This is a genomic window from Martinezella sp. CNPSo 3795, from assembly GCF_057784475.1.
Genome location: NZ_JBXSOQ010000002.1, coordinates 173,015 through 630,446 on the forward strand (window position 1 = coordinate 173,015; position 457,432 = coordinate 630,446).

Genomic DNA, 457,432 nt, shown 5'->3' on the forward strand with positions numbered 1-457,432 from the left:
GCTCCGGTGGATCCCAGCTATCTCGAGCGCTATGCACGCGCGCTCGATGACTACGGCTTCAACTATACGCTGATCCCCTACTCGTCCTCCTCCTTCGACCCATTCACCATTGGCGCCACCGTCCTTGCGCATACGAAGAACATCAAGATCATCGTCGCGCTCAGGCCCAATACCGTCTATCCGACGGTCGCGGCCAAATCGCTTGCCACACTTGACCAGTTGAGCGGCGGGCGCGTGGTTGTCCACTTCATAGCCGGCGGCAGCGATGACGAGCAGGCGCGCGAGGGCGACTTCCTCGACAAGGAGCAGCGCTACGAGCGGCAGGAGGAATATATCCGTATCCTGCGGCTTGCATGGAGCTCAACGGAGCCCTTTGATTTCGACGGCAAATACTACCGGTTCAAGCAATTCCGCAGTGCCGTTCGCCCGACGCACGGACTGATCCCGATCTCGCTCGGCGGATCATCGGACGCCGCCTACCGCATTGGCGGCTCTCTCTGCGACATCTTCGGACTGTGGGGCGAGCCTCTGGCGGAAACCAAGCAGCAGATCGAGCGGATCTATGCCGAGGCGGCAAAGGCCGGTAGGACCGACCGGCCTCGAATCTGGGTGACCTTCCGTCCGATCGTCGCGGAGACCGACGAACTGGCTTGGGAAAAAGCCCACCGGGTCCTCGATCGCCTTAAGGAAAACCGGGAAAAGGGCCTTCATCGCGCGCCGCCCACCGCCCCTCGCCCCGCCAATGTCGGATCGCAGCGGCTTCTCGACATTGCCGCACGCGGCGACGTCCATGATCGCGCCCTATGGTATCCGACGGTTACTGCGACCAATGCCTCCGGGGCAACCACCGCGCTTGTCGGATCGCCGCGCACGATCGCCGATTCGATCCTCGACTATATCGATCTCGGCGCCGACCTGATCTCTATCCGCGGCTACGACAACTTCAACGACGCCGTCGACTACGGCCGCTACATCCTGCCGCTGGTGCGTGAGGGCATACGCGAACGGGAAGAGGCAAAGAAGAAGGCCGCGGCTTGATGATCGCCCATGACACGCCTTTCGATCCAGGCCTGCTGAAGGCGACGACGCGTGCTCTTGCGGACGCTGCCCCGGAGGCGGACCGGACCGGGGACTTCCCATGGGTCGGTATCCGCGCGGTTCATCAAAGCGGCCTGCTCGAAAGCACCGTCGCGGCGAGATATGGTGGCGCCGGCGCAACCCTATACGAGGTCGCGACGATCCTTGCGGCGCTCGGCCGGGGTGATCCGTCGGTCGCGCTCATCAGCGCGATGACGATCTTCAGCCACCTCGGCCAGGCAACAAAAAGCCATTGGCCGGAGGATCTCTATACGAGCCTGCTCGCACAGGCCAAGCAGCATCCGCTGCTTCTTAACGCCGCGCGTGTCGAGCCCGAGCTCGGCTCACCCGCCCGTGGCGGCCTGCCGGCGACGGTCGCTCGCCGTACCGCCTCCGGCTGGTCTATCACCGGCCGCAAGCGCTTCGTCACCGGCGCGCACGGACTGACCCATTTCCTGGTCTGGGCACACACCGATGAAACACCCGCCCAGGTGGGAACATTCGTCGTTCCGAACAAGCTTCCGGGCATCCGCGTCATCGAGAACTGGAACAGCCTTGGCATGCGTGCCTCCGGCTCTCACGATGTCGAATATACCGATGTGGAAATCCCGCTGGAGAACGTCATCGATCTGGTCGATCCATCTGTCGCGCAGCAGGACAACCGTGCCCACGCAGCGATTACGCTGGCGCTGACCGCGCTCTATCTCGGGGTGGCCGAGGCGGCACAGGAGGCGTTCATCCGCTTTGCCCACGAGCGTGTTCCGACCAATCTTGGCCACGCGATTGCACGCACTGAACGCTTCGTGACGCTTTCCGGTGAAATCGACCTTCTCGTCTCCGGCGCCCGGCAGATCATTTTCGATGCCCTGAAGGACAAGCAAGCCGAGGCCGAAAAGCACATACGGGCCCGACTGCTCGCCGGCCGGCAGCTGCGCGACGCGGTCCAGATTGCCGTGCGCGGCATTGGTAATCCCGGCCTCGGCAACGAACTGGGACTGGAACGCCATTTCCGGGACATTCAGTCGGTGCTTGTCCATGCGCCGCAGGAAGATACATCCATTTCCATTCTCGGGCGCGCCGCCTTCGAACGTTGGAAGAGCGAAAGGGACGCGCCATTGGCGCCTCCGGTCAGTCTCACCGTATTGAAGACGGCCTGATCATGACACGCTACATCATCATCGGTGCCGGCGCGGTCGGCGCGAGCCTTGCTGCCGAGTTCGAAACGCATGGCATTCCCTATGTACTCGTTGGACGCGGCGCCCAGATTGCCCATATCGCCGCTCACGGTCTCTCGTATCGACGGCCGGGCGCACACCGTGTGCTCCGGCTCAACACCGCCGACACAGCTTCGCCACCAACGCTTCGCCCGGGTGATATTCTGGTCCTTGCGGTCAAGGCACAGGATGTAGAGTCGGCCACGAAATTCTGGGCCTGGCGGCAGGTCGAGAATACAGGCTTTGCATCGGAACTACCTCTCGTAACGTTGCAAAACGGGCTCGCCGCGGAAGATATCGCGCTGCGGCGCTTCGATCGTGTCTATGCGGCCAGTATCCGTATTCCGGCGTGCTACACCATCACTGGCGAGGTGGTTGTCGGAGGCGAGCCAAATGTCGGCATCGTCGCCCTCGGCCGCTACCCCGAAGGGCTCGACGACACGACAGTGTCAATCGTCGCCGATCTTGCAAAGGCGGGCTATCTCGCCGAAGCGCGCCCCGACATCCCGCGATGGAAGGCAGCTAAGCTCGAACACAACGTCACCAATGCGGTCGAACTGTTCGCAGGCTCTCCCGAGCTCCGCTCAAGAGCCGCAGCCGGCCTGGCACAAGAGGCACGCGCCGTTCTCATTGCTGCCGGTTACGATCCGGCAGCCCCCTCGGAGTGGACGATCGACATCTCGTCCTGGCGCGTCGCGCCAGAGAGCGGCATCAAGCCCGGCCAGCAATCGACCTGGCAAAGCTTCACCCGCGGCACCTCAAGCGAGGTCGATTATCTGAACGGCGAAATCGTCCGGCTAGGAAGAATTCACGGCGTCGCAGCACCTATCAACGCAGCCTTCCAGCGGGCAGCAGCGAGGCTTGCGATCGATGGCCATTCCCCAGGCACGCGAGATATTGGCGAATTCTATCCCGTCATTACCGAAAGGGCAGCACTGAGCGGGCCTGCGGCCCCGCAAACCGACAGAAAGGAAAGATATGGGAACCCCTAGGATCGCCGCGATATCTGGAAGCTTTAGTCGGCCTTCCAAAACCACAGCGCTCGTGCAGCATGTCGCCGGACGCGCAAGCGATCGCTACGGCTTTGATAGGGTGACTTACGACATGATTGATGTCGGGCCATCGCTCGGTACTTCTCTTCTGGCGCAAAGAACTCGATGACAAGGCGCAGCATGTCATCAAGGAGATTGTCGACGCCGATATTTTGATCGTCGGTGCTCTAACCTATAAGGGTACATATCCTGGCCTCTTTAAGCATCTAATCGACCTCATCGCCCCCCATGAGCTGAAGTCGAAACCGATCCTCATCACAGCAACAGGCGGCGGCGATCGTCACGTGCTCATGGTGGAGCACCAGCTTCGCCCATTGTTTGGGTTCTTCATGGCTCACACGCCGCCAACCGCGATCTATGCCTCGGAGCGGGATTTCATCGATTACACGATCTCGTCAGAACAACTCACCAAACGCATCGATGAAGCGGTAGGCGAAGTGGGCGCATTCTTCCCCCCGTCAAAAGCCAATCGTGCTGTGGCCGAGTGAAGCTTTCCCACAAACTAGCATCGCCGTGTTGCCTTCACGTCTGAGGAGCCGCAAAAGGTCGCCGCGCGTCGGACATGCTCGGCACGAGCAACCGCCCGCGTGCCCAGCTTTTGCTCTTGATGGGGAGCCGAACCTACCAGCTCGTCATCCTGGGTCCGGGCAGCTGAAGGGAATCGAACCGCTGTTTTCGTGTCGCATCCGGCGGAGTGCCGTAACTGTCCCAGATTGCCAGGTAATGCGTGATAAGGATATCATCATGCTCTGGCGTCGCCTTTAGGTATTCCATTGTTCGGCCTTTCTGTTGTGCCCCAACGTCAGCTTTCGACCGGCGCACGTCTGGCGGTCGGCGCCTCGACCATGGCGAGATAGGCGCCGGTCAGCATGACGATGATGCCAATGACGTCGGAAACGGTAACCTGTTCAGAAAAGAACAGCGCGCCGAGCACAACGGCAATCACGGGAGATACGAAGGCATAGCTGCCCGCACGGGAGGCGCCGATATCCCGCAACAGCCGCATGTACGTCGTATACCCGACCAGCGAACCAAAGATCACAAGGAAGAACCAAGCCGTCCAGGCGCTCGTGCCCCAGTTTCCTGAAACAGCGGCCACAGCACCCGGCTCGAATATCAGTGCAGCGACCATCAGCGCGATGCCACCGACCAGCGTCGTGATACCGGCAACGAAAACCGCTGGATAGGATCGCAGCAACGGTCGCGCCAGCACCGAGCCGTAGCCATAGGTAAACGCCGCCGACGAGACCGCCAGCCCGCCCCATAGGCTCGCACCATCGAATGCTTCCGATTTCGATCCGCTTCCGCCTGCCGCCGACGGCCAGAACAGAACCACCAAACCTGATACCCCGAGCGTGATTGCCAGGATCCGCCTGACGTCGAGCCTTTCCTCCCGTAACAACAAGGCGAAACACAAAAGAGCGATGGGTGTCAGCGACATCTCCAGAACCGCGGCCGTGCCGGTGTCGATATACTGCATGCCCCAGAACAGCGGCCCGTAGCACAGAGTGATCATCAATATGCTGATAGCGATGAAGCGGATGCCATCTTCGATCTTCAAGCCCGCAGCCTCGCCCTTAATCAAGCCATAAACAAGCAGCAACAGCCCCGCCGCGGCGAAGCGCGTTGCCGCAAAAAGCAACGGTGGAACGGCTTCGATGCCGGCCTTGCTCGCGATCCACGTGCTGCCCCAGATGATGCACAGCATCAGAAAGCGGAGCTGATTCCTGTTCAAACGATAGGCCATGGGGTTTCCAATTCATGTAACGGATAAATATGCTATAGACCGTTACAACTAGCTCTTGCCCAAATCGTTCCGCGATCCGATATTCCCTATGATGACAAGACAGAAAAACATTGGCGAGATCAGCCTGCTCGGCGGCCACCCCGCACTCGACTTCGTCAACACGGTCGATAGTCGTGGCGAGCGATGGGGTCCGGAGTTCTTGAACAGCTACAGCGACCTGGTTTCCTGGGCTGGGCGCCTCGAGGTCATTGATGACGAAGAGCAACGCACCCTGCTTTCGCTGGCGACAAAGTCGCCTTCTGAAGCGGATAGGGAGTTATTCCGTGCCAGGGAGCTGCGAGAGACCCTCCATCGAATTTTTTTGACCGAAGCTGGCGACGAGCCGGTTCGCATGAAAGACCTTGAGCTGCTCGACCAGGTCGCAAGGCGCGCGCAGGCGCAGCGCAGATTGGTCGACGTCGGTGAGGCGATCGAATGGCGGCAATCGCCCGCAGACCATCTGGACGCAATTTCAACTCGCGTCGGCTGGCTGGCCGCGGATTTGCTGACATCGCGACGGAATCGCCGCCCGATCCGGGCATGCGAAGGTCCGAACTGCGGTTGGCTTTTCCTCGACCACTCACGTAATGGTTATCGGCGCTGGTGCTCTGACAGGACGTGTGGATCACATGCCAGGGTGCGGAAGTTCCGGGCCGTGCGAGCCGAGTAAATGACGCGGCCACGCACAGCAAGGTTCACGCGCAAAAGGAGATAGAGCCATGTCGGTAGCTGCAACCACCTTTTCAAATCGTTTTTTCACGGTACCCGCGCCGATCTGCGGCCCAGGGGCATGATCGCCGTCGGCTACCCGTCCAATTTCGCCGCCGACACGCAGTTATCATGGGTATACTTCACAGGCACGATGGATGCGGCGATTTGGGGTGCTGAATTGGCCGCGGGTGAAAAACCCGGACGCATCTATGTCGTCGAGCCAACCGGTGCCTGGTTCGATGATCCGAACGTGACCGACAAGAAATTTCCGGGAAACCCAACCCTCTCCTATCGATCGAGGGACCCGTTGCGGGTGATCGGAGAGGTCGTGAACTGGCGGGGTCATACGGCGGAACAGATCCGTCAGATGAAAGACGGGTTGGCGCGCTTAACGGCCGAAGGTGCTAACGTCATTATCGATTGACCGCCGTCGGATCGAGGTATTTCAGCGGCCCGTCGATCTCGTCCATTTCCCATATTTGGAGATCAGGCCTCGATATGATCGCCAGCGCCGCAAACAGGGCAGGCCTCAGGACATCCAAAAGAAGAGCCATGGAAATATCCGCCCTCGATCATCTCGTCATCAACGTCGCCGAAGTTGAAACCTCCGACGTACTGCATGTGGAAGGTTCTGGGGATGAAAAGGCTGGAGCACGGAACTGACCGAGATCGTCCTCGAACAGCTCTCTTGTTCGGCTCTCAATGGATCAACCTTCGGCCAGTTCGGATCACGAAGCAGGAATGGTTTACGGCAGATCACGAGACTGTTGGCAGCGATGATCTATGCTTCCTGACAACCACTTCTCCGGAGGAGGTGATCGCTCATCTGAGACAACGCGGGTTGATATCGTGTCAGGTCCAGACGATAGAGAGGGAGCGCGCGGGAAACTGCGATCAGTGTACTGCCGGGATCCGGAACAACCAACGCGGCCATGTAACAAGCAGGCCAGGGCGCTATGCCATCGCAAAAGATGAAACTATTGAAAAAACGAAACCAATGATTGCGTAAGCCAGCAAGAGAATCGTTTGACATCCGATTTGTGCTAGGCCGGTGGTTTCGATATCATCCGCTGTCGGTCTATCGAGTAGTCCGATCAGGTTAATCAACGTCGTCTTGCCAGACCCCGAGGAGCCGATCAGCGCGCGGAATTCACCAGCCGCGACACGCAGACTGACGTCTTGCAGCACAGTCAATCTCGATTCGCCTCCATAAGCTCTGCTCGGGCTCTTGAGTTCAATCAACAAAATCTCCGTGTCAGGTTTGTTGTTTTCAATCTTTCGTAGAAAGGATCACACAAGCTCCACTCTCTACGTGAATATTTGACGCTAATTGTTGGCGTATTGTCAGCTTTCGATAGATTGAATGGAGGTCCATCGTGCAAGTCGCCTCAAGAAGTGTTATCCAGTCAATTCTTTTAATCGCTCGGCGGTACGCCCTAGACAAGAGCTCAAAAGATAAGAATGGCAGCGAAACCGAGGGTAATTTCCAGGCCTCATCGTCTCTAGGTGGCGTGAGCTACAGCCAGGGCTATTCGTCTTTTCAAAGCAGCCTCGCAAAGGCGAGTGTCGATGGCACATCGACTGCGTCAGGCGCTGATACACTGGTCGCAAATGGCGGCGGCCTCATGTCGGACGCAATGACCCAATCAGATTGGGACCTCATCAAAAAGACGACGGGCCTGACGCCGGCAAATGACAAAAGAGGTGGCTGGTACGATGCCGAAGGTAATGAAGTCTATTCAGGCTCGGCTGTCGATCAGGCGGGCGCAATGGTCTTCGCGATGTCCGACATGAGGATATCCTCAGCGCAATTCGGCTCGGGTGGCGATATGTTTTCGGGGGCGAGCGAGATTACCACAGAACAGCTTCAGCAATATCTTGAGAAATATCAGAGCGCTGCCGAAAATGGCGCCGGGCCGTTCAGCTCAACGGTTCTTCAGGACCTTGAAAAGGCGCTTCGCAGCTAGAGCCATAGCAAGATCCGGACGAAATCAGCATTTGACTATAGAGCGCGATATGGACCGAGCGCATAGTTGTAAAAATAGACAAAATCAATCTTAAGCTGATTTTATTTCATCGAAGTATAATTATAGCTATTTAAGCGCCTTCCTCCGCAAGCTAGCATTACCTGTGCAATTCCCATCGATTTGCAAACGCCATGAATTTGATCATAAAGGTAGGTATTCGCGTCCCGGTAAGATGATCGTGCGCCAATCAGCATGAATCTCTTCGGCAGACAACAATTGTGCTCTTGATGGGATACGAACACGCGACCCTTCCAACCCAGATCACCAGCCACTGAAATCCACAAGGTTATCTTGCGCGATTACGATTGCCTGCGGCTAAACGAAACTCCAATTGAGAACGCATCGCCGCTGGTTTATTGCGGCCGCGACACGACGGCAAAGAGACCTAACCCGTCAGCCCCGTCAGCCTATTCGTGGGGCGACGACTGGAGACCCGCCAGCGCCTGATCGACCGCCGCCATCACATCTGCCGGCAGCGGTCCCTTGGCCAGGGCTCCGGCGTTTTCCTCGACTTGAGCAACCGTGCGGAAGCCGGGAATTGGCAGCGTGCGCGGCGAACGCGCCCATAACCAGGCAAGCGCACCCTGTGTGAGCGTGCGGCCGCCCTCAGTCAGCAGATTGCGGACCGCTTCCAGGCGCGCGGCGAATTCGGGAGCAATCCTGCCGTCCTTGAAGTAGACCATCCAGTCGAGGCTCGCACCACGCACATCCTTTTCGCCGACTGCCTTGTCAGGCGTGAACTTGCCGCTGAGCAGCCCCATGGCGAGCGGACCGCGATTGATGGAAATCAGACCATTACGCTCGATGACATCGATCATCGCCGGGACAGGCTCGAAGACGTTCATCGTATGCTGAACCGAAACGAACCCTGAGCGATGCACGTGACGTGCGGCGCGGTCCGGATGATCCGTACTCCAGCCGAAAGCATCGATCTTGCCTTCGGCTTTGAGCGCTTCGAGTGTCTCAAATACCTCGTCAGAAGCTTCGAGCGGAAAATCGTTAAGATGGAACTGCAGCAGATCCAGACGATCGCGGCGCAAGCGGCGCAATGACGTCTCAGCGGACCGCCGGATAAAGGCGGGATCGGAAAAGGCGCCCGTGGCTTGCTTGGTCCTCTCGTCCGTCGCGAAGCCGAATTTGGTGGCGATGGTGATATTGTCCCGATTGCCGATCGCCCTGCCGACCACCTCTTCGGAATGACCAGCCCCGTAATTCGAGGCGGTGTCGAAGAAGCGAATGCCGAGATCCACCGCCCGGTCGATGGCACGGACCGATTCATCATCATCGACGTCACCCCAGCCGAGCGGCACATCGCCAGCATAAAACGGTCCGCCGATCGCCCAACATCCCATGCCCAGGCGTGGAATTTCCCGGCCATTCCAGAGCGTCATTGTGGTCGTGCTATCCGGTTTAGTCAGCATGTCGTCCTCCACGATCATCTATCGTTGCAGGCAGACATAGGGAGAGATGCCAGGGCGATAAACAACCAAATCTGCAGGGTATTTTTCATCGATGAAAAACGGCTGGCGGCTGCGCAATACAAATCCGGGAAGCTCTACATGGTATAGAACGCACTCTGGCGTAAATAGCGCTGCCGTCCTCGCTGCCATTGTCTTCATCGCGCTTCAACAACGCCAGCCTCCGGTCAGCGCTAACAGAAGACATGCGCGGCGTCGGGATCGAACTCCAGATGCACGTTATCGCCGCGGCTAAGACCCGAGATGGCTTCGTGGCCGAAGGGCAGGCGCACGGACAAGGTTTCGCCGGCGGCGATCCGTGTCGTCACATGCACGTTGTTGCCGAGGAAAGTGATATCGTTGACGGTCGCGCTGAGGCCCTTGCTCACACCCGCCTCGCGCCCGAGCCGGATGCGTTCCGGCCGCAACATCAACGCCGCTTTGCTCCCCGACGCCGGCCGGCCGTGAACCGGGATGCTGTCGAAGATGATCTTGTCGCCGAGTGAGATCGTCGCCTGGCCATTGTCCGATGAAAGCAGATGACAGGAAATGAAGTCGCTGTCGCCGATGAACTCGGCGACAAAACGAGTGCGTGGATTGGCGTAGAGTTCCGGGCCGGTTCCTATCTGATCGATGATGCCTTTGGAGAAGACGGCGATGCGATCGGACAACCGCAGGGCCTCTTCTTGGTCGTGGGTCACATAGAGGATCGTTACCTCGGTTTGCTCGTGGATCCTTTTGATCTCGTGCTGGATTTCTTCGCGCAATTTCTTGTCGAGAGCCGACAACGGCTCGTCCATCAAAAGCACTGGCGGGTCATAAGCGAGTGCCCTCGCAAGAGCGACGCGCTGCTGCTGGCCGCCGGACATTTGCGCGGGCTTGCGATCCTCGAAGCCTTCCAGCCGGACAAGGCGGAGCATTTCCCTGACACGACTGTCGACCTCTGCCTTGGGCTTGCGGCGCACCTTCAACGGAAAGGCGATATTCTCTCCGACGGACAAATGCGGAAATAGCGTATAGCGTTGGAACACCATGCCGATATTGCGCTTGTGCGATGGCGTCGACAGCAGCGTCTCGCCGTTCAGCAGGATATCGCCCTTGGTGGGGTTCTCGAAACCGGCGAGGATATAAAGCGTCGTGCTCTTGCCCGAGCCGGAGGGGCCGAGAAAGGTCAGGAACTCGCCGCGCTTGACCTCGAGATTGACGTCGTGGACCGCGACGACGGGACCATATTCCTTGCGGATGCCTTTGATCTTCAGGAAGGATTCGCTCATTTTCTTAGAACCTTGCGCACGATCGCGGCCAGCGTCATCAACATGACCGTCAAAAGGATGAGAAGTGTGGAGGCAGCAGCGACGACCGGCGTCAGGTCCTGCCGGAGCGTCGCCCAGACTTTGACGGGCAGCGTCTGCAACGTCGGGCTCGCCATGAAGATCGCAACGACCACCTCATCCCAGGACGTCAAGAACGAGAAGACGGCAGCCGAGAACAATCCGTGGCTGATGGCGGGCAGCGTGACCCTGATCTTCGCCTCGAGCGGAGATGCGCCGCAAAGCACGGCGGCATCCTCGATCGACTTGTCAAAGCCTTCGAGCGCGCCGGCGATCGACAGGATGGAAAAGGGTAGCGCCAGAACCAGATGGGACAACACGAAGCCGACTAAGGTGCCGCCCAGCCCAATTCGCAGGAAGAAGGCGTAGAGAGCGACGGCGAACACGACGACGGGGAGGATCATCGGCGTCAGGAACAGTGCCTTCAGCGCATCACGAAACATGAACTTCCCGCGCACCAGGCCGAAGGAGGTCACAAGACCGAGCAGCACCGAAAGCACGGTGACGATCGAAGCGATCTTGAAGCTCGTCCAGGCGGAAGCCAGCCATTGCGGATCGGAAAGCAGTTCCGCGTACCAGCGCCAGGTCCAGCCCGGCGGCGGAAAGATCAACCATTGCGATGAGCCGAACGACAAGGCGGCGATGAACAGGATCGGCAGAAGAAGAAAGGCCGCAGTCAGGACGGTGATGGCAAGCAGCACATATTTCCACCAGCCGAGACGATCGAAATTCAGCAACATCTCAGCGTCCCCCCGTGCTTTGAACGCCGAAGAGCCGCAGCTGGACGGCATAGAGCGTCAGGGTGACGACCAGCAGGACGAAGGCGGCCGCGCCGCCCATGCCCCAATTGACGAGCGATTGCACGAACTGGGCGATGAGTTCGGCGAGCATCATGTTCGCGGTGCCGCCAAGCAGCGACGGCGTGACGTAGTAGCCGAGCGACATGACGAACACCATCAGGGCTCCTGCCATCATGCCGGGAGCGGCAAGCGGTATTAGAATGCGAGTGAGGCACTGCAGACGGCTGGCACCGCACAGCGCCGCCGCCTGCAGCACGGCCGGATCGATCTTCTTGATGACGCCGTAGAGCGGCAAGATGATGAAGGGCAGCATGATATAAGTCATGCCGATCGTCACACCGGTCAGGTTATTGACGAGGGCAAGCGGCTTGTCGATCAGGCCCATGCCGATCAGCATCTTGTTGATCAATCCCGTACGCTGCAAAAGCACCATCCAGGCATAGGTGCGCGCGAGCAGGTTCGTCCACATCGACAGCAGCAGGATCGCAAAGACGACCGAGGACCAGCGCGACGGCATGATCGCCAGCGTCCATGCCACGGGAAAGCCGATCAACAGCGATAGGACGGTGACGACGCCCGACACGATGAACGTGTTGGCGAAGATCTTCAGATAGGTTTCTGAGCCCAGCAATTCGGCGTAATTGCCGAAGCCGAAAGCCGGCTCCATCACGCTGCGCAGAAGCAACGCGATGACCGGAAAGATGAAAAAGATCGCGACGAAGGCGAGGGCCGGCGCGACCTGCGCGAATCCGGTCGACCCTGCCGTCTTGCGCGCCGGTGCGGCCGCGTCCGCGACGTCTACGTATGTCGACATGGCAATCCTTTCCCACCATGGGCGCTGTTGAGCAGCGATCGCTACGCACAGGCCTGGACCTCGCATGCCCCACCGCGGAGATTTGTCCGCGGTGGTCTGGTCATCTCCGCCGCTTACTGCGCCTGCCAGGCGTACCACTTCTTGCCGATCGCATCCCTGTTCGCGGCCCAGTAATTCATGTCGGCATTGACCTGACTGGCGGTCTGCTGGTCCGGCAAGGTCTTGGCTATTTCAGGGTCCATCAGTCTCGCCGAGCCGAGGTTGGTCGGCGCATATCCGGTGGCCCTCGCCAGATCGGCCTGCGACTGTGCCGAGGTCGCGAGCGCGATGAATTTCATCGCCGTTTCGAGGTTCGGCGCACCCTTGGGGATGACAAGGGCATCCGCTGCCGTGATGTTCTGGCTCCAGGAGGTCTCCGTCTTGACGCCGCTGTTGGCAAGTGCGGTCATGCGGCCATTCCAGAGACTACCGAAAGGCGCTTCGGCCGAGGCCAGCAGCTGCTGCGATTGCGCGCCGCTCGACCACCAGACAATATCGGATTTGATCGTATCGAGCTTCTTGAAGGCGCGATCGAGATCGAGCGGATAGAGCTTGTCGGCGGGAACGCCATCGGCCAAGAGCGCCGCTTCGATGACGCCGGGCGCGGACCATTTGTAGAAGGTGCGCTTGCCGGGGAATTTCTTCGTGTCGAAGAGATCAGCCCAGGTCTTCGGGCAGGCGCTGACCGCATCGGCGTTGCAGCCGATAACAAAGGAATAATAGAAGCTACCGACGGAATAGTCGCTGACGAAGCGCGGATCGAGCTTGGACTTGTCGATGACGGAAAAGTCGAGCTTTTCGAGCAGACCCGCCTTGCCGGCCTGCGCGGCATAATCACCCTCGACGTCGACGACGTCCCAGCTCACCTGGCCGGCTTCGACCATTGCTTTCAACTTGCCGTAATCCGTTGGGCCGTCCTGCATGACGCCGATACCGGTCTTTGCCGTGAACTGGTTGGCCCAGGCGACCTTCTGCGCGTCCTGCGTCGTTCCTCCCCAGCTCGTGAAGACCATGGTGTCGGCCTTGGCGGGCATGGATGCGGCCATCATGGCGGCAAAGGCCGCGAGTGCAATTCCTGCTTTCATGTTCCCTTGTCCTTGTTTTCGGTTTTTAGAGGCATGCCTTACGCACCCGCCGTTCATCTCAATGGGGAGAAACCGGCGGGCTTCATGATCTTGTTTTCCGCTTGTTCGATCAGGTCGCGGATCTTCGGCAGGAAGGCCTGCCATTTGGGGTCGGCGGCCAGCCGCCCGCGCCGCGCCTCGCGATCGTCGAGGCTTGCATAGGCCCAGATGTGCACGATCTCGTTGATGACACCGATTTCCGAGTAGAAGTAGCCGACGAGATCGCCGAGATGGGCCTTTTGGATGGCAATCCCTTCCTCTTCCACCACCTTCAGATATTGCGGGGTCGTGCCGTTCTTCAGCCGGTAGGTGCGGATCTCGTAAAACATCGGTCTCACCTCATGACGAAGGGATCGGGAATCGGATCGTCCGATGTGCGCAGCCAGATCGTCTTGGTGCGCGTATAATCGAGCGCCGCGGCAAGACCGCCTTCCCTGCCATGGCCGGAAAGGCCAAAGCCGCCGAAGGGCGCGATAGGCGATACCGCGCGATAGGTGTTGACCCAGACGACGCCGGCGCGGATGCCCTTCATCAGGCGATGGGCTCGCGTGAGGTTCTGGGTGAACACGCCGGATGCCAGGCCATAGCGGGTATCGTTTGCAAGCCTCAAGGCTTCTGCCTCGCTCTCGAACGAGACAACCGACAGAACCGGCCCGAAGAATTCCTCGGCCAATGACGGCGAGTTGACGCCATCGCAATCGAGGATCGTCGGCGGGAAGTAATAACCCACGCCGTCTGGCTTCTGGCCACCGGTGATCAGCCGAGCGCCGCTCGCAATGGATTTCTCGAGGAGAGCGGCCACATGATCCTGCTGGCGCTTCGTTGCTAGCGGGCCGACCTCCGTCGCCATGTCGAGCGGTGAACCGATGCGGATCGCCTCGGCCTTGCGCTTGAGGATCGACAGAAAGGCGTCCTTGACGCTGGCCTCGACGATAAGCCGCGAGCCGGCAACGCAGCTTTGACCAGTCGCCGCGAAAATGCCGGCGACTTGCGCATTCGCGGCGCTCTCGAGATCGGCATCGGCAAAGACGATGAAGGGTGATTTGCCGCCCAGTTCCAAGGAGGTCGAAGCAAGGTTCTCGGCCGAATTGCGGATGACATGGCGTGCCGTCTCCGGTCCGCCGGTAAAGGCGATATGCGCGACCTTGGGGTGCCGCCCGAGTACCGCGCCGCAAGAAGGGCCGAAACCGGTGATGATGTTGACGACGCCGGCCGGAAAGCCGGCTTCATGAACCAGGCGCGCGAATTCCAGTAACGGCGCCGGACCATCTTCGGACGCCTTGACGACCATGGTGCAGCCCGCAGCGAGCGCCGGTCCAATCTTCACCGCCGAGAGAAAAAGCTGACTATTCCACGGCACGACCATGGCTACGACGCCGACTGGCTCGCGGCGCAGCCAGACATCCATGTCCGGTTTGTCGATCGGCAGGTAGGAGCCCTCGATCTTGTCGGCGATGCCGGCATAGTAGCGATAATAGTCGGCGACATAGGCGATCTGCGCCGAAGTCTCGCGGATGATCTTGCCGGTGTCGAGCGTCTCCAGTTCGGCAAGTTTCCGTGCATTGGCCGCGATGAGATCCGCGAGCCTGTAGAGAAGCTTGCCACGCTGCGTCGCCGTCATCTTTGCCCAGGGGCCCTCGTAAAGCGCCTTTTCGGCGGCATCGACGGCGCGGTCGACATCAGCCTCCCGCGCTTCCGGCATTTCTGCCCAGACGTCGCCAGTCGCGGGATCGATGCTCTGGAAGCGGGCTTCCCCATCCACAAATTCGCCGTCGATGTAATACTGGAAGCGCTGCATGGCGTTCACTCCTGAAATGCCGGCATGACCTCGGCGATGAAGCGTTCGAGCGATGCCTTCTTGCGCTCAAACGACATGCCGGTGTCGATCCAGAAGGAATATTCGTCGTAGCCCATCGCCTGATAGGCCTTCAGTCGGGCAATCACGGTTTGGGCATCGCCGACGACATTGTTGCTGCGCATGACCGCATCCGACAGCATGGGATTAGCGCGAATGTCCTCTTCCGGGATGCGCTCGATCAGGCCCTGATGGATCGGCTTCTCGTTCTTGAACCAGGCGAAGAAGTAGTTGTAATAGACGCTGAGCTCATGGGCGGCCTGCGCGATGTCATCCTCGGACGAGCCGACATAGGTATGACGCAGGAGCATGATCTTCGGCCGCTCGATGTCAGGGTTCTTGGCGCAGGCATCATTGAACCGCCCCATCAGCGCCTCGACTTCATCGTCACCCTGCCAGAGCGGCGTCACCTGGACATTACAGCCATTGGCGACGGCGAATTCATGCGAATTCGGGTCGCGCGCGGCAACCCAGATCGGCGGATTGGGCTGCTGCAGCGGCTTTGGCGCCGAGGTGGTCGACGGGAATTTGAAGAACTCGCCCTCATGGGCGTAATCCCCCTGCCAGATGCCTTTGACGGCCGGGATCAGCTCGCGCATGCGCTGACCAGCGCCCCAGGCGTCGAGACCCGGCAACAATCGCTCATATTCAAAGGAATAGGCGCCGCGGGCAATGCCGATATCGAGCCTGCCGTCGCAGATGATGTCGGCCATGGCGGCCTCGCCGGCAAGCTTGATCGGATGCCAGAAGGGCGCGATTACCGTTCCGGTGCCAAGCCTTACCCGCGATGTCCGCCGCGCCAGATCGGCGATGGTCACGAAGGGATTGGGCGCGATGGTGAAATCCATCCCATGATGCTCGCCCGTCCAGATCGCGTGCATGCCGCCCCTGTCGGCGATCTCGCACAGCGCGACGAACTCCTCATAGAGGCTTTTATGCGTCTGGTTCGCGTCGAGGCGCTCCATGTGAACGAAGAGAGAGAATTTCATGCCCGCACCGCCTTTCCGGAAACCGGTCGCACCATGCCGGAGGTCTCGTCGCCAAAATAGACCCCGAAATTGCCGATCTGGCTTTCCAGCGCGAAGCGGGAGACGATATCGGCCGTGGAGCTGGTCTTGAAATGCGCGGTCTTGAGCGCATCCGGCTTGAGGAACCGGCCCTCGCGCGGCTCACCTTGTGAAGCAAAGGCCCGATAGACGATGTGATGCTTGCCATCGCTCCTGCCTTCATAGACGGAATAGAGAAAGCCGACGGTCACGGTAAGGCCGGTCAGCGTCTGTAAATACTGACCGAGAATATCGGCGGGGCTGCCCTCCCTGCCCTCGCAATTGGGAAGAGCCAGAACATCGTCCCCGAGCAGCAGGATCTCGCCGTCGCGCTCGAGAACGGCACCCAGCTCGATATTGCCCTCCGCCGCAGCGGAGACCGCCTTGCTCGCCAGGATCGGGGTGAAATAGCCGCCACGGGCATAGCCCAGCCCATTGCGGCCGCTATTGTCGAACGAGACGATACGTCCCATCAGGACAACGTGATCGCCTGCTTCGATCACTTCGCTCATGGCACATTCGAACCAGGCGGCGACATCGGCGAGGATCGGACACCCATCCGCCCCGGAAGTCCACTCGACGGCGGCGAACCGGTCTTCAACGGGTCGGGCAAAGGTGTTGGAGACCGCCTTCTGCGTCTCAGAGAGCACATTGATGGCAAAGTGCTTCGCGCTCGTCATGGCCGCGAAATTACGCGAGGTCTTGGCGAGGCAAACAAGAAGAAGCGGCGGCTCAAGCGATACCGACGTGAAGGAATTCGCCGTAAAGCCGATCGGCAGACCAGCCTGATCGCGCGCGGTGACGACCGTCACGCCCGTCGGAAACGCGCCGAAGGCGTCGCGCAGCGCCCTTGGATCGAAATCTTGTGCCGTCATCTTGCGTCCTCCCCGCATGAAAGCCACTCGGCAAGCAGCTCATTGACGATATCTGGCGCGGTCAGGTTCACCATATGGCGGTGCCCTTCGACGATCCGTGCCCAGCCTTTGGGCGCCGCCGCCGCCATCTCCTCCGCCATCCGTGGCGTCGAGTTCGGATCGTCGGATCCCGTCAGGAACAAGGCCGGTGCCCCGACATCGGGCCAGCGATCGGCGTAGGTCTCATCGCCACCGGCGAAAGCCGCATAGGCCGTGGCATAGGCTTTCGGATCGACAAGGCTCAACCAGTTCCGCGTGAGTTCCCGCCCGACTTCACTTTGCGCATCATCGCCGAACCAACGCAGCAGCGGGCCTTCCTTGTCGACACCTGAAATCGGTATCGCGGCTGCGCGTGCCAGCACGGCCGCCTTGGCCTCGGGATCGCGCCGATAGACGCCATTGAGATAGGCGACCCTCTTGATCCGCTCACCGAAGGTGGCGGCGGCCCCTCCGGCAACGAGCGCACCCATCGAATGGCCGGCGACATTGACCTCACTGAACGCCATCTCATCGAGAAAGCCGCCGAACCAGGCGACAAAGACTTCCAGCTTGCTGCCCGGAGGCAAACCAACGCTTTCCCCATGACCCGGCATATCGACGGCGATGACGCGATGGCTTCTGGAAAAAGCCTCGATCTGTGGCATCCAGGCTTCAAGCCGCATGCCTACACCATGGATCAGCACCAGCGGCTCACCTTTGCCGACTTCATGATAGGCTGTGCCGCGCGCCGTGTGCTTGCGAGGCAAGCCTCCCACATTCAGAAGATCGGCCTTGTTCTGATCCATCGTTTCCATCGCCGGCATCCAGACGCCAATCTCTTAAACGCCGGCCGGATTGGAGACGTCCTGTCCCAGATCCTTAAGATCCTGATAGCGATCGCCGATGCGATGATGCGGCCGACCACCGATCGAGGCACCAAGCGCAATGACGATTTCGTCGGCGGCCGGTGCATCCGGTATCGACGTCTGGATTGTCAGATAATGCGAGCGGCGACCTTCATCATTCTTGTCCATGAGCGGGATCATGATCGGCGCATTGGCCGGTCCGCGCGTGTTGCAGAAGGCGAGATAGGATTTGGCACCGACGGCATGGCGATAATGATTGCCGAAGCGAAGAGTGTGGATCAGCGCGGATGCATGCTCGATCTCGCCATCGAGACCGACGACGGCGGATTTGCCGTAAGCCTCGACGGCCTCGCCCGATCCCACCGCATCGATGATCATCTTGGTGAGCAGTTCGCCGAGAACGGGTGCTGCGGCATGAATCTCAGGTTTCAGGTCCGCGACGAAGCCACGACCAGCCCAAGGGTTTTTGACGATCGCGCATGCCGAGAAGAGCTTCAACGGCGTGGCCGCCGCCCTGCCCCCTTCAACAAGCGTCGTTTCGATCTGCAGGACGGTTTTTCGGATCTGAAGGCTCATGGCTCGCTCTCATCTAGGATTACATATGATGGTATGCCATAATACGCCGCTGTCAAGCAGCTTTGAACGACCGGACTAAAAAACCTGTCGCGGTCAGAAATAATCAGCTATATCAGTAGCTTATGAAGGGGTAGAGGCAAATGCCCGCGAAAGCGATGCTTGTCGTCGCGGATCTTAAGCCGCCGATGTTCCGCTTCCGTATTCGTTATTATGGTATACCGTCACACCGAAGGGATAGCAGTGTCAACCCGCTCCGCCAGGCAAACGACAATTTGATGAGGCGTGACGGCTTCCTACATCATCCGCCTTGGCACAAGCCGGCTCGTCACATGGCGAGATTTTCGCGGGCGTTAGCCCTGGCGGATGATGGCACCGATCACATTGACGACAATGCGCGCGGCGGTCAGGGCCGAAAGGCCGTCGATATCGGCGGGAGGATAGAGCTCCACCAGATTAAAACCCGCGATGTCAGCCCGCCGGTCGAGGCCGGCGATCAGGTCGATGATCTGCGTATAGGTGAGGCCGCCGGGCGTGCGAGCCGCCACGCCCGGCATGATGCCGGGATCGATGCTGTCGCAATCCAGGGTGACAACGACCCGAGCGCCCTCCGGAATGTGCCGAAGAGCAGCCTCGACCCCTTGGGCATGGATCTCGCGGGCCGTGACAAAGCGGCTGCCATAACGTTGCGCTGTCTCGATATCTGAAGGACGAGCGCTGCCGACGCCACGCAGGCCGACCTGCACCATTCCGGCGACATGCGACATCTCGCTTGCCCGCCGCATCGGGCTTGAATAGCCGTAGCGCTCGCCATGCAGCGTGTCGCGCCAGTCGATATGGGCATCGATCTGCAAGATCCAGACCGGCCCCTCATCCGCAAAGCCGGCGATGAAGGGGATCGTGACGGAACAATCGCCGCCAAGCAGGATCGGAATGGCCGGCGATGCAAGCACGCCGCGCGTCCTCGCCTCGATCCGATCGCGGTTGCCGGCATTGTCGTGCATGACAGTCTCGACGTTTCCGACGTCGACGCAGCAAGCGGGCTTACCAGCGAACAACGGGCCGCCGAGATCGAAATCCCAGTGATCGACCAAGCCGGCGTCATCCTGGCTGGCGTCCCGGATGGCTTCCGCCGACAAGGCATGACCGCTGCTGTCCCTGCCGGGATAGGTACTGCCGTGACCCGCCCCGAAGATCACCACACGCGGCGTACGACCGTCATCGAGACGGTCCGGGAAGCCAAGAAAGGAAGAGGAAGCCGTCATCTTCATGGCCTTCTTGGGAAATCAATCGATCGGCTGCCGTCCGGAAAGCACGGCCTGGGCGATGGCGCTTGCGCTGGCAACATGATCCATCGCGGCTTGATAGGCGCCGTCGCCGTCACCGCGCCTGATAGCATCGACGATACGCGCCATCTGCGCAGGCCCTTGAACATCGCGATCTTGCGTCTTGATCGTCATGGAGCGCAGGTGATTGATGCGCACGGTCAGAAGGTTGACGACGCCCCAGGCCACATGGCGGTCGACCATGCTGAACAGCGTCTGATAGAAGGACGATGTGTGGGCGAGCACGCCGGCCATGTCCTTCTCGCGGTAGCTATGCCTTATGTCCTCGAGCGACTTGTCCAGGGCATCCGCGATCGCGGGGTTGTTCTGCTCGGCGCAAAGCCGTGCCGCCATCCCTTCGAGCGCGGCGCGGATCTCGTAGATCTGCTTGGCTTCGTCATGGTTGAGCTGCGCGACGATCGGCCCCTTGTTCGGAAGGTTGGCGACGAGGCCTTCGGATTCGAGATGGCGCAGCACCTCTCGCACGATCGTGCGGCTGACGCCCAGCTGAGCGCAAAGATCGCGTTCGACCAGGCGGTCGCCCGGGCGGAAATAGCCGTTGATGATCGCCTCTCGCACCTTGTCGAGGGCGAGCTCCCGCAACGTCTTCGTCGGACGCTCCACGCGAATCGCGGCGCCATGCGCATCGTCATTCATTTCCACACCCTCGATCTTCGGATACCATAATATGGCGTACCAAAATCATCCATTGTCGAAATGAAGTCAATGCGGGAGAGTGCCCGTCAGAGCAAGGCTTGCTCGTGAATGCCGAAATGCTCCTTCAACACCTTCCAACCTTTCGGCGTGACGTCAACGGCCCGGGACGAAGGCACCCGCCGTATGCAACCCTTCGCGAAGAGGAGGTTGGTCAAATGAACGCCAAGCGGTCCAGCAAGATGATGTTCTCTCTCCGTCCAATCGAGGCATTGCCGGGCAAGCCCATGGTGCTGGCCGTGTTCATGCCCATGCGGTCGAACCACTTCGCACCATCAGGCGTGAGTTCGAACCGCTTCTTTTCGGCCGCGACAAGGAACCCCTGCTCCACCAATCCATGGGTTAGGGCGATCCCCACGCGGCCGGCCAGATGATCATAGCAGCAACGCGCGAACCGAAGCTTCCGCACATCCCGGGTCAACGGCTTTCTTCGCACGGATTGCGCCGGACCGATGGAGGCGAGGGTCTCGAGCGCCAGCGCGACATGGGAACCGGCGAGACGGTAATATCGATGCCGCCCCTCGGCTTCCACGGCCAGCAGCTCGCCGGCCAATAATTTGCCGAGATGCGAACTGGTCGTCTGTGCCGTCACGCCGGCCGCATGGGCGAGCTCGCCGGCTGGCCGCGCCCGACCATCGAGGAGCGCCGACAATATGGCCGCCCGCGCGGGATCGGCAATCAGAAAGGCAACGGCTGCTATGTTCGGCTGGGTCGTCATGTCTAGGCCTCTCCACATTAGGCTGCATCATAACATCGAAATAGTTCGCATGCTTCGACACATGTCGAAACATTGGGGCAGATTGCCGTCCTAGACTGACCGCTCAAGCAATTGCCGCGGAACCAACCCATGACAAAGACCATCCTCGCCTTTTTCACCGACACCCATCTCGGCCATAAGCTGATCACCAAGGCCGAAATTGCCGGCGACAAAATGGGCTATGAGAATACGCCGCGACAGCACGAACAGCATCTGCGCCTGGTCCTCGGCGATATCGCCCGCCGGGGCATTTCCAAGATCGTCTTCGGCGGCGATATCGGCACCGCGTGCTCGGTCGGCGGCTTTTTCGAGCATCTGCGCGCCCATGCCTTCGATGTGTCGCTCATTCTCGGCAATCACGATACCTACGGCGATGTCGCGCCGTACCACGACATGAGCGGCGCTACCATGGCTGGGAAACTTTGCTACTCGCAGCAAGATCCGCATCTGAAACGGATTTTCCTCGATACGTCCGACAACGTCGTCGGCGACGGCCAGCGCCGGTGGCTCGCCCGCGAACTCGAAGGTGTGAGGCAGGCTGCGATCTTCCTGCATCATCCGATCCTGCCGCTCGACACGCCGATAGATCGAACCGGGGCAGCCCTGCGCGATCGGGACGAGGTCAGATCGCTTCTGATCGGCGTGAATTGCCGGATATCCCTGTTCTGCGGTCACTACCACATGATCGACGAAGCCCGGGAGGCAAACATCACGCAATATGTCTCGCCAGCGGTCTCTTATCAGATCGTCAAGCAATCCGAACGTCTCACGGCCGATACGGGGACATTCGGCTATCGTATCCTGGAGATGGACGAAGAAGGGATCAAAACGCGGGTCGTCTTGTTTTCAAGGACCTAGCCTGCGCGGACGGCTTGCCGCGCCATTTCGCGGCAACAGGGGGGAAAAGCATTTTCACTTCAGAGCGATGGCGCTATATCGTATCGAAGCGCCGCGGAATCGCCAGCCGGTTTGAAGGATATCACAATGAGCGTGCTTTTCTCTCCAGAACTCACGGTTTGTGGCATTGAGGAGTTGCCCGATCAATGCGCGCGAAACGTCACCCATGTGCTTTCCCTCCTCGATCCGGAATATCCCGAGCTCGATGTCTTCCACTCCTATGCCGAGCATCATCGCACGACGCTTCGTTTTCACGATATCATCGCGACGGCTCCGGGGCGGGTCATGCCCCGGCCGGAGCATGTCGAAGCCATCCTGAAATTCGGCTCCGAGTTTCAGGCGCGACAATATCCCGGGGCTTCGAGTCATCTGCTGGTGCATTGCCACATGGGCGTATCGCGCTCGACCGCCGCCATGCTGTCCTTGATGGCGCAAGCAAACCCTGATGAGCCCGGTGAGAGCCTGTTTGCTCGTCTGGTCGCCATCCGTCCGCAGGCCTGGCCGAATTCCCAGATGATCGGATTTGCCGACGAACAGCTCGGCCGAAAGGGCGATCTGACGGCCGCGCTTGCCCGCCATTACGGTCGCCAGATCAAGAGCCGGCCCGATTTCGTCGACTGGATGACGCATCTCGGACGTCAGGCAGAACTCAATATGGCGATCCCCGCGTAAGGATCGCCTCCCTCGCCTGAAGACCGACAGCCGGCACGATAGCCTCGTTACCCATCTTGACTAGCCCCCACTCAATGCGCGGGAGCCGGTTCTGCTTCTGTTTCCGGTGCATCCTTCTTGTGATGATCGGCGGCGAGCAGCATATAGACCGCCGGCACGACGAAGAGCGTGAACAGCGTTCCGATGGCGAGACCGGCGGCGATCACCAGGCCCATGTTGAAGCGCGCGACAGCTCCTGCTCCGGTCGCCAGGATCAGCGGCACGACGCCGAGAACCATGGCGCCCGTCGTCATCAGGATCGGCCGCAAGCGGATGGCGCAAGCGCCTTCGATCGCCTCGCGCTTGGTCTTTCCTTCGGCCTGCAGCGTGTTTGCCACCTCGACGATCAGAATGCCGTGCTTGCTGATCAACCCCATCAATGTCACCAACCCGACCTGCGTATAGATATTCATCGACGCGCCGCCGACGCCGAGGCTGATGAAGGCGAGCGCGCCTGCGATCGACATCGGCACGGACACGAGGATGATGAACGGGTCTCGGAAGCTGTTGAACTGCGCCGAAAGCGCCAAGAATACAATGATCAGGGCGAGCGCGAAAGTCGTCGCCATGCCGCTCGATTCCTGCACATATTGACGCGACTGTCCGCCATAGTCGACCGAGTAGCCCTGCGGCAATGTCCGCGCCGCAATCGACTTCAGCGTGTTGAGCGCATCGCCGACGGCAACACCGGGCGCCGGCACGCCGGAGATCGTGGCCGAGTTCAATTGCTGGAAGTGCGCAACCGAGCGCGGCGTGGCCTGAAGTTTCGCCGTCGCGATCGCCGAAAGCGGGATCTTGTTGCCGTTCACGTTTGCGATCGGATAGTCCATGATCTGATCGATGGTCTGGCGCGACCGCTGCTCGACCTGCGGGATGACCTGATACGAGCGGTTGTCGATACTGAAGTAGTTGACATAGCCGCCGCCGAGCATGGAGGCCAACGCCGAGCCGACATTGTTCATGGACAGGCCGAGCGCCGAGGCCTTGCTGCGGTCGATCTGGATCGAATATTGCGGGTTATCGACGTAGAGATCCTTCGTCAGGAAGATGAACTCGCCGGATTTCTGCGCTTCCTGCAGGAAGGCGGTGGAGACCTCGTTGAGCTGTTCGAATCCGCTGGTGCTGCCGATCGCGAATTGCACGGGCAGGCCGCTGGCGCCCGGCAGCGGCGGTATCTGGAAGACCACGGACTGTCCGCCGGCAATCTTTGCCAGATCCGCCTGTACCAGCGGCTGCAGCTGGTCCGCCGTTCTCGCCCGCTGGTCCCAGGGCTTCAGCACCATGCCCTGGAAGGACGTGCCCGGCACCTCGACCTGCAGCGTCTTGTCGGTTTCGGGGAAACTGCGGAAGATCTTGGTGACCTGGTCGGAATTGAGCAGTTTTTGCTGAAGCGTTGCATTGGGAGGGTTCGTCACCTGCGCGGCCAGGAAGCCCTGGTCTTCGTTGGGCGCCAGCTCGGTCTTGGCGCTGGTATAAAGAAAATAGATGCTGCCAAGCACGATGACGGCAAAGACCAGCGCCACAGGCACAGTGTTCAGGCTGCCGTGCAGCATGCGCACATAGGGCCGATGAATTTCCGAAAAGCGGCGATCGATGAAGTCGGAAATACGCTCTTCCCAGCCGCTGCGATCGGTCAGATGCGGCTTCAGGATGCGCGAGCACATCATCGGCGTCAGCGTCAGCGCAATGATCATGGATACGGTAACGGCGCCGACCAGCGTGAAGGCGAATTCCGTAAACAATGCGCCCGTGAGGCCGCCCTGGAAACCGATCGGCACGTAGACGGCGATCAGCACCACCGTCATGGCGAGGATCGGCCCGACGAGTTCATGCGCCGCGTCCAGCGCCGCCCTCATCGGCGTCGATCCCTCTTCGATGTGGCGGTTGACGTTCTCGACCACAATGATGGCGTCATCGACGACGAGGCCGATCGCCAGAACCAGGGCGAGCAACGTCAAAAGATTGATCGAGAAGCCAAAGATCAGCATCATCGCGAACGTGCCAATCAGCGACAGAGGGATGGCGACGACGGGAATGGCGACGGATCGCGGCGAACCGAGAAAGGCGAAGACCACGAAAATGACGATCACGAGAGCTTCGACCAGGCTCTTCACGACCTCATCGATGGAGGTGGTAACGAAAGTGCTGGAATCATAGACGATGTAGCCTTCGAGCCCCTGCGGCAATTGCTGCTGGATGCTTGGAAAGACTGCGCGCACACCCGCGATCACGTCGAGCAGGTTGGCGGTCGGGGCGATCTGGATGCCCATGAACACACCGTCCTGCCCATCGAAACCGATCTGGACGTCGGGGTTCTGGGATCCGAGCGCAACGGTCGCGACATCCTTCAGCCGCACGATCGTGCTGCCGATCTGCTTGACCACCATTTCCTTGAATTCATCCGTCGAATGCAGGTCGGTCTTCGCCGTCAGCACCGTCTGTGTCATCTGGCCGCGCGTGGTACCGATGCCGGAGATATAGTTGTTGGTGCTGAGCGCGGTCCAGACATCGCCGGCCGACAGGCCATAGGCGGCAAGCTTGTCCGGCTGCAGCCAGGCTCTCAAAGCGAACGTTCGCGCGCCGAGGATTTCGGCCGTCTGAACGCCGTTGACCGCCTGCAATTTGGGCTGGACGACGCGCGTCAGATAATCGGTGATCTGGTTACTGGCGAGAACGTCGCTGCGGAAGCCGATATACATGGCGTCGATCGACTGGCCGATGGAAACCGTCATGATCGGCTGCTGCGTTCCCGTGGGCAGTTGATTGAGAACGGAGGACACCTTGGCGTTGATTTCGGTCATCGCCGCATCGGCGCTGTAGTTGAGCCGCAGGTTGACGGTGATCGTCGACGTGCCGCTGGTGCTCGTCGAGGTCATGTAATCGATGCCGTTGGCCTGCGCGATGGCGTTTTCAAGCGGCGTCGTGATAAAGCCGGCAATGACGTCGGGCGCCGCGCCGGGATAGGTGGTCGTCACCGTGACGACAGCGTTCTGGGTCTGCGGATACTGACGCACGGTGAGCGAGCGGAACGACTGGTAGCCGATCACGATAATCAACGCGCTGACCACGAGAGCAAGAACGGGGCGCTTGATGAAGATATCGGTGATATTCATCGCCACACCTCAGTTGGGGTTCGCCGGGTTCGCATTGGGATCGTTCGACGGCTGCACTTCGTTGTTGATGATGACAGGCGAGCCGTTGTTAAGTTTCAGTTGGCCTGACGTGACCACCACTTCGCCGGCATTCAAGCCCTTGGTCACGGAGATCTGATCACCCCGTGCCTGCCCGGTGCTGACGAACTTCTGATTGGCGACGAGCTGCGGCTTGCCATCCGCCCCGTTGCCCTTGTCGGTCACCACGTAGACGACATTGCCGTAAGGATTGATGGTGACGGCTGTCTGCGGCAGGGAGATGTATTCCTTCGGCTCTCCGACCACCACCGTTATGTTGCCGAACATGCCCGGCAGCAGCTTGCGATCGGCATTGGGGAAAGTTGCCCGGATAGTAATGTTGCGGCTCTGCGTATCGACGAGCGGGCTGATCGCCGTGATCTTGCCGTCGAAAGTCTGGTTCCCATAGGCATCGACCGTCGCCGTTACAGCTTGGCCGACCTTCAGCTGTGACAGAGCCTGCTGCGGCATGGAAAAATCGAACTGGATCGGATCGAGCGACTGCAAGGTGACGACTGCGGTTCCAGCGGACAGATACTGGCCGAGGCTGACCAGCCTGATGCCGAGATGGCCGTCGAAGGGCGCGCGGATCGAATATTGATCGATCAATGCCTGCTGCGACGCGACCTGCGCCTGCGCCGCCTTCCATGTCGCCAGATCGCTGTCGACCTGGCTTTGCGCGATGGTGTTCGCCTTGATCAGCCTGGAATCGCGATCATAGGCGATCTGCGCATTGGCCATCGTCGCCTTGTATTGTTCGAGTGTCGCGATCTGCTGATCGGCAAGAAGCTGCACGATGAGATCGCCCTTCTTGACGTCCTGGCCGTCTTCGAAGCCGATCTTCTGGACGATGCCCTGGACCTGCGCCGAAAGATTGGCGCCTTCGACGGCATTGAAGCTGCCGATCGATTGCAGCGTCGTCTGCCATGGGCTCGCTGCCGCGGTGATTGTCGAGACGGTCTGCGGTGGCGACTTGAGATTAGCCAGGTAGGCCGCAATCATGCGGTTCTTGAATGCCTGGAAGCCGAAGATCCCGCCAAGGATCAGGCCTATGACGATCAGCATGATGATCATGCGTTTTATCATGAGTGTCAGCTCTACTCTTCGGAAACAGGTCGGGAAAAATTCTATTGGTGTCGGCGCAACGGGATTTCGCGGCAACTCTATCCGAAACCCGCCGGCGCCGAGGCAGTCGCAAGCATATGGTAGCCTGCGGCCAATCTCTGTATGGAAAGTAGCCTTTATCAAGGCTGACAGGTTCGATCAGCCAAATTCCTTGGCTGCTGCGCCTGTCACGCAGCAATGGATTTCGCCCGCTGAAGACGACACCGACCTTGCAATGATTCCAGCTGGCGGCGTTTCGTGCGGCCATCCTCTGCAAACCTCACCAGTCAAACGCCAACGGCCGCCGCTACACTTGATCAAGGATAAGTTGCTGATATCCGATCCACAACAGCCGGCTGCATATTCCTGAAGCCATATTTAAAGGAGTCTGGAATAAAAGCAATCATGGCGTCGACGCTGCCGACTTCCCAAATTGCCGCGGCATCGACGTCCTAGATAAAAGATGCATTGGAGAAGGGCCTCGCGCGTCAGCCTCGGCGTGCCGCTTCGATCGCGGCCACATCGATCTTCCTCATGGTCATCATCGCGTCGAAAGCTCGCTTTGCCGGATCGCCGCCCTCGCGCAGCGCTTCCATCAGAACACGCGGCGTGATCTGCCAGGAGACACCCCATCTGTCCTTGCACCAGCCGCATTCGCTTTCCTGGCCGCCATTGCCGACAATGGCGTTCCAATAGCGATCCGTCTCTTCCTGGTCCTCGGTGTAGATCTGAAATGAAAAGGCTTCGTTGTGCTTGAACACCGGCCCTCCATTCAAGCCGACGCAGGAAACACCCGCGACCGTGAACTCGACGACCAGCACATCGCCCTGCTTGCCCTCCGGATAGTTTCCCGGCGCGCGAATGACGGCACCCATGGCGCTATCTGGAAAAGTCTCGACATAAAAATTGGCGGCGGCCTCTGCGTCCTTGTCGTACCACAGACAAATCGTGTTCTTTGCCATTGTTCTCATCCTCCTGCTCTCCATTTCCCGACTGTTGAAATAGGCGCGAGATCGGATTTCGCCACCCTCATCGATGCCATTTCGGCTGGGCAATGACCGTTTTCCTGTCGTCACCTCGGCACCTTCTCAGATTGAAATAATTTGCGGACGGCGCGGTTGTATCGTCGCCATATTGGCAGATGTCGCAACCTTGAGTAAATGATGCAGAACGGGGCCGTCGCCGTTCATCAATTCGCGATCGGTCGCCGGGTCGGAAACGCGCAGGAAATCGAAAAACGGTTGCGCCGGCATTCTGGCCGCGGCCGCTTTTTGGATATTTCCGCTTGCGCCAATCTGGTTGAAGAATGGGAACAATAAAAAATGGACAGCTTGCAGAAGAGCCTGCTTTTTCTCCTCTGCCTTTTGGTTTGTATGGAGACTGCTCGCGCTGCCGATAGCGTGACGATTCCAGGATACGCCCCCAAAACGGGCGTCGAATACGTCTATCGCTCTCGCAAGACCACCTCCACCGACATGTCGTTATGGTTCGATAAGCCGGCCGCGATCATACGTGGCGATTTCCGTCAGCGTATGACGGTCGTCTCGCGCAATACGAATAGCATGCAGGTTCGCTGGTCGCTCAGCGCGGATCTGCCGCAAGGTGCCGAAGGCGCCGTCGATTCCTACGCAATGAACGCCCTCTACGGAAACTCATTGTCAGCCTATGGTATCCGGCAACTGGAATATGAGGCGGGGTCGAACGGCTTCCCGAGTAAACTCGTCGGATTCGACGCGATCCTCCGCAACATACAGAATGCGGCCGCAGTTGGACCAGACGGCCTTGCTGTCGCACCGCAAAGCAGCCTTACAAATATTATTGACAGTATAAAAAGCAATCCGCTGCTGGTTATTCATAACCTCGCACCGGAAGCGGAGCTGCTCGCCACCCTACAGGAGAAAGACGCCGCGACATACGATGTTGGCCAAACGGGAACGGCGTCGACGGTGGAATATTCACGTGGGATGCCTGTTCCCATCAACATCGAATGGAAGCTCGAAGCCGCGGATTTGGCCAATCAAACAGCCACTTTTAGCCTCAAAAAAACTTATGACAATGCGGCGTTTCAACAATCGCAGGCATCAGCCGTCGAGGGAGTGATCGCAAGCTTTGGTGAAAAGGCCAAGCAGCTTAGTGGCGAGCAATTGGCTGCCGCCAGAATTGCCAGCAAAAACGTGACGATGGCATTCATCGTGTCCCTGCGCGACGGCTCGACGCTTGAAGTGACAGAAACAGTTGCTGCGGAAAGTGGCGGTATAAAGATTACTGCAATGAGCCATGTGTGGCGCGAGGACCTGCCGGCGAATCTGCCCGAGCTGCCGAACTGGAACAGCCAAGCCATGTCTGCATCCGCTGTTGCTCCGCCAGGACCCGGTACCAATTCCGCGACAGCCAAATCGCAGCTTTCCGACAGATCTGCGATCGAGGAAGGACAGGCCGCCTATGATAGCGGCAACTACGCCGCCGCGCTGCGCTACTGGAAACCGCTTGCCGACCAAGGAGCAGCGGCCGCGCAATATAAGCTCGCTGGGCTTTATCTGTCCGGTTTAGGTGTCGATCGCGATTCCGCCCTCGCTGCCACCTATATCCGCAAGGCAGCGGATCAAGGTTGGGCGGAAGCGCAAAGCAGCCTTAGCGATCTCTATGCCGTCGGCCAAGGTGTTCCGCAAGACTATGCGCAAGCTGTGATTTGGGGCCGTAAAGCAGCCGAGCAAGGGCTCGCCGTTGCCCAGTACAATCTGGGATACAGCTACGAAAGCGGCCAAGGCGTTCCCCAGGACTATGCGCAAGCGTTGATTTGGTATCGCCGCGCCGCCGATCAGGATTTTGCCACGGCCCAGTACGCTCTCGGTCTCTTATACGATCAAGGTCTGGGCGTTCCGCAGGATTACGGTCAAGCGATCGCCTGGTATAAAAAAGCCGCCGACAAGGGCCTGGATGTGGCCCAAGGCAATCTCGGCAACATGTATGCAATGGGCCATGGAGTTGCGCGGGATCGGGCCGAGGCAATCAAATGGTTCCGTAAGGCGTCCGACCAGGGACTAGCGACTGCGCAAGAATCCCTGAAAAGGCTAGAGAAGCAGGAATAGTCGCGTCTTTCCTTTTTCCAGAGCCCGGCGTGAAACTAACATAGTAGATCGAGACCGATGAGAAGTATGTCTTCTCCCGAGAATGCATGGCGGGCAAAGTTTACAAACGCGCGTCGCATAAAATAATATGACTTTTTTGCTCTTGTTTTGACCCGATGACGCGGCTATATCGCGCCCGCGCCTTCGTTCGATCTCGTCGACAACAGTCATCAGGATATTTTCGTGACCATATTGAAATCAGTTTTGGCCGTTTCAGCTCTTTGTGCGACCCTCGGCTTTGCCGCAGCAACAGCTTCTGCCGCTTCGACCAGCTATCCGCTGACCATCGATAATTGCGGCGTCAAGGTCACGTTTCAGAAGGCTCCGGAACGCGCGATTGGGCTCGGCCAGAATAGCGCCGAAATTCTTCTCCTGCTCGGCCTCGAAAACAAAATGGTCGGCACCGCTTTCTGGCCCAACAAGGTTCTGCCGCAGCTTGCGGAAGCCAATTCCAATGTCAAGCTGCTGACGGTCGAGTTCCCGACCTTTGAATCGATCCTCTCGGAAAATCCTGACTTCGTCACCGCCGCCCTGCCGACCCTGATGGGACCGAGCAGCAAGGTGGCAAAGCGCGACGACTTCGAAAAGCTCAATATTCCCACCTATATTTCCCCCAGTATCTGCCCGGCTCAGGGCGCCTCGCAGGACAAATACGGCAATGCCGCCCGTAGCCAGATCTGGAATATGAGCTCGCTCTACCAGGAAATCGACGAACTCTCGCAGATTTTCGATGTCAGCGACAAGGGCCAGGCACTGATCGCGGATTTCAAAAAGCGGGAAGAGGCACTGCGCGCAAATACGCTGAAGGATGGCAAAAAGCTCTCCTATGTCTTCTGGTTCTCCAGCCCGTCGCCATCCGCAGATGCCTATGTCGGCGGCAAAAACAGCCCCTCGGGTTATATCGCCGACCTGCTTGGCGGTCGCAATGCCATTACCACCGAAGCGGAGTGGCCGACGCTTGGCTGGGAAAGCATCATAGCCGCCAATCCGGACGTCATCGTCGTCGCCAGCCTTGACCGCAATCGCTGGGAGCTCGACAAGCCGGAAGCCAAGATCAAGTTTCTGACCACCGATCCTGCCGTCAGCCAGCTAGCCGCGGTCAAGAACAAGGCGATCGTCGTCATGGACGGCCAGGCCATGAACCCGACCATCCGGACGATCTATGGCGCCGAGCAGGTCGCCCAGCAACTGAAGGCGCTTGGTCTTCTGAAGTGACCGACACCTATCGAATCCTGAGGCAGCTCGCCGTCATCGGCCTGCTGCTTTTTGCCTCTCTCGCGGCGATCAGCCTGACGATCGGTGTCAGCGTCGGCATCGGCGACCTGCCGATCCCGCTTTCGACGACCTTCTACGCCATCACCAACAGGCTGGGATGGACGGGGATCGAACTTAACCGCATCCACGAAACGGTGATCTGGGACTATCGACTCAGCCGGGCGCTGGTGGCCGCTTTCTGCGGAGCGGGCCTGGCGCTCTCGGGCGCGATCATGCAGTCGCTCCTTCGCAACCCGCTTGCCGAACCCTATGTGCTCGGCATCTCGGCGGGTGCTTCCACCGGCGCAGTCGCGATCGTCATACTCAATATCGGCGCGGGCGCGATTTCCCTTTCGGCGGGTGCCTTTGCCGGCGCGTTCGCGGCCTTCTTCTTCGTCGCTCTGCTTTCGAACGGCACGCGAGGCGGCGCCGACCGTACGATCCTTGCCGGTGTCGCCGCCTCCCAGCTGTTCAATGCTGCGACATCCTATATCGTGACGACATCGGGAAACGCGCAGCAGGCGCGCGATGTGATGTTCTGGCTGCTCGGCAGTTTCGGTGGCGTCCGCTGGCCGGAATTCATGCTGGTCGCGACCATTGTCGGTTTCGGGCTCGCGGCTTGCCTGCTCTATGCGCGCGTGCTGGATGCGTTCGCCTTTGGCGACGAGGCCGCATCGTCCCTCGGCGTCAATGTCGGGCGGGCGCGGATCGGGCTCTTCGCGCTGACCGCGATGATGACGGCAACGATCGTCAGCATGGTCGGATCGATCGGTTTTGTCGGTCTCGTCGTACCGCACGCGGCCCGTTTTTTCGTCGGCCCACTCCACATCCGGCTGCTGCCGGCCTGCGCCATCATCGGAGCGATGTTCATGGTGCTGGCAGACATCGCCTCGCGCGCCCTCATCCCTCAGCAGGTTCTGCCGATCGGAGTCGTCACGGCGCTGGTGGGCGTTCCCTTCTTCTCCATCATTCTCTACCGGTTCCAGCGCGCATCATGAGCATCAAGGCCGACAACATCATCTGGAAAATCGGCACAAAGACCGTACTCGACGGGGTCTCGTTCGAGGCGCCCGCGGGCAAGATGCTCGGCCTGCTTGGACCGAACGGCTCCGGCAAGACCTCGCTCCTCCGTCTGCTTGCCGGCTTGAAACGGCCGAATTCCGGTCGCATCATCCTCGAACAGAAGGATCTGCAGCGGATGTCCCGCCGTTCGATCGCAAGGCGCGTCGCCTTCGTCGAGCAGCATAGCACCACCAACGCCAATCTTAGGGTTATCGATGTCGTAAAGCTCGGCCGGTTTCCACATCGCTCGATGTTCTCAGGCTGGACGTCGGCAGATGACGAGGCGGTCGAAGATGCTCTCGCACGCGCCGGCATGAGAGAGAAACGCAACGACCGATGGCAGAGCCTGTCGGGTGGCGAAAAGCAGCGCACCCATATCGCACGAGCTTTGGCACAGTCGCCGAAGGAACTGATCCTCGACGAGCCGACCAACCATCTCGATATCCAGCATCAGATCAGCCTGATGCGCCTGGTTGCCGGCCTGCCTGTCACCAGCATCATCGCCCTTCACGATCTCAATCATGCCGCCATGTTCTGCGATCAGTTGATCATCATGCAGCAAGGCAGGATCGTCGCTTCCGGCACCCCAGAAGCCGTGCTGACAGAAGACTTGCTAAGAACTGTCTTTGCCGTTGAGGCAAGGGTCGAAGCCTCTCCTCACCACTCCCGGCCGCATATTCACTATCTGCGATGAGGTAATCCGGAACCGCCCCCTGATTGCCCTTGCCTCACCATGGAACCGAGCGCATCTTTCGCGATAAGCTCGGCGGGCTCGAGCGTTTCGAAGGGCATCGCAAGCAAGGCGCCGGTCCTGGACATGCGGCGGATGGGGGAAGACATGACAGACAGGCTCAAGGGCAAGATCGCCATCGTTTCGGGGGGCGCCACCGGCATGGGCGGCGCGGCCTCCCGCCTTTTCGCGGCCGAAGGCGCGCAGGTCGCGATCATCGACAGAAATGGCGATGCGGCGGCACAGACCGCGCGCGAAATCCGCGATGCCGGCGGCATCGCCGATCATTGGGTTGCCGATGTCTCGGATGAAGCGGCCGTCAATGTCGCAGTCAAGGACATCGAGGGCCGCTTTGGCGCCGTGACCGTGCTCTTCAACCATGCCGGCACCATCGTCATCAAGCCATTCCTCGAAACGACGCTCGAGGAATGGGAGTGGCTGCACGGCGTCAACGTCCGTTCGATGTTCCTGATGACCAAGGCGGTGCTGCCGGGCATGATCGCCGCCGGCGGCGGCTCCATCGTCTGCACCTCGTCGATCTCCGCCGTCGCCGCGACCCCGATGGAGGTTCTCTATGACACGACGAAGGGAGCGGTGCATATGTTCGCCCGCGCCATCGCCGTCGAATTCCGCGATCGCAATATTCGCTGCAACGCCGTCTGTCCCGGTTTCATCCGCACGCCGCACGGACTGCGTGAGGTCGCCGAGTTGCGGGCTCTCGGCGTCGATGTCTCGGATGCGGCGATCGCGGCCCAGCAAGGGCGCATCGGCGAGCCCGAGGATGTAGCACGCGCCGCTCTCTATCTGGCCTCCGACGAGTCCAACTTCGTCAACGGCATCCACCTCTTCGTCGACAACGGCTTTACCGCCATCTGATGGAAGGGCATCCGCATGCGACCGTTCAAGCAAATCGATATTTTTCAATAGGATATGACTGTCAATTTCATGACACCGATGGTAAGGGAGCTTTACGAATGACTTCACTGCCCCGGGTGTCCTGGTCACTTATGGCTCACTTCATACACGGGCGTGATTGGGTATGGGGTCAGATGGCGAGTGCGTATGACGCCTGCTCGGCCTGAAGATATGCGAGCATGCGTGCGATCCCCTCCTCCAGACCGACCGAGGGAGTCAGTCCGTAGGAGCGTTGCAGGGCCGTGTCGCCGCAACGGTAAAAGACACCCTCCGGATGATTCGATCGCCCGCTGACAGCCGGCTGCCAGCCGATCCGCCGACTGATCGTCTCGGCGAGTTCGATGAAGGAAGTCGCGGTGCCGGTCGATAGATTGAGGCTTGCCCCATCTGGAAGCAGCTCCCTCGTCCGCCAGATGAAGTCGATGCAGTCCGAGATGTGGATAAAATCCCGGCACTGACGGCCCGAGCCCCAGACGAAGACCTCGGGCGCCCCCTTTTCCGCAAGCAAGCGGCGGCAGATCGCCGGGAAAGGATAGGCAAGATCCTGATCCTCGCCATAGCCGCTGAACGGCCTGTAGGCGATGGCCCGCCGGCCGTAGCGTTCGACATAGAGTTTCATCAGATATTCGCCGGTCAATTTTGCCCAGCCATAGCTGAGATCGGGGACACCGACGGAGGCGTCGAAATTGATCATCTCCTCCGACAACAGCCGATGATTGGCGACGGTCTGTAGCGACACCGGATAGGCCGCGCTGGAGCTGAAGAATATGACCGAACCGGGTTTGGCGCGCGATGCCCATTGCCACAGTTCCGCATCGACCGCCAGATCCTCGGCGACGTCGAGCGCGCGCGTCTCGAGCGTCAAGCGACCGCCGACGAGCGCGGCCAGATGGAAGACATAGTCGAAATGCTCTGGAGGCCGTGCGAAGAACGTCCGGCAATCCTCTTCGCAAAAGGTGAAGCGGGAACGCCGAAGCCGCTGCCACAGTTCCGGATGCAGCGCGCCCGTTCCCGCGACCAGGGAATCGACGCAGACGACATCCAAGCCCTCGGCAAGAAGCCGCCGGACAAGATGCCGGCCCACGAAACCGCAACCACCAGTCACCAATGCGCGCACCATCGTCTCCCCCCAACCACTATGCGGAAAAATCGCCCCGTCCCAGATAGATATCCACCATGCGGCGCCCCCATTCCGCCCTGCTCGGCGCGATGCGGCGGCCAAGGGCCAATGCCCCTTCGCTCAGCCGCCGCATCAATCGGTCGTCATCCGTCGCCATCAATTTCTCGGCCAGCGAATCCGCATCGCCGCTATCGAAAACCAGGCCGGCGCCATTCTCCTCGACCTCCGCCGCGATCAACGCATTGCTGCTGACGATGACCGGGATGCCGGACATCAATGCTTCGGCGGCGACCAGGCCGTAAGGCTCCGGCATGCGCGACGGCATGACGAAAACGCGCGCTGTGCCAGCGATCTCGCTCACCTCTTCGTCGCTTAGCCAGCCAGGCACATGGCAATGCGGCAACAGCCGCCGCATCTCGGCTAGCAATGGCCCACGCCCGATCAGCGTTGCCGTCCTACCCGTCTTGTTGAGCGCATCCGCCAGTGTCTGAACCCCTTTTTCCCAGCACATGCGACCGAGGAAAACAGTGCGGCGGTTGCGCCACGCCTCGACGGGCGCCGGCGTCAATGGCTGCGTCGGCGTGCGCAGCGTCGTGAAATGCCGGAAGGGGCCAGTGCGCAGAAACGCCTCCATGCTCTCATGCGCCAGGACGATGTCCACCTGGCTCCAGAACCTCTCGCCGACCCCCTGCTGTGTCAGGGTGCGGCGGAAGCGCCAAAGCTTATGGAGATAACTGCGCTTGTCGCAATTGGTCGTCAGGCAGGCGAGAGATAGCGGCTTGATGTCGCAAACCTCGCCGCTGCGGAAATTGATAAGGCCGCCATTCGGGCAGGTCAGGAAGAAATCATGCGCCGTGACGATGACTTTGACCCGATGCCTGGCAAGGGCATAGAAAATCGAGGGCGAGAGGATCTGCGACCAGCCATGTACATGGACAACGGTTTCCTCATCCGATTCCCGAAGCAGGCCCTCCATCGCCTCATAGGCCCGCCGATTGTAGTTCTTCGCGAGGATATCGACGGTCGCCGGGCCCTCTCGAAGGGCGCGCTCGCCCAGCGCAACCGTGCGGATATCGGCAAAGCGCGGCTTGAGGCCCTCACCATCATCACCGACCAGCATGGCGCATGTCAGCCCAGCATCCCTGCTTGCCTCAAGACATTGCAGCGCCACCTTGGTCGCGCCACCGCGAACGATCGAAACATCATTGACAAGTATGAGACGCATGAGACCAGCAACTCGCCTGTGGCATTAACCCGACGCGGCGAAAGAAACCGTCCTCTTACGTTTCGCGCCCGATACATAAAGCGCCCTAACGCAGCAAATTTTCAATTCATCCATTCGCACGAGAGCATCCCGCTTTCAGGTTGAATCCACAGGATCTCTTTCGATGCATGAGAAGGAAATGCCGGTAGCGCATGCTTACCAAGCCATGTGCTCCAGCTTGCTGTTCGTGCAATTGCCAGGACGCTCTATTCAAACCGGAGCATTAGCGCGCGATTTGGTCTGGCGACTGGACGGGGATTTCAAACGGTAGGAAGTGTTTGAGATTGGCTGTGATCACGACGAGCTTATGAACACTTGCCGTTCCTGCAATGACTGCATCCGCCGCGCCTGGATCATGCCCGGCAATGACCGCCTTCGCCTCGAGCCTTCCGGATTCAAGCGCGACATCCTTGTCGACGGGCAGGATGTGATCACCATACCCGGCAATTAGCCCTTGTAGCCAGGTGTGAATCCCTGCTGCCTTTGCCTTCGCACCTTTTGCTTCCAATAACCGAACGCCCTTTTCGATCTCGTGGATAGTCAACGCGGAAAGATAGATTGCGTCCCGCCGATCCTGTTCATCCACCCATTCGGCAAACGTGTTCGATGCACTTGCCTTGGAGGGGGCGAACATGGAGATCGCGTTGGTGTCGAGAAGAAAGCTCACAAATCGACCTCACGAGAGGGAGCGGGATTTCTTGAGAAAACATCATCGCTAGGATCGAAATCACCCGGAAAGGTCTTCAGATATTGCACCAGGCTCGGCCGGCCGCTCCGGATCGCCTTTCTTGCCGCCTCGGCCACCCCCACGCTAACGACGACGGCTGCAGCGCGCCCGTGGCGCGTAATCGTCACGAACTCACCGGCGGCAGCCTGATCGACGACATGGGAAAATGACGCCTTGGCATCCTTTAAGCTGATCGTTGTCATGGCGAATCCCTAAAAGGTCACATATGACCTCTTTTAGGGATGCATTTGTGCGAAATCAAGGCATGGAATAGCGATTGTAGTGAAGTTCAGGCTGCCGCTCTCAGCCCCTCGCCTTCTTCACGGCGATCTCCATTTCCTTGAATGGCCGGCGGAAGGTCGGCACGCGCTCCGCGACCTCGGGGAATGCGCCGAACGGCCTGTGCGGCTCGGCCTGATACCAGAAGGCGACCGAGGAAATATCGTCGGAGCGGCGGTTGGCATGGCCGTGCTCGATCGTCACGCGGATGTTCTTTTGAAAGATCGCCGGATCTTCAATATGCCAACGGTAGAGCGTCACCGGCTCGGTCCAGTTTGGACCGCCGGCGGCGATGATGCCATGATAAGGCGCGCTGTATTCCTGGGTCGGGCACCATGCCGTATTGAAATAGTCCTCGGTGCCGGTGCCGTGCAGGGTCGGCGGCCAGGCGTCGTTGGCACCGGATGCGGATTCATCTCGCGGTTCGATCAGCCCTGCCTTCGGCCCGATGCGCGGATCGGGCTTGCGCACCGTGTCCGGCACCGAGAGCCCCTGTTCGCCATCGATGAAGATCATGTCATCGCCTTCGCCGTACCAATCCCACACCTCGGAGCGGCGGCGCGAATAAACGCTATAGAGAACGCCGACATAGTGACCCCGGCCTTCGGCCTCGAGGATCGTGTAGTTTTCCTTGCCGTCGACGTTCTCGCCGCCGAAGAGATATTCCTCATTGGTGAGGCCGGCGTCGCTCATGCCTTGAGGCTGCGATTGGCGATATTGTGCGTGGAAGCGTCCCATGTCCTCCTCGAGCATCTGATGAAGCTCGAGATCGACATAATAGTAGAATAGCAGGTCGTGTTCGGCCTCGTTCGTCACCGTGAGCTTCATGTGCGAGCCGAAGGGCATGGGGAAGTAGCAGTTGAACGCCTTGCCGTCTTCGGGACTCGCCTGCATCGGCAGGCTGGCGTAATTCGCCGTGCGGCCATGGCCCATGCCGAAGAAATCGCCGATCGGTGCCTCGATGCTCGGCGCCGTCTCGCCATCCCAGTAGGCGCGAAGCACGATCTTGCGCAGGAAATTCTCGCTCTCGCAGGCAAGCGTCGCCCAGATATGGGTGATGATGCCGGCGCCCGAGTGCTCGGCGATCACCTCCGTCTTTCCCGGCTCGATATGGAAGCGGTCGTCGTTGCCGCCGGTGCGGTCGTAGCTCGAAAAGCGGCGCGTCCTTGCTTCGCGCAGTTTAGCCAGCCCACGCAAGGGTGAAAGGCCGAGATTGCTCATAGATGTCTCCTGTCTTGAGGAAAACGGCTATTTCAGGCCGCTGGTCTTCAGCGAGTCCATGACCTGCCGCTGGAAAATCACGAAAAGGACGAGAGTGGGGATGGCGACGATGGTGGAGGCCGCCATCATGTAGTTCCAGGAAGCCGAATACTGGCTCTTGAAGTTGGCGATGCCGACCTGCACCATCCAGAGGTTCGGATTGGAGGTGATCGTCAACGGCCAGAGGAAGGAATTCCAGTTGGCGAGGAAGAACAGGATAGCGAGCGCCGACATGATCGGCCGGCTCAATGGCAGGATGACGCTCCAATAGATCCGCCAGTAACCCGCGCCGTCGATCACCGCCGCCTCCTCGATCTCGCGCGGCAATGAAAGATAGTACTGCCGCAGCAGGAAGATGCCGAAGGCGTTGAAGATCGCGGGAATGATGAGCCCCGCATAGGAATTGATCATGCCCATCGCCTTGACGATGATGAAGAGCGGCACGATCACCACCGGCAGCGAGACGAGAAAGGTCGAGAAGATCGCCAGGAATATGATCTCACGGCCTGGAAAGCGCAGGCGCGCGAGCGCATACCCCGCCATGGTGTGGAAGAACAGCGCGACGATCGTCACCGTCGCCGACACAAGGAAGCTGTTGAGCATGTAGCGAATGAAGGGCACGCCCGTCAGCACATAGATGAAATTGTCGAGCGTCGGCGCTTCCGGTATCAGCGATGAGGAGAAGGATTCGGCTGCCGGCTTGAAGGCGATCGAGACCATCCAGAGCAGCGGAAACAGCGTCATCAGCGCCAGGATGGCAGCGATCAACATCCACAGGCAGCGCACCAGCGTTACCTGCGATCGCGCGAGATAGGCGTTGGAGGCATCATTCGGCATGATCGAAACGTCCTCCACGCGTGACGGCGAAGAAAATGGCTGTCACGGCCATGAGCGCGATGACCAAGATCGAGGACATCGCGGCCGCATAGCCGAAGGCGCCGAAGGAAAAGGCTTGCTGATAGATGTAGACGATCAGCACCGCCGTCGAATTGGCCGGGCCGCCCTTGGTCATGACGTAGATGATGTCGAAGGCCTGGGCACCGGCAACGGCGGCAACCATCGACACCATGAGAACGAAGAAACTCGTCGGCTTCAAGAGCGGCAGCGTGATGTATTGGAAACGCTTGACCGGGCCGGCGCCATCGATCATCGCCGCCTCGTAATACTCCTTCGGTATGTCCTGCAGGCCACCTAGGAAGATCAGCATATAGAAGCCCATCAGGAACCAGACGCTGACAAGCACGACGGTGATCAATGCGAAATTCGGATCGCCGAGAAATGAAATAGCGGGAAGACCGAGGTTCGCCATGGTCTGACCAACGACGCCGATCTTGTCGATCACCATGAATTGCCAGACAAGGGCGACGACCACGAGGCTCACCATGTTTGGCGCGAAGAACATCGACCGCATGACGGCATTGAAACGGTTGGTCCGCTGCACGAGAAGCGCCAGCCCCAGACCGGTCACGTACAGCGAGGGCACGAGCATGACGGCATAGAGCGCCGTCACCCTCGCTCCCTTCCAAAACAGGGGGTCATGCCACATGCGGATATAGTTCTTGGCGCCGACGAAATTGTAGCCGCCGAAGCCGTTGACTTCATAGACGCTCAGGGCGAGCGACAGAAGCATCGGCACGCCGAGAAACAGAAAGAGGCCAAGCGCGTCGGGCAATATGAAGAGGTAGCCCGCGATCCACTCGCGATGCCGGGCGGAAAGGCCTTTGCGCCTGCCATTCGCATGGCTTGTCGTCGCATCTGCAATTGTCGTCATGATCTCGTCCCGGAAGGAGAGACGGCCGCTTGAGCTGATTGCCGCGGCGACCGACGTTTCTTTTTAAAGGATCGGCGCGCCGCTATAGGAACCAAGGAACGCGTCGAGCTGCTGCGAGGCCGAAGTTGCCGTCGCTTGAGGATCGGCGCCGCCGAGCTGCGTCTGCTGGATCGCATCGGAAATGATCTTGTAGACTTCTGGTGGCACGCGCGGTTCGGCACGCGCTCCCGGATAGACATCGGAGGCGAATTTGCCGATCATGCCGGTCTTGAAGGCATCGCCGCCGGCGGCAAGAGCGCTTTCGCGCGGTGGCATGTCCGACTTGCCCTTCGTGCACCAATCGGCGACGCGCTGAACGGAGCCTTTATCCTTGGAGGCCAGCGCCCAGGCACAGAACCGCGCCGCCGCATCCGGATTCTTGCTCTTGGCGTTGGCGACGAAGGCCCAGCCGCCGCCGACGGTCACATATTTGCCGTTTGGCGGTGTCGGCAGGCGGAAGACGCCATATTTGAAATCCTTGGCATTGCTCTGCAATTGCGAGATGCCCCAGATGCCGACATTCTGGATGGCGCAATAGCCCGAGGCTAGGTTGGCGACCGTGTCATTGGCGCCGCTGCCCATCACCTGGCGCGGAGCCGCCCCCGAGTTGACGGCATCCTGCCAGAACTTCAGAGCCTGCACGGTTGCGGGAGAATCGAAGGCGCTCTTGCCGTCCTTGCCCTGGAATTCGCCGCCTCCCTGCCAGAGGAAAGGATACCAGGTGAAGTTCTGATAGTAGCCCGGCTGGGTCTCGAAGAGCACGCCGAAACGCTTCGGCGTCGTCAGCTTCTTGGCAAGCTCAAGCAGGTCGTCCCAGGTCTTCGGAACGTCATTCTCGTTGAGCTTCGCCTCTTCGAAAGCCTTGACCGAATAGTACATCGCCATCGGCTCGACTTCCATCGGAATACCGTAGATCTTGCCATCGACCATGCGGTTGGCGATCACGCTTTCGGGAAAATCCTCCTTGGCATCGATATGGGGCGTCAGGTCCTGCAGGACGCCACCATTGTAATAACGCAGGAAATCGCCCGGCGAGATCAGGAAGATGTCCGGCCCCTCGCCAGAGGCGAATGCGGTCGCGAGCTTCGGTCCATTGATGTATTCCGCGTTCGGCACATATTCGAGTTCAACCTTTTGCGGATGGCTGTCGTTCCAGGCCCCGACCGCTTTCTCGAACCAGTCGATCTGGCTCTGGACCGGGCCGCCGGGCGCGTAGAACTGCCAGAACTTCAACGGCGCGCTTTGCGCACGGACGGCCATGCGCGATATGTAGGGAAAACCGCTCAACCCGGCAGCCGCGCCGGCGGCGAGGATCGCGCCGCTCTTGAGCACGCCGCGACGGGTCACGGGGGCGATGAACTTATCCTTACCAGTCATGACTTCCTCCCATTTTGTGTTACCGTCACCACTCTCCTCCCGGGTGACGGAGCCTCAATTCATGCGGTATCGTAGGCGTGTAGATTGCAGGGGATCACGTCCGAACGCGCAGGTCCGGCATAAGCTCCCGAAAGCCGCTCCAGCAGCATCTCGGTCGCGCGGTGGGCAAGCAGCGACGGCGTGTTGCCGACCCTTGTAATCCTCGGCCTGACATATTCGAGCTGCGGCTGGTCGCCGAAGACGGCGACGCCGATATCCTTCGGCACGCTGATGCCGCGATCGAAGAAGGCGGCGAGCGCTCCCGCCGCCATCAGGTAGTTTCCGAAGAAGATCACCGAGGGCAGGTTGTCGCCATGGCTTGCCAGAAGCCAATCGACCGCCTCTTGCCCTGACGGACCAAGATAACTTCCCTCCCGCCGCAATTCGGCAATCGGCTCGACGCCGTTGTCACGCAGGCCCTGCTCAAATCCGGCGGCACGCGCCATGGCCTCGGCGAAGAAGGACGGGCCGGTCAGATGCGCGATCCGGCGATGGCCCTTCTTCGCCAGATAGGTTCCCATCTGATGGCCGCCGCCGAAATCGTCGATCTTGACGCTGTCGACCGCCTTGTTTGGCAGGTCGCCGATGAACACGGTGGGAAGATCGATTTCGAGCAGCGCGTCATGCATGCCATGGAGCGCGAAATCGCCGACGATGAGACCGTCAATGCGCCGGCTGCGGATCTGGCGGAGATAGTGCTCGCCGTGCTCCTGCGAATGGCCGCCGGGAACATCGGTATTGAAGATCAGGAGATCGACCCCGATCGCCTCGAGATCGGACTGCGCCGCCTGCACCATCTCCGGATAGAAGGGGTTGCGGATATCCGGGATCAGCATGGCAACGAGATTGGTACGGCCGGTCCTGAGGCTTTGGGCGAGCGGGTTCGGGACATAACCAAGCTCCGCGATTGCCTCTTGAACGCGCTTGCGCAAATCCGCCGAGACACGGTCGGCATGATTGAGCACATGCGACACAGTGGTCGGCGACACTCCGGCACGCTTGGCAACTTTGGCGATTGTGGTCATTCGCGCAGGCTACGGCATTGTAAATCGATTTGCAAATGCTTTTGCAAATCGATTTACCAAGTGTCTATCCGGTAATATCAGCACATATTCCCGCGCTCCGGCACTACCCACCCTTGCCGTATCGACCGGCTGAACCAAATAAAGATTGCCGCCCGCTCTTCGGATGCAGGCCGCGAAAGTCACCACCCGATCGCATCAGGCAATGAATCAGTCCGCCATCAGCAAAGCCAACAAGGCGCTCCATACACGGATCATCGCCGGCATCGGCGGCCTTTTGGCGGGCGCACTGTCGCTTGGGTATTCGATCTACCAAACCCGCGAAGAAGCGGAAGTGGCACAGGTGGCGCCTGGCAAACCCGTCGATGCCGGCCAATGGATAGTGACGCTTCATTCCGGCGGCGTCGCTGCCGAAACGCCGGATGGCCGACACCTTCCCGATGGCAAGAAAGCGCTGACGCTCGATCTGACCCTTGAGAACATGACGGCGGAAAGCTCGAATTCGTATCGGGATACGCTGAAGCTCGAAAATCTCGAAAATCCGCCGGTCCCACAATTCTATCTCGTCCGGGACAATGATTTGCTTTGGGATCTTCAGCCGATGATGCCGGAAAAGGTCAAGGTCGTCTGGCAATTGCCCGTGACGCAGGCGCTTCCCAAAGTGCTGAATGTCGCGATCGTGGGAACCACTTACAAGCCGAAGGACAATCTCTATGCCGCACCGGGCTGGTTCAATCCGAACGACGTGGCGCGCGTCGGCTTGCCGCTTTCGGCGGGGCAAGGAGCAAATCCTTGACACGTCTCTTTCTTTCCGTGTTGCTCGTCGGCGTGGCCGCCCTGCTCCTGGCTTTCCTGCAATCGACGACACCGAGCTACGCCGTCCTAACCGGCCCCATCGAAACGTCGGGACCGCAGAAGGACACCGTGTCGAGCAAGACGTTCAGCGTCAAGGTCGCCAAGCTCCTGCGCGCGAGGACGATCGCGTTTACCTCTTACGGCAAGCCGGTCGAGCGACAGACCGAAGGCGTCTGGCTCATCGTCAGTGTCGAACTACAATCGAAATATGACACAATGACCATCCAGGCTGCGGCGATTGAAGGAGCTTCCGGCCGCTCCTACCGGCAGACTCATCGTGCCGATGGTGCCCCCCGCCTTCTGCCATCCAAGGATTTACAGCCGGGCCTGCCGACTTCAGGCATCTTCATCTTCGAACTGCCGGAAGACGAAACGAGCAATATGACACTGGTGCTTTCCAGGCAGCCATCACCTCAGCTGGATTCGGAAATTCGCGTCAAGCTCGACGGTGGAAGCGTCGAGACGCGCGATCGCGCGGAGATCGGTAATAATGGCGTCTAGACGGGAACGACGGCTTTGGTTGGCATCCCTGCTTAGCCTGCCCTTCTTGTTCGCCGGCTATCATGCCATCAACGCATGGCGCAACGCCGAGGATTACATCAAGCGAAGCGAGCTGCGCGTAAGCGGCAATATCGGCGGGCAGACCTATGCCAAGGCCTCCTGGACACTCGACCAGGCAAGGGTGATCGGTGATGGGCGTGACGGGAAAATGACCTTCCCCGGCCAGATGCGCCTGGTGATCGTAAGGCTGACCGCGAGAGCCGAAGACGATATTGGACAGTCCTGGGCTCAATGCAGCCTGACCCTGACGGACCCGAAGGGGCGCCGCTGGCAGCCCCTCAATTTCATTCTCTCCAAGGATCTCAGCCGCGACCTCGATCCACAGGCCACTCCCATCGATGGCTGCGATACCGTATCGCGCCAGCCGCCCGCCAAAAGCGCGAATACGCTCATGGAGGAAAAATTCGTCGTGCCGGCCGACGCAATCCCCTCCTTGTCGGCACAGCTGAGCTTCGCTTCGACGAGACCGGACGCCATATCCTTTCCGCTGCGGCTGAATTAAAGCAGAGCCACGAGACGCTGAACCGCTCCGTGCTTCAGCTTCCGCCGCGGCGCCATTGCCGCCCCTGAGCGAAACCGATTTCCAGAGCCGCGGCAAGCAGGCAAATCTTGATCGGCATGATGAGGACGCCGTCACCCGGCGCGCTTGGACTGCCGAAGACGAGCGAAATGGCCTGCGCGATCATCTGCCACAAAGGCAGATCGTGCGGACCGATCAGCCTGGAGATGCCGTACCAGGCCCAGGCCGAGCTCCAATCCAGCAGCCGGTAAAGCAGAATGACTGATAGCATCAGCCCGAGACCGGAGCCGAGGGTCAGCCCGACACCCTCGGCCAAGGCACGATAGCGTTTTGCCGTGCCCGCGATGAAATGCGAAATGAAATCACGGATCGCCTTTGGCAGCGACCGCCAGCGCGAAACCGCGCGCGCCAACCGGCCCTCCGTCAGCGGGCGCTCGCCATTGATGTCGTAGCCATAGACCACGGCGGCGAGCGTCAGCCAGACGACGGGATAAAGAGCATAAAGGAATAGGCCGCGCATTTGCCTGGAAAAGGAAAACGACGCGTCCTCCGCCGTCGGCGGAAAGATGGTGGCCGCCGCGGCATCGCCGACCGGATTGAGAAAGCCGAAAAAATGCCCGATCGTTTCGGGAAGCTTGGCGACCCAGGAACGGATGTCGCCTTCCCAGGTCGAAATGACAAAGAGACCGATGAAGGCCCAGTTCGCCTCACAAACAACGATGATGACAGCCCAGACAGGCGCTTTCGAACGCGAATGCATGAATTTGGCGAAGCGCCTGACCGCCCAGGCAATGGCAACCGATACGAGGAGCCAGGCACTGCCGTCGAATTTCAGAGGATTATAATCCTCCCCGAACGGCATCAGGTCGAGCGATAGCCTGGAATATTCCCTCACCGTGTCGCCGAGAAATCCCCAGGCGGCATAGTAGGCGAAGAATGGCACGAGGGTCAGCGCGAGTATCGAGGTAAAGCTGGGCGTCGCGGCGCCGTCGCCGGTATCGGTTTCCGACCGGGCAGCCGCGGCACGCGAGGCGGCGTCAAGCGAGGCCAACCCGGGTCGCACGGTCTCGAACAGCGCGACGATAATGACAAGCTTCAGGAGAACGACAAGGGCCAGGGTAGACAGCCCGGCCAGCGCATTCAGCTGGCCGATCATGACCGCCAGTTCGTTGAGAAGCGAATTTCCGATTAGGCCGAGCAGCCACAGCGCCATCAGCTGCGGCCAGAAGCGCCACAGCAGTCGCAGGGTGAGCGACGGCAGCCGGAACGAAAGCCGGAGCGGCGGGCGGGTATCCGGAGAGAGAACCGTCATGACGCGCATGGTAGCAATCGAACCGTCAGTCGCCAAGACGCCTCTACAGGTTGCCAGGCGAACGGATGGCCCCGCGCCTCCGGCGAACCCGATCAAACCTTTCGCACCCTGCGCCCGGTTCTGATGCCAGCCGGTGCGGCAACCGACGCACGTTTGACAAGCGAGCATTCGAGCTTGGTGATCTGGTAGCGGCGCTCTCGCGGCAAGACGGCCGTTTCCAGATGCTCGATCGCCCATTGGCCCATTGCCATGTGAGGAAGGACGGAGGTCGTCAAGGGCGGCACGAGATGACGGCAGATGTCCTCGTCGTCATAACCCATGACCGACATGTCCTCCGGAATATGGAGGCCAGCCTCCTTCAGCGCTTCGTAGCAGCCAATGGCGGTGCGGTCGTTCTGGCAGAAAATCGCCGTCGGGCGCTCGCGGAGCGAAAGTAGTTTCATGGTGCCGGCATAGCCGGCGCTCGCCGACCAGTCACCCTCTATGACAAGCTCCGGATCGAATGGAATGTCGGCCGTCGCCAGGGCGCGACGATAACCGGTCAATCGATCCTGGGCGGCCTGCATCCACGGTTCGCCCGTGATCGTCGCGATGCGATGATGCCCATGCGAGATCAGATGCCGGGTCGCGGTCTGCCCGCCGGCGATTTCGCTCGGAACGACGGACGGAAAGGCATAGTCGGACGTATAGCAATTCAGAAGAATGATCGGGATATTGAGATCATAAAGATAATCCGGCACCTCCACCTCGCGGGTGAAGATCGTCATGTAGATGAGCGCCGAGATGCCGCTGTTGGTGAGCGCCTTGATCGCTCTCGGCTCCATGACGGGATCACTCATGGTCTGTGCGACGAGCAGAACGTTTCCGGCATTCCAGCAGGCCTGGCGCGCTCCTTCGATCGCGACAACCGCCTCCGGACTGGTTGCAAGCTGGTCGACGGCAAAGCCGATGACGCCATCGAGCCTCGACGGAGACAGCAGCGCCGGCGGCGCGGCAAGCACCGGCGCGACATAGCCAAGCTGGCGGGCTGCCTCGATGACCCTCTCACGGGTCTGCTGCGATAGCCGCATGCCCGGCGTATTGTTGAGGACGAAGGATACCGCGCTTTGCGAACATCCAGCCGCTTTGGCGATATCGGTCATCGTGACCCTCGTGCCGGAACGACGGCCGCTTCGCTTCGTTGCCCTGTTGTCGGTGGCCGTGCGATCGCCGTTCGCGGCCGATATCTTCTTCACTGCGTCTCATCTCCCCTGAAGCGAAAACGGCCTACGATCCCCACGGCCGCCTTCATGCGCTAATTTTTATTATCATCAATTGCACGATCTCGGCAACCGGTGCGGATAGGCATACAATCGCCACCCACATCTTCAAGCGCGAGATCGCTGGCAATTGAACCAAATAGCTAGATTTTCGAGAGTCCGCCGCTTCGCGCACAGGCAACTGTATTACTAATACTATTTACTAATTGAAATTAGTCGTATACCGTCGGTGTCGTGGTGGGACGTGCCTTATCTCGCTCGGCGAGAAAACCCTAGGAGGGGGTTCAGGACCGGCCTGCCGCGAGTTGCAACCAGATCCCGCAGGCGGATCTATGGGAGGACGATCATGAAATACGTAACACGGGGCGCTGCCGCCTTCGCGGCAGGGTTGCTGCTGAGTTATGCGACGGCGACCTATGCCGCCGACAAGCCGACTCTCGCATTTGTGGTCAACGGCGCGTCCGACTTCTGGAAGGCGGCCGAAGCCGGCGTCAAGAAGGCTCAGGCCGAATTGCCGGACTTCAACATGGAATTGAAATATCCTGAACAATCGTCGGTCGCGATCCAGCAGCGATTGATGGAAGACCTCGTGGCGGCCGGCGTCAAGGGCATCATGGTTTCGGCCGTCGATCCCAAGACATCAACGGAGGGGCTGAACAAGATCGGCTCGGAAACGGCGCTGTTCACCACCGATAGCGACGCACCGGATACGAACCGCGTCGCCTATATCGGCTCATCGAACGTCGATGCCGGCAAGCAGGCCGCCGAGATCGCCAAGAAAGCCATGCCAAACGGGGGCAAATGCATCGGCTTCGTGGGGCTTCTCGGCGCCGACAATGCCAAGGAGCGCATCCAGGGCATGAAGGATGGCCTGGCGGGCACGAAGATCGAATTGACCGACGTGCGCGGCGACGACATCGACCAGACGAGAGCAAAAAAGAATGTCGAAGACGCGCTCGTCGCGAGCCCTGACGTCACCTGCATGGTCGGCTTCTACTCCTACAACACGCCGCGCATCTATGAAGCACTGCGCGAAGCCGGCAAGCTCGGCCAGATCACCGTCGTCGGCTTCGATGATGATCCGATCACGCTCGGCGGCGTCAAGGAAGGAACGATCGCCGCGACGGTGGTGCAGCAGCCCTATCTCTGGGCCTATCAGGGCATGAAGCTGATGGCCGCCTACCTGAAGGGCGACAAATCGGGCATTCCCGCCAACAAGCTGATCATCATCCCGACGAAAATCATCGGCAAGGACGACGTCGATGCCTATGCGGCCAATCTGAAGGCCATGGCTGGCAATTAAGGCCTACCAGCAGCGCCGGTTGCGAGGACCGGCGCTGCTCGAATGCAGTTGCTCACCTCGTCGCGGCTCTCGAAGCCACATCGCACAGGCGTGATATTCGTTATGAACCAGCGTTCGGATAACTTGGCACCGGCTGAAACCACGATGCCCTTTCTCAGCCTTTCGGGAATCGGCAAGACCTATCCGGGCGTGGTCGCGCTCGATAATTTCTCTATGGATGTCAGCGCCGGCGAGGTGATCGGTCTTGTCGGCGAGAACGGCGCCGGCAAATCGACGCTCATGAAGATCCTTGGCGGCGTCGTCAGGCCGGATCATGGCAGTATTCGGCTCGATGGAGCCGAGCACGGGGCCTTCACGGTCGAAAGCAGCATCGCCTCCGGGATTGCCTTCGTCCATCAAGAGCTAAACCTTTTTGAAAATCTCGATGTCGCGGCCAATATTTTCCTTGGCCGCGAACCATTGCACGGCGGCGCCCTGAAACTGGTCGACCGCGCCCGCCTGCGCGAGATGGTCGCCCCTCTTCTGAAGCGCGTCGGCGCCAATTTCTCGCCGGATACGCCGGTGGCGTCACTATCGCTTGCCCAGCAGCAGATGGTCGAGATCGCCAAGGCGTTATCCATCAATGCCCGTCTCGTCATTCTCGACGAGCCGACCTCGAGCCTGCCGCTTGCCGAGACGGAAAAGCTGCTGGCCGTCATATCCTCGCTGAAAGCCGAAGGCATCAGCGTCATCTTCATTTCGCATCGCCTGCATGAGGTCGAACGTGTCGCCGATCGCGTCATCGTTCTGCGCGACGGGACGCTTGTCGGCACATTGGCGAAAGACGCCATCGACCACGATCGCATGGTGAAGCTGATGATCGGGCGGGCATTGGCCGCGCGCTCCGTGGACGCGGCTCGTCCGCCGGGCGATATCGCCCTGAAGATCACGGCGGTCCGCACAGCCGCCTATCCGGCGCAGCCCGTCAACCTGGATATCCGTTACGGTGAAATCCTGGGCCTTGCCGGTCTCGTCGGCTCAGGCCGGACGGAACTTGCCCGCGTCCTGTTCGGGGTCGACCATAGCTATGGCGGCACCATCGCCCTCGGCGGACGCGATCTCAAACTGCGATCCGCCAGGGACGCTGTCGCCAATGGCATTTTCCTGGTGCCCGAAGATCGCAAGCTGAATGGCATCCTGCTCGATATGCCAATCTCGCAGAACATATCGTTGCCCAACCTTCCGGCCTTTGCGCGCCGCTCCATGGTTTCACCGGAGCGAGAAAATACCATGGCCGAAACACAGCGCAGGCAGCTCGCCATCAAGACGCCATCGGTCGCGACCCGCACGGGCACGCTTTCGGGCGGCAACCAGCAGAAGGTCGTGCTCGCCAAATGGCTGGCGATGCACCCGAAGGTGCTGATCTTCGACGAGCCCACCCGCGGCATCGATATTGGCGCGAAGAGCGAAATCTACAGCCTGATGCGCAAGCTTGCCGATGCCGGTGTGGCGATCCTGATGATCTCGAGCGACATGGAAGAGGTGATCGGCGTCTCCGACCGCATCGCCGTCATGCATGAGGGTCGGATCTCCGGCATCCTCGAAAAGGATCAGTTCAGTCAGGAAAACGTGCTTTTGCTGGCCGTCGGCAAAACGCTACACTAGAGTGGTTCAGCTATCCAAGGAAACCTGAACCTCTCTATCTCATTGTTTTTGCGCAATTTCCCGCGAAAGATGCTTCGCACTTCGCTTGGAATTGCTCTAACGGCCGCGGCCAATGGGAATTGATATCGATGAGTAAGAAAGATCTAGGCCTGCTTTTGTTGATCATCGTTGTCGGCATTGTCGTGACGATCATCAATCCGCGCTTCCTGTTGCCGATCAACCTCGCCAATACGTCGAACCTCATCGGCTTGTTTGGAATCCTGTCGATCGGCCAGGCTTTCGTCATCATCACCGGCGGCATCGAATTGTCCGTCGGCTCGCTGGTTGCCTTGCTCGGCGTCCTGTTCATCGATTTCATCGCCGTCCAGAACATGCCCTGGGCGATCGCCCTGCCGCTGATCCTGATCCTTGGCGGCCTCCTGGGAGCGATCCATGGCTGGCTGATTACCCGGCTCAACCTCCAGCCTTTCGTCGTCACCCTTTGCGGCCTCCTGATCTATCGTGGCGCGGCGCGCTTCTACACAGCGGACGGCACGGCCGGCTTCGCCTTCGGCCAGAACTTTCCGACCCTCGAATTCCTGACCGCCGGCCGCTTCTATGGCGTGCCGAACACCTTCATCGCGCTCGTGATCATCGCCGCCGTCATGTGGATCGTTCTGCATCGCTCCGTGTACGGCCGCTATCTCTACGCCATCGGCAAGAATGAGGAGGCGGCGAAATATTCCGGCATCCGCACCAGGAAGATGGTAACGGTCGCCTACATCATATGCGGCGTGCTGACGGCGCTTTCAGCGATCTATTTCGCCATGTACACCCGCTCCATTTCGCCGGCGAGCCATGGGCAATTCTATGAGCTCTACGCGATCGCCGCGGCGGTGCTTGGCGGCTTTTCGCTGCGTGGCGGTGAAGGATCGCTGATCGGCGTGGTGCTGGGCACGATCCTGCTGCAGGAATTGCAGAACCTCGTCAACCTTTTGGGTATCCCCTCCTCGCTCAACTTCGCCGTCATGGGCGGCGTCATCCTGATCGGCGTCTTGATCGACCAGCAATGGAGCGCCATCCGGGCGCAACGGCGCCTCGCCTCCGCCGCACGCCAAGCTGAAACGCGCCAGCCCGCCGAACAACCGCAGTCATGATGCCGCCACCGGCCGGATGGACCCGAGGACGTCCTGTACGATCGGTAAGGCCATGCCACATGCCCGTGATTTCAGGAAGGCCCCGACCTGTTGCAGACGAGGCATCCGTAAGCATGCATGATGATCCCATGCGTTTCGCAGCGGCGGAGGTCGCTTTCGGAAAAGGTCGAATGGATCGCCGCGCCGCTTGCCCTGATATCGTGTGGTCCGAATGCCGACACCAGCATTCGCAAACGCATCAGGCGCGGCATCAGCCAGTCTTCCTTCGGCTCGTAGCCCAGCTTTTCCCAACCGACTTTCGATTCCGCGGCGGTAATCGCCCGAATTAGAAAATTCCGATCCGCGGCAAATGTCGCGACGTCCCAGGGCATTTCGGCGATGTCGAATCCCACCGCCCCAAGTCCCAAGACCGCCTGATCTCGCGAAGCGATCCAGGATGCAAACGCTTGCTCCGACCTCGTTCGCGCCAACACCGAAGCAGCGATGGCGAGAACTTCCATGAAGACGTCGGTCAATCCGTTCCCCATCTGAATCGCGGGTAGCTCCGGACGAGCCTCGCATGTTATTCGGTTCGCCATGGCTTTGAGATGGCTCCATTCGCTGCTGCGTCACCGACGGAAAGAACTCGGCCTTGTTGTGCTCAGGTCATCCACTTGCGGTGTTCGACGAAACGCTCCGCCAAAAGGTCGATGAACAATCGCACTTTCGTCGGCAGATGGCTACGGTTCGGATAGATCGCGCTGATCGTGAATTCCACGGCGCGATAGTCGGGCATGACACGCACGAGACGGCCGGCGGCGACCTCTTCGAAGACGATGAAACTCGGAGCGAGAAAGATGCCCTGCCCGCTCGCCAGGAGAAAGCGCAGCGTCTCCGCGCTGTTGGAGACGACATTGCCAGAAATCTTGACGCCCACCTGCTTGCCATCGGCATCCTCGAAACGCCATTCGTCGCCATAGGGGTAGTAGGTATATTGCAGGCAATTATGCTCCGCGAGGTCGGCCGGAACCTTCGGCATCGGATGTGTGTCACGATATTCGGGCGAGCAGACGAGCATGTGCCGCCAGGGCGTGAGCTTGCGCGCGACGAGTGTCGAGTCGGATGCGGGGAGGGTTCGGATCATCAGGTCGTAACCCTCCTCGACCATGTCGATCGACCGTTCGCCGACGTTGAAATCGAGCGAGATCGCGGGATATTGCGTCATGAATTCGTTGACGACGGGAAGCAGGAAGCGGACTATCGCGCCGCTGGTATAGAGCTTCAGCGTGCCTCGCGGCATGGTACTAAGCGCGCCGGCGGCCCGATCGGCCTCCTCGAGATCGGCCAGGATCTGTGAGGAACGCTCATAATAATATTTGCCGGTTTCCGTCAAACTGATTCGGCGCGTCGTCCGGTTCAGGAGCCGCGCGCCCAAGCGGTCTTCCAACGATTGCACGTGATTGCCCACCATGGTGACGGACATGTTGAGCCGGCGAGCGGCGGCGGAAAAGCCGCCGCATTCCACCACCCGGCCAAAGACTGTGAGGCTGGTCAACCGATCCATATTGTCCTCGGATTATCCACTGTGACTTGATGATCCTTCCCGATTTGAGGAGATTATCAGAAGGACGGTTCGGATGCATCTTCATCGCATCAAAATGACCCCGGGCAAAGGGGTGGCGCATTGAAGGAAACGGACGATGGTGGAACTCCCCCGCAACGAAGCGTTCAAGAACGCGAGCCAAGCCGACGCTGCTCCGGCCAACGAGGTCGCAAGGTCTCCCACGAACGAAGCCCCGCGCGGCGTGGCCGTCGAAGCGCCTGTCGCTTCGGCCACGCCCAAGACAGGCGGAAAGCTCATCAAGCGCGGCGTGCTGATCGCCGCGCTGCTGGCTGGCGTCGCGATCGCGGCGGATTTCGGCTATCGCTACTGGACGGTCGGGCGCTTCATCGAATCCACGGACGACGCCTATGTGAAGGCCGATTACACCACGATCGCGCCGAAGGTCGCCGGCTATATCAAGGATGTGCTTGTCAACGACAATGACAAGGTCAAGGCCGGCCAGGTGCTCGCCCGCATAGACGACCGCGATTTCCAGGCCGCACTTTCCCAGGCGAAGGCGGATCTCAAGGCCGCGGATGCGGCGATTTCCAACATCGATGCGCAGATCCAGCTGCAGCAATCGCTGATCGGGCAGGCCAAGGCGACGGTCGACGCGTCGCAAGCCTCCCTGGATTATGCGATATCGGATGCCGCGCGTTCGGCTCGGCTGATCACCAACGGCGTCGGCACACAGTCGCGCGCCGAAGAGACGGCATCGGCCAGAAAGCAGGCCGCCGCCGCCGTCGAGCGCGATCAGGCCGCGCTCGTCGCCGCTCAGAACAAGGTGCCGGTGCTTCAGACCCAGCGAGACCAGGCAGCCGCCCAGCGCGATCGGGCCGCTGCGGCCGTTCAGCAGGCCGAGCTCAATCTTTCCTATACCAACATCGTCGCCGCCGTCGACGGCACGGTCGGCGCCCGCTCGATTCGCGTCGGGCAGTATGTGACATCGGGAACGCAGCTGATGGCGGTGGTGCCGCTGCACTCGGTCTATGTCGTCGCGAACTTCAAGGAGACACAGCTTACCTATGTACGTCCCGGACAGTCGGTCGAAATCAAGGTCGACAGCTTCCCGAACGTCACCATCAAGGGCCATGTCGACAGCCTCTCGCCGGCAAGCGGGCTCGAATTCTCGCTGCTGCCACCGGACAATGCGACAGGCAATTTCACCAAGATCGTCCAGCGCATACCGGTGAAGATCGTCATCGATGACGATAACCTCGTCGGTTTGCTGCGCTCAGGCATGTCGGTGGAGCCGGAAATCGACACCAAGGCCATCCAGACATCGACAACGGACGCACAAGGATTATCCAGCCACGCTGGATGATCCTTCCCGATCTTCATCGATTATCACCTCCGTATCGTCATGAGATTATTCCGGCATGAGCCGGAAGGAGACGCGCCGTGGCTACCCTTCAGATCGCCGCAAACAACAATTCAGCCGCATCCGAGAGCGGTGCATCCGCTCCGGTTGCCCGGCCCGCCATGAGCCCGCTGCGCATGTGGACCGCCGTCGTTGGTTCGACACTTGGCGCCTTCATGGCCGTTCTCAACATCCAGATCGTCAATGCCTCGCTTGCCGACATCCAGGGCGCGATCGGCGCCGGAACGGACGATGGCGGCTGGATCTCGACCTCCTATCTGATCGCCGAAATCGTGGTCATTCCCCTTAGCGCCTGGCTCGCCCGCGTCTTTTCCGTGCGCATCTATCTGCTGACCAACGCGATCCTTTTTCTCCTTTTCTCGGTCGGCTGCGCCTTTGCCGCCAATCTGCAGCAGATGATCGTGCTGCGCGCCATACAGGGCTTCTCGGGCGGAGTGCTGATCCCGATGGCCTTCACGATCATCATCACCTTGCTCCCCAAGCCCAAGCAGCCGATCGGCCTCGCGCTCTTCGCCCTTTCGGCGACCTTCGCGCCGGCGATCGGGCCGACCATCGGCGGCTACCTCACGGAAAACTGGGGCTGGGAATATATCTTCTACGTCAACCTCGTGCCCGGCATTCTCATGGTCGGCATGCTCTGGGCCTCGCTCGATCGCGCGCCGATGAACCTTTCGCTGCTCGCCAAGGGCGACTGGCCCGGCATCATCACCATGGCGGTTGGCCTTGCGGCACTACAGACCGTGCTTGAGGAAGGCAACAAGGACGACTGGTTCGGTTCGCCCTTTATCGTCCGCCTCTCTGTCATCGCCACGGTCTCCTTGACGCTCTTTCTCATCATCGAACTTCGCGCCGCCCATCCGCTCCTCAACCTGCGCCTGCTGGCGCGCCGCAATTTCGGCTTCGGCATCGTCGCCAATTTCCTGATGGGTGTCGCCCTCTATGGCTCGGTCTTCATCCTGCCGATCTACCTGACGCGTATTCAGGGATACAATTCCGAGCAGATCGGCATGGTGCTTGCCTGGACCGGCATTCCGCAGCTCATCCTGATCCCGCTGGTGCCGCGGCTGATGAAACGTGTCGATGCCCGGCTGCTGATCATCGTCGGCTTCGCGCTTTTTGCCGCTTCGAATTTCATGAATGTTCACATGACCGGCAACTATGCCAGCGATCAGCTCTTCTGGCCGAATATCGTGCGCGCCGTCGGCCAGGCACTCGCCTTCACGCCGCTGACGGCGATCGCCACCGCCGGCATCGAGCAGGAAAATGCCGGCTCCGCGTCGGCACTCTTCAACATGATGCGCAATCTCGGTGGCGCGGTCGGCATCGCCGCGCTGCAGACCTTTCTCACCAAGCGCGAGCAGTTTCATTCCAACATCCTCACGAATTCGGTCTCGGCATTCGAAGAGGCGACCCGTGCCCGCGTTGCCAATCTGACAAATTACTTCATGGACCATGGTGTCAGCGACCAGGCGCTTGCCACGCACAAGGCGATCGTCGCCATCGCCGCCAGCCTTCGCAAGCAGGCCAACATCATGGCTTTCAGCGACACGTTCTTCCTGCTCGGCGTCGCGCTGGTCATCGCCCTCGTCGCGAGCCTGCTTCTGAAGAAACCCAGCCACCTTTCCGGCGGTGCGGCACACTGAGCGCCGCATCTCAAAGAGGAGGAGATAGCCATGACCCTGCTGCACGACATGCCCAAAACCTCGATCATCAATTCCAGGACGGGCCATATTGGCGTCAATACCGCGGCTACCCTCAGCCTGATCGAATGGCTGACGGGCGATGAATGCCACGCCCTCGACGAGGCCGGCCTCGTCGCCGGGCTCGGCCGCCGCCTGCGGACCCTTGGCCTTCCCATCGATCGGTTGACGCTGCACCTGACGACGCTGCATCCCGAATTCATCGGCCGCACCTTCGCCTGGGCGCCCGGCGAGCCGGTCGAGATCCATGATCGCGAACATGGCTCGCGTCTCGCGCTTGCCAATACGCCGCTCATGAAGGCACAGGAGATGCGCGAACCGCTCGTCGTCGGTCCGGGTGAGAGTCCGCACGGGCGCTGGCAACATATCGACATATTTTCCGGCCGGGGGCTCGTGCAATTGATCGTGGCGCCGCTTTGCAACGCCGACGGACCGATCAGCTGCGCCGTCTTCGCCACGCGGCGGCCAGGCGGCTTCACATCCGGCGAGCATGACCTGATCGAACGCATCCTGCCGGCCTTGCGCAACACTTGCGAGCTCCGCGTCCTCAGACAATGCGAACTCAGCCTTCTCGACACTTATATCGGCCCAATGACGGCGAGCCGCATCCTCGCAGGACACATCCGTCGCGGAGAAATCGAATCCATGGAGGCCGCACTTCTGCTGTGCGACCTACGCGGCTTCACCGAGCTTTCCAATCGGCTGCCAGGCGGCACCGTGCTCGGGCTCTTGAACGCCTATTTCGACAAGGTGATACCGGCGATCACCCACGAAGGTGGAGAGGTGCTGAAATTCATGGGCGATGCGGTTCTGGCATTCTTTCCAGGCGCCGATGCGACCGGAGCCTGCGATGCCGCGCTGACCGCGGCGAAGACAATTCTCGATGAAATAAGCGGCTTCGAATATGAAGGCATCAGTGTCAAGGTCGGTATCGCGCTGCACTATGGCGAGGTGAGCTACGGCAATGTCGGCTCCGGCAACCGCCTGGACTTCACCTTGATCGGCCCTGACGTCAATATCGTCAGCCGTATCCAGAACGTCTGCAGCGAGAGCGGCCAAGCGCTCCTGATATCAGGCCCATTCCAGCAAAAGGCTGATATCACCGATGCGATCTCGATGGGGCGGCAGCCGCTGAAGGGCTTCGCCAATGCGATGGAGCTGTTTGCGATCGCGTGCTGACGCCACCGATGAGAGGAGAGAGGTTGGGCCATCCATGCATTCGATCGATCCCTCGATTGCTCGGATGGGGTTTCCTATCCGAATTTCCCGCCAAGCATGTGTTGCATTAAATCAACAACCAGTTTTTCCGTTTCCGAATGGCTCCGGCTCGGATTTACAAACAACCTGAATGTATATAGCTCTGTCATCAGAACCTAATTAGCTTGCGATCTGGTGGGGTTGTTGTTTCAGCCGCCAGCTACGAGGTTCCATCGGGGTGGGGATAGTACCGGCGGTCTATTGCAGATGCAGTGCCTGGTTTGGCTTCCTGTTTGCGGGGAGCACTTCCATGGTAGCCTATTATGCTCGCTCCTTGGATTACGTAGAAATAATTACGACAAGGAGTTTACAATGAACATCAAGAGCCTTCTTCTCGGCTCCGCTGCCGCTCTGGCGGCGGTATCCGGTGCTCATGCTGCCGACGCGATCGTCGCCGCCGAGCCGGAACCGCTGGAATACGTTCGCATCTGCGACGCATATGGCGCTGGCTACTTCTTCATTCCCGGTACCGAAACCTGCCTCAAGGTCGGCGGCATGGTCCGTACCGAAGGCAAGTGGTACGATGCCTACAATGCCAACAGCCACAACGGCACTCTCTGGCATACCCGCGCTCAGCTGAGCCTCGACACCGCGACCGACACCGAATACGGCCCGCTGAAGACCAACACGGTCATCCGTTGGGATTGGCAGGAAGGCAACTCGACCTCCAGCAAGCTGCTGTTCGCCAACATCAGCCTCGGTGGTTTCCTGGTCGGTAAGGCCGACTCGCAGTTCAACTATTACATCGGCTATGCCGGCGACGTCATCAACGACGACGTGATCTATGACGGCCCGTACGAACTCAACCAGTTGACCTACACCTACGATGCCGGCAACGGCTTCACGGCTGTCGTCTCGGTTGAAGACTCGAACTCCAGCGGCTCGGGCGCTGGTTATGGCGCGAGCTGGGCAAGCGACGACAAGGCCAATCACTACGCTCCCGACGTCGTTGCCGGTGCTGGCTTCAAGTCTGGCGCATGGGGCTTCAAGGTCGTCGGCGGTTACGACTCCATTAAGTCGGAAGGCGCCATCAAGGCTCGCGTCGATGCTGACTTCGGCGTCTTCTCGGCCTTCTTGATGGGCGGCTGGAACACGGACGGCGACAAGCTGAACAAGTACGCTGGCACCAACCTGGCTCGCTCTTCTTGCCCGGCTAACGATGCATCGAAGTGCGGCTGGGGTGACTGGGCTGTCTGGGGCGGCGTTGGCGTTCCGATCAACGAAAAGCTGAAGTGGAACCTGCAGCTCGCCTACACCGACTCCAAGATCTTTGCCGCTACCACGAACGTGAAGTGGAACCCGGTCAAGAACCTGCTCATCGAGCCGGAAGTCTCCTACACCAACTTCGATTCCGTGAACCAGGATCAGTGGGCTGGTATCCTGCGCTTCCAGCGTAGCTTCTAATAGCGAATTACCTGGTCTACCTAGGACCAGGTACGGGAAGCCTGATGTACCGATCCATCAGGCTTCTCAAGGCGATCGGTTGACCTCCGATCGATCAAAGCCGGAAGGATCCGATTTCCCCCGGCTCTTTCTTATCCCCATGCAAGATCAACGCTGATGACGTCAATCCGGCGCGTAGAACCCCGCTTGGTGGGCAGCCCGATCCAGCTCCTCCCGGAAATCGGGATGGGCAAGCGCGATCATCGCCCTTGCCCGCTCCGCCACCGATTTTCCCTTGAGGTTCACCCAGCCATATTCCGTGACAACGATATGGATATCGTTGCGCGATGTCGTTACTGGACCTGTCAGCGTCGGAACGATACGCGAAAGCGTTCCCTTGGCCGCCGTCGCATGACAGGCGATGATCGAGCGGCCACCACGTGAGCCATAGGCGCCTCGGACGAAATCCACCTGCCCGCCCGAGCCACTGAACTGCCTGCCATTGACGAATTCGGAATTGCACGCGCCATTGAGATCGATCTGCAGCGTCGCATTGACCGACACCATGCGATCGTTCTGGGCGATGACGAAGGGATTGTTCACGTAATCCACGGGATGTGCTTCGACATCGGGATTATCGTTCAGGAAGTCGTAAAGCGGCTTGTCTCCCAGCGCGAAGGTGAAGATGGTTCGCCCGAGATGTATCTGCTTGCGGCTATTATCGACCACGCCGGCCCTGACCAGGGCGGCAAGTCCCGATGTCATCATTTCGGTATGGATACCGAGATGGCGATGCCGCGATAGACCGGCGCAAACCGCGTCCGGCAACGCGCCGATGCCCATCTGCAGGCAATCGCCGTCGTCCACAAGCCCCGCGACGATGGCGCCGATCGCATCATCGACTTCCGAGCGAGGCGCGGCAGCGAGCGCCGGCAGGCTTGCGTCGTTCTCGACAAGCGCGGTGACGCTCGAGACCGGGATCATGCAATTGCCCCGCACATAGGGCATGCTGGGATTGACCTCGAGGATCAGCCGGGCACCGGGCTTGCGGGCGACCGCCAGGGCATAATCCGTGCTGGCGCCGAGACTGAAATTTCCGTCCGCATCCATGGGCGAGACGGTGGCGATCAATGTATCGACGCCGACATGCTCCACCAGGGAACGCGGCACCTGGCTGAAATGGCACGGCACGATTTCGGCGGCGGGCAGCATCTCGGCCATTCGCCGCTTATCCAGGGCGCGATCCACCGCTCCATGAAAATAACTCATTGGAATGATGCGGTCACGCAGGTCGAAGTCGAGCACGCTCGAGCCGGCAACGCCTGTACAAAGCAGGTAGTAGAGCCGGACATTGTCCACCGCGCCGGCCCGCGCGCGTTCGGCCAATGCCGCTAGAATGGCGGGCGGCTGGCCGGCAGCGATCGGCATGGCGATCTTCGCGCCCGATGGTATCAAGGCAACGGCCTCATGGGCAGAGCGCACGCGTTCGCGGTATTGCGTCTGATGATTAGCGGCCATCGAGTCCTCCCCCTGAATGCCACCGTCAGCACAATTTGGCATCCACCGCGGGATCGCGATCGACCCTCCTCCAAGGTCGCCGCGAACACTTCACTGCAGTAGGACGCGCTTACATAAAAGCGCCGAACCCGCTGTTCGCGCAAGACCCGAACAGCACATGCACACCGACAAAAGCGAACTCGGCCTCAACCTGATCAAGGTCCGAGGCCAAGGATGAGGGGAACGACAATTTTCCCTCTTCGCTTCGATCGATGACCGAGCTTGTCAGGCCTTAACGTCGACCGTGCCCATCATGCCGAGATCCTCATGTTCGAGGATGTGACAATGATACATGCGCCGCCCCGGCAAATCCTGCCGCAGCAGGATGCGTACCGTCTCGCCGGCGGCAACGTTCACAGTGTCTTTCCAGGCGCGGTAGGACGGCTTAGTGACCTCGCCATCCCTTTCGCGTTCGACAAGCTGGAACTGCGCCCCATGCACATGAAACGGATGGTCCATGTCCGCCTGATTGACGATCTCCCATAATTCGACCTGTCCAACCTTCGAGACTTCGTCAATGCGGTTCATATCGAAGCTGGCGCCGTTGATAAGGAACTTCATCTCCATGCCTTCCATGGATTCCGTCAATACAAAGCGACGCGTGACTGCCGGCTCTGCGAGGCGGTCAATGGTGCGCAGCTTCGCGGGAAGCGGCGGCGCGACAGGCGCAGCTTCCTCCGAGACATTTGCCGTCAGCAAGGTCATGCCGGCCTCTTCGGGCTTGCCCGGCCCCATCCACCCACGCTCGTAGTCGAGCGTGACAAGCTTCGCCGCTCCAGGTCTGTCGAAGGAGATGATGAGCTCGACGCGCTCGGCGGGAGCGAGCAACAGATCGTCTATGCCGACGGGAGCTTCGATAAGGCCGCCATCCGTTCCAACGAGCACCATGGCGGCATTCTCGAATGTCAGCCGCAGGAACCGCGCATTTGTCACGTTGAAGAGGCGCAGGCGACGCTTTTCCCCTTTCGCGACGGCCAGGACCGGATTCCTCTGGCCATTGACTAGGATATGATCGCCCACCCGCCCATTCATCAGATCGATCATGTTGCTCGCCGGCATGCTTCCATCTTCGCCGATCCGGAGATCGGTGAACATCAGGATCGTATCGCCATATTCGGCGGGGATCGGGTCATCCTTGGGTTTGACCAGGAAGACGCCCGCGAGTCCGCGATAGACCTGCGTGGCGGTAAGGCCATGCGGATGGGGATGGAACCAATAGGATGCGGCGCTGCCTAGCGGCAGATCGAAAGCATAGAGGCGCTCGCTGCCCGAGGCGACGGGCTCCATAGGACTCCCATCCTGATCAGCCGGCACCGGCATCCCATGCCAATGAACCGTCGTCGGCTCATCGGGAATGCCGTTCCTGAAACTGATCTCGACCCTGTCGCCCTCATGCGCCTCGATCACCGGATTTCCGCCGTTATAGAGGAGCGCGGACGTGTCGAGCCCCTCGGCGAAACGAACCGACCCCGGTTCGGCGACAAGCCTTGCCTTGAACAGACCCGCTTCGCCAGCCTCGTTCATCAAGCGCGGCAACTCACGCAAGGGCTGCCCTTCCGGCAAGACAGGTTTGCCGCCGGTCATCGGCATGTCATGAGCGCCGTTTGCCCCCATATGTCCCATGCCGTGCATCATCTGGGCCGCGGCCGGCCCGGAAATCGCCAGGCCCGCCAGCCCTGTTAGAAAACGACGTCGGTGCATCGATTGCTTCCTCTTACTCACGGCAATGTCCCCATTAGGCCGCTCACCGCAGCCTCGCGCTCCTTGGTCCCTGAACCGAAGGCACCTTCAACCGGCTCTGCGTCGATGGTGATCGTGGAGAGCTTTTCATGACCTGGTTGCCCAGTTCGCGACCGCCTGCCAGCCCGCTTGTTCGACCGCCTGCTCGGGTATCGGTTGAAAGGCGGTCGTCTCGACCTTGACCGTGGGCCCATCGAGAATTCTCATGGGTTTTGATCTCATGGTGCTCAAGGTGGAGGTTCCAACCGTGGTAAGGTCAAGTGCCCCCTAGCGAAAAATATGCTATTGACCTTCCCATGGTTGGAAGGCCTACCTGCCATCGGCGACATCAGGCGGTGCCTGTCATTGGAGAAGCTTCATGAATATCGGACAAGCGGCAAAGGCATCCGGCGTTTCGGCCAAGATGATCCGCTATTACGAGGAGACCGGCCTCATTCCGGCCGCCGGCAGGACGGCATCGGGCTATCGCGACTATTCGGATAACGACGTGCACATGCTGCGCTTCATCCGCCGGGCACGCGATCTCGGCTTCGCCGTCACTGAAATCAGCGAGCTTTTGGAACTCTGGCGCGACGAAACCCGGCAGAGCGCCGAGGTCAAGCGCCTGGCTCAGGGCCATATCGAAGCGCTGAAAAAAAAGATCGCCGACCTGCAGGACATGGAGCACACACTCACCATGCTCGTTAATTCCTGCCAGGGCGACCATCGTCCGCATTGCCCGATCCTGCAGCGGCTCGAGACCGATCAGGAGGACGAAAATCCGTCGATCCAGCCTCGAACCGGCGCGATACCCCGGCCCTTGCAGTGATCCCTGCCCGCCGACGTCCCGGTGGCGGGCTGCCGGCACAGGACATGGCCGGGATTAAATCCCCACCAAGGCCGCTCAAGCCTCCCCATCGAGGAATTGCCGGAGGCGCGGCACGACGAAATCGAGGAAGACGCGCACGCGCTGCGGCATGCGCGCGCCGCCGAGAAAGACCGCATGGATCTGCTCCTCATCCGGCTCGACGACATCGGCGAGCACCTCGATGAGACGGCCTGCCGCGATGTCGGCGCGGACGTGATAGTCCCCCATACGGGCAAGCCCCACACCCGCCAGCGCCATGCGCCGGACGGTTTCGCCATTGTTGGCGAGCAGCGAACTCGTCATGGCGCGATCGACGATGCGGCCGCTTTCCCTTACCGGCCAGACGGGCGCGAGACGGCGGAAATTGAACCCCAGGCAATTGTGCCGCGACAGATCATCGACGGTCAGCGGTATTCCATGGCGATCGAGATAGCTGGGCGCGGCGACGATCTTGCGGCGCGCAATGCCGATGCGGCGCGCGATCATGCCTGAAGCCGGCAAGGCCCCGACCCGAAAAGCGACGTCGGTACGGTCGAGATAAAGATCGACGATTTCATCCGACAGCGAGAGATCGACGACGACATTGGGATAACTCTGCCAGAATTCCGGCAAGAGCGGTTCAAGTCCGAGCACGCCCAAGGCAACGGAAATGTTGACCCGTACAGTGCCGCCCGTCGACGTCGCGCCCTGCGCCAGTTCCTGCTCGACCTCGTCGAGATCATGCAGCAGGGCTTGGCTGCGCTCATAGTAGATCCGCCCCTCCAGGGTCAGCGATAGCCGTCGCGTCGAGCGTTCGACAAGCCGAACGCCGAGCCGGGATTCGATGCGTGAGATCAGTTTGCTGACGGTGGACGGCGTCATGCGCAATAGGCGCGCCGCTTCGGAAAAGCTGCCTGCTTCCACCACCCGAAGAAATACCTGCATCTCCCCGACGCGATTGTCCATGGAGCACCTATTTTTGATTTGGTTTCACAAATAATGTGAAAACCTGCCCAATTATCAAGTGCGGATGCTCTCTCTATTTCATAGGCCGAAGAAATCGCGCCTTCAAATCCGGCGCGGCATCCATTCAAGGCGGCCAAGGCCGTCGAGATTTTCAAAAAGGAGTTTTCGATGCTCACCGTTACCGCCCACGGCGCTACAATTCCCGCGCTCGGCTTCGGCGTCTTCCGCATGTCGGATGCGGAAGTGGAACGCGTCATACCCGCCGCGCTCGAAGCCGGCTTCCGTCATTTCGATACGGCGCAGATCTATCAGAACGAGGCAGCGCTCGGCAGGGCCTTGCAAACGGCTGGCGCAAGACGGGACGACCTCTTCCTGACCACCAAGGTCTGGGTCGACAATTACAGCACGGAGAAGTTCGCCGCTTCGGTTGACGAGAGCCTCGACAAGCTGAAGACCGACCGTGTCGATCTCCTGCTGCTGCACTGGCCGGGCGACAAGGTGCCGGTCGCCGACCAGATCGAAATGCTGAACGCTGTCAAGGCCGCCGGCAAGACCCGCTTCGTCGGCGTCAGCAACCAGAATATCGCGCAGATGCGGGAATCGGCCAGACTATCCAGCACGCCGATCGTGACCAATCAGGTCGAGATCCATCCCTATCTGCCTCAACAGGCCCTTATCGCGGCGGCGAAAGCGAACGATGTCGCGATCACCGCCTATTACGGCATGGCCGACGGTGCCGTGCCGAAAGAGCCAGTATTGCAGCGGGTCGGCGCCAGATACGGCAAGAGCGCCGCGCAGGTCGGGCTGCGCTGGCTGATCCAGCAGGGCCACATCGCGCTGTCCAAGACCGCCAATCCCGAGCGCGTCAAGGAGAACATCGCGATCTTCGACTTCAATCTCGACGAGGCGGATATGATCGCCATCGCCGCTCTCGCCCGCCCGGATGGCCGTATTGTCAGCCCACCCGGCCTCGCGCCCCAATGGGACGCCTAAGGAGTTTCAACATGGACGCCAAGATTTCGACGGCCCAAAAGGCCCAAACATCCTCTCACGCCCGATGGGCGCTTCTCGCGCTTGCGATCGGCGCCTTCGGCATCGGCACGACCGAGTTTTCGCCGATGGGACTTCTCCCGGTCATCGCCAAGGGGGTCGACGTCTCGATCCCGACCGCCGGCCTCCTCATCAGTGCCTATGCGATCGGCGTCATGGTCGGCGCCCCCTTCATGACGCTCGCTTTCAGCCGCTTCGGCAAGCGCACGGCGCTGATGCTGCTAATGAGCATCTTCACGATCGGCAATCTCATGTCGGCGATGGCGCCGGGCTACTTCACCCTGCTGCTTGCCCGGCTCGTCACCAGCCTCAACCACGGCGCCTTCTTTGGCCTGGGTGCCGTCGTGGCGGCAAGCGTAGTGCCGAAGGAAAAACAGGCGAGCGCGGTCGCCGCCATGTTCATGGGGTTGACGATCGCCAATATCGGCGGCGTGCCGGCCGCCACCTGGGTCGGTCAGGCGATCGGCTGGCGCATGGCCTTCGCTGGAACCGCCTTGATCGGTGTCGCCGCCATCGCCGCGCTTTGGATCGCTCTTCCGAAAGGCGAGCGCGGTGCCATGCCTGATATCAGGCGGGAACTGGCCGTGCTCACCCATCCTACGGTTCTCATCGCCATGGCGACCACCGTCATGGGCGCGGGCGCGATGTTCTCGCTATACACCTACGTCGCTCCCACGCTTACCGAACTCACCGGCGCTTCCAATAGCTTCGTGACCCTCGGACTGGTGCTGATCGGCATCGGCTTCACAATCGGCAACTGGCTTGGCGGACGACTGGCCGACTGGTCGCTCGACGGCGCGACCAAGATCTTCCTGGCCTTGCTCGCCGCCATCATGTTCGCGCTGCCATTGGCGATGATCACCCACGCGGGAGCCGCCATCGGCCTGCTTCTTTGGGGTGGCGCGGCGTTTGCAATCGTTCCGCCCGTGCAGATGCGCGTCATGGAAGCGGCGGCGGAAGCGCCAGGCCTTGCCTCCTCCATCAATGTCGGAGCCTTCAATCTTGGTAACGCCCTTGGAGCCGCAACGGGTGCCGCCGTCATCAGCCTTGGTTTCGGCTATGCGGCGGTCTCGATCGCCGGAGGCCTGCTGGCCGCCGCCGGCCTGATGCTGGTGTTGATCGGCACACGCAAGCCGTCGTCGCTGCCGGCAAATTGTGGCGCGTGAACAATCCACTGGCCACGGTATCAAGCATCAAAATTTCTCGATGCCCTGCCCGCTAAAATCAAGCCGTCCACGGTCTTCGCCGCGGACGGCCTAACTCAATTGAAACAGCCTTGCTCAGGGCAGTTTGATTTCGAGCGTGATCATATAGTTGCTATAGTTGGGAGGGGTCGGCGGCGGATTGGGGTTGGTGGCCGAGAAGATCGAATAGTCGGTTATGCGCGGAGGCGTGGATGGCGGCTTCACGTCCGGCCTCCAGGAGGCCATGATCGTTATCTTATCCGTGGCGCGATAAGAAAGATTGAGCTCGCGGTTCCTGCTTGTGCCATCCCGGGAATGCTTGCCCTCCAAGGACCATTTGTCCCATGATGCTTTCAGGCTCTCCGCTGTCTGGATGCCTCTACGTTCATAACTGCCACTCAGGGACGAATTGTTACCCTTGGTCGACAGCTCGTAGAGTTGATCCTGAACCTTGCCATTGAAATCGGTCGTGATCGTGGCGCTGCCTTCGGTCTTACCATCCGACGACCGTGCCTTGACGTCGAAGATGATCGTCTTGTTGCCGACATAGACGCCAACGTTCGGATTGAGCCCATTCGTCTTGAAGCCGATGTCGCTCTTCGCCTTTGAATCGAGAACGATGGGACGCCCGGGCGACTGGAAATATTTTCCAAGCAAATCCTGCTGGGGTCTGGTCGGCGCGACTGGCTTGCCAATGGGGTCGAAGGCACCCATGACCGTGCAGCGCTGCCCGCTCACCCAGCTGTTGACGGCAAAGATCAGATGTCCGTCATCGCCAATCGCCGCTACGCCCTGATGCAGGCTGTTCCTCAGGTTATAGCGACCGCAGCAGGATAGGGGGTTGTCGCTTGCCGCTTCGAAGGACCGGCCGGAAAAAACGACGCCGGACGGCAGTCCCGATGCCGCACTGCTGCCGAGAATCGGGCAACTGGAGAGCGGTATCAGTCTGTAGCTGTTCAAATCCGTTTGCGGCGTCTGGCCCGCCGGGCTCGTGAGCGGTGCTAATCCCATATCTGATCTGCCGTTTCCTGATCCGTTGACGAAGGATGAAAAATGAGAGCGATGCGATTTATGCGTGTCCCGCCGGCTGAGTTAGGTCGGCGAATTTTTTTGTCCAGTCGCGGGTTTTGTTTCTGATCGGTCGCGCGCACTTACCGAATTTGGTCGGCACGTCCAATTTGTTCGATGAATTAAGGGGCGCCGTATTGCCAGTGCAGGTTGCTTTCGGATAGACCCTTTCCATCCCACGTGTTCAAATTTCCTGGAGCGCCGAAATGCGTCTTGAACCGCAGCAGCGAATTTATGTCTGCTTCTTCCTCTTCGCGGTCTCGATGGGCGCGATGCTTTCGCGCCTTCCCGATCTGCAGGATGCCTTGCGGATCGACAAATCCGAGCTCGGCCTGACACTGATCGGTGCGGCGATCGGCGCGCTCATATCACTCACCTTCGCCTCCCCGATCGTCGCACGCCTCGGCGCGCGCAAGACGGCATTCATCACCGTACTCGGAACCTCCGCTTCCCTCGCGCTCGTGCCGTGGATGGGCTGGGCTCCGCTAGTCTTCGCTGTCCTCTTCTGCGAGGGATTGCTGGCAGGCGCGCTCGAGATCAATCTCAACGTCGAGATCGATCGCATCGAGGCCCAGCTCGGCCGCGGCGTCATGAGTCGGGCGCACGGGTTCTGGAGCCTCGGTTTCTTTGTGACGGCACTCGTGTCGTCGGTGATCCGGCAGGAGGGCGTGCCGATGCACATCCATCTCGGCCTGACATTTATCTTCGTCCTCATCGTCGGCTCGATTACCATTGCCGGCATGCGCAACGCGCCGGCCCGTCCGACCGAGGATCATGTCGAGACCCATCACATCGCGTTGCCGACGCTCGGCCTTTTGCCACTTTGCATCATCGGCATCGGGGCATTCCTGGTCGAGGGTGCTGGCATCGACTGGTCGGCGATCTACATGCGCGACGTCTTTCACGTCGAGCCCTTCGTCGGCGGCCTCGGCCTGACGCTGTTCACCTTCTTCATGGCACTGACGCGATTGTTTGCCGACGGGTTCGTCGATCGCTACGGCTCCCGCTCCGTCGCGCTTTCCCTGATGCTCCTGGCGATAACCGGGCTTTGCGCCGTCTGGCTCGCACCTCACCCCAACGTCGCGCTGCTGGGCTTTGCCTTCATGGGCGCCGGCTGCAGCGCGGTCTATCCGCTTGTGGTCTCGGCCGCCGCCCAGCGCACTGACCGCCCGGCCCATGTCAACGTCGCGGCCCTCGGGCAGATGTCCTTTGTCGTCTTCTTCCTGGCGCCGCCCTTGCTTGGATTCATTGCCGAACACGCCGGCATTCGCACCGCCTATCTGGTGTGCATCCCGGTTATACTGGCCGGCCTGATGGGTGTGGGTTCGCTTTCCGGACGCCGAAGCGCCTTTGCGTAAGGACTCAGCGATCCAGCGAAAATCGGCTGGATCAAATCAGCCAGCATCCGTTATCGGCTGGCGAGGGGGAAGGCTATGCGCTTCCCCCTCTTCCGCGGCCAAGCGTGGGGCATCGCTTGCCCGCGGGTGCCTTCACCACGTCAGACGCCTTGTCCGCTTAACGGAGTGAGCGGAATGCCGCCCTGACTTCGTTGGTGAAAATCGCCGGCTGCTCCCAGGCCGCGAAATGCCCGCCATTGTCAGCTTCGTTGAAGTAGATCAAGTTGCCATAGCAGCGCTCGGTCCAGGTCTTTGGTGCCTGGTAGATTTCGCCCGGGAAGACACTGACCGCGACCGGCAGGGTCGGAATCTGGATGGCGTTGAAGTTGTTGGAATGGTCTTCCCAATAGATCTGGGCCGCGGAAGTTCCGGTTTCCGTGAACCAGTAAAGGGAGATGTCATCCAGCATCTCGTCGCGGGTCAGGACCTTTTCCGGCTGCTTGTTGCTATAAGTCCAGGTGGCGAACTTGTCGTAGATCCAGGCCGCCAGGCCCACCGGCGAGTCGACGAGCGAATAACCGATGGTCTGCGGACGGGTGACCATCATGTTGGCATAGCCCGAGCTATCGCGGTAGAACTCCGCCAACTTGTCGAAGCAGGCACGCTCCTTATCCGTCAGATCGGCCGGAGCGGGATCGCCAGCAGCCAGAATATGGGCAATCTCCTTGGGGACGATCCCAGGCATATTGAGATGGATACCGAGCAATCCCGGTACGTTCTGGAGCGCCATGCGCTGGGAGATGACGGAGCCGCAATCGCCGCCCTGCGAGACGAAGCGCTCGTAGCCAAGACGATGCATCAGCGTGCCCCAAGCGCGGCCGATATGGTCCGAGCCCCACCCCCTCGCCGTCGGCTTACCGGAGAAGCCGAAACCGGGGATCGATGGCACAACGAGATGAAAGGCGTCTTCGGCGCTGCCACCATGCGCTGTCGGATTCGTCAAGGGATCGATCACCTTGAGCATTTCCAGGATCGAGCCAGGCCAGCCATGGGTCATGATCAGCGGCATTGCGTTTTCGTGCCGGGAGCGCACGTGAATGAAGTGGATATCCAGCCCGTCGATTTCGGTCACGAACATCGGCAGGGAATTGAGCTTCTGTTCCACCTTTCGCCAATCATAACCGTCGGCCCAATATCCGACGAGATCGCGCAGACGCTCGAGCTGCACGCCCTGAGAATCGTCAGCGACATTTTCCTTGAGCGGCCAGCGTGCCGTCGCAAGCCTTTGCTTCAACTCGGCGATCGCGCTGTCGGGAACATGGACCTTGAACGGCTTCACACCATCAGGCAAGACGTCCGATGCGGCAAAGGACATGGCAGGCTTCAGGAGCGACGCTGCTCCAGCGACGGCAGCCGCAGTCACAAAGGCACGTCTATTCATTGAGAAGGATAAAGGCGACATCAGGATCTCCAAAAAGTTTGGGAGGTTTGTTGAATGCCCCGAAGTTTTGCTTTCGGCGTGTATCCCGGTTGTGTCCTCAACCTAGCCAAATTGTATCCTTCCGTGTTCGGATCGACCGAGGCTACAATGGAATACAGAACTACGCGCTTTGACTTTGCCATCGACAAAATGCACGCCGGAATTCCGGAACCTGCCCAGTTAGCCGGCGAAGAAGAATTTTGGAGACCTCTCCCGAGGCGGCACCATGGAGATTGCGCGGGTTTGTGAAAGTTGTCTTCCGTGAAGATGGAAGCGGTTCGATGGCTGCTTGCTCGGAGCAACGCTCGCCCATCGGCCAAATAGAGGCGGCTATCCCGGCGGGAGGAGAACCATGGATAGCCGGCCGGTCGCCTATGATGAGATCAGGCCGGCAAATTCCACTTAATCGCGTTAGCGCACCTTACGGCGCATAGCGCGTGAAGACGTAATCGTGATCCCTGACGTTACCGACATGACAGCTCAGACAGGTTTCATGTTGGGCGATATCGACCGGCTTGCCATCGACGAACCGCCCGAAACCCCAACCGTGGCTGTCGGGATATTTCTTGGAATCCTTCACCATGACCTGAACCGTCGTCGGCGCTCCCGGCACCGTTGCCGGCGCGAACTCCGTCGATTGCTTGCGCTTGTAGGCCAGCTTGACGAGGATCGAGCCGTCCGGGAAAGGCAGCGTGCCCTTCTTGTAGGCCTCAATGGCGATATCATTGCCGAGCACGGCGCGAAGTTCATCGAGCGGCGGAGCTTCCTGCGCGGGCGCGATGAATTTCCAGTCCCGATAGCCTTCCGGTATGGTCACACCATAGATCGGCGAGGCATTTTCCGGCAGCGTTGCTGAACCTGCCGATTGCGAAGCGGCGATGCCGACGGCAAGGCTTGAGACGGCAAATGCACCGAGGAACGCAAATTTCATTTTGGCCTCCTGCCTGATGGATGATCTCGCGGGAAGATCGCCTGGAATTGTATCCGCGAGATTTCAGGAAACGGCGCGATTGTATCGCAATGTAGCCGGCGAGGCCCATTCGTGTGAGCCGCTCATCGGAAATCGGGTGGCGGCAGCTCCGGTTCGGGCGCTAGGCTCCAGGTTATCGCGGCATTCGCAGGCCTCGAACGCCCTCGAAAGCCCGCCCAGACCGAGGATATGAACATGAACGTATCGATCTCTACTTTATCTCCGGGTTCCTTGGAAAGCCCCATCGTGGCCCGGGTCGACGCCTATGATTGGCCGTCGCTGGCGGGAGAACTTGACGGCTTCGGCTGCGCCGTCCTTCCGAAGCTTCTCGCACCCGATGAATGCGACGCAATCTCCGGCCTTTATCCCGAGGAGCGTCATTTCCGCAGCCACGTCATCATGGCGCGCCACGGTTTCGGAAGAGGCGAATACCGCTATTTCAACTATCCGCTGCCAGGGCTTCTCGGTGGATTGCGCACCGCGCTCTATCCTCATCTCGCCGATATCGCAAACCGATGGAATGAACGCATCGGGGTTGAGGAACACTATCCCGATGAGCATGCCGCCTTCCTGGGGCAATGCCATGAGGCCGGTCAGCGGCGTCCGACGCCGCTGCTGCTGCAATACGTGCCGGGAGACTTCAACTGCCTGCATCAGGACCTCTACGGCGAACTCGCTTTCCCAATCCAGGTGGCCATTCTGCTGTCCGAACCGGGGCGGGATTTCACCGGTGGTGAGTTTGTCCTGACCGAACAGCGGCCGCGCATGCAAAGCCGCGTGGAAGTCGTGCCGCTTCGTCAGGGCGATGCCGTCGCCTTTGCGGTCCATAATCGGCCCGTGCGGGGAACCAAGGGGAACTACCGTGTCAATCTCAGGCACGGGGTAAGCCGGGTCCGCTCAGGCATGCGCCACACTGTCGGCATCATCTTTCACGACGCCCGCTAAGGGCGTCGCTACCCGACGAAAGCGGCGTAATTTTCTCCGGTAATTCTGTGCATGATGGCCGAGTATGCCTCGTGATTCTGATCGCCCACCAGGACGCGGCCCAGCGACGGCCGCGCGAATGCCGACATCGGCAGGAGGGCGAGCGGCGTCGAGACGGGTGTGAGATGCGAGCCCTGCCCGGCGCGCAATGTCGTCAGCAAGCCGAACATCTGGCCGGTGATACTGGGTCTCGACAATATCGCCATGCGATACTGCCCCGACGAATTCGTCACCAAATAAATATGCCCCGACAGGTGCGGCACCGACACCGAGCCCTGCTGTGAAAACGAGGCGTCGCTGCGCTCGCGTTCGCGAAAGCTCAGGCAGGTCCGGTCTTCATCCCAGGCAATCTCGGTGCAATAGGCAAAAATCGCCTTCGCGTCGCCGAAGGACGGACGAAGCGTCAGGTAGGTACCTTCCAGCCAGGAAACCGAGGCGCGGGAATAGGCACCAAGTTCCTCAGGGGCATGGCCGGGCCTGTCCTTGACGACAGGGGCTTGTGTTCCCGCCGGTTCCCGCAGCACGACGCCCATCGCCTGCTCCAGCCGAATGAGGGTCGCCAGCGTGAAGGGCCGGTGGCCCGAAAGAGCCTTCTCCAAGGTCGAAAGGCTAATGCGCGCGTCATTGGCGAGACGCTGCCTGGAAATGCGCCGTCGGGCGATCTCCTCGCGAACCAGCGCCGCCACGGCGCTGTTCTGGCTGTCGGACAAATAGGGGTCGCCCTGGACCATTCACTCATTTCCTGATTGCGTAATTTTCTTCACAATTCCACACATGGCCGTAACCGGCAAGACCGTTTGCGGCAAGATGCGGACGAAAGAGGGCAAAGCTTACGCTGGCGAGAAAATAGCCTTTGTTCACAATGGCTTCAGTCATTCCACCAGCGATTAAGGAGCCTGTCATGTCAGCCTCGCCACACGTCTCGCGCTACCAGAAGCGGCAAAATATCCTCATCAGATTCGGCCTGCTGCTCTGGTTCAGCAATGCCATCCTGCTGCCGGTGCTCGCCGTCGTTTTCGCGCTGCTGCATCCCCTGGAATCGCACGCGCAACCCGCAGCCTTCGTCACGCCGGACGAAATGGGCGCGGGCAGCCTTCTTCTTCAGACCAAGGAAGAGGGAAAATATATCGAGGCACCCCGGCTCGCGACCGATGTCGATCTCGACGTCAGCGGACCGACGGCACGCGCGGTACTCACGCAAGCCTTCGAGAACACGACCGACAAATGGGTCGAAGCCCTCTACGTATTTCCACTTCCGGAAGACAGCGCCGTCTATTCCCTGAAGATGATCGTCGGCAACCGGGTCGTTGTTGCCGATATCAAGGAGAAGCAGGCCGCGCGTGCCATATACGAGAAAGCGCGCAAGGAAGGAAAGAAGGCGTCCCTGGTCGAACAGCAGCGCCCGAATGTCTTCACCAATGCGGTCGCGAATATTGGCCCGCATGAAAAGATCGTCGTGCAGATCGAATATCAGCAGTCGGTCCGCCTGGCGGACGGTCGCTTCTCCCTAAGGGTGCCGCTGGTCGTCGCACCGCGCTACAGCCCGCAAGACGCATCGCCCATCACGCAGCAGGCAGATCTGAAGGCCGGCTGGGGTCAGTCCAAACAGCGCCCATCGCGTGTGGTCAGCGACAAATCCATCTCGGCACCCCTGATGGCTCCTGGCGGCGATCGCACCAACCCTGTCACCCTCAAGGTCAATCTCAACGCCGGTTTCCCGCTCGATGACGTCAAAAGCCTCTATCACGCGGTCAAGATCGACAAAGTCACCGACGCCGAGCGCCGGATCGTCCTTGATGGCGATGCGACCGCCGATCGCGACTTCGTGCTCGAATGGAGCGCGGTCGCGAGCAATATGCCAAGCGTCGGCCTCTTCCGCGAACATGTCGGCCAGGATGATTATGTGCTTGCCTATGTAATGCCGCCGGCGGTGGCGACGCCGCGAAAGGCCGGCCGCGAAGTGGTCTTCGTCATCGACAATTCCGGTTCGATGGGCGGCACCTCGATCGAACAGGCAAGGGCGAGCCTCGATTATGCCCTGTCCCGGCTCGAGCCGAACGATCGCTTCAACGTCATTCGCTTCGACAACACGATGACCAAATTCTTCTCCGATTCGGTGATGGCAACGGCCGAGAATATCGCCTCGGCCCGCCGCTTCGTCACCAGCCTGGAAGCTGCTGGCGGAACGGAAATGCTGCCGCCGCTTCAAGCAGCGCTCGACGACAGCCACCAGGCCAGCGGATTGCGCCAGGTCGTGTTCCTGACGGACGGCGAGGTCAGCAACGAGCAGCAGCTTCTCGATGCGATCGCGAAATCGCGTGGACGCTCTCGTATCTTCATGGTCGGCATCGGCTCGGCGCCGAACACGTACCTGATGAACCGCGCCGCCGAACTAGGCCAGGGCAGCTTCACCCACATCGGTTCGGTCGCCGAGGTGAACGAGCGCATGCGCGCCCTCTTCGACAAGCTGGAGAACCCGGCCGTCACCGATGTCGCGGCCGCCTTTTCGCAAAAGAATGTCAACCTGTCGCCCAATCTCCTGCCCGACATCTACCATGGCGAACCGCTGGTTCTGGCGGCCCGGATGGGAAAGGCAGCCGGAACCCTGACCGTCAGCGGCGAGATCGGCGACCGCGCGTGGACGATCTCCCTGCCGCTCGATCAGGCAAGCAATGCCAAGGGCATCTCGAAGATCTGGGCACGACGCCAGATCGATGATGCCGAGGTCAATCTCACGCTCGGCAAGATCACGCAGGCCGATGCCGACAAGCGCATCCTGCGATTGGCGCTCGACCATCATCTGGTCACGCGCCTCACAAGTCTCGTCGCTGTCGATAGCAAGCGTCCGCGGCCGACAAACGCCCCACTGACGCAGGCCGACATTCCATTGCAGCTTCCCGCGGGCTGGGATTACGACAAGCTCCTCGGCATCGGTGCAACGCGGGATGCGAAAGCCGACATCGGACATCGGCAGACAGCCGACAAGTCGCGGGGTGCCGATGCGGAGCTTGAACCCATCGCCGCGCCGGCTCCGGCCAGCGTTCCGCTGCCGCAGACCGCGACGCCGGGAATGCTTCTCATTCTCCAGGGGTTGCTTGCCCTTCTGTGTGGAGCTTCGCTGCTGGTCCTCGCATCGCGAAGGAGCCGGGCATGATCGCCGCCACTCGCCTCCAGACCATCGGGAGCGCGCCAGCGCGCTCCCTCCTGACTTTCGCGGCCGGCATTCTCATCGCCGCCGGTCTCTTCCTCGCCGCACAGGGAGGATGGATCTACGCCAAGGCGGCCTTGGCGCAGCTTCTCCTGGAGCGCGCATTCGCCGAGAGCGTGATATCAGGCGCAGCGGTCAAGCCCTGGAGTTGGGCCGACACCTGGCCGGTCGCGCGTATTGAAGTTCCACGCCTTGGCGTTTTAGCCATCGCGCTCAAGGGTGCGAGCGGACAGGCGCTTGCCTTCGGCCCCGGTCATCTCGACAATACCCCGCAAGCCGGCCAAGAGGGTACGGCCGTCTATGCGGCGCACCGCGATACCCATTTCACTTTCCTGAAAGATATCGGTGTGAACGACCGTATCCGCATCACACGCAGCGATGGTCGGACCTTCACTTTCCGCGTGACCCGCATGGCCGTTGCCCGCTGGGATGAAGCAGAGATCGACCCCAACGCGCGCGGCGTCCATCTCGTGCTGGCGACCTGCTTTCCCTTCGACGCCGTGACCTCGGGACCGCTGCGCTATCTGGTCTATGCCGATCTCGAAGGAACGACGGGTAAATAAACGACGGCCAGGATATGGAAATCAGCCCTACCCGCTGGTGCGGGTAGACGCTTCCGAGTAACGCGCGTCCATTGGGGCGAGACCGTTGGCATTGGGTTGCGTCAGGATACCATAGAGCTCCGGACGGCGGCCTCTTATCCAGCGCTGGCCCGTGCACTTGTCGAGCAAGGCCAGATCGATTTCAGCGCTCACCCTCGCATCGGCGGCCGCCCAGGTTTCGGCCAGGATCCGACCATAGGGATCGAGGATCATGGCGTTGCCGGTGCGCACTTCGTCTTCATCCTGTCCGACGCCATTGCTGAAGACGAGGAACATTCCATTGTCGTGGGCGCGCGACGGCAGCCAGCGCATGAACCATTCCCGACCGTTTGGTCCTCGAAATTCGGCCTCGATCGCCTCCGGATCTTCGTGGCGATTGATCCATTTTTCGACCGGTATCCGCTTCAGCCCGTGCGGACTAACCGAATGCCCGCCGCCAGCCTGATGCGGCGCGATCAAGAGTTCGGCGCCAAGCAGCGCGGTCGCCCGCGCGTTCTCGATCAGATTATTGTCCCAGCAGATCAGGATGCCGGCCCGAATTCCCCAAGGTGTATCGAAGACCGTGAAGGCATCGCCGCTGGAAATGAGGCGATGCTCCCAGGCATGCAGCTTGCGATGGCAATGGATGGGGCCATCCGGCATGCAGACCACGTAGCTGTTATAGAGCTTTCCGTCTTCTCCCAACTCCAGGAAGCCCGCGCCGATCGCGATGCCCTTCTTACGCGCGAGCGCGGCTACCCGGCTGATGGAAGGACCGGAGAGCGGCTCCGCCAGCGCATGCAGCGCTGGACCGTCGAGCTTGGGAACATGCCAATATCCGCAGATGCACATCTCGGGAAAGACGACGAGCTGATTGCCGGCCTGCACGGCTTCTTCCGTGAAATGCTCCACGCGAGAGAGATTAAAGGCCTTGTCATTGGCCCGATGCTGAAACTGCACGGATGAAATCTTGAGCGCCATGTCGATTGCTCCTTTCGCCATGAAGCAATTTGACCATGCGGCTTCTCTTTCGTAAAATGACTTTATCGATTGAAATTATTCCTGGACAGAATGGAAATAAAGCTCCTCCGATCCTTCGTTCAATTGATCGACACCGGCCACTACGGCAAGGCTTCGGCGAAACTGTTCGTCACCCAATCGACCTTGACCAAGCAGATTCAAGCCTTGGAAGCCGCGATCGGCGGAGCATTGTTCGAGCGTGGCCGCCATGGCGCCAAACTGACGCCTCTCGGAGAACTTCTGCGGCGCGAAGCACGCCCGCTTCTTCAATTGAACGACGATGTCGACCGGAAGATGCATCGCGCCATGGCCGGCCTTACCGGATACCTCGACATCGGATTTGGAATATCGACCCTTGTCGTGGCGCCGCGGCTGATCGCCGGCTTTCGTGCGACGACGCCCGATTGCAGCATCACGCTCAACGATCTGCCATCGCGGGAACAGCATCAGCGCCTGCTCGACGGCAGGCTTGATATCGGCTTCTGCCGGGCGCCGGAGGAGGATAGCGGCCTGGCCTTCATGCCCATTATCGAAGAGCACTTGGCCCTGGTGCTTCCAAGCGGGGTGACAATACCGGCCCAGGATCGGCTGGCGGAGTTGAACGAGCTTGGCTTCGTGGCGCTTTCGCCATCGCGCGGACCGGGACTGGATGATCAGATCAGGCGCTGGTGTTCGCTTGCCGGTTTCGAGCCTCGCATCGCCCAATATGCCGACGACTTACTAACCGTGCACGCCATCGTTTCCGCCGGCCTGGGCGCGGCATTCCTGCCCTGGCGTGGCGTGCAGGCATTGGCGGGGTCCAGCCACAAACAGTCTCTCTCCGGACCGGAATCAAGATGGCCGGTTGGAATCTGCTGGCATCGCGAACATGCGAGCCCGCTGTTGGCCCGTTTCATCGATCATGTATCGAAGAATCTGGAATTCCACGGCTCGCAGGCCGACTGGTAATCGAGTTAAAGGCCTAACGCATGGGCATTGCGCGATGAAAGCGACCGCTCTCATCGCCAAGAATGCGATTATGCATTCCAACCCCATTGTCCGAAAGGCGCTAGACATGAACCTGCTCGGCGTCGTCCGCGGACGGTTCAAGCGCCTTGGTGGTCAAAACGAACCATGCAGCCAAAGCATCGTCGGAGTGCCGAGAATCGCCAAGGCGATCCCCACGGAAACCGCCATCTTGATCGCCTTGATGCGCCGGGTCCTGACGCCGCTCCAATCATAACTCAAAATCACTAACCCCCACAAATCATTGATGATTCGCAAAGTAGAGCCGACTCGGCCTTCGACAAGGGATGGTGATGATTCGTCCACAACGGATATTCGCGCGATGTTTCTACGGAGGCGGTGTCGAAAGGTGGCGCCGTCTTAACCGTGCTTGAGACGCGATAGTAGTTCGCCCTGAATTTCACGCCTTGATCGGCGAAGCGATTACCGCCAGGTATTGATGGCCTTGGAGCGAAACTGGCGATGATCCGCGGATCACATGTGCTTTTGTGAAGAACGCGTCACGGCCAAGCGGGCCTCGATCCAGAGGCGTTCTCGGCACACGGCCCGCGCTATCTGACCGAGACCGTGGAACGAGGCATACCCCGACGGGAGGCGATGCAGCGTTCCCTGCATAAGTCAGTCAGTCGCGCAGGCCGCCAGCTATTACAACAATGCCGTGCGGAAGAACGGCCCGGCGGCTCGATTGATCGTCTAGGTCACGGTATCCGGCTTCGCTTGTAGCTCGACACGACGCTATCGGCGCCGCGCCGCCTTGCGAACCAAGCTGGAATATGCGGTTCTACGACCGCTTATTCGGGAGCACGGGGAGGATGGTTGCGATGAAGACAGGGATCGACGCGGTTATCGAAAAGGCGATCACGTCCGGCAAGATCGTCGGCACTGTCGTGATCGTCGTCAAAAACGGAGAAACCGTCTATAGCCGCGCTGCTGGTCATGCCGATCGAGAAACCCAAAAAGCCACGGATACGCGGACGATATTCCGTCTCGCTTCCGTGACCAAGCCGCTCGTGGCGGCGACGGCCCTGGCTCTTGTCGACAAGGGCAGGCTGGCGCTTAGCGACCTCGCCCGAGATTATCTCCCCTATTTCCGACCCCGGCAGCCAGATGGAGAGATCGCCGATATAACCATCCAGCACCTGCTTACTCACACGGCGGGTCTCGGTTATGGAGCGGATCCCAAGACAACACCGCCCGAACGGATGTTCAACGCTGGCCTCGCCGACACGGATCTCGACTTCGAGGAGAACTTCAGTCGACTGTCGACCTTTCCGCTGCTGGGCGCACCGGGCAAACTTTGGTCTTACTCGATCGCCATTGACGTTCTTGGAGCGGTCATAGCACGGATCGAGGCTTGCAGCCTGGAAGAGGCGGTGCGTCGTCATGTAACGGGACCGCTGGGCATGAGCGACACCGGTTTTTCGGTGAGCGATCCGGAGCGACTTGCCACGCCCTACGCCGATGCCACTCCGACGGCCGTCAGAATGAGCGATCGCCATTTGGTTCCGGATGATAGCGGCAACCTGCTTACCTTTGCGCCGACGAGGCTATTCAATCCGAAGGCTTTCCAATCCGGCGGAGCGGGCATGGTGGGCACGGCGCCGGATCTAATCACCTTCCTCGAAGCCATTCGCGGCGGCGGCGCGCCCATCTTGAAGGCGGAGACCGCAAGGGCGGCGCTTCTCAACCAGATTGGCGACATCCCGCGCCCGGGCAAACCAGGAGAAGGATTCTCGTTTTTGGGTGCGGTGATCCGGGATCCCGTCTTGGCGGAGGTTCCAATGGCGAAGGGATCGGTAAGCTGGGGCGGCGTTTATGGACACAGTTGGTTCATCGATCCCTTGGAAGGCATTTCGGCGGCGATCATGTCCAACACGGCGGTTGAAGGCTGCATGGGAGCCTTTCCACGAGATATCGTTCGGGCGATTTATGGCGTTTAATGCTTCCGGCGCGAAAGCATCTATCGGTTCCAAGAGCTAGCGGCTCGACGGAAGCTTGACCGTTACGGTCTTGCCCTGGCAGCTGCTGAACGAATTCTAGACCGAGCTTCGCCGCCATTCTGTGACGGTCTGGAACGAAACGTCGATACCGCGCTCGGCTGGCAGGTCTTCAACATCGCGAAAAACTAAACAGAAAACGGTGACAAAGCCACCCCGCATGGGCGATGATCTCGGCGGGAAAAGGGTGGCGTTCGAAGTGAGCAGGCTGGGCTTCGGTCATGGGCAGCAAATACCGGCTCCTTCAAGACAAAGTCGTTAAGCCGGCGCCAACGAGGGCGACTCACCCACGCCGGTAGAGTGATTCTCGTCGCTAATCTTAGCCGGATATGCGTCGAACGATCGACGGTAGCCGCGCCTTGCCATCAAAAGGTGTGAGTCATCGCCGCGATCGTCTTCGGCGACTTACCGCGGAAAATTGAAGAAAAGCAGTGCATTAAATAGCAAAGGCCAAGGTCTTGGCTGTCACACGTTAACCGGTCATTAACCGTTAATCTCTGGACGGCCTGACAGAATCGTGTTCTACCTTCTGGCGGGCAAAGGTCGGCAAACCGGCGACAGGCCGCCAAGAGGGACAAATGGCGATAGCGAACCGCACGGAGACTATAGCTCCTTCAAAGGAAAACGCAGGCAGCAAGATCGCGCGCCATGCGACTGTGCTGTCTGGTCAGCTCCAGCAGCTCAGAACGCGGATGTATCCGCCGAAATCCGAGAAGATGCTGCGCCAGTTCCTGACCAATGAAGTATCCAAGCTGACCTCGATCCCGGATTCGACCCTGAAGCTGATGTCGAGCGAGGGCCGAGGCCCCACCCCGAGCAGGTTGGAGAACAATCACCGCGTCTACACGCTTGCCCAGATCAACGAATTGCGGGAGCTGTTCGCCAAGCAGAAGCCGGCGGAAGCCCTTCGCTTCCTGCCTCGGCGCCGGCCAGGCGAACATCTGCAGGTGATGGCGATCGCCAACTTCAAGGGTGGCAGCGCCAAGACGACCACTTGCGTTCACCTCGCGCATTATCTCGCGCTGCATGGCTATCGCGTGCTGGCGCTCGACCTCGATCCGCAGGCGTCGCTTTCGGCCATGTTCGGCGCCCAGCCGGAAATCGATGTCGGCGCCAACGAAACCATCTATGCGGCGCTCAGATACGAGGCGACCGAGAGGCGCTCGATCCGCGAAATCATCCGCAAAACCTATTTTGACGGCATCGATCTCATTCCGGGCAACCTGGAAGTCATGGAGTACGAGCACGAGACGCCGCGGGTTCTCGCCCAAAGGTCCGGCTCCGGCGCCATCTTCTTCGAGCGCCTGAAGCTCGCGCTTGCCGAGGTCGAGGAGGATTACGACATCGTCATCCTCGACACGCCGCCGTCGCTCGGATTTCTGACCCTTAGCGCCATCTACGCCGCCACGAGCATGATCATCACGGTGCATCCGGCCATGCTGGACGTGGCATCGATGAGCCAGTTCCTGCTCATGATGGGCGATCTGATCAGCGTGCTCGACGAAAGCGGCGCGCAGCTCGACCAGGATTTCATCCGTTATCTGATCACGCGCCACGACCCGAATGATGCGCCGCAATCGCAAGTCGTGGCGATGCTGCGTCATCTCTTCGGTACCGATGTTCTCTTGCCGACGGCGATCGAGAGCACCGCCGTCGAGGCCGCGGGGCTCGCCAAGCGTTCCCTCTACGAACTCGAGATGGGGCAGATCGGCCGAGACACGCACAAGCGCGCCCGCGAGGCCGTGGACGCCGTCAACGAAGCCATCGTTCATCTCATCAATGCAAGTTGGGGGCGTGAATGAGCAAGAGCCCGAGACGATCCATCGTCGCCAGTTTCGGCCTGCTTTCGGCCGAATTGGAAAGCGGCGAGAGCACGCCAGAACCGTCGCCTTCGAGCCCCGCCCCCGCGCAGCCTGGACGCGTCGGTGCCGGAGTGATCGGTGCCGCGCATCGCGCGATCGGCGATATCCGCGCGGAGCGCGATCGACTGCGCGCCATTGTCGAATCCGGCGAGGGTTGGATTCAGGACCTCGATCCACATGCGATCGATGCCTCGCCCTATCCGGATCGCCTGCCCGACGACGATCCGGGTGATTTCGAAAGATTCAAGCGCTCCATCGAGGAGGAAGGCCAGAAAGTTCCGATCCAGGTTCGGCGGCACCCCACCTCGAGCGATCGGTATCAAGTCGTCTATGGCCATCGCAGATGGCGGGCCGCCCTCGAACTAGGCCGCGTCGTCCGTGCCATAGAGGTCGAGATATCCGATCTCGACCTGGTGCTGGCCCAGGGTATTGAAAACGCGAGCCGTCAAGATCTAACATGGATTGAACGCGCCTTGTTCGCCTCGCGCATGGACGATGCGGGCATCAAGGCACGCCACATCTACGCGGCTCTTTCCATCGAGGACGCGGAGCTCGCGCGAATGCGCAGCGTCTATCGCACGATCCCGGCGGATATCATCGAAGCGATTGGCAGGGCTCCGAAGATTGGTCGACCGCGTTGGCTGGAGTTGGCCAAGACAATATCCGCGGCCCCCAATGCCCTTGAAGTGGTGCGCGCCGCTCTCTCCGGCGTCAATGACGCCGATGAAACCTCGGACCAGCGATTTCAGGTGGCATTGAAGGCGATCAAGCCTTCGCCCGAGGCGCGCAATACCCAGATCGCGATTTCCGATGGATCGGGAGCGAGGCTTGGTGTGTTCATGACCTCGCCCCGGGAGGTTCGAATCTCCGCCGAGGGCAAATTGGGTACGGAATTCGTGAGATTTGTCGAGGAGGAGTTGCCCGACCTTGTCGAGCGTTTCACTCGCTCGAGAGACAAACGCAAACCCTGACAGCTGTCAGGGTTTTCTGATTGGAAAGGAAACCTAGCAAAAGAAAAAAGGCCCCCAAACGTTGCCGTCGTGGAAGCCTTCTCTTCAATGTAGCAACTGAAGAATCGCATTTCCTCGAATCCCAGTCAAGAGTCTTTGGCACCGTTTTTGGTGATCGTATTTCTTTTGCCTCTTGAAGGTGAGGAAAATGCAGAATGGAAGTGTAACGACGCCTTTTGGGCGGCGGCCGATGACGCTTGCCCTGCTTCGGCGACAGATCGCCGTGAACAGGATCGAACCCGGCAAGTCGGTCGATAAATGGAAAGTCTTTCGAGACGTATCCGAAGCGCGACAAAAACTCGGATTGCAGGATCGCAGCCTTGCCGTGCTTGACGCCCTGTTGAGCTTCCATCCGGAAAACGAGCTCCGCCAGGACGCTCAGCTTGTTGTCTTTCCATCCAACGCGCAGCTGACCTTGCGCGCTCACGGCATCGCGGGCGCCACGCTTCGCCGGCACCTCGCGCTTCTCGTCGAGGCTGGCCTGATCGTTAGAAAGGATAGCGCCAATGGCAAGCGCTATGCGAGAAAAGGCCGGACAGGCCAGATCGAAAACGCATTCGGCTTCGATATCTCACCGCTGCTGCTGCGCGCCGAGGAGCTTGCGATCACGGCCCAGCAGGTCGTGGCGGAACGGATGGCGCTGCGCCGAGCCAAGGAAAGCCTGACGATCTGCCGGCGCGACGTCCGCAAATTGATCACGGCGGCCCGCGCGGAAGGCATGGGGGGCGACTGGGCGCTGATCGAGGACAGCTACAACGCCATCGTCGCCCGCATTCCTCGTTCACCAGCGATCCGTGAGATCATCTCCCTTCTCGAGGACATGGAGCTTCTTCGCGGCGAGATCATCAACCTTTTGCAAACACAGCAAGAAATTGAAAATTATAGCACCAATGATGCCCAGGGTGAGCAGCACATACAGAGTTCGAATCCCGAATCCCTTAATGAACTTGAACCAAGTCTTCGAACAAAGCTGGAAACGAGGTCCATAGAAAGAGGCGGTTCCCGGAAGGAACCGATGCGAATATTCCCCTTAGCCCTCGTCCTGAAGGCGTGCCCGGAAATAGGCTCTTATGGACCGACGGGCGGTATCAACAGCTGGCGGGACCTGATGTCGGCGGCCGTTGTCGTGCGATCGATGCTGGGCGTCGGTGCTTCGGCTTATCAGCACGCTTGCGAGATAATGGGGCCGGAAAACGCCGCCGCGACGATAGCTTGTATTCTCGAGCGATCAGGGCATATCAATTCGGCCGGCGCTTATCTGCGGGATCTCACATCAAAGGCAAAACGCGGTGAATTTTCACTCGGTCCCGCGCTCATGGCATTGCTTCGAGCAAATATCGGCGATGGCGATATTATATCGAGGGTTTCATGATGGGTTGCCTCAGTTTCCAGGGTGTCGACGATCTGAAATACCCCCTTGGAATGAGCCTCGGACGTTACCGAGCGAGCGGGCGGCATGACAGTCCTTTCCATCAATTGAAACGGCCAAAGCCAATCTTTCAGCCATGGCCGTCCATTGACCGCCGGAACTCGGCGGCGGCCTAGACCGGTGCCTTGGATTAACGGCAGACGCGTTCCTTGCGGACGACCCAGTGGCCATGAACCTTATGCTTCACCGTCTTCACGAAGCAATCGTGGTGATGACGATGGAACGGAGCTGCCTGAGAGGGAACGCTGACGGCGACAACGGATGCCAGGGCGATCACGGAAGAGAGAAGAAGGCTTTTCATGTTAAACCTCGTAAGCATTGGGGGTTGATGCTGCGTGTTCACGCATGAACTTGATGACTGATCGAGACTTAACCGAAAATGAATAGCACCCTTACAATTTTGTAATGCGATCTGGAGATCGGCGCCAATCGAGGAGCCGTCCGCGGTGAACGCGAAAGGAGCTTGGTTTAAGGTACATTGGCCAAACTCGGTCCCGGCCGATCGCATTCATCGCCCGATCTCTCGCCGCTGGCCTACCACTCGCCGGCCGCAACTGGAGCCTTGGTAGCGAGCGAGCACGAACTCCCAGGAGTTTTATCCGTCCGAGCTATCTGGTGATTGGCGAATCTGGGCGGAATTTATCCAAAAGCTAACAAAAAAATGCCCGTCCGCAGGCTGTTTTACCCCATCCCGGGAGAGAAATCGCCGCTCGCGGAAGAGCGCGTTTCCATGCCTCGGAAGCTTCAGTCGATAGTGTATGGCTCATGGAAGCTAATACCGCGATAGTTTCTTGATGGAAAAATTCTCTTTGAGAATCAGATATTTAGGCGGCGCCAAATTTGGGCAGGAGAAGCGAAGCATTTCGTCCGTCTCGTGCGATATAGCACGCTAACGAGGCCGATTAGTCAAGGAAATTGTCGGTTAGCGAGATCGCTCGATGGCTCGCAGGCGATACCCCATCGTCTCGCGCAGGAGAGCGATGGTCTTAGAAACGCTCGGTCCCTCGATCGGAGGCGCCCGCCGGCGTTCGCAGAACTCCCGCCAGACGAATAGGGTCAGTTCCGCCCCATCCGTCTCGGTCTCACCCTCCCTCTCGGCGAATTGTTCGAGGATCCGATATCGGCCATCTTGCCAGAACAGTTTCTCCACCCAATCGTAGATGGGGATGACATGGAAATGAAAGGCAAGTCCGGAGATATGGCCATATCTGCCGATATAGACGCGTGAAGCGCCTAGCTCTCGTTTGAGGGTCGCTTGAGACAGCGCCAGCAGCGGGCCGATCTCGCGCAGCGCGCTATCGGGTAAATCGAAGAGGTCATTGGCCAATCCCTTGGACGCGACGATGAGATAGCCGGGGAGCGCCGAATTCGCGCGGTGGCTCACAAGCCATCCGTCGCTCTCGCCGATCAGAAATCGTGAAGCAGTCGTCATGTCTTCTCCTTGGTGTCAGCTATTATTCGTCGGCTATTTGTGCTTCTGGCCGGGGGTGCATAACATTGGCCCGAACCGGCAAGCTCGCTTTTCGATGGCCGAAGCTGAGTGGCGAATCTATGGGTGCCGCATCGATCGCGAAGCTTGTGTAGCTGCTGCCGGGCTGGCGGTCGAGGTGAAAGAGACCGCTCCAGCAAGACGATCGCTCCCGTGGGTCTTCCATGGATGTCGATCCCTGTCTGCGAGCGGCATCCAGCGGCGGCCGAGCACGGCGGCGAGGGCCGAAGGTCGTTGAAAGCACCACGGGTCGCGGAATGATACCGCTTTCCGCCGTAAACGAGCTGCCGGAGGAGGGCTCCATGGAACAGCAAGGTCCTGGGATTGGGGGCGCGAATGAAGAAGCCGCGCGGGAAGGCGGATCGCGCCGACGCAGTCCGGCTTTTATTTTCATCGGATCGCGACCCGATGAAAGCCGCGTATGCTCGACGAATGTGTCGGAACTTCGCTGAGCGCGGTAGCGGTAATGGCGGTATGCGCGACGAACGATCCCGGCCGGTTGGCGGGCCGACCTTCAACACCCAATCTGGGAGGTTCTTTTTCTCGCTGGAGCGAGTCTGGTTTGGCTTTGGTGGTCGCGCGAAAACCCTGACAGCTGTCAGGGTTTTTCAAACGGCGGCTATTAGAAGGGCGGTCTTGGTAGGTGCGCGTCGCCCGGCGACCAACACGGAGGCGATATGCGCCGCGTAGCTTGGCGACCGACCATAACGATCGTGGGTCGCAAAGCGACGACATCACAAGGCGTTTCGGCGTTGTCAAGAACCGCGCCCCGAACGCGCAACGCGAGCCTACGACGGCGGAGGCGGGAGCGAGCGCGCTCCTTCCGGGTGCGGTGCCAGCGCGGGATCACCGTGCTTCTGTTTCATCGGGCCATAGTGCCATAGTGCTTGCAGCCGTTCGAGAAGATCGGCGCACGCCACCAGTTCCCATCACCACCATCGAGACTTATTTGACGACGCATCGCGCCCGAGAACGTAACCAATCGCGAAGGCGAGGGCGCCAATCGTGAGGACAATTCCGGTTGCTGTGTGCGGATGCTCAGAAGCGCCCGAGACCACTGCCGTGCTCTCACGGACAACAGCGTCCTTGGCACCCTTTGCGACCTTCCGGACACCGGTCGTTGGCTCTGTGGGTTTTCCTGTGAAGCCAGCACTGAGTTCGTCGGTCATGATGTTCCTACTCCTTGTTCCGTGGGAAGGAGAACCCGCGCAGGCCAAGGAAGTTCCGGAGAATTGGCTGGCTGGAACAGGTGGTTTAGCGGCATCTGCAAAAATTCACTCGAAGCGAACGACGCCCTAGTGGCATCGCTCGCTTTTCGTCGGCGGCCTGGATTCTGTACGACGACGACAAGATCCTGCCATTGGCTGATAATCTTGCGGCGATACCGCTATCCTGTCTCTGGGGCGATTAAGACAAGCGGCAGGAGTTAAAGTTCGATTCCCGTCAAGAGTATCGCCTGGGCCGCCGGCGACGGTCGGCGGCTTCGTCTTCGGAGCGCCACAAGTGCGCTACTTGGATTGCCGCCTCGGCGCCTGCGGATGGCCGAGGCTCATGGCATCCTCGGTTCGATCGCGGTTGCTTCTCAATCCAGAAGCAAGGATTAGCCGCGAGGTTGCGTCAGCGCCAAGGCGAGTGTCGATACGGCTAGGATGGCGGTAAGCGTCAGAGGGCCGACAGCGCCATAGCGATCGACGATATAGCCGCCGAAAACCGCGCCGATGCTGATGGCGACCTGAAAAGAGACGACCATCAGGCTGCCGGCCGCCTCCAAAGCGTCGGCTGCCCCGCGGGAAAGATTGGTCGGCAGTACCACCGGTGCCATGCCGAAGGCGAAGCCCCAAAGCGCGACGAGGCAGAAGGCAATACCGGTTTGAGCGCCCCAAAGCACCAAAGCAAGTGTGGCAAACGCCATCAGCACCGCCGTGAGAGCGAGGGCCAGGCGGATGCTGGCGTCGGCCATTCGGCCACCGGCGACATTGCCGATCACGGAAGCGATGCCAAACCCAAGCAGAGCCAGGGCGATCGATCTGGTTTCAAGGAGCGTCACTTGTTCGAGGAAGGGACGCACATAGACCGAGCCGGCAAAATGGCCCGTCATCAGCAAAAGAATGGCAAGCATCCCGAGCTGAATGCTACGCCGCCGTGTCAGCCGGAAAACGTCGGCGAGGCTGTTGCTTGTGCTCGCGGGCAGTGTTGGTAGGCTCAGTAGCTGCAGCAGCATGGCGAGCGCGGCAAGTCCGGCGGTCATCGCCATTGCCACGCGCCATCCCAGCCAGTCGCTGATCAAAGCTCCAACCGAGGGCGCGGCTATGGTGGCGAGCGAGACGCCGAGGGTGACGATAGCCATGCCCCGACCTGTCGAATTGGCGCCGACCAGTCTCGCCACGACGGCAACTGAAAGCGCCCAGAAACCGCTCAGCGCGATGCCCAGCCCAGCCCGGCCCAACAACAATAGCCAAAAATCCGTCGCCAATGACGCAAGGACATTGGAACCGATCGCCAAGGCGCTGAGGCCGACCAACACCGTCTTGCGATTCAGCCTGCCGATCAGAACATTGCTCAATAGGGCGGTGACAGCGCCGACGGAAGCTGTGGCGGTGACGACCTGTCCGGCTGTTCCCTCGGTAATCGCAAGATCGCGCGCCAGCGGGGTTAACAGACCCGCTGGCAGGAATTCAGCCGATACCAGCGCGAAGCTGGTGGCCGCCATTGAAAGGACGGCGAACCAGGTCGCCGCGCTCCATGTGGATGGTTCCGGGGTATCCGGGTCAATGGCTACCCCATCAAGTTGCGATGTCGTGTCCGTCATAAGTGTCTCCTTGAGTTAGGAGAGGTCATAGACGAACTATTCGGGACGGTATGTGTCTTAAAATCCGAAATCCATGTCCATTCGTCCGGAATTTGTGCGTCGCACAACGCCCGGTGAGACGCTGGTGATGCGTTTGAAGGCGCGAGCGAAGGATGCCTCGGATTCATAGCCCAACCGAGAAGCAACTTCGGCGACTGACATGCCGCTTTGCCCCAACAGGTCGCGGGCAAGCTGCATCCGCAAACGGGCGAGATAATGGGCCGCGCCTTCTCCTAACATGGCGTTGAAGCGCTCGGCGAAGATCGAACGCGATTGACCCGCCAAGCCCGCGAGACTTTTGAGGGTCCAGTTACGGCCGGGGTCTCGGTGCATGGCCGCCAGCACACGACCGACATGGGGATCGCGGATGGCGGCGAGCCAGCCGGTGGTCGAGCCCCCGCTGCAATTGACCCAGCAGCGGATGAGCCGTGCCGCGAGCAAGTCGGCCATGCGCGACAAGACGGTCGCGCTTCCCATCTGTGGCTGTGTCGCCTCCGCCGACATGGCCGCCAGCAGGGGGCCAACGATCGGGTCATTGCCGGCCACATCGCAGCCCTTGATGATTGGCGGCATCAAGGCGACCAAGGGATTAAGTGCATGCGCCCCCAAGACCATGGAGCCGCAGAAGAGGGTGCTCGTCGCACCCGTTCCATCCCGCACCACGTCGCATACGTTGCTTCCCAATCTTGTTATCTGGCAGCTCTTGCGCGAGTCACCCTCGACATCTGGCGCGCTGGCCAACCGGTGTGCGACGCCTTGCGGCAGCAGAACCAGATCGCCATCGTTCAATTCCTGCCATCCTTGCGCTTCGGTATGGATCCAGCACGGACCCTGGCTGACAAAGTGAAAACGAAGCAGCTGTTGTTGCGGAAAGGCGATGCTCCATGGATGTCTGAGTTCGCAGCGTCCATAATTGACGCCACTCAAACGAAAGTCTTGCAGGACTTCGCTTAGGGCGTCCATTGGGACATTTGACGGCGACAATGGTTGAGACGAATGATCAAGCATCGAGCCAATTTAGGTCTCAAGCGTCCAGCATTCAAGCGCGTCAGCGATGCAAATGTGGTCGCTCCAGTAAGGAACGCTGTCTCAATCATACGGATGCCGTCAAACGCGGGCCCCAATATCCGGCCCGCCGCCGATGGTTCAGCCAAGATCGATTTTCATGGCGAAATCCCAGGTGCCGGCGCCGTTCCTGGCCAGGCTGATCATCATCAAGCCGAGCGCTTCCAGCGTCTGGGCCATGTGCAAGCCACCAATGTCAAACGGACGGAGCCCCAGACTTTCGAGGAAGGTCGAGACGCGTGCCTTCGCCTTCGTGTCGTCGGCTGCGATGAACGCGTCGAGGCGTCCACCCTTGGCCAGCACGTGACCGAAGATGGTGTTAAACGCCTTCACGACAGGCGCTCCGGCAGGGAGGCGCTTGGCGATCTCCTGCGCGCCAGAACCGCCATGCGGAGTGACGAGACCCGAAAGGTCGGTGGCAACGGGGTTGGTGATGTCGATAATCACCCTGCCGTCAAGCGAGTTCCCGTAATCGGCGATCACAGCCGCGGCGCTGGTGTAAGGCACTGCCAGGACGACGATATCCCCGGTCGGAGCGGCGCCATAAGTCGCCGTCGTCGCTCCGGCTCCGATCTGCTCGGCGAGCGCCCGCGCCTTGGCGGGATTGCGGCTGGCCACCTCGACGGTATGCGCGGCCTTGGCGGCAAGGCCGCCGATTGCCGCGGCCATGCCGCCGGATCCACTGATGCTGATAGTGCTCATGCATGATTCCTCAATCGAACTTGACCAGATCCTTAAAGATCAGATGACCCCAGTCGTTGCCGTGCGCCTGAACGAGCAGTCCACCTTCCGAAAGGCCGCCAAGGTTGATCGGCGCGAAACTGAGTTGTTCGGCAAGCGCGGCAATCTCCGCTGTCGCGCCGCCGTCGTCGCTCGCCAGGAACACGACTCTCCTGCCACCATGCACGGCCGGATCTTGGTCGAGCACGGCGGCAGCCAGATGATTGAAGCCCTTGACCAGTCTTCCACCGGAGAAGGCCTGCGCAACGAATTTGGACGACGGCTGCCCTCCCAGTTTCTCGGGAGGCACGCCGTAGGCATTGGTCACATCGACGATCGTCTTCCCCTGCCATGTGGACAGCACCTTGGCGACCTCCGGGTGCTGTTCGAAGCGGACAGCTAGAAAGATAACATCCGCCTTTATAGCTTCCGTCAGGGTCTTGGGAATAATCTCGGGCCCGATCGCGGCTGCATCGGATGCGACGCTTGCAGGGTCGCGCGTGGTTGCAACGGATACCTCGATGCCGTTGCGGGAAAACGCTTTGGCCAGAGCTCGGCCGATATTGCCGAAGCCGATAATCGCGTAGCTCATCATATTCTCCTTCGATTGTTCGGCGCGGTCAGAGCTTGTAGCCGCCGCTTGCTTCAATCGTCTGGCCCGTCACCCAATGGCCGTCATCGGAGGCCAGGAACGCCACGACGGCGGCGATTTCCGAAGGTTCGCCAAAGCGTCCCATCGCGATTTCGGCCTCGATCGCCTTGACGAGTTCGGGGTTTTCTCGAATGGCGGCGTTCACATCCGTTCGCGTGTAGCCGGGCGCGACAGCGTTAACGGTAATTCCGCGCGGTCCCAGTTCCGCCGCCAGCGCATGGGTCAGGTTGTTGATGGCCGCCTTGGCCATCGAGTAGACAGGCGCGGCCGTCACGGGCTTCGTGGCGGCGGCGGAAGAGATGTTGATGATGCATCCGCCGTCGGCGAGACGCTTCAGGGCCGCCTGAATGATGAAGAAGGGCGCGCGGGCATAGACCGCGATCAGGGTGTCCCAACTGTCCGGCGTCGCGTCCTTGAAGCCAACCCAGCCGGAGTTGCCGGCGTTGTTGACCAGAATGTCGAGGGCTTTGCTTCCGTTTCGCTTGGTGAACTCGTCGTCGAGTCTCTCGAATAAGATCGGGACGGTCGCCGGGTCAACGAGGTCCGCGTGGATCGCGAACGCGGTGCCTCCAGCATTCTCGATGGCCGCCACCACCTCGTCGGCGCCAGATTTGGAGGTGTTGTAGGTTAGCCCGACCGTCGCGCCATCCTTTGCGAGACGCTCGGCGATGGCACGACCAATGCCGCGCGACGCCCCGGTTACGAGAGCGGTTTTTCCTTTGAGAGGATGTGCCATTTCATTTCCTTCCGTGGATGTATGCATAATTGGATGACTGACCCGGCCGTGCGTGGCACGTCAGAGTTGAGCCAGGCCGCCGTCGACGGCGACTTCGCTGGCGGTCATGAAGCTGCTGTCGTCGGACGCGAGGAAGGCGGCCACTGCTCCAATCTCCGCCGGATCGGCCATGCGCTGGAGCGGTGTCATCGCGGCGAAGGCCTTCTGGCCCTCCTCGCCGAGCGCTTCCTTCGCGAGTTCGGTCGCCGTCGCCCCGGGCGACAGCACGTTCACCCGGATGCCCGTGCCCTTCAGGTCCTCGGCCCAGGTCCGCGCGAGATTGCGCACCGCCGCCTTGCTCGCGCTGTAGGCGCTGAACGCCGGGGCGCCCGTGGTGCCGGCGCTCGATCCGGTCAGGATGATCGAACCGCCCCGGCCCATCAGCGGCAGCGCCTTCTGGACCGTGAAGATCGTGCCTTTCACATTGGTGTCGAAAGTCTCGTCAATATGCTCGGCGGTGATCTTGCCGAGCGGAAGCGGGCTGCCCGCCCCGGCATTGGCGAAGACGATGTCGAGGCTTCCGCGCTCCGCCTTTACCGCCGCATAGAGCCGATCCAGATCGGCTTCATCGGAAACCGAGCCCTTCACCGCGCGGGCATTCGGCCCGAGATCGGCCACGGCCGCATCGAGCGCTTCCTGCCGGCGGCCGAAAATGAACACGAAGGCGCCTTCCTCGATGAACCGCTTCGCCGCGGCGCGGCCAATGCCGGTAGCGCCACCCGTAATGACCGCAATCTTACCCTCAAGCTTTCCCATGACTTCTCCTTCCGTCCTGTCGACAGCGCCTGTTGTCATTTGCGTCGACGAACGCTATCTAATGGATCACTGATCCGCTTCATAACCGGATCGCCGATCCACATATATGGATCACTGATCCATTTAGCAAGGTAGTCCATGCGAGCCGACGCGGAAAAAAATCGCAGCCAAATTCTCACCGTCGCGCGTGACGTTGTCGCCGAGCATGGTGTGGACGCGTCGATGCGTGACATTGCCCGCCGGGCCGGCGTCGGCTTGGCCACGCTGCTCCGTCATTTCCCGACGCGGGAGGCGTTGTTCGAAGCGCTGCTGTGTACCCATCTGGACGCACTCACCCGGAGGGCAGCCGAACTCGAACTGACGACTTCGGCCGACGAAGCACTTCTCTCCTGGTTTCGAGAATTGGTGCAATTCACCCAAAGCTCTAGGGGCGTTGTCGCCATGATGGCGGCCGCTCATACGAACCCCGACTCCGCCCTTTATGCCTCGTGCGCGGCCGTGCACGCGGCGGGCGCGCGACTACTGCTGCGCGCCCAGGCCGAGGGAACGGCGCGCCCCGATATGAATGGGGACGACCTGTTTGCCCTGATAACGGCTCTCGGCTGGGCGGTCGATCAACCCTCATTCGCGCCACGGGCGGATCATCTCGTTCACCTCGTGGCGAGCGCCATCCTGACACATTGGCCTCGCGACGATGTGAAGAAGGCAGCGGGTTGAATAAGATCCGGGCACTTTTCCTCAAATTGCCCCACGCAACGAAGCGGACTGGATCGCCGCCTGGCACAAAGCCACGCCTTTGAGTAGCGGAAACCTGACGCGGCCGCGCGAACGCCATGAAATGCGGCCGCCAACCCACATGATTTCTAGTGATCGGAAGGGGAGTGGACGTCTGCACCGCTCCATGCGGCGAACGCCAGATAATGCTGGCGGGAAGGATTGCTTTCGCCTCACGCTAGAAAAACTGCCTTTGGATCTTCGGGTTTCGACACGATCATTTCCGCGACGGGGCTGGTGCCCGGTAACGCCAATTTTCGGAGCGAGCAAATGTCGATCAATCGCCGTCACTTCAACCAATTGCTGCTCCTTGGCGGCGTGGGTCTTGCCTGGGGAGGCTCTCCGTCATGGGCAAGCGCCGCAGAGACGCCGGTGAGCGGCGGAACCCTGAACTGGGCCTACTATCCCGATCCGACGGCGCTGATCGCGATCAACACGTCCTCCGGTACGGGCCAGGCGATCGGACCGAAAATCAACGAGGGACTGCTCGATTTCGATTACGATCTCAACCCGAAGCCGCTTCTGGCGACGTCATGGTCGGCAAGCGACGATGGTCTGCGCTACACCTTCGCGCTTCGCAAGGGCGTCAAATGGCACGATGGCAAGGACTTCACCTCCGAGGATGTCAAGTTCACCATCTTTCGCCTGAAGGAAGCACATCCGCGCGGGCGCATCACCTTTCTGAACGTGATGTCGGTCGAAACGCCCGATCCGCTGACGGCCGTCATCGTTCTGTCCAAGCCGGCCCCTTACCTGATTTCGGCGCTCGGCAGTTCGGAATCACCGATCGTGCCGAAGCATGTCTACGAGACCTTCAAGCCGACCGAGCAGCCGACCCTCGCACAGACGATCGGCACAGGTCCCTTCATCCTCAAGGAATGGGTGCCTGGCAGCCATCTGATCTTCGACCGTAACCCGAATTATTGGGACGCGCCGAAACCCTATCTCGATCGCGTCGTCCTGCGCGTCATCCTCGACCCGGCGGCAAGGGCCGCGGCTTTGGAGACGGGAGAGATCGATATTGGCGCGAATCCCGTGCCGCTATCCGACATCGAGCGGCTGAAGGCCAATACCAACCTCGTTGTCGACACCACGACCTACGCCTATTCCGGACCACAGCAGCAGCTGTTCTTCAATTATGAGAACGAGATTCTCAAGAAGAAGGATGTGCGATTGGCGATCGCGCATGCCATCGATCTGCAGAAGCTCGTGGACATCGCCCTCTTCGGTTATGCGCAGGTTTCTCCAAGCCCGATCAGCACGGCATTGCCGAAATGGTATGATCCGAGCATCAAGGCGCGTGTGCCCGATCTCAAGCTTGCCAATAAGTTGCTCGACGATGCCGGCTTTCCGCGCGGCGCCAATGGCACGCGCTTCAAACTGCGGCTTGCCTATAATTCATTCCTGCAGCCCTCCTATGCCGACTTCATCAAGCAGTCGCTTGCCGCGGTCGGCATCGATGCCGAGATACTCAAGCTCGATCTCGCCACCTTCCTGAAGACGGTCTATACGGATCGTGCATGGGATCTGGTGATCGAATCCTTGTCCAACACCTTCGATCCGACCCTTGGCGTACAGCGCGCCTACTGGTCGAAGAATTTCAAGATCGGCCTGGTCTTCTCCAATGCCAGTCACTATTCAAACCCGGAGGTTGACGCGGTTCTTGAAGCGGCCGCCATCGAGCCGGACGAGACCAAGCGCCGGCAGCTCTGGTACAAGTTCCAGCATATCATCCACGACGACGTGGTTTCCGTCGATCTGGTGGCGGCAGGCGCGCAGATCGTTGCCAACAAGCGCGTGAAGAATTTCGCGCCCGGGGCGCAAGGCATCAACAACAGTTTCGGCCAGATATGGCTGAGCCCAAGCGCCTGAACAGGGGAGGCAGGGCCGATTGTGAACGGGAGCCGGCTTATCCAAGCCGGTTCAATGCGTTCCTGGCCGCGATCGCGCGGATCATATGGCTTTGCGGCGCGTGCGCCCGGGCGGTGATCGCATCGCGATGATGGCGTTCAAGCTGGAAGTCGCGATTGAGGCCGGGATTGCCGGCGAGCTCCAGCGCAAGACTGGTGACCGCGACGGCGTTGTCGATGACGACATGGCGAACATGCATGCCGTCCATTCCCACCGGCCGGCATCGACATCTTCCCCAAACGAGCGCAGCAGCCGGGCGTTCGTCGCAAGCCGCACCTCGATTTCACCGAGGCCGTCCAGGACGCGCGGCACCGTCGCGATTGGTGCGCCAAGGCTGGCAGGACTATGCGTGCTCGCGAAGCCAAGAACGCGGTCCCGCGCTGCTCTGGCAACGCCATGATAAACCGCACCGAGCAAGCCGAAGAAGAAGGCGGCGGCATGCTCGTCGCGGCGGATCGGTTCGCTGGCCGGTTGCGCCTCGATGAGATCATCGAGCGGTACCGATACGTCTTCGAGAATGATGTCATCGCTTGCCGTCGCGTGCATGCCGGCCGCATTCCAGCTCTTCTCGATCCGAAAGCCGGCGGCATCGGTCGGCACCAGGAATGAGGCAAGGCGCGGTTCCTCCTCGTCGGTAACGGCCAGAAGCGACACCCATTTCAGCACGGGGATGCCGGTCACATAGCTCTTATGGCCGGAAATGCGCCATCGATCGCCATCACGGCGCGCGATCGTCTCGGGCAGGGCACCATGGGCGGGCGAACCGATGCGCGGCTCGGCTTGCGCATTGTTGATCAGCGCCACGCCCTGCCTGTTTGCCGACAGGACGCGCTCCGCGAGATGGCGGGGCCATTTGCCAAGGCGGCGGATAGTAAAATGCGAGGTGTAGTGCATGGCGAGCACCAGCGCGGTCGAGGGTTCACCACGGGCGATCTCGCTGATGATGGCCTGCGCCGATGTCAGGCCCTCGCCGTGGCCACCATGATCCCGGTCGCTGACGAGGCCGAGCAGGCCGGCATCGAAAAGCCGGTCGAAATTCTCGAAAGGGAAGGCGCCCGTTGCATCGTGATGCGCGGCCCTGCTGGAAAAGTCCTCGGCAAGGTTTTTCGCCTTGCCGATCAGATCATCAATGGTCTCTGTCATTTCGTTACAACGTGGTTCAGGCGACGGCGCGTGTGGCGAAACCCTCGAGGTGACGGCGGTCCACCCATTCGCCAATATCGAAATCGCCGGCCAGGAAGCCGAAGTCGCGCAGGAAATTCTTGTAGTGTTCGACTGCGCCGACGAGTTCCGGTTCCAATCCCAGGCCGAGATGGCGATGGATTTCCGGTCCATTGGCGGCAAGAACCTGCTCCTCCGTCGCTCCGGACTCACGCGCCACGAAGCGGCGGGTTTCTTCCGGATGGGCTTCCGCCCAGGCGCCTGCCTTGAAAATCGCCTCGATCAATTTGCGCACGAGATCGGGGCGCTCGTCGGCCAATCGATCATCGACGGTCAGCACGCGCGGCGAGCCGGAATTGATGCGGATTTTCGGATCGGGATGAAAACCGAACTCGGCAACCTGCACCGCGCCGATGAGATTGGCGACATTGATACCGGCGGTTCCCTTGACGTAGATCGCGTCCACCTCGCCGCGCAGGAGAGCGGCAATCTCCTCGCCATAGGCCTGTCGGCGCTTAAGACCGAAGAGGGAGGGGCCTTCTTGGCTGGCGAGCACGGAATCGGTTAGCGCGATCTCGACGATCTCAACATCGTTGATGGATAAGCCTTCGAGCGACAGGGCCGAGATCAATCCCTTGAGCGCCGTGGCACGCATGAAATCGACGATCCCTTCGGGGCGGCGGGCGATGCCGAAGCGTCGGCCCCTGAGATCCGTGGTCGTCTTGATGCCGGTTCCCGGCAGCGTGATGATCGCCTGAAACTCATCCGTCCAGGTAATGCCGACAAGGCGCGTGCGACGGCCTTCGGAGCGCGCACGAATGGGCGGCACGTTGCCGCCATGGCGGAAGGACCAATCGAGCGTATGGTTGAAATGGCTCTGCCGGATGTTGCGATCCGGAGAGTCGATAATGGATTTCAGCGTGACGCCTTCGCCGCGAAAGCCGTCTTCGAGATAGCCGAGCTGCGCTGCAAGCCCCACAGGGGTCGGAACGGGGCAGCGCGTGTACCAGATTTCGGAAATGGCATTGCTGGTCATGATCGTTCCTTTCAGTGGCGCAGGCCGGCTTGTTTCATCAGCGGCAGAACATCGCTGCCGAAGAATTCGAGATCGTCGCGGAAATCGAAGAAGCTAAGCTGCAGGCCGTCGATACCGGCCGCCCTCAGCTTGACGAACTGGTCGACCACCTGCTCCGGCGAGCCGATGACACGGATGTTGCCGCCGATGAAGCGATAGGGATCCTGTGCGTCGCGGCCCTTCCAGGCATGGGCGTCGGAATCCAGCGACTGGAAGCCCTTACGGGAACGCTGGTCGGCATGGGCGACGATCCGGTCGGCGAGTTCCCATGCCTCCTTCTCGGTCGGACGGCAAATGACCATCGGATTGAGCAGGGTGCGCACGCTTCGTCCGACATCGGCGGCGGCATCCTTCACCTTCTTGCTATGAGCCGGAAGGGAGGCGAGGGCGCTGTCGATGTCAGCACCGGTCGGGCTGGTGATGAAGACGATATCCGAGTAGCGGCCGGCAAAGGCGATGCCTGCATCGGATCCGGTGGCGTTGACGAGGATCGGTCGGCCGAAATTCGGTTTCGGTGTCACGTAGCCGCCACCGAGCTTCCAGCTGCTTTCGCCTTCGAAGGAGTAATTCTCGTCGTCGCTCCAAAGCCGCTGCACGACCTCGAGAAATTCCGCCGCGAGCTCATAGCGCCTGTCATGCTCGATGCGCTGCCAGCCGAACATTTCGTGCTCGACGGCCCTGTGCCCGGTGACGACGTTGATGCCCCAGCGGCCGCCGGTGATGTGGTCGAGCGTGGCGCCGAACTTGGCAAGGTGCAGCGGATGCCATGGACCATAGAGAACATGCATTGTCGAGATGAGCATGATCTTCTTGGTGAGGCCTGCGAGCGCTGCGGTCGAAACGAAGCTGTCGAGTGCGTGACCGTCGAAGACACCGCCATAGCCACCCTTGGGAAGCCATTGCGACAGGGCGAATACCAGATCGAAACCCAGTTCCTCCGCGCGCAGCGTCAGCGCCTTGTTGTAGTCGAAGCGCCAGTCGGTCGAGCGTTCGAGGGTCGACTGCGTCCAGCCGCCGGCCTGGATCGGCAGGAAGAGGCCGAGCAGAACGGGTTGTTTCAGTGCCTGTGACAGCGGGCTATCTGGAAAATCGGTAGGTGCTGCGAATTTCGGCAGGCCCACGATGGAACCAGGACGGTGCTGGATGGACATGGCGTTTCCTTGCTTTCGGTGCTTCAGGCGGTTGCGATGTAGGCATGGGCAAGGCTGCCGGCGATGCCTTCGCCGCCGAGCGTGTGGTCGGCGATACGCTTGTTGTAGATGGTCAGTTCCGGCTGGCTGACGATGTCGAGAGCAGGCAGATCCTCGACGAGGATCTTCTGGATCTCGCGCCATTGCTCGACCCGCTTCTGGGGATCGACCTCGATGGCGGCGGCCTCGAGAAGGGCGTCCACCTTGGGGTTGCTGTAAGCCGAGCCATTGGAGAAGGGCACGCCCGGCTTGAAGTTCTTGCTCCAGTAAAGCCGCTGCACGCCGACCGTCGGGTCGAAGAGATTGCTCATTCCCTCATAGGCAAAATCGAAATCGCGATCGGTGTAGATGCGCTTGGTGTAGGTCGCGAAATCCTGGCTGCGCACCGTCACCTCGACGCCGACCTTGGCGAGTGCCTGGCGGATATATTCCGAGCCACGGCTGTAGGGTTCGCCGCTCGGCACATAGTCAAGATTGAGGCGCAGGCGCACACCGTCCGAACCGCGCGGATGGCCGGCCTCGTCGAGCAGCTTCTCCGCCGCGGCAAGGTCGATCGGATAGGTCTTGAGATCGGCGACAAACCATTTCGCCAGATTGGGATTGATCGGGCCGGGGATCGGTTCGCCATAGCCGTAGTTGATGGTGTTGCGGATCACCTTTCGGTCGATGACATGCGCGAAGGCCTGCCGGACGCGGACATCCTTGAAAACCGGCCTTTCCAGATTGAATTCGATACGACTGACGCCGTTGGAATATTGATAACCCCTTGTTTCGAAGGCGAGGCTCGCCACGTCCTTGAGGCGATCGAGATCGCTCAAGGGGACGGGCGTCGATGGCGCCAGATCGATCTCGCCTGTTTCGATCGCGATCGAGCGCGCGGCGGCGTCGGGAATGAAGCGGACGATCAGTTGGTCGAGATAGGGACGAGGCTGGTCCCAGTAGTCGGGATTGCGCTCGTAGACGATATGACTGCCGCGCACCCACTCCTTGAACTTGAAGGGGCCAGTGCCGACTGGCGCCAGATTGACGGGATTTTCGGCGACCTTCGTGCCTTCATAGAGATGGCGGGGAACGATTGGCGATTCCGAGGCGGCGAGCGCGGTAATCAGATAGGGAGCCGGTTTGGACAGGACCAGGATCGCCGTCAAGGGATCGGGTGTTTCGATCTCGACGAGGTTCAGAAAGGTATTGCGTCCGCGCGGGTGGATATCCTTGAGCGTCTTGATCGAGAAGACGACGTCATCGGCGGTGAAGGGCTTGCCGTCGTGCCATTTGACTCCATCGCGCAGCTTGAAGGTGTAGCGTAGCCCATCATCGCTGATGGACCATTGCTTGGCCAGCAGCGGCTGCGGATTAAGATCGAAATCATAAGTCAGCAGCCCCTCTGTTACCTTCGGGGAGACATAAACAGAGTTGAAGGCCGTATGGGCAATCGTCGTCAGGACCGGCGGCTCGGCCGAAAGCAGAAGCGTCGCGGTGCCGCCACGTGACGGAGCCGCATGGACGGCTGTTCCCGTTACGGCGATCGCACCGAGCGCTGCCGACGAGAGCAGGAAACTCCGGCGTGTAATCGTGGAAAGTCTGGTCATCTGAAGTTGCCTCACCCGTCTAAACTCGTGTTGCCGTGTCTGAACTGCCGTTGGTTTTATGTTCTCGAAGGGAGCCGTTCTCGTAGGTTGCTTTATTGCCTCGTGCTCACTTCTTGGGAAAAATGATGCGCAAATTTTGTTTTATTGAAAACATATTCTAATTTACCTCATTATTCTGAGAAATTTCGGAAATATCTACCAATAACGATTTGACAAAACCTACAGATTTAGTCAACTACTATTGCGATGCAGCGCTCGGAATTTCGGTGGCGCTGCCGAGGAGTTTCGATGTCGGCTTACATGCGGATAGGAAGAACGCTACGTCGGACGGCCACGCAGGCGGTGCCGACGATGCTTGGCATCGTCATCCTGAATTTCTTCCTGCTCAAGCTGGCGCCCGGCGATGCGGCCGATGTCATGGCGGCCGAAGCCGGATCGGCAACAGTCGAGACGATGGCGGCGCTGCGCGAGCGCTTCGGCCTGGACAATCCGATCCTCGTGCAGCTCGCGAACTATTTGAACAATCTCGCGCATTTCAGTCTCGGCTTCTCGCCGCGCTACGGCATGCCTGTCGCCGATCTGATCGGCCAGCGATTGCCTGGCACCCTGACGCTGATGGTGGCCGCGCTCGCCGCCGCGCTCGCGCTCGGTCTGATCCTCGGATCGCTGATGGCAACATTTGCCGGGCGGCTGCCGGATCGGTTGATCTCGATCATCTCCCTCCTCTTCTATTCGATTCCGGGTTTCTGGATCGGGCTGATGTTGATCCTGCTGTTTTCCGTCAAGCTCGGATGGCTGCCGAGCGGCGGCGACAGCACCATCGGTTCACGGCTCACCGGCTTGCCGGCGCTGCTTGATCGCGCGCGTTACATGGTGCTGCCGGCCATATCACTCGCCCTCTTCTACCTGGCGATCTATGCACGGTTGACACGCGCCGCCATGCTGGAGGTCAAGTCACAGGATTTCGTGCGCACGGCGCGGGCGAAGGGCGTCTCGCCCTTCATGTTGACAACCCGACACGTGCTGCGCAACGCGCTGATCCCGATCACGACCATGGCCGGGATGCATTTCGGCGGCATGCTCGGCGGCGCCGTCGTGGTCGAGACGGTCTACAGCTGGCCCGGCCTTGGACGGTTGGCTTTCGAGGCCGTCATGGCTCGCGACTTCAGCGTTCTGCTTGGCATCCTTTTGCTCTCGTCATTTCTCGTCATCATCGCCAACGCTGCCGTGGATCTTCTGCAAGCCTGGCTCGACCCGCGGATCGGAGCAAGCCGATGAAAGCGCAGGAACTCAAGATCTATGCGGACACGGCGCGCGATTTCAGTGCCGAGGAGGCCGAAACGGCGGCAAAGGCCGCGCCCGTTCCCGAACGCCGTTGGACCCACATCCATGCGCCCGATGCCCGCACGACGGCTGTTTCGGCCCCGCGCTGGCAAGGGCGTCGGCGTGAGCTCAGGATCTTTCTTTCCAACCCCAACGCGCTCTTCGGCATCGCTGTCCTAGCGGCAATCGTGTTCGCGGCCCTGCTTGCGCCGATCCTCTATCCTGGTGATCCCCTTGAGATGGTGGCGCGACCCTTCCTTTGGCCGGGCCAAAATCCGGTCTATCCGTTGGGAACGGATTCCATGGGGCGTGACGTGCTGGCGGGCATTCTTCATGGTGCCCAGATTTCGCTGACCGTGGGCATCGCCGCGACCCTGCTCGGCCTGGGCGCCGGCGTGACGATCGGCGCGCTTGCCGGCTACTTCGGTGGCGTCGTCGATGATCTCCTCGTCAAGCTCATCGAGATTTTCCAGACCATGCCGAGTTTCGTCCTGCTTGTCGTGTTGGTTGCTATCGCACAGCCGACCACGACGACGGTGACGATCGCGATCGCGCTCGTCAGCTGGCCGACGGTCGCGCGCCTGACACGCGCCGAGTTTCGCGGCATAAAGGAGAAAGACTATGTTCTCGCCGCCCGCAGCCTCGGCTTCGGTCATGCCCGCATCATTTTTCGAGAAATCCTTCCGAATGCCTTGCCGCCGCTGATCGTGACATCCTCCGTGATGGTGGCGAGCGCGATCCTGATGGAATCGGCGCTTTCCTTCATGGGGCTTGGCGATCCCAATCGTGTCTCCTGGGGCTCGATGATCGGCGCGGGGCGCGATGTCATCCGCACGGCCTGGTATCTCACCGCCTTGCCGGGCCTTGCCATTGTCTTCACGGTTCTATCGCTCAATCTCATTGGCGATGGCCTGAACGATGCCCTTAATCCGCGTTTTTCGGAGGAGCGTCGATGACGGGACTTCTCGACGTTCGCGATTTCTCGGTGGGTTTCGGTAGCGCTCAGCCCGTCAAGGGCGTTAGTTTCACCGTGGCGGCCGGCGAGATGCTGGCTGTTGTCGGCGAGTCGGGCTCGGGCAAGTCGCTGACCGCGCTCGGCCTCATGGGTCTCCTGCCCCGGCACGCCAAGACGGCGGGCGAAATCCTGTTCGACGGCCGCGATCTCCTGAAATTGCGGGAACGGGAGATGCGGAGCATTCGCGGGCACGACATCGCCATGATCTTCCAGGAGCCGATGACGTCGCTCAATCCCGTACTGACGATCGGCGCCCAGATCGTCGAAGTCCTGCGCATTCATGAAAAACTGAGTGGCAGGCAGGCGCGCCAGCGGGCGATCGACCTGCTGGATCTCGTGAGCATTCCAGAGGCGGCAAAACGTATCGACGACTATCCGCACCAGCTTTCGGGCGGCATGCGTCAACGCGTCATGATCGCCATCGCGGTCGCCTGCGGTCCCCGGCTCCTGATCGCCGACGAGGCGACGACGGCACTCGACGTCACGATCCAGGCACAGGTGCTGCAATTGCTCGATCGCCTGCGCGGTCAGCTCAACATGGCGGTCATCCTCATCACGCACGACCTCGGCATCGTCGCGCAATGGGCCGACCGCGTCGTCGTGATGTATGCGGGGCGAAAGATCGAGCAGGGCCTGCCCGATGCCTTGTTCGAGACGCCGTATCATCCCTATACGCAGGGGCTGCTCGCGGCCTCGCCGCGATTGAAGGCCGACTATCATTATCGCGATGGGCCATTGACGGAAATTCGCGGCTCGATCGTTTCGGCGACCGGCGAACAGGGCTGTTCCTTCCGACCGCGCTGTCCGGTGGCGCGAGCGGCCTGCGGGCAGTCCGTGCCGGCGCTCGTCGAGGTGTCGGCCAGCCGCGAGGTGGCCTGCCCCCATGTTCCAGTCCATACGGAGAAAGCCCATGTCGCTTCTGTCGGTCGATAGGCTTTCCACGCACTATCCGGCCACGGCCGGAACCGTGCGGGCCGTGGATGACGTATCGCTTGAGATCCTTGCGGGCGAGACCGTGGCGCTGGTCGGCGAATCCGGCTGCGGCAAGTCGACGCTCGGCAAATCCCTGATGCGCCTCGTCGATCCGACATCCGGGCGTGTCGCCTTCAAGGGGCGCGATGTCGCCGCGATGTCGGGCAAGGAGTTGCGGTCGGTCCGCCGGCATATCCAGATGATCTTTCAGGACCCGTTCGCCTCGCTTAATCCGCGCCAGACGATCCGCTCGATCCTGACGGCGCCGCTCGCCGTCCATGGCATCGGTGACCGCAGGAGCCGTGACGCCATCGCCGCCGCGATGGTCGCCCATGTCGGCCTGCCGGCGGATTCGCTCGACCGCTATCCGCATGAGTTCTCCGGCGGCCAACGCCAGCGCATCGGTATTGCCCGCGCGCTGATCCTGCAGCCGGAGCTCGTCATCTGCGATGAGCCCGTTTCCGCGCTCGATCTGTCGATCCAGGCGCAGATCCTCAATCTTCTCGTCGAGATGAAGACGGAGCTTTCGCTTTCCTACCTCTTCATCTCCCATGACCTGTCGGTCGTGCGCTATTTCGCCGATCGCGTGCTGGTCATGTATCTCGGCCGCATCGTCGAAAGCGCACCGACGGCAAGGCTTTGGAGCGATGCCAGGCATCCCTACACGCGCGCGCTGCTTACCGCCGTGCCTGATCCGTCGCGGCGCAAGCAGGCCGCCCCGATCACAGGCGATCTGCCGAGCCCGCACAACCCGCCATCCGGCTGTCGCTTTCATACGCGCTGCCCGCTCGCAACAGACATCTGCCGGAGCGACCATCCGGTCTATCGGCAAATGGGCAGTGGCCACATGGTCGCCTGCCATCACGCACAATGAAATGGAGAAATGACATGGTCGACTATCGCTATCTCGGGCGTAGCGCGCTGAAGGTATCGCCTCTCACCCTTGGGACGATGATGTTCGGAGGGCCGACGCCTGACGACGTCGCCTTCCGCATTATCGACAAGGCCCGTGACCAGGGCATCAATTTCATCGACACCGCCGATGTCTACCATGACGGCAAGTCGGAAGAGGTGGTCGGTCGCGGCATCAAGGCAAATCGCGATCATTGGGTGCTTGCGACGAAGTTCGTCAACTCGCACAAGAAGGGCCCCAATCTCGGCGGTCATTCGCGCAAATGGGTGATCGAGACGGTCGAAAATTCGCTGCGCCGTCTCAACACCGACTATATCGACATCCTTTATTTCCATCGCGCTGTCTTCGACGCGCCGTTGGAGGAGCCGGTGCGCGCGATCGCCGATCTCATCCGCGCGGGCAAACTGCGCTACTTCGGCGTCTCGAATTTCCGCGGCTGGCGCATCGCCGAGATATCGCATCTGGCCGATCAGCTCGGCATCGATCGCCCCGTCGCAAGCCAGCCGCTCTACAATATCGTCAACCGCACCGCCGAAGCCGAGCAGCTTCCGGCCGCTCATCATTACGGTCTAGGCGTCGTTTCCTACTCGCCGCTGGCGCGTGGCGTGCTGACGGGCAAGTATGAGCCGGGCAAGGAGCCCGCTGCTGATACCCGCGCCGGCCGCGGCGACAAGCGCATTCTTGAGACCGAATGGCGTCCGGAATCGATCGCCATTGCCAAGGAAATCGCCGCTCACGCCGCCGCCAAGAAGGTCACGCCGACTGAATTCGCTATCGCCTGGGTACTGAACAACAAGTTGATCACCTCGGCGATCACCGGTCCACGCACGGAAGAGCATTGGGATAACTACATCCGTGCTCTCGACGTCAAGCTGACCGCCGAGGACGAAGCTCTGGTCGACCGGCTGGTCACGACGGGCCATCCATCGACCCCGGGGTTCAACGATCCGAGCCACCCGGTCGAGGGTCGCGTTCCCGTCAGCGCCGCCCGCGACAATGAAAACGTCGTGCCGCTTGCTCGCGCCGTCGCCTGAGTGCCAAGCCCAAGGCCCCGCTTGAGCGGGGCCGTTCCCTTCCGGCGCAAAGAGCCTCTTCATGCCCATGACAGTTTCATCAGCCGTGCCCTCCGTACCCGTTGAGACCAATCGGACGACGTTGCTTGCAAGAATACCCGATCTTGCCGCGGAGATCGCAAAAGGCGCTGCGCGTCGAGACCTCGAACGCGAGCTGCCCCATGAGGCTTTCAAGCTGTTCAAGGAGGCCGGCCTTGGCGCGTTGCGCATACCGACGGCGCTCGGCGGGCCGGGCGGATCGGTGCTCGATTATATCGAGATGGTGATGACGCTCGCCGCGGCCGATTCCAATGTTGCCCACTCGCTCCGCAGCCATTTCAACTTCACGGAAGCGCTGCTGCTCAATCCGCACAGTTCGGTCGATCGCACGCAGCTTGCCCGCGTCCTTAGCGGTAAGCTCTTCGGCGGCGCTCATACAGAGCAGGGGACGAAGCGTCCTGGTGATGTCACAACGCGGCTGACGAAATCCGGCGAGAGCTACAGGCTCAACGGGCGCAAATGGTATGCGACCGGCACGGCATTCGCCGATTTCGCCTCCTTCAGCGCCAAGGATGATGACGACCAGCTCGTCAGCGTGCTTTTACCCGTCGACCGTAAGGGGATCAGCATCCTCGACGATTGGGACGGCATGGGTCAGCGTCTGACGGCAAGCGGTGGCGTCCTGCTCGATGACGTGGAAGTGCTGCCGCACGAGATTTCGAGGCGCGGGCTGAGCACGCTGATCGGCAGGCATACCTCGACGCTACGTCAGCTGCATCTTGCCGCCTCGATGGCGGGCGCGGTCCGCGGCGCGCTGACAGAAGGCACGGATTACGTGCGCAGGCAGGCGCGTTCGGCAGCCCACAGCGCCGCCGAGACGGCCAATGCCGATCCTTTCGTCCAGAAGATATTAGGCGAGATCGCGGCAAACTCCTTTGCCGTCGACACGCTGATCCGCGAGAGTGCTCGCGCGCTCGATCGGACGGCCGCGACCTTCGCAGGGGATGATCCGCGGGCCTTGGAGACGGCATTGGTCGAAAGCGCGCTGACGACGGCGCGCACCCAGATCGTCGCATCGCAGCTCGCGCTTACCGCCGCGACCAACGTCTTCGAGCTCGGCGGCGGGTCGGCGACGTCGCGCCATCTCAATCTCGATCGCCATTGGCGCAACATTCGCACGGTGCTGAACCATAACCCTTTGCTGCACAAGGCGCGGGTGGTGGGCGATTACTACATCAACGGCACCACGACGCATCTGGAAGAAGGCAAGGTCTTCTGAGCCATGTACATCGACCCGCATTCCCACCAATCCGTCGTCATTATCGGTGGCGGCTTTGCCGGCGCGTTAACGGCGATCAAGCTGCTCGACAAGACGGAGGTGCCGCTTTCGATCACGATATTGGAGCCCCGCGAGGAGCTTGGGCGTGGGGTCGCCTATAGCACGACCGAGGGCGTGCATCTCGTCAATGGCCCCGCCGGTACCTTTTCCCTTCATCCGGAAGAGCCCGACCATCTTACTCATTGGCTGGCGGAGAACGCGTTGCGTTATGGCTGGACACCGCCCGCCGATATCGCAGGTAGTTTTCCGCCGCGCCACCTTTATGGAACCTATGTCCGCGATGAGCTGCGCCGGGCGATATCGACAGCACGCTCCGGATCGACATTCCGGCATGTCAGGGCCATGGCGAGGCGTCTCGTTTCCGCTCCACACAGGGTGGAGATCACCACAAGTGACGGCGAGACTATCGAAGCGGACGAGGTGGTTCTGGCCCTCGGCGTCTTCCAGCCCGATCTTGTACGACAGGAAGCATCCGTCGCCAGTCATCCGGGTTTTGCCGCATCTCCGTGGGATGTTGCGGCCCTCGATCGCCTGCTGGAGACAGATGAGATCTTGCTCATCGGTTCGAGCCTGTCCATGGTCGATGCGGTCGCGAGCATGGAGGCGCGAGGCTTCCAGGGCCGCTATCAGGTCATATCCAGGCGTGGTCAATTCATAGAGGATCGGCGCAATGCCGCGCTGGAGCGTGATTTCCTCGCAGAGAGACCTCTACCGACCACCGCGCGGTCCTTGCTCTCGATCGTCAAGGCCGAACGTCGCGCACTGGCGGCCGAGGCCAAGGATTGGCAGGCGCTGCCGCTCGCCATCCGGCCCTACATTTTGCCTTTGTGGCAAAAGGCTGACGATGTCGAGAGATCGCGGTTCGCACGTCATCTGCGGGCATTCTGGGATGTGACGGCGCATCGCGCCGCGCCTGACAGCTATCGCGCCGTCTCTAAGGCGGTTGCCGAAGGCAGGCTCCGGCACGGGCCTGCGCGATTGCTTTCCATGAAGTCCGCTGGCCGCTTGATTACGGCGACGTTGAAGACGCGTTCGGGCACCGAGTCCCATTCGTTCGGCGGCGTCATCGATTGCCGTGGCCATCAGTTACACGACTGGCGACGCATTTCCGATCCCTTCGTCAGGAGCCTCATCGAAAGCGGAGAGGTTCGCCCGCACAGCACCGGTTTCGGCATCGATGCCACGGAACAAGGGGATGTCATTTCGGAAGAGGGGCGTGTTCACCGCAACATCAGCGCCATCGGCCATCCGCTGCGCGGCGTTGCCTGGGAGTCTAGCTCGATCTCGGAGCAACGAGCGCAGGCGGTCGCGCTTGCCGATCGTATTCTCGCCAAACTGACGCCGCTCGCCCGAGCCGCCTCGTAATCCGACATAAAGGAAGGGGGCGCCGCATCGCCCCCTCAAGCAGAACGGGCTGCTTTTAGTGTCAGCCTTCGCCCTCCTTGATATAGACATCGGCGAAATTCGATTGCACGCCTTCGGCGCCGATCGTGTGGTTTTTGACGCGCTTATTGAAGACCGTGACGTTTTCGAGCGAGATCAGATTGATGACGGGCAGCTCATCGGCGATGATCTTCTGGAAGTCGTTGAATTCCTGCTTGCGCTTTGCCTCGTCGACTTCGATCGAAGCTGTCTCGAGCAACCTATCGACCTCCGGATTTTGATAGTGGCTGGCGTTGGAGAAAGGCAATCCGAGCTTGAAGTTCTTCGACCAGTAGATGCGCTGCACGCCGAGCGTCGGATCGAACTGGTTGCCGAGATATTCCGCCGTGAGGTCGAAGGCGCGCTCGGTATAGACCTTCTGGATATAGGTCGAGAAGTCGTAGGAATCGATCCTCGCGTCGATACCTATGCGAGCGAGGTTCTGCTTCAGATATTCGGCGACGCGTTTGAAGCCTTCATTGTAGGAATTGTGCGTCAGGCGAAGCGCAAACCGAGTGCCGCCGCCGTTTCGCTTATAGCCGGCCTCGTCCAGCAATTGCTCCGCCGCCTTGAGATCGAAGGCATGGGGCTTGATCGCGGCATTGAGATATTGCGGCAGGAAGGTGCTGATAGGCGTTGGCGAGACGTGGCCATAGCCATACCAGACCGTATTGAGGATGACGTTGAGGTCGATGGCATGCGCGATCGCGCGACGCACGCGGACATCCTTCAGGTATTCATTATCGAGGTTGAGGATGAGCTGCGTCTGGTCGCCCTTCGTCTCGTAGCCGCGGGAATCGATGCCGATATTCGGCAGCGCCTTGATGCGCTCGAGATCGGCGAGCGGGATGGGATTGTCGCCACCGAGATCGAACTCTCCGGTCTCGAAGCCCGCCGCGCGGGCAGCGCCATCGGGCACGAAACGCACAACGATCTGATCGAGGTAGGGTTTGCCGGCATCCCAATAATCGGGATTGCGCTCAAGGATGATATGGGAGCCGCGCACCCACTCCCGGAAAACAAAGGGACCGGTGCCGATAGGGGCGCTACCGTTCGGATTGGTCGGAACATCGGCGATCTTGACGCCTTCGTAGATGTGTTTCGGCACGATCGGAGATTCGGCCGCGTAGAGCGCTTTCAAAAGGTAAGGCGCTGGCTTGGAGAGACGGAATATCGCCGTCAGGGGGTCTGGCGTGTCGACCGCGATGACATTGGCGAACGTGCCTCGTCCACGCGGATGAACCTGTTTCAGGAGCTCGATCGAATAGGCGACATCGGCCGAGGTGAATGGCTTGCCGTCGTGCCATTTGACGTTGGGTCTAAGCTTGAACGTATAGGTGAGGCCATCTGAGGCCACCGACCATTCGGTCGCGAGCTGCGGCTTCGCCACGAGACCGAAATCGTAGGTGAGCAGGCCCTCGGTGATCTTCGGGCTGATCTTCTGCGTGCCGCCGGCGGTATGGGCGAGTGCCAGGATGGTTGGCGGCTCGGGCTCGACGATGAAATTAAGCGTGCCGCCGCGCGGCGGTGTTTCGGCCGCGCGCATCGCGGCGGTTGGCAGAAGGGTTGCTGCGGTCGAGAGCAGAAGCAGTTGGTTGAAACGGCGGCGGTTGATGGTCATTCGCTTTCCTTGCCGGTTGAACGGATCGGTCCTTCGGTGAACCGCTGGCGGAGATGTCCGCGATCGGCGCATCTTCGGGCGCCGGGCGGGTAAAACGGAAGAATGTTTTTCTGATCGCCCGAGAAAGAAAAGCTTCGCCGGATCGCCTGAAGCGGGCCGGTCAAATCTTTTGTCTATTAAAAATATAGACTATTTCGCATTTTTAGTTTTTGCTTCCCCCGCGCCGTCTGGGCATGGAAGAAAATATCCATCCGCTCACCGGTAAACGCAAAGCGCGTTCTCGTCTTGAGATGGCCGATTGTGCTGCAATCGGCTAATGAACACGATTGCCGACACTCGGAGAAAACCCATCCAGCCGACCTTGGCGCGGTTGCCGCCATTGACTTCGTTGCGCGCCTTCGTGGCGACAGCGCGGCACCTGAGTTTCCTTGGCGCCGCCGAGGAATTGCACGTCACCTCGGCGGCCGTCGGCCAACAGATCCGGCTTCTGGAGGACTATCTGGGGCAGTCGCTGTTTCACAGGGTCCGCGGTCAACTCCAGTTGACGGCTGCCGGCATGGCACTTGTACCGGGACTGACAAATGCGTTCGACGTGGTTCTGGCGACGATGACGCAATTCATCGCCAACGATCACGATCTTCCGATCCGCGTATCGGTCGCGCCGTCCTTTGCCAGCAAATGGCTGATCCCGAGACTGGATGGTCTGAGGCAAGCAGCCCCTGGCCTGGAGATTCTGGTCGATGCCTCGACGCATTTGATCGATTTGAATAAAGGCGACACGGATTGCGCCATCCGTTATGGCAGCGGCGTTTATCCCGGCCTTGTCGTCGATCACCTTTTCTCCGAGGCCGTCGTGCCGATCTGCAGCCCTGAATTCGCCGAGCGGCATTGGCTGTGGAACGGCCCGCGGGCGATCGAAGGGGTGCCTCTCTTGCACGAGGATGGCGCGGAGCATGATCATTCCTGCCCGGATTGGAATGGCTGGCTGCGTGCAGAAGGACTATCCCTGCGTTTGCCACAGGGCGGCTTCCGCCTCAGTCAATCATCTCTCGTCATAGATGCCGCGTTGGCGGGGCAAGGACTTGGTCTTGGGAAAATCCGCCTGGCGGAGGCCGAGCTGAAGGCGGGACGTCTGGTGACGCCCTTCGGCGGTTCGCAAGCCGTGAGCTTTTCCTATTTCTTCGTCACGACGCCGGCCAAGGAGCGCCTGATGCGCGTCGAACTGTTCCGCAACTGGCTGCGGGCGGAGGCCAAGGTCGTGCGGACGATCGGCGACATCCTGTCGCGCAATATATTGCGCAGGCTTGACATTGCCGCCGCCGAATAGCCGGCCGATTATTTCAGTCTGAAGCCGAGGCGGCGAGCCGCCACGCCGAGAAGGTGTCGTCCCTTCAGGGCTTCGACGGATCCGATCCTGTTTTTCACTTGCACCGTCCAGTCAATGCGCGGCATGCGCTGTTCGGTCTGAAAGTCCTGCAGGACCGTGTTGTAATGTCGTAGGTCCTCCGACCGCCGGCGGTGATCGTAGCGTTCGTCATGGAGCACGCTCGTTTGCGGTAGCCGCGGTTTGACGGCGGCCCGTATGGCCGGATCGGGATAGCCGACCGTCAGGCCGAAAACTGGAAAGACACCCTCCGGCAATTCCAGCTCGCGCGCCACGGTCTCCGGGTCGTTGCGGATGGCGCCGATATAGCAAGTGCCGAGGCCCTGCGATTCCAGGGAGACAACGGCATTTTGCGCCGCGAGCGCGGCGTCGATGACACCGAGCAGGAAGCTTTCGACATAGTCGAGGCCATCGGCGGCTGAACCCTGATCCGCCGCGATGCGGCGTGGCCTCGAAAGATCCGCGAGCCAGATCAGCAAGAGCGGCGCCTGCGTGATCTGCCTCTGTGTTCCGGCAACGGCGTTCAGCTTTTCCTTGCGCGTATCGTCCCTGACGGCAATGACGCTCCAGGCCTGCAGGTTGGACGAGCTCGGCGCCGATTGGGCCGCGGCGACCGCGAGGTGGAGAATGTCATCCGGAACCGGCTTTGGCAGATAGTCGCGCACGCTACGATGGGACAGCAACGTTTCGATCGTCTCATTCCAGTCGGCGCCGATATGATGGCTGTTGCGATAGCGCTCGCCGACGAGAGAGGCGAGCCGATCATCGTCGGGAAGTTTCGCCGTCGTTGCTGATGTCATGCTGTTTCTCCTTTATTCGGCGGCAACGGCATAGGGGTTGGCCGGCCGGGAAAGGCCGAGATGGTCCCGTAGGGTATGCCCCGTATATACTTTCCTGAACAGGCCGCGGCGGCGCAGGATGGGCACCACCTCGTCCACGAAGACCTCCAGGCCATGCGGCAGCACATCGGGCATCAGGTTGAAGCCATCGGCCGCGCCCGCCTCGAACCATTTTTCGATATCATCGGCAATCGCGTCGGGCGTGCCGACAATGGTGCGGTGTCCGGTCCCGCCATTCAAGGCGCGGATGAGGCCGCGTACGGTCAATTTCTCGCGCTGGGCAAGAGCAAGCGTTGCCCGGAAAAAGGTATGCCCGCCGTCAGCCGGCAAGGGAATATCGTCGGGCAGGGGCTCATCGAGTTTCAGCTTGCCTGGATCGACCTGCAGGACGCCGGACAGGCGCGCAAGGCTGTATTCCAGCGGAATGAGGTCCCGCAGCTCCTCTTGCCGTCGCCTGGCCTCCGCCTCCGTGCTGCCGATGATGGTGGCGAGGCCGGCGAGCACCAGCAGGCTGTCGGGCGCGCGGCCATGGCGGGCGGCCCTTGTTCGGAGGTCGCGCGCGTAATCGAGCGACTCCTCCAGGGATTGCGAGGCTGAGAACACCGCTTCAGCGTGCCTCGCTGCCAACCCCCGCCCATCATCCGAGCCGCCGGCCTGCACGATGACGGGATGTCCTTGCGGCGGGCGTGGGACGTTGTGCGGGCCATGAACGGAAAAATGCTTGCCGCGATGTGCGATCGCATGGACCTTGTTGGTATCGACGAACCGGCCACTTTCGACATCGCCGATGAAGGCATCTTCCTCCCAGCTGTCCCATAGGGCCTTGACGACCGATGCAAATTCCTCGGCGCGCTCATAGCGGCCGTGATGCGCGACCGGCTTTTCCAGGCCGAAATTCCGGCTTTGCGAGAGATCGGCGCTGGTGACGATGTTCCAGCCGACGCGGCCGCCGCTGGCGTGATCGAGGGTCGCGAAGCGGCGAGCGATATTGTAGGGCTCGTTATAGGTGGTCGATGCGGTGGCGATCAGGCCGATATGCTCGGTATGGGCCGCCACCGAGGCCAGCACGATGGTCGGCTCGAGAGACGTCAGCGGGCGGAAATCGACGCGATCGGAAATGGCTGCCTGATCGGCAAGGAAGATCGCGTCGAAGGTACCGCGTTCGGCGATTCGAGCGACATTGATATAGTGATTGATATCGAAGGACGCGCGCGGGTCACTTCCCTGCATACGCCACGCCGCCGGCGAAAATCCTGAGTGCAATATGTTGATGTTGAGATGAAGTTCGCGTTTTCTGCTCACTGGAATATCCCCGGTTCGGGAAACTCGCCGTCGAGGAACCAGGTCCCGACATTGCGGGTCTTGTATTCGGCGGGGTTGTGAAGCGTGTGGATGCGCACGTTGCGCCAGAAGCGATCAAAACCGAGTGGCCTGACGGCGGATCGTGCGCCCATGACCTCGAAGATCTCGCTCGTCACCTCCAGCGCGACGCGTCCGGCAAGCACATTGGCGGAGGCGACCGCGATCGCCGCTTCACCGCGCTCCTTCGCCGTCAAATCGTGCCCCTTCGCATAAACGGCATCAACCGCCGCCAAAGCCCGGTCGGCAAGCGCCGTTGCCGCCTGTACCTTGATCCAAAGCTCGCCATATTGCCTCTTGATCCATGGGTCGTCGGAATGACGCTCGACACCGGAATAGATCCACGGCCGCGATTTCGTGACGGTATAGTCGCGCGCCGCTGCCAATCCCCCCTGCGCGGAGCCGACGAAGACGTTGAGAAGTACGCTCTGCTGCTGCAACGGTGCCAATAGGGTCATCGGATCCTTCGGGCGCTCCGGCAGGATCTCTTCGTCGCTGATCTCGACATCCTTGTAGAGGACACGGCCGCTCCCGGTCTGCCGCTGGCCGATCCCGTCCCAATCGTCCGTGATGGTGATGCCGTAGCGGTCGGCCGGTATATAGGCAAAGCTCCGCTTGTTGGTGTCCTCGTCTTCCCAGGCGACCATCAGATAGTCGGCGACATGCGAACCCGAGGCGAACGGCCTGAAGCCGTTGAGGATGACCTTTTCCCCTTTCCTTCGACCGAACAGACTTTTCGAGAAACTGTTCGTCGTGTTGCCCCAGAACCAGCGACCGGTCGCGGAGCGGCGCAGGATGTCTTGGGATCGCTCGTCGTGGAGCATGGTAACGGCGTTTTGCAGCGGGCTGAAATGATAGCCATAGAGATGACCGAGCGAGCCGTCCACCTTGGCGAATTCACGCACGATGCGCATGGCGGTGGAGTAGCGTTCGCCGGTACCGCCGAATTCCTTCGGGATGACCAGATTGACGAGGCCGCTCTCCTTCAGGAGCCTGATCTGCCCGGCGGGCCTGCCGCCAGATTGATCTCTCTCGATGGCATCGAGGGCAAATATATCTCGAAGCTCCACGGCTTTGGCGAGATGGGGATTCGATTGATCCGCCTCGAAAAGGGAGGGTGGAGGATAGGGTGGCTCGAAGCCATCTGGTTTCATGGTCATGACGGCCTCGTTCTAATGTAGGCGCGGAAAGCCGTGCCGTTCGGCAAGCAGCTCGAGGATGCGATCGGTCGAATTGATGAAGCGCGTTCCTTTCCAGTCGCTGGCGTCATCAGGCGGGTTCTCCGCGAGAATGAGGAGCGGCAGCGACTGGTTTTCCTCGCCGGCAACCTCGATCACCTTTTGTCGCGGCCGCGGGAACGCAACCCTTTCGACATCGATCGCAGAGGCAAGATCCGGGAATGAGGCGAGCAGTCCCTCGATCGCATTGCAATAGGGGCAGACGAAGCTGACGCCTGGATGTTTCGGATCGGCAAAACCGGGTGAAATGAGGAACAATTTGTCACGAGCCACTTGATCTTCTCCTATTCCGCCGCGACCGCATTGCCTGCGGAAAAACGATTGGCCGGACGCCTCAGTCCGAGATTTTCGCGCAGCGTCGCGCCTTCATATTCGCTGCGGAACAGGCCGCGGCGGCGCAGTTCCGGCACGACAAGCGTGATGAAATCGGCAAGGCCTCCGGGCATGATGGGCGCCATGATGTTGAAGCCGTCGGCGCCGTAGTTTTCGAAGCGTTCTTCCATGACATCGGCGATCTGTGTGGGCGTCCCAACAACCTGCCAATGGCCGCGTGCACCGGCGATGCGCAGATAGAGCTGGCGGATGGTCAGGTTTTCGCGGCGCGCGAGATCGAGCACCAGTTCCTGGCGGCTCTTGCCGGCATTGGTGACAGGCGGCTCGGGGGGCACGGGACCGTCAAGCGGATAGGAACTCAAGTCGACGCCAGTCAATTGCGAGAGGAGATTAAGACCGACTTCCGGTTGGATGAGGTTCTGCAGGGCCTGGAATTTGTCTTCGGCTTCCGCTTCGCTTCGCCCGACGACAGGAAAGATTCCCGGCAGGATCTTCAAGTCGTCGGGCGAACGGCCATATTTGCCGAGCCGGCTCTTGACGTCGGCATAGAAGGCTTTTGCCTCGCCAAGCGTGATCTGCGCGGCGAAGATCGCCTCGGCGGTGCGCGCGGCCAGTTCCTTGCCGGGCTCGGAGGCTCCGGCCTGCACGACAACCGGGCGCCCCTGCGGCGAGCGTGGAATGTTCAGCGGCCCGCGCACCTTGAAGTGGCGCCCCTTATGGTCGAGCCTATGCAGTTTTTCGGGATCGAAATACCGGCCGCTCTCACGATCGCGGATGAAGGCATCGTCCTCGAAGCTGTCCCAGAGGCCGAGCACGACATCGGCGAATTCCTCGGCTCGGTCGTAGCGGTCGGCATGCAGGACCTGCGCGTCATGGCCGAAGTTGAAGGCGGCGTCCGGATCGGAGGAGGTCACGAGGTTCCAGCCGGCGCGGCCGCCGCTTAGGCGGTCGAGTGAACCGAACTGGCGCGCGAGGTTGAAGGGATCGGAAAAACTTGTTGAGGCGGTGGCGATCAGGCCGATATTGCGGGTGACGCTGGCAAGCGCCGAGAGCAGCGTGATCGGTTCGAACGGATAGATGCCGCTATGCGCCTTCCGGCTTGCCGCATCCAGGTCCTTCAGACGAGCGGCAACACCGTCGGCAAAGAAGATGGTATCGAACTTGGCGGCTTCGGCGAGCTTGGCGAGCTCGAGATAGTTCTCGAATTCGGTACCCACCGATGCTTCCGGATGCCGCCAGGCGGCGACATGGTGGCCGGTGAAGAGCAGGAAGGCGCCGAGCTTGATCTGATCCTTGCGTCTAGCCATGGAATATCCTTTCAGCGATACATCGCCGGAACGGGGAATTCACCCGTCAGCAGCCATGTGCCGAGCGTGCGCTTCTTGTACTCGGCGGGATTGTGCAGCGTATGGGTCCGCACGTTGCGCCAGAAGCGGTCGAAACCGTTTGCCGTCGTTGCCGATCGCGCGCCCATGACCTCGAAGATCTCGCTGGAGACGGCAAGCCCGACTTCGCCGGCATAGACATTGGCCGTGGCTATATCGATGGCGGCGGCGCCACGATCTTCATGCGTCAGGCCCGGTCCCTGGTTAAAGGCCTTATCGAGGCTCAGCGCCGCCTTGTCGGCGAGCTCGATGGCAGCGAGCGTGCGGATGTAGAGATCGCCATATTGCCGCTTGATCCAGGGGTCGTCGGTGTGTTTGTCGACGCCGGAATAGATCCATGGCCGAGACGATGTCGTCGTGTAAGCCCGGCCTTCTTCCAGCGCGCCCTGGGCGCTGCCGACGAAGACGTTGAGCAGCACGCTTTGCTGCAGCAGGGAGGTCAGCGACGTATAGGGTGTCAGCGGGACCGCCGGGGAACTGATGAGTTCGTCATCCCCAATCTCGAGGTCGTGAAAGCTGACCGTGCCGCTGCCGGTCTGGCGCTGGCCGATGCCATCCCAATCGTCCTCGATGACAATGCCGTTTCGATTGGCGGGAACGACCGCGGTCAGGCGCTCGCCGTCGGCATTCTCGAAGGAGATTTGAATATAGTCTGATATGTGCGAGCCGGAGGAAAACGGGCGCTTGCCGTTGACCAGCCAGCCGCGGTCGATCCGCCTTCCGGACGAGGTTTTCGACATGGCGTTGCCGGAATTGCCCCAGACGAAATTGCCGGCGGCGGATGCCCTGAGCAGGCGCTCCCGCTGCACGTCCGATCCCCGAAAGAGCACGAGGTTCAAGGGGAGGTGGTGGTAGCCGAAGAGATGCGCGAGCGAGCCGTCGGTACGCGCGAATTCGCGCACGATCCGCAAGATGGAGAACCAGGAAGCGCCGCGACCGCCATATCGGGTCGGAATCTGCGCCGAAGGCAATCCGCTCTCCTTCAGCAGGCGGATCTGTTCGGTCGGCCTGCCACCCAATTTGTCGCGCTCGACCGCGTCCCGGTCGAATGCCCGCCGGAGCTCGACGGCTTTTGCGACAAGGGGATCGGATGTGTGTGATGGGAAAGACATGTCTGCTTCACGCCCGTGGATTTGAACGGCGCATCGCCGCTTTGAAGCCTGAAGGGTTCGGTGATTGCAGGCCCAAGTCCAGCAATATCTATTTGATCCGTCGGGAAGAAATTCTTCTCCCGCTTATCGAAAAACTTAGGCGACCGCAGTTTCCAGCCGTTACGTGTCGCCGCGAAATGATCTCCGTCGGTTCGACATGTCGCGTGACGAAGGAATCCGAACTGGTGGCGGTAAATAGAATATAATTTCTATAGATTATAATCTTTAACGTTTAGCCTTCTTCCGCAGCCATGATGGAGAAGACGATGACGGACAGACAAAGGCAACTGAAGCTCGGGGCTTTTCTTTATCCGACCGGGCACCACATTGCCGCCTGGCGGCATCCGCTGACGCAGGCCGACGCCGGTTCGAATTTCGCCCACTATGTCGAGCTGGCGCAAGTCGCCGAAGCTGCGAAGTTCGATCTGATCTTCATGGCTGACGGTGTGGGAACGCGCGGATCCGATACGGAGGCGCTCCATCGCACGGCCCAGCGTTATGTCGCGCAGTTCGAGCCGATCACCCTGCTTTCCGCTCTCGCGGCGGTGACGAAGAATATCGGCTTCGTGGCGACCGCCTCGACCTCCTTCAACGAGCCCTATCACATCGCCCGCAAATTCGCTTCTCTCGATCATATCAGCGGCGGCCGCGCCGGCTGGAACCTCGTGACATCGTCCAGCGATCACGAAGCGCATAATTTCGGCAGGGACGAGCATTATGCCCATGCGGAGCGTTACGAACGCGCCGAGGAGTTTGCCGACGTCGTGCTTGGGCTCTGGGACACCTGGGAGGAAGACGCATTCCCCCGCGATCAACGGAGCGGCGTCTTTTATGAGCCTGAGAAGCAGCACATCCTCAATCACAAGGGTAAGCACTTCAAGGTGCGCGGGCCGCTGAACGTGTCGCGCACGCCGCAGGGCCACCCAGTGCTCGTGCAGGCAGGCTCGTCCGAGCCGGGAAGGGAGCTCGCCGCCCGCACCGCGGAAGTCGTCTTTACCGCCCATCAGACCATCGAGGATGCGAGAGCCTTCTACGCGGATATCAAGGGTCGCCTCGCGAAATATGGTCGGGACCGAGATGACCTCAAGATCATGCCGGGCATCTTCCCGGTCGTCGGCAGAACGCGCGAGGAAGCGCAGCAAAAATTCGCCGAACTTCAGGATCTCGTCCATCCGGTGGTCGGCCTCTCAATGCTGAATGGCATGGCAAGCGGTGTCGATCTCTCCCAATATCCGCTCGACGGCCCCGTTCCGGATCTGCCTGAGACCAATGGCAGCAAGAGCCGCCAGAAATTGTTGCTCGATCTTGCCAGGCGCGAAAATCTGACGATCCGGGAACTTTATCTCCGTATCGCCGGCGCGCGTGGTCATTGGCAGATCGTGGGAACGCCGATCGAGATCGCCGATCAGATGGAAGAATGGTTTAGGACGGGTGCTGCCGATGGCTTCAACGTCATGCCGCCGCAACTGCCGACCGGTCTCTATGATTTCGTCGAACATGTGTTGCCGGAGCTGCGCCGCCGCGGCCTCTTCCGCGGCGATTACGAAGGTTCGACACTACGCGAAAACCTCGGATTGAGAGTACCTTTGCATCCGGCGCGGCATGCCGTCGCCGCGGAGTAGTCGGCCATGGGCAACTCCCTGCATCTCCAGATCAACCATGTCACCCGCCAGTTCAAGGTCAACAGTGAGATTTTGACCGCGCTCGACGATGTCAGCCTCGATATCGCCGAGGGTGAATTCGTGACGATCGTCGGAGCGAGCGGCTGCGGAAAGTCGACGCTGTTGCGCCTTGGTGCCGGCCTTGATCTTCCGACATCGGGATTCGTTGGTCACGCAGGCCGGCCCGTCAAGGAGCCGAGCCTTGAGCGCGGCATCGTCTTTCAGGAGCCACGGCTTTTCCCCTGGTTGACCGTCGCCCGCAATATCGCGCTCGGGCTCGAGAATTCCGGGCTGTCCAAGGCAGAGAAGAACAGGCTCGTCGAATCCCACCTCGAACTTGTCGGGCTTTCCGGCTTCGCAAAGGCCTATCCGCACCAGCTTTCGGGTGGGATGGCGCAGCGCGCCGGCATCGCGCGGGGATTGGTCAATCGCCCGAATGTCCTATTTCTCGATGAACCCTTTGGCGCGCTCGACGCCATCACCAAGGCAAGGCTGCAGGATGAGTTGCAGACGATCTGGGCGAAGGAACGCATCACCATGGTGCTGGTGACGCATGACGTCGAGGAAGCCGTCTATCTCGGCGATCGCGTCGTCGTCATGTCATCCCGGCCGGGTCGCATCCGTGACATCGTTCCGGTGGACTTGGCGCGCCCACGCGATCGCACCTCCCCGATGCTGGTCGAAATCCGCAATCGGGTGCTTGAGAGCCTCAACGCCACGACGTCAACGCCTCGCCCGCCAGCGAGCATCACAAGTCCGGCGGTTGAAATCCGGCCTGCGGTCGTCGCAGCAGAATAATCACGGAGCAACAGATGAAACTGTCCATTATTTCCCGCTTGGTCGCCGGCGCGACGGTCGCCCTTGGCCTGTTATCCGCCCCGGCCTGGGCGCAGGATCCCCTCGTCATTCACGTTGGCTACGCCGCGATCGGCGTCGACAACAAACCCTATGCCGAGGGAACGTCGGCTGCGACGGCTCGCGCCGGCGAATTTCTGGAAAAGGAATTCGCCAACGATCCGAACGTCAAGATCGAATGGACTTTCTTCAAGGGTGCCGGGCCGGCGGTCAACGAGGGCTTCGCCAACGACCAGCTCGACTTCGCCTATCAGGGCGATCTTCCGGCGCTGATTGGGCGGGCAACCGGCCTGAAGACGAAGTTTCTGCTGGCGAGCGGCGCGCGCAAGCCGCTTTATCTCGCTGTCGCCAAGGGATCCGGCATCAAGACGATCGAGGATCTGAAGGGCCGCAAGGTCGCGCTGCAGCGCGGTACCAACGGCCACCTCTCCGCAATCAAGATCTTGCAGGCACACGGATTGACCGAGCGTGACATCCAGGTCGTCAATCTGGATACCGCCGGCACGGTCGCGGCCCTGACCAGCAGGGACATAGATGCGGCTTTTGGCGACACGCAGCTCATCAATCTCGCGGCGAAGGACAGCGCCGATGTCATCTACACGACGAAGGGTGACGATCCGCGTTTCGGGCGCAATGCCGGCATCATCGGCCGCGAGGCCTTCATCGACGCCCATCCGCAGATCACGCAGCGTGTCGTCGACGCGTTCGTCAAGGCGGCGCAGTGGTCGTCGGAAGAGCAGAACCGTGCGGCCCTCTTCGAACTCTGGCACAAGTCCGGCACGCCCGTTCCGATCCTGGAGGAATATTTCCGCAACGATACGCTCACCTATCGCAACTCGCCGCTGATCGACGATCTCCTGGTCTCGCAGTACAAGGAGCAGGCGATCAAGAGCAAGGAATACGGCCTGATCCGGCGCGATGTCGACCTTAACGGCTGGTTCGAACCGAAATATCTCAACAATGCGCTGGAAAAGCTCGGGCTGACGAAATTCTGGCAGCCCTATGGCGCCGACGGAAAGCCGGTCGCCTCCTGATCGGAGACGCGATCAAGACTAGGAGATTGGCGTGAGCGCTGTTGTCGAGACTACCGGGCGGGCCGGCTTGCCGCTATCGCCAGCAAGGCTCCAGCGCCTTGTCCTTTTCGTGACGGGCCTGATCTTTCCGCTTGGCCTGTTTGGCCTCTGGTGGGTTGCCTCCGCCAGGGGCTGGCTGCCGGAGCAGATCCTGCCGCCGCCAGCCTATGTCTACCAGACCGGCCGCGACATGATCCTGAGCGGCGAGCTTCTCTATCACACCGGGGTCAGTCTCTGCCGTGTCGTCGTTGGCTTTACCATCGGCGCCGGGCTCGGCCTGTTGCTCGGCATTGCCATGGGGCTTTCCGAAAGCGTCGAGGACTATGTGAAGCCGCTCTTCCTCGCCTTCGCGCAGATCCCGACGCTCGGATGGATCCCGCTTTTGATGCTGCTTGTCGGCATCGAGGAGAGCTTGAAGATCATCATCATCGCCAAGGGCGCCATCGTGCCGATGACGATGAACACGCTCGCCGGGGTCCGCGGCGTCCCGCCGAAATATCTCGAGGTCGGCAGAGCGCTTCGCTTCAGCCGCTGGCAAACCCTGCGCTTGATCGTGCTGCCGGCTGCCGTTCCCTCGATATTCACCGGTATCCGTTATGGCCTTACCCATTCCTGGACATCGCTTGTCGGTGTCGAGTTGCTCGCCTCGTCCGAAGGGCTCGGCTACCTGTTGGTCTGGGGGCGGCAGATGTTCTGGCTCGATACCGTCATCGTCGCGATGATTGCCATCGGACTTGTCGGCTTCGTCATGGACAAGGGGCTGGATCGCACCGAACTACTGATCCAGCGGTGGAAGCGGCGGGAGCTTTGACAATGGCAAGAGCAAGCGGTTTCGTACGTTTCCGGCGCGGCATGACGTTGCCGATCCTCCTCCTCGTGGGCTGGGAGGTTTCAAGCCGGACGGGTCTCGTGGACGCGCGCTTTCTGCCCTCGCTGGAGGATGTCGTCGGCACGGCCAAGCGTGAGCTGATCGACAATGATCTTATCGGCGAACTGGGTTTCAGCCTGATGCGCAATATTGCCGGCTTCCTGATTGGATGCGTGCTCGGCGTCGCTTTCGCGAGCCTGCTGGCGCTCTCCCGGATTGCCGACCGCCTGATCATGCCGACCTTCAATGGACTGAAGCAGATCTCCCTTCTGGCATGGATACCGCTGATCTCGGTCTGGTTCGGCTTTGGCGAACAGGCGAAGATCGTCTTCGTCGCGCTCGCCGCCTTCATTCCTATCGTTCTCAATACCTATGATGGCATGCGTGAGGCGCCGGCTGAGCTGCTTGAGGTCGCAAGGGCGCTAAGGTTCAATGCGCGGCAGAAGGCATTGCGGATCTATATTCCGGCGGCGATGCCGTCGATCGCCACCGGCGTGCATCTCGGCTTGATCTATGCCTGGCTGGCAACGGTCGGCGCGGAATATTTCCTGGCCGTCGGTCCGGGCATCGGCGGCCTGGTCATCGCCGGTCGGGAGCGGTTCGACATGGCGCTCGTCATGGTCGGCGTCCTGGTGCTCGGCTTCGTCGGCTTTACACTAAATCGCCTTGCCTCCGCGCTTGAAGCTTATTTGTTGCGCTGGCGGCCTAAGCAGACCGTATAGGCTGCGAACATCATGCGCTTCAATGTATCAAGCAGCTAAACCCGGTTCCTCGGCTGCTGTTCTCGAGACCGTTCTCGATCTTGGCCCCGCGGACACGTTCAATCGCCCACTGTTGATGCAATGAGCGGCCGGATCGAAATTCCTGCAACTTCTGCCTTGCCTGCCTGACGGCATCGGGCAAGACATATGTTTGCGGACGCCATGAAAACTCTGGCGCCCGCAAACATCCAGAACTAGGCATCGATGATATAGACGATCGTGAATGTCGAGGGATCGACGATGACGATCCGTCCGTCCGCTAGGACGAAGAATCGATACGCCTTATATTGCGGAACGATCTGGACGATGCGCGGCGGCAGCGGCTCCAGCTCGATCTTCCGGGGAATGGTCGCGCCTACCGATACCGAGAAATCCGTCTCGCGAACGGGGGTGACATGGACCTCTTTAACCACCTGCCGGATCTGTGTTTGTTGCTCAACGGAGACCTGGACTTGCGAGCCGCCCTGCGTGTTTGTTTTTGTCGTGGTTTTGCTTCCCGTCTCACCTCCGGTCGTGTCCGTCTGTTGATCCTGCTTGGTGCTGCTAGGCGCTTTCATATTGCTGCCGGAGCTTCCCGCGGAACCCGCTTTGTTGGTGTCTGTACCACCTTGACCAGTCCCTTGCTCATCGTTCGAGCTGTTGGTGCCTCGGGACTGGGGAGATGCTGATTTGTTGTTGGTTCCTGCCTTGGTACCATTGCCTTGTTGAGTTTGGTCTCCGGATTGGCTTCCCGTCTGGCCTGTTGCTCCGGTGTTTGTCGAGCTGTTGTTCTGACTGCCATTCGACTTCGAATCCTGATTGCCTTGAGTGGATTGGGCCGGTGCCTGGCCGGGGGAATTATCTGAATTTCCCTTCAAGTCCTTGGTGGATGTTCCGGACTGTGGCTGTTGCTCGCTGGTCGATGGCTTGCTGTCGCGCGTCGTGCCGCTTTTGGGGATGACCTGGGTATCCTGCGCGCTTGCGGGTGTGATGGCTGCGAAGGAAACACCGATTGAAAGCGCCGTCATCAGAACGGCAAGTCTGTTCGTCGTCTTCATGATTTTCTCTTTTCTCGCTGTTGAGTACATAACGGCGTTTATCCGCCGCTATAGGACGAACAAGGTGACGGGCCTCCATGTTCCGGCATTGGACTTCAGTCGCACGGGCATCCGACTGAAGGCTCGGCCGTGAGCTTCCAACATGCCGCAGCTATTTTTTGCGGTGGGTAAGCCTTGTCGGACTGTGTCGGCATGGCGCAACTTTGATCACTCCGAGCGGGCTCTTTAAAGGAACTTTGCAACGCGATCGGCATTCCCTTCTTTGTTATTTGCGTTCTGAAACAGCGGAAACCTCGCTGAAGGAGCTTACCGTGATCAAACCTTTGATTCTATTTGGCCTCGCGCTGATGCCGGCAGCGGCTTTCGCGCAGTCGGCCGATCTTGAGGCAACCTGCAAGATCGTAGCCAAGAACTTCTTCCTGTCGGATAGCCTCGCGATCGGCGCTATCCAATCCTTTCCGGAACTGAAGCCGCCTGGTGTGCGCATGGCCTACTCCACCCGTCAGGGAACATCTCCCGCGGAAATGACGGACACCTTCGAATGTGAATTCGACAAGCCCGACAAACCCCATAATCTCGCTAAGTTCTGCGTATCAACCACTTGCTATACCGCGAATGAGAGCGATGCGGACCGCAAGCGACGCTTCGAGGAAATGCGCGTTCTCTTGCAACGAGCGGAAAAATAGCCGCTGTGAGTGGTGAAGGAATGTTAGATTTGGTGCCTGCCTTTAAAGCCAAGGATTTGCCTGTCGGTCAGAGCGACCGCTCGGTCGGAATGATCAAGGTCCATGTGGCGGGGAAAGGCTCCGCCGAGTTCGCTCAGGTGAAAGCTCGAGCTTGGATGGCTTTCGCTTGCGGCTTTGGTGACAACCTCGGCGGAACATTCGGATCGCGGTGCCGTTTCGCCGCAAGAGGACAATCATGACACAACAATTGTGGAACAAGCCAATCACCGTCGAGACGCGCAAACGCGGTCAGCGCCTGACGATCGCCAACACGGAGACCGCCACCTATTACCTGCTGCGGAACTGGCCCGCAAAGTCGCACGGGATCGCCTTCAAGAATGCGAAGCGAACGTTGATCAGTGCTCACCAAGGCCACGTGGAGGCGCTGGTAGCAAGAGCCGCGTTCCTCGCCGCGCTTGAAGAAAGCGGTATCCAAATATTTGAAGCGTGATGGGCGAGCGCGACGCGCTCGATCCGACTTTGTAATGACGGCCATATTCCTAGCGGCCATGCGCTCTATCAGACTACACGAAAGAGCATGTGTTGCCCACGGTGCCACCGGACTGACGATCAGGCAAATGTCAGTCAATCCTAACGGCGCTGTTTTCCGTGAGCCAAGTTGCCTCTTGCTGCGGGCATTTGGTCATCCAAGAGGCGCAAAAGCAGGTTCCGTCTTTTCCCGCGCTGGGCGAGATCAATGTCGCTGACAAGCATCGCGCCACCCTCACGTCGCTCAAGGGTGATCTTGCGGCTATGGAAGGCCTCCAGCTCGGCTCTGTGCCCGACGCTGATAATGGTGACCTTCGGCAGTTCGCGGATCACCATCTCCATCATCTTGTCCTGGCTTTTTTCATCGAGCGCTGATGTAGCCTCATCCAGGACGATGATATCGGGATCGTGTAGCAGAAGACGCGCGAATGCGAGCCTCTGTTTCTCGCCGCCCGAGAGCGTCTGGTCCCAAGGCGCATCTTCCTCAATTCTGTCGTTGAGATAGTCAAGCCCGACCTTCTCAAGGGCCGCTTTGATCTCATCCAGCGTCCAGTCCTCGGCCGCTCGCGGATAGGCCACGGACCGGCGAAGTGTGCCCGATGGGATATAGGGTCGCTGGGGCAGCATGAACAATCGGCTACCGGGATGAAAATTGACGCTGCCATGACCCCAAGGCCAAAGACCGGAAATGGCCCGTACGAGCGTGCTTTTTCCCGTGCCGGATTCTCCGGCGACCAACACGCGTTCGCCCGGCTCGATCTCGACCTCTGTTTCCTTGACCACGGAGGTGCCGTCGTCGAGCGTCACGGAAAGATTATTTAGGCACAACATCGCCTTGCCTTCGGTTTCACCGTGCTTGATGCGTCCGAGGGAATCGCTCTTTTCGGCACGCTCCAAGCCGTCGAGTGACGTCATGAGCGAGGCCACGCGATGTGCGGAGGCATTCCAGTCGGCAAGCCGCGGATAGTTGTCCACCAGCCATCCGAACGCACTCTGGACGATGGCGAAGGCAGAGGCAGACTGCATCACTTGACCGAGCGTCATGCTGCCTTCGAGGAATTTCGGTGCGCAAAGCAGGACCGGCACGACGGGCGCGATCAGCATCGACCCCTGCGAGATAAGTGTCGTGCGCATGTATTGATGCGCCAACCGCGCCCATTGCCTCAGCACATTGCCAAAAGTTCGTTCGAGGTCATTACGCTCCTCCTCTTCGCCGCCGAGCAATGCGATGCTCTCGCCGTTTTCGCGCACATGTGTCAGCGTATAGCGAAATTCCGCTTCCACCTGGTTCTTGACCTCGGAAATCTCGACGAAGTGCCGGCCGATGACTGCCATCGAGGTGGACGTGACCACGGCATAGAGAACCGCGGTGACGACAAGAAAGCCGGGAATTGTGATGACTGAACCAGCGATCTGGAACGTCAGGGCTCCGCCGATCGTCCACAGGACGACGATGAAGGTCGATGCCGACAAGAACGCGGAAATGACGCCGGCTAGGAAATCGACCGGGGACTCCGTGGCGATGCGCAAATCCTCGGAGAGACGCGCCTCGGGGTTCTTGTGGCCTTCGCCGCCGATCAGGTTCAGCTGATAATAACGGCCGTTCGCCAGCCAGCGAGCGATGAGCCCGGTCGTCAGCCAGGAGCGCCATCGTCTCTGGATCATCATGCGAATGTAGACTTGTACCGTGACAAGGGCGACACTTCCGAGCACCAGCGGCAGAAACACCGCGCTCAGGACATAAACGGTGTGGGCGTTGCGTTGCTCAATGGCGTCAAAAATCGCGCGGTTCCAGATGTTGATGCCATACTGGAAGCAGACGTTCAGGCCGATCAGCGCAAGTAGTCCGATCGTGCACGGCCACGCGAAGCCATCTCCGCGGCGACTCCAGTAGCCACGCGCGCTGATCCAGAAACGTGCAAGCAAGTACCCTTTGCGTGCCCGTTCGGCCTCCTCGGGCGTCATGTCCGGATCGGATTCAATGTTAGTTGCTGGTGGCTCGACATCAACAGTCGGAGCTTTCTCCCGGCGCGACCTCTCACGCGCAGGCGACTTGGCGCCGTCGACCGATTTCGGATTGGATTTAGCGTCGGTCATAAGCACGACAACGGACTAAAATTCAAAAAGTTTCACAATAGGAATGTCGTTGGTGGTGACGGCCATGTGTCGGGACAATAAGGCAGTCGTCGCGCGAACCCTCGGCATGTAACGGAAGGTTCATGTAAAAGCGTAAGTGGGTTGATTACTGCATCTTATCCCTAGGAACGAAGGTGCACCTCGGTGCGGGAAGAATGCACCCCATGGGCGGACCACGCGCCCTTGCCTTGTATTGGCCGGCGCTATCGCGCGGATGGCAGCGCGCCAATGATGAGACGGTTTCAGGGAACTCGTCCATCGCAAATGGCGTTTCAATGTCAGGAGGAATTCATCATGTGCCCGCAAAAGCCAATCATAGCTTCGCTTTTCGCACCCGCGCTTGGGCTGCCGAATCCGATACAATACTACCCCGAGCAATCGCCTCGTCTTCCCGCTTCAGAAAGTGAAAAGGAAGCGTATGAAGAGGGAGTTAAGGCGGGAAAATGTGAAGCCGAGAATAGAAAGAACCCTTATCCTGACAATAGCGAACTGGCCAAAGCCTACGAGCACGGTTACCTCGATGGTCAAAAGATCCGGTCGTAGCCACACAATGGCGAGCGATGATCTCGCACGTGTTCATTGTGCAGTGTGACGCCTTCCATGGATTGGCAGAGAGCCGTGTCGAACGATGATCGATGCGTCCGATGGGCGGCGACGAAAGCTTCGCATGCCCGGCTTTTCCAATGACTGCCTCTTCCGATAGGGGGAACATAAAGGGCCTCTGCTTGTTGGACCCCACGCGCTTTGATGGCGCGCGACAAGTGGAGATGGATTATGGCAAAGACGGTTGGCGACTTTATCGTGCAGCGCCTCTACGATTGGGGCGTGCGACGCATCTTCGGCTATCCCGGAGATGGCATCAACGGTCTCTTCGGGGCCTTGAACCGGGCCGATGGAAAAATTGAATTCATTCAGGCTCGTCACGAGGAGATGGCCGCGTTCATGGCATCGGCCTATGCCAAATTCTCGGGCGAGCTTGGCGTTTGCGTCGCCACCTCTGGACCGGGTGCCACGCATTTGGTGACCGGGCTCTATGATGCGCGGTTGGATCATCAACCTGTCTTGGCCCTTGTCGGCCAGCAGGCCCGTCGGGCGCTGGGCGGTCACTATCAACAGGAAGTCGATCTCGCATCGCTCTTCAAGGATGTTGCCGGCAACTTCGTCCATCAGGCCTCAGCTCCCGCGCAAGTACGCCATCTGGTCGATCGGGCCGCGCGCATCGCGCTGGCGAACAAGACGGTCACTGCCGTCATCCTGCCGAACGACCTGCAGGAGATGCCCTATGAGACGCCGCCACGCAAGCATGGCTCGGTCATGTCGGGCGTCGGCTATGTGGCACCGAGAACGGTGCCGCACGAGATCGATCTGAAGCGCGCCGCGTCCGTCCTGAATGCCGGAAAGAGGGTCGCGATGCTCGTCGGTGCCGGCGCGTTGGGCGCGAGCGACGAGCTGATCGCGGTCGCGGACCGGCTGGGAGCAGGAGCGGCGAAAGCCTTGCTCGGCAAGGCCGCCCTACCGGATGATCTGGCGTGGGTCACCGGCTCCATCGGCCTTCTGGGTACCGAACCATCCTGGGACCTGATGCGAGACTGCGATACCCTGCTGGTCGTCGGATCCGGTTTTCCTTATTCGGAGTTCCTGCCCGAAGAAGGTGATGCAAAAGGGGTTCAGATCGATATCCGGCCTGACATGCTCTCCTTGCGTTATCCCATGGAGGTCAATCTTGTCGGCGACGCCCGGGAGACCTTGCAGGCATTGCTGCCGCTTCTCAAGCAGAAGCAGGATCTTTCCTGGCGCAAGGAGATCGAGACGAGTGTCGGAAAGTGGTGGCGAACGCTGGAGGCGAGGGCGCACGTGGAGGCCAATCCGGTCAACCCGCAGCGTGTCGTCTGGGAGCTTTCGCCACGCCTGCCTGACGGTGTCATCGTCACGAGTGATTCCGGTTCATGCGCCAATTGGTACGCGCGCGATTTGCGCATGCGCCGCGGCATGATGGCCTCCTTGTCCGGCGGTCTCGCGTCCATGGGGGCGGCGGTGCCCTATGCGATCGCCGCGAAGGTCGCGCATCCGGATCGGCCAATCGTCGCCCTGGTCGGTGATGGCGCCATGCAGATGAACAACATGGCGGAGTTGATCACCGTGACGAAATACTGGCGCGAATGGTCCGATCCGCGCATGGTCGTCTGCGTCTTCAACAACGAGGATCTCAACCAGGTGACTTGGGAGCAACGCGTCATGGAAGGTGATCCAAAATTTAATGCCTCGCAGCGGATCCCCGATGTCCCCTATCATCGCTTCGCCGACATGATTGGCCTTCAGGGAATTTTCGTTGATCGACCCGAGGCGCTTGGCGCCGTCTGGGATGAAGCGCTCGCCGCCGATCGTCCCGTTGTTCTCGAGGTCAAGACAGATCCCGAAGTGCCGCCGATACCGCCGCACCTGACTTTCGAGCAGATGCGCAACCTGACCGCCGTCCTGCTGAAAGGGGATCCGGAAGAAAGCGGTGTGATCAAGGGAACGCTAAGACAGGCGCTGAGTGCCATCCTTCCTAGTCGCGCCAACAGGTGACGACGGGCAAATGTCGGCTGCGCTGCGGGAACCAATGCTGGGAAGGGTGGTTTGGACCGATGTCAATCGACTAAGCCTTGGCTGAATGAAAGAGCATAGCGCGAGACGGCGAAGTGCTCTGGACGCGGCAACAGGCTATAACGTCAGGAGGTGTAAGATGGAAACCTATCATAGGTATCGTAAGAACAATGTGCCGCCAGGCTCCATCGTCATCAAGTTCTACCATTCCGGCGATCAGATTCGAGGATTCCTGCGCAAGGTCATGTCGCCAGGAGAGGATGACACGGTTTTTCCTGGTGAGGAAATGGAGCCAGATGACGCCTTTCGGGCCGCTCGCAACAAGATGTCGAATGAGGTTATGCGGCCCATCTATGTCGAACTGTCGGAAGGCGTGAACTGGAATCCGGCCTGGGGGCGGCTTGAATAAGCATGATGCCGCCGCACGCTCCTCCTTACGGACCTTTTTGCCAGACCAGCCCAAGATATTGGCTGAGCCGCCGCGCGTCGGCCGGCGCCCGCACCTTCACGTCATTATCGAAATAGACATAGACATCGCGACCCCGTCGTGACCGCTTCAATGGCTTCAGGACACGGTTGGCATTATCCGGCTCGCGCCCATGCGCCCAATCGGCGATGCGCTCCGCCCATATGCTCAACGCTTCATCATCGTAGCCGCTGACATAGAGTTCTTCCGAGCCATGCAGGCGGCAATAGATAAAGTCCGCGGTGACATCCATCAGCAACGGCCACTCGACGGTATCGGCGCAAACGAGCCCGATCCGATGCTTCCGCAAGAGTTCAATGAAATCGGCGTCCACGAAGCTCTCGTTGCGGATTTCGAATGCATGCCGGATCGGTCTCCTTTTGTCCGCCATCAACCAATCTCGGCCGTTCAAGCGCTCGTCATGCCGCTTGGCCAAGGAAAGTGCCTCATCCGTGTCCTTTGGCAGCAGGTGGATGAAATTGGAGAACAGTTCTCGATCGAACCGCAGCCGGGGAGGAAACTGCCAAAGTATGGGTCCCAGCTTTGCTCCCAGCCGCAAGAGGCCGGAGGCCATGAAATTGGCAAGCGGCACCTCGATATCGCGAAGCCTTCGTAGATGGGTTATATAGCGTGATCCCTTGACCGCGAAAACGAAGTCGTCTGGAGTGGCCTCCCGCCATCTTGCGAAGGTGTCGGGTGTCTGCAGGCTGTAGAATGTGCCGTTGATTTCAATGGATGGAAATTGCGAGGAGGCGTAGGACAATTCGTGTTTCTGGGTCACGCCCTTCGGATAGAAAACGCCGCGCCAGGGTGCGTACGTCCACCCGGAAATTCCGATGCGGATCGTTCCAGCCTTTACCATGGTTCATACCGCGTCCGGATCACCTTGCCTGTGCAAGAGACGATGTCGTAATTCAATGCCCGTCGATCCCGTCAGGTAACGTTGATGGACGGCAGGAACGACATGACCTCGTTGCGTTGTCTTGGTGCCAAACTCTCGATTTCCCTTTTCCAAAAGGCTTCAGCTTCGAGCGGATCAGCCTCCCAGCTGTTGGTCGACAGGATGTTGTCATCCATTACCAGAAGTCTTTTTCCACCGAGCCTTAGATATTCCTCGGCAAGTTCCTGAGCGCCATTCATCATGATTTGTCTCCTTGATTGGCCCTCCCGCTGCCGGTGATCCACGTCACGGACACCGACAGCCAAGAGGTGTGCGAAATGCGGGAGGCATTTCGGATTTCTACCATTATTATTGCGGGCAGTTCTGGCTGGACGTGCTGTCGCTCGACTGGCTATTGTTTTGCGTATCCGTACCTTGCGTCGTGTTCTTGCCGGTTTTCATGGCATTGCAGTCCTGGGACTGACCGTTGGAATTCGGAGTCCCGTTGGTTCCGGTGGTATTGCTATTGGCGCCTCCATTTCCGTTGGAGGTGCCATTGCTCTGCGAACCGGTGCCGGCGCCGTTACCACTTCCGGAATTGCCTGTTCCGCCGGAACCTGATTGCTGAGCCATGGCTGCCGTGGCCATGCCGATCGAAAGAGCACAGACTGCGATTATTCTCGTCAACATTGGTATTTCCTTTCCTTGGATTTGCCACCTTCCAACTCCAATGGCGGGCAGTTGTTTCCAGATTTTCCGATATTTCCTCGCTGGTAATCAGATCAGGGAATGGCGCGATAATCGGTGGACACCGCTGATCGCCAACGGAGGCAGGCAGCGACGTGAAGGGAGCTTGCCCCTCAGGCGAGCATGCGGACACGGGGCTCGCGGTCCCAATAGCGCTTGGGCGCGGCACTCAGGAAGGAGGCGAGATCCACGACACCGGCGTCGGGTTGAATGCCCGCCTTGTCGAGAAGCGCCTTGGCGGCGGCGTCATGACCGATCGCCTTTAGGTGTCCGAAAGCATCCATCACCCATTGCACGGCTGCCCCTTCGTTGAGGAGCACAGCGGCGCCTTCCTTCGCGAGGATGACGGCAACGGCATCGAAAAGCTGCGAAGGCGAACCAAGGAGCTGCCCATCGGCACGGATCGTATTTCCGTCGGAAAGCTTCGTCTCCCCCACCTTGGGAGCCACGATGAAAGGCCTCGCCTTGGCGTCGTTGAGGGCTCCGACGAGATCGGAGATCGCCTTGGCGTCGCTTCCGTCGGCGATCAATATGCCGATCTGCCGCCCTTCGAGCGTCTCCTTCATGTTCTTATGGATGGAAAGAGCGGGGGAGGGGGCGAGATCGATCGGTTCACGCGCCGGCAAATTCCTGGTCGGGTTGACGAGCCCGAGGCCCGCGGCGACCCTGTTGGCAAGCCCCGCATCGACATTCATGAGGTTGCCGACCATGCGGGGCGGCACGTGCTGAAGCTGAACCTTCGACAATTCGAAGACGAAGGCCGATGCGATGTGAGCCTGTTCCGACGGTGTCTGGGATTTCCAGAAAAGACGAGCCTGACTGTAATGGTCGGCAAAGAGCTCACCGCGCACGCGCAGCTTGTCGCCCTGCTCTTCCTTCCCGGCTTGATGCTCATAGGTGCGGAAGCCCGTCACCGGACATTCGCGCGGACCGCCGATTTCGCCGTTGTCGCCAAGGCTATTCGGTTCGTAGTTCGCGCGGCCCTTCGGCACTTGCATCTGCATCTGCCCGTCGCGCTGGAAGTTCATGACGGGGCATTTGGGCGCATTGATCGGCAGTTGATGGAAGTTCGCGGTTCCAAGGCGGGACTTCTGCGTGTCGAGATAGCTGAAGAGCCGGCCCTGCAGCAGGGGATCGTTGGTGAAATCGACGCCTGGGACGATGTTTGCCGGGCAGAACGCCACTTGCTCGGTTTCCGCGAAGAAATTGTCCGGATTGCGATCGAGAATCAGCCGTCCGACGATCTTTACCGGCAGTACCTCTTCCGGGATAATCTTCGTGGCATCGAGGACGTCGTATGGAAGGTTTTCGGCAAAGGCGTCGTCGAAGAGCTGCAGGCCCAGTTCCCATTCCGGAAAATGCCCGGCCGCGATCGCCTCGAAGAGGTCGCGGCGATGGTAGTCATTGTCAGCCGCCTGCAGCTTCAATGCCTCGTCCCAGACAAGCGATTGAATGCCGAGCTTCGGTTTCCAGTGGAATTTCACGAATGTGGATTTACCGGCATCGTTGACGAAGCGAAACGTGTGGACGCCGAAGCCTTGCATCATGCGCGGCGAGCGCGGAATAGCTCGATCGGACATCGCCCACATCAGCATATGCGTGGATTCCGGCATCAGCGACGCCCAGTCCCAGAACGTATCATGGGCGGTAGCCGCCTGCGGATACGCGCGGTCGGCCTCCATCTTCACGGCATGCACAAGATCGGGGAATTTCATCGCATCCTGAATGAAGAAGACGGGGATGTTGTTGCCGACAAGGTCCCAATTACCCTGCTTGGTATAGAATTTCACGGCGAAGCCGCGCACGTCACGCGGCGTATCCACCGAGCCGGCACCGCCGGCAACGGTCGAAAAGCGGACGAAGACCGGCGTCTTTTCACCCTTGCGCTGAAACAGATCGGCGCTGGTCACATCGGACAGCGATTCATAGAGCTCGAAGAAGCCGTGTGCGGCCGAACCTCGTGCATGCACGATCCGTTCAGGGATGCGCTCATGGTCGAAATGGAAGATCTTTTCACGCAGGACGAAATCTTCAAGCAGCGTCGGGCCACGGACCCCGGACTTCAGGCTGTTCTGATTGTCCGACACCCGGATACCCTGATTGGTGGTCAGATACTCCGCGTCGCCATGGGGGCCGCTTTCGGGAATATGCTGGTGCGTCTCCCCGCCTTCGCCGCGCGATGTTTCGAAGCTCGTGTCCTTCGCCATGATATCCTCTTTTTTGCCGTTGGAACCGCTGACCGAACCTTGTTCGACGGGCAATGTTCCGATTGGCCGGAGATGGCGGCTGGTGACCTCAAAGTTCGATCAGCGCGATGCCGAGATCCTCTTGATGCCGACGCTGCAATTCCGCCGGTGTTTCCACGATGGTCGCTTCCAAGGTCGGATGCACGATACCGTCGAGAAAGTGGCCGCCGCGCGTGGAGCCATCCTTCAGACCGAGGACGGCATGAAGATGGAGGCTCGCCTTGCCATCGTCGCCTGTCGCGATATCGCCGATCAGGCTCAGCACCTCGCATTGCTCGGTAATCGGGATCTTGCGGTAGCTTCGCTCGCTAAAATCGAACCAGCCGACAGTCGCGCGTTCAAACGCGCCTATCGCGGTGATCGAAGCCGCCTTCAGGTCCTGATCCGTGGCGAAGCGGGCGAGCGTGGAGAATGCTTCCTCATTCGCATCGAGCACGACGACGTAGGTCTTGAGGCCGTTCTGCAGGTCAACTTTCTTGAAATTCATCGCGCTCGTCTCCCTTTCAATCCTGTGCCGGCTGGCCGTTGGAAGCCGACACGCCACCATCGACAGCGATGTTGGCGCCGGTCACGAAACTTGCATCGTCGCTTGCCAGAAAGGCGATGACGGCCGCGACCTCGTCCGGCTCGCAGACACGACCAAGTGGAATGCGTTCCTTGAACTTGGCAACGAGGGCTTCATCCTTGAGCATGTCCTCCGTCATGCCAGTGCGCGTGAGGCTCGGGCATACGGAATTGACGCGAACTCCCTTTCGGCCGAGATCGAGCGCCAGCGCGCGGGTCAGATTGACGATGGCGCCCTTGGCGGCGTTGTAGGGGCTCATACCCCAATCGCCGCCGGTGCCGGAGACGGAGGCAGTGTTGATGATCGACCCCTTGGTCTTTTCAAGATGCGGTATGGCCGCACGACAACCGAAAAACACGCCGTCCAGATCGGTCGCCATGACATCACGCCATTGCTCGTTGGAAATGTCGGCGGGCTCGCCACCCTCGTGAATGCCAGCATTGTTGACGATGACGTCAAGGCGACCGAACCGTTCCACCACCGCCGCTACCATCGCGGCGACCGCCGACGATGCCGATACATCCACCAACTGCTTAAGGCTGCGTTCGGCTGGCAAATCCGCGACGACTTTTTCCAGCGCATCCTCGCGGCGGTCGACGAGAGCGACATTGGCGCCTTCCTTGGAAAAGCGCCGTGCCGTCGCCTCTCCAATTCCCGATGCAGCACCTGTTACGATGACGACCTTTTCTTCGAAGCGATGCATCGGGCTGACCTTTCAAAATCGGCGAAACGGGATCTATCGAAACGTAGCTTTCGATAGGAACCAGGACCGGACTTGAATGTTCCCCGATGCACCCGGCGGATAGTGTGCCATGGATGGAACCGAAAGCGAGGTGAATGGTTTGGAATGACAACGCAATCATCACCGGAAGCAAAGTCATGACACATCCACGACCACCATTTCCGCCGCAGCAACAGCCCATGCCCGGCTATACCGCCGACATGCATCCGGCACCCGATCATGGAGAGGTGACCTATCACGGATCAGGAAAGCTTGCCGGCAAAAGGGCTGTCATCACCGGCGGGGACAGCGGCATTGGCCGCGCCGTCGCGATCGCCTTTGCCCGCGAGGGCGCGGATGTTTTGATCGCCTATCTGAGCGAAGACGACGATGCTCACGAAACCAAGAAATGGGTCGAGGAGGCCGGCCGCAAGGCGGTGTTGATGGCCGGCGATATTCAGGATCCTAGACATTGTCGAGATATCATCGACAAGGCCGTCGCCGAACTGGGAGGGATCGATATTCTTGTCAACAATGCCGCGCATCAGGCGAGCTTTCAAGATATCGGCGATATCAGTGACGAGGAATGGGAATTGACCTTCAAGGTCAATATCCATGCCATGTTCTATCTGACCAAGGCGGCCGTACCACACATGAAGCCGGGCAGCGCCATCATCAATACGGCGTCCATCAACTCGGACACTCCAAACCCCACATTGCTTGCCTATGCCACCACCAAAGGGGCCATCCAGAATTTTACCGCGGGGCTGGCGCAATTGCTCGCGGAAAAAGGCATTCGCGCCAATGCCGTGGCGCCAGGACCTATTTGGACGCCATTGATCCCTTCGACGATGACGTCGGAAGCAGTCGAGAGTTTCGGAAAGCAAGTGCCGATGAAGCGACCGGGTCAGCCGGCTGAACTGGCAACGGCCTATGTCATGCTTGCCGATCCACTCTCCAGCTATGTTTCCGGCACGACCGTCGCGGTTACTGGGGGCAAGCCTCTCCTTTGAGTTCGGTGCATCTGCGCGACACGGAGCTGTGCCGCGCTCCTCAGATCGAAATCATGTGCTTATGTCCGCGAACGGCGCTCATTCTCGGAACATTCCGGGCTGGAGTTGGTTTGGCCATGACAACGAATGCAGCAAAGACGGCCAAGATAAATCGTCCAAAGCTTCTGGCAAGGCAATGACAGGAGGAGATGATGAACAGCAGACCACCACCGGTTCCCGAGGAAAATCGAAGCGATAAAGGTGTGGGTGACCACGCCAAGCCATCGATATCCGACCCCCATAAGCCTGACATGACGGTCGATCCCGACAAGAAGGGTCAGCAGGGAAACAGCCGGATCAATACCAGTCACCAGGGGCATCAACAGGATCGATAGAGAGGTGTCAATGTCCACGTCGACGAAAACACCGGCCAGTATTCGCCAAGGCGGCCCGGGAGCATCCCATGAAAATGCCAAGGCGCCCTTGAACATTCCAAAGCCGCCGGCCGAGCCCGATAAGCGGGACCGCAGCAAGGTTTCCGGCGGCGGCGGCGAACGAGATCGCCATCATGGCCACGATCCCAGCCGGAAAGGTGGCCACTCCGCAAGCTGAGGCCGAATTCCGCTCGTGTCGAGAAGCCGAGCGGAAGGCCCGATGCAGTCCATAAGACCCCAATTGTTCGCCTGGAACAAAGCAAGTCGATAAATGTTTGGGTGCTCTCAGGAATATTGGAGACACCGATATGGTCGCACAGGACCTTCGCGCTGCACACCCTCTTCCGCCCCGCCCCCTTCACTCGCTCCTCATTCCGATCCCGATGGTTTGCTTCCTTGGCACATTGGCAACGGACCTGGCCTATTGGGGAACCGCCGAAATGATGTGGGCGGATGCTTCCGCGTGGCTGCTCGCGGTTGGCTTGCTGTTCGGCTTGCTTGCTATAATTGCCATGATAATTGATGCACTCGGCAGGCGCCTTTCCTTGATGCGCGGACCAGTCTGGCTTTATTCGATCTGCGGCGTTCTTATCCTCGTCTTGTCCTTCTTTAACGCGCTCGTGCATAGCCGGGATGCATGGACTTCCGTCGTTCCGACCGGGCTTATTCTTTCATCCGTGGTGGTCGTTCTCGTCCTTTTGAGCGGCTGGATAAGGCGGGTATTGATTTTCCGCAGAGATCCGGGAGCCGAGAGATGAAGATCGGTGTAGGTAAATTGACCGCGCCATCCCCCTTTGCCGCGCTTATCTGCGGCACGATCCTTATCCTGTCTGGCTGCGGTCAGAACGAAGAGGATCCGAAGGATCAGGTCGGACCAAATCCGACATTGCCGGCCCAGACACAATATCTCATCCCACCAATGCATGTCGCGAAGGTGATCGGCTGGCAAAACGGTGACAAGCCGAAGGTTGCGGAAGGGTTGCAGATAAAGGCGTTCGCGACAGGACTGAAGCACCCGCGTTCGGTTTACGTGCTGCCGAATGGCGATGTTCTTGCCGTGGAATCCGTCGCGCCGCCCGCGGCATCGATCAAGCGTCCCAAGGACTTGATCATGGGCTGGATCGAGTCGATGGCGACATCCGCCGGCAGCAATGAAGGAAGCAACCGTATAACCTTGCTGCGTGACGCCGATGGGGATGGGGTTGCGGAAACGAAGAGCGTTTTTCTCGATCATCTCGCCTCCCCTTTCGGTGTCGCTCTTGTCGGTAGCGACCTGTATGTCGCGGAGACGGACAAGATCATGCGTTATCCATACAAGACGGGAGAGACGAGCATCCCCGATCCGGGAACGAAACTTACCGATTTGCCCGGCGGACCCATCGATCACCATTGGACCAAGAGCCTTGTGGCGAGCCCCGATGGGACGCTGCTTTATGTCGGTGTCGGCTCGAACAGCAATATCACGGAAAACGGCATACAGGCTGAAATGGACCGCGCCTCCATCTGGGAGGTCGACAGGGGAACGGGGCGCCATCGCATCTTCGCGGATGGGTTGAGAAATCCGAATGGTCTTTCCTGGGAACCGCAAACGCACGCCCTCTGGGCAGTCGTCAACGAGCGCGACGAACTGGGACCCAATCTCGTGCCGGACTACATGACTTCGGTGAAGGAGGGCGGCTTCTATGGTTGGCCGTACAGCTATTTTGGCAAGAACATCGATCCCAGGGTCATGCCGCAAAGACCAGACCTTGTGGCGAAGGCAATCGTTCCGGATTACGCGCTGAGTTCGCACGTGGCGCCCCTTGGGATGGTCTTCTATACCGGTACCAGTTTGCCGGAAGCGTATCGCGGCGGTGCCTTCGTCGGCGAGCACGGGAGTTGGAATCGACACCAATTCAACGGCTACAAGGTGGTCTTCGTCCCATTCGCGGACGGTCGGCCAAAAGGCCTTCCGCAAGACGTCGTGACCGGCTTCTTGAATGGCGACAACGAGGCGAGGGGCCGGCCGGTAGGGTTGGCGGTCGACAAGCCTGGCGCCTTGCTAATCGCCGATGACGTCGGCAATACGGTTTGGCGCGTTAGCTCGGCAGCGCCGTAACCTTTACCGATGCTGTCGAAAAAGCGGTGCTTGGCCCGCGTTTCGTGGCATGCCGGCGGATCGAAAGGCGCCTTGAAGCGCCAGCATAGTCGCGGTCATCATGGCAAAGCCGCCCTGAACGAAATCAACTTGCATGCATTATGATGTGTTCATCCGATTTCATGTCGGATCTGGCTGACCTAATCAGCCGCCATCGCGCTTCATTCTTTTGCGCATGGCTTTGCGATGTCTGCTGATGGCCTGCGCTTTTTCCCGAATACGCCGTTGGGATGGTTTTTCGTAGGCTCGTCGCTCCTTCATTTCCCGGAATAAGCCTTCGCGCTGCATCTTTCGTTTCAGAACTCGGATTGCTTGTTCGATATTGTTGTCTCTTACCAGGACCTGCATTTTGTTCTCCTCACTATTGGTGATGAATGGCGGCCGTCAGCCGAGTTGCTCGGCTATCAGCTTCTGAAGCTCCTCGCGGGTGAGCAAACAGGGATAGGGTTTCCAGTTTTTGTCGGGGAGCTGGTTGATGGGTTGATCGCATCCGCGCGGCTTCACCGCCGCGAGCGCGTCGATTGCGTTTGATTTTTTCAATAAAATCTCCTGCGCCGGCCACTAAGCCAGCGCTCATGTCAATGGATGATGGAAGCGCCCGTCACGTCATCGGACGGAGGGCAAGGAACGGACCGCATGATGGGTCGGGCGATTAAGGCCTGGACCAGCCATTGCAATGCAACGGGCGAGCGGAACCGCATATCTCAAGCCAATAAATGGGTATCGAATTCCGATGTTGCAAGGGGGCAACATCTTCCCAACGTCTAGGGCATGTGGAGCCCGCGTATCACACATCGGGGGGAATATGGGAATCGACACCGATCGTTTTCAGATTGTTGCGAACCTTGATGACACCGGGCGTAGACAGCCCAAGCGCTTCCGCCTGTTCGGCAGCCGCCTGCGTTTCGACACTGCCTTCCAATGTTACGATACCGTCATCGGCATGAACCTCGATGCTGTCCGCATCGATTTCCTTGCTTTCGATGAACCGTTCGGTAATCGCCGCTTCCAGTTCATCGTTATCGATACGGCTGGATGGCAATGGCCCAATCGTGTGGGTCGTGTCTTCCTCAAGCCCGTTCGTGTCCGCGTTATCTCCAATCAGGCCAGAGGGGGTATCTTCGTCAAAGTTCGCTGGAGTGGTGCCATATTCTCGATTTTCCGGTTCGGTCGAACCTAACGCGCTTTCGTCGGAATATGGCCAGCCTTCGCGGGCATCGCGATCTTGATAGTCGCGATAATCTTCTTCTCGCGACAGCGATTTCTTCTTTCGAAACTGTGTCATAGCCAATCTCCTTCCCTTCAGCTCAAGAAACACGCTAAGCTCCGATTTGCTTCTCGGACGCCCATCCGGCTCCGCCGATCTGTTAGTGGTGCTTGAAATATTGCACCTCGCGCTCGTGCTTTTCGGCCGCCTCGCGGGTCTTGAACGTCCCGAGATTCTTGCGCTTGTGTGTCTTCGGATCGAGCTTGCGTGAGTAGAGACGATATTCACCGGATTTCAGTTTGCGGATCATGACGGTTTCTCCTTTGCTATGGATATAACCCCCGTCGGCAGCCCTGGTTCCGATCGTACCAAACCGCGATAAAGCCCAGCCGAAGGGAAAGAACGGTTTTTCCTTCGTCTGTATCAAGGAAGAAATCATTCCGCGCGCCGTTCGCCGGCGCTTTCTCTCTCCGCCAAAATAAGCGAAGATCTTTTGCCCGGCATCGCCTCCGGGACTGCCGTGAACTGTCTACCAGCCGTAGCTGAAGGTAGCGCCACTGCCATTATCCCCATCCTGCACCACATCGGTTTCAGTATTTCGTCCGTACTGGAAAATGCCATAGGCATTGTTGTTGCCGTTCTGCCGCAAGGTTGCGGAATGACCATTGCCCTGCTGCTGGATGAAGCCGAGATTGCCTCGGCCGGCCTGGGCAATGCCAGCCGCGTTACCCCGGCCCAGCTGCCGGATGTCGGCGTCTTTCAGGCCGCGGTACAGCGAATAGACGCGCAGTCCGGTCGAGAAAAGGTCCGCATCCTCGGCATTATCAGGCACAAGGTTGAACGAGATCCGGCCGCCGGCATAGGCTGGCGCGGACAAGGCGACCTGTCCCAGGCTCCCGGCAAGAAGAGTGATGGTAAGGATTTTAAACACGCTGCGGGTCATCCTGATCTCCATTGGCCGGCTGCCTTAGCCGATGATCAACTTTCGCACCTTTAAGCTGAACCCAGTCGGAACTGCCCGTTCAGTTGCGGTTCAGTCGTCTGGAATTGCGTGAAACCAAAGAGACAGAGCGGTTCAGAGGCTCATGAAAAACTGAACCGCGCTAAACCTGATCGAAAGCAAAAGGGCGCCAGGAGCCGGCGCCCTTTTAAAGGGATTTGCAGAGTTTGGAGGCCGATTAGTTGTCGCCGACCTGCTTCGTGCAGCTGAAACTCTTATCTCCGATCACAATATCCAGCGTTGCCTTGTACGCGGTTCCTTTGGAGCCGAGCGAGACGGAGCTGAGGATTGCCGCATGCCCCGCCGTGGCATCAAAATCGCCACTCTGGTTGATGGTGGAACTTCCACCGTCTCCCGATTTTTCGACGCGAAACGTGTAAGTCCCGCCGACATGCGTGTCGGCGTGGACGAGCGCATCCAGTCTCACCATACCTGCTCCAGGCGTTGCTTTGATTTCGCAAAGCCCCGCATCGTCAGATTGGTTGGCAGTCGTCATGGCCGCAACGGCACCGACGGGAAGCAGGACCAGCGCGAGGATCGTCATCAGACGGCGTGGATGCTTGATGCTATTTGGCATGGGTCATCTCCCCAAATGGTCTGCTGTCGCGTTTGTGACTTCTTTCACGTCATCGCGCGGTCGCTTAAGGGCAGGCCTGGACGAAGGCCGCGACATTGCCGTTGCCGCCCTGGCTGACATTGGCGCTGCAGCCATGGCCGACCTGGACGCCAGCCGCGATGTTGCCATTGCCGTCCTGGGTAAGGATGGTCGTGTGGTTGGAGCCAAATTGGCCGATGCCGGCTATGTTGCGGTCACCGTTCTGATAGGTGGCGCCGTAATTGTCATTGCCTTCCTGACCGACAGCCGAAAGGTTGTGGCGACCATATTGATGGCCGATGATCCGGTTGTAGCCGCCGTTCTGGTAGGTTCTGATGCGGTTTGCATACCCTTCCTGAGCGCCGCCGGCGGAGTTCGACCAGCCATATTGTTCGATACGCACATCGTTGGCCATGGCGGGGGCCGCGGCGGTGATGCCGACGAGAGCGACGAGTGCGGTTGCAATGAAAGACGTGCGGATCATGACTGTGTCTCCTCAGGCGGATAAGACCGCGGTTGAACGTCTTTCTTTTAGACGCCGCCTTCGGAACAGAAGCTGAAAGCACCATTCAGCCCGGGTTCATTCGCGGAGATCGGTGCCAGCCCCTCGCAATTAGCGTTCCGAGGAAATGTCATGGTGGCTCATTGGTTTGTAGCGAGCTGGCAGCTACCCGCACGATGAAAATGGATATAGGCCGGCGATTGTCTGCTCTGAAGGTCGGAAACATCGCAGGTAAAGAGCTTCTGCTCGTCGCCTTAAAAAAACAATGCAACGGCTTGGTGCATGCGAAGCCCTGCGGCCCGCCTCCCTTGGATCAAGATCAATGTGGCCCGCTGCTATGAAAATCTGTGTTCCTTCCCGGTCAAGGGCGTGGCGAACAAAGCCTCGCCGATCTGGATCGGTCGATCGCCGTCGGTGCGTGCGACAAGTGATATCAGTTCGGGAACATCAAGATGAACGACCGTGTCGGCGCCGAGCCGCTCGATATGGCGCCCTATCTCGATGCCGTCCCCTTGATCAATGCAGCGCGGACAAGCGCTATTCGGGTTCCTGAAGATCTTGCGATCATCGGCTACGACAACTCTCCGATGGCCGCCATGCCGCTCGTCGGCCTGACGAGCGTCGATCAAAACCAGATGCAGCTCGGGCGGACGGCTGTGGAGGTGCTGCTCGGGAGGATCGATGGCCGGCACGAGGCCAGACATCTGCTGATCGAACCCCGCGTGGAATTGCGCGGCAGCACTTGACGCGCGATCCGGACGAAAAGGTAGTAAGACGCACCCGGCCGTGTCCGCCGCCCCTGCTCGGCATGGGGACAGCCGGATAGCTAACCGCTATTTGCAAAGGCAGACGGGAAACATGCCGGTGCCGGCAATTGGGCCGAGGATTTTTTCCTCCGCCCGATTGCCGGTTTGTCTGCTGGCTTTGGCCAGCGCGGCTTGCTGTTCGTTCTTTCAGAACTTATAGCTCGCGCCAACAAGCACCTTGTTCTGAGTGGCGCCGAACTCCCCGATCGCCGACCCGAAATCCTTGTTTCCAAAATCGGAATAGCGGTATTCGCCGCGAATGATGACATTATCCGTGAAGGCGTGCTCGATGCCGCCGCCTGCCGTCCAGCCGATCAGGATATCGTCTTTTTTCCCAACGCCGGGGACATCAACCTTGCCGCCAGCGGCAGCGAGACCGGCTGTCGCGAAGAGCAGCGTCCGGTCCAGGGCGTAACCGACGCGAGCGCGGCCCGACGCATCCCATTCGAGATCCGCTTCCTTCTTGTCCTTGAAATTGTAGTTGAAGTCGTTTTCGATACCGTAGACGATATTGCCGGATTGGAAATTATATCCGGCATGAACGCCAGCCGTGCCGCCGTCGAGATTGCGGTCGGTGCCCAGAACGGTCCCTTTGTTCCAGACATAGCCGCCCTGTCCGCCGAGATAGAAGCCGGACCAGTCATAGGCCGAATAAGCCTGTTCGGCGGCTGGCGCGGAACGCTCATAGGTGAGGTCGGCGGCGAGGGCCGGAACGGCTAGGAACGACGCCAGGGCGCCGACGACGAAAAGCTTGATATGCATAATGGCAGTGCCTCATGTTTTGCACCAGCGGAAAGGCGTTCGCGTGTCGCATCGGCCCGGCTCATAGGGTGACTATGTCGTCCCGCAAGATTGCTGTGTGTGCTTTCATGTTCGGTTTTGTTGCGACGGTGAAAAAGCACTGGGGAGTATCAAAAGGTGCAAAATCGGCGGCTTGTCGGATTTGAAAACGGGGCCATCCCGCCGCGTCCCATGCCGCAAGATTTCGCAGGAAAACATCCAGGCCCATGCGGTCAGCGCTCTTCGGCCGCCCCCGAAACACGTTTGGCGGCGGTTCTAACCTTCATGCGTTCGGCGGCGGGCTTGATAATTCTTGAGCCTCCGGCGGAAACCTTGATTGCGAAGGCGCCGGGCATGTACATGTGATGGGAACCGCATTGCTATTCCAGAAGCGGATAAGGTTGGAGAGCCGCATGAACCTCTTCCTCAAAAGCCTTGCAGACGCGCGACGCGCGGGCAAGCCGGTCGGAATTACATCGGTGTGCTCGGCGCACCCGCTCGTGCTTGAAGCGACGATGTCGCTGGCTCGGCGGGAGGGTGGTCCCGTCCTGATAGAGGCTACCTGTAACCAGGTTAATCAGTTTGGCGGCTACACCGGAAAAACGCCGGCGGATTTTGCCGGAGATGTTCTCGCGCTCGCCGAGGCCAACGGGGTAACGATTTCCGACATCATCCTCGGTGGCGACCATCTCGGACCCAATCCTTGGCGGCGGGAGACCTCCTCCGCGGCAATGGCCAAGGCCGAGGTCATGGTTGCTGAGTATGTGAGAGCGGGCTTCACGAAAATCCACCTCGATGCATCCATGGCATGCGCCGATGACCCATCCGCCCTCGACGATGGCATCGTGGCTCAAAGGGCGGCGAGACTGGCAAAAGTTGCCGAACAGGTTGCGAGGGAAGTGGGCGCCAAGCCGCTCTACGTGCTGGGGACGGAAGTCCCGGTGCCGGGAGGCGCGGACCACGCGCTCGACGTCGTCGAACCGACCGGCGCCGAAGCCGCCACCGCCACCATCGAGATCCATCGCGAGATTTTCGCGAGGGAAGGGTTGTCGGAGGCGTTCGACAGATGCATTGCCTTCGTCGTCCAGCCGGGCGTGGAGTTCGGCAATGAGAACGTCGTTGGCTACAGACCTGAGCTCGCTAGGAAACTAACCAGCGTGCTGGATCATGAAGTGGGTCTGGTTTTCGAAGCGCATTCGACAGACTACCAGTCGGAAAGCGCGCTGACCGCACTGGTACGCGATGGATTTCCAATTCTGAAGGTTGGGCCTGGATTGACGTTCGCGCTGCGAGAAGGCCTCTTCGCGCTCGACTTGATCGCAACGGAACTTGACCCGGACTATGACCGCGACCTTGCCGTCACCATGGAGCGCCTCATGCTGAAACATACGGACGACTGGGCGGGACATTATCATGGCAACGAAGAGGCTATCCGGCTTCAACTTCGCTACAGTTACAGTGACCGCATCCGTTACTACTGGGGTTATCCGGAAGCTGTTGGCGCCGTTCAAAAGCTGACCGATACACTTCATGGCCGCGAAATCCCGCCGACGCTCGCAAGCCAGTTCCTCGGGCGGATGGCAGACAGGATCGGCGCAAAGGACAGCGTGGACATTATCGTCAAGACATTTGTCGGTGGGGTCCTCGAAACATACGCCCGTGCGTGCCGACAAGCCGGCTGACCGATCCGAAAACGGCTCTCCTGCCGCATATTCCGTTCATCATTGCCACCTAAGGCTCGAAAGGCGTCGTAATCGAGGCTCTTGCCATTCCCGCTTATAGGATCGCCTCCGTCCAGCCTTGTGTCTTCAGGTCGCTCGGGAATGTATGTCTGCCTTGTGACCTGCCTTCCTGAAGAGGTTGCCCATAGGTCACCATCGTCCATTCGATCGAGGGGCAATCACATGAGGGCATGCGCCGAATCTACGATCGTCCGGCAAGCAAACAACGGCTGGAGGCACGTGGCGGCTGCCCTTGGTCTCGTCAGATGATGGGAGGCCTTGCCGGCAACCTCCGCGGCCGTATCGGCAGACGGTGATGACAAGCGGATCACCAGAGCCGCGGATGCGGTCCTGGGTCTCATAGTCCATATTTCGGTCTATCCGACCTAATCAGTCACCGGCTCGCCGAGCGTATGCATCAGGCGGTTCGCCCAGCCGAAAATTGCCGACGAGAAGACGAGATCGATGGATTCCAATTCAGACAAGCCCACATCGGCCAATGCCTGCGCATCGGCTTTCGTGGCTTCGGGCGGCGTTGGCGAGAGGCGTGCGGAAAAATCAAAGATCGCCTGCAGGTGCTCGTCGAGTTCCGCATCCAGGCCGTCCGTGAAGATTGCTTCGATCACGTCGGTTCTTTTGGTCTGGCTGATGAAGCGGGAGGCGTGAACCGCGGCGCAGTAGACGCAGTGGTTGACGATGGACGCGGCCGTCGCGCCCAGTTCGCGCTCGCTCGAAGCAAGCCCGTCCTTTCCGTACATGATCAGATTGAACAGGGGAGAGCGGACGGTCAGCGATTCCGGATCGTGCGCGAGCGTCAGGACATAGGGCGAAATCCCCTTGTTGGACGGCGTCACCTGCATGGCAGCGCGCTGTTCCTCGGTCGCGGTCTCGATGTCGACCGGAACGACATAGGGCTGCCAGCGCGGAATTTTGGTGGTGAAGGCATGGACGACTTCGCTCATTGTCTTGCTCCGATCAATGCCAATCCCGCGATGACGCGCACCTGGTAGTTCACGAAGGCTGCCAGTTCGGAGAGGCGGACGATGTCGGCATCGGCCACGCCGCTGGCGCGCAATGCCTCTATGTCCGCCCGGCTCGCCTCCCTCGGTGCGACGGTCAGCCGGTCGGCGTGACGAACGATCTCGGCGATGCGCGGGTCCTCCGCGGTCGTGCCAGGTGAGGAGAGCGGGGCAATCGCGGTTTCGCCCGCCCGCTCCACGAGAGCATCATAGTGGCGCGCCAGCGCCTCGTTGTGATTTTGCCGGGCCATGCGGGCGGCAAGCGCCGCCCGAAGTCCATGGGACAGACCGCCGGGATCGCGTGGCAGCAGCACCGCGTCATGGGCTGCCTCGCTCAGGCGCAGGATCTCAGCGCGCTTTTCCATGGCTTCGGCGAGCGCGGAGCCAGGCTTCACGGAGACTAGGGTTTCGATGAGTGTCAAAACAGGCTCCTCGGGTGCGTCTTTGGGGGCAGCATCTAGGTAGGCGTGACACATCATTATGTCAAACGATAATGATTAAGCGACTTTCATGCGAAATAATTATCTAATTCCGATCGTCAAGTGAGAATTCTTATGCTTTACTCGCATTAAGAGGGGTGTTTCATGTCAATTATGCATTCTAACTCTTTCGATATTCGTCAACTTGAAGCCTTCGCGGCGGTGATTTCCGCGGGTAGCGTGACCGGGGCGGCGCGCTTGCTGGGCCGATCGCAACCGGCGGTCACCAGGCTCATCCAGGATCTGGAAGCCGATATCGGCTATGCGCTCCTGCATCGAAGCGGTCCACGGATCACGCCGACCTCGCGAGGCGTGCTGTTTCATTCCGAGGTCGAGCGCCATCTTGCCAGTCTCACACATATCCGTGAGCGCGCGGAGGCGATCGGTCGTGATGAACCACTCACGCTGACGATCGCGGCCACGCCGTCGCTTGCGGCGGGCGTTCTGCCGCGGACACTCGCGGCCGTTGCCCCGGATCTGATCCCGCGTCATCTGCATGTGCAGGCGCTTGCGGCCGAAAACGTCGTCCAGGCAGTGCTCGCCCGCTCGGCGGATTTGGGGATCGCAAGCCTGCCGCTCGAACATCCGGGCCTCGAAATACACTGGATCGCGGAGGCGCCATGTGTCGTCGCCATCGCCGCGAACGATCCGCTCGCCGACCGTGACGTGGTGCGTCTTGCCGATCTCGCCGATCGCCGCATCATCACCCTGGCAAATCCATATCGCTTGCGGCATCGAGTCGATGAGGCACTGGAACGGGCGGGGGTCTCGCCGGACCGGATTATCGACGTCAATGCTTCACTGACGGCGCTGTCGTTGGTTCGGGCAGGACTAGGGATTGGCATCGTCGAGCCGGCGACCGTCGTCGGCGTGCCGCTTGACGGTGTCGTGATGCGCGTGCTCGATCACACCATCCCCTTTCTCTTCGGTGCGATATCGCCCGCCGCGCTGCCGCTCACATCGACGATCACGGCAGTGATCGAGGCGGCGCGCGCGGTGGCTTTAACGATGCCAGGCTGCCGCCTATTCGACTCGAGCGGCGCGGAAGCGCTGGCCGATACCATTTACGGGCAAACCGCGAGACCTGAGGGAGCGTCGATATGAGCGACCTTTCCATCTTGCCGGACGGTCTCGATGCTCTTGAGGCGCGGCTGCGGCAGGATCTCGCCTGGCTGGAACTGCCGGCCAAATCCTGGGTGCCGCCGCGCATGATCGACGGTCAGCCTGTCGTCGATGTCGTCATCATTGGCGCGGGCATGGCCGGGCTCGTCGCCTCCGCGATGCTGAAGAGGCTGGGCGTCGCCAACCATGTCGTGCTCGACAAGGCACCCGCGGGTCGCGAGGGGCCCTGGGTCACCTTCGCCCGAATGCGAACGCTACGCTCTCCCAAGCAGCTCACCGGTCCGGCGATGGGGCTGCCCGCCCTGACGTTTCGCGCCTACTACGAAGCGCGCTTCGGCCGGGAGGCGTGGGTCGTGCTCGACCGCGCGCCGCGTGAGACGTGGATGGAATATCTGATCTGGTACCGCAAGGTGCTCGAGCTTCCCGTCCGCAACGGCGTGACAGTCGATGCGATCCTCCCACGCGAGGACGGAATGCTTGATCTTGTCTGCATCGAGGAAGGCCTCAAGGAGACGATCATTGCGCGTCATGCGGTGTTGGCGACCGGCCGCGATGGTCTGGGCGGCCCGTTCGTGCCAGATATCGCGAAAAGCATCGGTGGCAAGTTCTGGGCGCATACCGCTGACGACATCGATTTCGCGATGCTGCGCGGCAAGCGGATAGGCGTGATCGGTGCCGGCGCCTCGGCGATGGACAATGCCGCGACCGCTCTCGAAGCCGGTGCGGCGCGCCTCGACATGTTCGTGCGCCGCAGGGAGCTGCCGCGGATCAACAAGTTCACGGGCATCGGCAGCCAGGGCGTGGTGCACGGATTCGCCGGCCTTCCCGATGAGTGGAAGTGGCGCTTCCTCAATTATGCCATGGCCCAGCAGACGCCGCCGCCGCGGCCGAGCGTCTTGCGCGTCAGTTCCTTCCCGCAAGCCCATCTCCATCTTGAGAGCCCGATCAGCAGGCTGGAGCAAGAAGGCGACCACGTCATCGTGACGACGCCGAGGGCCAGCTATCCCGTCGACTTTCTGATCTTTGGAACGGGCTTCAAGATCGACCTGAGCAATCGACCGGAGCTTGCCGCCTTCGGCCCACATATACGCTTGTGGCGCGATCGCTTCCCGGTGCCGACGGAGATGCCCAACGCCGAACTCGAGGAATCCCCCGATCTCGGAGAGGCGTTCGAATTCCTCGAAAGGGAGCCGGGCTCGTGCCCGACGCTGGCAAGGATTCACTGCTTCAATTTTCCGGCGACACTCAGTCACGGCAAGCTCACCGGCGACATCCCCGCGATCAGCGAAGGTGCCGATCGCCTGGCGCGCGGCATTGTCCGCGCCCTCTTTGTCGCCGACCGCGAGAAACACTTTGAAAACCTCCAGGCTTTCGACACGCCGGAACTCCTCGGTGACGAGTGGGCGGATGACGATACCAAGGAGCCTTCCGAACTTTCTTCCGAAAGGACCTGAAACCCGCAATGCTTGAGATCAAGAACCTAAAGCTGTCTTACGGAAGCACGCAAATTCTAAATGGTGTGGACCTGTCGGTGAAGCGGGGCGACGTGGTGTCGATCATCGGCCCGAGCGGCACCGGCAAGACGACGCTTCTCAAGTGCATCAACCATCTGACCAAGCCGTCCTCCGGCTCGATCGCGTTGGATGGCATCCGCATGGATTACGCTCGCCCCGACAAGGCCGCGGTGCAGGCGATCCGTCTTCGCACGGCGATGGTTTTCCAGCAGTTCAACGTCTTCAAGAACATGACCGTCATCCAGAACGTCATGGACCCGCTGGTGGTCGTTCAGCGCAAGCCGAAGGAAGAGGCCCGCGCGATTGCCCTGCGGGAACTCGAGCGCGTCGGACTTGCCGACAAGCTCGACAACTATCCCTCCCAGCTCTCCGGTGGTCAGCTCCAGCGGACCGGCATCGCCCGCGCCTTGGCGGTCAAGCCGGACGTGATGCTGTTCGACGAGCCGACATCATCGCTTGACCCCGAACTGGTGAACGAGGTCCTGAAGGTGATCAAGGATGTGACGTCCTCGGGCATCACATCGCTCCTCGTTACCCATGAGATGCAGTTCGCCAAGAACATCTCGAACCGCATCGTCTTCATGGACCGGGGCGTCGTCGCCGCGGACGGCACTCCGGCCGAAATCTTCGATACACCCTCCAACCCGCGCCTCGCTCAGTTTCTCAATTCCGAACGCGCGATCCAGTAGAAAGGATGCCTGAAATGACTTCCATGAGTTCAATCTCGCGCCGTGGCCTCGGTCTCGCCGTAGCAGGCGTCGCGATCGCCTTCGCAACCGCCTCGTTCGCCGAGGACGTCCGCACGATCAAGATCGCCACCGCGGCCGAATCGAAGCCGCTCTCCTGGGGCGCGATCGGCGTCGAGCCGCAGGGTTACGAACCCGACGTGCTGAGGGCGATCAACGCGAAGCTGCCCCAGTACAAGTTCGTCATGGAAGGTGCGGCCGATATCGCCCAGGAAACCGGCCTTGCCACCGGCAAGTACGACATCGCGACGGGCGGCTATTACCGCGCGCCCGCCCGTGAAAAGCAGTTCCTCATTCCTGAGGCCCCGATCGGTGCGAGCTTGATCAAGATCTATAGCCGCAAGGATAGCGGCATCAACGAGATGAAGGATCTGGTCGGCAAGAAGATCGTGCCCGTCACCGCAGGCGGCGGCATCTACAAGTTCGCCACGGCATGGCAGGAGCAAAACCCGGCTTACAAGATCGAGATCACCGCCTCGAGCGCCGGCGTTCCCTATCCGGACCGGCTGAAGGAAGTGCAGAACGGCAAATACGATGCGCTCGTGCTGCCATCCAACCTTGGCGAGCAGACCGTGATCGACCAGCAGAAGCTCGACATCAAGACGAGCGAGCCGGTCGCCATCAATCAGACCTTCGTGCTGATCCATCGCTCCGAGGAGAACAAGGCCCTCTCCGATGGCATCGACAAGGCTCTGAAGGAGCTCAAGGCCGACGGCACGCTTGCCAAGCTCTCGCAGAAGTGGTTCGGCGAAGACATCACCACGTATATGAAGTAATGCCGCCCTCCGACCCCGGTGGTCAGGCCCAAAGACTGAGAGAAGGAGTGTTCCGAAGTGGACCTTTCCGTCATGATCCCAGAGCTGCTCTCGGCCTTGCCGCTGACGCTTGCGATCACGTTCACGGCCATGATCGCCGGCTTCGTGCTGGCGTTGATCGCGACGACGTTCCGGGTTCGCAGGATCCCGGTGATCAGCCATTTGGCGGATCTCTACGTATCTTATGCCCGGAGCGTGCCCGTCGTCCTGCAATTGTTCGTCGCCTTCTACGGGCTTCCCGTGCTTGTGGGTGTGTTCGGCGTCGCGGACTTCGTGTCTCCGACCATCGCGGCGATGCTGGGCTTGAGCCTCTATCACGGCGGCTATCTGTCCGAAGTCATGCGGCCGGCCTATCTCGCCGTCGAACGCGGCCAGCATGACGCGGCGGACAGTCTTGGCTATACGTTCCGCCAGAAGCTCACGCGCGTTCTCGGGCCACAGGCGGTTCACATCGCGCTTCCCGGCTACGGCAATTCGATCATTTATCTGATCCATAACGTTGCGCTCGTCATGTATATCGGCGCGGCCGATGTCATGGCGACCGCTCATCTTGTGATGGAGCGCGACTATAACCAGTACCAGTTCGAAACATACCTCGTGCTGGCGGTGCTCTATTCGCTGCTTTGCCTGGTCGCCTGGTCTGTCGTCCGCTTTTTCGAGCTTCGTTCCGCGAGATTTTCTCCAGGCGCGAAGCGCGGCAGAACCACGCTGATGGCAAGCGTCTGATCGAAGGAGTTACTACATGTTCGATATCGACGTTCTTCTCCCCGATCTTTGGGATATCCTGGGTGCGGTACCCCTCACGCTCGCGATGGCGCTTGCGATCTTCGTCTTCTCGACGATCATAGGCAGCCTGTTCGCCATGGTGGAATATCGGCGCATCCCTGTCCTGCGACAGCTTGTCGTCGCCTACAAGGTCGCGTTCAAGGGCGTGCCGATGGTCGTGGTGATCTTCCTCGCCTACTATGGCCTTCCCTCGACCCTGCAATTCCTGACATCGCTGATTGGCGTGGACTATAACGGCCATTCGACGCCAAACTGGGTCACGCTCATCGTCGCCCTGACGGCCTGCGTCGCCGCTTTCCAGGCGGAAGTCGTCAAGGGCGCGCTGAATTCTTTCGACACCGGCCAGGCGGATGCAGCCTATTCGCTCGGCTACAAGAAGAGCCAGCTCTTCCGCCGGGTCATGCTTCCGCAGGTCATCGTCGCGGCGATACCGGATCTTGCTAATTCCTTCATGGTCATCATGAAGGCGCTTTCCCTGGGGTTCGCCATCGAGGTGGTCGACATCTTCGCGCAGTCGCAACTGACCGCAGCGCTGAACTTCTACTATCTCGAGGCGTTCCTGGTCGCGGTCGTGATCTACATGGTGATAGCCTATGCAGTAACCCAGATCGCGGACAGGACGGAGCGAGCGCTCAGGGTGCGGACTTGATCTCGACCCAACGCTTCCGACGCGGCAAGACAAGACGGTCTCCATCGACTGATCGCCCTTGAAAACCGCGGCCGGGGACGAGCACCCGCGCCGTCCACTCTTTCCTCTCCAGACCGCCTTTTTGGAAATTCATTTCTCCCCATTCTCGTTAGTCCACTTAATTTATAGACTAAAGTCAAATTGGAGAGAGTGGCAATGAGCATCGAAAAGTCCGACAGCGGTCTGGGAAGACGGGAGCTGCTGAAATTATCCGCGGCGGCTGGAGTTGCCGTTGCCGGCGCTTCGCTGATCGGGCGAAAGCCCGCCTTCGCGGCCGAGGAAGAGCCGTCCCTGAAGGGTAAGCGCATCGCCATCAGCGCGACCGGAACCGACCATTTCTTCGACCTGCAGGCCTATAATGCCCAGATCGAAGAGGTCAAGCGCCTCGGGGGCGAGCCGATCGCCGTGGACGCGGGGCGCAACGACGCCAAACTGGTCTCGCAATTGCAGACGCTGATCGCCCAGAAGCCGGATGCCATCGTTCAGATCCTCGGCACTCTGAGCGTCATCGACCCCTGGCTGAAGAAGGCGCGCGACGCCGGCATTCCGGTTCTGACGGTCGACGTCGGCTCGACCAATTCGATCAACAACACCACCTCCGACAACTGGGGCATCGGCAAGGACCTGGCGCTGCAGCTCGTCTCCGATATCGGCGGCGAAGGCAATATCGTCGTCTTCAACGGCTTTTACGGCGTGACGCCTTGCGCGATCCGCTATGACCAGCTGGTCAATGTCGTCAAATATTTCCCGAAGGTGAAGATCCTCCAGCCGGAATTGCGCGACGTCATCCCGAATACCGTGCAGGACGCTTTCACCCAGATCACCGCGATTTTGAACAAATATCCGGAAAAAGGATCGATCAAGGCGATCTGGTCGGCATGGGACATCCCGCAGCTCGGCGCGACCCAGGCGCTTGCCGCCGCTGGCCGCACCGAAATCCGCACCTACGGCGTCGATGGCAGTCCGGAAGTGCTGCAGCTCATCGCCGATCCGAAATCGCCCGCTGGCGCCGACGTCGCTCAACAGCCCGCGGAAATCGGCCGCACCGCCATCCGCAATGTCGCGAAGCTTCTTGCCGGTCAGACGGTGCCGCGCGAGACCTACGTTCCAGCGCTTCTGGCCAACAAGGCCAATGTCGGCGAGGTCACCAAGAAGCTCGGCATTGGCTGATAGTCCGCTCCGGGCGATGCCGCCATGGCTGGATCGCCCGGAACATGTCCGCTGGAGACCGAGATGAGCGCCATTTCTTTCAAGCAGCCGGTGACGGCAAAAGACGACATCATCCGCTTTGAAGGCATCGTCAAGCGCTTCGGCGGAGCGCAGGCGCTGGCGGGTGCGTCGCTTGGCGTCAGACGTGGGACCATCCATGGTCTCGTCGGCCAGAACGGCGCGGGCAAGTCGACATTGATCAAGCTGCTTGCCGGTCTTCATCAGCCGGATGACGGGAGGATCGAGATCGAAGGGCAAGCTTTCGATAGGCTGACCCCGCATCTCGCGGAAGAGCTCGGCATTCACTTCATTCATCAGGATCGGCTTCTCGTGCCGACTTTTACGGTCGGCGAAGCCCTGTTTCTCGGCCGGGAGCCGCGCATACCAGGCACGCCATTTCTCGATCGCCGGCTGATGCAGCGCCGTGCATCCGATATCCTCAAGGATTATTTCGATGTGCGGTTGCCGAACAGCGCGCTGATCGGTGAATTGTCGACGGCCGAAAAGCAGATCGTCCAGATCACCCGCGCGCTTCTGAACCAGCCTAAGGTGCTTGTCTTCGACGAACCGACGGCGGCATTGGTGCGTCGCGAGGCCGATATCCTCTTCCGCCTGATCCGTCGCCTGCGCGATGAAGGCGTGACCGTCATTTACATCTCGCATTACCTGAACGAAATCGAGGAACTCTGCGACCATGTCACCGTGCTGCGCAACGGGCTGGACGTCGCTTCGGTGCCGATCCTGGAAACATCGGCCGCGGCGATCGCGCGGCTGATGGTCGAGCGCGACATCAAGGACATGTTTCCGAAGCTGGTTGTTGCGCCCGGCGATGAAATCCTCAAGGTCGAACGGCTTTCTGCGCCCGGAAAATACGAGGATGTCAGCTTCACCCTTCGTCGCGGCGAGGTGCTGGGCCTCACTGGTTTGCTCGGTTCCGGGGCAAAGGAGCTGGTCCGCTCTCTCTTCGGTCTGGATAAGCCGGCCTTCGGCCGTATCGAAATCGGCGGCAAGGCTGTCCGTTTCGCCAATCCCAGTCACGCGACGGATAACAGGATCGCCCTGGTGCCCGAGGATAGGCGCCGCCATGGCATCGCGCTCGACCTCAGCGTCGCGGAAAATATCAGTCTTTCCAGCCTCGATCGCTTCACGCGCCTCGGCTTTCTCGACCGCGAGGGCGAAAGGCGGGAAATCGATTCCCTGATTGAACGCCTGCAGGTAAAGACCAACGGGCGTAACGCCTTGCTGCGCACGCTTTCGGGCGGCAATCAGCAGAAGGTGGCGATAGCCAAATGGCTCAGTCGCCAGTCCGAGGTCTACCTCCTCGACGAGCCGACGGTCGGCGTCGACATCGGCTCCAAGGTCGAGATCTATACGCTGATCGGCGAACTCGCGGCGCGCGGCGCCGGTGTCATAGTCCTGTCTTCCGACCTGCCGGAACTCCTTGGCATCACGGATCGCATCCTTGTGCTCTTCCGTGGCCGGGTGGTGCGGGAATTCATATCGTCGGAGACGACGGCGGATGCCGTGCTCGCCGAAGCCACCGGATCGTCGGAAAGACAGCGCCATGTCGGCTGAGGTAGAATTCGCGCCTTCCGGATTTTCGACCTTAGAAGAACCTGCCCGGCCGGCCGGCAATATAGCGGCCACGGCATTACGCTTTGGGTCGCTGATCGCCTTTGGGGTCATCCTGATCGTCTTTTCGCTGACCGCGCCTTATTTCCTCAGCATCGGCAATATCGGCAATGTGCTCGGCCAATCAGCCATCTCCGGCGTGCTCGCGATCGGACTGACGATCGTCCTCATCGCCGGCGGCTCCAATGTCGTCACCGGCGGCATCGACCTGTCGCTTGCCGCCAATATGGGCCTCAGCGCCGCCGTCTATGCCAGCCTCACGCAACTCGGCTTTGGTGATGTCACGGCGATCCTGGCATCGATCCTGACTGGTACACTGATCGGCGCGGTTAATGCCATCGCCGTCGTCTATGCCGGTATCGTGCCGCTACTCGCCACGCTTGCCGTCATGAACGTCGTTGCCGGCCTGGAACTGGTGCTGACGGGAAATACCGTCCTTCCGGCTTCCACGCCATTCCTCTCGGCGCTTTCTGCTTCGGACTCCCTCGGCATGCCGATCCTCGCCTATGTGCTCATCGGCTTCACGGCGATTGCGACGGCGATCGTGCAACATACGCCGCTTGGTCTGCGCCTTTACGCTGTCGGCGAGTTTCCGGATGCCGCGCGCGCCGCCGGCCTTCCGCTTCGTCGCCTGCTTGCCGGCGCATTCGTCGCCAGCGGCCTATCTGGCGGCATCGCCGGCGTCCTCTCGGTTTCCTACCTGAGCGGCAGCACGACGGGTTCCGGCGAGATGCTGTTGCCCGTCGTTGTCACCGCTTTGCTCGGTTCGGTCTTTTCACGCAGGCTGGTTCCAACAGTGACTGGAACGTTGCTTTCAGCTCTGCTGGTCGGCTTCCTCACCAACGGTTTCCAGCTGCTCAATATTTCGAGCACGCTGGTCAGCGGCGTGCAGGGCTTGCTCATTCTCATCGTGGTCTCCGCGACCACCCTGTTGCGTCGGCAGGAGACCTGAACATGTCGCTCCATGTTTCCGCACACGCCACGGTTGGCTTGACGCGGCTGATCGCCGCCAACCTAGTGCGCTATGGGCTGATACTTGCCCTGGTTGCGGTCTTCGCCGTCTTTTCCCTGATCACACCGACATTCCTGACCCTTGCCAACCTGCAGAGCATCCTGGTTAACAATTTCACGTTGCTTGCCATCGTTTCCATCGCCATGACCTTCGCGGTCGCCTCTGGCGGCATCGATCTTTCGGTGGGAACGGCGATGGATTTCGCAAGCTTTGCCTTCGTCTCGCTTGTCCTTGCCGGACAGCCGGTGGCATTTGCTGCGCTTACCGGATTGGGGGCCGGGGCGCTTGTCGGTGCTTTCAATGCGCTGCTGATCTCAGGGATTGGCGTCTCGCCGTTCCTTGCGACGCTCGGCACGCTGTTCATCGGCCGCAGCATCCAGCAGCTGCTGACCAATGGCGGCAATCCCGTCTATCTGCCGCCGAACGGCGTGCCAGAGGCTTTCCGTTTCCTTGGCCACGGCACGATCGGGGGGGGCCCTGTGCCGCTCGTTGCCGCCATACTCATCATCGCGGTCGCCGCGGTCATTCTTGCCCGCACGCGCTTCGGCCGCGTCGTGCTGTCGATCGGTATCCAGCCGGGTGTCGTGCGCTATTCCGGTATTGCGGCTCCCGCCTATATAGCGGCCACCTTCGTATTGGTCGGATTGATCGCAGCCGTCGCTGGCCTGATTCTGACCGCGACCGTCACCGTCTATATCCCGTCTTCCGGTAATGCATTTCTGCTGAATGCCATCGGCGCAACCTTCATCGGCACGACGCTCAGTCCGCTCGGGCGGCCGAACGTCGCTGGTACCGTGCTGGGTGTGCTGCTGCTCAGTATCGTGGCCAATGGACTTTTATTGACCGATCTGAATTTCTACTGGCAGCAGGTCGGTACGGGAACACTGATCTTCACCGTGCTCGCCCTGAGCTTCATGAACCGGAAAGCGGCTGGCCGCCCGTGAGGCAAGCCGCTTTCCGACTGCTCTATCTGCCACATTTTTCTCGCCCTGTCCGATTCCGAAATCTACGCGCCGAGCCGAGCGTCGGCTACGCTCGCAGATCTACACGCCTAGGTCGGGGCAGTGTTTAGCAACAGGCTTCGCTCGCCGAATTTTACGAAAAAGGGTCCCGGAGGACCCTTTTGATTACGCAGGCGGAAAATCAGCGCTGGAGGTTGACCAGCACGTCCAGCAGGTCGGAGCCCGTCTGGAACACCTTGGAGTTGGCCGTATAGCTCTTTTGTGCCTGGATCATGTCGGTGAGCTGGCCCGCCAGATCGACGTTGGAAGCTTCCAGCGAGTTCGACTGGATGTAGCCGAGACCGTTGCTGTTGGCGAAGCTGGTGACGGTCACGCCGGAGTCGGCGTTGGCCTGATAGACGTTGCCGCTCAAGAGCGTCAGCTTGTCCGGGCTTGCAACGGTTGCGAGCGGGATCTGGTAGATCGCCTTCGGATCCCCTTTCGCGTAGTTCGCGTAGACGACGCCGTTCTTGTCGATGGTAACGCCGGTGACTGCGGCTGCCGCCTGCCCGTTGGTCGAGCCGGTGGAAGCGAAATCGGATGCCTTTTGGGTCATCTTGGTCAGATCCATCGAGATCGTTCCGCCCGTCTTCGGATCAACGATATTAAACACACCCTTATTATCGATCGACTGATTTCCATTCGCATCGAATGTCAGCTGAGTGGTCCCGACGGGCGCCGATGAGTAAGGGAATGAGCTGCTGCCCGATGTATTTGCATCGTCGTGGCGATAAACCGTTACTTCCCATTGGCCCGATGTTGGTGGGGTTGCGGTGGAATCCGCATCCGCTATTTTGGTGTAATAAACGTCATACATGACGCTGTTACCGAGCTTGTCATAGGCAACAACCGAGCTCTTCTGGGTGTCGGTCGTAACTGTTGCGGTATTCGAGCTACCGGTGTAACCGGTGCTCGGCAGCGCCACGGTCGAGCTGGCTGTGACGGTGGTTGCATTCGAATTGAGGTTGCCTGTGAAGCTGCCGGATGTCGAAGCTTCGTTGGCAAGACCGCTCTGATTGACGTTGATCGGCACCAGGCCGTCGAAGCCGTTGACGACGACAGCCGGCGCTCCAGAAGCATAGGAGTAGCCCATCAGCGTATAGCCAGCGGAGTTCACGAGGTTGCCGTTTGCGTCCGGCGTAAAGTCGCCCGCGCGGGTCAGGACGGTCTTGCCGTCGGCGCCCTGCACGACGAAGAAGCCGGCGCCCTGGATCGACAAGTCGCTGCTCGACGAGGTGGAGACCGTGTCGCCCTGCTGCGAGACCGAATAGCTGACGTTGGTTTCGACGCTGCCGGAGTTATAGTTGCCGCCGCCCGAAGGGAGAATCAACGACGAAAAGCTGGTGCTCGCCGACTTGTAGCCCGTTGTATTGACGTTCGCGATGTTGTCCGACACGGTGCTAAGCTTATTTGCCTGCGCGTTCATGCCGGAAACTGCCGTTTTCATGCTACCAAAGATGCTCATTGGTTCCTCGCACGTTGCTGATGCGGGAATGGTAGCGATAATGACTTGTGTGAAGCTGGCTTTTTGGCGTGCGCCGCCAGTTTGAATCAGTTCAAAACATCGACGATGCTTGAGCCGAGCCATAGGCAGGCGTGCGGTTCAAGCCCTCTTGAGACGCTCTCTGAAAGCAACCAGGATCAGCCCGGCCATGGACGCAAAAGCCGCGCCGGCGACAAAGGTGCTGTCAGGTCCGATCCATTCCCAGAGTCCACCGGCGAGGATGCTGGCGCATAGCAGGGCAATTCCGGAAACGAGATTGAAGACTCCGAAAGCCGTTCCTCGCAGATTGCTTGGAGAGGCGTCCGCAACCAGCGTTGCAAAGATGCCTTGGGTGAAGCCCATATGCAAACCCCAGAGCAACACGCCAAGAGCCAGCCCGGCTAGCCCAGGAACGAAAGCCAGCGTCAGATCAGCTGCGACCAGGAGCCCGACGCCGATCAAAAGCAAAGTGACGCGGTCGACCCGGTCGGCAAGAACTCCGACCGGGTATGCGGATATCGAGTAGATGAAATTCATGCCGATCAGCACAAGCGGAATTAGCATGACTGGCATGTCGAGGCTTTGGGCATCGAGCAACAGAAAGGCTTCGCTGAAGCGCGCAAGCGTAAAAATCGCCGCAACCCCCGTCACAAGCCAGTATGTGCTTGGAAGACGCAGGAGATCGGATTTTCGTAACGGAAATCTCGCGCTTTTGTTGCTGAGCGCCTTTGAAGGCTCCTTGACGAAGAAAAGAATGAGGCCGACCGCAAGGAAGGCAGGGATGACGGCGATCCAGAAAACCGTGCCGAACTGATCCGAAGTCCACCACATGAGCAACAACGCGAGCGCTGGGCCGAGGAAGGCGCCGACCGTATCCAAAGATTGCCGCAGTCCGAAGCTTGCGCCGCGCACTTCGGGAGGCGAAATATCTGCAATCAGGGCATCTCGCGGCGCACCGCGAATGCCCTTGCCGATACGGTCGATGAAACGTGCTGCTACAAGCCAGCCGATCGACGGCGCAATCGGAAAAATCGGTTTGGTCAGTGCGGCCATCCCATATCCCAGCAGGACCAGGAGTTTTCGCTTGCCAAGCCAATCGCTTATGGCCCCGGAGAATACTTTCGTGATCGCAGCGGTGGCTTCCGCGATGCCCTCGATGACGCCGACGGAAAGCGTCGAGGCCCCAAGAACGGTCACCATGTAGATAGGAAGCAGAGCGTGGATCATCTCGGAGGAGATGTCCATAAAAAGCGAGACGAAGCCTAGCGCCCAGACGCCACCGGGTATGGCTGCTGCCGGTCGCCGGCCTTTTGCGTTGACATCGACCACTGGCGGATCCTTTCGGCGCATCTTGTTCAGCCGTTTTTGTTCTCTTCGTTGGCTTCGAAAACCTGGCGCGCATAATCGTCGAGCAGGGCCTCGCAGGCTTTCAGCTTTTCGGCAGCAAACGTTGCTAATTGCGCGCCGTAGAAATCGAGCTTCTTGATCCGCTCGAACCATTCCTGAAGCTTCCTAAGATCCGTGTCTTCTTCTTCGAGTTCGGCATAGGTGAACTTCTGCTTCGATATCTCCTTCGCGATTTCCTTCTCGAAATCGTTGCAGCGTCCGATGAATTCTTGGTAGAGTTCATCACGATCTGCATTGAAGCGTTCGATCACTTTGTTGAGTTGAGCGTCATCGAGAGGTGTTGACTCTAGCAGCACGGATTCGCCACCCATCTCGGAGATATCCAATTCCGACATCTTCAGCCGTCGCAGGTTTTCGTCGCTGCGGGGGAGGAGGCAAACCCCGTTCTGAAGATAGATAGCTCCCAAGCCCTTAAGGCGCCGCCACAATGCGACCCTTCGAGCTGCAGGCTCCGAAGGCACCTTGTAGGTGAGCAGAATCCATTGACCCAAGACGTTTCTCTTTGATGTTACGGCCGTTACATTTCACACATACCATATCGGCTATGAAATGGAACCTTCAATCGAACTTTCAGGAGCACTGTTCCGTAGAAGATTGACGCCGCCCGCCCTGCATATGACTGCAGCCAAATGGTCGGCGGGCGGGGCAGGCGATGCATATCCAGAGGTTCATGGTCCGGACGCGTCATGATTATCGAGTTTAGATGGTATGGATGGCGCCATCCTAGCGGTTCCACAACCCGACGCCATGGGCAGGCATTTGAAGCCACGGGTTTTCAGCTCTACGTCAGTCAATGAGGCTATTTCCCAAAAACGACACGTTGCAGCTATATGCGAGCGTTGGCATTTGGAGAGTTGAATTTGAATCTTGTTCTCAGGCGCTCGTTGTCCGTGGCGCCCGTTCCCGGATACGAGCCTGGCGGCTTCACCTATCGCCGCGATATCGACGGCCTGCGCGCCCTGGCGATCCTTCCGGTCGTTCTCTATCATACCAGCATCCCGGGGTTTGGCGGCGGCTTCGTCGGCGTTGACATATTCTTCGTCATTTCCGGCTTCCTGATGGCATCACTGATCTCCAAGGAAATCGCGACGGGCGAATTCAGTCTCGTCCGATTCTATGAGCGCCGTATCCGGCGGATTTTTCCGGCATTGTTCGCTGTCCTGGCCACGTCTTTGGTCGCGGCATGGTTCCTGCTGATGCCAGCCGAATTTGCCTATTTCGCGCGTAGCTTGAAGGCGGCTGCCCTGTTCACATCGAATATCCAATTCGACAAGGAGAGCGGATACTTCGATATCGGCGCGCAAATGAAGCCGCTGCTGCACACCTGGTCCCTGGCGGTCGAGGAGCAGTTCTACATTCTGTTTCCCTTGCTGCTATTGGTCCTAAACCGATTTGCGCGACGGTATATCGCATCGATCCTGGCTGGATTGCTGACCGTGTCTTTCGCAGCGGGCACATGGACGTTGTTCCGGTCGCAGCCCGACGCATTTTATCTGCTGCAATTTCGCGCCTGGGAGCTGCTCCTTGGAGCGATGCTGGCCCTCGGTGTCCTACCGATGCCAAGGCGACCCCAGGTGCGAGCCGGATTGGCCTCCGCCGGCGTGCTTTTGATCGCGATCGCCGTCTTCGGCTTTAGCGAGCGGACACTCTTCCCCGGCCCGGCAGCTCTGCTACCCTGCCTTGGCGCGGCGCTGGTGATCCATGCGCGAGACGAGCTCGGGCCAGCGAGCAGAGTTCTGCGATCGCGGCCGATGGTTTTCGTTGGGTTGATCTCCTACTCGCTTTATCTCTGGCATTGGCCGCTCATCGTCTTCAGCCGGGAGGTGACGGGACGGGAGCTTTCGCCGCTGCAGGGCGGCCTGATCGTGCTGGCGTCGCTCGCCATGTCCATCATCTCATGGCGCTTCATCGAGCGGCCGTTCCGTGGACGCGGCAGCCTGGTAAAGCGCTCGCCGTTATTTGCTGGGGCACTGACCGTCGTGATCGCCGCTGCCGGATTGGGAGACTATGTCGCCCATCACGGCGGTGTACCCGGTCGACTGCCGGCGGATGTGCAGCGGGTTTATGCTTCCACTTACGATCAGAGCCGCTTCAGCCTACCGCCGTGCTTTGCTGAATCCGACACGGCAGGGCGTCCTGCTGCGGATATTCGTGCGGGCAAGCTTTGTCCGCTTGGGCCGGAGGAGGCGGCGAAACCCACTTTTCTCGTTTGGGGCGATTCCCATTCCGGCGCCATGGCGCCCGCCATCGATGCGGCGGCGAGGCAGGTTGGGATCAGCGGTCTCTTCGCAGGCCATTCGTCGTGCCCACCTTTGCCAGATGTTCAGCTCACACCGCGCGGTGATACCGAGCTTTGCGGCGATTTCAACGGCGCGGTGCGCGATCTGATTAAGGCCCAGCATATTCCACTGGTTTTCCTGGTGGCCTATTGGCCCAAATATGTCCACGATGCCGAAATGCCCAATGAGGGACCGTATTTCGATGCTTCCGTGCAGCCTCCAGTGGAGGATCGGTCGGCGTCGGTCGTCCAATCGATGGACCGCCTGATTGCCGATCTGACTAGTCAGGGCATCAAGGTCGTGCTGGTCTCGGATGTTCCCGAAATGGGGCGCTATATGCCGGAGGCCGTCGCCAAGGCGATGATGCAAGGCACGTCAACGGAGGTTGCTCCCCCCTTGGAGTATATCGAGAAGAGGCAGGCCCTCTCGCATGTGATCCTGAGCCGTGTGGCTGCGAAATATGGTGCAACGATCATCGATCCGCTTCCAGCCATCTGCGGCGGCGATCGTTGCGATGCCGTGCGAAACGGTCTGCCGCTTTATAAGGATGCCGATCATCTCACAGCGACGTTCGCAGCGACCTTGAGCTCGCTCTACGTTCCCGTGCTGTCGGAAGCTCGTCAATCGCTGCGGGCGACCTTGGATTCCTCCGGAAAGTGAGTGGGACGAGAATGTATTTCGTTTCCACGGCTGACTCATGCTGCTGGCGTACGGGGGCAGGGTGGACCGATTGGTCGATCCGTATCGGCAACCTCTCACGAAAAAGGATTGGCTGCCGTAGTTGGCGATACAGCGAAACCGATTATATGGCGTTCCTCTAACTGTCCGATCCTGCAGCGCGCGATGCGAATGCTCATACAGCCGAGAAGATGGCCATAAGTGCCACATGGATGGCAGTCGAGGCGGTTCGAATGTCGGGTTTGGCGCCACGCCAGCGAAATCAGAGACTTGTCGCCAGTGCCTCCATCCAGATCGCGACGGCTGCTGCGCCACCATCTTGGGTGCCGAGAGCTCTTTCGCCGAGATAGCTCGCGCGGCCGAGCTTCGGTACCATATCCGCCGTGCGGCGTGCGCCTTCGGCCGCGGCGGAGGCTGCCTGCCTCCAGGCCTCGGCGGCGGGCACCTTGACGCCGGTTGCCTCGAGCGCTCGCAAGGCCGGATCAAGCGCATCGAGCATGGTGCGGTCACCCGGCTTTGCTCCTCCGATCTCGCTGATGGCAGCGATACCGATCGCGAGGGCGGCGCGAAAATCTTCAGGCGAGAAGCGATTGTGCTCGCCGAGATGGCGCCCAGCCCGCGTCAACGCGATCGCATAGAAAGGCCCGGAGCTTCCGGCGATCGCCCGCCGTAGCGCATTGCCGATTGCGACCAGCGCGTTGGCGGGGTTGATCCAGGCGCTTTCGGGCAGGGCGCGAATGGCTTCGGCGCCACGAAGCATGCTCGCGCCGAGATCGCCGTCGCCTGCCTTGCTGTCGAGCTCGGTCAGATGGGCTTCGGCCGCCTCCAGCGCATCACAGACGGCGAGACCGATGCGGCGCAAATCGTGAGGGTCGAACCTGCCCGTATCGCCGAGCGGAGCTTCGCTCTCCGGCATGTTCGGCACCCGCACGATATGAGGTGCCTCCGAGATCGCGCCGCCCCGCGGCCACGCGGTCGCGGACGTATCGGCATCCAGCAGTTCGATATCGCCCTCGTCCAGGTTCAGGAGTGAAATCGAGCAACCCGGCATTTCGAGCGCCGTGAGGAAATTGCCGCTCCAGGCCCGTTCGATCCTGAGACCACGAGAACGCAGCGATGCGATCGCGCAACGGGCGACGACCGCCAGCTCCATGGGCGGCGTTGCTCCGAGCCCATTGATGAGCAATGCGACCCTGGAACCTAACGCAAGCTGCATGTCCGTGACGATCTGCCCGATGATCCTGTCGGTGATGGCGTCCGCAGGCAGATGTTTCGTGCGCTCGACGCCCTTTTCGCCATGGATGCCGAGGCCAAGTTCGATTTCGTCATCAGCGAGCGTGAAACCGGCCTTGCCGGCGGCCGGCACGATGCAGGCACCGAGCGCTACGCCCATTGTGCCGAGGCGCGACGCGGCCGACCGAGCGATGGCGGCAACCTCCTTCAGGCTCTTGCCGCTCGCCGCGGCTGCGCCCGCGATCTTATGGACAAGTACCGTTCCGGCGATGCCGCGGCGGCGCTCACGCGGCACGAGACCGGAAAGCGCCACATCGTCCGCCACGACGACGAGTTCGGTCGGGATTCCCTCGATAGCGGCGAGTTCTCCGGCAAGACCGAAATTCAAGCGGTCGCCGGTATAATTCTTCACGATCAGAAGTGCGCCCGCGGGGCCGGCGCTGGCGCGAATGGCGGCAAGCACGGCATCGACACTCGGCGAGGTGAAGACCTCGCCGGTAACAGCCGCGGTCAACATGCCAGGCCCGACATACCCGGCATGGGCCGGTTCATGGCCGGCGCCGCCGCCCGAGATCAGGGCGACCGCCCGGTCCGCGATCGCGGGTAGGTCGGCGCGCAGGACGACATTCTCCGTGTCGAGCAGCGCAAGGCCGGGCGCGAGGGCGACAATGCCTTCCAGCATTTCCCGCACCACGTCAGCGGGTCGATTGATAAGTTTCTTCATTATCCTTCATCCTATTGCTGCCTGCACGGAAGCGCTTTCAGTCGCTTCGCATCTTCCTCGATGAGCGCCAGGATCAACGGCAAAACACATATGTCGCAATTCTTCCCCCCAGGCCCGAAAACCGAGCCCGATGCGACCCTCACGCCTGCCTTCTCCAGGATCCTGTGCGCCATATCATAGCTGCAAGACGCGCACGTTCGCCAGCTATCGAGTGTCGATCCGATGATTTCGCGTCCACGCGTCGATGGAGTGATGTACACGGCTTTGTCGACTGCTATGGCGCCAGCATATCGGCGAGCGCATGCCGCATGGATTCGCTCGAAATGCCGAAGAGACCGCCATAGGGAAGGTCGAGATCCAAGATGACAAACATGACGCTCGCCACCGAGACGATGGCGACGGTGACAATGGAGCCGGTGAGCGGGTTTCTGGGGGCCTGAAGACCAAAGCTTAGGAATACCAGCATAAGCCAGAAGATCAGGACACCAAGAAACGGTGCCGAAAGCGAGCCGTGCGCGTCCTCGATCACGGTCCATCGCGCCGCCAGGAGATCACTGAAGAGCTGATTGCAACGGGTCACGAGCAACTGATGCAAGGGATCGGTGGGCCGCTCGCGGGCAATGCCGAGACCCATATCATTGAGAATTGCTCCAAGAACGGGCGCTTCGCCAGTCAAAGGCAATTTTGATATGTCGGGATATGTCACCCCCGCTGGAATTGGCTCACCTGGCCATGTGCTGGCAATGACGGCGGTTGTGTAGCCGCGCAGAAGTTGTCGCTCATGATCCAATGCAGGGCCGTAATTCCTCAGACAGCGGTCCATCTCTGCCAGGCTAGCGGCGTAGCGGTTGCGATCGTGAGACGCCGTTGTGAATGCGTTCAGCTCCGATGCCAAGAGCAAGCTCATGACGAGTGCGGCAAAAGTGACAAGAAGGGCTGTAACGACCCGGAGGAAGTCCATCGTCTCGTTGCCGCGATGTGGGGCGGGTAATCTTGCGCGCAATATCGAACCGACCGCGGCGCTAAACACGAGGAGAATAAACAAAGCCAGCGTCCACACCGCTTCGCGCTGCATCGAAAAATGCTCCAACTGCACATGGCCGTCGAGTATGTCATGTATATCGAGGAAGCGGGAGGATAAAAGCTCCATCCTTTCACGGGTGTTCGCGTAGCCCAGCAGGCCGGTATCCTTTGCTGCCGGGGGAGTTTTGAAATCAGCTATGCGACAAGTTGGCAGAATGGATCAGGTGCATACCGCGATGCACACGGACAGCCAGATCAAGGCGACTCCAAGTGCCAACGCGCGCCTGGCACCAATAACTTTCTCCGCCTCTTCTTCCGCTACCGGCGTCGTTACGATCCAGGGCACGGAGCCGAGAGCCGCGAATCCGATAATGGCTAAGGCCACGACGAAATAATCGGATATACGCCAGGGCCCCTGATCATACACTCCCCAATAGCCCAGAAAGGCCATTCCCACTGCAAACATCGTCGCGGACGCTGAGCAAAGCCCCGTGACGGAGCCCGCGGGTGCCCGCAACTTGCTTTTCTCCGGTGTTGACCCGTTCATGACGCCATATCCACGACGGCAAGTCGCCTCTCCGCATATATGTCAGGAATTGCGCGCGACGTGAAGCGATTGAAATCGCCAAAGGCCGGATCGCAAGAATGACGATCATCATGTTCGATCTCCAACCTACAATCCGTCTCTCGCGGCCTCGATTCTCTAACGCAGGATCAGTGGGCCGGCATCCAGCGCTCCAGCCCGGCTTCTAACAGACCTGATTGGTCATGAACGGAGAGGCCTCGAACATTTCAGGCCGCTTCCACTCTTATCCCCTTCACACCTTATCCGGAACCGGAGTGAGCAGTGGGTGCGGGCGGGACGTCGGCGCCCGCACCCTTCTCTTCGGCCGGTCTTTTGGTCCGGAGGAGGGACAGCACAAAGACGAAGAAGACCGGGACGAAGAAGACGGCGAGGATTGTCGCGGAGATCATGCCGCCGAGGACGCCGGTGCCGATCGCGTTCTGGCTGGCGGCACTGGGACCCGTGGCGATGGCGAGCGGTACGACGCCGAGGGTGAAGGCAAGTGACGTCATCACGATCGGGCGGAAGCGGACACGGGCCGCCTCGATCGCCGAGTCGAGCAGGGACTTGCCTTGAGCATAGTAATCCCTTGCGAACTCGACGATCAGGATGGCGTTCTTCGCCGACAGGCCGATGATCGCGATGAGCCCAACCTTGAAATAAAGGTCGTTCGGCATTTCGCGCAGGATCGCCGCCAGCACGCAGCCGATAATGCCGAGTGGGACGACAAGCATGACCGATAGCGGGATCGACCAGCTCTCATAAAGGCCCGCAAGCAGCAGGAAGACGAAGAGGATACTGAAGGCGAAGAGGATCGGCGCCTGGCTGCCGGAGGCGATTTCCTCGCGCGACTGGCCGGACCACTCGTAGCCGAAGCCGTCGGGAAGTTCGGATGCGAGGCGTTCCATCTCGGCAATCGCAGCACCCGAAGACTTGCCTACCGCTGCCTCGCCGGTGATGCGGATCGTCGGATAACCATTGTAGCCGACGATCTGCGGATCGCCCTTGCGCCAGTCGGCGGTCGCGAACGACGAGAGCGGCACCATCCCGCCGCTTGCGTTGCGAACGTTCAGCTTCATCATGTCTTCCACCTGCATGCGGCTGCGGCCGTCCGCCTGCACGATGACCTGCTGCATGCGGCCGGCATTCGGATAGTCGTTGATATAGGAAGAGCCGAGGCTTGTGGTGATCGCATCGTTGATGTCGGAGAAGCCGACGCCGAAAGTGTTTGCCTTTTCGCGGTCGATCGCCAGCATGATCTGCGCAGCCTCCTGCATCCCCTCGATGCGGACATTCGTCACCACGCTGCTCTTGGCCGCCTTTGCCATCAACTCGTCTCCGGCCTGCTTCAGCGCCTTTTGCCCGCGCCCGGAGCGATCCTGGAGCCTGAAGGAGAAACCGCTTGTCGTGCCGAAGCCGTCGATCGGCGGCGGCGACAGCGCATAGGAGGTGGCATCCTTCAATCCGGCGAGCTGTGCGTTGACGCGCTCGGCGATTTCAGGCACCGAACTGCCTGCCGGCCGCACGGCCCAGTCCTTGAGCGTCACGAAGGCGATGGCCGAGTTCGGGCCGTTTCCGGAGAAGCTGAAGCCCTGGACGGCGAAGACGTTCTCGACAGCCGGTTCTGCCCTGAAAATCGCTTCGATCTGCTTTAATGACGCGATCGTGCGGTTGGCGCTCGCTTCCGGCGGTCCCTGGATGTCGACGATGAGGATGCCCTGATCTTCCTCCGGCACGAAGGAACCAGGCAGGTTGACGAAAAGATAGCCGAGGCCGACGACGAGCGTGAGATAGACGCCCATCACGCGTCCCGGCCGCCGCGCCAGTCCAGCCGCGATCTCGGTGTAGCTCGCCGTCATTCCATCGAACTTGCGATTGAACCAGCCGCCGAGACCCTTCTTCTCATGGTGATTTCCGTTGATCGGCTTCAGGAAGGTGGCGCAGAGCGCTGGCGTCAGCGACAGCGCCAGAAAGGCCGAGAACATGATCGAGACGACCATGGTCAGCGAGAACTGGCGGTAGATGATGCCCGAGGCTCCTGGGAAGAATGCCATTGGAATGAAGACACAGGACAGCACCAATGTAATGCCGAGGATGGCGCCGGTGATCTGCTTCATCGCCTTCTGCGTCGCGGCTTTCGGGGGCAAACCTTCTTCGGCCATGATGCGCTCGACATTCTCGACCACGACGATCGCGTCGTCGACAAGGATGCCGATCGCCAAAACCATGGCAAACATGGTCAGCACGTTGATGGAGAAGCCTGTCGCATACATGATGGCGCAGGTGCCCAGCAGCGCGACCGGTACGACGAGTGTCGGGATGACCGTGTAGCGGAAGTTCTGCAAGAAGACGAACATCACAATGAAGACGAGCACGATCGCCTCGATGAGCGTGTGCACGACCTTCTCGATCGAGGCATTGACGAAGGGGCTGGTGTCGTAGGGTATCGAGTACTCGACGCCCTTCGGGAAGAATTTCGATAGTTCGTCCATTTTCGCCTTGACGGCGCCCGACACGGCGACGGCATTGCCGGTCGAGGAAAGTTGGATGGCAAGGCCAGCGCTCGGATTGCCGTTGAGCCGACTTGCGGTCGAATAGGTTTCCGCGCCGTCCTCGACGCGCGCGACGTCGCGCAGGCGCACGGTCGAGCCATCGGGATTGGCGCGGAGGATGACGTCGCCGAATTGCTTCGCACTGTCGAGCTGGCCTTCGACGATCACGGTCGCGGTCAAATCCTGGCCGATCGGATTGGGCGTGGCGCCGATCTGGCCGGCCGCGACCTGCGCATTCTGGGCTGCGATTGCCGCACCGATGTCTGCCGCCGTCAAGTGAAGACCCACCATCTTATCCGGGTCGATCCAGACGCGTAGCGCCCGCTGTGAGGCGAAGACCTGAGCCCGGCCTACGCCCGGCAAACGGCGCAGCTCTCCAAGGATATTGCGGTTGATGTAATCGCCAAGCGCGATCTCGTCCATCTTCCCGTCGGTCGAGGTCAGGGCGGCGATCAACAGGAAGCCGGCGCTCGCTTCCTCAACCTGAATGCCCTGCGTGCGGACCGCCTGCGGCAGCCGCGCCTCGACGCGTCGAACGGCGTTTTGGACGTCGACGGTCGCCTTGCCGATATCGGTTCCGGAGACGAAGGTCGCATTGATGCTCACCGAGCCGGAATTGTCGGAGGTCGATTCGAAATAGGCGATGCCATGGACGCCGTTCAGCTCCTCCTCGATCAGGCGGGTAACCCCCTGATAGATTTCCTGCGGGGAAGCGCCGGGGTAGGAGGCGGAAATGGAGAGCTGCGGCGGAGCGACGGCGGGATATTGCGCCACCGGTAATACAGGAATCGTAATGATCCCCGCGATCATGATGAAGAAAGCAAAGACCCATGCGAGGACGGGTCGCCTGATAAAGAACTGTGCCATGATTTAATTACTTTGCGGCCTGGTCTGCGGTGTTCGGCTCCGCGTTTTGTGGCGTCCATGGTTCGGCGGCGACCTTGCCGCCGGGCGTGACCTTCTGGACCCCTTCGGCGATGATGGTTTCGCCGTCCTTCAGGCCCGAAAGGACGATCCATTCGGCGCCGAGGGATGCACCGAGGGCGATATTGCGTACCTGCGCCGTCTGATCGGCGGAGAGCACGAAAACCTGGGGATTGCCTTCGGAGTCCCGCGTCACCGCCCTTTGAGGAATGGTGATGCCGCTCTTCTGGACGGCCTGTTCTATGCGCACGCGCACATACATGCCCGGCAGAAGATCGCCATCGGGATTGGGAAATTCCGCACGCAATGTGACCTGCCCCGTGTTGGGGTCCACATTCGCGTTCGAAAACAGCAGTTTGCCTGGCTTGGAATAGCTCTTTCCACCGTCGAACATGAGCTCGACGGATGCCTGTCCGTGCGCCGGGCTCTGCAGCTTGCCTTCGCTGACGGCGCGCTTCAGGGCCAGGAGGTCCTGCGCGGATTGCGTGAAATCGGCATAGACCGGATCGATCTGCTGGATAAGCGCGAGATTGGAGGCGCCTTCGGCAGTCACGAGTGTACCCTCGGTCACGAGGGCGCCACCGATGATGCCGGTGATGGGTGCTCGCACCTCAGTATAGTCGAGATTGAGCTCAGCCTCGTCGAGTACCGCTTCCTGGGCTGCGACATCGGCGTCGGCCTGTGCAAGATTGACGGCGGCGGTATCGTAGTCGACGGCCGTCGAGACATTGCGCTCACGGAGCGAGCGTTGGCGTTCCAGTTGCTGCTTGGCATTGGCCTGCACGGCCTTTGCCTTCTGCAAGGCCGCCTTGGCGCTCGCCACCCGCACCTGAAACAGTTTCGGGTCGATCCGGTAAAGGACGTCGCCCTGATGGACGAGGCTGCCTTGTTGAAAGACGCGCTCCTGGAGGATGCCCGAGACCCGAGCACGCACTTCGGAGATCCTGGTCGCGGCTATGCGTCCGGGAAGCTCGCTCATGACAGGGACCGGATGCGCCTTGATTTCCAGGACACCGACGGCGGGCGGGGGCGTTTCGCCGCTCCCCTGTGCGTACGCGTGGCCGGAAACCAGCGCGAGCATCGCCGCCGCCGCCAATATTGCCTTCCAGCAAGGCAGTTCGAATGCAGATCGCATGAATGTATTCCCAATTGGCCGTGACGCGCCGAGATCGTCGCTCCGCGTCTTGCCGGCATGAACTATCCGAAAGGAGCCGCTTCAACGCCGGGCGCGAGTGGCACTTTCGTCCGAGCCTAAGCAAACATCGGGATTGTTGTTCTTTGGTCGACGTTTTGTGGAGGTTTCATGGAGGAGGGCGGAGGAATATTGACGTGCAGGCCCGTCTGACGTTTCTTCCCGGCAAAGGAGCCCTGGATGGAAAACGCGCTGATATTGATCGTGGAAGATGAGCCGGAGATTTCCGATATCCTTGAACGCTATTTCGAGCGCGAGGGATTTCGGGTGCTGACGGCCTCGGATGGCGAGATCGGGCTTTCCCATCACCAGCGGCTGAGGCCGGATCTCGTGGTGCTCGATATCAAGCTGCCCAAACTCGATGGTCACACCGTGCTTGCCACCATTCGCCAAAGAAGCGATACGCCCGTCATCATGGTCACCGCGCTCGCCGACGACCTCGACAAGCTGCATGGGCTGCGCTCGGGCGCCGACGACTATGTGGTCAAGCCGTTCAACCCTGTCGAGGTGGTCGCCCGGGCGCGGGCGGTTCTAAGGAGGGCGACGGGAAGCGCTGCGAATAAGGTGCTGCGGGTCGGCAGGCTCGCCATAGATCCGGTAGCCCATATGGCGGTGGTGGAGGACGGCGAAAGCCGCATCCCGTTGAACCTGACGCGCACCGAATTCCGCATCCTCGAATACATGGCCGGCTTCCCGAACAGGGCCTTCGAACGCGGCGAAATCGTCGATGCCTGCCTTCCCGAGGGAGATGCGCTCGACCGCACCGTGGACAGCCACATGAGCAAACTTCGCCGCAAGCTGGATGCCGCAGGTGTCGGCGATCTTCTCAATGGCGTCAGGGGAGTGGGTTACCGCCTTGGCGACTTCGGTTAGCAACAGCCTTAACAGGCAAATCATCTGGTCGACGACGATCGTGGCTTTCGTCGCCCTGTCGGTGATGTTTTTCGGATTCCTGATCTACGGCTATGCCTACGAATGGCTATTCAAGGACTCCGCTCCGCCGGATGATTGGGCAGTCAGCGATTTCGCCGTGCTCGGCATCAACGTGGCGATCGGCCAGGCCGTCGGCGCCTATGTTGGATGGCGGCTCGCCAGGCGCCTTGTGAAGCCCCTGACGGCCGTGACGGAGGCTGCGCGTCTCATCGCGGAGGGAGACTTTGCCGGCCGGGCGACCGGCGAAGGCAGTTTTGGCGAAGCCGACCGTCTGATCAACGACTTCAACCGCATGGCGGAGGAGCTGCAAAGAGCGGAAAAGGAACTCCAATATTCAAATTCGGCGATCGCGCACGAACTGCGCACGCCTCTGACGATCCTGCGCGGCCGCATGCAGGGGCTGGCGGATGGGGTGTTCGAACCGAGCCAGGAGGTGTTTCGCGGTTTGATAGGGCATATAGATGCCCTGACGCGCATCGTCGACGACCTAAGGACGCTTTCGCTGATGAATGCCGGGCGCATGGAGCTGCAGCAATCGCGCTTCGACCTCGGAGAGGAAATCGGCGACATCCTCGAATCCGTAATGCCGACGCTTTCCAACCTCAACATCAGGATCGAATCCGACTTGCAGGAGATGCCTGTCATTGCCGACCGGGCGCGTATCCGGCAGGCCGTGCTTGCCCTCATCGACAATGTCGCGCGCTACGCTCCAGGCTCGATGCTACAGGTGACGTCGCAGGCAGTCGACAATCTGTGCGTCATCATGATCTCGGATGACGGTCCGGGCATGACGGCTGCGGAAAGCGAACGGGCCTTCGAACGGTTCTGGAGAGCTGACGATGCCAGAACACGAAGAGGCGGTGGGTCAGGCCTCGGCCTTGCCGTTGTCAAGGCCATAGCCGAGGCACATGGCGGCCACGCGACGATCGACAGCCGCAAGGGTGGCGGCACGACCGTCGTGCTGATGATCCCGCGCAGCTGAAACCATGTGAAGGCAGCAAACGCGTGTTGCAGGCGCGCGGCAATTCTCATGCGCTGAGAATCCGCCGCAACGCCTCCACCAATTCGGTTGTGCCTCGACGGATCTCGCCGACACCCTTCTCTGCGTCTATACGGCCCGCATTATGGGCGGTATAAAGTTCAACCAGCAGGCGTGCATAATCTTCGGAAAGGCCTGCCCGCATGAGGGCGGCCTGCCATTCGGTCTCGGGAAGCGATTGGGCAACGACATTGCGACCGGTCAGTGAGCCGATGGCCGCCGCAACGTCGTTCGGCGTATAGCGCCGAGGCCCTTCGGCATGAACAATCCTTAGCGCTGTGTTCTGCTTCTCCAGAAGCAGTTCGGCCGCGATCGAACCCACGTCATAAGCGGAAATGGTCGGAAGAAGCTTGGTCAGCGGATGATAGAAGCTCGGCAATCGGCCGCTCTCTGCCGCTACCTTTGCCAGGCGCGCCCAATTCTCCATGTGCTCGGCCGATCGCAGCAGGATAAGTCTTTCGGTCTTCAGCCGACGTAGCCGCGCTTCAAGCGCGTGGAAGATCAAGGTGACGCCCGTGCCGGAACTATGCTGCGCGCCATAGTCGGAAATCGCGAGAATGGTTTGTGGCTTGGCGGCTGACAGTGCCTCGCCAATGCGGTCCACCAATCGTCTCATGTCGGAATAGGCCTCGGCGGCCCGAACATCGACCGGACAGATGATCTGGACGGTGCTCGCCCCTTCGAATGCGGCCGTCAGCGCCCGATCATCATCCACATCGGCAATGGCGATCTCGCAGCCGAGATCCGAAAAAGGCTGTGCTTTCGAGCCGTCGCGCAGAATCGCGCGAACCGGAACACCTGCCTTGCGAAGGGCGGCGATGGTCGTGCGGCCAACCTTGCCGGTAGCGCCCAGAATTGCGTGCATTGCATCTTCTCCTGTCGATTGTGCCGCAGCCTAACCATGTGGGCGCATCGGATCGTGCAGGTTCGGACGGTCGATTGCAGGTTTGGACAACAATCGAAATCACGAATGCATTCGGCTCAGCATGCCGGGAGTAAGTCCGAGGATGCGCCGCATCCAATGCGTCATGTGGCTCTGATGGGCAAACCCCGTCGCCAAAGCGATTTCTGCGAGCGACATGTCGGTAGACAGGATGAGCAGTTTGGCGCGCTCGATCCGGCGCGTCAGTATATAGTGATGAGCCGGCATGCCGAAAGTGGCGCGAAAGAGTGGCTTCAAATGCGATACGCTGAGACCGACCGTCGCGGCGAGATCGCCAAGGGACAGCGACTGATCTATATGGGCTTCGATGAAATCCCTCAGGTGTCTTTGATGACGGATTGTCAAAGTTGCGCCTGTCGCGACTGTACTGACCGAAGACTGTTCGCCGCCTTCCATCAGGCGGATCGCCAGCGCCAATCCCAGCGCTTCCGCGTATGTCCTGTCCGACGGAACCGGCGCCTCGATTTCAGCCTTGATCGCCCAGGCGATCGATTCGATCCGAGAATCCCGAAGCTGGAATTTTGGCGACAGGGAGATGGTATCCGGATTTCCGCCGAGTGCTTCCGCAGCCGATTGAAGGAGTTCCTGCTGGATATTCAGGCGCAGAATGGTGCAGTCCCCGTCGTCCTCCCACCAGCCATCCAGCCCGGCAGGGACGATATCGATATCTCCGTGCGATTGACGACGGTGGTATTGGCGGCCGTCGCATTCGCAAAAAGCATTCACGGCCCGTCCGAAATGAATGCCGAGCCGATGCGTCTGCGACCCCGGCACATGGGTACGGCCGGCCTTGATATGAAGGAAATTCGCCTCCAAGCCCTTCCAGCCGCGATCCTTGCTGGAGAGGAGGGTCGCGGCGGTGCTGCTGAACTGGTCCATGATTGTGTGCTTCCGCCAAATCCCACGTCCGGAATGGAGGACGATCCCGGGAATATAGTTAGGCCGATGCTTTCGGTCGAGCCATCTTCGGATCACGCCTACGCCAATGATCCAATATTCGGCTCAGGAAGAGCCGATGTCGATGTTCGAGCCTGTCACCGATCTTGCCTCGTGTGCCACAGTCGCGGAATGTAGATCGTCGATTGCTGAATTTCGTAGCGCGTTTCAAAATGGCCTACGAGTAGCGGTCTGACTTCGCGTGGCCCGAACTCGAAGAGCCGCTCGCCGATTCTCGGGTTCTCGTTGAAGTCGCCGGCAAAGCGCGCCTAACGATAAAACTCCGACGGCGGCTTGCCGAAGTGCCGGCGGAACATGGCGGTAAAAGCGCTCTGGCTGGCGTAGCCGCAATCGAAGGCGACGTCGATGATGCGTTCGCCATTCGCCAGTTTGCTCAACGCGGACAGGAGGCGTGCCTGTTCGCGCCATCGCGCGAAGCTCATGCCCGTTTCCCTGGCGAAGAGGCGGTGCACCGTCTTGGCCGTTACATTCAAACGTTCGGCCCATTGCCCCACGGTCGACGTGTCGGCAGGATACGCGGTCATCGCCTCGCATATCCGTTTGATACGTTCATCCTCCGGCATGGGAAGATGAAGGGGCAAGACATCGGAGACACGCACTTCATCTAGGAGCAATTGCATGAGACGGTCGTCTCGACTGCCTTCCCCATAGTCGAGCGGAACTTGGACGGCGGCAACGATCAGCTCGCGCAACAGCGGCGAAACCTCGATGACACAGCTTTCCGCCGGCATATGGCGGATTGCCGTCGCATCGATGAAAACGGTTCGGATCTTGACCTCGCCGGACATCTTCACGTCATGCTCCAGCCCGGCGGCGAGCCACAGCGCCCGGTTCGGCGGCACCACCCATGATCCTTCCGCCGACCGCACGATCATCACCCCCTCGATCGCATGGAGCAACTGGCCGCGCGGATGCGAATGCCAGCCGGTGGAGGCGCCGTCAGGATAGTTGACGTCCATGGCCGCCATGGCGCGATGGGTATTATGAAACTCAAGATGTTTGCGCGTCGGATCGCTTTGCATGTCCCAATTTCTACAATCATGGTCCTCATAGAGCGATACGGACCGGCTTCAAGACGATAAGCCATGGCCTTCGAATTGGTCCATGGTTATCGCACATGAAAAACAACCTCGCATTCCTCTATCCCCTCGTCGCCATCGTCCTCTGGTCCGGAAACGTCATTGTCTCCCGGCTGTCAGCGCACACGATCGGACCGGAGGCAATCACCTTTTATCGGCTGCTTCTCGCCGTCTGCTTGATGAGCACCTTCGTCGCCATCCCCGCCTGGCGAAACCGCTTCGTCATCTGGCCGCATCTCGGGCAATTCGCCATTCTCGGCTTCCTTGCCATGTGCTTCTTCCAGAGCCTGTCCTATCTGGCGGCGGAAACGACCACGGCGACAAACATGGCGGTGTTCACGGCCTTGACGCCACTGCTTACGGTGGCCTTGAGCGCCTTTGTGCTGAAGGATACGCCGACCGTCGGCATGGTCGGCGGCGGCGTTCTGTCGCTTGCCGGGCTTGTCTATCTGGTGAGTGCCGGCGATCCGACGGCGCTTGCTCGCGATGGCGTGCATCTCGGTGATCCGCTGATGTTCATAGCGGCGCTGAGCTATGCCGTGTATGGGGTTCTGCTCAAGCGCTGGAGCCTCCCAGTCGCTGGCTGGCAATCGACCTATATGCAGGCGATCTGCGCTCTGGTCATCATGTTTCCGGCGTTCCTGGCAACGCCTGCGCCCTTGCGTTCGCTGAATGCCGAGACCTTGCCGCTGATTGCCTATGCCGGGGGCCTTGCCTCCGTCGTTCTTCCGTTCCTGTGGGTGCGCGGCGTCCACATTCTCGGACCCAATCGTTGCGCGGCTTTCATGAACCTCTTGCCGGTCTTCACCGCGCTCGGCGCCATCGTGATGCTCGGCGAGCCGGTGCACGCCTACCACGTCATCGGCGGCGGCGCCGCTCTGGTGGGTGTCGCCTGCGTCGGGCTTTTCCGCCGGCCGTTGCGCGGCCCATCGCCAATTGTCGCCGAGATCGTCGAGTAACGGTCTAACGCATGGCAAGTGGACGCGGACTCGTTGGAGGCCGCGTCCATCTCTGTCGGTCGAACGTCACTTCCAGCTCGTATAGTCCGAGGCGGTACAGCCAAAGGGCGCGCGTTGATCACCGAAGCGCTTCTTTAGCTGATCGCAGCCCCAGCGGTTGAGGGGCGTCGGCATCATATTGTTGAGATCCATGGCGGGCGAGGTGAATTGCGAACTGGCACTGGTCACATACCAGACCCAGTAGCCGAAAATGCCGGCGATGAAGAGAAGTACGACCAGGAAAACCCTGGCAAGCCGCGCCATGACGGACGGCCTTTTCTTCCCTTGTGCCACGAGCTGCGGCGGATGACCGCCAAGTTCCGCTGTCAGGGGCGCGAGAATACCGGCACGTTCCTCCGCCGGCATGTCGATCCGCTCCAGTCGGCTGTCCAAAAGTACTGGGAGAGCCGTATTTCCATGCCAGACGGCGAGCGCCACGGCCTTGCCGTCCTTTGCACCGACGACCAGGGGTTCCTGTCCTGGCTCGAGGTTCGTATGGGCCACGCGCCCGGTTTTTCTGCCGGCGATCTTGTCGGTATAGGTCACCGTCAGCCGCTTGCCTCGCCGCTGGAAGGCTGTGATTTCCACCGGGACCGGCTCGAGCTGAGCAGCCCGGCGCAATTGCCCACGAACACGCCAGACACGCAGGATCTGGAAGATCATGGCGATGCAGGCGCCCTCAAGAAGGGCGACGAACACGGCAAGCGTTATGATCCGGTTCCACAGCATATCCAGCCCGAGGCTGAGGGTCGCCAGGTCCGGATGGTCGCCGGAGATGACCAGGTCCGTGTCATAGTCACCGACATGGATATCGACGAACATGATCTCCACATCCTTGTCATAGGCCTGGCCATCGTAGACGTAGTTGAGATGCGCCTCGCAGGTTGTGAAGAAGCCCTTCCGGGTCGAGCATTTCCCATCGCGGATATCGCCGTTGGCCAGCTTGACGGGATTTTGGCTGATCGTCCAATCCCTCAATATGCCCGGCACTTCGGAAACAGCCATGAAAACCGTCAGGCCGATCAGGATCGGCAGGGAGAAATAGACGGCTTTCGGCATTGAAATAAGGTTCTGGCCAAGCCTCAGGGCTCTCTCTGGAAGTTTGATTGTCGGGAATGTCATTGTCTGCCTGAAACTCCGAGTGATTGTGTGGGCATCCGCAAAGCAGGAAGCGAAGCAGAGGCCTCGCAAAATTTCGGGAGTCCCACTTTGCGCCCACAGCTGCGGCGCGAAGAAATAGACACTCTACCCAATGACTCAATACCCGGTTGTAGGCCATTCGACGAATTCATGGTGATGCTAGAGTAAACCCGTCTGGGTGTGACCTTTTTGTACCGCAACCTTGACCGGTACGGACGAGTCCGTCGGGAGCGCATCGCGATCTCTCAGATTCGTTTCTCGCCCTTAAGACTTCTGATCTCGCGCATGTCGGTGTCACAAAAACGCTGCGCATTTTTGCGCGTCATGCTTTAGCTTCCGCATCCATATGGATTTTCCAGACCGAAGAAGGATATCAATATGACCAATGCCGCCTGGCATGCAGAGCCGCTAAGTTGGGGTCACGGACCTCGTATATTCGAGGTTTTCCTGGAACCGACCTGCCCATTCTCGGTCCGGGCCTTCAACAAGCTCGATGCCTTGCTGGCGCTGGCGGGCGAGGACAGGATCACCATCAGGATCCGCCTGCAATCGCAGCCCTGGCATATGTATTCGGGTGTTCTGGTGCGCTGCATCCTTGCCGCGTCGACGCTTGCCGGCGGCAGGGAAACCGCAAGGAAGGTGATGGCCGCGATCGGGGCGCACCGCGAGGAGTTTGAATTCGCCCATCACGCGGGCGGGCCGAATATGGATGTGACGCCGAATGAACTGATCGAGCGGCTGGAGCGCTACAGCGGTATCAAGTTGAAGGAGGCTTTTGCCATCCCGGATCTTGATCGGGAGATCAAGTGGCACTGCAAATATGCCCGGCAGAACGGCATTCACGTTTCCCCGACCTTCATGATCGACGGACTGGTGCAGACCGACATGAGCAGCGGCGATGACGTCGAAGCCTGGGTGAAGAGAATCTCCGCCTCGTGAAAGCCAGAGGGCAAGGCGCCGATGTTTCCTCCATGGGCCCTCGCTCCAGAGGGCCCTTAGTCTTCGACGTTCGGCAGCAGGATCGTCAAAAGTCCGATCAGCGGCAGGAAGGCGCAAAGCTCGAATACGAACTCGATGCTGGTGTGGTCGGCAAGCACGCCAAGCGCGGCAGCGCCGATGCCGCCCATGCCGAAGGCGAAGCCGAAGAACAGGCCGGACACCATGCCGACACGACCCGGTAGCAATTCCTGCGCGTAGACGACGATCGCGGAAAAGGCCGACGCAATGACGGTGCCGATGATCGCGCTGAGAATGATCGTCGTTTCGAGATTGGCATGGGGCAGAACGACGGTGAAGGGCAGGATGCCGAGGATCGAACCCCATATGACCTTCTTGCGGCCGATGCGGTCGCCCACGGGGCCGCCGACCATCGTGCCGACGGCGACCGCGGCGAAGAACACGAACTGGCAGAGCTGAGCCGTCCGTTCCGTCACGCCGAACCGTGCCATGAGATAGAAATTGTAGTAGCTGGTGAAACTCGCCAGATAGAAATACTTCGAGAAGATCAGCGCGATCAGGACGGCAATGGCAAGACCGACGCGGGTGCGCGACAGGCTCAGCGCCTTATGGGGCTTGCCAGATTTCGCCGGCGCGCGCAGATGGCTGCCATTCAGCTGATACCAGCGGCCGAGGCCAGCAAGAATAAGAATGCCGGCAAAAGCCAGGCTCGCAAGCGCCGCCATTCCATGCTGGCCATGCGGAAGGATGAAGAAGGCTGCGAGCAGCGGGCCGAGTGAGGTGCCGAAATTACCGCCGACCTGGAACAGGGACTGGGCGAAGCCATGCTTTCCCCCTGATGCCAGGCGGGCGATGCGGGAGGCTTCCGGATGGAAGATCGAGGAGCCGAAGCCGAGCAGTATCGCACCCATGAGTAGCGCTGGGTAATTGGGCGCCATGCCGAGCGTGATCATGCCGGCGCAGCTGCAGATCATGCCGAATGGCAATGAATAGGGCTGGGGCCGTCCATCCGTGTACCAGCCGACGAAGGGTTGCAGGATCGAGGCCGTGATCTGGTAGACGAATGTCAGCACGCCGAGCTGGGCGAAGCTCAGGTCAAAGCCAGTCTTGAGCACCGGATAGCTTGCCGGCAGCAATGCCTGGGTGACGTCGTTGATGAAGTGGCCAAGGCTCGCCACCATAATGACCGGATATATCGTCGTAGCCGCGCGGGGCGGATTCATCACCTGGCTCATGATCGTCACTTTTCAATGTTTCGTCGCGCTGATATTAGAAAACAAAATTGCCCGCTACCGCGACAGGGCGTAATTCTTACGAGACTGGGCCAGAATGGTCAGGAACAGCCGCATAGATCCATTCATCGATGTCGACCGGCCACTCATCGCCCTCGGCAACGAGTATGGCGACGGCCACCGCGTCGAACCGCACCAGCATCGCCGTGCCCAACTGCTCTACGGGTTTTCCGGCGTCGTGGTCGTGACCACGCCTGACGGCACGCTCGTCATGCCGCCGGAGCGTGGGATGTGGATCCCTCCGGGCGTGATCCACAGCGTTCGCATGCTCGGAAAGGTCAGCATGCGCAGTCTCTACATTGAGTCGGAAGCGATCAAGACGATGCCGGATCACTGTCAGGTGGTCGAAATCTCGCCCCTGCTGCGCACGCTCATCGCCGAAGCCGTCGATATTCCGGTCGATTACGACGTCAATGATCGGGCCGGCGCCCTGATGGCATTGCTTCTGCACGAACTGGCAAGGTTGAGGCCGTTGCCCTTATCCCTGCCGATCCCGCGCAACGGGACGCTGGCTGAGAAATGCCAGGATTTCCTCAGGCGGCCGGCAACGCATGATACGATCGATCTATGGGCCAGCCACATGCGCATGAGCCGCCGCGCGTTTACCCGCATGTTTCGCCTGGAGACGGGGCTGAGCTTCGTCAAATGGCGCGAGCAGGCCTGTCTGCATGCCGCGCTTCCGCGGCTTGTCGCCGGCGTGCCGGTGACGACGATCGCGATTGACCTTGGCTATAAGAACCCGGCCGCCTTCACGACCATGTTCAAGCGCGCCTTCGGTTGTTCGCCACGCGAAATGGCGCGCCAGCACGCTGGAAGCGGCTCCGCCGTTGCGAGTCCCCAGCCATGACCATCATGTCGCGTCGAGATAGGGCTTCAATGGCATGTCGTCGTGCCTGGGCACCGTCTGCCGTTCAATCATGTGGTGGATGACGGGCGGGCGGTTGCCGCGATGCAATCTGTCCAGGCGTTCGGCGACCTCGACATCGGCATGCGTCTGGCGCTGGCTGTGGCGAACATAATCGATCCAGGTCGGCAGATGGTAGCTTTCCGTCCAGGTGTTCGGCTTTTCCAGATCGCGCAACAGCGACCATTGCTTTACCCCGTCGCGGATTCTCATCCGGCGACGCTGGGCCATGACGGCTAGAAATTCCGCCACATCCTCCTGATCGATGTCGTAGTCCACCATGACCAGGATGGGGCCGCTTCTGGAACGCAGGTCGAGCTGCAATTGTGGTTCGCTGAAGGTGTTCGTCGGATCGAGATTAAGCGATTCGAAATCCGGCTGGCGCAGCAGCAGGCCAAGCAGCCCGCCTATTGCCAGGCCGACGCTTGCGATGAAAAGCGCGCCCGTGACGCCGTGGGCGTCGGCCAGTGCACCCCACAGCCAGCTTCCGACCGCCATACCGCCAAAGGTCGCGGTCTGATAGAGCGACAGAGCGCGGCCGACCACCCAGCGTGGCGTGGAAAGCTGGACCGTGACATTGAAGAGCGAGAAGGCCTGCACCCAGGCGACGCCGGCCGGCATGAGAATAAGGCAGCTCAGCCATACCTGATTGCTTAGCGCAAGCAGGAAACAGCTCACCGCCAATGTGAAGAAGGCACCGCGGATCACCCATTCATTGCTCAGGATATCGCGGATGCGGCCGATCAGCATCGCGCCGCAGATGGCGCCAAAGCCGAAGAAGCCGAGCATGATGCCGTAGGTGATCGCCGTGCCGTGGACATGGTCGCGTGCCACGAGAGGCAGGAGCGCCAGGATGACGATCGCGGTCAAGCCGAAGACGAAACTGCGGCACATGACCTTGAGAAGGTTCGGCGACATCAGCACATAGCGAAAGCCTGCCGACATCGCGCTGCCGAACGGCTCGCGCGGCAGCGTGTTGCGGGCGGGCGCGGTCTTCCAGCGCCATAGGGTGATGATGAGCGCGAAGTAACAGAAGACATTGAAGAGGAACGCGAAGGCCGCACCGGCTGCCGCGACGATGACGCCGCCGATCGCCGGCCCGATACTGCGCATGAGGTTGTAGCTCATGCTGTTCAGCGCGACCGCACCCGGCAGGTGCTCGCGTGGCACGACATCGCCCATCGACGCCTGCCATGATGGATTGTGAAGCGCGCCGCCGCAGCCAATCAGGAAGGTGAAGCAGAGCAAAAGCCAAGGGGTTAACGCATTGCTGTAGGACAGGATCGCCAGCGTCGCCGAGACCGAGAGCATCAGCGTCTGTGCAATCAGCATGATCCGCCTGCGGTCGTAATTGTCAGCCAGCGCTCCGGCAGCAAGCGAGAAGATCATGACGGGCAGGGTGGTGGAGGACTGAACGAGCGCCACCATGCCATGTGATGTCGCAAGGCTGGTCATCAGCCACGCGGCACCGACGCCTTCGACCAATCCGCCGAGATTGGAGATGAGCGTTGCCGACCAGAGAGAGCGGAAAGTCTTCGATTGGAACGCGACGAGCGGAGAGGGTCTATTGGGCATGTGGGCTTTTCTTCGCAGGATTATCTTGCTCGGCGGCGCAGCGGGCTTGCTCAAAGCGCAAGCGCAGCCGAGTCGAAATCGAGCCTATAGTGATTTGCTAATTTCCGAAACGATTTTGGAATAATATTCTCGCCAATAGAGGCGGAATTCAGCAATCGCATGAATGAAGTCTCGGACGGCAAAGCTGCGAAGAACGGTTTTCACTCGAGCAACGTGCCAATTCGATCGGGGTCATCCTATCCGCCTTCCAATCCAATTGGGTAGCTCACCTAAATCTACGGTAGATGCTAATATTCTAATTGCCGGCCTGAATGCCACCCTCGGGCCGGACAGTGCAGCGTCCGACGACTGCCCCCATCCTTTGTCGTCGGACGCACCCCTCAATATTGGCGTCAGCTTTGAACGGCAGGTCGCTTTCCCCGAGAACTTGTCATCCACTCATTAGGTCAGTGCCGTGCAGTCGGGGATGGGCTAATACTGCCCGTCCGCGGAATCAGCGTCTGCGGTCTTCTCAGGACTTTTGTCTCTGCCAGGTTTGGGGCTTCGACCATTTGAGGTTCCGCCGGTATCGCTGTTCTTCCGGTCGACCATGGCGCGGAATTCGGCTTCCGGGACAGGCGGGCTGAAGTAATAACCCTGACTCTCCGAGCAACCGGCCTTGATGACCATGTCGAGTTGGGTTTGCGTCTCGACGCCCTCCGCCGTGGTCAGCATCTTGAGATTGCGACCGAGCGTAGCGATGGACTGGACGATGGCAAAGCTGTCGGGCCGGTTTTCTAGATCGCGCACGAAACTGCGATCGATTTTCAATTTATCGAAGGGGAAGCGCTGCAGATAGTTCAGCGAAGAATAGCCGGTGCCGAAATCGTCAAGCGCGATGGTCAAGCCGAGCGAACGCAGCCGGTTCAGTACCTCGATGTTCGCCGCATTGTCCCGCAAGAGCACCGACTCGGTGATTTCCAGCTCCAGCCGCCGTGCATCGAATTCCGTGAACTCCAGCACACTCTTGACCATATCGACCAGATCCGTCTGACGGAACTGAACCGGAGAGAGGTTGACCGAAACGCGCACGTCCTCGGGCCAGTTCAGGGCATCCTCGCATGCCCGTTGCAGCACCCATTTGCCGAGCGTATCGATGAAGCCGGTTTCCTCCGCCAGCGGGATGAATTCGGCCGGCGGGATCAGCCCGCGCTCGGGATGGCGCCAGCGCACCAGTGCTTCGCTGGCGACGATCTTGCGGGTCTTGTGCGAAATCTGCGGCTGATAGTGAATCTCGAATTGCCCAAGCTTGATGCCATGACGCATATCCGCCTCCAGATTGCGCCGGTTCTGGAGATCCTCCTCCATCTGCGGGGAGAAGATGCGGTAGACTCCCTTACCATCGGCCTTGGCCTGGTATAGCGCCAGGTCGGCGTTCTTCATCAGTTGGCCGGTATCACCGCCAGCGCGCGGTGCTACCGCGATGCCGATGCAGGTGCTGACAACGATCTCGTTGCCATCGACACGATAAGGCCGGCTGATGCTGGCAATGAGGCGCTCCGACAAATCGCGGGCGCTGTCGAGGGTGGAGTCCAGGCACCGATGCAGCACGGCGAATTCGTCACCGCCCAATCGTGCCACGATGTCATGTTGTGACGCGGTGTTGCGCAGCCGCCTAGCGACCTTGCGCAGCAACACGTCGCCGACGGGGTGGCCCAGCGTGTCGTTGACTTCCTTGAAGCGGTCGAGATCGAGATAGAGTATGGTGAATAACTGGCCGCCGGCCGCCAATCCGCGCAGTGCGTGACTGACGCTTTCCCAGAACAGCAGCCGATTGGGCATATCAGTGAGTGCGTCGTGATGGGCCATGTGCACCACACGATCCTGCGCGCGGTGACGCTCGCTGACATCCTCGAAAGTGCAGACCCAACCGCCCTCAGCCGTCGGCTCGTGCGATACGGCCAGCACCATGCCGTTCGCGAGATGATGGATATGGTCGCTGAGCACGGCGATGTCGTTCCGGACACGCGCCTTATCGCCAGCAACGCTAGGCGGCCCGCTGGTTGATAATCCAGGAGGCAGCAATTCGGGCGCGATGAGATCAGCCAAGGGTGTGCCCAGCTTCGCCCGGACTTCGTCCAGACCGAACAGGGCCAGGAAACGGGGATTGTGAACGACGACGCGATATTGGTCGTCGAGCAGGCAGAGGCCCAGCGACATGGCCTCCATTGCCGCATCGAACCGGGCATTCTGGATCGCCAGGGTCTGCTCCTTGGCCTGCAGGATCTTCTGCGCCCGGCCCAGAAGGCCATTGTGGATGAGCAGCAGCAGAATCAGCAGGCAACCGCCTATGAGCATGCCGACGGTGACCCATGTCAGGGCCAGTTGCAGCGCGAGGAGGCCGCGCCGGTCTTCGGCAATGCGCGCCGAATACCACATGTTGCTGTCGCTGGAGAGCCGCGCCAGCTTCGGATAGATCGGCTCCAGGATCGCAAGGATCCGCGCCGGTGTGCCAGGCACAGAAAGCTGGCTAAGCAGTGGGCGGGTCTGGTTGAGCGCCTCTTCGAGGTCGTCGAGGGTCTCGCCGATATGAGGGTTGGATTGTACGAACTTCTCGACCCCGTTGGATCGCAGGGTCTTGAGGCGATTGACGACGATATCGAAGCGCAGCCTGACTTCGTGTGCATCGACCTGGCCATCGTTCATGCCCATGGCACTGACGCGCTGTTCGAGCCTGGTGAACTCACTCGGAGCTTGGGCTATCGTCCAGGTGATGTTGCCCAGGCCGACATCTTGCAGGGCGGTCTGGCGCTGGAAAACCAAGGCGGAAATATAGATCGCCGAGGTGATGAAACCCAGGATCACAATGATCAGCGCTGTGCGGAGATAGCGCATGCGGCCCCGGGGCTATTTCACGGAGATTGCCTTGACCTGCCAGACGGCACGACCGTGATAGGGCTGTCCCTGCAGGATGGGGTTGCTGTCGAATGGATACATAACAAAGAACGGGCCCTGATCGTCGATAGGCATATATGCGCCATTGCGCTTGACGGCAAGGATCGTGCCGAACTTGGTGAAATCGCTGGTCGGGATATCGACGCTATAATCATTGAGGGCGATGACGGTGGCCGTCGAACCTTGGGCCTTGGCCTTTTCAAGCAACAGCGCCATTGGCACGCCTTCGAAGTTGACGACACCTTCGTTCCAAGGCGTCGAAGTCTTGATCGACACGAGGCCCATCGCCTCAAGCTGATTGCGATCGAAGGTCACCGAGCCCGAGGAACCGGTAATCGTCACCGACGGCACGTCCTGCGCCAGGGCGGGCGCGACGAACAAAGCAAGGACTGCAAAAATAACTGAGGCGAGAAGACGCATTGAGGGTCCGATGCTTTCGGGGTATGGGCCTTGCCCGTTCTATCTCCAGCCTGCACAACTGGCTGTTAAAGATCGGTTAAGTTCCACAGGGCGATGGAAACAAACTTAACAGCTCAAGATTTAGCGTAGCATTTGTCGGAATTCGCTGATCTATTTTCAGCTCGGTAAGATCCCGGTTACGTGCCACTGATCTGCACTTTTGCTATGAAGTCGACGGATGCCGATATGGATTTTCTCGGCAGCTTCGGCGGCTTTAAGGACGTTGCGATTTCATCTCCCCATCAATCATCCCGAAGACGTGCAGTGACCAAACCAAAAAGTGACTGGCGCGACAGCACTTCTCCTTGCTACTCCTCGATAGTGAGCAAGTGCAACAAATTCATGATAGATACGGTCCCCCGGCTTGCCCGCAACGGTTGGCGTTGCCAGCAAGAAAAATAGTTCAGCTTTTTGTTGAACTCATACGCTTTCCAACTGCGCCGCTCAATACAGAATGCGTCACGCCACCGGCTGCATAACTCCGAGTCGCTCGATTGGCGGGCGGCGATGATCTATTGCAGCAGGATCGCGCGGAAGTCGTTGACGTTCGTGCCGGTCGGGCCGCTCACAAAGAGGTCGTCGATAGCGGCGAAGGCCGACCAGCTGTCGTTGCGCTGAAGGAAGTCGGCCGCATCCCTCTTTCGATCGGCAAGCCGGGCAACGGTGGTGCCATCGGCGAAGGCGCCGGCATTGTCCTCCGAGCCGTCGATGCCGTCCGTGTCGGCGGCGAGCGCTGAGATGCCCTTCTGGCCGGAAATGGCGCAGGCGAAGGACAGGAGGAACTCGCTGTTGCGGCCACCTTTGCCCTGGCCCTTGATCGTTACCGTGGTTTCCCCGCCAGACAGAAGAAGCATGGGGTCTTGCGACGCCAGACCTCGCTGCAGGATCTTGGCGACGATCGCCGCATGTTGGCGACCGACCTCCGATGCCTCGCCCTCGATGGCATCGGACAACACGATGGTCTCGACGCCGGCCTTGCGGGCGACATCGGCGGCGGCATCCAGCGCGATGGCCGCCGAAGCAACGAGCTTCACCTCGTTGCGAGCGAAACGAGGGTCCGAGGGCAGGGGCGGCTCATCCCTGCCCTCTTCGAGATGACGCATCACCGCGTCGGGCAAGTCGAGACCGTAATGTTCTATGATCGCAAGTGCATCTACACGGGTCGTCTCGTCGGCGATGGTCGGGCCGGAGGCGACCAAGGCTGGGTTGTCGCCGGGGATATCGGAAACGACGAGGGAGACGACCCTTGCCGGATGGGCAAAGGCCGCCAGCCTCCCTCCCTTGATGCGCGAGACCTGCTTGCGAACGGCATTCATGGCGCCGATCGGCGCTCCGGAGGCAAGCAGGGCCCGATTGACGGCGATCTCGTCGGCAAGCGTGAGATCGCCGGCCGGCGCAGGCAACAGTGCCGAGCCGCCGCCGCAGATCAGGGCGACGACCAGATCGTCTTCCGTAAGACCATTTACCGCTGCCATCAATCGATCTGATGCATGCAGACCGCTTTCGTCCGGCACGGGATGCGCGGCCTCGAGAACCTCGATGCGCTCACACGGCACGGCATAGCCATAACGCGTGACGACGACACCGGAGAGCGGTGCGTCCCAAAGACGCTCGAAGGCACGCGCCATCTGCGCCGCCCCCTTGCCGGCACCGACCACCACTGTCCGACCTTTCGGCTTTTCAGGCAGATGGGGAACCAGTGCCTTATCCGGATCGGCGGCTGCGACCGCCGCATAGAACAGCTTTTCCAGAAAGGCGCGGGGATCGGCGATATCAGGCATCGGATTTCTCACATGTTACGCGACGGGATGGTTCGCCATGCGCTCCAGCGCCTTGACGAGACCGGAATGGTCGAGTCCGCTATCGCCATTGGCGGCGCATTGGTTGAAAAGCTCCTGCGTCGCCGCGGTGTTCGGCAGCGAGACGCCGAGCGCCTTGGCACCCTGCAGGGCGAGGTTCAAATCCTTCTGATGCAGCGAGATGCGGAATCCGGGTTCGAAAGTGCGCTTGATCATGCGTTCGCCATGTACTTCGAGGATGCGCGAGGAGGCAAAACCGCCCATCAAGGCCGAGCGCACGCGAGCCGGATCGGCGCCGGCCTTGGAGGCGAAGACAAGCGCCTCGGACACGGCCTCGATCGTCAATGCGACGATGATCTGGTTGGCGACCTTGGTAACCTGGCCATCGCCGCAATCGCCAACGAGGGTGATGTTCTTGCCCATCAGTTGGAAGAGCGGCAGCGCCCGCTCGAAACTGGCTTCGGAACCGCCGGCCATGATGGAAAGCGAGGCGTTCTTGGCGCCGACTTCGCCGCCGGAGACGGGCGCGTCGATATATTCGGCGCCGGTCTCGCGAATCTTTCTGGCGAATTCCTTGGTCTCGATCGGCGAGATCGAGCTCATGTCGATGACGAGTTTGCCCTTGGACAGGCCGTAGGCGACGCCGTTCTCGCCGAAGAGCACGTCCTTCACTTCAGGTGTATCCGGCAGCATCAGGATGATGGTGTCGACGGTTTCTGCGAGCGCCTTCGGCGTTTCGACGAATTGCAGGCCGTTGTCGAGCAGCTCCTGGCGCGGCGGAATGGAAAACTTTGATGTGACGACGATGTGGCCGGCATTTTGCAGATGACGCGCCATGGGAGTGCCCATGATGCCGAGGCCGATAAATCCGATATGTGCCATGCTGTTTAGCTCCTGATATTGAGAATGGCTGCGCTTTCGGCGTGGCGGCCTGCTGCGGCAAACCAGCCGAGCCCCGCCGCGGTCGTGGTGCGGGGCTTGTATTCGCAGCCGATCCAGCCGTCATAGCCGAGTGCATCAAGCGCTTCGAAAACAAAGGGGTAGGCGATCTCGCCGGTGCCCGGTTCGTTGCGACCCGGATTGTCGGCGAGCTGCACATGGGCAATCCGTGTCTGATGCTTCCTAAAGGTGCCGATCAATTCGCCCTCGGTGCGCTGCTGATGATAGAGGTCGTACTGAATGAACAGGTTGTCGCTGCCGACCTCGCCGATGATCGAGGCTGCCTGATCCGGCGTGTTGAGATAGAAGCCGGGAATGTCGAACCGGTTGATCGGCTCGATCAGTAGCCGGATCCCGTGCTTGCCGAGCTCTTCCGCCGCATATTTGAGGTTGACGATGAAGGTAGTCCGCAGCACCTCATCGGGCACGCCGGCCGGCGCAATGCCTGAGAGGCAATTGATCTGGCTGCAGCCGAGGGTCGTCGCATAGTCGATCGCGGAAGCAACGCCGCGGCGGAATTCGTCGATACGATCGGGCAGGATCGCAATCCCGCGTTCGCCGCCGGCCCAATTACCAGCTGGCAGATTGTGCAGCACCTGCGTCAGGCCATGGCGATCGAGTTCGGCGCGCAGCGTTTCCTTCGTAAAATCGTACGGAAACAGATATTCGACGCCCTCGAAGCCCGCCCTGGCGGCCAGCGCGAAGCGATCCAGAAACGGCGCCTCGGTGAAGAGCATGGTGAGATTGGCCGCAAATTTCGGCATTGTGTTCCTCCTTCAGTCTAGCAATGCGAGGATTGCGGTCGGTGCATCCTCGCCGCGTTCGGCAAGCTCCTCGAACTCGACGACCGCATTGATGTCGGCGCCCATGGCGATGTTGGTGACGCGCTCCAGAATGAATTCGATGACGACGGGAACCCGATGCTCCGCCATAAGTTGCTTTGCTGTCGTGAACGCTTCCTGGAACTCGTTCGGGCTGCGCACGCGGATCGCCTTGCAGCCGAGGCCTTCGGCAACGGCGACATGGTCGACGCCATAGCCCGGTTCCGCATTATCAGTGGCATTGATGTTCTCGAAGGCGAGGCTGACCTCGAAATCCATGTTGAAGCCGCGCTGGGCCTGGCGGATGAGGCCAAGATAAGAATTGTTCACGACCACATGCAGGTAAGGGAGCTTGTGCTGCGCGCCGACGGCCAGCTCCTCGATGAGGAATTGGAAGTCGTAGTCGCCCGACAGCGCGACGATCGGGCGATCCGGATCGGCGGCGCGCACGCCAAGTGCTGCCGGCAGCGTCCAGCCGAGCGGGCCGGCCTGGCCGCAATTGATCCAGTTACGCGGCTTGTAGACGTGCAGGAACTGCGCGCCGGCGATCTGGCTAAGCCCGATGGTCGAGACATAGCAGGTATCGCGATCGAAAGCCTTGTTCATCTCCTCGTAGACACGCTGTGGCTTCAGCGGCGTCTGGTCGAAATGCGTCTTGCGCAGCATGGTCCGCTTGCGCTCGCGGCACTCCTCGGCCCAGGCCGACCAGTCGCGCAGCTTGCCTCCGGTCTTCCATTCGGTCGCGACGTCGAGGAGGAGCTTCAGGGCGGCACCCGCGTCCGAGACGATGCCGAAATCAGGAGCAAAGACACGGCCGATCTGAGTCGGCTCGATATCGACATGAACGAAGGTTCGCCCTTCCGTATAGGTCGAAACATTTCCTGTATGGCGGTTCGCCCAGCGATTGCCGATGCCGAAGACGAAATCGGAGGCAAGCAGCGTCGCATTGCCGTAGCGATGCGAGGTCTGCAGCCCGCACATGCCGGCCATCAGGGGATGATCGTCCGGGATCGTCCCCCAGCCCATCAGCGTCGGGATGACCGGGACGCCTGTGATTTCGGCGAATTCGACGAGCAGGTCGGAAGCATCGGCATTGATGATGCCGCCGCCCGCGACGATCAGCGGCCGCTCGGCCGCGTTCAGCATGGCAAGCGCCTTTTCCGCCTGTGCCCGCGTCGCCGAGGGCTTGTAGGGGGCAAGCGGCGCATAGGTGTCGATATCGAACTCGATCTCGGCGAGCTGGACGTCAACGGGCAGATCGATGAGCACAGGGCCAGGGCGACCCGAGCGCATCGTATGGAATGCCTTCTGGAAGGCGTAAGGAACCAGCGCCGGTTCCATGACGGTCACGGCCCACTTGGTGACGGGGGCTGCGATCTTGGCGATATCGACGGCCTGGAAATCCTCCTTGTCCAGACGGGCGCGCGGCGCCTGGCCGGTAATGCAGAGGATCGGGATGGAATCGGCGGAAGCCGAATAAAGGCCGGTGATCATGTCGGTGCCGGCAGGTCCGGACGTTCCGATGCAGACACCGATATTGCCGGCGCGAGCGCGGGTGTAGCCCTCGGCCATATGGCTTGCACCCTCGACATGGCGGGCAAGTACATGGCGGATCGAACCACGTGCCTTCATTGCGGAATAGAAGGGGTTGATCGCAGCGCCGGGAACGCCGAAGGCGCAATTGACGCCTTCCTTTTCCAGAACCAGCACCGCGGCATCGACTGCGCGCATCTTCGCCATGAGATTTCCTCCGTTTCTGGATCGAAGGTACCGCATGGGTGAACAAGCGCAATCTAAAAATGGAAATTAATCCCATCATATGGAAATAAACATTTTCAACGAATCTGGAACAATCGCGGCGAAGCGGATATGTCATGAAGCCCAAGCGGGTCGCGCCAAATTGTGCGGCATGCGTTTGGTCTAGAGTGAGCGTCATGGCGGAAAATCGGGAAAAGACGAGGGGCAGACCGGGCCGGAAACCGGCAGGGAACGCGGCGGCTTCATCCGTCCAAGTGCTCGATCGCAGTCTGAAACTCTTGGAGTTGGTGGCGCAAGCCGACGGCGCGGTTTTGACCGATCTCGCTGACCGGTCGGCCATGGCGCCTTCCACCGTCCACCGGCTACTGACGTCTCTTGCTCAGCACGGCATGGTGGCGCATGACGATGAGACCGGCGCATGGACGATCGGGGTGAAAGCCTTCGAAATCGGAACCGCCTACTTGCGCTTCCGCAAGCTTGGCACGATCAGCCGACCTTTCCTCAAGCAGTTGATGGAGGCATCCGGTGAGACCGCCAATATCGCCATCGAGGAGGACGGTGACGTCGTCTTCATCTCGCAAGCGGAAAGCCACGCGCCGATGCGCGCCTTCTTCCGCCCTGGCCGCCGCGGGCCGATCCATGCATCGGGCATAGGCAAGGCAATCCTCTCCACCTGGGCGGACAGCGAGATAAAGACTTTGCTCCAGGAGCGTCCGTTGCAGCATTTCACCGACAAAACCCGCGACACTCTGCCTATGCTGCTCGCGGATATGGACGAGATCCGCTCGCGCGGCTGGTCGATCGACGATGAGGAACATACGCTCGGCATGCGATGCGTGGCGGCGCCAATCTTCGATGAATATGGCGAGGCTATTGCCGGAATTTCGATTTCAGGCCCGGCTGTGCGGTTGCCGGATGAAAGGGTTGCTGCGCTCGGCCCTGTCGTGCGGGCCGCAGCGGAAGAATTGACGAAGGCAATGGGTGGACGCTCGAAGCGGACCTGAACGTCTTCGCCGCCGTCTCTCCCGAGACGACGGCGTTGCCGGTCCGCCACATTTACTTGGTCAGGCGAGCTGCAGTTGTTCGCGTAGCGTCGTATCTGTCTTCTTACCCTTGGTCTTCATCGCCTTGCCGGCGACATAGACTTCGGCAACGCAACGGTCATCACCCATGGTCTGAAGGATAAAGAGCTCCTCCGCCAATGAGGTTGTCGTGCGCATGCGGAATTCCATGGCCGACTTGGCGCTGGAATCCAGCACGACGATATCGGCGTCCGCGCCCGCCTGCAGCGAGCCGATCTGCTTTTCGAGACCGAGCGCCAGGGCGTTGCCGCGCGTCATGCGATAGAAGGAGTTGAACGGCGTCAGCCGCTGCCCCTGCAGATGCAACACCTTGTAGGCTTCATCCATTGTTTCCAGCATGGAGAAGCTGGTCCCGGCGCCGACATCGGTTGCGACCGACCAGCGCGCGCCAAGCCTGTCGAACTGTGCGGCGTTGAAAAGTCCCGAGCCGAGAAAGAGGTTCGAGGTCGGGCAGAAGACACCCACCGCGCCGGTCTCCGCAAGCACCGCGACTTCCCGTTCGCTCATATGGATACAATGGCCGAGCAGCATGCGGTCGTTGAGCAGACCGTAGCGAGCATAGATATCCGTATAATCCTTGGCCTCGGGGTAGAGAGAGGTGGCAAAGGCAATCTCATCCCGATTTTCCGAGAGATGCGTCTGGACATAGCAGTCCGGATGCTCGGCGACGAGCGCCTTGCTCATTTCCATCTGCTCGGGCGTCGAGGTAATCGCAAAGCGAGGGCTGATGGCATAATGCGCGCGGCCGCGGCCGTGCCACTTCGCAATCAGCCGCTTTGTTTCGTCATAGCCGCGCTGCGGCGTATCGCGCAGCGCCTCCGGCGCGTTGCGGTCCATCATCACCTTACCGCCGATCATACACATGCCGCGCGCTTCCGCCGCCGCGAAATAGGCGTCGACGCTTTCCGGATGCACCGAACAATAGGCAACCGCCGTCGTCGTGCCGTTCGACAGGAGTTCGTTCATGAAGCGGTCGGCCACTTCGGCCGCATGGGCGGCGCGGGCGAACTTCTGTTCCTCGACGAAAATATAGGTGTTCAGCCATTCGAGCAGCTGCGCGCCATAGGAGGCGATCGCCTGCGTTTGCGGAAAATGAAGATGCGTGTCGATAAAGCCCGGCAGGATGAGGTTCGGGCGGTGATCCGCGATCCTGATGCCGGCATCCGCCAGCTTTCTCACGTCGCCATAGATGCCGATTTCCACGATCTTGCCGTCGTGGACGAAGACGGCGCCGTCCTCGATATAGCGATAGGAGGCGGTATCATCGATGCCTTGTGGCTCGGCAAGGAAGGTCAGCACGCGGCCACGGATCAGGACTTCGTTCATTGGGTCTTCTCCCCATTGACGGCACTTTCATACCAGGAGACGAGCAGGCGGCGCTCCTCGTCGGTTATGTGAGAGGCGTTGGCGGGCGGCATGGCGTGGCTGCGGCCGGCCTGCAGGTAGATCTCGCGCGCATGGGCGGCGATATCGCGATCGGTCTCGAACATCACGCCCTTCGGCGGAGCGACGATGCCCTCCCAGCTCGGCTCCTTCGCATGGCACATGGAGCAGCGTCCCATCACGGTATCGCGGACCTTTGGAAAGTCCTGCGCCGTTATGAAGGGCTGCTGGATGGCAGAGACCTTCGTTGCGGGTTCGCCGGTCAGGATCTTCGGTACCGTGGAGAGCCACATGATAATGATGAAGAGCACGACGGTGATCAGCCAGGTCCAGGTCGGGTTGCCGGCATTGGCGTGGCGGGTGTTGAACCAGTGGCGGATGGTGACGCCCATCAGGAAGACGAGCGAGGCGATGATCCAGTTGAATTGTGTGCCGAAAGCCAGCGGATAGTGGTTCGACAGCATCAGGAACAGCACCGGCAGCGTCAGGTAGTTATTGTGGGTTGACCGCTGCTTGGCGATCCTGCCGTATTTCGCATCTGGCGTACGCCCGGCAAGAAGGTCGGCGACGACGATCTTCTGGTTCGGAATGATGATGAAGAAGACGTTCGCCGACATGATCGTCGCGGTGAAGGCGCCGAGATGCAGGAAGGCGGCGCGGCCGGTAAAGAGATGGGTATAGCCCCAGGCCACCGCCACCAGGATGAAATAGAGCGCCACCATCAGCCGCGTATTGTCGTTGCCGAAGGGCGACTTGCAGATCAGGTCGTATAGGAGCCAGCCGCCGGCGATCGAGCAGAGCGAAATGGCGATCGCCACCGGCTTGGAGACGTCAAGCACGGCCGGGTCGATCATGTAGAGATCGGCGCCGGCGTAATAGACGAGACAGAGCATGCCGAAGCCCGATAGCCAGGTGACGTAGCTTTCCCATTTGAACCAGACGAGGTGGTCCGGCATGTTGGCCGGCGCCACCAGATACTTCTGGATATGGTAAAAGCCGCCGCCATGCACCTGCCACTCCTCGCCATAGGCGCCAGGCGGCAGGGCCGGATGTTTCTTGAGGCCGAGGTCGAGTGCCACGAAATAGAATGACGAGCCAATCCAGGCGATGGCGGTGATGACGTGCAGCCAGCGGACGGCGAATGTCAGCCAGTCCCAGGCGATGGCATATTCATACATGGGAACTCCTCCCGGCCTTCATGGGCCTGATCTTCACGGGACTGTTTGCCATCGGGCGATTTTCTCGAAAATCCCGGTGAATCCGCCAACACTTTCAAAAAAATCTATAAGATGAACCCTGGTTTGTTCCGCGCGCCAATGTGGTAGAAAGAGCCATGTCCTATCTTGATAATGTGCGTGTCTTCGTTCGCGTGGTCGAACTCGGTACCCTTTCGGCGGCAGGCCGCGACCAGCGCGTCACGCCTGCGGTGGCGAGCAACCGCATCAAGGAACTCGAGCGTCACCTTGGCGTGCGCCTCTTCAACCGCACCACGCGTAAGCTCTCGCCGACCGAGCATGGCCGCGTTTTCTACGAAAAAGCGGTGAAGATCATCGAGGCTGTCAATGAGGCGGAAGCGGCGATCGCCGATCTTTCGCGAAACCCGAAGGGATCGCTGAGGATCACCGCGCCGCTCGGCATCGGCCGAAGGCTGATCGCCTCGGGCATTCCGGAATTTCATGACAAATATCCGGATATCGAAGTACGCTTGCGCCTGTCGGACCACAATGTCGACATCCTCGCCGAAGGCGTCGACGTCGCCTTCAAGCTTGGCGTGCTGGAGGATTCGAACCTGCGCATGCGCGGTATCCTCAATTGCGAGCGGGTGCTTTGCGCATCACCTGCCTACCTTGCAAGTCGTGGCGTGCCGGCGAGCGCGGATGCGTTGATCGCCGACAAGCATGACTGTCTCTTGCTGCGCTATCCGGGATCGAAGGAATATTACTGGACGCTGATGACGGCGGAAGGTACCCGCAAGTTCGAGGTCGCGGGCCCTTATGACAGCGACGATGGCGATGTGCTGACACAATGGGCGCTGGAAGACCGCGGCATCATCAACAAGCCGCTATTTGAAGTGAAGACCTATCTCAGGGAAGGGCGATTGGTGGAGATCCTGAAGGAAAGTCCGCCAGCTCCGGTTCAGCTCGCCGCCATCTATCCGCACAAGCGTTTCCAGGATCCGAAGGTCCGCCTGATGATCGATTTCATGGCGGAGCGCTGTCAGCGGCTCATCGGCAAGCTGCTCGAGGACGAGCCAGTGGCCGCAGCCTCGTGAATCGAACGCGACAGATTGATCTCCACTTGGCTCAATTCAGTGAAATCACATATGACTATCGGTGGTCATATGGAGAGGCGGCATGAAGGAAATCCAGCTCAAGGATGCGAAGGCGAGGCTTTCGGCCGTGGTCGATCAAGCGGTGGCCGGTGAGCCGACCGTTATTACCCGCCATGGCCGGAAGGAAGCGGTGCTGGTTTCCTTCGAGGAATGGCAAAGGGTCTCCAAAGTACCTGATTTCCCCGATCTGCTTCTCGCCTTTCCCGGCGAGCCCGCCGATATTCCAGAGCGATCGCGAAAGCCCGCGCGCTCATTGCGTGGAAACGGCTTCTGATCTTGTATCTTCTGGATACCAATATCGTATCAGCCGATGCACCAACCAAACGCCAAGTCGGCGTTGATGCATTCGCGGCCTGGCTGCGTGCCAATAGTGACCGGCTTTATCTTTCGGCCATCACCATCGCCGAGATCGAGGCAGGCATCGCCCGCATCGTTAGGATTGGGGCGACGACGAAAGCGAAGCACCTGCGCCGCTGGCTCGCCGCGGTGGAACATTTCTATGCCGGCCGTATCCTGCCCTTCGGAGTTGAGGAGGCGCAGCATGCTGGCCTGATGCTTGACCGGGCGCGTGCTCACGCCCCCGGCTTCGAGGACATTGCCATCGCCGCCATCGCCGCTGCATGCGGCCTCACGGTTTTGACGGCCAATGAGCGGCATTTCGCGCCGCTCGGCGTGCCGTTCGCCAATCCCTTCAAGCAGTTGCCCGTTATCCGATAACAGGTTTTGCCGCGGCTAGCTGTGCCGCGGCCGTCCAAGTCAGCGCCGCTGTCATGATCTCGGCGGCGGCAAGTGTGGCGATGACCGTGGGACGCTTGTCTTTCACCGCCGTTCCGCCGATTGGGCAGACGAGGCGATCGAAAAGCTCCGCATGCCCGCTTTCACGCGACAGCCAGTTGCGGAAGGTGGCGCGCTTCGTCTTGGAGCCGATCATGCCGACATAGGCTGCATCGTTACGTTTGAGCGCCTCGGCGGCAATCAGGAAATCGAGCGCGTGATCATGGGTGAGAATGACGAAGCTGCTGCCGGCCGGCGCATCGCGCACGACAGCCTCAGGCATGGCCGTGAGACAGGTTTCAATGCCTGGCACGGAGCTGGCGACAAGCTCTTCCTCTCGCGTATCGACAAGTACCACGCGTAATGGCGCGAGCGAAAGCGCCATGGCAAGCGCATCGCCGACATGACCGGCGCCGAAAACATAGACATGTGGGCGTGTGGCCATCTCGCGGTCGCTCCGAGCTATGAGATCATTCGCAAGCGCTGGACTGAGGGCGGTGAAGGCGAGGCCCACCCGACCGCCGCAGCATTGGCCGATCTCCGGGCCGAGCGGTACGTTCATCGGCTCCGCCGCAAGGCCGGAGCGCAATGCCCGTCGTGCCTGGTCGATCGCCATATATTCCAGTGTTCCGCCGCCGATTGTCGCAAAGATTGCCCGCTCCGAAACCAGCATCCAGGCATCCGCGTCGCGCGGCGCGGAACCTGCGACCCCCGTCACCTCAACGAGAATCGATGCCGGTTCGCGGCGTAGGAAATCCCGGATATCTTCACGGGCGGCAGGCATGATCTTACTCCTTCTTCGCCGCCTTGAGACGCTCGATCGCCATCAGCACCCGTTCGGGTGTCGCCGGCGCGTCGAGACGCGGGCAGATCTTGTGGTCGGCGACGCTCGCCACGGCATCCGAAAGGGCATGCAAGACGGAGAGGCCGAGCGGCAGCGGCGGCTCGCCGACCGCCTTGGACCGATGGATCGTCGGCTCATGGGCCTCCGACCAATCGGTTAGGGCCACATTGAAAATCTTTGGCCGGTCGGATGCAAGCGGGATCTTGTAAGTCGAGGGCGCGTGCGTTCGAAGCCGCCCCTTGCCGTCCCACCAGAGCTCTTCCGTCGTCAGCCAGCCCATGCCCTGGATGAAGCCGCCTTCGACCTGGCCGATATCGATGGCTTTATTCAGTGAACGGCCGGTATCGTGCAGGATATCGGCGCGTTCGACGACATATTCGCCGGTCAGCGTGTCGATCGACACCTCCGAGCACGCCGCGCCATAGGCATAGTAGTAGAAGGCATGACCGCGGCCCGTCTTGCGGTCCCAATGGATCTTCGGCGTCTTGTAGAAGCCGGCCGCCGAAAGCTGGACGCGGGCCATATAGGCCTTCTTGACGAGATCGTCGAACGGCATCTCGATGTCGCCGATGCGCACCCGGTTGGGCAGGAAGAGAACCTTGTCGCGCGGCACCTGGTGGCTTTCCGCGGCAAAGGCGATCAGTCGCTCCTTGATCTGGCGCGCGGCATTCTGGGCCGCCATGCCGTTGAGATCGGCACCCGAGGAGGCCGCGGTCGGTGAGGTGTTCGGCACCTTGGCCGTGGTCGTCGCGGTGATCTTCACCCGGTCGAGATCGATCTGGAATTCTTCCGCCACGACCTGCGCCACCTTCAGGTGCAAGCCTTGTCCCATCTCGGTGCCGCCATGGTTCATGTGCACGGAGCCATCGCTATAGACATGCACCAGCGCGCCGGCCTGGTTCGACTCCGTCTTGGTGAAGGAGATGCCGAATTTCACTGGAGTCAGCGCGATGCCGCGCTTGACGATGCGGCTCTTGGCATTGAACTCGGCGATCGCCTTGCGGCGTCCGGCATAGTCAGCGCTTTCCTCCAGTTCGGCGACGATGCGCTGAATGATGCAGTCCTCGACCTTCTGGTGGTAGGGGGTAAGGTTGCGCTCACCATCGACGCCCATCGCGTCATAGAAATTCAGTTTGCGAATTTCGAGCGGGTCCTTGCCGACGGCGAAGGCCACCTCGTCGATGACCCGTTCGGCGCCGACCATTCCCTGCGGACCGCCGAAGCCGCGAAAGGCCGTGTTGGAGACGGTATTGGTATAGAGCGGCGCCGATTTCGCATGAACATGCGGAAAGAAATAGGCATTGTCGCAGTGAAACAGCGCACGGTCGCCGACCGGACCGGACAGATCGGCTGAGAAGCCGGCGCGAAGCGCGAAGGTATAGTCGACGGCAAGGATGCGGCCTTCGTCGTCAAAGCCCACATCGTAGTCGATGGCGAAATCATGCCGCTTGCCGGTCGCGATCATGTCTTCGTCGCGGTCGAGCCGGATCTTGACGGCGCGCTTCAGCTTCTTGGCGGCGATGGCAGCGATCGCGGCGCATTGGTTCGCCTGGGTTTCCTTGCCGCCGAAGCCGCCACCCATGCGCCGAACCTCGATCGTAACAGCATTGCTCGGCACGCCAAGCGCATGAGCGACCATGTGCTGCGTCTCGCTCGGGCCTTGGGTAGAGCAATAGACAACCACCTCGTCGTCCTCACCGGGAACAGCGAGCGAGACTTGGCCTTCGAGATAGAAATGATCCTGGCCGCCGAGCCGCATGCGGCCCGTCACGCGCCGCGGAGCATTCGCAAGGGCGGCCGATGCATCGCCACGCTTCAGCGTTAGCGGCGTGACGACCTGCTTATGAGTGGAAACATCCAGATCCCAGATGTCAATATCAGCAGGCAATTCCTCGTACTCGATCTTTGCCAGCCTTGCGGCGCGGCGCGCCTGCTCGCGCGTTTCGGCGATCACGCAAAAGATCGGCTGGCCGTGAAACTCGACCTTGCCGGCGGCAAGCACGGGGTCATCGTTCATGTAAGAGGGCGAGATATCGTTGACGCCGGGCACATCCTCATGGGTGAGGACGGCAACGACGCCGGGGGCGGCCCGCACGGCTGAGAGATCGACGGATTTCAGGATGCCGTGCGCCACGGTGGACAGGCCGAGGCCGGCGTGAAGGGTGCCCGTGGGTTCGGTGATGTCGTCGATATAGACGGCGGCACCGGAGACATGCTTGTGGGCGGAATCATGGCGCGGGCTGGAATGGACGCCGCCAATGATGGCTTCGGGTTTGAGATCGGGAGTGTGCTTGTTCATGTCTTACGCGGCCTCGTATCTCGATACCTGCGCCGGCGCCGCGATGGACGTCGTTTCCAGGTAGAAGCGCAGCAGCAGGTTTCTGGCAGCCAGCGCGCGATATTCCGCCGTGGCGCGCATGTCGGTCAGTGGCGCGTAATCCTCGGCATATTTCTCCATTGCCGTCTCCACGGTCTTCTCGCTCCAGGGCTGGCCGAGCAGCGCCCTTTCGACGGCGAAGGCCCGTTTCGGTGTCGCGGCCATGCCGCCATAGGCGATCCGGATTTCGGCAACGGTGCCATCTTCGCCAAGTACCAGCCGGAAGGCGCCGAGCGTGGCGGTAATGTCCTCGTCCCGGCGCTTCGTCACCTTGTAGATGGCGAATTTCGCCGCGGCTGCAGGAACCGGAATATGGATGGCTTCGACGAATTCGCCAGGCTGGCGGTCCTGCTTGCCATAGGCAATGAAGAAGTCTTCGAGTGCTATGATGCGTCGGGTTTTGCCCTTGCGCAAGGTCAGGGATGCCCCAAGTGCGATCAGCGCCGGCGGCGTATCGCCGATCGGCGAGCCGTTGGCGATGTTGCCGCCGATCGTGCCCATGTTGCGCACCTGCTGGCCGCCGATGCGGGTAATCAACGGCCCAAGCGCCGGGACATGCTGCGACAGCGTCGCGATCGCCTCCGAATAGGTGACGCCGGCGCCGATGGTGACGAGCCCGTCTTTCACCACGATCGATTTCAACTCCTGCAGCCCGGCAATGAAGATGACCGGCGTGATGTCGCGCATCTGCTTGGTGACCCAGAGGCCGACATCGGTCGAACCAGCCACCACGGTCGCCGTCGGCGACGCCTCCAGAACCGAGGCGAAATCATCAAGGTTCGCCGGCACGATCAGCTGATTTCGACCCTCGCCGATTTCGACGCGGGCGCCATCGCGAAGGGCCTGCAGGCGCGCGATCATGGTTTCGCGTTCGATCAGCAGCGGGTCGTCTTGCGTACCGCCATAGTGGGAGATGGAGCGGGCGGCGCGCAAGATCGGTTCATAGCCGGTGCAGCGACAGAGATTGCCCTGGAGCGCTGTTTCGATCTGTTGATCCGTGGGATTCGGCGTCTGCATCCAAAGTCCGTAGAGCGACATGACGAAACCAGGCGTGCAGAAGCCGCATTGCGATCCGTGAAAGTCGACCATCGCTTGCTGCACCGGATGCAGGTGTTCGTCGTTGGGGGCGAGATGCTCGACGGTGACCACATGACAGCCATCCAGCGAACCGAGGAAGCGGATGCAGGCGTTGACGCCCTCATAGACGAGGCCACCCGCGGGCGTCAGCCGACCCACAAGAACCGTGCAGGCGCCGCAGTCGCCTTCGGCGCAGCCTTCCTTGGTGCCCTTCAGCGAACGGGAAAGGCGCAGCCAGTCGAGCAGCGTCTGGTCCGGTGCCACGTCGGTAAGAATGATGTCCCGGCCGTTGAGAAGGAAACGAAGTTCGGAGCGGATTGTCGTCGATGTCATTTTCAGCTCCCGCGGTAGGTGGAGTAGCTGTAAGGCGAGAGGAGCAGCGGCACATGGTAGTGCGCTTGTTCATCAGCGAGACCGAAGCGGATCGGAATGATGTCTAGAAACATCGGGCTCGCCGATGTGCGGCCAAGATAGTCACCGGCATGGAAGCGCAGTTCGTAGGTGCCGGCCTGCATGGTTTCGCCTGATAGCAGCGGCGCATCGCAGCGACCGTCGTCGTTGGTTTCGGCGGACGTCAGGAGGTGCAGTACATCGCCCTCGATCCGGTAGAGTTCGATGCGCAAGCCTTCAGCAGGTTTGCCGAGCGCCGTATCCAGGACGTGGGTCGTGAGCCGTCCGGCTCCTGGCGAATGAGACTGCATATTCTTCTCCCGAACGTAGCGCTCCTTTCTCTACTATCCGCTAGGCTCATTCCCATGAAAAGCAGCTGTAACGTTCGAGACTTTCAAAATTTCCAAGGGGAATGGCACGCGTGATTTGCGGTTAGACATTGGATATCGAAACGTTTGGAGGAGCGTTTCATACGATGTCGCGGCGGGATGGATGAATCGGCTTGCGCGCTTTGTATGCGCTGAGGCCGCGAAATACGTGCCGGTATCGCGATATGCATTTCATGAAAATGCAGGTTTCCGCGTTGCATGGCGGACGTGATGAGCACGCCGATGTTCGGCCGAGCCTGATGGGTATCGGGTAGAGGCGCTTGCGGCAGGAGAATCCGATGCCGCGGTCTTCGTGATCAGCGTCGGTAGTGATTGACCATGGAAATGGCCGCGGCATGGCGGCCGCCGGGTTGCCAGCCGCGCTCCGGTCGATTTCCGCTGTCCGCACAGCGGGTCAGGTATCAAACCCAAGCGAACATATCGTCGATCGAGGAAGAGATGATTTCGGAGAATGGAAACGGGAGACCCATGAATGAAAGTGATCGAAATTCAGCCGCTGACGAGAGCCGCATTCGCGCCCTTTGGCGATGTCATCGAAATGGAGGGGACTCAAAGTTTCCCCATCAACGCCGGGAAATGCGTTCGTTATCATGATCTCGCAAAGGTCGAAGCGATTGGTGAGGAGGCACGCACGATGATCAGTTGGCTGCGCGGCGAACCCTATGCGCTGCCGCTGGAACTGAAGATGGTCGAGCGGCACCCTCTCGGCAGCCAGGCCTTCGTGCCGCTGACCGGCAATCCGTTCCTCGTCGTTGCGGCGCCGGAGACGGACAATGGTCCGGGCGAGCCCATGGCTTTCCGAACCAGGCCCGGACAAGGCGTCAATATCTGGCGCAACGTCTGGCACGGCATCCTGACGCCCCTCGACGGCATCTCGGATTTCATCGTTGTGGATCGCGGCGGCAAAGGCGTCAATCTCGAGGAGCATTTCTATGACGAGGTGTTCCTGATCCGCTGATCGGATCTCGATCGGTGCAGACAAATAAGGGGCGCTGCGGTTGCAGCGCCCCTTATTTGTCAAAGTGGTTCCCGTTCCTCGCGATCTGCGGAATGCCAAAAGGCCGGGTCATTCCAGCGAACGACCCGGCCTTGAAATCATTCCGCCGTCAATCCGCGAAGAAGGCGAAGCGTACGACGAACAGGGCCGCGACGATCTGTGTTGCCGGATGCAGCATCGACCAGCGGCCGGTGAAGACTTTCACGGCCACATAGGTGATGAAGCCAAAAGCAAGACCGTTGGCGATCGAGTAGGTGAAGGGCATCGCAAGCGCGGTGATTGCAGCGGGTGCCGCTTCGGTCAGGTCGTCCCATTCTATCTCGGTCAGCTCGCGCATCATCAGGCCCGCGACATAGAGCAGCGCCGGAGCCGTCGCATAGGCTGGCACGGAGGCCGCGAGCGGCGAGAAGAAGAGGGCGGCGATGAAGAGGGCGGCGATGGTGATCGCGGTCAGACCCGTGCGACCACCGGCCTGGACGCCCGACGCGCTTTCGACGAAGGCCGTCGTGCTGCTCGTGCCCATCAGCGAGCCGGCGACGATGGCCGCGCTATCGGCAAGCAGAGCCCGGCTCAGCCTGTTCGGCTTTCCTTCCTGGATCAGGTTCGCCCGCTTGGCGATGCCGATCAGCGTCCCGGTGGCGTCGAAAACCTCGACAAGCACGAAGACGAGGATGATATGGACCAGGCCGCCATGGAGAGCGCCGACGATGTCGAGCTGCAAAAAGGTCGGCATGATCGACGGCGGCGCCGAAACAATGCCGTGAAACTCGCTGACGCCGAAGATCCAGGAGAGAATGGTGACGGCGAGAATACCGATGAGGATCGAACCTCTTATTTTCAGCGCATCGAGAACGGCGATGACGAAGAAGCCGAAGATCGCGAGAAGGGGGCCGGTCTGTTTGAGGTCGCCGAGGCCAATGAGGGTCGCCTTGTTGGCGACGACGATGCCGGCGCTCTTGAGCGCGATGATCGCCAGGAAGAGACCGATACCCGCGGCAATCGCGCTTCTGAGCGAATGCGGGATGCCGGCAATCAGCCAGCTGCGCACGCCGGTTACCGTCAACAGGACGAAAATACAGCCCGAAATGAAGACCGCGCCGAGCGCCTGCTGCCAGGTAAAGCCGAGAGCCGAAACCACGGTGAAGGCGAAGAAGGCATTGAGCCCCATGCCCGGTGCCATGCCGATCGGCCAATTGGCGACGAGGCCCATGACGATCGAACCCAGCGCGGCTGCGAGACAGGTGGCGACAAAGACCGCGTTGCGGTCCATGCCGGTTGTCGACAGAATGTCGGGATTGACGAAGATGATATAGGACATCGTCAGGAACGTCGTCACGCCGGCGATGAGTTCGGTGCGCGCGGACGTGCCGTGCTCACTCAATTTGAAAAGTCGTTCAAGCATTGTTCCTCCCTAAGCGTTCCCGACGCTCGTCAAATCATGGGGCTTGTCCCGCATCTCCTCCAGATGCTGGCGCGAGAAGCGGCTTTCGACGCTTCGTGGCGAGGGGGGATTGTGCGCTTTTAATGGCGCTGCGCGCTAGAGCCGGATTTCCCCGCAATTGGCGAAAGACATTCTAATTTTTCAAGCTATTTCGGCGCGAATTTCTTCTGAGTTGGGCGCCGTTAGGGGGTGATCGAACCCATCCCTTCATCCTGCACAATCGCTCAATGCAGATCAGCAAAAAGATATGCTCGTTATTTACAGCGGCAAGGTGACAAAGCCAAATTATTTCCATCAGATCGCGAAACCGCGAAGGTTACACGGACGGCGGCCATGGAGGAGTGCGGCGAGCCTCCATATCTAAAATGGAGGTCGACCGAAGGTGTGAATTCCAATCGGAACGAAGCGCCCGATCATAATTGTCCGCCGCGATATCGATCGGCGATGTTCCTGCAGGCGCGGATGGTCAGCGCCATCACGGTCAGCGTGGTGCCGGCAATGCCGCTGCCCGGAAAGGCGGAAGCATCCGTCACGAGCAGGTTGGGGATATCCCAGCTTTGGTTATGGGCATTGAGGACGGAGTCGTTGTTCGATGCCCCCATGCGCGCGCCGCCGGTTTCATGGATTGCGGCGCCCATGCACATGGTCTTGCGGAACCATCTGCGGAACATGAAGCGGCTGAACGGATCGGCATCGGGGAAGGCGCCACGGCCCATTTCCCTAAGACCGGTGGGCGAGCCGATGAATTCCAGCTCGCCGCCGACGCCGCGCACCATGTCGATCAATACCTCTTCCTGACGGCGCAGCAGGGCATGTTCCTCCTCGCCCATGACGCATCGAATATGGGGCACCGGAATTCCCCAGGCATCCCTGCGCCCTGCATCGAGCGTGATGCGATTGTCGGCATAGGGCAGCATGCGGCCGAAGCCGAAGAAGGCCAGCCGCGAAGGCTCGTCATCCGGTGTCGGCGCCCGACCGATGCTTCCCTGATAGTCGAAATCACCGCGGCCTGTGTCGCCCTCTCCAAAGCGCGGCACGAAAATGCCGCCGGATGGATTGTAGAAGGGATCGACAGGCGCGGAATCATCGGTCGCCCATCCTTTCGCCTTGGAGAAGGAGCCGAAGGCAAGGCATGGAAGCTGATCCATGAAATAGCGCCCGAGCGCACCCGAGCTGTTGGCGAGCCCATGAGGGTGGCGAGCCGTGGCCGAATTGAGAAGCAGCCGCACGCTTTCAATCGGCGATGCGGAGAGCACGACGAGGGCAGCGCGCGCGGCTTCGACATTGCCGGTCGCGCGGTCGATGAACTCGGCACCCGTCGCCCGGCCGCCGGCATCGTCGGTGGTGATACGCCGCACGATCGCGTCATGGCGGATGGTCAGCCGTCCTGTCGCCAACGCCTCGCGCAGCGGCTTCGGCGTCCGCTCCGCGTCGGGCGCGATATAGCGCCAGGAAACGACATGCCGCTTCGGCCAGCGTCCTTCGACTTCCGTCTTGAAGATTTCTTCGGCCGGCGTCAGCTTCGCCGGATGGGCGTAGACGCCGTCGGGCAATGTCTCCACGCCATCCTCATTGCCATACAAACCGAGGCTTGCTTCGACCTCGGCATAATAGGGCGCGAGCTCGTCGTAGGAAACCGGCCAGTCGACGCCCTTGCCTGTCTTCGAGCGGATCTTGAAATCATCGTCCGTCCAGCGCAGCAGCACCCGGCCGAAGCTGTGCAGGCGGCCACCGCCCTGACGGCCGCGTATCCACAGGAACGGTGCGTCCTTGGGGGTCGTATAAGGGTTCCTGCGATCGTTGACGAAGAAATGGCTGAAGCGCTCGGTAAAGAAGGCGGCGCGCGCCTGGATCGGCTGACCCTTCAGTGTGGCGCGGGCGCGCTCCCAGATATTGATGCTGCTGGCCGGCGCCTTCTTGCGGTTCGGATCGAAATCCTTCTGGGTCACCGCCGGCCCGGCCTCGAGCAGCAGCACCGATAGCCCTTGGGCAGTCAATTCCTTGGCGGCGAAGGAGCCGGCGGCGCCGGAGCCGATCACCAGCGCGTCATAGACAGTCTGAGACATGGATAATTTCCGTATGCTGTGGAAGTGGTCTTAGAGGCGGGCACCGTCAGCGCCGAAGATGGAGACCTTGGCGATGTCGAGGCCGGGCGTGATCGCCGTACCCGGCTGAAGGGCGGCATCTCCCATGATACGGTAGGAGAGGCTTTGGCCTGCCCAGTCGAACCACAGCACGGTATCGGCGCCCATCGGCTCGACGACCGAGACAGTGCCCGGAAGGGTAGGCCAACCCACGTCCGCGCCATTCGGCGCGATATGCTCCGGCCGGATGCCAAGCGTGGCGGGACCTGCGTTGACGGCGCTGAGGAAAGGGTAGCCGGCGAGGGGGATCGCAAGTCCGTTGCTTTCGAAGACCGGCGCGTCCGCCTTCGAAATGATCTCGCCCTCGATGAAGTTCATCGCCGGCGCCCCTATGAAGCCGGCGACGAAGAGATTGGCCGGGCGATGGTAGATCTCGGAAGGGCTGGCGAGCTGCTGGATCACGCCGTCCTTCATGATGGCGATGCGATCGGCAAGCGTCAGCGCCTCGACCTGATCATGCGTGACATAGATCATCGTGTTGCCGAGGCTCTGATGCAGCTTCTTGATCTCGACGCGCAGCTCGTTGCGCAGCTTGGCGTCGAGATTGGATAGCGGTTCGTCGAACAGGAAAACATTGACCTCACGCACAAGGGCGCGGCCGATCGCGACGCGCTGGCGCTGGCCGCCCGATAATTCCGAGGGTCGGCGGTCGAGCAGTTTGTCGAGGTGGAGAAGCGACGTCGTGCGGGCGATGCGCGCCTCGATCTCGGCCTTGGGAAGACCCGCCACGCGCAGGCCGAAGGAGAGATTCTTGCGCACCGACATGCGGGGATAGAGCGCATAGGATTGGAAGACCATGCCGATGCCGCGATCCTTCGGCTCGGCCCAGGTGACATTCTTGTCCGAGATCCAGATCTCGCCGTCGCGGATGTCTTGCAGGCCGGCGATCGAGTTGAGCAGGGTCGACTTTCCGCAGCCGGAAGGGCCGAGCAGCACGAGAAATTCGCGCGGAGCGATGTCGATCGACAGGTTGTCGATGACGGTGTGATCACCATAGGCGATCTTGAGATCCTTGACCGAGACGGCAGGCTGCATGGCATTACCCCTTGACGGCGCCGGCGGCGACACCACGCAGGAACCAGCGGCCGGAGAAGAAATAGATGGCGAGCGGGACGACGGCGGTCAGAATGGTGGCAGCCATGTTCACATTGTAGGCGCGCTCGCCCATGGTGGTGTTGACGATGTTGTTGAGCTGCACCGTCATCGGCAGGTTGTCGCGTCCGGCGAAGACCAGGCCGATCAGGAAGTCGTTCCAGATTCCGGTGAACTGGAAGATCGAGGCGACGACGATCATCGGCACCGACATGGGCAGCATGATCTCGATGAAGATCCGCCAGAAGCCGGCGCCGTCGACGCGAGCCGCTTTGCAGAGCTCCTCGGGAATGGCGACGAAATAGTTGCGAAACAGCAGCGTCACCAGCGGCAGGCCGAAGATCACGTGGACGAGGACCACGCCTGCCACTGAGTTATAAAGGCTGAGGTTGGCGAGCAGCCGCACCAGCGGATAGAGGAAGATCTGGTAGGGGATGAGGCCGCCGGCCATCAGAAGGCCGAATAGCAGGTTCGAGCCCCTCGGCCGCCAGAAGGACAGGGCATAACCGTTGATCGCGCCAATGAAGACGGAAATCGCGACTGCCGGCACCGTGATCCTGACCGAATTCCAGAAGCCGATGCGCACACCCAGACATTGGGTGCCCATGCAGGCTCCCGACCACGCTGTCTTCCAGGCGGTGAAATCGATGGTATCGGGGAAGGCGAAGATGCGGCCCTGGCGGATCTCTTCCATCGTCTTTAGCGAGGTGACGAGCATCGTATAGAGTGGCAGCAGGAAGAAGAGCGCGGACAGGATGAGGAAGGCATAGAGCCCGATCTGACCTGCCGTGAGCCGTGATGGCTTGGGACCACGGGGATGAAGAGCCGCCATCAATGTGCTCCCCTTCTTCTGGCGCGCATGTGGAGAGCGTAGCGAAACGGCGCGACGGCCATGACGACCGAGAGCACGAGCACGGTGGCGCCGGCGCTCGCAAGGCCGAGGTTCTGGCGCTCGAACAGATTGTCCATGATGAATTTTGCCGGCACCTCGGTCGAATAGCCGGGGCCGCCGCCGGTCTGCGCGACGATGAGGTCATAGGTTTTGATCACGCCCATGGAGAGCAGCATGCCCGATGCGGCAAGCGCCGGCCCAAGCTGCGGCAGGATGATCGAGGTATAGATGCGCCAGACCGGAATGCCATCGATCTGGGCGGCTTTCCATTGCTCCTCGCCAATCCCGCGCATGCCTGACAGTGCGATGACCATAACGAGACCTGCTCCCTGCCAGACACCGGCGAAGACCACCGTATAGATCGCCATGTCGCGGTTGACGATCCAGTCGAAGACGAAGCTCTGCCAGCCGAGCGCCCTGACGGTCGCCTGAATGCCGAAGGTCGGGTTCAGCATCCACTGCCAGATGAGGCCGGTAACCACGAAGGACATCGCATAGGGATAGAGGAAGATGGTGCGAAATAGGCTTTCGAAGCGAACCTTGCGATCGAGCGCTGCGGCGAGCACGAAGCCGAGAGCGAGGCAGCCGGCGACGTAGAGAACGCCGAAGATCAGCACATTTTCCAGGGACGCGAGCCACCGTGATGTCCGGAATAGCTTGGCATATTGGGCAAAGCCGACATAGTTGGACGAGGGGAAAATGGTCGAATCCGTAAAGGACAGGCGCACCGACCAGACCATGGTGCCGATATAGACGACGATCGCGGCAATCCATGTCGGCAGCAGGGCAAAGGTCGCAGCAAGGGGACGTCTGCGCTTGGTTTGCATAGGCAAACTTTCTCGAAAGGATGGGCGGAGCCGATCGACCGGGAAACCCGACGATTGGCTCGCTGGAAGGCTATTCGAAGATCGCGAAGAACTTCTCCGCACCCGAGGCGCTGTCCTCGGACGGATTGCTCCAGAATTCGTCGACGAAGTCGTTGAGTGCGCCGGCCTGCTGCGGCGAAAGGATCAGCGCCTGATCCGGCACGATCTTGCCGGCGCTCATCAGCTCAAGGCCTTTTTGCGCGCAGACGTCGAGCTTGGATTTGTCGACGTCGGTGCGCATCGGCACCGAGCCCTTCTTCAACGAGAATTCGACCTGCACGGCCGGATCCATGGCGACCTCTGCAAGCAGGGTCTGGCCCTTTTGCGCGGCCGCATCGGCGATCTTCGGGAAGGAAAAGGAATCGGCGACATAGACCATGCCCGGCGATTGCGGCACGAGCATGCAGCCATAATCCTTGCCCAATTTCTTGCCGGCGGCAACGAATTCGCCCTTGGCCCAATCGCCCATGAATTGCACGCCGGCCTTGCCGGTAATGACCATGGCGGTCGCGTCGTTCCAGTTGCGGCCCGCGGCACCCTCGTCGACATAGGCGCGAAGCTTGCCGAGAATATCGAGCGTCTTCTTCACGGCCGCTAGCGAAGCGTCGCCCTTGTCCTTGTCGACATAGATCTTGAGGAAGCCGTCGATGCCGACCTGCGTTAGCAGGATCATGTTGAAGACCTTGGCCTCCTGCCAGGATTGGCCGCCCCAGGCGACGGGCTCAATGCCGGCGGCCTTGAGCTTATCGAGTGCCGAGAAGAATTCGTCCCAGCTCTTCGGCTCGCCGGTGAGGCCGGCCTTGGCGAAGGCATCCTTGGAATAGAACACCCAGCTCTCACCATGGGCGCCGGTCGGGGAGAGGTAGACCTTGCCGTTATAGGTGATGAGATCATAGATCGATTTCGGCAGGACGTCGGCCCATTTGCCGGCTTTCGCCACATCGTCGATCGGGTTCATAAGCCCCTGATTGACGAAATCGGCATTGGCAAGGCCGAGCACGGCCTGTTTTGCGGTCGGCGGATCGCCGGCGACCAGACGGTTCTGGAAAGCGGCATCGGCCGCGCCGAAACCGGCGATGGAAGAGTCTTTCCAGGTGCCGCCGCGCTTTTCGAACTCCTGCTTGACGACGTTGAGGGCGGCGGCTTCGCTGCCTGATGTCCAGGAGGTCATCACCTCGGCCTGCGGCTTGTCTTCCGCATGGGCAGGAATGGAAGCCGTAACGAGCGCGGCTCCCATCAGTAGCATTTTCACTATGTCTTTCATCGTTCCACCTCTTCAGGAAAGCCCTCTTGGCGGGGCTATTCGTTTTCGGATCGTTGGTATCAGCGATAAATCGGCAAGAGCGCCTGTCTGACCAGCGTCAGGCCGTTGGCGATATCGCCGACCGGATCGGGCGCGGCATCCAGCTCGAGTATCGCCCAGCCTTCATAGCTGCGGTCGCGCAGCAGCCTGGCCCAGCCCGGCCAGTCGACCCGGCCGAGACCGAAGCCGCAGAAATAGGGACGATGGCGATCATGGATATGCTCGTCGATGACCGTATCGGCCGGCATCGGGCCAAGCGCATCCTTCCAATGGGCGATGATGACGCGCTCATGGTGACGATCGACAAGCTGCAGCGGATCGGAGCCGGCAACGATGATATGCGCCGTATCCGGGCACATATGCACGTAGGCGGGATCGGTCAGCAGCATCAGCAGATCGACATCGCGCGCTGCCGCGAAAATCGAATGCGCCTCGGTGTGGAGCGCGAGCCGCACACCCTTGGCGTAGAGAGCGGCGCCGAGGCGATTGAGGAAATCGGCAATCTTGCGCGCCTGCTCGAAATCGAAGAACCGCACCGGATGAGCGCCGAGTGTCTGGCGAAGCGGCGCACCGATGACCATGATATCGCTGCCGCACGCCTTGAGGAATTCGGCATATCTTTCTGCCTTGTCGATGATGGCGGCCTGGGCGGATGCGTCGGTGAAATCGCCGGCGGCTTCGAGTTCCGCGAAGAAGCCGCTCGCAAGCGTCAGGCCACGCCTGGAAAGCTCTGCGGCGAAGTTCTCGACCGAACCATAGGTCTTCGTCGCATCCTGCCAGTTGAAGGGCGAGAAGGTCAGTTCCACGCCGGTGACGCCGGAGGCTTGCACGGCATCCAGTATCTTGTCCCAGAAGGCACGTGGCTCATTGCGCGATAGCGCGATGATGCCGTCATAATCCCCTACGCCCCAAAATCCGGGGTGGAAAAAGGTGACGAGATCGACACCAAAACGCAGCCGTTCCTCAGAGGTCATGAGATTATCCGTTCTTAAGACATGGAAGATCGCTCGCGGAACCACGATCCACGGCAAATAATCCATAATGATTTCAATGCACTGCAAGTGGCAAACGTTTGCCGTGCCTAGATAGTAGACAAGTCGTTTTTATATGCAAGCGATTTTTGGCAAACGTTTGCTAAACGGTTGGGATTGCCGTAGCATCCCGCGCTACAGGCATTGGGAAGGACGCCAAAAAGTGAAGAATAACAAGGATCTGCCGGCAGAAGAGCATTCCGGCCCTTTGATGGCCGACGTCGCTCGGCTGGCAGGCGTCGCGATCTCGACGGTGAGCCGGGCGCTTGCCAATCCCGGCCGCGTGAACGAAAAGACGCGTGCCAAAATCGATGCCGCTGCCAAGCAGCTCGGCTACACGCCCAATGCTATGGCGAGGGGGCTTCGTGTCGGCAAGTCCAATGTGGTCATGATTATTCTGCCGGGCTCGCTTTATTACGGTGTCTCGCAGGTCATTCCCCTCGTCCTGCAGGGGATAAATCGATCGTTGAGCCAGAACGGCTATCACCTGATGATTGCCAACCTTGATCGCGACGAGGCTTCCGAGCGCCATATCCTCGATCTGGCTTTCGGCGGCACGGTGCGTGGCGCCATCATCCTCTCCTCGGATCTGCCGGTGCACGGTGGTCGGTCACTGAAGGATTCGGCCCTGCCGATCGTCTCGCTTTTGTTCGATATGAGCCCCGCGGCCCTGCCGAGCGTCGTGACCAATGATCGGCAGGCCGTTCGCGAGACCACGGCCGAATTGATCGCTCTCGGCCACCGGCGTTTCCTTTATCTTGCCGGCCCGGAGGGCAATTATCACGATAGAGAACGCTATCAGGGCGCCGTTGAAGCGCTTGCCGCCGCGGGGCTGCCGGAGACCGCGATCGTCAGGTCCGGCGGCAGCCTCGACTATCAGCATGGTTTCCAGATCGGCGTCGCCGCGGCGGCGGAATTTGCCGATCTCATCTTGAAGCCGACGGCCGTCATCGCCACCAGCGACGACATGGCGATTTCCTTCATGAGTTGCGTTCAACGCATGGGCTGGAAAATTCCGACAGATCTTTCCATCGTATCCTTCGACGGCGCTCCGGTCTGCGAATATTCGATGCCGCCATTATCGACCATCGAACAGCCGGTGGAGGAAATGGGCCAGATGGCCGTGAGCTTGCTGATGGAGCGGATCGATGCGCCGGATAAGGCAACGGCCCTGCGTCATGTCATCGAAAGCAAGCTCATTCGGCGCGAGAGCTTTGGTCCGGCGCCGTCAGATGGTTAGGAACGGCATTGCATCGCTATCATCGGTGCCTCCATCCCGTCCGAGCGACGAACGGAACAGTCTCGGCGTCGTTCCTGTCCGCCGTTTGAAGATGTCGTAGAACCGGCTGCTGGACCCGAAGCCGCAGTCATAGGCGACCTGAAGGATCGGGCTGTTGGTTTCTGCGAGCTGCTGCATCGCCCGGGCCAGGCGATAACGCGTCAGATATTCGTTGACCGAGATGCCCAATACGCTGCGGAATAGCTTGTTGGCCGTACTGGGATGGATGCCGGCGAGCCCCGCCAGCATCGGCAGGCTTACCGGTTCGCAATAACGGGTATGAATAAGGTCGGTCAATATTTCGGTGCGCTGCACGGCGATGCTGACGGCCGGCACCGAGCGCCGTCGGGCGTAGTCATGGTTGTCGTTGGGAGCATCGAGAACGAAACGCCGTATTCTGAGCTTGACCTCGTCGAGGATCAGCCGACGCCGAGCCATGTCGCCATGCTCCCAATCGGCCACCCATTGCGGCAGGAGCATCGCGTCGGCGGGGTAGGGGCGGCTGTCGGCCGAAAACCGTCCCTGCATGATCGACTGCCGCACGCTACGCTCGATCGGCAAACTCAGGAAATCGACGAGCGGAAGATAGATGCAGATGAGTGGCGCACCAGGGGTGACCGCAATCGTCCTGTGCGGAATGGCGGCCCAGAAAAGCACCAGTCGCCCCGCTTCGACCTGCTCCTGCCTCCCATTGAAGATATAGGTCATCTGCCCTTCCATGAGGAAGTTCAGCTCGACATGGTCGTGCCAATGCGCAGCGCTCATGGCATCGGCGATGTGCCGCTCGATCACAAAGCCGCCGGCGGATGTGATGAGAGCTTCGCGCTCGACGGAATGGCTGGGTTTCGGCATGGGACCTATCTGGTGGCGCGAATCCGGGAATAATTTCATTGATAGCAGGAGGAAATTCCGAATTGAACGAGGCATTGAGGCTCAAAGTTATTCCATGCGGAGATCCCTTCATGCCAAAGATCTGCCTGATCGGTGCCGGCAGCACCGTCTTTGCCCAGAATATTCTGGGCGACGTCCTTTCCAGTCAGAGGGGTGACGATTACGTCATCAGCCTCTTCGACATCGATCCGGAGCGCCTGAAAACGTCCGAAATCGTTGCCCGCCGGCTCTGCGAGGCGCTTCATCTCGACAAGGTACGCGTCGAGGCGTCGCTTGATCGCCGACAAGCGCTGAAAGGTTCGGATTTCGTCATCCTGATGATGCAGGTCGGCGGCTATGAGCCGGCCACGGTGACTGACTTCGAGATCCCGAAACGGCATGGTCTCCGGCAGACCATAGCCGATACGCTCGGGATCGGTGGTATTTTCCGCGGGCTTCGCACCATTCCTGTTCTCGAAGAAATCTGCCGTGACATGGAAGACATGTGCCCCAACGCCCTGCTGATGCAATACGTCAACCCGATGGCGATCAATTGCTGGGCGATCAAGGAGATCGCGCCCTACATCCGCACCGTCGGGCTTTGCCACAGCGTGCAGCACACGGCCGCCCATCTTGCCGATTGCCTCGGCGAGAATGTCGCCAATATCAACTATCTCTCGGCCGGCATCAACCATGTCGCCTTCTTTCTCAAATATGAAAAGCTGCACGCCGACGGCAGCCGCGAGGACCTCTATCCGCGTCTGCGCGCTCTGGCCGAAGAAGGACGCATTCCCGCTGACGATCGGGTGCGTTTCGACGTTCTAAAAAGACTTGGCCACTTCGTCACGGAATCGAGCGAGCATTTCTCGGAATATACATCCTGGTACATCAAGGAGGGCCGTAGCGATCTGATAGAGCGGCTCAATATTCCCCTGGATGAATATATCCGCCGTTGCGAGGTCCAGATCGCCGAGTGGCACGAGTTGCGTCGCGACCTTGAAGGCGGCAAGCCGATCGATGTCTGCCGGAGCAACGAATACGCGGCCGGCATCATGCACGCGGCAGTCACCGGGCAGCCCGCGCTGATCTACGGAAATGTCCCGAACAATGGACTGATCCAAAATCTGCCTGACGAGTGTATCGTCGAAGTTCCATGCCATGTCGATCACAACGGCATTCAGCCGATGCGCATCGGGCGGATACCTTCGCAGCTCGCAGCCGTCATGCGCTTAAGCGTTTCCGTGCAGGAGCTGACGGTCGAGGCGGCACTGACGAAGAAGCGAGATCGCATCTATCAGGCGGCCCTACTTGATCCGCACACCTCGGCGGAACTGTCACCCGATCAAATATGGACGCTTGTCGACGATATGATCGAGCAGCACGGCAGTCTTTTGCCCGCCTATCACTAGCCCACCACGTCTTCAGCGACGGTAATTCCCAAGCGCGGCCTCCTCAACAGACGAGGCCGCGCGTTTGCATTTTTTGGTTTGAGGTGATCGCAAGATTAAATCAAAAAAGATCAAAATCCTGATTGACATTGATCTTATTGGGTGAAAGTTTGAGCGAAATAGAAGCAATTGCGAAAGAGGAACCTTCGTTGAGCCAGGCCGGTGGGGTGAAAGTCGATCGTCTCGATGCTATTCGCAGTCATCTCTATGCGAACGGATTTTCGACCATCCAGGCGCTCGCGGACGCCATCGGCGCGTCCCTGGCAACGGTGCGCAGGGACCTGCAGGTCCTCGAACGGGAAGGCGCCATCGACCGGGTGCATGGCGGCGCTCGCATCGCCGAGGGCTCCTCGGTGGAGCTTGCCTTTCAGGAGCGAGCCAAGCGGCATTTGTCGGCCAAACGTGCAATTGCAACAGCTGCCTACAATTTGCTGAGCCCGCGCACGGCGATCTTTCTCGACGCCGGAACCACCGTCTTGCAGCTCGCGCGTCTTATCCGCCTCAACCCGATCCCACTTCGCATCTTCACCAATGGCCTGACGGTGGCGCAGGAATTCCTTAATATTCCCAATCTGGACGTCGTCTTGCTCGGTGGCCAGCTTCGCAGCGAAAATGCTTCGCTCGTCGGGCCGCAGGCCGAAGCGATGCTCGAGAGCATATGGTTCGATCAGCTCTTCCTCGGCGCGAGCGCCATCAGCCCGGATGGCGCGATCTATAGTGTCGACAGCGCCGAAGCGAGCCTCAATAAATGCATGCTCAGCCGCTCGGCGCACCGTTTCGTGCTCGCCGATTCCTCCAAATTCGGCACGATGGCGACCTATAAGGTCGCTCCCCTGAGTGCCGCCAAGGTGATAACCGATGCGGGTCTTTCCGCTCATTGGCGCGGCGAACTCGTCAATCTCGGCGTCGAGATGACAATCGCGGATCTCGGAGCGCCGGAATGAGCGACGAGCTGATCCTCGGCATCGATGGCGGCGGCAGCAAGGTGCTGGTCGCGCTCGCTGATAGAGCCGGCAACGTACTCCAGATGACGCGGAGCGGCGGCGTCAATCCGATGGACAATCCGAACTGGCGGCGCGAACTGGATCTTGCCCTGCGCCCCTTCCTGGGGCGGGAGCAGCCGGCCGCCGTCGCCGCCGCGCTGCCGGCCTATGGTGAGGTCGCCCACCTGTCGGAACGGCAGCGCGAGGCGATTGAGACCAGCTTCCCCAAGGCCAAGCGGCATATTCTCAACGATGTCGACGCGGCTCATATCGGCGCCTTCGCCGGAAAGCCTGGTATTCTGATCCTGTCCGGAACGGGTTCCATGGCCTGGGCACGTAACAGTGCTGGCGCATCTGCGCGCGTCGGCGGATGGGGCGATGTCATCGGCGACGAGGGCAGCAGCTATTGGATCGGGCGGGCAGCTCTCAGCCTCGTCAGCCAGAGTCTCGACGGGCGGGCAGGTCCGACCGCGCTGGCGAAGGCCATGTTCGAATTCCTGAGCCTCGACAGCATCGACCCGGTCAATGCGCTGGGAGGATGGGTGAGCGAACTCGAAAACCCTCGCGCCGAGATCGCTGCCCTCTCAGTTCTCGTCGATCGCGTTGCGCGCGCTGGTGACGCAGCAGCCAAACGACTGATCGATCAGGCCGCATCCGAACTGGCAAAGCATATCGACGCCATAGCGCCGCATTGCGATCCGTCGGCAGACTGGACCCATGCCGGCGGAACATTTGCAAGCCGCGCCCTGCTAGCCGCGCTCGAGCGGCGCATCGGTCGCCCGGCCGTGAGCCCGAAGCTTCCTCCCATCGGCGGCGCTCTCCTGGCGGCCGCCCGACTCCTCGACTGGCCGGTGGATGACGGCTGGATCACGCAAATCGCCGCAACGGTAAAGACCGCGCCGGTGCATTCAGGTGAAGCAGACCTCAATAACAAGGAAAGAAGGGAACATGCGTAAATTTACTTTGCCATTCGTCGCTCTGGCGGCGCTCGTTGCCGCCGTTCCGGCTCTCGCTCAGGATGCGAAACCGCTTGCCGGTCAATCGATCACAGTGCTGATGCCTTCGCCGCAGGCGCCGAACATTCCCGGCGACTTCGAAGCCGAGACCGGCATTCACGTCAATATGCAGACACTCTCGTGGGACGATATCCGTCCCAAGCTCGTCACCTCGCTGATCGCGGGAACAGCGCCGGCCGATGTCACGGAATTCGATTGGTCATGGACCGGCCAGTTCAGCGCCGCGGACTGGTATCTGCCGCTCAACGACGTGATCGACGCCGATACGGTCAAGGATATCGGTGTCTCCAAGATCTTCACGGTCAACGGCAATCTGCTCGGCGTGCCCTATACCAACGACTTCCGCGTCATGCTGATCAACAAGAAGCATTTCGCCGACGCGGGCATCACGACAATGCCGAGGACACTCGACGAACTTGTCGCCGCCGCCAAGCAGATCAAGGAAAAGAAGATCGCGACCTATCCGATCGGCCTGCCGCTTTCAGCGACCGAAGGCGCGTCTACAAGCTGGTACCTGCTAACCAAGGCCTTCGGCGGCGAACTGTTCGACAAGGATTTCAAGCCGCTTTTCGTCTCGAAGGATTCGGCCGGCTACAAGGCACTCGCTTTCGAGCTGTTGCTGCTGAAGGAGGGGCTCGTCGATCCGGCGTCTACCGGCCTCAAGGACAGCCAGATCAATGAGAGCATGTTTGCCCAGGGCGTCACGAGCATCATGATCTCGGGCGAGCCGGGCAGGATCGGTCAGATGAACGATCCCAAGCAGTCGAAAGTGGCCGGTCAGATCGACGCGATCCTGGTGCCAACCGCAAGCGGCGAGACCCGCAGCTTCGGCCTTCCCGAAGCACTCGCGATTCCCCGCGTTTCACAAAATAGGGACGCCGCCATCGCCTTCGTCAAATGGTTCACCAGCAAGGACTTCCAGAAGAAGAACGCGGCCAACGGCGCATTGCCGACCCGCACCTCGGCATTGTCCGAGCTCAACGCCGCCGGCCAGCTGCTGAGTGGCGATACGCTGGTCGCGCAATCGAAGACCGTCGAGCCGCTGTTCCCGCAGGGTACGCCTCCTTGGTATCCGGAATTCTCCAGCGCGGTAAATACGGCCATCAATAGCGCGGCGAAGGGCCAGGTCACCGTCGATCAGGCCATGCAGAACATCGCCGAAGCGGCAAAGCAGGCATCGGCGCAATGACAATCGCAGTCTCCGCCGATGGCGGGAGCAGGCGTGGTGCCGGCGTCAAGGCCGACACCATGCTGGGTATCCTGCTTGTCTCGCCGATCCTGATCACGATGGCGGCCCTTGTTTTCTACCCGATCGGAAGAACGGTGTGGGACAGCCTGCACAGGGTCAATCCGATGCAGGCGGGAACACCTTTCGTCGGGCTGGAGAACTACACCCGCATGTTCTCCGACGCGGCGCTTGGTACGACATGGATCAACACATTTCTCTATGTCGTGCTTGCGGTCATCGCTGAAACGGTGTTCGGCGTGCTGGCCGCCGCTCTCATCAATCAGGTCAAGGTTGGCCGGCAATGGCTGCTCGCGGCTGTCGTCCTGCCCTGGGCGTTGCCCGGTGTCGTCAACGCGGTGATCTGGCTCTGGATCTATCAGCCCGGCGCGGGATTGCTGAACGGCATTCTATCGGCCGTGGGGTTGCCATTTGAAAACCACGTCTGGTTCAACGATCGCACCAGCGCCATCATCGCCGTCACGGTGGTTCATGTCTGGCGCATGATGCCATTGACCGTCGTCATCGTACTGGCTGCCATGCAGAGCATACCCGCTCATCTCTATGAGGCCGCGCGCATCGATGGTGCCACGCGCACGCAGATGTTCGCCTTGGTCACGCTTCCGCTGGTGCGCAGCGCCATTGCCGTTGCCATGACCAACGCGACCGTCAATGCATTCAACCTCTTCGATGAGGCCTGGGTCTTGGCGGGTTCTAGCCTCGAGACGCGACCGGTTCTTGTCCAGATCTATCTCGAGACCTTCCAGAACCTGCGTTTCTCTTACGGCATGGCCTTGTCTCTCGTGATCACGTTGGTCTCGCTGCTGGTTTCGCTCGTCTATGTCCTGCGGGTCTATCGCAACATCAGGTTTGATTGATGAAACAGAGCCTTTCCCATCGTTTGCTGATCTGGGCCGGTGTCGCGGTTCTCCTGATCTGGTCGCTCGGTCCGATCTACTGGACGCTCGCAAGCTCCATCACGCCGACCGAGGACTTCTCGGCAAGACCGATCCATTTCTTTCCGCAGCATTTCACGCTGGATCATTTCTCGCGCTTGTTCGGTATCGATATCGCGCGAATTGGCGGCGTTCAGGTCTGGTCGCAGTTTCGTGCGGCGCTGATCAACAGCATCGTGACTTCGGTTGCGGCCACTTTACTTTGTGTGGCGATATCCGCGCTCGGCGCCTATGCCTTCACGCGGATCCAGTTTCCCGGCCGGGGCTTTCTGTTTGCCGCCGTCGTCGCGACGCTCGCAATTCCTGGCTATGCGGTGCTCATTCCGCTTTATCGGATCATGATCGGCCTACATCTGGTCGATACCTATGTGGGCGTGGCGCTGATCTATGTCTCGGCTTACCTGCCCCTGTCGCTCTGGCTCTTGCGCAGCGTCTTCGAGGCATTGCCGATCGCGCTTGAGGAGGCGGCACAGCTCGATGGCGCCGGCAGGCTCTACATCTTCTTCAACATCGTCCTGCCGCTTGCCGGTCCCGGCCTGACGGCGGCGGCAATTCTAACCTTTCTTGGCGCATGGGGGCAGTATCTCGTCCCCCTCATCTTCTCGCCGCAGGCGACGAAGCCCCTGACGGTGCTGATCCCGGAATTCGTCACCAAGAACTTCATCGACTATGGGCTGATCACGGCAAGCGGATCGATCGCCATCATCATTCCCGCCATGGTCGTCATCTTTCTCAATCGATACCTCGTCAGCGGTCTGCTGGCCGGATCGGTCAAGTAAATCGGAGCTGATATGAATACGACGGAAAAGGTGATCTTCGAACAATTCCCTTATTGGGAAAAGGCGATCGGACCGGTCTCCGCCCCGCATGATGCCGAACTGACGGTTTTTCTGGGCTGCGGCACATCCTACAATCTTGCCTTGTCGCTTGCGGCTCACGCCAATCTTGCCGGCCATCCGGCGATTGCCGTACCGGGTGCGGAATGGCTGAACCGGCCAGCCGCCTTCTGGCCGCGCTGGCAGAAGGCCCATCTGGTGGCCCTTTCGCGCAGCGGCGAAACGACGGAAACCGTTGCCGCCGCCAAGGCAAGCCGCAAGGCCGGCGTTTTCGTCACTGCCATAACGGTCGAGCCCGAAAGCTCGCTTGCCAAGAACTGCGACCGGCTGATCGAAGCGGCGACCCACGGCGATGAGGGCATCGTCATGACGGTTTCTGCGAGCCTGATGCTGCTTCTGGGCATGCAGATGGTCGGCATGGAGATCCCGCCATCGATCGCCCAATCGGCACGCCGTCTGGCTGATCAGCTGGACGCGGCTCTTCCGAAGATCATCAAAGGTCGCTCGCATTTCGTCTTCCTCGGCAGCGGATCGCTCTATGGCATTGCCTTGGAGGGTGCGCTGAAGCTGATGGAAATGAGCCAGATCGTCACCCAAGGCTTCCATCCGCTCGAATACCGCCATGGACCGATCAGCCTCGTCGATGAAAATACCGCTGTTGTCATGCTCTACAGCGCCGATCAGAAGGCGGCGGAAGCGCTGCTGATCGAGGAGTTGCGGCAAAAGGGAGCGGCCGTCATCGGCTTTGGCGGTCCAGGCGATCTAGAACTGGCTGTCGATTGCGATCCGGCGCTCGCTGGCCTCTGCGTGCTGCCGGCTCTGCAGATTCTCGGCGAACGGGCAGCACAGTCGAAGGGCGTCGATACGGTATCGCCCCGTCATCTGACCAAGGTCGTGATGCTCGGATGAACGCCTCCGTCGAACATAATCGCCGTGCGGCGCTGAAAAAGCTTCTCGGCGATCGAGTCAAGACACTGCCGCACGGTATCACCTCCGTTTGCTCCGCGCATCCGCTCGTTATCGAGGCGGCGCTCAAGCGTGCGGCTTCGGAAGGGGCGGTCGCGCTGATCGAAGCGACCTGCAATCAGGTCAATCAGGACGGCGGCTATACCGGGATGACGCCCCGCGATTTCCGCCGTTTCGTCGAGGAGATCGCCGTCGCGGTCGGCCTTCCCATCGATCGCCTCATCCTGGGCGGCGACCATCTCGGGCCGAACCCGTGGAGGAAGCTTCCCGCGGAGGAAGCAATGGCCAAGGCCGAAGCGATGATTGCCACCTATATCGAGGCGGGCTTCGAAAAGATCCATCTCGATACCTCGATGGGCTGCGCGGGCGAGCCCGTCGCCTTGGCCGACGAACTGACGGCGGAGCGTGCTGCGCGGCTCGCCCGCGTGGCGGAAGAGGCCGCTCGTCGCTCCGGCCTCCGACCACCGGTCTATATTATCGGAACCGAGGTCCCGCCGCCGGGCGGCGCCACCCACGCCCTCGACGAGCTTGAGGTGACGCGAGCAGAGGCGGCGATAAACACGCTGGCGGTGCATCGTGCCGCCTTCGCCAAGGCCGGTGTCGAAAGCGCCCTGGAGCGGGTGATCGCCATCGTCGTCCAGCCCGGCGTCGAGTTCGGCAATGCCAATGTCGTCCTTTACAGACCCGATCGCGCGGATGGCTTGATTGGCGCTCTCGACCAAATGCCCGGCTTGCTCTTTGAGGCGCATTCCACGGACTATCAGCCCCGGGACGCGCTCGCCGCCCTCGTGCAGGGCGGTTTTGCGATCCTCAAGGTCGGCCCGGGCCTGACCTTTGCGTTGCGGGAGGCGCTCTATGGCCTCGATGCCATCGCATCGGTTCTCGCCGGAAGGGCTCCGCCTGATGCGATCTATCCGACAATGGAGGCCCTCATGCTCGAAAATCCAGGTCATTGGAATTCCCATTATGGCGGCTCGACCGAGGAACAGCGCCTGCAGCGCCATTTCAGCTATAGCGATCGCATCCGCTACTATTGGCCGAACGAGAAGGCGGCCGCGGCAGTCGAGACCCTGTTCGCGCGCTTCGAAGGCGATATTCCGGAAACGCTCATCAGCCAGTATCTCGGCCGGGTCGATCCGGCAGTGGTCGCAAGGAGGGTTCCGCCTCGGGCGCGCGATCTCTGCATCGCCGCTATCGATGCGGCCCTGGAACCCTATTCCGCGGCCACGCTCGCATAGTCGCCCTAGCGCGCTTTCCGGCCATGGCGGTCGGCAAGGGCGTTGGCGATCAGACACACGCTTTTCTAACTGGAGATCATAATGGCATCGGTCAGCGTGACGAGTGTCCGCAAGAGCTACGGTCACTTCGAAGTTCTGCATGGAGTGGATATCGATATCGAGGATGGCGAATTCGTCATTCTTGTCGGCCCTTCGGGCTGCGGAAAATCGACGCTTCTTCGCATGATCGCCGGACTGGAGGAGATCAGTGGCGGTGAGGTCGCGATCGGCGGTCGGGTGGTCAACGATGTCGAAGCCAAGAGCCGCGACATCGCCATGGTGTTCCAATCCTACGCGCTTTATCCGCATATGACCGTCGAGGCGAATATGGGCTTTTCGCTTCGGCTGGCCAAGGCACCGAAGGAAGAGATCCGGCAGCGCGTGCGCGATGCGGCGCAGATCCTCGGCTTGGAAAACCTGCTCGAGCGCTATCCGCGCAATCTGTCCGGCGGTCAGCGCCAACGCGTTGCCATGGGCCGCGCGATCGTGCGTCAGCCACAGGTATTTCTCTTCGACGAACCGCTGTCCAATCTGGACGCCAAGCTGCGCGTGCAGATGCGCTCGGAAATCAAGCAACTGCACCAACGTTTACGCACGACCACGATCTACGTTACCCATGACCAGATCGAAGCCATGACGATGGCGGACCGGATCGTCGTCATGCGCGACGGCTATGTCGAGCAGATCGGCTCGCCTCTGGAACTGTACGACCGACCCGCCAACCTGTTCGTTGCTGGCTTCATCGGTTCCCCGGGGATGAATCTCATCCGCGGCACGATCAGCAGCGCTGGCCCGCTGGAATTCCTCGCCGATGGCGGAGCGCGCCTTCCATTGCCTGCAGGGCTCGACGTCACGCGTGGCGCGGAGGTTGTCTACGGCATGCGGCCCGAAAACATTGCCATGGGCGAGGGCGGCATCGATGCCGAAGTCGTGGTGGTGGAGCCGACCGGAGCGGAGACCCTGATTGTTTGTCGTATCGGGTCCGACGATCTCGTCATAGCGCTGCGCGAGCGGGTGGCAACGCAGGCTGGCGGCCGTCTTTCGTTGATACCTGATCTTGGAAGGCTGCATCTTTTCGACGCGGGGAGCGGCCGGCGGTTGGAGTAAGCTCATTCGCCATTGCTCGCCGCCACCGGCCTCAAGATCGGTTGCATCGCGGCATCCGAGGACAGGTAATACAAATCGGCAGCGAGAAGACCTTGGTTTCAGTCGGCAGCTAGCCAGGCTTTGATCCCTGTGAGGCTATGAAACTCGTCGACCGCACGCACTCTTCTTCCGGGTAGCGCAAGAGCTGCCATCTCCGCCAGGGCTCGACCCGGCCCCAGTTCGAGGATCGTCGTCACGCCACGTTCGGCCATGGCTTCGATCACGCCTGCCCAATCGATCCTTTCGGCCAATTGCCGCGCGAGCCCTCCGCGGGCGCGTTCCGGATCGACGACAATCGTGGCAGTGGTGGCGGTCATGAGGCGCAGCGCTGGGCGGTTGACAGCTGCCGAGGCAAGGGCTTTATCAAACGGTGCCACCGCACCGGCGAGCCGCGGTGTATGGGAGGCGACATGCACTGGCATCGGCGCCGCGCGTGCCGCGCCTTCTTCAAGCGCGGCGGTGCATAGCGCATTGATCGATTGTCTGGCGCCGCCGAGGATGAACAGGAGATCGGGGTTCACGATGGCGATTGCGCAGCCGAAACGATCGGCAAGCTCCCGCACCGCCGCCATTGGCAAACCACGCACATAGCCAAGTCCGTCATCTGGGCCGCCGGCGGCGTCCATTTCCCGCGCCCGCTGATCGACCAGCCTCAAAGTGTCCATGGGTGACCAGATCCCAGCCACCCCCCACGCCGCCATTTCACCGACGCTGTAGCCAGCCACCATCGTTTCGCTTGGCGCTCCGGCCGGAAAAAGGACGCGAGCAATCGCAAGCGCACGTATCACGCACAGGATCTGACCTTCGCGGTTCGCATGCAACGCGGCTTCGGGTGCGGTCCGGCAGAAGTCCGTTGGATGCGCCCCAAGCACCGCGGCCGCGCCCTCGAAGATGAGCTGCGCGTCGGGTTCCGCTGCCAGCAGCCGGAACATTTCCCGGCTCTGGTGGCCTTGGCCCGAACAAAGCAGCGCGAGGGTCACGATTCCAACACCTCGGTAAACAGCGCCATGGCAAGGAGATCGGCGCACCCGCCCGGGCTGAGGTTGCGCGCCACGAACGCCTCGTGAATGGCCTTGGCATCCCATCGCCAACTCGCGCGTCCGATCCCGCCATCCGCCAGGAAGGCGCGGGCCTTCTCACGCGCGAAATTCAACCCTTCGGGGCCGGCGCGATAAAGCAGATTGCTGTCGTCCACCACAGCGATCAGGGCCATGCAGGCATGGACCCTCGCGGCTTCCTCGTCACCCATGGCCAGGCGCCGTCCTTCGGCAAGCGCTGGGCGGGCGACATCGTAGACGGATGGCATGCCGGTGGCAGCCTCGGCCCGCGCGCCGCCGACCTGGTAGCGTCGCGCCACCACGCTGCCGTGAGTGTCGTGCTCCGGCGCATGGTTAAGGATGTCACGTCCCCAACGCTGTGCGACAAGGGTGCCGAGCGGCGCCTGCCAGGCGCGGGTCGCCGCCAGGCCGGCCGCCGCCGCCAGAAGGCCAAGGCCGAAGATGGCGCCGCGATGGGTGTTTACTCCGCCGGTCGCATCCCGCATTGCCTTTTCCGCCTCAATGCCGATTTGCCGCAGGCGATCCATGCCGGCGTTCATCGCGCCCGCCTCCGCAAGCGCGACGAAGAACGGCTCCAGCGTCCGAGCGCTCAGGCGCAGAAGATCCGCGTCCATGTCGGCGTGAGCGCCGTTGTCGATGTGGCTGACCAATCCGGGTTTGGGCCAGGTTTCCACCTCCAGGACGAGCGCTTGGGCGGCATGCCGTCCAATCAGCTCGGGATCGCGATGCTTGACGGCGACGGGACATGGTTCGGCCAGCAATGGAAACGTCATGCGAAGAGCGCCTCCCGAGCAATAAGGGCCGATCCGGTATGGGATTTGATTAAGATCTCCGGATTTCCCGACAGCCATTCCCGCCACTGAACGGCCGTGCCGTAGGGCGTGATCAATTCCGCGTCGATCCGCATGGGCGCGTGTTCGGCAACATCGGTCAGTAAAGCCGTCACTCGCCTTGCATCTGCGTCCGAGCGACACTCGACCAGAAGATCGAGATCGGAAGTATCGGTCAGATAGGAAAGGCCGGTCAGGTATTGCCAAGCCAGACTTCCGAAACAGCGACAAGAGGGGGCTGACTCCAGAAGCGCGCCAATGGCCTGACACCATCGCGCCGGCGCCGCGGGCAGCGCGTCCCTCAATAGAGGAGGATATGCCGTCCGCATGACGGCAGCTGGCGGGCATGCGAGAGCGAGCCGTTTGCGCCCCATGCGTGAAGGAAGGGGCAGCCCCAAGGGTACGATATCCGCCGCGTCGCCGCAGGTCCGACGACGGAAGATTGCTGGTCGTCCCAATTCCGCCCATGCCAGCAGATCGGGCTCCATTTCGTCCTGGACTTGTCCCTGCAGCAAGCTCGGCCATGCTTCGGAGCGCACATAGGCGAGATCGTGACGGCGGAGGGCGGCGACATCAACCATGGAGCAAAGCCAGCCGTTCTACTTCGGCCGCGATCATGGCGGCCTTCGGCCGACCGCCGCGCTCCGCGCCCCATTGCGCGCGCGGATCGCGCGAAATGGGCTTGGCGAGAAGCGCGGCGAGCTGGGCGTTCAAGGAGGACGCCGGATCCCACACTTCCGCTATGGCGCCGGTTGCGAGAAGATTATCGAGACCGGGCGCGAAAACAGGCGTTGTCGCGGCCTTTTCTTTCAGCGTAGCGAGCGGCAGCTTGGTTACCCGGGCCATGGATGGCAGATCCATGACTTCGGGCCAGGCGGTGGGCAGGGCTGCCAGCGATCCGCAGGCCAGCGCGGTGGCAATGAAGGCGCCGGCAGCACTTCCGCCATAGAGAAGGCCGACCGTGCGGTGTCCCGCATGCTCAGCCTGCCACAGCGCCTTTGCCAAATGCGCCAGCGCCTCGCTGAGACCCAGCAGTTCGTCACGCCGGCTCATGCGTTGGCTGCCGGAGTCGACCAGGAATAAAAGGGGTGAACTGTCCGGCCGCCGGGCGACCGACAGGATATGCCCGGCTAGCTCTATCGCCTCGTCGACGCCGGGATAGGTCTTGTCGGCAATGCCGATCAGGTCGATCCGGTTTTGTCGGTCCAACCGGCCCCAGCCGGTAACAAGCCCATCCACCAGCGTTATCTCATGGCCGGCGGGAAAGAGTGAGGACAGGATGTCAGCGAGCTGCATCGGCGCTCTCCCGATGGATATTGGCCGTGGTGAGGAAAGCCCCGATGTCCCGCTCCGGTATTTGCCCGGAGCCCTCGATCTGCAGCCGCGCCCATATCTCGGTGGCATCATGGGCATCGCCAAAATGGCGCAATCGATGTTCGAGCCGCGTCTGTTCCGCTTGCAGTACCGTCGGGTCTAAAGTGGCCGGCCGTTGCAGCGCGGCAATCGCGCCGGCGCGGAAGGCGGCGATATCGTCCTCGACGAAGACATCGGCCCCGCCGATCAGGTAGCGATGCTTGCCGCCCATGGTTCGCCAAACGAGCGCCCGATCGCGCGAGTCGAATTCTTCCACGCCCTTGTTCGTCTCGATGACCTCCGGCCCGGACACGGATAGACGACCCTGCTCGGAGATGACGAGTGCCGAGCAGCAGCCGGCAATCAGGCTGCCGCCGCCATAGCAGCCCGCCCGGCCGCCAAGAAGACCGATGACGCGCGCGCCCTCGGACCGTGCCTCCAGCACGGCGCGCATGATCTCGGAGATCGCCAATTCACCGGCGTTGGCTTCTTGGAGGCGCACGCCGCCCGTGTCGAAGAGAATGACGATATCCCGCCGCATCTTAGCCGAGGCATGCAGCAGGCCTGTCAGCTTGGCGCCGTGCACCTCGCCAATAGCACCGCCCATGAAGCGCCCCTCCTGGGCGGCCACCAGCACGGGGCGGCCGTCGATGCGGCCGGCTCCGACGATGATGCCATCGTCGAACTGCCGGGGCAAATCGAAGAGCGAGAGGTGAGGGCTCGTCTCCCGCCGTTCCGGGCCTAGGAATTCGGTGAAGCTGTCGGCATCGAGCAGATGCAGCAGCCGGCCACGGGCGGATTCTTCATACCAGCTTCGGCGCGGCGTGCGAGGATCGGTCATTCTGGCTTCTCCATCAGCCGCACACCCTGGGCCAGGCGCAGCGCCACCATATCCGGCCGGGCGCCGCCGTCATTGATCGTGATGCGCAGGCCGCCGGCGGCGGAGCGTGCCGCGAAATCCTCGGTAACCGCTGCCCACAGCTCGGCGAAACCATGCGCCGGCGTCGCGATCTCGATGACGCAACGGTCCGGCGCCTCCCGTCGTTCAAGCAATACTTCGAGGTTGCCCGACGCGACGACACCCACCAGAGCGAGGGCGCGGGTCCCGCCGGTCCGTGCGGATTTCAATTCGTAAAGCAGATTTTCCATAGGGGTGGCCTACCAATTGCGGAACCGGGAAGGCGGCCTGTAGAGGCCGCCAGAGGCGAGCATCAGATCCTTGATGGAATGCGCGGCCAGCAGACTGCGATCGGCATCCAGGGGATCAATTCCAAGGTCTTCGGGACGCTGGATGACTTTGCGCTGACGTAAGTGCTCCACCATCTTGCGGTCTCGGGCGCGACCGACCTCGGTGTAACCGGCCACGCCACGGATCGCCTGTTCCCGCTCGTCTCTGTCGCGACACAACAGCAGATTGGCGATCCCCTCTTCCGTCACGATATGGGTCACGTCATCACCGTAAACCATCACGGGAGCCAGATCGAGCTGTAGCTTGTCGGCCAGATCCAGGGCGGCCAGGCGCTCGACGAACATCGGCACCATGCCATCGCCGAAGGTTTCGCCGATCTGGACGACCAGCTTGCGGCCTCGGCGCAGGGCAGGGGTGGCGGCGGAGGGATCGGCTTCCCGACCGGCACGCAGCCAGGCTTCGCTCGGATGGCGCCGACCTCGTGCGTCCGATCCCATATTGGGGGCGCCGCCGAAACCGGCGACCCTGCTGCCGGTCACGGTCGAACTGTTGCCCGCAAGGTCGATCTGCAAGGTCGAGCCGATGAACATGTCGCAGGCATAGAGTCCGGCGGTCTGGCAGAAGGCGCGGTTGGAACGCAGCGAGCCGTCAGGCCCGGTGAAAAAAATGTCGGGGCGAGCACGCATATAGTCTTCCATACCCACTTCGGAGCCGAAGGAATGGATCTGCTCCACCCATCCGGCTTCGATGGCGGGGATCAAGGTGGGATGAGGGTTCAGTGCCCAATGCGTGCAGACCTTGCCCTTCAATCCCAGCCGCTCACCGTAAGTCGGCAGCAGCAGCTCGATGGCCGCCGTATTAAAGCCGATGCCATGGTTCAGGCGGCGCACGCCATAGGGCATATAGAGCCCCTTGATCGCCAGCATTGCGGTCAGGATTTGCGTTTCGGTAATCGCCGCCGGATCGCGGGTGAACAGTGGCTCCACATAGAAGGGTCGCTTGGCATCCACGACGAAATGAACCTGGTCGGCGGGAATGTCGACGCGCGGCACGCGGTCGACGATCTCGCCCACCTGCGCGACGACCAGCCCCTTGCCGAAGCTCGTCGCCTCCACGACCGTTGGCGTATCTTCCGTATTCGGCCCGGTATAGAGATTTCCCTCTCTGTCCGCGCTGACGGCGGCGATGAGCGCCACCTTTGGCGTCAGATCAATAAAATAGCGGGCGAAGAGTTCCAGATAGGTATGGACCGCACCCAGTTCGATCTGGCCGCCGAACATCATGCGCGCGATGCGAGCCGACTGCGGGCCGGAATAGGAAAAATCGAGCCTTCGGGCGATGCCGCTTTCGAAAATGTCGAGATGCTCCGGCAGGACCACGCCCGACTGTACCATATGCAGGTCGTGTATCTTGGCGACATCGACCTTGGACAGCGCCTTGGCCAAAAGGTCCGCCTGCTTCTGGTTGTCGCCCTCGAGGCAGACGCGATCTCCAGGCTTCAGGATCGCTTCCAGGAAAGCGACGAGCTGCTGCGGGTCGACGAGCTTGCCGGCAGAGAAACGCTGGCCGGCCTCGATACGCGCCAGCCTGTCGCGACCTTTCGTATTCCAATCAAGCATTTGATAGCCCTATGTATGCGCAAGAGCGTGTTTCTGGAAATATAATGTACACACAATTGCGAAAACTGCAACAAAGTGTATTTTAAAATCGTCGTGCGGTCTATCCGTATGCATTGGAGGAGGAAAAATGGTGAACTCGTATTTCTATCGAAGCGCATGCGGGGAGGATCGCTCATGATGATCTCTGGTGTCGCGATGCTTGCCCTTTGCACCCTCTTGGGAAGCATCCTCGGTGATCTCCTGGGGGTAGCGCTTGGCGTGAAGGCGAATGTCGGCGGTGTCGGCATTGCCATGATCCTGCTTATCGCCACGCGGCTTTGGCTGAGTAGGCGGGGCTTGTTGACGCTGCCACTCAAACTCGGTGTCGAGTTCTGGGGTGCTCTCTACATCCCGATCGTCGTCGCCATGGCGGCGCAGCAAAACGTGTTGGTGGCCGCGCGCAGCGGTCCGCTGGTGCTGATCGCCGGTATCGTGACGGTTTTCGTTTGTTTCGCGACCGTCGCCCTAATGAGTCGCATCGGCGAGAGAGGCGAAACGATGGACGAAATCGAAGCGAGGGCCAGGGGTGAGCTTGCCACCTCCGGCAATCCGGTCTGAGGGAGGCCGCCATGGAGATCCTGAAACATGACTTGACCGCCAACAGCCTGCTTACCGCATTCGCCATCGTCGGATTGGTCATGTGGCTGTCGAACGCCATTTCGAAACATGTCCTGTTCGGCCGCGTCCACGGCTCGGCCATCGCGATCGTTCTGGGGCTCGCCGCCGCCTTCGCGGCTGGTCTGTGGACCGGAGGCGAGAAAGGGGTGGTGGATATTCCAATCCTTAGTGGCATCGGCCTCATGGGCGGAGCCATGCTGCGCGATTTCGCCATCGTCGCCACGGCCTTCGAGGTCGATGTCGGCCAAGCACGCAAGGCTGGCGCTGTCGGTGCGCTTGCCCTTGGCCTCGGCACGGTTCTTCCGTTCATTGTCGGCTCGTTGCTCGCCGTCGCTTTCGGCTATACGGATGCGGTATCCATAACGACGATCGGCGCCGGTGCCGTTACCTACATCGTGGGACCTGTGACGGGTGCCGCTCTGGGCGCAAGCTCGGCCGTGATCGCGCTGTCGATTGCGACCGGTGTTTTCAAGGCGGTCCTTGTCATGGTCGGAACCCCGATCGTGGCCAAGGCGATCGGTCTCGACAATCCCCGCAGCGCCATGGTGTTCGGTGGGCTGATGGGAACCGTCAGCGGCGTGTCCGGCGGCCTGGCGGCGACCGATCGCCGTCTCGTCCCCTATGGCGCACTGACGGCGACGTTTCACACGGGGCTGGGCTGCCTTGTAGCGCCTTCGATCCTTTATCTCGCCGTCAGGGCGATTGCAGGGGGCTGAAAAAAATGGGGAAAGCCGGTCGAACCGGTGCAGGAAAAGGCTTTTAGACGCCGCATCCTGCACGGGATCGCCGGTACGGTTTCGGCGCCCGGCTATACCTCGACGCTTGCCGATCCAGCCGTCGTCGATGGCCTCCGCGCCAACAGGCAAAACGGGCCGGGTGCGGCACCATGCTTCATATCGATTGCTATCTGTCGAATTGGATGGTGTAAAACTGAATGGTTGCCCGCCAAATCGGAAACAAGGTTTGACATGACGGAATTTGACGAAGCTGGATCGATCGGTCAGCGCATTAAACTGGTGCTGATGGATGAGATTTCCTCCGGCGCCATAAGGCCCGGCACAAGCCTGGACGAGGCTACGCTTAGCAGCCGCTTCGGCGCTTCCCGCACGCCGGTAAGGGATGCGTTACGTCAGTTGGAGGCGATCGGACTCGTCGAGATTCGTCCGCGGCGCGGCGCAACCGTCCTGCCGCTGACCTTGCCGCGGCTGATGGAGATGTTCGAAGTGACCGCCGAGATGGAATGCATGTGCGTCCGTCTGGCGACCCATCGGATAACGGGCGTGGAGCGCGCGGTTATGACCGAAATTCATGAGCGTTCCGAACTCGCGGCGAAGGCAGACGACTTTGAACAGTATGACAAGCTCAATTTGTCCTTCCACGAAACGCTATATCGCGGTGCGCATAACGAGTTTCTGTTTGATGAATTGATGAGGCTAAGGGCAAGACTGCTGCCATTCCGCAGGACTCAGCTGCGGCAACCGAGGCGATTGACGGCTTCATTCCTTGAGCACGAGGCGATCCTGCGCGCCATGATCCGGGGCGATGCGACGGAAGCGGCCCTAGTCATGCGCGAACATATGCTGAATGCGGCCTTGGCATTGGCGCGCTACATGGAAATCGACGAGGCAGCGGAATGAACAGCCGAACGATTCCACCGTCGCGCAACCTGTCCGGATCTCAGGATGCATCCGGCAGGCTGCTCAACCTATCCCAATCTGATCCCGCCCTAAAGCTCGGGTCAATCACAGGAGTTGCTACCGCTGCGGCTGATTGATTTTAGCGGGCTGAGCAGCATCCGAGCCGCCTCCCAAGTCCGCTGCGGCTTCTCGATTGGCCTGACCGTCCCCCGGCACCGATAACAGCGCCTTGGTCGGATCGTTGGTGTCTGACTTCAGCCTCTTTCGCGAAGGGCATCGATGATGACGGAGAATGCGCGAAGATTCTGTCGGCGGCTGGGATAATAGAGGTAGTAGCCCGCGAATTTCGGACACCAGTCGTCGAGGACAAGTTGAAGTCGCCCCGCCTCCAGATGGTGCTCGACATAGCTTTCCGGAACGTAGGCAATTCCGTGTCCGTCGAGAGCGGCCGATATCATCTCGCGGTCGGTATTAAACGTGAGCTGGCCCTCGACCCTGACCCGGATCTCCTCTCCGTCCTTCTCGAACTCCCAGGCATAGAGACCGCCGATGCGGCCGAGGCGTCGACGAATGCAGTTGTGACGCATCAGCTCCTGTGGGGTCAGCGGTGCTGATCGGGTTCTAAAATACTCTGGCGAGCCGACCGCCACCAGCCTCCAGTCGGGGCCGATGCGTACCGCGATCATGTCCTTCTCAAGGCTTTCGCCAAGCCTGACGCCGGCATCGAACCCGTCCTCGACGATGTTGCGGAAGCTGCCATCGACGCTGAGTTCAAGCTTGATATCAGGGTAATCGGCAAGGATGGACGACAATTTCGGCCACACGACACTTTCCATGGCGTGGTTGGAAAGCGTGATCCTGACGGTTCCTGCCGGGCGTTCCCGGTAGACGGTCAAGGCTTCGATGTCCGCTTCGATCTCGGCGATGCGAGGCGACAGAGACTGTTGCAGCCGTTCGCCCGCCTCGGTCAGTCCGACGCTTCTCGTCGTGCGCGCCAGCAGGCGCATGCCCAGACGTTCTTCAAGTTTCTTCACCGCATGACTGAGCGTCGATTGGGATGTGCCCAGCTTCGCGGCCGCTTTCGTGAAGCTCCGTTCCTCGGCGACGGCCAGGAACACCAGCAGTTCGTTGAAATTTTCCCGTGGCATAAGCTTGTCCTATCCCATATTCGCGGGCCGAATTAATATCAATTTTCGATAGGTTCATGCAAATTACCCCATCTAATCCGATTTATCGAGCGATGGTATGTGTTCTCCCGAATGCGAAACGGACAGGTGCAACGCGCCCCGACGGGAGGCCAGGCCATGCTCGCGACAATCCTTCATCAATCCCGGAAAGTCTTCGATCTGGCGGTTCCGCTTGCCGATGTCGCGCATGGTTACAAGGCCATGGATGAGCGCCGGGCCATCAAGGCACTGCTCGGGATGTGAGGAGCAGGCCATGAAGAAAAGGCAATTCATCGCCGCGACGAGCACCCCCGCCACCATCAAGACTTTCCGCTGAACAGCGCGTTCAGGCAACTTTGGACAATTGTTATGGAAACCACCTATGACCGCGCCGTCGAGCGTACGGCCAGCCCATGGGCCGCGATCACCTGCATGACGCTGATGACCTTTACCCTCGTCGCTTCCGAGTTTCTTCCCGTCAGTCTGCTAACCCCGATCGCAGAGGAGCTTGGCATTACCGCGGGGCAGGCGGGGCAGGCGATTTCCGTTTCCGGATTTTTCGCGGTCGTCACCAGCCTGTTCAGCAACATGGTGCTGTGGCGGCTGGATCGGCGAACGGTGGTCCTGTCCTATACGATCGTGATGGTGCTGTCGGGTCTGGCGATCACATTCGCGCCCAACTATCTCGTCTTCATGCTCGGCCGCGCGCTGATCGGCATCGCGATCGGCGGTTTCTGGTCGCTGTCCACCTCTATCGTCGCGCGCATCGCTGCCGAACAGGACATTCCAAAGGCCCTCGCCATGCTGCAGGGTGGTACTGCTTTGGCCACGGTCATCGCTCAGCCGTTGGGAAGCTTCCTCGGCGGATTGATAGGCTGGCGCGGTGCCTTCTTCATCGTCGTTCCGGTCGGCATCATCGCCTTCGTCTGGCAAATCTTCGCCTTGCCGCGAATACCCGGCGGTTCGAAGAATGACGGGGGCGGTCCGCTCGGGTTGCTGCGAAACCGCGTCTTGGCAACCAGCATGGCCGCCATGTCCTTCTTCTTCATGGGCCAATTCGCGCTATCGACCTATCTTCGACCGCTCCTTGGAGATGTGACGCGGCTTGATGTGAACGAGCTGTCGGTCGTGCTCCTCGGCATCGGCCTGTTCGGCCTGCTAGGCACGTCCTTGATCGGCTTCCTGCTGCGAGCGCATCTGGATGCCGTCCTCGCCGGATTCCCCGCGGCGCTCGCCGCGATCGCTCTGCTGCTGATCCCGCTCGCACCTTCGGGTATTGCGGTCGCCGCGCTCCTCTGCCTGTTCGGGTTCTTCGCCACGCCCATTCCTGTTGCCTGGAACACATGGATGACCCGCGTCATCCCAGACAAACTCGAGGCCGGCGGCGGGCTGCTGGTGGCGCTGATCCAGGCGGCAATCACCGCCGGTGCCTTCACAGGCGGGCTGCTGTTCGACGGCGTCGGGTGGTGGAGCCCATTCGCCTATAGCGGTGTTCTGTTTCTGGCGGCCGCCATCATTGCGTTCACCGCAAGACGGACCGAATGATCTGGGACAGATCCAGGCGCGGATCGGCTCGCGATGTGAAATGGGATCGCGGCCCCGGCCGATAGCCTCGCCGGGCATGCCCCAGGGCTGTGGTCGATATCAATCATGTCTGCAAAATATGCCTGCGGGTCAGTGCCTTGAGCATATCGACGTCGCGCTTCTCTATTGCGTCGATCATCTGCTGGTGCTCGCGGCCGGACTGCTCGATGCGGGCTCGGGTTCGCCATTGCGAGACCGGCGCCGATGAGGTGCGTTGCCGGATTTCGGTGATGAGTTCGACAAGCTCCTGATTTCCTGCAAGTACCAGCAGGTACCGGTGAAAAGCGAGATTGGCTTCGTAAAGCTCGAGCATGGTGCCATTGAGCACCAGATCATCGAAGCGCGAAGCCAGCGCGCGCAAATTGGCAATATCCGCATCGCCGGCATTGGCGACGATGCGATCGCTGATCGCCACTTCGAGGATCACGCGGATATCGCTTACTTCCTGGGCGCGGCGCCCGTCCTGCTCGTGCACGTGATAGCCGCGATTGGGAATGTGCTCGACAAGCCGCTTCTGCACGAGGCGGTCGAGCGCCCGCCGCACCTGCGGCCTCGTACAGCTGTACCGACGCTCCAGATCGATCTGCTTCAGCCATGTTCCCGGTGGGAGCCTGCCCGCGAGGATGTCCTGGAGAATGAGCTCGGTCACGTCGGGCGCCTCTCCTCCGTGCGACGGCGCCGCCGCTTCAGCTTCCAGCGAGTTCATGCAGCTCTCCCAGACCTTCCCAAGTTGGCGATGACTATCATAGGTCCACATTTTTCAACACGGCGCGCGCTATGGCTGCCGAAAAAATATTCATGCTCATCTCTTGCGCATCCGCTCTTATTGGCACATAAATTGGTACCAATTTAGTATCCATTATATGAGGCGGATGGCAAGTCCATGCAAAATTCGGATGCGGTCTGGGACATTGTCGAGAGGAAAAGCGCGGAATTCTTCGCGCTCAGCGATCGGATCTGGGACATTCCTGAAACGAACTACCTGGAATACAGATCCGCCGAAGAACATGCCGCGATGCTTGGGCGTCAGGGGTTTCGTGTCGAGCGCGGCATCGCCGGCCTGCCGACGGCTGTCATGGGCGAAGCGGGCGAGGATGGTCCGGTCATCGCGATCCTCGGCGAGTTCGATGCGCTGCCCGGATTGAGCCAGGAAGCCGGTGTCGCGGAAGAGCGGCCGCTGGTCGATGGCGGCAATGGCCATGGCTGCGGCCATAACATGCTGGGCGCCGGCTCGATGCTCGCGGCGGCCGCGGTCAAGGATTTCCTCGCGGAAAACGGCCTGAAGGGCAGGGTGCGCTATTACGGTTGCCCGGCCGAGGAGGGTGGATCCTCCAAGGGCTTCATGGTTCGTGCTGGCGTTTTCGATGATGTCGATATCGCGATCTCCTGGCATCCGGCGGCCTTCGCCGGCGTCAACAATCCCATTTCGCTCGCCTGCAACGAGATCAATTTCCATTTTTCCGGCCGTGCCTCGCACGCTTCGGCCACGCCTCATCTTGGCCGCAGCGCGCTGGATGCGGTCGAGCTGATGAATGTCGGTGTCAACTACATGCGCGAACACATGCCGTCGACGGCGCGCATCCACTATGCCGTCACCGATACTGGCGGCGCGGCCCCCAATGTCGTGCAGGCGCGCGCCACCGTGCGTTATCTCGTGCGGGCGCGGACCCTGCCGGAACTCCTTTCGCTGGTCGCCCGGGTCAAGAAGGTGGCCGAGGGTGCCGCCTTAATGACAGAGACGACGGTTCGCAGCGAGATCATCAGCGGCGACGCCAATCTCGTTGGCAATACACCGCTCGAGGAATGCATGTTCGCGCAGCTGAATCGGCTCGGGCCGCCCGTGTTTGACGACGCGGATCGCGAGACCGCGCTGAAGTTTCAGCAGACCTTCAGCGCGGAGGATATTGCCGCTTCCTACGGCCGATTTGCATTGAAGCCGAAGAAGGGCCAGGCGCTCTGTGAGGAAATCTTTCCGTTGAACGCTGGCGATGGCACCCTGGTCGGCTCGACCGATGTCGGAACGGTCAGCTGGGTCGTCCCGACCGTGCAGATGCGCGGCGCCACCTATGCGATCGGCACGCCCGGCCACTCCTGGCAGCTCGTCGCGCAGGGCAAGCTGCCTGTCGCTCACAAGGGCACCGAACATGCCGCCAAGGTGATGGCGAGCACGGCCGTCGAACTCATCCGCAATCCCGCGCTCATCGCGGCCGCCAAGGAAGATCACAAGGCACGCCTCGAAGGTACGCCCTTCGTCAACCCGATCCCGGACGATGTCGAGCCGCCGCTGCCGGAGAAGGCCAATGGCTGAGGCCGGTCTGAAGCCCGATCGCGCGCGCTTGATGGCGCATATCGGCGAATTCGCGCGCCGGGTAAAGCTTTCGGGCACGGCCGAAGAGCTGGAAAGCTTCCGCTATCTCCAGGCTGAGATGGACGGCTTTGGCTATCGCACGCGGCTTCTGTCGCACGATGCCTTCATCAGCTTGCCACGTGCCGCCACGGTTGAGATCGATGGCGAGAACCTTCGTTGCATCACGCATTCCATGTCGATCTCGACACCAGCCGCGGGAGTAACCGGCAATCTCATCCATGTCGGCGAGGGAACCGAAGCCGATTTCGCCGGCAAGGATATCGCCGGCAAGATCGTCCTGGTCGATGGTATCGCGACCGAAGAAGTGGCCGCGCTTGCGAGTGCTTTCGGCGCGCTCGGCGAACTTCACATCAGTCCGAACGAGCATCTCTATGAGATGTGCGTCTCCCCGGTCTGGGGCAGCCCGTCGCAACACACGCGCGACAGGCTGCCGACGACCGTCATCTGCTCGATCGCTAAGGACGATGGCGGCCGCCTGCGTGAAAGGCTTGCGCGCGGAGAGGCGGTGACTGCAACGTTTTGCGCGGAGGTCGACACGGGTTGGCGCAAGACGCCGTTGCTTGTTGCCGAGCTTCAACCGAAAGGCGACGATGGACCTTTCGTCCTGTTTTCCGGCCATCATGATACCTGGCATTTCGGGGTCATGGACAATGGCGGCGCCAATGCGACGATGCTCGAGGCGGCGCGCCTGCTCGCGCTTCGTGCCTCGGAATGGCGCCGGGGCTTGCGCATATGCTTCTGGTCAGGTCATTCCCATGGCCGCTACTCCGGCTCAGCTTGGTACGCCGACGAGTATTTCGACGAACTCGATCGCCGCTGCGCCGTCCATGTCAATGTCGATTCCACCGGCGGCGAGGGTGCTACCGTCCTCACCAATTCCGGTGTGATCGACGAACTCAGGCCCTTGGCTGCGGATGTGATCGAGCGTGTGACCGGGCAGAAACACGCCGGCAGGCGTCATGGCCGCGCCGCGGATCAGTCCTTCTGGGGCATCGGTATTCCCTCGATGTTCGGCAGCCTCAGCCATCAGCCGCCGGGGCCTGTCAAGATGCTGACGGCGCTTGGATGGTGGTGGCATACGCCGCACGACACCGCCGAACACATCGATCCGGACAATCTTTGCCGGGACACGGCGATTGTTCTCGAGGCTCTCTGGCGGCTGCTGACTTTGCCCGTCCTGCCGCTGGATTACACTCAATATGCCGCCTCCCTCGACGAGCAGATTGGGCAATTGCAGGCAGCGCTTGCCGGCCGTCTCGATATCTCCGGCTTGTTCCGGGCCATCGATGACTTGCGCGTCAACGCCAATTCGCTTTTGCAGGTGAGGGATCCCACGCCGGAACGAGCGGCGCGGATCGATGCCTCGCTGATGCATGCCGGGCGGCATCTGGTGCCGCTGAACTATACGAGCGGCGAACGCTTCCATCCCGACTCCGCGCTCCCGCACGTCGCCTGGCCCTCTCTGGAAGGGCTGCGCGCGCTGGCGAGACTGGATGAGGGCTCGCCGGATACCGCCTTTTACGTCGTTCACGCGCGTCAGACGAGAAATCGCATCGCTCACGCGCTGCGGGAGGCCAATGCCGCCCTGCGAGCGGCTCTGGAGAACTGACGCCGAGAATACCGGATCTGACAAAAGGCCGCTTAAGCGGCCGAAAAGGGGAACGAACATGAAAAACAGAAAAATGCTTGCCGCCGTATTCGGCATGATTGCCTCCCTTGCTCCGCTGACCGCCGGCGCCAAAGACTGGACGCAGGTCAAGGTCGGCATCGAAGGCGCATTCCCGCCGTGGAACCTGATGGATTCAAGCGGCAAGCTTGCCGGCTTCGACGTCGATCTCATCAACGATCTCTGCAAGCGCGCCAAGGTCGATTGCGAGTTGATCGCCGGCGAATGGAACGCGATGATCCCAAGCCTGAACGCCGGCAAATTCGATCTGGTGATGACGCTCGGCATCAACGATAAGCGCAAACAGGTGGTCGATTTCACCGTACCCTATGCGAGCGGTGTCGCAAGCTTCCTGCTCGTGAAGGATGGATCGGTTTCACCTCTCCCGATGACGGGTGAGCGGCTCAATCTCAACGACAAGGCGAAAGCGGATCCGGTGATGGCGGAGATCGGCAAGGCCTTGAAGGGCAAGACGGTCGGTGTCGTCCAGTCGACCAGCCAGGAGCAGCTGATCAATTCCTATTTCGGATCCGATGTGACGGTGCGTGCCTATAAGAGCTCCGGAGAGCGCGATCTTGATCTCAAGGCAGGCCGCATCGATGCCGGCTTCGACAGCGGCGTCTATGAAACCTCCGTACTCGCCAAACCCGGCAACGACGATCTGATGATGTCCGGCCCCCTGGTGAAGGGTGCGATGTTGGCAACGGAGGTCGCTCTCGGCATGCGCAAGGGCGAGACCGATCTGAAGGCGAAATTCGACGATGCCATCAAGCAGGCGGCCAAGGATGGCACGATCAAGCAGCTCTCGGAAAAATGGAGCAAGATCGACCTGACGCCGACCTTCGAGGCCAATTGAGCGCGTCCCGCATCCATCGTTCCCGGCCGAGGATAAGACCATGACTTCCCCTGCCCGCATCCATTCTTTCAGGTCAAGCGGATGAACCAGCCAACCCTATTCGAGCTTGCTGGCTTCGGTCCGGATGGCTGGGGTCATGCTCTCCTGGCCGGCGCCTGGATGACCATTCTTGTCGCGATTTCCGGCTATGCAGTCGGCGCCTGCATCGGAACGCTCGGCGCGTGGGGCAAGATCGCCGGCAACCGGATTGCACGCGCCACGGCGGATGCCTATACGACGGTTCTTCGCGGCATCCCCGATCTGTTGGTCATCTATCTTTTTTACTTCGGCGGCAGCGCGGTCGTCACGGCCATCGGCAAGATGTTCGGAGCGGAGGGCTTCCTCGGTTTTCCGGGTTTCCTCGCTGGTTCCCTGGCCGTCGGTGTCACGTCCGGCGCGCAGTTCACGGAGGTGCTGCGCGGCGGGTTCAAGGCCGTGCATCCCGGTGAGATCGAGGCCGCCATCGCCTGCGGAATGCCGCGCTGGCTGCGCCTGCGCCGGATTATCGCGCCGCTGACCTTGCGTCATGCGCTGCCGGGGCTCGGTAACGTCTGGCAGGTTGTTCTCAAGGAGTCGGCGCTGGTCTCGATCACCGGCGTCGCCGAATTGCTGCGTCAGGCGCAGGTCGGCGCGGGCTCCACGGGACTGCCGTTCGATTTCTACCTGATCGCAGGGGTGATCTATCTGATGATCTCGACCCTATCCAGCCTGATCATCCAGCAAGCAGAGCGCCATCTGTCGCGCGGTGTGAGGAAACGCTGATGGATTGGCAATTCCTTGAAGAGACTTTCGTGAGCCTTGTCGCGGCGATCCCGTTGACGATCGAACTCGCGGTGACGTCGATCTGCCTCGGCGCCATCCTCGCATTGCTTCTGGCGCTCGCTCGCCTGTCGGGCGTCACCGTCCTCGACTGGTTTGCCCGGCTCTACGTTTTCGTCTTTCGCGGCACGCCGTTGCTCGTCCAGATCTTCCTGATCTACTACGGTCTCGGCCAGTTCCCCGTCATCCGTCACAGCATTTTCTGGCCATTTCTGCGCGATCCCTATTGGTGCGCCGTCCTGGCGCTGACACTGAATACCGCGGCCTATGCCAGCGAAATCATCCGCGGCGGTCTGCTCTCGGTGCCGCATGGGCAGGTGGAGGCCGCGCGCGCCTGCGGCATGCATCGTCTCATGATGTTCCGGCGCATCATCCTGCCGCTTGCCATCCGTCAGGCGCTGCCGGGCTACGGCAACGAAATGATCTCGATAGTGAAGGCGACATCGCTTGCCTCGATCATCACGCTGATGGAAGTCACGGGCGTCGCGGCGAAGATCATTTCGGAGACCTACCGCGCTATCGAGGTCTTCGTCGTTTCAGGTGCCATCTACCTGGCGATCAACTTCGTGCTGACACGCCTCATCCAGTTTGCCGAGTATCGGCTGAGCCCGCATCTGCGCCCGCCCGTGCCGGTGACGCACGATACCGCCGCCGGGGCGGCCCCCGTAGGAGATCCGCGATGACTGCCACGCCAATCGCACTCAGCGTGCGCGACATGCATAAGAGCTTTGGACAGGTCGAGGTGCTCAAGGGTATCTCGCTCGATGCGCTGGAAGGCGACGTCGTCTCGATTCTCGGCTCGTCAGGTTCCGGAAAATCGACATTCCTGCGATGCATCAATTTGCTGGAGACGCCCGATTCCGGTGAGGTGACCGTGGCGGGCGAAACGATCCGCATGCAGCGCACAGCCCGCGGCGCCCATCGCCCAGCCGATGGAAGGCAGGTCGATCGCATCCGTTCCCAACTCGGCATGGTGTTCCAGAGCTTCAATCTCTGGTCCCACAAGACGGTGCTCGAGAACGTGATCGAGGCGCCCGTCCACGTCCAGGGCCGTTCGCGCGCCGAATGCATCGAGGAAGCGGAAGCGCTGCTCGCCAAGGTCGGCATCGCCGACAAGCGCAATTTCTACCCGGCTCATCTTTCGGGGGGCCAGCAACAGCGCGCGGCCATCGCGCGCGCCCTCGCCATGCATCCGAAGGTCATGCTGTTCGACGAACCGACATCGGCGCTCGACCCCGAGCTCGTGGGCGAGGTCCTGAGGGTCATGCGCGCGCTCGCCGAGGAGGGACGTACCATGCTCGTCGTTACGCATGAGATGGGCTTTGCGCGCGATGTCTCGAGCCGCCTCATCTTCCTGCACAAGGGCGTCGTCGAGGAAGACGGCAAGCCGCAGGATGTCTTTGCCGGTTCACGTTCCGAGCGCTTCCGCCAGTTCATCAGCCAATAATTTCAAGTTCAATCACAATGGGGAACTCGATCATGAAATACCTGACCGGACTTCTAACCGCGCTCATGATGGTCGCCACGTTCGCTACGGCGAGCGTCGTGCGCGCCGAGGACAAAAAGTGGACGCATGTCACCATCGCGACCGAAGGCGCTTTTCGTCCATGGAATTTCACCAAGGCGGACGGCAGCCTGGACGGATATGAGATCGAACTGATCAAATATCTCTGCGATCACATGAAAGTCGAATGCACGACCGTCATCCAGCCCTTCGACGGCATGATCCCGGCACTCAATGCGGGTAAATTCGACGCGATCATTTCCGGCATGTCGGCAACCGCAAAGCGGGAGGAGGTCATTGCCTTTAGCGATTCCTACGGCACCACCGGCCAGACTTTCGCAACCCTGAAGGATTCCACGCTTGCCGATCTCCCCATGAAGGGCCAGGTGTTTTCCCTCGCGACGGATGAAGCCGGCGCGGCCAAGGCGCTGAAGGAACTCGAACCGATGCTCAAGGGCAAGACGATCGGCGTGCAGACGGCATCGATCGCGGCAACCTTCCTCGACAAATATCTGAAGGGCGTCGCCGATATTCGCGAATACAAGACGACCGAGCAGCATGACCTCGACCTGAAGGCCGGCCGCGTCGATCTCATCATGGCGTCGATGGCCTATCTGTCGACGGCGGCGGCAAAACCCGGCAATGAAGATATGATCGTGACCGGACCGCGTTTCCAAGGCGGCCTCCTTGGCCGTGGCAGTTCCGTCGGTCTGCGCAAGGACGACACCCAGCTGAAGGCGATGTTCAACGATGCGATCGCGGCGGCAAAAGCCGACGGCACGATCGCGAAGCTGTCTCAGAAATGGTTCGGCTTCGACGTGACCCCGAAGTAAATCCAGAACGAAGCTAAACGGTCGCCACCGTTGCATGGCCTTTGATCGCGCCGGGCAACGGCAGCGAAATGCTCTTTCAAACCTGTCATCCCGATGACGCGCCGGTCATCGGGATGACCTGGATGGCCGGCTCAGGCGCGTCGGCGAGATTTGCCCGAATGCCAAGGCGATTATTTGGCCGTCAGGCGGCGTTGTTGCAGTCGTATCGAGCTAGGCGTTCTCGATCGTCCTCGCATTGACGGAATGGAATTCCAGAATTGCACGACTGCTGTGCAACCACACCGGACAGCTTGGTCTACCATCACTCTTCCGATCGGTTGAAATAAGTCCGGTGTCGGCAATCCATCTATCTTCGCCGATCAGTCCACGCTCAGAACGATTTTTCCTTGGACGTGCTCGTTTTCCAGGGTTCGTTGAGCGTCTGCGGCCATATCAAGCGGAAAAACCTTGTGAAGCAGGACTTTGACCTGCCCTTGTTCTATCAGATCGACGATTTCATGAAGCTGGCCCGCATTCGGCGTGGCCATATAGCCGGCAACCCGAATATTACCGGATACGGTGTCCGGTCGTTCCGGCTCGCCTAGGGTCGACACCAGAACGCCTCCGTTCTTGATAACTTCGAACGAGCGCTTTTGTGTTTCACCGCCGACAAGGTCGAAGACCATATCGACGGGATCGAGCATATCCTCGAAACGTTCGGACTTGTAGTCGATGACCTGATCCGCTCCAAGGCGCCGGGCAAGATCGATGTCCAGCCCCGAAACAGTCGTTGCGACCCACGCCCCCTTGGCCTTCGCGAACTGGATCGCGAAATGGCCCACGCCTCCACCCCCTCCATGGATCAGAACCCGCTGATCGCTTCGAAGGCGGCCATGATCAAACAATCCCTGCCATGCGGTCATGGCGGCGAGCGGAATGGCCGCGGCTTCCTCGAAACTGATCGAGGATGGCATTTTCGTGAGTAACGCGGCCGGAACGGCGACATATTCCTCGTAGCCGCCCCGCTTCATGTCGAGGAACGCGATCACGCGATCGCCGCTGGCAAAGCCGGTTGCTTTGTGACCAAGAGCCTCGACAGTGCCCGCGAGATCGCGTCCGGGAACGATCGGCAGGTCATCTTGCTTGACCGCGGGATAGCCACCCTTGCGGATCTTCCAATCGACGGGATTGACACTTGCCGCCGCGACCCTGACCAAAATCTCGTTTTCACTGGGGGAGGGACGTTCGATCTGGTCAAGCCGCAAGACATCTGCATCGCCGAACTCATGCATTCTAATGGCCATCATCTTGGGCATTTTAAACCGCCTTTCCAGGATTATGGCTGTCGCCGGCGTAAGACCGCCGCCGACATCACGACCGATTGACGAATTTATTGAAGCGACTTTCGCGACCGTCCTCCGTCTCTTCCTGATGGAGGAACGCCAACTTGTTATCGTCGAAGATCCGGAAGAATTCGTCCCAGCCGATTTCTTCGAAGTTTTGCTCGGGCTCACCAAAATCGATCCGCAAAAGGCCGCCATTTCCGCCGGCGCTTTTCACACGTGATGGACGGCCGTCTCTTGCTTCCACCCATTTACGGATTGTTTCATGGTCCATGGTTGTTTTCGATGCGGACATGGCGTCGTTCCTTCGATAATTGCTGGTTCAGGTCTGCGAATGCGCTCCACCGGGTCTGGAGATTTCGGCGAGCGCGGGACCGGCGGACCCATCAGCCATGGAAACGGCGAGATCTCCGAGCGAGAGTATGCCGACCAGCCGCTTGTCTCGGTTGAGCACCGGCAGCCGCCGCACCTGGATGTTCCCCAGGTTTGTCATCACGTCGCCGACATCATCGTCTTCGAAGCAGTATTTAACTTCTGCCGACATCACGTCACCGATCCTGGTGTCGGGTCCCTTGCCGCGTGCGACCGCGCGGACTGTAATGTCGCGATCCGTGATCATGCCCACGAGCTTGTCGTTCTCGCCGACAGGAAGAACGCCGGCATCAAGATCGGCCATCATGACCGCGGCGTCGCGAATGGAATGATTAGGATTTGCGACGCGCACGTCGCGCGTCATTGCTGCGTTCACTTGCATGTCTCTGCCCTCCTTGAAAGAAAGACCCAAACTCACGTAGGCGTCCAGAGTTCCTTCATCGGAGCAAAAGCAGCTGAAAAATGCATCGCCGACTGCCAAAGCGGAACTTTCAGCCATGCCTCCTGAGCTTGCGCCATATGCGCCATCTTCGGCGAGGCACCACCGCGCGCTCAACCTGCACGCGCTCCTCCGCAATAAATTATCCAGAGGGAACTTTCGATTTCCTGGTCGATTAGATCGCCGACGCCGTCCAAGCTTTAGAAATCCGCATTCAACATCAAGGAGCAAGTCAATGGATGATGATGAAGCCAAGCGCCGCGAGCGAGCTTATAGGATCTGGGAGGAAGAAGGGCGGCCCGACGGACGCGATCTCGATCATTGGCAACGGGCCGAAGAGCAGCACCAAGAGACGGAACGCGAAGCTGAGACATCTCCGGTCTCTAAAGGCAAAGCGAAAAAAGTAGCCTACGGGCGTCCTATTCGTGAATAACGCTCCGTAAGTCCGCCGGCGTCTGTGTGAGAATTGTCGAGGAATTCGGTTGACCAGACGTCCGGAACAGGCCCGCAACGCCTGATCGACTTGCCGCCCACGACAACGTCAAGGAGACAGCCATCATGAGCTGGACTGGAATTTGGCGCAATCAATATGGCTCGACGGTCAAGATCACCGACGAGCAGGATGGTTTAATCAGAGGGACATTCAAGACCGCGCTGCAAGACAGTGTCTTTTTTGGCTCCGAGTTGCCGGTGGCTGGCGTTTGGTTCGACGATTGCATAAATTTCGCTTTTGGAATGGCGGGCGAAGATTCGACCTCCATCTGCTCATTCACCGGAATGTTGCGCGAGAAAAAGCTCCAGACGATCTGGCATGTTGTGACTAGCAAGAAGCCCGAGCAATCCGGTAGGGTACGAAAGCTCGGCTGGGCTCATTCCGTGCAAACCAACGCCGATACGTTCGAGCAGATATCCTAGCGTGCGCCGTGGAGTGCTGGTTCCAGCGGACGTTGCGTATCAGCATCCCAAGAGCGAAGGGAGTTGAAGCGCTGCCCTCCCTCCAGTCCGACCCGCCCGCGGCTTAGAGCCTGAGCTTAATTCAGCCGCAGCAAGAGGTCGTTGTATTTCGATTTTCTTCTATGAGCCATCGATTGCGCGGCTTATAGCTCGCTGGCCGGGCCGCCAGCTCGATCATGTATCCAATCGGCCTTTGCAGCCTGTGGCATCGGGCTCCGGCCCACATTTGCGGTCTTTTACAAGTAAGGACCCTTTTCCCACGCCTGCAATATAATCCTCGCGGTTGGTTCTCCGTATCAGCGCTTGCCCTAAACGACGGGCTGGCGATAGAAGCTCACCGACGCGCTTTAAAGGCGGGATGAACTCGGAGCCATACGCCATCTCAGTGGCTCGCGAACCCTACCAGAAACTGCTCGGACCGTTGTCCCGTAATGGGCGCCCACGAGCTTCATCATTTTGCCGCTCATGAATGGAGTCCGACGAAAACAAAGCCGTTCCGCGAATGCGCAATCAGCCTTAAGTTGGAGAGAGCGAGCAATAGAGTCCGATGTTCGCCACGCCCCGGTCTCGTCCGACGTTGACAATCGTCTCAGAGACCCTCTTGCCGATTTCCGTATCCGGCTTCGTTGCGGCGAACCGCGAACATGTGCGGATACATGCTCGCCGGTTTCCTTCTCTCTCCGACCGTGGCGCAATTAGGTGGTCCGTTCCGCCGCGCGCGGACGCCACTTGATCAGGCGAGCTTCGACGAAATCCAGGACGAGATCGATCAATAGGACGAACACCGCCAGGATGAAGATGCCCGCGAAGACGCCGACGGCATCGAAGTTACCTTCCGCCTGCGCGATGAGGTATCCCAGGCCAGCCGACGCACCCAGATATTCACCGATGATGGCGCCGACGACCGCGAACCCCACGGATGTTCGAAGCGAAGATAGAATCCAGGTCGCCGCGGCCGGGAAATAGACGTGACGCAGCAGCTCGGACTTCTTCGCGCCGAGGATGCGGGCATTCGACAGCACGACGGGGTTGACTTCACGCACGCCCTGCATCGCGTTGAAAAAGGTTACGAAGAATACGAGCGTGACGGCGAGCGCCACCTTGGACCAGAGCCCCAGACCGAGCCAAAGGACAAAGATCGGAGCAAGGACCACGCGCGGAATGGCGTTCAGGCCTTTGATGAATGGGTCGAGGATCCGGGCAGCCGAGCGCGACAGGCCGAGCCATACGCCTGCGGCCACGCCGAGAGCCGTGCCGATAACGTAGCCGAGCACTGTTTCGGTCAAGGTAATGGTCACATGCTTGAAGAAGCTGGGATCGGCAACCCATGCGAACACCTGCTTTATGATATCGACGGGCGAGGGAAAGAAGAAGACATCGACCACGCCGAGGTTCACGCCGATCTCCCAACCGCCGACGATCACCAGCAGCAATGCCAGTTGGGTAAGTCTCTCAGTCATGGCGTTCATAGCTTTTCTCCACTTCACCGCGCAGGGAAGCCCAAATATTACGATAGAGGTCAGTAAAGCGGGGATCGAGCTTGATCTCCGCGACATCGCGAGGACGCTCCAGATCGACAGGGAAACTGTCGATGACGTGCGACCGGGGACCTGATGCCAGAACCACGACACGATCCCCCAGGGCAATCGCTTCCTCGAGATCATGCGTAATCAGAACCACAGCCCGCCGCTCTTCCTGCCACAGGCGAAGCAGTTCATTTTGCATGAGATGCCGGGTATGAATGTCCAAGGCGGAGAATGGCTCGTCCATGAGGATGACTTTCGGCCCCGTTATCAGCGCCTGCGCCATTTGCACACGCTTACGCTGGCCGCCGGAAAGCTGATGCGGATAGCGGTCCTCGAAGCCTTTAAGACCGACCTTGGCCAGCCATTTGAGGGCCCGCTCCCGGCGCTCGCCAGCGCCGACACCTTGGAACAAGGGCCCCAATTCCACGTTCTCGATCGCGGTTTTCCAAGGGAACAGCGCGTCCTGCTGAAATAGATAGCCGATGTTATTCTGGACGCCCGAGACCACGCCGCCATCAATCGATACCGAGCCCTTTGCCGGCTTCAGAAGTCCGGCGATCGCATTCAGGATCGTGCTTTTGCCACAGCCTGTCGGCCCCACGATGGCGACGAATTCACCATCGGCCACCGTCAGATTTACATCCTGGACCGCGACGAAGGAGCCAAAGGACATGGTGACATTTTCGATTGCCACCATCGCCTTGGACGCCGCCGCAGCATGAGGTGTCTGTGTTGCCGGCTTTAAGGCTGTCACGGACATCTTAACCTCCCTTAGTTCGATGCCGTCGCCGGCACCTTAGCTACAAATTCGTTGGTATAGGTCTTGGAAAGGTCGATCTTGGCAGCCTTGACCTTGTCGTTGAACGATGTCAGGACATCGAGAGGCGTCTTGATATCCTTTTCGTCGAGCAGCCCGTCCGTGGAAAAGATCTGCCGCGCGTTTTCAACCGCCTTGATATAGGTCTCCTTGTCGCCCGAAATGAATTCCGGCGGAAGCTTTTCGACGATTTCCGCGGCACTGTGCGTCTTCATCCATTGAAGCGCCTTTACCGTTGCATTGGTGACCTTCTGAATGGTCTCCGGATTTTTCGAGATGTAGTCCTGCGTGGCGTAAAGGACCGATGTCGGATAGATGCCGCCATAGATTTCCTTGGCGCCATCGTCATTGCGGGCATCGATCAGGATCTTTCCGACGCCTTTCTCGACAACGAACGTCGCCGCGGGATCATAATTGACGAGCAGATCGATCTTGCCCTGCTGAAGAGCCGCCACTGCCGCGGCGCCCGATCCGACGCCGATGATCGAAACGTCGTTGGCCGAGAGCTTATGCCGCTGAAGATAGTAGCGAATGAAGAAATCCGAGGATGAGCCCGGAGCGGTGATTCCGATCTTGGCGCCCTTGATCGTTTCCGGATTTTTCGGATCGAATTTCGCGTCCTTGCCGCCGGCCAGAACGAGCCCGGAATTGCGCCCAAGCTCCACGAAGGCGACAACGTGCTTGTTCTGCGACTGCATCTGAATCGTATGGTCGTAAAAGCCGACAGCAACGTCCGTCGAGCCGGCAACCAGCGCCTGCAAGGTCTTCGAACCACCCGACGCGAAGTTTTCGACGGTGACCTCCAGCCCCTCTTTCTCATAAAGACCCAAGCCCTGCGCGACCGGGAAAGGCAGGTTGTTGAGGTTGTAGGAACCGACGCTTATGCGAACAGGTTCCGCCAAAGCCGTTCCGGACAGCGCTACCGCTGCCGCGAGTGCGAGAATAAGCTTTTTCATTTGATCTCCTCCATTTTGGCACCCTCCCGGCACCATAGGTTGATTGATTATGCTGCACAAACCAGCGTTTTGGCAGGCTTTGCAAAGACATGGCCCTCGAACAGCCTCCGCGCCGTGCGAAGAATCCCGGCGACGAGCTTCCCATCCCGCAACTGCAACTTCACGTCCAGATGGCCGCTGGGATGTTCGATGGAAAGCACGATAGGCGGTGTTTGAACGCCGATAAGGCGGGATGCCACGGTGTTTTCGCTTACACAGGCCGTTGCGATCCCGACAGCGCCTGTCGTCGCCAGTGACGGATGGCATTCATTCGGCATGAAGTAGCGAACGTTCAATGCACCACCTTGTCGGGCGGGAGAGATGAGGACCGGTTTCGGAGTGACCTGACCGCGAACGTCACCCATTCCCATTTTTTCGCCGGCGAGGATGCGAAGGTCTTCCAGCCGTTCGATCAACGAATGATTGCTGTTCAGTTCGGCAGCGCTCTCGTATCCGGTCACGCCAAGCGAGGCTGCCTCGATCAGGAGCATCGGCATCGCGCAATCGATACAGGTCACATCGATGCCGGCGATCATCTCTATTGATTTGCCGCTTGGAAAAAGCTCACCCGTTCGCGCACCCGCCGCATCCTTGAACGTGAGCGCGATCGGAGCGGCCTGGCCGGGTACGCCATCAATTCTTGCGTCGCCGAGATAGGCGACCGCACCATTCGGCGTCGGCACCTCGGCTTCGATCATTTTGCCGGTGTTGACGTTGAAGATCTTGACGAGGGTGGTGTCTCCCGCGACCGGCACAAGCCCCGCTTCTATCGCGAAAGGCCCAACAGCCGCCAGCATGTTCCCGCAATTGGGTGAGGTATCGACGATCTGCCTGTCGACGCGAACCTGTGCGAACAGATAGTCCACATCCGCGCCGGGCACCGTTCCCGGTCCGCAGATGGCAACTTTGCTGGTGACCGGATTTCCCCCTCCGATACCATCGATCTGAAGCGGATGGCCTGAGCCCATCACGGACAAAAGCACTTGATCCCGCTCGGCCGGGTCCTGTGGCAGGTCCGACGCCAGAAAGAACGGGCCTTTCGAGGTGCCACCCCGCATCAGGACACACGGTATGGAGAGTAAATCATTCATGCATTTTTCTCGCCAGATGATGTGATTATCGTATTAATCCGCCTTGTTATTGCTATTATGGAATTAATGATTGATATGTGAAATGCTAAAATCGAGGACATTGATACGAAATGAACATCAATTGTGAGATCCTTGACCTTAGAGCCTTCCTCGCCGTGGTCGAGCTGCAGGGCTTTCATCGCGCGGCCGATCAGCTAAACATGTCGCAACCGGCGCTCAGTCGCCGCATTCAAAAGCTGGAGCAGGCGATCGGCGCGCCGCTGCTGGAAAGGACGACGCGCCATGTCGCGGCCACGGCTCTTGGAACCGAACTCGTGCCCCTGGTGCAGCGTATGCTCGAAGAATTCGACGGTTCGCTGTTTTCGATGCGGGAACTGGGAGCCAAGCGCGGAGGCCTGGTAACGATCGCATGCCTGCCGACGGCAGCCTTTTATTTCCTGCCTTCCGTCATCCGCCAGTTCAACCATGAATATCCAAATATTCGGCTTCGGATCCTCGATCTGACTGCGACCGACGCACTTCAGGCTGTGGCGCGCGGCGAAGTCGAATTCGGAATCAATATCATGGGAAGCTCGGACAGCGATCTGGTCTTCGAGAGGCTGGCGGAAGATCCGTTTGTCCTGGCGGCCAAGCGGGACCATCCGCTAGCGGAAAAGAAAGAGGTCCGATGGCAGGATCTCGAGCCTTACCCCCTCATTACGGTTCATCGCTCGAGCGCGAACAGGACATTGCTCGATGCCGCTCTTGCCAGATCGAACATCAAGCTCAACTGGTTTTACGAAGTGACCCATCTTTCCACATCGCTCGGCCTAGTGGAGGCGGGGCTCGGGATTTCCGTGCTGCCGAAAATGGCGACGCCGCAGGGGGAGCATCCCTTCCTGATCACGCGTCCGATCAGAAACCCCGAGATCTCGCGCACCATCGGAATTGTGCGCCGTCGCGGGGGCACCTTGTCCCCCGCCGCAGAGCATTTCATGCGCATGCTGATCGGGGCGTGGCGACAGATTTAGGGCACTTCTCTATTCCGCGTGTTAAGGTCAAGCGCTGGTAGCGGCTCGGTGCAGTTCGAACGTATCCGGGTCGAGGCACACAAAACTCTTGCAACTTATTTCCGTACGCCTTGACGCCAAAACAAAGTTACTTAATCTAAATCCGGGCTATGCGATCCGCTGGGAGGGAGAGGGGCGCGGGGCCGGCGATCAACTCGCGCTGATTTATTTTCCCCCCGTCGTCAGTTGCCGATTTCCCGATAGGACCCGCCAATGTCTCTCACTATTGCCCAACGCCTTGATCGCCTGAAAGTCCGCACTACGGAGCTTGCGCATTGGCGTGACAGGAAAAGTCTCGCGATCGACGGCTGGACCTTCGATGGGGAGCCGATTGCGCATCATCAGGACTGGCCGCATCGTGAAGGGACGGTTCGCTTTGCCGCCAAGGCAACGGGGCCGCGGGACTGGCCGCTTGAACAAACCCGCCTGCAGCTCGATCTTGGCGGCGAGAGCCTGCTGACACTGCGTTACCCCGATGGCGAAGTGGAGACCTTCGGTCTGGACCCGTATCACCAGGAGTTTCCGATCAAGGGTCGCGACTTCCAGATCACAACCGAGAGCGTCGCGCGTTTTCCCTTCGGCGAGCCGAACAGGGCGCCGAAGCTGAACAAGGCGCGATTGATCTGGCTGGATGAGGCCGTCCACCGGTTGCATCTTCTGCTGCAGCAGATCGGCGAAGCTGCCGATATTCTCGATGGCCATGAAGCCGTGCCGCATCTGATCGATGCCGCCGAACGGGCGCTGCGAAGCCTCGACTGGCCATCGGACACATCAGCCTATATCTCGCGCACCGCGGGGGCGGCAATGCAGCAGAAGATCTGGGAGCTGCCGGAACTTCAGGGCGATCCGGCCGGTCTCAGCGACGCGCAGAGCGCTTCCGCCGCCGCTGCTTATGATCGCCTGCTGGCTCAGCTGAAAGAGCTTCAGACGCGTTTCCCGCAAAATGGCGAGCTGCTGCTGACCGGCCATGCCCATATCGATCTGGCCTGGCTTTGGCCCTATGACGAAACACGCCGCAAGATGCGCCGCACCTTCAACACAGCGCTTTCACTGATGGAACGCTCCGACGACTTCCGCTTCAATCAATCGACCGCCCAATATTATGCGCAAATCGAGGAAGATGATCCGGAACTGCTCGAGCGCATCAAGAAGAAAGTTGCCGAGGGAAAATGGGAAACCGTCGGCGGCATGTGGGTCGAGCCGGATACCAACATGCCGACAGGCGAGAGCCTCGTGCGCCAGGTTCTCTATGGCCAGCGCTATTTCGAAAAGCATTTCGGCCTGCGTCATAGCGTCTGCTGGCTGCCGGATTGTTTCGGCTTTTCAGGTGCCTTGCCGCAAATCCTGCGGCTTGGGGGCATCGACAGCTTCTTCACGATTAAGGTGAACTGGAGCGAAACCAATCACATTCCGTCCGATCTCTTCTGGTGGAAGGGGCTCGATGGCAGCAAGGTGTTAACCCATACATTCGACAATCCCATGCAAGGCTACAACGGCTTCGTGCAGCCGGATTGCTTCGTGCCGACCTGGAAGAATTTCCGCGGCAAGACGCAGCACGATACCTCGTTGCTGGCCGTCGGCTATGGCGATGGCGGTGGAGGCGTCACGCCGGAGATGGTTGAGCGCGAGGTACAGCTGCGCGACTTCCCGGCGATCCCGAAGGCGCGCTGGGGGACGGTAAAGAGTTTTTACGAAAAGGCGCACCTCACCGCTAAGGACAAGGAACTTCCGGTCTGGGATGGCGAAATCTACCTCGAACTCCATCGCGCAACGCTGACGACGCAAAGCGGCGTCAAGCGCAAGCATCGCCAGGCCGAACGCGCCCTGATCACGGCGGAGACGCTTGCCTCGTTCGCCCATATGCTGGGCGCTGCCAAACCTCAAAGTCTTGAGGCCGATTGGCGCGTCGTTCTGAAAAACGAGTTTCACGATATCCTTCCCGGATCGAGTATTCGCGAGGTCTACGTGGATGCCGAGCGGGAACTTGACGACGTAATCGGCAAGGCCAAGTCGGAGCAGGCAAGTGCCCTGAAGACGCTATCGGCCCATCTTCCTCTTGGCGGAGTCGCCGATGCGCTTGTCGTCGTTAACCCGTCTTTGTCGGCGCGCCCGCTCACCGCAGTGCTGTCTGATGGAACGGTTCTGGCCTCCGCCGATCCCATCGCGCCTCTTTCCGTCGCAGTCTTCGATCGCAAGGCGATCAAGCCGGCCGGGCCGCTGAAAGCCGATAGCAATCACATCGAAAACGAGCATTTGTCTATCGTCATCGGTCAGGACGGAGCCGTCTCGAGTCTTGTTCACAAGGCAACGGGGCGGGAGGCGATCGAAGGGGCAGCCAACCAGCTCTGGGTCTATCCCGCCGACAAGCCACGCAACTGGGATGCGTGGGACGTGGATGCCGATTATGCCGAGAAAGGCATCCGGCTCGAACAGCCGGAGAGCATTACCTTGGTCGAGGAGGGGCCGCATCGCGCAGCGATCCAAGTTGTCTATCGACATCGCAACTCGACCGTGACCCAATTGTATGTTCTGACGGCCAATGCCCGTAGGCTGGATATCGAGACGGCCATCGATTGGCATGATCGGCGAACGCTGCTCAGAACCCTGAATCCGGTCGCCGTGCGGTCACGCACCGCGACTTTCGAATGCGCCTTTGGCGTCGTCGAGCGGCAGACGCATACCAACACCTCGTGGGAGCAGGCAATGTTCGAGGCGGCGGCACACCGCTTCGTCGATCTGAGCGAGCCCGGTTTCGGCGTTGCCTTGCTCAATAATGCCAAATACGGTCATAGCGCCCGCGGCAATGTCATCGGCATGAGCCTCGTGCGCTCGCCGATCTATCCCGACCCACTCGCCGACGAAGGCGAGCAGCGCTTCACCTATGCGCTGATGCCGCATGAGGGCGCCTGGTATGAAGGCGGAGTTCTATCGGAGGCGATCGATCTCAACCAGCCGTTGGTCAGCATGGAGGCAAGCGGTCTTGCGGCAGGCACTCTGTCGCCAATTGACATCGAAGGCACGCCGGTTGCCTTCTCAGGCCTGAAGCCGGCCGAGGAAGGCGAGGGCCTTATCCTGCGGCTTTACGAACCGGCCGGTCGGCGCGGCCGTCTCTCTCTGACGCTGCCGTCGGGATGGCAGGCTTCGGGGTCGCTGAACATTTTGGAGGAGCCGATCGAACGCACCGGTCCAGCCGATATCATGCCGTTCGAAATCCGGACATGGAAGTTGCAGCGGACCTGACGACAGATTAATTCGGCGCCTACCTGCTCCAAAGAGCCGCCCTGTCAGCGGCTCTCCAGTATCCGCATGAGCCGGCCGCGATAGCTGTCGAGAATGACCGCGAGCACGATGACGGCGCCGATGACGATCGGCTTGATGTTGTCGTCGGCGCCCAAGAGCTGCAACCCCGTCGACAGCACCTGCAGAATACAGGCGCCAACCAGTGTCCCGATGATCGAGCCCTTGCCGCCGGAAAGGCTGGTGCCGCCAATGATGACGGCCGCGATCGCGTTCAATTCGTAGCCGATCCCGGCGACCGGGCTGCCGACATTGAGGCGTAGCAGATATACCATGGCGGCAATGCCGGCGGTCAGTCCGGAGATGGTGAAGACCGCTATCTTGTATTTTTTCGGTTCATGGCCCGAGAGGCGGACCGCCTCCTCATTGGTGCCGATCGCGAAGACGAAACGTCCGAATACGGTGTAGCGCAGCACGAACCAGCCGATGAGGACGACGACGATCGCGATCAGGAAGATCGACGGAAGGACACCCCAGAAAATCAGATTGCCGAAATCGACGAAGGGCTGCGGCAGGCCGGTGATGGTGGAGTTGTCGCTGACGACACGGGCAAGGCCGCTCGCGACGTTGAGCATGCCGAGCGTGACGATGAAGGATGGAAGTTTCCATTTCTCGCAGATCCATCCGTTGATGGCGCCCAGGATCGCGCCGGCCCCCATCGAGGCGAGCGATGCGAGAGCGATCGCCTGCCAGGGAGAGAACCGCGGGTCGATCATGATCGTCGCGCCGATGACCGTGCAAAGCGCCAGCAGCGATCCGACGGAAAGATCGATGCCGCCCGTGAGGATGACGAAGGTCATGCCGGCGGCGAGCACCGTGTTGATGGCGATCTGCACGAAGATCTTCAGGAAGTTCTCCGGCGTTGCGAAATAAGGCGCCGTCAGCGAGAAGAAGATCAAGATCAGGACCAGGGCGATAGCGACGCCGGCCTCTTTCATCGAGATCCGGATGAGCTTGTCCCAGACGCTGGCCTCTTTCGCCTCGGTCGTCTTTTCAATGTTGCCGGACACGACTGTACTCCTTATAAGCGAGCGAGAGGATCCTGCTCTCGTCAAATTGCTCTCGGGGTATTTCCCCGGCTATCTTGCCGTCCGAGAAGACGATGATGCGATGGCAAATGCTCATCAGTTCCGGCAGGTCCGAAGATACGACGAGCACGCCTTTCCCCTCGGCGGCAAATTTCCACAGGAGCTCGTAGATCTCCGCCTTGGCGCCGACATCGATGCCTCGGGTCGGCTCGTCGAAGATCAGCACCTTGGGGCCGCGAAACAGCCATTTGGCGATGACGACTTTCTGCTGGTTGCCACCCGAAAATGTCCTGACGGCCTGATGGATGGATGGTGTCTTTATCCGCAATTCACGCACGAGGCGCTGGGCGGAATCATCCTCCGCCTTGCGCAAAATCAATCCGTTGCGGGAGATCTTACCGAGATTGGTGATGGTGCTGTTTTGCGCGCAGCTCATGTCGAGCATGAGACCTTGAATCTTGCGGTCTTCGGTCGCGAGACATAGTCCAGCGGTTACGGCGTCCCTGGGCGAGGCAATCTCGACCGGCTCGCCGTCTATGCGGATTTCGCCCGCCACCTTGATATCGGCGCCGAATATGGCCCGGACCGCCTCGGTGCGGCCGCTGCCGACAAGCCCGGCAATGCCGACGATCTCTCCCTTGGCGACGGAAAATGACAGCTCCGGGCTATGGTTCGTCACTTTGAGGCCGGAGACGCCGAGCGCCTCGCCGGAGATGGCGCTGTCGCCGCGAAAGGCGTCATGCTGCGCGAGTTCGCGCCCGACCATGAGTTCGACGATTTTCGGAATTCCAAGCCCTTCGAGCGGCCGCGTCATCACATGCTGCCCATCGCGCAGGATGGTCACGTCATCGCCCACCTCGAAGATCTCTTCGAGCCTGTGCGATATGTAAAGCGTGGTGACACCGCGCGCCTTCAGCCGCTTCAGAATTTCAAAGAGCCGGTCGACTTCCTTCGAGGTTAGGGTTGCCGTCGGCTCATCGAGGACGAGAAGCTTGCTTTCGTTGGAGAGCGCCTTGGCGATTTCGAGAAGCTGAAGCTGAGCGACGCTCAAGCTGCCAGCAAGCGTCGTCGGCGCCACGTTGAGGCCGACTTCCGCCAGCAGTTCCGTCGCCCTGGCATTCATCTGCTTATAATTTACCAGGCCGTATCGGCGCGGCAGATGCTCAAAGAGCAGGTTTTCGGCGACGGTAAGATTGGAAAGCGGGTGCAGCTCCTGGTGAATGACCCGGATGCCCGCCTGGAACGCTTCCAGCGGAGAGGACGGATGATAGGCTTTGCCGTCAAACAGGATGCGGCCATCATCCGGCTTGAAGACGCCGCCAAGCAGATTGATCAGGGTCGATTTGCCGGCGCCGTTTTCACCAAGAAGAATGTGACCCTTGCCACGACGGATCTCTATCGAGACATCCTTCAGGGCGACGACGCCCGGGAAGCGCTTGCCTATTCCTTCCAACTTAAGGATGGCGTCATCTACAGTCTCTGGCACGTCCACCTCATCAGCGTTTCCGTTTTTGAATCGGAGATGGCGATCTTCCTCGCGCCGCCTTCCGCTGGGCCTAACGCCTCGCGCTCAAAGGCCGACCAGAAGATCGATCGGAAAGTGGATGTGCCGGCAAATACCAGCACATCCTTACCCGCAAGGCTGGTTTATCGACTATTTGAGATCCTTGGCGGTGACGAGTGTCACATCCGTCTTGACCCAGCCGGTGAATTTTTCGCCGGCATATTCGCGAAGGCCATACTTGATGCCCATGGCCGCCATTTCCGCGCCGTACTGCTCGACGGTGGCCAGCATCTTGCCATCCTTGAGCAACGGCTTGACGGACGGAATATTGTCGAAGCCGACGACCTTGATCTTGCCTGCCTGGCCCGACGCGTCGAGAGCCTTGACCACGCCAAGCGCCATGGAGTCGTTGGCGGCCATGACGCCCTGAATATCCTTGTACTTGGTGAGGAAATTCGTCATCACGGTGTTGGCTTCTTCCGTCTCCCAATGCGCGGTCTTGCTGTCGAGAAGCTCGAGCTTGCCGTTCTTGATGGAGTCCATGAAGCCTGCCTTGCGCTCCTTGGCATTGTCGGCCTCGGGATTGCCTTCGAGGATCACCACCTTCGCGCCGGGACCAAGATCCTTGGCGAGCGCATCGCCTGCAAGCTTGGCGCCGGCCGTGTTATCCGGCCCGAAGAAGGCGAGATCGATACCGGCCGCCTTCTTGGCATCGGCATCGAGCGGCACGTCGATGTTGATGACTTTCACGCCAGCTTTCACCGCCTTTGCGAGCGGCGTGGCCATGGCCTTGGAATCGGCCGGCGCGACGACGATGATGTCGTATTTCTGCGTCACGAAGTTCTCGACGGCATCGACCTGGGCCGCGAAGTCCCGTTCGTCCTTCATGCCGACGGCCTTGAAGTCGAACTTATCCTTGTTTTCGGCCGCATATTTGTCGGCGCCGGCCTTCATCTGTTTGAAGAACTCATTGGATAGAGACTTCATGATCAGCCCGACTTTCGGCTTGCTGGCGGCAAAGGCGGGCGACACGCCGCAGGACAGCGCAAGCGCCAGAGTGCCGGCAAGCCCCAATTTCAGCGCCGTACGCCGCTTCGTGTTGATCAAGACGGATTCGCGTTTTGTAGAATTGGTCATTTCTTTCCTCCCGAACGGTCCTGGGCTCAGCTCCACCTGAGTTGTCTGCGACAATGAACCGTTTCCACGTATATTGGGTATCATGCCGCCAGGAATTGTCAAGGCACCGATTTTGCGGTGAAAAACAGGTGAAATTGGAGCTTTACCTGTCTCGGAAGATAGGTATGATGAACCGTTTCCATCGGGCTGGCGTTGCTTTCGCGGTGGAGGATCGGCTTGACATGAAGCCCTTTGACTAAGGCGGCAGAGACCATCAGCTGAGAGGCTGCTCAGGCGCCTCCATGGTCCGGAAGGTGAAATGAAGGGATATTGGTTCCGTTATGCCGAAGGTTGGAATTCGAGACGTTGCCAAGCTGGCGGGGGTCTCCACCGGGACGGTCTCAAGGGTTTTGAATGACCACCCTTCCGTGACGGATGAATTGAGAACACGGGTCAGAAGCATCATCGAAGAGCTCGGTTATACGCCCGATCCTTCTGCCAGAAGCATGCGCGGCAAGGTCAGCCGTCTCATCGGCATCATCATTCCCGATCTCACCAATCCCTTCTTCTCGGAACTCGTCCAGTCCGCGGAGCAAGCGGCGGCGAAGCATGGCTATAACATCATCGTCATGACCTCTTTCGATCACGCGGCCAAGGAAGCGGATCGCATCGGCCAGCTGACAAGTCGGAAGGTGGACGGCATTATCCTTGTTCCGAGCAATGATTTCCATGCGCTCAAGCCGCCGAAGGGCCTGCCAATCGTCATCGTCGACCGCCTCCTGCCGGGATATTCCGGCATTGCCGCCGATCATCGCAGCGGCGTGCGCCTCGGCGTCGAGCATCTTGTGAAGCTTGGCCATCGCCGCATTGGCTTCATTTCGGGTCCCAAAGATTCCGTCCCAGCCAATGATCGCCTCCGGGGCTATCTCGATGCGATGAAGTTGGCCGGCGATGGCGAGCAGAACGCGGCGCCGCTGATCGCGGAAGCGGCTTTCGATTATGAAAGCGGGCGGTCTGCCGGAAACTATCTTCTCGCGCGCGCCCGCCACGAGCGCCCAACCGCCATCTTCGCAAGTTCCGACCAACAGGCGATCGGTTGCATGCGTGCAGCCCATGATTTGGGGATCCCAATCCCGGCTGCCCTTTCCATCGTCGGCTTTGATGGTATTCCGCTCGCGAGCATGACAATACCACGCCTGACCACAGTGAAGCAGCCGATTCAGGAAATAGCGGCAGCGGCGGTCGCCGTTTTGTTGGGCAAGCAGGATGCCCCGGCGCTCGGCAAACCACTCCTGCTGGCTTGTGAGATTACTCAGGGGGAAACAACGTCCTCACCACAACCGGATTAAAAGATGATGCCGTGGTTGTGGATGACACTACACCTAAATATTGATGAACTACATGCATGTCTTTATCCGCTATTGTCAGTGAGACATGTGTTCAACAGCGTCCGAACTGCGTCGGAATTGTCTTACCACTGCATTGTTTGTACCCGTCAAATACCCAGTGTATTAAGCCAGTCGCTGAAGCTGGATGTCTTCGTCATGTGTGGTAGGTGCTCTACCTTGCATTCCCCGCTATGTCTGCGGACTTCGCTTGGGCTGTAGCCGAATTCATGTGTGAAGGCCCTGCTGAAGTTGGCTGCCGATTCGAAGCCAAGATTACTTGCGATATCTGCAATTTTCTGACCATTGTTCAGGTCGGCTAGTGCTGCGCGTGCGGCCAGAAGGCGCCTTCTGCGCACGTAGTTCAGGACGCCACCCGATGCCTGGAACAATTCGTACAGTCTGGTTCGGGAGATTGCCAATTCACGGCTCAACGCTTCCGGCGTGAGCTCCGCTGATCCGAGATTGCTCTGAATAAAGCGACGCGCTTTCGTCATCAGTCCGATCTCGGAGCTGCGATCGCCGATCGCATGGCCATCCACCAGCGGCGTGACGCTATGAAATATCATCTCTTGCAGCTGGTTGCGTACACTGTGCAGATCATCCCTCGTCAAACGGTTGAGGTTCGCTTCGAGAAAAGCGATGTAGTCGGCCAGCAGCTTGACGCGCGCGCCCCCCAGGACGATGTTGTTGCTTGCTCCAGGCAGTCCGCCATGATCGGCGAACAAATCGCAAGGTAGAATGAGGGTAACGGATTGCGCGCTTATGGTGCGGCCATAAAACGGGCAGCCAAGTGCCCGGATTTCCATCATCCCGGGCTCGTTTTCGACCACATGCCCATTGACGCTGGTCCATGTCTTGCCCGTGCGCAGGAATGTGATTTGCCAATGATCTATGGCGCTGAAGCGTAGTTTCTCCGGAGAGCGTTCATAGCTGAAGGCTGGCGTTTGCTGCTGGATGAGAAGCGCCCCTTCAAGATTCCAGACGGTTTGAGATGCCGCGAAACCTTCTCCGGCTTGGCCGCTTTCGGGAAGATACGCGTCTATCAACGGCGCCATATGCTTCTGCCAAGCCGGGAATTGCTGACTGGGAGCCTCATGGGATGTGGAGAATGGCAGTGACACGAGCTCTGGCACATCCGTGGTCTTGCCGCAAATTGGAGCTTCGGAAATGCGGGGCCACCGGCGCCTTTCGACAAAAGCTGGTTGTCCGGCTGTAGTCTCGGTCTTGTTCCACATCATCGTGGCGGCCTTTCGACAAAACGTGCCAAATCGGCTGGCAGTCGCCGCGGTATCCTTACCGCGGGCGGATGGAGGGGATGGGCACCTATAGGTGATGGACGCCCAAAATGGGTCGCGCGCGGAAAGTACAGGCCTTGTCCGGTTACGATCTTTCCCAATTGTCGCAAAACAGCCTGAATTTCAGTCCATCCGGGCGCCCGCCGATTGGCGGACGGACATAAGGAAAGTGATCGCTTCATCTCTTGAGCAAAGAATTCCGCCTTGCGGTGCGCCTTGGCCGGCAAACCAAAGAAGTCTGTGGATGTCTGAGCCGAGGCTCTGTGCATCCGCCGAATGTCGCGCCAAGTTATTATCATCGCAGGCAGCATTGTCGCAGGTCCCCGCCCGAAGGCTGTAAGGGGAAATTAAGCAGATTTCATTAATATTTTCAAGATATTTATAGAAGTTGCTTAAATATTTTCCGCTGAAATACACGAAGGAAACTTGTCAAGGAGAGTAAACTTATGAGTTTTTGGAAGAACTCTTGCAATCTATCCGCAGGTAATCGAAAGGTCGGCGTCTCTTTATCGATAATACTTGCGATTGCATCTTCGGTGGTCATGCATGAAACTGCAAATGCTGCCGAGAATGTGCACGTGAAGAATAAGACTGTGCAGTTGTACATGAAGAAGTATCAAAAGGACAATGTCGTCTTCTATAGCGGAAGTTCACTTACCAGGACGACTTCGGTTTCCGCCGAGAATTACTTCAAAGGTTCTCCTTATATCTGCACACCAAGTGGATTTGGAAGAACGTCGCATTGCTACAATCGCAGCGCATTTTGAGTTGAGCCAGCTGATGCCACGCACTGCGCGCGGCAAAGAATAGGGGCATTTCCCGGATGGCGGTTCGACGGAACAGGTGAGACGCATGCCGCCCGCTATCCAAAAGAAAGCCCCTATGTGAGTATTCGACTTCAACCGGGCAGATGTCTGCGAACATAGTCGCCCGGCCGCAGTTTCAGAACTTCGTCATCATGTTTGATCGGATTATGACGGAACACATACCATTTTCCGCCTGATGCTCGTTTCTGATAGATGATCCCGGCCTTCTTGCGATGCAGGAAGCAGGACACGTTGGGTGCGGCACTTTTCTTGCTGTACCAGACAGCGCTCATGCAGAGCCTACCGCGATCGGTCGCATACCAGATGCCCCTTGCGTAGGATTTTTGAGCGCCCGTATGCGACCAAGCTGTAAATCGACGATGATGACGCGAGAAGAAGCCGGCCCCGTCCTTCCATATCCAGGAACGTCCCGAGTAGAGCTTTTTCAGTTCCTTGGCGCTCATTGGCATGGCTTGATGTGCCGCACGCGCCGTCATTCGATCGATTTGATGCTGTGTCGCAGCGTTCGCGGTGCCGGCCAGCAGCATCGCGAACATGGCGTTCAGGATGATGAAACGGAACCAAGACATGGGTTTCTCCTCAATCTTTCATCATCGCGGTCAATTCAAGAGGGGCGGCGTGGCGACGCGCCAATCCGGCCTGCCCAGACCATCCGGCCAGGGATAGACTTCACGGTCGTTGAAGTAGACCACCGCTTTCAGGTCAGGGAATTCGGAATGCGGCTTGTTGGCTTCCTCGGCCCACGCGTGAACGTAGGCCTCGTTGCCCTGGTAGCCCAGTTCCGCGATCACGATCGGCTTCTTGAAGCGTTTCACACGGTCGTAGCCGGGTTTGGTCGCTTCCACGAAGGTCGAATCTCGCCCGAGCTTGCGCTGATCGAACGGCTGGTAACCGAAGACCGACAGCCCGACGACGTCGACGAATGAATCGCCGGGATAATAGGCTTCAAGCCCATCCTTGCCCATCGGCGACCACATATACTTCGCCGAGGGAAGGCTCTTGCGGCAGACGGTGACGGCGTGCCTGTAGGCCTTCACATACTCCTCCGCATTCCAGTAGGCCCAGGTGAACTGCCCGTTCTTCTCATCCATTTCCTGCGCCCAGCGAATGGTGACGGGTGCATTGAGCTTCGCGGCCGCCGAGCAGATCGCCGTCATGTTGGAATCGTAGTGGCCCGCCAGAATTCCATTGAGTAGATCGGTAGGCGTGACGCGCCAGTCGCGGGCCCATGACCAGGGCTCGATGGTGATCAGCAGCGAACGCCCACGCTTGCGGGCATAATCGTCTGCCGTGCTCAGCGTCGACAGATCGACGTCTTCCCAAGGCAGGAAAAGATGCTCGATCTTCGGATTGGGGTCACTGGAAAAGTCCCCGTTGGGATCATAGGCACCCCCTGGCAGCGATTGGGGTGTGATGATCGGCCTCTTGTCGTTGAAGAGAGGCCGGGTCTCGGCCTTTGCGTCCAGGCCGTTGCTGGCAGCGTATACGCCCCCACACAGGGCGCCAGCCGCAAGCAAGGCTGTCGTTAGTTTTGATAGAGTTTTCATAGCATTGCCTCCTTCCTCTATTCGGTCTTGTGGACGGTCAAAGAGGTCTTCAAGGCCTCCAGTCGTTGTGAGACCAGATCATCGGCGATCAAGTTTGTCGCCTCGTCGGTTTTCTTGGTGACGGGATGGCGAAACACGAACCATGCTCCGCCAGTCTCGCGTTTCTGATAGATCGTTCCATCGAGAATGCGATGGATGAAGCAGGTCTTGGCGGGAAACTGGCCGTTCGTGGCGTGCCAGGTTGCCTCGAGACACAGACGGCCGGTGTCCGTCACAGCCCAGCGGCCTTCAGCCCAGGATTGTCCGTTGGTCCCGTCGACCCAGGCCGAAAACCGACGATCGGTATCCTGCAATCGGCCAGCACCATCGGGCCAGCGCCAGCTCTTGTCGTGATAGAGCATGTAAAGTTCAACCGCCGTCATGGGTCTTGCTCCATCCGGCACCTTGGTGGTCGTTGCGGCTAAGGCCGTATTGCTTCCCGCTGCAAGTCCAAGCACGATCGCACATGCCAGCGATGCGGCGGGGACCAGGGAGGTCTGTGTCCTTGATGGCTTCATATTGCTTCTCCCGTATCGTGGATTGGAACGAGCCTTGGGGTTGCCGCCTTTACGGCTCGCTGCCGGTTTCGTCGTTTGGCGATATCGCGCAAGCTGCTATGTGTGCTTGCCGACTTACCTATGGAGCAGACGTGAAAGCCAATCCGGCGGGCGGCTTCCGCATCCAGCGCATTTCGCAGATCTATGAGAACAGGCTGGCGCAGTTTCTTCTTGAGCTGGGCCAGGTCGATCTTTCGGATGGCGTCCCATTCCGTCATGACCACGACGGCATCCGCGTTTCTCGCGCATTCATAAAGATCCTCGTGGAAATCGACGCTGCTGAGGACTTTTGCTGCATTCTCGATGCCGACGGGGTCATATGCCCGGATGCGGGCACCCAGGCGCTGCAGGGTTTCGATGAGCGGCACGGAGGGCGCGTCGCGCATGTCGTCGGTATCGGGTCTGAAGGTCAGGCCGAGAATGGCGATGGTCAGACCGTCAATATCGCCGCCAAGTGCCTTGCTGACCTTCCGTGCCATGCGCCGTTTGCGCATCTCGTTGACGGCAAGGGTTTCCTCGACGATGCGCAGCGCCACGCCATGGTCCTGCGCCGTCTGCAACAGCGCCAGCGCGCTTTTGGGGAAGCATGAGCCGCCATAGCCGGGGCCGGCGGCAAGGAGGCTTGCCCCGATGCGCTTGTCGAGCCCCATGCCGAGCGCCAGCTCTGCGACATCGCTGCCCATCTCCTCGCAAAGATCGGCAAGTTCGTTGATGAAGGTGATCTTCGTGGCGAGAAAGGCATTGGCGGCATGCTTGATCAGCTCAGCCGTCCGACGCATCGTGATGATGACAGGCGTATTCTGGCGCTCGATCGGGACATCATAGAGCTCGACAAGCCGTTTGCAGGCCCATTCCTCCTCCACGCCCAGGACGATACGGTCCGGAGCGAGAAAATCCTGCACCGCAACGCCTTCGCGCAGAAATTCCGGATTGGAGGCGACGGCGAAGGTGCCAGGCGTCCGGACCGAGCTGATGATCCTGTGTACGGCGTCGCCGGTTCCGACCGGCACCGTCGATCTTATCACCACGATACTATCAGCCGAGATAAGCGCCGCGAGCTCGCGCGCTGCCTGGTAAATGAAGGAAAGGTCGACATCCGCTTGTCCTGGATGCGGAGGCGCGGCGATCGCTATGAAGACGATGGCTGCTCCTTCGACCGCCTTTGCGATGTCGCAGGTGAAGTCCAGCCGTCCCGCGGCATAGTTTCGTTCCACCAGCTCGTCGAGATCCGGTTCGTAGATCGGCATCCTGCCGTGACGAAGGGCGGCGATCTTATCGGCATTCTTGTCCACACAGACGACACGATTGCCCCATTCGGCGAAGCATGTGCCGCTGACCAAGCCCACATATCCGGTTCCAATAACAGCTATCTTCATGTGCGTTCCCGCCAATAGCGTCCTTCCCGTCATGAACCTCAATTGTCCGTGTCACTCACGTGCCAGTGCGGATTGAGCACCATTCTATGCAGTCCACGCCCGCCAATTCCGGCGCCCGCCACCGAAAAGCGATTGTCGAACAGCACGTAGCCGTCGGTGTCCCAAATCAGTGATTGTACTCCGGCGCGGCCGTGCTCCATGATGCCGACAAATGGCAGCGCCGTCAGAGCAAGCAGAGCGCTGGCGAGCGCTGGCCGATAAAAGCGTTTGTTCGCGCCGAGCGTGTTTTCACGCGCATGCTGGACGATGATGACCAGCAGCAGCAAGGTGTAGATGGCGGCATTCATCGTTGCGAAGATATAAAAGCCGCTGCTCTCCTCCGCGCTGACGGACAGCACCGGCAAGATGGATGCGAGAGAGAGAAGGGCATAGGGTGCAAGGACCCGGAACGGCAGCGGATCGACCTCCGATGTGCCTTTCGGCGTGACGCGGAAATCCACGAACGATCCGGTCGCCCGATCGTGAATGGCAGCCAGAGCGCCAACGAGTGCCCACGGCCAGCGGGCAAACAGGAACAATGTCATCTCCCAGCTCAGGATCTTGGCATTGACCGGCCTGAACGTATGCGTACTGCGCCAGCGATAAGCGAACAGGATCAGCAGAACGGATTGCGGCACGAAGTGCAGCAGAAAGTCGGGATAGGAGACATCGACGAAGGTCCTGCCTCTAACAAGCGCGATGACGGGCATGACGAACATCAGCGCCATGAAGAGCGAGAAAAGAGAATACCAGAGCTGCGAAAACAGGAACTGGATCTTGAGACGCAGCGGCAGCCGTTTGATCAAGCTTGGTGAATATTGCAACAGGATCATCATCAGGCTGCGCGACCACTGAAACTCCTGGGTGATGAGATCGGCAAAGGTGCGCGGGCCATCGCCATGCGCAATGGCATCGAGCGCATGAATGCCACGCCAGCCGTGCGCATTCATCATCAGCGTGGTGGAGTGGTCTTCCGCCAGCTCTGGGCCTAGACCGCCAATGCTCTTCAGGGCCTTGGCGCGAACGGCGTAGTGCGAGCCGATGCAAAGCGGCGACAGCCCGTGATTGAACCCCACCTGAAGCGATCCGTGCATGCTGGCTTCCGCATAGAGACGGCCGCGTGCCGACCAGCTTTCACCGGCATTCTGATCGCAAATGCTCGGCGCGGATACATAGCCGACCGCCGGATCGGCGAAGGGGCGAAGCATCTGAAAAAGATAGCCTTGCTCGGGCACATGATCGGCATCGAGCTGCACGACGAAATCATAGCCTTCATAGCCGTAGTGATCGTAGAAGAAGGCGAGATTGCCTTCCTTGCAGCGGGTGCGCCGCGGCCAGGTCTGACGGTGATAATCTTCGCGGCCCCTGCGGGTGGATACCTGGACGCCATGTTTGCAGCACCAATCCAGCGTCGAGGGTGACGGATCTTCATCCGCGAGCCAGGTGTCGTGCGGCACATTCTGCATCAGCATGGCAGCCAATGTCCGAGCCACCACCGCGAAGGGCTCCGATGGTGCCTTGGTGACGACCATGGCGATGCGGCTGCCGGCGGGAAGCCGCAATTGCCCCGTCGGCTTTTCGGCGCGAAAGAAGACGATGATGAAATAGGCTGGAATGATCGTCACCCAGGCAAGCACCAGGGTCAGCAAGACCGATCCCATCGGGTCGACATGGTGTGCGGGTGTAAGCCACCAGCTCCAGAAATAGACAAGCGCCGCAAGCCATAGCGTGGCGCAAACGACGTATTCCGCGCGCTGGCGATCCTGCAGGACCGGCGTCATCAACGCCCTTTCCTTCATTGCTTCAGCTCGTGTCCGGATCGATGTCATCCTCGCATCTCCAATCCGAAGAAGGGAGCCGCGGTCCGGATGATTGTTTCGATATTCGAATGCAGAGCGTGGAAGCCGAGTTTCTCGGCGGCGAGTTCGGAAGCGGCATAAAGGACGGGCGGATCGCCCGGTCGCTGCCTGTGCATGGCGACGGGAACCTTGCGTCCGCAAACGCGTTCGATCTCCCCGACGATCTCCTTGATCGACGTGCCGTGCCCTGTTCCCAGATTGACGGCAAGATTGTCACCACCAGCCAATAGATACTCGACTGCCAGGACATGCGCCCTGGCGAGATCCAGCACGTGGATATAGTCGCGCACACAGGTACCATCCGGCGTGTCGTAATCGTCTCCATAGACCTCCAAGGTTTCGATCGCGCCGGCCGCCGCCAGCAACGCGCGTGGAATGAGATGCGTTTCGGGATCATGCCATTCGCCCAGTTCCCGTTCCGGATCGGCGCCCGAGGCGTTAAAGTAGCGTAGTGCCACATAGGAAAGTCCGTATGCGGCTGAATAGTCGGCGAGCATGTGTTCGGCAATCAGCTTCGTTCTGCCATAGGGATTGATGGGTCGAGGCGTCTCGCATTCGCGGATCGGCAGATGGGCGGGAATTCCGTATATCGCGCAGCTCGATGAAAAGATCAGCCTATTGGCTTGCGCGCGGCGGCACGCCTCTAGAACCGACAGCGTGCCGGTGACATTGTTGGCGTAGTATTTCGCAGGATTTTCAACGGACTCGCCGACATAGGCCGAGGCGGCGAAATGTATGACTGCCGCAGGCCTGTGGCAATCGATCGCCTCGGCAAGGCGGGGCGTATCGAGAATATCGCCTTGGACGAAGGGCCCCCAGCGCACGGAGGTCAGGTGGCCCGTCGAGAGATTGTCATAGACGACGGGCTCGAAGCCCTGGCGATGGAGGAGTTTCGCGGTGTGGCTGCCGATGAAGCCGGCGCCACCCACGACGAGTATTTTTTGCCTGGCCATCACGCAACCTCGAAAAGCTCGCTGCTTGGACGAACCAGCTGCCGTTCGAAGTAGGCGATGGTGGACTTCAGCCCATCCGCTAGCGCGACCGACGGTTCCCATCCCAGTTCGCGTTTCGCGACGCTGATGTCGGGTCGGCGCTGACGCGGATCGTCGACCGGCAAGGGCTTATGGACGATCTTTGAGCTGGAGCCGGTGATCGCGATCACCTGTTCGGCAAGATCACGCACGGTAAATTCCGCCGGATTACCGAGATTGACAGGCGTATGGATGACCGTTTGGTCGGCCATAAGGCGGACGAAACCATCGATCAGGTCGGCGACATAGCAGAACGAGCGCGTCTGGGAGCCATCGCCATAGACCGTGATGTCCTGACCCCTGAGTGCCTGGACGATGAAATTGGAAACGACGCGGCCGTCGTCGGGGCGCATACGCGGCCCATAGGTGTTGAAGATGCGGGCAATTCTGATGTCGACGCCGTGCTTAGCGTGAAAGTCACGGAAAAGCGTTTCGGCGGAACGCTTGCCTTCGTCGTAGCACGAGCGGGGGCCGAAGGAATTGACGTTGCCCCAATAGTTCTCAGGCTGCGGATGTACCTGGGGATCTCCATAGATCTCTGAGGTGGAGGCCTGGAAGATGCGCGCCTGGTGATGCGCGGCTAGCTCCAGCAGGTTGAGCGAGCCGAAAACGCATGTTTTCATGGTGTGGATCGGATCGGCCTGATAATGCGGCGGAGATGCCGGGCAGGCCAGATTGTAGATCTCGCTGACAGGCAGATCGAGTGGCGCTATAACGTCATGGCGGATAAAGCTGAACGTGTCGTAGCGAAGCAGATGCCATAAATTGTCCATCCGCCCGGTTGAAAAATCATCCACGCAGATAACTTCATGACCATCCTGTAGAAGCCGGTCGCAAAGGTGCGAGCCGAGGAACCCCGCGCCTCCCGCAACAAGAATCGTACGTCTCTTGGTATTTTTTGGAGCTATGCCTGCAGATTTGAACGCTATGCCCATCAAACCCTCCCGGTAATTTAGACACGCAGCCGAGTATTCAGGGCGAAGTAATACTTCCGCCCCAGTGCAAGGCTTTTACAACTGGGAATTATTGCTGCAATTTACAGTTATAGTTTACTAATGTTTAACTATGCTGTCGTTATCAGGGAATGCAGAAGTTTTACATTCTGTCCATTTTTGTATCTATCAGCACGGATGTATTCATTCGCAATAATTTACATTGAACGTGCGATTTAAACTGAAGTTTTTACTATATAATTCAGATATACATTAGTATCATAAGATATTTCAAGATATCAGTGAGTATTGTTATTTATCTCCGCCCCAGATGGCGAAGCCGATAGGCGTAAGGGCGAGTGGACCGAAATTCGGCTTCAAATAAATTCGCGCAATATGTTGTGCCACGATGCGCCTCTTCTCCAGCAAGTTTTCGTGTCCGCGCCCTGCGCGACAGCAACACCGTGGCTCATCTGAGATCTTGTAAGCGGATAATTCCATAAGGCCGAATGCCCGAACCATGAGCGTTCTGACACCCCGAGGGAGCGGCAAGGATAGGGGCGCGGGCGCTTGATGGCTAGGTTAGGCGCAGATCCAGGCGCGGATGCAGCTTTTTCAGGTTTGGCAATGATTTCATCTGCCAGGGAATTTGCGACGAGCCACAGACGGTAAGATGAACGTCCGGATGCTTGCGCGCTTCTATCGTCAGTTTTGCTAGCAGGTTGATGCCCGAGGAATTCAAGAATTGCAGACCGGTGAGATCGAAAGTCGCCTTGCCTCCACCCCCATGAAGGATCGTCCTGGCCAGATCATAGACCGGTGCATAGGCGTCGGGACCCGCCAGACGCATGGTTCCGTCAAAATACAGAGTGCTGCCTTCGGACCAGACGCGGAATGCTTCTTCTTTGATTTCCATAAAAGGCCTCTCGCTGGTTCACGCCGATGAAATCGCCATTGCGGCATAGGTTTGCAGCTTGATCCGCTTGTGCGGACCATCCTCGTCGAAATGCCAGGCCAGCTGAACCTGGTAGTCGCTCATCAATGTCAACAGTCCTAACCCGGATGCATCGTCGCCGGCAAGAACGCTTGCCTCGATCTGTTCTATCAGGAGATCGCCGGGATCGCCGGCCGTAACCCTCAGCAATAATTCCTGGAAGCGTTCAGTCGTGTCACGGTCGATAAAGTTTCCGATCCGCATCCTGAAATGATGGTCATCCCTCAGGGCCTCGATCAGGATCTCGCCCGTGGCGCGGAACTTGATGGAGTTTTCGATGAGCTCGTTGGTCAAATAACCGATATCGTGCCGTACCGTCTTGTATTGGCGCTCGGAAGCACGGAAATCGAGCGCCATCGTTTCCGCGATAAAGTCGGATGTCATGGCCGAATGGCGCCACGCCAGGTGAAGAGGTCCGTCGAACAGGCGAATGCGAAGGGCATTGGTGCCGTCGAACGAAACCAGATGTTCCTTGCCGAAAATTGCTGTTGTCATCTCCTCACCTGTGCCGCATCACCACAAGGGTAATATCGTCATGGATCTTGTGGGTCCCGATGTAAGCCATCAAATCGTCGAGTATGCCCTCGACGACTTCTTCCGCAGTCCCGCCATGTAGCCGGCGGGCATCCTCCAAAAGCCTGTCGAAGCCGAACAGTTCGCCCTTCGAATTCTCCGCTTCGGTGACACCGTCTGTATGCAGGACTACCATGTCGCCCTTCTCGAAGGATACTTGCCGCGTATCGATAAAGGGAGCTATGTCGGGCTCGAGGCCAACAGGAAGACCGAGATCGCCTGTATCTATCCGCTCCACCTTGCCGTCCTGGCGAATGATGATCATGTCCTCGTGCTGGCCGGATATGGTCAATCTCTCGCCGTCATAGTCGAGGAACGACAAGGTGAGATGCTTGTCCGTCCGTGTCCGTTCGATGTTCTTGAAGATCGCGCGGTTGAGATCGGTCAGGAATTTTGCCGGGTCCATCTCGCCTGCTTCCTGCAGGGCGCGGGCGATCGATTGCACCATCAGCATCAGCACGCCGCTCTCCAGCCCGTGGCCGGTTACGTCGCCGATGCCGATCTTGAGGTTGTTCCCATTCTGCAGAACATCATAGTAATCGCCGCCGACTTCGTCGGCCGGGCGCATGTAGGCGGCGATCTCCAGATGCTTGATCGCGGTCAGCTCCTTGGCCCGCGGCAGGACCATGAGCTGGATCTGCCGGGCGACATTGAGCTCGGCACCCAGCCGCAGATTTTCGTTCTTCAATTGGCTGTTGAGGGTCGAAATCTCTTCCTTGGCCGCCTCGATCTCCTTGGTCCGGTCCGAGACGAGCTTTTCGAGGTTTTCGGTGTGGAAGCTGATATCCTCCGCCATCCGGTTGAATGCGATGCCGGCCTCAGCCACCTCGTCCCTGGTCGAGATATCGACCCGGACCGAATAATCCTTCGCCTGTATGCGTTTGGCGGCGCTCGCCAGCGCGCTGATGCCGCTGGTGACGCGTTTCGAAGCAGCGAAGACCGCCGCTGTGACGATCATCAGCGACACAAGGACCGCCATGATCTGATAAAGCAGGATGCGGTTGGTCGCCCGCGATATCTCATCCTTGGCGGCAATGAGCGAGGCGTAGATCTCGCGCTCGGGCACGACTATCCCGAGCGACATGACCTCGCGTTGCACCGGTCCATCCACCCAAAGATTGGTCGGGTGCAATTGCTTGACGACCACGAGGTAGGGAACATCCTCTCCCTGCTGGCTAAGCGTAATATGCTGGATCACGCCGTCGGCCTCGAGTGGCAGCGTGGTGATTGCCGTTTGCGTGCTGTTGCGCAAGGATCGATCGACGCCGGTGACGCCCTTGGCGGCGGCATCATTGGCGGCACGCAAGCCGATGACCTTCTCGCCCACGGGATTGATCGCGACGACATTTCCATTCGACATGGCAAGGAAGCCGAAGCCGGTCTGGGCGACTTTCACATGTTCAACGATTTCGGCAAGTTGCGTGAGCGTGATATCAGCGCCAGCGGCACCGGCCACCTGATGCCGATCCGGCGTCCAGAGCGGATGAAAAAAGCTGACGATCAGCTTGCCGGTGATGGCGTCGGTATAGGGAGCGGTCTGGGTGATGTAATCGGCAACCGGCCGTGATGACGGGTTGGAAGCCCATTGCTGCCAGGATTCGTAGAGGCCTGGAAAGAAGAATGTCCAAAAATCGGCGCTGTTATGGCCGGGATAGAGCCGGTCGAAGGTCTGTGCCTGCGTCGTATAGGGAGCGGTCCGGAAAATCGGACGCTCCCTGGGGCCGATATAATACATCTGCAGCTTCGACGCGCCGTTATGCAGCAATGAAGGGGCGACCAAATCGAGCACCGCGCTCCACTCTATGTCTGCCTGTACCTGGGGCAGGGGATGGTGATCCTTATCGAGCAGGTACCCCCAGACACTGATGACGGAGGGCGTGCCGGGCAAGTTCTGTGACCACTGGCCAACCGGGTCGTAGGACACCGTTACGGCACCCGGGGACGCCCTGCTCATGGCGGCCCCCACATCCACGCTTCGCGCGGGGTTGTCGATCTGTCCCTGCAGCACGCCCGCCAGCGCCTTCACGTCGGAATGGACTTGGTCGATCAGCAGGCCGACCTCCGCGGCGGTCGAATCCGCATAGGAGCGAATGTAATCCTGGCTCGCCTTCTCCAGGCCTTGTCCCACTTCCGTCGTGGCGTTGCGCGAAAGACGCTGGACGTTCCATAGCGCAAGGCCGCCGCTGACGAGCAGGTCGAAAAGAACGGCTCCGCCGACCACGAGTAGAAATTTGGCGCGAAAGGACCGCAGTCCGAGCCGTTGCTTGGCGGTTGACGCGTCTGTCATAGCGGTTTCTGTCCCGAGGAAGCCCAGATCGGCCAGCCGGCATAGCCTCTTGGGTGGAGCGCGGCAAAAATATGATCGGCGAAACCTTGTTTGAATCGCTCGATGAATGCGGCCGAATCCCCTCTTCGGACCGCCATCTCATCTGCGTAGACATTCCGCCACGCCGTGATGATGTCGGCGAAATCCTGGGGATCGCCGTCGAGATTGGTGACCATGAAGCTTTCCATCCGCACATCCTTGAAGCCGGCATCCAGCAGCATGCGGCGGCCCTTGGGACCCATTTCGACATCCATGTCGAAGTGGGCAAACAGCTTCGCGACCTCGTTATAGGTCCATTGGATGCTGTCGGCTCTGGGCTCGCCAAGACAATGGGAGTTCTTCTCGTTGGTGATGTAGACCCTGCCGCCTGGCTTGCATATGCGATAGAGTTCGCGCAACAGAATATCCGGACGGTCGAAGATCTGCAGCGAATGCCTGCAGGTCACGAAATCGAACTGGTCGCTCTCGAACAGCATCTGGGATGCATCGCCATAGGTATATTCGATGTCCTGGACGTCGAAATCGTCCGCGACCCTGCGGGCATATTCCAGGCTCGGTACCGAGTGATCGAGGGCAACGATCCGCGCCGGCTTGAAATCCTTTCGCAGCAGCATGGCGAAATCGCCGATGCCGCAGCAGATGTCGGCAACATGCAAACCCTCACGAAGGCCGTGTCGCGGCAATATCTCGCGTTCGTGCCGCCAGGTCATTTTCGTCTGGGTTCGGAGGATCGGGATGAAGCTCTGGTTCTCCACGAATGTCTGCCCGGGATAGAAGGCTGAATCGTAGATCTCGACGACGATGTTGGGCGACAGATCGCTCAAATGGCGAAACAGCCGCGATGCCCATGCAACGACGCTCGAAGCGACGACCGTCAGTTTGAGATCCGGCCTCGATCGGGTGGCATCGAGGAGTGCATGTGTCAGGGCGCGGAACGCCGTATTGTTCATATGGATGACGCGCTTCAGATTGATGTAGCAGACACCGTTCACCGTCTCGATACCGTTTCGCAGCAGGGCGAGATCATCGGCGAGCTCGGCAACCGAATGCGGTCTGAGGACTCCTGACAGGGAGAATTCCTGATTGTTGGCATCGAATTGCGCTGTGAAACGGCTTGAGGAGGGGTTGTTCAATTGAGTAGCCTTTCGAGTGCGAGATCCACCACGAAAGTCATCACGCCTGTATCCTGATCGGACAGCTCGATATCGGCATCGTAATTGACGGCAAGGCCAAGAAGGATCGCATGCTCGGCAGGCGCGGCGTCATCGGTGATGACATCGAGATAGTTTGCAAGCGCCTGGCCGTTTCCGATGCGCTCGAGGATTGCCTGATATGAATCGCGTTGTTCGGCCGAGCAGGGAAAGGTCAGTTCGATTCGCTCGATCAAGCCGTTTCGGTAGAAGCGGCAGGTAAGGGTACCGCCGCTTTCCCTGGTATGGAACGACATCTCGAAGAGTTCATTCAGGGCTGACGAAAGCAGGTTGGCATGGCGGATGGGATCGTGGCGATCGTGGCTGACCATGCGTGCCACATAAGCGGCGCATTGGTCGCAATGCGACCAGTCCGCCACCAGGGTCGCCATCTCCATCTCCAGCTCAAGCAATGGCTCGAAAGCCGCGTCCACTTGCACCTCCTCCATGGTACCCCCTCGAGAAATTCCCGAATGAAATGCGAAATTCACGGGCTGGCGTGATATTCGTCGAATGTGGTGGCCGGTTGAGTGCGCGCACCCCGCCTTATGAAATCATCGAGCTTATCGGCGCTGAGCGGAGGGCTGATGCTATAGCCTTGCAGGCGGTCGCAGCCTTCTTCCCGGAGCCAGGCGGCCTGTTGCTGCGTTTCGACGCCTTCCGCGGTCACCCGCATGTCCAGACCGTGGGCGAGCCCGATCACGGAGCGCACAATGGCTTGGCTTTTGCCGTCCTGCAAAATATCCCTGATGAAGTAGCGATCGATCTTGATCGTATCGAAGGGAAAATTCTTGAGATAGCTGAGCGAGGAATATTCCGTGCCGAAGTCATCGAGGGAAATCTGGATGCCGAGCACGTTCAGCGTGTTCAGCGTATCCAGATTGTTGGTCGTGCGTTCCAGAAGCACGCCTTCGGTGATTTCCAGCTCCAGGCGCTCGGCTGGAAATCCGACGATATCGAGCGTTTGGGAGATGCGATCGGTCAGGCCCGGCGTCAGGAATTCCGCCGGAGAAAGGTTGACTGCGAGCGTATAGTGCGCCGGCCATGCCAAGGCCTCGCGGCAGGCTTCTTCCAGCATCCACTGACCGATTTCGCGCATCAGGCCGTCGGCTTCGGCCATGGGAATGAAAGCGGCCGGCGGAATGATCCCGAGGGTCGGATGCCGCCAGCGCAGCAGCGCCTCGAAGCCGACTATATGGGACGAAGACTCCACCAGCGGCTGATATTCGATGAAGAACTCGTCACGTTGCAGTGCCACGCGCAGGCTTCGTCGCAGCAGCTCCCTTTGTTCGACCACGATCAGCATGGCCGGATCGAAAGTCCGCGCCCGCCTTCGTCCCTCTTTCTTGGCGGCATAAAGGGCGACATCGGCAGCCTTCATCAGCTGTTCGCCCTCGTTGCCGTCGCGCGGCGCAATTGCAATGCCGACGCTCACGCCGACGAACAGAGAGATGCCGTTGACCGTGAACGGCTTCTTGAATTCGCTCACCAGCGCGTCTGCCAATCGTTCCGCCTCGAAGGCACGCTGCGGTCCGACCTGGATGATGGCGAATTCGTCGCCGGCGAGACGGTAGACCGTTCCGCCCTCGCCGAGCGCTTCCTTGATTCGTTCGGCGGCGAGTTTCAGCACGATGTCGCCGGCACCGTGGCCGAGCGTGTCGTTGACGGGCTTGAAGTCATCGAGATCGAGCTGCATCAGCGCCGGCCCGATCTTGCCGCTCGCCGGAAGGAGCTGCGCGAGCGCGGCACTGAATTGGCGGCGATTGGGCAATCCGGTCAACGCGTCGTGTGTTGCCTGATGGATCAGCCGCGCTTTTTCACCATCGTCGGATGGCAGGTTTCCATTCGAAATTGCCTCATTGGTTTCGATGATCAGGAGGCCCACTCGAATGTAGGAGACGACAACGTTGCGTTTTCCTCGCCTCGGATCGTCGAGCGCGATCGTGCGAGCTTCACCTGTATCGATTACCTGACGAATGAGCTCGGCAAGCGCCGGTTTTGCAAGTGCCGGATAGGCCTCCCACAATGTCACCTTGTTCCGGGTGGGAAGGCCGATATGCTCTTTGAATCCCTTAGAGGAGTCGAGCAGTTTGAGATCGAGGTTCCAAAGCGAAATAACCGCCTCTAAACCGTTGTCGGATTCGGACTCATATGGAATTTGCTGCGACCGATCCACTCGGTTCTCAGGCATATGGCCTCGTCCTCCCCAAGCCGGTCAAACAAAATCCGGCCATTGTTCAGTTTCAACTGGTCCGTTCGCATCGGAGCGTGCGCATCAACAATCGCAGTCTCATCGATCATGCGGGCGCAAGTCGTAACTTACCAGAACGTGACAGCCGCTTTAAGCGAATATATTACGAGGTCTTCATATTTAGCAATGACTGCTAAAACAGGTGCAGATTAAATCGACCGCGGCGATATTATCTGTTTCATTTTGACTGCTAGAAGATTGTACTCCCAGATCGCACGATGCGTTTAGATTGCAGTGCTTCCATCGGGTGATTTCGATGGCTCCATGGTTGATTCATGGAGCGTCCTCTTTTCCGATCGACGCCAGTGGTCGCAGTCCCGCCGCCTTCTACTGAAGTGTCCTGCTTTGCGGCTCCATCGCAAGGACCGGCAATTGCGCTTCGCGGCCCCCTTGAACGGCAGGGTGGCTGCGAAGCCTTGCGGCCTTGCGAATAAGCAACTCCTCATTGATGATCGCTTGCATGCTCGCGGTGAATTTGCGGGGACTGAACTGTTCCGCATGCGCTTGCAGTGTTTCCGGGTGAAAGCGGTGCTGCATGGCCTCGAAATCGATCACGGCCTTGATCAGCGCATCGACGGACTGCTGGTCGAAGAGAATGCCAGTCACTCCCGGCGCGACCGTTTCCAGCGCTCCGCCACTTCCGTAAGCGATAACGGGTCGCCCGCTGGCCATCGCTTCCACCGGAACCATGCCAAAGTCCTCCTCGCCGGGAAAGACCAGCGCACGGCAGCGCGCGAGCTTTTCTCTCAATATTGGAAATGGGGTCCGGCCGAGAAAAGTGATCGAGGGACCGGCGATACGTCTGAGCCCCTCCGCTTCGCTGCCTTCGCCGATGACGACCAATTGGCGATTCATCCGGGTAAAAGCCTTCACCGCCAGATCAATCCGCTTGTAGGGAACCAACTGGCCGGCGCAGAGATAAAAATCCTCGGTCGATGGCGCCGGCGTGAAGTCATCGACATTGACGGGTGGATAGACCACGGTCGCGGGCCGCCGATAATACTTGCCGATGCGGTCGCAGACATGATGCGAGTTGGCGACGAAGCGGTCGACGCGCATGCTCGTATTGACGTCCCAGGAGCGCAGCATCGGCGCCAGCATCGGCAACATGAGCCGGGATGCGAGGCCCGCATGGGATCGATAGAAGTGATAGTGATCCCAAAGATAACGCATGGGGGAATGGCAATAGCAGATATGCGTTGCCCGCGGCGACGGGATGATACCCTTGGCCGGGCCGGATTCGCTGGAAATGATCAGATCATAGCCCGTGAGGTCGAAGCTCTCCAACGCGAAGGGCATCAGCGGCAAGAGCGATTGGTAGGTCTTGGCGGCACCCGGAATCCGCTGAAGGAAGGAGGTGAAAATCTTGTGCCTGCGAATCTTCTCGGAGACACGGCTTTCATCATAGACGAGAGTGAAGATATCGGCGTCCGGATACATGTCGCAGAGCGCCTCGACCACTTTTTCTCCGCCGCGCATCGATACCAGCCAATAATGCACGATCGCTACCCGCATTGCTCTTCCCTCCATGGGTCGAAACAACATTGGGCAGCCGGCAACTTTTGCGACAGGGCCTACATCGGTTCAGCGCGGCATACAAATGGCCGAAGCGAGTGACCAAAAGATTTAGCTGCCGGTATGTGCCTGCACACAAGGATATGCCCATCCGACCAAGAGACGGCTGCGTCGCCTACCTCCCTGCCAGAAATGATAAGCCCTGTTGCTTCGGTAGGGGATTTACACGTTATGCGTTCAGCTGCTGATCTCGCTCCATGGCGCCTTTTCCGTGTGATGGCGCAAGCGATCAAGAAAGCGAGATTTCGACTCATGTCCAGAGTGTGCGCTTCGGCTTACTATTCCATCTCCAGGCCATCTCGATTGATGGCGCCCTGGTTGATGGCGTTGCTTCTTTCCGGCGTGGCGATGCATGGCATGGCGAGTGCTGCGGCCGCCGACGCCTATCGTGTTGGACCTCAGGCGCGGATCAAGGTCGCCATCGTCGAATGGATCGCCGCAACCGGCGAATACAAGGAATGGACGGCGCTGAACGGCGAATATGTCGTGTCGCAATCGGGTTCGATCTCAATTCCGATGATCGGAGAAATGCGGGTCGGCGACAAGACCGTCGAGGACATCAGCGCCGAAATCGGCGACAAGCTGAAGCAGATCACCGGTCTGGCGCTTGCACCGACCGCTTCGGTCGAGGTGGTCAAATATCCGATGATCTACGTGTCCGGCGCTGTCGAAAAGCCGAGCGAGCTGGAGTTCAGGCCCGGCCTGACGGTGAAGCAGGCGGTTGCCATGGCGGGTGGGCGTGAGCGTCGGTCCAGCCAGACCGGTGACTACTCGGAGGCGCAGCAGGTCAGCTATGCCGGCGAGATCAGCCGGATGGAGCTGCAGCTGAAGCAGCTCGGCGCCCGGCGGGCCCGCCTGATGGCCGAACTCAACGATCAGCCGGCGATCACATTCCCGCCGGAGATCAAGGCCGCTCCCGAGGGATCGGCCATCTGGCAGATCATGACGAGCGAAGTAGACCTGTTCAATGCCAGGGCGGATGCTCTGCGTCAGCAACTCGCCGCCGCCGCCGATCTGGAAGTGCTGCTGCGCAACGAAATCAACATCCTTGATGAGAAAATGTCGTCGCAGGACGAGCAGGTGAAGATCGCGCAGGACGAGTTGAGCGACATTTCCAAGCTGGTCGACACGAAGATTTTGACCACCTCGCGGAAAACCTCGCTGGAGCGGATCGTCGCCGAGATGCAGGCAGGCAAGCTGGATCTTGTCGTTGCTTCGATGCAGGCAAAGCAGAAGCTGAGCGAGACCGAACGTGACGCGCTCAATCTCAAGGGTCAGCGCAAGACCGATGCCGGCCAACTGCTGCAGACTACCGAGACCGAAATCGAGGATACCAAACTAAAGCGAAACACGACGCTGCAACTTCTGCAGCTTTCGGGCGCTTCGCTTTCGAGGAGTCAGAGCATGAAGGCGCTCGATCTCCAGCCGATGGAATACTGGATCACCCGCAACGGCGACGAGGCCAATGCGATCAAGGCATCGGAAGCGACCGTGCTGCAGCCGGGGGACGTTCTGGATGTGCGCTACAATATTTCCGGAAGCCTGGACGGCACGGCGCTTTCGTCTGCCGATACCGGCCAATCTCAATAGTGATAAGCGAGCAATGTGGGGCGACAATCATGGCAATTCACGAGATCGGTAAGGGCTTGCGCAGCATTCCTTCGAGCGCCAAGGGGACAGGGGGCAGCGAATATATCTCCTTTCGTGACGTCTGGCGTTTCCTGCAGCGCCACTGGATGATCTTCGCACTGTTTACGGGGGCGGGTCTCGGCATCGGCGGCTTCTACATGGCGACCACCCAGCCGGTCTATTTGGCGACCACGCGGCTCGTCATGGATCCAGACCAGGGACGCATCGTCTCGCAGGACGCCTTCACCGGAACGGTCATCATCGAGGCGGCGGAAATCGCGAGCCAGGTCGAGATCGTCAAATCCGAGGCGATCGCGCGCGCGGTCGTGCAGAAACTCAATCTCACGGAAGATCCGGAAATAGTCGGCGGCATGTCCTGGCAGGCGACGCTGCATGACAAGCTGCGCGCACTCTTCAGCTACTTCAAGCACGGCGATGATGGCAGCGCGAAAGTAGAAACCACGGAGGATGATCTCATGCGCCGCACCATGGCCTCCTTCCTCTCCAGGGTCGAGGTTACCCGCGTTGGCCAGTCCTACATTCTTGAGATCGGATATAGTTCGGTCGATCCGCAAAAGGCGGCTCTGGCGGCGAACGCGATTGCAGAGGCCTATATCAGCACCGGCCTGTCGGAACGGGCATCGGCAGCGCAAAGTGGGGCCAAATGGCTGGAGACACGTTTGATCGAAGTCGGACGACAGGCTCGCGAGGCGGCGATGAATGTCGAGGAGTTTCGCGCTAAAAACGGCATCATGGAGATCAGCACGTCGTCCTCCCTCGATCAGCAGCAATTATCGGAGATCAGTAGTCAGGCAGTCGCGGCCAAGGCACAGACGGCGGCCGAATCAGCCAAGCTCGCGACACTCAACCAGCTGATGTCGGGTGGTAAAGTCGAAGGCGATGTCGATGAGACGATGAACAATCCGCGCATACAGAAGCTGCAGGAGGATCTCGGAGCTGCGACAATCAAATTGAACAACCTTACCGGCAGATATGATGCCGATAATCCCGCCATCATTGCCGCGCAGCAGGAAATCGATCGAATAAAGGGAGATATGCGCAAGGAGTTCGAGCGTATCCAGGCAGTCTACAAGGTAAATCTGGAAGTCGCCCAAACCCGCGAGAAGCTGCTCAGCGATGAATTGGCGTCGCTTAAGGACGCCGGAACGGACAAGAATCTGGCAAGGGTGGAGCTGTCGGAGATGGAAAGCCGCGCCACCACCTACCGACGGATGTATGAAAGCATCCTGCAGCAGCTGATTGGCGCGCTGCAAAAGGAATCGTTTCCACTTGGCAATGTTCGTGTCGTGACCGCGGCCGCCGTGCCGCTAGCAAAGAGCTGGCCGAAGTCCTCCTTCGTCCTGCCCTTCACGGCCATGCTCGGCCTTGCGGCCGGTGTCATGGCGGCGCTCTTGCGGGACGGCCTGGATCGCCGCGTCAGCTCCAGTGAAAAGCTGCGGCGGGAATTGGGGATCAGCTCTCTTGGCCACGTGCCCGTCTACATGAGCCCGTCCTTCCTGCCGGGAAGAATGGCGGCCGCCAACGCCGGCTGGCGACGAACGATGCTGCCGTTGAGATCCGTGCTCGATACGCCCTATTCACAATTTTCGGAAGCCTTGCGTGGCGTCAAGCACTCGATCGATTCCGCATTTCCGCCGAACGCACCCATGGTGATCGGCATCACCTCGGTCGGCACCGGCGAAGGCAAGACCACGATCGCGACCAATCTCGCGCAGCTCTATCAGCATGAAGGTGCATCCGTTGTGCTCGTCGACGCCGACTTTCTCAATGCGAGACTGAGCTGCGTGGTCACCGAAGCCGGCACGGATTTCGGCATGGAGGCCTTGAGCATCAACGATGCGCCGCGCCGATATGCCGTCGCCCATGAAGGCGGCCTGCTTGTCGCGAAGGCCGAGCATGAGCCCGAGGCGGAAGTCATGCAGGCCCATGGTGGCGTCCCGGTCGTCACCGTCGACGAGACCGAAAAATCCGTGACCGCTTTTCAGCGCTATGGGCATCTGCCCGCGCTAAAGGCTGAGATCGACTTGTTGCGCCGGCGATACAAGGTCGTCATCGTCGATATGTCTGCCTTCGAGGATTCTGCCGATACCCGCGTCATCTGCACCTATCTCGAGGGCATTGTCGTCGTCGTCGGGCAGACGAACAAGATGACGGTGGAGAGGTTATCGGACGCGCTGGCAAGCTTTGGCACGACAACGATCAATATTCTCGGCATCATCGCCAACCGCAGCCATGAGAGGCGCCACCGTCAGGACAAGCGTCTTTGGCGCCGCCGTCAGGATCGTCGCCAGGTGCGCGCGTCGGCGCGACGACTTAGGGGCAGCGTAACGGGCCGGCCCTTGAAGATCACGCTCGGTGTCGCAAGCTCCGGCCGCCGCGATATCCTGTCGTCCATCCTCCCCCATGTTGGCAGCCAAACCCGGAAGCCGGACGAGATCGTCGTCTGCCTTTCCTCGCCGGAAGACATCGATCCGAGCTGCCTCAGAAATCTCGACATTCCCGTGCGGGTGCTTATCAGCGAGCGCGGGCTCTGCCGTCAACGCAATCGCATTCTCGACAGCGTTCAGGACGCGGATATCGTCCTTTTCCTCGATGACGATTTTCTGATGACGCCTGCCTATATCGAGGAAACGGAACGACTGTTTCAGCTGCAGCCGGATGTCGCCATGTGCACCGGCACGGTCCTGGCCGACGGCATTACCGGACCGGGCATTTCCGTTCGTGACGGCTTACGATTGGTGGGCACGGAGCGCCGCCGCCGCTCCGAGCCCTCGATGCAAATCCGATCTGTTTACAATGCCTATGGCTGCAACATGGCGATCCGCATGGCCATCGTCAAAGCCGCGGCCCTGCGTTTCGACGAGAACCTGCCCTTCTATGGCTGGCTCGAGGATGTCGATTTCAGCAGACTCGTGGCCCATTACGGCCAGGTCGTGAGCGTCAAGCAACTCGAAGGCGTTCATCTCGGCACGAAAGGTGGCCGACCGGGTGGTGTTCGTCTCGGCTATTCGCAAATAGCCAACCCGCTCTATCTCATGCGCAAGCGCACGATGAGCGTGCCGCAGGCAACAATGCAGATCGGCCGCAATCTCGCGGCTAACCTCGTCAAGGTCTGGCGACCGGAGCCGTGGGTCGACCGTAAGGGCCGCCTTAAGGGCAATGTCATCGCGCTTCGCGATCTCCTCAAGGGCAGGTTGGCGCCCCAAAACATCGAAGCGCTGGAATAATCCGGTGGCACGCTCATCCGACCTCGATCGTGTCGTCATCATCAACGACCGCTCCGCCAAGATAGGCGGAGCATCGAATCTGGCGATGCTCTCGGCCACTTTGCTGCAGGAAGCCGGGGTGGCCGTGACCTACTTCGCCGGCGATGGCGCCGGCTCCGAACAGCCAGCGGCCGACACCATCAATCTGGCCGCACAGCCGCTAACGCAGCAGCCGCGTCTCAGCGCACTTGCCAGCGGTCTTTATAGCCATCGGGCCTATGAAGGCTTGAGCGCTCTCATGTCGCGCGTCGATACCAAGGGCACTATTTATCATGTCCACGGCTGGTCGAAGATCCTATCGCCGTCGATTTTCCGCGCCCTATGGCCGGTTCGGGACCGAGTCGTCCTGCACGCTCATGACTATTTCCTCTCGTGCCCGAACGGAGGATTTGCCAATTACCGGAGAAGCCAGGTCTGCCCTCTGACGCCGATGTCGCTCGGCTGTCTGGCGACAAACTGCGACAAGCGCGGCTATCACGAGAAGATCTGGAGATCGGCCCGCCAGATGGTGAGGGAGCATTATTACCCCATCCAGCAATTTGCCGCCAATATCATCGTCGTACATCAACGTATGCGCGAATACTTCGCCCGCGGCCGGATCAACATGGGCAATATCGAGACAATCCGCAATCCGGTCGAACCCTTCCTCGATCATCCTACGAAGCCATGGAAGAAGCGCGATTTCTTCTTTGTTGGTCGGCTGGAGCCGGAAAAGGGATTTGAAGATGCCGCGATCGCGGCGCGGCTTGCCGGTGGAAAGCTGCAGATCATAGGCGATGGCGCCGGCCGCGGTCGGCTGGAGCGGGACTTTCCCGAAGTCGTCATTCACGGCTGGAAATCCAAGAGTGAGATGCGGAACATCCTTTGCGACGCGCGCGCCCTCGTCATTTCCTCCCGGGTGCCGGAACCTTTCGGATTGGCGGCGCTCGAGGCCGTGACGAGCGGCATACCGGTGATCTTGCCGGATACCGCGCTTCTCGGCGACGAACTTGCGATGCTCGGATGCGGACTGACCTTTCAGGGCGGCAAGGTGGAAACGCTGGCAAGCGGAATGCGCCGGCTTGCCATCGATGACATACTTCTTCGACGGATGAGCGTGAATTGCCTCCGCCGATCAGGCGAGCTGGCGCACACACCTGTCTCATGGCGCGACGCATTGCTTACCCTGTACGATCGTGTTCTCGACCGCGCAAACGCTGCCAGAACGAACTTGCGGTCGACCTTGAACGACGACTTTTCAGCCGCTCATCGACTGATCGACGAAGCGGGCTGAGGCTTGTGGGTAGCTCTGTGTCCGGCGTCCTACGCCAATGGGACTAACCCAATGTCCGCAGGGTCAATTGTCAAGGATTGGGGCAGCTGGCAGCCTTTGAAGGAAGCATGATGGTGGTGAGGGGTCCGGAAGATGTTATCGACTTTTGACAGCATTGCCCATCGCGAGCGATCTCGCCGCGAGGCGAAGCGGGCGGAACGAAGGGGACGCGCCAAGCGTATTGTCGACCTTGTTCTTTCTGGGCTCGGGCTGTTGTTTCTGGCGCCGGCGCTGCTTGTCATCGCGATTGCATTGCTTCTGGTCGACGGCCGCCCCGTCATCTATCGCCATACGCGCGTCGGCCGCGATGGACGCCCGTTCGACTGCCTGAAATTCCGCACGATGCGCAAGGATGCCGATCGGCAGCTGGCGGAGCTGCTGGCACGTGACGAAACGCGAAAGCAGGAGTGGCTATCGACACAGAAGCTGACGAACGACCCTCGCGTGCACTGGCTCGGGAAATACCTGCGCATGAGCAGCGCCGACGAGCTACCACAACTGGTGAACGTTCAGCGCGGTGAGATGAGCCTGGTCGGACCTCGACCTGTCGTTGCCGCGGAGCTCGATCGCTATGGAGCCAATCTCTATTGTTATCTGGGGCTGCGGCCGGGGATCACGGGCCTCTGGCAGGTCAACCGCCATGCCGATACGACTTACGAGGAGCGTATCCAGTTCGATCTGGATTACTTCCATAGCCGTTCCTTGCGCACCGATTTTGCAATTCTCGTAAAAACGGTTGGCGTCGTGCTGCTCGCACGCAACGAAAAAGAACGTCTCACCAAATGAAAAAAGCGGCTACGGCAATCCAGACGACAAGGCAGAAAATCACCAGAATCCAACGAAGTAAAAGTTTCTGGCGCAATCCACCCGGCCGTTCCGGGGCGATGCGATCATGGTTTTCGTCTTTCATAAGCGGCTCTGCGTGGTGTTTCATGACGATTGCCGGCAAGCCCCTCTTCTATTGCCGAGAACTTTCATCGGGCCCTGACGTTCAGGGTAATAATTTCTCTGATGCAAAATCGAATAATTCCGGCGCACCCCGCTTGCAGGCAGCGCTTCATTGCACGGAATCATGTCCTGAATGGGAACACTATAGACTTTATCTGGTGCAAGGCTGGAAACAACTGTGGATTATCATGTTACACTTCAATGGGATTTCTCAACCGGGCGATGCGAAGGCCGCCTATGCTCGTATTTACTTGCCGCGACGGTGCGCTGATGGATAACTTTCCGCTTCGCCCCAAGCGTGCCGTCTGGACGAGCATACGTTACTGGCTACGCGCCCGCATGCCCGCGATCGTCGGCGATGGAGCCTCGACGCTCGTTTCGAAAGTCGTATCTCAGGTCGTCCAGCTTCTCATATTCCTCGTCGCCGCCCGTGTGCTGGAATCGGCCGAATTCGGTCTCTACGCGTTCAGTTCCGCTATTGTCGTCATGCTCGTCGTGATCTCAGAAGGCGGATGGGGCGAGTTCGTCATGAAGGCCGAGTGTACGGAGCGCGAGCTCGACCAGATCGGCACGCTTTCGATCGTCGCCGGGGTGCTCGTGACGATCGTCGGGCTGCTTGCCTCCGCCATTGCCTGGCTCCTTTTCGGCAGGCCGCATGAAGCGCTTCTCCTCGTTCTCTTCAGCTGCTGGTTTTTGCCATCGTCGCTTTACGCGGTTTATGATGGGTTGTTGGTCGCACGTGGCCTGCTGCGCAAGCAGGCCACCATCCGGATAGCAAGCGAAATTGCCGGGCTTGGCGCTACGATGCTTGGGCTGTGGCTCGGCTGGAACGTGTTTTCGCTCGCGGCCGGCCGGCTCGTTTCGCAGCTCGTTTGTCTTGCCGGCTCGGTGGCCGTGCTTGGCTGGCGTCCCAAGCTGCATCTCACCTGGCCTTTCGCGCGCGAGATTCTCGAATTTTCCAGCCATATCCTGTCGAACCGGCTGATCCTCTTTCTGCGATCCTATTCCGGGACGCTAGCGATCGGCAGCTTTCTGGGCCTCGCGGAGGCAGGTTATTATCGTGTCGCGGAACGTATCGTCGCGGCATTTTCCGAACTCATCGGCGAACCAGCGCGAATGCTGGCCTGGACCTTGTTTCGCCGCGCCGCGATCGTGATCGGAGCGGACGGAAGGCAGATTCGCGACGCCGGTCCTTCCGCAACGATCTTCATGACGGTTCTCATGGCAATTTCGACGCCGATCTATCTCGGCCTTTCGCTCATATCGTCCGATTTGATCGACATCGTCCTCGGCGAAAAATGGGCGCCAGCGGCGATTGTGGTCGCGATCCTGTCGATAAAACAGATCCTGTTGATGCCGGGCTACGTCACGGAAGCCCTGCTATCACTGTCGGGCAATATCAGGCGCATGCCTCCCACCCTGCTGTTGAATGCGGTGGTCTCCGTCTCCCTGATCCTGCTTCTGGCGCCTTTCGGCGTGGCCGCTGCCGCCTGGGGACAGTGTCTGGCGTCGTTGATCTCCTTTTTAACATCGATGCACCTGCAAAAGAACTATGGCGGCCTTCGGTGGGGGCGTGTGCTGCGCAAGAGCGGTTATCTTGCCATTGCCGTCGTGTTGATGGCGTCAGCGGTTTACGGGCTCGGCTATTTCGCCGGATCGCTCAGCATGCAGCGCGTGCTGACCGTACTGCTGCAGGTGGTCTCGGGCGGAGCAATCTATATCTGCACGTTACTTGCTCTGGAGAAGATGAGCGGAGGTGCGGTTTCGATTCTCTCGGGCAGGCGGTGACCGGCAACGACAGGATGGATTGAGATAGGGGGATGCAGGATGACGGCTTCGTTGCAATCCAATGTGTCATGGTCGGCACATGCGCGCTCGGCCTTGAAGAGCGCCGCACAGGCGGCCGCTCAAGGGCTTTCGCCACTGCGCCTTGCCAGAGGACGGCTGAATTATCTCTTGCCCTTTCCACGGCGGTTTACCGGCGCCTATGACACCTATGACGCCGCCATGGCCGCCGCCCGCAGGCAGACCATGGCCGGCTACGATCACGATGAGATCGCGACCGTCGCCTTCGCCAAAATGTGTGAGGTAGCCCCCTGGGATTATCCGGTGCTGTTCTGGGTCCGCAATTTGCTGCACGAGATCGATGGCCTCGTCGACGCCGGTGGGCATATGGGCACGAAATATCGCGCCTTCCGTCCCCTGCTGCCGCTCGACGGCGCCTTTCGCTGGGTCGTCTACGATCTGCCGGCCATCGTCCGCGCCGGGCAGAGCCTTGCCGAAAAGGAAGGCCTGAAGAGCCTGTCCTTTGTCGATCGGATCGCAGACGCCGGCGAGATGCCGTTGTTGCTTGGATCGGGGTTGATGCAGTATCTCGATATGCCGCTATCCGGACTGCTATCGCAAATGCGTTCGCGGCCGCGGCACCTGATCCTCAACAAGGTTGCGCTCCGCAAGGGCGGCACGGTCGTCACGCTGGAACGCATCGGCAGGTCCTATGTCCCCTATCACATGCGCAACGAGGCGGACTTCATCGACGATATCGCAAAGCTCGGCTACAAGCAGGTCGACCGCTGGTCCATTCCCTCCCTGTCCCACTCCATAGACACGCACCCGGAACTCGGCCGTAGCGAGAGCGCCGGTTTCTATTTTCGGCTGGGCTAGGATAATTCCGGGAAAAGTGCATAGCGGTTTTCCGTCGGGAATCGCGCAAAAAGGCCGGAGCATTTTCGCGATTCGAGCGGAAGGTTTTAGCCGCGATGGAGCGATAGGTCCGCTTCGTTCCGATGATCCGGTCTGTGCGATTGCTTGGACGCGTGCCGTTGCTTGAGGTGATCGGCAAGGCGGATAGCCAAGGCGAGTAGCATCAGCGTCGGATTGGCGTGGCCCGGCGTCGGGAAGACCGAGCTGCCGGCAACAAACAAGCCATCGATGCCGTGAATCATGGCATTGGTATCGACGACGCTCGTTCGCGGATCGGTTCCCATGCGGGTGGTGCAGGAAGGGTGAGCCATATCCATGAAGACGGGCTGGGTGTTCTCCCTCGCCGCGATCCAATCCGGCAGCATTGGTTTCGGTAATCCAACGCGAACGAATTCTTTCGAGATCAATCCTGCAAGCCGTTTGACACTGGCTATTTCGCGTTGGCCGATTTTCCAGTTGACCCGCGGCAATGGCTGGTCGAAGCGATCGCGCCGTTGGGCGAGCATGATACGACTTTCGGGATCGAGCTGTTGCTCGACCATGACGTCGAAGCGCAATTCCGTCGAGCGATGCGGCAGGCCGCGCTTGCGCACGAGGCGTTCGTAGAGCCCCGAGCTGATCATATCAGCCGATCTCGCGACTGTCGCAAGATCTCCCATGACGGTCTTGCCCGCCCCCTTCGTCAAGCGCTTCAGCGCCGCCCAGGGATCATCCCGAGCATGGAGCTGCACCGGATAGGCGGCGCAGTTGGTAAGGCCTTCATATGCCTGAATTTCCGGACTTAAGGACAGGCCCCTGAGATAGAAATGCGTGCGCCCCTCGTGGCTGAGGCCATAGAAATTGAAATGACGTGCGATCGCATCGATGTCGCGTCCCGTGAAGCGGCAGAGCGATGTTCGGGGGTGGTCGCAGAGATAGCGGCCGACAACATCATGCTCATTGCCTATGCCCGCCGGCAGAAGGGAATTGGATGCGAGGAGCAGGCGTGCATTCTCGACGCCCCCACCGCAAAGAACGATCGTGTTTGCACGGACAGTCGCGCTGCGGCCGATGGCGCTCCGGAGATTGAGCGAGGTCGCCCGACGGCCCTGGCTGTCGACATTGATCTCGGTCACCGTGGCATGCGTCAGGAAGCTTATGTTCGCGGCAGTGATATCGCCAGCAAGTCGGGCAAAGCGCGTCGGCTCGGCACGCGGATGGCGCATGTGGCTGAATTGCCAGAAGAAAGGTTTCAGAAGCCGCTTGTCCAGGCCAAGATCGTTCGGGCGTGAATGAAGCAGCGCAAAAAGGCGTTCATCGTAGAGGTTCGGCCCGAGGTTGAGCAATTCGCCGGCACGATCGAGAGCAGGCAGCAGCTGCCCGCGATCGATAGGCCAGCCGGAGAGCGGCAGCCACGGTCGGTTCAGGAAATCGATGTCATCGAAGGCGGCGCATTTGCCGATCCAGGTATGGCTGCTGCCGCCAAGCATGCGATTTCGCAACTCGAATGCGGGAACATCGTTCAGCCATGCCAATCCGCCGGTATAGCCCCGTCCTTCAGGCACGGCATTCGCCGACACGAATGGCTCGCCAATGTTCTCGACGGAATTCAGCGCCTGTATTTCCGCCTCGTAATCCTGGCCGCCGCTCTCGATGACAATGACGCGAATGCGGGTATCGACCAACTCGCGGGCGATCGCAATTCCGGCCGGTCCGCCACCGACGATCGCAATATCGGCATGTATTTCAATCCCTTCCGGCATAGATCTCAAGTCACTGGTTATCATGATCGTTTTCCCGCTCGTTTTCCCAGTTTTTACCAGCATCGCGAGCATGCGGATAACTGTTCGATTGGCATAGGCGGGCGCGATATCTACCGATTTCGGATAGGTGATCTGATCGGTTCCGGCGCTTCTTTCAGTCGGAAGTCCATGCTGAAAATGCATCAATCACAGGCTAGGCTCTCCAGCAAATGCCGAGTTTCCTGGGAGCGAAGATCATGGCCAAGGTGGGGTTACGGGAGTGGTTGGCGCTCGCGCCGGTATTTGCCTCGGGCAAATTGGCACGCTACAGCGACGAGACCGGCGGCCCGCTCGGGCGCTTCGAAGCCGATTTTTCCACCAAGTTCGGTGTGCGCCATACCTTGGCCACCAGCAGCGGAACCGGCGCATTGATCTCGGCGCTGGTTGCCGCCGGCGTCGGTCCCGGGGATGAAGTGCTCGTGCCCGCTTATACCTGGATCGCGACCGCTGCCGCCCCACTGGCCGCCGGCGCGGTGCCGGTCCTGGTCGATATCGACCACACGCTCACGATGGATCCGCGGGACATACTGCGTAAGATCACGCCACAGACGAGGGCAATCATTCCGGTCCACATGTCGAACATGGTGTGCGACATGGACAGCATCATGCGCATTGCCCGGGAGAATAACCTCGTCGTCATCGAGGATGCATGCCAGGCTGTCGGATTGCATTACAAGACCAAGCGGGTTGGGACGATCGGTGATTTCGGAGCCTTCAGCTTCAATCAATTCAAGAACATCAACTGCGGGGAGGGCGGGGCCGTTGTCACGAACGACGCGCGGCTGTTTGCGCGCGCCCGGATGTATCACGACATCGGCTCCATGTTTCGCGGCCATCTCGACAATGCCAACGAACCGCCCATGCTGGGGGTGAATTTCAAGGCCAGCCAGATTCAAGGCGCCATGCTGAACGTGCAGTTGAAAAAGCTTGATCCGATGATTGCCCGCTTGCGTGAGCGCTACGATGTGATGAGCGAAATCTTCGCCAAGAGCGGACAGATCATGGTGGGGCCTCACAACGATATCGGCAATGCGGCGGGCCTCCACGTCATCTTCGAGACGTCGGACGAGGCCAAACGATTTGCCGAGGAAAACAAGCGTGGTGTCTATCGGCTGTTCGATTCCAGCCGCCATGTCTATACCAACTGGCAACCTGTCCTGCAGCAACGCACAGGCCATCCGGCGATGAACCCCTTCCACTGGACCGATCGCAAGATCGAATACACACCGGAACTTTGCGCGCAGACACTCGACATCCTGAAGCGCAGCTGCCGCATCAGCCTTGGAGAAAACTATCCCGTCGCGTTGGTCGCCTATATGGCGAGGCGGATGTCACGGCAGGCAAAATCGAAGAACGCCAATCTCTTCTACGCAACGATCTGACATGGAGAACATCGGGCCTGACATAATCGATGTCTGGCACTGGAAGCTGGACATGCCGTTGCCTGATCTCGGCATGTATATCACATTGCTGTCGCTCGACGAATGCGTTCGGACCATTCGCTTCGTCCACGATCGCGACAGGCATCGTTTCGTCGCCGCCAGGACCGGAATGCGGGTTATCCTCGGGCGCTATCTCGGCATTCCGCCGCGGTCGATAGGCTTCGACTACGGCGACAACGGCAAGCCTTACGTCGCGATCGGCGGCGCTTGTCCCATCCATTTCAATCTCAGCCACAGCGCCGACCGGGCTGTCCTTGCTGTTTCCGATCGTTATGAACTCGGCATCGATATCGAGGAAATTCGATTCCTGAAGGAAGATATTGCGAAATGGTTCTTCTCTCGCAAGGAGTATCAGACGCTTCGATCTCTGCCGGCTGACAGCTACCTGGATGGTTTCTATCGCTGCTGGACGCGCAAGGAAGCGTTCATCAAAGCCAATGGCGCCGGCTTGTCGCTGCCACTCGACAGTTTCGATGTCACGTTCGACAGATCGAAGCAATCGCGATTGGAACGGCTTGAGGGGGACGAGGATGCACCGCAAAACTGGGCCATTCTGGAGCTTGCGACACCGGCCAACTTCGCTGGCGCCGTTGTTGCCTCGACCGGCGGGCACCAGGTAGGCCTGCGCTATCGCAATGGAAATATCAGTCAGATGGTCAGCCGCGCATCGAGAATGTAGCGACCGTCGACGGCATCGAAATGATGGCAACCATGAAGTCCGGCCTTGAAAGCCGGGGTAATGGTGCGAATGCGGCGTTCACGATAGTCGTCGAGCGTGAGTCTCTCGATCTCCATGATGTTGAGAGCATAGCCATAAATGCCGTATGCATTGTGCTGCGAGGGCCGCAACAGCCTGCCGCCACGTTCGAAGATGCGCCCTGCGCCTCGAGCCTCGGTACTCCCGATGACGACCGGATTTCGTTTGTGGGGTCTTATGCCTGTGAGCGCCGGGCCGTCGACTTCGAACAGATAGAGCTCGCTGCAATGGTCTTCATAGGCATGGAAATCCGACAGGTTGGTGAATAGCCACCATTTGCCGCCATGGCGGATCAAGACGCTATCGGCCGGCGATTGCCCCTCGAAGGCAGTGGCGTGCAGCTCCCATTTCACCGGAAACTCACGGCAGCGCCAGACCTCGAGCCGCCGTGCCTGATGCGTTTCCGGTATCATGAAGATCTGGTCGCCATCGCGAAATATGAATGGATAGGAGAGATGGTAGGGGCGCTCCAGCGCCACCCCGACCTGCGTGAGCGCATCGCCGTCGAAACGACCGACCGCGATATGCGCCTTGCGGTCGCCGTGGGAATAGGCCTCATAGAACAGGTAGCATTTGCCATCCTCCTGAAACAGGAACGGATCGGCCTTGATGCTGTTATCGAGAGGTGGAATTTCCACCGCCTTGCTCGGATCGAAATCATCGATGTGACCGTGTCCCGTATAAAGTGTCCATATGGCCGACTCGGCGCGGAGCCTCGCCCTGATCGATTTGAATGCCTTGACCGAGATCGATCCCGCAACGATGCAGCCGTAGCGAAAGAGATCGCCGGGCGATGGCGCCTGCTCGATGATCGAGCCAGCAAAAGCGGATGGGTTGAACCGCCTGGTGTCGGCGAGCCGCGTCAGCTCCCGCAGCAGAAGGGTAACGCTTCGCTCCCTTACAAAGGCACTCAATCGCGCTGCACTGGGCTTGATGTTGAATGACGCCCGCGCAATCTCGAACCTGCCTGCCTTGCCACCGCGCTTGGCATAAAGGACCAGATCGGCAGTCGACGCGCGAGCAAGGACCTCGGCATAGCCGTACCAATCCACATCCGCCGATCGCTGGTCGGAGAGATTGAAGGCCCATTCCCCGAATGGGAGAGCCGCGATCGCATCGTCGGCCATGCTCATTGGAACCATGCGGATGACGAGGTCGAGCCTCAGACGGCGCAGCGACGCCGCCGTGATGTTGTCGACAGTGCCCGTCTGGTCGCCATCGGATTCGTAGCAGTCGACAAAACGACGGCGGCTATTGAAATGCTTTGGCGAATAGGCGGGTTGACGCGCTAGAGCCTGAGCCTCCAGTCGCGCGCTCCAGGACAACAGCTTCGATGCCTTGCCGACGCCGAACGGATGAGGATGGGTCAGCACGGCTGCAAGCTCCAGGCCCGGGGCGGCCAGAATTCGATCCAGGATCATCAGCTCCCAATTTTCGAGCGCATGTCCGCGCGCGACGAGAATGCCGACCCTCAATGGCTTGGTCTCGTTCATGACTGTTTCCTCTATGGCTCGACCATTTGCCGGATATGGTCCGAGGCATTGGCGGCTACCTGAAGCCTTTCCGTTTTTCTCGAGTCGCGAAAGCGCTCTATCCTTTTGTTTTCACGTAATTCCGGACGGAAAGCCGCTATGCGCTTTTCCTGGAATTGCTCTAGCCATCGGTGAGTTTTCCCGAGAGCGTCGACGCCAGGTCGCGGATGCCGTTGCTGGTCAGCGAATCCTCATGCCAGCCGTCGATATCGACCACCATGCAGTCCTCTCCGACCGCCTCACCCCATCCAAACCGCATTTTGCGCGCCCGAGGATGGGTCGCACTGCTTCGAAGCAGGACGACGCTTTCGTCCCTTGTCCGCGGCGGCTTATAGCGGCGAGCCGCCGTCACCAGCAATTTGGTAACAGCCTCGTTCGCCTCTTCTTCCGGAGAGTATTGACCGGCCTTGACGCCGAGGATCCTCAGTAGCGCCAGTGAGACTTCGAACTCCTTGAGATAGTCGATCAGCCGGATACGGCGGGACAGCAGTTTCCGGGTGAAATAGGCAAGACGTTTGCGCCGCCGCTCCCGATGCCATCGCGCTTGCTCCCGCTTCGGCAGGGAGGCAAAATAGCCGGGAGCCCAGGCATCGATAATGGCCGTGACGCCGACATCCATGCCTCTCTCGCGCAATTGCCGGCTGATTTCCATCGCGAGGACGCCATTGACGCAGAGCCCAACGATGGCAATGCGGTCCGCGGCCTTGTCGATCCGCATGGCATCGATCGCATGACTGGCGATATCCTCGATGCTGAGACCGTCCAGGCCGCCCATCAGATCCGCGTGGAACATGTTGACGTTGTATACCGAAATCTCGTCCGGCAATTCATTGGCAAGACGGTAGTACAGGAATGGATGGTTGAGGGTATAGACCGCCCCGGTCCCCACCCCATGTTTGCAGGTAATCAACTCCCACGGGTTTACTGCTTTTTCCCGCGGTTTCTCGATCTCCTCGCTGTTGAAGACTGCAGCTGCAAAGCCCGCAAACGTCGGCTGTTTGAATAGAAGCTGCAATGTCGGGCTTGCATCGAATCTTGCGCGTGTTTCCGATAGTAGCCGGAGCGCGAGAAGCGAGTGGCCACCGAGCGCGAAAAAATCATCATCCGGGCGTATTTGCGGAACCTGTAGGACTTCCTTCCAGATTTCAGCAAGCGCTTCCATTCGCGTATTCGGTGTCGATTTGCCTGTGACGGCGCCATCCATCGGCGCAGTCTCGGCGGCAGCTGCCACGTGCCGGTCCGGCGCAATGAGCGAAGAAAGCGGCGCCTCAGGGCGATCGAGAGCAATTTCATAAGCGTTCCTCCATAGTTGCAGGAGGCTTTCGATGGTGCTGGCTTCGAAAAGGTCGGCATTGTATTCGATCGACATGCGCCAGCCTGTCGGCCGTCCGATCATGATGAAGCTGAGGTCGTAGATGACGCCGGGGGATTGCGAGGGCGAGCTGATCAGCTCGAAGCCGCCGTAGCGACGATCCTCGAGAAAGGCTTTCTGCAGATTGAAGTTGACCGAGATCAGCGGGTTGCGCGCCGGATCGCGCACCGGATTGACCAGTTCCACGAGCTTGTTGAACGGCATGCGCTGATGGTTCAGCGCCCCTTCGATCGTCGCGCTGACGGAACGAATATGTTCGGCAAAGCTGACATCGGAGCCGAAATCGAAACGCAGTACCAGATTGTTGATGAAGACGCCGATCATATCCTCCAGATCGCTATGTTCACGGCCGGCGATCTGCGAGCCGAAGAGCACGGTCGGAGCCTCGGTCAACCGATGAAGGGCCGCACTGAGGACGGCAGCGCCGAAACTATATTGCGAGACGCAATGAGCGCGCGCGGCCGCGTCCATGCGATCGGTGAAGGCGGGTGGCTGGACAATGGAGAGAATATCACCTCGATTGGTTTTAACCTGACTGCGAGGCCGGTCGGAAATGACTTCGAAATAAGGGGCGCCGAGCAGAGTTTCGCGCCAGAAGGTTTTTTCCGTCTCGAAGCCGTAGCTCTGCAGATATTCCTGCTGCCAGAGGGCATAGTCGCCATATTGCAAGGGCAGCTCGGGCAGGACCGGTGCACGCCCCGCATCGATTGCGGCGGCTATTTCGCCGACCTCTCGCCCGAGGACACGGATCGACCAGCCGTCGAAGCAGCTCTGATGGGCCGTGATCAGCAGGAAGCCGCGCTCGTTTTCTGCCATCAGCAGTGTGACGCGGAACAGGCCCGGCGCGCTGAGATCGAATGGCGCCTGCGCCGTCTCCTCGCCGATCGACAGGATCCGCGCCTGGCGCTGCTCGGGCGGCATGCCGCGCAGATCGATCACCGACATCTTGAAGTTGACGTCGCTGACGGCCTGCTGGAAGGGCCTGCCATTCCTCTCGATGAAGCGCGTTCGAAGGATCTCGTGACGCTGAATGATCTTTCGAAAGGCTGCTTCAAGGGTCGAGACCCTGAATACCCCCCGGATCTCCCATCGAACCGCGACATTGAGGGCCGGGTTGCCGGGATTGAGCTGATCGAGAATCCAGCAGCGCAGCTGTGTCTGCGTACAAGGAAATTCACCGATGATCTGCGGTTCGGCAAGCGAACCGCTTGGGCTGCTATCGACTGTACTCATAGAGATGCCCCCAGGCCGCGGCGCGCGCCGTTACGAAAATCTCGCAGTGATGGAATATGGAGATGCACGGCATCGGATGGATCGCCTCCCTGGGCGTCGGCAAAGGCTGCCAGCGCGGCGATCGTCGGATGACGCAATAGATGTTTTGCCTCGAGCGACAGCCCGTTGTCGCGCATGCGGGCGGCGATACGGAATATGGCAAGTGAATCGGCACCCAGCGCGTAGAGATTGTCATCGATGCCGATGTCGCCGAGGTTGAGCACATCCTGCCAGATCGCCAGCAGCCGTTGTTCCATCTCGGTTTTCGGCTGGACCTTGGTTGGCGCGACAACACGCTGCGGCACGCCGCGCTGCTGCAAGGTCTTGCGGTCGAGCTTCCCGTTGCCGGTCTGCGGCAGCTCGGTCTCCATCACCCAGAAGCTCGGCACCATATGCGCCGGCAGATTGGCTTTGGCATGCGCCGCGATATCGGCCGCAAGTGCTTCGCCGCCCTCCGCGGTCGGCACGATGTAGCAGACCAAGGAACGATCGCCCCTGGCGTTTTCGGCGACGACGGTCGCACATTGGCGCACGCCTTCTACCTTGGAGATGACGGCCTCGATGTCGCCCAGCTCGATGCGGAAGCCGCGCAGCTTGATCTGCTGGTCACGCCGCCCGAGTAGCTGCAGCGACCCATCGGCAAGCCGCCGTCCGACATCACCGGTCTTATAAAGCCGCATCGGCCTGCCGATGGCAAAGCAATGCGGAACGAAAGCCTTCTCGGTCAGATCCAGACGATCGAAGTAGCCTTCGGCAAGCCCGTCGCCTCCGATGTGTAGCTCGCCAATGACACCGACCGGCGCGATATTCTCGCTCTGGTCGAGGATGAAGAGCTGGGTATTGGCGATCGGATGACCGATCGTGATCGGCTGATCCGCATCCGTGATGCGCTGCAGCGACGACCAGATTGTCGTTTCAGTCGGGCCGTACATGTTCCAGAGCTCGCCACCGATTTGAAGCAGGGAGCGCGCCAGTTCCTTGGGCAGGGGTTCGCCGCCGCAGAGCATTTTCAGCGCCGGCCGATCCTTCAGGCCCGCCTCCACCAGCATCTGCCAAAGCGTAGGCGTTGCCTGCAGCACCGTGGCATCGTGTTCGTCGATGAACTTGACCAGTTCGAAGCCGTCCTGGACCTGGCTGCGGCTGGCGATGACGACCTTTCCGCCCGATATCAGCGGCAGGTAAAGTTCCAGACCGGCTATGTCGAACGAGATGGTCGTGACCGCGACAAGCGTGTCATCCGCACCAAAGCCCGGTTCCTTCGCCATGGAGAGCAGGAAGTTCGTCAGGGACCGATGCGAGACCTCCACGCCCTTCGGCGTGCCGGTGGAACCGGATGTGAAGATGATGTAGGCCGATGCTGTGGTATCGACGGGCAGGGTCTTCAGGGGGAGGCCCGTCATCGAGTTGATCGCCTTGGCATCCTGATCGAGCCGGATAACAGGGATATCCGTCGACGCCAGCCGAGCCATGTCGTCGCTGTCGCAGATCAGGCCGCGGATGCGGGCGATTTCCAGCGTCTGCCGCAAGCGTGGTTCCGGATGCGCCGGATCCATCGGCACGTAGGTATGCCCCGCTTTCATGACGGCGAGGAGGGCGACGATCATGTTCAGCGAACGCTCGACCAATATAGCAATCCGCTGGCCAGGGTCAGGAAGCGCCATCTGGAGGTAGAGAGCCAGCTGGTTCGATCGGGTTTCCAGCTCACCGTAAGTGATCGACTGGCCGTCATGTTGAGCCGCAACGGCATCCGGATGTTCGGCCGCACGCGTGGAGAAGAGCGAGAAGACGAACTGATCGTGATCGTAAGGCATTGCCGTCCGGTTGAGATCGTCGATCAGCCAGGACTTCTCGGCCGCGGAAAGGAGAGGCAGCTCGCCGATCTTGTGATCCATGTCCTTGGCCAAGGCTGCCGCCAGCGTCGAGAAATGGCCGATCCATCGTTCCACGGTCGCGCGGTCGAAGACATCGGCGTTGTAGTCGACATCGATGCGGATGTGGTCGCTCGCCTCGATCATGTTGAAGAACAGGTCGAAGTTGGAGAAGGCCTTTGCATTCGGCTCGATGGTCGGCGTTAGATCGCCAAAGGACGATCCGCCGGCCATGCGCTCGAGGTTGAACTGGATCTCGGTGAGCGGCAGGCGGCGTGGATCACGCTTGGTATCCAGTTTGCGCACCAGCGTGCCGTAGGTGTAATCCTGATGTTCAAAGGCCTGGAAGACGAGCTGCTGCGTTGCCTTCAGATGCGCCGCAAACGGTTCCGTCAGCGATACGGCCTGACGCAACGGCAGCAGATTGACGCAATGGCCGACGAGGATCTGGCCGTCAAGCAGGCTTTGACCGGCCGAGGGGATGGCGATGACGATGTCATCCTGGCCCGATAGCCGTGATACCATCACCTGGAGGGTCGCCAGCAGCGTCGAAAATAGCGTGGCGCCCGACTTCGCCCCCTTCTTCTTCAGCGCCTTGTAGACGTCGGCATCGATATAGCCGGTGCAGCTGCCGCCGGCAAAGCTGCGATATTCCGGCCGCGGGCGATCCAGCGGCAGATCGGGAAGATCGGGAACCGTCTTGAACTGATCGAGCCAGAATTGCTCGGTCGCCTGCGATTTCTCCGGCCTGGGCGAAAGGTCGATCGAATAGGTGGCGAAGGAAAGTGCCGGTTGGAATTCCGGAACATTTCCGGCGCTATAGGCCTTATAGGCCGTCGCCAGCTCTTCGATGAAAGTGTTTATAGACCAGCCGTCGCAGATGATGTGATGAGCCGTGAAGACCAGCACATGCTTTTCGGGGGCCAACCTGATGATGCTGGCGCGGACAAGAGGGCCGTTGATCAGGTCAAAGGGCGTACGGGCATCATCGTCGATGAGAATGGCAAGGCCTTGGTCATCGATGTCTTCAAGGAGCGGCAGGTCGAGCTTGAAATCCGGAATGAAGCGGAAATACTCGCCGCCGCGATCGAAGCGAATATGGAAGGCGTCGTGACGCGCAATGACCGTATCGAACGCCCGCCGGAAGGCTGTCTCGTCCAGGGTCCCCTCCAACGTCAGCGAGAAGGACTCGTTGAACGAGCAGGAGGCTTCGTCGCCCGCCTGGGCCGCAAGCCATATTTCCGTCTGCGCTTCCGTCAGCGGCGCGGATTGCGGCCTTGCGTCGGATGCCTGCACCGGCATTGGCGATAGGGTTGGCTCCCTGATCGCGGTGAAAATACCAACCGCCTGCATGGCGTCGAGGCTGTCGCGGAAGGCTTTCGCGATGGAGCGGAAGTCGTCCTCGCTGTGGGCTGTCGTCAGGAAGCAGGGATAACCGTCCTGTATATGGACGCCATTCAATCGCATCTGTGCATAAAACAGCGCGCCGAGCGGATCCTGACTGGAGAAGTCGGTGGCAAACCAGCTTTTGTAGCCATGAACGACATCCGCGATGCCGCGCCTGGCGAGATCGGCCTTGATCTCGGCAACCAGCGCCTCCGTTCGCTCTGCGACACGGTCGTAGAGGGCGGAGCCTTCTCCCTTGATATGATGCAACACGGCCTCGGCGGCGGCAAGCACCAGCGGATGACGGACGAAGGTCCCGGCAAAGAATGTCGGTGCCGTCATGGGAACGGAATTATCACCGTAGGTCCAATGGCCGCCGTCGAGGGCGTCCATGAAACGCGGGCTGCCGACCAGCACGCCGATCGGCATGCCGCCGCCCACGACCTTGCCATAGGTCGCCATGTCGCCCTTGATGCCCCAGATCGCCTGCATCCCGCCGGGATCGACGCGGAAGCCGGTGACGACCTCGTCGAAGACGAGGGCGAATTCGAATTGAGTGGCGATATCCCGCAATTCCCGGACGAATTCGCGCGGCTGCAGTTCCGGATGGCGGCTCTGAATTGGTTCGATGATGACAGCTGCTATATCGGTTGCATTGGCGCGGATGAAATCGAGACTCTCCGGCGCGCCATAACGCAGGACAGTCATGTTCGACACGGAGGCCAACGGAATGCCGGAGGCGACCGGCAGGGCAATCGGCTTGTCGGCGCGATTGCGGCCCTTGACCAGAACCTCGTCGAACTGGCCGTGATAATCGTTGGCAAAGACCACGACCCGATCGCGGCCGGTGACGGCGCGCGCAATCCGCATCGCGGCCATGACCGCTTCCGAGCCGGTATTGCAGAAGGTTACCCGCTCGTGGCCGGTTACATCGGCGATCATCTTGGCCACATCACCGGCGAGCGGCGTCTGCGGACCGATGGCAAACCCGCGGTCGGCTTGAGCCTTGACGGCGTCGATTACGAAATCCGGTGCGTGGCCGAAGGCCGTCTGTCCGAAGCCATTGACCAGGTCGACATACTGGTTGCCGTCGATATCCCAGATATAGGCTCCCTTGGAGTGGTCGCAGACGATTGGGAACACCATCTCCTTCCAATCGGCGCGGAAGCCCGATGCGGATCTGGGGTCGGCCAGGTATCCGCGATGCTCCTGCGTGAAGGCCTTGGACTTGGCATTCTTGGTTTCATAGGCCCTGGTGAGATCAGTGATGAAACCCTGCTTGGCGGCGGAAATCTCCGATGTCACGCTTTTGGCGTTCGGACGATAAAGCTTGATGCGCTCGGTGCCGAAATCGCTTTCGGCAGGTGCTGCGGGAGCCACCAGAGCCGACGGGGAGGAGGGCTGGCTCGCTGCAGCTTGCGGCGCCGGCACGATGGGTGCTGCGGGCAGCACACTTGGTACTGCGGCAGCCGGAGCTCCGCCCTGCATGGCCTGCAGCATCAGCAATTGCTGGGAAAACAGGCTTTGCGCCATCTGGATCTGCGATTGCAGCACCGTGGCGAGATCCGATGCTCCAGCCGGGATCGATGCGACCTGTGGAGCAGGCGCAATGATCGGCATCGGCGTCGAAACCGGCATGGGAGGCGCCGCCGCAGCAGCGATGGGGGCCGCGGCCAATGGTTCAGCCGTCTTCACTGCATCCGGTGGCATTTGACGATCGAGATAAACAGCCAGATCGGCAACCGAGGGAATATCGCTCAGCAGCTCCCGGAAGGAGATCTTGACCTTGAAGTCTTTCTCGATGCGCTGCGCGAACTGGCCGACGAAGAGGGAATCGAAGCCGAGCTCCAGGAAGGTTGCTGCTCGCTCGTCCGGCCCGAGCGTTTCGCCCGACATGTCGCTGAGCAAGGTCAGAAGAGCCGCTTCCAATTGCGGCAGACGGTTGGAGGTGGGAATGGGTGCTGCAACATTCATTGCTCGATTCTCCCCGGTAAGGTTGACGTCAGAGACAAAGGGTTCGGCGGCTGGCCGACTGTGTGTTTCGGCATTCGGGCGCTGGGTCGATGCGCGACGGGCGGATGACGGAGCATCGATCCAGTGGCGCTGCCGCTGGAAGGGATAGGTTGGCAGGGACAGCCGCTGCCGTGACACCGATGGAAGAGCCGGCCAGTTGAGGCGGCAGCCGGCCATCCACAGTTTTCCATGAGCCTCTGCAAGCGTTGCCGCGGCGGCCGAGGCCCGGTCATGTTCGGGCAGGCTTTGTACGACTGCGGCAAGACTGTCGCGTGCGATCGTCTGGGCGGCAAAGACCGACAGTGTGCGTCCTGGCCCCACTTCGAGAAGAACCGGCTTGCGGTCGCGGCAGAGCGTGGCAAGCCCATCGGCGAAGCGAACGGCGTCGCGGCAATGCATGGCCCAGTAATCCGGCGAGGTCGCCAATTCGGCCGTCTGCCAATCGCCCGTCACACCGGAGATGAAGGGTATGGTGGCCGTACCGTAGGTGACCTTCTCGGTCTCCTGGCGTAGCGCCAGAGCCGCATCGTTCATCATGGCGGAATGGAAGGCGTGCGATGTGTGCAGCCGGCTGAAGGCGATCTCAGCCTCCGAAAGTGCCGCACAAACCGTTTCGATATCGGCAAACGGACCGGAGATGACGCAAAGTTTCGGGGCGTTGATCGCGGCGATCTCCACCGCGCCGCGCAGGTAGGAGGCCGTCGTTGCGGCATCGGCACGAACGGATACCATCGCGCCTTGCGGCTGATGCTGCATCAACCGGCCGCGATTGGCCACAAGACGGAGGCCATCCTCGAACGAAATGACGTTGGCGAGCGTAGCGGCAACAAACTCGCCAACGCTGTGACCGATCATGGCATACGGCTTGACGCCGCGGCTGAGCCACAATCGGGCAAGCGCATATTCGACGAGATAGAGGCAGGGCTGCGCGATGCGGGTTTCGCGCTGCTCATCGGTGATGGCCTGCGTCGCCGGGCCGGTGTGGCAGATGTAGTCGCGCAGATCGAGCCCGAGCGTCATCTTCAAAAGCTCGGAACCGCGGTCGATCCAGCGCGCAAACTCCGGCTCCGAGCGGTAAAGCCCGGCACCCATGCCGACATATTGCGCGCCCTGGCCTGGGAACATGAAGGCGACGGACGGCTGATCGGCGGCGGTGAGCGGCTGATAGCTCTCCGTCGTCAGCTTGAGGATCGCTTCCTCGATATTTTCGGCGGCAACGGCCAGCCGGTGGCCGAACTCGCGTCGTCCGGTTTGAAGCGTGTGGGCCAGTTGCGCCATTGAAAGCTTCGGGTTTTCGGCGAGATGGTCGCTCAGATTGGTGCGCATCTCCGCAAGCGCCTGCTTGCTGCGAGCCGAAAGGGGGAGAATGTAGTGGCCCTCTACCTCTTTCGAGTGAGCCGGCGGGTAGGGGGGCTCCTCCAAAACGACGTGAACGTTTGTTCCGCCTACGCCGAAAGCGCTGACCCCCGCCCTTCGTGGTGCCTGTCCCCGGGGCCACTCCGTTGCCGTCGCCGGAATGTAGAAGGGACTTTTCTCAAGATCGATGCGGGGATTGGGCCGCTGATAATTGGGCATCGGCGGGATTTTCCCGCTGCGTAGGGCCAGGGCCGTCTTGATGAGGCCTGTCACGCCGGCCGCCGCGTCGGTATGACCGATGGTGCCCTTGACCGATCCGAGCGCGCAGCGGGCTGGCTCCGACGCATCCTGCGCGAAGGCGCGCGTCAATCCGTTGAATTCGATGGGGTCGCCGAGCGGCGTCGCCGTGCCATGGCATTCGATATAGCCGATGGTCGAGGGATCGACGGCCGCATTTGCCAGAGCCGTCGCAATCGCTTCGGCCTGGCCTTCCACACTCGGTGCCGTGAAGCCGACCTTGTCGCTGCCGTCATTGTTGATGCCATAGCCGCGAATGACCGCATAGATGTGATCGCCGTCCTTGAGCGCGTCCTCATACCGCTTCAGGAGGACGACGCCCGCCCCGCTGGCAAAAACCGTTCCGGCGGCGTTGGCATCGAACGGCCGGCAGGTTCCGTCGGGTGAGGCCATGCCGCCTTCCTGGTAGATGTAGCCTCGCTTTTGCGGAATGGTAACGGAGATGCCGCCGGCCAGAGCCATGTCGCAGCTATAGGTCAGCAGGTTCTGGCATGCCTGGGAAACCGCGAGGAGCGAGGTTGAGCAGGCGGATTGCACGGTGAAAGCCGGACCGCGCAGGTTGAATTTATAGGAGATACGGGTGGCCAGCGTGTCATTGAGCGCGCCAACAAGCTCATGGAAGCAGCCGATCTGGTAGTTCGACGTGAATTCTTCCGCCTTGGCGCGATCGCGCAGAACATTGTTGATCAGGTAGGTCGGCATCGAAGAGCCGGCGAAAACCCCGATCAGGCCGTCATAGCGCTGCGGATCGTAGCCGCCGTCCTCGAGGGCTTCCCAGCATATTTCGAGGAAGATCCGGTGCTGCGGATCTGTAACGGCGGCTTCGCGCGGAAACATGCCGAAGAACTCGGCGTCGAACATATCGGCGCCGTCGAGATGGGGCCTTGCGGCGACATAATTCGGCTGTGCCCGTTCTTCATCGGTAAAAGCGTCTTCAATCTCATCCGGCGAAAAAAGCGAAAAGGCGTTCTTTCCTTCGAGTACAAGCTGCCAGAGCGCCTGCACCGAGGGGGCTCCGGGAAAGCGGCCGGACATGCCGATAATGGCGATATGCCCGGAAATTTGCTCGCTCAGATCCTCATTGTCTTCGAAATCACGCTGATTGCCATTGTCCTGGTGATTCCCTTTCATAAGGAGCTCCTGCGGATATGAGAGATCGCCTTTTTCTGCAGCGCGGCACGCTGCGCCGCGGCGGCAAGACGGGTTGGGCCGGATGCGCGGCCATCCAGGTGAAGTGCGAGTTCGCGAATGGTCGGATGACGCAGCAACGCAACGACATCGATCGCGTGACCGAGCGTCTCTTCGAGACCAGCATGAATTTCCATCAGCTGAAGGGACGTGCCACCGAGATCGAAGAAGTTCCGATCGAGATCGACGCTTTCGAGCGCCAATGCGTCTTGCCATAGCGTCGTCAGCAGTTCCTCCGTCCGGCTCCTGACATCCGCGGGCTTTGTCTGGGTTTCGACCGGAGGCGGCAGCAATTTCGAACGATCGACTTTACCGGCCGGCGTCAGCGGCAAGGCGTCAACGATGACCGTGGCATTCGGGATCATATAGGCGGGAAGAGCCGCGCGCAGTGTCGCCATGACGCCCTGCGCCAGATCGGCGCCCACGCCCACATGGCTTTCCTTCGGGCACAGATAGGCAACGATGCGCTTGAGGTTCTCGCCCTGCATGTGGCAAAGCACGATCCCGTCGGCAAGGCGCGGATCACGGCGAAGTGCTGCCTCGATCTCATCGAGTTCAATGCGTTTGCCGTTGATCTTGATCTGCCGATCGCGGCGTCCCTTGAAGGTGACGGTGCCGTCCGGCTTCAGGCAGGCCACGTCGCCCGTCAGATAGAAGCGCGTCGCGCCATCCTTGGTTTCGATGGTGACGAATTTCTGCTCCGTCAGCTCCGGTCGCTTGAAATAGCCGATGGCGAGGCCGTCCCCCGATATCGCCAATTGGCCTTCAATGCCTGGAGGAACGACATGCAATTCCTCGTCTAATATCGCGATTCCGGTATGAGCGATTGCCTTACCGATCGGCAGCTCAGTGCCCGAAAAGCTCGGCAAAACCTGAAAAGCGGTGGCAAAGACGGTCGTTTCGGTCGGCCCATAGGCATTGGTGAGCCTGCAGCCGGGAAAGTGCTCCAGGAAGCGGCGAGCGTGGACGGCCGAACCGACATCGCCTCCAAAGAGGATATGACGAAGTTTCGGCAGGGTCGCGCGGGCGTGATCGGCAAAGAGATTGAACAGCCCCGTCGTCAGGAAGGCGATAGTGACACCCGTCTCCCGCATGAAATCGGACAGCCGTGAAATCGAGAAATCGGTATCGGGCATGACCGCCAAGGTGCTGCCGTTGAGGAGCGCACCCCAGATTTCGAATGTCGATGCGTCGAAGGAGATGGTGGCCGTGTGCAGGACGACGTCATCGCGGTGGAATTCGATATAGTTCTGATCGAGAACGACGCGCGAAATACTGCGATGGCTGATCATCGTTCCCTTGGGCCGACCGGTTGAGCCGGATGTGTACATGATATAGGCGAGATCGCCGCCCGTTATCTCGATGGACGGCATGGTCGCGCCGGGCCGATGTGCCATTTCCGCGATCATGGCATCCGCTTCGATGACCTTGCCGTTCATGCTCGGCACGCCGGCCAGCTTCTCGCCATGGGCGGAGTCGACGAAAATGACCTTGGGAGCGCATTCCGCGATGACGAAGTCGAGATGCTCCACCGGAAAGGCTGGGTCGAGCGGGAGATAGGCGCCGCCGGCTTTCAGTATCGCCAGGGTACAAATGATCGCATTGATGCTGCGCGGCAGGAAAAGGCCGACGATGTCGGCCTCGTGGACACCTACCTTTATCAAATGCAACGCCAGCGCATCGGATATGCGATCAAGGTCACGATAGGTGATACGGATATCGCCGGAAACAAGAGCTGTTGCCTCCGGTGCGGCCCTGGCCTGTTCGCGCAGCATGTGATGAAGGCAAAGATTGCGATCGTAATGCATGCTTGCTGCGCCAATTGCGTCTGCCTGCGCCTCGCGGTCAATCATTATCGCTCTCCGGGTTGTCCTGCGATGGATGACGGCATGTTGCGAAATGCTTCGTCGTCGATCGCAGAATTTCACGCTGGAGCAAAAGCACCAGCTGGTCATTGGGATGATTGTCCGCACCACCGAAAGTCGTAAGTCCTAAGGGCGCGTAGCCATTTTGTCGGAGAGGTCCGCCATGGCAGCCGCAACCCGGCCGAAAGCATTATGCGTGGCATCAATCCTGCCAATCGGAAGGTCACGTGGTCGCCCTGGTTCAGGAAGAATTGCCGGAGAGGGGGACGATGCAGAGGCTATTTGAACTGATAGGCTCTGACGTAATCGACAAACATAAAGGATGGGTCGGCCGCAGCCATTTTGGATATGCCTTCGACGATACCGAGGTCGATGAGCATATACAGCGGCTGGCGATGTTCTGGCGGAATTTTGGTTTTCCAGACGAGATTACCGTCGAAATACATGCGTATGAAATCGGAATCGATCTTCACGCCATAGGTGTGCAAATCAGCGGGATTTGCGGTGGCGAACACCTTGATGCGGGAAAAGGCCGAATCGTGCCGCCCATCCCGATGCCAAACATGTACCGTCGAAGAGTAGGCGCCGGGCTTATCGCCGTAATATTCGATGACATCTATCTCGGCGGTAGCCTTTGACCGATCCTTGCCGATAAGCCAGAAGGCCGGCCAGACACCGGGGCCATCCGGCAATCGCGCCCGCATCTCGAAGTAGCCATATTGCTGAGAAAAACCGTTTCCATGCTCATCGACCGAGGCAATCAAGCCGGAGCGCCATAGACCTTTGCTGTCGCGTGCAGCAGTAATGCGCAACATCCCGTCCTGTATTGCGAAGGGGAAGTCGCCACTCGGATCCGAGAAGCGAGCGCCGCCAAAGTCGCCATTCCATGGTGTATGGGAAATCCAGCGGGTACCAGGCCCCCAGGCGGAGATGCTGAGATCGTTGAAGGCATCCTCGAAGGTGAGTGTCATGCTTCTGACATCAAGCGTATCGCCGGTATCACCCGCGTGAACAATTCCTACATCCATGATCGAAACTAATGCAGCCGCAATTGACGCGCGAAGAAATACGCGGCGGTTGCTCCTGCATCGAACATTAGATATCGGCGCGAACTGATCCATGCATGTAAGCATGAACGGTACAATTTCTGCGGTATAGAACGTATTTCGGCCATAACGTCCACCAAAAGGCTTAGGCGCGGCGGAAATACAGCTGCATGACACCGTGGTAGTTTGCGGCGACATTGAGGCAGAACAACCGGATTGCCAGACATGAATGCCATGGGGCTCGTAACACTGATTGTGGGAGTTGTTGCGCTGACCGCGCCTGTGCGATGGTCATTCATCATCATGGTTTTGTCGACGGTATTCGGTGCGGCGGCGGCCTTCAGCATACCCGGTCTTGGCGGTGCATCGGTACTCGTTCCGAGCCTGTTTCTGATATTCTTCGCCGCACGGTTGTTTGCGGCCTACGGGGAGGGACCGTTCCTCGGCGCCCTGGCTCCCTGGCGTCCAGGTTTCTTTCTGCTGCTTCTGACGGCCTTCGGAATCTTCTCTGCGATTTTCTTCCCGCGCATGTTCCAAGGCATGACGCAGACGATGACGGTCGAACGATCGATTGGGGCACGTAACCTGATTGCATTGGTGCCGCTGCGTTTCTCTTCGAACAATATCACTCAATCGGTCTACGCGGTGGGTGGCCTCATCTGCTTCATAACGACCTTTGCCTTCTTTCGTCGCCAGGGCACCCCTTCGGCCTTTATCAACGGCGTGCTGGTCGTTATCGGTGTCAATCTCGGCTTCGCGCTTGCTGATATAGTGACCCATTTCACCCATACAGACTTTCTGCTGAGTTTCGTGCGGACAGCCAATTACGCGCTCCTGACCAATGCCGAAAAGGGCGGCCTGAAGCGCATTTCAGGCACTTTTCCCGAAGCCTCGGCCTTCGCCGATTTCACGCTCGTGCTCTTTGCCATCGTCACCAGCCTCTGGCTTGGGGGCATCCGCTCGAAGGTCACCGGCACTTTTTCGGGTCTGCTGCTGGTCGCGCTGATCCTGTCGACGTCGGCGACCGCACTTGTCGGGCTCGCCGCCATCCTGCCGATCCTCAGCCTGCAGTCATTTCTGGCCTCCCGTCGCGAGCCTGGCGCCGGCCGGCCCGTTCTGATCGTGTCCATTCTGGCGAGCATGCCGCTCGTCATCTTCTTCGTTCTCATCGTCATGCCGGATCTCGCGCATAATCTGCAAGATTTTCTGGACGAGATGCTGTTTTCGAAGGCCGATAGCCAGTCGGGACGGGAGCGCTTCATGTGGAACGCCATGGCTTACCGGGCCTTTCTGGACACGAGCGGTTTTGGCGCCGGCCTTGGGAGTGCCCGGGCATCGAGCTTCGGTCTGGTGCTGCTGTCCAATATCGGCGTCTTCGGCACGCTACTCTTTGCGATGTTCGTCGCTCGGCTGCTCTTGGCCGACATGCGCGGATCGCATTCATCATCGCGGGAAACCACCGCGGTTCTGCGCGCTGCTAAGGCCGGGATCATCACGGTTCTCATTTCAGCAGCCACGTCCGGTACTGTGTATGACCTCGGACTGATGTTCTATATCCTCGCTGGCAGCATTTCCGCGCTGAGTGCCGAAGCACGGCAGATCCGGGGCGAATACACCCCGCGGCTGCGCACCGTCGGGGAGATGCAATGAAGGTTGTCGTCTTCAACGTCAAATACAGCGAAAATCTCGGCGACGGGCTGCTTGCGGAATGTGTCGAATCCGCCTTGGCGAGCGGCAGGGATGAGATCGAAGTGGAGACGATCGACCTTGCCGGGCGACAGGCCTTTGCGACAGGCCATGGCGGCCGCAGACGGTTTGCGCTGGGATTACTCCATCGACTGCCCGCGGGCGCCCGTCGGCGGCTCGTTCGCGTCGCACTGGAGCGCAGGCTGCGCGCGCTTCGCGGACAATGGGAAGAGAAGGTTGCGGTTGCCGATGCCGTCGTGATCGGCGGCGGGAACCTGTTTCAGGACGATGATCTCAATTTCCCGCTGAAGATCGGTGCTGTGCTCGATTGTGTCGTACGGCACGATCGACCGCTGGCGATCTATGCGGTTGGGGTTGGCGGCCATTGGTCGGAGCCAGCATATCATCTCTTCGCGCGATTGAAGCAGGCGCGCCTTGTTCATCTTTCGGTACGCGACGGCTTCGCGCAGGATAATTGGCGCGAGCATTTTCCCGATGGACCCGGTGCGAAGATCGTGCGTGATCCCGGACTGCTGATCCAGGCCTCGCCGGGGCATGAAGGCGTGCGCGCTCCGTCCAAAGGCCCTTTGACCATGGGTCTGTGTGTGACGGATCCCATCGTCCTGCATCGGCATGGTGCCGTTCAGGCCGATGGTATCCCCTTCGCCGATGTTGAAGCCTACCGCGATCTGATCGAGCTTCTCCTGGATGACGGCCAGCAGGTGGTCTTGTTCTGCAATGGAGCCAAAGAGGATCAAGCTTTTGCGGAGCGCATCGGCGCTTCGGTCGCCAGGCAGCGTATTGCCACGTCCGGCACTCTGGAGGTTTGCAGACGCCCGCGGCTTCCGATCGATCTCATCCAGATCATCCAGTCGCTGGATGTGGTTCTGGCTCACAGATTGCACGCATGCATTGCCGCCTATGCGCTCGGAATTCCGCATGTCGGCTTGGCTTGGGACAAGAAGGTTGAAGGCTTCTTCAACTCGGTCGGGCGCGAAACCTACTTCATAAAGGGAGTATCGCCGCCGCCGAAGCACGTCGCCCTGCTCCTGAAGGCGGCGCAGCAGGAAGGCATAGAGGCGCGCCGCCATCGCGACACGATTTCGGAAGCCCGCGCCGGAATCTCCAACATGCGGCGACATCTGGTCGAGCGCGACCAATGCGCTATGTCGCGGATATAGGTGCACGCAAAACGATACAAGAGGCCGTTAGTATAGAATTTGTGACGCGGACGGAAATACTAAAAAGTATACATAAAAACGTCGAATTTTGTCCCGCTATGGCGGTAAAAATTCGAGGAACAACGGATATCGATTTGCAATAAAGACATCGTGGATTTTCTATGGTATTAAATACTTGGAACTCACGAAAAATATATTTTCGAAAGGCCCATGGAGCGTTCGAAATATGCTTTTCGTCCGAGGGGATGACGGCATGGCAGCGCAGCTTTCAATTGAGCATATTCGCAGCCTCGGTGGTGTAGCGCGGACCTTTGTTGCAGGTAGTGTGATCTGCGACTACGACCACGATACGCCACGCCTTCTCTTTGTGCTCGATGGGTGGGCCTCGCGCAGCAAGATGCTTCCGAACGGCACGCGCTTCATGACGGAATTCGTGTTGCGCGGCGATATGATTTCGACATCCCTGACGGCGCTTTCGCGCGAGACCGTGCGGGCGATCACCAATGTCACGGTGATGGTCTTCCCTGACTTCACCTCTCTGCCGAAGATCGAAGCGCCAACGTTTTTCTATCGTATCGTCATTGCTGAACTGGTGCGACATCAGGCGCGCATGTCTGAGAGGCTCGCCAATATAGGACGCCGCGACGCTCTGGAGAAAACCGGCTACCTGCTGCTCGAGCTCGGGGCGCGCATCGGCACTTCGCGGGACTATGCAAACGCAGAATACTTCGATTGTCCTTTGACCCAGGCGGATATTGGCGACGCGGTTGGCTTGTCGACGGTGCACATCAACCGCGTCCTCAGGGACATGCGTGAAGCCGGCCTGCTGTCCTTCCGCAACGGCATTGTCGCCTTTCTCGATCGGCCGCGTCTAGCCGATCTCGTCGACTTCGACGAGTCCTGTTTCGACACAACTATGGTTTGAGCAATACTTTGTCTCCATTACTAATGGAGCAAGAAAGAATTATTTTATGCAATATTTAAATTCATTATTAACATATGTTAATGCGCGGAAAAACAAAATAAGCAATTACTACGGTAACATAAACCTAAAAAGAGGGGAGAAATATGGGAACTCAAGAAGATCCTCGGCTTAAACGGATGTTATTCTCTTTAAATCGAGTAAATACTCTAAAGGTTGCAAGAAATACAAAGGCCATTTTAAAAGTTGGGGGTAACGGCCATGATTGGACAATCGCTCACAAGTGAAAAATTCACGTCAGACACGGGCGCACGCATCATTTCAGTTCGGACATCCGACACGTTGAGGCCATTCATCGCATCCGGCACGCCCGGGATCGATGAATGGGAAGACTATATTCTTCTCATAGATTCTCGCGCTCTCGATCGCGAGTGCCTGTCGAAAAGTCTGACCGAATGCGATAGCGCCATGCATATCGTTACCGTGGGTTCGCTCGACGAATGGCAGATGCGCAATATGCAAGTGTTACCGTCCGCGGTTCTCTTCATGATCGGCGGCCGTAAGGTTTCCGACGCGGATGTCAGTGCCAAGATCTGCGCTCTGGTGGAAAGATTCCAGACGAGCCCGGTGATCGTCGGCGCTGATGGCGATGAGCTTGCACAGTTGCTGCATGCGCTGGAGTGCGGCGCCCGCGGCTACATCCCGACAAGCGTCGGAATCAAGGTCGCCGCCGAAGCGGTGGCTCTCGCGCGGGCAGGTGGTGTCTTCGTGCCGGCAAGCAGCCTGCTGGCTGCCAAGGAGGCGATCGCACCCGTGGCCAGCCGCAACTGCTGCCTCGACAGCTTGTTTACGCCACGCGAAGTCGTCGTCGCGGAGGCTTTGAGACGAGGCAAGGCAAACAAGATCATCGCCTACGAGATGGATCTTTGCGAGAGCACGGTCAAAGTGCACATTCGCAATATCATGAAGAAACTGAACGCGACGAACCGAACGGAAGTTGCCTACAAGATTCGGGAACTCGTTCGGTGATAAGTCGGCCGCGATCACCTATCATGTAAAATAATGCCGGGAAGCGCCGTGTCGCTCCAGCTAGAAGCCATCGGCCCCCGGCGCCGGCGCAACAAGTGACCTGCAGGGCAGGTTCGCAAAGCCTCGGCTCTTGAAGCTGCCGTCGGCCGATGGAAAAGCGCCTGCCGCTTATTGCCGCCAAAAGTTGATATAGCAAGTTCGGGATTCCCGCGTATTTGAGCTGCCGGGCCTGTTCTAAGGGGCCGACCAACAGGCATTTCCGCCAAAGTTTGAGCTTGCTGCTTTTGTACGATGAGTGGAGCTTCCACACGCATCGACGACGGCATCTCAAAAAGCCAATCCGACAAATGTCGATGCTGTTTGGTGGCCGAAGCTCGCGCGGGTCAGCTCAGTGTTGCACCACACGCAGGGACGCGATTTCCGCGGGCTTGTCGTCGATGATCGCACTGACGGTCAGAAGGCCCGGCTGACGCAATCTCAGCGGTGAAAAGACAAGGCTGGCGCCCACGACGACATTGATCGGGATATCACTCGCCTCCGCGTTCTCCACGACATCCTTCTGCTCGCTCAGCTGGGCGGCGTCCAATCGCTCTTCGAGAAGCGGCTGACGGTCGCCGGGCGCGGTGCAGCGCAAAACGATCGATCGGTAGGGTTCCGTCGCCAAGGTGATCAGATTCACATGCACGCAGAACTTCGGCAGTGAAAAAGGAAATTCCGGCAGCATCAGGACGCCGCTATAGACGCCGATGAAGCTGAGCTTTTCGCCGATTTCCGTGCGAACGTCGTCGCAAAATATGCAATATCCATAGCGCATGTGTTTCAATCGTCCCGATCGTTGTTGCTGCGAGCAATTATCGTGCGGATGGCCCTTGATGAGCTCCAGGAAACGGCCCCGCCGGACCGAACCGGATAGATAGCTGCCCGGGTCTCCGGTTCGGAGAGGCCACTAACGTCTGCCGTAGACCCCTTGGGATCGCACAGCTCAATGTGGATCTCTTTGTCGAGCGCCCAGGCGAGATCCGCGATCGAACGAAGCGGAAGCTCTGTTTGCCCGCAGAGATAACGGTTCAGATCCCTTCGGCTGACGCCGACCAACTCCGCAAGTCGCTGCTGAGTAAACCCTTTCTGCGATCGCCTTTCGAGGACGGCGGCGGCCAGGTCGCTGCGAACATCTGCGATGAAACGGCTGGCCGCCCGCGCCCGCGCCCCTATCTCAAACCGAAATGACATCTTCCGGATTTACTCCCTCTACGCACAACGCATCACCCACACCAAGCGTGCGGCGCAATCGGCGCACCTCCAGCCGATAGCCGCGGTAAAGATCGTGATCCTTCACATGATCGGCCCAGTCTCCAAAGACAGCGACAAAACAGTCTCGCATGGCGAACCAGCCGAATATGCGGAAATCGACAGTCTTCAATTCCCAAACCGCATTTCGTTCGACCCGGATTGCCCGGAATTGTCGGCAATGAATGAGCGGTTTCCCTGAAACGAATGTATAGAAAAGAAAATCCAGCTGCTCGACAGGCCTGAGGACCGCACCGAGCGACGATGGTTCGTCCTTGCTTACGCGCTCGCTCAACCAGTTCACGAAGCTTGGTGTCGCGAAAAGCAGTCGCTTGGGTGACTGCTTTCGACCAAGCTGGATCTCAACTTTAACGATTGCTTCGGATGCCACGAGACTGTCAAACGTAGCCATAGCTGTCAACTAATCCATTATCATGTGGCAAGCCTTTCATCGAAGCTATCTAAGGGTAGCATGAATTGCTGCACACCTGGATTGTATTTATCTAGCTTTCATATGGGTTAGAATGCCTAATCAAAGAAGAGTATAGCTCATACGTCATAGCGATACACATCTAATCCGTTACTCATTTCGAAGTAGGCGCTTTCTATTTCACATAGATCTGCGTTGCTGTCTTAGTCCGAACGGTTCTCTTGTTCGGCTCTCCTTCCGCGGCCTATTAAAAAGCTCGAGGGCGGCGAATGGTCGCTTGCCCCGTCATGGAGAACAGGGAGGATCACATGAGGACGATTGGAGCTCTCGCCATCTTGCTGGCAAGCACGTCTTTGACATTTGCCGGGCCCCCGTCGCCGCCAGCCGAAAACGAATCGTTTATCGGCCAGGTGGGTGCATTCAACGGTGCTTTCGTCAGTCAGAACACTGGCAATAATGATGCTCTGACATTCCAGAATGGCGTCGGCAACTTCGCCGTCACCAATCAGGACAAGGCCAAATCCAATACATCAGCCATCCTGCAATTCGGTGACGGCAACGTCGCCTTCGCCGACCAGAAAGGCAAGACGAACGATCAAAGCACGTTCCAGGCCGGCGTCATGAACTTCGCCTCGACCCTGCAGCGGGACGGCGCGGATAACAGCTCGACGATCGCCCAGTTCGGCTTCGGCAACTCCGCCTTCGCGGACCAGTCCAAGGGAGATAACTCCCAAGACACGCTGCAGGTCGGTGGCCTGAACTTCGCCTCGACAACCCAGACCGACGGCAAGCATGGCGGAAACGACTCCAGTACCATGCAGTTCGGCTGGGGTAATGGCGCCATCGTCGGCCAGGACGGCGGCGGCAACGACCAGACAACGCTGCAGGTCGGCGCCGGCAACTTTGCCGTCACCTCTCAGTTCGGTGTCATCGGCTTCAACGGCAATTCGTCGTCGACGACCCAGTTCGGTTGGGGCAATATATCCTTCGCCGATCAGGCGGGCGGCAACAACTCGCAAGACACGTTGCAGGCGGGCGCGCATAATTTCGCCATGACCGGCCAGTCGTCGTTCTTCGGCACGAACAAGGCGACCACGGCGCAGTTCGGTGTGGGCAACACCGCTCTGACATCCCAGATCGCCAATCCGCTCGGCTCCAACAATTCGATGATCGTGCAGGCCGGCTATCGCAATACCGCGATCGCTTCGCAATCGGGGCTGCAGACAGTGTTCCCCGTCAGCGGTTCGAACCTTCAGGGAACCATCCAGATCGGTTCGGGAAACTATGCCGTTACCTCTCAGACCAGCTCGAGCGGCCTGACGAACACGTCGGTTACGGCGCAGTTCGGCTATCGCAACACGGCCGTTACGGTCCAGCACTAAGTTTGCCGATGGAGGAGGCGAAAGCAAATGTCCGCCTCCTCCTTTAATGCGGCTGAACCAGCCATGTATGCCGGAAACAATGTCGGGCGATCAACATCCATCTTGCTTCTGAAATCCTTCTTGTCCGCGGCCTTGTTGTTCGCGTACGCCGCTCCTGCCTCGTCTCAGGCTGAGTTTGAGTGCCTGATCAAGGCAGACAGGAAGGATGAGTTTCTTATGGTGCGGGCGATTGCAAAGTCTGTAGTAACAGTATCCGGAACATACAGGCTGGTTCTTTTCAAACATAGCGCAGCAGGTTCAAGCCAGAGCATTCAGCAAGGTAGCTTCGCATTAAAGCCAGGAGCAGAGAACCTTCTTGCCACGACAATGGTCGATGCAGGAAACGGGGTAGAACTGAGTGCAAGGCTATTGATCGAAACCGATCGAGGTATATCACAATGCAGATTGCCAGAATGAAACGCCTGAACGATACGAAATCCGTGCTCGGCGCCGCTCTCGTCTTGGCTGCCTCGTTCTGCCAGATTGCAACGGAATGTCGAGCCGAGACGGCCTATGTCGCCCAGATCCCGGTAAATGTCACGACGACGGTGCAACTCGGAAATCTGCCGCCTCAACAGCAGCAGCAATATCATTCTTCGTCATCCCACCTTGCCGCAGGTATGGCCGCTACGCCGGAAGCGATCCTAGTGCCGCGAGGCAATAACTTGGCAAGGACGCTGGAAATAGGAACGCGCAACAGCGTGTATCACCTTCAGTCAGGAGCGGGTAACAGCTCGACTGCCGGTATCATAGGGAACTACGGCAATATCAACGTCCTGCAGGGCGGCAATAATCTGAAGTCGAATGTCGTATTGCTGAATGGCGCAGGCCTGAACGTAAGTGTTCTTCAACCTGCGGGTTCGGCACCTGTCAATGTGCTGATCGCACGTTTACCGGGTGGTGGCTTGCTCATCAAACGTTGAGTGGACGCAGCAGCCTTTGAAAATAGGGAAGGGGAATAGCAATGAGAATAGATGCGGCAATGATTACAGTTGGTCTGGTAGCCTTGATGGCGGCGCCGGCCATGGCGGGGCAATTGGTCTATCAGCCAACCAATCCGACATTTGGGGGAAATCCGTTGAATGGTTCATTCCTTCTTTCGACGGCGCAGACGCAGGGCGCCGGCGTCAAGTCGGGGCAGCAACAGACGCCGGATCTATCCGGTCTCGACAAGGCCTTGAGTAATCTTGGGAACGTTAATCAAGGTACGGGTTCAACCGGAACATCTCCGGTCATCGTGATCCAGAGCGGCCAGGTGCCGGCCAATCCTTGAACCAAATTGATTGTGTCCTCGTTCGGTGTTGTTGGGAGCGATTTATTCGAGCGTCCATGTCACATGTTGGTTTTCCTGTCGCAGCCATTCTATGCGGATTGGGTCTTGGTGGCTGCGCCGCCGCGGGCAGCAGCCTCGACCCGATGAGCACTCCAGCGACGCTTATGCCCGCCACGAAGTCAGGTGTGGCATTGGAGAGTCTGCCGCCACCCATACAAAAGCTCGATGTGGCGGTCTATTCCTTTCCCGATCTGACGGGACAGAACAAACCCAATGAAAACTTTGCCGAATATTCCCGCGCTCTGACGCAGGGCGGCGCGCAGCTGTTGACTGACGTGCTGACGAAGGCTGGTAACGGTAACTGGTTCAATGTCGTCGAGCGCACGGATCTGCAATCGCTGCTGCAGGAGCGCCAGATCATCCAGAACACGAGATCGGCGGTTTACGGCGCGAAGGCTGGCGGCATCCCGCCGCTTCGGTTTGCCGGAGTGCTGCTGGATGGCGGTATCATAGGTTATGATTCCAATGAAACGACGGGCGGTATCGGTGCCAATTATCTCGGGATCGGCGGAAATACACAGTACCGAAAGGACATCGTGACCGTATCCTTGCGGGCCGTCAGCGTTAGCACGGGACGAGTGCTAGCCTCTGTCAGCACGACCAAGACGATCTATTCCGTGCAGTTGCAGGGATCGGCGTTCCGTTTCGTCGGCGTCGACCAGCTGCTCCAGATCGAGGGCGGCATTACACGAAATGCGCCCACGACCTTGGGCGTCCAGGAAGGCATTCAGCTCGCAGTCTATTCGTTGATTTTCGAGGGCGTAAGGAACGGGCTGTGGCAATTCAGGGATGCCGCCGCCGGCGCGGCGTTCATGCGATATCTGGACGAGCATCAAAGAGCCATGACGTACAAGCTCGATGCCAACGGCCGACCGATCGGCCCGGCGGTCGCCGTTCCCGCCGCCAGCGCGACGCAACCGGCCGTGGAGGCCGCTTCCCAGCCCATCCTGGTCAAGGACAGGCCGAAGAGCTTATGATCGTTGCCGGCGCCAAATCATTTTTTCCGGCAGATTTCGGATTGTGCGTTGTCAGGTCCGCAGGTCGCAGCTCCGTTCTGGGTGCTGGCATTCGGATTTGGTTTGACCGGAGCCTTGCCGGCAGGTCCTTTCTCCAGGTTGCCGTTCTTCCTCGGCGGAATACGTCCTTTCACCTGGGGAATTTGGGTCTCTGAAAATCCGGAACGCCGGATGATGGGTTGACTGCTTGCTAGGACATCGGCTGAGCCGAGCGTGCCGGCAAGAAGCAAGATAGCCGTAACAGCAATGATTTTACTGGGATGCATCATGTCGATATTGCTCCTGAATCGCAATCTTGAGCCGATATCGAATTATCGGCTCCGAACATGCCGCTCTCGAAGTTTCAGCTGGCCGAAGGCCTCTCAGTTTCATGTTTGCTGCCGCTCCCATTGGGGCCTTGTTCTCGCCGCGCGCCTCGGGCGGTCGCCTGGTGCTTTGATCATTGCCTGCCGCCAAGATACAGTCAGCGTGATACCGCGCCTGACCCAACCGTTGGCAAATGGCCATCGGTCGGTGCGGGTGCAGCTCGCTCGGTCACTCCATTGCCCACATTCGGAAAAATGCTGCCTGCCAATCGGACGTTCGCCTGCGTTCGTGATGCCTGCCTCGGCTTGTGCGGCATCACCCGGCGTTTAATCGGAGATCGAGGCACGGGCATGACGGATGTCTCCGGCAGCTGTTCGACGAAGGCAGGGTTAGCTTCCGCGGAGGGAGCCTGTTGCAGATAGCTTTCGTCGCATACGGCGCCATCGGTCAGCGCGAGCATGACGATCAGGGAGTAACCGACAACGAGTCTTGATGTCATCTGAATCGTTCCCTGCGTTTTATTAGGATATTAAACGCCTATATTCCTGCATTGAATAAATGAATTGAAATTCGTCGAATTTTTATCTTATTTAACGCAATTTGAAATTGATCAATATTCGACATTATTGCAATTTTACTATAAAATTGCAAACAAAATCGGGAGGATGGGCATGAATTTATATTTGAAGACATTCCTGTGTTGTGTGATTTTCTCGCTTTGCGGAGCGGGCGTTTCCTCCACGCTCTGGGCCGATGATAGCTCAGCGGCGCCGCAATCGGGGTCTCAAAATGTGACGCCGGATGCCGGCAAGAGCGATCCATCCAGCGCCGCGGCTCCGGCTACACCAGCGCCAGCCGGTCCGCAGATTAGCGAACAGAAGTTCGATGCGTGGATATTGCAATGTTCGGCCGACAAAACGATGAAACCGCGCTGCCAGATCGTCTACCGGTTGACATCACCGGATCAAAGGCAGGTGTTCATGGTCATCAGCATGGCGCGTTCCGCGGACAAGAAGATTGGCATGCAGATGGCTCTTCCGCTTGGTTTTGCTATTCAGGGCGGTGTGAAGATCGGCTTCGGCAGCAAATATTCGACGATGGCGAAGGTATCGCGCTGCACCACGCAAGGATGCCTGGTGGAGGGATTGTGCCCACCCTCGATGCTTGCTGCCTTGATGAAGGAAAAGTCGGGAAAAGTCTCGATCCGCATGATGCAGGGAAACATGGCGGAGCTTCCGATCTCTCTGACCGGTTTCGGTGCCGCCTTCCAGGCTATGCAGGCAGATAGCGGATCATGATCGAGACGCTTCCGTCCGCTCGCAGGTCACCTTTTTATGGCTACAAATAGAAAGCTTTCGATATGGCTGCCAGCGGCCGCTTGGTGATCTCCGAAAATTCAGGATCTTGCCGACTTGTCATGAATTGGCCGGCTCCACGTCCTCACGTGTTTCCGGAAGGGCGGCGAAGGCGGCCGCTCGCACGATCTCCTTCGCCGCTTCATCATCAGTCGACGCTACGTTCCATTCATCGCCTGCAGGTCGGCGACATCGATGCCGTGCGTGTCGAACCACCATTCCGGTGGCATGTCGGGATATTTTTCGCGAAGGCGCAAATATTTGGAGCGCAATCGTTCCTGACGCACGACTTCCTGTTCGAAATAGGGATGGTCCAGTGCTCCGCCCATCACATGGATGCGGCGAAGGAGCTTTCGCAAGACATATCCCTGCTCCTTGTTTCCCGGCTTGTAGCCGCTCTCCACGATCGTCGTGACCGTATCGCGCAACATGCCGAGTGCATCAGCCGGTGGCGTGCCGTTCACGATCATGTCGAGACGTTCGGCGCCGAAACCCACGTCGATACAGGTTCCGAGTGGATTGACGATATTCCCGATCTCGATGCCGTCCTTATAGAACTCGGTGCAATATCCGCTGATGCTGCCGTCGCTCCAGGTGCATTCGTCATCCGGAATGACGGGAATGCGACCGCGATAGAACGGTGTCCATTCTTCGAGGCGATCCGGATGGATCGTGACATGATCGGGCACCAGATCAAGGGTTCCGAGAAACTCGAGCCAGAAATCAATGGCGTCGCCGACAGTCATTTCCCTGAACGAGAAAAGCCCCAGCATCGTGAAGTGAAGAAAATGCGTTCCGTCCCCGATCTCATCGAGATCGCCCATTCTCAGGCAGGCCTGAGTATTGGCGACGGTACCAATATGGGAAGGGTCGGAGAAGAGGGGCTTGTACTGCTGCATCCCAGCGCTGCAGAAGAGCGTGGTATTATCGTGCGGCCGTACGGAGTCTATGCGGGTGAATTTGATGCCTTTGGAAAGGCAGAAGTCTCGGTATTGCTGGATCAGGCGTCCCGCGATGACATAGGCAACCTCCTTTGCTGTTCATGTGCCTTCTTAGAACATAGCGACGCGATGTGGGATCTGCAATGCGCAGATGCGAGTTTCAGCTTGCCAGGCGGAAAGGGCATGCCGCTTCAAGTGGTGGATATTCTTCACCTTTGCTACATGCCTGTCTTGTTTTTGCTGTAGATCAGGTCCGAAGCGCTGATGTTTATTTTTGACGAAAGCGACGAGATTGCTTCGTCGATCGGTTTGGTGTACGGCCTTGGCCCATAATGATCGCAAGCGATCGCCGCGCGACGGTCGTTGCTCTCAGAAAATGCCAGCCTCTCATCAATGCTGATTGTCCATCAACTGCGCTCCGTCTTCGAGCACACACTAAAATATCATGGTTAAACAGACAAAGCCCTTCGTTATCGAAATCAAATCCTCCCGCCGAACAAAAGCAAAGACAGTCGAATCGGCCCGATCGATCTGGGGAGAGCTTGCAGCCGATCTCAAGCAGACCCTGGCGATGGAGCAGGAAACGCGGCCAAGCGCGTCTCAGCCCGCGGACTGCGCGGCGCTTCCGACACCGGATTGCGAGACGGTTATCGATCATGATGAAGCAACGGCTCCGCGGCCCGGGTTTCAGTTTCTTGAAAAATGGATTGCAAGGAAGGCTGAGAAGCCGAAGGCCGGGTCGCAGGGCGTGGTTGAGGCGTTCCTCGCGCGGCTTGACCAGCAAAAGATCCTGCTTGCGGAGTTTCAGTCGGATCCCGACGGTTTCAAGCGTTGGCGCTCGGCGTGGTTTCGCAAGGTCACCGGTGGTTTCGGCGTGAGCGTCAGCCATGACCTGATCGATGCTGGTGGCGGTCTGCGATATGTCGTCGTCGATACGCTTGATGGCGTCTCTCAGTTTCTTGATGATCTCCGTCATCACGCGCAAACCGATCTGGATTTTCAGCGAGCTTTGGAGGTGAACCGCATGCAGCGCGCGGCCCGGCTGACTGGCGGCAAAGCAATCTGATGGCTTTTCGGGACAACGGTATGTCCCAGCTCAAAGACCCGGACTGTGGCGCGATCCGGCGGAGCGGCTTCAGCCACTTAACGTCCTGATCTTCGGTATCCTCGTCGTAAAGCCGCCACCCGCTTTCGCGCATCTGGCTCGCGGTTTCGAGTGCAGGTGTGCCATCTATCGGTAGCGTCTCAGTATTTCACGTTCTTCCGGTGGGCGTGCCATGCGGCGCTCCCACAGGATAAGCAGGGAGCTTGAGGCGATGATGAGGAGGGCGCCGGCAAAGACGTTCGTCGGCGGAATCTCGGCCCAGATCACATAGCCGTACACGAAAGCCCAAACGAGGCCGCTATATTCGATGGGCGCCAGCGTCGAAGCGGGTGCGTATCGAAAGCCTTCGTAGAGCAGAAACTGCCCAATCGTCGAGATAATGCCGAGGGTCAGCATCAGTGCCCAGCCGCTCGCGTCAGGGGTCTTCCATGTCCATGGAAATGACAGGGCACAGGCAATGCCGAATATCAGGCTCGTGGCATACATCTGGGTAAGCGTGGTCTCGCTTCGGCTGACGAGTCGGATCAGGATCGTGCTCCAAGCCCAGCAGAAACCCGCGACGATGCACATGGCGGCGGGCAGGAGGTTGGGCGAATGGCTTGGATTTGCGGCGATCGCCACCCCGATGAAGCCTCCTATGCAGGCGATCCAGCGGCCCGCATGGACTTTCTCCTTGAGAACGAAGATCGATAGAGCCACGACGATCATCGGCGCCGAAAAGTACAGTGTCGTCAGTTCTGCCAGACCCAGATAGCGGGCCGCATTGTAGAAGAGCAGCCAGGCAAGCAGCATCAGCCCGGCGCGCAGGACGACCGTGCCGCGATAGGGGCTTTTGAAAATTGAGGGATGGCGCCGATAACGGACGAGCACGCCTGCGACCAGCACGATGACCAGACTGCGCATGAAGAGGATCTCCGGTACTTCGTAGCTGGCGACCAGCCACTTCACCATCGCGTCCTGAAGGGAAAAGCAGGCATATCCCGCGCAGGCGAGCGCGATCCCTGCAATGGGTCCCTTCTCACGGTTTCCGGAAATCATATGGCCTCGCAGGGTATGTCGGATCGATACGGTCGCTTCCCATTGCAGGAAGCGGTTCGCGGTATAGTGGCGCGAGCGATCCTCTGGCTAAGCGCTTTCCCTCGAACTGACAAGTGAGCTCGAAATATCATGCTGCTTTTATTGCGCTTTTCGTAAGCGTTTCCGTCGGGGATGGAACGAAACGCCGTCTGCGATGTTCCCCAACTGGAAAATCCCGGTGGTGACATTTTCTGGGAGGACATCGTGCCTGACCTTAGCGATATCATGCGGGTGGAGGTGGACTGGCTGGACATTGTTGTCCGTCTGGTGTTGGTTGTCATTGCCGGAGGATTGATCGGCATCAATCGAGAGATGGGCGGGCATGCGGCTGGGTTTCGGACGACGATCCTGGTCGGGCTTGCTGCGTGCTTGTCGATGATCCAGGCCAATCTCCTGCTGTCCGCATTGGGCAAGACGTCACAATCGTTTGCCTCGATGGATGTGCTGCGCTTTCCACTCGGCGTCCTGACCGGCGTCGGCTTTATCGGCGGCGGTGCCATCCTTAAGCGCGGAGATCTCGTTACCGGCGTAACGACGGCTGCGACCCTGTGGATCATGACTGCCGTTGGCCTATGCATCGGCGGCGGTCAACTTATTGTCGGTTCGGCCGGCGCCCTCATTGCCTTTGTGGTGCTATCGCCGCTTAAGCAGTTCGACAGACTGATTCCTCGCAGGCAGAAGGCGCGTATCGTGATAGAGCTGCCTTACCATGCCGGCGTTGGGATCACCGACATGCAGGCAGCGCTTGAACCGCTCGGATATGTCTTCTCTTTTGTCGGCAAGGCGGCGGGCTCGACCGAGGCAGTTGCGCATATTTCCTACGAGGTGCGATGGCGGCAGGCAGGACTGGATGGCGGTGGCGCGCAGTTGCTGACATCTCTTCAAGAGCATTACAAGGTCGTATCTTTGGAAATGCTGACGACTGGAACTTGATACAAGTCCCAGATCGGAACATTCCGGAGCGGTGAAAGTTTGTCCCTAATCAAAGAGGGAGAAAACCATGACCGAAACCAAGCAACAGACAATGGCAAAGGATTCTCCGGATCGCGGCGATATACGCACCCTTCAGGCGCTTGATCAGGCAGCTGGTGGCTCGGGGGATTTCGCAGCCGAGGAGACGAGGCGACATTCGTCAGACGAAATTCGGCCCGAACATGGTACGGATGACGCACGCTGCGAGGATTCAGCCGAATCCGACCGGCAGCGCAAGCAAACGGCCGATGAAATTTCCGTCAGGATTTCCAATGTCAGGATGACCTCCGGATCAGGGGAGGCAGGGGAGGGTAAACTCTCCGAAGACCCGCCAGCCAGAACCTCTACGTCGACGCAGGAAAGGACCGATGAGCAAATTCGTACCGAAATCGAAGGCAGGCTGAAGGCCGACCGATTGCTAAACGAGGCGAGCATCTTCGTCACTGTCAGTCGCGGACGCGTCATTGTTGATGGGTCTGTCGAAAATCACGAGGCCAAGCAGCGCGCCGAGGCGATCTCCCGGCAAGCCAGCGGCATAACCGGGCATGACAGCAATCTTACCGTGCGCAAATCCTCATAGGATCAGGACTTCGACATGCGAATGCTGCTGCTCCTCATTTTCGGCTTGATGATCGCGTCCATTCTGGGGATTCTCGTCATTAAGCCGTTCACGTCGGGCGATAATCGAGACTCTGGCGCCGTTACGCACGGTCCTATAGAGCAACCGGAACCAAAGCCGTAAGAAAGATCGGCTTTATTTGTCTGGCTGTTGGCCGTTTTGCTGTTCTTTCGGCTGGTCGCCAGGCTTGATGACAGGCATGTCGCCGACCTGCGGCGCAGGCTTTTCCATTTTGCTGTCGCCAACGGACGGTGGTTTCAGCACGCCGCCGCAGTCGGATAGCTTCTGGCTGGGATTGCCGTCCGGCGTGGACGTCTGCCCGCTTTCCGCATGCCTGTTGTCAGTCTGCCGGTTGGTATCCTCTGCCTTGCATCGATCGTCGTTCGATTGTTGTGCGAACACGAAATTCGATGACATGACGGCCGCTACCACCGTTATCAGCAGGAATCGCGCGGATTTGGCCACCGCACTCCGGGTGTTCGAAAGGCGCGACCATTCAGACTTGGGTGGAGATGATGGTATCGGCGCCGATGGTGCCTTCGACGACACCGCGCTGACGATATTCCTTGCCATTGTTCACCTCGATGACGGTATAGAGTTTTTCGTTGCGAAAGACGCTTGCCATCCTGGTCGTTTTGTCCTCCGCGGGGGCGGCATCGATATCCATGAAATCCACTTCCCTTTCGGCTGCCACAATTCGGGCATCGCCCGCGGTGCGGGCGGCAACCAGAACCGCACCGTGCGATTTCGCGTCCAGCCAGTTGGGGTCGTCGTCGGCCGCGACCGGGACCAAACGATAAAGCTTCAAAGGCTCATCCATCTTCTATCTCCTCGAATGTTGGAAAGGTTGCAGATCGGATGGGTAGGAAGCTCGGCCGCCATTTCGTTGGCTATGGAGAGAAAGCGGAAAAATCTCCATATTCTTCAGCACCATCGAGTCCGCTTGGCACGATCTGCAATCTCATGAGGCTAACGCCGGGCTTTGCCCATTGTTCCGGTTTATGCTGGTCGGATGCGGTGGTCCTCGATGGAACCATCTTTGGAGGTTCCGGTTAGGCCCATAGGAATTTGCAAAGATGGAGGCTTGCCATGGCATTCGAGGAACCGAAAAAGCCGCAGCACCAGAAGAAGCCGTTATCCGCGACCGAGGCTCGTCAGGGCGTGCGCGGCACGCATTTGTCTACCATCTTGATTACGGCGTTGGTTCTGGCGGCAATCGTATGGGCCGGTGTTGAAGTTTGGGGCCGTTACATCGAGCCACGCAAACCGCAGATCCCGGCGCCGACGATAAGTTCCTCCAATGGGCAGCCGCAGGCGGGCACGATAGACAATACGCCGCCGGTGGGGCAATCCACACAGCCCGCTCCAACCGATCGCACGGAGAACAATCAGCAGGGCACGAAGAGCACGCCGGCTCAACCAAATCGCGACGGAACGCAGAATTAGCAGGCTTTCGAAATTTGTGGGGATCGATGTGCATTGCGGGTATCCGATCCTCTTTCAGGGAGCGGACATGGGAGCGGCTTTCTCGCGGGAACTGCCAGGCAAATTATCCGATGCGGCGATCGTCCGAGTGGGTGTCTTCTTCGGTTTCTCGAGTATCATCCTCGGACGGGTATGTTGCAGCCGTCCGCCGAAACCTTGCGAGCACTTCTTCGCCGTCCGTGGAGGCTCGCGTTCTCTCCATGATCTCGCGTTCCTTGGCTGCCTGCTCCCAGTGATGCTGGCTGCAGCCCCAGGGCCGACCGGCTGCTTCCCAAATGGCGTAGGCCCTCTTGCTGATCCACTCGAACCGTTCGTCCGTCATTTTTTCCTCCTTAATGGACGCTCCCACAACTGCGGGTGAATGCGAATGTTCCCTATGGGGAACAATAATGATTCTGATGTGTTCCACCCTAGGTTCGGAACTTCACAGGCTCATGAATCCATGACAGCAAGAGGAGGATCGAATGGCTTTGACGTTGATCAGCAAGGCCTTTGCTGAGAATGCGCCGATACCGAGCAAATACGCGCTGGATGGAGAAAATATATTCCCGCCGCTTGCCTGGGGCGGCGCTCCCAAAGGGACCCAAAGCTTCGCGTTGATCATCGAGGACCCGGATGCGCCGGCGGGAACATTCCGCCATTGCGGCATCGCCAATATCCCGGCGGAGTGGAGCGGCTTGGTTGAAAACGTGGATGCTATGCAGGAGCAGGCGCTGCGTTTCTATAAGAATGATTTCGGCAATGCCCGTTACGACGGTCCGCGTCCTCCGGCAGGCGATCCGCCCCATCGGTACGTTTTCCGGCTTGCCGCGCTCGATGTACCGCGGATGACGCTTCCCGAAGCCGCTGGCGCGGAAGCCATGTGGCAGAAAGTGAAGAAACACATGCTTGCAGAGGCAAGCCTTACTGGCAGCTACCAGTCGTAAGCCACGCTTTGCAGGCAGACATGATCGGCGGTTCCTGCCGCCGAGGGATGGTTGCAATGAGCAGAAGAGACCCAGACGGTGCGCACAAACAGGAACCGCGCACGTTTTCCGCGGAAGATGCACGCCAAGGCGAGATCATCCTGAAGCGACGGTGGCAGCGTCTGGTGTTCATCGGCGGACTTGCCGCCGTAGTCCTCGTTATCCTGCTGGTGCGCTTTGCCGGATAGGCCAGTAAATTTCAACCTCATCCAAAGGAGATGTCATCATGCCAGCAAAGTCGAAATCACAGCAAATGGCCGCCGGTGCGGCGCTTGCCGCCAAACGTGGCGAACGAAAGAAGAGCGAACTGAAGGGTGCGTCGAAAAGCATGGTCGACTCCATGAGCGAGAAGGAGCTTCACGACATGGCCTCGACCAAGCAAAAGGGAAAGCCGCAGCACGCATCCAAGTCCTGAGGTCCAGGAACGCTGCACCGCGGTATTTCCCGCTGCTCTATCGCCTCCACCGCCAATTTGAGACTTCCGGCATATCCTCGCCGTGCCGGCGGACGTAATCGTGATGCTTGGTGAGTTTTGCCTTCAGGCCATCCACGACCTCCGGCACCTTCTCCGATAGGCCGGGGATACGATTGATCGCCTCCAAGGCGAGATGGTAGCGATCGAGTTCATTCAACACGGTCATGTCGAATGGCGTGGTCGTTGTACCCTCTTCGATGAAGCCGCGAACATGGATGTTGTCATGGTTGGTCCGCCGATAGGTCAGGCGGTGGATCAGGTAGGGATAGCCGTGATAGGCGAAGATTACTGGCTTGTCCGTGGTAAAGATCTGATCGAATGCCTGATGATCGAGACCATGCGGATGCTGTTGTGGGTCCTGCAGAGCCAGGAGATCGATCACGTTGACCGTGCGGATCTTGAGATCGGGGATCGCCTCGTGCAGCAGCATGACGGCAGCAAGCGTCTCCATGGTCGGGACATCCCCTGCGCAGGCCATCACGACGTCAGGGGCGATGGTGTTGTCTTCGTAGCTCGCCCAATCCCAGATGCCGACGCCGGTCTTACAATGGGCGGCCGCTTCGTCGATGCTGAGCCATTGCGATTCCGGCTGCTTGCCGGCGACGATGACGTTGATCCGGTCATAGGTCCTGAGGCAATGATCACCGACCCATAGCAGCGTATTGGCGTCCGGCGGCAGATAGATGCGCACGATGTCGGCCTTCTTGTTGGCGACCAGATCGACGAAGCCCGGATCCTGGTGGGAAAAGCCATTGTGATCCTGTCGCCAGACATGCGACGTCAACAGATAGTTCAGCGACGAGATCGGTTTGCGCCAGGGCAGTTCGCGCGAAACCTTCAGCCATTTGGCATGCTGGTTGAACATGGAATCGACGATATGGATGAAGGCTTCATAGCACGAAAAAAGCCCATGCCGACCCGTGAGCAGGTAGCCCTCCAACCAGCCCTGACATAGATGCTCGCTGAGCACCTCCATCACCCGCCCGTCGCGGGACAGATGGACGTCGTAATCCTCGATCTCCTCCATCCAGACCCGATTCGTGGCTTCGAAGACGCTGCCGAGCCGGTTCGATTCCGTCTCGTCGGGACCGAAGATGCGAAAATTCCGCTTGGCATCATTGAGCTTCAGCGTGTCGCGCAAGTAGTGCGCCAGGATTTCGGTGGATTGTACCTGCTTGCTGCCGCGCTCGCCGATCTCCACGGCGTAGTCTTCGATGGAGGGAACCAGAAGCTCCTGGCGCAACAGGCCGCCATTGGCGTGGGGATTGGCGCCCATGCGCCTTTCGCCCCGCGGCGCCAGCGCTTGCAGCTCCTCCTTCAGCCGCCCGCTGTGATCGAAAAGATCGTCCGGATCGTAGCTGCGCATCCAGTCTTCCAGGATCTTGCGATGCGCCTCGTCGCCGCGGCAATTGGCGACCGGCACCTGATGCGCGCGCCAGAAACCTTCGACCTTTTTGCCATCGACCTGCTTAGGGCCGGTCCAGCCTTTCGGACTCCGCAGCACGATCATGGGCCAGCGCGGCATGCTTTCGGACGACGTTTGTTCACGTGCGTTTCTTTGTATGTCGCGGATGCGGTCGAACACCTGGTCAAACGTGCCGGCCATCGCCTGATGCATGGCGGGTGGTTCATGTCCCTCGACGAAGAAGGGTTCGTAGCCATAGCCTGAGAGTAGCTTGCGCAGATCGTCGTCATCTGCGCGGCCGAGGATCGTCGGGTTGGCGATCTTGTAGCCGTTGAGGTGGAGGATGGGCAGTACCGCACCATCGCGCGCCGGATTGAGGAACTTGTTGGAATGCCAGCTCGCAGCCAGAGGTCCGGTTTCCGCCTCGCCATCGCCGACGACGCAGGCAACAATCAGATCGGGATTGTCGAAAGCGGCGCCGTAGGCATGTACCAGCGCATAACCCAGTTCGCCGCCCTCGTGGATGGAGCCGGGCGTTTCCGGTGCGGCGTGGCTCGGAATGCCGCCTGGGAAGGAAAACTGCTTGAACAGCCGTTGTATGCCTTCCGTCGTCTCGGAAATATCCGGATAGATCTCACTATAGGTACCCTCGAGATAGGTGTTGGCGACCATGCCGGGACCGCCATGGCCGGGGCCGCATATATAGATGACGTCGAGATCACGCATCTTGATGATGCGGTTGAGGTGGGCATAGATGAAATTCAAGCCGGGCGTCGTGCCCCAGTGGCCGAGCAGTCTCGGCTTGATATGCTCAGGCTTCAGCGGTTCGCGCAGCAGCGGATTGTCCATCAGATAGATCTGGCCGACCGACAGATAGTTTGCCGCTTTCCAGTAACGGTCGATCAGGGAGAGTTCCTCGGGCGAAAGCGGTGTGGTCACGGCATTCATCTGCGTCTCCTCGTTTTTGTCAGGCGATGAGGGCATGCGCCTCCTCGGCGATCACACGTTCCTCGTCGGTCGGGATCACGAATAGCTTCACGCGGCTGGATGCCGCGTTGATCGAGGTCAAATTGCTGTCGTTTGCATCTTCATCGATCTCAATACCCAGCCACTGCAACCTTCGTGCGACACGCGTCCTGATCTGCGGCTGGTTTTCACCGATGCCGGCGGTGAAGACGATGGCGTCGAGACCGCCCGTCGTTGCGCATAGCCGCCCGATCTCGCCTGAGATGCGCAAGCAGAACAAATCTATGGCCTCGGCCGCTTCCGGGCTCTTGTCATCGAGGAGAACCCGTGTGTCGCCGCTGATACCGGAGACGCCGAGCAAGCCGCATTGATGGTAGAGAAAATCCTCGATCCGTTCGGGCTGCGGCATTCCCGTCCTCATGAGGTAGAGCAGGGCGCCTGGATCCAGCCAGCCGGGACGCGTTGCCATGGGGATGCCGTCGAGCGCCGAAAAACCCATACTCGTGTCGCGGCTAATGCCGTTTTCCATCGCGCACAAGCTGGCGCCGCTGCCGAGATGACAGGTGACAACCTTGCCCTTCGCTACCTCCGGATCGATCTCGCGAAGCTTCGCGGCGATGTATTTGTAGGAGAGCCCGTGAAAGCCGTAGCGGCGCACGCCGTCGTCATGCATGGCGCGGGGTATCGCCAGCCGCCGCACGACGTCGGCTTGCGACGAATGAAAGGCCGTGTCGAAGGAGGCGGTCTGCTGGACGTCCGGCCGCAGCGTTTGCATCGACCGAATGGCACGCAGAGCCTGCGGCTGGTGCAGAGGCGCAAGAGGAACAAGCTTCTCGATCCGCTCGATTGCAGCCTCATCCAAGAGGGCAGCCTCCTGAAACGCCATGCCGCCGTGAACGACGCGATGGGCGACCGCCCGGAGCTTGCCGGGAAGATGGGCAAGCAAATGATCCAGCGTGTCGGAGATCACGGAGACGAACTGCGTGCCATTATCGCCCCTGATCGTCTTCTCGTATCTATCCGTGCCGATGGAATAGCGGAGCATCAGCGGGCTCTGATCGAAATCGATCTTGCCGCGGCCGACATTCCTTGCCCCTTCGGTCGCCAGCCCGAAGACCCCGATTTTCAAGGTCGAGGAGCCGGCATTGAATGTCAGCAAGACATCGTCAGACATATCAGCCTCGAATGAAGGGTGTCGACTACCGGAAGCTAGCGCACTCCAGCCCGGAGGCAACCGGGCATAGGGCCGCAGCTCCTCTTATCGATATCGGTCTGTCGCATAGCGCTTCCGTTGACCGCCTGTTCAAGAGAGCTGCGCATTCCGCGTGTCGTCAGATTTCCATCACATCTTCGAATGCTTCGGGGAAGCTTTCGCGCGCCACTTTCTCGTTGATGACGAGCATGGCCTCATAGGAGAGCGGATCGAAATCCTTGTCGGCGGGCAGTACCTCCCGTCCGAACAGGAGGTTCAGCCGAGCGGCATCGAGATTGCCTCGTTCGAAAGGTTCCGCTCCGAAATAATGCCAAAGCGCGTGCAGGAATGCGGCGTCGATCAGATGTTCCTGCGATCCCGGCCGCGCACGCCGCGGCAGTTTCTTGATCGGCGTCACGCCCTTGGGATTTGCGCGGCGAATGGTGAATTGCACCCCCGTACCCGGCATGCCGGAAGGAAAGCCGCGGTGTTTCGTCATATCGGGAAGCTTGCCCATGGCTGCTGCTCCTCTCTTGTTAAGCGATCGGATAGTGCCTTTTCCGATGTCAGGCAAGCCGATGCGATGGAGAAGGCCGTGTAGCATCTACTCTGTCGTGATTTCCCCGCGCCAGTCAATTGCGGGACGAGGCTTCGTTGTGGAAGCGGCGCCGTCCTGGCTCGGCAACGGGGCAAGTTCTCCGTTCCGAAGTTAAGGATTAGCGCTCGCCAGGAAGCGGAGGCACTTGTCGAGGAGAGCCCTGCACCGAAAAATACAGTTCCACATCAAGCAAATGATACATGAGCGCGGCGAGGGCGACAAAAAGAACAGTGCCTAGAATGAACCGAAGAAATGTCGGCCACAAGTAAACCATGATGATCGGCGTCAGACGTGCCAACATCGAAAGCCAATCGATAAGCGTGGGCGTCTTCCGTTTGTACATGATGTTTCCCTTGAGGGGTTGCCGATATCGTTCGTCGCATCACTGTTCCCACGGAAGGCCGCATTCCTATCGAGGGTCCTTCGTGTCAACAGCGGCTGCCGCATCAACAAAATGGCGATTGGTCGCCGCCAGCGTCGGAAGACAACATGAACATCGTGCAGGTTTCATGGAGACAACATGCAGGCTTGGTGGATCGATTCCCAATGCCCTTCAACTCCGGTATCCATTTTACTTTTACGTAAGGTTCACTAAGCTCTCCCATTAACATGCAATTCGCGGAGGGGGAACGAATGAGCAGTCGTGCAGATGTGGTGATCGTCGGAGCCGGCCTCTCGGGCCTTGTTGCCGCTTGCGAGCTGATGGAGCGCCGAAAGCGGGTGATCCTTGTCGATCAGGAGCCGCGTGCAAGCCTCGGAGGGCAAGCCTTCTGGTCGCTCGGCGGGCTGTTCATGATCGATACGCCGGAACAGAGGCGATTGCGTATTCGCGACAGTCTCGATCTCGCCCGTCAGGATTGGCTGGGGGCGGCGGGTTTCGACCGGCCCGAGGATTTCTGGCCGCGTGCCTGGGCGGATGCTTATCTCAATTTTGCCGCCGGCGAAATGCGCAGCTGGCTGCATGGGCTCGGCATGCGCTGGTTTCCCGTCGTCGGCTGGGCGGAACGTGGCGGAGGCCTTGCCGACGGACATGGCAATTCCGTGCCGCGCTTCCATCTCACCTGGGGCACGGGTCCCGGCGTTCTCGATCCATTCCTAAAGCGGGTTTTGGCGGCGGAGAGGGAAGGCAAAATCGAGCTGTTGTTCCGCCAGCGGGTGACGCGGCTGATCGGCGATCGCGGTGGTATAACCGGCGTGGAAGGCGAGCTTCTGGCGGAGGATGGTACCCCCCGTGGTCGGCAATCGAACCGTGACGTCGTGGGGGATTTCCGCATCGAGGGGGCCGTGATCGTGGCAAGCGGCGGCATCGGCGGCAATCCGGAACTGGTTCGCCGCGCCTGGCCCGTCGAACGTCTTGGCGCACCCCCGGAGCGGATGCTGAGCGGCGTGCCTCATCACGTGGATGGCTTGATGATCGGTCATGCCGAGGCGGCCGGCGCGCGGCCGATCAATGGCGATCGGATGTGGCACTATACCGAAGGCATTGCCAACTGGGATCCGATCTGGCCGAACCACGGTATCCGTATCCTGCCTGGCCCGTCCTCCCTCTGGTTCGACGCCAATGGCAATCGCATGCCGGCGCCTTGCCTGCCGGGCTTCGACAGTCTTGCGACGCTGCGGCACATCTGCAAGCTCGGTCACGGTTACAGCTGGTTCGTCACCACGCAGAAGATCGTCAAGAAGGAGTTTGCCCTTTCGGGCTCCGAACAGAATCCGGATCTTACGGGACGCGACATCGGGCTCCTTCTGCGCAGCCGCTTAGGGTGGTCGGCTCCGCCGCCGGTGGAAGCCTTCAAGGCGAAGGGTCGGGATTTCATCGTTGCTGAAACGCTGGAAGAACTGGTTGCCGGCATGAACCGTATCGGCGACCACCCGCTCGACCTTGCGCATCTGCGTTCCCAGATAGAAGCTCGTGATCGCGAGTTGGACAATCCTTTTGCCAAGGATGCCCAGATCGTCGCTTTGAGACAGGCACGCGGCTATCTCGGCGATCGATTCATGCGCACGGCCCCACCTCATCGCATATTGGATGCGAAGGCCGGCCCACTGATTGCAGTGCGCCTTAACATTCTCACGCGAAAATCCCTGGGCGGACTGGAGACCGATCTGAATAGCCAGGCGCTCGGACAGAGCGGCGCGCCCATACCGGGATTGTATGCTTGCGGTGAAGCGGCGGGCTTTGGCGGCGGTGGATATCACGGCTACAATGCGCTGGAAGGCACTTTCCTGGGAGGATGCATTTTCTCTGGCCGCAAGGCGGGGCAGGCAGCGTGAGCCGGTCGAATTAACCGCTCCTTCACGGGAGGGTGTCCGACGACACTGCGAGGGCATGCAGTCTCGTCGGACGCTGCAATGCCCGGCTCGGGGGTGGCGTCCAAGCCGGTAGAGTAAGTTATAGCATCTACCAGAGGTTTATTTAACCTACCCGAATGGACGGCTGAGAGCCCGGCGACTTGGGAGGGCAAACGGGGGATCATTCATGTTCGCCGGTCGGCTTGCGAAGGTTCGTTAGGCTTTTCGCCAATGGCGCGAACGCAGAATGTATAGAAGGATCCTCGCTCTTTCGAAATAGCCACGCGTTGCGGGCGAGCTGCCATCGCCATGTAGCGAGGAAGCCTGGCGGAACTTGCGACCGAAGTGGAGCGGCACGGCGTTGCCGGCAATCTCATATCCTGCAATGAACTGTCGTTCGGGTATGGGACGATGCACGCCAGCGAGTGGCCAGTGATATTGACCAACCATCTCGCTCGATCCGTCCCTATGGGTTTTGACGACGATAAAAGGCCACGCCGTAAGCGCCAAAGCGCCGATAAGGAGAAGCATGGGAGGAGAGCAGCGAAGCAACATTCGGAAATCCAGATTGTTGCCAAGCCACTAGAAGCCGAAGATTGCGTCGGCATTACACATGCTCGAAAAAGTTGAGTCACGCCCGCAAGCAGGATCGCGGCAGGTTTGCTGCGATCCAGGGTTGATGCGCGTCAGATCTCAGTTGTTGTCATTTTTGCCGAACCAGAAGTCGAGCTCGCGTATGCGACGCTTGTCATAGGGTTGATCCGGCGATTTGATCTGCCAGCTGTCATCATCAGCCAGGCCGGTCCACTTCGGCGTGCCGCCCTGCTTCTGCACGGATTGCCGCCAGCGATACTGGGCATAGATTTCCATGATCTTGCCGGCATATTGGCTGGCAAGATCGCCGTTGCCGGTGATGATCACCAGGTTCTCGTCGTTCACGCCGCTCGCCTTAGGGCCCATATTGTGGGAGCCGGTCATGACGACGGGATTGGGACCATATGGATCGACGATGACGACCTTGCTATGGACCATGGCGTGAGCCGTCGGCAGCTTCAGAACTTCCTTCTGCCAATAGGCGAAACGGCCGGGGATCGCGGCGGGCAGGACGACGTCGGCATTGGCGTCGATCCTCTCGCCTCTGTTGAACAGCACGACAGGGTTCTTTGCCGTACCCGGATTCTGGTTGACCACGCCCTGGATGTAGAGATCGGGTTTGAACGAAGGGCTCGAGGGAGAGGCAAGCTCGATGATGTCGTTGAGAAGCGTACCGCGAGGTCCGGGATTGAACATTGCGAACAGGATGCCCTGCTGGGCGCCACGGATCAGCTCGCCTGCCTGTTCAAGGTCGAGCCCTTCGCGCATTGGCGTGAACCAGACCGTGGTATTTTTCGCTTTCGGCGTTGTTCTGGGCTCGGCATTGCTTTGATAGAGGGCGGGCGGGGAATCGTTGCCGTCGGCGGCCAGCGTCTTCCACTGATCGAGATAGAATTGCGCCACGGCCGGGTTGTCGATCAGGAGCGCATTATTGGCCTGGGTGCAAAGGCCGGTCATTGTCCAGTTCGTGCTGCCGGTCCATACGGCCTGGGGCGATTTGTCGGCGCCGCAGATGACCAGGAATTTGTTGTGCGCCAACGCCCGCGGCGCGCTCATGCGATCCCTGACATCGTAGGAAGATAGTTCGGATCGGGCATCCTCATTTTCGTCCTCTCCCTTTTTCTTGACGCTGCCATTGCCCAGCACGATATGGGCGCGTTTCTTGAAGCCCTGCAGCAGCGGAATGAGTTCAGGATCGTCCAGCTCGAACAGGGCGGCATAGATATGGCCGCCATTCGACCTGACATCATTGAGGAGCGATACCAGCTTGTCGCGGATCGGCCCTGCGAGGAACTGGCGGATTGGGTCCTCCGGGTTGGCGATCGCCTTCTTGAGCTTGGTGGTGGCAGCCTCTTCCGGCAATAGGCGGGCAAGCCATTGGCTGGCGACGATGCCCCGGTTGAAATAGCAGCTGACATGGCCGCTGGTTTCCGCTCCGATCTGCACGGCATCGCTCCAGTCCGATACATGGTCAGGCGATTCCCGCAATGCCGTCTCGGGGCCGATCATGGCGGAGACCTTGTAGGCGACGACATCGCCGGGATTGACGGCGAAATCGGACCAGAGATATTTCTGGATCGGCCACTCCGTGGTCGGCTTGCGCGTGCCTTCCTCGACCGCCGGTCCGTCGGCGAAGCCGACCCAGCTCGCGACGATCTCCTCGTGAAAGCCGTCGGGGTCGACATCCGAGATCGTATTCGGGCTTTGCGGGCTTCCCGCTGCCCGCTTGATCTTTCGTCGCAAGGCAAAGCCACGGCACTGGTCGATGAAGTCGCTGCGCCAGGCAATAAGAGCGCTATCCACACCGGGATGCACGATGAGACTGATGTTCATTGGACCTCTCCCTCGATGATTGCTTCAGTTGCTACGATTGCTGCCAGGCATGAAATCAGTGCTGACGCTCCTCGCCGCGAGACCTTGGATAGCAAGGTGCGTCAGCTAAGCGGCGCCCCCGTCTGGTCGTCCGTCTTGAGCGCCTGAACGCTAAAGCGCACGAACAGGGCGATGGTCTCGCCGCCCGTAAAACGTATGAATAGCCCGCCATCGCCGTGGACACGATTGTCGTCGGCGAAACTGCCGGAGTTGCCTTGCATGAAGTGGATATCGTGGACGCCGCGTTCCGGGCTGAAATGAAAGGTTTCGTCGCTGCCATGGTCCTGAAAATACTCACCGAAGGCAACGATGACGGCGCCCGTGTCGGCCTTGGCGCGTTCGATCTGTGCATCGAGCATGTTGGAGAGCGACAGCTGCGCGCCATCGGCCGGAATGGCTGTCATGTCGTCGATCGGGAAGAGCGTATCTCGGATATAGTCGAGACCTTCTCCATCGGGTCCGGTCTGCAAGGGCTTGAAACCCGCGGGCCCTTCGGCGATGCCGGCAATGTCGTGGCCACTATTGTCCTTGAAGTCCGGGTCGTAGTGAACCAACACTTCGCTGCCATCAACGGACTGGACATTGACGGCAATGCGGAAATCCTCGTCATTCGCTTTGACCCAGATCTCGTAATGCGGCGAGGAGCCTGACGGCTTCATCGTGCCATCGGCGACCTTGCCGACCAGCACCCCGTAGGTGCGCTGGGCATTCCTGGGTTTTCGACGTTGACGTGTCATGAGAAAGGACCTTCATTACGGGCTGGATAATGCTTGCTGATCGCCTGCCAACAGCTTTTGCGGCATTTGGGATTAGACTCCAGGCAGGAATTTGCGCTGAAACTGAAAACCGTGTCTAACCGACTGCCGGGCCAGTTAGGTGGCTTTATCCCACTTTGCGTCACGGTCGTGACGATCTCATGAATTGCTCTGTGGGCCCTAAAGATGGGCGCAATGCCATTTTGATTTAGCAGTCTTTAGAGCAGCAGTGGATTGGTGATTCCATAGTCGCCTATGAAAATTTCCCTCCAAGTCGAAATGTGATCTTGCGTATCGAGGCAAGTGGGGCAAGAGTTCCCGAACCCCCTGGCGCCGGTGCGGCACGGCGCGAAAAATTTCGGCAGACTGTATGAAAGCACCCAAAAGAATCGGCATTCTGGACGTCGCCCGGCTGGCTGGCGTATCCGCGACGACGGTATCCCGCGTCCTGAACGGCCAGGCTGACAGCCGCATCAGCCTGGAGACGCAGGAGCGGGTCAAGGCAACGGCAAGCAGCGTCGGCTATGTCGTCAACCGTCTGGCAACATCGCTTCGGACGCACAAGACCGGTGTCTTCGGTGCGATCGTCAACAGCCTCTCCGGCCATTATCAGCCGCATCTGACAAGTCGCCTCCAAATCGTGGCGCAGCGCCGTGGCGTGGAACTGCTGGTCGCGCAGGCCAAGGCGGACGCCGGCGAGATCGCCGGCCAGCTGCGCCTGTTTCAGCAGGATTTCTTCGATGGTGTCATCATGGTCAGCGATCTTCCGGGCCAACAAGCGCTCTGCGATCACCTTGATCTCATGGGCAAGGCACATGTGACGCTTGGCGCGGGACTGACGGGGCCGCTTCCCGCGGTTCTCACCGACGACCGGCAGGGCATAAGATTGCTGTTCGATCATCTGGTGGAGCTCGGACACCGCCGCATCTCCTTCGTCTACCGCGTCAGTCGCAGCGCGCTTCGCGATCGGATGTCGATTTTTCAGGACGCGGTTGCCAGCAGCGCGGGCTTGGTTGTCGGCGACGTCATTTCCTTTGAGAAGGGCGAGCGCGACCGCAAGCTCCTTGCGGATATCTTGGCATCGCCGCAATGCCCGACGGCGCTGATCTGTGGTAGCGACGGGCTTGCGATCGAAGTCGTCGCTTTCCTGCGCGATCTCGGCCTTCGGATCCCCACCGATATTTCCGTGGTCGGCTATGACAACGTGCCCGATACCGCCTATTGGGCCCCGCCTCTGACGACGGTCGCACAGCCGACGGATGCACTGTGCGAAGCATCGCTTGATCTTCTGATTGAGCTTTCAAATCTTCCGTCGGATCTGCGCGTTGAAAAGCGTCCGATCCGGTTCGTTACTCCCGAACTTGTCATACGTGCGTCATCGAGCTCGCCTAGCTTGCGGCCATTCTCCCTTGCGTAGAAGAAACGATGGTTCTGAACGCAAGTGGCCGTATTTTATTTGCGCAAACGTTTGTGCAAAGATTTGATAGGAGAGTGTGCCGATGTCCGAATTTCTGCTCACCGGCCTCAACAGCCCGGTCACCCGTCGTACGACCCTTCTTATGGGAGCCGGCGCCGGCCTCTCCGCCTTCATCCCGGCGCTGTCCGCTTCCGCTGATGAAAACGCCGATAAAAGGCCGGAACTTCGTATCGCCGTTCAGATGAATCCGGTCTCGCAGGAGCCCGTCGACGCCGCCAGCAACGTCGCCTTCCGCAACAACTATTCCATCCACGAGACTGTGCTCGCGCTCGACATGCGCGGCGATTTTTCGGTCAAGCCCAATCTCGCGACGTCCTGGACCTGGATCTCCTCGACCGTGCTCGAAATGAAGCTGCGCCCTGGTGTGATCTTCCATGATGGCCGGGAGATGACCGCCGAAGACGTTGCCTTCTCCTTCGGCCCTGAGCGGCTCCTGAACAAGGACGCGCCGGGCCATCCGACCTATCGCACTAATTTCACCAGCCTCGACCATGTCGAGGTGGTCGATCCGCTGACGGTCCGCTTCGTCACCAAGTTCCAGGACCCGATCTTCCTGCAGCGCCTTGCATCCTATGCGGCCGTTGTCATCAGCAAGGATGCCTGGCAGAAAAACGGCGGCAACTGGACGACCTGGCGGCAGAAGCCGGTCGGCGCCGGCCCCTATAAGGTCGAAAGCTATACGGCCAATGAGAGCGTGGTTCTCGCCGCTCACGATCCGGCCTATCGTGGCAAACCGGCCGCCAAGCGCGTGACCTTGCGCATCGTGCCGGAGGTTTCCTCGCGCATTGCCGGCCTGCTGGCCGGCGACTACGACATTGCGACGGACTTGCCGCCGGACCAGCTCTCGGTTGTTACCGCGAGTACCGATCACGAGATCGTCGGCGGTCCGGTTCCGAACAATCGCATTCTGTTCTTCGACAAGAACAATCCCGCGCTGAAGGACCCGCGCGTTCGCCAGGCACTCATCCTCGCCATCGATCGCCAGGCGATCGTCGACACGATCTGGAACGGCCGCACGAAAGTACCGAACGGGCTGCAGTTCGAGCTCTATGGCCCCGTCTATCTCAAGGATTATCCGGCCTATCAGTACGATCCCGATCGCGCGATGCAGCTCCTGAAGGATGCCGGCTATAATGGCGAGGAGATCGAGATCCGCTCGCAGAACAATTACTACACGGCGGAAAACCCGGTGACGCAGGCCGTTGTCGCCATGTGGCAGGCTGTCGGCGTCAATGCCAAGATGAAGTTCGTGGAGTCGGGCAAGCTGTTTGAGAACTCGCCAACCCGCGCGACCGGCAACTGGTCGAGCACAGGCCAGGTCCCCGACCCCTATATCTCCTTCTTCACGCAGTTCAGCTCGGCCGGCAATCTGAGCTCGTTCAAGATCTGGCAGAATCCCGATTTCGATGCGCTCGGCGCCAAGATGGAGCAGGCCGTCGATCCGGCCGACCGCGCCAAGATCTTCCGCGACATGCTGCATCTGATCGAATGGGAGGATCCGGGCGAGACCGTCCTGCATCAGAATGCCGTCTTCTTCGGCATCCGCAAGGGCATCAAGTGGCAGCCTCTGCCGGCCTTCCAGATGGATCTTGGCGCGGGCAGCCTTTCCTTCGAAGAGCAGAAGAGCTGAGCTTCCTCGCGATGGGCGTTCCAGTTCTTTCGGTCGACAATCTGAGCATCTCGTTCGGAACGGGCGCGGGGCGGTTTCATCCGGTCAACAACGTGTCTTTCGACCTTGCCGAGGGTGAGATCCTCGGCATCGTCGGAGAGAGCGGATCGGGAAAGAGTCTCACCTGCCTCGCGCTTGCTGGTCTTCTTGGGCCGAGCGCCAGTGCCACGGGCTATATTTCCTTCCAGGATGCCATGTACGACGCGGCCGAGCTCGGTCCGCGGTCAAGAGTGAAGCTGCCGCCGATCGGGCTGATCTTTCAGGAGCCTGTTTCCTGCCTCGATCCGGTCCGCACGATCGGCTCCCAGATCGCCGAGGCGGCTTTCAGCGCCGGTATGTCGACAAGGGAAGCCAGGGACGAGGCGCTCCGGCTTCTGGCGGAAGTCGCCATTCCACAGCCAGAGACGCGTTACAACGCCTATCCGGCGCAATTTTCCGGCGGCATGTGCCAGCGCGTGATGATCGCCACGGCGCTCGCCATGCAGCCGCGATTGATTATCGCCGACGAACCCACGACGGCGCTTGATGTGACGGTGCAGGCGCAGGTCGTCGCTCTCCTCGTCAAGGCGGTGCGCGAGCGCGGCATCCCCATGATCTTCATCAGCCACGATCTCGATCTCGTCTCGGAGGTCTGCGACCGTATCGCGGTCATGTATGCGGGCTCCCTGGTCGAGATCAATCGCACGGACGATCTCTACGACAATCCGCGCCATCCCTATACGCGCCTGTTGCTGGAGGCCATGCCCGGACGGGGCAGGCCGCTTGAGAAGCTCGCGGATATCCCCGGCGAGCTGAAGCTGCATGACGACCTGCCGCAGGCCTGCGCCTTTGCGCCCCGTTGTCCACGCGCGGAGCCGAATTGCGCGACGATGGTTCCGCCGTTGATTGCCGGTGCGGCGGCGCTTGCCTGCTTCAATCCATGGAGTGCCCATAATGCCTGAGAAGCAAGTCGCCGCCAATTCAGAGACGAGAATTGCACTTGCCGCCCGCGATCTGCAATTTTCCTATGCTCCGGGTTTTTCCCTTTGGCCGGGGCGCGCCAAGGGATTTCACGCGATCAAGGATGTGAGCCTGGAATTGAGACCCGGCGAAACATTGGGTCTTGTCGGCGAGTCCGGTTGCGGCAAGTCCACGCTTGCCTCCTTGCTCTGCGGCGACCGCGAGCCGACATCAGGCGAAATCACGCTGTTCGGTCAGTCCTTCAAAAGCCTGATGAAGCCGAACCGGCGCGGTCTGGCAAAACATCTGCAGGTTATTTCGCAGGATACGATGGGTGCGCTCGATCCGCGCCGGAGCGTCGGCCGTCAGATGGTGGAGACGCTCACCATCCACGGCATAGGCTATCCGGCAAGCCGGCTCGATCGCGCGGCGGAGGCGTTTAAAGCTGTCAGCCTGCCGGTCTCCGCCTTGCAGAAATTTCCGCATCAGCTCTCCGGCGGCCAGCGTCAGCGCGTCGCCATCGCCCGTGCTCTCGTGGTCGAACCGCAAATTCTGCTCTGCGACGAGCCGGTTTCGGCGCTCGACGTTTCCGTGCAGGCCCAGGTGCTCAACCTCCTGCTCGAACTGCAGCGGGCACGCGGCCTGTCGCTACTTTTCATCAGCCACGACGTGCGCGTGGTCCGTCATGTCTCGCATCGGGTCGCGATCATGGAGGCGGGACAGATCGTGGAAACCGGCCCGACCGAGGAAGTCTTCGCAAACCCGGTCCACCCCTATACCGCCAAGCTCCTGTCCGCTGTTCCTCGCGGGCGGCGCGGCAGGGCACGGCAGGCAGCGGCCATGCTTGAAACGCTCTGAGGGAACGGCAATGCTTCAATCCATCTTGCGGGCGTTTCTGCGAGCATTCGTGACCCTGTTCCTGGCGATGACCTTCACCTTCGTCATCCTGCGCGTCAGCGGTGACCCCTTGCATTCCCTTTTGCCGATCGAGACACCGCCGGAAGTCGTGGCGCTGATGCGGCAGCAATGGGGTCTCGATCAGCCGCTCTACATTCAATACTTCGCCTATCTCGGCCATCTCCTGCGCGGCGATTTCGGCACGTCGCTATTGAACGGGCAGGATGCCCTGACGCTGGTTCTGTCGAAAGTCCCGGCGACGCTGGAATTGATGGGCGCTGCCCTCATATTGGCGTTTGGCGCCGGCGTACCCTTCGGCATTCTGGCCGCGCGCAACCGCGGCGGACTTATCGACCGCCTTGTCATGGCGCTTGCGGTACTGATGCATTCGCTTCCGAATTTCCTGATCGCCATCCTGCTCATCCAGCTTTTCGCCGTCTCCCTGCGGATCTTGCCGAGCGGCGGGGGATCGACGATGGCGCATCTCGTCATGCCCGTTCTGGTCATTGGCCTTTACAATGCCGGCATCATCGCCCGCTTCGTCCGCTCGAGTGTGCTGGAGGTGCTGGGCCAGCGATTCATATTGGCGGCGCGCGCCAAACGCATCGGCGAAAGCGCCCTTTTGTGGCGGCATATCATGCCGAATGCGGCCTTGCCGCTTCTGACCATGCTCGGCTTCCTTGTTGGTGGCATGATCGGCGGGGCGGCCGTGGTCGAGAGTGTTTACGCCTGGCCGGGTGTCGGCCGCTTTCTCGTCTCCTCCGTCGCGCAGCGCGATCTGAACATCGTGCAGACCATCGTGCTGCTCATCACGGCGACGATGGTGACGGCCAATCTCATGATCGATTGTCTCTACATTCTCGCTGATCCGCGTCTGCGGCATCGCGCATCGGCCTGATCGGCCGCCTCGAAAGGTAAAACCATGGCGAATGCAGCGACCGGCGCCGATGTTCCTCGCAAAACCAGATCGGAGCGATCTTTTCAACCCAGGCTTCGGTTCGATTTGATGACGGCCATTTGCGCCATTGTTCTCGTAACCTTCATCACGGTTGCGATCTTCGCCAATGTCCTTGCGCCCCATGGTTTTGCACAGATCGATCTTCATGCCCGCAAGGCGCCGCCGATCCTGTTCGGCGGCTCATTCAAGCATATTCTCGGCACGGACGAGCTTGGCCGCGATATTCTAAGCCGCATTTTCTATGGATTGCGCACCAGCCTGTTGATCGCGCTCGGCGCGTCGGCGATCAGCCTGGCGCTGGGCACGGTGCTTGGGCTGCTTGCCGCTTTCGGTCGCGGATTTGCCGATATGCTGATCCGCGTCGCCGTCGATTTTCAGGCCTCGATGCCGTTCCTCATCATTGCCCTCGCCGTTCTCGCCTTCTTCGGCGACAATCTCTGGCTTTTCATGGCGTTGCTTGGCCTCTACGGCTGGGAGCGTTACGCGCGGTTGGTGCGCACCATGGCAGGGCTGGAGCTGGAGCGAGGCTATGTCGCGGCGCTGAGACGAAATGGTGCGGGAACGGGGCGCATCGCCTTCCTGCATGTTTTGCCCAACACGCTCTCTGTCGTCCTCGTCAACCTCACGATCGTCCTGCCGGAAATCCTGCTGCAGGAATCGGCGTTGAGCTTTTTGGGCCTTGGCATCCAGCCGCCGCTTGTCAGCCTCGGCAGCATGGTCGGCGCTGGCCGCGACTATGTAATGACCGAGTGGTGGATCGCCATCCTGCCGGGCATCGTGATCTTCATCCTGTCGCTGTCGATCAGCCTGATTGGCGACTATCTGCGCGATGTTCTCGATCCGACACTTCACTAGCTTGCCCCCTAAAGAACTGACTCCAAGGAGACTTGCATTGCCTTTGCCCCTTCACGCCGCTCGTCGTGGTTCGCTCCGCATCGCCGCTCATCGCGGCTTCAGCCGGCGCTTCCCGGAAAACACTATTCTCGCCTTCCAGGCGGGTGTGAACGCAGGCGCCAACGAGTGCGAAATCGACCTTATGCTGACGCGCGACGACCAGATCGTCGTGATTCACGACAGAACGCTTGATCGCACGACCAATGGCTCCGGCTTCGTTGCCGATCACGATCTCCAGCACATTCTTTCGCTTGATGCCGGCGCGAAATTCGACGCGCGCTTCGCCGGAACCCGCGTGCCGACGCTTGCCGATACGCTGCTGTGGGCAAAGCAAACGGATACCCGCCTAGCGATCGAAATGAAGGAGCCGGAGCGTGCCGATCGTCTCATCGATATCATGATCGCGACACTGCGAGAGCTCGACGCGTTTGACCATGTTGCCATATCCTCCTTTGATCATATCGATCTACGGCGGGTGAAAGAGCTCGAACCGCGCCTTCAGACGGAAGCGATCCTCCACCATCGTCCGGTAGACATCGTCGCCTCGATGCGCGCCGGCGGCATTGATGGCGTCTCGTTGGAATTGAACCGCTTTCACCGCACTGACGCAGAGGCGCTGCAGCAGGCCGGCATTGCAGTGCGTCTGAGCCTGCCGCTGCCGGAAAAGCTTGCCATGTTCTGGCAGGGTGGCCGCGACCTTCTTCCCATGATCCGCGGCTGCGTCAGGGACCGGCTGGTCGATGCCCTTATCGGCGACGATGTGGATTTCCTCCGCATGCTGAGCACGAGCGCCTGAGAATAGCGCCGTCGATCGCCGCTTGACTTATTCATAGCTTGTCAGCTATTGATCTAATCAATAGCCAAAGAGTTATGAATCGGTATGGCAAACGCCCATGATCCCATTTTCCGAGCGCTCGCCGATCCGACGCGGCGGGCGATATTCGAGCGATTGTGCCGTGACGGCGATCAGACCGTCGTCGCACTTACGGCTTATGCCGGCGTCTCCCAGCCGGGCGTTTCAAAGCATCTCGCCGTTCTGAAACAGGCGGGGCTGGTATGCGACCGGCATGAAGGACGCCAGACGCATTATAGCGCACAACGAAACGCTCTTGCGTCGTTGCGTGACTGGACGAGCGAAATGGCCGGTTTCTGGGAAGACAAGTTCGATGATCTCGAAGACTTGCTCGATCGGATGGATCAATGAAAGCGGCATTGGGCGAGGTGCGCGCTGTCGTGGTTGAGCGCGAAATTGCGCATCCGCCGGCAAAGGTCTGGCGCGCACTCACACAGCCGCATCTGATCGCAGAGTGGTTGATGAAGAACGACTTCGTTCCCGTCCTCGGACATCGGTTTAGCTTTCGTGGCGATTGGGGTGGCGTCCTGGATTGCGAAGTGCTCGTCGTCGAGCCGAACGCCAGGCTGTCCTATCGATGGAATTTCGCACATGATGACCCGGCTTTCGATCTGAAGAGCGTTGTGACCTTCACGCTCACGCAGACGGACAAGGGAACGCATCTGCGCATGGAGCAGGTCGGCTTCCGACCGGACCAGAAGCAGGCCTATAGCGGTGCCAAGGCGGGATGGCGGCAGTTCCTCGAAAGACTTGAACAGGTGCTGGCAGAAGTGAAGTGAGACCCATTGCTCGCAAGCCCGGAATACAATCATGCGAGCATGGTCCGGCCGCTTGCTTTCACCACGCCGTGCGCGAGCTGACGGTGTGGATGATTCAGAAGGCCGGAATATGAAGTGGATGAGGACATGATTACCGATATCGAGGACTTCTTTACCAAGGGATGTGGGCGCTGCGAACGCTTTGTGACGCCGGACTGCTCGACGAGGCTGTGGATTGACGGTCTGAACGAACTGCGTCGAATCTGCCTGGAGGCGGGGCTCGTCGAGACGGTGAAGTGGGCTCATCCGTGCTACATGCATGAGGGACGCAACATCGTGATCATCGGTGCCTTTCGTGGCGATTTTCGCCTCACTTTCTTCAACGCGGCACTGATGAAGGACCCTGAGGGCGTGCTCGAAAAGCAAGGTCAGAATACCCGGCATCCCGATATGATCCGCTTTGTGAGCAATGACGCCGTGGCGAAAATGGAGCCCGTCATCCGATCTTATCTGAAGGAGGCAATGGGTTATGCCGAGGCCGGCATCAAGCCGCCGAAAGAACAAAGCGATATCGAATTGCCTGACGAGCTGATCGAGGCGCTGGATTCCGATCCCGAATTGGCGGAGGCTTTCCATGATCTGACGCCGGGGCGAAAGAAAAGCTATGTGATCAACCTCGGCTCCGTGAAGAAGTCCGAAACCCGGACCGCGCGAATTGCGAAGTTTCGCAATCATATTCTCGCCGGAAAGGGCGCGCTGGAGCGGTAGCCGACAGTTAATCCCTCCTGCTTCTCGATTGCCTCATCCACCGATGAGATCGAATGGCCGCGCAATCCCAAGTCAGTTCGGTTTGGGATAATACCACGCATAACCAAAATGATAGCGATCCGGCTCCTTTCCGTAGTAATACGGAAGGGCAATGTCCTGTTGTGGTGGCAACTGTGTCGCCGCTCCGAATTTCGATGTGAGCCATTGCTGCAGTGCATTCGGCATGGTTGATTGATGTCCGTCCCGCTCGTTCCAAACCAGCAGGACCGGTCCATTTCCTATGGCCTGCGGGCTTAAATCCGACGCAGGATATTCCGTCGATATGATCGATGTGCGCGGCATGTTCACACGCAGATTGCCGGCCTTGAGCCAGGTTGTCGTCACGACTGCCGAGGGTTGTTTTCCTTCTACGGTAACGACTTTATCCACGAAGGTGGCGTATGGCGCGTTCAAATGCTCATAAGAATGGAAAAACCGCGCGAAAAGGACACCTCCGGCTATGATCAGAGGCAGCGAAATCATCATGACGATGGGCAGGTAAAGGAATTTCTTTATATCGGCCTGGCTTTGCAGTCCCGCTGCGTCGAGCTTCAGACAGAAATAGGCCGGTAGTAGAAACAGGAAGGGGAGCAGCCAGCGGTCACGAAACTCCGTAAGCGTGATCACCAGTATCAAGATCAGCAGGATCGCGAAGGTGCTTGAAAGTATCCTTCCGACAAAATCACTCCATTCGCTTCTGGCACGCAGCGAACGCAGGAATGATTGACGGAAGAACAGCAGAAAGATCACGCACGTAGGGGCAACGATTGCGACACTGGTTTTGACAAGTTCTAGAAGTCCGAAACCGATATCGGAAAGCTTTCCGCCGGCGCCTTGTTCCGACATTGTGTGGACCGTCGTTGCCAGCACCCGGTCCATATTGGAGACCATCCATATCGCGTGCGGCAGGAACACGAGAACGGCGATCGCCAGCGTTAGCAGAAGGCGCCAGTCGATCAGCCTTTTTCGCCCGACCGGATGCAAGAAGGTCGCGACGAGGACGCTGATGATCACCAGAGCGAAATTGTATTTCGTCAGCATGCCAAGTCCGGCCCAAAGGCCGATCAGCGTATAGGAGATGAGCGTCGGGCGACGAATGGTCGCAACGACGAAGTAGATGATCATGAGCACCGCAAGCAGGGTGCCGACGGTATGCGTCAGGTCTCTCTGCGCCTGCCAGAACATCTGCGGCATCGTCAGGAGCGATAGCGTCCCGACCGCCGCCAGGCTTTTGTCGGTCACAAGTAATCGCAAAAGCTTGTAATAGGCGAGATAGACGAGGAAAAGTAGGAGATTCTTCACGATGACGAGCGATGCGACGCTCGTGCCGAAGATTTCGAAGATGCCGTACTGAATCCAGTTGTAGAGCGGTGGCTGGGCGTCATAACCCCAGGCGAGCCATTGGCCGACGAGAAACTGCTGTGCTTCGTCGATCCGCAGCGAGCTGGAGATGGCGATGCGGATGGCTGCCTGGACGATGAAATATATGGCCAGGCTTCCCGGTACCCACCAATATTCGGAGGGTGAGCTGCTGTCGATGGACGCAGCCTGCTGATGCGCACCCGCAAACCTGTCTTTTCCCAGAAAGTTCATCCGGTTCTCCCAGCGATTGCCACTATCGTCGCAGGCGCCATGTCATAGATGTCGCGGCGACACAATCGTTTTCAGTAAGATTTCAGGGGGCGGCATCTCGAGGGCAGATCTGATTTGCCAGATATTATTCCTTCGGTAGCCAGGTCGTCAAAGTATCCTCGTCGTTCTTCGCGTTCAGCGCTCCCGTATGACGCTGGGCGAATCCGCCTGGTCAGATAACCGCCTGTGGCTGCGGGAATATGAATGCCGCGGCACGTGCGAACAAGAATTTTTTCCAGTTGCTGCCTTAATTCGCATCGAACTTGTTGTCAAACATACCGAATGTATGTATATAGGAACCAAGCTTGGGCGAGGGGGCGTTTTCAAACTCCGAGTCCGCCACAATCCGACACACTGTGTCGGTAGCAGCAGCCCATCGTTCCAATCCGATGTGGCTGCCCACCCCGATCGGTTGACCTCCGATCAAGACGAGAAGGATTCGGCTTTCCCTCCGAATCCTTCTCTTTTTTGCCGACGAGACCGGCGAGACTCTCTTCGAACAGCAACGTGCTATCGAAATCGCGACGGCTCGGCTGCTTCAACGTTGGATAAACACCGGAGGATCGATTTCGTCGGAGCAGCTAGACAGGGAGTCCTGGGGCCTTATTCATCTAAAAGGGAACCTTTTGCCATCAAACGCTTTTCATTTGACGATTTTAGAAGCCATGTGGTTGTCATTTGTCGCGTTCATCCCCCAACGACCAGCAGCAGGCCCGAGCTCTCGTCCCACTTGGATTTCTGAATTTCTTCATGGCCGATGTTCAGGCGGGCATCGGACCCTTCCTTGGGGTTTTCCTCGTCGCCCATGGCTGGCAAAGCGGGTCGATCGGTTCCGTCATGACGATTGGCGGGATTGCGGGGATGGTGATGATGGCGCCTGCCGGAGCCTTCATCGATGAGACGACGCATAAGCGCACATGCGTGATCGTGCTCGGCATCTGCACCGTGCTCGCCTCCATGATCATATTGGTCTCGCAGCTCTTCTGGGTCGTGGCCCTGTCGCAGGTTGCGACCGCTATTGCCGGTGCCGCGATCGGGCCTGCCCTCAATGGCATCACGCTCGGCATTGTCCGGCAGGCGGGCTTCAATCGGCAGAATGGTTACAATCAGGCATTCAATCATGCCGGCAACCTCGTCGGCGCCGGGCTGTCGGGATGGCTCGGCTGGATGTTCGGGCTGACTGCCGTGTTCTGGTTGTCGGCCATCTTCGGCGTGCTGACCATCATTTCCGTGCTGATGATCCCGGCCGATGCGATCGACGATGACGAAGCGCGTGGCGCGATCCTTGCCGCCGTTGGTCCGATGGGGGAGATGGAGCCTTCCAGACACCGAAAACCGAGCGGTTTTAAAGTACTCGCCGAGTCGAAGCCGCTGCTGATCCTGGCGGGTGCGCTTGCGCTGTTCCATCTCGGCAACGGCGCGATGTTGCCGCTGTTCGGGCTGGCTGTTGTCTCTGCCGGTCACGCCGATCCCGCTGGCTTTGTTGCCCTGACCGTGGTGGTGGCGCAGGGCACGATGATCATCACCTCCTTGATCGCGATGCATATGGCGGAAAGGAGAGGGCAATGGCTCGTGCTGCTGATTTCGTTTGTCTCCTTGCCGATCCGCGGCTTCGCGGCGGCGCATCTGATTATATCCTGGGGTGTCTATCCCGTTCAGGTTCTCGATGGCATCGGCGCCGGCCTGCAAAGCGTTGCCGTGCCGACGCTCGTCGCCCGCATCCTGAACGGAACCGGCCGCATCAATGTCGGTCAGGGCGTCGTCATGACGATGCAAGGGGTCGGCGCATCCCTGAGCCCGGCGATCGGCGGCTGGCTGGCGCAGGAGATCGGCTATGGCACGATGTTCATGATCCTCGGCAGCTTTGCACTCGGGTCGATTGCGCTTTGGGTCGGGTTTCATGGCGTGCTGCGCGTAGCCGCTTCCGTACCGGGGCAGTCTCAGGGCGTGGTGTTCTCCGGCGATTGATTTGCTTATCGCCGCTCCGTCACAAGGCTTCGAGAGCGCGATCCTCCGGCGTATCCCGATCAATCCAACTTTATGGTTGCCCGGCCGCTTGTCAGATCCTGAATATTGTCAACGACCCGTTCGACCATCGAGGCGGCTATGGTCACACCAAGCACGGCTCCGGATTCGGTGAAGCGTTCCTCCACAAGCCGCACGCCTGCCTCTGCCAAAAGTTTCGCTTTCACCAGAGCGAGATGTGAAAACTGCACATCGATCGTTGCCGTAACGGTTGGGAGTATTTCTCTCTTCTCCGCGCCTTGCAGACATAGCGCGGCGGTGCCGCCATAAGCGCGGATCAGCCCGCCAGCACCCAAAAGAGTGCCGCCGAACCAGCGTGTCACGACGGCGACCACCATATCCAATTCGAAGCCGTCGATGGCCTGGAGGATCGGCTTGCCGGCGGTTCCGCCCGGTTCGCCATCATCGCTGAAGCGATAGGTTTGTCCGATACGCCAGGCCCAGCAATTGTGATTGGCATCCGTGACCGAGTGCTGTGCGACAAACGCCTTTGCTGCCTCGCTATCGGCAATCGGACCGGCCGTCGCAACGAACCGGCTTCGCTTGATTTCCTGATTGGCGGTGGCGATCGAAACAAGCTCAAACATACGGCCTCTTAGCCAATTTCGTGCACTCTGCGAAGAGGCAGCTGCCGCTGTTCCGAGAGACATGAGGTGGCGTGGGACAAAATGAATTGGATGAGGATCGCCGCGAGAGTTTCCCAGGCCTTCAATGGCGTAGCCGAAACTCGTTGAGCGTGGTCAAGGCGGGAAAGCTCTGCCTCATGGGCATGAGGCAGAGCAGAGAGCCTTATCGGCGCCTCGTGCGAAACTTTGTTGGGGGCGCAAGTATCGCACGCACATAGCTTACAACGGGTAGCTGAAACGTAGCTGAGGTCCCAGAGGCAGATGAATTCAGGTCTGTCCAACCCTAAATAAGAATTCACTTTAAAATCAAATAGATAGAGAGGATGTGCCCAAAAGTCATCCACACTTTTTGGCATTTTGCTTTAGCTGTTAGTCTTATGCACCCACAGCCGCGAGGTGGTGGTCGACGTCACAGCGGCGACGTCGATTCCTCGGCCGTGAGCAACACGATGTAGTTTCGCGACTATTTTGCCGCGGCCCTCGACGTGCCGGCCTGCAGGTCCGCCTCGTCGGCAACGATGGAGGCAGCCTCGTTCTGCAGTATATCCTTTGCGTTCTTGCGGGCCTTTTCGATGGCAATATCGGCGCTCAAGCTGCGCTCGTTGGCCTGCAGGCCATCATCCTCGCCGGTATCGATGCCGTCATTGGACTGTCCGCGCGCCTTGATGCGGTTTGCCTGGGCGGTCAACTCGTTGCGGCGTTCGGCTTCGTTGAGAGAGATGACCTTCTTGTCGCGCTGCTCCTTCAGCGTGGTGACGTCTTCCACGAAGCGCTGGTATTCCGGATCATCCTTCACGCGCGCGTCATGGCGACCTTGCAGCTGCGGTAGCAGCGCCTGGATGTCACCCCAGGGCTTGTAATTCGCCGGCTTTACCTGTGTCCAAGGCAGCGCGTTGTCGTAGCTGGATTCGCCGAAGGTCTTGAGGTCGGCAAGTCCCGGCAGGCTGATATCCGGCGTCACGCCGCGCAACTGCGTCGTACCGCCGTTGACGCGGAAGAATTGAGCGACCGTCAGTTTCAGCTCGCCGAATTTCGGTTTCTGATTGTGGGCCACCTGATCGAGATTGACCACGGTCTGCACCGTGCCCTTGCCGAAGCTCGGTTCACCGATGATCACGCCGCGACCGTAATCCTGGATCGCCGCCGCGAAAATCTCGGAGGCCGATGCCGAGCCGCGATTGATCAGCACGCCGACCGGGCCGGTCCAGGCCGGAGCGGCAAGATCATCGCTCTCGACCTCCACCTCGCCGCCTGCATCGCGCTGCTGGACGACCGGACCCTTGCCGACGAACAGGCCTGTCAGGTCGATCGCTTCGGCCAGCGAGCCGCCGCCATTGTTGCGCAGGTCGATCAGGACGCCGTCGACCTTTTCCTGCTTCAACTCGCCGAGAAGCTGGGCGACGTCGCGGCTGGCGCTGCGGTAGTCCTTGTCGCCCTTGCGCCGGGCTTCGAAATCCTCATAGAAAGCCGGTAGAGTGATCACGCCGATCCTGCGCGTCGTATTACCATCCTTTACCGACAGGATCGTCTGCTTGGCAGCCTGCTTGTCGAGGCTGATCTTGTCACGGACGAGACTGATGACGTGATGCTTGCCATCCGGCCCGGCATCGGCGGGCAAAATATCAAGGCGTACGACTGACCCCTTGGCGCCGCGTATCATCTGCACGATTTCATCGAGTCGCGTGCCGACGACTTCCTTGATCGGACCGTTTTCGCCTTGACCGACGCCGATGATGCGATCGCCGACCGCGAGCTTGCCGGAGAGTTGCGCCGGGCCGCCTGCGACCAGTTCGCGGATCGTGGTGTAATCATCCCTTTCCTGCAGCACCGCGCCGATACCGACCAGAGAGAGCTTCATGGAAATATCGAATTCGGCCGAGGCGGTCGCGCCGAAATAGTCGGTATGCGGGTCGACCGACGTCGTATAGGCGTCCATGAATGTCTGAAAGACATCGTCGCTCTTGTATTTATAGGCGCGCTCGAGGGAGTTTTCGTAGCGCTTGTCGAGCGTATCGCGAATGGCGGCATCATCCTTGCCGGCTAGCTTGAGGCGCAGCCAGTCGTTCTTGACCCGTTTGCGCCAGAGATCGTTGCTTTCCGCCTCGGTTTGTGGCCAAGGCTCCTTGTCGCGCAGGAGCGCGTAGTCTTCCTTGGTGGTAAAGTCCAGCTTCTGGTTGAGCAGGCTGCGCGCATAGGTCATGCGGTCGACGACGCGCTGCTCGTACACATTGAAAATGGAAAACGGGATATTCAAGTCTTCCTGATTGATGGCGTCATCGATCTTGGTGCTGCCCACCATGAACTTGTCGATATCGCTCTGCAGGAAGATGACACGGTCCGGATCAAGGGACTTGATGAAGCGATTCATGATCCTGGCGGAGAGGACGTCGTCCAGTGGGACCGGCTTATAGTGGAAGCGCTGCAGAAATTGCGCCGTCAAATGCGCGGCCTGCGCCTGCTGCGGCAGCGGTGTCAAAACTGGCGGTGAACCGGCTTCCAGAGCATATGCCGATGACGCAAATGCCAGGAACAGGCAGAGGAAACCATATTTCGTACGCATCAAGTCTTGGCCCGATTCTCAACGTTAAATGTTCAATCTATAATCTAGGTGGAACAATTATGGTTTTTTGGCAACCAGACAGATGCTTTCCTTCGGGAAAGATTCTCGAAACATTTGCGTGAAGCGAGTGTGACTGTCGTCGGCAGATCGACAAAAGCGAAGCCAGGGGCGCCGAAGCCAACCTTCAAATGTCAGAGGCGCCACGCGAGCCGTTCGGTGGCGTCGGCGCGGTAGGCCCGGCGGATTCATCGTCGGATCAGCCCATTGATGACCGACGCCCCATCCGATCGCGCGATTGGGGCTTGCCGGCCATGCGGCCTGGAATGACCGCCCAAATACAGCTGCAATAAAATAGAAGAAGACCTGGAGGGAAACCAGGTCTTCTTCCGTCTCTGATCGGAGGTCTAGTTCAGATCAGATTAGAAGCTACGCTCGAAGCGGAGAACGCCAGCCCACTGGTCTTCGTTGATCGAATCCCAGTTGGTGTAGGTGACTTCCGGCTCGATGAGCAGGTTCTTGACCGGCTTCCACTTGACGTTCGTGGTCGCCGAGAAGGTCTTGTTGTCGGTATAGGCCAGCTGGAGGTTCCACTTCAGCTTTTCGTTGACCGGAACGCCGACGCCGCCCCAGACAGCCCAATCGCCCCAGCTCTGGCCGATCGAATCGCCATTGGCGTACTTGTTGAGCTTGTCGCCATCGGTGTTCCAGCCACCCATCAAGAAGGCGTCGAATACGCCGAAGTCAGCGTCAACACGAGCCTTGATGGCGCCTTCTTCGACGATCGAGTCGTAACCGCCGACGACCTTAAAGCCCCATGCGCCAGCCTTGTAGCCAACACCGGCGACGACGTCCGGGGCGTAGTGGTTGTGGCTGTCTTCGCCGTTTGCACCCGTGGCGCCCGAACCGGAGTTGCTGTCTTCAACCGAGATCACAGCCGTGAAGCCGTTGCCGGCGTCGTAGTTGTAGGTGATCTGGTTCAGTTCGTACGGGCCATCGCCGATCACGTCGTCGTTGATGACGTCGCCGGCGTAGCCGGTGAAGACGTTGAACTGAGAATCTTCCTTACCGATGGTGAAACCGCCGAGGCTGATGCTGGCGTGCAGCAGGTTGGTAGCCGTAGCGCCGCCGTCATTCCAGTCCCAACGCAGTTCAGTGTTGGTCTTCAGCGGGCCGTATTCGGTGTCGGTTGCCGTCTGCAGCTGCAGTTCAGCGCGGGTGTGCCAGAGAGTGCCATAGTGAGTGTCTGGGCTGTAGGCGTCGTACCACTTTCCTTCGGTACGAACCTTACCGCCGATCTTGAGGCAGGTTTCGGTGCCCGGGATGAAGAAGTAGCCAGCGCCGTATGCGTCGCAGATGCGGACATATTCCAGCGGCTCCGGCTCGGCTGCGACAATTGCGTCAGCCGCGTGAGCGCCGGATACTGCTGCCAAAGCAGCAGCGGAGCCGAGAAGAAGGCTCTTGATATTCATTTTTTCTCCAATCGATTTGCCGGATCGGAACGCAGCCGGAGGTTTTCCGCCGCGTTCATCAATTCGGTGTTCCCTCTTACCGAAAGCCCGAAAGACTTTCGTGCTGGCACGCTAGCGGGGCTTTTGATGCATCGGAATAGAATAATTCGAAGTTATAAAGTAATTACCGTCATAAATTCGTCAAAGATGCAAAAATACACCATAAAATCACGCGACCTTAGTATGTATATGAAGTATATTAGAAATCTATACTTAATAAACGTACGAAATGTATGTTATTAGTCGAAAATTTTTCAAAAATAATAAGTAAAGAATACAAACTATACAATAATTACTGAGGAGTTCATATAGCGCGAATCCTGACTCAATCTTACTCAAGTCAGTTAGATGAATTGCGGAGGGATCGGAGGTCGTGGTTTACGACCTGCCAATCTACGGGTGGAGAGGGGAAGTGCTGCTCGGCAGCGCGCCTTGAGCCGAACTTAGCGCAGGCCACTCGCGGACTCGGGCAATGCTTCAATAGCAGATGTCCCCCGGCCAAATGGCTGGATTAGGAGACCGGCGCAATTGTGGGACCGCCGGTCCACGGGGTTTGGCAGGCGGATTCAGCCGTGCGGAATGATTCGCAGCCGCCGAAGCAGGTCCCTCTGTGTTTTAATGGGCTTCCGCGGGAACCAATGGAACTTCCGCGCCATTGGCGTCGTAAAGCTTGCCGTTCAGGAAATAATCGCCGTCATGCAGGCCGGCAATGTCCTGATAGCGGATCAGGCGCTCCGTTCCCGCGACGAAAACCGATTGCTGATCCGAGTTTCCGGTCGTCAGGTGATTGAACAGGAGGTTCAGCGCGATCGCCATCAATGCCGCCGAGCTGATGCCGGAGTGGAAGATGGTGATGACCCATGCGGGAAAGTGTTCGTAGAAGCCCGGCGAGGCAATCGGGATCATGCCGAAGCCGATCGAGGTCGCCACGATGATGAGGTTCATGTTGTTCTCATAGTCGACCTTGGCGAGTGTCCGGATACCGCTTGCCGCGACCGTCCCGAACAGGACCAGGCCTGCTCCTCCGAGGACGGAACTCGGAACGGCGGCGACGATGCGGCCGACGATCGGCAGCAAACCGAGAGCGACGAGAAAGAGGCCGCCGGTCGCCACGACAAATCGGCTCTTGATGCCGGTCACGGCCACGAGGCCGACATTCTGAGCAAAGGCGCTCTGCGTGAAGGAGCCGACGACCGGGGCGAGGATGCTGGAAAGCATGTCGGCACGTAGGCCGTTGCCGAGCCGGCGCGCATCGACCTTGGTGCCGACGATCTCGCCGACGGCGAGGATATCCGCCGAGGTTTCGACCAGCGTCACCATGATGACGATGCACATCGAGATGATCGCCGCGGTATCGAACACGGGATAGCCGAAATGGAAGATCTGCGGCAGCGCGACGAAGGGACCGCTCGTCACCCGCGAGAAGTCCGCTATGCCGGCCGCATAGGCGATCCCCGTCCCGATCATGATGGCGAGCAGGATCGATAGTCTTGATATGGCGGCACTACCCAACTTGCTGAGCAGCAGCACGATCACGAGCGTTACCGCCGCAAGGAGAATATTGGCCTGGCTGCCGAAATCCGGCGCGCTCCGGTTGCCGCCCATCGCCCAGCCCGCCGCGACCGGCATCAGCGTCAACCCGATGGTCGTAATCACGATGCCGGTGACGATCGGCGGAAAGAAGCGGGTGATGCGTGAAAAGACGGGCGTGATGAGGAGCCCGATGAACGATGCCGCAATGACTGCGCCGAGAACGGCCTGGATGCCCCCATGTCCGGTAATGGCAATCATCGTCGCGACGCCAGAAAAGGATACGCCCTGCACAAGAGGGAGACGGCTGCCGAAGAACGGTATTCCGATCGTCTGCAGGATGGTCGCGAGACCGCCGGCAAACAGCGATGCGGTCACGAGCAGACCCACGTCGAGAGGTGTCAGGCCCGATGCCTGGCCGATGATCAGCGGAACGGCAACGATGCCGCCATACATGGTCAGAACATGTTGAAGGCCATAGGCCAGATTGGCGCCAAGGCTGAGTTTTTCATCTTCGGGGGCCAGACGTGCGGTATTTTCCTCTGCTGCTATTGCCAAGGTAATCTCCTCCATACCTTTGCGTTCCTCGTTTCCTCCAAACGAGCGTTGCACGTTACGGTGTGCGCCGTCCGATGACTTTATAGAAAAATGCGAAACACCTTACCAGAAGGCCATGCCCGCGCTGGTCTGGTTGGCGGACCGCGATCTTTCGCTGGTGGAATTGGGAGGGGGGAACGCTCCATGCAGCCGACACGGAGCAGCGACTTTATATCCCCTCGCGTCGACACAAGTGACGATGCGGCCATTGAGGCCGGTTCAGTCTCGCGAAAGAATACATGGGCAGAAACATATAGTCCATTTTCGGGCTCGAGTATCATTCAGAAGATTTGGGTGGGGTATAATGAGCGAGTATCAAAACAAGGCGGTCAGGTTGTTGGCTTCGAGCGTCGGCCACGAGTCCCTGCTGGATTTGAACGATCGCCGGGATGCGTTTTTATATCGAGCTCTGGAGCTCTATTTCGCTGCCGGCGGCGCCTTGGATGCAATCCAGCCGATTATCGAGAAAGTCTATTCGCAGAACAAGCCACGCGTGGATATAGCTGTTGGCGATGTGCTTTATAAATTGGCCGGCGTCGGTCATGCAGCCGATATCGATATCATACAGGCAGGTTATAATAAGCTTGATGACACCAAGCAGAAACTTGCGGGCGAGAACCTCCATCTTTCCCGATAGGAGAGTTGGCCTGCCTCGTCAGCGGCCGCAGAATTGGGACAAAATCATTTGGTCCCCTTAATACCTCGCGTCCTGGAACCGCCTCCATCTTCCGGGGGATAGCGGATTTTGATGGCACGATGAACCCTGGATGAGTTCGTGCACGTATCGTGCATTCTTTTTCGATTTGTGAAACTACCTTGCGCAGCGATAGGGTTTCTATCTGGAACTTGCGCGCCTTTTGCACGCTCTTGCTGATATTCTGAGCATCAGTGATTTGAGGCGCTGCGGGAGGGAAAATACTCAAGATGGCCGAGAATGCGATCTATGTGTACCAGTCGATTGCACGTGCGGTTTGCGATCACGATGCCGGCACGATGTTCGGCCTCATGGGGGATGCCAACCTCTTCATGATCGACCACTATGTACGCGGATGCGGCGGCCGCTTCGTGCCGGCGGCCCATGAGGGAAGCTCGGTCCTTATGGCGCTCGCCTATGCCCATGTCTCCGGAAAGGTCGGTGTGGCCAGCGTGACTCACGGTCCGGCTTTGACCAATTGCGTCACCGCTCTCACCGAAGGTGCCCGCGGTTCCATCCCCATGGTGCTCCTGGCGGGCGACACGCCGGTCGTCAACCCGCACCATCTGCAGAGCATCGATCAGCGCGAGGTGGTCAAGGCCACCGGCGCCGGCTTCGAGCAAATGCGCTCGCCAGAAACGGCAACGTGGGACGTTGCCCGCGCTTTCTATCGTGCGAGAGTCGAGCGGCGCCCGATCGTCTTGAACATGCCGGCCGATTTCATGTGGTGCGAGCAGGCCCACATGCGGGCCGTGTTCGAAGTCTTCGATGCCCCCGGATATGTGCCTGAAGGAGATGGGTTGGACAGGGCCATTGGCATAATTGCCTCTGCAAAGCGTCCGCTCATCCTCGCGGGCGGCGGGGCTTGCGCTGCGCGCGATCAGCTTATCCGCCTGGCGGACCGGCTGGAGGCTCCGCTTGCGACGACCTTGAAAGCAAAGGGGCTCTTCGGTGGCCATCCCTATAATATGGACATTTTCGGCACGCTCAGCACCCCTGCCGCCTATGACCTGATCGCCAGGACGGATTGCCTGATCTGCTTCGGAGCGGGATTGCATGATTTCACCACTGACAGGGGCAAGCTCCTGAAGGGTAAGCGCGTCGTCCAGATTGACATGGATGCGCGCGCGATCGGCAAGAACATTCATCCGGATGCGGCCTTGGTGGCCGATTCAGGCCTGACGGCAGACAATTTCGTCCATTGGCTGGATGCGGCTGAAATTCCGCCGAGCGGCTTCACGCAAGAACTGGATGTTCCATCGCTGACCACCCATCCACGCGATCAGCGCGGCAAGACGAGCGCGGGATATGTGAACTACATCTGGGCGCTCGAAGAGCTGGAAAAGGCCCTGCCGAAGAACCGAGTGCTTGTGACCGACGGCGGGCGTTTCATGACCGAGGTCTGGTGCCGGATTTCCGTCAGCGACCCGCGGAGTTTTGTCGTGACCGCAAATTTCGGCTCGATCGGCCTGGGATTGCAGGAAGCGATTGGCGCAAGCGTCGCCGCGCCGGATCGCCCGGTGGTGCTTTTCACTGGCGATGGCGGTTTCATGATGAGCGGCGTCAACGAGTTCAATACCGCCGTGCGCCTCGGGCAGGACCTGATCGTCATCGTCTGCAATGATTCCGCCTATGGGGCCGAACATATCCAGTTTCGTGATCGCAGCATGGATCCGGGGCTAACCCAGTTCAACTGGCCTTCCTTTGCCGAGGTCGCGACTGCGCTCGGCGGACACGGGGTTGCGGTCAGCTCGGCTCATGAGCTTGAAGGGGCTCTGGACGCCATCAGGAATCGTAGCCGCCCGGTGCTGATCGAGCTGCGCCTCGATCCCAACGACGTGCCGCGAATGCGCATCTGACGATCTTTTCCGTAGTCGCGAGAGGTAAATCGCCTTCAAGGGGCAAGGTGAGGATCAGCCGGTGATCCCGTGGTGGGCTGCCGTCTGTGCGCTGATGCGCTTACCGAGGCGTCTCCGCCGGATCGTTGCGATGCGGTGTCGATGACTGTAAAGCAGAAGAGGTTGCGCTGGGGCTTGGCGTGGAATATCGCCGCAGAAACACGATAATTGCGATGCGCCGATGTATTTGGGTTCTGATCCATGAATGAAAAGAAAGATATTGCCGGGCTCTGCAAGGAGAAGGGGCTGCGCTTGACGGCTCCGAGGCAGGCAATAGCCAAGGTTCTGTCCGAGGCGTCGGATCATCCGGATGCGCTGGAAATTCATCGCCGCGTCACGGCGATCGATCCCGGCATCGCGATCGCCACCGTTTACCGGACGCTGAGCATCCTTGAGGAAAACGGCATTCTCGAGCGTCATTCCTTCGGAAACGGTCCGGCGCGTTTCGAAAGTGCAGATCAGGAGCATCACGACCATCTGATCAATATGGAGACCGGCACGATCACCGAATTCCGGTCCGATGAAATCGAGCGCCTTCAGGAAGAGATTGCGCGCAAGCATGGTTTCGAGATCGTCGGGCACAAGCTCGAGATCTATGTCAGACCCTTGAAAAGAGCGCGCGGCCGCAAAAACATCGGATAATCCGGCGGCCACAGGTCGTTCGAGAAAATGAGCTTTGCCCCTGGTGCCCGCTGAATATCTCCCGGCGTCGGCTTGTATTCGTGATCTGCGCGCCCGATTTGGCGATGGATTCAACGGTCGCGTCATCACTTGCAACGTTCCTTGCCATGTCGGCGATGATCCTGAAGGCCGTAACCGCTTTGAATTTTCTTCAGCAGTGCTTGGGACCGCCGCCAGGGCGGCGGCAAATGCGCCCGCCATTTCCGCCAGGACAGACTATTCCACGCTGTCGAGCATACTACCTCCAGATTGATATTGAGACCTAATTACATCTAGCAGGTGGTCCCGTTCTTTTTGCAATTGATACTGATTTGCATAAATGGTTGACGCTCGCTCGATTTCCCATATCTTGCAATTAAGAATGAGTTGCAATTAAGAAATCTATGCCGACTCCCCAAGGCTGGAGAAATGCGATGACTGAAATAGTGAGGCAACCGACATTGTCGGAACGGACGGATGAGCAGATCCGAGAGGTGCTGGCTGGACGGCGGCGAGGCGTCCGCGCGATGCTGCTCTTTGCCGGCCCCGCCATGATCGCCTCCATCGCCTACATGGATCCCGGCAACTTCGCGACGAATATCCAGGCAGGCTCCAGCTATGGTTATTCGCTGCTATGGGTGGTGCTGATGGCGAATCTGATCGCCATGCTGTTCCAGGCGCTGTCGGCCAAGCTCGGCATCGTCACCGGCCGCAATCTCGCCGAGATATGCCACGATCGGTTTTCGACGCCGGTTCGCATCGCGATGTGGATTGTCAGCGAGGTTGCCGCCATGGCGACCGATCTTGCCGAGTTCCTCGGGGGCGCCATCGGGCTGTCGCTGCTCTTCCAGATGCCGCTTTTGGCCGGGATGGCGGTGACCGCCATCGTCACCTACGGCGTCCTGTTGTTCGAGGGCCGCGGCTTCCGGCCGATGGAACTCATCATCGGCGCGTTGGTGGCCGTCATCGGCCTTTGCTACGTCATCGAAATGTTCATCGCGCCGGTGGCCTGGGGGCAGGTCGGCTTGGGGCTCGTGACGCCATCCATGCCTGACATGACTGCGTTGACCATCTCTGTCGGCATTATCGGCGCAACGGTCATGCCGCATGCCGTCTATCTGCATTCCGGCCTCACACAGCATCGTGCGCCGGCCCGCAATGATTTCGAGCGGCGCAAGCTGGTTCGTTTTTCGAATTGGGAGTGCATCATCGCACTGGCGGTGGCCGGTGCCGTCAATATCGCCATGGTGGTCATGGCGTCGGCCGCCTTCCATGCCGGCCATCCCGAGGTCGCCGAGATCGAGACAGCCTATCACATGCTGACGCCGCTTCTGGGTGGCGCGGCGGCCGCCGTCTTCCTTGTGTCCCTGATGGCCTCGGGCATTTCGTCGTCGGCTGTCGGCACCATGGCTGGTCAGATGATCATGCAGGGCTTCGTCGGCTTCCATATTCCGATCTGGGTGAGGCGTCTGGTGACGATGCTGCCGGCCTTCGCGGTCGTTCTCTTCGGCGTCAATACGACCGATGCCTTGCTCTATAGCCAGGTCGTCTTGTCCTTCGCGCTGCCAGTTCCGATGATCGCGCTTGTCATGTTCACGCGTAATCGCGCCATCATGGGGGATTTCGCAAACGGCCGGATGACCGATATCGCCGCGATCGTCGGAACGATCGTGATCCTGTGCCTGAACGTGATCCTGCTTCTGCAGACTTTCGGCATTCCGATCCCTGGGCTCGCCTGAGACCGCCGCGCCTGATCCCCAGAGAAAGCCGGCCCGAAAAATATCGCGCGTTCGGAGGGAAGGGCGGCAGGCCGATGGTTGGCCGTTCGACGCCTGCTTTTGATTTGCCGCAATCGCGTATTCTTCTGCGAGGCGGTAGATGTCTTCAATACAGTCGATCTTGCCGCAGAATTCGATGGAGTTGCTGGGGATTTCGAGGCTGGTCTGTCATCAATGAGATATAGGGTTTCGATGAAGTCGAACGATGCGATGCTGCATTCTTCCTGACCCCACTCCGGCGTCAATTCAGCGGGGAGGACTTCATGGCGGGCTTGATCCGCGTCTATCGTTATCTGCTTGCCCTGCTCGCTTTATCGGGTATCGCGGTCTCATATATCGCCATCACACCGGGCGTGCATGTTTCACGGCTGACGATGACGGTGAATTTCTTCAGCTATTTCACCATGCAATCCAATCTTCTGCTCGCTGTGACACTGCTTTGCGCGCAAATTGCGCCGCTCTCATCGATCGGCAAATGGGCGAACAAGCCGTCAGTACGAAGCGCCCTTCTTCTTTACGTGGGGATCGCCGGCATCGTTTACGCTTTGATGCTAAGGGACGTTTGGCACCCTCGCGGGTGGCAATTGCTCGGAGACCAGATACTCCATTATTGCGTTCCGCTGCTGTACGCCGCGGATTGGATTTTTCTGAGTGAGCGCGGCAGGCTTTCCTGGCGCGATGTGCTCTGGTGGTTGGCTTTTCCCGCGGCATACTCCGCTTATACGCTTGCGCATGGATATGTCTCTCACTTCTACCCATACCCGTTCCTGGATGTCCGCGATATCGGCCTTGAAGCGGTCCTTCTGAACATGGGGTCCCTGGCATCGGCCCTGCTGGCTTTGGGAGGAGTGCTGACTTTTCTCGACTGGGTCGGTGCCAGGCAACGGACCTTTCGGCGCGCATAGGCAATATTGTTGCGAAGGCGAATTCGTCACTGACCAATTCGCCGCCGCGCGGCTCTTGTTTGAGCTTAGTGGTCCGCCCATTCCGGCAGTTGCGTAACGGCCGCCGGGCTGGAAGCACGCGTGCCGGAAAGGCTTGCTTGGCCGAGCGCCACGACCGCGACGGTTGCGATGCTCGCGGCGACCGAAACCCAGAAGCCGTTTGCAGGCCCGAAGCTGTCCACCACCCAGCCGGAGACGAAGGCACCGAGTGCCATGCCGATACCGATGCCGGTCATCACCCAGGTCACGCCTTCGGTCAGCATGGCTTCGGGCACGCGGCGTTCGATCAATCCGAAGGCGGTGATGAAGGTGGGGGAAATGGCAATGCCGCTAAGGAAGACGGCAAAGGCAAGCAGAGCGACCGAGGTGCTGGCAGCCAGAAGCGGCAGGGAGGTAAGGGCGAGAACGCTGACGGCCACCAGCAACTGGCGCTGCAATGGCATCTTGAGGTTCAGCGCTCCGATGATGAGACCGACGATGAAGGAGCCGAGCGCATAGACGCCGATGACGATGCTGGCGGCACCCGGCTCTCCGAGTTGCTTGGTGATGGCAACGGCACTCACTTCCGCCGTGGCGAAGGTGGCGCCGACAAAGATCAGGGCGAGCGTGATGATCTGGACCGGCCGCAGCCGGATCGCCGAACGTTGCGAGCCTGCCGAGCCAGCCGCGCGCACCTTCGGCTCCGTCGATCGCTGCGCCAGGAAGGCTGCCGATCCAAGCGCGAGGAAGATGGTGCTGACGACCATGCCGGCTTCCGGGAACAGCGAGACCGCTAGTCCGACGGAAAGAGATGCACCCATGATGTAGACGAGTTCGTCGGCGGCGGATTCGAAGGCGAAGGCTGTATTCAATTCGGGCCGGTCCCGGAAGATCTCCGTCCAGCGGGCGCGTACCATTGCCGGTATGCTCGGCATGATTGCCGCGAAGAAGGCCGAGGTAAACAGTGTCCAGGCCGGCCAGACTTGGTTTGCGGCGATAATGAGAATGATGAAGGCGATGACCGAGAGTATGGTGGCGGGCGTAACGACCGCACGCTGACCGAGCCGGTCGACGAGGCGCGATATCTGCGGCGAGACAAACGCATTGGTCAGGGCGAAGGTCGCCGAAACGGCGCCGGCCAGCCAATATTCACCGCGCGTCTGAGACAGCATGGCGACGATGCCGATGGGAGCCATGGCAAGCGGAAGACGGGCAAAGAAGGCCGCGGCCGAAAAGCTCCTGGCGCCCGGTGCGCGGAAAATCGCTCTGTACGGATTGGACATCGGAACATTCCCTGTATTGAACGAAATGGCCGCAAACATACGCGGCGTATGTGAGTGAAGTAATTGCATACGCGGCGTATGTCAACTAATATACGCGGCGTATGCAAATTAATGCTGGTGACCGACGGAGACGCAATGCGCAAACCTCGCAGTGAAATGATCGCGGAGACGCGAGCCAAGCTGTTGGCTGCCGGCCGTAAGGCATTCGGTAGCGTCGGCTATGCCGATGCATCGATGGACGACTTTACAGCGGACGCCGGACTGACGCGGGGCGCACTTTATCATCATTTCGGCGACAAGAAGGGGCTGCTGCAGGCCGTCGTCAGCGAGATCGATGCGGAAATGACCACAAGGCTCTGTCAGATCGCGTCGAAAGCGCCGTCGCGCTGGCAGGCATTCGTCGACGAGAATGTCGGTTATGTCGAGATGGCGCTGGAGCCGGAAATCCAGCGCATCATGTTTCGTGACGGGCCTGCCGTGCTCGGCGAGCCCTCCGGATGGCCGAGCGCCAACGGTTGTATCGCCACGATCAGGGAAAGCCTTCGTTGCCTTCGCGAGGAGGGCATCATCGTTGATATCGACGTGGAAGCCGGTGCTCGCCTCATCAATGCTGCAAGCAGCTGTGCCGCGCAGTGGATCGCCAATTCGGACGATCCCGAGACGACCTCGAAACGGGCGGTGGGCGCATTCCGGACTTTCCTTGAGGGCTTGCGGGTCGACAACGGTTGATCGGTCTTAGTTCGCTTAGTCGGCCGATGCGGCGGTGAAGACTGCCAGTTGAGCCTCGAAGGCCCGCTTGTATGCCGGCCGGGCCTCGCCGCGGGCGACATAGGCGGAGAGGTTCGGATATTCCTGCAACAGCCCCGAGTCCTTCAGCCTGAGCAGGACCGATATCATCAAAAGATCGCCGGCACTGAATGCATCCTCGAGCCAGTCGGCGCTGCCGAGGCGATCGGAAAGTTCGTTCAGCCGCTGGTGGATGCGCTCATCGATCATGGACAGGCGCTGCTGGTACCAAATCTGATCGCGCTCCTGGATTCTTGCGATTGCGCGATCGATGATCGGCGGCTCCACCGTGGAGAGCGCAGCAAACATCCATGTGATCGCCCGTGCCCGCGCCTTGGCGTCGTCCGGCAGCAGCCCGGCATGACGCTCCGCGATATGGAACACGATCGACCCCGATTCGAACAAGGCAAGGTCGTCCTCTTCATAGGTCGGGATCTGCCCGAAGGGATGAAGGGCGAGATGTGCAGGCTCCTTCATCGCCTTGAAGGAGAGGAGGCGCACCTCATAAGGCTGTCCGACTTCTTCGAGCGCCCAGCGAACGCGCATGTCGCGCGCCAGGCCTCTGCCGCGATCCGGCGATTTTTCAAAGGCCGTGATTGTTATCGTCATTGCTGCTCTCCGTGGCTTTGTCTGCCTTAAAGACGATCGGCTGAGCGAGAATCCGACACTCCATTCTCGAGATGGTTTTCAGAGCCGGGAACGATGCGTGCCAGTGCATCTCATTTCGCAGTTCGACTGCCTGCTGATCAGTTCATGGGTAAGCCGCGCGGCAGACGCGCGTGATGAGATTGCGCAGCCATTTATGAGCGGGGTCGGCGTCGACGCGCGGATGCCATATCGCGGCTACGAGTATTTCCGGCGTTTCGAACGGCAATTCAAAGCTTCGAATACCAAACTCGCCCACCGGCTCGTTCAGCTTGCTCTTGCCGAGGCAGGAGAGGGGGACAGCCGCGATGAAATCCGTCGAAGCTGCAATTCTCATCGCATCCGGAAAACCAGGCACCACGACGCGGATTTCCCGTTTCAGACCTTTCCTTTCCAAGGCCTCATCGACCGTTTCGGCAAATTCTCCCTTTCTGGACGCGGCGAGGTGACGGCAGGCCGCATAGCGCTTTGCCGTTACCGGCCCGCCCGTCAGCAGAGGATGACCTTCCCGCGCCACTCCAACCAGCCGATCGCGAAGCAGAAGCCGCGTGCGCAGCTCGGGCGCAGGCACGCCTAAGACGCCGATTTCCAGATCGATCAATCCTTCCCGCAACATGTGCGGCTCCTTGTCGCGCTTGAGCACGAAGCGGATGCGAACGCGGGGCGCGGCCTCAGTGATGGCCGCGACAAGGGGCGCAGACAAAAGCTCAAGAAAGGCTTCGCTCACGCGGATCGAAAATGTGGTCTCCAATGTGGTAACGTCGAGTTCGCCGGCCGCAGGCCGAAGAATGGCGCGCGCATCCAGTGTGACGGCATGAACGCGATCCCGAAGGGTCTCGGCAAAACGTGTTGGCACGAGGGATCTGCCTGCCCTGACAAGCAACGGATCCCCCGTCACGGCGCGCAGCCGCGACAGCGTACGGCTCATGGCGGAAGGGCTCAAGCCAAGACGCTTTGCCGCTTCCGTCACACTCCCCTCGGCAAGCAGGACGTCAAGGGCGATGAGAAGATTGAGATCTATGTCTTCCATGGCATTTGGGTAGACCAGATCGATCGCCATGCCTAGCGTCCGACGCAACTATTCTTTGCATCCTGTGCGTCTGGAGAAATCCGGATCGGGCTTTCATATTGGGCTCGCAGCAAACAAAGGAGGCGTGCCCATGCCGTCATCATCATCGTCCGCCGGCAGCATCCTGATCATCGGTGCATCACGCGGTCTCGGCCATGCCATGGCCGAAGAATTCTTCAAGAAGGGCTGGTCCGTCGTCGGCACGGTGCGGGCATCGACGGCGAGGACGAAACTGCACGATCTGGCGGACCGTTCCGATGGCCGCGTCACCATCGAAACGCTCGACATCAACGAGCCGGAACAGCTCGCCTCGCTGCGCGCGCGCCTCGACGGCCGCGTCTTCGACATGCTGTTCGTCAATGCTGGAACGACGAATGTCCCGACCGAGACGATCGCGGAGGTGACGACGGAGGAGTTCGTGCGCGTCATGGTGACGAATGCGCTAAGCCCGATGCGGACCGTGGAAGGATTGCAGGACCTCGTTTCGCCGACGGGGCTGATCGGCGTCATGTCCTCGGGCCAGGGGAGCGTCAGCAACAATACCACGGGCATGCGGGAGGTCTATCGCGGCAGCAAGGCGGCCTTGAACACGTTGATGCGCAGCTATGCCGCCCGGCACGCGGATGATGCGCGTGCATTGGTGCTCATGGCTCCCGGGTGGGTCAAGACCGATCTGGGCGGTCCCGACGGGCGGCTGACGATCGAGGAAAGCATTCCGAACCTGGTGAATGTACTTCTCGGCCAGCAAGGGAAGCGAGGCCTTGAATATCTGGATTATCTCGGCCGAACGGTTCCCTGGTGATCCGTCGTCAACGTAGCACATCAGCCTTGAGGTACCGCTGGATTGGAGCCGGCGCCTGGGATTGGGCTGACGATTGTTCGGCGGATCGCCGAATACATCACGGAAATGAATCGAAGCTGGCCGACCGATTCAAAACACTCGTTGGACCGCAGCCGCGTGATCGACGATTCTTCCGGCATGCTTACTCAGCCCTATCATCTCTATATCGAGCGCACCAACGCCACGAAGAACATGGCACGCTATTATGCACTGGAGATATCGACGACCCTGTTCGGCGACACGTGTCTTACGCGACGATGGGGCCGCATAGGCTTCAGCGGACAGACGATGGCGCATCATTTCGAGGATGAAAGGGATGCCGTCAGACTGTTCCTCGCACTGACGCGGCAGAAGCGGGCAAAGGGCTATCGCCCGTGTCCCCTGCGAGGCAGGGCGCTCACATGATTTCCATGGCGCCCGAGTGCACTACCCGAGATCTCGGGTAGTGACGTGTCCATAATGATTAGAGCGGTCTGACGTTTTCCGCCTTCGACTTGCCCGTCTTCCGGTCCTGACCCAGATCGTAAGAGACGGATTGCCCCTCCCTGAGCACATTGCCGTATTGCAGGGCGGAGACGTGAACGAAAACGTCAGGTCCTCCGCTTTCCGGCGTAATGAAGCCAAAGCCCTTGTCGGTGTTGAAAAACTTAACCGTGCCAGTTGGCATGAAATCCCCATGTCTTTGCAGTTGATCGCGGCGGCAACCTAGCGGGCAACTGCTGTCAGATCAAGCACATCTGCTAATGGCGCCCGTCAGGTCCTGTGATCAAACGTGTTTTTTCGCACCAGATCGTCTTTGAAGTCTTGTATCAGCGATAGCCATTCCTTCCGTGACTCGGCTTTGCCTGCTTTCGTCGAGCATTCGCGCGCAGCTCCGGTCAGCCGCGGTAACTGGAATCTGATAGAACTCTGATGGACTAGCCTGCAAAAGGATCTATTCTTGCGGTCCATCTTCCAGTCTTGGAAGCATCAATCAATCGATCTGCCAACAAGCACGAGCTCCATCCATGACCAAAGGCTCCGATCTCCTGGTGGCCGCACTCGAAAACGAGGGTGTCGACCGTATCTTCGGTATTCCAGGCGAAGAAAATCTCGATGTTGTCGAGTCGATCCGCAAATCGTCCATTCAGCTGGTGCTGACCCGGCATGAGCAGGCCGCCGCGTTCATGGCCGCGACCTATGGTCGCCTGACCGGCAAGCCGGGTGTCTGCCTGACGACGCTGGGGCCAGGCGCCTTGAACCTTTCGACGGGCGCGGCATACGCGTTGCTCGGCGCCATGCCAATGGTGATGATCACCGGCCAGAAAGGGATACTTTCGTCCCGGCAGGCCCGGTTCCAGGTGGTAGACGTGGTGGCGTCGATGAAGCCGCTCACCAAGCTTGCCCGGCAGATCGTTTCGCCGCAGATGATCCCGACGATGGTCAGGGAGGCATTCCGGATCGCACAGGAGGAGCGGCCGGGACCGGTCCATCTCGAGCTTCCGGAGGACATCGCCGCCGAGGAATGCGCGCCGGTCGCTCTCGTCGCTCCGCATCAACTGGAGCTGCCGATCGCAAGTGACGCGGCCCTCGATCGCGCGGCCACCCTCATCACCGCGGCAAAACGCCCGCTGCTCATGCTCGGGGCGGCCGCTTCGCGTCCCCGGTCGACCTCTGATATCGCGCAGTTCGTCATCCGCACCGGCATCCCGTTCTTCACGACCCAGATGGGTAAGGGAACGGTCCCGGGCGGAACCGAGCTCTACATGGGCACGGCCGCACTGTCGGAGCGGGACTATGTTCACGAGGCGATCGAGCAGGCCGATCTCATTATCACCATCGGCCATGACACGATCGAGAAGCCGCCCTTCATCATGGGCAAGGGTGGTCCGAATGTCGTCCATGTCGGATATCAGCCAGCGACCGTCGAGCAGGTCTACTTTCCTCAGTCGGAGGTCATCGGCGACATTGGCCCATCGTTGAAGGCGCTGGCGGATCGCCTTGAGGGTAAACTGCCGAACGCACAGGCCCTTCTTCATCTTAGGGAACGGATCCTCGAGCGTATCGCGGATCGGGCGACGGAAGATCGGTTCACGCCGCAGCGGCTGGTCCATGACATCCGGGAAGTCATGCCGCATGACGGCATCCTCGCGCTCGACAACGGCATGTACAAGATCTGGTTCGCCCGGAACTACCGGACGCGCATGGCGAACACGCTGCTGCTCGACAACGCCCTCGCAACAATGGGTGCCGGGCTCCCTTCGGCCATGGTCGCCTCGATGCTCTATCCCGAGCGGCGTGTCATGGCAGTCTGCGGGGATGGCGGCTTCATGATGAACTCGCAGGAGATTGAGACGGCCGTCCGGCTGAAACTGAACCTTGTCATCCTCGTCATCGAGGATGACGCCTATGGCATGATCCGCTGGAAGCAGGCGGTGGACGAATTTCCGGACTTCGGAATGACGTTCGGCAACCCAGATTTCGTTAGATATGCGCAATCTTATGGCGCCAAGGGAACGAGGGTCGACGACATCAGCCAGTTCAAGCATGCGCTCGAAGATGCTTTTTCCGGCGGTGGTGTTCATCTCGTCAACGTCCCGGTCGATTATTCGGAAAACGAACGTGTGCTGGTGAAGGAATTGCGCGAACGGCTTCCCGCCATTCTGGAGGATCAAGATGACGCCTAAGCTGAAGGTCTATCAGGCATTCGATCGCGCGCTCATTGCCGAAATACCGGCCGATGATGCCGCTGTTCTCGAGCATAAGCTCGATGTCGCCGCGAAAGCCTATGCCGATCGTAGCGCCTGGTTGCCCACGCATCGCAGGATGGCTATCCTCAAAAGGGTGTCCGAGCTTCTCTCGGAGAACCGTGAACGCTTTGCCATCATGATCGCCCGCGAAGGTGGCAAGCCGCTGACGGATGCGATCGTCGAGGTCACGCGCGGGATCGATGGTCTCCTCAACGCGGCGGACGAGCTGCGCAATTTTGGCGGCAAGGAAATCCCGATGGGCCTGACTGCTGCCAGCACCAACCGATGGGCTTTCACCACCAAGGAGCCGATCGGCGTCGTGGCGGCGATATCGGCGTTCAACCACCCCCTCAATCTCATCATCCACCAGATTGCGCCGGCTGTGGCCGTTGGCTGCCCCGTCATCGTCAAGCCGGCGGCAACCACACCGATTTCCTGCACCGAGATCGTCAAGCTGTTCTGGGAGGCGGGACTGGACGAGCGCTGGTGCCAGACCTTCATCACCGAGGACAATGCGCTTGCCGAGAGCCTTGCTGTGGATCAGCGCGTCGCCTTCCTGAGCTTCATCGGTTCGGCGAAGGTCGGCTGGTATTTGAAAAGCAAGCTGCCGCCAGGCACGAGATGTGCGCTGGAACATGGTGGAGCAGCCCCCGTCATCGTCGATCGCAGCGCCAGCATCGACGCGATCGTCGGGACGATCGTCAAAGGCGGATACTATCACGCGGGGCAGGTCTGCGTGTCGGTGCAGCGCCTCTTCGTGCACGATGATATCCTAGCCAACTTCACCGACGCCCTTGCCGCCAAGGTCGCAAGCCTGCGTGTCGGCGATCCTACGTTGAAGGAGACGGAGGTCGGGCCGCTGATCCTGCCGCGCGAGACGGAACGTGTCGCAAGTTGGATCAAGGAAGCGACCGATGCGGGAGCAAGGCAATTCGGGGGAGGGCGGCTGTCCGAGACGACGCTTCTGCCCTCCGTCCTGCTCGATCCGCCGGCGGACACCAAGGTGTCGCGGCTCGAGGTGTTCGGACCGCTGACCTGTGTCTATGGCTATAGCGACATCGACGAGGCGATCCGTACAGCCAACTCGCTGCCCTACGCATTCCAGGCGAGCGTCTTTTCCACCGATATAGCCGTCGCGCTCAAGGCGGCAAGGCATCTCGACGCATCCGCGGTGCTCGTCAACGACCACACGGCGTTTCGAACCGACTGGATGCCTTTTGCCGGGCGCAGGCAGTCGGGATATGGTGTCGGGGGTATTCCCTGGACGATGGAGGAGATGGCCGACGACAAGATGGTGGTGTTCAACGGCGTCAGCTAGGCGAGCCTCGGCAAGCCTGATCCTCGGACTTCCCCCGCGCGATCTTTGCGGCCGGGCAATTATTTCAGTCGGAAACGGAATTCGCCTGCCTTCAGCGCTGTCATTGAAGCCCTGCGACAATCCTAAAGGCAGAATCTCTTAGATCCGACCCGATATCATCTGCGTGATGAGGGTGATACGGTGAGACCGAAAAGCGGGTCTTATTCTGCCGTGGCGCTCGAGTTCCGCCAATCCGTGGAGCGCCGCCCAGAAAGTCTCGGTAGCGGTATCCCCATCCTTGAAGAATGGCGTGATCACGGTCGCCATGGCACCAAAACCTTCACGGAGCTGTGCTGGCGTGTCGGATTTGGCGAAGCGGAGACCGGTCGGAAGGATAAACATCGCCTCATACATTGCAGGCCGGGCGAAGGCGAAATCGAGATAGGCGGTCGCGACACTTTCCACCAATTCTCCGGGCGTGGACGATGGCCGGATCGCGGCACGCAGTATTGCCGCCAACTCACTAAAGCCCTCAAGCGCGACCGCGCCGACGATTTCGTCGCGATTTTGGAAATGCGAATAGAGAACGGGCTGGCTGTATTCTATCTCGTCGGCAAGACGCCGGATCGTGACCGAAGCCCAGCCGTCGCGTTCCGCGATCGTCCTTGCGGCAGCAACGATCCTGCGGCGTCGTTCGTCCTTTTCCCGGATCTTGCGTTCGCTGATGCCCACGTTGGCTCCCGTCTTCATTCGCGATTTCTCTGCCGGCGAAGCTATCAAAAAGAATGTCGATTGACAAACTAGCGTCGCTAGAATATGTGATGGCGCTATAAAAGTTTTCGCCGGTACGGATCGGCAGAGAAGAGAATATCGATGAATCTTCCAGTTCAAATTTTCACGGGCGCGACCGTGCTCGATACCGTTCTGGTCTGGCTCTCCGCAGGGGCGTTTCTCACTGGCGCCATCGTCAACATGAGTGGCCACCAAAAAATCCGCGCGGGCTTTGTACAGCTCGGATTTCCATCCTGGTGGTGCTGGGTTACGGCCGCGCTTGAGCTCTTGACGGCGGTGTTGTTGGTAACAGCCGGTATCCGATACATCGGAGTGGCATTGGGCGCCTGCATCATGCTCGCTGCAATTGCGGCCATTGTCCGCATCCGGAACTATAGAGAACTCCCACCGCCTGTGGTGTTCCTGTTGTTGCTGGTACTGGCCGGCGTCAGCGGTCATGTTTGAGCATCTCACAGCAGATGAGTTCATCATCCCGAGAACCTCCGCGTAGCTGGCTGGATAAAACCATCCGTCGCCAGACACTGGACGTCACCCGAACTCCCGCCATCAACTCTTCCGAAGGAAAGCGCCGTACGGAGCGAAATCGCCTTCGGACTGCGTAAAGCAACGGCCCCAAGGAGGCCAGACCATCATGTCACATCGCAAAGCCAATACAGTCGTCGTCTATCACTCCGGTTACGGTCACACCCAACGGATGGCTCAGGCCGTCGCGGAAGGGGCAGGAGGCGTGCTTTACGCCATTGACGCTGATGGCAATCTTTCAGATGAGGGATGGGCCGCGTTGGATGCCGCGGACGCCATCATTTTCGGGTCGCCAACCTACATGGGCGGCCCGAGCTGGCAGTTTAAGAAGTTTGCCGATACGTCCTCGAAGGCCTGGTTTGCCAACAAATGGCGGGACAAGGTATTCGGAGGTTTCACCAACAGCGCCAGTTTGAACGGCGACAAGCTCAATACCCTCGAATACTTCGTGCTTCTGGCGGGACAGCACGGCGGTCTTTGGGTCAGCCTGGGAATGAAACCGGCAAATGTGAAGGCGTCGAAACGAGACGATGCGAACAGGATGGGATCATATATCGCGCCCATGTCGCAGTCCGATGCCGACGCAGCCCCAAGTGAAATGTCGAGCGGCGATCTCGAAACCGCCCGCATCTACGGAGAGCGGGTGGCACGAGTTGCGCAGCGGTTAACAGCGGCAGCCTGATATCGGCGCCAACTCTCGAGATTTGAACAGCTCTGGAGCGGATACTCTGATGGGCGCCAGGCCCAGGAAGAGAAGGGAATTGCACTGAGAAGCCCGCGATTTGCTGCGCGACGTCGAGGAGCAGATCGCGGCCGCAATCGGTTTACTGGATCGCACTCTCGCTCATGCGCCGACGGACGGAGGGCATCGTGGTTACTTCGCCGTCGGCAAGGTCATCGCTCCAGACGAATTGCTTGTGGAATGATCGCATTCCATTCACGCAAGTCGAGCATCTGCCGCGCATTCCCGATTGTTCATATACTCCTTGAGGCCAGTTGTCCGGCAGCCTGCTATCTTTAAACTCTGCCTGTTGAATTTGTCTCCAAGCAATTCGCTTGCGCGATACGATGCCCATCTCATGAATCTTGTAAATCAACACCGAACAGCTCCTGGTGCATGTGCTCGACTGCGATGCCGATGCCGCCGACCAGAGCCGCCCGATTGCCAAGCTGACTAATCTCGATGCGAGGTGGGTAAGGCGTACAACGTGGCAGATACCTGCGAATGGCTTCAACAAGTTCGGGGCGCGCGCCGATACTGCCGCCCATGATCACCAGTTCCGGATCGAGGGTCACACCGATCGCGGCAATGGCAAGCGCAATCGATCGCGAAGTTTCCTCAATGACCGCAACAGCGGCCGGCTCGCCAGCCACCAGAGCCGAAAAAAGATCCGCTACGGTTGCGTCGCTCTGCCCACCATATCCGCAATAGCGCCGCACCATCGCCGCACTGCCCACGGCGCTTTCAAGAGTCCCTAGAGTAAAGCCGCCCGGATCAAACGGCTCTCCGCCGAGAGGCAGATAGGCGATCTCCCCGGCGGCACCGCGTGCGCCACGCATGAGGCTACCATTTGCAATAATGCCCATGCCGATACCAGTGCCTACGGCCACGAAGGCAAAATTATCCGATGTGGAGCCGTGCCCTCGCCATCGCTCTCCTTGTGCAGCAAGGTTGACGTCGTTTTCAATGACGACGGGGATTGCCATCCGGTCGCTCAGGAGCCGGCGCAAGTCAATCGTTTCGACTCCCGGGATGTTCGGGGCGACATTGATATGTCCCGTGGCCGGATCAAGCACGCCTGGTGTCGCCAGCACTATGACGCGCAATTTCGAGAGAGCGATGTCGGCGCCCCCGGCGAGGTCCTGTATAATGGCGTGGAATTGATCAACGAGATGAACCCCGCCGCGCGAGCTTGTCGGCACCTTGGTTTCAGCGACGATATTTCCAACCAGATCGCAGATGACGGCCGCGATTTTGGTTCCGCCTAGATCGATCGATGCAGCGAAACCGGCACTTGCATCGAGCTCGTAGGTTATTGCGGTTCGCCCCAGGCGCCCATCGGTGTATCCAGTCGGCTTCAACCAACCATTATTTTCGAGATTGCGAACGACGTCGGAAATCGTTTGCTTGGACAAGCCCGTTTGCTTGGCGATATCCGCGCGGGAAATAGGGCCTTTGGCAAGTATGGTCCGAATGACGGAATTTGTTGAAATTTTTCGCGCTATCGGTGTCTGGGTCGCATTTGGCATCAGTGCTGGCTCGCGTTCTGCCTCTAATTAGTTCGGGACCTTTTCCTAATTCATCCAACCTCGCGCTGTGGCTGCGCTAGCTTCGGCTGGAATATCGCAAAATTCAAGTGAATCTCCGTGAGTTGGCTAAGCAAAACCATTTAATTTGTCCATGTCATTGACAAATTAAGCGCCCAATTTGTAGACTTGCCCAATGGCTGAGCAAGTTGCGGAGGGGTAATGAAAGCGAGGTCAAAGGATGTGTAATCCCGCATTCGTCGAGGACTTCGTGGCGCTCCATTCCGGCGAGTGTACTGGATATTGCAACCTGGATCTCACGCTTGATCCCATCTCCGACACCGCGCGTTGAAAGGTGCTGGATTTGCCATGATGACCCCCACATCCCAAGGCGAAATCACAACCAAGCACCCGGTCATTCTGCCGATCATGGCGCCTCGACTGCAGGCGGACGCGCATCCCGACGGGTATCTTGATCTCGCCCTTTGGGGAAGTGGCCGTCTTGGGCGAATACGTTTTTCCAGACTTGCCGGACCTTACGTTTACGGTCCAAACAGGGTCACCGCCGAAGCAGGTGGCATCTTCGTCGCCCAGTCAAAGCCCATCCTTGTGATCCGCAATGCCCGCCTGGAAGGAATCCATTCGGCTCGTCGGGGTGCCTGGTGGCATGAGATCGACGAGGACAGTCAGCGAACCAAGATCATCAAACGCGATAATCGCCGTATCGTCGTGAGTGGCTGGGGTGTGATGATCGTCGAGGTTGACGACGGAGATATCCGCGTCGCGGCCGGGGCCTCGGAAGAGGAGGCTGAAGCCGCATTGAGCCTTGCCAGCGACGCTATCTTGGCAGAAGCGGCGAATTATGTCGCCCGGTGCGACGTCGCGCCCGATGCCGATCCCGTGATGCGCAGCATGGTGGTTCAAGGCACGCATGCCGCGCTTTCCAGCATTCGACTGGACGAGAACGGTGTGTTCGCCGGCTTAGCCGCGGGTCAGGCCTATAGCGCGCCCGCGCGCACCTATTATCGCGATGGCTACTGGACGATGCAAATGCTGCTGAAGCTTGCGCCGGATGCAGTACGCGATGAAATTCGACTTTTGGCCAAGGGAATTCAGCCTGATGGAGAGGCGCCAAGCGGCGTGATATTGACCGGACCGGCGCAATCGCGCGCCTGGCAGAACTTCGTTCTTGATGCCAAACAAAATCCCGAAAAATATCGTGGCAAGGCTGCTCCGGAGCATCACAATCGTCCAGGTGATTGGTGGAGCGATCATTTTGACAGCCCGCTTTTCTTCATCCTCTTTCTCGTCGATTATGTGGACGCGACCGGGGATACGGCGGAAGCATTGCGGCACTGGCCGCTTGTCACCGCCATCGTTGAACGATACCTGGCCCTCGCAGGCCCTGGCAGCGTATTGCCGCTGAAGCCGCGAAACGACAGGGACTGGGCGGACAATGTCTATCGGGAAGGTCTCGTATCCTACAATCTCGGCCTTTTCGTCGGTGCACTGGATGCGGTAGCTAAACTGGGAGCCGGGCATGATCCCGCATTGGCGCGGAAGGCAAGCGAAATAGCGCTGTCCGCTCGCGCCGAAATCGAGGACAAGCTTTTTGTCCCGAGCAGGAACGGTTACGCCGATTTCGTCACTCCTGATGGATTTGTCGAGGATCATCTCGTGCTCGACAGTCTGACACTCTCCCGTTATGGGGCGATTTCGCGAACGCGCGCCATTGGTCTCCTGAAGGCGATGGAAGGGGCTCTTGAGGCTCGAAACAATACGAAACAGCCCTATGGGGATTGGGGCGTCCTTTGCGCGTTTCCACCATTTAAGCGGGCAAGTGACGTAAGATCGAAGACCGCGTTCCCCTTTCGCTATCACAATGGATCGGATTGGCCCTATTGGGACGGCGTCTATGCGGAAGAAAGAATACGCCACGGTCTCGGTGGAGCGCGTTATGCGCTTATACGCTGGTGGGAAACCTGCCTCGCAAATGGATGGGCCGGTGCGGTCGAATATTTCTCGCCGCCATACGGACGCGGTTCCCTTCTGCAGGGATGGAGTGCGATGCCGGCGGCTGTTGTTCTTAAATATGGCCTAGAGGCTGCGAACGCGGAGAATAGGTAATGAGCGGATGGGCCGGATTTTCCTTAGACTACCGGCTTGTCCAATCTCATGACGAAGGCGAGGTGACCGTTTTGGCTGAGTTCTTCGAAACCGAGATGCCGGTAAAATCCCTTGGCGTGCTCGTTCGCGGGGCTGACACCAAGATGGACGCCAGGTGCGCCATACGCCGTGAGGGCTTCGAGCATGGTCTTGATCATCAGCCGTCCCCATCCGCCCGATTGGGCTTCAGGCAGAATATTGATGTGAAGATGCGCGGGGTAGGTCTCTTCAAGGCCCGGCGTGCCGCTGTGAGGACTGGCTATTCGCTCCAGAACATCGGCGTCTTTTTCCGTCTTGGGTATCAGACCGGCGATCTCGCGGCGAACAACCGGCCACCAATCTCTGCGGAGCACTGTGTCAAAGCCGGCGGTATCCGGCGTACCGACAACATAGCCGACTACCCGATCCTGCCTGGCAAGAACGAACGCAAAATTCGGAGCGAATTTGAGATAAGGCACGGCCCATACGTAGCCGGGAAGGCGCGGATTGCTGTAAAGCGCACTCGCGTCGGCCCCGGCGTCAGCCGTGACCAGGCAAATGTGAAAGAGGGCGTCAACGTCGTCCTCAGTGGCCGGGCGGATGAAATAATCATCGATCTTGGGAGGCATGGCATCATCGATCTGCTGGCCGCTGCTCGGTGAGAACTGACGTCAGGCGGCGGTAAAACTGGGAAGTTTGAGGGACTGCATCTGAGGGCCACACCCGCAGATTTTGGAAAAGAATAAGGAAATTCGTCGGTCCAGTAAAGGCCCGACAATGCAAGACATTCGGCGCGTCTTAGCAAGATCAGCCGGTTGGAATCGATAGAAACTGCCAAAACGCAGCTAGAGGGAACCAATCAATGTTTAGCGATTTCATCTCCACCAATGCAGCATCCATTCTGAAGAAGACAGGAATTTTGGCGGCATCCGCCTTCATTGGCATCGGCATGTCGACAACTGTCTTTGCCGAGACGCTCACGGTTTGGGACGACCACGATTCTGAGTCGAGAGCCGCCGTGATGACCGAACTCAACGCCAATTTCCAGAAGGCGCATCCCGACGTTAAGCTTGATCACACCGTACGCGATTTCCAGGACCTCAATCTCACGCTTAAGCTCGCCGTTTCGTCTGGCGATGGTCCGGTGGTGACTAAGGTCAACCAGGGAGCCGGCGCGATGGGCGCGATGGTGAAGGAAAACCTTCTCGTTCCTGTCGATAACTACCTCAAGAAATATGGATGGGATAAAAACCAGTCCGATAGTCTCCTGGCGCGTGACCGCTGGTCGAGCAAGGGCGAGTTCGGTGTCGGTGAGACCTATGGCATCTCGTCGCTCGCCGAAATCGTCGGCCTCTATTACAATGAAAAGGTTCTGAAAGCCGCTGGCGTCGAACTTCCGATCAAGAACTTCGACGATTTCCTTGCCGCTCTCGATAAGGTCAAGGCGGCAGGCAGCGCGCCGCTGACAATAGGTACAGCCAAGGGCCATCTGGCGCTCCATATGTTGGCCGGGATCAGCCAGGCGCATATCGATGCTTCGGATCGAAAGGCGCTCGATGACCTGATCTATGGCCGCGGCGGTACATGGAATACGCCCGGCAATCTGGAATCGGTGAAACTTGTACAGAAATGGGCAACAAACGGCTATTTCTCCGATGGTTACCAGGGCATCTCGGGCGATGATGCCGTTCAGCTTTTTGTCGCCGGCCAAGGGGCCTTCCTGATTTCGGGCACCTGGTACTTCGGCGATATGCAGAACAATCCCGATATCCATTTCATGCCCATCCCGGCGCCCGCCGGCATCAAGCATCCGCTTTCAGTTGGCGGCGTCGACCTTGCCTGGGCGATCACCAGCCTGGCCAAGAGCGACAAAATGAAGGACCTCGCCGGCGAGTACATCAACTACATGGTCTCCAAGGACGCATCTGTTACCTGGGCCCGCGCCGGCTATCTGCCCGCCACCCCTGTTCCGGCAGACGCCGCGGTTAACGCGTCCCCGCTCCTGAAGGAGGGCATCGCGATCTGGAAATCATTGAACGATGACAATGCACTCGGGCATTATCCCGATTGGGCGAGCCCAACCATGCTCAAGACGTTTGATGAAAACACGCCCCTATTGCTTGCGAACAAGGAAACGCCTGAAGAGCTGATCGCCAAGCTCGACGCGGACTACGCCGCCTACATGAAGAGCAAGTGATTGCCGGCGAACAAGCAAATCCCGCCGCGCTACTCGATCGAAGAAAGGCAGCGGCGGGAAACTTCGGTACGTCTATCCTGATCACGGCCAGAGCGGCGCCATTCGACCTCTGGCATATCCACGAGATGGTGCATGAAACGCTCACCACTTGACGCGAAGGCCAGCAGAAATCTCGTCTACGTTCTGCCTGGCTTGCTGCTCTATTTTGCTCTCATTCTCGGTCCTATTGTCGCGGCAATCGGTATCAGTTTCACTGAATGGAATGGGATCAGCCCGCCCAATTGGATCGGCCTTGGCAATTATGTAAAATTGTTTTCAGATGAAACTTTCTATGTTGCATTGAAAAACAATGCTCTCTTCATGGTGTTTTACTGCGTCATCCCGATTGTCATTGGCCTGTCACTTGCCGCGATGGTCTGGACGTTTAGGCAGCGGGAGCAGTTCGCGCTGCGGACATTGCTATTCCTGCCCTATATCATGCCCACCGCCGTGCTTGGCATCATTTGGCACTGGCTTTACAATCCTGCTTTTGGTCCGATAAACCAGGCGTTAAAGCTGGCTGGCCTGGGTTCCATCGCCCTACCCTGGCTTGGCGATTTCACGTTTGTCCTACCAGCGGTCGGCATTGTTGCGAGTTGGTATTTCTTCGGTTTCTGCATGGTGTTGTTTCTCTCCGGCATCCAGCGGATCGATCCTGCACTGTTTGAAGCGGCGAGGGTCGATGGTGCCAGCGGAAGTAGGATTTTCTTCTTCATCACACTGCCGCTCCTGCTGCCGGAAATACGCATCGCGCTCCTTCTCACGATCATTTCCTCGATCAAGAGTTTTGATCTAATCTTTACGATGACTCGGGGCGGACCGGCCAACGCCACACTTGTTCCCAACATCTATATGTATGAGCTTGGCTTTCAACTGAATCGTTATGGATATGCTTCGGCCGTTGCCATCATCGGTGCGATTCTCGTCTTTACTATCAACTATGCCGTTCACCGGCTGGTGCGCCCTGTGAATGAGGGGAGTGCAACGTGAGCAGAGATTTTCATACGATAGGCGCGGTGCTACCCTCACGTATCATTCTTTGGCTGTTCGCGGTCTTGGCGATTGTTCCCTTTGCCCTTCTGATACTTACGTCTCTGAAGAGCCGCGCCGATCTGATACAAGGCGCATTCGTATTGCCGGCATACCCGCATTTTGAGAACTATGCAAATGCTTGGATCGATGGCCGGTTTAATGTCTATTTCCTGAATTCCGTCATGATTGTTTTCCCCGTTGTCGTGGTTAGCATCATACTTGGCACGTTGACGGGATTCGGATTCGCGTTCCTGACCTTTCCGTTCAGGCGCGCCATTTTCGTCCTTTTAACTGTTGGAATGATGGTGCCGACCGAAGCCTTCATTATTCCACTCTACTATGAAATGCGCTATGTCGGCCTCATAAACACCTATGCTGCGCTGATCCTTCCCCAAATCGCCATGTCTCTGCCTTTCGCCACCATGTTCATGGCTAGCGCGATGCAACAACTGCCATCGGAAATCATAGAAGCAGCAGTTCTCGATGGAGCATCCAGAAGATATATTCTTTCAAAAGTTATCGTACCTTTGATGCTGCCGTCGATGTCCACGCTGGCATTGTTCCTGTTCATTTGGACATGGAACGAGTTTCTTATTCCGCTTGTTCTCGTCAATGACGATAACTATCGCACTCTGCCAATTGGTATGTTATTTTTCCAGGGACGTTATACGGTCAATACGCCTGTGTTGACGGCGGGCGCTGTCATCGTTATCGGACCGCTCATTCTTGCCTATATGTTCTTCCAACGGAAACTCATCACAGGCCTGACGGCTGGAGCGACGAAGTAAAATCACCTTGCTCTCGATTGAAAAAATCGGTCGCGCGCTCGGGCGCCATGAAGCAATGGGAATCTTCTTTCGCCGATCATCGCGCCATCCCCGCGCCGAATGCGGCTATGCAATTATTGGATCCCCCAATCGCTTTGCCCGTTGAGATGACGCGCAAATCCGGTTATCTGCCTGTCCGTCCAATTCGCGAATAGTAAGGTCCCGGCCGTATGGCTCCCAATTTCCTCGTCACCCATTCCGGCGGCTTCCATGCCGACGAAGTGTTGTCCAGCGTCATTCTCACGCGGCTTTTCCCTGATGCGCGACTGGTTCGCAGCAGGGCGCCAGAATGGATCACGCCCGGTGTCGATCGCATCGTCTACGATGTCGGCGGCGCTTATGATGCAACTGCCGCGATTTTCGATCATCACCAGCGCGGCGCACCGCGACGCGACGATGATCAGCCCTTCAGTTCGTTCGGGTTGATCTGGAAACATTTCGGTCGCGATTACCTGACAGCCCTCTTGGTCCCAAGCGGCTTTGTCGAAACCGTGCATGCGGCTTTCGATGCCGGCTTCGTCCTGCCGATCGACTTGGTCGACAATGGTGCGCTCAGCCCGGATAGCGCCGGCCTGCTGGCTGGGTTGACCCTGCCGTCGTTGCTCGAAACATTGAAGCCCGTCTTCGACGACGCGGACCCGGAGGCGACCGATCGGGCATTCCACGCTGCCGTTGCGATCGCCAGCAATTTCGTCGAAGCGAAGATTGCCGGACTCCATGCGAAACTGCGTGCCGAAACTCTGGTGCTGCAGGCGATTGCGTCCGCCGGCGAGAGCCGTGTTCTCGAACTGCCGATGGGCATGCCGTTTCGTTCGGCGATCGTGAAGGCGGGTGCCGATCATCTCCTGTTCGTGGTCCATCCGCGCGAGGCCGACTGGTGCCTGACGGGAATTCGCCGCGCGGAGGAAGGATTCGAACTGCGAGCCGATCTTCCGGTGGGCTGGGCTGGATTGAGCGGCCGCGACCTGGAAATGGCGACCGGTATTGAGGGCGCAAGTTTCTGCCACAACGGCCGATTTATCGCCGCCGCCAAAACGCGAGAGGCGGCGCTCGCTCTCGCCAGGTTGGCGGTGAATGACGCGGAGCAAGGAGCCGGTTGACCATCGGCTTGAGGCCGAGCGCAATCGCCGTTTCACGGGGCGACTCCGGCCTGAGCATCGAGCGGATCGGCATACGGAAGCCACTCATTTTGCAACCAGAACCGGGTTGCTCCTGAATTCGCGCGCTGTTCAGATCGACTGAAAATACTTACAGCTGAAATTATTTGGGGATGATCCCGCGTCACCGTTGCTCCCATGAGCATGCATTGGCACGATCACGACACCAAAAAGGAGGCTTGTCATGCGCTTATCCGCCCCGCCGATGTCGAAAGAACGACTTGCGCAGTTGCTCGCTGGTTTTTTGCCGGATACCAAGCAGCAAGTGGGCCAAACCGGTATGCGGAGCCAGGACGGTGGAAAAGTGATATGTGAGGAAGCCTCGCCCGGCGGAACTAATTCGCAGTAGCTTGAGATCGCGCTCGAAGCGTTGGTAGGGAAACGTGCGGACGCGGTAGAAAGGGCGCATTGAGGTGATAGTCAACAGTTTGGCCCATCCGGCAGGCCGTAAACCGCGGCGGGCTGGCTCACACCCTTCAGCGTGAAAATCCCGAGCCGTTCAAATCCGTCTTGGACCTGCGAAGCGAATAGTTCGGAGGCCAACACGCTGCGTTGGACCGTATCGCACAACTTTTCCATCCGGGCCGCCTCGTTGACAGCTCTGCCGATTGCCGTGAAATCAAGTCTGCGGGCAGCTCCGACGTTTCCGTAGAATACGTCTCCGATATGCAGAACGATATCGACGAGGAGCTGTGGTTCCTTGGAAACCATGCGTGCCCGGTTGACCGCCGCATTCGCCTCGATTGCCATCTTCGCCGCGGACAGGGCTCTTTCACACGCGTTGGCCGGATCTTCGATATCGGTCGGGAAGATTGCAAGCAGGCTATCGCCCATGAATTTGAGGATCTCGCCGCCGAATTGCTCGACTGGCCCGCCGATCGCGTCGAAATGCTCGTTCAGCCAACCGACGATACGCTCGGGCGGAAAACCTTCGTTTAGCGCCGTGAAATTCTTCAGGTCCGCAAGCAGGATGGCGGCATGGATGGCATCACCATTGCCACGCCGTGTCTGGCCGCTGAGAATGCGGCCGCTCGTGCGGGCTCCGGTATAAACGGCGAGCATGTCGGTCGCCACACGCATCGCCGCGATGCGGCAGCAGGCGAGGGCGAGAGCCGGTAGAAATTCATCCAGGGCGGCAATCTGGCCGTCGGAAAACCCCTCCGGGTTATCGACAGCCAAGGAGAAGCCGATGCCGCCCAGCGCGGTTCCCCCGGGAAACCGGGCAAGTTTTACCAGGTAATCGGTTGCCCCAAGATCGGAGAGTTCATTTAGCAGCGGGAACCCGGCTGCGTCACCGCCGGGCGGCAGTCTCCAGCGCCCAACATCGAGTTCTCGTGAAAGAAGATATGAAATAGGCGAGCGGCGAAACATCGCGTCACCCGCTTCGCCGTGCTCTTGTATTTCGAGAGAGATGCTCGACGACCGCGACCAGGAAATCGAAGAGCCTCTTTGAAGCGGGTCGATGGATGGCATGGCTATGGACGCCCTAACGAGTGGATAGCCGAGCCTGGTCAGCCGTTCTGAAACTCCGGTCAGGATCTCTTCGATGCTGTCGCTGGTCAGGCCCATGGCTATGATCCAGTCGACCAACTCCCGCGTCTGCGTCACTTCGTAAGCTCCTCCGAACGGCAAAGTTTGAGAATATCGTCGACCGAGTTTGGTGCTCGGCCCAAATCAATGGGCAGCCTAGCATGGAAACTGGCGAAAGTACCTTGCGCGCGCGAGCGGGGTGGGGGCCATGAACAAGATCCGCCAATAGGTGCGCGGGTGCAGGTAGTCGTCGACGTGTGGGATGCTGCCGAAGAGCTGCAGGGGGTAGGTGCCAACCGTCGGCATATCATTGAAATGCCAGCTGGCAGAAACAAGTGTGGCAAAGTGGCGACACGTATCGATCACTAAGCAAAAAGCCGTAATTTCCTAAGAATAGTCCATAGTTTTCTAAAATACCGCCGCCTCGAATGCAGCCATCCTCGCCATGGTAACCATTCGGTGCGCTATGGACATTCAATTCTCAGGTTTTGAAATTTTTGCTCCGAAAATAGAGATGGCCTGGACTGTCCTGCAACGGCCAGATGCCCGCCGCGCCCGTGCGGGGACGAAGCTCCCTTCCGACCACACGCATGCTGGACTGCATCCCGCTCCGACGCCGCCCGGGGGACACGGATATCACTGCAGATCGAAAGCCAGGCATCTGGATGGGACGCGTATACCAAGAATTGCGAAATTTCGCCGACGGCGCAGGCGTGGATACCGGCCCAACCATGAAGCGCTTTGCCCGGTTTTCAGCATGCCGGCAACGCCAGGGGCGATCAGGATCAGATCCGACGAGACTTGCATCCGATGATGGATTTTCGCCGCAGGCATGAAACGCGCCTGAGGCATCGGTCATCCATGACTTGTGTGTAGTGCCATACAGCCAGCCTTAGGAATTCGGCAAAGCCGATGCTTCAATTGATCGGGAGAGTCGCATGAACACTGAAAAGATCATAATCTTTGACACCACTTTGCGTGATGGCGAGCAAAGCCCCGGCATCAACCTCGACGCCGGGGAGAAGGTCGAGATCGCGCTTATGCTCGAAGGGCTGAAAGTCGACGTGATCGAGGCCGGCTTTGCCGTCTCCAGTCCAGGCGAGTTCGACGCGATCAAGGCCGTGGCGAGTGTCGTGAAGGACAGCACGATTTGCAGCCTGAGCCGCGCGGTCGAGCGCGATATCGATCTGACGGCGGAGGCTGTTTCCGGTGCGGCATCGTCCCGTATCCATATCGTGCTGGCGACCTCACCCATTCACATGAAATACAAGTTGCAAATGACACCGGAAAACGTGCTCGAACATGCCGTTCGCGCGGTGGCCCACGCGCGACGTTATTCCGAGGATATCGAGTTTTCCTGCGAGGACGCGAGCCGATCGGAGCCCGAATTTCTTGCCCGTTTCGTGGAACAGGTGATCAAAGCCGGCGCAACCACGGTCAGCCTGCCTGATACGGTCGGCTACGCCACGCCTTACGAATACGGCAAGCTATTCACCTATCTGCGCGATGTCGTGCCCAACGCTGACAAGGCCGTATTCTCCGCGCATTGTCACAATGATCTGGGCATGGCTGTTTCCAACTCGCTCGAAGCGACTCGGCAGGGCGCGCGCCAGATCGAATGCACGATCAACGGTATCGGTGAGCGAGCGGGCAATGCGTCGCTTGAGGAGATCGTCATGGCGCTGCATACACGCGAGGATTTTTTCCGATGCCAAACCTCCGTTGAAACCCGGCGTTTGACGGCCGCATCCAGGCTCGTCTCGGAGATCACGGGTTTCGTTGTGCAGCCTAACAAAGCGATCGTCGGCAGGAATGCCTTCTCGCATCAGTCCGGCATTCACCAGGATGGCATGTTGAAGAACCCGTTGACCTATCAGATCATGACGGCGGCGGAGGTCGGTGCCGACGAGTATCGGCTGGTGCTCGGTAAGAATTCGGGCCGCAACGGTTTTCGCATGTGCATGCGCTCGCTGGGGGTCGAATTCGGTTCCGACGCCGATCTCGATCGCGCTTTCTCCCGTTTCAAGGATATCGCCGATCAAAAGGCATCGCTTTGCGATGAGGACCTTCTGGCGACGGTTGTCGGTATGGAAGCCCTCTCCCGGGAAAGCCACATCGCCTAGTTCTGCTTCCAGAACGTCTAAACGGGATCGGACATGTGCCGGCACCGCGCTTGCCGCGGACCTCGGCCGGCCCGGGGGAACCGCGCGTCAATAGTTTGCAGCATTCGGGAACGATGGTCACAGCGGAGAAGCGAAAAAATGACGATGGATCTTGCAGTCGAAACGGCGGGCGACATTCGGATAGCCAAGCCGAGAGCAGTGCCAAAAACAGGATATGAATTCCTGATCGATACGCTTGCGACCTGGAATGTGCGTCACTATGCCGGGGTCACGGGAGGAGGGGTCATCCATTTGCTCAAACACATCGAGCCGATGGTCTCTGCCGACGACGGTGCCGAGTTCCCGGTCTTCTTCAATATCGGAGAGTATGTCGCCGGCTTTATTCCGTTGGGATACTATCTGGCGAGCGGGAAAATCGGTGCGGCTATTGCGACAACGGGAGCCGCAACACGGCTGCTGACCTGCGGCCTGAGTGATGCGAAATTGCACAATATTCCGGCAATCTATCTCATTCCTCTCAGCCCTGCGGATACGCGATACCGAGCGCCGCTGCAAGATACGAGTCCGGAAGGCGCGGACGTCGTGGCTCAGATGATGGCCGAGCTGCCATCAGGCACATTCGTCCTGAATGATCCGGAACGTATCGGAGAGCAACTCGAGCAGGCCCGCAAACATCTCGATCAGGGCTCGCCTATCGCACTTCTGATGCCGCCGGAGGCGCTCGGAAAGATGGTGCCTGAGCCGGTCCATACGCCTCGGCGTGGTGACTACCCCCATAAACCAAACAGGATCGACCATGGGGCGCTCGCCCATTTTCTGGCCGAATTCCCGCGGCAATCGGCTGGGCGCCGGGTGATCGTGCTCGCTGGAGAAGAGGCGGCCATGTATCCGTATATGCCTGTTCTCACCACACGTTTGTGCAAGGCATTACAGGCACCGATCGTCTGGAGCATAAACGGGGCGAATGCGGTGGCGCGCAACAATGTCTTCGGTTTCGGCTATCTGGGATTTGGCGGTAATGATCGCGCAATGCAGCTCTGGAGAAGCCTTGGCCCTGACGATATTGTCATCACTCTCGGATTTTGCCCTGACGAATATACGCTTAATTTTTCGGACATACCTGCCCATACGACATGGAATTTCACCAATCTGGCCGCCCCTTATGGCAGCGTTGGAGGCGAATTTCGGCATCGCGTACGAGGCGAATATTTCGATGTTCGAGGACCGATCGATCAGGTTCTGAGCGAAGCGATCGGTCGGCTCGAGGACCTTCAGCTGCCGCGCCCTCCGGCACCGGCTTTCGTGGCCGATCTTAATGATCGCGAGATCATGCCGCCACGTCCCGGCACAATCGATATCGCCCGATTTTATCAGGAGCTCGATCGTCATTGGCGGCCGGGAAGCGTCGCATTCGATGATGTGTGCCTTGCCTACAAGGATCGTCAGTATGTCACGCAGCGCCCGCATCCGGACGTCCGCTTCCATTCGCTCTATCGCGGTTCGGCAATGGGCGGAGCATTCGGCGTGGCAATCGGCGCTAAGCTCGCGAAACCGGACGCGACGGTCTTCGCTTTTACGGGTGATGGCTGCTTCCGGCTGATTGCCGGTTGCCTGGCCGAAGCCCGATCATTGGGGCTCGTCCTGTTCGTGCTGGACAACGGCGCGCTTGGCATCATGGTGCAGGGCCCGCCCGTGGTCATTCCCGACTATTCGTCCGATCGCTACCACAGCGATCTGCACCGCATCGACTTTGGATCGATGGCGCGCGCATGCGGTTGGGAAAGCCGCAAGCTGGCGCCGGATCTTAGCAACCTGGCCGAGATCATGCGCGAGAGCTACGGCCCTGGTCGCTCATCCATCCTGGTCGAGGTGCCCGTCGACGCAGAGCAGGTGGTGGGACAAAACCCGCGGGCCAACAACCTGTAGCCCCCAAGCGGTCGATGCCAGATCAATGCAATGGTGTCGAAGGCGTCATCTCCATGTCACCGATGACCGTATCGAAATAGTTGTCGGCGATTTCGAGCAGAGCTTCCGCTATGCACTGAGGTTCCGATCCATCTTGCAGGAGATCCTGCACGGCCGCATCGATTGTCCGCTGGAGTTGCTCGTGGCATTGCTGCTTCGATTGATCCGCAAAACCGATCAGCCATTGCTTAGCTGGCATGACGATGCTCTCCTCCATGACGACAGACGTCCATATTTATCGACAAGGTATAGCGCGGGTGAGCGCAGGCAACCGCTGCAAAGCTATTTTTCAAGCGAAGTACCATCATTTGCTCGCCGTTACGAATGAGCAATTCTCCTATTCTAGGAATGGTTGTAGCGCTTGGGAGCGGCCGCCGTGCATTTCAATAAGCCTCGCGGCAGTGGTCACGTACCCACATATGTGCTAATGTGGGCCTTGAGGAGCACGCTAGATGAGCCGTTTAACGATCGACATGACAGACCAGCAACATCAAAGCCTAAAGGCGATGGCCGCTTTGCAGGGTAAGACAATCAAACAGTATGCACTTGAGCGTCTCTTTCCCGGGGATATAGATGGAGATCGAGCCTGGGAGGAGTTAAAGATGTTGATGAATACGCGCATCAATGATGGGCTCGCCGGAAAACTGTCGACTAAAACCGTAGGTGACATCCTCGATGAGGAAATTGCCGAGGATCGTGCTTGACGGCTTACATTCTTACCGCGGATGCAGAATCGGATCTGCGATCTGTAATCCGCTACACGCATGCCCAATGGGGTGCCGCTCAGGTGCGCTGGTACATCGCGGCTTTGGAGCGAGGTTTTGCGAATCTTGTCGAGGGTAAGGGTCCTTTTAAGGATATGAGTGCGCTTTATCCGGCATTGTGAATGGCGCGATGTGAACACTACTATGTCTTTTGTCTGCTTCGCGAAGATGCGCCTGCACTGATCGCGGCGATTTTTCATGAACGAATGGATTTGATGAAGCGATTGGCTAGCCGTCTGAACGAATGATCTTTAGGCGAAGGCGAGATGTCTTGCAGATGGTGGAGGTGGTGGTCGGATAGGATCACGCATCAAGCCCAGTCGTTGTCCGATCGATCTACGCGCCGTCGTCGCGACCCCGTTACATATGCAAGCCTCGTGCGCGCCGATGTGTTGAAATTGCTGGCGCCTCCGGTTGGCGTCCGCGGGCGTGTCGCATTGAATGGATCAGCGCCGAATCGAAATATGGTAGGCGGCGGCGATGTATATACCCGCAAAGTCACCGCCCCCGCGGTGAGTTCACCTGGAAGTGCCCGTAAAAAATCCCGCTGAAACCATCGCAGCCGGCAATCCTCCCGCTGATTTTGGCAACAAAGCCATCTACATCAGACTAAAGTCTGGTTTGTGATTGGACCTAGGACCAAGGACGCAATCTTTGGTCCTAATGCCATGGATTGCCCCGACCTTTACGCCAGTTGTTTCCCGCGAGGGAAGCGGCGGGATATTCGGCCGCTGTCGTAGTGCATGCGGAGAGATCGATGAATATGAACGGCGCGCGTGAAAGCGGCATCCCAGCCCCGGCATTCGCCAATGCTTCCGTCGGTAGCTGTATCATCGGCTTCGTCGCCAAGGGTGGCAATGGCTGTGGAAGCTAAGCGAAGGACCACCGTTGCGGTCGTCGTACCGATGTTCAATGTCGAACGAACGATCGGTGCGACCCTGGCCAGCATCTGTCGCCAGACGCATCAGGAGCTCGATATCATCATTGTCGATGATGGTTCTTCGGATCGATCATTATCGATCGTGGCTGAATACGCGAGGCAGGATCCGCGAATCCGGATCCTTCGGCAGGCCAATAGTGGTGTCGCCGTCGCGCGTAACAACGGTGCGGCCGCGACCGACGCTGAATTTCTCGCATTTATCGATGCCGACGATTTATGGGCTCCGTCAAAGATCGCCCTTCAGTGGCAAGCGCTTGACGTGGGCGGGCCGTCGGTGGGATTGGCCTATTGCTGGTATGCGCTCATCGACGAACATAGCCGCGTGTTTTCGCTGCATAACCGGCCAAGCCATGAAGGACACGTGCTTCAGCGCATGTGCAGAAACAATTTCGTCGGCAACGGCAGTTCGATGCTCATGCGTCGTTCCGCCTTCGAAGACGCTGGGCAGTTCGACCCATCCTTAAGGGCACGCAACGCGCAGGGTTGCGAGGATCTTCTGATCTGCCTCAGAATTGCGGAGAATTACGAATTCCGCGTCATACAGCAGCACTTGATCGGCTACCGCATGACGAACACGAACATGTCGAGCGACGTCAGGCGGATGCTCTCTTCATGCGAAATCGTCCTCGCCGAGTATCGTGAAAAATATCCTCAGTATGGCAGCGATCTCGATGCCCATCTGGTCGATATGATCCATTGGCTGGTCGTCAGAGCTTTTGTCAGCGGGCGCTTTTTCGATGGTTGTGATCTGTTTCGGCGATTTCTGACATTGGAGCCACGTCAGGCGATTTCGAGCCTGCCAAACATATTGGACGTATATTGCCGTGCCAGGCTGGTTCCCGATTGGCTCAAGGCTCGGCTGAGGGGATTGCAAAGAAACGCGGAGTTGCGGCCGCTCTATATGGAGACGATCCCGTGAGGCCGGGCGGTTCGTTTCTCACGCGCCTGCAACGGCTCTTCCGCCTGGCGGAGGCGCCTGCCTGGGCAGGACCGACCATCATCGGGCTCGGCCTGGCCGCCGCGGTTCTCGAGGGGGCAGGCCTCTTTCTCTTCATTCCCCTCATTCAGAGTCTCGGTGCCGTAGCGGCGCAGCAGGGAGAATGGCAGCGAATTTTCGACCGGCTGCTCGCGCCCGTTCCACAGAGCCATTTGACGGCATTCCTGGTGGGCGTGTTGTGCGTCAGTATCCTTCTGAAGAACGCCGTCCATCTCGTCAATATCTGGGTGACCCGGTATATCGACGGTCTCGTTGCGCATCGGCTAAGAGCAAGGGTCTTCGATCAGACGATAAGCTCGTGCATCGACTACCGGGTGGAAAACAAACGCTCCGATATCATCACGACGATCGCCAACAACACCTGGAAAGTCAGTCAGGCCCTAAGCCTCGCCTACCGTTTGATGATCTGCTTCTGCACCTTCGCCGTCTTCATGCTGCTGATGCTGCTGATTTCCGTCCGGCTGACCTTTTTCTCGATGATGTTCCTGCTCATGGGCGCCATGGCCATTCGCCTGGCCACGCGGCGTGCGGACGAGACCGGCAAGGCCGTTGTCGAGGAAAACAAGCAGTTCGGCCTGAGGATGTGGGAGAGCATCAACGCGCTGCAATTGATCCGCGCTTTCGCCCAGGAAGACTATGAACGCAATCGTTTCCGAAAGACTTCCGACAATGTGCGGCGACGCCTTTTGAAGCTCGATATGCTGTGGGCGACACCGGGACCCGTCTCGGAAATCTCGATTACGATCCTGATCGGTGCGCTCGTTCTTGTCGCTCAATCGGTAGGATTGGGCATTGCGGCACTGGCCGCGTTTCTCTCGCTGCTATATCGTCTGCAAGGCCCAACGCGCGAGTTGCTGCAATCAAAGATCGCGCTCGACGGCCTCGCCGGCAGCATCGACGATGTCGACGACTTCCTCCGCACGACGGAGAAGCCTTTTCTCTCGCAGGGGCACGTGCAGGCGCCCGGCTTCAAGAAAGCCGTCGAATTCCGCAATGTCTCCTTCCGCTATGCGCTTGGTCAGCCGCTTGCGCTGGAGGATGTCTCCTTCAGCATTCCCGCTGGCAAAACCACGGCGATCGTCGGTGAATCGGGGGCTGGTAAGTCCACGGTCATGGCGCTGCTCTTTCGCTTCATGGATCCGACATCCGGTGCGATCGTGGCAGACGGCATGCCTCTTTCCGAATTCGATCTCCGCAGCTGGCGCAAGCGCCTGTCGCTGATGTCGCAGGAGGTCCATCTCTTCAACGACACGATTGCAGCCAACATCGCCTATGGCGATCTGGAGGCCGGGCCGGCCGAGATCCGCAAGGCTGCCGAAATCGCCAAGGCGGACGATTTCATCCGCCTGCTTCCGGATGGCTACGGCACACGGATCGGCGATCAGGGAATGCGCCTGTCGGGCGGGCAAAGGCAGCGCGTGGCCCTTGCGCGAACGATCCTTCGAAATCCCGATATTCTGCTCCTGGACGAGGCGACGAACGCGCTCGACGCCGAAACCGAACAGGCGTTTCAGCTGGCGCTCGACGAGTACTCACACAACCGCACCGTTGTCGTGATCGCTCACCGGCTCTCGACCGTTCTGGCCGCCGATCAGATCATTGTCATGACGAAGGGCCGTGTGGTCGAGGCTGGTTCGCCGGATGAGCTTTTTAAACGGCAGGGACATTTTTCCAGGCTCCACGAATTTCAGCACGGTCGCCGCGGCGGGCGGGAGTTGGGTGATGAGTTACAAGCTTATTGATATCGAGTTGTCGAAGCCCCTGGCGCCGATCGAACTCTCGGCTGAGCAGACCGGTGTCGGCTTGATCGCGCGATGGCAGGGCCGGCTGATCGCATTTGAAATGATCGAGCGATCCGCCGGATCCATGCTGCCGGCCGAGAGCCTGAAATCCCTTGCCGATGAGCGATTTGCGGAACGCATCCTCGTCGCGAAGTTGGAGGAGGAGCTGAGGGCGCGCTTGCCGGCGAGCGAGACCACGCTGCCCAGTCTCAGCATCGCGATCTGCACCAAGGATCGTGCGCAGCGCCTCTCCCGATTGCTGCGGTCGCTCGATCAGGTTCGGGATGAATCTCCTTTCCAGTTCGTCGAAATCATCGTGGTCGACAATGCCTCGGTGGATGCGGCCACGCGCGAAGCCGCCGAGAGTTTCCGCGATATCCGCTACGTTTTCGAACCGAAGGCTGGGTTGGATTTCGCCCGAAACGCCGCCCTTCATGCGGCTTGGGGCGACATTATCGCCTATCTGGACGATGATGTCGTGGTGGACCGCAATTGGCTTGCAGGCCTTGCCAAGGCGTGCCGCGACAACCCTGGCGTCGGCGGTTTCACCGGCCTCGTGCTGCCGTTTCGTCTCGACACCGAGGCGCAGGTCTTTTTCGAGCGGCGCGGAGGGTTCGGCCGCGGCTTTGCGCGGCGGGAGTTTCACAAGGCGCGCTTTGACAATCCGCTCCATCCCGTTGGCGCCGGCATTCTCGGCGCCGGCTGCAACATGGCCTTTGACCGCGCGTTGCTGATCGAGCTCGGCGGTTTCGACGAGGCGCTCGATACGGGCGCGCCGCTGCCCGGAGGCGGGGATCTCGATATCTTTTACCGCGTCCTGCGCTCCGGACGCTCGATGATCTATGAGCCGGAATATGCGGTTTATCACGAGCATCGCGAAACCATTCCGCAGCTCAGGCGGCAATACTGGACCTGGGGTCTTGGCATGATGGCCTTTCTCGTCAAGAGCTATCGCACCGATCGCGTGATGCGAGCGCGCCATCGCGCCATGGTCCGCTGGTGGTTCTTCGACCAGTTGAAGGCGCTTGCCCGCGCTGCGCGGCGGCTGCGTGGGCATGAGCTGCGTTTCGGTATCGCGGAGCTGTGGGGCGGAATCTACGGCCTTGCCGGTGAATACGATCGCTCGCGCGCCCGTATCAGGTCGATCCGGGAGCGCAATTCATGACGACGGAGCGTTTTGAGGTGAGGCATGTCGATCTTGCTGCTGCGGATATCGGCGGCGCTCGCGCGCCCGCATTGTCGATCTTCTGGTGGAAGGACTTGCCGCTCGGGGCACGGGCGTCCCTGGAGGACGAGCTACCTCACGGTGCCTCTCAATTGCGCCAGCTTGCTGCCGAACATGCGGCCGCACAACTCCAAGCGCGCAGCGTCGGGCTGGGCGCGCCGTTGCGTGCCACCTATGAAGGACAGCCCGAGCCCGCGCTCTCGCTGGAGACCGCGCTTGAATCGGAAAATCTGGTAGAGACGCTCGATGCGATCGCAATTCCATCCTCGGCTTCGGCGCGGGATGTCTCCGTGATCGTCTGCACCCGTGATCGTGGTCCGGCCCTGAGCAAATGTCTGGCCAGCCTCGCAGCGCAACGCAGCGCTCCGGGCGAGGTCGTCATCGTCGACAATTCCGAAGACGGGAACGCCAGGCACATCTGCAGGCAATTCCCCGATTTTCGCTATGTCCACGAGCCCCATGCCGGTCTAAGTCGAGCCCGGAACACTGGGATTCAAGCGAGCCAGTTTGATATCGTCGCTTTCACCGACGACGACGTCGAAGCCCATCCGGGCTGGACCGCGGAGATCGCGCGTGCCTTTGCGGAACGGAATGTCGTCGACGCGTTCACCGGTCTTGTGCTGCCGGCGCGTCTCGATACGGCGGCGCAATGCTCCTTTCAGTTCACCATGGGCGGCTTTGGCTCCACCTTTGTGCCGCTCACCTTCGACAGGCGTTTCTTTGAGGAGACGCGGCCGAGCGGAGCCCATGTCTGGAAGATCGGCGCCGGTGCCAACATGGCCTTTCGACGCTGCGTATTCGAGCGGGTTGGCCTCTTTGACGAACGCCTCGGCGCGGGGGCGGCGGGATGCTCCGAGGATTCGGAGCTTTGGTACCGACTGTTGGCGGCCGGCGGCGTATGCCTCTACGAACCCCGGGCCGTTGTCTTCCACCACCATCGCAGCGATTGGCCCGGCCTCAAGCGGCAGATTAAAGCCTATATGAAGGGCCATGTCGCAGCCCTCGTGACGCAATACGACAATTTCGGCGATCGCGGAAACATCGTGCGCATCGGCAAGCAGCTGCCGGTCTATTTTGCCAAGACCTTCGTCAAGGCGCTTTTCGAAGGGCCTCCGGGCAGGCTCGGAATTTTGGCGGCCGAAGTAGAGGGCTGGCTCGCCGGCCTGCAGTTTCTCCTGCGCTTCGGCTGGAGAATGCGGCGAACCCCGATGGGGACCGCTGCTAAGGCTGAAAAGGGAATATCGCGATGATCAAGAAAGCAGCGCTTGGCCAGTTTCTGTCCGGAAACCCTTATCCGAACGGCTTGACGGATGGTCTGTTTTATCGCGAAAAGATGCGCGCCATCCATCGGGTGGCGCCGGCGGAAACCGGAGGCACCGGACGGGTGCTGGAAATCGGCGGCGGTCGCAGCGGTCTTGCCAGCATCCTTTATCCGCAAGCCGAAATCGTCACGCTCGATATCGACCCCGAACTGGCCGACCATCAGCCGTCCTGGGCGAAATCGACCTTCATTTGCGGCGACGCCTGCTCGCTGCCAATGGATGACGACAGTTTCGATATCGTCACCATGTTCGACGTGCTGGAGCACATCGAGGACGACCGCCGCGCAGCGCAGGAGGCGCTGCGGGTGGTACGGCCGGGCGGATATGTCCTGATCTCCACCCCCGAGATCAATTGGCATTATCCCTATTTCAGCGTCATGAAACGCCATTGTCCGCATGAAAGCGAACTGATGCGCGAATGGGGCCATGTCAGGCGGGGATATCGGGACCCGGAACTCGCGGCCCTTTTCGACAGACGCCCGGAACGGCGCGCCACCTTCATCAACGCCGCCACCGCGTTTTTCCACGACGTTTCGTTTTCCCGCATCGGACGCCGTCGTCGCAAGGTCCTCTATGCGCTGGCCGCGCCCGTGACCTTTCTCGGTTACTTGATGCACCGGCCATCCACGCGTGGCACCGAGACGGCCTTTGCCTGGCGCAAATGAGAGGTGACCAGACGTCAAAGGTGATCGCGCTTTTCCCATGGGGAGACGTGATCGAAGAATTTCTCGATCCGATCGGGCTTGAACTTCAGGATTTCGTCGAGCGGATGACGGGAGGCTGGCTGTTCGGCTATGCGGCGGCACTGGGTTTGGCCGGCCACAAACCGATCATCGTCTGTGCATCGGAGCGAGTGAACAGGATTGAGTGCTATGAACATCCCGGCACGGGCACGCCGATCTGGGTCGCACCGGCAAAGCGGCCACGCCAGGGCCATTCTCCTGCCGCCTATAGCCTGCGACGCTGGTCTGCAACACCGCTTTCAGCCTTCCGCGAGATTCTTTGCCGCTCCAAATGCGATCTACTGCTTGCCCAAGAGTATGAATATACGCGCTTCGATGCGCTGGCATGGCTGGCACGAGGCTTGGACCTCCCACTCTATGCCACCTTTCAGGGAGGGGATCGCACGCTGTCCTGGGTCGAGGCCGCTGCAAGACGGCTTTCGCTGCGCGCGTGCCGCGGCCTGATCGTTGCGTCTTCAGCGGAGCGTGAGCGTCTTGCCAGGGCCTATCCACGCATTGCTCCCAATATAGCGAATATCCCCAATCCGCTGGCTACCCAGGAATGGTACGCGATGGATCGCGGCGAGGCGCGAGCAAATCTTGGCCTGCCGCGGGATTGCTTCATCGTCGTCAATCACGGGCGCATCGATATCCGCCGCAAGGGGCTCGATGTGCTTCTCAAGGCCTGGGAACGCTTCGCCGGTGTTTCTGCGTGCCGATTGGTGATCATTGGCTCGGGTCAGGACAATGACGCTTTCGCCAAACTCGTTCGCGCAAGCGAACTGGCGAACGTGCAATGGTTGTCCGGCTACATGACGGACCGAACCTTGATCCGCTGCTGGCTATCGGCCGCGGACGTCTATGTAACGGCTTCCCGTATCGAGGGCATGCCGGTCGCGCCATTGGAAGCCATGGCCTGCGGCCTTCCCGTCATCGCTTCGGATGCACAAGGCCTGCCGGACATTCTCGTCGACGGCGAGGCCTCGGGCGGCCTGATGGTCGCGCAGGAACAGCCCGACGAAATCGCGTCGGCCTTGGCGAGATTGAAAGATGATGAAGCTCTTCGCGCTCGATTGGGTGCCGCCGCCCGACGGCGGGTGATGGAAAAATTTTCGATCGAAGCGGTTGGCGCCGCTCTCGATGAGTTTCTGACAACGGCACGCAGGTAAGGATCACGTCCGGTCGCGATACCAGGCGAGCGCCGTCTCGATAATCCTTTCGATGCTGGAATGCCTGGGCACCCATCCAAGCTCTCGCTCGGCTTTATCGGCCGCAGCCACAAGAGCCGGTGGATCGCCAGCCCTGCGCGGACCATAGGCAACCGGAAGGCTGCGTCCACAAATGCGGCTGACGGCATCGACCAATTCCCTAACGGTCGTTCCGTTGCCGGTGCCGAGGTTGTAGATGTGTACACCCTCATCCCGCAACAGCTTCTCTCCACCAAGGACATGAGCCTGCGCGAGATCGCTGACGTGGATGTAGTCGCGGATGGCCGTTCCGTCGCGCGTGTCGAAATCGGTGCCGTTGATGGTGAAGGTTCGGCCCGGTCTGATCGCCGCTTCTATGGCGAGCGGCACGACATGCGTCTCGGGCTCGTGCCGTTCACCGATCTCGCTATCGGGATCGCAGCCGGCTGCATTGAAGTATCGCAGCATTACCGCGTTGAGGCCGTGGGCGCGCGAGAAATCCTCCACCATCCGCTCGATCATGAACTTCGACCATCCATAGGGATTGATCGGCCACTGCGGATGGGTCTCGTCAATCGGGGTGCGGCTCGGAATGCCATAGGATGCGCAGGTGCTTGAAAAGATCAGCCGGTTGACGCCCGCTTTGAGCATTTCCTCGATGAGAACCAACGTCCCGAATGTGTTGTTCCGATAGTAGAGTTCAGGAAACTCGACGGATTCGCCGACATAGGCATAGGCCGCGAAATGGGCGACCACATCCGGACGGTATTGGCGCAATGTCGCCGCGACCGTCTCGCGGTTGGCAATGTCGCCCTCGACCAGCGGCCCCCATTTCACGGCGTCACGCCAGCCGCGGGAGAGATTGTCGTAGGTGACAACCGACCATCCAGCCTTTGCGAAGGCCTTGCAGCAATGCGATCCGATATAGCCGGCTCCGCCGGTGACAAGGACCGTCTTCATTCGGCGGCGATCGCGTGCGAACGGCCAGACGAAAGCAGTTCCTCGAAATAGGCGATCGTTTTGCCAAGCCCGGCTTTCAACTGAACCTTCGGTTTCCAACCGAGTTCGCGCGACGCGACCCCGATATCCGGCTGCCGTTGCCTGGGATCATCGGCCGGCAGTGGCAGGTATTTTATCGCCGAGCGGCTGCCGGTCAGTTCTATCGCGAGATTGGCAAGTTCCAGCATCGTAAACTCCGCCGGGTTGCCGAGATTGATCGGGCCTGTGATCTCGTCCTTTGTTCCCATCAGGCGAACCAGGCCATCGATAAGATCGTCGACATAGCAGAACGAGCGCGTCTGCTGGCCGCTGCCATAGACCGTTATCGGCTTGTTCTGCAGCGCCTGCACAATGAAGTTGGAGACGACGCGGCCGTCGTCGGGACGCATCCTTGGGCCATAGGTGTTGAAGATGCGCGCCACCTTGATCCGTAGCCGGTGTTGACGCCAGTAATCGAAGAACAGGGTCTCCGCGCAGCGCTTGCCCTCGTCGTAGCAGGAGCGCGGGCCTATCGGGTTCACCCGGCCCCAATACTCCTCCCGTTGGGGATGGATCTCGGGATCGCCATAGACTTCGGATGTCGAGGCCTGGAGGATCTTGGCGCCGACCCGCTTGGCGAGGCCAAGCATGTTGATCGCGCCGTGGACGCTGGTCTTGGTGGTCTGCACCGGATCGAACTGATAGTGAACCGGGCTCGCCGGACAGGCGAGGTTGTAGATCTCGTCGACCTCCACATAAATGGGGAAGGTAATGTCGTGGCGTACGATTTCGAAAGATCTGCTATCGAGCAGATGCGAGACGTTGCTTTTCCGTCCTGTAAAAAAATTATCTACGCAGATAACCTCGTGTTTTTCACGCAAAAGCCGTTCGCATAGGAAGGAGCCAAGAAAACCTGCGCCGCCGGTAACTAGGATTCGCTTTGTTTGCTGCATGACGGTTATCTCGCCACTGGTGGCGTGATATCGCCGCCGTCGGAAACTATGTCGGATGCCGGGGCTCGGATGCCGCTTTCAAGGACGCCGTTGATATTCATCGACCTTCTCCGCATGCATTACGACAGCGGACGGGTATCCGACCGCTTCCATCGCCGGAAACAACTGGCGCAAAGGCCCGGGCAATCCATGGCATTAGGACCAAAGATTGCATCTTCGGGCCTAGGTCCTGTCGTGGATTGGACTTTAGTCTGATGGAAGCCGAAAGCCTTCCGGACGGCAGCATGGCGGGCATCGCGTCCTGGCTGCCAATGATCGATTGATCGGCCCTGGATTGGCTGACATAGTGCCGCCGCTATCCGACCATGCCATGCGAAGACCTATCAATGACCGAATCCGCTGCTAATTCCTTTTCGCCCGTTTCCGCTCGCCCGTTGGCGAAGATCAGCCTGAAATGGGGCATGGTCGAGGAGCCTTCGCTCTCCATCCTGGAGAAGTTCCAGCTCCTGCGGGATCTCGGCTATGACGGGGTGGAGCTCGATGCGCCCAATGATCTGCCGCTCGACGAAGTTCTGAATGCCCGCGACAAGACTGGGCTCGCTATCCCCGGCCTCGTCAATGCCGTACACTGGAAGCGTCCGCTGACGGATCCCGATCCATCGGCACGCCAGGCTTGTGTCGATTCGATGATCAAGGCTCTGCATGATGCGAAGCTCTATGGCGCGACGACGGTGCTGCTCGTTCCCGGCGTTGTCAATGCGGGCACCAGTTACAAGACCGCCTACGGGAGAGCTCGCGAGGAAATCGCCAGGATCCTGCCCGCCGCGGAAGAGAGCGGCGTATCGATCGCGCTCGAAAACGTGTGGAACGACTTTTTGCTAAGCCCCCTTGAGGCGGCGGATTTCATCGATCGCTTCCGCCATCCGAAGCTCGGCTGGTATTTCGATGTCGGCAATGTACTCCGCTACGGCCGGCCGACCCATTGGATCGAGGCGCTCGGCGAGCGCATCCTGAAAATCGACATCAAGGAATACAGCCTGGAAAAGATGAACAGCGAAGGCCCATGGAAGGGCTTCGATGTCGAACTGGGCGAGGGCGACTGCGATTGGGCCGCGGTCAACAAGGCCCTGTCTGATATTGGCTATTCCGGCTGGGCCTCCCTCGAGGTGCCGGGAGGCGACCGACAGCGCCTCGCCGATTTGAAGAAGCGCGTCGATCGGATCGCCGCGCTCTGACGGCTGGATTGCAGCGGGCGATGGTTAGCGGCCGGCGGCGGCCGCAAACATTGCCTTCGCATTCTTCAGGCCGGTTTCGCAGCCAAATTGCGTTGGCTCGTTGCCTTCATATTCCAGCGAGACGAAGCCGTCATAGCCCGAGGCGACGATGTCCTCGATGATGGACCTGACAGGCAGGTCGCCATAGCCGAAGACCGAGCCGCGGATTGCCTGGCCGCCGACCGTCCGCAGCCAGTCCGCGCCAGGCGCTGACTGGCGCACATAGAAATCCTTGAGGTGGATGAAACTTGCATGAGAGAGGCAGGCACGCGTCCCCGTGAGCGGATTCTCGTCGACGCAGAGGAAATTGCCGATATCGACCGTCAGCCTGAAGCTCGGCAGATTGACGGCATGAAGAAGCCGCTTGATCCGCTCGCTGGAATTCATGAAGAACCCGTGATCCTCGACGCTGGTGGTCACGCCATAGCGCCCGGCATGCGCGGCGAGCTCATGGGTGGCGTCGGCGATCGCCGGAAATGCCGCTTCGAACTGGCCGGGCTCCGTTGCGCGGAGCGACCAGGGCACGACATCGTGGCGCAGGAAGCGGACACCGAGCTTGTCACAAAGCTCGACATAACGCTTCAGCCGGCCAAGCTGGAATGCGCGTTCGCCGTCATCAATGAAATTGCCGGACATGCAGAGACCGGAAAGCGGGACGCCGTTTTTCTGGGACGCGCCCTTCAGCCGCCCCAGCATCTCCCCGTCATCGGCGAGTTCATATCGCAGGTCCTGCCCTTCGGGCGCCACAGAAAGCGTCGCCAGTTCGACATGATCGCCGCCATGTTTGCCGACCCAGGCAAAGACATCCTCGATCTGCATGGCGCCGCTCTGCATCAACGGACGGAAACTGTATGAACTCAGACCTACCTTCATCGTGCCTCTCCTCGAGCTTTTCGCAAAAACTTTGTTCGGCAACTTAACAATCCCGGTTGACTTCGGCTACGATACATCTTTGTTTGCAATCAAATTGATTTAAGAGTGGGGAATAGCAGGAATGTCTCGTCAGTCCGCCGACGTCGTCATCATCGGAAGTGGCCCGACTGGGTCGGCCTATGCACGGATCATCAGGAATAATTGGCCGGAAGCGCGTATCCTGATGGTGGAAGCCGGCCCGCAGATTCTGCCGCAAAAGGGCGCACATCTCGACAATATTCTCGATCTCGACGAGCGCGCGGCCTGCGAGGTGCGCGCCCAGGGCGGCGACCGCAGCCCGCGCATGCCAATCAACAAGGAAGAGTGGGAGGCCCGCCGCGCTGGCGGCTTCGATCATTCGTTGCTGCGCCGCTCGGGCCTTTTTATCGCCAATGACGCCGATGCCCAGGATGAGAACCTCTTCGCCGGCTTCTCGGCGGCCAATGTCGGCGGCATGGGCACCAAATGGTCGACCGGCACGCCGGTGCCATCAGAGATCGAACTGGTGCCCTTCATCCCCACCGATGAGATGCATGAGGCCCTGGCCGTGTCGGCGCGATTGCTGGGTACCAACAAGGACCCACGTGCGGGCGATGCCGCGGCAATCGCCATGCGCGAGCGCCTGGGCGAGGTCTTCAATCCCGGTCGCTCACCCGATCGCTTCGTCCAGCCAATGCCACTCGCGGCAACGCCGGGTCCTGATGGCCTGCGCTATCACGGCACTGACGTCGTTCTCGGCGACCTTGTCGACGAGCCCGAGGAGAGCTTTCATATTCTCTCTGAAACCGCCTGCCGCCGCGTGATCCACGAAAATGGTCATGTCACGGGGGTCGAACTTGCCTGCGCCGGCTCGGAGGAAACCTTCATTGTCAGGGCCGGCACGGTCGTCGTTGCATGCGACTCGCTGCATTCTCCTCAGCTGCTCTACGCCTCCGGCATCCGCCCTGAAGCGCTCGGCCGCTACATCAACGACCATTATATCGTCTCGCAGATCACCGAGATGCAAACCGATGTGCCCATGACCGCGATGAGCTGGATTCCGGCTACCAAGGATTTCCCCTATTCGGTCACCATCGCCCCGGCGAGCCTGCACTCGATGCCGCATGCCAGCGACATGAGCGGCCAGCCGATTGGCATGGGCGTTTTCGTGCCCTCCGATATCAGCGCCGACAACCGTGTCACCTTCGATGACGATCGCCGTGACTGGCTCGGGCTGCCGGCTATTTCCATCCATTGGCATCAGTCGGAGGGCGACAAGGCGCGCCTCGAAGAGGCCAAGGGCCATGCCCAGCGAATTTCCGCCATTATCGGTCGCCCGGCGCCCGGTTTTGCCACCTTCGTGCAGCCGGTCGGCTCGTCGCTGCATTATCAGGGCACGATCCGTATGGGCGAGCGCGACGATGGCACCAGCGTTTGCGACAGGAATTCCAAGGTCTGGGGCTTCGACAACCTCTATGTTGCCGGCAATGGGGTCATTCCCACGAAGACCGCCACAAACCCGACCCTGTTCAGCGTCGCTCTTGCCAGTATCGGCGCCACCCGGATCGCTGCCGCTCGCCGTATCGCCTGATCGAGAGACCCGCTGAATTATTGAGGAAAAACTCGAGGTCCGATCTCGGCCCGCAAGCCTTGCTGAAAGTGGTAGGTCTGCTGGACGATGTCAGGTCGCGTTCAACGCTATGGATCGATGATAGTGAAGGGGTGTGCGCCCTTATCGTCACCGAAAGGGCCACCGTCGTCAACAGCAGATCGGTCAGTAGACCAATCGCGCTCGTATCGTTCCCGGGATCTGGCGAAGCGTGTCGAGTATCTCATTCGCCGTTTGGCCAACGCCTTCGACCTCGATAACCACGTAACCCGTTTCGCCGTGTGTCTGCAGGAACTCGCCGACGATATTCAACCCGCGCGATGAAAAGATCGTATTCAGGCTGTTTAGGATCCCCGGGCGATTTTCGTGGACATGGATGAAACGCGTGCCGTTTGGACGCGGAGGCAACTGAACCTGGGGGAAGTTGACCGCGCCGAGCGTCGAGCCGACATCGGAATATTCAACAAGCTTCCTGGAAACTTCCCTGCCGATACGCTCCTGGGCTTCTTCGGTCGATCCGCCGATATGCGGAGTGAGAATCACATTGTCCAAACCTTGCAGCGGCGTTTCGAAGCGTTCCTTGTTCGATGCCGGCTCCTTGGGGAACACGTCGACGGCCGCGCCGGCGAGGTGTCCCTCTTTCAAGACCTTCGCAAGCGCATCAAGATCGACCACGGTGCCGCGGGAGTTGTTGATGAAGAAGGCACCCTTCTTCATCCTGCGCAGCTCGGCCTCAGTGATCATGTTCTGGGTCGAGCTGGTTTCGGGAACATGCATCGTCACGAAATCCGCGATTTCGAGCAACTCGCCAAGCGAAGCCATGGATTCCGAATTGCCGTGGCGAAGCTTGTCCGACGGATCGAAATAGCGAACGTTCATACCCATGCTCTCGGCAAGGACGCTTAGCTGCGAGCCGATATTGCCGTAGCCCACGATACCGAGCGTTTTCCCGCGCATCTCGCGACTGCCTTCGGCGGATTTATCCCATCCGCCTGCATGAGCCGAAGCCGAACGCGGAAAAATCCGCCTGGTCAGCATGATGATTTCACCGATGACGAGTTCGGCAACCGAGCGCGTATTCGAATAGGGAGCGTTGAACACCGGGATCCCGCGCCGACGAGCCGCATCCAGATCGACCTGATTCGTTCCCACGGAAAAACAGCCGACCGCCATGAGCTTCTTGGCGGAGCCGAAAATCTCTTCTGTCAGCTGCGTGCGCGACCGGATGCCGATGATGTGTGCTTCTGAGATGTGGCTCTTGAGATCCTTGTCATCGAGGGCCTTCGGCAAATGGGTGAGATTGACGTAACCGGATGAGGCAAAATAGTCCACCGCACTCTGGCTGATCCCTTCCAGGAGAAGGACTGAAATCCGGTCACGGGGAAGAGAAAGTTGTCCGGTCATTGAATTACCTTCGATCGTCAAATTCGATTAGGCCGACGCCACTCGCCGCCACGACCCCATGACTTAGACCATCCAAAGGACAGCGCAAGAACAAACTCGATTTGCTTGCGAGACGGGAGTCTTGCTCCAGCAAGTCACCATGGCGACGAGCCCATATTCATTCATCCCAGCGACCATTCCTAGCGCCATTCGGCCCCGATCTTTTCAACGCCGGAGTGAATTTGAACCAGGCTAAAGTAAAATCGAGCCTTGCTACCGTGCCGACATCGACCACGACTGCGCAGACCTCCGGACCGATGCCGTCGCCATGAACGACGACAATCTCTTACATATCCTTCATCGCTGCCTCTTCAGATGCACTTGCCGCCATCGACATTGAGATCGACGCCGGTAATCATGCTCGCTTCGTCCGAGCAGAGGAAAGCGGCGGCGTTGCCCATGTCCGCGGGTGTCGAAAGCCGCCCCATCGGAATGGTGGCGACGATCCGCGCCCGGCTTTCGTCGCTGTCGGAGCCGATGAAGGTCGAGAGCAATGGCGTATCGCCCGCGACGGGATTGATCGCGTTGACGCGAATCCCGAAGGGAGCAAGCTCCACGGCCATGGCTCGGGTGGCAGCGATACCCCATCCCTTCGAGGCATTGTACCAGGTGAGATTGGGGCGAGGGGAGACGCCGCCGGTCGAGGCGATGTTCAAAATGGCGCCGTGCCGCTCGGCCTTGAAATGCGGCAGCACCGCCCGCGCACCATTGTAGATCGAGCGGATGTTGACATTGAAGATGCGCTCGAACAGGCCTTCATCCATATCCTCCATCGGCATTGGAGGCTGTCCGATACCGGCATTGTTGACGAGGATGTGCAGGCCGCCGAACCGCACCAGCGCGAGATTTCGCGCGGCAGCGAGGCTGTCGAGCGTGGCGACATCGCCGGCAAGCGGTGCGACCGATCCTTCGTGCTGCGTTGCCACCCGCTCCGCTGCGGCGAGGTCGCGATCGACGAGCACCACCCGCGCGCCTTCCTCGACGAATTTTCGGACGATTCCTTCGCCGAAACCCGATCCGCCACCGGTAACGATCGCCACTTTTCCCGTAAGACGCATGTCAAGCTCCTCCATTTCCTACAGCATCGGATAACTCGAAGCGATTTCACAGTCCGATTATCTGAACGCCTTTTTAGCTTTCTTTATTTGTATTGTGGCCGTCTGATAGTGAATATCGACAACAGAATGAAGCTGGGAGGCCGCGCCATGACATTGACTTTCGACGCCAAGCAAATGGCGGCCGAGCTTTACGATGGTGGCTTCCGGCCAATGTTCATCGGCGGCCAGTGGGTTGCGGCCCAATCCGGCGAAGTCAGCGAGACCTATGATCCGGCGACCGGCGCAGTCCTTGCAACGGTTCCGTTGGCCGCTCCCGCCGATGTCGACCGCGCCGTCGCCGCGGCGCGTCAGGCTCTGGAAGGGCCGTGGTCGAAGTTCTCGCCCTATGAGCGCCAGACGCTGCTCCTGAAAATCTCTGACCTATTTGAGGAGAATTGGGAGCGCCTTTCGGTTTCCGATACACTGAACATGGGCATGCCGATCACACGCACGCTTGCCAACAAGCGTCGGGTCATCGGCATGCTGCGGTTTTACGCCGGCATGGCGACAGCCCTTCACGGTGAGGTGATCGACAATTCCATACCCGGCGAGATCGTGACTTTCACCCGCCGGGAGCCGATCGGGGTCGTCGGTGCGATCATTCCATGGAACGCGCCCACCGCAGCATCGATCTGGAAGATCGCCCCGGCGCTGGCGACGGGCTGCACGGTGGTCCTGAAACCCTCGGAGGATGCGCCGCTCACGCCGCTGCTGATCGCCAAACTCATGCAAGAGGCCGGCGTGCCGGACGGCGTGGTCAATATCGTCACCGGCAAGGGATCGGTCGCGGGCGCCCGGCTGGCCGAGCATCCCGACGTTAACAAGATCGTCTTCACCGGGTCCACCGCCACCGGACAATCGATCGCGCGCGCCGCGGTCGGCAACTTGAAACGTGTTTCGCTGGAGCTCGGCGGCAAGTCGCCGGTGATTGTCTGCCGCGATGCTGACATAGACCGGGCCGTGCCCGTCGCCGCCATGGCGGTCTTTGCGCATTCGGGGCAGATTTGCATCGCCGGTTCGCGCTTGTTCGTCGCGCGTGAGATCCACGAGGAATTCGTCGCCAAGGTCGCCGATTTTGCCCGGTCGCTTCGGATCGGCCACGGGATCGAAGCCGATACCGACATCGGGCCGTTGATTTCGGCTCGCCAGGCGCGGGTCGTCGAGAGTTTCATCGCATCTGGGCAGAGTGAAGGTGCCGCTTTGGTCGCGGGCGGCACGCGCCTTTCCGGAGCTCTCTACGACAAGGGAAACTTCATCGCGCCGACCGTATTCGGCGGCGTGAAGGACGAGATGCGGATCGCCCGCGAGGAGATCTTCGGGCCGGTCATTTCAGCCATGCCCTTCGATACGATCGAGGAAGCGGTCGAGCGCGCCAATGCATCGCCCTACGGGCTGGCGGCGGGCATCTTCACCCAAAATCTCGGACTGGCGCACAAGCTGGTGCGCCGCATCAAGGCGGGCTCGGTCTGGGTGAACATGTATCATGCGCTCGACCCGGCCGTACCATTCGGGGGCATGAAGATGTCAGGCTACGGGCGCGAGGGTGGTATCGAGCACCTTCACGAGTATCTCGAAACCAAGGCTGTTTGGATACAGACGGACTAGCGTTCAGCCTTCGCCGCGCAGATTGGTGCGGATAAGGGCGATGAGTTGCTCGGCATAGCGCTGCTGCACATAGCCACGGGTCGTGATAATGCCGACAGCCCGCCTGGCGTTGGGATTGTCGAGCGCTACGACGCGGACGCGGCTGTCGACATTCTGCCGCAACGCGATACCAGGCACGATCGAAACGCCGAGCCCCGACGCGGCGAGCGCTAGCGCGGTTTGTGCGCTCTCGACTTCGTATTGAACATCAAGCTCGACGCCTTCCTCGCGCGTCAGGCGATCGACGAGTCCGCGAACGGCGGTCTTGCGATTGAGCATGATCAGCGGGAATTGGGCGATGGTCTTTAGCCGGATCGTTTTTTCACCGCTGTATAGCTCTTCGGGAATGCAGGCGACGAGCGGATCGTCGATGATCGATTCGAAGTGGAAGTCGTTGAGGTTGGGCACCTCCGGGCCGATATAGAATTCCACCTCCTGCTGCTGCAGCATGACGAGTGCTGCCTGCGGCGGGGTTTCCTGCACCTCGACCATGCTGCGCGGATAGCGCAGCTTGAAGGTCGACAGGATGTCGCCGAGCCGGCTGGTGGCAAGCGTCGGGGCGCAGGCGATCTGGACTTTCCCTTTGCGGCGGGCGGCCAATTCCGCCAGCCTGTCGAGACTGGCCTGAACGTCGGCCATGGCACGCCCAACTTCCTCGAACAGCGCCTGGCCCTCGTTGGTGAGATTGACCCGCTGCGGCGTGCGTGTGAACAGGCTGATGCCGATCTGCTCCTCAAGATCCTTGATCTGCATGCTCACCGCCGAAGGTGACCGATTGCTTTCTTCCGCGGCCTTGCGGAAACTTCCGGATTCCGCTGCAAGAAGAAAGGTTTGCAGCAATTTAAGATTGATATTTGGCATGGCTGTTATGGTCTCACTCGCGCCGATCGATACCGATCGACCACCTCCGAGCGTGAGCATATTCATGCGATTGTTACAAGATCGACCATGGAAAAAAGCCGCCTGTGATGCACGGCGCAAGCGACCCACCGGGCAGCTTGGATCGGGAGGGATCAACGAACGCCGCAAGCATGATTTTCTCTTCGGGTGCATCCAATACTGGAGTTGCGAAGAAGACCGTCTGGAGGCAGCAGGGCGCAAGAGGTACCAGATCGCGATCGAGTACGGGCCAGAACGCGTTTGAGGTCGAGTTTTCGGGCGTCTCGTTCATGTTGGCGGCATGAACACGAACACCGAACAAAATCGCAAACTCGCTGAAACGCTCAGGTCATTGTCGCTTGAGCCTTCATTCCAAACAGTCGGGTCGCCGGTCAAGAGGAATCGGCGGTTTGTCCTCGCGAGTACCATGCTCGCGCTTGGCGTCAGCGCGATCGCGGTCGCCTTCTTCTGGCCGGATATCGCGCCTCGCCTCAAAACCTCTCTTCAGCCGCAGCCGGACATCGAGGCCCGGGGCACGGCGCAAACTGGTGACAAATCAAGCGTTCCATCCATTCAGGCGGCCTCCGGTAGCGGTTCGCCCATCCCTTCCGCCAATTCACTGAGATCGGCATCCGCGCCGGAGATAACCGGGTCCGGCTTCGTCGTCGCCCCGCGTATCGTGACGGTCTTTTCCAAATATGAGGGAGAGATCGCATCGGTTGGCGTCAGTATCGGCGATCGCGTTGAAGCCGGGCAGGTTATCGTCAGGATCGATGACGTCAGCGCCGGCTTCTCACTCGCGCAGGCCAAGGCCGACAGCGATGCCGCCAAGCTTGTCCTCGACGGAAAGATCCTGGCCCTCAAGCAGGCCGACAGCTCGCTGCAACGCAATACGGTGCTCTCTGCGAAGAGCGCTGTCTCGATCCAGACCGTCGAGGAAGCACAAACAGCCAGAGATACGGCATTGAATGCGGTCGATCAGGCACGCCAAAGCTATGCAAGAGCCCAACTCGACGTGAAGATCGCGCAGGAACATGTTGATGCGTTGACCGTCAGAGCTCCGATCTCGGGCACGGTGACACGGCTCGACGCCCATGTCGGCGGTCGGGTGCTGGCCCGAGTGGACAGTATCAAGGAAAATGAAAGCCTGCTGACGATCACCGATACCAACAGCCTGGTGATTGACGCCGATGTCGCCGAAACCAATATCGGCGAGCTTCGTCCCGGCCTTCGCGGCGAAGCCGTCCTCGACGGCTTTCCGGACAAGCCCTTCGCGACCGAGATCCTGCAGCTTTGGCCAGTCGCTTCGGCGGAAAAGGGCACGATCAGGCTGCGCCTTGCGCTCCTCGATCCACCTGACGGCATCATGCCCAACATGGCCGCCCGTATTCGTATTTCGCCCATTCCAGTACAACAGCCAGGAGACACTCCTCGATGACCGCCTCCACAAGCAACGAGCCCTATATCGTGCTCGACAATGTCAAGAAGGGATACAGAATAGGGACCGAGACCGTCCCGATCTTTTCCAATCTCGACCTGCAAATCGCCCGCGGCGAGTTCGTCGCGATCATGGGGCCTTCCGGATCCGGGAAATCGACGCTGCTCAACATGCTGTCGGGCATAGACAAGCCGGATCAGGGCCGCCTGCGCATCGGGGTCAGCAATCTTGATCAGATGGGCGAGTCGGCCCGCTCCTCCTGGCGCGCCCACAATATGGGGATCGTCTTCCAGTTCTATAATCTCCTGCCGATGCTGAACGCGGCCGAGAACATCGAACTGCCGCTTCTCTTGAAGCCGCTCTCGTCGAGGGAACGGCGGGTCCGCGTCGACAAGGTTCTGGATCTGGTCGGACTTTCGGGTCGCCAGAAGCAGTATCCGAAGCTGATGTCGGGCGGTCAGCAGCAGCGCGTCGGTATCGCGCGGGCGATCGTCGCGGACCCGGCATTGCTGCTCTGCGACGAGCCCACCGGCGACCTCGACCGCCGATCGGCGGACGAGGTGCTGGAAATGCTGCGTTTTCTGAACCGCGAGCTCGGCAAGACAATCATCATGGTGACCCACGACCCGCAAGCCGCAAGCTATGCCGGTCGAACACTTCATCTCGACAAGGGCCAGTTCGTCGAAGAGCGGAGGGCGGATGCATGACGTTCCTCGATCTTGTGCGAAAAAGCGCGTGGCGAAAGCCGCTGCGCACAATATTGCTGATGGTCAGCGTCGCCACGGCCTTTCTCATCTATGGTCTGACCACGAGCTTCATCGACGGTAGCCAGGGCTCGTCGGCGGCCAGCGAGGACATCCTCGGGGTCATGAGCGCGGCTGGCCGCGCCCAGCCGCTGCCGATGTCCTACCTGAACCGGATCGCCGCCGAACCAGGTGTGGCCGCCGTCGGCTATATGTCGCGTCTGCGCGGCTTTGCGACGGTCGAAAAGAACATCATTCCTGTGAGTGCCGCCGATCCTGCGCGGCTCTTCAGTTCGAACGGCAAGGAGCTTGGGCTGACGCCAGATCTGATGGGCGCACTCAGCAGGGACCGCAGCACCGTCCTCGTCGGCCAGGCGCTCGCCGAGGCACAAAGCTGGACAATCGGCCAGAAGATCACCGTCACCAGCTTCGATATGGCAAAACAAGATGGCAGTCGTGACTGGTCCTTTGAAATCGCCGGCATCTTCAACGGCGAGAACGCCTCCACCGACACCTATTTCGTCATCGCCCAATACGACTATGTCAATGCGCTCAGAGCCCGCAACAAGGACACGGTCGACGCCTTCATCATTAGGCCTCAGCCCGATGTTCAGACAAGGGAACTTGCCTCGAAGATAGATCAGCTGTTCGCCAATTCGGCGGCGCCGACACAGACCAGATCGGAAAAGCAGTTCCTCGAGGCTTTCCTGCGCCAATATGCAGATATCGGCCTGATCGTGAACATGGTGGTCGGCGCGGCATTCGTCACGCTGCTGATGATCGTCGGCAACACCATGGTCTTTGCCGTTCGCGAGCGCACCTTCGAGATCGGCGTTTTGAAAACCCTGGGCTTTTCCGGCTCATGGATCATGGCGCTGATCCTCGGCGAAACATTGTTCATCTTCGTGGTCGGCGGCACCATCGGCCTAATGCTTGCACTGCTTGCAACGGTCATCACGGGACCTGCGATCGGCCTCGTCTTTTCCGATGCGATTTTTGCAAGAGCTCTTGCGATGGTCACCCTGTTAGCGCTTTTGACCGGTGCGCTTCCGGCTCTGAACGCGCTTAGGATCCCGATAATCTCCGCATTCAGAACGAGGTAGATTCATGTCCTCCAATGCCAAACAAGCATTCGTCATGATCACGGCAAACCTGTTCAGCCTGCCGCGACGCATCTCCATTTCCGTCTCCATGGTTTTTTCCGTGGCGCTCGTCGTCTGCGTTCTCGCGGGCTTCCTGGCCATGGCAAGGGGTTTCGAGACGGCCCTGCAAAGTGCCGGCTCAAACTCCCTCGCCGTCGTTCTGGGTGGCGGTACGAACCAGGAGGCCGGCTCCGATGTCCCGGCCTCGGTCATTCGCACCCTGAGTGCAATGACCGAGGACATCGGTGTGGCGCGAGACGCAAGCGGCATGCCGATCTTTTCGCGCGAAATCGTTGTTGCCGTCGACGCCAAATCGAGCGGGTCGGAAGAGGGTCTGACCTTGGCTCTTCGTGGCATGGATCAGTCCGGTCCTTCCATCCGCGACCATATCGCCCTGTCGTCCGGCCGTCTGTTCACACCCGGTTCGCGCGAGATCGTCGTCGGGGATCGCCTCGCGCAACAGTTCGGAATATCGATCGGCAGCACCTTACGGCTCGGCACGGTCGACTGGACGGTGGTCGGCCTGTTCTCGGCCCGAGGCAGCGCTTTCGAGTCCGAGATCTGGGGCGACCTCGACGCGGTTCGATCCGCCTTCGACCGGCAGGGGCAGGTCCAGAGCCTGCGCTTGCGCCTGTCCGATCCCGCCTCTGTGTCCCGGCTGCAGGCCAAGCTCGACACAATAAAGACATCGCCGTTGCACGCCGTTGTTGAAGCCGACCTCTATTCGGCGCAATCAGCCCGCACGGCCAGTCTCATCCGCCTATTCGGCTGGCCGCTCGCTCTGTTGATGGCCATCGGTGCGACCGCCGGTGCGCTCAACACAATGATGAACTCAGTGTCGGACCGTACCGTCGAGATCGCAACGGTCCGGGCACTTGGCTTCAGCCGGATATCCGCGTTTCTCGGCACATGGGTGGAGGCAATCGTGCTTGCCGCCCTTGGCGTGGCGTTTGGACTTCTCGCATCCTGGCTGGCCTTCAATGGCTGGCAGGCAAGCACGGTTGGCACGAACGGAACGCGAATGGCGTTCCAGCTCTCCGTAACCGGCGATGTCATGGCGACGGCGGGTCTGCTCGGACTTGCGATCGGCATTCTGGGCGGCGCCTTGCCGGCCACCGTCGCCAGCCGACTTCCCTTGACCGCCGCCCTGCGGTCGAGCGGATGATCGCCCAAGCGTGAGGGTCGCCCCCTCGCTTCCGTTCAGGAGCATGCCATCTGCGGCACATATCGAAGATGCTTGTGGTTCAGCTGGTTGACGAGCCCGTTTGCCGTGCGGCGGCGCAGCACCATTTGGCAGCGTCTTTTTCGTTCAGCGGCCGCGAATAGAGGTAGCCTTGCACCAGCGTGCCCCCCAACCCCCGAAGAGCCACAAGTTCTTCGGGTGTCTCGACGCCTTCAACCACGCATTCCAGCTCCATGTCCCGGCTGAGATTGAGAAGTGATTTCACGATTTTATAGCTGGCGGGCCTTTTGTGCAAATCCGTGACGAAGCTGCGGTCGATCTTGATCTTGGTCAAAGGAAGGGCATGCAGCCGCGTCAAGCTGGAATAACCGGTGCCGAAGTCGTCGAGTGAAATGCCGCAACCGAGATGCCGCAGCATTTCCACTGACGATTTGATTTGCTCGAAATCGTGCGTAAAGGCCGTTTCGGTAATTTCAAGGTCGAGACGCTTCGCGTCAAAGCCGCTGCTTTCGATGATTCCGATCAACGACAGCACCCCTTCGTTGGAATTGAGGTCGTAGGCCGACAGGTTGAACGACAGGCGCAAAGGCTCTTCCCACTCGCATGCGAAGGCAAGTGCCCTTTTGAGCAGCGGCCGTGTCAGTGAACTGACGATACCGGCCCGTTCGGCGATTGGGAAGAATTGCGCGGGCGAGACATGTCCAAGAACCGGGCTGTACCAGCGGGCCAGGGCCTCGAAGCCCACCGTCTGATCATTCCCCAAGCTCACGATCGGTTGAAACATGACCGAGAGCTCATCTTCCAAATTGGCTTGCCTGAGCAGGTGCTCGATGCGCGCTTCTATATTGATCTGCTTTTCGTGCTCGGCGTCAAATAAAACCGCGCCGCCGCGACGGCTTCTCTTGGCATGGTAAAGGGCATAATCAGCCCTGTCGAAAAGCTGCTCCAGAGTAGAAGCGAGGTTCGGGAAGACCGCTATTCCCATCGACGCGGATACGTGCACCGTTCCTTCCGGCAGGTGATAAGGCGCTCCGAGCCATTCGGAAATCGCATTCGCGTTTTTCACAAGTTGAGCGTCTTCAGGCGCGACCGGGGCGACGATTGCAAATTCGTCGCCACCCAATCGAAACGCCCGGCTGGCTTTCAAGCTGGTGGTAAGGCGCCTGCTGACGTCGATCAGCAGCCTGTCCCCGACCGAGTGTCCGTAAAGGTCGTTGACCGGCTTAAAGCCATCGAGATCGATGACGCCAAGAGCCAGCCGCGTGTTTTCGGTCTTGGCCCTTTCGAACTCAGCTTCCAGATGCGTAAAGAACGCGCGACGATTGGGTAATTCCGTCAGGCTGTCGACATTGGCAAGCAAGAGGTTCTCATTGCTAAGCGCTTCCGTGCGTTGCTGCGAGATAATCATGCGCTCGAAATTGCGGTAGTTTGTCAGGAGAATCGACATCATGCCCGCGCAAACGAGTGCCACATTGATGGCTATCGCAATAAAAGTCGGTTGCCTTGAGGCCGCGAAAAATAAAACGAATGCTCCATTGACGATCACGGTAACTATGAATGCCGCCGAGCGAACATACATCAGGCAGAAAATGCAGGAAATGACTGTAATCGCCATATAGAAGGCGACATGAGACTGGGCATATGCATCGCCATAGGGCACCAGCAAAAATGACCAAACAGTGAATGCAGTAGCGATCCCGACAGCCAGGCGATTGGTGCGGACGAGCGCTGCATAAGCCACTTCGGGCTGAGGATCGACATTGCGTGTCCTCCACCAGAATGTGATCCTGAGCATGCAGCCGAGCGTGAAGAAAGCAGGGATGCCAATGGTGAGCCAAGTCGGTGCCGATTGCATATGGGTAATGGAAAGCGCCCATGTACTTGAAATCAGAATTAAATACATCATCGGCATCTGCCGTGTGAAAGCACGATACTGAGCTTTCAACAAGTCCGGATTATCGGACCGAATGGACATGAAATGCTGAAATTTCTGTTTGGCTTTTAGTATTTCCATAGCGCCGCTCATAGAGTAACGCCGCTATTCATGACATGGATGGTGTTACATTATTTGAAATGCAAACGGTTAATCAACAAACAATTGCCTCAACCTTCGGATGTAAGCTCGTTGTCCTGATCGGAAGAAGGTCTATTCTTGCAAAAGCAGATTCTTCCCCGCACCTGGGACGCCAAGTCGTTCCTGGCCTGGGTTTCGGCCTTCAATGCCCATTCCGTGCCGGTCATCGGGCCTTCCAAGGGCGGCAGGGATGTCATTCTTGCCTTCGGGGATGGGCCCATCGGATTGACCCTGGCGTCCCACACGGCCCAGATGCTCAACGCAATGCTGGCCAGCTAAAGCACGAGAGCAGATGGCTCTCCTCTCGCATCAATCCTTCGTCAGCGATCAACGACGAGATCGCTAAGCGGCTTCGAGCAGCAGGGCAGGAACATCCCGGCATCGATTTCCCGCTGACGGATACCGCCATTGTGATTCATTTCGACCGAGCCCGAGACGAGCTTGGATTTGCACGTGCCGCACATGCCATTCGAACAGGACGAAGGAAGCCTGATGCTGCCCTTCTTCGCGGCCGCAAGCACCGTTTGATCGGAGGAGACTTGCAGCATTCGCTTCTGCTTCGAAAACTCGACCCGATAGATCTTCTGGGCCGGTTGTTGCTCGACCTCCGGTCCCGGCTCGTCGATGACAGCCGCATCGAAACTCTCTTCGATGTAGTTTGACACGGGAACGCCCAATGCCGCGGTGATGGAACGCGCCGCCGCCATGAAGGGGGCCGGGCCGCAGCACATGACGACACGCTCGGCGATGTCGGGAACCGCAAGCTTGAGGTACTCGAGCGAGAGCCGCCCGGTCAATCCCGGCCAGGCCGGCTCGCCAGCCACCGTCTCCGGCAGGAATTGGAGACGCAGGCCTTTCATCCTGGTCGCGAGACCGGAAAGGTCATGGCGGAAGATGAGGTCGGAGGGCGTGCGCGCCGCGTGAAGAAAAACGATGTCCGAGGGTTCGTATCGATCCGCCAGATCGCGTGTGATCGACATGACCGGCGTGATGCCGGATCCGCCCGAGAGCAGCAGGAGTTTCGTCTTTTCGCCTTTCGGACGGATGAAGTGACCGAGCGGCCCCTGGCCCTTGACCATCATGCCGGCAGCCATGGTGTCGTGTAGCCAGTTCGAGACCTTGCCGCCGGGCACGCGCTTGACCGTGATGGTGAACGCGTTGTCGCGATGGGGCGACGACGAGATGCTGTAGCAGCGCGCTTCACTATCCGGACCCATCGGGAAATTGAACAAAAAGTACTGCCCGGCATCGAAGCTGAAGCGCTTGCCTTCCGGAGACGCGAATGTGAAGCTCTTCACGTCATGCGTCTCCTGGTGCACGTCGATGCATACAAGCGTCTCGTCGTGCTCTGGATCCCAGGCAGCAGCCTGACCGCGCTGCATCTGAGCGAATTCAATACCCATGGGCGCGCATCCGATCGATATACCAGGTCGCGAACTTGTCCAGATTGGTTTCCGAGAATCGAGAATAGGGGCCGGGCTGGTATGCAGGGTCGAGCACGCCGGCATGCGAGCGGGCGACGAGGTCCGCATCCTGGTCCGTCGTGGTGACCCAGACGTCCGTGAGCTTGTCGAGGTCGTAGTCCTTACCTTCGACGGCATCCTTGTGGACCAGCCATTTGGTTCTGACGAGCGTCTTGCCGGCGGAGAGCGGGATGACGATCGCGACGACAGCGTGATCGCCCATGAAGTGATTCCAGCTATTGTGACCCCAAAGATGCGTGTCGCCGAGATCCTTGCGGGTCATCCGACCGAGCAGCTTCGACGATGCCGCGGTCGCATCATGTGTCTGGGATTCGCCGGCTCCGGCGATGATCAGACGCTGTGTGCGGAAGTTCGTGGCGCAGTCGACGAGCTGTTCGACTGCCGCCGACGGGAAACCATCCGCCTCCCAGGCTTTTGTCCGCTCGTCGTAGAGCCGGAAGTGTTCGGCGGCCTGCTCGCGGCCGTCTGTGTTCAGCGTTTCCGGATCGAAGCCGAAGTCGAGATCGACGAAGGAGACGCAGAGCTCGGGATGATTGGCGGAACAGTGGTAGCACTCGCGATTGTTTTCCATCGTGAGCTTCCAGTTGCCGTCCTCGATGACATCGGTCTGATAAGCGACCTTGGCATTCCGGATGTCGTAGGGCGCAAGGCGCTCGATCATCACCTGCTCGAGGGTTGCGATGTCTTCCGGCGGATTGTCGGAGAGGCACACATAGATCAGGCCGCCGATCGACTTGAAGTTCACCGGCTTCAGGCTATGGCACCGCTTGTCCAGATCCTTGCCCATGTGTGGCGCATAGCTCAGCTCCCCGGTCAGTTCGTAGGTCCATGTGTGATAGGGACAGACAAGCTTCGAGACGATCGTCTTGCCGGCATCGAGCAGGCGCGACCCGCGATGGCGACAGACATTGTGAAGCACGCGAATTTCGCCGTCGTCGTCGCGAAGCAGGATCAGGCTGGTCTTGCCAATATCGACAACGGTGGCATCGCCTGGTTCCGGTACGTCGCAGTCGAGGCCGACGCAGATCCAGTGCTTGTGAAAGAAGACGTCGATATCGGCCTCGAAGACATCCTCGCGGGTATAGAGGCCGGCAGGCAGGGAACAACCATCGGCGCGTGCTTCAAGCAGGGCGGAGATGGAGGATGGAAGCCTGTTTAGCATGATAGCCTCTTATGGTTCTATGATCCGCAGTTTGCCCTTGCATCCATTATGCTTCAACGGCATTAATTTTCACGAACGCATAACATTATGTAATGCCAGGGATGCATATGAACTTTCGGCGGCGAATTCCCTCACTGACCGCGTTGATGACTCTCGAGGCCGTTCTACGGCACCGGAGCTTTACGGCGGCGGCGATCGAGCTTGGCGTCACTCAGGCAGCCGTCAGCCGCCAGATCGCGACATTGGAAGAGGAACTCGGTCTACCGATGTTCGTACGTAAGCATCGCGCCATCGAACCGACTGCTGCGTGCCTCAGCCTGGGAACAACGCTCGCGCAAAGCTTCGCCAGCATCGCGGAGGCCGTCGATGCGGTCAGATCCTCCCAGCAGAACGTCGTGACGATCGGCGCGACCGTCGCCTTCTCCTCCTTCTGGCTGCTCCCGCGGCTGGCGGAGTTTCGGCGGGAGAATGCGGGCGTGCAGATCAGGGTCATCTCGCAGGACGCAAGAATCGACCTGGACGCTGGCGGCATAGACGTAGCCATTCGATACGGCAGGCCGCCGTTTGCCGACGCCAAGATAGTCGCCGCTCAGGAGGAGGTCGTCGTTCCCGTATGCTCGCCCGACTATTATCGGCGTCGTCCGACGGCGCAGATGTCGGATGCCGATGAGTTCATAGAGACAGACGCTCACGATCGCTCATGGCTCTCCTGGACGCAATGGGTTCAGGAAACGGGCCGGGCGTTGCGAATAAAGCCGCATCTTCGCTTCAACCACTATACGGAGGCGATCGCGGCCGCGCGTGCGGGGCAGGGGATCGCGCTCGGCTGGCGTCTTCTTGTCCAGACTTTCCTGGAGGATGGCACGCTCGTCGCCTTGGAGGAGCCCGAGATCTCCACCCCCGACCGGTATCACGTTCTCCTTCCAGCGAGGCCGCGCCTTACGCTCGCCGCGGAACACGCCGCACACTGGCTTGCCAATGCGCTGACGCGGTAAGGCCAGTTTCGAAACTCAAGCTAGATAAGGCTTGTCGAGATCGCGAATACCGTCGCTGGCCATGACGAAGCACCATGGCGCAGGCCGTTGGAAGACCGGCGGCTGGCGTGGTCACCGGTTCCGCGCGGTCATTTCCTTTCGAAATGCCGCGGGGCTTCTTGCTGTCCACTTCCGGAATGCCCGATGAAAGGCGCTGGGTTCGGAAAAGCCGAGGCGTGTCGCGATCTCCCCGACGCCGAACTTGGTCGTTTGCAGCATCTCGATTGCAAGATCGCGGCGGATTTCATCCCTGATGGCGGCATAGTTCTGGCCCTCGGCATGGAGGCGATGCCGCAGGGTCGAAGGAGACATGCGCATTTGCGCGGCCAAATCGTCAAATGCCTTCCATGAGGCAGGCGATGAGTGCCGCAGCCGCTTGCGCACGCTCGCTGCAAGGCCGGCGTCATAGCGGTAACGCACGAGGATATTGGCCGGCGCATTGCGAAGAAATTGCCTCAGGGCCTGCTCGTTGCGTGTCACCGGCAGTCTGAGGAGAGCGGCATCGAAGGCGAGCCTGCTAACCGGCTGTAAGAAACGAACGGGCGCCCCGAAGAACTGTCGGTACTCGGCGCCATGATCTGGCTCTGCACAGCGAAAGTCGACCATTCTAAGCGGAATGCGGCGCCCGATGAGCCAGCATGCAATGCCGTGCAGGAGAATCCAGTAGGTCCGATAGGCAAAGGCTGAGCGTTCGCTCGCACGGTCGGTCAGCACGATATGCGCCAACCCATCCGCCACTTCGAGATGCCCTTCCGGATCCTCCAGCACGATGTTTAAGAACCTGAGAGCGCGCCGCAGCGCCTGGTCGAGGGTCCTTGCGTGCAGCACGCAATGGCAAAGCAGCGTGAAGCTGCCGCGACGCATGGGCCTGCCGCCCATGCCGAAGAATTCGTCATCCATCTCGGCCGCGATCGCCAGCCACAGCGCGCCATAGCTTTCGGCCGAAACCGGCACGTCGATCTGCGTGGATAGGCCGAGTGTCGCGAACAATCGTTCGGGGGATTTTCCCTGCCGCCGAAGGCAGTCGATCGCCTCTTTTACGAAGAAAGGTGATATCATCCGCCGCGCGGTTTCCGTCATCGTCATGACCTGTAAAATATGGTAAAACTGGCCGATGATTTGAGACGCTTTTGTCATCGAATGCAATATCGCGCGACGATAAGCTTAGGCAAGGCGCGGGGTAACCGCGCTCTTCCGGGGATGCGATACTGCGGGCGACTGCACGAAGCGTGGAGGCCCTCGGTTGAAATCGACTGCGCTGGAGGAGAGCGACCATGTTGATCCAGGGAAAGACTTTCGTCGTTACCGGTGGCGGTTCGGGACTTGGAGCGGCGGTCGCGCGCATGCTGACGGATGAGGGGGCTAATGTCGTCATAGCCGACGTCAATGCCGATGCTGGCGCCGGTATTGTCGGTGAGCTTGGTGCCCGCGCGACCTTTATCAAGACGGATGTCACGCAGGAAGAAGACGGCCAGGCCGCGATCGACATGGCGCTGGAGCGCTTTAGCCATCTGCATGGGCTCGTCAATTGCGCCGGCGTCGCGCCCGGCGAGAAGGTGATCGGCCGCAACGGTCCGCACCGGCTCGACAATTTTAGCCGCACGATCGGCATCAATCTTGTCGGCACTTTCAACATGATCCGGCTCGCGGCGGCGGCCATCGCCAAGGAGCAGCCGGATACGGACGGCGAACGCGGGGTCATCGTCAGCACGGCTTCGATTGCCGCCTTCGACGGACAGATCGGTCAGGCGGCCTATGCGGCTTCCAAGGGCGGCGTTGCCGCCATGACGCTGCCGATCGCTCGCGAATTGGCGCGCAGCGGCATTCGCGTCGTTGCCATCGCGCCAGGCATTTTCGAGACACCGATGATGGCCGGCATGCCGCAGGAGGTGCAGGATTCGCTGAGCAAGAGCGTGCCCTTTCCGCAGCGCTTCGGAAAGCCGGTGGAATTCGCCGCATTGGTACGCCACATCTGTGAGAACGTCATGCTGAATGGCGAAGTCATCCGCCTCGATGGAGCGTTGCGCATGGCGCCGCACTGAGGCAGGCTCGTAACTGGAGGTTTGATATGACGCGAGAAGATCCGATCGTCATCGTTGGCGCGGCCCGTACTCCAATGGGTAGCTTCCAGGGAGATCTTAGGGATTGCACGGCGCCGGAACTCGGTGCCGCCGCCATCCGCGCGGCCCTCGAGCGCGGCGGCGTTGGCCCGGACGCAATTGAGGAGGTGGTCTTCGGTTGCGTTCTTTCGGCCGGGCAGGGTCAGGCACCGGCAAGACAGGCCGCGATCGGCGCTGGCCTGCCGTTTGCGACGGGAGCGACAACCGTCAACAAGATGTGCGGTTCGGGAATGAAGGCCGTCATGCTGGCACACGATCTGATCGGCGCCAACAGCGCGTCGATCGCCATTGCCGGCGGCATGGAGAGCATGACAAATGCCCCCTATCTTCTCGATAGGGCACGCGGAGGCTACCGGCTCGGGCACGGCCGCGTCATCGACCATATGTTCCTCGATGGGCTCGAAGACGCCTATGACAAGGGACGCCTCATGGGCACTTTCGCCGAGGATTGCGCCGAAGCCTATCAGTTTACGCGCGCGGCGCAGGATGACTACGCCGTCACATCCCTGACCCGCGCCCGCAAGGCGATCGAGGAGGGGGCATTCTATAGTGAGATCGTGCCAGTCACCGTCAAGACAGGGCGATCCGAACTGGTTGTCGGCCGTGACGAACAGCCCGGCAAGGCGAAACCGGAAAAAATCCCGACGCTCAAGCCGGCTTTCCGTGAAAACGGCACGGTGACCGCCGCGAATGCCTCGTCCATCTCCGATGGTGCCGCCGCGCTGGTGCTGATGCGCCGCTCAACGGCCGAGCGCGAAGGTATCGTACCGCTTGCCACTATCGTCGGCCACGCCACGCATTCGCAGGCGCCCAATCTCTTCGCGACCGCGCCAATCGGCGCGCTACGCAAGCTTTCCGAACGCACCGGCTGGAGCCTTCGGGATGTCGATCTGTTCGAGATCAACGAGGCTTTTGCTGTCGTCGCCATGGCGGCTATGCGCGATCTCGACCTGCCGCACGACAAGGTCAACGTTCACGGGGGCGCCTGCGCGCTCGGCCATCCGATCGGCGCGTCCGGGGCCCGCGTGCTCGTCACGCTGCTTGCAGCGCTCAAGCGCCACGGCATGAGGCGTGGCATGGCGACGCTTTGCATCGGCGGCGGCGAAGCAACCGCCATGGCCGTCGAACTGAACTGAAGGGTTCGAGGAGGAGACCGGACCATGATCCTGAGCGAAGACCAGATCCAGATTCGCGACATGGCGCGTGATTTCGCCCGGGAGCGCCTGGCTCCGGGAGCCGCCGAGCGCGACGCGAAGAGCCTCTTTCCCCGCGAGGAATTGAAGGAGATGGGCGAACTCGGCTTCCTCGGCATGCTCGTGCCCGAGGCCTATGGCGGTTCGGAAACGGGCGTGATCGCCTATACCGTGGCACTTGAGGAAATTGCCGCCGGAGACGGGCCGTGCTCGACCATCATGAGCGTGCACAGCTCCGTCGGCTGCGTACCGATCCTGAAATACGGCACGGAGGAACAGAAGCAGCGCTTCCTGCCGAAACTGGCAAGCGGCGAATGGATCGGCGGCTTTGCCCTGACGGAGCCGCAGGCTGGCTCCGATGCTTCGAACCTGAAGACTCGTGCCCGCCGAGACGGTGATGATTATGTTATCGACGGCGCCAAGCAGTTCATTACTTCGGGTAAGAATGGCAATGTCATCATCGTCTTTGCCGTCACAGACTCCGAGGCGGGCAAGAGGGGCATTTCCGCCTTCATCGTGCCGACCGACACGCCTGGCTACGAAGTCGTGCGCGTTGAACACAAGCTCGGTCTCCACTCGTCCGACACCTGCCAGATCGCCTTTACCGGCATGCACGTCCCGGTGGAAAATCGGCTCGGCGAGGAAGGCGACGGTTACAGGATCGCCCTGTCGAATCTCGAAGGCGGGCGCATTGGCATCGCATCGCAATCCGTCGGCATGGCGCGAGCGGCTTTCGAGGCGGCGCGCGACTATGCCCGTGAACGCAAGACGTTCGGCTCGCCGATCATCGATCATCAGGCTGTCGCCTTCCGGCTTGCCGATATGGCGACGCAGATCGAGGTCGCCCGCCAGATGGTGTTGCACGCGGCACAGTTGAAGGAGGAGGGGCAGCCCTGCCTTACCGAAGCGTCGATGGCGAAGCTGTTCGCGTCGGAAATGGCCGAAAAGGTCTGCTCCGACGCGATCCAGATCCATGGCGGCTACGGATATATGGCGGACTATCCGGTCGAACGCATCTACCGGGACGTCCGCATCTGCCAGATTTACGAGGGAACGAGCGACGTTCAGCGCATCGTTATCGCGCGCAACTTATAGTATGTTTTCGTGGAATGTTTGCGGTCGCGCCCGCCGTGGGGAGCGCGGGTGGGGCGGCCGACAAGGGAGGTAACACAGCGCATGAACGAGGTTCCAAATCTGAGCCTGCACGTCCCCGAGCCGGCGGTGCGGCCAGGCGGCCAGCCGGATTTCTCCAATGTCAAGATCGCCAAGGCCGGCTCCGTGCCAAGACCGGCGGTCGACATTGCGCCCGAGGAGATCCGCGATCTCGCCTATTCCATCATCCGCGTTCTCAACCGCGACGGCGAGGCGGTCGGCCCCTGGGCCGGATTGCTCTCCGATGAGGAGTTGCTGACGGGCTTGCGCAACATGATGAAGCTCAGGGCCTTCGACGCGCGCATGCTGATGGCGCAGCGACAGGGAAAGACCTCCTTCTATATGCAGCATCTTGGCGAAGAGGCGGTGAGTTCCGCCTTCCGCAAGGCGCTGAACAAAGGGGACATGAACTTTCCGACCTACCGGCAAGCGGGCCTCTTGATCGCCGACGACTATCCGATGGTCGAGATGATGAACCAGATCTACTCGAACGAGGCCGATCCCTTGCGTGGTCGGCAACTGCCGATCATGTATTCATCGAAGGAGCATGGCTTCTTTACCATCTCCGGCAATCTTGCCACCCAATATGTGCAGGCGGTCGGCTGGGCGATGGCGTCGGCCATCAAGAACGACACCAAGATCGCCGCCGCATGGATCGGCGACGGTTCGACGGCCGAATCCGATTTCCATTCGGCGCTGGTCTTCGCCTCCACCTACAAGGCGCCGGTCATCCTCAATATCGTCAACAACCAATGGGCCATCTCCACCTTCCAGGGCATTGCCCGCGGCGGTTCCGGAACCTTCGCCGCTCGCGGCCTTGGCTTCGGCATCCCAGCGCTTCGGGTCGACGGCAATGACTATCTGGCGGTCTATGCCGTCGCCAAATGGGCGGCCGAGCGCGCAAGGCGCAACCTCGGCCCAACACTGATCGAATATGTCACCTACCGCGTCGGCGCCCATTCCACCTCCGATGACCCGAGCGCCTATCGGCCGAAAACCGAATCCGAGGCCTGGCCGCTCGGCGACCCAGTGCTGCGGCTAAAGAAGCATCTGATCGTGCGTGGTGTCTGGTCGGAAGAGCGCCATGCCCAGGCGGAGGCCGAGGTTCTCGATGAAGTTATCGAGGCACAGAAGCAGGCCGAAAGCCACGGCACGCTGCATGCGGGCGGCAAGCCATCGGTGCGCGACATCTTCGAGGGCGTCTATGCGGAAATGCCCGCCCATATCCGCCGCCAGCGGCAGAAGGCGGGGTACTGACATGGCAAGGATGACAATGATCGAGGCCGTGCGCAGCGCCATGGACGTCTCGATGGGGCGTGACGACGATGTCGTCGTCTTCGGCGAGGATGTCGGCTACTTCGGCGGGGTTTTCCGCGCTACGCAAGGACTCCAGGCCAAATACGGCAAGACCCGCTGCTTCGATGCGCCAATCAACGAATCCGGTATTCTCGGTACGGCGATCGGCATGGCGGCCTATGGCTTGAAGCCCTGCGTCGAAATCCAGTTCGCTGATTATATGTATCCGGCCTATGACCAGATCACCCAGGAAGCGGCGCGCATCCGCTACCGCTCCAATGGCGACTTTACCTGCCCGATCGTCGTGCGCATGCCGACCGGCGGCGGCATCTTCGGTGGGCAGACGCATAGCCAGAGCCCGGAAGCGCTGTTTACCCATGTCTGCGGATTGAAGGTGATCGTGCCGTCCAATCCCTACGACGCCAAGGGCCTGCTGATCGCGGCGATAGAGGATCCGGACCCGGTGATGTTCCTCGAACCGAAGCGGCTCTATAACGGCCCCTTCGATGGTCATCACGAAAGGCCGGTGACGCCCTGGTCGAAACATGATCTCGGCGAGGTTCCGGAAGGGCATTACACGATCCCGATCGGCAAGGCGGAAATCCGCCGGCCGGGGAATGCCGTCACCGTGGTCGCCTACGGTACGATGGTGCATGTGGCGCTTGCCGCGGCCGAGGAGACAGGGATCGATGCCGAGGTGATCGATCTGCGCAGCCTTCTGCCGCTCGACCTCGATACGATCGTCCAGTCGGTGAAGAAGACCGGCCGCTGCGTCGTCGTGCACGAGGCGACGCTAACCTCCGGCTTCGGCGCGGAAGTCGCATCACTGGTTCAGGAGCACTGCTTCTATAGTCTCGAGGCGCCGATCGTGCGCGTGACCGGCTGGGACACGCCGTATCCGCACGCACAGGAATGGGACTATTTCCCCGGTCCCGCCCGTGTTGGCCGGGCGTTGAAAGAAGTGATGGAGGGCTGAGGATGGGTGAATTCGTCATCAAGATGCCCGATGTGGGTGAGGGCGTGGCCGAGGCCGAGCTGGTCGAATGGCATGTCAAGCCGGGCGACCCGGTGCGTGAGGACATGGTGCTCGCGGCAGTCATGACCGACAAGGCGACGGTGGAAATCCCCTCGCCGGTCGAAGGGGTCGTGCTTTGGCTCGGCGCCGATGTCGGCGATACGGTCGCCGTCAAGGCGCCGCTCTTGCGCATCCAGGTCGCCGGCGAGGATGGGAATGCGAGCGAAGAGGTCTCCCTCGCCGCGGCTCCCCAACCTGTGAAGACCGAACCGGCCAAGGACGAGGTGACAGGGCCCAAGCCGGTCGCACCATCTCCGGCAAGACCGATGGTCGAAGCGAAGGCTATCCAGTCGACGGCGCCGGTCGAGCGCCCGGTTCCTCGCGAACCGGCGGAGCGTCCGCTTGCTTCCCCCGCCGTGCGGTTGCGTGCCCAGGAGGCTGGTGTCGATTTGCGCCAGGTGCCCGGCACTGGGCCTGCGGGACGCATTACCCATGACAATCTCGATCAGTTCATCGCGCATGGCGTGCAGCATGCAACCGCTGCTCCAACCGGCCCCGCCCGCAAGACCGATGTCGAGGAGATCAAGGTCACCGGCCTGCGCCGGCGTATCGCCGAGAAGATGCGCCTCGCCGCCTCGCGCATTCCCCACATCACCTATGTCGAAGAGGTCGATGTCACCGACCTTGAGGACTTGCGAGCGACGATGAATGCCGGCCGCAAGCCCGATCAGCCGAAGCTGACCATTCTACCCTTCCTGATGCGGGCGATGGTGAAGACGCTGGGCGAGCAGCCCGGTATCAACGCCACCTTCGACGACGATGCCGGTGTCGTCACCCGCTACGGCGCCGTCCATATCGGCATCGCCACGCAGACGCCCTCCGGCCTGACCGTACCGGTCGTCCGCCACGCCGAAGCCAGGTCGATCTGGGATTGCGCCGCCGAGCTGACACGCCTTGCCGACGCCGCCCGCAATGGCACCGCCGCACGCGAGGAGCTGTCCGGTTCCACGATCACCATCTCCTCGCTCGGCGCGCTCGGCGGCATCGTGACGACGCCGATCATCAACCATCCCGAAGTCGCGATCGTCGGCGTCAACAAGATCATGACCCAGCCCGTCTGGGACGGGACCCAGTTCATCCCGCGCAAGATCATGAACCTGTCGTCGAGCTTCGACCATCGCATCGTCGACGGCTGGGACGCGGCGGTCTTCGTCCAGCGGATCAAGGCGCTGCTCGAAACCCCCGCGCTGATCTTCATCGAAGGTTGATGACATGAAAGAAATCGTCTGCAAGCTCCTCGTCATCGGCGCCGGACCCGGCGGCTATATCTGCGCCATCCGCGCCGGTCAGCTCGGCGTCGATACGGTGATCGTCGAATCCACAAAGGCTGGCGGCACCTGCCTGAATATCGGCTGCATCCCCTCCAAGGCGCTGATCCACGCGGCCGAGGAGTTCGAAAAGGTCAGCCACATGACCACTTCCAACGCGCTCGGCATCACTGTCGAGGCGCCAAAGCTCGATCTCGCGCAGATCATACGCTGGAAAGATGGCATCGTCGGCCGGCTGAACAACGGCGTACTCGGTCTTTTGCGCAAGTCCAAGGTCAAGATCGTGCACGGCCAGGCGACGTTCCGCGACGGCAAGACCGTCGAGGTCGAGACCGAGACCGGAACTCAGGTCATCCGTGCCGAAGCGGTTGTCATCGCGACTGGCTCCGAACCGGTGGAGTTGCCGCTGCTGCCCTTTGGCGGAGCGGTCCTCTCGTCCACCGAGGCGCTGTCGTTGACGAGTGTGCCCAATACACTTGCTATCGTCGGCGGCGGCTATATTGGCCTGGAACTCGGCACTGCTTTCGCCAAGCTGGGCGCGCAGGTCACGGTGGTCGAGGCAATGCCGCGGATCCTGCCACAATATGAGGCCGAGCTCGTCAAGCCGGTTGCCAAACGCTTGGGTGAGCTCGGCGTGCGCGTTCTGACTGGAGCGAAGGCGAAAGCCTATTCGGGAGAGGCGCTGCTGATCGAGACCGCTGCCGGCGAGGAAGAGCGGATCGCCGCTGACAAGGTTCTCGTCACAGTCGGGCGCAAGCCACGCACGGAAGGTTGGGGTCTCGAGGAACTCGATCTCGATCGCGCTGGCCGTTTCATTCGCATCGATGAGCGCTGCCGCACCTCCATGCGCGGTGTCTATGCCATCGGCGATGTCACGGGCGAGCCGATGCTTGCCCATCGCGCCATGGCGCAGGGGGAGATGGTTGCGGAGATCGTCGCCGGCCGCAAGCGTGTCTGGGATAAACGTGCCATTCCCGCCGTCTGCTTCACCGATCCCGAGATCGTCACGGCGGGGCTTTCACCCGAAGAAGCGCGCGCCCAGGGCTATGAAATCCGCGTCGGTCTCTTTCCTTTCGCCGCCAACGGTCGTGCGATGACGACCCAGTCGGAAGACGGTTTTGTGCGGGCTGTAGCGCGCGCGGACACCAATCTGGTGCTTGGCCTGCAGGCGGTTGGTGCCGGCGTCTCGGAGCTGTCAAGCGCGTTCTCGCTGGCACTCGAGATGGGCGCGCGGCTGGAAGACATCGCCGGGACGATCCACGCCCACCCGACCCGCAGCGAAAGCCTGCAGGAAGCCGCGTTGAAGGCGCTTGGCCATGCCCTGCACATCTGAGCTGGTCTCAGCTGCCAATAGTCATTTTTCCGGAGATTTCGGCGACCAAAGGATGGTTTCGGCCGTCTTTTCGTAGGCCATGCCCTCCGGATAGCTGATGAGCTCCAATTGCAAGCCCCAGGGTGATTGGAAATAGAGGATGCTCTGTCCGGCATTCGGTCCCTCGCTGATGAGGAGCGGTCCGAGGCGGGTCGGGATGCCTTGTGTATCCAGGTAGGCCTTGGCCGCCTGAATGTCTTCGACATAAAGCCCGACATGGAAGGCGCCAATGTCGCTGTTCCTTTGTTCAAGGCGGCGCTGGTCCGGTGCCTCATATTCGAAGAGTTCCAGGCTGGAGCCGTAGCCGACGCGGATAAGCGCCGCGCGCCTGATGCGGGCGCGTGGATGAGTGCCCAGCGCCTGGCGCATGAAATCGCCGTCTTCGTCACCGATCGGGCCGAATGTATAGGCATGCCTGCAACCAAGGATTCGGACGAAGAATTCGAGTGCCTCGTCAAGATCAGGAACGGTAATGCCCGTATGGTCTTGACCCAGGAGGCCTGGCAATCCCAGGCTTGCGGCATTTGTCATGCAAGTCTCCCCTTCAACAGTTCCAGGACGAACCGTCGCCTGCGTGGTTCCGCGGCTCCGTCGCGCGGGCGCCGCCATTTTCTACCGAAAGCCTTGCTTCGCAAGTCATACGATCGATGCTGGTTGCGTCGAGCCTACCCTATGTCAGAATTCCGGCGAGCAGGGTTGGCTTCAAAACCTCGGGACACTCTGTCGCAGGCAGCGAAGCATTGCCGATCGCAGCAATGGCCGGCATACGATGAGAGTAGGGATGTGCTTAGGGGGGCGAAAGCGGTGGCAGTCGATTTCAATTCGGAACTTCATGCGCGGCCATCGATCTATTTTTCGGGTCCGGCGCTGGTCGAGCATATAGCTCTGTCGGGCACATCACCCTCGATCTCCGACCTCAGCCACCGTGTCGTCGTTGCCGAGGACGCAATCGAGCGCCCTCGAACACAGGTCGAGTTTCATACCGAGTTCGTGACCGTCACCCGAGTGACACCTCTTGAGGCCGATCCGTCGACCTGGCCCGCGGGTTCCCTGTCGATCGATGAGGCGGCGCGGCTCGCCGGCCTGACCGACTGCTCGTTCATTTGCCGATTGGAAATTCTCATTTGCGGATCGGCGCCCAGCGAACTTGGCCCTCTCCTTTCGGCGCTTCAATTCGGCGATACGGCAGCGTCCACGATTGGCGGCGGAGCCGCGCTCGTCTGCTCTGATTTTCGCGTCGGAGACAATGGTACCAGCCGCACGATCCTTTTCAATCATGACCTCAACGCCTATCGGCTCGGCCGCATGGTGCGCAGGGTCTATGAAATCGAGACCTACCGCGTCATGGCGCTTTTGGGCTTTCCGGAGGCGCGGCGGCTTGGCCCGGTTCTTGGCGGCTACGACCGGAAGCTTGTCGAATTGACCAATCGCCACGTATCGACCTCCGCCGAAGACCATAAGCGGCTGCTCGATGAGATTTCTCAGCTTTCCGCGGAGGTGATCTCCGCGGCGGCACAGACGCGCAATCGCTTCGGCGCAACGGCAGCCTACGCCAAGATCGTCGAGGAACGCATCGCCGAGCTGCGCGAGACCCACGTTCCAGGTTTTCAGCGTTTCGGGGTTTTCGTGGCCCGCCGCTTCAAACCGGCGGTCAGGAGCTGTGAAGCGACCGCATTGCGCCTGGAGCAATTGTCGCATGCGACCATGCATCTGATCGACCTGCTTCAGACCCGCATCCAGGTGGAGATCGAGGTCCAGAACGCCGTTCAGATCCAGGCCATGGCCGAGCGCGCCGAAACCCAGGTCAAAATTCAGCGGGCGGTCGAGGGTCTCTCGATCATCGCCATCAGCTACTACCTTTTGAGCCTTATCAAGGTCGCGATCGAGACGGCGGATCATGCCGGTCTTCATATCAATCCGATCTACATGCTGATCTCCATTCCCGTGGTGATCGGAGCGGTCGCCCTCGCGATCCTGAGGGTCAGGCATGCACTGAAATCCTGAAGTCTTTTTGAACGTAGCGTGCGGCAACCGCTGCCAGCACCAGCACGAATCCGAATTCCCACGCGCTTGGCGAGCCGCCAAGCGCGTGTCATGCCGACATGACCTCAATTGGCTGTCGGTCTTGGAAGAAGCACTTATAATTGTAATGAAACAATATACAGATTGACATGATCTATTGTCTCTTTCACGCTGATGTCATGAACATTCAGCCCGAGAAAGAGATGAAATTCGTGATGACGCCGGTTGCATCATTGGCAAGGCATCGGTGCGCGCCATGACAATGATGGTGACGCTGGAGGATATAGAAGCGGCGCGGCGGCGCATTGCCCCAAAGGTGCTGCGCACGCCGTTGCGGCTCTCGCAAGCTCTGTCTCAGCGGACGGGTATTCCAGTTCATCTCAAGCTGGAAAACCATCAGCATACGGGCAGTTTCAAACTTCGCGGCGCCACGAACGCGCTTCTATGTTTGGACGAGAAGGAACGTTCGCGCGGGCTGGTGACGGCATCGACCGGCAATCACGGCAGGGCGGTTGCCCACGCCGCCAAGGCGATGGGCGCCCGTGCGACCATCTGCCTGTCCGCGCTTGTTCCGACCAACAAGGTCGAAGCTATCCGAAATCTTGGCGCGGACATCCGTATCGTCGGACACTCGCAGGATGATGCGATGTCGGAGGTCGAGCGCCTCGTCCGTGAAGAGGGCATGTATTTCATTCCCCCGTTTGATGAAGACGATGTCATTGCAGGCCAAGGCACGCTCGGACTCGAGGTCGCCGATGACTTGCCTGAGACCGCGCTTGTCCTTGTACCAGTCTCGGGCGGAGGGCTGGCCTCGGGCGTCGCCGCCGCGATCAAGAGCCGTCTGCCGGCCGCCAAGGTGGTCGGCGTTTCGATGGAGCGCGGCGCGGCGATGGCGACAAGCCTTGCGGCCGGTCGTCCAACGGATGTGCAGGAGGTAGAGACCCTGGCGGATTCACTGGGCGGCGGCATTGGGCTCGATAACCGCCTGACCTTCCGAATGTGCCGGACGCTTCTCGATGATGTCATCCTGCTCAGCGAGGAGGAGATCGCCGCCGGCATTCGCCATGCGGCCTTGATCGAGGGATTGACGGTCGAAGGGGCGGGCGCGGTCGGGATAGCGGCCCTGCTTGCCGGCAAGATCAAATCCAATGGTCCGACGGTTGTCGTCGTTTCCGGAGGCAATATCGATCCGGCGACCCATCGGGCTATCGTGAGCGGGCTCGATGAGGGAGTGGCGCCATGACACGCGTGCTGATCCTGACGGAAACAGACCTTCGCAAGGTCGTTCAGCTTGATAGCGATGCTGTCGATTGCGTCGAGCAGGCATTCGCGGCGCTGGCGACGAAGGCCGTGGAAATGCCACCGATCATGCGGCTCGACATCCCCGCCCATCGCGGCGAGGTCGACGTGAAGACGGCCTATGTTCCCGATCTCGCCAGTTTCGCGATCAAAGTCAGCCCCGGCTTCTTCGACAATCCATCACTTGGACTGCCAAGCACCAACGGGCTGATGATGCTCCTGTCGGCACGCACCGGCCTGGTCGAGGCGCTCCTGCTCGATAATGGCTATCTGACGGATGTGCGCACGGCCGCCGCAGGGGCCGTTGCCGCGCGACACCTGTCGCGCCCAGATAGCCGGATCGCAGCGATTTTTGGCGCCGGCATGCAAGCCCGTCTGCAATTGCGCGCGCTTGCGCTCGTCCGACCAATCGAGGCTGCATGGATTTGGGCGCGCGATCTAGCAAAGGCCGACAAACTCGCGACCGACCTGACGGCCGAACTCGGCTTTCCCGTCGTGGCGGAAGCGGATGCCAAACAAGCCTGCCGTGACGCCGATATTATCGTCACCACCACGCCGTCGGATACGCCGATCCTCGATGCCACCTGGCTGCAGCCGGGCCAGCATGTCACCGCCATGGGTTCCGACGCCGAACACAAGAACGAGATCGATCCGCGCCTGATTTTGAAAGCCACGCCTTACGTCGCCGATAGCCTGAAACAGACGCGGCGCCTGGGCGAGCTTCATCATGCGATCGTAGCAGGACTTGTGAGCGAAAGCGCCGATTTCCCCGAACTCGGCGCCATTATCGCCGGCAAAGCGGCGGGCCGCCGGTCGCCCGAGGCGATCACCCTTTGCGATCTGACCGGGACCGGCGTCCAGGATACCGCCATTGCCACGCTTGCCCATCGCCGCGCCGTCTCGGCCGGCGCGGGCCAAGCGATCGAAACGACGAAAGCATCAGGAGACCAAGCGTGAGCGAACCAACCCTCAATTTCACCCGCGCCGAATATGCCGAGCGGCTCGAAAAGACGCGCCGCGCGATGGAAAAAGCCGGTGTCGATCTCGTCATAGTCACGGATCCCTCCAACATGCACTGGCTCACCGGCTATGACGGCTGGTCCTTCTACGTGCATCAATGCGTGCTGGTGCCAGGCTCCGGCGAGCCGATCTGGTATGGCCGCGGCCAGGATGCCAATGGCGCCAAGCGCACCGCCTATCTGGCCCACGACAACATCATCGGCTATCCCGATCACTACGTGCAATCCAATGAGCGCCATCCGATGGATCTGCTCTCGAAGATCATCGAGGAACGCGGCTGGGCCAACGCCTCGATCGCCGTCGAGATGGACAATTACTGGTTTACCGCCGCTGCCTATGCCTCGCTCGTCAAGCATCTGCCGAACGCCCGTTTCAAGGACGCCCAAGGGCTTGTGAACTGGCAGCGCGCCGTCAAGAGCAAGACCGAGCTCGACTATATGCGCAAGGCAGGTCGCATCGTCGAGGCTATGCACCAGCGGATCGTCGAGAAAGTCGAGCCGGGCATTCGCAAATCCGATCTCGTCGCTGAAATCTATGATGCCGGCATTCGCGGCGTTGACGGCTTCGGCGGCGATTACGCTGCCATCGTTCCCTTGCTGCCGTCGGGCGCCGATGCCTCCGCCCCGCATCTGACCTGGGACGACAAGCCGATGAAGAGCGGCGAGGGCACCTTCTTCGAGATCGCCGGCTGCTATCGCCGCTATCATTGCCCGCTGTCGCGCACCGTCTTCCTCGGCAAGCCGACGCAGGCGTTTCTCGACGCGGAGAAGGCGACGCTCGAGGGCATGGAGGCCGGCCTTGCCGCCGCCAAGCCAGGCAACGTCTGCGAGGATATCGCCAACGCCTTCTTCGCGGTCCTGAAGAAATACGGGATCGTCAAGGACAACCGCACCGGCTATCCGATCGGCCTTTCCTATCCGCCGGATTGGGGCGAGCGCACCATGAGCCTGCGCCCCGGCGATCGCACCGAGCTCAAACCAGGCATGACGTTCCATTTCATGACCGGCCTCTGGTTGGAAGACATGGGCATGGAAATCACCGAAAGCATCGTCATCACCGAGAGCGGCGTCGAGTGCCTGTCCAACGTTCCCCGACGGCTTGTCGTGAAGTGATCGCCTGAGATGAACAGCATGAGCATATCCAAACGTCCATCGCCGATCACGCCGTCAGTCGATTTCGATCGCGACGGCATCCAGCACGGGCATCTGCGCCTTCCCTGGTCGCGCGACGATTCCGCCTGGGGTTCGATCATGATCCCCATCTGCGTCATCAGGAATGGCGAAGGGCCGACGGCGCTTTTAACTGGCGCCAATCATGGCGATGAATATGAGGGGCCCGTTGCCCTGTTCGATCTCGCCCGGACTCTGAAGCCGGAGGAGGTCAGGGGAAGGATCATCATCGTTCCGGCGATGAATTACCCTGCGTTCCGGGCGGCCACCCGTACCTCGCCGATCGACAAGGGCAATCTCAATCGAAGTTTCCCTGGTCGGCCCGACGGCAGCGTGACCGAGAAGATCGCGGACTATTTTACCCGCTACCTGCTGCCGTTGGCCGATATCGTGCTCGACTTTCATTCGGGCGGCCGTACGCTTGATTTCCTGCCGTACGCCGCAGCGCATGAGTTGCCGGACAAAGGGCAGGAAAAGGCCTGCTTCGCCAGCGTTGCCGCGTTCTCCGCGCCCTATTCCATGCGCATGATCGAGATCGATGCTGTCGGCATGTACGACACAACGGCCGAGGAAATGGGCAAGGTCTTTGTGACCACGGAGCTTTCGGGCGGTGGAACCATATCGGCGCGCACGGCTTCCATTGCCAAGCGCGGCGTATTGAATGTGCTGAAGCACGCCGGAATCCTTGCAGGCGCTCCGGAGATCGAAGCGACGCAATGGCTCGATATGCCGTCGTCGGACTGCTTCATCTTTTCCGATGGCGACGGCCTATTCGAACCGCTCAAGGACCTGGGTGAGAAGGTTTCGCGAGGAGAAATCATCGCCCGTATCCATCCGATTGGACGCACCGGATCGGAGCCCTTTGACTATCGGGCCGCGCTGGACGGTGTTCTCGCCGCACGTCATTTCCCCGGCCTCATCAAGACCGGGGATTGCCTGGCCGTCGTCGCGACCTTGACGGGAGGCCCCTGAATTGCCGCGCCGCGACAGCGCGGCGCGGATCACCAACCCGCGACGGCAAAGAACCGGAAAACCGGACGGCCGATAGCGGAATCCAACCACAGAGGAGTGAACCATGAGATCGAATTTTTACCGCAGCCTCATCGCCACGGGCCTGACCCTTGGCCTCGCCGTTTCAGCCCATGCCGCCAGCCTCGAGCAGATCAAGAAGGATGGCTACATCCGCGGCGCCAGCGCCAACGAGGTTCCCTATAGCTATATGGACGAGAGCGGTGCCGCCAAGGGCATTGGTCCCGATGTTGCCGCCGCCGTGCTGAAGTCGATGGGCGTTAAGGAAGTCGACTGGACCGTGACGCCGTTCGGGTCGCTGATCCCCGGCCTGAAGGCCAAGCGCTTCGATTTTGTCGCCGCCGAGCAGAACATCCTGCCGGAGCGCTGCAAGCAGGTGCAGTTCACCACGCCGAATTCGAGCTACGGCGAGGGGTTATTGGTGCCGAAGGGCAATCCGAAGAAGCTGCATTCCTATGAGGATATCAAGAAGGATCCGTCGCTCAAGGTCGCGATCGTATCGGGTGCCGATCAGCTCGATTTCTTCCATGGTCTCGGCATTCCGGAGTCCCAGATCGTCATGATCCAGGCGAATGCGGATGCGCTATCCACGATCCAGACCGGCCGCGCCGACGCCTATGCGGCAACCGAACTGACCGTCGCCAAACTCGTTCAGGGCAGCACGAATGTCGAGCATGCCGAGCCCTTCACCGATCCGGTCATCAACGGAAAATCCGTCAGAAGCTATGGCGGCTTCGATTTCCGGCCCGAGGACAAGGAACTCTACAAGGCCTTCAATACCGCTCTCGAAGCTTTCAAGAAGACCGACGACTACAAGAAAATCCTGATGTCCTATGGTCTCAGCGCCGAAAGCGTCGAGGCCGCGCGCACGAAGAGCACCGATGACCTGTGCGCGGGCAAATGAGCCTATCGATAATCGAGAACGACCTAGCGGCCGTCTGCGGACGATCGCCAGGTTGTTCGGCCCCTCCCATTCTGGAACGGAGGTGACCCGGACATGAGCTGGACCCACTATCTGCCGGCATTGCTGAAGGGCGCGGAGGTGACGGCGCTCATCGCCGTCGCCTCGATGTTCCTGGGCGCGATCCTCGCCTTTGCGGCCGGCCTTGCGCGCTTTGCCGGAGGGCGGCTGCTCTCCGCAATCGCGATCGTCTATATCGAGATCTTTCGCGGTACGTCGCTTCTGGTGCAGCTTTTCTGGCTCTATTACGCGCTGCCGCTGATCGGGATCTCCTTCGATCCCATCACCACGGGCATCGCCGGCCTGGCGCTCAACATCGGCGCCTATGGCGCGGAGGTGGTGCGCGGCGCGTTGCAGGCGGTTCCCGACACGCAGCATGAGGCGGCGCGCGCCTTGAATTTCGGGCACGGCCAGACACTCTTCCATATCGTCCTGCCGCAGGCCGTGGTTGAAATGATGCCGTCCTTCGGTAATCTCGCCGTCCAGAATCTGAAGGACACCGCATTGGTGTCGCTGATCTCGATCAGCGATCTCACCTTCCAGGCGCAGCAATTGCGCAACATCACGCTCGACAGCGTGACGATCTACTCGCTGACGCTCATCGGATATTTCATCATGGCGCTCATTCTGGTTGCCTTCATGCGCTGGCTGGAGACGATTCTTCGTCGTGGCGTCGCCTTCCCGGGGAGGGCGCCGGCATGATGTATGGCTTCACCTGGGATACGTCGACGACGCTGTCTTTCGCATTGTCGATCCTGCCGATCCTTGGCATCGGCCTGATCGTCACGCTGGAGGCGGCGGCCGCCGGCTTTGCGATCGCGCTTGTTCTCGGCCTTGTCTTCGCCTTGCTGCGGCGCAGCCGCTTCGCGGTGATCTCCTGGCCGACGGCTTTCGTCATCGAGTTCCTGCGCGATACGCCGCTGCTCGTCCAGCTCTTCTTCCTCTATTACGTCCTGCCGATCTACGGCATCGTCCTGCCGGCCTTCCTGACCGGTGCGTTGGCGCTCGGTCTGCAGTATTCGGCCTATACGTCGGAGGTCTATCGCGGCGGCCTGGATGCCGTGTCGCTCGGACAATGGGAAGCTGCGACGGCGCTCAATCTCAGCCGCGGCCGCACCTATTGGGATATCATAATCCCACAGGCCATTCCCCGCATCATTCCGGCCATGGGCAACTATCTCGTGTCCATGTTGAAGGAGACACCGGTCCTGTCCGTCGTCACGGTGGTTGATATGCTCAACCTCGCCAATCTTATCGGGGATCGGACGTTCGAGTATCTGGTGCCGCTTTCGCTCGTCGGCCTGATCTTTCTCATCCTCACGCTCGTCTGCTCGGCGGCCATTCATTGGCTCGAAAAGGCGTTGCCGAAAAACGGAATTGCTCTCAAATGACGCAACCACTGATCCGCTTTCAAGATGTGACCAAGCGCTACGGCCACCTGACCGTTCTCGACAATTTTTGCTTCGACGTCACGCCCGGCGAGAAGGTGACGTTGATCGGTCCTTCCGGTTCTGGAAAATCGACGGTCCTGCGCATCCTAATGACGCTCGAACCTTTCCAGGAAGGCACCCTGCATCTGGCCGGTATGTCCTATCATCAGGATAACGGCCGTGGTCGTTTCCTTGCCAGCGAGGCGCATCTGCGCCAGATCCGTACCCATGTCGGCATGGTGTTCCAGAGCTTCAACCTGTTTCCGCACATGACTGTGCTGCGCAACGTCGTCGAAGCGCCGACACGCGTGCTCGGGCTTGGCCGGGCGGAGGCCGAGTGCCGCGCGGTCGAGCTTTTGCGCATGGTCGGACTTTCGGAGAAGAAGGATCATTATCCAAGTCAGCTTTCCGGCGGTCAGCAGCAGCGCGTCGCGATCGCCCGCGCGCTCGCCATGCGTCCAAGGGTGTTGTTGTTCGACGAGCCGACATCGGCGCTCGATCCGCAGCTCGTCGGCGAGGTGCTCGGCGTCATCCGCGATCTCGCCCATGAACACGATCTGACCATGCTGCTCGTTACCCATGAGATGCGCTTTGCCCGCGAAGTCTCCGATCGCGTCTGCTTTTTCGACAAGGGCCGTATCTGCGAGCAAGGCAAGCCGGAAGATATCTTCAGCGCGCCGAAGGAAGACCGCACCAAGGAGTTTCTGCGCTCCATTCTTTGATGGGATTGAGCTGCGGCGAGGCTAAACGATCGATCCCACATCGAAGACGGGCGGCAGCTGTTCGAACGTGCCGCGAACGGTTTCGAGCGCCGAGCGGAGGGCGGAATGGGAGAGGCGGCCGCCGAGACAGATGCGGATGCCGCCGACCGGCCGCTCTCCACCGGCGACGAACGGATCGGATGGCGTGACCGCCACGCCTTTGCGGGCAAGCGCCCGCACGAGGCCTTCCTCGGTCCAACGTTCCGGAACAGAAAGCCAGGCACAAAGCGACAGCGAATGGCTGCCGGCGACGAATGGCGCCAGCACATCGGAGACGATCGCCTGCCGGGCCTCCGCCTCGCTTCGCTGGACGGCAAGCAGGGCTTGCGCCGTCCCATCCAACACCCAGCGCGACGCCATTTCGGCGACGACGTTGGTGGCGCTCCATCCGGTGACGCGCAGGATCGAAGCGGCGCGGATCGAATAATGCGCCGGCACGACGAGATAGCCGATGCGCAATCCAGTCATCACGGATTTCGTGAAGCTGGTCACGAAGAAGCCGAGCTCGGGTATGAGGTCCGCCATCGAAGGGAGAGGATCGCGCAGCATCGGCTTGTAAACCTCATCCTCGATGACGAAGACACCATGCCGGCGGGCGATATCGGCGATTGCGCGCCGACGCTCGGCCCCCATGACATGGCTGGTGGGATTGCCAAGCGAGGAAACGATGACAAGCGCCGTTACGTCGCCGATGGCACAGGCCGCCTCGAAGGCCTCGGGCAGGATACCCTCGCGATCGGTCGGAAGACCACGCAGCGTAAAGCCGAGAACATTGGCAAGACCGATGATGCCGTGATCGGTCAGGCTCTCGGTCAGGACCACTTCGTCGGGACGAACGACCGAAGCGACGGCAAGGAAAAGCCCGTGCGCCGCGCCATTCGTGATCAGGATCCGGTCTGGATCGGTCTTCACCGACAAGCCGGCGAGCCAGACCTGCGCCGCGGCGCGATGGGCATCGAGGCCGGCGATCGGCCGGCAGGGCCGCATGAAGCTGCTATTGTCGCTTTCGGCAAGCGCCTGCATCAGTTCACGGGCCGATCGCTCATGCGCCTCGGTATAGACAGCTCGGATGATGGAGAGATCGGCGCTGCCGCTCGGATCGCGATCGAGCATGAAGCTGTCGGCGCGTTCGGTGACGCGGCTGCGCACGAAGGTGCCACGTCCAACCTCGCCGCGCAGGTAGCCACGGCGCTCCGCCTCCTTGTAGCTCAAACTCACGGTTTGAACGGAAATTCCCAGTGCATGGGCAAGATCGCGATGCGTCGGCATCTGCGTGTGGACGGGCAGAATACCGTCGTCGATGTCGGAGATGATCTTGTCGGTGAGCAGCTTGTGCTTGGTCACGCCCTTGCGATGCTGAAGGACGGGCTTCCAGGCGCCATTGTCCTGGCTTTTTGAATCATGACGATACATGGATTGATCCGGTACAATTACAGGAGTCCATGTACACCATTCGGCACCGGATGGCGACGACCGAATGCAATGGCGCGGCCTATTGTCAACAACAGGCCGCGCCATTGGCGTAGGATGTGCAGGGTCGCCTCGTCAGGAGCCGATCAGCGGTTCGAAAATACGCTTTCGATGGCGCCGGCCGCCGCCTTGACGACGGTATCGGCTTCCTCGCGCGTCAGGCACAGCGGCGGTGCAAAGCCGAGGATGTCTCCCTGCGGCATGGCGCGGCCGATGACACCGCGCTCGAGCAGTGCCGACGCCACCTGGGGACCGATCTTCTGCGCGGGATCGAAGAACTTGCGATCATCCTTGTCCTCGACGAATTCGATGGCCGCCATCAGCCCGTCGCCACGAACCTCGCCGACATACCTGTGGCCGCCGACGGCCTTGGCAAGTTCGGAGCGGAAATAGGCGCCGGTAGAGCCTGCATTTTCGACGATGCCGAGTTCATCGACCAGCTCGAGATTGGCGATACCAGCAGCCGCGCAGATCGGATGCGCCGAATAGGTCCAGCCATGACCGATGGCGCCGAGCTGGTCGGATCCTTGCACGAGAACCTGCCACATCTTGTCGGAGATGATGCTGCCCGAAAGCGGCGCATAGGCGGAAGTCAGGCCCTTGGCGATGGTGATCAGATCCGGCTTCATACCGTAATGATCGGAGCCGAACATCGTGCCGAGACGGCCGAAGCCGGTGACGACCTCGTCGGCGACGAGCAGCACGTCATATTTGTCGAGGACGGCCTGGATTTTCTGCCAGTAGGTCTTCGGTGGCGGAACGATGCCGCCGGTGCCGAGGATCGGCTCGCCGATAAAGGCTGCGACCGTCTCCGGACCTTCAGCGAGGATCATCTCCTCCAGTCTGTCGGCGCAATGCTGCGCGAATTGTTCCTCGTCCATCGCGCGGTCGGCGCGGCGGAAGAAATAGGGCGCCTCGGTGTGGAGGATCGGCGCACGTGGCAGGTCAAAGGCCTTGTGGAACAGTTCTAGACCGGTGAGGCTGCCGGTCATGACGCCCGAGCCATGATAGCCGCGCCAGCGCGAAATGATCTTCTTCTTTTCCGGTCGGCCGAGAATATTGTTGTAGTACCAGATGAGCTTGATGTTGGTCTCGTTGGCATCGGACCCGGAAAGCCCGAAATAGACGCGGCTCATGCCTTCCGGCGCGCGGTCGATAATCATCTTCGAAAGCGTGATGGAAGCTTCCGTGCCGTGGCCGACATAGGCGTGGTAGTAGGCAAGGTTCTTTGCCTGCTCGGCGATCGCATTTGCGATTTTCTCCCTGCCATAGCCGACATTGACGCAGTAAAGGCCGGCAAAGGCGTCGAGGCTCTTCTTGCCGGCGGTATCCGTGATGTAAACGCCTTCGGCGCCGGCGATGACGCGCGTCGGAGTTTCGCCGCGCGCATGCATTCCCATGTGGGTCGAGGGATGGAAGAAATGGTCTCTGTCCCAGGCGTTCAGTTCGTTGCGCTTGTCCAGCATATTCTCGTTCCTTCTTTTTTATTCGCGGCGTCAGGCTGTCGTGTCGACGCAGAGATATTTGAGCTCGGTGAAGGCCTCGATGCCGTGACGGGAGCCTTCTCGGCCGAGACCGGATTGCTTCCAGCCACCGAAGGGGATCGGGCCCCCCGTGATCTTCACGCGGTTGATGGCCACCATGCCGTATTCAAGCGATCGGCCGAGCCGCATCTGCCGCGCGCCGTTGGCCGTCACGACATAGGCGACGAGGCCATACTCGGTGTCGTTGGCCCGGGCCACCACCTCGTCCTCGCTGTCGAAGACGCTGACGGCTGCGACCGGTCCGAAGGTTTCCTCGTGCATGATCAACGCGTCCGGCGCGGGCTCGACGAGCAGGGTCGGCTGGAAGAAGAGGGAGCCGGCCGCATGGCGCTGCCCGCCGGTGACGAGCCTTGCGCCATGCTGCAAGGCGTCCCTGACCTGTTCCTCGACCTTTGCAACGGCACGTTCATGCATGAGCGGCCCGATGTCGGAGGTGCCATCCAATCCGTTCCCGACCTTAAGAGCTTCGATGCGCTTGGCGAACGCCGTAACGAAAGCGTCCATGATCGGGCGCTGGACGAAGATACGGTTGGTGGCGAGGCAGTCCTGACCGGAGGTCGCGAATTTGGCATTGATGGCTATATCGACGGCGCGGTCGAGATCCGCATCGTCGAAGACGATCAAGGGCGCATGGCCGCCAAGCTCCATCACAAGACGCTTCATTGTCCTGGCACACTGACCGGCGATCATCTTGCCGATGCCGGTCGAGCCGGTGAAGCTCAATGCCCTGACCCGGGGGTCGTCGCAGAAGGCGCCGACGATGGTTGCGGCATCGCCGGTCACGACATTGAACACGCCGGCCGGAAGCCCGGCACGTTCGCCGAGTTCGGCAAGGGCCAGTGCCGATAGCGGAGTTTCGGACGACGGATGAGCGACGACGGTGCAGCCGGCCGCAAGCGCTGCAGCGGCCTTGCGCGTGATCATGGCGGAAGGAAAGTTCCAGGGCGTGACGATGCCGACGACGCCAAGCGCTTCCCGGCGCACGATCATTTCGGCATTTGGCAGATGGCTGGTCACGCTCTCAGCATTGATGCGCTTTGACTCCTCGGCATACCATTCGATGAAGCCTGCGGCGTAATCGATCTCGCCGCGGGATTCGGCGAGCGGCTTGCCTTGTTCCAGCGTCATGATGAGCGCCAGATCCTCGCGTGCCTCCAGCATGAGTTCATACCACTTGCGCAGAATCGCTGATCGCTGCTGCGGCAGAAGCGAACGCCAGGCGGCAAAGGCACGCGCGGCAGTATCGATGGCGCCGATGGTCTCCTGCCTGTCGAGACTGGCAACCCAGGCAAGCGTCGCGGACGATGCAGGGTCCGTGACCTCGAAGCTTTGATTGGCTTTGCCGGCGACCCAACGACCGGCAATATAGGAAAGATCTCGCAGCAGATGGCGGTCGTTCAGCCTTGAAAGGGCTTCATGATAGGTGGCGCGAGCGTGGAGCGCGGTCATGGTCGGGTCTCTCGTTCCAGATACCCAATGCTGCCATGGAACGCCGCGAGAGATTGTCCATTGCTGGCGGTTAGAAGAGAGAAAGGACCTAAAGTGAATGGTGTCTGTAGAGAATCTCTCTATTCGTCGCCAGGCGCATCCGGGGAAAGCAGGTCGGCGACGGGAAGCACTGTTTCCTCCTTCACGGTCTTGGTCACGATGTATGTGAAATAGCGTTCGATGCCGAGGTCGCGATTAAGAAGGTCGTCGATCAGACGCTGATAGGCATCGATATCTGCCGCCATGATCTTCAGGATGTAATCGACGCCGCCGCCGACGGCCCAGCAGGCCACGATCTCCGGCGTCGCCGCGACCGTTCGTTCGAAGCGCTCGAAATCCGCCTGGCGATGATTGGCGAGCGTGACCTCGACCATGACGCTGGCGATCGGAGCAAGACGCCGCAGTGCCAGATGTGCATGGTAACCGGTGATAATTCCAGCCTTTTCCAGCTTTCGAAGGCGGAGCCAGCATGGTGTCGGCGACAATCCCACCTTATCGGCCAGCGCGAGCTTGGTGATGCGGCCATCGCGCTGAATGGCGTCCAGTATCCGCAGATCGATTGCATCAAGTTTCATGTGAAAGCTGCTTGTTGTCGTCACTTATCGTTTCCAGACCAATGGCACTCGAAACCAGAGCTGACAAGCTTGCTTCGTGGAATTGGGCTGATCGCGCGGCGTTGTCTGATCCTGAATGAGGCTCTTTATCTGCCGGATGGGCAGCGCTGATTATGTTATGCGGCTATCGGAAAACAGGTTTACGAGCGATGCTCTTCACATCCCGTCAGCGGGGTATCATGGAAAAAAATATAATAGATATTTTCTAATTTTGCGCTGCGATGCCAAATCTTCTCACGCCTATTCGATGACGTTCGGGATCGAACGTTCAATGCGAACATCCAGACGGATGACGCGCGTGCTGAGAATTTGAGATTCGCGCACGGTTTCGAAAACGGGCAGGAAAACCGGACGAATGATCGTGAACCAGGAAGCGACCTCGTCGATGCTGGCACTGACGCTTGTGGTCTTGCCGCTTTCATCCTTGCCGACGATCAAAAGATTGCCTGCCAGCGGCGAGGGGTGATCTTTCAAATCCGCTATGCTGGAAAGTCCGTCGATAAGGCCGTTATTATCGGCATAGAGAAGATGTGAGTCCGCGATGCGGACGATATCGATCCCACTGGAGCCGACCAACTTGCGGATGTGCTCGATCCGGTTGCCAGCGGGAAGCATCACCGTCCGGATCGTTCCGTCGACCGTGCTTAAAAGATATGACTTGGCTTCTGGCATGGGAATTTCTTCCGTTTGCCGTTCGACGAAGTGCGGCTCTTGCGCACGAACGAGGCGAAGCTGCGGTCGTGCTCTCCTCTGGGATTCATATGGGCTATAATCATTCGCCATTCCCTTGCCACCTCGAGAATTAGCAGCAGAAGATATTGGCCCTATAGGCGCGAGCTTGTGCAACTTTTGCAAGCATCAAAATTCGTTCGGTGTGTTGCCTTTTCTTCAACGGCGACATGTCCCCGACGCCTTTGACCCGAATATATTGAGCCACATTTGCTTTAGCGGCCCCCGAATACTTCCGCGATGCATGAATAACGTTACGCGCCAGCGCTCCGGCCTGCCGCTCACGAAAATGACATGAGCGTTGACATCTCAAGCTGGAGTAAAAAAATGCGATGCCTGCCACCTTTGATTGATAATGGGCCGACGGAGACGAGATAGCACCGTGATGGATAGCGCCGCCGAGCAAGGATCATCCTGTCTAGACAAGGGAGCGACTATTCCAATGAATGCGCGGATGCCTTTCCGGCTCGAACTGCGATCTCATCGAGATATTCCTCGAAATATCTGCGGGCAATAATGGATGTCATCGAGAGGCTGCGTCTGGGGTCAACGATCAAGGAAAGGATCATTGGCGGCAAGCCGCTGTCGGCTAAGCGAGAATAGTGCAATCCGTCCTCATGCGGGAGGGGCATGCCGGAAGCGATCGCGGTCACCCCGAAACCGCAGCCCTCACGGACCATGGATCGCATGAGCGACAAGTCGTTGGTCGTCAGGACAGGCTGAAAGCGGATGTCGATACGCGCCGCGGCAATATCAACGACATCCCGTAGATGACTGCTGGTGTCGGGAACGATCGTCGGCTTCTTGAAGAATTCGCCGATGGAGATGCTGTCTGGCTGCTCTGCGCCGGGATCTGCGGGCAGCATGGCGATGAGATGAAAATCGGCGGAGCGTGTAACAATGACCCCCGGCAGGGGCAGGGGGCTGAAGGTCAGTCCGAAATCTGCGTCCCCATCCCTGACCAGCTGTCGCACGCGATCGGAATCCTCCACTGCGATCGCATTGCGGATACGAGGATGGTCCTTGGTGAATCGCCCAATCACCGCCGGCAGGAAATCGGGCACGGTTTCTTGGGAAGCCGCGATTCTCACCTCGCCGCGGCGCAGTCCCTTCAGTTCCTCGATCTCGGATTTGATGCGGGAAAGGTCCTTATTCCATTCCCTGTAGCCATTGACGAGCAATTCGCCCGCCGATGTCAGTCGCATGCCGCGCGGCAGGCGCTCGAACAGGGCAACACCGAATTCCTCCTCGGCGCTGATGAGCTGCTTGTTGATCGCCGAAGCCGACACATTCAGCTTTTCGGCAGCTTTTCTGATCGAGCCATGGTTGGCGATCTCGTCGAGGTAATGTGCGAAGCGAGAAAACAGGAGTCTGCTCATTCGGAAGTATACCTCGTTGAAGAAAAGGAAACACACCGGACGAATTTTGTTGGTTGTAAAAATTGTGTGATCTAGTGTCTATTAAGACAATAATTTGAATGCAATCAATGTGCCAAGAAGGCCGCAGCATGTATCTGGAGACCCCGCAAACCCATCAGGTGCAGGTTGCCGGCGAGAATTTCAACTTGCCGATCGTCCAGCTGAGCGATCGTCGAGCAATCGCATTGCTGATGGTCATCGACATGGGTATCCGGTTCGGAGATCTCGTCGGCGAGGCCCTGGCCCATCATTTTGCGCCGTTGCGGCCCGACATCGTCGTCGGCAGCGCGACCTTGGGCGTCCCTGTCGCCATCGAGGTCTCGCGGCGCCTTGGCATCGATCGATATGTAATCTTGCAGAAATCACCCAAATTTCACCTTGCCGACGCCTTGGTCGAGGATGTTCGCTCCATCACGACCGCAATGCCACAGCGTCTTCTGCTGGATCGCCGTTCGATAAAGCTGCTTCAGGGCAGACGCGTTCTGGTTGTCGACGATGTCATCGCCACCGGTTCCAGCATGGCGGCGGCGATCAGGCTCGTGCGTCGTGCCGGCGCAAACATAATTGGTGCGGGCGCCATTCTGACCGAAGGTCATTCTTGGCGGACGCTACTCGGAGAGGACGCCAAGCTGGTGACCAGTCTGGGCCACATTCCGCAGTTTGATGTTATCGATGGAGTGGCGACGCCGGATGCCGCGACCGAAAAGGATGCTTGGACGGAAGATCGCACTTCGGTCAGCAAGCCTATCGCGCGGACCCGGCGGAAACGTTCCATGGCCGAGAAAGACGTCGCGCGAATATAGGCAGGGTGCCGATGATTTGCTGAGCTATCTTTGCCGCACTCGTTGGTCGCGACGCGCATGATTGGATTGGCCTGCCGATACTGCGTGTGCTAGATCAAGTTCTATATGCAATCATGGGTGGTTTTCGTGATTTGAATTTCCTATACGTGGTTTGAATGTTGGAGAGAACTTCCGTGCGCGGGCATTGCATTCCTACTGCAATTCCAATCCGCGCGTTACGCTGGCCTTTTCTCCATTGTCCCTGTGAGTTTTAAGGGGCTGAAGGTAGTCTATGGGGGATCCCGAGGGTCTGTAGGGTGTGGTGCCCCGGTCTCCGTTCGTAATTGGATGAAGTCCGGGATCGGAGTAATCGGATGCGTCAATAAGAGAACGCGAAACTGCGCCTGAATGATCGCGGAGGGCCGTCCAATGGGTTTTCCGAGAATTTCTGGAAATTACTTTTTAAAGGGACCAAGATCATGCAACCAGCGACCGTTTCACAAACCGACGGCAATACACTCTTTCCTATCGTACTCTCGATCGTGGCGGCTGCCGCGACTGGCGTGCTTTGGGCTTATGCCAATCCAATCCAGCTCGTGCCTGGCGTCATTCAATGGCGCATTTTCGCCTTTCTGCCATCAGTGATCGGCATTCTGCTCGGCTGGCGCAGCGGCTTCATTTGCGGCTATCTCGGCACCATCGTCTGGTCGCTGCTGGCCGGCACCTTCATACCTGCGCATTCGCTTCTTGTTGACGGCATCATGGTCGGTCTGACCGGCCTCGTGCCAGGGCTGCTTTTCGATCCTGCCAAGACGACCTTCGATCGCAGTGGGCTGATCAAGATTGCCGTGGTCTGCCTTATCGTCGGGCTCGTTATGGTGGCAGCGGTGTCTGCGAGCCTTGCCTATCTCGGCATTTTCCCGTTCTGGTGGGGTTTTGGCTATCTCGGCCTGTCCGACATCGTCCCGATGGTTGTCGGCACGCCACTTCTGATCATCCCGGCCATGAAAATTCTGAAGAGTGCGCATCCATCCGGTTTCAAGCGCTTCTGAACCCGATCTGGATCAACAAGTGCTCAATATCGCTAATCTGACGATCGGTTTCGGCGGCGCTGCGCCGGTGCTTGCCGAAACCAATCTCATGCTTGACGAGGGGCAGCGGCTTCTCGTCTGTGGTGAAGCGGGCAGCGGCAAGTCGACATTGCTCGGCGTTGCCGCCGGCCTCATTCCGCGCCTTATTCCAGTTGCCGAATTCTCCGGGCAGGTGGAGCTTGCTGGCCGCCCGCTGCTTTCCTTCACAAAGAAGGAACTGTTCGGCACGATTGGCTTCGTGTCGCAAAATAGCGAAGACCAGCTTTGGGATATCTGCGTCGAGGACGTCATCGCCTTTCCCCTGGAAAACAAGGGCATCGAGCGCAACGAGATTCGGGACCGGCTGACCGAACTGATGGCCGAATTCGAGCTACAGGCCCTGAGCGGCCGTCGGGTTCTCACCCTTTCCGGGGGTGAGCGGCGAATGGTCACCATCGCCGCGGCGATCGTCTCGAGCCCATCGATTCTGGTGCTGGACGAACCGACGACCGGGCTTGATCCCGCCGCGCGCGTGCGGCTGTCCAATATCCTGCTGAAAGTGCTGGACAGCACCCCGACACTGCTGATCTCGGAGCAGGACCCTTTGACACTCCGCTCCGTAATAGACAGCATTGCCCTGATGCGTCGCGGCGGCGTCTCTCCGAGCATGCCGCCGGAGACGGTGCTTAAGCACGACGCCGCCTGGATCGACGCGGGCATTTTGCCACCGATGCGCGCCCGGCCGGCGCGGCAGACCGCTGAGCCGGGTCGCCCGCTGTTGACCGTTTCGGGTCTGACGAGCCAGCTTTCCCGATCGCGCGGCAACCCGGTATTGAAGGACGTCAGTTTCGATATCCGGGCTGGGGACGTGCTGGCGCTCATCGGCCGCAATGGTGCCGGCAAGACGACGCTGTTCAAATCGATCCTCGGGCTGGTGAAAACCACCTCGGGTTCCATTCTTCTCGACGGGACAAAGGCTGACGACTGGTCCGTTGCGGCGAGGGCGCGCAAGATCGCCTACATTCCCCAGAACATGCGCCATATCCTGTTCAACATGACCGTAATCGGCGAGGTGATCTCTGCCATTACGGCGTCGAGCGCATCGTCGAGCGACCCGGCCGTCGTTGCGCGCGCCAAGGCAGCGCTGGAGCGATACGCACTCTCCGACCTGGCGGAAGCCAATCCGTTTGCTCTTTCGGCCCGCCAGCAAGCATTGCTGGGGCTTGCTTGCGCCGATGCGACCGGCGCGCTTGTTGCCATCATCGACGAGCCGCTTTTGAGCAGAGACATCAAAGGCCGGCAAATGCTGGAACGTTTCATCTCGTCGATGCAGTCTTCGGGGCGGGCGGTCATGCTGATCTCGCACGATCTGGAATTGGTCGACGATCTGGCTACCCGCCTGATGATCCTCGACAATGGCAGGATCGCGTTCATGGGGGCGCCCGAAGACGGCTGGGAAAGCGGCACCTTCGGTTCTCTCGGATGGCAAGCACCCTACGATATGACAGCGTGGAGCATGGCATGACGCGGCTTCATGAGCTCAATTTCTTCATCAAGCTGGGAATCGCCTTCATCATCATGCTGGCCGCCTGGTTTGCCCCGGGCTGGCGGTTCGGAGTACCCCTTGCGCTTATCTGCCTGGCCCTTCTATGGAGCTTGAGGGTTCCCGGGCTCCGCGGCTACCTCAAGGGCGCCGCGCTGCTGACCGGCATGGTCATGGTGAGCTGGATGATAAATCTCTGGCTGCAGGGTCTTTCGACGCCGGAAGCCTTGTCGGTCGCGGCGGCGATGGCCGCCAGGCTGGTGACCACGACTGCCGCCTTCTATTTCGTCATGGAGACAAGCTCGCCGGGCGAAATATTGGCGGCGGCAAGCGCTGCGAGGCTGCCGTCCATCGCCACGCTCGTCCTATCACTGACCTTCGGCGTCATTCCGATGCTGCGCGATGATTTCGAGCGCATTGCGGACGCCCAGCGTTCTCGCGGCATGGAGATCGACAATGTCAGCCTGCCGACAAAATTGCGTTTTGCGCTGGCACGCGGCATTCCGCTGCTCGTCCAGGCGATCCGCATGGCGCACGCCATCTCGTTTTCCCTCACCCTTTACGGGTATGATCTGAAACACAAGCGAACAACCTGGCGAGAAGTCGGCCTGATGGTCGAGCAGCGCCTCAGTATGAAGGATAAGGCCCATGACCCCTGAGACCGCGGACCCTAGAACCGGGCAGAACTGGAAGGTCGATGTTGCTGGCTATGCCGTCGAGTTGCCGATCGTGGCTATCAAACCGGATTTTGCCATTTCCCTCATGATGGTCATCGATCTCGGCGTGAAATTCGGTGAGCACGTCGGCATCAAGCTTGCCGCCAAGTTCGCGTCGCTCAAGCCCGACATCGTGGTCGGTACGGCGACACTCGGCATTCCCGTCGCCATTGAAGTGACGCAGGCGCTCGGCCTCGACAACTATGTGGTCCTGCAGAAGTCGCCGAAGATCCATTTGGCAAATGCGCTGGAACAACGCATCTCCTCGATCACTTCCAAGGGCGAGCAGCGCCTGCTGCTGGACCGCGCCGCGATTCCCCTTCTCAAGGGCAAGCGCGTGCTTGTCGTCGACGACGTGGTCGCCTCGGGGTCAAGCCTCAAGGGTTCGCTGGAATTGGTGCGCAAGGCGGGAGCCGAAGTTGTCGGCATTGGCGTTATCCTGACCGAGGCCCGAGACTGGCAGGAGACGCTGGGATCCGATTGCGACCTCATTCAGGGCCTCGCTCATATTCCTCAATTCTCCAGGACCGGCAATTCTGCCTGGGAGCCAATTCCCGGCACCTGAGGCCACGGCTGCAATAAACGTATTTCGTCGCCGCTGCTGTTTCGACACATGTTCGATGCGCTGCGTCTGGGCGTGCCATCTGAACGCCCAGACTTCGGTCATATGGTCCTCAGACGTTCCGAAGTTCCGGCAACGGCGCCTATTGCTTCCGGATCCTGCAGATGACGGTACCGTCACCCGTTCGCGCCTTCTTGTTGGGATCGATGCATGTCAAGGCATGGGGATCACAATCCTCGCGGAACTCATACACGCCATTGGGACCCATAGCTTCCAGATTTGGGGTTTGCGACGGGCAATCCACGGCCTCTGTGCCGCGTTGCTCGCATGCGGAAAGCGTGAGACCGATCAAGAGGAGAGCAAGAAACTTGTGCATCATCCGTCTTCGATTACAGGATCATATGATGAATGCAAACCTACCATCATCATGGACCATATCGAAACGAGGCGAATGGCCCTACATCAACCTGTCCTTCGGACTTCCGCATTCCGTTGTAGAAAAATCATGGCCACGAAAATCGTAATCACGATCACGATAGGAATCGGATGACGATCTGCCTTCGCGTGAAGATGGAGCGATCGGCTATCGGTCACGCCCACTTAAAGGGAACTCGCCTCGAAGAGTTCGCGCGTATAGGCGTGGTGCCGGCCTTCAAATCCGCCTTAGTCAGTTCATCGACGAAGGTCCCGTCCTTCATGATCAGCACGCGATCGCATATATGGCTCCTCCCGGGAGTGCGATGTAATACGTATGATGTTGTCTATATGTCATATTATGATTTATCGAAAATCGGCATGGCTTGCAAGGCCAGGCGGATGACCTGATGCGAATGAGCGGAGGTCAAAAGTGGCGACATGAGACCCGGGTTGCCTGAGGCTGGCGTAACGGGCAATCGATCGGTTGCCATATGGATTGGCGGTAAAAGGTACCAGATGGGGTGGCATTTGATAAGGCCGGAGATGGGGCGGCTCGATATCAGCGATTGCGCGTGTCGCCTCCTCACGGAGCGGCAATAGCTCTCGACACCTCTAAGAATTCATATTATGTCATATGATACGGATCAATCTCACGGGAGAGACGCTCGGTGTATGTAGGAACACAGGTTGAGGCGCGCGACGACGACGATTATCGCGTTTTCGCGCAATTGGGGCTGAAGCATATATGTGCGGACCCGCCGGGAAAGCCGGACAGCTGGACGCTATCCGATCTTGAGCGCCTTCGCGACAAGGTCGAGAGTTTCGGGCTGATTCTGGATATGATCCAGCTTCCCTTGCCGTCTCAACCGATCGAAAAGGCATCCTATCCTGATATTCTACTTGCCGGACCGGATCGCGATCGCCAGATCGATGCGGTCTGCAAGCTCATCGAAGATGTGGCGGCGGCCGGCATCCCCGCGGCAAAATACAATCTCAATCTCATCGGCATACCGCGCACGCCGGAAGAGCCTGGACGCGGCGGTTCGATGAATGCGAGCTTCCGCTGGGACAAGGCGGACCACCACGCCGCCCCCGGCCTTGCCGGCGTCCTGTCGGAAGACGAGAACTGGGAGCGCATCGATTATTTCCTGGAGCGGGTTGTGCCCGTGGCGGAGAGCAATCGCGTCCGCCTCGCTTGCCACCCGCATGATCCCTACACACCGCCGGGTTATCGCGGCGTCACGCGTGTGCTCGGCTCCGTGGAAGGCTTGAAGAAGTTCGTGCTGATGCGTGAAAGCCCCTATCACGGGCTGAATTTCTGCCAGGGATCGGTCGGCGAGATGCTCGACAATCCGCGCGAGGAGATCGATGACATCATCCGCTGGTTCGGCACGCGCGGCAAGCTTTTCAACGTCCATTTCCGCAACATTCGCGGTGGCAAGCTCTCCTTCATGGAGACCTTCCCGGATGAGGGCGACATGGACATGGTCCGCTCCGCGAAGGTCTACAAGGAGGTCGGCTACCAATACATGCTGATGCCCGATCATGTTCCGACCATCAGCGGCCGGGACCCGACCGGCGTCGCCTTCGCCTTCTGCTATGGCTACATCGCCGCCCTCGTTCAGTCACTCGAAGGCGCCTGAGACCCATCGCCCCTACCAATTGATAACAGGATTCCGATATGAACCCGATTGAACTGAAAAAGGCGGTTGGCAGCGGTCTGCTGTCCTTTCCCGTCACTCATTTCGACAGCGACCTCAAATTCGACGAGGCGAAGTACCGCCGCCATGTCGAGTGGCTGGCAGGCTATGATGCCGCCGCTCTTTTTGCCGCCGGCGGAACCGGCGAGTTCTTCTCCCTCAATCCCGCCGAAATCCCGCAGGTCGTTCGCGCCGCAAAGGCATCCGCGGGCAATACGCCGATCATCTCAGGGACGGGCTACGGCACGTCGCTTGCCATCGAGATCGCCAAGGCAGCCGAGAAGGCGGGGGCGGACGGTCTGCTGCTCCTGCCGCCTTATCTCATGTTCGCCGAACAGGCCGGCCTGATCGCTCATGTCAAGGCTGTATGCCAATCCGTCGGAATAGGCGTCATCGTTTACAACCGTGACAATGCGGTGCTCAGCGCCGACAGCATCGCACGGCTTACCGACGAGTGCCCCAATCTCATCGGCTACAAGGACGGGGTCGGTGAGGTCGACAAGGTGATCGAGATCACCACGACCCTCAAGGACCGTCTCGTCTATGTCGGCGGCATGCCGACCCATGAAGTCTATGCCCAGGCCTATTTCGCCGCAGGCGTCACGACCTATTCCTCCGCCGTCTTCAATTTCATTCCCGCGCTTGCCCAGCGTTTCTACAGCGCGTTGCGGGGCGGAGATCAGGCAACGGTCGATGAAATCCTCACGGGCTTCTTCTTCCCGTTCGTCGCCCTGCGCAATCGAAAGAAGGGCTATGCGGTCTCGATCATCAAGGCCGGCTTGCATGTTCTCGGCAAGGATCCAGGTCCTGTGCGCCCACCGCTGACCGATCTGACGCCGGAGGAACTGGCAGCGCTCGCAAAGATCATCGAGACGGCCAAGGCCGCGTGAGGCTCAGCCAGGCACATGCGAACGATCGTCGGCAATGCCGGCGATCCCGCTTTGCGGGGGGAAGATACTCGTGATTAGCTTGCCGTCTCGAATTTCTACCGAGATGATGGCCACCTCGGCAATGCTTGCGTCGACACATGTGTGTTCCAGACATTCATCCATGCCATGGACTAGTCAAATGGCGTGCTCATGCTAATCGACTATTATTCCGTCGACATCGCGCGAACTGGGTCGAAATCGTCACCCATCCCCGATGAGGGACAAGGATCACGGCTGCTTCGTCTCGCGGAGAGGCGTAGTGGCCGTGTAATCAGCGGTCCGCCTGTCACACCGACCGATTCTTTAGACCAATGACGTCATGGATACGCGATAGCAATCGCCATGAAGCTGCCGCGTCATGGTCAGGGGATCGCCATGCTATTGCCTCATAGAAAACGTTTGACGGCCACATTGCCGCCGGATCGTTCCTCGACCCTAACCGGCGGCTGAATCCAATATGGTATGCCAAATTTCGCTCTACGCCATCAAAGAGGTGTTCCCCCCGCACGACCAAGAGGAATTGAGATGATGATTCGTCATATCCCCGCTGTATCGTTGACCGCTGCAGCCTTGAGCTTGATGGTTCTCAGCAATCAAGCCTTCGCACAGCAAGCAACACAAGAGCAACAGCCTGCCCAAGCACAGCAGCCCGATAGCAATGCTGCCGCTCCCACGGTCAGCGATCAAAAAATAGAGGCTTTTGCGGTCGCTTATCTCCAGGTGGATAAGATCAGGCAGGAATATTCGGCCAAGATCGGCGCGACACAAGATCCGACCGCGAAACAACAGCTGCAGACCGAGGCAAGCAAGCAGATGGTACAGGCTGTTCAGACCTCTCCTGGGATGTCGGTAGACGAATACAACGCAATTCTAACGGCTGCAAAGAAGGATCCTGTACTCGTTAAGAAAGTCCAGGATAAGATTCAGAAAGCCGCACCTGCGCAACAGTAAGCGACGAAACGATCTCCACGTAACGTGATATCAGATGGATGCCGCATCTCGGCGCGGCATCGACTGCCATCTTCATCGCGATGGCGGTGAGGCGATCGGCCGGTCTATCGCACGGCTGCTTTCAGCAGGCCGTTTCGAGCGAAGGTCTCGCGCAGCCGCTCGTCGATGGCGATGTAGGAATCGAGTGTCAGCGCGAGCTTTTTTGCAATGACCGGTAAGCTTTCGGCCAGCTTTATCAGACGCTCCGGATCGGAAAACACGATCTCTGCATAGGTATTGAAGTCATTCTCCGAGGTCGTCGCGCCATAGGCGGAGAGAAAGCCGGTTTCCACCGGTGGAGCGGTCTGGCCATTGCGAGCGATCTGATCGGTCGCACTGTTCTGAAATTGCCACCCGGCTGGCTCGAGCGCGGTGAAGGACCGTTGCAGGGCATCATTGCGGAGCCAAATGAAGGAACTTGTTTCGTGGTGCACGCCAAGCTCCGCGGTCAGCTGACGCGTCTCGGCCGATACGTTGGAGGGTGCGGCGAGAAATATCCAGTCCTGCCCATAGGTGCCGCCCGCTTCGGCGCCGTCGATCAAAATCTTGCCGGCGATGAAGATCGCCTTGATGATCCGGCCGAGACATTGATCCGGATAAGCTTCGAAAGCCCTGGCAATGCCGCGCAGCGAGTCCTTCACGGCGGTATGGTCGGCAGGGCTCAACACGACGCCCTCTACCGGCGCGTCGGCGGGTAGATAGGGTGGCACGTAGAAGGTTGACGGATCGCCAAAGCCGATCGTCAGGCCCTGTTGCTGGCCAAGCTTGGCCGCATAAGCATCAGCATCGGCAATGGTATCCTCTTTCGGTGTAGATCGGCCGAGAAGGTAGGAACCGCTCCCGGCCAGAACCACCGCTGCGCCAAGTAGAAGACGCCGTGAGACAATCAATGTGCCAGTCCAACCCGGGCGCCGACATGCACGGCGGCTGGAACCGCGGCGCGTGGTAGGGCTGTGGTGGCCGCACCCCGAAGCATGGCGAGGCCGCGCGTCAGCGAGGCGCCGGCGGCCGCGAAGGAGGCCGGATCATCGGCGACGCCGACGCCGCCGGAGAAGAAATCCTCGACGAGGGTGCCGACGACAATGACGCCAGCACCGATGACCAGGCCGGTGCCGATGACGCGGCTCCAGTTTGTTCCTTCATCGGGCTCGCGGATACGCACCGCGTCACGCACGGCCTGCGGCGAAGGCGCAGACGGAGGAATCTGTGCTTTAGGCGTGATCAGAATCACAAAGGCCACGCTCATCGCGACATAGTGGAACGGGCCGATCCTGCCCTGCAGCTTGGGGAAGCGGACCTCGGCACGCAGCTTCGGGATCGGGCTGCCGGAGCTGAACTCGACGCCAACCGCGGTGGCGGCCGCGTTGGGCGTCGTGCTCTGGCTGACCAGCATCGAGCGCACTGTCACTTCCTTTTTCTTCGAATCGTAGATGAAGCGGGTGTCGCCAATGAGCTGGCCGAAAGCGACGTTGGCCTGCTGCGAAATCTGCGTTTCCAGCCGTCCGCCATTGCTCACATAGGTCGCCGGGTAGCGCTTGTCCGTCATCAGGACGACATCGCCGGTCATGCGGAACTCGATTGTCGCCGTCGGGGTCTCAATGACGGGCATTGTCAGATCATTCAAGCGGTACTTGATCGAGATCGGCGAATAGACGTGCGGCAACTCCTTCTTCAGTTCCGTAGCCGGGTTGCCGGTGCGAAGCGGCTGCGGCGAGGCTGAATGCGGCGCCGAAGTGGCGGCGGATGTCGAGGGATTATGATGCTGCGAAATATGCGGTGTATGGTTATGGCCGTTGCTGCCATGCTCGCGCTGACCTGGCAGAACGGGGATCAAAATTGTGCTGCCGGTATGGATCAAATCCGGATCGGGGATTCCATGTCCGGTGGTGCGAATGACATCGCGGCGGTTGTTATAGCGCCAGATACGCGGCCATTGCGCACCATGGCCGAGATGTTCGTGGGCGATAGACCAGAGCGTATCGCCCGCCTTGATCTGATATCGTGTGCCGATCATATTTTTCCCCCGTGTGTTGCTTTACGGAATAGGGTAGTTGGCTGGTGCGCCTGTCAACGCCGTATCAGGTTTTCGCTATCGTCATATGACAATGAGATTGCTAATCAAACCTGACGTAGAGATATTCCACCGTTAGCTGCATAAATATGATCGCGCTGCCAATGGCCGCGGCGGTAAAATCGACAGGACGCGGCGGAAAGTGCACAGGAAAAGATAAATAAGGCAATTAGGAAGGGCGCTCGAAACACTTTGGCAAATGAAGCCATACCGTTGGTACTCCATAGATTTCCGCTTGAATTTCGGCGTTTGACGACGAATGAAGCCGCCGAAAGGCACGGGCAATAAAACCTCGCTACACCTCAGCTCACACTACCACGCGTGATCTAGGCGCCTGGTTGATTTTTTCGAGAGGGATGGAAGCTTTTAGTTGCCATTATGATCGCTTGACGTGCAAAGACAGCAGCGGGCTGGATCCATAATGCGGGGGAGCCTCCGCCACCAGCATCACGCCGGCCCACCGGCGCTTGCCGATCTGATAGGGATTTTGGTTCGCTAGCCCGGGAGCCGACAGGGTATGGATGTGCCCGGTCAACCGCCGGGCAGACCCATTGCTTCGGTCAGATCTTTGCAGCCTTGGCGAAAGTCGGATCGAATGTCTTCTCGAAGGGTACGTCGGCATTGGCGAGTTCGGGATCGAGCGTCTTCAACACGCCCATCATGGACTTATAGCCTTCCGGCGTGACCATGCCGTCCGGGGAATACATTTCCTTGGAATTCTTGAATGCCTGCATGTAGAGGTCACGATTGCCGAGCAGATATTCCTCCGGAACGACGCCGGCGACATCTTCGGGGCTTGCTGTCGCGATCCATTTCAGGGCCTTCATGAAGGCATTGACCGTCTTTTGCGTGGTGATTGGGTTCTCTTTCGCAAATTCGCGCTTGATGTAGACGGTCGCGGCCGGGTTCGGACCACCGAAAAGCGCACGTGTACCGGCCTCGGTGCGCGTATCCAGAAGCACCGTGACGTCGCCATCATACTGCAACTGCGCGATGACCGGATCGAGATGGGAAAGGCCGTCGATCTGACCGCTCTTGACCGCGGCAACGGCGCCGGCCCCGCCGCCGACTCCGATCAGCGACGCATCGTCCGTCTTCAGTCCGTTCTTTAGCATGGCATATTGGAACATGAGCGCCGTCGAGGAGCCTGGCGCGGTGACGCCGATCTTGCGGCCCTTCATGTCCGCCATCGACTTGATCTCGCCGGCGAGATCCTTGCGCACGGCGATGACGATGCCGGGAAAGCGGCCGAGATTGCAGATCGCGACGATATCCTGACCCTTGTTCTGCATGCGGATCGTATGTTCATAGGCGCCGGCGACGACATCGAGGGAGCCGCCGATCAGTCCCTCCAGCGACTTCGAACCGCCGGCGAAATCGTTGATGGTGACGTTGAGACCCTCTTCCTTGAAGAAGCCCTTCCGCTCGGCGATCGTCAGGGGCAGATAATAGAGCAGCGGCTTGCCGCCGACGCCGATCAACAGGTCCGGCTTTTCCGGCTTCGCATCCTGCGCTACCGCCGGCAGAATCCCCGCAAGCGAAGCGCCGATTCCAAAGCTCGCGGTTCCGATCAGAAATGTCCTGCGTTCCATAGTTTTTCCTCCACGTCTCTTTTTCTTTGCGCTACTGGCCGCGCCAGGCAAGCAGCCGTCGTTCAACCATC

Annotated in this window: 415 protein-coding genes and 9 pseudogenes (2 of these 424 cut by a window edge); 213 read left to right on the forward strand and 211 right to left on the reverse strand. The window is 59.8% G+C overall.

The genetic code is table 11. The annotated features are described in order from the left end of the window. From AC13QY_RS05660 to msuE, 4 genes and pseudogenes are all read left to right on the forward strand, one after another. Positions 1-1,038, forward strand: partial view of an LLM class flavin-dependent oxidoreductase gene (locus AC13QY_RS05660; RefSeq protein ID WP_113390737.1) — the 3' portion only. 66 nt of this gene lie to the left of the window's left edge; only the last 1,038 of its 1,104 coding nucleotides appear in the window; its start codon lies beyond the left edge, outside the window; its stop codon occupies positions 1,036-1,038. Further along, a complete protein-coding gene (locus AC13QY_RS05665; RefSeq protein WP_488493385.1) occupies positions 1,038-2,234 on the forward strand; it encodes an acyl-CoA dehydrogenase family protein in 1,197 nt (398 codons plus the stop codon). The genes AC13QY_RS05660 and AC13QY_RS05665 overlap by 1 nt, the downstream gene beginning before the upstream one ends. A gap of 2 nt (positions 2,235-2,236) precedes the next feature. Then, complete coding sequence (locus AC13QY_RS05670; protein ID WP_488492854.1) at positions 2,237-3,283, forward strand: ketopantoate reductase family protein; 1,047 nt, start codon at positions 2,237-2,239, stop codon at positions 3,281-3,283. Continuing rightward, positions 3,270-3,831, forward strand: a pseudogene (gene msuE, locus AC13QY_RS05675) (FMN reductase). Before AC13QY_RS05670 ends, msuE begins: the two are co-directional and overlap by 14 nt. A 314-nt stretch (positions 3,832-4,145) precedes the next feature. Here msuE and AC13QY_RS05680 read toward each other — a convergent pair. Continuing rightward, positions 4,146-5,090 (reverse strand): DMT family transporter, encoded by a 945-nt coding sequence (locus tag AC13QY_RS05680; RefSeq protein ID WP_488492855.1) that lies wholly within the window; start codon positions 5,088-5,090, stop codon positions 4,146-4,148. A gap of 88 nt (positions 5,091-5,178) precedes the next feature. Between AC13QY_RS05680 and AC13QY_RS05685 the strand changes: the two genes are divergently transcribed. Further along, complete coding sequence (locus AC13QY_RS05685) at positions 5,179-5,799, forward strand: CGNR zinc finger domain-containing protein (protein WP_488492856.1); 621 nt, start codon at positions 5,179-5,181, stop codon at positions 5,797-5,799. A 49-nt stretch (positions 5,800-5,848) separates the two neighbouring features. Further along, a pseudogene (gene arr, locus AC13QY_RS05690) lies at positions 5,849-6,264 on the forward strand (NAD(+)--rifampin ADP-ribosyltransferase). On the opposite strand, the gene AC13QY_RS05695 reads toward arr, so the two are convergent. Both AC13QY_RS05695 and AC13QY_RS05700 read right to left on the reverse strand, forming a co-directional pair. Then, a complete protein-coding gene (locus tag AC13QY_RS05695; protein ID WP_488492857.1) occupies positions 6,254-6,394 on the reverse strand; it encodes a hypothetical protein in 141 nt (46 codons plus the stop codon). The pseudogene arr and the gene AC13QY_RS05695 sit on opposite strands and share 11 nt — an antisense overlap. Before the next feature lie 400 nt (positions 6,395-6,794). Next, complete coding sequence (locus AC13QY_RS05700; protein WP_488492858.1) at positions 6,795-7,082, reverse strand: ATP-binding cassette domain-containing protein; 288 nt, start codon at positions 7,080-7,082, stop codon at positions 6,795-6,797. Positions 7,083-7,216: 134 nt separating this feature from the next. Here AC13QY_RS05700 and AC13QY_RS05705 point away from each other — a divergent pair, with 134 nt between their 5' ends. After that, positions 7,217-7,807, forward strand: a complete 591-nt coding sequence (locus tag AC13QY_RS05705) for a hypothetical protein (RefSeq protein ID WP_488492859.1) — start codon at positions 7,217-7,219, stop codon at positions 7,805-7,807. Between the two features lie 467 nt (positions 7,808-8,274). Here AC13QY_RS05705 and AC13QY_RS05710 read toward each other — a convergent pair whose 3' ends face one another. From AC13QY_RS05710 to AC13QY_RS05775, 14 genes are all read right to left on the reverse strand, one after another. Continuing rightward, complete coding sequence (locus tag AC13QY_RS05710; RefSeq protein WP_488492860.1) at positions 8,275-9,288, reverse strand: aldo/keto reductase; 1,014 nt, start codon at positions 9,286-9,288, stop codon at positions 8,275-8,277. A gap of 230 nt (positions 9,289-9,518) precedes the next feature. Next, positions 9,519-10,598 (reverse strand): ABC transporter ATP-binding protein, encoded by a 1,080-nt coding sequence (locus AC13QY_RS05715; RefSeq protein ID WP_113354668.1) that lies wholly within the window; start codon positions 10,596-10,598, stop codon positions 9,519-9,521. Continuing rightward, positions 10,595-11,395, reverse strand: coding sequence for an ABC transporter permease (locus AC13QY_RS05720; RefSeq protein WP_113354667.1), 801 nt, complete (start codon positions 11,393-11,395; stop codon positions 10,595-10,597). The genes AC13QY_RS05715 and AC13QY_RS05720 overlap by 4 nt, the downstream gene beginning before the upstream one ends. A 1-nt stretch (position 11,396) precedes the next feature. After that, complete coding sequence (locus AC13QY_RS05725) at positions 11,397-12,269, reverse strand: ABC transporter permease (RefSeq protein WP_113396225.1); 873 nt, start codon at positions 12,267-12,269, stop codon at positions 11,397-11,399. A 113-nt stretch (positions 12,270-12,382) separates the two neighbouring features. Continuing rightward, positions 12,383-13,393: an ABC transporter substrate-binding protein gene (locus AC13QY_RS05730; protein ID WP_488492861.1), complete on the reverse strand. Its 1,011-nt coding sequence runs from the start codon at positions 13,391-13,393 to the stop codon at positions 12,383-12,385. Positions 13,394-13,446: 53 nt separating this feature from the next. Further along, the gene (locus AC13QY_RS05735; RefSeq protein WP_488492862.1) at positions 13,447-13,761 is read right to left on the reverse strand and encodes an NIPSNAP family protein; all 315 of its coding nucleotides are present in this window, start codon (positions 13,759-13,761) and stop codon (positions 13,447-13,449) included. 5 nt (positions 13,762-13,766) lie between these two features. Then, positions 13,767-15,230, reverse strand: a complete 1,464-nt coding sequence (locus AC13QY_RS05740; protein WP_488492863.1) for an aldehyde dehydrogenase — start codon at positions 15,228-15,230, stop codon at positions 13,767-13,769. 5 nt (positions 15,231-15,235) lie between these two features. Beyond that, positions 15,236-16,276, reverse strand: coding sequence for an LLM class flavin-dependent oxidoreductase (locus AC13QY_RS05745; protein WP_113354663.1), 1,041 nt, complete (start codon positions 16,274-16,276; stop codon positions 15,236-15,238). Beyond that, a complete protein-coding gene (locus AC13QY_RS05750) occupies positions 16,273-17,208 on the reverse strand; it encodes a flavin reductase family protein (RefSeq protein WP_488492864.1) in 936 nt (311 codons plus the stop codon). Before AC13QY_RS05750 ends, AC13QY_RS05745 begins: the two co-directional genes overlap by 4 nt. Further along, positions 17,205-18,041 (reverse strand): alpha/beta fold hydrolase, encoded by an 837-nt coding sequence (locus AC13QY_RS05755; RefSeq protein WP_488492865.1) that lies wholly within the window; start codon positions 18,039-18,041, stop codon positions 17,205-17,207. The genes AC13QY_RS05750 and AC13QY_RS05755 overlap by 4 nt, the downstream gene beginning before the upstream one ends. 24 nt (positions 18,042-18,065) lie before the next feature. Next, positions 18,066-18,668: an amino acid synthesis family protein gene (locus AC13QY_RS05760; RefSeq protein WP_112723890.1), complete on the reverse strand. Its 603-nt coding sequence runs from the start codon at positions 18,666-18,668 to the stop codon at positions 18,066-18,068. A 350-nt stretch (positions 18,669-19,018) separates the two neighbouring features. Continuing rightward, positions 19,019-19,930: an agmatinase gene (locus AC13QY_RS05765; protein ID WP_113333400.1), complete on the reverse strand. Its 912-nt coding sequence runs from the start codon at positions 19,928-19,930 to the stop codon at positions 19,019-19,021. A 21-nt stretch (positions 19,931-19,951) separates the two neighbouring features. Continuing rightward, a complete protein-coding gene (locus tag AC13QY_RS05770; RefSeq protein WP_113333378.1) occupies positions 19,952-20,647 on the reverse strand; it encodes a GntR family transcriptional regulator in 696 nt (231 codons plus the stop codon). A gap of 211 nt (positions 20,648-20,858) precedes the next feature. Beyond that, positions 20,859-21,422 carry an ArsR/SmtB family transcription factor gene (locus AC13QY_RS05775; RefSeq protein WP_488492866.1) on the reverse strand — a complete coding sequence of 188 codons (564 nt, stop codon included), beginning with the start codon at positions 21,420-21,422 and terminating at the stop codon, positions 20,859-20,861. A gap of 129 nt (positions 21,423-21,551) precedes the next feature. Between AC13QY_RS05775 and AC13QY_RS05780 the strand changes: the two genes are divergently transcribed. Together AC13QY_RS05780 and AC13QY_RS05785 are read left to right on the forward strand one after the other, a co-directional pair. Continuing rightward, entirely contained in the window at positions 21,552-22,319 is a 768-nt protein-coding gene (locus AC13QY_RS05780) for a metallophosphoesterase family protein (RefSeq protein WP_488492867.1), read from the forward strand. A 126-nt stretch (positions 22,320-22,445) separates the two neighbouring features. Then, positions 22,446-23,030, forward strand: a complete 585-nt coding sequence (locus tag AC13QY_RS05785) for a tyrosine phosphatase family protein (RefSeq protein ID WP_368518742.1) — start codon at positions 22,446-22,448, stop codon at positions 23,028-23,030. Positions 23,031-23,101: 71 nt separating this feature from the next. On the opposite strand, the gene AC13QY_RS05790 is transcribed toward AC13QY_RS05785, so the two are convergent. Together AC13QY_RS05790 and AC13QY_RS05795 are read right to left on the reverse strand one after the other, a co-directional pair. Next, a complete protein-coding gene (locus AC13QY_RS05790; protein ID WP_488492868.1) occupies positions 23,102-26,182 on the reverse strand; it encodes an efflux RND transporter permease subunit in 3,081 nt (1,026 codons plus the stop codon). A gap of 9 nt (positions 26,183-26,191) precedes the next feature. Beyond that, positions 26,192-27,313, reverse strand: coding sequence for an efflux RND transporter periplasmic adaptor subunit (locus AC13QY_RS05795; RefSeq protein ID WP_488492869.1), 1,122 nt, complete (start codon positions 27,311-27,313; stop codon positions 26,192-26,194). On the opposite strand from AC13QY_RS05795, the gene AC13QY_RS05800 reads away from it, so the two are divergent. Continuing rightward, positions 27,291-27,713: a hypothetical protein gene (locus tag AC13QY_RS05800; protein WP_488492870.1), complete on the forward strand. Its 423-nt coding sequence runs from the start codon at positions 27,291-27,293 to the stop codon at positions 27,711-27,713. The genes AC13QY_RS05795 and AC13QY_RS05800 overlap by 23 nt on opposite strands. Positions 27,714-27,831: 118 nt before the next feature. Here the strand turns inward: AC13QY_RS05800 and AC13QY_RS05805 are convergent, their stop codons facing one another. Next, the gene (locus AC13QY_RS05805) at positions 27,832-28,305 is read right to left on the reverse strand and encodes a VOC family protein (protein WP_106997186.1); all 474 of its coding nucleotides are present in this window, start codon (positions 28,303-28,305) and stop codon (positions 27,832-27,834) included. 126 nt (positions 28,306-28,431) lie between these two features. After that, positions 28,432-28,659 carry a hypothetical protein gene (locus AC13QY_RS05810; RefSeq protein ID WP_488492871.1) on the reverse strand — a complete coding sequence of 76 codons (228 nt, stop codon included), beginning with the start codon at positions 28,657-28,659 and terminating at the stop codon, positions 28,432-28,434. 6 nt (positions 28,660-28,665) lie between these two features. On the opposite strand from AC13QY_RS05810, the gene AC13QY_RS05815 reads away from it, so the two are divergent. The 5 genes from AC13QY_RS05815 to AC13QY_RS05835 all read left to right on the forward strand — a co-directional run bounded on the left by AC13QY_RS05815 (position 28,666) and on the right by AC13QY_RS05835 (position 34,393). Then, the gene (locus AC13QY_RS05815) at positions 28,666-30,432 is read left to right on the forward strand and encodes a tetratricopeptide repeat protein (protein ID WP_488492872.1); all 1,767 of its coding nucleotides are present in this window, start codon (positions 28,666-28,668) and stop codon (positions 30,430-30,432) included. 222 nt (positions 30,433-30,654) lie between these two features. Continuing rightward, complete coding sequence (locus AC13QY_RS05820) at positions 30,655-31,686, forward strand: ABC transporter substrate-binding protein (RefSeq protein WP_488492873.1); 1,032 nt, start codon at positions 30,655-30,657, stop codon at positions 31,684-31,686. Then, positions 31,683-32,723 carry a FecCD family ABC transporter permease gene (locus tag AC13QY_RS05825; protein WP_488492874.1) on the forward strand — a complete coding sequence of 347 codons (1,041 nt, stop codon included), beginning with the start codon at positions 31,683-31,685 and terminating at the stop codon, positions 32,721-32,723. Before AC13QY_RS05820 ends, AC13QY_RS05825 begins: the two co-directional genes overlap by 4 nt. Further along, the gene (locus tag AC13QY_RS05830; protein ID WP_488492875.1) at positions 32,720-33,481 is read left to right on the forward strand and encodes an ABC transporter ATP-binding protein; all 762 of its coding nucleotides are present in this window, start codon (positions 32,720-32,722) and stop codon (positions 33,479-33,481) included. The genes AC13QY_RS05825 and AC13QY_RS05830 overlap by 4 nt, the downstream gene beginning before the upstream one ends. A 144-nt stretch (positions 33,482-33,625) precedes the next feature. Further along, positions 33,626-34,393, forward strand: a complete 768-nt coding sequence (locus AC13QY_RS05835) for an SDR family oxidoreductase (protein WP_113333367.1) — start codon at positions 33,626-33,628, stop codon at positions 34,391-34,393. A gap of 169 nt (positions 34,394-34,562) precedes the next feature. Here the strand turns inward: AC13QY_RS05835 and AC13QY_RS05840 are convergent, their stop codons facing one another. The 9 genes from AC13QY_RS05840 to AC13QY_RS05880 form a co-directional block, all read right to left on the reverse strand. Beyond that, complete coding sequence (locus AC13QY_RS05840; RefSeq protein WP_488492876.1) at positions 34,563-35,552, reverse strand: NAD-dependent epimerase/dehydratase family protein; 990 nt, start codon at positions 35,550-35,552, stop codon at positions 34,563-34,565. Between the two features lie 16 nt (positions 35,553-35,568). Further along, positions 35,569-36,777 carry a glycosyltransferase family 4 protein gene (locus tag AC13QY_RS05845; protein WP_488492877.1) on the reverse strand — a complete coding sequence of 403 codons (1,209 nt, stop codon included), beginning with the start codon at positions 36,775-36,777 and terminating at the stop codon, positions 35,569-35,571. Positions 36,778-37,039: 262 nt separating this feature from the next. Continuing rightward, the gene (locus tag AC13QY_RS05850; RefSeq protein WP_488492878.1) at positions 37,040-37,483 is read right to left on the reverse strand and encodes a PIN domain-containing protein; all 444 of its coding nucleotides are present in this window, start codon (positions 37,481-37,483) and stop codon (positions 37,040-37,042) included. After that, positions 37,480-37,746, reverse strand: coding sequence for a type II toxin-antitoxin system Phd/YefM family antitoxin (locus tag AC13QY_RS05855; RefSeq protein ID WP_113333363.1), 267 nt, complete (start codon positions 37,744-37,746; stop codon positions 37,480-37,482). The genes AC13QY_RS05850 and AC13QY_RS05855 overlap by 4 nt, the downstream gene beginning before the upstream one ends. A gap of 100 nt (positions 37,747-37,846) precedes the next feature. Further along, entirely contained in the window at positions 37,847-39,043 is a 1,197-nt protein-coding gene (locus AC13QY_RS05860) for a glycoside hydrolase family 172 protein (protein WP_488492879.1), read from the reverse strand. A 27-nt stretch (positions 39,044-39,070) separates the two neighbouring features. Next, on the reverse strand, positions 39,071-39,919 hold the full coding sequence (locus AC13QY_RS05865) for a carbohydrate ABC transporter permease (RefSeq protein WP_488492880.1): 849 nt from the start codon (positions 39,917-39,919) through the stop codon (positions 39,071-39,073). Beyond that, positions 39,909-40,853, reverse strand: coding sequence for a carbohydrate ABC transporter permease (locus tag AC13QY_RS05870; protein ID WP_488492881.1), 945 nt, complete (start codon positions 40,851-40,853; stop codon positions 39,909-39,911). The genes AC13QY_RS05865 and AC13QY_RS05870 overlap by 11 nt, the downstream gene beginning before the upstream one ends. Before the next feature lie 63 nt (positions 40,854-40,916). Beyond that, the gene (locus tag AC13QY_RS05875) at positions 40,917-42,269 is read right to left on the reverse strand and encodes an ABC transporter substrate-binding protein (protein WP_488492882.1); all 1,353 of its coding nucleotides are present in this window, start codon (positions 42,267-42,269) and stop codon (positions 40,917-40,919) included. A gap of 59 nt (positions 42,270-42,328) precedes the next feature. Then, the gene (locus AC13QY_RS05880; RefSeq protein ID WP_113354638.1) at positions 42,329-43,333 is read right to left on the reverse strand and encodes a LacI family DNA-binding transcriptional regulator; all 1,005 of its coding nucleotides are present in this window, start codon (positions 43,331-43,333) and stop codon (positions 42,329-42,331) included. Positions 43,334-43,535: 202 nt separating this feature from the next. Between AC13QY_RS05880 and AC13QY_RS05885 the strand changes: the two genes are divergently transcribed. From AC13QY_RS05885 to AC13QY_RS05895, 3 genes are read left to right on the forward strand one after another with little or no spacing between them, the layout of a single operon-like run. Beyond that, positions 43,536-44,126 (forward strand): hypothetical protein, encoded by a 591-nt coding sequence (locus AC13QY_RS05885; RefSeq protein WP_488492883.1) that lies wholly within the window; start codon positions 43,536-43,538, stop codon positions 44,124-44,126. Beyond that, entirely contained in the window at positions 44,123-44,686 is a 564-nt protein-coding gene (locus AC13QY_RS05890) for a DUF4352 domain-containing protein (protein WP_488492884.1), read from the forward strand. The genes AC13QY_RS05885 and AC13QY_RS05890 overlap by 4 nt, the downstream gene beginning before the upstream one ends. Continuing rightward, a complete protein-coding gene (locus AC13QY_RS05895; protein ID WP_488492885.1) occupies positions 44,676-45,248 on the forward strand; it encodes a hypothetical protein in 573 nt (190 codons plus the stop codon). Before AC13QY_RS05890 ends, AC13QY_RS05895 begins: the two co-directional genes overlap by 11 nt. 34 nt (positions 45,249-45,282) lie before the next feature. Here AC13QY_RS05895 and AC13QY_RS05900 read toward each other — a convergent pair whose 3' ends face one another. Both AC13QY_RS05900 and AC13QY_RS05905 read right to left on the reverse strand, forming a co-directional pair. Beyond that, a complete protein-coding gene (locus AC13QY_RS05900) occupies positions 45,283-46,614 on the reverse strand; it encodes a hypothetical protein (RefSeq protein WP_488492886.1) in 1,332 nt (443 codons plus the stop codon). Positions 46,615-46,670: 56 nt separating this feature from the next. Beyond that, positions 46,671-47,813 carry a LacI family DNA-binding transcriptional regulator gene (locus tag AC13QY_RS05905; RefSeq protein WP_233788747.1) on the reverse strand — a complete coding sequence of 381 codons (1,143 nt, stop codon included), beginning with the start codon at positions 47,811-47,813 and terminating at the stop codon, positions 46,671-46,673. Between the two features lie 370 nt (positions 47,814-48,183). Here AC13QY_RS05905 and AC13QY_RS05910 point away from each other — a divergent pair, with 370 nt between their 5' ends. From AC13QY_RS05910 to AC13QY_RS05920, 3 genes are all read left to right on the forward strand, one after another. After that, positions 48,184-49,140, forward strand: a complete 957-nt coding sequence (locus AC13QY_RS05910; RefSeq protein WP_113333353.1) for a sugar-binding protein — start codon at positions 48,184-48,186, stop codon at positions 49,138-49,140. A 102-nt stretch (positions 49,141-49,242) separates the two neighbouring features. Beyond that, positions 49,243-50,784, forward strand: a complete 1,542-nt coding sequence (locus AC13QY_RS05915) for a sugar ABC transporter ATP-binding protein (RefSeq protein ID WP_488492887.1) — start codon at positions 49,243-49,245, stop codon at positions 50,782-50,784. A 128-nt stretch (positions 50,785-50,912) separates the two neighbouring features. Then, positions 50,913-51,920, forward strand: coding sequence for an ABC transporter permease (locus tag AC13QY_RS05920; protein WP_488492888.1), 1,008 nt, complete (start codon positions 50,913-50,915; stop codon positions 51,918-51,920). Positions 51,921-51,991: 71 nt separating this feature from the next. On the opposite strand, the gene AC13QY_RS05925 is transcribed toward AC13QY_RS05920, so the two are convergent. Together AC13QY_RS05925 and AC13QY_RS05930 are read right to left on the reverse strand one after the other, a co-directional pair. Next, the gene (locus tag AC13QY_RS05925) at positions 51,992-52,435 is read right to left on the reverse strand and encodes a hypothetical protein (RefSeq protein ID WP_488492889.1); all 444 of its coding nucleotides are present in this window, start codon (positions 52,433-52,435) and stop codon (positions 51,992-51,994) included. 125 nt (positions 52,436-52,560) lie between these two features. Next, entirely contained in the window at positions 52,561-53,463 is a 903-nt protein-coding gene (locus tag AC13QY_RS05930) for a LysR family transcriptional regulator (RefSeq protein WP_113333349.1), read from the reverse strand. Positions 53,464-53,599: 136 nt separating this feature from the next. Here AC13QY_RS05930 and AC13QY_RS05935 point away from each other — a divergent pair, with 136 nt between their 5' ends. The 4 genes from AC13QY_RS05935 to AC13QY_RS05950 all read left to right on the forward strand — a co-directional run bounded on the left by AC13QY_RS05935 (position 53,600) and on the right by AC13QY_RS05950 (position 59,244). Then, positions 53,600-54,826, forward strand: coding sequence for an HlyD family secretion protein (locus AC13QY_RS05935; protein WP_488492890.1), 1,227 nt, complete (start codon positions 53,600-53,602; stop codon positions 54,824-54,826). 77 nt (positions 54,827-54,903) lie between these two features. Continuing rightward, complete coding sequence (locus AC13QY_RS05940; RefSeq protein ID WP_488492891.1) at positions 54,904-56,526, forward strand: MDR family MFS transporter; 1,623 nt, start codon at positions 54,904-54,906, stop codon at positions 56,524-56,526. A 48-nt stretch (positions 56,527-56,574) separates the two neighbouring features. Then, positions 56,575-57,762, forward strand: a complete 1,188-nt coding sequence (locus tag AC13QY_RS05945; protein WP_488493386.1) for an adenylate/guanylate cyclase domain-containing protein — start codon at positions 56,575-56,577, stop codon at positions 57,760-57,762. 390 nt (positions 57,763-58,152) lie between these two features. Beyond that, positions 58,153-59,244, forward strand: coding sequence for a porin (locus AC13QY_RS05950; RefSeq protein ID WP_488492892.1), 1,092 nt, complete (start codon positions 58,153-58,155; stop codon positions 59,242-59,244). 162 nt (positions 59,245-59,406) lie between these two features. On the opposite strand, the gene AC13QY_RS05955 is transcribed toward AC13QY_RS05950, so the two are convergent. Both AC13QY_RS05955 and AC13QY_RS05960 read right to left on the reverse strand, forming a co-directional pair. Continuing rightward, entirely contained in the window at positions 59,407-60,741 is a 1,335-nt protein-coding gene (locus AC13QY_RS05955; RefSeq protein ID WP_113333344.1) for an acetyl-CoA hydrolase/transferase C-terminal domain-containing protein, read from the reverse strand. Positions 60,742-61,005: 264 nt separating this feature from the next. Next, positions 61,006-62,481, reverse strand: coding sequence for a multicopper oxidase family protein (locus AC13QY_RS05960; protein ID WP_488492893.1), 1,476 nt, complete (start codon positions 62,479-62,481; stop codon positions 61,006-61,008). 397 nt (positions 62,482-62,878) lie between these two features. Between AC13QY_RS05960 and cueR the strand changes: the two genes are divergently transcribed. After that, positions 62,879-63,328, forward strand: a complete 450-nt coding sequence (cueR, locus tag AC13QY_RS05965) for a Cu(I)-responsive transcriptional regulator (protein ID WP_488492894.1) — start codon at positions 62,879-62,881, stop codon at positions 63,326-63,328. 75 nt (positions 63,329-63,403) lie between these two features. Here the strand turns inward: cueR and AC13QY_RS05970 are convergent, their stop codons facing one another. After that, the gene (locus AC13QY_RS05970) at positions 63,404-64,312 is read right to left on the reverse strand and encodes a LysR family transcriptional regulator (RefSeq protein ID WP_488492895.1); all 909 of its coding nucleotides are present in this window, start codon (positions 64,310-64,312) and stop codon (positions 63,404-63,406) included. 168 nt (positions 64,313-64,480) lie between these two features. Between AC13QY_RS05970 and AC13QY_RS05975 the strand changes: the two genes are divergently transcribed. Further along, the gene (locus AC13QY_RS05975) at positions 64,481-65,305 is read left to right on the forward strand and encodes an aldo/keto reductase (protein WP_488492896.1); all 825 of its coding nucleotides are present in this window, start codon (positions 64,481-64,483) and stop codon (positions 65,303-65,305) included. An 11-nt stretch (positions 65,306-65,316) separates the two neighbouring features. After that, complete coding sequence (locus tag AC13QY_RS05980) at positions 65,317-66,528, forward strand: MFS transporter (protein WP_488492897.1); 1,212 nt, start codon at positions 65,317-65,319, stop codon at positions 66,526-66,528. A gap of 114 nt (positions 66,529-66,642) precedes the next feature. Here the strand turns inward: AC13QY_RS05980 and AC13QY_RS05985 are convergent, their stop codons facing one another. Beyond that, positions 66,643-67,557, reverse strand: coding sequence for a hypothetical protein (locus AC13QY_RS05985; RefSeq protein ID WP_488492898.1), 915 nt, complete (start codon positions 67,555-67,557; stop codon positions 66,643-66,645). Positions 67,558-67,820: 263 nt separating this feature from the next. On the opposite strand from AC13QY_RS05985, the gene AC13QY_RS05990 reads away from it, so the two are divergent. Continuing rightward, positions 67,821-68,972, forward strand: coding sequence for an MFS transporter (locus tag AC13QY_RS05990; protein WP_488492899.1), 1,152 nt, complete (start codon positions 67,821-67,823; stop codon positions 68,970-68,972). A gap of 157 nt (positions 68,973-69,129) precedes the next feature. On the opposite strand, the gene AC13QY_RS05995 is transcribed toward AC13QY_RS05990, so the two are convergent. Together AC13QY_RS05995 and AC13QY_RS06000 are read right to left on the reverse strand one after the other, a co-directional pair. Beyond that, the gene (locus AC13QY_RS05995; RefSeq protein WP_488492900.1) at positions 69,130-70,413 is read right to left on the reverse strand and encodes an epoxide hydrolase family protein; all 1,284 of its coding nucleotides are present in this window, start codon (positions 70,411-70,413) and stop codon (positions 69,130-69,132) included. A 439-nt stretch (positions 70,414-70,852) separates the two neighbouring features. After that, on the reverse strand, positions 70,853-71,362 hold the full coding sequence (locus tag AC13QY_RS06000) for a cytochrome P460 family protein (protein ID WP_488492901.1): 510 nt from the start codon (positions 71,360-71,362) through the stop codon (positions 70,853-70,855). Positions 71,363-71,596: 234 nt separating this feature from the next. On the opposite strand from AC13QY_RS06000, the gene AC13QY_RS06005 reads away from it, so the two are divergent. After that, positions 71,597-72,346 (forward strand): 2OG-Fe(II) oxygenase, encoded by a 750-nt coding sequence (locus AC13QY_RS06005; RefSeq protein ID WP_488492902.1) that lies wholly within the window; start codon positions 71,597-71,599, stop codon positions 72,344-72,346. A gap of 8 nt (positions 72,347-72,354) precedes the next feature. Here the strand turns inward: AC13QY_RS06005 and AC13QY_RS06010 are convergent, their stop codons facing one another. Together AC13QY_RS06010 and AC13QY_RS06015 are read right to left on the reverse strand one after the other, a co-directional pair. Further along, positions 72,355-73,116: a helix-turn-helix domain-containing protein gene (locus AC13QY_RS06010; protein WP_488492903.1), complete on the reverse strand. Its 762-nt coding sequence runs from the start codon at positions 73,114-73,116 to the stop codon at positions 72,355-72,357. A gap of 4 nt (positions 73,117-73,120) precedes the next feature. Continuing rightward, on the reverse strand, positions 73,121-73,288 hold the full coding sequence (locus tag AC13QY_RS06015; protein WP_162746410.1) for a hypothetical protein: 168 nt from the start codon (positions 73,286-73,288) through the stop codon (positions 73,121-73,123). On the opposite strand from AC13QY_RS06015, the gene AC13QY_RS06020 reads away from it, so the two are divergent. Together AC13QY_RS06020 and AC13QY_RS06025 are read left to right on the forward strand one after the other, a co-directional pair. Then, positions 73,287-75,539, forward strand: coding sequence for a marine proteobacterial sortase target protein (locus AC13QY_RS06020; protein WP_488492904.1), 2,253 nt, complete (start codon positions 73,287-73,289; stop codon positions 75,537-75,539). The genes AC13QY_RS06015 and AC13QY_RS06020 overlap by 2 nt on opposite strands. Then, positions 75,536-76,156, forward strand: a complete 621-nt coding sequence (locus AC13QY_RS06025) for a class GN sortase (protein WP_488492905.1) — start codon at positions 75,536-75,538, stop codon at positions 76,154-76,156. The genes AC13QY_RS06020 and AC13QY_RS06025 overlap by 4 nt, the downstream gene beginning before the upstream one ends. A gap of 27 nt (positions 76,157-76,183) precedes the next feature. Here the strand turns inward: AC13QY_RS06025 and AC13QY_RS06030 are convergent, their stop codons facing one another. Then, complete coding sequence (locus AC13QY_RS06030; RefSeq protein WP_488492906.1) at positions 76,184-77,155, reverse strand: nitrilase family protein; 972 nt, start codon at positions 77,153-77,155, stop codon at positions 76,184-76,186. A 90-nt stretch (positions 77,156-77,245) separates the two neighbouring features. Here AC13QY_RS06030 and AC13QY_RS06035 point away from each other — a divergent pair, with 90 nt between their 5' ends. From AC13QY_RS06035 to AC13QY_RS06050, 4 genes and pseudogenes are all read left to right on the forward strand, one after another. Continuing rightward, positions 77,246-78,142, forward strand: coding sequence for a LysR family transcriptional regulator (locus tag AC13QY_RS06035; RefSeq protein ID WP_488492907.1), 897 nt, complete (start codon positions 77,246-77,248; stop codon positions 78,140-78,142). Between the two features lie 106 nt (positions 78,143-78,248). After that, positions 78,249-78,416: a hypothetical protein gene (locus AC13QY_RS06040; RefSeq protein WP_156090777.1), complete on the forward strand. Its 168-nt coding sequence runs from the start codon at positions 78,249-78,251 to the stop codon at positions 78,414-78,416. A 275-nt stretch (positions 78,417-78,691) separates the two neighbouring features. Next, positions 78,692-78,896, forward strand: a pseudogene (locus AC13QY_RS06045) (integrase); the annotation flags it as partial. A 124-nt stretch (positions 78,897-79,020) separates the two neighbouring features. Further along, entirely contained in the window at positions 79,021-80,139 is a 1,119-nt protein-coding gene (locus AC13QY_RS06050; RefSeq protein ID WP_488492908.1) for a serine hydrolase domain-containing protein, read from the forward strand. A gap of 79 nt (positions 80,140-80,218) precedes the next feature. On the opposite strand, the pseudogene AC13QY_RS06055 reads toward AC13QY_RS06050, so the two are convergent. Continuing rightward, positions 80,219-80,419: pseudogene (locus tag AC13QY_RS06055) on the reverse strand (IS6 family transposase); the annotation flags it as partial. Between the two features lie 355 nt (positions 80,420-80,774). Between AC13QY_RS06055 and repA the strand changes: the two are divergent. The 3 genes from repA to repC all read left to right on the forward strand — a co-directional run bounded on the left by repA (position 80,775) and on the right by repC (position 84,440). Further along, positions 80,775-81,998 carry a plasmid partitioning protein RepA gene (gene repA, locus AC13QY_RS06060; protein ID WP_069614999.1) on the forward strand — a complete coding sequence of 408 codons (1,224 nt, stop codon included), beginning with the start codon at positions 80,775-80,777 and terminating at the stop codon, positions 81,996-81,998. Continuing rightward, positions 81,995-83,029: a plasmid partitioning protein RepB gene (repB, locus tag AC13QY_RS06065; protein WP_488492909.1), complete on the forward strand. Its 1,035-nt coding sequence runs from the start codon at positions 81,995-81,997 to the stop codon at positions 83,027-83,029. The genes repA and repB overlap by 4 nt, the downstream gene beginning before the upstream one ends. Before the next feature lie 187 nt (positions 83,030-83,216). Then, on the forward strand, positions 83,217-84,440 hold the full coding sequence (repC, locus tag AC13QY_RS06070; protein WP_488492910.1) for a plasmid replication protein RepC: 1,224 nt from the start codon (positions 83,217-83,219) through the stop codon (positions 84,438-84,440). A 187-nt stretch (positions 84,441-84,627) separates the two neighbouring features. Here the strand turns inward: repC and AC13QY_RS06075 are convergent, their stop codons facing one another. The 9 genes from AC13QY_RS06075 to AC13QY_RS06115 all read right to left on the reverse strand — a co-directional run bounded on the left by AC13QY_RS06075 (position 84,628) and on the right by AC13QY_RS06115 (position 92,802). Further along, on the reverse strand, positions 84,628-84,798 hold the full coding sequence (locus AC13QY_RS06075; RefSeq protein WP_488492911.1) for a hypothetical protein: 171 nt from the start codon (positions 84,796-84,798) through the stop codon (positions 84,628-84,630). Positions 84,799-85,419: 621 nt separating this feature from the next. Beyond that, the gene (locus tag AC13QY_RS06080) at positions 85,420-85,929 is read right to left on the reverse strand and encodes an HIT family protein (RefSeq protein ID WP_488492912.1); all 510 of its coding nucleotides are present in this window, start codon (positions 85,927-85,929) and stop codon (positions 85,420-85,422) included. Between the two features lie 986 nt (positions 85,930-86,915). Then, positions 86,916-87,155, reverse strand: a complete 240-nt coding sequence (locus tag AC13QY_RS06085; protein ID WP_488492913.1) for a hypothetical protein — start codon at positions 87,153-87,155, stop codon at positions 86,916-86,918. A 431-nt stretch (positions 87,156-87,586) separates the two neighbouring features. Beyond that, positions 87,587-88,795 (reverse strand): MFS transporter, encoded by a 1,209-nt coding sequence (locus tag AC13QY_RS06090; protein WP_488492914.1) that lies wholly within the window; start codon positions 88,793-88,795, stop codon positions 87,587-87,589. Positions 88,796-88,852: 57 nt separating this feature from the next. Beyond that, on the reverse strand, positions 88,853-89,842 hold the full coding sequence (locus AC13QY_RS06095) for an AraC family transcriptional regulator (protein WP_113331638.1): 990 nt from the start codon (positions 89,840-89,842) through the stop codon (positions 88,853-88,855). A 138-nt stretch (positions 89,843-89,980) separates the two neighbouring features. Next, positions 89,981-90,601 carry an NADPH-dependent F420 reductase gene (locus AC13QY_RS06100; RefSeq protein WP_488492915.1) on the reverse strand — a complete coding sequence of 207 codons (621 nt, stop codon included), beginning with the start codon at positions 90,599-90,601 and terminating at the stop codon, positions 89,981-89,983. Between the two features lie 10 nt (positions 90,602-90,611). After that, positions 90,612-91,268 carry an NADPH-dependent F420 reductase gene (locus AC13QY_RS06105; protein ID WP_488492916.1) on the reverse strand — a complete coding sequence of 219 codons (657 nt, stop codon included), beginning with the start codon at positions 91,266-91,268 and terminating at the stop codon, positions 90,612-90,614. Further along, positions 91,240-92,007: an SDR family NAD(P)-dependent oxidoreductase gene (locus AC13QY_RS06110; protein ID WP_488492917.1), complete on the reverse strand. Its 768-nt coding sequence runs from the start codon at positions 92,005-92,007 to the stop codon at positions 91,240-91,242. The genes AC13QY_RS06105 and AC13QY_RS06110 overlap by 29 nt, the downstream gene beginning before the upstream one ends. Positions 92,008-92,067: 60 nt before the next feature. Next, complete coding sequence (locus AC13QY_RS06115; RefSeq protein WP_488492918.1) at positions 92,068-92,802, reverse strand: SDR family NAD(P)-dependent oxidoreductase; 735 nt, start codon at positions 92,800-92,802, stop codon at positions 92,068-92,070. Between the two features lie 138 nt (positions 92,803-92,940). On the opposite strand from AC13QY_RS06115, the gene AC13QY_RS06120 reads away from it, so the two are divergent. Together AC13QY_RS06120 and AC13QY_RS06125 are read left to right on the forward strand one after the other, a co-directional pair. Further along, positions 92,941-93,519: a TetR/AcrR family transcriptional regulator gene (locus AC13QY_RS06120; RefSeq protein WP_488492919.1), complete on the forward strand. Its 579-nt coding sequence runs from the start codon at positions 92,941-92,943 to the stop codon at positions 93,517-93,519. Positions 93,520-93,846: 327 nt separating this feature from the next. Further along, on the forward strand, positions 93,847-95,448 hold the full coding sequence (locus AC13QY_RS06125; RefSeq protein ID WP_488492920.1) for an ABC transporter substrate-binding protein: 1,602 nt from the start codon (positions 93,847-93,849) through the stop codon (positions 95,446-95,448). A 37-nt stretch (positions 95,449-95,485) separates the two neighbouring features. Here the strand turns inward: AC13QY_RS06125 and AC13QY_RS06130 are convergent. The 4 genes and pseudogenes from AC13QY_RS06130 to AC13QY_RS06145 form a co-directional block, all read right to left on the reverse strand. Further along, positions 95,486-96,630, reverse strand: a pseudogene (locus tag AC13QY_RS06130) (acyl-CoA dehydrogenase family protein). Between the two features lie 16 nt (positions 96,631-96,646). Next, positions 96,647-97,684, reverse strand: coding sequence for an ABC transporter substrate-binding protein (locus AC13QY_RS06135; protein WP_488492921.1), 1,038 nt, complete (start codon positions 97,682-97,684; stop codon positions 96,647-96,649). An 11-nt stretch (positions 97,685-97,695) separates the two neighbouring features. Further along, the gene (locus AC13QY_RS06140; protein ID WP_113353480.1) at positions 97,696-98,874 is read right to left on the reverse strand and encodes an LLM class flavin-dependent oxidoreductase; all 1,179 of its coding nucleotides are present in this window, start codon (positions 98,872-98,874) and stop codon (positions 97,696-97,698) included. Between the two features lie 23 nt (positions 98,875-98,897). Continuing rightward, positions 98,898-100,502 (reverse strand): ABC transporter substrate-binding protein, encoded by a 1,605-nt coding sequence (locus tag AC13QY_RS06145; RefSeq protein ID WP_488492922.1) that lies wholly within the window; start codon positions 100,500-100,502, stop codon positions 98,898-98,900. A 288-nt stretch (positions 100,503-100,790) separates the two neighbouring features. Between AC13QY_RS06145 and AC13QY_RS06150 the strand changes: the two genes are divergently transcribed. The 7 genes from AC13QY_RS06150 to AC13QY_RS06180 all read left to right on the forward strand — a co-directional run bounded on the left by AC13QY_RS06150 (position 100,791) and on the right by AC13QY_RS06180 (position 108,481). Then, positions 100,791-101,780 (forward strand): ABC transporter permease, encoded by a 990-nt coding sequence (locus tag AC13QY_RS06150; RefSeq protein ID WP_488492923.1) that lies wholly within the window; start codon positions 100,791-100,793, stop codon positions 101,778-101,780. Beyond that, positions 101,777-102,781 carry an ABC transporter permease gene (locus tag AC13QY_RS06155; RefSeq protein ID WP_488492924.1) on the forward strand — a complete coding sequence of 335 codons (1,005 nt, stop codon included), beginning with the start codon at positions 101,777-101,779 and terminating at the stop codon, positions 102,779-102,781. Before AC13QY_RS06150 ends, AC13QY_RS06155 begins: the two co-directional genes overlap by 4 nt. After that, entirely contained in the window at positions 102,778-103,773 is a 996-nt protein-coding gene (locus AC13QY_RS06160) for an ABC transporter ATP-binding protein (protein ID WP_488492925.1), read from the forward strand. Before AC13QY_RS06155 ends, AC13QY_RS06160 begins: the two co-directional genes overlap by 4 nt. Then, positions 103,751-104,686, forward strand: a complete 936-nt coding sequence (locus AC13QY_RS06165; RefSeq protein WP_488492926.1) for an ABC transporter ATP-binding protein — start codon at positions 103,751-103,753, stop codon at positions 104,684-104,686. The genes AC13QY_RS06160 and AC13QY_RS06165 overlap by 23 nt, the downstream gene beginning before the upstream one ends. Positions 104,687-104,700: 14 nt before the next feature. After that, positions 104,701-105,759, forward strand: a complete 1,059-nt coding sequence (locus tag AC13QY_RS06170; RefSeq protein ID WP_488492927.1) for an aldo/keto reductase — start codon at positions 104,701-104,703, stop codon at positions 105,757-105,759. 61 nt (positions 105,760-105,820) lie between these two features. Continuing rightward, positions 105,821-107,056 carry an acyl-CoA dehydrogenase family protein gene (locus tag AC13QY_RS06175; RefSeq protein ID WP_488492928.1) on the forward strand — a complete coding sequence of 412 codons (1,236 nt, stop codon included), beginning with the start codon at positions 105,821-105,823 and terminating at the stop codon, positions 107,054-107,056. A gap of 3 nt (positions 107,057-107,059) precedes the next feature. After that, positions 107,060-108,481 carry an FAD/NAD(P)-binding protein gene (locus AC13QY_RS06180; protein ID WP_488492929.1) on the forward strand — a complete coding sequence of 474 codons (1,422 nt, stop codon included), beginning with the start codon at positions 107,060-107,062 and terminating at the stop codon, positions 108,479-108,481. A 61-nt stretch (positions 108,482-108,542) separates the two neighbouring features. On the opposite strand, the gene AC13QY_RS06185 is transcribed toward AC13QY_RS06180, so the two are convergent. Next, positions 108,543-110,159: an ABC transporter substrate-binding protein gene (locus AC13QY_RS06185; RefSeq protein ID WP_488492930.1), complete on the reverse strand. Its 1,617-nt coding sequence runs from the start codon at positions 110,157-110,159 to the stop codon at positions 108,543-108,545. 316 nt (positions 110,160-110,475) lie between these two features. Between AC13QY_RS06185 and AC13QY_RS06190 the strand changes: the two genes are divergently transcribed. Continuing rightward, the gene (locus AC13QY_RS06190) at positions 110,476-111,486 is read left to right on the forward strand and encodes a LysR substrate-binding domain-containing protein (RefSeq protein WP_488492931.1); all 1,011 of its coding nucleotides are present in this window, start codon (positions 110,476-110,478) and stop codon (positions 111,484-111,486) included. 8 nt (positions 111,487-111,494) lie between these two features. Here the strand turns inward: AC13QY_RS06190 and AC13QY_RS06195 are convergent, their stop codons facing one another. Genes AC13QY_RS06195 through AC13QY_RS06220 form a run of 6 tightly spaced genes read right to left on the reverse strand, consistent with a single transcriptional unit; the run spans position 111,495 to position 117,809 of the window. Then, complete coding sequence (locus AC13QY_RS06195; RefSeq protein WP_488492932.1) at positions 111,495-112,343, reverse strand: NADPH-dependent oxidoreductase; 849 nt, start codon at positions 112,341-112,343, stop codon at positions 111,495-111,497. A gap of 12 nt (positions 112,344-112,355) precedes the next feature. Continuing rightward, on the reverse strand, positions 112,356-113,684 hold the full coding sequence (locus AC13QY_RS06200; protein WP_183809941.1) for an LLM class flavin-dependent oxidoreductase: 1,329 nt from the start codon (positions 113,682-113,684) through the stop codon (positions 112,356-112,358). Next, positions 113,681-114,901, reverse strand: a complete 1,221-nt coding sequence (locus AC13QY_RS06205; RefSeq protein ID WP_488492933.1) for an acyl-CoA dehydrogenase family protein — start codon at positions 114,899-114,901, stop codon at positions 113,681-113,683. The genes AC13QY_RS06200 and AC13QY_RS06205 overlap by 4 nt, the downstream gene beginning before the upstream one ends. Before the next feature lie 12 nt (positions 114,902-114,913). Then, complete coding sequence (locus AC13QY_RS06210; RefSeq protein WP_488492934.1) at positions 114,914-115,252, reverse strand: DUF3088 domain-containing protein; 339 nt, start codon at positions 115,250-115,252, stop codon at positions 114,914-114,916. A gap of 11 nt (positions 115,253-115,263) precedes the next feature. After that, positions 115,264-116,619, reverse strand: a complete 1,356-nt coding sequence (locus AC13QY_RS06215; RefSeq protein ID WP_113501197.1) for an LLM class flavin-dependent oxidoreductase — start codon at positions 116,617-116,619, stop codon at positions 115,264-115,266. A gap of 11 nt (positions 116,620-116,630) precedes the next feature. Beyond that, positions 116,631-117,809 (reverse strand): acyl-CoA dehydrogenase family protein, encoded by a 1,179-nt coding sequence (locus AC13QY_RS06220; protein WP_488492935.1) that lies wholly within the window; start codon positions 117,807-117,809, stop codon positions 116,631-116,633. A gap of 305 nt (positions 117,810-118,114) precedes the next feature. Between AC13QY_RS06220 and AC13QY_RS06225 the strand changes: the two genes are divergently transcribed. The 5 genes from AC13QY_RS06225 to AC13QY_RS06245 are packed head-to-tail and all read left to right on the forward strand — an operon-like array spanning position 118,115 to position 123,027. After that, on the forward strand, positions 118,115-119,470 hold the full coding sequence (locus tag AC13QY_RS06225; RefSeq protein WP_488492936.1) for an LLM class flavin-dependent oxidoreductase: 1,356 nt from the start codon (positions 118,115-118,117) through the stop codon (positions 119,468-119,470). A 6-nt stretch (positions 119,471-119,476) separates the two neighbouring features. Then, the gene (locus AC13QY_RS06230; RefSeq protein ID WP_113420652.1) at positions 119,477-120,307 is read left to right on the forward strand and encodes an ABC transporter ATP-binding protein; all 831 of its coding nucleotides are present in this window, start codon (positions 119,477-119,479) and stop codon (positions 120,305-120,307) included. Positions 120,308-120,321: 14 nt separating this feature from the next. Further along, positions 120,322-121,398: an ABC transporter substrate-binding protein gene (locus AC13QY_RS06235; protein WP_113353461.1), complete on the forward strand. Its 1,077-nt coding sequence runs from the start codon at positions 120,322-120,324 to the stop codon at positions 121,396-121,398. Positions 121,399-121,429: 31 nt separating this feature from the next. Further along, entirely contained in the window at positions 121,430-122,248 is an 819-nt protein-coding gene (locus AC13QY_RS06240; protein ID WP_488492937.1) for an ABC transporter permease, read from the forward strand. A 2-nt stretch (positions 122,249-122,250) separates the two neighbouring features. Further along, on the forward strand, positions 122,251-123,027 hold the full coding sequence (locus AC13QY_RS06245; RefSeq protein ID WP_488492938.1) for an ABC transporter permease: 777 nt from the start codon (positions 122,251-122,253) through the stop codon (positions 123,025-123,027). Positions 123,028-123,260: 233 nt separating this feature from the next. Here AC13QY_RS06245 and AC13QY_RS06250 read toward each other — a convergent pair whose 3' ends face one another. After that, positions 123,261-124,103, reverse strand: a complete 843-nt coding sequence (locus AC13QY_RS06250; protein WP_488492939.1) for a DUF1236 domain-containing protein — start codon at positions 124,101-124,103, stop codon at positions 123,261-123,263. A gap of 311 nt (positions 124,104-124,414) precedes the next feature. Between AC13QY_RS06250 and AC13QY_RS06255 the strand changes: the two genes are divergently transcribed. Together AC13QY_RS06255 and AC13QY_RS06260 are read left to right on the forward strand one after the other, a co-directional pair. Further along, positions 124,415-124,789, forward strand: coding sequence for a hypothetical protein (locus AC13QY_RS06255; protein WP_112721678.1), 375 nt, complete (start codon positions 124,415-124,417; stop codon positions 124,787-124,789). Positions 124,790-125,024: 235 nt separating this feature from the next. After that, the gene (locus tag AC13QY_RS06260) at positions 125,025-125,279 is read left to right on the forward strand and encodes a DUF982 domain-containing protein (protein ID WP_488492940.1); all 255 of its coding nucleotides are present in this window, start codon (positions 125,025-125,027) and stop codon (positions 125,277-125,279) included. A 140-nt stretch (positions 125,280-125,419) separates the two neighbouring features. On the opposite strand, the gene AC13QY_RS06265 is transcribed toward AC13QY_RS06260, so the two are convergent. After that, positions 125,420-127,414, reverse strand: a complete 1,995-nt coding sequence (locus tag AC13QY_RS06265; RefSeq protein ID WP_488492941.1) for an ABC transporter ATP-binding protein/permease — start codon at positions 127,412-127,414, stop codon at positions 125,420-125,422. 333 nt (positions 127,415-127,747) lie between these two features. Here AC13QY_RS06265 and AC13QY_RS06270 point away from each other — a divergent pair, with 333 nt between their 5' ends. The 3 genes from AC13QY_RS06270 to AC13QY_RS06280 all read left to right on the forward strand — a co-directional run bounded on the left by AC13QY_RS06270 (position 127,748) and on the right by AC13QY_RS06280 (position 130,448). Beyond that, entirely contained in the window at positions 127,748-127,996 is a 249-nt protein-coding gene (locus AC13QY_RS06270) for a hypothetical protein (protein ID WP_113331860.1), read from the forward strand. A gap of 231 nt (positions 127,997-128,227) precedes the next feature. After that, complete coding sequence (locus AC13QY_RS06275; protein WP_488492942.1) at positions 128,228-130,021, forward strand: thiamine pyrophosphate-requiring protein; 1,794 nt, start codon at positions 128,228-128,230, stop codon at positions 130,019-130,021. Between the two features lie 157 nt (positions 130,022-130,178). Further along, the gene (locus AC13QY_RS06280; RefSeq protein WP_069614031.1) at positions 130,179-130,448 is read left to right on the forward strand and encodes a hypothetical protein; all 270 of its coding nucleotides are present in this window, start codon (positions 130,179-130,181) and stop codon (positions 130,446-130,448) included. Between the two features lie 25 nt (positions 130,449-130,473). Here the strand turns inward: AC13QY_RS06280 and AC13QY_RS06285 are convergent, their stop codons facing one another. From AC13QY_RS06285 to budC, 6 genes are all read right to left on the reverse strand, one after another. After that, positions 130,474-131,367, reverse strand: a complete 894-nt coding sequence (locus tag AC13QY_RS06285; RefSeq protein WP_488492943.1) for a DUF72 domain-containing protein — start codon at positions 131,365-131,367, stop codon at positions 130,474-130,476. 71 nt (positions 131,368-131,438) lie between these two features. Then, a complete protein-coding gene (locus AC13QY_RS06290; RefSeq protein ID WP_113331686.1) occupies positions 131,439-131,648 on the reverse strand; it encodes a hypothetical protein in 210 nt (69 codons plus the stop codon). Positions 131,649-131,754: 106 nt separating this feature from the next. Next, a complete protein-coding gene (locus tag AC13QY_RS06295; RefSeq protein WP_183809955.1) occupies positions 131,755-132,075 on the reverse strand; it encodes a hypothetical protein in 321 nt (106 codons plus the stop codon). Between the two features lie 170 nt (positions 132,076-132,245). Further along, the gene (locus tag AC13QY_RS06300; protein ID WP_488492944.1) at positions 132,246-134,339 is read right to left on the reverse strand and encodes a catalase; all 2,094 of its coding nucleotides are present in this window, start codon (positions 134,337-134,339) and stop codon (positions 132,246-132,248) included. Positions 134,340-134,427: 88 nt separating this feature from the next. Continuing rightward, positions 134,428-134,865 carry a PPC domain-containing DNA-binding protein gene (locus AC13QY_RS06305; RefSeq protein ID WP_488492945.1) on the reverse strand — a complete coding sequence of 146 codons (438 nt, stop codon included), beginning with the start codon at positions 134,863-134,865 and terminating at the stop codon, positions 134,428-134,430. 16 nt (positions 134,866-134,881) lie between these two features. Continuing rightward, positions 134,882-135,646, reverse strand: coding sequence for a meso-2,3-butanediol dehydrogenase (gene budC, locus AC13QY_RS06310; RefSeq protein ID WP_488492946.1), 765 nt, complete (start codon positions 135,644-135,646; stop codon positions 134,882-134,884). A 176-nt stretch (positions 135,647-135,822) separates the two neighbouring features. Here budC and AC13QY_RS06315 point away from each other — a divergent pair, with 176 nt between their 5' ends. The 5 genes from AC13QY_RS06315 to AC13QY_RS06335 all read left to right on the forward strand — a co-directional run bounded on the left by AC13QY_RS06315 (position 135,823) and on the right by AC13QY_RS06335 (position 139,188). Then, entirely contained in the window at positions 135,823-136,677 is an 855-nt protein-coding gene (locus AC13QY_RS06315) for an SDR family oxidoreductase (protein WP_488492947.1), read from the forward strand. Positions 136,678-136,868: 191 nt separating this feature from the next. Next, positions 136,869-137,051 (forward strand): hypothetical protein, encoded by a 183-nt coding sequence (locus AC13QY_RS06320; protein WP_083258237.1) that lies wholly within the window; start codon positions 136,869-136,871, stop codon positions 137,049-137,051. A gap of 10 nt (positions 137,052-137,061) precedes the next feature. Beyond that, positions 137,062-137,268, forward strand: a complete 207-nt coding sequence (locus AC13QY_RS06325; RefSeq protein ID WP_113353448.1) for a hypothetical protein — start codon at positions 137,062-137,064, stop codon at positions 137,266-137,268. A gap of 130 nt (positions 137,269-137,398) precedes the next feature. Further along, a complete protein-coding gene (locus AC13QY_RS06330; protein ID WP_113353447.1) occupies positions 137,399-137,848 on the forward strand; it encodes a DUF2231 domain-containing protein in 450 nt (149 codons plus the stop codon). After that, positions 137,845-139,188: a PQQ-dependent sugar dehydrogenase gene (locus tag AC13QY_RS06335; RefSeq protein ID WP_488492948.1), complete on the forward strand. Its 1,344-nt coding sequence runs from the start codon at positions 137,845-137,847 to the stop codon at positions 139,186-139,188. Before AC13QY_RS06330 ends, AC13QY_RS06335 begins: the two co-directional genes overlap by 4 nt. A 183-nt stretch (positions 139,189-139,371) precedes the next feature. Here AC13QY_RS06335 and rpsU read toward each other — a convergent pair whose 3' ends face one another. The 7 genes from rpsU to AC13QY_RS06370 form a co-directional block, all read right to left on the reverse strand. After that, positions 139,372-139,575, reverse strand: a complete 204-nt coding sequence (gene rpsU / locus AC13QY_RS06340; RefSeq protein WP_095438691.1) for a 30S ribosomal protein S21 — start codon at positions 139,573-139,575, stop codon at positions 139,372-139,374. Between the two features lie 36 nt (positions 139,576-139,611). Continuing rightward, complete coding sequence (locus AC13QY_RS06345; protein WP_176728033.1) at positions 139,612-139,767, reverse strand: hypothetical protein; 156 nt, start codon at positions 139,765-139,767, stop codon at positions 139,612-139,614. 247 nt (positions 139,768-140,014) lie between these two features. Beyond that, on the reverse strand, positions 140,015-140,512 hold the full coding sequence (locus AC13QY_RS06350; protein WP_488492949.1) for a BON domain-containing protein: 498 nt from the start codon (positions 140,510-140,512) through the stop codon (positions 140,015-140,017). Between the two features lie 82 nt (positions 140,513-140,594). Next, positions 140,595-140,744 carry a hypothetical protein gene (locus tag AC13QY_RS06355; protein ID WP_095438695.1) on the reverse strand — a complete coding sequence of 50 codons (150 nt, stop codon included), beginning with the start codon at positions 140,742-140,744 and terminating at the stop codon, positions 140,595-140,597. 219 nt (positions 140,745-140,963) lie between these two features. Beyond that, on the reverse strand, positions 140,964-141,377 hold the full coding sequence (locus AC13QY_RS06360; protein WP_162746356.1) for a curlin: 414 nt from the start codon (positions 141,375-141,377) through the stop codon (positions 140,964-140,966). Positions 141,378-141,612: 235 nt separating this feature from the next. Further along, positions 141,613-142,011 (reverse strand): curli-like amyloid fiber formation chaperone CsgH, encoded by a 399-nt coding sequence (gene csgH / locus AC13QY_RS06365; RefSeq protein WP_113331696.1) that lies wholly within the window; start codon positions 142,009-142,011, stop codon positions 141,613-141,615. Positions 142,012-142,075: 64 nt separating this feature from the next. Continuing rightward, a complete protein-coding gene (locus AC13QY_RS06370) occupies positions 142,076-142,513 on the reverse strand; it encodes a curlin (protein WP_488492950.1) in 438 nt (145 codons plus the stop codon). A gap of 470 nt (positions 142,514-142,983) precedes the next feature. Between AC13QY_RS06370 and AC13QY_RS06375 the strand changes: the two genes are divergently transcribed. Continuing rightward, positions 142,984-143,277: a substrate-binding domain-containing protein gene (locus AC13QY_RS06375; RefSeq protein WP_488492951.1), complete on the forward strand. Its 294-nt coding sequence runs from the start codon at positions 142,984-142,986 to the stop codon at positions 143,275-143,277. 207 nt (positions 143,278-143,484) lie between these two features. On the opposite strand, the gene AC13QY_RS06380 is transcribed toward AC13QY_RS06375, so the two are convergent. Further along, a complete protein-coding gene (locus tag AC13QY_RS06380) occupies positions 143,485-144,099 on the reverse strand; it encodes an outer membrane protein (protein ID WP_183809962.1) in 615 nt (204 codons plus the stop codon). Between the two features lie 431 nt (positions 144,100-144,530). On the opposite strand from AC13QY_RS06380, the gene AC13QY_RS06385 reads away from it, so the two are divergent. Continuing rightward, positions 144,531-145,799: a D-tagatose-bisphosphate aldolase, class II, non-catalytic subunit gene (locus AC13QY_RS06385; RefSeq protein WP_488492952.1), complete on the forward strand. Its 1,269-nt coding sequence runs from the start codon at positions 144,531-144,533 to the stop codon at positions 145,797-145,799. Between the two features lie 425 nt (positions 145,800-146,224). Here AC13QY_RS06385 and AC13QY_RS06390 read toward each other — a convergent pair whose 3' ends face one another. Beyond that, positions 146,225-146,800 carry a peroxidase-related enzyme gene (locus AC13QY_RS06390; RefSeq protein ID WP_113331706.1) on the reverse strand — a complete coding sequence of 192 codons (576 nt, stop codon included), beginning with the start codon at positions 146,798-146,800 and terminating at the stop codon, positions 146,225-146,227. After that, positions 146,797-147,279 (reverse strand): CMD domain-containing protein, encoded by a 483-nt coding sequence (locus AC13QY_RS06395; RefSeq protein WP_488492953.1) that lies wholly within the window; start codon positions 147,277-147,279, stop codon positions 146,797-146,799. Before AC13QY_RS06395 ends, AC13QY_RS06390 begins: the two co-directional genes overlap by 4 nt. 162 nt (positions 147,280-147,441) lie before the next feature. On the opposite strand from AC13QY_RS06395, the gene AC13QY_RS06400 reads away from it, so the two are divergent. The 10 genes from AC13QY_RS06400 (at position 147,442) to AC13QY_RS06445 (ending at position 157,804) form a co-directional block, all read left to right on the forward strand. Continuing rightward, positions 147,442-148,440, forward strand: a complete 999-nt coding sequence (locus AC13QY_RS06400; RefSeq protein WP_488492954.1) for a LysR family transcriptional regulator — start codon at positions 147,442-147,444, stop codon at positions 148,438-148,440. Next, the gene (locus AC13QY_RS06405) at positions 148,437-149,912 is read left to right on the forward strand and encodes an NAD(P)-binding domain-containing protein (protein WP_488492955.1); all 1,476 of its coding nucleotides are present in this window, start codon (positions 148,437-148,439) and stop codon (positions 149,910-149,912) included. The genes AC13QY_RS06400 and AC13QY_RS06405 overlap by 4 nt, the downstream gene beginning before the upstream one ends. An 8-nt stretch (positions 149,913-149,920) precedes the next feature. Continuing rightward, a complete protein-coding gene (locus tag AC13QY_RS06410; RefSeq protein WP_069614054.1) occupies positions 149,921-150,661 on the forward strand; it encodes an amino acid ABC transporter ATP-binding protein in 741 nt (246 codons plus the stop codon). A 14-nt stretch (positions 150,662-150,675) separates the two neighbouring features. Then, positions 150,676-151,494 (forward strand): amino acid ABC transporter substrate-binding protein, encoded by an 819-nt coding sequence (locus AC13QY_RS06415; RefSeq protein ID WP_113331711.1) that lies wholly within the window; start codon positions 150,676-150,678, stop codon positions 151,492-151,494. 57 nt (positions 151,495-151,551) lie between these two features. After that, positions 151,552-152,259 (forward strand): amino acid ABC transporter permease, encoded by a 708-nt coding sequence (locus tag AC13QY_RS06420; RefSeq protein ID WP_488492956.1) that lies wholly within the window; start codon positions 151,552-151,554, stop codon positions 152,257-152,259. Positions 152,260-152,275: 16 nt separating this feature from the next. Beyond that, a complete protein-coding gene (locus AC13QY_RS06425; protein ID WP_113331713.1) occupies positions 152,276-152,968 on the forward strand; it encodes an amino acid ABC transporter permease in 693 nt (230 codons plus the stop codon). A gap of 195 nt (positions 152,969-153,163) precedes the next feature. Next, the gene (locus AC13QY_RS06430; RefSeq protein ID WP_488492957.1) at positions 153,164-154,177 is read left to right on the forward strand and encodes a sugar ABC transporter substrate-binding protein; all 1,014 of its coding nucleotides are present in this window, start codon (positions 153,164-153,166) and stop codon (positions 154,175-154,177) included. Between the two features lie 63 nt (positions 154,178-154,240). Further along, on the forward strand, positions 154,241-155,791 hold the full coding sequence (locus tag AC13QY_RS06435) for a sugar ABC transporter ATP-binding protein (protein ID WP_488492958.1): 1,551 nt from the start codon (positions 154,241-154,243) through the stop codon (positions 155,789-155,791). Beyond that, positions 155,781-156,800, forward strand: coding sequence for an ABC transporter permease (locus AC13QY_RS06440; RefSeq protein ID WP_488492959.1), 1,020 nt, complete (start codon positions 155,781-155,783; stop codon positions 156,798-156,800). The genes AC13QY_RS06435 and AC13QY_RS06440 overlap by 11 nt, the downstream gene beginning before the upstream one ends. A gap of 2 nt (positions 156,801-156,802) precedes the next feature. Beyond that, positions 156,803-157,804, forward strand: coding sequence for an ABC transporter permease (locus AC13QY_RS06445; protein ID WP_488492960.1), 1,002 nt, complete (start codon positions 156,803-156,805; stop codon positions 157,802-157,804). 199 nt (positions 157,805-158,003) lie between these two features. On the opposite strand, the gene AC13QY_RS06450 is transcribed toward AC13QY_RS06445, so the two are convergent. The 3 genes from AC13QY_RS06450 to AC13QY_RS06460 form a co-directional block, all read right to left on the reverse strand. Next, the gene (locus AC13QY_RS06450) at positions 158,004-159,326 is read right to left on the reverse strand and encodes a flagellar hook protein FlgE (RefSeq protein ID WP_113331718.1); all 1,323 of its coding nucleotides are present in this window, start codon (positions 159,324-159,326) and stop codon (positions 158,004-158,006) included. A 138-nt stretch (positions 159,327-159,464) separates the two neighbouring features. Continuing rightward, positions 159,465-160,673, reverse strand: coding sequence for an MFS transporter (locus tag AC13QY_RS06455; RefSeq protein WP_488492961.1), 1,209 nt, complete (start codon positions 160,671-160,673; stop codon positions 159,465-159,467). A gap of 26 nt (positions 160,674-160,699) precedes the next feature. Next, positions 160,700-161,242 (reverse strand): Chromate resistance protein ChrB, encoded by a 543-nt coding sequence (locus tag AC13QY_RS06460; protein WP_488492962.1) that lies wholly within the window; start codon positions 161,240-161,242, stop codon positions 160,700-160,702. 369 nt (positions 161,243-161,611) lie between these two features. On the opposite strand from AC13QY_RS06460, the gene AC13QY_RS06465 reads away from it, so the two are divergent. Continuing rightward, entirely contained in the window at positions 161,612-163,690 is a 2,079-nt protein-coding gene (locus AC13QY_RS06465) for an acyltransferase family protein (protein WP_488492963.1), read from the forward strand. Between the two features lie 280 nt (positions 163,691-163,970). Here AC13QY_RS06465 and AC13QY_RS06470 read toward each other — a convergent pair whose 3' ends face one another. From AC13QY_RS06470 to AC13QY_RS06490, 5 genes are all read right to left on the reverse strand, one after another. Beyond that, positions 163,971-165,665 carry a dihydroxyacetone kinase family protein gene (locus AC13QY_RS06470; RefSeq protein ID WP_488492964.1) on the reverse strand — a complete coding sequence of 565 codons (1,695 nt, stop codon included), beginning with the start codon at positions 165,663-165,665 and terminating at the stop codon, positions 163,971-163,973. A 274-nt stretch (positions 165,666-165,939) separates the two neighbouring features. Next, positions 165,940-166,740 (reverse strand): bestrophin-like domain, encoded by an 801-nt coding sequence (locus AC13QY_RS06475; RefSeq protein WP_488492965.1) that lies wholly within the window; start codon positions 166,738-166,740, stop codon positions 165,940-165,942. Between the two features lie 168 nt (positions 166,741-166,908). Next, positions 166,909-167,235, reverse strand: coding sequence for a hypothetical protein (locus AC13QY_RS06480; protein WP_488492966.1), 327 nt, complete (start codon positions 167,233-167,235; stop codon positions 166,909-166,911). Between the two features lie 278 nt (positions 167,236-167,513). Next, the gene (locus tag AC13QY_RS06485) at positions 167,514-170,672 is read right to left on the reverse strand and encodes a multidrug efflux RND transporter permease subunit (protein ID WP_488492967.1); all 3,159 of its coding nucleotides are present in this window, start codon (positions 170,670-170,672) and stop codon (positions 167,514-167,516) included. 7 nt (positions 170,673-170,679) lie between these two features. Next, positions 170,680-171,864, reverse strand: coding sequence for an efflux RND transporter periplasmic adaptor subunit (locus tag AC13QY_RS06490; RefSeq protein ID WP_488492968.1), 1,185 nt, complete (start codon positions 171,862-171,864; stop codon positions 170,680-170,682). A gap of 237 nt (positions 171,865-172,101) precedes the next feature. Between AC13QY_RS06490 and AC13QY_RS06495 the strand changes: the two genes are divergently transcribed. Beyond that, positions 172,102-172,794, forward strand: coding sequence for a response regulator (locus tag AC13QY_RS06495; protein ID WP_113331726.1), 693 nt, complete (start codon positions 172,102-172,104; stop codon positions 172,792-172,794). Continuing rightward, positions 172,778-173,836 (forward strand): ATP-binding protein, encoded by a 1,059-nt coding sequence (locus AC13QY_RS06500; RefSeq protein WP_488492969.1) that lies wholly within the window; start codon positions 172,778-172,780, stop codon positions 173,834-173,836. Before AC13QY_RS06495 ends, AC13QY_RS06500 begins: the two co-directional genes overlap by 17 nt. Before the next feature lie 46 nt (positions 173,837-173,882). Here AC13QY_RS06500 and AC13QY_RS06505 read toward each other — a convergent pair whose 3' ends face one another. The 4 genes and pseudogenes from AC13QY_RS06505 to AC13QY_RS06520 all read right to left on the reverse strand — a co-directional run bounded on the left by AC13QY_RS06505 (position 173,883) and on the right by AC13QY_RS06520 (position 176,815). After that, positions 173,883-174,758: an NmrA family NAD(P)-binding protein gene (locus AC13QY_RS06505; protein ID WP_488492970.1), complete on the reverse strand. Its 876-nt coding sequence runs from the start codon at positions 174,756-174,758 to the stop codon at positions 173,883-173,885. Positions 174,759-174,857: 99 nt separating this feature from the next. After that, the gene (locus tag AC13QY_RS06510) at positions 174,858-175,715 is read right to left on the reverse strand and encodes a helix-turn-helix domain-containing protein (protein ID WP_488492971.1); all 858 of its coding nucleotides are present in this window, start codon (positions 175,713-175,715) and stop codon (positions 174,858-174,860) included. A 155-nt stretch (positions 175,716-175,870) separates the two neighbouring features. Beyond that, positions 175,871-176,123, reverse strand: a pseudogene (locus AC13QY_RS06515) (type II toxin-antitoxin system RelE/ParE family toxin). Next, complete coding sequence (locus AC13QY_RS06520) at positions 176,042-176,815, reverse strand: AraC family transcriptional regulator (RefSeq protein WP_488492972.1); 774 nt, start codon at positions 176,813-176,815, stop codon at positions 176,042-176,044. Before AC13QY_RS06520 ends, AC13QY_RS06515 begins: the two are co-directional and overlap by 82 nt. Before the next feature lie 95 nt (positions 176,816-176,910). Between AC13QY_RS06520 and AC13QY_RS06525 the strand changes: the two genes are divergently transcribed. Next, positions 176,911-177,831: a DMT family transporter gene (locus AC13QY_RS06525; RefSeq protein WP_488492973.1), complete on the forward strand. Its 921-nt coding sequence runs from the start codon at positions 176,911-176,913 to the stop codon at positions 177,829-177,831. Between the two features lie 66 nt (positions 177,832-177,897). On the opposite strand, the gene AC13QY_RS06530 is transcribed toward AC13QY_RS06525, so the two are convergent. Continuing rightward, positions 177,898-178,992, reverse strand: coding sequence for a hypothetical protein (locus AC13QY_RS06530; RefSeq protein WP_488492974.1), 1,095 nt, complete (start codon positions 178,990-178,992; stop codon positions 177,898-177,900). 396 nt (positions 178,993-179,388) lie between these two features. On the opposite strand from AC13QY_RS06530, the gene AC13QY_RS06535 reads away from it, so the two are divergent. Continuing rightward, complete coding sequence (locus tag AC13QY_RS06535; RefSeq protein WP_113331733.1) at positions 179,389-179,949, forward strand: thioredoxin; 561 nt, start codon at positions 179,389-179,391, stop codon at positions 179,947-179,949. A 56-nt stretch (positions 179,950-180,005) separates the two neighbouring features. Here the strand turns inward: AC13QY_RS06535 and AC13QY_RS06540 are convergent, their stop codons facing one another. Beyond that, entirely contained in the window at positions 180,006-181,202 is a 1,197-nt protein-coding gene (locus tag AC13QY_RS06540) for an MFS transporter (protein ID WP_113331734.1), read from the reverse strand. 94 nt (positions 181,203-181,296) lie between these two features. Here AC13QY_RS06540 and AC13QY_RS06545 point away from each other — a divergent pair, with 94 nt between their 5' ends. Continuing rightward, positions 181,297-182,106, forward strand: a complete 810-nt coding sequence (locus AC13QY_RS06545; RefSeq protein WP_488492975.1) for an AraC family transcriptional regulator — start codon at positions 181,297-181,299, stop codon at positions 182,104-182,106. A gap of 3 nt (positions 182,107-182,109) precedes the next feature. Here the strand turns inward: AC13QY_RS06545 and AC13QY_RS06550 are convergent, their stop codons facing one another. The 7 genes from AC13QY_RS06550 to gcl all read right to left on the reverse strand — a co-directional run bounded on the left by AC13QY_RS06550 (position 182,110) and on the right by gcl (position 192,430). Beyond that, complete coding sequence (locus tag AC13QY_RS06550) at positions 182,110-183,738, reverse strand: MFS transporter (protein ID WP_488492976.1); 1,629 nt, start codon at positions 183,736-183,738, stop codon at positions 182,110-182,112. 471 nt (positions 183,739-184,209) lie between these two features. Further along, entirely contained in the window at positions 184,210-186,612 is a 2,403-nt protein-coding gene (locus AC13QY_RS06555; RefSeq protein WP_488492977.1) for a putative bifunctional diguanylate cyclase/phosphodiesterase, read from the reverse strand. Between the two features lie 12 nt (positions 186,613-186,624). Further along, positions 186,625-187,092 carry a putative pterin-binding protein gene (locus AC13QY_RS06560; RefSeq protein ID WP_488492978.1) on the reverse strand — a complete coding sequence of 156 codons (468 nt, stop codon included), beginning with the start codon at positions 187,090-187,092 and terminating at the stop codon, positions 186,625-186,627. A gap of 551 nt (positions 187,093-187,643) precedes the next feature. Then, positions 187,644-188,912, reverse strand: a complete 1,269-nt coding sequence (locus tag AC13QY_RS06565; protein WP_488492979.1) for a glycerate kinase type-2 family protein — start codon at positions 188,910-188,912, stop codon at positions 187,644-187,646. 15 nt (positions 188,913-188,927) lie between these two features. Next, the gene (gene glxR, locus AC13QY_RS06570; protein ID WP_113331739.1) at positions 188,928-189,812 is read right to left on the reverse strand and encodes a 2-hydroxy-3-oxopropionate reductase; all 885 of its coding nucleotides are present in this window, start codon (positions 189,810-189,812) and stop codon (positions 188,928-188,930) included. Between the two features lie 5 nt (positions 189,813-189,817). Continuing rightward, entirely contained in the window at positions 189,818-190,633 is an 816-nt protein-coding gene (gene hyi / locus AC13QY_RS06575; RefSeq protein WP_488492980.1) for a hydroxypyruvate isomerase, read from the reverse strand. Positions 190,634-190,645: 12 nt separating this feature from the next. Continuing rightward, the gene (gene gcl, locus AC13QY_RS06580; RefSeq protein WP_488492981.1) at positions 190,646-192,430 is read right to left on the reverse strand and encodes a glyoxylate carboligase; all 1,785 of its coding nucleotides are present in this window, start codon (positions 192,428-192,430) and stop codon (positions 190,646-190,648) included. Positions 192,431-192,624: 194 nt separating this feature from the next. Here gcl and bhcR point away from each other — a divergent pair, with 194 nt between their 5' ends. Beyond that, positions 192,625-193,452, forward strand: coding sequence for an HTH-type transcriptional regulator BhcR (bhcR, locus tag AC13QY_RS06585; RefSeq protein WP_113331742.1), 828 nt, complete (start codon positions 192,625-192,627; stop codon positions 193,450-193,452). Positions 193,453-193,512: 60 nt separating this feature from the next. Here bhcR and guaD read toward each other — a convergent pair whose 3' ends face one another. Both guaD and AC13QY_RS06595 read right to left on the reverse strand, forming a co-directional pair. Then, positions 193,513-194,856 carry a guanine deaminase gene (gene guaD / locus AC13QY_RS06590; RefSeq protein WP_113331743.1) on the reverse strand — a complete coding sequence of 448 codons (1,344 nt, stop codon included), beginning with the start codon at positions 194,854-194,856 and terminating at the stop codon, positions 193,513-193,515. Continuing rightward, positions 194,853-196,091, reverse strand: a complete 1,239-nt coding sequence (locus AC13QY_RS06595; RefSeq protein ID WP_488492982.1) for a urate hydroxylase PuuD — start codon at positions 196,089-196,091, stop codon at positions 194,853-194,855. Before AC13QY_RS06595 ends, guaD begins: the two co-directional genes overlap by 4 nt. A gap of 155 nt (positions 196,092-196,246) precedes the next feature. On the opposite strand from AC13QY_RS06595, the gene AC13QY_RS06600 reads away from it, so the two are divergent. The 3 genes from AC13QY_RS06600 (at position 196,247) to AC13QY_RS06610 (ending at position 197,962) form a co-directional block, all read left to right on the forward strand. Then, positions 196,247-197,185, forward strand: coding sequence for a LysR family transcriptional regulator (locus AC13QY_RS06600; protein WP_113331745.1), 939 nt, complete (start codon positions 196,247-196,249; stop codon positions 197,183-197,185). Positions 197,186-197,267: 82 nt separating this feature from the next. Next, on the forward strand, positions 197,268-197,519 hold the full coding sequence (locus tag AC13QY_RS06605; RefSeq protein WP_488492983.1) for a type II toxin-antitoxin system Phd/YefM family antitoxin: 252 nt from the start codon (positions 197,268-197,270) through the stop codon (positions 197,517-197,519). A gap of 2 nt (positions 197,520-197,521) precedes the next feature. Continuing rightward, a complete protein-coding gene (locus AC13QY_RS06610) occupies positions 197,522-197,962 on the forward strand; it encodes a PIN domain-containing protein (RefSeq protein WP_488492984.1) in 441 nt (146 codons plus the stop codon). Here AC13QY_RS06610 and xdhC read toward each other — a convergent pair. The 4 genes from xdhC to uraH are packed head-to-tail and all read right to left on the reverse strand — an operon-like array spanning position 197,952 to position 203,018. Then, positions 197,952-198,803, reverse strand: a complete 852-nt coding sequence (xdhC, locus tag AC13QY_RS06615) for a xanthine dehydrogenase accessory protein XdhC (protein WP_488492985.1) — start codon at positions 198,801-198,803, stop codon at positions 197,952-197,954. The two genes, AC13QY_RS06610 and xdhC, sit on opposite strands and share 11 nt — an antisense overlap. Positions 198,804-198,807: 4 nt before the next feature. Then, a complete protein-coding gene (xdhB, locus tag AC13QY_RS06620; protein WP_488492986.1) occupies positions 198,808-201,162 on the reverse strand; it encodes a xanthine dehydrogenase molybdopterin binding subunit in 2,355 nt (784 codons plus the stop codon). Between the two features lie 3 nt (positions 201,163-201,165). Then, positions 201,166-202,650, reverse strand: coding sequence for a xanthine dehydrogenase small subunit (gene xdhA, locus AC13QY_RS06625; protein WP_488492987.1), 1,485 nt, complete (start codon positions 202,648-202,650; stop codon positions 201,166-201,168). A 2-nt stretch (positions 202,651-202,652) separates the two neighbouring features. Further along, complete coding sequence (gene uraH, locus AC13QY_RS06630; RefSeq protein ID WP_488492988.1) at positions 202,653-203,018, reverse strand: hydroxyisourate hydrolase; 366 nt, start codon at positions 203,016-203,018, stop codon at positions 202,653-202,655. Positions 203,019-203,568: 550 nt separating this feature from the next. Here uraH and AC13QY_RS06635 point away from each other — a divergent pair. Continuing rightward, a complete protein-coding gene (locus AC13QY_RS06635) occupies positions 203,569-204,054 on the forward strand; it encodes an ureidoglycolate lyase (protein WP_488492989.1) in 486 nt (161 codons plus the stop codon). A gap of 148 nt (positions 204,055-204,202) precedes the next feature. Here the strand turns inward: AC13QY_RS06635 and AC13QY_RS06640 are convergent, their stop codons facing one another. From AC13QY_RS06640 to AC13QY_RS06670, 7 genes are all read right to left on the reverse strand, one after another. Beyond that, positions 204,203-205,495, reverse strand: coding sequence for an NCS2 family permease (locus AC13QY_RS06640; protein ID WP_069614091.1), 1,293 nt, complete (start codon positions 205,493-205,495; stop codon positions 204,203-204,205). Between the two features lie 452 nt (positions 205,496-205,947). Next, a complete protein-coding gene (locus AC13QY_RS06645; RefSeq protein WP_488492990.1) occupies positions 205,948-207,600 on the reverse strand; it encodes a GMC oxidoreductase in 1,653 nt (550 codons plus the stop codon). A 30-nt stretch (positions 207,601-207,630) separates the two neighbouring features. Then, positions 207,631-208,713, reverse strand: a complete 1,083-nt coding sequence (locus AC13QY_RS06650; RefSeq protein ID WP_488492991.1) for an ABC transporter ATP-binding protein — start codon at positions 208,711-208,713, stop codon at positions 207,631-207,633. Between the two features lie 4 nt (positions 208,714-208,717). Next, positions 208,718-209,602, reverse strand: a complete 885-nt coding sequence (locus tag AC13QY_RS06655; RefSeq protein ID WP_113420696.1) for a carbohydrate ABC transporter permease — start codon at positions 209,600-209,602, stop codon at positions 208,718-208,720. Next, entirely contained in the window at positions 209,602-210,489 is an 888-nt protein-coding gene (locus AC13QY_RS06660) for a carbohydrate ABC transporter permease (protein ID WP_488492992.1), read from the reverse strand. Before AC13QY_RS06660 ends, AC13QY_RS06655 begins: the two co-directional genes overlap by 1 nt. 70 nt (positions 210,490-210,559) lie before the next feature. Further along, positions 210,560-211,792: an ABC transporter substrate-binding protein gene (locus AC13QY_RS06665; RefSeq protein ID WP_488492993.1), complete on the reverse strand. Its 1,233-nt coding sequence runs from the start codon at positions 211,790-211,792 to the stop codon at positions 210,560-210,562. A 59-nt stretch (positions 211,793-211,851) separates the two neighbouring features. Beyond that, a complete protein-coding gene (locus AC13QY_RS06670) occupies positions 211,852-212,805 on the reverse strand; it encodes a sugar phosphate isomerase/epimerase family protein (protein ID WP_488492994.1) in 954 nt (317 codons plus the stop codon). 220 nt (positions 212,806-213,025) lie between these two features. Here AC13QY_RS06670 and AC13QY_RS06675 point away from each other — a divergent pair, with 220 nt between their 5' ends. Then, positions 213,026-214,102, forward strand: a complete 1,077-nt coding sequence (locus AC13QY_RS06675; protein WP_488492995.1) for a LacI family DNA-binding transcriptional regulator — start codon at positions 213,026-213,028, stop codon at positions 214,100-214,102. On the opposite strand, the gene AC13QY_RS06680 is transcribed toward AC13QY_RS06675, so the two are convergent. Next, positions 214,091-214,993 (reverse strand): helix-turn-helix domain-containing protein, encoded by a 903-nt coding sequence (locus AC13QY_RS06680; RefSeq protein WP_488492996.1) that lies wholly within the window; start codon positions 214,991-214,993, stop codon positions 214,091-214,093. The two genes, AC13QY_RS06675 and AC13QY_RS06680, sit on opposite strands and share 12 nt — an antisense overlap. 110 nt (positions 214,994-215,103) lie before the next feature. On the opposite strand from AC13QY_RS06680, the gene melA reads away from it, so the two are divergent. From melA to AC13QY_RS06725, 9 genes are all read left to right on the forward strand, one after another. Next, positions 215,104-216,420: an alpha-galactosidase gene (gene melA, locus AC13QY_RS06685; RefSeq protein WP_488492997.1), complete on the forward strand. Its 1,317-nt coding sequence runs from the start codon at positions 215,104-215,106 to the stop codon at positions 216,418-216,420. A 188-nt stretch (positions 216,421-216,608) separates the two neighbouring features. After that, entirely contained in the window at positions 216,609-217,403 is a 795-nt protein-coding gene (locus tag AC13QY_RS06690; protein ID WP_488492998.1) for a DeoR/GlpR family DNA-binding transcription regulator, read from the forward strand. Next, on the forward strand, positions 217,400-218,398 hold the full coding sequence (locus AC13QY_RS06695; RefSeq protein WP_488492999.1) for an N-acetylglucosamine kinase: 999 nt from the start codon (positions 217,400-217,402) through the stop codon (positions 218,396-218,398). Before AC13QY_RS06690 ends, AC13QY_RS06695 begins: the two co-directional genes overlap by 4 nt. Further along, positions 218,391-219,647 (forward strand): ABC transporter substrate-binding protein, encoded by a 1,257-nt coding sequence (locus tag AC13QY_RS06700; RefSeq protein WP_113331765.1) that lies wholly within the window; start codon positions 218,391-218,393, stop codon positions 219,645-219,647. Before AC13QY_RS06695 ends, AC13QY_RS06700 begins: the two co-directional genes overlap by 8 nt. Continuing rightward, positions 219,644-220,561 carry a carbohydrate ABC transporter permease gene (locus AC13QY_RS06705; protein ID WP_488493000.1) on the forward strand — a complete coding sequence of 306 codons (918 nt, stop codon included), beginning with the start codon at positions 219,644-219,646 and terminating at the stop codon, positions 220,559-220,561. Before AC13QY_RS06700 ends, AC13QY_RS06705 begins: the two co-directional genes overlap by 4 nt. After that, positions 220,561-221,418, forward strand: coding sequence for a carbohydrate ABC transporter permease (locus tag AC13QY_RS06710; RefSeq protein ID WP_488493001.1), 858 nt, complete (start codon positions 220,561-220,563; stop codon positions 221,416-221,418). Before AC13QY_RS06705 ends, AC13QY_RS06710 begins: the two co-directional genes overlap by 1 nt. Positions 221,419-221,430: 12 nt before the next feature. Then, complete coding sequence (locus AC13QY_RS06715; RefSeq protein ID WP_488493002.1) at positions 221,431-222,384, forward strand: SIS domain-containing protein; 954 nt, start codon at positions 221,431-221,433, stop codon at positions 222,382-222,384. After that, a complete protein-coding gene (locus AC13QY_RS06720; protein WP_488493003.1) occupies positions 222,381-223,679 on the forward strand; it encodes a D-tagatose-bisphosphate aldolase, class II, non-catalytic subunit in 1,299 nt (432 codons plus the stop codon). Before AC13QY_RS06715 ends, AC13QY_RS06720 begins: the two co-directional genes overlap by 4 nt. A gap of 81 nt (positions 223,680-223,760) precedes the next feature. After that, positions 223,761-224,825, forward strand: coding sequence for an ABC transporter ATP-binding protein (locus AC13QY_RS06725; RefSeq protein WP_488493004.1), 1,065 nt, complete (start codon positions 223,761-223,763; stop codon positions 224,823-224,825). 98 nt (positions 224,826-224,923) lie between these two features. On the opposite strand, the gene AC13QY_RS06730 is transcribed toward AC13QY_RS06725, so the two are convergent. Genes AC13QY_RS06730 through mdcA form a run of 7 tightly spaced genes read right to left on the reverse strand, consistent with a single transcriptional unit; the run spans position 224,924 to position 230,913 of the window. Continuing rightward, positions 224,924-225,844, reverse strand: a complete 921-nt coding sequence (locus AC13QY_RS06730; protein WP_488493005.1) for an ACP S-malonyltransferase — start codon at positions 225,842-225,844, stop codon at positions 224,924-224,926. After that, positions 225,841-226,695, reverse strand: a complete 855-nt coding sequence (gene mdcB, locus AC13QY_RS06735) for a triphosphoribosyl-dephospho-CoA synthase MdcB (RefSeq protein WP_113331771.1) — start codon at positions 226,693-226,695, stop codon at positions 225,841-225,843. Before mdcB ends, AC13QY_RS06730 begins: the two co-directional genes overlap by 4 nt. Then, complete coding sequence (mdcG, locus tag AC13QY_RS06740; protein WP_488493006.1) at positions 226,692-227,333, reverse strand: malonate decarboxylase holo-[acyl-carrier-protein] synthase; 642 nt, start codon at positions 227,331-227,333, stop codon at positions 226,692-226,694. The genes mdcB and mdcG overlap by 4 nt, the downstream gene beginning before the upstream one ends. After that, positions 227,326-228,048, reverse strand: coding sequence for a biotin-independent malonate decarboxylase subunit gamma (locus tag AC13QY_RS06745; protein ID WP_488493007.1), 723 nt, complete (start codon positions 228,046-228,048; stop codon positions 227,326-227,328). Before AC13QY_RS06745 ends, mdcG begins: the two co-directional genes overlap by 8 nt. Next, positions 228,035-228,946, reverse strand: a complete 912-nt coding sequence (locus AC13QY_RS06750) for a biotin-independent malonate decarboxylase subunit beta (protein ID WP_488493008.1) — start codon at positions 228,944-228,946, stop codon at positions 228,035-228,037. The genes AC13QY_RS06745 and AC13QY_RS06750 overlap by 14 nt, the downstream gene beginning before the upstream one ends. Next, on the reverse strand, positions 228,943-229,254 hold the full coding sequence (gene mdcC / locus AC13QY_RS06755) for a malonate decarboxylase acyl carrier protein (RefSeq protein ID WP_488493009.1): 312 nt from the start codon (positions 229,252-229,254) through the stop codon (positions 228,943-228,945). Before mdcC ends, AC13QY_RS06750 begins: the two co-directional genes overlap by 4 nt. A gap of 9 nt (positions 229,255-229,263) precedes the next feature. Next, the gene (mdcA, locus tag AC13QY_RS06760) at positions 229,264-230,913 is read right to left on the reverse strand and encodes a malonate decarboxylase subunit alpha (protein ID WP_488493010.1); all 1,650 of its coding nucleotides are present in this window, start codon (positions 230,911-230,913) and stop codon (positions 229,264-229,266) included. 174 nt (positions 230,914-231,087) lie between these two features. Here mdcA and madL point away from each other — a divergent pair, with 174 nt between their 5' ends. From madL to AC13QY_RS06775, 3 genes are all read left to right on the forward strand, one after another. After that, a complete protein-coding gene (gene madL / locus AC13QY_RS06765) occupies positions 231,088-231,510 on the forward strand; it encodes a malonate transporter subunit MadL (RefSeq protein ID WP_069614414.1) in 423 nt (140 codons plus the stop codon). An 11-nt stretch (positions 231,511-231,521) separates the two neighbouring features. Beyond that, positions 231,522-232,286 carry a malonate transporter subunit MadM gene (madM, locus tag AC13QY_RS06770; RefSeq protein WP_113232473.1) on the forward strand — a complete coding sequence of 255 codons (765 nt, stop codon included), beginning with the start codon at positions 231,522-231,524 and terminating at the stop codon, positions 232,284-232,286. A gap of 252 nt (positions 232,287-232,538) precedes the next feature. Further along, positions 232,539-233,207, forward strand: coding sequence for a GntR family transcriptional regulator (locus AC13QY_RS06775; protein WP_488493011.1), 669 nt, complete (start codon positions 232,539-232,541; stop codon positions 233,205-233,207). 254 nt (positions 233,208-233,461) lie between these two features. Here the strand turns inward: AC13QY_RS06775 and AC13QY_RS06780 are convergent, their stop codons facing one another. Then, on the reverse strand, positions 233,462-234,355 hold the full coding sequence (locus AC13QY_RS06780) for a LysR family transcriptional regulator (RefSeq protein WP_488493012.1): 894 nt from the start codon (positions 234,353-234,355) through the stop codon (positions 233,462-233,464). Positions 234,356-234,511: 156 nt separating this feature from the next. Here AC13QY_RS06780 and AC13QY_RS06785 point away from each other — a divergent pair, with 156 nt between their 5' ends. Further along, positions 234,512-234,637, forward strand: coding sequence for a hypothetical protein (locus AC13QY_RS06785; RefSeq protein WP_488493401.1), 126 nt, complete (start codon positions 234,512-234,514; stop codon positions 234,635-234,637). 105 nt (positions 234,638-234,742) lie between these two features. Next, entirely contained in the window at positions 234,743-235,918 is a 1,176-nt protein-coding gene (locus AC13QY_RS06790) for an MFS transporter (protein WP_488493013.1), read from the forward strand. A gap of 103 nt (positions 235,919-236,021) precedes the next feature. Here the strand turns inward: AC13QY_RS06790 and AC13QY_RS06795 are convergent, their stop codons facing one another. Then, positions 236,022-236,663 (reverse strand): GntR family transcriptional regulator, encoded by a 642-nt coding sequence (locus AC13QY_RS06795; protein WP_488493014.1) that lies wholly within the window; start codon positions 236,661-236,663, stop codon positions 236,022-236,024. Between the two features lie 177 nt (positions 236,664-236,840). Here AC13QY_RS06795 and AC13QY_RS06800 point away from each other — a divergent pair, with 177 nt between their 5' ends. The 7 genes from AC13QY_RS06800 (at position 236,841) to AC13QY_RS06830 (ending at position 244,042) form a co-directional block, all read left to right on the forward strand. Continuing rightward, positions 236,841-238,265, forward strand: a complete 1,425-nt coding sequence (locus tag AC13QY_RS06800) for a M20 family metallopeptidase (protein WP_113331780.1) — start codon at positions 236,841-236,843, stop codon at positions 238,263-238,265. After that, positions 238,258-239,934: a M28 family peptidase gene (locus tag AC13QY_RS06805; protein ID WP_488493015.1), complete on the forward strand. Its 1,677-nt coding sequence runs from the start codon at positions 238,258-238,260 to the stop codon at positions 239,932-239,934. Before AC13QY_RS06800 ends, AC13QY_RS06805 begins: the two co-directional genes overlap by 8 nt. A gap of 58 nt (positions 239,935-239,992) precedes the next feature. Beyond that, a complete protein-coding gene (locus AC13QY_RS06810) occupies positions 239,993-240,847 on the forward strand; it encodes a transporter substrate-binding domain-containing protein (protein ID WP_113388765.1) in 855 nt (284 codons plus the stop codon). 81 nt (positions 240,848-240,928) lie between these two features. After that, entirely contained in the window at positions 240,929-241,648 is a 720-nt protein-coding gene (locus AC13QY_RS06815) for an ABC transporter permease (protein ID WP_112721666.1), read from the forward strand. Next, entirely contained in the window at positions 241,648-242,388 is a 741-nt protein-coding gene (locus tag AC13QY_RS06820) for an ABC transporter permease (protein WP_488493016.1), read from the forward strand. Before AC13QY_RS06815 ends, AC13QY_RS06820 begins: the two co-directional genes overlap by 1 nt. Then, a complete protein-coding gene (locus tag AC13QY_RS06825) occupies positions 242,385-243,152 on the forward strand; it encodes an ABC transporter ATP-binding protein (protein ID WP_488493017.1) in 768 nt (255 codons plus the stop codon). The genes AC13QY_RS06820 and AC13QY_RS06825 overlap by 4 nt, the downstream gene beginning before the upstream one ends. A 32-nt stretch (positions 243,153-243,184) precedes the next feature. Continuing rightward, positions 243,185-244,042, forward strand: coding sequence for a transporter substrate-binding domain-containing protein (locus AC13QY_RS06830; RefSeq protein WP_488493018.1), 858 nt, complete (start codon positions 243,185-243,187; stop codon positions 244,040-244,042). A gap of 359 nt (positions 244,043-244,401) precedes the next feature. Here the strand turns inward: AC13QY_RS06830 and AC13QY_RS06835 are convergent, their stop codons facing one another. The 3 genes from AC13QY_RS06835 to AC13QY_RS06845 are packed head-to-tail and all read right to left on the reverse strand — an operon-like array spanning position 244,402 to position 246,118. Continuing rightward, positions 244,402-245,337, reverse strand: a complete 936-nt coding sequence (locus tag AC13QY_RS06835; protein WP_488493019.1) for an NADP-dependent oxidoreductase — start codon at positions 245,335-245,337, stop codon at positions 244,402-244,404. A 55-nt stretch (positions 245,338-245,392) separates the two neighbouring features. Further along, entirely contained in the window at positions 245,393-245,659 is a 267-nt protein-coding gene (locus AC13QY_RS06840; protein ID WP_488493020.1) for a hypothetical protein, read from the reverse strand. 27 nt (positions 245,660-245,686) lie between these two features. Then, positions 245,687-246,118 (reverse strand): CBS domain-containing protein, encoded by a 432-nt coding sequence (locus AC13QY_RS06845; RefSeq protein ID WP_488493387.1) that lies wholly within the window; start codon positions 246,116-246,118, stop codon positions 245,687-245,689. 292 nt (positions 246,119-246,410) lie between these two features. Between AC13QY_RS06845 and AC13QY_RS06850 the strand changes: the two genes are divergently transcribed. Then, a complete protein-coding gene (locus AC13QY_RS06850; protein ID WP_488493021.1) occupies positions 246,411-246,608 on the forward strand; it encodes a DUF2934 domain-containing protein in 198 nt (65 codons plus the stop codon). A gap of 125 nt (positions 246,609-246,733) precedes the next feature. Continuing rightward, positions 246,734-247,090: an avidin/streptavidin family protein gene (locus AC13QY_RS06855; protein WP_488493022.1), complete on the forward strand. Its 357-nt coding sequence runs from the start codon at positions 246,734-246,736 to the stop codon at positions 247,088-247,090. 734 nt (positions 247,091-247,824) lie between these two features. Here AC13QY_RS06855 and AC13QY_RS06860 read toward each other — a convergent pair. The 4 genes from AC13QY_RS06860 to AC13QY_RS06875 form a co-directional block, all read right to left on the reverse strand. Further along, the gene (locus tag AC13QY_RS06860; protein ID WP_488493023.1) at positions 247,825-248,598 is read right to left on the reverse strand and encodes an ABC transporter permease; all 774 of its coding nucleotides are present in this window, start codon (positions 248,596-248,598) and stop codon (positions 247,825-247,827) included. Next, a complete protein-coding gene (locus tag AC13QY_RS06865) occupies positions 248,582-249,352 on the reverse strand; it encodes an ABC transporter ATP-binding protein (RefSeq protein ID WP_488493024.1) in 771 nt (256 codons plus the stop codon). Before AC13QY_RS06865 ends, AC13QY_RS06860 begins: the two co-directional genes overlap by 17 nt. 74 nt (positions 249,353-249,426) lie before the next feature. Then, entirely contained in the window at positions 249,427-250,428 is a 1,002-nt protein-coding gene (locus AC13QY_RS06870) for an ABC transporter substrate-binding protein (protein ID WP_488493025.1), read from the reverse strand. Positions 250,429-250,475: 47 nt separating this feature from the next. Further along, positions 250,476-251,558 (reverse strand): 4-oxalomesaconate tautomerase, encoded by a 1,083-nt coding sequence (locus AC13QY_RS06875; RefSeq protein WP_488493026.1) that lies wholly within the window; start codon positions 251,556-251,558, stop codon positions 250,476-250,478. Between the two features lie 110 nt (positions 251,559-251,668). Here AC13QY_RS06875 and AC13QY_RS06880 point away from each other — a divergent pair, with 110 nt between their 5' ends. Continuing rightward, positions 251,669-252,568 carry a LysR family transcriptional regulator gene (locus AC13QY_RS06880; RefSeq protein WP_472517826.1) on the forward strand — a complete coding sequence of 300 codons (900 nt, stop codon included), beginning with the start codon at positions 251,669-251,671 and terminating at the stop codon, positions 252,566-252,568. A gap of 252 nt (positions 252,569-252,820) precedes the next feature. Next, entirely contained in the window at positions 252,821-255,847 is a 3,027-nt protein-coding gene (locus AC13QY_RS06885; protein ID WP_488493027.1) for an alpha-mannosidase, read from the forward strand. A gap of 44 nt (positions 255,848-255,891) precedes the next feature. On the opposite strand, the gene AC13QY_RS06890 is transcribed toward AC13QY_RS06885, so the two are convergent. The 3 genes from AC13QY_RS06890 to AC13QY_RS06900 all read right to left on the reverse strand — a co-directional run bounded on the left by AC13QY_RS06890 (position 255,892) and on the right by AC13QY_RS06900 (position 259,573). Further along, on the reverse strand, positions 255,892-256,914 hold the full coding sequence (locus tag AC13QY_RS06890) for an ABC transporter permease (RefSeq protein WP_112338060.1): 1,023 nt from the start codon (positions 256,912-256,914) through the stop codon (positions 255,892-255,894). Then, positions 256,898-258,424, reverse strand: a complete 1,527-nt coding sequence (locus tag AC13QY_RS06895; protein WP_488493028.1) for a sugar ABC transporter ATP-binding protein — start codon at positions 258,422-258,424, stop codon at positions 256,898-256,900. Before AC13QY_RS06895 ends, AC13QY_RS06890 begins: the two co-directional genes overlap by 17 nt. A 162-nt stretch (positions 258,425-258,586) precedes the next feature. Further along, positions 258,587-259,573, reverse strand: coding sequence for a substrate-binding domain-containing protein (locus AC13QY_RS06900; protein WP_488493029.1), 987 nt, complete (start codon positions 259,571-259,573; stop codon positions 258,587-258,589). A gap of 320 nt (positions 259,574-259,893) precedes the next feature. Here AC13QY_RS06900 and AC13QY_RS06905 point away from each other — a divergent pair, with 320 nt between their 5' ends. Next, entirely contained in the window at positions 259,894-260,901 is a 1,008-nt protein-coding gene (locus tag AC13QY_RS06905) for a LacI family DNA-binding transcriptional regulator (RefSeq protein ID WP_488493030.1), read from the forward strand. Between the two features lie 146 nt (positions 260,902-261,047). Here AC13QY_RS06905 and AC13QY_RS06910 read toward each other — a convergent pair whose 3' ends face one another. The 15 genes from AC13QY_RS06910 to AC13QY_RS06980 all read right to left on the reverse strand — a co-directional run bounded on the left by AC13QY_RS06910 (position 261,048) and on the right by AC13QY_RS06980 (position 279,291). Then, a complete protein-coding gene (locus tag AC13QY_RS06910; protein ID WP_488493031.1) occupies positions 261,048-262,178 on the reverse strand; it encodes a helix-turn-helix domain-containing protein in 1,131 nt (376 codons plus the stop codon). A gap of 955 nt (positions 262,179-263,133) precedes the next feature. Continuing rightward, on the reverse strand, positions 263,134-263,631 hold the full coding sequence (locus AC13QY_RS06915; RefSeq protein ID WP_113353337.1) for a DUF995 domain-containing protein: 498 nt from the start codon (positions 263,629-263,631) through the stop codon (positions 263,134-263,136). A gap of 30 nt (positions 263,632-263,661) precedes the next feature. After that, entirely contained in the window at positions 263,662-264,609 is a 948-nt protein-coding gene (locus AC13QY_RS06920) for a glycoside hydrolase family 26 protein (RefSeq protein WP_113353336.1), read from the reverse strand. 17 nt (positions 264,610-264,626) lie between these two features. Continuing rightward, on the reverse strand, positions 264,627-265,166 hold the full coding sequence (locus tag AC13QY_RS06925) for a DUF995 domain-containing protein (RefSeq protein ID WP_488493032.1): 540 nt from the start codon (positions 265,164-265,166) through the stop codon (positions 264,627-264,629). Continuing rightward, positions 265,163-266,581, reverse strand: coding sequence for a UDP-glucose dehydrogenase family protein (locus AC13QY_RS06930; protein WP_488493033.1), 1,419 nt, complete (start codon positions 266,579-266,581; stop codon positions 265,163-265,165). Before AC13QY_RS06930 ends, AC13QY_RS06925 begins: the two co-directional genes overlap by 4 nt. A gap of 38 nt (positions 266,582-266,619) precedes the next feature. Beyond that, on the reverse strand, positions 266,620-268,449 hold the full coding sequence (locus tag AC13QY_RS06935; RefSeq protein ID WP_488493034.1) for a glycosyltransferase family 2 protein: 1,830 nt from the start codon (positions 268,447-268,449) through the stop codon (positions 266,620-266,622). Continuing rightward, positions 268,446-269,432, reverse strand: coding sequence for a UDP-glucose 4-epimerase GalE (gene galE, locus AC13QY_RS06940; protein ID WP_488493035.1), 987 nt, complete (start codon positions 269,430-269,432; stop codon positions 268,446-268,448). The genes AC13QY_RS06935 and galE (AC13QY_RS06940) overlap by 4 nt, the downstream gene beginning before the upstream one ends. Continuing rightward, a complete protein-coding gene (locus AC13QY_RS06945) occupies positions 269,432-270,445 on the reverse strand; it encodes a UDP-glucuronic acid decarboxylase family protein (protein ID WP_488493036.1) in 1,014 nt (337 codons plus the stop codon). The genes galE (AC13QY_RS06940) and AC13QY_RS06945 overlap by 1 nt, the downstream gene beginning before the upstream one ends. 574 nt (positions 270,446-271,019) lie before the next feature. Beyond that, entirely contained in the window at positions 271,020-271,358 is a 339-nt protein-coding gene (locus AC13QY_RS06950) for a slr1659 superfamily regulator (RefSeq protein ID WP_069615114.1), read from the reverse strand. 18 nt (positions 271,359-271,376) lie between these two features. Beyond that, complete coding sequence (locus tag AC13QY_RS06955) at positions 271,377-271,931, reverse strand: slr1658 superfamily regulator (RefSeq protein WP_145321325.1); 555 nt, start codon at positions 271,929-271,931, stop codon at positions 271,377-271,379. A 4-nt stretch (positions 271,932-271,935) separates the two neighbouring features. Further along, the gene (locus AC13QY_RS06960) at positions 271,936-274,296 is read right to left on the reverse strand and encodes a SpoIIE family protein phosphatase (protein ID WP_113331226.1); all 2,361 of its coding nucleotides are present in this window, start codon (positions 274,294-274,296) and stop codon (positions 271,936-271,938) included. After that, a complete protein-coding gene (locus AC13QY_RS06965; protein ID WP_488493037.1) occupies positions 274,293-275,468 on the reverse strand; it encodes a methyltransferase domain-containing protein in 1,176 nt (391 codons plus the stop codon). The genes AC13QY_RS06960 and AC13QY_RS06965 overlap by 4 nt, the downstream gene beginning before the upstream one ends. Further along, a complete protein-coding gene (locus AC13QY_RS06970; protein ID WP_488493038.1) occupies positions 275,465-275,974 on the reverse strand; it encodes a ubiquinone biosynthesis methyltransferase UbiE in 510 nt (169 codons plus the stop codon). The genes AC13QY_RS06965 and AC13QY_RS06970 overlap by 4 nt, the downstream gene beginning before the upstream one ends. Positions 275,975-276,012: 38 nt before the next feature. After that, complete coding sequence (locus tag AC13QY_RS06975) at positions 276,013-277,716, reverse strand: putative bifunctional diguanylate cyclase/phosphodiesterase (protein WP_488493039.1); 1,704 nt, start codon at positions 277,714-277,716, stop codon at positions 276,013-276,015. A gap of 387 nt (positions 277,717-278,103) precedes the next feature. Further along, on the reverse strand, positions 278,104-279,291 hold the full coding sequence (locus AC13QY_RS06980; RefSeq protein WP_488493040.1) for a glycosyltransferase: 1,188 nt from the start codon (positions 279,289-279,291) through the stop codon (positions 278,104-278,106). 381 nt (positions 279,292-279,672) lie between these two features. On the opposite strand from AC13QY_RS06980, the gene AC13QY_RS06985 reads away from it, so the two are divergent. From AC13QY_RS06985 to AC13QY_RS07000, 4 genes are all read left to right on the forward strand, one after another. Next, complete coding sequence (locus AC13QY_RS06985; RefSeq protein ID WP_488493041.1) at positions 279,673-280,941, forward strand: polysaccharide biosynthesis/export family protein; 1,269 nt, start codon at positions 279,673-279,675, stop codon at positions 280,939-280,941. Between the two features lie 29 nt (positions 280,942-280,970). Next, positions 280,971-284,228 (forward strand): nucleotide-binding protein, encoded by a 3,258-nt coding sequence (locus AC13QY_RS06990; protein ID WP_488493042.1) that lies wholly within the window; start codon positions 280,971-280,973, stop codon positions 284,226-284,228. A 4-nt stretch (positions 284,229-284,232) separates the two neighbouring features. Beyond that, positions 284,233-285,540 (forward strand): glycosyltransferase family 4 protein, encoded by a 1,308-nt coding sequence (locus tag AC13QY_RS06995; RefSeq protein ID WP_488493043.1) that lies wholly within the window; start codon positions 284,233-284,235, stop codon positions 285,538-285,540. 132 nt (positions 285,541-285,672) lie between these two features. Continuing rightward, entirely contained in the window at positions 285,673-286,365 is a 693-nt protein-coding gene (locus tag AC13QY_RS07000) for a sugar transferase (RefSeq protein ID WP_069615122.1), read from the forward strand. On the opposite strand, the gene AC13QY_RS07005 is transcribed toward AC13QY_RS07000, so the two are convergent. Continuing rightward, positions 286,355-286,528: a hypothetical protein gene (locus tag AC13QY_RS07005; RefSeq protein WP_162718440.1), complete on the reverse strand. Its 174-nt coding sequence runs from the start codon at positions 286,526-286,528 to the stop codon at positions 286,355-286,357. The genes AC13QY_RS07000 and AC13QY_RS07005 overlap by 11 nt on opposite strands. A gap of 236 nt (positions 286,529-286,764) precedes the next feature. Here AC13QY_RS07005 and AC13QY_RS07010 point away from each other — a divergent pair, with 236 nt between their 5' ends. Next, positions 286,765-288,315, forward strand: coding sequence for an oligosaccharide flippase family protein (locus AC13QY_RS07010; protein ID WP_488493044.1), 1,551 nt, complete (start codon positions 286,765-286,767; stop codon positions 288,313-288,315). Between the two features lie 39 nt (positions 288,316-288,354). Further along, positions 288,355-289,191: a methyltransferase, TIGR04325 family gene (locus tag AC13QY_RS07015; protein ID WP_488493045.1), complete on the forward strand. Its 837-nt coding sequence runs from the start codon at positions 288,355-288,357 to the stop codon at positions 289,189-289,191. 86 nt (positions 289,192-289,277) lie between these two features. Here AC13QY_RS07015 and AC13QY_RS07020 read toward each other — a convergent pair whose 3' ends face one another. Then, on the reverse strand, positions 289,278-290,996 hold the full coding sequence (locus tag AC13QY_RS07020; protein WP_488493046.1) for a GMC oxidoreductase: 1,719 nt from the start codon (positions 290,994-290,996) through the stop codon (positions 289,278-289,280). A 212-nt stretch (positions 290,997-291,208) separates the two neighbouring features. Between AC13QY_RS07020 and AC13QY_RS07025 the strand changes: the two genes are divergently transcribed. Both AC13QY_RS07025 and AC13QY_RS07030 read left to right on the forward strand, forming a co-directional pair. After that, positions 291,209-292,393 (forward strand): DegT/DnrJ/EryC1/StrS family aminotransferase, encoded by a 1,185-nt coding sequence (locus AC13QY_RS07025; protein ID WP_113353577.1) that lies wholly within the window; start codon positions 291,209-291,211, stop codon positions 292,391-292,393. A 1-nt stretch (position 292,394) separates the two neighbouring features. After that, positions 292,395-293,132 carry a 4'-phosphopantetheinyl transferase family protein gene (locus AC13QY_RS07030; RefSeq protein WP_488493047.1) on the forward strand — a complete coding sequence of 246 codons (738 nt, stop codon included), beginning with the start codon at positions 292,395-292,397 and terminating at the stop codon, positions 293,130-293,132. On the opposite strand, the gene AC13QY_RS07035 is transcribed toward AC13QY_RS07030, so the two are convergent. The 5 genes from AC13QY_RS07035 to AC13QY_RS07055 form a co-directional block, all read right to left on the reverse strand. Further along, a complete protein-coding gene (locus AC13QY_RS07035) occupies positions 293,102-294,703 on the reverse strand; it encodes a glucosamine inositolphosphorylceramide transferase family protein (protein ID WP_488493048.1) in 1,602 nt (533 codons plus the stop codon). The two genes, AC13QY_RS07030 and AC13QY_RS07035, sit on opposite strands and share 31 nt — an antisense overlap. 160 nt (positions 294,704-294,863) lie before the next feature. Further along, entirely contained in the window at positions 294,864-297,347 is a 2,484-nt protein-coding gene (locus tag AC13QY_RS07040) for a condensation domain-containing protein (RefSeq protein ID WP_488493049.1), read from the reverse strand. After that, positions 297,344-305,437: an amino acid adenylation domain-containing protein gene (locus tag AC13QY_RS07045; protein ID WP_488493050.1), complete on the reverse strand. Its 8,094-nt coding sequence runs from the start codon at positions 305,435-305,437 to the stop codon at positions 297,344-297,346. Before AC13QY_RS07045 ends, AC13QY_RS07040 begins: the two co-directional genes overlap by 4 nt. After that, positions 305,434-307,347 (reverse strand): non-ribosomal peptide synthetase, encoded by a 1,914-nt coding sequence (locus tag AC13QY_RS07050; RefSeq protein ID WP_488493051.1) that lies wholly within the window; start codon positions 307,345-307,347, stop codon positions 305,434-305,436. The genes AC13QY_RS07045 and AC13QY_RS07050 overlap by 4 nt, the downstream gene beginning before the upstream one ends. A 290-nt stretch (positions 307,348-307,637) precedes the next feature. Continuing rightward, positions 307,638-308,480 (reverse strand): glycoside hydrolase family 16 protein, encoded by an 843-nt coding sequence (locus tag AC13QY_RS07055; RefSeq protein WP_488493052.1) that lies wholly within the window; start codon positions 308,478-308,480, stop codon positions 307,638-307,640. A 150-nt stretch (positions 308,481-308,630) separates the two neighbouring features. Between AC13QY_RS07055 and AC13QY_RS07060 the strand changes: the two genes are divergently transcribed. The 4 genes from AC13QY_RS07060 (at position 308,631) to AC13QY_RS07075 (ending at position 313,223) form a co-directional block, all read left to right on the forward strand. Beyond that, positions 308,631-310,055: a hypothetical protein gene (locus AC13QY_RS07060; protein ID WP_488493053.1), complete on the forward strand. Its 1,425-nt coding sequence runs from the start codon at positions 308,631-308,633 to the stop codon at positions 310,053-310,055. After that, on the forward strand, positions 310,052-311,272 hold the full coding sequence (locus tag AC13QY_RS07065) for a polysaccharide pyruvyl transferase family protein (RefSeq protein ID WP_488493054.1): 1,221 nt from the start codon (positions 310,052-310,054) through the stop codon (positions 311,270-311,272). Before AC13QY_RS07060 ends, AC13QY_RS07065 begins: the two co-directional genes overlap by 4 nt. Before the next feature lie 253 nt (positions 311,273-311,525). Continuing rightward, entirely contained in the window at positions 311,526-312,197 is a 672-nt protein-coding gene (locus AC13QY_RS07070) for a Crp/Fnr family transcriptional regulator (RefSeq protein ID WP_162746339.1), read from the forward strand. A gap of 258 nt (positions 312,198-312,455) precedes the next feature. Then, positions 312,456-313,223, forward strand: a complete 768-nt coding sequence (locus AC13QY_RS07075) for a response regulator transcription factor (protein WP_069615132.1) — start codon at positions 312,456-312,458, stop codon at positions 313,221-313,223. Between the two features lie 388 nt (positions 313,224-313,611). Here AC13QY_RS07075 and AC13QY_RS07080 read toward each other — a convergent pair whose 3' ends face one another. The 3 genes from AC13QY_RS07080 to AC13QY_RS07090 are packed head-to-tail and all read right to left on the reverse strand — an operon-like array spanning position 313,612 to position 314,901. Further along, on the reverse strand, positions 313,612-314,037 hold the full coding sequence (locus AC13QY_RS07080) for a DUF6941 family protein (protein WP_113331208.1): 426 nt from the start codon (positions 314,035-314,037) through the stop codon (positions 313,612-313,614). 5 nt (positions 314,038-314,042) lie between these two features. Then, the gene (locus AC13QY_RS07085) at positions 314,043-314,453 is read right to left on the reverse strand and encodes a helix-turn-helix domain-containing protein (RefSeq protein ID WP_113331207.1); all 411 of its coding nucleotides are present in this window, start codon (positions 314,451-314,453) and stop codon (positions 314,043-314,045) included. Further along, the gene (locus AC13QY_RS07090; RefSeq protein WP_173002521.1) at positions 314,437-314,901 is read right to left on the reverse strand and encodes a hypothetical protein; all 465 of its coding nucleotides are present in this window, start codon (positions 314,899-314,901) and stop codon (positions 314,437-314,439) included. The genes AC13QY_RS07085 and AC13QY_RS07090 overlap by 17 nt, the downstream gene beginning before the upstream one ends. A gap of 347 nt (positions 314,902-315,248) precedes the next feature. Between AC13QY_RS07090 and AC13QY_RS07095 the strand changes: the two genes are divergently transcribed. From AC13QY_RS07095 to AC13QY_RS07115, 5 genes are all read left to right on the forward strand, one after another. Next, positions 315,249-316,322, forward strand: coding sequence for a hypothetical protein (locus AC13QY_RS07095; RefSeq protein ID WP_488493055.1), 1,074 nt, complete (start codon positions 315,249-315,251; stop codon positions 316,320-316,322). A gap of 27 nt (positions 316,323-316,349) precedes the next feature. Further along, positions 316,350-316,778, forward strand: a complete 429-nt coding sequence (csgH, locus tag AC13QY_RS07100) for a curli-like amyloid fiber formation chaperone CsgH (protein ID WP_113395115.1) — start codon at positions 316,350-316,352, stop codon at positions 316,776-316,778. Further along, positions 316,760-317,284, forward strand: coding sequence for a hypothetical protein (locus AC13QY_RS07105; protein WP_488493056.1), 525 nt, complete (start codon positions 316,760-316,762; stop codon positions 317,282-317,284). Before csgH (AC13QY_RS07100) ends, AC13QY_RS07105 begins: the two co-directional genes overlap by 19 nt. Positions 317,285-317,325: 41 nt before the next feature. Next, positions 317,326-317,634 carry a curli assembly protein CsgF gene (locus AC13QY_RS07110; RefSeq protein WP_113353315.1) on the forward strand — a complete coding sequence of 103 codons (309 nt, stop codon included), beginning with the start codon at positions 317,326-317,328 and terminating at the stop codon, positions 317,632-317,634. Between the two features lie 185 nt (positions 317,635-317,819). After that, a complete protein-coding gene (locus AC13QY_RS07115; RefSeq protein WP_488493057.1) occupies positions 317,820-318,671 on the forward strand; it encodes a CsgG/HfaB family protein in 852 nt (283 codons plus the stop codon). Positions 318,672-318,688: 17 nt separating this feature from the next. Here AC13QY_RS07115 and AC13QY_RS07120 read toward each other — a convergent pair whose 3' ends face one another. Both AC13QY_RS07120 and AC13QY_RS07125 read right to left on the reverse strand, forming a co-directional pair. Further along, positions 318,689-318,979, reverse strand: a complete 291-nt coding sequence (locus AC13QY_RS07120; protein WP_162746338.1) for a hypothetical protein — start codon at positions 318,977-318,979, stop codon at positions 318,689-318,691. Positions 318,980-319,173: 194 nt separating this feature from the next. Beyond that, entirely contained in the window at positions 319,174-319,515 is a 342-nt protein-coding gene (locus AC13QY_RS07125) for a hypothetical protein (protein WP_488493058.1), read from the reverse strand. A gap of 64 nt (positions 319,516-319,579) precedes the next feature. Here AC13QY_RS07125 and AC13QY_RS07130 point away from each other — a divergent pair, with 64 nt between their 5' ends. Further along, entirely contained in the window at positions 319,580-320,314 is a 735-nt protein-coding gene (locus AC13QY_RS07130; protein WP_488493059.1) for an invasion associated locus B family protein, read from the forward strand. Positions 320,315-320,529: 215 nt separating this feature from the next. Here the strand turns inward: AC13QY_RS07130 and AC13QY_RS07135 are convergent, their stop codons facing one another. Next, complete coding sequence (locus AC13QY_RS07135; RefSeq protein ID WP_488493388.1) at positions 320,530-321,375, reverse strand: alanine--tRNA ligase-related protein; 846 nt, start codon at positions 321,373-321,375, stop codon at positions 320,530-320,532. A gap of 382 nt (positions 321,376-321,757) precedes the next feature. On the opposite strand from AC13QY_RS07135, the gene AC13QY_RS07140 reads away from it, so the two are divergent. After that, positions 321,758-322,378, forward strand: coding sequence for a hypothetical protein (locus AC13QY_RS07140; protein ID WP_488493060.1), 621 nt, complete (start codon positions 321,758-321,760; stop codon positions 322,376-322,378). A 165-nt stretch (positions 322,379-322,543) separates the two neighbouring features. Here the strand turns inward: AC13QY_RS07140 and AC13QY_RS07145 are convergent, their stop codons facing one another. Continuing rightward, positions 322,544-323,455: a DMT family transporter gene (locus AC13QY_RS07145; RefSeq protein ID WP_488493061.1), complete on the reverse strand. Its 912-nt coding sequence runs from the start codon at positions 323,453-323,455 to the stop codon at positions 322,544-322,546. A gap of 243 nt (positions 323,456-323,698) precedes the next feature. On the opposite strand from AC13QY_RS07145, the gene AC13QY_RS07150 reads away from it, so the two are divergent. Further along, positions 323,699-324,427: an MgtC/SapB family protein gene (locus tag AC13QY_RS07150; RefSeq protein ID WP_488493062.1), complete on the forward strand. Its 729-nt coding sequence runs from the start codon at positions 323,699-323,701 to the stop codon at positions 324,425-324,427. Between the two features lie 67 nt (positions 324,428-324,494). Beyond that, the gene (locus AC13QY_RS07155) at positions 324,495-325,046 is read left to right on the forward strand and encodes a BON domain-containing protein (protein ID WP_488493063.1); all 552 of its coding nucleotides are present in this window, start codon (positions 324,495-324,497) and stop codon (positions 325,044-325,046) included. A 174-nt stretch (positions 325,047-325,220) separates the two neighbouring features. Here the strand turns inward: AC13QY_RS07155 and AC13QY_RS07160 are convergent, their stop codons facing one another. Beyond that, on the reverse strand, positions 325,221-325,550 hold the full coding sequence (locus AC13QY_RS07160) for a hypothetical protein (protein WP_488493064.1): 330 nt from the start codon (positions 325,548-325,550) through the stop codon (positions 325,221-325,223). A gap of 31 nt (positions 325,551-325,581) precedes the next feature. After that, positions 325,582-325,905: a hypothetical protein gene (locus AC13QY_RS07165; protein WP_488493065.1), complete on the reverse strand. Its 324-nt coding sequence runs from the start codon at positions 325,903-325,905 to the stop codon at positions 325,582-325,584. Between the two features lie 269 nt (positions 325,906-326,174). Here AC13QY_RS07165 and AC13QY_RS07170 point away from each other — a divergent pair, with 269 nt between their 5' ends. Continuing rightward, a complete protein-coding gene (locus AC13QY_RS07170) occupies positions 326,175-326,531 on the forward strand; it encodes a hypothetical protein (RefSeq protein ID WP_488493066.1) in 357 nt (118 codons plus the stop codon). 103 nt (positions 326,532-326,634) lie between these two features. Here the strand turns inward: AC13QY_RS07170 and AC13QY_RS07175 are convergent, their stop codons facing one another. Beyond that, a complete protein-coding gene (locus AC13QY_RS07175) occupies positions 326,635-326,892 on the reverse strand; it encodes a DUF2934 domain-containing protein (RefSeq protein ID WP_488493067.1) in 258 nt (85 codons plus the stop codon). Positions 326,893-327,034: 142 nt separating this feature from the next. Between AC13QY_RS07175 and AC13QY_RS07180 the strand changes: the two genes are divergently transcribed. From AC13QY_RS07180 to AC13QY_RS07190, 3 genes are read left to right on the forward strand one after another with little or no spacing between them, the layout of a single operon-like run. Beyond that, positions 327,035-327,496, forward strand: coding sequence for a YbhB/YbcL family Raf kinase inhibitor-like protein (locus tag AC13QY_RS07180; RefSeq protein ID WP_069615147.1), 462 nt, complete (start codon positions 327,035-327,037; stop codon positions 327,494-327,496). Between the two features lie 56 nt (positions 327,497-327,552). After that, positions 327,553-327,723, forward strand: a complete 171-nt coding sequence (locus tag AC13QY_RS07185; RefSeq protein WP_173004547.1) for a hypothetical protein — start codon at positions 327,553-327,555, stop codon at positions 327,721-327,723. 38 nt (positions 327,724-327,761) lie between these two features. Continuing rightward, entirely contained in the window at positions 327,762-327,950 is a 189-nt protein-coding gene (locus AC13QY_RS07190) for a DUF3008 family protein (RefSeq protein WP_095438378.1), read from the forward strand. Between the two features lie 37 nt (positions 327,951-327,987). On the opposite strand, the gene AC13QY_RS07195 is transcribed toward AC13QY_RS07190, so the two are convergent. The 4 genes from AC13QY_RS07195 to AC13QY_RS07210 all read right to left on the reverse strand — a co-directional run bounded on the left by AC13QY_RS07195 (position 327,988) and on the right by AC13QY_RS07210 (position 332,514). Beyond that, positions 327,988-330,363, reverse strand: coding sequence for a phosphoketolase family protein (locus AC13QY_RS07195; protein WP_488493068.1), 2,376 nt, complete (start codon positions 330,361-330,363; stop codon positions 327,988-327,990). A 19-nt stretch (positions 330,364-330,382) separates the two neighbouring features. Further along, positions 330,383-331,555: an acetate/propionate family kinase gene (locus AC13QY_RS07200; RefSeq protein WP_488493069.1), complete on the reverse strand. Its 1,173-nt coding sequence runs from the start codon at positions 331,553-331,555 to the stop codon at positions 330,383-330,385. 157 nt (positions 331,556-331,712) lie between these two features. Continuing rightward, complete coding sequence (locus AC13QY_RS07205; RefSeq protein ID WP_113395106.1) at positions 331,713-332,090, reverse strand: hypothetical protein; 378 nt, start codon at positions 332,088-332,090, stop codon at positions 331,713-331,715. A 199-nt stretch (positions 332,091-332,289) separates the two neighbouring features. Continuing rightward, on the reverse strand, positions 332,290-332,514 hold the full coding sequence (locus tag AC13QY_RS07210; protein WP_488493070.1) for a hypothetical protein: 225 nt from the start codon (positions 332,512-332,514) through the stop codon (positions 332,290-332,292). Between the two features lie 290 nt (positions 332,515-332,804). Between AC13QY_RS07210 and AC13QY_RS07215 the strand changes: the two genes are divergently transcribed. Continuing rightward, entirely contained in the window at positions 332,805-334,445 is a 1,641-nt protein-coding gene (locus AC13QY_RS07215) for an FAD-binding dehydrogenase (RefSeq protein ID WP_488493071.1), read from the forward strand. 711 nt (positions 334,446-335,156) lie between these two features. On the opposite strand, the gene AC13QY_RS07220 is transcribed toward AC13QY_RS07215, so the two are convergent. Further along, positions 335,157-336,890, reverse strand: coding sequence for a phospholipase D-like domain-containing protein (locus AC13QY_RS07220; protein WP_488493072.1), 1,734 nt, complete (start codon positions 336,888-336,890; stop codon positions 335,157-335,159). A gap of 101 nt (positions 336,891-336,991) precedes the next feature. Then, positions 336,992-337,666 (reverse strand): DUF2278 family protein, encoded by a 675-nt coding sequence (locus AC13QY_RS07225; RefSeq protein WP_113331184.1) that lies wholly within the window; start codon positions 337,664-337,666, stop codon positions 336,992-336,994. Positions 337,667-338,054: 388 nt separating this feature from the next. On the opposite strand from AC13QY_RS07225, the gene AC13QY_RS07230 reads away from it, so the two are divergent. The 10 genes from AC13QY_RS07230 (at position 338,055) to AC13QY_RS07275 (ending at position 346,897) form a co-directional block, all read left to right on the forward strand. Further along, positions 338,055-339,101: a LacI family DNA-binding transcriptional regulator gene (locus AC13QY_RS07230; protein WP_488493073.1), complete on the forward strand. Its 1,047-nt coding sequence runs from the start codon at positions 338,055-338,057 to the stop codon at positions 339,099-339,101. Positions 339,102-339,183: 82 nt separating this feature from the next. Continuing rightward, positions 339,184-340,791 carry an ABC transporter substrate-binding protein gene (locus AC13QY_RS07235; RefSeq protein WP_488493074.1) on the forward strand — a complete coding sequence of 536 codons (1,608 nt, stop codon included), beginning with the start codon at positions 339,184-339,186 and terminating at the stop codon, positions 340,789-340,791. A gap of 11 nt (positions 340,792-340,802) precedes the next feature. Then, complete coding sequence (locus AC13QY_RS07240) at positions 340,803-341,771, forward strand: ABC transporter ATP-binding protein (RefSeq protein WP_488493075.1); 969 nt, start codon at positions 340,803-340,805, stop codon at positions 341,769-341,771. Next, entirely contained in the window at positions 341,764-342,627 is an 864-nt protein-coding gene (locus tag AC13QY_RS07245) for an ABC transporter ATP-binding protein (RefSeq protein WP_488493076.1), read from the forward strand. Before AC13QY_RS07240 ends, AC13QY_RS07245 begins: the two co-directional genes overlap by 8 nt. 10 nt (positions 342,628-342,637) lie before the next feature. Then, the gene (locus tag AC13QY_RS07250; protein WP_113353298.1) at positions 342,638-343,564 is read left to right on the forward strand and encodes an ABC transporter permease; all 927 of its coding nucleotides are present in this window, start codon (positions 342,638-342,640) and stop codon (positions 343,562-343,564) included. Between the two features lie 24 nt (positions 343,565-343,588). Next, entirely contained in the window at positions 343,589-344,479 is an 891-nt protein-coding gene (locus AC13QY_RS07255) for an ABC transporter permease (RefSeq protein WP_113395097.1), read from the forward strand. A gap of 37 nt (positions 344,480-344,516) precedes the next feature. Continuing rightward, the gene (locus AC13QY_RS07260; protein ID WP_113331179.1) at positions 344,517-345,314 is read left to right on the forward strand and encodes a glycerophosphodiester phosphodiesterase; all 798 of its coding nucleotides are present in this window, start codon (positions 344,517-344,519) and stop codon (positions 345,312-345,314) included. 84 nt (positions 345,315-345,398) lie between these two features. Continuing rightward, positions 345,399-345,722: an ArsR/SmtB family transcription factor gene (locus tag AC13QY_RS07265; protein ID WP_488493077.1), complete on the forward strand. Its 324-nt coding sequence runs from the start codon at positions 345,399-345,401 to the stop codon at positions 345,720-345,722. Continuing rightward, entirely contained in the window at positions 345,719-346,150 is a 432-nt protein-coding gene (locus tag AC13QY_RS07270) for an SRPBCC family protein (protein ID WP_488493078.1), read from the forward strand. Before AC13QY_RS07265 ends, AC13QY_RS07270 begins: the two co-directional genes overlap by 4 nt. A gap of 126 nt (positions 346,151-346,276) precedes the next feature. Beyond that, positions 346,277-346,897 (forward strand): YdeI/OmpD-associated family protein, encoded by a 621-nt coding sequence (locus AC13QY_RS07275; RefSeq protein ID WP_488493079.1) that lies wholly within the window; start codon positions 346,277-346,279, stop codon positions 346,895-346,897. 72 nt (positions 346,898-346,969) lie between these two features. Here the strand turns inward: AC13QY_RS07275 and AC13QY_RS07280 are convergent, their stop codons facing one another. Then, positions 346,970-348,529, reverse strand: coding sequence for a glycosyltransferase family 39 protein (locus AC13QY_RS07280; protein ID WP_488493080.1), 1,560 nt, complete (start codon positions 348,527-348,529; stop codon positions 346,970-346,972). A 717-nt stretch (positions 348,530-349,246) separates the two neighbouring features. Here AC13QY_RS07280 and AC13QY_RS07285 point away from each other — a divergent pair. Further along, entirely contained in the window at positions 349,247-350,536 is a 1,290-nt protein-coding gene (locus AC13QY_RS07285) for an MFS transporter (RefSeq protein ID WP_488493081.1), read from the forward strand. A gap of 59 nt (positions 350,537-350,595) precedes the next feature. Here AC13QY_RS07285 and AC13QY_RS07290 read toward each other — a convergent pair whose 3' ends face one another. From AC13QY_RS07290 to AC13QY_RS07305, 4 genes are all read right to left on the reverse strand, one after another. Further along, positions 350,596-351,180, reverse strand: a complete 585-nt coding sequence (locus tag AC13QY_RS07290; RefSeq protein WP_488493082.1) for an IMPACT family protein — start codon at positions 351,178-351,180, stop codon at positions 350,596-350,598. 502 nt (positions 351,181-351,682) lie between these two features. Then, complete coding sequence (locus AC13QY_RS07295; protein WP_488493083.1) at positions 351,683-353,779, reverse strand: carboxy terminal-processing peptidase; 2,097 nt, start codon at positions 353,777-353,779, stop codon at positions 351,683-351,685. A gap of 419 nt (positions 353,780-354,198) precedes the next feature. Then, complete coding sequence (locus tag AC13QY_RS07300; protein WP_488493084.1) at positions 354,199-355,248, reverse strand: porin; 1,050 nt, start codon at positions 355,246-355,248, stop codon at positions 354,199-354,201. A gap of 654 nt (positions 355,249-355,902) precedes the next feature. Next, positions 355,903-357,375, reverse strand: a complete 1,473-nt coding sequence (locus tag AC13QY_RS07305) for a nucleobase:cation symporter-2 family protein (protein WP_488493085.1) — start codon at positions 357,373-357,375, stop codon at positions 355,903-355,905. Positions 357,376-357,718: 343 nt separating this feature from the next. Here AC13QY_RS07305 and AC13QY_RS07310 point away from each other — a divergent pair, with 343 nt between their 5' ends. The 3 genes from AC13QY_RS07310 to AC13QY_RS07320 all read left to right on the forward strand — a co-directional run bounded on the left by AC13QY_RS07310 (position 357,719) and on the right by AC13QY_RS07320 (position 360,648). Further along, positions 357,719-358,051 carry a hypothetical protein gene (locus tag AC13QY_RS07310; protein ID WP_229002209.1) on the forward strand — a complete coding sequence of 111 codons (333 nt, stop codon included), beginning with the start codon at positions 357,719-357,721 and terminating at the stop codon, positions 358,049-358,051. Between the two features lie 287 nt (positions 358,052-358,338). After that, positions 358,339-359,967 carry a thiamine pyrophosphate-binding protein gene (locus AC13QY_RS07315; RefSeq protein ID WP_113353288.1) on the forward strand — a complete coding sequence of 543 codons (1,629 nt, stop codon included), beginning with the start codon at positions 358,339-358,341 and terminating at the stop codon, positions 359,965-359,967. A gap of 240 nt (positions 359,968-360,207) precedes the next feature. Then, positions 360,208-360,648 carry a Fur family transcriptional regulator gene (locus AC13QY_RS07320; RefSeq protein WP_145321404.1) on the forward strand — a complete coding sequence of 147 codons (441 nt, stop codon included), beginning with the start codon at positions 360,208-360,210 and terminating at the stop codon, positions 360,646-360,648. A gap of 11 nt (positions 360,649-360,659) precedes the next feature. On the opposite strand, the pseudogene AC13QY_RS07325 reads toward AC13QY_RS07320, so the two are convergent. Next, positions 360,660-360,888: pseudogene (locus AC13QY_RS07325) on the reverse strand (metal ABC transporter solute-binding protein, Zn/Mn family); the annotation flags it as partial. 212 nt (positions 360,889-361,100) lie between these two features. Here AC13QY_RS07325 and AC13QY_RS07330 point away from each other — a divergent pair. Together AC13QY_RS07330 and AC13QY_RS07335 are read left to right on the forward strand one after the other, a co-directional pair. Continuing rightward, entirely contained in the window at positions 361,101-362,405 is a 1,305-nt protein-coding gene (locus AC13QY_RS07330) for an Nramp family divalent metal transporter (protein ID WP_113353287.1), read from the forward strand. Positions 362,406-362,707: 302 nt separating this feature from the next. Then, positions 362,708-363,349, forward strand: a complete 642-nt coding sequence (locus AC13QY_RS07335; protein ID WP_488493086.1) for a Pr6Pr family membrane protein — start codon at positions 362,708-362,710, stop codon at positions 363,347-363,349. A gap of 65 nt (positions 363,350-363,414) precedes the next feature. Here the strand turns inward: AC13QY_RS07335 and AC13QY_RS07340 are convergent, their stop codons facing one another. Then, positions 363,415-364,650 (reverse strand): MFS transporter, encoded by a 1,236-nt coding sequence (locus AC13QY_RS07340; RefSeq protein ID WP_488493087.1) that lies wholly within the window; start codon positions 364,648-364,650, stop codon positions 363,415-363,417. Between the two features lie 135 nt (positions 364,651-364,785). On the opposite strand from AC13QY_RS07340, the gene AC13QY_RS07345 reads away from it, so the two are divergent. Beyond that, on the forward strand, positions 364,786-365,379 hold the full coding sequence (locus tag AC13QY_RS07345; RefSeq protein WP_162748838.1) for a TetR/AcrR family transcriptional regulator: 594 nt from the start codon (positions 364,786-364,788) through the stop codon (positions 365,377-365,379). A gap of 15 nt (positions 365,380-365,394) precedes the next feature. On the opposite strand, the gene AC13QY_RS07350 is transcribed toward AC13QY_RS07345, so the two are convergent. Further along, on the reverse strand, positions 365,395-366,045 hold the full coding sequence (locus AC13QY_RS07350; protein WP_488493088.1) for a glutathione S-transferase family protein: 651 nt from the start codon (positions 366,043-366,045) through the stop codon (positions 365,395-365,397). A 142-nt stretch (positions 366,046-366,187) separates the two neighbouring features. Continuing rightward, positions 366,188-367,111, reverse strand: a complete 924-nt coding sequence (locus tag AC13QY_RS07355) for a LysR family transcriptional regulator (RefSeq protein WP_113395200.1) — start codon at positions 367,109-367,111, stop codon at positions 366,188-366,190. 130 nt (positions 367,112-367,241) lie between these two features. Here AC13QY_RS07355 and AC13QY_RS07360 point away from each other — a divergent pair, with 130 nt between their 5' ends. Beyond that, positions 367,242-367,952 (forward strand): SDR family NAD(P)-dependent oxidoreductase, encoded by a 711-nt coding sequence (locus tag AC13QY_RS07360; protein ID WP_488493089.1) that lies wholly within the window; start codon positions 367,242-367,244, stop codon positions 367,950-367,952. Between the two features lie 177 nt (positions 367,953-368,129). Next, a complete protein-coding gene (locus AC13QY_RS07365; protein WP_488493389.1) occupies positions 368,130-368,396 on the forward strand; it encodes a WGR domain-containing protein in 267 nt (88 codons plus the stop codon). Between the two features lie 58 nt (positions 368,397-368,454). Here AC13QY_RS07365 and AC13QY_RS07370 read toward each other — a convergent pair whose 3' ends face one another. Continuing rightward, positions 368,455-368,658 carry a cold-shock protein gene (locus AC13QY_RS07370; RefSeq protein WP_047631453.1) on the reverse strand — a complete coding sequence of 68 codons (204 nt, stop codon included), beginning with the start codon at positions 368,656-368,658 and terminating at the stop codon, positions 368,455-368,457. Between the two features lie 340 nt (positions 368,659-368,998). On the opposite strand from AC13QY_RS07370, the gene AC13QY_RS07375 reads away from it, so the two are divergent. After that, complete coding sequence (locus AC13QY_RS07375; protein WP_488493090.1) at positions 368,999-370,657, forward strand: acetolactate synthase large subunit; 1,659 nt, start codon at positions 368,999-369,001, stop codon at positions 370,655-370,657. Next, positions 370,647-372,038, forward strand: coding sequence for an aldehyde dehydrogenase family protein (locus tag AC13QY_RS07380; RefSeq protein ID WP_488493091.1), 1,392 nt, complete (start codon positions 370,647-370,649; stop codon positions 372,036-372,038). Before AC13QY_RS07375 ends, AC13QY_RS07380 begins: the two co-directional genes overlap by 11 nt. Positions 372,039-372,176: 138 nt before the next feature. Here AC13QY_RS07380 and AC13QY_RS07385 read toward each other — a convergent pair whose 3' ends face one another. Beyond that, positions 372,177-372,749: a TetR/AcrR family transcriptional regulator gene (locus AC13QY_RS07385; protein WP_113353566.1), complete on the reverse strand. Its 573-nt coding sequence runs from the start codon at positions 372,747-372,749 to the stop codon at positions 372,177-372,179. Between the two features lie 141 nt (positions 372,750-372,890). Between AC13QY_RS07385 and AC13QY_RS07390 the strand changes: the two genes are divergently transcribed. The 3 genes from AC13QY_RS07390 (at position 372,891) to AC13QY_RS07400 (ending at position 374,257) form a co-directional block, all read left to right on the forward strand. Next, the gene (locus tag AC13QY_RS07390) at positions 372,891-373,253 is read left to right on the forward strand and encodes a DoxX family protein (RefSeq protein WP_113331161.1); all 363 of its coding nucleotides are present in this window, start codon (positions 372,891-372,893) and stop codon (positions 373,251-373,253) included. Between the two features lie 187 nt (positions 373,254-373,440). After that, entirely contained in the window at positions 373,441-374,013 is a 573-nt protein-coding gene (locus tag AC13QY_RS07395; protein ID WP_488493092.1) for a flavodoxin family protein, read from the forward strand. 100 nt (positions 374,014-374,113) lie between these two features. Then, entirely contained in the window at positions 374,114-374,257 is a 144-nt protein-coding gene (locus tag AC13QY_RS07400) for a hypothetical protein (RefSeq protein ID WP_488493093.1), read from the forward strand. Positions 374,258-374,408: 151 nt separating this feature from the next. Here AC13QY_RS07400 and AC13QY_RS07405 read toward each other — a convergent pair whose 3' ends face one another. Next, complete coding sequence (locus AC13QY_RS07405; RefSeq protein WP_488493094.1) at positions 374,409-375,581, reverse strand: ROK family transcriptional regulator; 1,173 nt, start codon at positions 375,579-375,581, stop codon at positions 374,409-374,411. Between the two features lie 369 nt (positions 375,582-375,950). Between AC13QY_RS07405 and AC13QY_RS07410 the strand changes: the two genes are divergently transcribed. Beyond that, the gene (locus AC13QY_RS07410) at positions 375,951-377,705 is read left to right on the forward strand and encodes a glucosidase family protein (RefSeq protein WP_488493390.1); all 1,755 of its coding nucleotides are present in this window, start codon (positions 375,951-375,953) and stop codon (positions 377,703-377,705) included. A 23-nt stretch (positions 377,706-377,728) separates the two neighbouring features. On the opposite strand, the gene AC13QY_RS07415 is transcribed toward AC13QY_RS07410, so the two are convergent. Then, positions 377,729-378,352, reverse strand: a complete 624-nt coding sequence (locus AC13QY_RS07415) for a GNAT family N-acetyltransferase (RefSeq protein ID WP_488493095.1) — start codon at positions 378,350-378,352, stop codon at positions 377,729-377,731. Positions 378,353-378,585: 233 nt separating this feature from the next. Between AC13QY_RS07415 and AC13QY_RS07420 the strand changes: the two genes are divergently transcribed. The 4 genes from AC13QY_RS07420 (at position 378,586) to AC13QY_RS07435 (ending at position 382,918) form a co-directional block, all read left to right on the forward strand. Further along, positions 378,586-379,920, forward strand: coding sequence for an extracellular solute-binding protein (locus tag AC13QY_RS07420; RefSeq protein WP_488493096.1), 1,335 nt, complete (start codon positions 378,586-378,588; stop codon positions 379,918-379,920). A gap of 132 nt (positions 379,921-380,052) precedes the next feature. Beyond that, entirely contained in the window at positions 380,053-380,949 is an 897-nt protein-coding gene (locus tag AC13QY_RS07425) for a carbohydrate ABC transporter permease (RefSeq protein WP_488493097.1), read from the forward strand. Beyond that, the gene (locus tag AC13QY_RS07430; RefSeq protein WP_488493098.1) at positions 380,946-381,779 is read left to right on the forward strand and encodes a carbohydrate ABC transporter permease; all 834 of its coding nucleotides are present in this window, start codon (positions 380,946-380,948) and stop codon (positions 381,777-381,779) included. Before AC13QY_RS07425 ends, AC13QY_RS07430 begins: the two co-directional genes overlap by 4 nt. A gap of 209 nt (positions 381,780-381,988) precedes the next feature. Next, complete coding sequence (locus tag AC13QY_RS07435; protein ID WP_488493099.1) at positions 381,989-382,918, forward strand: MYG1 family protein; 930 nt, start codon at positions 381,989-381,991, stop codon at positions 382,916-382,918. A gap of 477 nt (positions 382,919-383,395) precedes the next feature. Here AC13QY_RS07435 and AC13QY_RS07440 read toward each other — a convergent pair whose 3' ends face one another. Further along, complete coding sequence (locus AC13QY_RS07440) at positions 383,396-384,583, reverse strand: adenylate/guanylate cyclase domain-containing protein (protein WP_488493100.1); 1,188 nt, start codon at positions 384,581-384,583, stop codon at positions 383,396-383,398. An 860-nt stretch (positions 384,584-385,443) separates the two neighbouring features. Here AC13QY_RS07440 and AC13QY_RS07445 point away from each other — a divergent pair. Continuing rightward, positions 385,444-386,628: a 2-isopropylmalate synthase gene (locus AC13QY_RS07445; RefSeq protein ID WP_145321428.1), complete on the forward strand. Its 1,185-nt coding sequence runs from the start codon at positions 385,444-385,446 to the stop codon at positions 386,626-386,628. 138 nt (positions 386,629-386,766) lie between these two features. Then, complete coding sequence (locus tag AC13QY_RS07450) at positions 386,767-388,554, forward strand: thiamine pyrophosphate-dependent enzyme (RefSeq protein ID WP_488493101.1); 1,788 nt, start codon at positions 386,767-386,769, stop codon at positions 388,552-388,554. Between the two features lie 22 nt (positions 388,555-388,576). Here the strand turns inward: AC13QY_RS07450 and AC13QY_RS07455 are convergent, their stop codons facing one another. Continuing rightward, a complete protein-coding gene (locus tag AC13QY_RS07455) occupies positions 388,577-388,792 on the reverse strand; it encodes a hypothetical protein (RefSeq protein WP_113391713.1) in 216 nt (71 codons plus the stop codon). A 253-nt stretch (positions 388,793-389,045) separates the two neighbouring features. Between AC13QY_RS07455 and AC13QY_RS07460 the strand changes: the two genes are divergently transcribed. From AC13QY_RS07460 to AC13QY_RS07495, 8 genes are all read left to right on the forward strand, one after another. Next, on the forward strand, positions 389,046-389,297 hold the full coding sequence (locus AC13QY_RS07460; protein ID WP_069615183.1) for an antitoxin: 252 nt from the start codon (positions 389,046-389,048) through the stop codon (positions 389,295-389,297). After that, positions 389,294-389,479 carry a type II toxin-antitoxin system RelE/ParE family toxin gene (locus tag AC13QY_RS07465; protein WP_488493102.1) on the forward strand — a complete coding sequence of 62 codons (186 nt, stop codon included), beginning with the start codon at positions 389,294-389,296 and terminating at the stop codon, positions 389,477-389,479. The genes AC13QY_RS07460 and AC13QY_RS07465 overlap by 4 nt, the downstream gene beginning before the upstream one ends. Positions 389,480-390,214: 735 nt before the next feature. Next, complete coding sequence (locus tag AC13QY_RS07470; RefSeq protein ID WP_488493103.1) at positions 390,215-391,216, forward strand: glycosyltransferase family 2 protein; 1,002 nt, start codon at positions 390,215-390,217, stop codon at positions 391,214-391,216. After that, a complete protein-coding gene (locus AC13QY_RS07475) occupies positions 391,213-393,036 on the forward strand; it encodes an ABC transporter ATP-binding protein (protein ID WP_488493104.1) in 1,824 nt (607 codons plus the stop codon). The genes AC13QY_RS07470 and AC13QY_RS07475 overlap by 4 nt, the downstream gene beginning before the upstream one ends. Continuing rightward, the gene (locus AC13QY_RS07480) at positions 393,017-394,240 is read left to right on the forward strand and encodes a glycosyltransferase family 2 protein (RefSeq protein WP_488493105.1); all 1,224 of its coding nucleotides are present in this window, start codon (positions 393,017-393,019) and stop codon (positions 394,238-394,240) included. Before AC13QY_RS07475 ends, AC13QY_RS07480 begins: the two co-directional genes overlap by 20 nt. Further along, complete coding sequence (locus AC13QY_RS07485) at positions 394,237-395,550, forward strand: glycosyltransferase family 2 protein (RefSeq protein WP_488493106.1); 1,314 nt, start codon at positions 394,237-394,239, stop codon at positions 395,548-395,550. The genes AC13QY_RS07480 and AC13QY_RS07485 overlap by 4 nt, the downstream gene beginning before the upstream one ends. Further along, on the forward strand, positions 395,547-396,287 hold the full coding sequence (locus AC13QY_RS07490; protein ID WP_113331142.1) for a class I SAM-dependent methyltransferase: 741 nt from the start codon (positions 395,547-395,549) through the stop codon (positions 396,285-396,287). The genes AC13QY_RS07485 and AC13QY_RS07490 overlap by 4 nt, the downstream gene beginning before the upstream one ends. Before the next feature lie 47 nt (positions 396,288-396,334). Next, on the forward strand, positions 396,335-397,513 hold the full coding sequence (locus AC13QY_RS07495) for a glycosyltransferase family 4 protein (protein WP_488493107.1): 1,179 nt from the start codon (positions 396,335-396,337) through the stop codon (positions 397,511-397,513). Between the two features lie 3 nt (positions 397,514-397,516). Here the strand turns inward: AC13QY_RS07495 and galE (AC13QY_RS07500) are convergent, their stop codons facing one another. Together galE (AC13QY_RS07500) and AC13QY_RS07505 are read right to left on the reverse strand one after the other, a co-directional pair. After that, positions 397,517-398,491 carry a UDP-glucose 4-epimerase GalE gene (gene galE, locus AC13QY_RS07500; protein WP_488493108.1) on the reverse strand — a complete coding sequence of 325 codons (975 nt, stop codon included), beginning with the start codon at positions 398,489-398,491 and terminating at the stop codon, positions 397,517-397,519. Then, positions 398,488-399,462, reverse strand: coding sequence for a UDP-glucuronic acid decarboxylase family protein (locus AC13QY_RS07505; protein WP_488493109.1), 975 nt, complete (start codon positions 399,460-399,462; stop codon positions 398,488-398,490). The genes galE (AC13QY_RS07500) and AC13QY_RS07505 overlap by 4 nt, the downstream gene beginning before the upstream one ends. Before the next feature lie 386 nt (positions 399,463-399,848). Between AC13QY_RS07505 and AC13QY_RS07510 the strand changes: the two genes are divergently transcribed. After that, complete coding sequence (locus AC13QY_RS07510; protein ID WP_488493110.1) at positions 399,849-400,697, forward strand: sugar phosphate isomerase/epimerase family protein; 849 nt, start codon at positions 399,849-399,851, stop codon at positions 400,695-400,697. Between the two features lie 24 nt (positions 400,698-400,721). On the opposite strand, the gene AC13QY_RS07515 is transcribed toward AC13QY_RS07510, so the two are convergent. Continuing rightward, positions 400,722-401,609: a sugar phosphate isomerase/epimerase family protein gene (locus AC13QY_RS07515; RefSeq protein WP_488493111.1), complete on the reverse strand. Its 888-nt coding sequence runs from the start codon at positions 401,607-401,609 to the stop codon at positions 400,722-400,724. A 121-nt stretch (positions 401,610-401,730) separates the two neighbouring features. Here AC13QY_RS07515 and AC13QY_RS07520 point away from each other — a divergent pair, with 121 nt between their 5' ends. After that, positions 401,731-403,218, forward strand: a complete 1,488-nt coding sequence (locus tag AC13QY_RS07520) for a GMC oxidoreductase (protein ID WP_488493112.1) — start codon at positions 401,731-401,733, stop codon at positions 403,216-403,218. Between the two features lie 183 nt (positions 403,219-403,401). On the opposite strand, the gene serA is transcribed toward AC13QY_RS07520, so the two are convergent. Together serA and AC13QY_RS07530 are read right to left on the reverse strand one after the other, a co-directional pair. Beyond that, positions 403,402-404,640 (reverse strand): phosphoglycerate dehydrogenase, encoded by a 1,239-nt coding sequence (gene serA, locus AC13QY_RS07525; protein WP_145634409.1) that lies wholly within the window; start codon positions 404,638-404,640, stop codon positions 403,402-403,404. Positions 404,641-404,990: 350 nt separating this feature from the next. Then, positions 404,991-405,737 (reverse strand): glucose 1-dehydrogenase, encoded by a 747-nt coding sequence (locus AC13QY_RS07530; protein ID WP_488493113.1) that lies wholly within the window; start codon positions 405,735-405,737, stop codon positions 404,991-404,993. Between the two features lie 147 nt (positions 405,738-405,884). Between AC13QY_RS07530 and AC13QY_RS07535 the strand changes: the two genes are divergently transcribed. Next, positions 405,885-407,381, forward strand: coding sequence for an aldehyde dehydrogenase family protein (locus AC13QY_RS07535; protein WP_488493114.1), 1,497 nt, complete (start codon positions 405,885-405,887; stop codon positions 407,379-407,381). Between the two features lie 3 nt (positions 407,382-407,384). On the opposite strand, the gene AC13QY_RS07540 is transcribed toward AC13QY_RS07535, so the two are convergent. Then, a complete protein-coding gene (locus AC13QY_RS07540; RefSeq protein ID WP_488493115.1) occupies positions 407,385-408,281 on the reverse strand; it encodes a LysR family transcriptional regulator in 897 nt (298 codons plus the stop codon). On the opposite strand from AC13QY_RS07540, the gene AC13QY_RS07545 reads away from it, so the two are divergent. From AC13QY_RS07545 to AC13QY_RS07565, 5 genes are all read left to right on the forward strand, one after another. Further along, positions 408,172-408,564, forward strand: a complete 393-nt coding sequence (locus tag AC13QY_RS07545; protein WP_183810312.1) for a hypothetical protein — start codon at positions 408,172-408,174, stop codon at positions 408,562-408,564. The genes AC13QY_RS07540 and AC13QY_RS07545 overlap by 110 nt on opposite strands. A gap of 162 nt (positions 408,565-408,726) precedes the next feature. Then, the gene (locus tag AC13QY_RS07550) at positions 408,727-409,737 is read left to right on the forward strand and encodes an efflux RND transporter periplasmic adaptor subunit (RefSeq protein WP_488493116.1); all 1,011 of its coding nucleotides are present in this window, start codon (positions 408,727-408,729) and stop codon (positions 409,735-409,737) included. Beyond that, positions 409,734-410,444 carry an ABC transporter ATP-binding protein gene (locus AC13QY_RS07555; protein ID WP_488493117.1) on the forward strand — a complete coding sequence of 237 codons (711 nt, stop codon included), beginning with the start codon at positions 409,734-409,736 and terminating at the stop codon, positions 410,442-410,444. Before AC13QY_RS07550 ends, AC13QY_RS07555 begins: the two co-directional genes overlap by 4 nt. Then, positions 410,441-411,583, forward strand: coding sequence for an ABC transporter permease (locus AC13QY_RS07560; protein ID WP_488493118.1), 1,143 nt, complete (start codon positions 410,441-410,443; stop codon positions 411,581-411,583). Before AC13QY_RS07555 ends, AC13QY_RS07560 begins: the two co-directional genes overlap by 4 nt. A gap of 4 nt (positions 411,584-411,587) precedes the next feature. Continuing rightward, on the forward strand, positions 411,588-412,787 hold the full coding sequence (locus tag AC13QY_RS07565; protein WP_488493119.1) for an ABC transporter permease: 1,200 nt from the start codon (positions 411,588-411,590) through the stop codon (positions 412,785-412,787). A gap of 79 nt (positions 412,788-412,866) precedes the next feature. Here AC13QY_RS07565 and AC13QY_RS07570 read toward each other — a convergent pair whose 3' ends face one another. Further along, positions 412,867-414,819 carry a putative bifunctional diguanylate cyclase/phosphodiesterase gene (locus AC13QY_RS07570; protein ID WP_488493120.1) on the reverse strand — a complete coding sequence of 651 codons (1,953 nt, stop codon included), beginning with the start codon at positions 414,817-414,819 and terminating at the stop codon, positions 412,867-412,869. Positions 414,820-414,967: 148 nt separating this feature from the next. Between AC13QY_RS07570 and AC13QY_RS07575 the strand changes: the two are divergent. Continuing rightward, a pseudogene (locus AC13QY_RS07575) lies at positions 414,968-415,158 on the forward strand (FAD-dependent oxidoreductase); the annotation flags it as partial. 41 nt (positions 415,159-415,199) lie between these two features. Here the strand turns inward: AC13QY_RS07575 and AC13QY_RS07580 are convergent. Beyond that, the gene (locus tag AC13QY_RS07580; RefSeq protein WP_488493121.1) at positions 415,200-416,282 is read right to left on the reverse strand and encodes an FAD-binding oxidoreductase; all 1,083 of its coding nucleotides are present in this window, start codon (positions 416,280-416,282) and stop codon (positions 415,200-415,202) included. Then, positions 416,272-417,525, reverse strand: a complete 1,254-nt coding sequence (locus tag AC13QY_RS07585; protein WP_488493122.1) for an aromatic ring-hydroxylating oxygenase subunit alpha — start codon at positions 417,523-417,525, stop codon at positions 416,272-416,274. The genes AC13QY_RS07580 and AC13QY_RS07585 overlap by 11 nt, the downstream gene beginning before the upstream one ends. A gap of 107 nt (positions 417,526-417,632) precedes the next feature. On the opposite strand from AC13QY_RS07585, the gene AC13QY_RS07590 reads away from it, so the two are divergent. Further along, positions 417,633-418,520, forward strand: a complete 888-nt coding sequence (locus tag AC13QY_RS07590; protein WP_488493123.1) for a LysR substrate-binding domain-containing protein — start codon at positions 417,633-417,635, stop codon at positions 418,518-418,520. Positions 418,521-418,631: 111 nt separating this feature from the next. Here the strand turns inward: AC13QY_RS07590 and AC13QY_RS07595 are convergent, their stop codons facing one another. Further along, positions 418,632-419,696 carry an AraC family transcriptional regulator gene (locus AC13QY_RS07595; protein WP_488493124.1) on the reverse strand — a complete coding sequence of 355 codons (1,065 nt, stop codon included), beginning with the start codon at positions 419,694-419,696 and terminating at the stop codon, positions 418,632-418,634. A 137-nt stretch (positions 419,697-419,833) separates the two neighbouring features. Between AC13QY_RS07595 and AC13QY_RS07600 the strand changes: the two genes are divergently transcribed. The 7 genes from AC13QY_RS07600 to lpdA all read left to right on the forward strand — a co-directional run bounded on the left by AC13QY_RS07600 (position 419,834) and on the right by lpdA (position 427,996). Beyond that, complete coding sequence (locus AC13QY_RS07600; protein ID WP_488493125.1) at positions 419,834-420,601, forward strand: 3-hydroxyacyl-CoA dehydrogenase; 768 nt, start codon at positions 419,834-419,836, stop codon at positions 420,599-420,601. A 26-nt stretch (positions 420,602-420,627) separates the two neighbouring features. After that, positions 420,628-421,815, forward strand: a complete 1,188-nt coding sequence (locus AC13QY_RS07605; protein ID WP_488493126.1) for an acetyl-CoA C-acyltransferase — start codon at positions 420,628-420,630, stop codon at positions 421,813-421,815. A 24-nt stretch (positions 421,816-421,839) separates the two neighbouring features. Further along, the gene (locus AC13QY_RS07610) at positions 421,840-422,967 is read left to right on the forward strand and encodes an acyl-CoA dehydrogenase family protein (RefSeq protein WP_488493127.1); all 1,128 of its coding nucleotides are present in this window, start codon (positions 421,840-421,842) and stop codon (positions 422,965-422,967) included. Between the two features lie 81 nt (positions 422,968-423,048). Then, positions 423,049-424,281 carry a thiamine pyrophosphate-dependent enzyme gene (locus tag AC13QY_RS07615; RefSeq protein ID WP_488493128.1) on the forward strand — a complete coding sequence of 411 codons (1,233 nt, stop codon included), beginning with the start codon at positions 423,049-423,051 and terminating at the stop codon, positions 424,279-424,281. A 1-nt stretch (position 424,282) separates the two neighbouring features. After that, complete coding sequence (locus AC13QY_RS07620; protein WP_145634433.1) at positions 424,283-425,296, forward strand: alpha-ketoacid dehydrogenase subunit beta; 1,014 nt, start codon at positions 424,283-424,285, stop codon at positions 425,294-425,296. A gap of 2 nt (positions 425,297-425,298) precedes the next feature. After that, on the forward strand, positions 425,299-426,603 hold the full coding sequence (locus tag AC13QY_RS07625; RefSeq protein ID WP_488493129.1) for a dihydrolipoamide acetyltransferase family protein: 1,305 nt from the start codon (positions 425,299-425,301) through the stop codon (positions 426,601-426,603). 4 nt (positions 426,604-426,607) lie between these two features. Next, entirely contained in the window at positions 426,608-427,996 is a 1,389-nt protein-coding gene (gene lpdA, locus AC13QY_RS07630) for a dihydrolipoyl dehydrogenase (RefSeq protein WP_488493130.1), read from the forward strand. Positions 427,997-428,017: 21 nt separating this feature from the next. Here the strand turns inward: lpdA and AC13QY_RS07635 are convergent, their stop codons facing one another. Then, entirely contained in the window at positions 428,018-428,566 is a 549-nt protein-coding gene (locus tag AC13QY_RS07635) for a VOC family protein (RefSeq protein WP_488493131.1), read from the reverse strand. Positions 428,567-428,839: 273 nt separating this feature from the next. On the opposite strand from AC13QY_RS07635, the gene AC13QY_RS07640 reads away from it, so the two are divergent. The 9 genes from AC13QY_RS07640 (at position 428,840) to ehuA (ending at position 437,687) form a co-directional block, all read left to right on the forward strand. Beyond that, positions 428,840-430,039 carry a DUF3422 domain-containing protein gene (locus AC13QY_RS07640; protein ID WP_488493132.1) on the forward strand — a complete coding sequence of 400 codons (1,200 nt, stop codon included), beginning with the start codon at positions 428,840-428,842 and terminating at the stop codon, positions 430,037-430,039. Between the two features lie 274 nt (positions 430,040-430,313). Further along, entirely contained in the window at positions 430,314-431,300 is a 987-nt protein-coding gene (eutB, locus tag AC13QY_RS07645; protein WP_488493133.1) for a hydroxyectoine utilization dehydratase EutB, read from the forward strand. Beyond that, positions 431,297-432,313: an ectoine utilization protein EutC gene (eutC, locus tag AC13QY_RS07650; RefSeq protein WP_488493134.1), complete on the forward strand. Its 1,017-nt coding sequence runs from the start codon at positions 431,297-431,299 to the stop codon at positions 432,311-432,313. Before eutB ends, eutC begins: the two co-directional genes overlap by 4 nt. Further along, entirely contained in the window at positions 432,310-433,488 is a 1,179-nt protein-coding gene (doeA, locus tag AC13QY_RS07655) for an ectoine hydrolase DoeA (RefSeq protein ID WP_113353238.1), read from the forward strand. Before eutC ends, doeA begins: the two co-directional genes overlap by 4 nt. A gap of 9 nt (positions 433,489-433,497) precedes the next feature. Continuing rightward, positions 433,498-434,517, forward strand: a complete 1,020-nt coding sequence (gene doeB, locus AC13QY_RS07660; protein ID WP_488493135.1) for a N(2)-acetyl-L-2,4-diaminobutanoate deacetylase DoeB — start codon at positions 433,498-433,500, stop codon at positions 434,515-434,517. Between the two features lie 103 nt (positions 434,518-434,620). Further along, complete coding sequence (gene ehuB / locus AC13QY_RS07665; RefSeq protein ID WP_488493136.1) at positions 434,621-435,478, forward strand: ectoine/hydroxyectoine ABC transporter substrate-binding protein EhuB; 858 nt, start codon at positions 434,621-434,623, stop codon at positions 435,476-435,478. Positions 435,479-435,571: 93 nt separating this feature from the next. Further along, positions 435,572-436,237 carry an ectoine/hydroxyectoine ABC transporter permease subunit EhuC gene (gene ehuC / locus AC13QY_RS07670; protein WP_488493137.1) on the forward strand — a complete coding sequence of 222 codons (666 nt, stop codon included), beginning with the start codon at positions 435,572-435,574 and terminating at the stop codon, positions 436,235-436,237. After that, positions 436,234-436,926, forward strand: a complete 693-nt coding sequence (gene ehuD, locus AC13QY_RS07675; protein WP_113353234.1) for an ectoine/hydroxyectoine ABC transporter permease subunit EhuD — start codon at positions 436,234-436,236, stop codon at positions 436,924-436,926. The genes ehuC and ehuD overlap by 4 nt, the downstream gene beginning before the upstream one ends. Beyond that, positions 436,923-437,687, forward strand: a complete 765-nt coding sequence (ehuA, locus tag AC13QY_RS07680) for an ectoine/hydroxyectoine ABC transporter ATP-binding protein EhuA (protein WP_113331112.1) — start codon at positions 436,923-436,925, stop codon at positions 437,685-437,687. Before ehuD ends, ehuA begins: the two co-directional genes overlap by 4 nt. A 21-nt stretch (positions 437,688-437,708) precedes the next feature. Here ehuA and ehuR read toward each other — a convergent pair whose 3' ends face one another. The 6 genes from ehuR to AC13QY_RS07710 all read right to left on the reverse strand — a co-directional run bounded on the left by ehuR (position 437,709) and on the right by AC13QY_RS07710 (position 444,950). Next, complete coding sequence (gene ehuR / locus AC13QY_RS07685; RefSeq protein ID WP_488493138.1) at positions 437,709-439,139, reverse strand: MocR-like ectoine utilization transcription factor EhuR; 1,431 nt, start codon at positions 439,137-439,139, stop codon at positions 437,709-437,711. Positions 439,140-439,282: 143 nt separating this feature from the next. Then, the gene (locus AC13QY_RS07690; protein ID WP_488493139.1) at positions 439,283-440,662 is read right to left on the reverse strand and encodes an aminotransferase; all 1,380 of its coding nucleotides are present in this window, start codon (positions 440,660-440,662) and stop codon (positions 439,283-439,285) included. 30 nt (positions 440,663-440,692) lie between these two features. Next, the gene (locus AC13QY_RS07695) at positions 440,693-442,189 is read right to left on the reverse strand and encodes an NAD-dependent succinate-semialdehyde dehydrogenase (RefSeq protein ID WP_488493140.1); all 1,497 of its coding nucleotides are present in this window, start codon (positions 442,187-442,189) and stop codon (positions 440,693-440,695) included. Positions 442,190-442,308: 119 nt separating this feature from the next. Then, the gene (locus AC13QY_RS07700) at positions 442,309-442,803 is read right to left on the reverse strand and encodes an Lrp/AsnC family transcriptional regulator (RefSeq protein ID WP_488493141.1); all 495 of its coding nucleotides are present in this window, start codon (positions 442,801-442,803) and stop codon (positions 442,309-442,311) included. A 279-nt stretch (positions 442,804-443,082) separates the two neighbouring features. Then, positions 443,083-443,697: a DUF3846 domain-containing protein gene (locus AC13QY_RS07705; RefSeq protein WP_488493142.1), complete on the reverse strand. Its 615-nt coding sequence runs from the start codon at positions 443,695-443,697 to the stop codon at positions 443,083-443,085. Between the two features lie 308 nt (positions 443,698-444,005). Continuing rightward, positions 444,006-444,950: a LysR family transcriptional regulator gene (locus tag AC13QY_RS07710; RefSeq protein ID WP_488493143.1), complete on the reverse strand. Its 945-nt coding sequence runs from the start codon at positions 444,948-444,950 to the stop codon at positions 444,006-444,008. A gap of 128 nt (positions 444,951-445,078) precedes the next feature. On the opposite strand from AC13QY_RS07710, the gene AC13QY_RS07715 reads away from it, so the two are divergent. The 5 genes from AC13QY_RS07715 to AC13QY_RS07735 all read left to right on the forward strand — a co-directional run bounded on the left by AC13QY_RS07715 (position 445,079) and on the right by AC13QY_RS07735 (position 449,665). Further along, on the forward strand, positions 445,079-445,792 hold the full coding sequence (locus AC13QY_RS07715; protein ID WP_488493144.1) for a phosphoribosyltransferase family protein: 714 nt from the start codon (positions 445,079-445,081) through the stop codon (positions 445,790-445,792). Positions 445,793-446,250: 458 nt separating this feature from the next. Further along, positions 446,251-446,823: an aminotriazole resistance protein gene (locus AC13QY_RS07720; protein ID WP_113353226.1), complete on the forward strand. Its 573-nt coding sequence runs from the start codon at positions 446,251-446,253 to the stop codon at positions 446,821-446,823. Between the two features lie 19 nt (positions 446,824-446,842). After that, a complete protein-coding gene (locus tag AC13QY_RS07725) occupies positions 446,843-448,366 on the forward strand; it encodes an ABC transporter ATP-binding protein (RefSeq protein ID WP_488493145.1) in 1,524 nt (507 codons plus the stop codon). Further along, complete coding sequence (locus tag AC13QY_RS07730; protein ID WP_113331105.1) at positions 448,363-449,043, forward strand: energy-coupling factor transporter transmembrane component T; 681 nt, start codon at positions 448,363-448,365, stop codon at positions 449,041-449,043. The genes AC13QY_RS07725 and AC13QY_RS07730 overlap by 4 nt, the downstream gene beginning before the upstream one ends. After that, positions 449,033-449,665 (forward strand): phosphoribosyltransferase family protein, encoded by a 633-nt coding sequence (locus AC13QY_RS07735; protein WP_488493146.1) that lies wholly within the window; start codon positions 449,033-449,035, stop codon positions 449,663-449,665. Before AC13QY_RS07730 ends, AC13QY_RS07735 begins: the two co-directional genes overlap by 11 nt. 597 nt (positions 449,666-450,262) lie before the next feature. On the opposite strand, the pseudogene AC13QY_RS07740 reads toward AC13QY_RS07735, so the two are convergent. After that, positions 450,263-450,387: pseudogene (locus AC13QY_RS07740) on the reverse strand (ABC transporter ATP-binding protein); the annotation flags it as partial. Positions 450,388-450,747: 360 nt separating this feature from the next. On the opposite strand from AC13QY_RS07740, the gene AC13QY_RS07745 reads away from it, so the two are divergent. The 3 genes from AC13QY_RS07745 to AC13QY_RS07755 all read left to right on the forward strand — a co-directional run bounded on the left by AC13QY_RS07745 (position 450,748) and on the right by AC13QY_RS07755 (position 453,659). Continuing rightward, positions 450,748-451,722 carry a mannonate dehydratase gene (locus tag AC13QY_RS07745; RefSeq protein ID WP_488493147.1) on the forward strand — a complete coding sequence of 325 codons (975 nt, stop codon included), beginning with the start codon at positions 450,748-450,750 and terminating at the stop codon, positions 451,720-451,722. 38 nt (positions 451,723-451,760) lie between these two features. Further along, positions 451,761-452,669 (forward strand): 5-dehydro-4-deoxyglucarate dehydratase, encoded by a 909-nt coding sequence (gene kdgD / locus AC13QY_RS07750; protein WP_488493148.1) that lies wholly within the window; start codon positions 451,761-451,763, stop codon positions 452,667-452,669. A gap of 564 nt (positions 452,670-453,233) precedes the next feature. After that, positions 453,234-453,659, forward strand: a complete 426-nt coding sequence (locus AC13QY_RS07755) for a DUF4168 domain-containing protein (RefSeq protein WP_113331100.1) — start codon at positions 453,234-453,236, stop codon at positions 453,657-453,659. A gap of 104 nt (positions 453,660-453,763) precedes the next feature. On the opposite strand, the gene AC13QY_RS07760 is transcribed toward AC13QY_RS07755, so the two are convergent. From AC13QY_RS07760 to AC13QY_RS07775, 4 genes are all read right to left on the reverse strand, one after another. Next, positions 453,764-454,588 carry a hypothetical protein gene (locus tag AC13QY_RS07760; protein WP_488493149.1) on the reverse strand — a complete coding sequence of 275 codons (825 nt, stop codon included), beginning with the start codon at positions 454,586-454,588 and terminating at the stop codon, positions 453,764-453,766. Continuing rightward, positions 454,585-455,712 (reverse strand): LysM peptidoglycan-binding domain-containing protein, encoded by a 1,128-nt coding sequence (locus AC13QY_RS07765; protein ID WP_113420777.1) that lies wholly within the window; start codon positions 455,710-455,712, stop codon positions 454,585-454,587. The genes AC13QY_RS07760 and AC13QY_RS07765 overlap by 4 nt, the downstream gene beginning before the upstream one ends. Before the next feature lie 617 nt (positions 455,713-456,329). After that, positions 456,330-457,361: an ABC transporter substrate-binding protein gene (locus tag AC13QY_RS07770; RefSeq protein WP_145634465.1), complete on the reverse strand. Its 1,032-nt coding sequence runs from the start codon at positions 457,359-457,361 to the stop codon at positions 456,330-456,332. A 31-nt stretch (positions 457,362-457,392) separates the two neighbouring features. Next, on the reverse strand, positions 457,393-457,432 hold the final stretch of the coding sequence (locus AC13QY_RS07775; protein ID WP_113408631.1) for an ABC transporter permease. Its footprint extends 731 nt past the window's final position; 40 of the gene's 771 nt are visible here — the last part of the coding sequence; its start codon lies beyond the right edge, outside the window; its stop codon occupies positions 457,393-457,395.

What these genes read in the sequence shown, in the direction of transcription:
- AC13QY_RS05665 (WP_488493385.1), top strand. Translation starts at nt 1,038, where the DNA reads ATGATCGCCCATGACACGCCTTTCGATCCAGGCCTGCTGAAGGCGACG.
- AC13QY_RS05670 (WP_488492854.1), top strand. Translation starts at nt 2,237, where the DNA reads ATGACACGCTACATCATCATCGGTGCCGGCGCGGTCGGCGCGAGCCTT.
- AC13QY_RS05680 (WP_488492855.1), bottom strand. Translation starts at nt 5,090, where the DNA reads ATGGCCTATCGTTTGAACAGGAATCAGCTCCGCTTTCTGATGCTGTGC.
- AC13QY_RS05685 (WP_488492856.1), top strand. Translation starts at nt 5,179, where the DNA reads ATGATGACAAGACAGAAAAACATTGGCGAGATCAGCCTGCTCGGCGGC.
- AC13QY_RS05695 (WP_488492857.1), bottom strand. Translation starts at nt 6,394, where the DNA reads ATGGCTCTTCTTTTGGATGTCCTGAGGCCTGCCCTGTTTGCGGCGCTG.
- AC13QY_RS05710 (WP_488492860.1), bottom strand. Translation starts at nt 9,288, where the DNA reads ATGCTGACTAAACCGGATAGCACGACCACAATGACGCTCTGGAATGGC.
- AC13QY_RS05715 (WP_113354668.1), bottom strand. Translation starts at nt 10,598, where the DNA reads ATGAGCGAATCCTTCCTGAAGATCAAAGGCATCCGCAAGGAATATGGT.
- AC13QY_RS05720 (WP_113354667.1), bottom strand. Translation starts at nt 11,395, where the DNA reads ATGTTGCTGAATTTCGATCGTCTCGGCTGGTGGAAATATGTGCTGCTT.
- AC13QY_RS05725 (WP_113396225.1), bottom strand. Translation starts at nt 12,269, where the DNA reads ATGTCGACATACGTAGACGTCGCGGACGCGGCCGCACCGGCGCGCAAG.
- AC13QY_RS05730 (WP_488492861.1), bottom strand. Translation starts at nt 13,393, where the DNA reads ATGAAAGCAGGAATTGCACTCGCGGCCTTTGCCGCCATGATGGCCGCA.
- AC13QY_RS05735 (WP_488492862.1), bottom strand. Translation starts at nt 13,761, where the DNA reads ATGTTTTACGAGATCCGCACCTACCGGCTGAAGAACGGCACGACCCCG.
- AC13QY_RS05740 (WP_488492863.1), bottom strand. Translation starts at nt 15,230, where the DNA reads ATGCAGCGCTTCCAGTATTACATCGACGGCGAATTTGTGGATGGGGAA.
- AC13QY_RS05745 (WP_113354663.1), bottom strand. Translation starts at nt 16,276, where the DNA reads ATGAAATTCTCTCTCTTCGTTCACATGGAGCGCCTCGACGCGAACCAG.
- AC13QY_RS05750 (WP_488492864.1), bottom strand. Translation starts at nt 17,208, where the DNA reads ATGACGGCACAAGATTTCGATCCAAGGGCGCTGCGCGACGCCTTCGGC.
- AC13QY_RS05755 (WP_488492865.1), bottom strand. Translation starts at nt 18,041, where the DNA reads ATGGAAACGATGGATCAGAACAAGGCCGATCTTCTGAATGTGGGAGGC.
- AC13QY_RS05760 (WP_112723890.1), bottom strand. Translation starts at nt 18,668, where the DNA reads ATGAGCCTTCAGATCCGAAAAACCGTCCTGCAGATCGAAACGACGCTT.
- AC13QY_RS05765 (WP_113333400.1), bottom strand. Translation starts at nt 19,930, where the DNA reads ATGACGGCTTCCTCTTCCTTTCTTGGCTTCCCGGACCGTCTCGATGAC.
- AC13QY_RS05770 (WP_113333378.1), bottom strand. Translation starts at nt 20,647, where the DNA reads ATGAATGACGATGCGCATGGCGCCGCGATTCGCGTGGAGCGTCCGACG.
- AC13QY_RS05775 (WP_488492866.1), bottom strand. Translation starts at nt 21,422, where the DNA reads ATGACGACCCAGCCGAACATAGCAGCCGTTGCCTTTCTGATTGCCGAT.
- AC13QY_RS05780 (WP_488492867.1), top strand. Translation starts at nt 21,552, where the DNA reads ATGACAAAGACCATCCTCGCCTTTTTCACCGACACCCATCTCGGCCAT.
- AC13QY_RS05785 (WP_368518742.1), top strand. Translation starts at nt 22,446, where the DNA reads ATGAGCGTGCTTTTCTCTCCAGAACTCACGGTTTGTGGCATTGAGGAG.
- AC13QY_RS05790 (WP_488492868.1), bottom strand. Translation starts at nt 26,182, where the DNA reads ATGAATATCACCGATATCTTCATCAAGCGCCCCGTTCTTGCTCTCGTG.
- AC13QY_RS05800 (WP_488492870.1), top strand. Translation starts at nt 27,291, where the DNA reads ATGACGATCAGCATGATGATCATGCGTTTTATCATGAGTGTCAGCTCT.
- AC13QY_RS05795 (WP_488492869.1), bottom strand. Translation starts at nt 27,313, where the DNA reads ATGATCATCATGCTGATCGTCATAGGCCTGATCCTTGGCGGGATCTTC.
- AC13QY_RS05805 (WP_106997186.1), bottom strand. Translation starts at nt 28,305, where the DNA reads ATGGCAAAGAACACGATTTGTCTGTGGTACGACAAGGACGCAGAGGCC.
- AC13QY_RS05815 (WP_488492872.1), top strand. Translation starts at nt 28,666, where the DNA reads ATGGACAGCTTGCAGAAGAGCCTGCTTTTTCTCCTCTGCCTTTTGGTT.
- AC13QY_RS05830 (WP_488492875.1), top strand. Translation starts at nt 32,720, where the DNA reads ATGAGCATCAAGGCCGACAACATCATCTGGAAAATCGGCACAAAGACC.
- AC13QY_RS05835 (WP_113333367.1), top strand. Translation starts at nt 33,626, where the DNA reads ATGACAGACAGGCTCAAGGGCAAGATCGCCATCGTTTCGGGGGGCGCC.
- AC13QY_RS05840 (WP_488492876.1), bottom strand. Translation starts at nt 35,552, where the DNA reads ATGGTGCGCGCATTGGTGACTGGTGGTTGCGGTTTCGTGGGCCGGCAT.
- AC13QY_RS05845 (WP_488492877.1), bottom strand. Translation starts at nt 36,777, where the DNA reads ATGCGTCTCATACTTGTCAATGATGTTTCGATCGTTCGCGGTGGCGCG.
- AC13QY_RS05855 (WP_113333363.1), bottom strand. Translation starts at nt 37,746, where the DNA reads ATGACAACGATCAGCTTAAAGGATGCCAAGGCGTCATTTTCCCATGTC.
- AC13QY_RS05860 (WP_488492879.1), bottom strand. Translation starts at nt 39,043, where the DNA reads ATGAGCAATCTCGGCCTTTCACCCTTGCGTGGGCTGGCTAAACTGCGC.
- AC13QY_RS05865 (WP_488492880.1), bottom strand. Translation starts at nt 39,919, where the DNA reads ATGCCGAATGATGCCTCCAACGCCTATCTCGCGCGATCGCAGGTAACG.
- AC13QY_RS05870 (WP_488492881.1), bottom strand. Translation starts at nt 40,853, where the DNA reads ATGACGACAATTGCAGATGCGACGACAAGCCATGCGAATGGCAGGCGC.
- AC13QY_RS05875 (WP_488492882.1), bottom strand. Translation starts at nt 42,269, where the DNA reads ATGACTGGTAAGGATAAGTTCATCGCCCCCGTGACCCGTCGCGGCGTG.
- AC13QY_RS05880 (WP_113354638.1), bottom strand. Translation starts at nt 43,333, where the DNA reads ATGACCACAATCGCCAAAGTTGCCAAGCGTGCCGGAGTGTCGCCGACC.
- AC13QY_RS05885 (WP_488492883.1), top strand. Translation starts at nt 43,536, where the DNA reads ATGAATCAGTCCGCCATCAGCAAAGCCAACAAGGCGCTCCATACACGG.
- AC13QY_RS05895 (WP_488492885.1), top strand. Translation starts at nt 44,676, where the DNA reads ATGGCGTCTAGACGGGAACGACGGCTTTGGTTGGCATCCCTGCTTAGC.
- AC13QY_RS05910 (WP_113333353.1), top strand. Translation starts at nt 48,184, where the DNA reads ATGAAATACGTAACACGGGGCGCTGCCGCCTTCGCGGCAGGGTTGCTG.
- AC13QY_RS05915 (WP_488492887.1), top strand. Translation starts at nt 49,243, where the DNA reads ATGAACCAGCGTTCGGATAACTTGGCACCGGCTGAAACCACGATGCCC.
- AC13QY_RS05920 (WP_488492888.1), top strand. Translation starts at nt 50,913, where the DNA reads ATGAGTAAGAAAGATCTAGGCCTGCTTTTGTTGATCATCGTTGTCGGC.
- AC13QY_RS05930 (WP_113333349.1), bottom strand. Translation starts at nt 53,463, where the DNA reads ATGGATCGGTTGACCAGCCTCACAGTCTTTGGCCGGGTGGTGGAATGC.
- AC13QY_RS05935 (WP_488492890.1), top strand. Translation starts at nt 53,600, where the DNA reads ATGGTGGAACTCCCCCGCAACGAAGCGTTCAAGAACGCGAGCCAAGCC.
- AC13QY_RS05945 (WP_488493386.1), top strand. Translation starts at nt 56,575, where the DNA reads ATGCCCAAAACCTCGATCATCAATTCCAGGACGGGCCATATTGGCGTC.
- AC13QY_RS05950 (WP_488492892.1), top strand. Translation starts at nt 58,153, where the DNA reads ATGAACATCAAGAGCCTTCTTCTCGGCTCCGCTGCCGCTCTGGCGGCG.
- AC13QY_RS05955 (WP_113333344.1), bottom strand. Translation starts at nt 60,741, where the DNA reads ATGGCCGCTAATCATCAGACGCAATACCGCGAACGCGTGCGCTCTGCC.
- AC13QY_RS05960 (WP_488492893.1), bottom strand. Translation starts at nt 62,481, where the DNA reads ATGCACCGACGTCGTTTTCTAACAGGGCTGGCGGGCCTGGCGATTTCC.
- cueR (WP_488492894.1), top strand. Translation starts at nt 62,879, where the DNA reads ATGAATATCGGACAAGCGGCAAAGGCATCCGGCGTTTCGGCCAAGATG.
- AC13QY_RS05970 (WP_488492895.1), bottom strand. Translation starts at nt 64,312, where the DNA reads ATGGACAATCGCGTCGGGGAGATGCAGGTATTTCTTCGGGTGGTGGAA.
- AC13QY_RS05975 (WP_488492896.1), top strand. Translation starts at nt 64,481, where the DNA reads ATGCTCACCGTTACCGCCCACGGCGCTACAATTCCCGCGCTCGGCTTC.
- AC13QY_RS05980 (WP_488492897.1), top strand. Translation starts at nt 65,317, where the DNA reads ATGGACGCCAAGATTTCGACGGCCCAAAAGGCCCAAACATCCTCTCAC.
- AC13QY_RS05985 (WP_488492898.1), bottom strand. Translation starts at nt 67,557, where the DNA reads ATGGGATTAGCACCGCTCACGAGCCCGGCGGGCCAGACGCCGCAAACG.
- AC13QY_RS05990 (WP_488492899.1), top strand. Translation starts at nt 67,821, where the DNA reads ATGCGTCTTGAACCGCAGCAGCGAATTTATGTCTGCTTCTTCCTCTTC.
- AC13QY_RS05995 (WP_488492900.1), bottom strand. Translation starts at nt 70,413, where the DNA reads ATGTCGCCTTTATCCTTCTCAATGAATAGACGTGCCTTTGTGACTGCG.
- AC13QY_RS06000 (WP_488492901.1), bottom strand. Translation starts at nt 71,362, where the DNA reads ATGAAATTTGCGTTCCTCGGTGCATTTGCCGTCTCAAGCCTTGCCGTC.
- AC13QY_RS06005 (WP_488492902.1), top strand. Translation starts at nt 71,597, where the DNA reads ATGAACGTATCGATCTCTACTTTATCTCCGGGTTCCTTGGAAAGCCCC.
- AC13QY_RS06010 (WP_488492903.1), bottom strand. Translation starts at nt 73,116, where the DNA reads ATGGTCCAGGGCGACCCCTATTTGTCCGACAGCCAGAACAGCGCCGTG.
- AC13QY_RS06020 (WP_488492904.1), top strand. Translation starts at nt 73,287, where the DNA reads ATGTCAGCCTCGCCACACGTCTCGCGCTACCAGAAGCGGCAAAATATC.
- AC13QY_RS06015 (WP_162746410.1), bottom strand. Translation starts at nt 73,288, where the DNA reads ATGACAGGCTCCTTAATCGCTGGTGGAATGACTGAAGCCATTGTGAAC.
- AC13QY_RS06025 (WP_488492905.1), top strand. Translation starts at nt 75,536, where the DNA reads ATGATCGCCGCCACTCGCCTCCAGACCATCGGGAGCGCGCCAGCGCGC.
- AC13QY_RS06030 (WP_488492906.1), bottom strand. Translation starts at nt 77,155, where the DNA reads ATGGCGCTCAAGATTTCATCCGTGCAGTTTCAGCATCGGGCCAATGAC.
- AC13QY_RS06035 (WP_488492907.1), top strand. Translation starts at nt 77,246, where the DNA reads ATGGAAATAAAGCTCCTCCGATCCTTCGTTCAATTGATCGACACCGGC.
- AC13QY_RS06040 (WP_156090777.1), top strand. Translation starts at nt 78,249, where the DNA reads ATGAACCTGCTCGGCGTCGTCCGCGGACGGTTCAAGCGCCTTGGTGGT.
- AC13QY_RS06050 (WP_488492908.1), top strand. Translation starts at nt 79,021, where the DNA reads ATGAAGACAGGGATCGACGCGGTTATCGAAAAGGCGATCACGTCCGGC.
- repA (WP_069614999.1), top strand. Translation starts at nt 80,775, where the DNA reads ATGGCGATAGCGAACCGCACGGAGACTATAGCTCCTTCAAAGGAAAAC.
- repB (WP_488492909.1), top strand. Translation starts at nt 81,995, where the DNA reads ATGAGCAAGAGCCCGAGACGATCCATCGTCGCCAGTTTCGGCCTGCTT.
- repC (WP_488492910.1), top strand. Translation starts at nt 83,217, where the DNA reads ATGCAGAATGGAAGTGTAACGACGCCTTTTGGGCGGCGGCCGATGACG.
- AC13QY_RS06075 (WP_488492911.1), bottom strand. Translation starts at nt 84,798, where the DNA reads ATGAAAAGCCTTCTTCTCTCTTCCGTGATCGCCCTGGCATCCGTTGTC.
- AC13QY_RS06080 (WP_488492912.1), bottom strand. Translation starts at nt 85,929, where the DNA reads ATGACGACTGCTTCACGATTTCTGATCGGCGAGAGCGACGGATGGCTT.
- AC13QY_RS06085 (WP_488492913.1), bottom strand. Translation starts at nt 87,155, where the DNA reads ATGACCGACGAACTCAGTGCTGGCTTCACAGGAAAACCCACAGAGCCA.
- AC13QY_RS06090 (WP_488492914.1), bottom strand. Translation starts at nt 88,795, where the DNA reads ATGACGGACACGACATCGCAACTTGATGGGGTAGCCATTGACCCGGAT.
- AC13QY_RS06095 (WP_113331638.1), bottom strand. Translation starts at nt 89,842, where the DNA reads ATGCTTGATCATTCGTCTCAACCATTGTCGCCGTCAAATGTCCCAATG.
- AC13QY_RS06100 (WP_488492915.1), bottom strand. Translation starts at nt 90,601, where the DNA reads ATGAGCACTATCAGCATCAGTGGATCCGGCGGCATGGCCGCGGCAATC.
- AC13QY_RS06110 (WP_488492917.1), bottom strand. Translation starts at nt 92,007, where the DNA reads ATGGCACATCCTCTCAAAGGAAAAACCGCTCTCGTAACCGGGGCGTCG.
- AC13QY_RS06115 (WP_488492918.1), bottom strand. Translation starts at nt 92,802, where the DNA reads ATGGGAAAGCTTGAGGGTAAGATTGCGGTCATTACGGGTGGCGCTACC.
- AC13QY_RS06120 (WP_488492919.1), top strand. Translation starts at nt 92,941, where the DNA reads ATGCGAGCCGACGCGGAAAAAAATCGCAGCCAAATTCTCACCGTCGCG.
- AC13QY_RS06125 (WP_488492920.1), top strand. Translation starts at nt 93,847, where the DNA reads ATGTCGATCAATCGCCGTCACTTCAACCAATTGCTGCTCCTTGGCGGC.
- AC13QY_RS06135 (WP_488492921.1), bottom strand. Translation starts at nt 97,684, where the DNA reads ATGACCAGCAATGCCATTTCCGAAATCTGGTACACGCGCTGCCCCGTT.
- AC13QY_RS06140 (WP_113353480.1), bottom strand. Translation starts at nt 98,874, where the DNA reads ATGTCCATCCAGCACCGTCCTGGTTCCATCGTGGGCCTGCCGAAATTC.
- AC13QY_RS06145 (WP_488492922.1), bottom strand. Translation starts at nt 100,502, where the DNA reads ATGACCAGACTTTCCACGATTACACGCCGGAGTTTCCTGCTCTCGTCG.
- AC13QY_RS06150 (WP_488492923.1), top strand. Translation starts at nt 100,791, where the DNA reads ATGTCGGCTTACATGCGGATAGGAAGAACGCTACGTCGGACGGCCACG.
- AC13QY_RS06155 (WP_488492924.1), top strand. Translation starts at nt 101,777, where the DNA reads ATGAAAGCGCAGGAACTCAAGATCTATGCGGACACGGCGCGCGATTTC.
- AC13QY_RS06160 (WP_488492925.1), top strand. Translation starts at nt 102,778, where the DNA reads ATGACGGGACTTCTCGACGTTCGCGATTTCTCGGTGGGTTTCGGTAGC.
- AC13QY_RS06165 (WP_488492926.1), top strand. Translation starts at nt 103,751, where the DNA reads ATGTCGCTTCTGTCGGTCGATAGGCTTTCCACGCACTATCCGGCCACG.
- AC13QY_RS06170 (WP_488492927.1), top strand. Translation starts at nt 104,701, where the DNA reads ATGGTCGACTATCGCTATCTCGGGCGTAGCGCGCTGAAGGTATCGCCT.
- AC13QY_RS06175 (WP_488492928.1), top strand. Translation starts at nt 105,821, where the DNA reads ATGCCCATGACAGTTTCATCAGCCGTGCCCTCCGTACCCGTTGAGACC.
- AC13QY_RS06180 (WP_488492929.1), top strand. Translation starts at nt 107,060, where the DNA reads ATGTACATCGACCCGCATTCCCACCAATCCGTCGTCATTATCGGTGGC.
- AC13QY_RS06185 (WP_488492930.1), bottom strand. Translation starts at nt 110,159, where the DNA reads ATGACCATCAACCGCCGCCGTTTCAACCAACTGCTTCTGCTCTCGACC.
- AC13QY_RS06190 (WP_488492931.1), top strand. Translation starts at nt 110,476, where the DNA reads ATGAACACGATTGCCGACACTCGGAGAAAACCCATCCAGCCGACCTTG.
- AC13QY_RS06195 (WP_488492932.1), bottom strand. Translation starts at nt 112,343, where the DNA reads ATGACATCAGCAACGACGGCGAAACTTCCCGACGATGATCGGCTCGCC.
- AC13QY_RS06205 (WP_488492933.1), bottom strand. Translation starts at nt 114,901, where the DNA reads ATGACCATGAAACCAGATGGCTTCGAGCCACCCTATCCTCCACCCTCC.
- AC13QY_RS06215 (WP_113501197.1), bottom strand. Translation starts at nt 116,619, where the DNA reads ATGGCTAGACGCAAGGATCAGATCAAGCTCGGCGCCTTCCTGCTCTTC.
- AC13QY_RS06220 (WP_488492935.1), bottom strand. Translation starts at nt 117,809, where the DNA reads ATGTCTTTCCCATCACACACATCCGATCCCCTTGTCGCAAAAGCCGTC.
- AC13QY_RS06225 (WP_488492936.1), top strand. Translation starts at nt 118,115, where the DNA reads ATGACGGACAGACAAAGGCAACTGAAGCTCGGGGCTTTTCTTTATCCG.
- AC13QY_RS06230 (WP_113420652.1), top strand. Translation starts at nt 119,477, where the DNA reads ATGGGCAACTCCCTGCATCTCCAGATCAACCATGTCACCCGCCAGTTC.
- AC13QY_RS06235 (WP_113353461.1), top strand. Translation starts at nt 120,322, where the DNA reads ATGAAACTGTCCATTATTTCCCGCTTGGTCGCCGGCGCGACGGTCGCC.
- AC13QY_RS06245 (WP_488492938.1), top strand. Translation starts at nt 122,251, where the DNA reads ATGGCAAGAGCAAGCGGTTTCGTACGTTTCCGGCGCGGCATGACGTTG.
- AC13QY_RS06250 (WP_488492939.1), bottom strand. Translation starts at nt 124,103, where the DNA reads ATGAAGACGACGAACAGACTTGCCGTTCTGATGACGGCGCTTTCAATC.
- AC13QY_RS06260 (WP_488492940.1), top strand. Translation starts at nt 125,025, where the DNA reads ATGACACAACAATTGTGGAACAAGCCAATCACCGTCGAGACGCGCAAA.
- AC13QY_RS06265 (WP_488492941.1), bottom strand. Translation starts at nt 127,414, where the DNA reads ATGACCGACGCTAAATCCAATCCGAAATCGGTCGACGGCGCCAAGTCG.
- AC13QY_RS06270 (WP_113331860.1), top strand. Translation starts at nt 127,748, where the DNA reads ATGTGCCCGCAAAAGCCAATCATAGCTTCGCTTTTCGCACCCGCGCTT.
- AC13QY_RS06275 (WP_488492942.1), top strand. Translation starts at nt 128,228, where the DNA reads ATGGCAAAGACGGTTGGCGACTTTATCGTGCAGCGCCTCTACGATTGG.
- AC13QY_RS06280 (WP_069614031.1), top strand. Translation starts at nt 130,179, where the DNA reads ATGGAAACCTATCATAGGTATCGTAAGAACAATGTGCCGCCAGGCTCC.
- AC13QY_RS06285 (WP_488492943.1), bottom strand. Translation starts at nt 131,367, where the DNA reads ATGGTAAAGGCTGGAACGATCCGCATCGGAATTTCCGGGTGGACGTAC.
- AC13QY_RS06290 (WP_113331686.1), bottom strand. Translation starts at nt 131,648, where the DNA reads ATGATGAATGGCGCTCAGGAACTTGCCGAGGAATATCTAAGGCTCGGT.
- AC13QY_RS06295 (WP_183809955.1), bottom strand. Translation starts at nt 132,075, where the DNA reads ATGTTGACGAGAATAATCGCAGTCTGTGCTCTTTCGATCGGCATGGCC.
- AC13QY_RS06300 (WP_488492944.1), bottom strand. Translation starts at nt 134,339, where the DNA reads ATGGCGAAGGACACGAGCTTCGAAACATCGCGCGGCGAAGGCGGGGAG.
- AC13QY_RS06305 (WP_488492945.1), bottom strand. Translation starts at nt 134,865, where the DNA reads ATGAATTTCAAGAAAGTTGACCTGCAGAACGGCCTCAAGACCTACGTC.
- budC (WP_488492946.1), bottom strand. Translation starts at nt 135,646, where the DNA reads ATGCATCGCTTCGAAGAAAAGGTCGTCATCGTAACAGGTGCTGCATCG.
- AC13QY_RS06315 (WP_488492947.1), top strand. Translation starts at nt 135,823, where the DNA reads ATGACACATCCACGACCACCATTTCCGCCGCAGCAACAGCCCATGCCC.
- AC13QY_RS06320 (WP_083258237.1), top strand. Translation starts at nt 136,869, where the DNA reads ATGAACAGCAGACCACCACCGGTTCCCGAGGAAAATCGAAGCGATAAA.
- AC13QY_RS06325 (WP_113353448.1), top strand. Translation starts at nt 137,062, where the DNA reads ATGTCCACGTCGACGAAAACACCGGCCAGTATTCGCCAAGGCGGCCCG.
- AC13QY_RS06330 (WP_113353447.1), top strand. Translation starts at nt 137,399, where the DNA reads ATGGTCGCACAGGACCTTCGCGCTGCACACCCTCTTCCGCCCCGCCCC.
- AC13QY_RS06335 (WP_488492948.1), top strand. Translation starts at nt 137,845, where the DNA reads ATGAAGATCGGTGTAGGTAAATTGACCGCGCCATCCCCCTTTGCCGCG.
- rpsU (WP_095438691.1), bottom strand. Translation starts at nt 139,575, where the DNA reads ATGCAGGTCCTGGTAAGAGACAACAATATCGAACAAGCAATCCGAGTT.
- AC13QY_RS06350 (WP_488492949.1), bottom strand. Translation starts at nt 140,512, where the DNA reads ATGACACAGTTTCGAAAGAAGAAATCGCTGTCGCGAGAAGAAGATTAT.
- AC13QY_RS06355 (WP_095438695.1), bottom strand. Translation starts at nt 140,744, where the DNA reads ATGATCCGCAAACTGAAATCCGGTGAATATCGTCTCTACTCACGCAAG.
- AC13QY_RS06360 (WP_162746356.1), bottom strand. Translation starts at nt 141,377, where the DNA reads ATGACCCGCAGCGTGTTTAAAATCCTTACCATCACTCTTCTTGCCGGG.
- csgH (WP_113331696.1), bottom strand. Translation starts at nt 142,011, where the DNA reads ATGCCAAATAGCATCAAGCATCCACGCCGTCTGATGACGATCCTCGCG.
- AC13QY_RS06370 (WP_488492950.1), bottom strand. Translation starts at nt 142,513, where the DNA reads ATGATCCGCACGTCTTTCATTGCAACCGCACTCGTCGCTCTCGTCGGC.
- AC13QY_RS06375 (WP_488492951.1), top strand. Translation starts at nt 142,984, where the DNA reads ATGAACGACCGTGTCGGCGCCGAGCCGCTCGATATGGCGCCCTATCTC.
- AC13QY_RS06380 (WP_183809962.1), bottom strand. Translation starts at nt 144,099, where the DNA reads ATGCATATCAAGCTTTTCGTCGTCGGCGCCCTGGCGTCGTTCCTAGCC.
- AC13QY_RS06385 (WP_488492952.1), top strand. Translation starts at nt 144,531, where the DNA reads ATGAACCTCTTCCTCAAAAGCCTTGCAGACGCGCGACGCGCGGGCAAG.
- AC13QY_RS06390 (WP_113331706.1), bottom strand. Translation starts at nt 146,800, where the DNA reads ATGAGCGAAGTCGTCCATGCCTTCACCACCAAAATTCCGCGCTGGCAG.
- AC13QY_RS06400 (WP_488492954.1), top strand. Translation starts at nt 147,442, where the DNA reads ATGTCAATTATGCATTCTAACTCTTTCGATATTCGTCAACTTGAAGCC.
- AC13QY_RS06405 (WP_488492955.1), top strand. Translation starts at nt 148,437, where the DNA reads ATGAGCGACCTTTCCATCTTGCCGGACGGTCTCGATGCTCTTGAGGCG.
- AC13QY_RS06410 (WP_069614054.1), top strand. Translation starts at nt 149,921, where the DNA reads ATGCTTGAGATCAAGAACCTAAAGCTGTCTTACGGAAGCACGCAAATT.
- AC13QY_RS06415 (WP_113331711.1), top strand. Translation starts at nt 150,676, where the DNA reads ATGACTTCCATGAGTTCAATCTCGCGCCGTGGCCTCGGTCTCGCCGTA.
- AC13QY_RS06425 (WP_113331713.1), top strand. Translation starts at nt 152,276, where the DNA reads ATGTTCGATATCGACGTTCTTCTCCCCGATCTTTGGGATATCCTGGGT.
- AC13QY_RS06430 (WP_488492957.1), top strand. Translation starts at nt 153,164, where the DNA reads ATGAGCATCGAAAAGTCCGACAGCGGTCTGGGAAGACGGGAGCTGCTG.
- AC13QY_RS06435 (WP_488492958.1), top strand. Translation starts at nt 154,241, where the DNA reads ATGAGCGCCATTTCTTTCAAGCAGCCGGTGACGGCAAAAGACGACATC.
- AC13QY_RS06440 (WP_488492959.1), top strand. Translation starts at nt 155,781, where the DNA reads ATGTCGGCTGAGGTAGAATTCGCGCCTTCCGGATTTTCGACCTTAGAA.
- AC13QY_RS06445 (WP_488492960.1), top strand. Translation starts at nt 156,803, where the DNA reads ATGTCGCTCCATGTTTCCGCACACGCCACGGTTGGCTTGACGCGGCTG.
- AC13QY_RS06450 (WP_113331718.1), bottom strand. Translation starts at nt 159,326, where the DNA reads ATGAGCATCTTTGGTAGCATGAAAACGGCAGTTTCCGGCATGAACGCG.
- AC13QY_RS06470 (WP_488492964.1), bottom strand. Translation starts at nt 165,665, where the DNA reads ATGAAGAAACTTATCAATCGACCCGCTGACGTGGTGCGGGAAATGCTG.
- AC13QY_RS06475 (WP_488492965.1), bottom strand. Translation starts at nt 166,740, where the DNA reads ATGCAGCGCGAAGCGGTGTGGACGCTGGCTTTGTTTATTCTCCTCGTG.
- AC13QY_RS06480 (WP_488492966.1), bottom strand. Translation starts at nt 167,235, where the DNA reads ATGAACGGGTCAACACCGGAGAAAAGCAAGTTGCGGGCACCCGCGGGC.
- AC13QY_RS06485 (WP_488492967.1), bottom strand. Translation starts at nt 170,672, where the DNA reads ATGGCACAGTTCTTTATCAGGCGACCCGTCCTCGCATGGGTCTTTGCT.
- AC13QY_RS06490 (WP_488492968.1), bottom strand. Translation starts at nt 171,864, where the DNA reads ATGCGATCTGCATTCGAACTGCCTTGCTGGAAGGCAATATTGGCGGCG.
- AC13QY_RS06495 (WP_113331726.1), top strand. Translation starts at nt 172,102, where the DNA reads ATGGAAAACGCGCTGATATTGATCGTGGAAGATGAGCCGGAGATTTCC.
- AC13QY_RS06505 (WP_488492970.1), bottom strand. Translation starts at nt 174,758, where the DNA reads ATGCACGCAATTCTGGGCGCTACCGGCAAGGTTGGCCGCACGACCATC.
- AC13QY_RS06510 (WP_488492971.1), bottom strand. Translation starts at nt 175,715, where the DNA reads ATGGACCAGTTCAGCAGCACCGCCGCGACCCTCCTCTCCAGCAAGGAT.
- AC13QY_RS06520 (WP_488492972.1), bottom strand. Translation starts at nt 176,815, where the DNA reads ATGCAAAGCGATCCGACGCGCAAACATCTTGAGTTTCATAATACCCAT.
- AC13QY_RS06525 (WP_488492973.1), top strand. Translation starts at nt 176,911, where the DNA reads ATGAAAAACAACCTCGCATTCCTCTATCCCCTCGTCGCCATCGTCCTC.
- AC13QY_RS06530 (WP_488492974.1), bottom strand. Translation starts at nt 178,992, where the DNA reads ATGACATTCCCGACAATCAAACTTCCAGAGAGAGCCCTGAGGCTTGGC.
- AC13QY_RS06535 (WP_113331733.1), top strand. Translation starts at nt 179,389, where the DNA reads ATGACCAATGCCGCCTGGCATGCAGAGCCGCTAAGTTGGGGTCACGGA.
- AC13QY_RS06540 (WP_113331734.1), bottom strand. Translation starts at nt 181,202, where the DNA reads ATGAGCCAGGTGATGAATCCGCCCCGCGCGGCTACGACGATATATCCG.
- AC13QY_RS06545 (WP_488492975.1), top strand. Translation starts at nt 181,297, where the DNA reads ATGGTCAGGAACAGCCGCATAGATCCATTCATCGATGTCGACCGGCCA.
- AC13QY_RS06550 (WP_488492976.1), bottom strand. Translation starts at nt 183,738, where the DNA reads ATGCCCAATAGACCCTCTCCGCTCGTCGCGTTCCAATCGAAGACTTTC.
- AC13QY_RS06555 (WP_488492977.1), bottom strand. Translation starts at nt 186,612, where the DNA reads ATGCGCTATCTCCGCACAGCGCTGATCATTGTGATCCTGGGTTTCATC.
- AC13QY_RS06560 (WP_488492978.1), bottom strand. Translation starts at nt 187,092, where the DNA reads ATGCGTCTTCTCGCCTCAGTTATTTTTGCAGTCCTTGCTTTGTTCGTC.
- AC13QY_RS06565 (WP_488492979.1), bottom strand. Translation starts at nt 188,912, where the DNA reads ATGCCTGATATCGCCGATCCCCGCGCCTTTCTGGAAAAGCTGTTCTAT.
- glxR (WP_113331739.1), bottom strand. Translation starts at nt 189,812, where the DNA reads ATGGCACATATCGGATTTATCGGCCTCGGCATCATGGGCACTCCCATG.
- hyi (WP_488492980.1), bottom strand. Translation starts at nt 190,633, where the DNA reads ATGCCGAAATTTGCGGCCAATCTCACCATGCTCTTCACCGAGGCGCCG.
- gcl (WP_488492981.1), bottom strand. Translation starts at nt 192,430, where the DNA reads ATGGCGAAGATGCGCGCAGTCGATGCCGCGGTGCTGGTTCTGGAAAAG.
- bhcR (WP_113331742.1), top strand. Translation starts at nt 192,625, where the DNA reads ATGGCGGAAAATCGGGAAAAGACGAGGGGCAGACCGGGCCGGAAACCG.
- guaD (WP_113331743.1), bottom strand. Translation starts at nt 194,856, where the DNA reads ATGAACGAAGTCCTGATCCGTGGCCGCGTGCTGACCTTCCTTGCCGAG.
- AC13QY_RS06595 (WP_488492982.1), bottom strand. Translation starts at nt 196,091, where the DNA reads ATGTATGAATATGCCATCGCCTGGGACTGGCTGACATTCGCCGTCCGC.
- AC13QY_RS06600 (WP_113331745.1), top strand. Translation starts at nt 196,247, where the DNA reads ATGTCCTATCTTGATAATGTGCGTGTCTTCGTTCGCGTGGTCGAACTC.
- AC13QY_RS06605 (WP_488492983.1), top strand. Translation starts at nt 197,268, where the DNA reads ATGAAGGAAATCCAGCTCAAGGATGCGAAGGCGAGGCTTTCGGCCGTG.
- xdhC (WP_488492985.1), bottom strand. Translation starts at nt 198,803, where the DNA reads ATGCCTGCCGCCCGTGAAGATATCCGGGATTTCCTACGCCGCGAACCG.
- xdhB (WP_488492986.1), bottom strand. Translation starts at nt 201,162, where the DNA reads ATGAACAAGCACACTCCCGATCTCAAACCCGAAGCCATCATTGGCGGC.
- xdhA (WP_488492987.1), bottom strand. Translation starts at nt 202,650, where the DNA reads ATGACATCGACGACAATCCGCTCCGAACTTCGTTTCCTTCTCAACGGC.
- uraH (WP_488492988.1), bottom strand. Translation starts at nt 203,018, where the DNA reads ATGCAGTCTCATTCGCCAGGAGCCGGACGGCTCACGACCCACGTCCTG.
- AC13QY_RS06635 (WP_488492989.1), top strand. Translation starts at nt 203,569, where the DNA reads ATGAAAGTGATCGAAATTCAGCCGCTGACGAGAGCCGCATTCGCGCCC.
- AC13QY_RS06640 (WP_069614091.1), bottom strand. Translation starts at nt 205,495, where the DNA reads ATGCTTGAACGACTTTTCAAATTGAGTGAGCACGGCACGTCCGCGCGC.
- AC13QY_RS06645 (WP_488492990.1), bottom strand. Translation starts at nt 207,600, where the DNA reads ATGTCTCAGACTGTCTATGACGCGCTGGTGATCGGCTCCGGCGCCGCC.
- AC13QY_RS06650 (WP_488492991.1), bottom strand. Translation starts at nt 208,713, where the DNA reads ATGCAGCCTGCCGTCTCGGTCAAGGATCTCAAGATCGCCTATGGTGAT.
- AC13QY_RS06655 (WP_113420696.1), bottom strand. Translation starts at nt 209,602, where the DNA reads ATGGCGGCTCTTCATCCCCGTGGTCCCAAGCCATCACGGCTCACGGCA.
- AC13QY_RS06660 (WP_488492992.1), bottom strand. Translation starts at nt 210,489, where the DNA reads ATGCAAACCAAGCGCAGACGTCCCCTTGCTGCGACCTTTGCCCTGCTG.
- AC13QY_RS06665 (WP_488492993.1), bottom strand. Translation starts at nt 211,792, where the DNA reads ATGAAAGACATAGTGAAAATGCTACTGATGGGAGCCGCGCTCGTTACG.
- AC13QY_RS06670 (WP_488492994.1), bottom strand. Translation starts at nt 212,805, where the DNA reads ATGACCTCTGAGGAACGGCTGCGTTTTGGTGTCGATCTCGTCACCTTT.
- AC13QY_RS06680 (WP_488492996.1), bottom strand. Translation starts at nt 214,993, where the DNA reads ATGCCGAAACCCAGCCATTCCGTCGAGCGCGAAGCTCTCATCACATCC.
- melA (WP_488492997.1), top strand. Translation starts at nt 215,104, where the DNA reads ATGCCAAAGATCTGCCTGATCGGTGCCGGCAGCACCGTCTTTGCCCAG.
- AC13QY_RS06695 (WP_488492999.1), top strand. Translation starts at nt 217,400, where the DNA reads ATGAGCGACGAGCTGATCCTCGGCATCGATGGCGGCGGCAGCAAGGTG.
- AC13QY_RS06700 (WP_113331765.1), top strand. Translation starts at nt 218,391, where the DNA reads ATGCGTAAATTTACTTTGCCATTCGTCGCTCTGGCGGCGCTCGTTGCC.
- AC13QY_RS06705 (WP_488493000.1), top strand. Translation starts at nt 219,644, where the DNA reads ATGACAATCGCAGTCTCCGCCGATGGCGGGAGCAGGCGTGGTGCCGGC.
- AC13QY_RS06710 (WP_488493001.1), top strand. Translation starts at nt 220,561, where the DNA reads ATGAAACAGAGCCTTTCCCATCGTTTGCTGATCTGGGCCGGTGTCGCG.
- AC13QY_RS06715 (WP_488493002.1), top strand. Translation starts at nt 221,431, where the DNA reads ATGAATACGACGGAAAAGGTGATCTTCGAACAATTCCCTTATTGGGAA.
- AC13QY_RS06720 (WP_488493003.1), top strand. Translation starts at nt 222,381, where the DNA reads ATGAACGCCTCCGTCGAACATAATCGCCGTGCGGCGCTGAAAAAGCTT.
- AC13QY_RS06725 (WP_488493004.1), top strand. Translation starts at nt 223,761, where the DNA reads ATGGCATCGGTCAGCGTGACGAGTGTCCGCAAGAGCTACGGTCACTTC.
- mdcB (WP_113331771.1), bottom strand. Translation starts at nt 226,695, where the DNA reads ATGACGTTTCCATTGCTGGCCGAACCATGTCCCGTCGCCGTCAAGCAT.
- mdcG (WP_488493006.1), bottom strand. Translation starts at nt 227,333, where the DNA reads ATGGTTGATGTCGCCGCCCTCCGCCGTCACGATCTCGCCTATGTGCGC.
- AC13QY_RS06745 (WP_488493007.1), bottom strand. Translation starts at nt 228,048, where the DNA reads ATGCAGCTCGCTGACATCCTGTCCTCACTCTTTCCCGCCGGCCATGAG.
- AC13QY_RS06750 (WP_488493008.1), bottom strand. Translation starts at nt 228,946, where the DNA reads ATGACCGATCCTCGCACGCCGCGCCGAAGCTGGTATGAAGAATCCGCC.
- mdcC (WP_488493009.1), bottom strand. Translation starts at nt 229,254, where the DNA reads ATGGAAAATCTGCTTTACGAATTGAAATCCGCACGGACCGGCGGGACC.
- mdcA (WP_488493010.1), bottom strand. Translation starts at nt 230,913, where the DNA reads ATGCTTGATTGGAATACGAAAGGTCGCGACAGGCTGGCGCGTATCGAG.
- madL (WP_069614414.1), top strand. Translation starts at nt 231,088, where the DNA reads ATGATGATCTCTGGTGTCGCGATGCTTGCCCTTTGCACCCTCTTGGGA.
- madM (WP_113232473.1), top strand. Translation starts at nt 231,522, where the DNA reads ATGGAGATCCTGAAACATGACTTGACCGCCAACAGCCTGCTTACCGCA.
- AC13QY_RS06775 (WP_488493011.1), top strand. Translation starts at nt 232,539, where the DNA reads ATGACGGAATTTGACGAAGCTGGATCGATCGGTCAGCGCATTAAACTG.
- AC13QY_RS06780 (WP_488493012.1), bottom strand. Translation starts at nt 234,355, where the DNA reads ATGCCACGGGAAAATTTCAACGAACTGCTGGTGTTCCTGGCCGTCGCC.
- AC13QY_RS06785 (WP_488493401.1), top strand. Translation starts at nt 234,512, where the DNA reads ATGCTCGCGACAATCCTTCATCAATCCCGGAAAGTCTTCGATCTGGCG.
- AC13QY_RS06790 (WP_488493013.1), top strand. Translation starts at nt 234,743, where the DNA reads ATGGAAACCACCTATGACCGCGCCGTCGAGCGTACGGCCAGCCCATGG.
- AC13QY_RS06795 (WP_488493014.1), bottom strand. Translation starts at nt 236,663, where the DNA reads ATGAACTCGCTGGAAGCTGAAGCGGCGGCGCCGTCGCACGGAGGAGAG.
- AC13QY_RS06800 (WP_113331780.1), top strand. Translation starts at nt 236,841, where the DNA reads ATGCAAAATTCGGATGCGGTCTGGGACATTGTCGAGAGGAAAAGCGCG.
- AC13QY_RS06805 (WP_488493015.1), top strand. Translation starts at nt 238,258, where the DNA reads ATGGCTGAGGCCGGTCTGAAGCCCGATCGCGCGCGCTTGATGGCGCAT.
- AC13QY_RS06810 (WP_113388765.1), top strand. Translation starts at nt 239,993, where the DNA reads ATGAAAAACAGAAAAATGCTTGCCGCCGTATTCGGCATGATTGCCTCC.
- AC13QY_RS06815 (WP_112721666.1), top strand. Translation starts at nt 240,929, where the DNA reads ATGAACCAGCCAACCCTATTCGAGCTTGCTGGCTTCGGTCCGGATGGC.
- AC13QY_RS06820 (WP_488493016.1), top strand. Translation starts at nt 241,648, where the DNA reads ATGGATTGGCAATTCCTTGAAGAGACTTTCGTGAGCCTTGTCGCGGCG.
- AC13QY_RS06825 (WP_488493017.1), top strand. Translation starts at nt 242,385, where the DNA reads ATGACTGCCACGCCAATCGCACTCAGCGTGCGCGACATGCATAAGAGC.
- AC13QY_RS06830 (WP_488493018.1), top strand. Translation starts at nt 243,185, where the DNA reads ATGAAATACCTGACCGGACTTCTAACCGCGCTCATGATGGTCGCCACG.
- AC13QY_RS06835 (WP_488493019.1), bottom strand. Translation starts at nt 245,337, where the DNA reads ATGCCCAAGATGATGGCCATTAGAATGCATGAGTTCGGCGATGCAGAT.
- AC13QY_RS06840 (WP_488493020.1), bottom strand. Translation starts at nt 245,659, where the DNA reads ATGTCCGCATCGAAAACAACCATGGACCATGAAACAATCCGTAAATGG.
- AC13QY_RS06845 (WP_488493387.1), bottom strand. Translation starts at nt 246,118, where the DNA reads ATGCAAGTGAACGCAGCAATGACGCGCGACGTGCGCGTCGCAAATCCT.
- AC13QY_RS06850 (WP_488493021.1), top strand. Translation starts at nt 246,411, where the DNA reads ATGGATGATGATGAAGCCAAGCGCCGCGAGCGAGCTTATAGGATCTGG.
- AC13QY_RS06855 (WP_488493022.1), top strand. Translation starts at nt 246,734, where the DNA reads ATGAGCTGGACTGGAATTTGGCGCAATCAATATGGCTCGACGGTCAAG.
- AC13QY_RS06860 (WP_488493023.1), bottom strand. Translation starts at nt 248,598, where the DNA reads ATGAACGCCATGACTGAGAGACTTACCCAACTGGCATTGCTGCTGGTG.
- AC13QY_RS06865 (WP_488493024.1), bottom strand. Translation starts at nt 249,352, where the DNA reads ATGGTGGCAATCGAAAATGTCACCATGTCCTTTGGCTCCTTCGTCGCG.
- AC13QY_RS06870 (WP_488493025.1), bottom strand. Translation starts at nt 250,428, where the DNA reads ATGAAAAAGCTTATTCTCGCACTCGCGGCAGCGGTAGCGCTGTCCGGA.
- AC13QY_RS06875 (WP_488493026.1), bottom strand. Translation starts at nt 251,558, where the DNA reads ATGAATGATTTACTCTCCATACCGTGTGTCCTGATGCGGGGTGGCACC.
- AC13QY_RS06880 (WP_472517826.1), top strand. Translation starts at nt 251,669, where the DNA reads ATGAACATCAATTGTGAGATCCTTGACCTTAGAGCCTTCCTCGCCGTG.
- AC13QY_RS06885 (WP_488493027.1), top strand. Translation starts at nt 252,821, where the DNA reads ATGTCTCTCACTATTGCCCAACGCCTTGATCGCCTGAAAGTCCGCACT.
- AC13QY_RS06900 (WP_488493029.1), bottom strand. Translation starts at nt 259,573, where the DNA reads ATGACCAATTCTACAAAACGCGAATCCGTCTTGATCAACACGAAGCGG.
- AC13QY_RS06905 (WP_488493030.1), top strand. Translation starts at nt 259,894, where the DNA reads ATGCCGAAGGTTGGAATTCGAGACGTTGCCAAGCTGGCGGGGGTCTCC.
- AC13QY_RS06910 (WP_488493031.1), bottom strand. Translation starts at nt 262,178, where the DNA reads ATGATGTGGAACAAGACCGAGACTACAGCCGGACAACCAGCTTTTGTC.
- AC13QY_RS06915 (WP_113353337.1), bottom strand. Translation starts at nt 263,631, where the DNA reads ATGTCTTGGTTCCGTTTCATCATCCTGAACGCCATGTTCGCGATGCTG.
- AC13QY_RS06920 (WP_113353336.1), bottom strand. Translation starts at nt 264,609, where the DNA reads ATGAAAACTCTATCAAAACTAACGACAGCCTTGCTTGCGGCTGGCGCC.
- AC13QY_RS06925 (WP_488493032.1), bottom strand. Translation starts at nt 265,166, where the DNA reads ATGAAGCCATCAAGGACACAGACCTCCCTGGTCCCCGCCGCATCGCTG.
- AC13QY_RS06930 (WP_488493033.1), bottom strand. Translation starts at nt 266,581, where the DNA reads ATGAAGATAGCTGTTATTGGAACCGGATATGTGGGCTTGGTCAGCGGC.
- AC13QY_RS06935 (WP_488493034.1), bottom strand. Translation starts at nt 268,449, where the DNA reads ATGACATCGATCCGGACACGAGCTGAAGCAATGAAGGAAAGGGCGTTG.
- galE (WP_488493035.1), bottom strand. Translation starts at nt 269,432, where the DNA reads ATGGCCAGGCAAAAAATACTCGTCGTGGGTGGCGCCGGCTTCATCGGC.
- AC13QY_RS06945 (WP_488493036.1), bottom strand. Translation starts at nt 270,445, where the DNA reads ATGGGCATAGCGTTCAAATCTGCAGGCATAGCTCCAAAAAATACCAAG.
- AC13QY_RS06950 (WP_069615114.1), bottom strand. Translation starts at nt 271,358, where the DNA reads ATGGAAATCAAAGAAGAAGCATTCCGCGTCTGGTCCGAAGGCAGCACT.
- AC13QY_RS06955 (WP_145321325.1), bottom strand. Translation starts at nt 271,931, where the DNA reads ATGACAACAGCAATTTTCGGCAAGGAACATCTGGTTTCGTTCGACGGC.
- AC13QY_RS06960 (WP_113331226.1), bottom strand. Translation starts at nt 274,296, where the DNA reads ATGACAGACGCGTCAACCGCCAAGCAACGGCTCGGACTGCGGTCCTTT.
- AC13QY_RS06970 (WP_488493038.1), bottom strand. Translation starts at nt 275,974, where the DNA reads ATGGAGGAGGTGCAAGTGGACGCGGCTTTCGAGCCATTGCTTGAGCTG.
- AC13QY_RS06975 (WP_488493039.1), bottom strand. Translation starts at nt 277,716, where the DNA reads ATGCCTGAGAACCGAGTGGATCGGTCGCAGCAAATTCCATATGAGTCC.
- AC13QY_RS06980 (WP_488493040.1), bottom strand. Translation starts at nt 279,291, where the DNA reads ATGCGGGTAGCGATCGTGCATTATTGGCTGGTATCGATGCGCGGCGGA.
- AC13QY_RS06985 (WP_488493041.1), top strand. Translation starts at nt 279,673, where the DNA reads ATGGCGTTGCTTCTTTCCGGCGTGGCGATGCATGGCATGGCGAGTGCT.
- AC13QY_RS06990 (WP_488493042.1), top strand. Translation starts at nt 280,971, where the DNA reads ATGGCAATTCACGAGATCGGTAAGGGCTTGCGCAGCATTCCTTCGAGC.
- AC13QY_RS07000 (WP_069615122.1), top strand. Translation starts at nt 285,673, where the DNA reads ATGTTATCGACTTTTGACAGCATTGCCCATCGCGAGCGATCTCGCCGC.
- AC13QY_RS07010 (WP_488493044.1), top strand. Translation starts at nt 286,765, where the DNA reads ATGCTCGTATTTACTTGCCGCGACGGTGCGCTGATGGATAACTTTCCG.
- AC13QY_RS07015 (WP_488493045.1), top strand. Translation starts at nt 288,355, where the DNA reads ATGACGGCTTCGTTGCAATCCAATGTGTCATGGTCGGCACATGCGCGC.
- AC13QY_RS07020 (WP_488493046.1), bottom strand. Translation starts at nt 290,996, where the DNA reads ATGATAACCAGTGACTTGAGATCTATGCCGGAAGGGATTGAAATACAT.
- AC13QY_RS07025 (WP_113353577.1), top strand. Translation starts at nt 291,209, where the DNA reads ATGGCCAAGGTGGGGTTACGGGAGTGGTTGGCGCTCGCGCCGGTATTT.
- AC13QY_RS07030 (WP_488493047.1), top strand. Translation starts at nt 292,395, where the DNA reads ATGGAGAACATCGGGCCTGACATAATCGATGTCTGGCACTGGAAGCTG.
- AC13QY_RS07035 (WP_488493048.1), bottom strand. Translation starts at nt 294,703, where the DNA reads ATGAACGAGACCAAGCCATTGAGGGTCGGCATTCTCGTCGCGCGCGGA.
- AC13QY_RS07040 (WP_488493049.1), bottom strand. Translation starts at nt 297,347, where the DNA reads ATGAGTACAGTCGATAGCAGCCCAAGCGGTTCGCTTGCCGAACCGCAG.
- AC13QY_RS07045 (WP_488493050.1), bottom strand. Translation starts at nt 305,437, where the DNA reads ATGAAAGGGAATCACCAGGACAATGGCAATCAGCGTGATTTCGAAGAC.
- AC13QY_RS07050 (WP_488493051.1), bottom strand. Translation starts at nt 307,347, where the DNA reads ATGATTGACCGCGAGGCGCAGGCAGACGCAATTGGCGCAGCAAGCATG.
- AC13QY_RS07055 (WP_488493052.1), bottom strand. Translation starts at nt 308,480, where the DNA reads ATGGATCAGTTCGCGCCGATATCTAATGTTCGATGCAGGAGCAACCGC.
- AC13QY_RS07060 (WP_488493053.1), top strand. Translation starts at nt 308,631, where the DNA reads ATGAATGCCATGGGGCTCGTAACACTGATTGTGGGAGTTGTTGCGCTG.
- AC13QY_RS07065 (WP_488493054.1), top strand. Translation starts at nt 310,052, where the DNA reads ATGAAGGTTGTCGTCTTCAACGTCAAATACAGCGAAAATCTCGGCGAC.
- AC13QY_RS07070 (WP_162746339.1), top strand. Translation starts at nt 311,526, where the DNA reads ATGGCAGCGCAGCTTTCAATTGAGCATATTCGCAGCCTCGGTGGTGTA.
- AC13QY_RS07075 (WP_069615132.1), top strand. Translation starts at nt 312,456, where the DNA reads ATGATTGGACAATCGCTCACAAGTGAAAAATTCACGTCAGACACGGGC.
- AC13QY_RS07080 (WP_113331208.1), bottom strand. Translation starts at nt 314,037, where the DNA reads ATGCGCTATGGATATTGCATATTTTGCGACGACGTTCGCACGGAAATC.
- AC13QY_RS07085 (WP_113331207.1), bottom strand. Translation starts at nt 314,453, where the DNA reads ATGTCATTTCGGTTTGAGATAGGGGCGCGGGCGCGGGCGGCCAGCCGT.
- AC13QY_RS07095 (WP_488493055.1), top strand. Translation starts at nt 315,249, where the DNA reads ATGAGGACGATTGGAGCTCTCGCCATCTTGCTGGCAAGCACGTCTTTG.
- csgH (WP_113395115.1), top strand. Translation starts at nt 316,350, where the DNA reads ATGTCCGCCTCCTCCTTTAATGCGGCTGAACCAGCCATGTATGCCGGA.
- AC13QY_RS07105 (WP_488493056.1), top strand. Translation starts at nt 316,760, where the DNA reads ATGCAGATTGCCAGAATGAAACGCCTGAACGATACGAAATCCGTGCTC.
- AC13QY_RS07110 (WP_113353315.1), top strand. Translation starts at nt 317,326, where the DNA reads ATGAGAATAGATGCGGCAATGATTACAGTTGGTCTGGTAGCCTTGATG.
- AC13QY_RS07120 (WP_162746338.1), bottom strand. Translation starts at nt 318,979, where the DNA reads ATGATGCATCCCAGTAAAATCATTGCTGTTACGGCTATCTTGCTTCTT.
- AC13QY_RS07125 (WP_488493058.1), bottom strand. Translation starts at nt 319,515, where the DNA reads ATGACATCAAGACTCGTTGTCGGTTACTCCCTGATCGTCATGCTCGCG.
- AC13QY_RS07140 (WP_488493060.1), top strand. Translation starts at nt 321,758, where the DNA reads ATGGTTAAACAGACAAAGCCCTTCGTTATCGAAATCAAATCCTCCCGC.
- AC13QY_RS07145 (WP_488493061.1), bottom strand. Translation starts at nt 323,455, where the DNA reads ATGATTTCCGGAAACCGTGAGAAGGGACCCATTGCAGGGATCGCGCTC.
- AC13QY_RS07155 (WP_488493063.1), top strand. Translation starts at nt 324,495, where the DNA reads ATGACCGAAACCAAGCAACAGACAATGGCAAAGGATTCTCCGGATCGC.
- AC13QY_RS07165 (WP_488493065.1), bottom strand. Translation starts at nt 325,905, where the DNA reads ATGGATGAGCCTTTGAAGCTTTATCGTTTGGTCCCGGTCGCGGCCGAC.
- AC13QY_RS07170 (WP_488493066.1), top strand. Translation starts at nt 326,175, where the DNA reads ATGGCATTCGAGGAACCGAAAAAGCCGCAGCACCAGAAGAAGCCGTTA.
- AC13QY_RS07175 (WP_488493067.1), bottom strand. Translation starts at nt 326,892, where the DNA reads ATGACGGACGAACGGTTCGAGTGGATCAGCAAGAGGGCCTACGCCATT.
- AC13QY_RS07180 (WP_069615147.1), top strand. Translation starts at nt 327,035, where the DNA reads ATGGCTTTGACGTTGATCAGCAAGGCCTTTGCTGAGAATGCGCCGATA.
- AC13QY_RS07185 (WP_173004547.1), top strand. Translation starts at nt 327,553, where the DNA reads ATGAGCAGAAGAGACCCAGACGGTGCGCACAAACAGGAACCGCGCACG.
- AC13QY_RS07190 (WP_095438378.1), top strand. Translation starts at nt 327,762, where the DNA reads ATGCCAGCAAAGTCGAAATCACAGCAAATGGCCGCCGGTGCGGCGCTT.
- AC13QY_RS07195 (WP_488493068.1), bottom strand. Translation starts at nt 330,363, where the DNA reads ATGAATGCCGTGACCACACCGCTTTCGCCCGAGGAACTCTCCCTGATC.
- AC13QY_RS07200 (WP_488493069.1), bottom strand. Translation starts at nt 331,555, where the DNA reads ATGTCTGACGATGTCTTGCTGACATTCAATGCCGGCTCCTCGACCTTG.
- AC13QY_RS07205 (WP_113395106.1), bottom strand. Translation starts at nt 332,090, where the DNA reads ATGGGCAAGCTTCCCGATATGACGAAACACCGCGGCTTTCCTTCCGGC.
- AC13QY_RS07210 (WP_488493070.1), bottom strand. Translation starts at nt 332,514, where the DNA reads ATGTACAAACGGAAGACGCCCACGCTTATCGATTGGCTTTCGATGTTG.
- AC13QY_RS07215 (WP_488493071.1), top strand. Translation starts at nt 332,805, where the DNA reads ATGAGCAGTCGTGCAGATGTGGTGATCGTCGGAGCCGGCCTCTCGGGC.
- AC13QY_RS07220 (WP_488493072.1), bottom strand. Translation starts at nt 336,890, where the DNA reads ATGAACATCAGTCTCATCGTGCATCCCGGTGTGGATAGCGCTCTTATT.
- AC13QY_RS07225 (WP_113331184.1), bottom strand. Translation starts at nt 337,666, where the DNA reads ATGACACGTCAACGTCGAAAACCCAGGAATGCCCAGCGCACCTACGGG.
- AC13QY_RS07230 (WP_488493073.1), top strand. Translation starts at nt 338,055, where the DNA reads ATGAAAGCACCCAAAAGAATCGGCATTCTGGACGTCGCCCGGCTGGCT.
- AC13QY_RS07235 (WP_488493074.1), top strand. Translation starts at nt 339,184, where the DNA reads ATGTCCGAATTTCTGCTCACCGGCCTCAACAGCCCGGTCACCCGTCGT.
- AC13QY_RS07240 (WP_488493075.1), top strand. Translation starts at nt 340,803, where the DNA reads ATGGGCGTTCCAGTTCTTTCGGTCGACAATCTGAGCATCTCGTTCGGA.
- AC13QY_RS07245 (WP_488493076.1), top strand. Translation starts at nt 341,764, where the DNA reads ATGCCTGAGAAGCAAGTCGCCGCCAATTCAGAGACGAGAATTGCACTT.
- AC13QY_RS07250 (WP_113353298.1), top strand. Translation starts at nt 342,638, where the DNA reads ATGCTTCAATCCATCTTGCGGGCGTTTCTGCGAGCATTCGTGACCCTG.
- AC13QY_RS07255 (WP_113395097.1), top strand. Translation starts at nt 343,589, where the DNA reads ATGGCGAATGCAGCGACCGGCGCCGATGTTCCTCGCAAAACCAGATCG.
- AC13QY_RS07265 (WP_488493077.1), top strand. Translation starts at nt 345,399, where the DNA reads ATGGCAAACGCCCATGATCCCATTTTCCGAGCGCTCGCCGATCCGACG.
- AC13QY_RS07270 (WP_488493078.1), top strand. Translation starts at nt 345,719, where the DNA reads ATGAAAGCGGCATTGGGCGAGGTGCGCGCTGTCGTGGTTGAGCGCGAA.
- AC13QY_RS07275 (WP_488493079.1), top strand. Translation starts at nt 346,277, where the DNA reads ATGATTACCGATATCGAGGACTTCTTTACCAAGGGATGTGGGCGCTGC.
- AC13QY_RS07280 (WP_488493080.1), bottom strand. Translation starts at nt 348,529, where the DNA reads ATGAACTTTCTGGGAAAAGACAGGTTTGCGGGTGCGCATCAGCAGGCT.
- AC13QY_RS07290 (WP_488493082.1), bottom strand. Translation starts at nt 351,180, where the DNA reads ATGTTTGAGCTTGTTTCGATCGCCACCGCCAATCAGGAAATCAAGCGA.
- AC13QY_RS07295 (WP_488493083.1), bottom strand. Translation starts at nt 353,779, where the DNA reads ATGCGTACGAAATATGGTTTCCTCTGCCTGTTCCTGGCATTTGCGTCA.
- AC13QY_RS07300 (WP_488493084.1), bottom strand. Translation starts at nt 355,248, where the DNA reads ATGAATATCAAGAGCCTTCTTCTCGGCTCCGCTGCTGCTTTGGCAGCA.
- AC13QY_RS07310 (WP_229002209.1), top strand. Translation starts at nt 357,719, where the DNA reads ATGAGCGAGTATCAAAACAAGGCGGTCAGGTTGTTGGCTTCGAGCGTC.
- AC13QY_RS07315 (WP_113353288.1), top strand. Translation starts at nt 358,339, where the DNA reads ATGGCCGAGAATGCGATCTATGTGTACCAGTCGATTGCACGTGCGGTT.
- AC13QY_RS07320 (WP_145321404.1), top strand. Translation starts at nt 360,208, where the DNA reads ATGAATGAAAAGAAAGATATTGCCGGGCTCTGCAAGGAGAAGGGGCTG.
- AC13QY_RS07330 (WP_113353287.1), top strand. Translation starts at nt 361,101, where the DNA reads ATGACTGAAATAGTGAGGCAACCGACATTGTCGGAACGGACGGATGAG.
- AC13QY_RS07335 (WP_488493086.1), top strand. Translation starts at nt 362,708, where the DNA reads ATGGCGGGCTTGATCCGCGTCTATCGTTATCTGCTTGCCCTGCTCGCT.
- AC13QY_RS07340 (WP_488493087.1), bottom strand. Translation starts at nt 364,650, where the DNA reads ATGTCCAATCCGTACAGAGCGATTTTCCGCGCACCGGGCGCCAGGAGC.
- AC13QY_RS07345 (WP_162748838.1), top strand. Translation starts at nt 364,786, where the DNA reads ATGCGCAAACCTCGCAGTGAAATGATCGCGGAGACGCGAGCCAAGCTG.
- AC13QY_RS07350 (WP_488493088.1), bottom strand. Translation starts at nt 366,045, where the DNA reads ATGACGATAACAATCACGGCCTTTGAAAAATCGCCGGATCGCGGCAGA.
- AC13QY_RS07355 (WP_113395200.1), bottom strand. Translation starts at nt 367,111, where the DNA reads ATGGAAGACATAGATCTCAATCTTCTCATCGCCCTTGACGTCCTGCTT.
- AC13QY_RS07360 (WP_488493089.1), top strand. Translation starts at nt 367,242, where the DNA reads ATGCCGTCATCATCATCGTCCGCCGGCAGCATCCTGATCATCGGTGCA.
- AC13QY_RS07365 (WP_488493389.1), top strand. Translation starts at nt 368,130, where the DNA reads ATGCTTACTCAGCCCTATCATCTCTATATCGAGCGCACCAACGCCACG.
- AC13QY_RS07370 (WP_047631453.1), bottom strand. Translation starts at nt 368,658, where the DNA reads ATGCCAACTGGCACGGTTAAGTTTTTCAACACCGACAAGGGCTTTGGC.
- AC13QY_RS07375 (WP_488493090.1), top strand. Translation starts at nt 368,999, where the DNA reads ATGACCAAAGGCTCCGATCTCCTGGTGGCCGCACTCGAAAACGAGGGT.
- AC13QY_RS07380 (WP_488493091.1), top strand. Translation starts at nt 370,647, where the DNA reads ATGACGCCTAAGCTGAAGGTCTATCAGGCATTCGATCGCGCGCTCATT.
- AC13QY_RS07390 (WP_113331161.1), top strand. Translation starts at nt 372,891, where the DNA reads ATGAATCTTCCAGTTCAAATTTTCACGGGCGCGACCGTGCTCGATACC.
- AC13QY_RS07395 (WP_488493092.1), top strand. Translation starts at nt 373,441, where the DNA reads ATGTCACATCGCAAAGCCAATACAGTCGTCGTCTATCACTCCGGTTAC.
- AC13QY_RS07405 (WP_488493094.1), bottom strand. Translation starts at nt 375,581, where the DNA reads ATGCCAAATGCGACCCAGACACCGATAGCGCGAAAAATTTCAACAAAT.
- AC13QY_RS07410 (WP_488493390.1), top strand. Translation starts at nt 375,951, where the DNA reads ATGACCCCCACATCCCAAGGCGAAATCACAACCAAGCACCCGGTCATT.
- AC13QY_RS07415 (WP_488493095.1), bottom strand. Translation starts at nt 378,352, where the DNA reads ATGCCTCCCAAGATCGATGATTATTTCATCCGCCCGGCCACTGAGGAC.
- AC13QY_RS07420 (WP_488493096.1), top strand. Translation starts at nt 378,586, where the DNA reads ATGTTTAGCGATTTCATCTCCACCAATGCAGCATCCATTCTGAAGAAG.
- AC13QY_RS07425 (WP_488493097.1), top strand. Translation starts at nt 380,053, where the DNA reads ATGAAACGCTCACCACTTGACGCGAAGGCCAGCAGAAATCTCGTCTAC.
- AC13QY_RS07435 (WP_488493099.1), top strand. Translation starts at nt 381,989, where the DNA reads ATGGCTCCCAATTTCCTCGTCACCCATTCCGGCGGCTTCCATGCCGAC.
- AC13QY_RS07445 (WP_145321428.1), top strand. Translation starts at nt 385,444, where the DNA reads ATGAACACTGAAAAGATCATAATCTTTGACACCACTTTGCGTGATGGC.
- AC13QY_RS07450 (WP_488493101.1), top strand. Translation starts at nt 386,767, where the DNA reads ATGACGATGGATCTTGCAGTCGAAACGGCGGGCGACATTCGGATAGCC.
- AC13QY_RS07455 (WP_113391713.1), bottom strand. Translation starts at nt 388,792, where the DNA reads ATGCCAGCTAAGCAATGGCTGATCGGTTTTGCGGATCAATCGAAGCAG.
- AC13QY_RS07460 (WP_069615183.1), top strand. Translation starts at nt 389,046, where the DNA reads ATGAGCCGTTTAACGATCGACATGACAGACCAGCAACATCAAAGCCTA.
- AC13QY_RS07470 (WP_488493103.1), top strand. Translation starts at nt 390,215, where the DNA reads ATGGCTGTGGAAGCTAAGCGAAGGACCACCGTTGCGGTCGTCGTACCG.
- AC13QY_RS07480 (WP_488493105.1), top strand. Translation starts at nt 393,017, where the DNA reads ATGAGTTACAAGCTTATTGATATCGAGTTGTCGAAGCCCCTGGCGCCG.
- AC13QY_RS07485 (WP_488493106.1), top strand. Translation starts at nt 394,237, where the DNA reads ATGACGACGGAGCGTTTTGAGGTGAGGCATGTCGATCTTGCTGCTGCG.
- AC13QY_RS07490 (WP_113331142.1), top strand. Translation starts at nt 395,547, where the DNA reads ATGATCAAGAAAGCAGCGCTTGGCCAGTTTCTGTCCGGAAACCCTTAT.
- galE (WP_488493108.1), bottom strand. Translation starts at nt 398,491, where the DNA reads ATGAAGACGGTCCTTGTCACCGGCGGAGCCGGCTATATCGGATCGCAT.
- AC13QY_RS07505 (WP_488493109.1), bottom strand. Translation starts at nt 399,462, where the DNA reads ATGCAGCAAACAAAGCGAATCCTAGTTACCGGCGGCGCAGGTTTTCTT.
- AC13QY_RS07510 (WP_488493110.1), top strand. Translation starts at nt 399,849, where the DNA reads ATGACCGAATCCGCTGCTAATTCCTTTTCGCCCGTTTCCGCTCGCCCG.
- AC13QY_RS07515 (WP_488493111.1), bottom strand. Translation starts at nt 401,609, where the DNA reads ATGAAGGTAGGTCTGAGTTCATACAGTTTCCGTCCGTTGATGCAGAGC.
- AC13QY_RS07520 (WP_488493112.1), top strand. Translation starts at nt 401,731, where the DNA reads ATGTCTCGTCAGTCCGCCGACGTCGTCATCATCGGAAGTGGCCCGACT.
- serA (WP_145634409.1), bottom strand. Translation starts at nt 404,640, where the DNA reads ATGACCGGACAACTTTCTCTTCCCCGTGACCGGATTTCAGTCCTTCTC.
- AC13QY_RS07530 (WP_488493113.1), bottom strand. Translation starts at nt 405,737, where the DNA reads ATGCGTCTTACGGGAAAAGTGGCGATCGTTACCGGTGGCGGATCGGGT.
- AC13QY_RS07535 (WP_488493114.1), top strand. Translation starts at nt 405,885, where the DNA reads ATGACATTGACTTTCGACGCCAAGCAAATGGCGGCCGAGCTTTACGAT.
- AC13QY_RS07545 (WP_183810312.1), top strand. Translation starts at nt 408,172, where the DNA reads ATGCTCACCGCCGAAGGTGACCGATTGCTTTCTTCCGCGGCCTTGCGG.
- AC13QY_RS07540 (WP_488493115.1), bottom strand. Translation starts at nt 408,281, where the DNA reads ATGCCAAATATCAATCTTAAATTGCTGCAAACCTTTCTTCTTGCAGCG.
- AC13QY_RS07550 (WP_488493116.1), top strand. Translation starts at nt 408,727, where the DNA reads ATGCTCGCGCTTGGCGTCAGCGCGATCGCGGTCGCCTTCTTCTGGCCG.
- AC13QY_RS07555 (WP_488493117.1), top strand. Translation starts at nt 409,734, where the DNA reads ATGACCGCCTCCACAAGCAACGAGCCCTATATCGTGCTCGACAATGTC.
- AC13QY_RS07560 (WP_488493118.1), top strand. Translation starts at nt 410,441, where the DNA reads ATGACGTTCCTCGATCTTGTGCGAAAAAGCGCGTGGCGAAAGCCGCTG.
- AC13QY_RS07565 (WP_488493119.1), top strand. Translation starts at nt 411,588, where the DNA reads ATGTCCTCCAATGCCAAACAAGCATTCGTCATGATCACGGCAAACCTG.
- AC13QY_RS07570 (WP_488493120.1), bottom strand. Translation starts at nt 414,819, where the DNA reads ATGGAAATACTAAAAGCCAAACAGAAATTTCAGCATTTCATGTCCATT.
- AC13QY_RS07580 (WP_488493121.1), bottom strand. Translation starts at nt 416,282, where the DNA reads ATGGGTATTGAATTCGCTCAGATGCAGCGCGGTCAGGCTGCTGCCTGG.
- AC13QY_RS07585 (WP_488493122.1), bottom strand. Translation starts at nt 417,525, where the DNA reads ATGCTAAACAGGCTTCCATCCTCCATCTCCGCCCTGCTTGAAGCACGC.
- AC13QY_RS07590 (WP_488493123.1), top strand. Translation starts at nt 417,633, where the DNA reads ATGAACTTTCGGCGGCGAATTCCCTCACTGACCGCGTTGATGACTCTC.
- AC13QY_RS07595 (WP_488493124.1), bottom strand. Translation starts at nt 419,696, where the DNA reads ATGACAAAAGCGTCTCAAATCATCGGCCAGTTTTACCATATTTTACAG.
- AC13QY_RS07600 (WP_488493125.1), top strand. Translation starts at nt 419,834, where the DNA reads ATGTTGATCCAGGGAAAGACTTTCGTCGTTACCGGTGGCGGTTCGGGA.
- AC13QY_RS07605 (WP_488493126.1), top strand. Translation starts at nt 420,628, where the DNA reads ATGACGCGAGAAGATCCGATCGTCATCGTTGGCGCGGCCCGTACTCCA.
- AC13QY_RS07610 (WP_488493127.1), top strand. Translation starts at nt 421,840, where the DNA reads ATGATCCTGAGCGAAGACCAGATCCAGATTCGCGACATGGCGCGTGAT.
- AC13QY_RS07615 (WP_488493128.1), top strand. Translation starts at nt 423,049, where the DNA reads ATGAACGAGGTTCCAAATCTGAGCCTGCACGTCCCCGAGCCGGCGGTG.
- AC13QY_RS07620 (WP_145634433.1), top strand. Translation starts at nt 424,283, where the DNA reads ATGGCAAGGATGACAATGATCGAGGCCGTGCGCAGCGCCATGGACGTC.
- AC13QY_RS07625 (WP_488493129.1), top strand. Translation starts at nt 425,299, where the DNA reads ATGGGTGAATTCGTCATCAAGATGCCCGATGTGGGTGAGGGCGTGGCC.
- lpdA (WP_488493130.1), top strand. Translation starts at nt 426,608, where the DNA reads ATGAAAGAAATCGTCTGCAAGCTCCTCGTCATCGGCGCCGGACCCGGC.
- AC13QY_RS07635 (WP_488493131.1), bottom strand. Translation starts at nt 428,566, where the DNA reads ATGACAAATGCCGCAAGCCTGGGATTGCCAGGCCTCCTGGGTCAAGAC.
- eutB (WP_488493133.1), top strand. Translation starts at nt 430,314, where the DNA reads ATGACAATGATGGTGACGCTGGAGGATATAGAAGCGGCGCGGCGGCGC.
- eutC (WP_488493134.1), top strand. Translation starts at nt 431,297, where the DNA reads ATGACACGCGTGCTGATCCTGACGGAAACAGACCTTCGCAAGGTCGTT.
- doeB (WP_488493135.1), top strand. Translation starts at nt 433,498, where the DNA reads ATGAACAGCATGAGCATATCCAAACGTCCATCGCCGATCACGCCGTCA.
- ehuB (WP_488493136.1), top strand. Translation starts at nt 434,621, where the DNA reads ATGAGATCGAATTTTTACCGCAGCCTCATCGCCACGGGCCTGACCCTT.
- ehuC (WP_488493137.1), top strand. Translation starts at nt 435,572, where the DNA reads ATGAGCTGGACCCACTATCTGCCGGCATTGCTGAAGGGCGCGGAGGTG.
- ehuD (WP_113353234.1), top strand. Translation starts at nt 436,234, where the DNA reads ATGATGTATGGCTTCACCTGGGATACGTCGACGACGCTGTCTTTCGCA.
- ehuA (WP_113331112.1), top strand. Translation starts at nt 436,923, where the DNA reads ATGACGCAACCACTGATCCGCTTTCAAGATGTGACCAAGCGCTACGGC.
- ehuR (WP_488493138.1), bottom strand. Translation starts at nt 439,139, where the DNA reads ATGTATCGTCATGATTCAAAAAGCCAGGACAATGGCGCCTGGAAGCCC.
- AC13QY_RS07690 (WP_488493139.1), bottom strand. Translation starts at nt 440,662, where the DNA reads ATGCTGGACAAGCGCAACGAACTGAACGCCTGGGACAGAGACCATTTC.
- AC13QY_RS07695 (WP_488493140.1), bottom strand. Translation starts at nt 442,189, where the DNA reads ATGACCGCGCTCCACGCTCGCGCCACCTATCATGAAGCCCTTTCAAGG.
- AC13QY_RS07700 (WP_488493141.1), bottom strand. Translation starts at nt 442,803, where the DNA reads ATGAAACTTGATGCAATCGATCTGCGGATACTGGACGCCATTCAGCGC.
- AC13QY_RS07710 (WP_488493143.1), bottom strand. Translation starts at nt 444,950, where the DNA reads ATGAGCAGACTCCTGTTTTCTCGCTTCGCACATTACCTCGACGAGATC.
- AC13QY_RS07715 (WP_488493144.1), top strand. Translation starts at nt 445,079, where the DNA reads ATGTATCTGGAGACCCCGCAAACCCATCAGGTGCAGGTTGCCGGCGAG.
- AC13QY_RS07720 (WP_113353226.1), top strand. Translation starts at nt 446,251, where the DNA reads ATGCAACCAGCGACCGTTTCACAAACCGACGGCAATACACTCTTTCCT.
- AC13QY_RS07730 (WP_113331105.1), top strand. Translation starts at nt 448,363, where the DNA reads ATGACGCGGCTTCATGAGCTCAATTTCTTCATCAAGCTGGGAATCGCC.
- AC13QY_RS07735 (WP_488493146.1), top strand. Translation starts at nt 449,033, where the DNA reads ATGACCCCTGAGACCGCGGACCCTAGAACCGGGCAGAACTGGAAGGTC.
- kdgD (WP_488493148.1), top strand. Translation starts at nt 451,761, where the DNA reads ATGAACCCGATTGAACTGAAAAAGGCGGTTGGCAGCGGTCTGCTGTCC.
- AC13QY_RS07755 (WP_113331100.1), top strand. Translation starts at nt 453,234, where the DNA reads ATGATGATTCGTCATATCCCCGCTGTATCGTTGACCGCTGCAGCCTTG.
- AC13QY_RS07765 (WP_113420777.1), bottom strand. Translation starts at nt 455,712, where the DNA reads ATGATCGGCACACGATATCAGATCAAGGCGGGCGATACGCTCTGGTCT.
- AC13QY_RS07770 (WP_145634465.1), bottom strand. Translation starts at nt 457,361, where the DNA reads ATGGAACGCAGGACATTTCTGATCGGAACCGCGAGCTTTGGAATCGGC.